The sequence below is a fragment of the Microbacterium sp. GQ128 genome, assembly GCF_059758615.1.
The window spans coordinates 736,827-1,191,550 of the sequence record NZ_JCAXDY010000001.1; the positions used below are offsets into that span (position 1 = coordinate 736,827).

The window sequence follows — 454,724 nt, forward strand, 5'->3', positions numbered from 1 at the left end:
GGGCCGAGACGACGACGGTCAAGACGCCGACGACCATCATGGCGAACGGAAGCCGCGCGATGAAGGCGATGAGGAAGTAGGGAAGTCCGGCGAGACGCAGAAGGCTCGGGCTCGGCTCGATGATCTGTGGGGGTGCTGATTCGCGTGTCATGGCTCTCGCGCGTCGAAGACGCGATGTCGGGTGCCGCCGCTGTCCGCCGGGATGCCGACGGCCGGTAGATACACGGTTTTTGCGGCCGCGGCGAGCCGCGACGAGCCCAGGATAGCGGATGCGCCCGGGGATCTGCCGGGAGGAGACCATGACGAGCAACGTTCGAGACGGGTCTATTCTGGGCGACACCGCCGCACTGCAGTCCCGCACCTCACTCCTCCGAGGAAGTCCTCCGTTGACCACCGCCCCGCATGCCGCTGCCACCGCACTCTCCCTGCCTCCGCGCTCGCAACGCGCGGGCACCGCGAAGACCTCCCCGGTGCGCGACCTTCTCGCGCTGACCGCGCGCCCAGAGGTCATCTCGTTCGCGGGCGGCCTTCCCGCACCCGAGCTCTTCGACGTCGACGGCATCCGCGCAGCATTCGACGCCGTGCTCGACTCCCCCGGCGTGCTGCAGTACTCGACGTCCGAGGGAGACGCGCAGCTCCGGGAGGAGGTCGCCCGGCGGTACTCGGAAGACGGGCTGCCCACCACGGCATCCGACCTCATCATCACGACGGGTTCGCAGCAGGGGCTCGGTCTGATCTCGACGACGCTCCTCGACCCGGGCGACACGATCCTGGTCGAGGAGCCGTGCTACCTCGCGGCGCTGCAGACCTTCGCGCTGGCCGGGGCGCGCGTCATCGGCGTCCCTTACGACGGGGACGAGCTGGATCTCGAAGCGCTCGACCGACTGGCCACCGCGCACAGACCGAAGTTCTTCTACACGGTGCCCACCTTCCAGAACCCCACCGGTCGCACCCACGGACTCGAGGCGCGCCACGACATCGCCGCCGTCGCACAGCGATGGGGATTCCGCATCGTCGAGGACGAGCCCTACCGCCAGCTGCGGTACTCCGGCGAGCCCCTCCCCTCTTTGGCTGCGCTGGCACCGGAGCACGTCATCAGCCTCGGCAGCTTCTCGAAGGTGATCGCGCCCGGGCTGCGCATCGGATGGATCCGCACGACGGCGGATATCCGCCCCACCGTCACGATCGCGAAGCAGGCAGCCGACCTCCACACCTCCACCATCGACCAGGCCGCGGCGGCCCACTATCTCGTCTCCGGTCGTGGGGAGCCCGCGCTCACGCGCATCCGCGATGCCTACGCTGCCCGGCGCGACGCGATGCTCGAAGCTCTGCCCACCGCGCTGCCGAGCGGCAGTACCTGGAATCGCCCCGACGGCGGCATGTTCGTCTGGGCACGACTTCCTGAGGGGATGGATGCCGCCGAGTCGCTCGGGCCCGCCCTGGCCAACGATGTCGCGTACGTCCCCGGCGTCTCGTTCTACTCCGGGACGCCCGATCGGCGGACGCTTCGCCTGTCGTTCACGACATACTCCCCTGACAGGATCAGGGAGGGGTTGTCAAGGCTCGGGACGACCTGGGGCACGGGAAGGTAGCGTGGGGGCATGCGCTACCTCTTCAGCACCGGACTCGTCGCTGCGATCTCTGCAGGGGTCTCGCTGCTCCGCGGCACCCGCGAGCAGCCGATCACCTGGCGCTCTCTGCTGTCCTGGCTGAGCTGGGGCATCACGATGGCGCTCGCTGTCGGCGCGGTGATCGACATGAACCGCGAACGACGCGGTGTGCTCGTCGACGCCGACTCGCCGCAGTCGGTCAAGAAGGCGAAGAAGGCCCAGCGACTCCAGTTCCGCTCGCAGAAGGCCCTCGCCGACACGCAGGACCACGCCAAGGACGCACGGCGCTGACGCCGCGCGCCCCGAGCGCATCGTTCACCGTGTGAGGATCAGCGCCTCGCCCTGACCGCCACCGCCGCACAGGCCGACGGCAGCGGTTCCGCCGCCGCGACGCACGAGCTCGTGAACGGCGTGCACCACGAGTCTGTTGCCGGATGCACCGATGGGGTGTCCGATCGCGATCCCTCCGCCGTGGACGTTCACGATGCCCTCGTCCAGCCCGAGTTCGACCTGCGAGCGGGCCACCACCGCACCGAACGCCTCGTTGATCTCCACGAGGTCGAGCTGCGAGGGTGCGATCCCCTGCTTTTCGCACGCGCGCTCGATCGCGCGTGCCGGCTGCGCCTGCAGGGAGTTGTCCGGGCCGGCCGTCTGGCCGCTGGCTCCGACCGTCGCGAGCACCGACCACCCCTTCGCCGCGGCCGTGCGCCGCGCGGTGACGACCACGGCCGATGCACCGTCGGAGATCTGGGACGAGTTCCCCGCGGTGATCGATCCACCCTCCGCGAAGGCCGCGCGCAGGCCGCCGAGAGTTTCGACCGTCGTGTCGGGGCGCACACCCTCGTCCTTCGTCACGCGAACCGGCTCGCCCCGACGCTGGGGCACGTCGACGGCGACGATCTCGGCCTCGAACAGACCTGCGTCCTGCGCGGCGGCCGCTCGTTGGTGCGACAGCGCGGCGACGCGGTCCTGCGCCTCCCGCGTGAGCTCGTAACGCGCGTTGTGGCGTTCCGTCGACGCGCCCATGCTCTCCCGGTCGTAGGCGTCGGTCAGACCGTCGTACGCCATGTGATCGAGCACTTCGACGCTGCCGTATGCCCAGCCGTCGCGGGATCCCATCAGCATGTGCGGGGCCCGCGTCATCGACTCCATCCCCGCCGCGACGACGACGTCCGCGTCGCCGGTGCGGATCATCCGGGCGGCGTCGATGATCGCGGTCAAACCCGACAGGCAGACCTTGTTCACGGAGTGGGCCGGGACGTCCCAGCCGATGCCGGCCCCGATGGCCGCCTGCCGCGCGGCGTTCTGACCCGAGCCGGCGGCCAGCACCTGTCCGACGATCACCGCGTCGACATCCCCCGGATCGACGGCGCCCTGCTCCAGCGCGCCTCTGATGGCGAAGGAACCGAGCTGAGGTGCGGTGAAGGCCGCCAGCTGGCCCTTCAGTCGCCCCTGCGGTGTGCGGGCGGCGGCGACGATGACGATGTCGTTGTCATTCATGGTGCGAGGTCCTTTCGTGGAGGAGATCCGGATGGATGGTGAGCGGCGGCTCTGTCGCGGCGATGACCTCGTCCACGCTGACTCCGGGGGCCGTCTCGACGAGTGTCAGCCCCTCTGGCGTGACGTCGATCACGGCCAGGTCCGTGATGATCCGGTCGACCACCCCGCGACCGGTCAGAGGCAGCGAGCACTCGTCCACGATCTTGGCCGATCCGTCCCTGGCCACGTGCTCCATCAGGACGATCACCCGAGCGGCACCGTGCACGAGATCCATGGCACCGCCGGGGCCCTTCACCATCTTGCCCGGGATCATCCAGTTCGCGAGATCCCCGCTCGTCGAGACCTGCATCGCGCCGAGGATCGCGGCATCGATCTTGCCGCCGCGGATCATCCCGAAGCTGGTGGCGGAGTCGAAGAACGCCGCGCCGGGCAGGGTCGTGACCGTCTCCTTGCCCGCGTTGATCAGATCGGGGTCGACGGCGTCTTCGCGAGGGTAGGGCCCGACGCCGAGGATGCCGTTCTCGGACTGGAGCACCACCGTGACGTCGCCGGGCACGTGGTTGGGAACGAGCGTCGGCAGCCCGATTCCGAGGTTGACGTAGGAGCCGTCCTGCAACTCGGCTGCCGCGCGGGCCGCCATCTGGTCTCGCGTGAGTGCCATCTCAGGCTCCTTCCACGGCGACGGTGCGTCGCTCGATGCGCTTGGGGATGTCCGTGCCCACCTCGACGATGCGGTGCACGAAGACACCGGGAAGATGGATGCTGTCCGGGTCGAGCTCCCCCGGCTCCACGAGCTGTTCGACCTGAGCGATGCAGATGCGTCCGGCCATCGCGGCGAGCGGGTTGAAGTTGCGCGCCGCTTTGTTGAAGACGAGGTTTCCGTGTCGATCGCCTCGGGCGGCGTGCACGAGCGAGAAGTCCGTGGTGATCGCCTCTTCGAGCACGAAGTCCGCAGGGTTGCCGTCGACATCGAAGGAACGGACGTCTTTCACCGGGGAGGCGACGGCGATCGTACCGTCCGCGTTGTAACGGCGGGGCAGCCCGCCTTCTGCGACCTGGGTGCCCACCCCCGTCTGCGTGTAGAAGGCCGCGATCCCCGATCCTCCTGCCCGGAGCTTCTCGGCCAGAGTCCCCTGGGGAGTGAGCTCGAGCTCGAGCTCGCCGCTCAGGAACTGGCGCTCGAACTCCTTGTTCTCCCCCACGTACGACGATGTCATCTTGCGGACGCGCTGCGCCGCGAGCAGGACGCCGAGCCCCCAGTCGTCCACGCCGCAGTTGTTGCTCACGACACTGAGGTCTGTCGTGCCCTGGGCCAGCAGGGCTTCGATGAGCGCGATCGGGTTGCCTGACAGCCCGAACCCGCCGACCGCCAACGAGGCTCCGTCCGGAATGTCGGACACGGCGTGCGCTGCCGAGTCCCATTGCTTGTCGATCACGTCTGCTCCTTCGAATTCGTGCCTCCCTCCAGCATCCGCTCTTCGGCCCTCGGCGCAACGATCAAGTCTTGCGATGTGGTCAGATCCGGAGGTAGCGTCCACGATATGGAATCCACGGCCCGCTCCGTCCCCGGCGCGCAGGCCATCGCTCGCGCGGCTCGCCTGCTCCGATTGGTGACCGCCGCCGGCGCGGAGGGCGCCAACCTCCAGGACCTCGCCCAGGCGGCTGAGCTGTCGCGCTCGACCACTCATCGCCTGCTCAGCGCGCTCAAGTTCGAGGGGCTGGTCGACCGCGACGAGGACAGCACCCGCTGGATGCCCGGCCCCGAGCTGTTCCTGATGGGTTCGGTCGCCGCCGCGCGCTACGACGTGACCGCGCTCGCACGGGACATCGTCCGGTCGCTGGCGGTCAAGACCGAGGAGAGCGCATTCTTCTCCGTGCGTCGGGGCGACGAGACGGTGTGCCTGCTTCGGGAGGAAGGCCCCTTCCCGATCCGCTCCTTCGTCCTGAGCGAGGGGGTGAGGTTCCCCCTCGGTGTCGCGAGTGCGGGGCTCGCGATCCTGGCTTTCCTGCCTGACCATGATGTGGACGCGTATCTGGAGCGGCATCCCGACCTCGAGAGCGCGTGGGGGCCCACGCACCGCCCGCGCGCACTGCGCGCGCGACTGACCGAGACCAAGGAGCGCGGGTACGCCGTCAATCCCGGCCTGATCGTCGAGGGCAGCTGGGGCATCGGCGCCGCTGTCTTCGATCGCTCCGGTCGCCCGGAGTGGGCGTTGAGTCTGACCGGCGTCGAGTTCCGCTTCGGTCCGGATCGCATGGCCGAGCTCGGTCGCACTCTGCTCGCACACGCCCATCAACTCTCTGCACGGATAGCGAACGCGCGACGCTAACCGACACATACATACCGCACGGTATATACTTGTTGGTATGAATCGTTCGGACGTAATCGCGTCGCTGGTGCTTTCCGGCTACGCGCTGGGCCGCATCGCGGCGCAGGATGCCGGCAACGACGCACCCGCCGCGCAATGGCGGGTGCTGAGCCTCCTCGAACAGGAGGGGGCCCGGCGCGTGGGCGAACTGGCCGCCGCTGCGCGCACCACCCAACCCGGCATGACCCGTCTCCTCGGCATGCTGGAGAAGGACGGGCTCGTGCGGCGCTCCCCCGACCCGGACGACTCGCGAGCGACCGTCGTCGACATCACCCCGCAGGGGGCTGCCGCCGTCGCGGCCTGGCGCGCCGAGTTCCGCGAGACCCTCGCGCCCCGGTTCGCCGCGCTGAGCGACGACGACTGGTCCACGCTCACACGCGCGGCCGAGATCCTCGCTGCGCACACCACTACGGAACGAACAGGAGAATCTCGGTGAACACCACCGCCACCCCCTCGGTGTGGAAACAGCCGGCGCAGGTCTGGGCCGTCGCCTTCGCATGCGTCGTCGCCTTCATGGGAATCGGACTCGTCGATCCGATCCTCCCCGCGATCGCGGAGTCGCTTCAGGCCTCGCCGGTGGAGACGGAACTGCTCTTCACCAGCTACCTGCTCGTGACCGGCCTCGCGATGCTGGTGACCAGCTGGATCTCCAGCCGTATCGGCGCCAAGGCCACATTGCTCATCGGCCTCGCACTCATCGTCGTGTTCGCTCTCCTGTGCGCGCTCAGCGGCAGCGTCGATGCCGTCATCGGCTTCCGCGCAGGCTGGGGACTCGGCAACGCGCTGTTCATCTCGACCGCGCTCGCCACGATCGTCGGTGCCGCGTCCGGTGGGAGCAGCGCCGCGATCATCCTGTACGAAGCAGCGCTCGGCCTCGGCATCGCGGTGGGGCCACTGCTCGGCGGCCTCCTCGGCGAGCAGAGCTGGCGCGGCCCCTTCTTCGGTGTCGTCGTGCTGATGGCCGTCGCGTTCGTCGCCGTGCTCGTGCTCCTGCGCGGGCCGGGCGAGAAGCGAGTCCCCGTGCCCTTCTCCGCCCCGTTCACGGCCCTTCGCCGTCCCGCGCTCGCGATCCTCGCGGTCGCCGCCCTGTTCTACAACATCGGGTTCTTCGTGCTGCTGGCCTTCTCGCCGTTCCCGCTGGGTTTCGGCGCCATGGGCATCGGATTCACGTTCTTCGGCTGGGGCGTCGCCCTCGCCGTCACGAGTGTCTGGGTGGCGCCGGTGCTGATGCGCCGCATGCCGCGCACGCGGATCATCCTCGTGGTGCTGCCGCTGCTCGCGCTCGATCTCGTCGCCGCCGGGCTCGTGGTCGAGAGCGCAGCCGCCCTCGTGGTCTGCATCGTCATCGGCGGGCTGTTGCTCGGGGTGATGAACACCGTGCTCACAGAGGCCGTCATGGAGGCGACGGATCTCCCCCGGTCCGTGGCATCGTCCGCGTACTCCGCGGTGCGATTCCTCGGTGGCGCGATGGCGCCTCCCATCGCGGCGCTGCTCTGGCACGCGTTCAACGCGACCGTCCCGTACCTGTTCGCGGCGGCATCCGTCCTCCTCGCGGCACTGACGGTGTTCCTCGGGCGTCGCGTGCTCGCACACATCGACGACGAGCCGGAGGATGCCGCGACCGAGGACGCCGCAGCGATCCTCGTAGGTGACGCCGCCTGAGTCACCGCGTGGGTGCCGGATCGGTCGGAGTGGCCCGGTCCGGCGCCACTCCCCTCCGATATCGTGGGGCGATGAGTGAAGACACGCCCCTTCCCGAGCGCAGCAGAGCCGTGCAACAGCACCTGGAGGCCGCGGGTGTCGACACCTCCATCCGCGTCCTGCCGGACTCGGCTCGCACGGCGGCGGAGGCGGCGGCAGCGATCGGATGCGACGTCGCCGCGATCGCGAACAGCCTCGTGTTCGTCGCAGACGGAGAGCCCGTCCTCGTCATGACCAGCGGCGGCCACCGTGCGGAGCTCGCGGTTCTCAACGCGAGCATCGGCGCACGCGATGTGGCGATGGCACCGGCGGCCGTCGTCCGTTCGGCGACAGGTCAGGCCATCGGCGGGGTCGCCCCGGTCGGGCACCCGGCGCCCCTGCGCACCTTCCTCGACGACGCCCTCCAGGAACATGACGAGCTGTGGGCCGCGGCCGGCCACCCGCACACCGTCATGCCGCTCACGTTCGACCAGCTGCGCCTCCTCACCGAGGGCACGGTCATCGCCGTGGCCTGAGGGTTTCTCCGGACCCGGGCGCGTTCAGCGTGCGCACGGAGCCCCGCGCACGTTGCGGGGCCGACGCCGCGAAGCGAATCCTCTGACGACGTCGACCCCGATGCGTGGATCAGCTCTGCGTCGCGCGGCGCCGGGCGCGCACGGCAGCCAGCGTGGTGAGTGCGACACCGAGAACGAGCGCGGCACCGGCACTCCAGAGCATGACGGCGGGCACATCGCCACCGGTCGTGGCGAGCGACTCGCCGGTCAGCGGGAGCTCCGTCGGCGGCGTCACGTCCGTCGGCGGTGTCACGGGAGTCTCCGGTGTGGGAGGCACGGTCGGCGGGACGACCGGCGGCTTCTCGGTCGCGGTGTTGGTGAGGGCGATCGCGAGCGTCGAGCCCTCGCCGACGGTGACCTGTGCACCGCCATCCGCAGTGACACGTACCCCGGTGCCCGAGAACGCCGGGGTGCCCCAGTCGATGCCGTCGATGGCCGGCGGGGTCAGCTCTTCGAGCGTGACGACGGTGCCGGCGGGGAGGCGCACAGGAGCGGTCGACGCTCCTGTGGTCACGGCGACGGTGTTCTCCACCGCCGGGTCACCGTAGCTGTAGCGGACCGTGTACTCGGTGCCAGCAGGCACGTCCGTCGCTCCGGAGCCGGCGACGGCCTTGGTCAGGGTGAATGCGCCGGTCGCGGTTCCGTCTCCGTCACCGCCACCGGTGACCTGCCAGACCTCGCGGTCCTGCAGGACGATTCCGTTGACGTTGGCGACGTTGCTGAACGAGGTACCGTCGGCCTGCGAGCTCGGGACCGTGAGGTAACTGACGGAGTACGTCCGCGCGGTGTCGATCGCGCCGGGGATCTCCAGGTGGAACGCGGTGCCCGCCTCGTTCCAGGAGCCGGTCCAGTTCGTGATCGTCCGGTAGTCACCGTTGCCGGCGTCCGTGCTCCACACCACGAGCTTGCCGTCTTCGTTGTGGTGTTCGGCGAACCCGCCGCCAGGTGCGGTCAGCACGTCGTCGATGATGATCGACTCTGCTCCCGGGAACTTCGCCCCCGGGAGATCGAGCTGCCACGCGATGTTGCCGTCGTCCGTCTGCCAGGAGACTTTCCGAGGGTCCGTCGGCGGCGACGCCGGGGGCACGATCCCGCCGCCGGGAGTCTCGACGCGGGTGATCTGGCCGTTGACGACGAACTCCAGCGTCGTCTGCGTGGTCTGCTCGTCCGCGCTGGCGAGGAACCACAGCGAGCCGTTGACGTCGGTGCGCCCGTTCACATAGTCCGTGAGCGTGCAGGTCACGACGGGTGCCGCGTCGCTGCTGACGGCGCATTCGGCGACGATCTTGCTCGGGTCCTCGGTGGAGGGCACCGAGAAGGTCAGGCCTGAGCGCGCGAATTGGCTCGGGAGCGTGAACCCGAACGTTTCGCCGCCGAGCGAACCGTCCGGCACCGACCAGTCGGCGTCGACGCGGACCTGGTCGTACTGCGCCAAGGTTTCATCGCCGTCCACGGTGGTGACCGTGATCGATGCCGGATCTATCGCTGCAGGATGGTCATATTCGGCAGCGACCGCTGTTCCGGCTCCCCCGAGCGCCATCGAACCGATGAGTGCCACCGCAGCGGCAGCGACGAATGTGATGGATGTGCGGCGCGCGCGGGCGCGTCGGTCTCTTCTGTACACGGTGTTCCCCAGTTTCTTGTCGAAGCCCCACCGCCTCGGATGCGCTGCTTCACAGCGGCCCATTCGATGACGGCGACGCGGTTGTCCCCGTGTGAGAGACGGCCCTGAAGAGGACCCATTACGCGATATAACGGCATTCTCTGCGAGTCCCCAGAATCGCGGTGTCGGGGCCGGCGCCTGAACGGCGAACGCACCCACATCGACAAGAAAGCAGAAAAGCCCCGGAAACTGGCGAGAGTTTCCGAGGCTGATCCGTGCACCCCCTCGGACTTGAACCGAGAACCCAGTGATTAAGAGAGCTTGGGGCTGGGCCACCAATGCTCCCCGACATCCCCGGATGACCCCGAAAACACCAGCGGGCAAGCGCTCCGCGCCAATCTCCCGAGCTTTGCGCGAGGAACTGGGCGAAATACCTCGCTGGGCGCCCGCACGCAGCCGACCCGAGCGCAGCGCTGTGGCCGGGTCGTGTCCCCGGCAGTATGGGTGACCCGCGCAGGCTGGACTACGACCAGCAGTTCGATGTCGGCTCGGTCATCCGCTACTACTTCAAGCCTGCGCTCAAAGAGCTTGGGCTGGTCGGCGTCCGCTGGCACGATCTCCGCTACTACTACGCCACGGTCATGATCTCCAAGATCGGCAAGGGTGCCCAGTACACGCTCTACGAGGTCAGCCGATGGATGGGCCATGCGAGCTACCAGACGACAGTAGACGTATACGGCCACTTGCAAGACGCCGCCCGAACGTCGCCGTGCTGGACGACATCATGGCTGCGGCTGAGGCGGACTCAGGCGTTATCACTCCGCTCAGAAGACTTGGCTAGCGTCGGGGTGGACGTGGCGGCAACGGATAGCGCCACGTCTGCTCTTCGGCGTCAGCAGCGTTGCGCCACTGCACAGTGATGGTCGAGTCGCGAGTGCCCATGGTCCGCACGGCTCCGAACTGCACCACCTCACCGGACTTGAGTTCGGGGGTGGGCTCCCACTGCCTCCCGAACCGCATCAAAGTTGGATCGGCGTCGAGGCTAACGTCGTAGGCCGTCGCGTCACCGACATTCTCAAGCAAGTACATGTCGCCCTCAAAGTGCCTGAGCACCCAGGCGACCTTCGCAGAGGCAGTCTCGGTCCCGAGAACGTGCAGATCGCCGACATGAATACCGTCCGCAGCTAGCTTGTCGAGCGCGTCCGCGATGCGCGTCATCGTGTCGATGCTCAGCCGACTCGCGGCCTCGGATCGCTCGGATGCGGCTTGGCTCGCAGCATCGGCTCGCTCGGCCCTGTCCGCCTCGCTTCTGGCGAGCTTGAGGTCGCTCTTCTGTCCGCTCCGCGCGATCCAGATGGACGCGATGATACCGCCCAGGGTCACCAACGCGATGATGGCTTGAATCCAGACGTCCGCCATCGAAACTGCGACGACCGCGTCGTCTAGATCCGTGTGCATGTGCTCATACTGCCCTAGCCCGCCGACTCCCGCGCAGCTGAGGCGGACGCCGCGAACGTCACGCCGCTCAGGCGTCCGGGCTAGCGTCCGTCGGGCCGTCGCTCGGTAGCGTTATGCCCATCACGACGGTCTGAGGGTCATCGACGTTATTTGCTCGCAATCCTGGCGTTGACCTCGCTTCGCGCATGTTTGCGAGCGCTGCCCTACGCTGTCGGATGTACTGGGGGTTGATCAACACCGGCCGGGAAGATCCGTAGCTCCGCTGACTGCCGGTCGAGCGGTCGGCTTCAATACTCCTCCTCGCGGCAGGGACCGCCAGGAGAAGCTTGAGCAGCGCCTCCTCGTACGCGAAGAGATCGAATCGCTCGGCGCCATAGAGGATCTCGCCTGAAACCGGCAGGAATGTCCGCATGTTGGCGTGCAGCGGGCCGCTCCCGGGAGCTGGCGAGCTGTTGAGCCAATCGTCTTGGTACATCAAGTGAGCGATGTAAAGGTCGCTTATGGAGTGAACGTTGGCATTCTCAACTGCCCCATCGAATCGTTCGTCGATGTGTTCAACCGGGTCGCGTACCGCGCTGATAGCGAGCAGGACAGAGTCGTCGGAAACGTCGAGCAGGCTCCGAAGCCGGTCGCCCCTCGCGTTCGAGTTTGCTTGCGATTGTTTCTGGGTCAATGGCCGCCGTGGATGCACACCTGGCGGCTTCAGCAGGCGCGACATCACTATCCCAGCCGTCAGCGCACCCTGCAAGTCTGCCCAGACCTCCAGAGGATCGTGGACGGAACTCCAAACGTCGAGATCGGGCGGATTACCTTCCCGCGCCCAGATGCGCTGCAGATGAATGAGAGCGATCTGGGCCTGCGAGGCGCAAGCCGTCACCAACGAGTGTTCCCCCTCGACCCGGTCCCCCGGATTGATCGACGTCAACGGTATGAGATATCTGGACGGACTCACACCTTCACGTTCTGACATTGCGTTCCGTTCCCAGCTATGGTCGCCGGGCGAGGGCGCCAGAACTGAACCACTGGACCAGCGAGACCGCCAGAAGTACCGCAGCCTCCGCCTCGGCCTGGGTCGGCTTCCGGTATCCATTGCCCCCGTGGCGGCCCTCCTGATCAACCCAGAGCGCATCCGCCATCTGAACAGCCACGTTGCTTTGCGTCGGGCCGAACGCAATCGCCCAGTCCTTCTGAGCCTTCATATCGCGCACCATCGATCCCAGAGTGGCCTTCTGATTCTTGGGTGAGACCTTGTCCCAGCCCGCTTCCTCGACGGCTTTGATCGCCTTCTCGTAGGCCTCCTCGGGGTCAGGCGATCTACCGAATGCGGCATGCCAGGCCTCCGCCAGTAGCGCACCCGCGTCCCCCGAGTGGGCGATCGTCTCCTCCGCAGCGAGAGCGACGCCATCCGGCACTCGCTTCTCGAGCGAAGCGAATCCATCCCGAGCGCCCACGCGCCACTCAGACCCGGCAGCCGCCAGATACCCTTCGAGCTTTGCGAGAAGTTCCCGTGCCCCTTGACGTTCTTTCTCCACCTTGAATACGAGGAAGTCCACGAAGTCAAGAAACTCGTCTTCTCCCATCTGCTGGAGCAGGTACGAAGCTCCCCCGTTGCGAAAGACGGTCATCAGCGAAGTAGAACGCCTGACCGCCGTCTCATACTCAGCTAACCAACGCAGATTTGGCACACGCCCGGTGCCATATGGAGCTTCCCGCCCGTCGTAGGCGACTGCCTCGACCCAGTTCAAGAGAAACTGCTTCAGCCACGAGGGGACCCCTGGGTGCAGCGCCTCCAGTTCGGCCAGGTCTGCGCCACGTCGTCTCCAGTTCACGTCATCATCATGGCTCATCCGTGACACGCCACACCCGAGACACGCACGCTGTTCTCGCGCTGTTCGGCGTTTCCGGCGACTGGCGCAGACAGAGAAAAAGCCCCGGAGATGGCGAGATCTCTGAGGCTTAATCCGTGCACCCCCTCGGACTTGAACCGAGAACCCACTGATTAAGAGTCAGTTGCTCTGCCGATTGAGCTAGAGGTGCGTGGCCCGGGATAACCCCGACCGAGGAATTACATTACCAGCCGACCGGCCCCATGCGAAATCGAGCCGGGCCCGGGCGCGCCGGTCCCCGTCGCACTCGGAAACATGGCCGTTCGGCCCTCAGCGCCCGTTCTTCCGCCGACTATCCTGGGAGCGTGACCGCCTCCCCTCACGCCGATGACCTGCGCAGCGATCTCCTCCTCGCTCTCCGCCTCGCCGACGCCGCCGACGCCCAGTCGCTCCCGCGGTTCGACGCCGCCGACCTCGAGGTCTCGACCAAGGCCGACAAGTCGCATGTGACCGACGCCGACCTCGCCACGGAGCGTGCGATCCGCGCCATCCTCGAGACCGAGCGGCCCGACGACGGAATCTTCGGCGAGGAGTTCGGCGCGCAGGGCGGGACGCACCGGCAGTGGATCGTCGACCCCATCGACGGCACGGCGAACTTCCTCCGCGGCGTTCCGCTGTGGGGCACGATGATCGCTCTCGCTATCGATGGTGTCCCCCAGGTCGGTGTCGTCAGCATGCCGGCACTCGGCCGACGCTGGTGGGCAGCCGACGGCCAAGGCTCCTGGACGGCCGCCGACGGCGAGCCCCGCCGGCTCCAGGTCTCCGCCGTGTCATCACTCGACGATGCCAGCGTGAGCTTCCAGAGCATCGCACAGTGGTCCGACGCGAGACGACTCGACACTCTCCTCAGGGTCGCGGCGCGCGTCTGGCGCGACCGAGCATATGGCGATGTGTACTCCTACATGCTTCTCGCCGAGGGGCGCATCGATATGGTCGCCGAGTTCGACGTCAAGGAGTACGACATCGCCGCAGCGGTGCCGATCGTCCGGGAGGCCGGAGGACGCATGACGGCTATCGACGGCGCCGAGACGATATCGGCGCGCTCGACACTCGCCACCAACGGCACCCTTCACGAAGAGTTCCTGAACCTCTTGCACGACTGACCCGGATCACGAGACGCACCATGACCCCCCGCAACATGTCCGCCGCTGCCGGCGTCCTGTTGCTTCTGGCGGCACTGACGGCGTGCGGAGCGCCTGCGGAGCCGCCGGCCACGCCCACACCCACGGCAGAGGCCGTCGCCCCCAGCCCCGTTGCGACGCCCGAACCCGCGAGCTCGAGCGCGCCGGAGCGTCCCGCGGAGCTCACGTGCGAATCCATGATCTCGGAGGGAACGGTCTCCGCGTTCACCGATATGGGATGGACGGCACAGCCGAAGGAGTTCGTCGTCGGGGGCGAGGCGTTGACCGACGGGCTGCTGTGCTTCTGGGCCGACTACAGCGTCGCGTCCGACCACGGGCAGCTCTATGGTTGGTCGGCCCTGAGCACGGAGGATGCCGCACAGGCTCAGGCCGGTCTCCTCGCCGAGGGCTGGAAACGGGAAGACGGCTCCGACGGCGTCTACTTCACAGAGGATCCGCGATACGCGATGGGACTCGATGAAGACGGTTACGGGATGACTTATCTGTTCGGAGACGGATGGGTCCGGTTCGCGGACACGCGTCAAGGCTTGATCCTCATCGAGTGGACCGGCTGAGCTCCACTCGAGCGCGCGACGTCGCTACGGCGCTGCCCTCCCCATCGAGCTCTCGAGGACGGGCCGGAACCCCCGGGCGACCGGTGGCGTCCACAGCAGGACGACGATGAGGGCAGCGACCACGGCGGTGACGGCTGCTCCCCAGTCCCACCGCTCTCCGAAGACGAGGACGACCGCACTGAGCGCGATCACGACCCCGAGGAAGATGGTGAGCAGCAGCCGCGAGAGCCCACTTCCCCGGCGGACACCGGCGGCGACCGCGAACACCAGCAGGCCGAACAGCGCGATGGCCGCGCCCGCGAGCGAGAACGCGGAGGCGCTCACGTCCGGATCGTAGCGTCCGAGGAAGACCACGATGCCGAAGCCCGTCGCGAAGATCCCGAACACGTAGGAGAGCACCGCGACCGTCGTCGTGATGACCGTCGCCAGCCCACGATCGGCGCCGACGCCCGGCTCGGCCGCCGGTGCAGGCACCGTTGTCGGCTCCTCCCTCAGGACGAGCCGGCGATGCACGATGCGCACCAGCTCGATCGCAGCGACCATCACGATCGTGATCCCGGTGAGCGCGATCGCGACGTCTTCCCCCGGATCGACGAGGACGAAGAACCGTCGTGCGAGGGGAAGCGAGAACACGGCGATGAGCAGGACGAACATCGCTCCCACGACGAGCACCTTGAAGCGGTTGAGGGGGCGGGCGAGGACAGCCAGCACCCAGATGCCGACGACGGCGAGGATGACGGTCGCTCCGGTGCGCAGCTGCTCCTCATCTGCCCCGAGCCCGCGCGCGACGAAGGTGAACCACGTGAGGCCGAGCGCCACGACGATCCCCGAGGGGATGGCGAAGCTCAACGATCGCCGGAGGAACCCGGGCACATAGCGCGCCGCGTTGGGCATGAGCGCGAGGAAGAACGCCGGGATGCCGATCGTGAGGCCGTCGGTGATGGAGAGCTGACGCGGGAGGAACGGGAACTCGAGCACGAACACCCCGAAGATGATCGCGAGCAGCGTGGCGTACACGGTCTTGTTCAGGAAGAGCATCGAGACGCGTTCGATGTTCGCGATGACCTGGCGCCCTTCCGCGACGACATCGGGCAGGTGCGAGAACTGACCGTCGAGCAGCACCAGCCGCGCCACGGCCTTCGTGGCGGGCGACCCCGAGTTCATCGCGATGCCGATGTCGGCGGCTTTGATCGCGAGAGCATCGTTGACACCGTCTCCGGTCATCGCCACGGTGTGTCCGCGGCTCTGCAAGGCCGAGACCATGCGCTTCTTCTGCTCGGGCGAGACGCGTCCGAACACCATGTGCGCGTCGAGCACGTCTGCGAGTTCGACATCGTCGTCGGGAAGGCGACGTGCATCGAACCCCTCGTCGACGTCCAATCCCACCTCGCGCGCGATCGCCGCCACAGTGCGCGGGTTGTCGCCCGAGATGATCCGGATGCCCACGTCCTGCCGCGCGAAGTACTCGAGCGTCTGTGCGGCGTCGGGGCGGACCTGCTCGCGGAAGGTCAGGACGATGGAAGCGGCCACGCCGTCCGGAAGCCGCTCGGAATCGACATCCGCCTCGGACAGCGCCGTTTCCGCGTGACCGAGGACCAGCGTGCGACGTCCGGTCTCTGCGAGGGCGGTGACAGTGCGCCCGAGCTCGGTCCCGTTCGAGGTCGCGGCATCGCCGAACACCATCTCCGGTGCACCCATCACCCAGGTCCCTGCAACCTCCTCGAAGGAAACCGCGCTCCACTTGCGCGCGGAGGAGAACGGGATGTACTCCGCGACCGTGAGCGGAGACCCGGCCGGATATGCCGATCGCATCGATCGCGCCGTGGCATTCGCATCCGGAGACGCGGCATACCAGCCCAGCGCCGCTGCTGCAGCCTCCGCACGCTCCGATGTGAGGCCGGCGAGTCCGTGAGCTTCGTCGAACCCGATCTCCCCCACCGTGAGCGTGCCCGTCTTGTCGAGGCAGACGACATCGACCCGGGCGAGTCCTTCGACCGCGGGGAGTTCATTCACGAGAACCTGCCTGCGCGCCAGTTTCGATGCGCCGACGGCGAATGCGATGCTCGTCATGAGCACCAGCCCGAGCGGGATCATGGCTGTCAGTGCGGCGATGGTGTTCACGACGGCCTGCACCCAGGCGCCGCTGGAGAAGACGGTGGCGTACCCGCCGGTGACGATGATCTGCGCGTTCAGGACGAGCAGCCCCACCGGTCCGATCACCCAGCTCACCCACTTCAGGACCCGGTTGACCGACGAACGGAGCTCGCTGGAGACGAGCGAGAAGCGCTTCGCTTCACCCGCGAAGTGGTTGGCATAAGAGTCGGCGCCCACGCGGGTCGCCTGCGCGGTGCCCTCGCCCGCGACGACCACCGCGCCCGAAAGCGCCTCGTCGCCCGGCTGTTTCTCCACCGGGTCCGACTCGCCGGTCAGCATCGACTCATCGATCTGCAGCCCACGCGCCGTCAAGATCCGAGCGTCGGCGGGCACCTGCTCACCGGCGCGGAAGACGAGCACCTCATCGAGCACCACCTCGGTGGGGGCGATCTCCTCCTCGGCACCGTCCCTGAGCACCAGCGCACGCGGTGCGTTCATCAGCGCGAGGCGATCGAGGGCCGACTTCGCTCGGAACTCCTGAACACAGCCGATGATCGCGTTTGCGAAGGCCGCAAGCCCGAAGAGCGCATCCTGCCAACGCCCGACCAGGAAGAGGACGAAGAAGCACGCGAAGACGATGCCGTTGAAGAGCGTGAACACGTTCGCGCGCACGATGCTCCACGCGCTTCGGCTCGTGTCCGCCACGAAGGCGTTCGTCCTCCCGGACGCGACGCGCTCGGCGACCTCGGCTCGGGTGAGACCGGTCGAGTCGGTTTCGGGGGTCGATTCCACAGACCTCAATATAGGTCCCCGTCGAAACCAGCGGAGTACACCCGTCCCCGCACACGAAGAAGCCCCGTGACCTCCTTGAAAGGAGAGCACGGGGCTTCTTCTGTGACAACGGCTTGGTGGAGCTGGGGGGAATCGAACCCCCGTCCAACGCTGAGTCTCCACGCCTTCTCCGGGCGCAGTCTGTGAAGACGTTCTACTCGGCTCCGACCTTTGTCACAGACACCTAAGTCGACGAGCCCAGCCTGGGAAGAGTCCCACGTGACGTCCAGACGCCATCACGCAGCAAGATTCCTAAATGACGCCAGGATCCGTATCGGAATCACATACGGCCTGACGGACTATCGGGCTCGCTTATGCAGCGAGGGCGAAGTCGTTGCGCTTGGTTTCGGCAACTATTTTTTTGCAGAGAGCGTTAACGAGATAACTCTGCATCCTCGGCCCGCTTCTCGTGGATTCACAGGCGCTGTCGAAACCGATCAGCCCCGTGGTCCTTCTCTCGAAGGAGCCGCTGTCACACTGTGGAATTACCATCTCGAGCGACGAACACCCGAGCATCACAGACTACAACGTTCCCCGGCTCTCCGCCATTCCGTGGAGGTCGGAACTGCTGGCGTAGAGTCGGCCCATGAGCGAAGTCACCGTCACCGTCCGCGGCGAGCACGAGGCGCGTATCGCCCCCGAGCGCGCCACCATCCGTGTGAGCGTGCGGGCGGAGGGTTCCGAGCGAACGACCGTCGTCGAACACGTGATGCGGCTGGCCGAGCCCGTGCGCGGCAGCATCACCGAGCGGGCAGACGCGGGCAGCATCGTCGACTGGACCAGCAAGCGACTCTCCGTGCGAGCCGAGCGCCCGTGGAACAACGACGGCAAGCGCCTCGCACCCGTCTATTACGCGAGCATCGACTTCACCGCGACGTTCGCCGAAGCATCCGAGCTCTCGATCTGGGTGTCCGACATCTCTCCGTGGGACGGCGTCGATGTGGGGTGGGTGGATTGGCACCTCACCCCCGTGACGCGAACTCAGGTCGAGCGGGAGGTGGCCTCCGAGGCCGTCAGCGTCGCCGTGACCCGCGCCAAAGCCTATGCGGGCGCTCTCGGCCTCGACGAGGTCACGCCGCTCGAGATCGCCGACGTCGGCCTCATCTCGAGCGGGCAGCCGATGCCGGGTGCCCCCATGATGAAGGCCCGCGGAGGGGTCGCATTCGCCGCCGACGCAGCACCGGCCATGGAATACGAGCCGGAGGAGATCGTCATCTCCGCGACGGTCGAAGCGCGCTTCCTCGCCCGCTGAGCCCGGGTCAGCTGCCGACAGTGAAGGGGGCGAGTTCTGCCGCGAGGCGTTCGGACACCCGTGCGTGCACAGCCGTGCCGGCCTCCTGATGCTCCACCCCGAGGAGCATCCCCGTCTCATGGATGGCCGCCACGAGGTCGCCGCGATCGTAGGGGATCACCGCGTGAACCTCGATCGCCGGCTTCGGGAGGGCTTCCTCGATGACGGCCCGCAGTTCTCCGATGCCCTCGCCGGACCGTGACGACACGAAGTGCGCATCCGGTTGCAGACCGCGGAGCACCAGTCGCTCGTCGTCGTCGATCAGGTCGGCCTTGTTGAAGACGACGATTTCCGGGAGGTCCCGCACGCCGACATCGCCCAGCACATCGCGCACCGTCTGCAGTTGACCGGCCGGGTCGGGGTGCGACGCATCGACGACGTGCAGCACGACGTCTGCCTCTCCGACCTCCTCCAGCGTCGACCGAAAGGCCTCGACGAGCTGATGTGGGAGGTTGCGGACGAAACCGACGGTGTCGGTCAGCGTGTAGACGCGGCCGTCTTCGGTCTCCGAACGGCGTACGGTCGCATCCAGGGTCGCGAACAGTGCGTTCTCGACCAGGACGCCGGCGCTGGTGAGCGCGTTGAGCAGACTCGACTTGCCCGCGTTGGTGTAGCCCGCGATCGCCACCGACGGGATCGTGTTGCGCTTGCGCTCGGCACGCTTCGCCTCGCGAGCCGGCCCGAAGTCGCGGATCTGCCGGCGCAGGAGAGCCATCTTGGTGCGGATCCGTCGCCGGTCGAGCTCGATCTTGGTCTCACCGGGGCCGCGGGAACCCATGCCCGCACCGCCGGCACCGACCTGACCACCGGCCTGGCGGCTCATGGAGTCACCCCAGCCGCGAAGACGAGGGAGCAGATACTCGAGCTGAGCGAGTTCGACCTGGGCCTTGCCTTCGCGGCTCTTCGCATGCTGGCTGAAGATGTCGAGGATCACGGTCGTGCGGTCGATGACCTTCACTTTGACGACATCCTCGAGCGCGCGTCGTTGGCTCGGTGCGAGTTCTGTGTCGGCGATGACGGTGTCGGCCCCGACCGCGGCGACGATGTCCTTGAGCTCCTGAGCCTTGCCACGCCCGAGATACGTGGCCGCATCGGGGTGCGGGCGGCGCTGCAGGACACCGTCGAGGACGACAGCACCCGCGGTCTCCGCCAACGCGGCGAGCTCGCGCAACGAATTCTCGGCATCCTCCTGAGCACCCTGCGGGTACACGCCGACGAGCACGACGTTCTCCAGGCGCAGCTGGCGGTACTCGACCTCGGTGACGTCTTCGAGCTCGGTCGAGAGTCCGCCCACGCGACGGAGCGCGTGACGGTCTTCGAGGTCCCATTGCGCCCCGTCCGTGCTGGCGTGCGCGGCGGTCGACTCGTCCTGCAGCGCCTGTGCTGCTCCGAACACGTGGAGGTCCGAGCGCTTCTCTGCGTTCGCGAGCACGCGATCGACGGTGTTGTCGCCGTTGGAGGGTGTCGTGGTATCCGTCATCCGTTCCTTGTCTCTGGGGTTTTGTAGCGAGCCTTAACCTTAGCCCGCGCTGTCCGGTACGCTCACCGTATGGGGTCTGACCACTACTTCACTGCGGCCCCGGCAAGCCCCGAGAATCTGCGCAGGATCCGTGTATCGCTCGCAGGCCGAGAGCTGGAAGTCACCACCGCGGGTGGCGTCTTCAGCCCGGATCGGCTGGATGCCGGCACTGCAGTGCTCCTCGCCAACATGCCCCCGGTTCCGCCGGGAGGCAACCTTCTCGACCTCGGCAGCGGTTGGGGCCCCGTCAGCATCTCGATGGCCCTCGCCGCACCGCATGCGACGATCTGGGCCGTCGATGTGAACGAGCGTGCCCTCGATCTGGTTCGGCGCAATGCCGCCTCCCTCGGGCTCACCAATATCAACGCATCTCTGCCCGACGATGTTCCCGAGCACATCACGTTCCGCACGATCCGCTCGAACCCGCCCATCCGCGTCGGCAAGAACGAGCTGCACGGCCTGCTTGAACGGTGGATACCGAGGCTCGACGAGCGCAGCGATGCCTGGCTCGTGGTCCAGCGCAATCTCGGTGCCGATTCGCTGCAGCGCTGGATCGGCTCGACCTTCCACCCCGGCTACAGCGTCTTCCGCACTGCCACCGGCAAGGGCTACCGCATCCTCAAGGTACGCAAGCATGGGACACCGCCGACCGAGCCGATCGCGCTATCCGGACTCTGACCGCTTCGTCGGCGGGTCGCTACTGCCGTCGGCCGCGTCAAGCTCCCGTCAGAGCAGGTCGATCTCTCCGCTGTAGACGAGTTGCGCCGGACCCGACAGGGCGACGTGCTCTCCGTCTTCTGCCGGGAACATGCGCACTCCGAGAGTTCCGCCTGGCACCTCGACCTGCCAGTTGTTCGGCGCATTCTCCCCCGCCCAGTACCGCACGGCGAGTGCGGTGGCGGCCACACCGGTGCCACAGCTCAGGGTCTCGCCGACGCCACGCTCGAACACACGCATGCGGACGTGCCCGACTCCGTCGCGCACCAACGGCTCGCCCGGAACGACGAACTCGACGTTGGCGCCAGCAGGCAGAACGGGGTCGAGGTCCGGCGTGCGATGCAACTCGAGCGACGCGAGTTCGTGTTCGGACGCGATCGCCACGATCACGTGAGGGTTGCCGACGTTGATTCCGAGACCAGGGCGGGTGACCGGCAGTCCGTCGACGCGCACCAGCGGATCGTCTCCGGAGAGCTTCCACAGGCCGAGGTCGACCTGATATCCCGCGGCGCCACGGGTCACGTCGCGCACACCGGCTCGGGTACCGATCGGCAACGTCGATCCCGGTTCGATGGTCGCGAGTCCTGCACGCACGAGGTAGTGCGCGAACACCCGGATGCCGTTGCCGCACATCTCTGCGATCGAGCCGTCGGCGTTGCGGTAGTCCATGAACCACTCGGCCGCGGGCTCCTCCGCGAGCGCAGCCGCGCCGTCGGGGATGGCCGCAGAGCGGACGACCCGAAGGATGCCATCGGCGCCGATTCCGAAGTGGCGATCGCACAGCACGGCGACCTGCTCGACCGTCAGATCGAGCGCCCCGTCGGGGTCAGCGATGATGATGAAGTCGTTGCCCGTGCCGTGACCCTTGGTGAATGCGACCATCCCCCCAGTCTAGAGAGCGAGACTACTGGTCGGAGACGAGGCGCTTGCCCGTGTTCAATACAGTGAAGCGCTCGTAGCCGAGCGAGTCGTAGAAGCCGAGAACACCCTCATTTCCCTCCCTGACCATGAGCTGCACCTTCGGGCATCCCATCGCCTCAAGCACACGCTCGGCCTCCCCCACGAGTGCCCGCGCGATTCCGAGGCCACGGTGCGAACTTGCCGTGGCGAGATAGTACAGCCAACCGCGATGACCGTCATATCCGGCCATCACCGATCCGACCACTTCAGCGTCCTGCGTCGTGGCGACGAGGAAGCCGTCCGGCTGCACCGCGAGCTTGCGTTCGATGTCGAGGTGCGGATCGTTCCACGGCCGCGTGAGTCCTGCTTCTTCCCAGAGCACGACGACAGCCTCCGTGTCAGCCTCCTCGAAAGCACGAACCGTCCACTCGACGGCCGTGTCTTCCCGCGGCTCGGCCGACCCGCTCACCCCGTAGCTCCCGTCGAGACGACGGCGTAGCGTCCACAGAGGAAATTCCGGTTGCGTGCGACCTCCAGGAGCTCCAGATCGAGCCTGCGCGGGAGCAGCGGCGCGCCGGACCCCAGCGTCACGGGCGCATACTGCACCCAGATTTCATCCAGCAGTCCTGCGTCGGCGAACTGCCCAGCGAGGTCTCCCCCACCGACGATCCAGATGTCCTTGCCGTTGGCAGCCTCGAGCATCTCGGCGTGCACCCTCTGCACGTCGTCGTGTGTCAGCCGCACATCGGCACCACCAGGGAGCGGGATCTCACGGTGCGTGAACACCCAGGTGGGCTGGGTATAGCCCCATCGCCCTTCTTCGTGCTTCATCACCCATTCGTACGTGGACGACCCCATCGCCAGCGCGCCGATGTTCTTCTCGAAAGCGTTGTAGCCCATCGGGCCATCGGGATCGACGTCTTGCGTCAGCAGCCAGTCGAGCGAGTGCTCGTCCGTCGCGATGAAGCCGTCGAGGCTGGAGGCAGTGAAGAAGTGGGTGGTCATGCACCCAGCCTCGCAGTCCTCACCGACATCGCGGAAGTTCGGTCAGTCCGAGGCGGTTCCGGTGCGAAGCAGCGCCTCCGCATCGGCGGGTGCGGACCACCACTCCAGCTCCGGATACCGCTTGAACCACGACACCTGCCGCCGCGCGTAACGGCGGGTGAGTGCCTGTGTCTGTGCGATGGCGTCGGCTTCGGTGAGGGCGCCGTCGAGCTGTCCCAGCGCCTGGGCGTAGCCGATGGCCCGCGGAGCCGTGATACCGCGTTCGAGGCCCTGCGCGCGCAGATCGGCGACCTCCGCGACGAGACCTGCCTCCCACATCCGCTCTACACGGGCATCGAGGCGCACCACCAGGTCCTGCCGTTCGACGTGCAGGCCGATCACGCGTGTCCGAGGATGCCACAGGACGGGGCGTTCGGGGAGCGCGGCGCCGTGCGTGCTGCTTCCCTGCTCGAGAACCTCGAGCGCTCTGATGACGCGCCGGCTGTTGCGCGGGTCGACCTTCGTCGCAGCCGCAGGGTCTTGGGCGCGGAGACGTTCGAGCAGGCCCTCGAGACCCTCGGATTCCAACTCGCGCGAGAGACGTTCCCGGATCGCGGCGTCGCGGGGCGGGAAGTGGAACTCGTAAACGACGCTCGACACGTACAGACCGGAGCCTCCGACGAGGATCGCGTCGCCGCCTCGCCGATGGATCGCGTCGATCGCCTCTCGAGCCACCGGCTGATACCACGCGACTGCGGCCTCCTCGTAGACCTCGCGCACGTCGAAGAGATGGTGCGGGATTCCGCGTCGCTCAGCCAGGGGCAGCTTCGCGGTGCCGATGTCCATCCCGCGATACAGCTGCATCGCGTCGGCGTTCACCACCTCGGCCGGATTGCCGCGAGCACGGAGCGCTTCCGCCAGGTCGAGCGCGAGGTCGCTCTTCCCTGTCCCGGTTGCTCCGACGATCGCCCAGAGGCGCGGTGCGCTCACACCCCGACGCGAAGTGTGGGCAGGCCGAGCGACACGGCACGAGGGCCGCCATCCGACGCCGGCGTCGGAACCGCACACGACTCCGCCTGCGAGCGATCCCATGCGTCGCCCCCGCGCGTCCGACGGATCTGCAACGGTGCTCCGGTCGAGTCATCCGCGAGCAGGTGGAAGGGGGCCGCACGCGTGACGGTCACGGTCACGATGTCACCGGGGCGCGGCAGGTCTGAGCCGGCCGTGACCTCGAAGTGGACCAGGCGATTGTCTTCGGCGCGGCCGGTGAGGCGGTGCGTCTCGGCGTCCTTCTTACCTTCGCCGGTCGAGACGAGCACCTCGACCTGGCGCCCGACCTGCTTCTGGTTCTCTTCCATGGAGATTCGCTCCTGGAGTGCGATCAGGCGGTTGTACCGTTCCTGGACGACCTCCTTGGGCACCTGGTCCTCCATCGTCGCGGCGGGAGTGCCCTCTCGGATCGAGTACTGGAAGGTGAATGCCGACGCGAAGCGGGACTGTTCGACGACGCGCATCGTGTCTTCGAAGTCCTCATCCGTCTCACCAGGGAAACCGACGATGATATCGGTCGTGATCGAGGCGTTCGGGATGCGCGCGCGAACACGATCGAGAATCCCGAGGAAGCGCTCGCTGCGGTACGACCGTCGCATCGCTTTGAGGATTCGATCGCTGCCGGACTGCAGCGGCATGTGCAGTTGCGGCATCACACTCGGAGTCTCAGCCATGGCGTCGATCACGTCGTCGGTGAACGCAGCGGGGTGAGGGCTCGTGAAGCGGATGCGCTCGAGCCCCTCGATCTCGCCGGCCGCACGCAGCAGCTTTCCGAAAGCCTGCCGGTCGCCGAATTCCACACCGTAGGAATTCACGTTCTGCCCGAGAAGCGTGACCTCGATGGCGCCGTCTTCGACCAGAAGCCGGATCTCGTTCAGGATGTCACCGGGCCGCCGATCCTTCTCCTTGCCACGCAGGCTCGGGACGATGCAGAACGTGCACGTGTTGTTGCAGCCGACCGAGATCGACACCCATCCGCTATGCGCCGAATCGCGCTTCGTCGGAAGAGTCGACGGGAAGACCTCGAGCGACTCGAGGATCTCCAGCTCTGCATCGCCGTTGTGACGCGCGCGCTCCAGCAGCCCGGGCAGCGACCCCATGTTGTGCGTGCCGAACACGACGTCGACCCAGGGCGCCTTGTCGAGGACCGCCTGCTTGTCCATCTGGGCAAGGCAGCCGCCGACCGCGATCTGCATTCCCTCCTTGCGACGCTTGACGGAGGCGAGATGCCCGAGCGTGCCGTAGAGCTTTCCTGCGGCATTGTCGCGAACTGCGCACGTGTTGATGATCACGACGTCCGCTTCGGCCCCGTCCAGAGCGCGGACGTAACCGGCGCTCTCCAGCGAGCCGGACAGCCGTTCGGAGTCGTGCACGTTCATCTGGCACCCGAAAGTGCGCACCTCGTACGAGCGCTGGCGGCCGTCTTCGTCGACGGCTGCCGACGAAGCGCTGATGATCGTCGGTTCACTGCGCGGAATAGTCATGATCGACCCATTCTACGAGCCGTGCGGGTGCGGTTGCTGCGTCGCCTACTCACTCCGAATCGACGAACCGGACGCCGGAGCTCGACGCATTCGAGCCTGTCTCCCGCAGCGCCTGCTTGGCCGCCTTCATCGCCACGGACCCGTTGTATCCGCGTCGTGAGAGCTGTCCCACCAGACGCCGGAGGGCGGTGTCATTGTCGAGTCGGCTCAGAGAACGCGCCTTGGTGCGCGCGAATTCCAGAGCGCGCTCATCGTCGTCGTCCGGCAGCTCGTCGAGTGCACCGTCGATCACGTCCCGCGGAATACCTCGTTGAGCGAGCGCGCGCGCGAGCGCAACCCTCCCCTGACCCTTCCGCTCGACACCGGACGTCACCAGAGAGCTGGCGAGTGCAGCATCATCGAGGTAGGCACGACGACAGAAATCCTCGATCACGTCATCGATCACGCCGTTCTCCAGACCGTGCCCTCGGAGAGCCTGACGGGCTTCGGAGACCGAGAGGGACCGGGTCCGCAGCTTTCGCACGAGGGATTCCTCGGCTGCGGTTCGAATCTCGTCGGAATCGACCGACTCCTCGATATCGTCCTGAGACGCGGTCAGAGCCCCGAGGGCATGAAGTCGGGGCGTGGAACTCGATGTCGGCGAACACGATCTGGCGGATGCCCCTCGCGCGGGATGACGATCGCTCGGACTACCGGATTCCGCCCGGTTCGCCGCGGGAGCGGCACCCTCAGGCGAATGCCACGTCGACCGCCACAGGCCTGCGTCGGCTGCGCGCTCGGGAGAGTCACCAGAGTTGTCGTCACCAGCGCTCGCGGTTATCGAAACCGGGTCGACATTCTTCGTGGCCCGCCCGAAAAGGGGAATGATGGGGGCGATCCGTTCAGGATCGCCCCCACGAGTGTCATTCATCAGGCCGGACGACGCTCAGCGAGCTCGTCTGCCGCAGCAGGCACCGCCGCCGGTCCGCCGATGCCGAGCTTCTGCTTGATCTGCGTCTCGATCGCGAGCGCGATGTCGGGGTTGTTGAGCAAGAACGTGCGTGCGTTCTCCTTGCCCTGACCCAGCTGGTCGCCGTCGTAGGTGTACCACGAACCCGACTTCTTCACGATGGCGTGCTCGACGCCGAAGTCGATCAGGCTGCCCTCGCGCGAGATGCCGACACCGTAGAGGATGTCGAACTCCGCCTGCTTGAAGGGCGGGGCCATCTTGTTCTTCACGACCTTGACCCTGGTGCGGTTTCCGACCGCGTCGGTTCCGTCTTTCAGCGTCTCGATACGACGGATGTCCATGCGGACCGACGCGTAGAACTTCAGCGCCTTACCACCGGCTGTGGTCTCGGGCGAGCCGAAGAAGACGCCGATCTTCTCACGGAGCTGGTTGATGAAGATCATGGTGGTGTTGGTCTGGTTGAGACCACCGGTCAGCTTGCGCAGCGCCTGCGACATGAGTCGCGCCTGCAGACCCACGTGGGAATCACCCATCTCTCCCTCGATCTCGGCGCGAGGCACGAGCGCTGCGACGGAGTCGATGACGATGAGGTCGATGGCGCCCGAGCGCACGAGCATGTCGGCGATCTCCAGCGCCTGCTCACCGGTGTCGGGCTGCGACACCAGAAGTGCATCGATGTCGACGCCGAGCTTCGCCGCGTAGTCGGGGTCGAGCGCGTGTTCCGCGTCGATGAAAGCCGCGATACCGCCGGCGCGCTGGGCGTTGGCGATCGCGTGCAGCGTGAGGGTCGTCTTACCCGAGGACTCGGGCCCGTAGATCTCGACGATACGGCCACGCGGGAGACCTCCGACGCCGAGGGCGACGTCGAGGGCGATGGAGCCGGTGGGGATGACGGCCACGGGGGCGCGCTCATCGCTGCCCAGCCGCATGACCGAGCCCTTTCCGAACTGACGATCGATCTGAGCGAGGGCGGTCTCGAGGGACTTCTCGCGGTCGGCGGGTGATGGCATGATGTGCTCCTTCTGCGCGCGTGGTGCCGCCTGTAGGCTGTCGCGGCTCGTCCCGGTTGGGAAGAACTCTCCGACAAGGCGTATGGCTCTTCGGCTTGTTTTCCACCGTACGAGAGGCCACCGACATCGTCTCGGTGAACCCACATTCGGTGGAGAGCAGAAGCTCTGAACCACTTGTGCAGAAGACTACGCCCGTTTCGAACACATCTTCGACGACACGCCGAAGATCGCGCGCCGTGTCCCGTAACCTGCGGACATTCCGTCGGGGTTCAGCGCCCGCGCGGCTCCTGCCGTCCGACACCGTGTCGCCGGCTCTCGGGAACGTCCATCTCGGCGCACAGCGCCAGCCAGATCTCCCGCGGCGGCGTACCGTTTTCCAGCGCTTCGAGTGCCGTACGGCCATGCAAGGCCGACAACCCGAGATCGTTCACCAGCGAAGAAGCTCGGGCTTGGAACTCGGTATCGACGGCGCGAAGGAACTCGCTACGACGCATTGCTCACACGCACGCTGCGGCTCAGTGCAGCGAGAGCTGGGGCTCGATCGACGCCACAAGGTCGTCGGGAACGACATCCGGGAACACCTGGATGCCCTCGAGAACGGAGATGCGATCTCCGACCTCGCGCATGATTGTCGAGATCGGAACGTCGAGGGCATCGGCGACGGATGCGAGGATCTCGCTCGACGCCTCCTTCTGGCCCCGCTCGACCTCACTGAGGTAGCCGAGCGCCACCGACGCCTTGCTTGCGACCTGCCGGAGCGTGCGCCCCTTCTGCAGGCGGAAGTCCCTCAGCACATCGCCGATTTCCTGCCGTACAAGAATCATCGGAACCTCCTCCCCGTGTGATCGTTCGAGGTCTCCCCCGATGAGACAGCCAGTCTAGTACTCCTGGTCTGCACGAAATCTACCCCTGCACTCTGTGGTTTGAATGTGAGCACATCGGTAATAACCGTCATCGGGCCGTCGCTATTCCGAGACCATCTCGAGCAACGCCGCCAGAGCCGACGTCACCGTGTGCGTACGGATCGCATCACGGTCACCGCTCAGGTGCAGTGCCTTCGTCGAGGAGCCTTCCGGCGTCACGATCCCGATGTGAACCGTTCCCACCGGCTGGCCGTCGGGAGAATCCGGGCCGGCGATACCGGTCGTCGACAGCCCGACATCGGCCGCGAGACCGTCCACACTCACGACACGGCGCACACCGTCGGCCATCTGCAGGGCGACCTGCGGATGGACCGGTCCGTGTGCGGCGAGAAGCTCGGTGTCCACGCCGAGGACCGTTGCCTTGACCGGGGTCGCATAGGCCACAACGCCGCCGAGCAGGACCTTGGAGGCTCCCGGAACGGATACGAACTCGGCGCACAGCGCACCACCCGTGAGTGACTCCGCGACTCCCAGAGTCCAGCCGCGGCGAGTCAGTGCCGACAGCAGTGCGACGGTGACCGCTTCGCTCATGCTCGCTTCTGGCGCGATCCACGCATCTGCGCGACGACGTAGTCGATACCGCTGGCCACCGTGAGGACCAGCACGATGAGCATCAGGACGAACGTGATGATCGTCCAGGCCTCGAGGCCGATGAGGACATGCAGCGGCAGCAGCGCCCAGCCGAGGGCGACGCCCTGGAAGGCCGTCTTGATCTTGCCCATCCAGGCTGCCGCGACGACATGCTCGCTCGCGACCATCAAACGGTGGATCGTGATCCCCCATTCACGGACGAGGATGACCGCGACGATCCACCAGCTGACCTCGCCGAGGATGGCAAGACCGATGAAACCCGCTCCGGTGAGCATCTTGTCGGCGATCGGGTCCCAGAGTTTTCCGAAGTCACTGACGATGTCGTACTTGCGTGCGAGGTAACCGTCGACCCAGTCCGTGGATATCCCGACGATGAAGATGATGGCGGCCGCCCAGCGGAGGCCGGGCTCGGGGAGGCCATAGGTGCCACCCAGCAGGAGCAGCACGAAGAAGATGACCGCCAGCGGGATGCGCGCGACGGTGATGGCGTTGGGCAACTGCCGAGGAATCGCCATCAGTCGCGCCCCGTCAGACCCCAGGCGTCTTCATCGCCGCCCTCGGCCTCCACCTCGGGGAGACCTTCGTACTGGGCGGCGATCGGATCGTGCGTCTGAGGCATTGGCGGCACCGGAGGGGCTGCCGGAGCAGACGGAGCCGGGGACGACGCGGGAGCATCCTCTCCGCGCAGCTTCGCCATCACCTGCGGGAGCTGCTCAGCCGTGGCCAGCACATCGCGGGCCTTTGACCCCTCGGAGGGTCCGACGATCTCGCGCGATTCCAGAAGGTCCATGAGACGACCCGCCTTGGCGAAGCCGACACGCAGCTTTCGCTGGAGCATCGACGTCGATCCGAACTGCGAGGAGACGATGAGCTCGGCAGCCGCGAGCAGCAGCTCCAGATCGTCGCCGATGTCTTCGTCGACTTCCTTCTTCTTCGTCGGCTCCATCGCCTCCTGGACGTCGGGACGGTAGTCCGGACGAGCCTGGCGGGTGACGTGCTTGACGACCGCGTCGATCTCCTTCTCATCGACCCATGCGCCCTGCAGACGGAACGGCTTCGAGGACCCCATCGGCGAGAACAGCGCGTCTCCCTGCCCGATCAGCTTGTCGGCACCGGGGCTGTCGAGGATGACGCGGCTGTCTGTGACGCTGGTGACGGCGAACGCGAGCCGCGACGGGACGTTGGCCTTGATGAGACCGGTGACCACGTCGACGCTGGGGCGCTGCGTCGCGAGGACCAGGTGGATGCCGGAAGCACGAGCAAGCTGGGTGATGCGGACGATCGAATCCTCGACGTCGCGCGGGGCGACCATCATGAGGTCGGCCAGCTCATCGACCACGACCAGAAGGTACGGGTACGGCTTGAGCACCCGTTCGCTGCCCACCGGCACCTCGACCTCGCCCGCACGCACGGCCCGGTTGAAGTCGTCGATGTGGCGGAAGCCGAACGATGCGAGGTCGTCGTACCGCATGTCCATCTCCTTCACGACCCACTGCAGCGCCTCGGCTGCCTTCTTCGGGTTCGTGATGATGGGCGTGATGAGGTGCGGGACGCCGGCGTAGCTGGTGAGCTCCACGCGCTTCGGGTCGATCAGGACCATACGTACGTCAGCGGGGCGCGCCCGCATCAGCAGGCTCGTGATCATGGAGTTCACGAAGCTCGACTTACCGGAGCCCGTTGAACCCGCGACCAGGAGGTGCGGCATCTTGGCGAGGTTCGCGATGACGATGTTGCCGCCGACATCCTTGCCGACACCGATCGTCATCGGGTGTGTGCTCTTCTGGGCGGCGGGCGAGCGCAGCACATCGCCGAGCGCGACCATCTCCTTGTCGGCGTTGGGGATCTCGATGCCGATCGCGCTCTTGCCGGGAATCGGCGAGAGGATGCGGACGTCGTTCGACGCCACGGCGTAGGCGAAGTTGTTGCTCAGCTGCAGGATCTTCTCGACCTTGACGCCGTGACCGACCTCGACCTCGTACTGCGTGACCGTCGGCCCGCGCGAGAAGCCGGTGACCTTCGCGTCGACCTTGAACTGGGACAACACGCTCGTGATCTGCTCGATCACCTTGTCGGTGGCCTCGGAGCGCATGACGGGCGGCGGCCCCTCGACCAGGAGGCCGGGAGAGGGCAGGATGTACGGCGTGACGGGAGCCTGCGGCCCACGGTCGCCCGGGCCCTCCGTGCCGAAACCGTCGAGGCCGGGAAGCTCCGGCACCTCTCCGGTGTCGGAGGAATCATCGAGCAGAGCCGTGGTCTGCTGCTCGGCCAGCGAATCGGCGACCGACCGGACATCGGACAACACCTCGGTGGCGGCGTCATAGGGATTCTCGACGACGACAGCCTGGTCGTAGGCCGGAGTCGGGTCGGAGGTCGTGAGGAGAGCCGTGATGTCATCGGAGCCCAGAGTGCCCTCGTCGGGGTCTTCTTCGCGACCGGTCTTGTTCCGTCGCCACCACGGCAGCACGTCGGGGTCATCGACCTTGTCGGCGTCGTCGATCGCAGCGACGTCCTTCGCAGGCTTCTCCGGACGCTCGGCGTCGAACATCCACGCATAGAGGTCGCCGAGGCGGGCGCCGATGCGGTTAGGCGGGGTCTTGGTGAGGATCAGGATGCTGAGTGCGGTCAGCAACGCGAGCACGATGTAGGCAGGGATATTCGTGAGGTAAGTCAGCGGCTGCCCCACCAACCACCCGAGCAACCCGCCCCCCGTGTTCAACGCCGTTATGTTCGGCTGGGGCTGTGGCTGTCCTCCGGCGACATGGCAGAAACCTGCCAGGGAGATCACGAACAGGCCGAAACCGAAGCCGATGCGTCCGTTGTCGTGAACCGACGCGGGGTGGCGGAACAGCCAACCGGCCAGCACCAGCAGAAGCAGGGGCATGATGAACGCCACTCTGCCGACGAGCAGCCCCACGGAGTAGGCACTGATGTTCTCGGCCACTTCGTTGCCGATGAAGACCCACTCGTTCACGGCGCCGAGAGACGCGAGCAGCACGAGGAGGAACGGGAAGCCGTCGCGGCGGTCGTCCTTCTCCAGCACCTCAGGCCCGAAGGCACGGAAGAGCCCGCCGACGCCGTGGGCGAGTCCGATCCAGGCCCGGACTGCAACCGGAGGCTTGTCTGCCTCGTCGATGTACTTCTTCGGTGCGGGCTGGGCCTTGGGAGCCGTCTGCCGCTTGGGGCGCGACGGTGCGCTGGTCGACGCGCGCTCTGTCTTCGTGGTACTCCTGGCCATGGTTCTCACGTTACGTCCAACAGCCGACATCTCCGCGTAATGACGCGGCTTTCCACCGATCCGGGCAACGCCGGCTATCGGGTGCGACGTGCCATCGTGTCGCGGGTCGCACCCTCCCCCGCGACCGTGAATCCCTCGGCGCGATACAGGTTGCGCGCGAAGTTGTCCCGTTCGACGCTCAGGCTGATCCGCAGGTGCCCCTCCGCGCCTGCGAGCTGCACGACGCCGCGCAGGAGAGAGCGTCCGACCCCCCGAGCGCGCCAGAGCGGGTGCACTCCGATGATCAGCTCAGGGACAGCGGCACCGACGAAGCCGAATCCCGGGGCATCTTGGGGCAACACCCGATACCAGGCGGCACCGACCGAGACGCCGTCGCCGCCGGTGGCGACCAGACCGTCATCGGACAGGCGCTTCCAGCCCGCGAGATACCGCAGATGCTCCGGGGACGTCAGCACCTCGTGGCGCGGACGCACTCCCCCGGCGCGCCAGTTGGCGGCCTCGACGAGCATGTCGCCGAGGAACTTCGCATCCGTCTGCGCAGCCCTGCGAAGGGCAATGCCCCTGTCCATGACGCGAGCCTAGGACGACGGTGTTACGCCGGGATGTCGGGCAGCCGTGAGTGGGAAGAGGTCTTCCCTGTCGTCACGCCTCGATGACGAGCGGGACGATCATCGGCCGACGGCGGAGTCGCTGGTTGACCCAGCGACCGATCGTGCGTCGCACTACCTGCGACAGCGAGTGGGTGTCGCGCACCCCGTTGCCCGCCGCCTCCTTGAGCGCCGCGACGATCTTCGGCGCGACGTCATCGAACACGGAATCATCTTCGGCTACACCGCGCGCGTGGATCTCGGGCCCGGAGATGATGCGGCCCGTCGCGGCATCCACGACGACGATCACGGAGATGAAGCCCTCTTCGGCGAGGATGCGTCGGTCCTTGAGGTCCGCATCGGTGATCGCGCCGACGGACGAGCCGTCCACGTACACGAACCCGAGATCGAGCTGACCTGTGACCTTAGCCACGCCGTCCTTCAGGTCGATCACCGTGCCGTTGGAGGCGATGATCGTGTTGTCCTCGGGGACGCCGGTGTCCTGCGCGAGCTTGGCGTTCGCGATCAGGTGACGGTATTCGCCGTGCACGGGGAGCACGTTCTTCGGCTTCAGGATGTTGTAGCAGTAGATCAGTTCGCCGGCGGCGGCGTGCCCGGAGACGTGCACCTTCGCGTTCGCCTTGTGCACGACGTTCGCGCCGAGCTTGGTCAGCCCGTCGATCACGCGATAGACGGCGTTCTCGTTGCCCGGGATGAGGCTCGAGGCGAGGATGACGGTGTCGCCCTCGCTGATCTCGATCGCGTGGTCCATGTTCGCCATGCGGCTCAGCACCGCCATGGGCTCACCCTGGGAACCGGTCGACATGTAGACGATCTGCTCGTCGGGGAGGTCGCGCGCCTTCTTGAAGTCGATGAGGACCCCGTCGGGGACCTTCAGATAGCCGAGCTGCTCGGCGATCGTCATGTTGCGCACCATGCTCCGACCGAGGAACGCGACGCGGCGACCATTGGCGTACGCGGCGTCGATGACCTGCTGCACACGGTGGACGTGGCTGGAGAAGCTCGCGACGATGACACGGCGAGGCGCCTTGGCGATGACCTGATCGAGAACGGGACCGATCGAGCGCTCGGTCGGCGTGAAGCCGGGGACGTCGGCGTTGGTCGAGTCGACGAGGAACAGGTCCACGCCCTCCTCACCGAGGCGTGCGAAGGCCCGCAGGTCGGTGATGCGGCCGTCCAACGGCAGCTGGTCCATCTTGAAGTCACCCGTGGCGAGCACCATGCCGGCGGGGGTGCGGATGGCGACAGCCAGAGCGTCGGGGATCGAGTGGTTGACGGCGACGAACTCGAGATCGAACGGCCCGACCCGCTCCTGCTGCCCTTCCTTCACCGTGAGGGTGAAGGCCTTGATCCGGTGCTCCTTGAGCTTCGCCTCGACCAGCGCGAGAGTCAGGCCCGAACCGATCAGCGGGATGTCGCTCTTCAGGCGCAGCAGGTACGGAACGGCGCCGATGTGGTCCTCGTGGCCGTGCGTCAGCACGACACCGACGATGTCGTCGAGCCGGTCACGAATGGGCTCGAAGTCCGGAAGGATCAGATCGACGCCCGGCTGATGCTCCTCGGGGAAGAGCACTCCGCAATCGACGATCAGTATCTTGCCGTCGTACTCGAAGGCGGTCATGTTGCGACCGATCTCGCCGAGCCCGCCGATCGGGATGACCCGCAGCGTCCCTTCAGCGAGAGGGGCCGGTTCTACCAGGGGAATGGACATGCTGTCTCCTCAGTCGGACACTCCGCGCGTCCGTTCGTTCATGGGGACGCGACTCAGCGCGTCGTGCCGTGCACCTTCGGCAGGGCACCACCCGCAGCCGCGTTGCGGTCGGGTCGGAAGTTCGAGAAATCGGCTCCGGGAACGTTCTTGACGAGGTCGAGCTCATCCTCGATGAGCGCAGCCTCCCATTCCTCGGGACCGACCAGGGGAAGGCGGACGCGCGGGCTCGAGATGCGTCCCAGCCCGTGCAGGATGTACTTCGCCGCGACGGTTCCCGGGACATGCGTCATGACAGCGCGTACGAGCGGCTCGAGGCGCTTGTGTTCGGCTGTCGCCGTGGCCAGATCACCGGCGTTCACCGCGTCGATGATCGTGCGGTACGGCGCGGCGGCGACGTTCGCCGTGACGCCGATGAGGCCGGTGGCCCCGATCGCGAGGTGCGGCAGCACGTTCGCATCGTCGCCGGAGAAGTACATCAGATCGGTCTGGTTGAGCACGCGACTCACCTCGGAGAAGTCGCCCTTGGCGTCTTTCACCGCGAGGATGTTCGGGTGCTTCGCGAGGCGCAGGATCGTCTCGTACTTGATCGGCACACCGGTTCGGCCAGGAATGTCGTACAGGATGACGGGCAGGTCGGTGGCGTCGGCGACGAGGCGGAAGTGCGTGAGGATTCCGGCCTGCGTGGGCTTGTTGTAGTACGGCGTGACGATCATGATGCCGTCGGCGCCGGCCTTCTCGCTGGCCTTGTAGAGCTCGATCGCGTGTGCCGTCTCGTTCGAGCCACCACCGGTGATGATCTTGGCGCGGCCTGCCGAGACCGACTTGCCGACCTCGACGAGCTTGAGCTTCTCGGGGTCCGTCAGAGTCGAGGTCTCGCCGGTCGTTCCCGTCACGACGATGCCGTCCGCACCTGCGGTGATCACGTCATCGATGTGCTTCTCGACGGCGGGCCAATCGACTTCTCCGTCGGCCGTCATCGGAGTGACGAGCGCGACGAGAACCTGTCCGAAAGGGTTGCCCGAGTGCGTCATAGACCCAGCGTATCGGTTCGGGTCACCGTCATGCGGACGCGGTGACGCTCGTCAGACGCGACCACGACGGGCGACGCCCGACGTCAGCGAACTGGGCAGCACACGCGTCAACCCCACGATCGCCTTGTATCGCAGCGACGGGATGGACACGGACTTGCCGCGGGCCGCATCACGCAACCCCGTGCGGACGACGTCGCGCGCGTTCAACCACATGAACCCCGGCACGCCCTCCTCGCCCACCGCCAAGCCCATCCGCTCGTGGAATGAGGTGTGTGTGAATCCTGGGCAGAGGGCGGTGACGCTCACTCCGTCGCGCGCGTACTCCGCGTTCGCCCAGCGGCTGAAGCCGATCAGCCAGGACTTGCATGCGGAATAGGTGGAGCGGGAGATGAAGCCGGCGACGGAGGCCACGTTGATGATGCGGCCTCCGCGTCCGCGCATCGACTGCAGAGCAGCATGCATGAGACGCATCGACGCCTCGACGTGCACCCGGAGGTGCCGGACCTCGTCGTCGATGTCGTTGTCGGCGAACTGGAGCGGCAACCCGAACCCGGCATTGTTCACGAGCAGGTCGACCGGGTCGGCAGTGTCGCGCAGCCGTGCGGCGATGCCCTCGACCCCGGCCACATCCGCCAGATCGGCGGGAAGCACCTCGACCGCCACCCCGTATTCACTGCGCAACTCGGCTGCCAGCTGCTGCAGCGCGTCCTCGGATCGCGCGACGAGGATGAGGTCGGCTCGGCGCCTGGCGAGCTGGCGGGCGAACTCCGCCCCCAGTCCGGCGCTGGCTCCCGTGATCAGAGCGGTGGGCATCAGCGCTCGTATCCGAGGAAGCGACAGCGGATGCCGGTGCGCGAAGTCTGCCACTCCCCCTCGTCGACGAGTCGCCACCCGGTCTTGGCGGGCGCGTAGGCGTCACCGTCCACATCGAGATCGAGCTCGGTCACCTCGAGTCGGTCGGCGTCCCCGATCACCTGGCGGAAGATCTCCGCGCCGCCGATGATCCACACCCGGTCCAGGCCGCGGACGGCTTCGGCGACGGTGGCGGCGCGGCGCGCACCATCCTCCGACCAGTCCTGCTGTCGGGTCACCACGATGTTGTCGCGCCCCGCGAGCGGCCGGAATCGTTCAGGCAACGAGTCCCAGGTCTTGCGGCCCATCACCACCGGCGCTCCGAGGGTGACGTCCTTGAAATGCGCCAGGTCTTCGGGCACGTGCCAGGGCATGCCGCCCTCTGCGCCGATCACGCCGCCGTGAGCCTCGGCCCAGATGAGCCCGACCCAGGTCATACCGCCACCGCCGCGCGGATGGGGGCGTGGTGCTGATAGTCCTCCACGACGAAGTCCTCATAGCGGTAGTCCGAGATCGACTCCGGCTTCCGAGCGAACCGCAGCGTCGGGTAATCGAAAGGCTCGCGGCTCAGCTGCTCGCGCACCTGGTCGACATGGTTGTCGTAGACGTGGCAGTCGCCGCCGGTCCACACGAAGTCACCGGGCTCGAGCCCCACCTGCTGCGCGATCATCATCGTGAGCAGTGCGTAGGAGGCGATGTTGAACGGCACCCCGAGGAACATGTCGGCGCTGCGCTGATACAGCTGGCACGAGAGCTTGCCATCGGCCACGTAGAACTGGAAGAGCGCATGGCAGGGCGCGAGCGCCATGTCGGGGATGTCGGCCGGGTTCCACGCCGACACGATCAGCCTGCGCGAATCGGGCGAGCGGCGGATCTGCTCGATCACCTCGGACAGCTGGTCGATGCTGCCGCCGTCGGGCGTCGGCCACGACCGCCACTGCACACCGTAGACGGGACCCAGATCGCCCGACTCATCCGCCCACTCGTCCCAGATCGTGACGCCGTTCTCCCGCAGCCATCCGACGTTGGAGTCGCCCTGGAGGAACCAGAGCAGCTCGTAGGCGATGGACTTGAAGTGCACACGTTTCGTGGTGATGAGCGGGAACCCCTTCGACAGGTCGAAGCGGATCTGTCGTCCGAAGACGCTCGTGGTCCCGGTTCCCGTCCGATCCGACTTGTGCGTGCCGGTCTCCAGGACGTCGCGGAGCAGGTCTTCGTAGGGAGTCGGGACGGCTGCGCTCATGACAGCCACGATACCGTCCCACCCCGGTCCACGGGCGGAACCGCCCCGGGCGGATCAGGGTTCGTCATGCTCGGAAACATCGGCCGCGCACCCCGACCGAGCACGTAATCTCGACACATGTCGCCCGCCCTCGCTCTCGCCGTCGCCGCTGCGCTCCTCGCGCTCGCGACGGTCGTGGGCATCGTGCTGCGGCGTCGCGACGGTAGACGCCTCGACGGCGGGACCCTGCGGTTCGATCCCGCCGACGCACCGTCGAACGGGCTCGGTGATCGTGCCACCCTCGTGCAGTTCAGCACAGAGATGTGCGCACGGTGCCCGCAGGTGCGCCGACTGCTGCGCGACTACGCCTCCGACCACGCTGGGCTCACCCACGTCGAAGTCGACCTGACCCACCGTCCCGATCTCTCGACGCGCTACCGAGTGCTGCAGACGCCGACGACCTTCCTCGTCGACGGCACCGGCGCGGTCCGCGCACGATTCCATGGCGTGCCCCACCGGCACGCCCTCGCAGAAGCCCTCGCCACCGTCTGACGTGGGAAGACCGGAGCACACATGAGCACACCCGCAGGCATCGATCCCCGTGGTCCGCGCTTCGCCGCGACGATCACGGCGTTGCTGTTGCTCGTCGCGACATTCCTGGCGCTGATCGGGATCTCGACGGAATCCGCCAGTACAGGCTCATTCGGCTGGTTCGCCTATCAGCCGCTCGCGGATTCGACGTTCGTCCCCGGTGGTTTGGTGATCTCATCGTCGACACCCGCTCAGCGCGCGCTCGACCCGGGCTTCCTGCTCACGGTCGCGATCGCCCTCCTGTTCCTGTGGGGTGTCGTCTCGCCGCGCACGGCGCCGTGGAGCGTCGTCTTCCGCACGCTGGTCCGCCCGCGACTCTCGCCGCCGGCAGAGCTCGAAGACCCGCGCCCGCCCCGGTTCTCCCAGGGGGTGGGGCTGTTCGTCGTCGGCATCGGCCTCCTGCTGCATCTCGCCGGCGTCCCGTGGGCGCTTCCGATCGCCACCGCTGCGGCTTTCATCGCCGCGTTTCTGAACGCGGCGTTCGCCTTCTGCCTGGGATGCCAGCTCTACCTCCTGCTTCAGCGCGCGGGCATCGTCGGTCGCGCCGCGGCCATCTGATTCCTGTTCCGTCCCAACCGGCCCGTCGGTAGGCTGGCCGCTACGTGACCCGCACACCGAGCGGGGACGAGAAGCGGAGGAATCATGCCCGTCACCAGCGAAGCCGCCAGCACCTGGACCGGATCGCTCATGGAAGGATCGGGCACGGTCGCGTTCTCCTCGTCGAACCTCGGCACCTTCCCGATCAACTGGAAGGCCCGCAGCGAGGGCAGCGACACCACGACCACGCCCGAGGAACTCATCGCGGCAGCCCATTCCGCGTGCTTCAGCATGGCGCTCTCTCACGCGCTCGCCGAGAACGGCACCCCGCCGGAGCGCGTCAACACGACGGCGTCGGTCACGTTCAAGCCGGGTGTCGGCATCACCGGCAGTCACTTGAACGTCAACGCGACGGTGCCGAACCTCACGCCCGAGGCGTTCCAGGAGATCGCGGCCGGCGCCAAGACCGGCTGCCCGGTGTCTCAGGCGCTTGCAGGGATCGAGATCACGCTCGAGGCCACCCTCGCCTGAGGGACGAGGCTGGGGTCAGCGACGCGAGAGGCGGATGGCCTCGCGGATGCTGGCCCTGGCATCCTTCCGACGCCCGGCGGCGTCCTGCACGACCCCCAGTCGGTAGCGTGCGCGCCAATCGTCGCCGGCCGCATCGGCCTCTGCGGCGTATCGCGCGATGAGCGGATCCGCGTCGGCCCGTGCGATGCGACCGCTCGGCGTCAGCTCCGTCTCCACCGGAGGCATCCCGCCTTCGCTGTCGAGGAGCCGTCCGAGGCGATCCGCTCCGAAGCCGAACATCATCTCCCGGACCAGCGCCCAGGCCCCGATCGGTGCCAGCACCAGCAGCGTGACGCCCATGCCGATCGAGACCGGAGAGCCGACCGAGATGAACATCACGGCCAGCCAGATCGCGACGGCGAGGTAGACCAGGAGCGCCGCGGCCATCAGCCCGACGCCGATCCGCGACATCACGAGCGGATGCCGATATCGATCATGTGCTCGAGGCCGACGATCACGCCGCTGGCCTGAGCGGCGAAGGGGACGGCGAGCCGGATCCCCGGCGCATACGCGAGCGCTGAATCCGTGGTGTCGTGCGTGAAGGTCAGCGACTCGCCGGGTCCCGAGAGGATGACCTCCTGCTTGGCGACGACTCCGGGGCGCCGCAGCGAATGGATCGGCACGCTGCCCACCTGCTGCCCACGCGCGCGCTGATCGGCGTGCGGAGCGCTGACCGGCCCCTGCTCGGCGCGGGCCGCTGCGATGAGCTCGGCCGTGCGCACAGCGGTGCCGCTCGGCGAATCGATCTTGGTCTCGCGGTGCGCTTCGATGATCTCGGCGGAGCCGAAGAACGGGGCGGCGGCAGCAGCCAGCGCCGATCCGAGCACCGAGCCGAGCGAGAAGTTCGGGATGAAGACCACGCCGGTGCCGGCGGCCTCGACGAGCGGGCGCACGAGAGCGATCCGTTCCGAGGACCACCCGGACGTTGCGACGAGGACGTTGATGCCTCGTTCGACGGCGGCTCGGACGACCTCGATGCTGACCTGCGGCGTCGAGGCATCGACGACAAGGTCGGCGCCGTCCAGTTCGGAGAGATCACTCGACGAGGTCAGCACACGGCTCACCTCGAAGCCCTCGAGCTCATCGATCACCGCACCGATGATCGTGCCGAGCTTCCCGGTTCCGCCGACGAGGGCTACCTGCGTGGTCATGCGTCCAGTCTATTTCGGCGGCGACGCCGTCCGGCCGGGGGCGCGCGGGGCGGGTCACACCCTGGCCCGGACGTGAGAGATCTCAGACGAGCAACGCGTCGGGAATGCCCGTGCGGAGCTCCACCGGAAGGTGGCCGGTGTCGTTGTGGGTGAGCAGGGTCCACGGCCGCCCCTGCTTCTGCGCGATCACCGTCAGGCCGCAATGCGACTGGTTCAGCGTCATCCACCGCCATTCGGGTGCGGCGAGCACCTCGCGGACGAACCAGGAGATCACGAAGTTGTGCGTGATGAGGACCTCGTGCACATCCCCGGTCTTGCGCACGAGGAACTCCTCGACCGCATCCGACATCTGTGCGCGCCCCGCTTCGATCTCCGCTTCGGTGACCGAGCCGAAGAACGGTTCGAACACGGCGGGAGTCTCTTCGGTCATCCCGGTGGGCACGCAATCGAACAGCAGCGCGGTGGGCTCCGGGTCGACCGACGGCAGACGAGCCGCGATCGCTCGAGCCGTCTCGTTGGCGCGGAGCAACGGCGAATGCCACACTGCGTCGAGCGGAAGCCCGGACAGCCGGTCGGCGATCAACTCGGCTTGACGCTGCCCTCGAGGAGAGAGGGGTCCGTCGGCGAGACCATGCTCCGCATCCTGATGTTCACCATGTCTGACCAGATATATGTAGTGCGTCACAACTCGCTCGCTTCATCGCCAGCATCCGCCGGGCCTCCCTCCCACCCTATGTCACGGGTGGGACGATGCTCAGTTGCCGGCCCGGGTCAACTCGGCGACGTGGCTCCGCGAGAGCGAGACTCCCGCACCCTGCATGAGCTCGTCGACGTGATCGGTCGCGAAGGTGTTCACGATCGGTGCCGCGATCGTGCGCTGAGCGAGCAACCAGGCGATCGAGACCGCTGCGACGGGAACGGCCAGCTCTTCGGCCACCTGGTCGAGCGCGCGCAGGATCTTGATTCCCCGCCGATTCAGGTGCCCACGCAGCTGCTCGCCGCGCACACCACGAGAGGTGAGCGCCTTGTTGCGGTGGCGCCCTGAGAGGAAGCCGTGCTCGAGGGCATGTGACGGAGTGACCGCGAGGTTCTGAGCGCCGGCGACGAGGCGCAGGTCTCCCTCGAACGGCTGACGACGGATGAGGTTGTACGGCGCATCGATCACCTGGATGCGCGGGTAACCGGCCGAGGCGAGGATCCGCGCCTCGACCAGGCGCTCCGGTGACAGGCCGAAGGCTCCGAGCGCACCCACCTTTCCCGCGTCCGACAGCCATTCGACGGTCGCCAGGGTGTCTTCCAGATTGGTGGTCGCGTCGAGCGTCGCGTCGAGGTAGAGGACGTCGATGCGCTCGACGCCGAGCCGTGTGAGCGAGCCCTCGACAGCCCGCACGAGGTTGACGGAGCCCAGCCCGGGATTGTCGGCGTGGGCGCCGATGCGCACGCTCAGCAGGGCACGATCACGTCGCCCGCGAGACCGCAGCCACTGGCCGATGATGTGCTCGCTGCGTCCGCCGGAGAAGCCGTCGGCCGTGTGGATGGCGTTGCCGCCGAACTCCAGGTAGCGATCGAGGATGCCGTGGCTGGTCTCGAGGTCGACGTTCCAACCGAACTCGGCGGCGCCCAGCATCAGAGGGAAGGTCTCGAAGCCGGTCTCGCCGAGCGGGACGCGGATGGTCTCCCCTATCCCCGGTCCGACGATGGGGATCGGGGCAGACGGGTGCTCGGCGTGCTGCTGGGCGCGATCAGTCGACGCTCCTGCGCCTACGCTGAACAACCGCATACTCTCTCACCCCCGCGTCGATCGGTGCGTGCCGACCTGCGTACCTGCTGGATCTGCACCCCCCGGTGCGTACTTCGAGGGTAAGCGAATTCATCGAACGCCCTGACCAATCCGGGGAACGGCGCGGAAACGGCCGATAACGATTTGGTCACGCGGATACTACGGAACCCGGGCCCGTCCTCGACGGACAGACCCGGGTTCCGGTTCGACTCTTCGCGCTTACTCGGCGGCCGCGTCCTCTGCAGGAGCTGCCTCTGCGGCGGCGGCCGCGTCGTCGAGAACCGGCTCGAGCGACAGCTTGCCGCGGTCATCGATCTTCGTGATCTTGACGAGGATCTTCTGACCGACCGACAGCACGTCGTCGACGTTCTCCACACGCTTGCCACCGGCGAGCTTGCGCACCTCGGTGACGTGCAGAAGACCATCCTTGCCCGGGAGCAGCGAGATGAACGCACCGAAAGTGGCGATCTTCACGACGGTGCCGAGGAACTGCTCCCCGACCTCCGGGTTGGTGGGGTTGGCGATCGCGTTGACCTGAGCGCGGGCGGCCTCGGCCGAGGGGCCGTCGGTCGCGCCGATGTAGACGGTGCCGTCCTCCTCGATGGAGATCTGCGCGCCGGTCTCATCCTGGATCGCGTTGATCGTCTTGCCCTTCGGCCCGATCAGCTCACCGATCTTGTCGACCGGGATCTGCACGCTGATGACGCGCGGCGCGGTGGGCGCCATCTCGTCAGGTGCGTCGATCGCGGCGTTCAGGACGTTGAGGATCGTGAGGCGAGCCTCGCGAGCCTGCGTCAGCGCGCCCGTGAGCACCGACGTCGGGATGCCGTCGAGCTTCGTGTCGAGCTGGATCGCCGTGACGAAGTCGCTCGTACCCGCCACCTTGAAGTCCATGTCGCCGAGAGCGTCTTCCGCACCGAGGATGTCGGTCAGCGCCGCGTAGCGGGTCTCACCGTCGACCTCGTCGGAGACGAGACCCATCGCGATACCGGCGACGGGGGCGCGCAGCGGCACACCCGCGTTCAGCAGGGACAGGGTCGACGCGCACACGGAGCCCATGGACGTCGAGCCGTTGGAGCTCAGCGCCTCGGACACCTGACGGATCGCGTACGGGAACTCCTCGCGGCTCGGCAGCACAGGCACGAGTGCGCGCTCGGCGAGGAAGCCGTGCCCGATCTCGCGACGCTTCGGCGAACCGACACGGCCGGTCTCACCGGTCGAGTAGGGCGGGAAGTTGTAGTGGTGCATGTAGCGCTTGCTCGTGACCGGCGACAGCGAGTCGATCTGCTGCTCCATCTTGAGCATGTTCAGCGTGGTGACGCCCAGGATCTGGGTCTCGCCCCGCTGGAAGACCGCGGAGCCGTGCACGCGCGGGATGACCTGCACCTCGGCGTCGAGCGGGCGGATGTCCGCTAGCCCACGGCCGTCGATGCGAGCGCCCTCGGTGAGGATGCGACCACGGACGATCTTCTTGGTGACCGACTTGTACGCCGCGGAGAACTCGAGCGGAGCCGCAGCCGGGAGCGAGCCCGCCTCGGTGGCCTCGATGAGCTCGGCCCTGACGCGGTCCTTGATCGCGTCATCAGCGGTCTGACGCTCGACCTTGTCGGCGATCTGGTAGACGCCGACGAGCTCGTCGTAGGAGCGGCCGGCGACGAAGTCGTAGACCTCCTGGCTGTACGCCGGGAACACCGGGTAGACGCCCGGCTCCTTCGACGCGGTCGCAGCGAGCTCGGCCTGAGCCTTGACGAGCTGGGCGATGAAGGGCTTCGAGGCCTCGAGGCCCTGGGCCACGATCTCCTCGTTCGGCTTGGTGGCGCCGGCCTTGATCAGGTTCCAGCTGCCCTCGGTCGCCTCGGCCTCGACCATCATGATGGCGACGTCTTCCGTGCCATCGGCCTTGGTGACGACGCGACCGGCGACGATCAGGTCGAACACGGCCTCCGAGACCTGCTCGGCGGTCGGGAACGCGACCCACTGGTCTTCGTTCTGGCCGTTGCCCGGGATGAACGCGAGGCGCACACCGGCGACGGGGCCCGAGAACGGGAGACCCGAGATCTGCGTGGACGCCGACGCGGCGTTGATCGCGAGAGCGTCGTAGAACTCGCCGGGAGCGATCGACATGACGGTGATGACGACCTGGACCTCGTTGCGCAGGCCGTCGACGAACGACGGGCGCAGCGGGCGGTCGATCAGACGGCAGACGAGGATCGCCTCGGTGGAGGGGCGGCCCTCGCGACGGAAGAACGAGCCGGGGATCTTGCCGGCGGCGTAGGAGCGCTCCTCGACGTCGACCGTCAGCGGGAAGAAGTCGAAGCCTTCACGCGGGTGCTTGCCTGCGCTGGTGGCGGAGAGGAGCATGGTCTCGCCGTCGAGGTACGCGGCGACTGCGCCCTGAGCCTGCTGCGCGAGGCGGCCGGTCTCGAAGCGGATGGTGCGGGTGCCGAAGCGGCCGTTGTCGAGAACGGCCTCGGTGGCGGTGATTTCAGGACCTTCCAAGAGGTCTCTCCTTCTTTGTTTAGACTCGCGAGTCCATGTGACGCGCGAGCATGTTCAAAGGAGCGGAACGGAAGGGTTCGGGCGCGCGGGCATTCCCGCGAATGTCGCCTGCGCTGGCCACCAGTAGAAAGCCACCCGACACGTCCTGCCGAGGAACCCACCACAGGGGACCAGCTTCTCCGCCGCTCGCTCCATGAGTCGATATTCGATTGTGCGGTTGACACACGCCAACCGCCTCCACCCTACCAGCGCGTGCCGTAAAACCCACGTCGCCCCCGCATCGCGCGGCGGACATGCGCCGGCCACGGAACGTTCACCGGGCGGATGCCACGCCGTGGCGGGAGTCGGTTGTGCTGTGTCCATGCGCATGTCAGTGATCGGCTGCGGGTACCTCGGTGCCGTGCACGCCGCAGCCATGGCCTCCATCGGACACGACGTCGTCGGCATCGACGTCGACGAGCGGAAGGTGGCGGCGCTCGATGCAGGCTCCGCGCCGTTCTTCGAACCACAGCTGACCGAGCTGCTCGCCAAAGGGCGGGAGTCCGGACGGCTCCGGTTCAGCGATCGGATGGCGGACGCCGCGGGCGCGAAGGTGCACTTCCTCGCGGTCGGGACGCCGCAGATCCCGGGCGGTCACGCCGCCGACCTCCGATACGTCGACGCGGCGGTGGACGGGCTTCTCCCCCATCTGCGTCCCGGCGACGTTGTCGCAGGCAAATCGACCGTTCCGGTCGGCACTGCCACACGACTCGCGACCCGCATCGTCGACTCCGGTGCGACCCTCGTGTGGAACCCCGAATTCCTCCGAGAGGGCTGGGCCGTGCACGACACTCTGACACCGGACCGACTCGTCGTCGGCGCCGAACCGGACGCGGCCGGTGCACGCGCCGTCGAAGTGCTCCGCGAGGTATACGGGGCGGCCGTGGAGACGGGGACGCCGTTCCTGGTCACCGACCTCGCCACGGCCGAACTCGTCAAGGGGGCCGCGAACGCGTTTCTCGCGACCAAGATCTCGTTCATCAACGCGATGGCGGAGATCGCCGAGGCCTCCGGCGCCGACGTGGCGTTGCTCGCGGACGCCCTCGGCCACGACTCGCGGATCGGTCGACGCTATCTCGGCGCCGGCATCGGCTTCGGCGGCGGGTGCCTGCCGAAGGACATCCGTGCGTTCGCCGCGCGTGCGGAGGAGCTGGGTCGCGGCGAAGCGGTCGGCTTCCTCCACGAGGTGGACGCGATCAACCTCCGACGGCGCGAGCGGGCGGTCCGACTCGTCGTCGACGCGCTGGGCGGGCTCGTGTTCGGACGTCGGATCGCTGTGCTCGGCGCCGCGTTCAAACCGTTCAGCGACGACATCCGCGACTCCCCGGCCCTCGACGTCGCTGTTCGCCTGCGCGGCCTCGGAGCAGATGTCGTGGTGACCGATCCCGCCGCGATGGAGAACGCCGCCGCCGCGCATCCGCAGCTGGGCTATGCGCGGGATCGCGACGATGCTCTTCGGGAAGCCGATGCGGTCGTCGTCGTCACCGAGTGGGACGAGTACCGGCGCGACCTCTCCCCCGCGCACGCCGGCGGTCTGGTCCGTGGCAGGGTCATCATCGACGGGCGCAACTGCCTCGACGCCGCAGCCTGGCGCGCAGCCGGCTGGCAGTATCACGGGATGGGCCGCCGCTGACCACCGGCCGAGAGGATCAGCCGACGTTCGCCCATCGCGTCGCGGACGAACGCCCGAGATACACATAGTCGTCGTGCTTCGCGGTTCGACCATCACCTGCCGCACGGCCATGCAGGCGACGCCAGACCCACGGCAGCGCATGCCGGCGCCACCACACGCCCGCGCCGATCGGCTCGTGCTCGTGCAGGGCGGCGTCGAGGACGCCCAGCGCATCCGCATCGGGAACCCCCAGCATCTCGGCGGCACGATACGCCAGGAAACGGTGCCCCCGACTGCTCAGATGCACCAGATCCTCACCCCAGTTCGGCCGCTCGCCCAGTGAGGGATGCAGATCCGTGTCGATCAGGATCGCTCCGGTGCGCGCCGCGATCCCCGTCATCGCGGTCGCGAATGCCGCGAACCGCCGTGCGTAGATGGCAGCCGCTCGACGACCCGGCAGGAAGGGAGTGACCAGCAGCACATCCGCACCGACCGCCCGGAGCCGCACGACGGTGTGCTCCAGCTCCGCGGCGAGCGCTGCGACGTCGACATGACTCTTCACCAGGTCGTTCGCACCGATCAGGATCGACACGAGGTCAGGATGCAACTCGAGCGCACGCTCCAGCTGTCGACCCGACACATCGCTCACGCGCTTGGATCGGATCGCGAGATTCGCATAGTGCAGCCCGCCCTGTGCGGCGAGCAGCAGCGCGAGCCGATCGGCCCATCCGCGCAGGGCTCCGTCCGGCGCGGGATCACACAGGCCCTCGGTGAGCGAATCGCCCAGGGCGACGAAGCGGCGCCAACGGCGTGCGGGGACAGGCGGCGGCGACTCGGGCCTCGCGACGCGGCGAGCGCGCGAAGACGCATCCACCCGCTGCAGCAGCTGAGCCTCCTCGAAGTGGCCGAGCAGCTGCTCGCACACACTCGCCCAGCTGCGACTCTGCACCGCTTCTCGGCCGGCTTCGCCGAATGCACGCCGTTTGCGGGCATCCCCTGCCAGATCGGCCACGCGCATGCGCAGGTCACCGAGGTCACCGGGACGGTACAGCCACCCGTCGACCCCCATGCGGACGAGATCGAGGGGTCCGCCGCGACCGGTCGCGACCACCGGAACCCCGCTGGCGTGCGCCTCCTGCAGGGTCTGCCCGAACGTCTCGCTCTCGCCGGGGTGCACGAAGACGTCGAACGATGCCGTGGCCGCGGCGAGCGCAGCGCCGGCGAGGTGGCCGAGGAACAGCGCGTTCGGGAGCAGCGCCTCCAATCGCGCCCTGCTCGGGCCGTCTCCGACGATCACCAATCGAGTGCCCGGGATGTCGTGGAGCACGGCGAGGTCCTCGACCTGCTTCTCCGGAGCGAGGCGGCCGACGTAGCCGATCACGGTCTCGGCGTCCCACCCGGCACGCAGCGCAGCATCCCGGCGACTCGGTTGGAAGCGTTCCGCGTCGACGCCCCTCCCCCAGCGGCGCACACGATCGACTCCCAGTCCGGCCAGCTGCCGGGCGGAATCCGCAGAGGGCGCGAGCGTCAACGTGGCTCGTCGGTGCAGTCGCGCGATGTGTGTCTGAGCGATTCCGGTAGCCGCGGCGACCCGATAGCGCTCCGTGTAGGCCGCGACGTCGGTCTGGTACGCGGCGACGCGGGCGACACCGATCCGCTCGGCGGCGAGCACCCCGCGCCAACCGAGTGCGAACGGCGAGGCGAGATGCACGACGTCGGGCTGGAACCGGCGCAGGGAGGAGGCGATGCGCGAGACTCCCGACGTGCCGACCCTGACGCTGTGATACCCCGGAAGCGCGAGACTCGGGATCGCCTCGATCGGCACACCGTGCACCTCCTCGGGCATTCCCGCGGCGGCGGGCGCGATCACGTGGGCGTCGTGCCCATGTTGCTCGAGGTGTCGCAGGATCTGCAGCACAGACCCGGTGACGCCGTTCATGTGCGGAAGGAAGGACTCCGTGACGATCGCTACTCTCACAGCCTCAGGATGACCGAGCTCCGAGAGCGCACCTGCCGTAAACGGCCTGAGGCACCGGATGTTCACCGGATGCTGGGCGACGGGTCACCGGCTATGTGCTCTTTGGTTGCCGTTCACCGTGCGAGGGCACAGTGGGCGACGTGTCGACGGATCTGCTCGCCGAAACCCTCACCGGCCCATGGAGCCTGGCGCTGATGAGCCTGCTCGTGGTCGGGGACGCCTTCTTCGTCGTCGTGCCGGGCGAGATCGCGGTGACCGCGCTCGGGGCGCTGGCTGTGACGACCGGAACCCCGCCGCTGTGGGGTGTCATCGTCTGCGCCGCGGCGGCCGCGACCATCGGAGACGCCTGCTGCTACCTGGTCGGCCGGATCGTCGGGACCGATCGCTGGCGGTGGATGAGGGCGCCTCGTGTGCAGCAGGCACTGGGATGGGCACGGCGGCGCCTGGACGACGGGACGGCCACTGTGCTCTTCACGGCGCGGTTCGTTCCTTTCGCACGGCTGGCGGTCAACCTGGTCGCCGGGGCTTCGCGCATCCACCCATCGCGGTACCTCGCGCTGGTCGCCGTGGCCGCGACCGGATGGGCGCTGTACCAGGCAGCTGTGGGCGTCCTGGTCGCCGCCGTCCTTCCCGGCGGGCCGTTGGTCGCCGTCCCGGTGTCGATCGTCATCGCGCTCGGTCTGGGCGTGCTGCTGGATCGCATCCTGCGCGGCACGAGAGGGTGACCCGCCGCGGCCGGTGCTCTAGGCTCGGGTCATGAGCACCGAAGAAGGCGCCTCCTCGTCTGAGGAGATGAAGCGCAAGTTCAAGGAAGCGCTCGAGAAGAAGAACGCGCACCACCGGCAGGGCGAGGCGCACCTGGATGGCGACTCCGCCGTGCACAGTGCGAACGCCCCGCAGACCCGGCGCGAGTTCCGACGCAAGAGCGGTTGACCGCGCGGATGCGGGAGCCCGTTCACCGCGGCTCCCGCATCCCTCACTCCTCTCGTCAGCGTTCCGCGCGCGCCCTTGCCCGCTCCTCCTTCGCCGCCATCTCCGTCACGGCTGCCTCCCGCAGCTCCTGCACGTCCGCGCCCTGAGGCGCATCCGGATGCCCGTGCGCGTCGACGCCGTCGAGCAGCGACTCATCGAAGGGAAGCTCACCGCTCAGCACCCGACGCACGCGGTCGCGGTCGATCTGCTGGGTCCACGTGCCGATCAGGAGCGTCGCCACGGCATTGCCGGTGAAGTTCGTCAGCGCGCGCCCCTCCGACATGAAGCGGTCGATGCCGACGATCACGCCCACCCCGTCGACCAGATCGGGGCGATACGCCTGCAGACCTCCGGCGAGTGTCGCCAGTCCCGCACCGGTCACGCCGGCCGCTCCCTTGCTCGCGATGATCATGAACACGAGCAGTCCGATCTGTTCGCCGATCGACATCGGCTGCCCCATCCCCGTGGCGATGAAGAGCGAGGCCATCGTCAGGTAGATCGCGGTCCCGTCGAGGTTGAACGAGTATCCGGTCGGCACCGTGATGCCGACGACGGGCTTGGACACACCGACGAACTCCATCTTCGCGATGAGGCGAGGCAGGGCCGACTCCGAAGACGATGTGCCGACGATCAGCAGGTACTCCCGCGCGAGGTACTTCATGAGGGCGAAGATGTTCACCCGCGTCACCGCCCACAACATCACGCCGAGGATCACGACGATGAACAGGATGCAGGTGATGTAGAACGCGACCATGAGCGTCCCGAGACTCCAGATCGCCGCCACGCCGGTCTTGCCCACCACGGCGGCGATCGCCCCGAAGGCGCCGATGGGTGCGAGCCAGAGGATCATCCCGAGGATGCGGAAGACGAGCTTCTGGAGCTGCTTGACCGCCTCCATGATCGGCGCGCCGCGCTCGCCGAGTCCCTGCAGGGCGAACCCGACGAGCAAGGCGATGAACAGCACCTGCAGCACGCTCTCTCCCGTGAAGGCGGAGAAGAACGTGGTCGGGATGATGCCGAGGATGAACTCCTGCGTCGTCTTGGCCTCCGCCTCGACCGCGTCATAAGACGAAGACGCCATGTCGAGCCCCGCACCCGGATGGATGAGGTTCCCGACGACGAGTCCGATCGCCAGGGCGAACGTCGACATCACCATGAAGTAGAGGAGTGCGAGGCTGCCGATCTTGCCGACCGTCGCGGCCTTGGCGATGGATCCGACGCCCACCACGATCGTGCAGAAGATGATCGGGGCGATCATCATCTTGATCAGTGCGACGAACCCCGTGCCCAGCGCCTCGAACCCACGGCCCACCTCCGGCCAGATGAGCCCGACCACCGCGCCGAGCACGACGGCGATCAGCACCGACACGTACAGCCAGGTGTGCCGGTCCCACGCGTGCTTACCTCGTCGCCAGTTGAACTTCGGCAGTGCGAATCCTGTTGTGAGCGCCATGGCTTCCTCCTCGATCGTCGACGGCTTCGTCGGAATGGCGGCTTCTGCACCGCCGATCGGTTCTCACGGTGGTCCACCGCCCACCCCGATGCGATTTGTGGTCGTATTGGTCTCGACACCGACCATCGACGAGCGGAGGAAGCGATGCCGCACACCTCCGGACGCAGCATCGCCTCGCGTGTGTTCCTCGTCGTGCTCGGCGCGGCAGTGGTCGTCGGTGCACTGGTGGCGGTGTTCCTCGTGGTCGAGGCGCAGCGTGCCATCCGGGCCGAAGCCGAGCGCGTGACCGCAGCCACAGCTGTCGCACTCGCGCACTCCCCCGCCGTCGTCGCCGGTCTGCAGGCGGAGGTCGATGACGAGGATGAGGCGGTCACCGCTGCGCTCGAACCGTATGCCAACGTCGTCGTCGAGGACGCAGAACTGGACTTCATCACGATCATGACGCCGGACGGCATCCGGATCACGCACCCCGACCTCACCCGGATCGGTGAACAGTACCTCGGCACCATCCCGACGACAGCTCGCACGTTGACGGAAGAGTTCACCGGCACGCTCGGACGATCGGTTCGCACGATCGCGCCGGTGACCACATCCCGCGGAGAGCTCATCGGGTGGGTGGCCGCCGGCGTCACGACCGAATCGATCAGCGACACCCTGCTCCGACGACTGCCCCTCTCACTCGGTATCACCGTGGGGCTGGTCGCGCTCGGTGCCGGCGGGGCCGTGATCGCTCGGCGGCTGACCCGGCGCATCGCCGGCGACCTTCCGCCGGGGCAGCTGCGGGATGCCGTGTCGTCGTACGAATCCATCCGGACGCTGGGCGAGGCGCTGCGCGCGCAGACCCACGAACACGGCAACCGGATGCACGCCGCGGTCGCGCTGCTGGAGCTCGGGCGCACAGCGGAGGCGATCGAGATCCTCACGGAGACGTCGCGCCAGAGTCAGTCGCTCGTCGATCAGGTGACCGCCCGCCGCCACGGGGACCCCGCCGTGGGCGCTCTCCTGCTCGGCAAGGCGTCCCAGGCGAAGGAGCGCGGCATCGATTGGCGTGTCCGCATCGAGCCGGACACACCGCGCACCCCGCTGTCACCCGTGAACGCGGTTTCGGTGCTCGGCAACCTCGTGGACAATGCGATGGATGCGGCAGCGGAGTCCGACGACAGGTGGGTGCAGGTGCTGCTGCGTCCGACCGGCGACGGGGGCATCGTGCTGGAAGTATCTGACAGCGGCCCCGGCATACCGGAGTCCCTCCGCGAGCGGATCTTCGACCAGGGTTATTCCACGAAGCCCGCCGATGCGCAGGGACGCGGCGTGGGGCTGGCACTCGTGCGCTCCGTGGTCACGGGTGTCGGCGGTTCGGTCACGGTGAGCGACGACCCCACGATGTTCCGCGTCGTGCTCCCCGGCGCGCAATCCCGGACGTCGCAACCATGATCCGCACACTGATCGTCGACGACGACGCCCTGACCCTCGAACTGCACCGGGACTACGTGGCCCGGCTCGACGGATTCATCGTTGCCGGGGAATGCAGCAGTGCCCGCGCAGCGATGCATGCCGTGCTGAGGAACCCCGGTGCCGTCGCGTTCGACCTCGTTCTCCTCGACATCACCATGCCCGACGGCTCCGGGATCGACGTCCTGCGCACACTGCGCGCCCGTGCCGCCGCCACCGACGTGATCGCGATCACCGGCGTCCGCGATGCGGAGAGCGTCCGACAGATGGCGGCGCTGGGCGTGCACCAGTACCTCGTCAAGCCGTTTCCCTTCGCGGTGTTCCGAGAGCGGATGGAGCAGTACCGTGCTCATCGGGAGCAAGCGCGATCGACCAGAGGCCAGGCCACGCAGGCGGAGATCGATGCGCTGCTCGGCCGTGCGACCGGAGCGATCCCGCTCCCCAAGGGACTGTCGTCCACGTCTCTGGAGAGCGTCACGGTGGAGCTGCGCGCGCACGGGCCGCTGTCGGCACGCGAAGCCGCTGATCGGCTCGGGCTCTCCCGGGTGGCGACCCGCCGGTACCTCGAGCACCTGACCGCCGAGGGGGTCGTTCTCCGAACCGCCCGTCGTGGCGCACGAGGCCGCCCCGAGACGGAGTATGCCTGGCGACAGGAAGCGGACGGGGTGGGCGACGGTGGACTCGCGGCCCGGTGACCGACTGATCTTCGCGGACCGGTCCGATGCAGGGCGACGCCTGGCCGATCTGCGGGTCGTGATGTGATCTCCCCGAACGATGAAACGCGCCGCACGCCCTCTTCGGGCGTTCGGCGCGTTTCTGGTCGGAGGAAGGCGGATCACTCTCCGGCGAGACCGCCCAGCATGTGCCCGAAAGAGCGCCCTTCGCCCAGGTACGTCGCGGGATCGTAGGGGTCCACGACCGTCGTCGCTTCCTTCCGTGCGATCGCATCAGCGAGTTCCCGCGCACCCTTCTCCACGCGCTTGGCGAGCGGAGCGACGTCGTCACCCGAATCGCCCCAGTCGCTCGATGCCGCGAACACGCCCGTCGAGACGGCCTCGGCGTGCAGATAGGCGAACAGCGGACGGATCGCATAGTCGATCGCCAGCGAATGCCGAGCCGTACCTGCGTTCGCGCCGATCAGAACCGGCTTCCCGGTGAGCGCATCGGGGTCGAGCACGTCGATGAACGACTTGAACAGCCCCGAATAGCTCGTCGAGAAGATCGGCGTGACGGCGATGAGCGCGTCGGCGGAGACCACCGTGTTGATCGCGGTCTCCAGCGCCTGGGGCGCGAACCCCGTGAGCATGTTGTTCGTGATGTCGTGCGCATAGTCGCGCAGTTCGATCACGTCGACGGTGGCTTCGATGTCGCGCTCCGCGAGGGCCTTCACCGTCTCCGCGGCCAGCCGATCGGCGAGCATCCTGGTGGACGACGGGTTCGAGAGCCCCGCCGCCACGACGGCGATACGACGCGAGGTCATCTCACGCCTCCTTCCGGCCGAGCCCGAACGCCGCCCCGGCGGGTGCCGGGCTGTCCTGGTAAGGCGAGTCGCCGGTGAGGTTGTCACCGCGGTTGGCGCCGGGGCGAGCCTGGCGCGTCGGACCGTCACCGAACTCGGCCTTGACCCGGGCGGCGTGGGTCGGTGCGTCCGGCACGGAGGACGGGCGGTCCTTCGCCAGCTCCTTGCGCAGCACCGGCACGACCTCGGACCCGAGGATGTCGAGCTGTTCCAGAACCGTCTTCAGCGGGAGACCGGCGTGGTCGATGAGGAAGAGCTGACGCTGGTAGTCGCCGTAATGCTCGCGCATGCCGGCGTAGCGATCGATGACCTGCTGCGGCGAACCGACCGTCAGCGGCGTCATCTCGGTGAAGTCCTCCATGCTCGGCCCGTGACCGTACACCGGCGCATTGTCGAAGTACGGACGGAACTGGTTCACCGCGTCCTGCGACTTGGCTGCCATGAACACCTGTCCACCGAGGCCGACGATCGCCTGCTCCCGAGTGCCGTGACCGTAGTGCTCGAAGCGCTGACGGTACAGCTCGATGAGCCGCTGGTAGTGCTCCTTCGGCCAGAAGATGTTGTTCGCGAAGAACCCGTCGCCGTAGTAGGCGGCCTGCTCGGCGATCTCCGGAGTGCGAATGGAGCCGTGCCACACGAAGGGCGCGATGCCGTCGAGGGGGCGCGGCGTCGAGGTGAAGCCCTGCAGCGGGGTGCGGAACTTTCCTTCCCAGTCGACGACGTCTTCACGCCACAGCTTGTGCAGCAGCGCATAGTTCTCGATCGCGAGCGGGAGTCCCTGACGGATGTCCTGACCGAACCAGGGGTAGACCGGTCCGGTGTTGCCGCGCCCGAGCATGAGGTCCATGCGCCCGTCGGACACGTGCTGTAGCATCGCGTACTCCTCGGCGATGCGCACCGGGTCGTTCGTGGTGATGAGCGTCGTCGAGGTCGACACGATGAGGCGCTCGGTCTGCGCGGCCAGGGCCGCCAGGAAGGTTGTCGGGCTGGAGGACCAGAACGGCGGGTTGTGGTGCTCGCCGATCGCGAAGACGTCGAGGCCGACCTCTTCGGCGTGCACGGCGATGGCCGTGGTCGCCTTGATGCGCTCCTGCTCGCTGGGGGTGATGCCCGTGGTGGGATCGCGGGTGATGTCGCTGACCGACATGATGCCGAACTGCATCGCCTGCGCGCCTGACTGCTCGCTCATGATTGCTCCGTGTTCTCCGAACCGGATGACCCGCATCCGTTTCTATTCATTTGAATGTATATGTGTCAACGCGCTCATCGCAACTTTATTCCCGGCCTGTAGCCTCGAACGATGAGCAGTACCGGCGCGGACATCTCAGGGCCCACCACAGGATCGATCCCGCGAAAACGCCGGCGCGTGCCCTTCTGGGACAACGCGCGATACATCTGCATCGTCCTCGTCGTGCTGGGGCATGCGATCCAGCGACTCATCTACGATTCGGACATCGCCTTCGCCTTCTACCTGGCGCTGTATGCATTCCACATGCCGGCGTTCGCGATCATCTCCGGCTACTTCTCCAAGTCGGGCACGCCCACCAAGACGCAGATGGCCCGGGTGATCACGGACATCATCCTCCCGTACGTGATCTTCGAGACCCTGTGGACGCTCACCAAGTGGCTCGTCGAGGGCGAGGCGACACCGAACTTCACGAAGCCGAGCTGGACCCTGTGGTTCCTGCTCGCGCTCGGCATCTTCCGGCTGGTGCTCCCCTATCTCGCACTGCTGCGCTGGCCACTGCTGTGGACGGTCGTGATCTCGATCGGCTCCGGCTATCTTCCGAACGTCGACAGCACGTTCTCGCTGTCCCGCACTCTCGGTCTCCTGCCGTTCTTCGCGCTCGGCTGGTGGCTGCGCGAGCACGACATCGTCGATCGGCTCCGCCTGCTCGATTTCCGTCCCTGGTGGATTCGGGTCGCCGCGGTCGCGGTCTTCGCGGGGGTCGGCTGGGCGGCGTGGAACTGGCTGCCACTGTGGCAGGCCGTCGACCTGCGTCACTGGCTGTTCTACGAGGACTCGTACTCCGACCTGGTCGGCGACCAGTGGTGGGCCGGCGCGATCCGCATCGCCCTGATGCTGCTGGCGGTCCTGCTGTGCGCCGCCTTCTTCGCCCTGATCCCGCGCGGCTCGTACTGGTGGACCACGTTCGGCCAATACACGATGTACGTCTACCTCCTCCACTCGTTCGTGCTCTATCCGTTCCGCGAGACGGGCGCGCTGCGCGATCTGGAGCCGACGTGGATCTGGCTGCCGCTGGTGACGGCGCTCTCCGTGGTCGTCGCACTGCTGCTGGCCACGAAGCCGGTGCGCTGGGTGTTCCGGCCACTCGTCGAGCCTCGCCCCCGCTGGCTCTTCGCCGACCCCGCGCTCACATCGCGGGAAGGACGCCGAAACGACCCCACCGGATCGCGACGACCGCGGGCCGACTCTCGATGACCGTCGCCGAGGCAGTCCGCGACCGCATCGTCGAGGCCGCGTCCGTTTCGGGGTTCGACGCGCACGGACTCCACGTGCGCATCGGAACCGGCGAGGCGGACCACCGCTGGACGCCCGATGTGCGCGAGGACGTGCATTCGGTCGCCAAGGGCGTATGCGTGCTGGCGGCCGCGATCGCCGCCGATGAGGGCGCGATCTCCTTCGATGTGCCCGTGGCCACGTACCTGCCCGACTTCGACCTCGGTGACGACGCCGACGCGGTCACCCTGCGCCACCTGCTCACGATGTCGAGCGGCATCGACCTGCCGTGGTCCGAGACGTTGATGACGGACTGGCCGGACCTCGCCCGCGAGTTCCTGAGTCGGCCGTCGCGCGGGCGGGTGTTCCAGTACTCGAACGCCAGCACCTACACCGCGATGACGGCACTCGCCGCGCGAGTCGGAGATGTGGGGGATTACCTGGACGCCCGATTCTTCCGCCCGCTCGGAATCGATGGCGTGGCCTGGGCGCGGAGCCCGAACGGACGCATCGAAGCGGGCGGCGGGCTTCCGTTGCGAACGAGTGAGATGGCGCGGATCGGCCTGCTGATCCGCGACCGCGGGAGGTGGCGGGGCGAGCAGCTGGTTTCGCCGCAGTGGATCGATGCGATGCACGAGAACGGCGTCGTCGCCGGGCCGAACCCCGGCTACGACCGCTACGCCCTCGCCGGCTGGGGCGGTCCCGGACGCGGGTGGCGGCTGCACGGCGCACACGGCCAGCTGCTGATCTTCCTCGACGACGCGGTCGTGACCATCACCGCTGCCGACCACTTCCGCGCGGATGAGATGGCCGCCACGGTGGTCGACATCCTCGAGACCGCCCGACACGGGGTCTGAGCAGAGTCAGGCGAACAGCTGCGCGCCCACGTACGAACCGGGGGTCGCTCCTCGCGGCACGGCCCAGATCCCCGAGCCGACGTGCCGGATGTACTCGTTCATCAGATCGGTCGACAGCCGCCTCTGCAGCGAGATGAACTGCGCGGGGTCGCGCTGGTATGACAGGAAGAAGAGTCCGGCGTCGAGGCGTCCGAGTTCGTTGTTGCCGTCGACGTAGTTGTAGCCGCGGCGCAGGATCCGCACCCCGTCGTTCTGTTCGGGATGCGCCAGGCTCACGTGACTGTTCGGGTCGATGGCACGACCGTGGAAATCGGGCGGGGTGAACTCGTCTCCACCCGAGAGCGGCGCACCCTCCCCCTTGTCACGTCCGATGATCGCGTCCTGCTCCGACAGGCGCACACGATCCCAGGTCTCGATCAGCATCGCGATCTTGCGGGCGACGAGGTACGAGCCACCCGCGAGCCAGGCGGGTTCGTCCTTCTCAGACACCCACACATGGTCGGCGAGGGCCTCGGTGTCATCGGCGAGGATGTTCGCGGTGCCGTCCTTGAAGCCGAAGAGGTTGCGGGGCGTGGCCTGCGCGGCGGTCGTGCGCGAGGTCTTGCCGAATCCCAGCTGCGACCAGCGCAGGCGCGCACGCCCGAAGGCGATACGGCTGAGGTTGCGGATCGCGTGCACGGCGACCTGGGGGTCGTCGGCGCAGGCCTGGATGCAGAGGTCTCCGTGGGAGGCCTGCGGGTCGAGATCGTCGCCGAGGAATGGCGGGAGCCGTTCGAGACCCGGTGGACGCCGCGCGGCTATCCCGTAGCGGTCGCCGTCTTCGTTCTCGAAGAGGCCGGGCCCGAACCCGAACGTGATCGTGAGGCCGGAGGCCGGGAGTCCCTGCGCCTCGCCGGTGTCGTCCGGCGGTGCTTCGGCGGGTCCGCCGACGGCGCCGCTCGCGCTGACCTCGAGCCCCTGCGACATACGGGCCGCGGCGTACGACCAATCCTGCAGCAGCGAGATCAGATCGTCGCGGTCGCTGCGCGGCATCATGTCGAAGCTCGCGAAATGCAGATGATCCTGCACCGGCGTGGTGATGCCGGCCTGGTGCGTCCCGAAGAACTCGTACGCCGAATGCGCGTCCTCCGCGGCGCGCGCCCGGCCCAGCGCCACTCCCCCGGTCAGGCCCGCGCCAGCCCCGACCGCAAGCCCGGCCACGCCACCGCCGATGGCGAGGCCGAGGAGTCCGCGTCTGCTCAGCCCGCCGGAAGCGGAGACCTCACCCGCCGATGAGGTGTCGGGCGAGGCCTCCGCTGCTGGTTCGTTCACGTCCGTGATGGTATCCGTTCGATTCCGCTCGACGCTGTTCAGTCGAGGACGGTGCTGGTGAGCTGCGAGAGCGGCTCGGCCAGTGCGTTGATCAGGTCGGTGAACTCGCGCTTGTCGTCTTCGGTCAGTTCGGCGTAGCCGACGAAGCCGTCGGTCAGTGAGCCGTGAGCGGCGAGAGACTCCTCGAGCGCGGCGTAGCCGCCCTCGATCTCCGCGACGAGTGCCTCACCGTCGTCGCCTTGTGCCGCGGCGAAGTCCTTCACCAGCGAGAACGCCATCTTCGAGCCTTCGACATTCGCCGCGAAGTCGTAGAGGTCGGTGCCCGACCACCAGTCCTCCTCGCCCGAGATCTTGCCCGTGGCGACCTCGTCGAGCAGTGCGATGGAGCCGTTCGAGATGCCTCCGATCCCCTGATCGTCGAGAGCCGTCGTGAAGTCGTCGGAATGCACATAGTCGTAGAGCTCCTGCACGTCGGCGAGCAGCAGGTCGCCGAAGTCAGCGCGCTCTGCCGGCGTCGACGGAGCCCAATCCTGCCAGGCCGGGGTCTCACCATCGGCGTTGAGCGCGTCCTGCGCCGGCACCCACAGGTCTTTCTCGATGCGGTGGAACCCCGTCCAGTCCAGGCCCTCGGCCACCGCGTCGACCTCGCGGTAGTCGATTCGCGGATCAAGGTCTCCGAGCGCCTCGGCGACCGGCTCGATGCGCTCGTAGAACGCACGGGTCAGCGGGAACTTCGCGCGGGCGGCCTCATCATCTCCTGACTCGTACGCCGCGACGAACTCCTCGACGGCCGGGACGAGCTGGCCGACCTGGTCCTTGACGAACGCGGCGTAGAGGTCGACGGCCTGCTGCTTCTGCTCGGCATCGGGACCGTCGACGGCGATGCGGTCACCGGTGACGGTGAAGGCCGCCTTTCCGACGCCGTCGCCGAGCATGCCGGGCTTGCACAGCGTGAAGTAGTCGCCGGGCTGCGCGACCACGGTCAGCGTGCGCGAGGCGGCCGGCGCGATGTTCTCCACCTCACCGACGATGCGCAGACCGTCCTCGGCCAGCAGGTAGAACTCCGAGACCTGATCCGTGTCGTTCTTCACGTCGAAGGTGAGGGTTCCGCTCTTCGCCGTGGCCGCCGAGACCGCGCAGTCGCCATCGGTCGACGAGACGTCGAACGCGGCACCGGCCGCGACATCGCTCTTCGCGACGCAGCCGCTCAGGACGAGGACGGCAGCGCCCGCGGCGGCGAGCGCCCCCAGGACACGATGAGAGGTGGTCATACTGCTCCTTGTGGTGAGAGAGGGGTCGTGTCGGATTCGAGCTCGGTCGAAGCACGGGGCTTCGGCGCACGGCGCGACAGGAGACCGCGGACGTACAGCGAACCGACGATGAGGATGTAGAGAGTCCAGGCGATGACCTGCAACCAGGTCATCGCCGGCATGAAGCCGACGGTGGCCTGCAGCACGGCGGCGAGCGCACCGCTGGGTGCGATGGCGGACGACACGTCGAACGCCCAGCCGAACGGGCACGCCGCCCACCCGATCGCGACCGCCCCGGTGGCGGGATCGAGCGGCGCCGCGCTGGTGAACGGGCCGGGGAAGGCGCCGGCCTCCTGGAGATCCATCAGAGCATAGGCGAGAACCCCGGCGGCGACGATGACCAGGAAGCCGCCGGTCCAGGCGAAGAAGCGGCGGAGATCGAGCTTCACGGCCCCGCGCGAGATGAGCCAGCCGATGATGACGGCGGCCGCGAGCCCGAGCAGAGCGCCGAGGAGAGCGGACGGCGCGTCGCCGAAGGCCTGCACCATCGACCAGAGGAGGAGCGTCGTCTCGATACCCTCCCGCGCGACTGACACGAAGCCGATCGCGATCAACGCCCAGAGTCCGCCGACCGTGAGCGCACGATCGATGCCACCCTCCAACGTCGCCTTCATGGTGCGTCCGGCACGCTGCATCCAGAAGATCATCCACGTGACCATCGCGACGGCGAGCAGCGAGAGCCCGCCGCCGATCAGCTCCTGCGCCTCGAAAGTGAGCTCGTAGGCGCCGAAGGTGAGCACGGCACCGATACCCAGGGCCAGGACGATGGCGAGGCCGACACCGACCCACATCTTCGGCAGCGCGTCCTTCCGGCCGAGGCGGCGGAGGTAGGCGACGAGGATGCCGACGACGAGCGCGGCTTCCAGACCTTCACGGAGGCCGATGAGAAAAGTGGCGAGCACGGAGACGATTTCTATAGCGACGATTGAGGTAAGGCAGCCCTTACCTAAAGGACTCTAGCACCGCGTTCGCATCATTCCGGAACACCGAATGCTGCCCACCGGTGACCCCGGACGGTAACGCGGCGCAACAGTCGCCCTCCCGTCACGAAAGCCGACATACCCTCGGTCCATGGCTGAACTCTCGCTCCCCATCCTCGACCTGTCCCAGCTCGATGAAGGCCCGGAGGCCGCCGCACGATTCCGCGACGACCTCAGGGCGGCGACGCACGACGTCGGCTTCTTCTACCTCACCGGCACAGGCATCTCCCCCGAGCTTGAGGCGCGCCTGCACCGCGCCGCCCTCGACTTCTTCGCGCTCCCCGAGGCCGACAAGCTCGCCATCGAGAATGTCAACAGCCCGCACTTCCGCGGCTACACCCGCATCGGCGGCGAGCGGACCCAGGGCCAGGTCGACTGGCGCGAGCAGATCGACATCGGACCCGAGCGCGAGCCCGTCGAGGGCGGTCCGGCGTTCAACCGTCTCGTCGGGCCCAACCTGTGGCCCGCGGCACAGCCGGAGCTGCAGGAGGTCGTCGCCGAATGGCACGCGACCCTGTCCGACGTCGCCCGGCGTCTCCTGCGGGAGTGGGCGCAGACGCTCGGAGCCGATGAGACCTACTTCGACGATCACTTCGGTGAGCCCTCGACGCTCATCAAGATCGTCCGCTACCCGGGAACCCACGAACCCGAGCCGCAGCAGGGCGTCGGAGCGCACAAGGACTCGGGCGTCCTCACGCTGCTCTGGGTCGAACCCGGAAAGGGCGGCCTGCAGGTCGAGCGCGATGGCACCTGGGTCGATGCGCCCCCGGTGCCCGGCGCCTTCGTCGTGAACATCGGCGAGCTGCTGGAGTACGCCACCGGCGGATACCTCAAGGCGACGAACCACCGCGTCGTGTCACCGAAGGCTCCGAACGACCGGATCTCGATCCCGTTCTTCTTCAACCCCGCACTCGACCAGCGCCTCCCGCTGATCGAGCTTCCCCCCGAGCTCGCGGCAGAGGCGAAGGGCGTCACGAAGGATCCGAACAACCCGATCCATGCCCTCTATGGGGAGAACGCCCTCAAGTCGCGCCTGCGCGCCCACCCCGACGTCGCTGCGATCCACCACGCCGACCTCGTGGGCGCGACGGCCTGACCCGAACGACCGTCGCTACCAGTCGAGCGCCTTCGCGAGAGCTTCGATGATGGGTTCGCGCCCCTGGTCGATGTGCGCGTAGGCCTGCGCAGCCGCCACCTCGCCGCGACCGGCGACGATGGCGTCGAGCAGCTGCTGGTGCTCCACCGCGTGCTCCTGCTCGCGCGTGGCGTGCGTGATCCCGAAGATCCACTGCATCCGGCCGAGCATGGGCAGCAGACTGCGTTCGAGGATGCGATTCCCGGAGAGGCGGACGATCTCGAGGTGGAACCCGAGATTCGATTCCCCCAACTCCGCCGTCTCACCCGGAGCGAGCGCACGCTCGAGGAGCTCGCGCAACCGGTCAGCGCTCGCCGCTCCCGAGTGGACACGCTGCGCGGCATGGCGCGTCGCATAGGGCTCGATGCACAGCCGCGCGTCATACAGCTCCTCGACGTCTGCCCTGGTCACCGGCGTCACACTCGCCCCTTTGTTTCGGGTCGTGACGACGAAACCCTCCACCTCCAGCCGCTGGAGCGCCTGCCGGACCGGGACGCGGGACACCTCGAACCGCTCCGACAGATCCCGCTCCTTCAGCCAGGATCCCGGCGTGAGCTCGCCGATGATGATCCTGCGCAGCACGCCGCGATAGACCCGCTCGGCGAGGGCGGATCCGTCGGTGATCATGCTGTCGGAACTCATCGCGGAACCTCTCGGGTGTCAGGCATGAAGGGGGTAGACCGGAGGGAAGAGTTCGTCCGTCGTTCCGCTCAGATGGTCGCGCCCAGTGTAGGCGTTCCGCATCCGCGCGAAGAGGATCTGCGTGTCGGCGCGGATCGCGTCGAGGTCGATCCCGTCGATCTTCCCGTCTCGCATGACGACCCGACCGGCGACCATCGTCAGACACGCATCGCGCGCCGTGCCGTTGAGGACCAGGGTGCGCAGCGGGTCATCGACGGCACCCATCCGCACGTCGTCCAGCCGGAACGCCGTCAGATCGGCCTGGGCGCCGAGGGCGATTCGACCGAGATCCGGCCGATGAAGCGCCTGAGCCCCTCCGAGCGTCACCGCGTCGACATAACCCGCGAGGTCGCCGGCAGCCAGACTGCCATTCTGCACCTTCGCGACCGACACCCCGGTGTCGATGCCCCGGACGAGGTCGGGCGGGAACGAATCCGTACCGAGCGCGATGTTCACTCCGGCCTGCCGGTAGCGCTGGAACGTCTCCAGCTCGGATCCGTAGCGGGCGTTCGTCAGCGGGCAGTGCACGATCGACACCCCAGCATCGACCAGTCGGGCGAGGTCGCCACGGTCTTCGCCGTGCACCCGCGGGTTCACGTCGAGGAACACGCCGTGCGGCACGATGAGGCGATCGTTCAGCAGACCCATCTTCTCGATGAAGTCGAGCGGAGTGCAGCCGTGGGCATGGAGGACGAGCTCGCGCTCGACCTCGCCCTGCAGCGCATGCAGCCGGACGATCGCGCCGCGCTCGGCAGCCGCCGCTGCGGTCGCCGCAAGCAGCGCAGGAGTCAAGGTCTCGATGCGGCAGGGCAGGAAGACCGGAGTCAGCAGCGGATCGTCGAGTGCAGCCAGTTCGTCGTGGAATCGGACGGCGTCGGCGAACCCGACCTCACCCTCCTCCGGAGCGAACCGCACCACGCGTTCGCCCGACGCCGTCACGACGTTCACGCCAGACCGATAGGACGGACCGAGGAAGCCGCGCAGCCCGAGCTTCCGCGAGAACTCCGCCATCCGGTGAAGGTCGGTCGCCGACTCGGCCCACGCCGAGTGCACCTCCGAGGCGATGGGCATGTACGAGGTGATGCCGTGCAGCGCGAGCTGGACGAGCGCGATCTCCCGGACTCGCGCGCGTTCCTCCTCGTCGAACACATGCCGTCGACGATCGAAATAGCCTTCTGACCACTGCAGTCGCGCCGCCTGCTCGTGGGTGCCCCACGCGTCCAGGATCAGATGGTCGATGTCCGTGAGCGCGTCCAGGTCGATGAGCCCGGGCATCAGCAGGCTCTCCCCGAGGTCGATGCGCTCGTCGACGTCCGACGGCGCCTCCTCAGCCGGACCGGCATAGGCGATCACATCGTCCTCGACGATCACGGCCCCCTGCCGAAGTTCTGCATGTGAGGTGCCGTCGAACACCAGGACGTGGTCGGCGGTGAGCAGTGTGCGCATGAGAGCCCCGATGATCTGAGATGCGGTTTGGTATCCAAAAACTATCTCACGCGCCTACCCCCCTCAACCGCCCCCCCCTTGAATCCCCCACTAAATTGGCGCCGTATTGACGTCTCGAGAATTTGGTATCCCAAGTTGGCCAGTGCTGGTATACAATTCTGAGCACCCGCTCCCCGAGCCATCAAGGAAGATCGTGACGGACACCCAGACGCTGACCCCGAAGACGGAGGCGCTGCCCACCGCGCCGCCGCAGATCGCGACCGGACGCTCGCTCCTCGGGACGGCGTGGCTGCGCATTCGTCGGAGTCCGGTCGCACTCGCCTCCTTCGGGGTCGTCGTGGCGATCGTGCTCTTCGCCCTGCTCGCCCCCGTGCTGGTCGCGATCGAGGGGCAGGATCCGTTCACCACGAACACCGGGCCCGAAGTGCTCGACAACTTCAACACCCCCGGCCTGCCGCTCCCCGCGTACATGTACCCGTCCGTGGAGCACTGGCTCGGGGTCGAGCCGGGACTCGGACGCGACATCTTCGCGCGCATCGCCTACGGAGCGCAGGTCTCGCTGCTGATCGCCCTTCTGTCTACCGTGGTCTCGGTCGTCCTCGGCACCGTGCTCGGCGCCGCTGCCGGCTACTTCGGTGGCAAGGTCGACATGGTCATCAGCCGCATCATCGATCTGTTCCTCGCGTTCCCGCATCTTCTCCTGGTGCTCTCGCTCACCCCGATCCTGCAGTCGCGGCTGCGGGACACCCCGCTCGGTCAGGGCAGCTTCGTCCCCATCGCCTCCCTCGTGCTGATCCTCGGGTTCTTCGGCTGGGCGTACCTGGCCAGAGTCGTGCGCGGCCAGGTGCTGAGCATCCGCGAGCAGGAGTACATCGAGGCGGCGAAGTCGTACGGCGCCTCGCACCGGACGATCATCTTCCGTCAGGTGATCCCGAACGTGCTCGGGGTCGTGCTCGTGTACGCGACCATGATGATCCCCGCGAACATCTCCGCCGAAGCCGCACTGTCGTTCCTCGGCGTGGGCGTGAAGGACCCGACGCCCTCCTGGGGGCAGATGCTCAACGCCGCTCAGGCGGGCAACTGGTATCTGAGCGACCCCTGGTTCCTGATCGTGCCCGGCACCGCGCTCATCATCACGGTGCTCGCCTTCAACCTGCTCGGCGACGCCGTGCGCGACGCGCTCGATCCCAAGGCCTCCCGCAGCTGACCTTCCCCGACCTGACATCCCGACCCCCACCGAAAGAGAACGCGTCATGAGACACCGCAGTCCCCTGCTCGCCGCTGCGACCGTGGCCATCGCCCTGGTCGTCACCGGTTGCACCAGCGTCACCGCACAGAACGGGCAATCCGCCCCCACCGGCTCGAAGGACCCGTATGCGGCACACATCGTGCAGCCGGGCTTCGACGAGGCCGGCGGCAACGTCAACGTCCTGATGTCGAGCGACTTCATGACCCTCGACCCCGGCAACAGCAACTACGTGCAGACCGCGAACGTCGGCCAGCTCTACTACCGCACGCTCACGATGGCGAAGGAGACAGCCGGAGAGCCGCCCACGATCGTCGGCGACCTCGCGACCGATACCGGCACCGCCTCGGAGGACGGCCTCACCTGGACCTACACCCTCAAGGACGGGTTGAAGTACGAGGACGGCACGCCCATCACCGCCGCCGACGTCAAATACGGCATCGCCCGCACGTTCGCGCGCGACGTCTTCACCCAGGCGCCGCAGGAGTTGAACTCTGCTCTCGACGCCGATGACTACAAGGGCCCGTACTCGGGCGGCGGCGAGCTGACGGCCGTCGAGACCCCCGACGACAAGACGGTGATCTTTCATCTGAAGCAGCCGAACCCCGACTTCGCCGCACTCGTGTCGCGTTCCAACACGGCGCCGGTCCCGCAGGCGAAGGACACGATGCTCGACTACACGAACCACCCGATCTCTTCGGGCCCGTACATGATCTCCAGCTACGACCGCGGCCGGGAGCTGAAGCTCGTGCGCAATCCCTCCTGGGACCCCGCGACCGATGAGAACCGGACCGCCCTCCCGGACACCTTCACGTTCTCCCTCTCGACCGCGCAGGCGACCATCAGCCAGCAGCTGATCTCCGACGCCGACCCCACCGCGATCACACTCGACTCCAACGGCGCCCTGCAGGCCTCGGACACGTCACGACTCACCGAGTCGTCCGTTGCCGACCGCACCGCTTCCGGGCTGCTCGGCTGCACCGACGTGCTGAACTTCAACACCGAGACCATCACCGACCCCGACGTGCGCCACGCGCTCGCCCTGGCGATGGACCGTGCGGCGATCCAGGTGCAGTACGGCGGTGCGCGCTTCGGCAAGCTCACCAACTCGTACCTCAACGATTCTCAGGTCGGCTACGTCGCCGAGACCACCGACCTCGACATCGACGGCGCCCCGCAGCTCGACGCCGCGAAGAAGCTGCTCGAGGGCAAGGACGTTCCGGCCTCGCTCACGTACGGATACTCGAACGCGATCGACCGGTACAAGAACCTCGGCACCGTGCTCCAGCAGAACTTCGCCGAGCTCGGCATCGATCTGCAGCTCGTGCCGATCCCGGCGGCGAACTACTACACGGTGCTCGCCAGCGACGAGATGCCCGACATCGCCCGCGCCGGCTGGTGCGGTGGTGCGGCCTCCGGATCCACCCGGACCACGGTCGATCCCAACATCGGGCCGAGCCTCGACGGAACGACATACGGCTTCAGCAACATCTCGCGCTTCTACGACGAGAAGCTCTCCGGCGACATGTACGAGCTGCGCAACACCAACGGCACCTCCGAAGAGCTGAACACCCAGTGGGCGGAGCTCTACAACGAGGCCATGGAGTCGTACCCGCTCGTTCCGCTGATCCGCACCTTCACCAACAGCGTCGTGGGCTCGAAGATCCACAACGCCCAGGTGGGGTACTTCTTCGGAAGCATCGACCTGTCCACCATCGGCGTCGAGCAGTAACGCCCGACACGACACCTCCGGAAAGGACGGGGCCGACCGCTTGGTCGGTCGGCCCCGTACGGGACAGCAATGTTCGGATTCATCGTCCGCCGCGTGACCGCGCTGGTCATCCTCCTGCTCGTCGTGAGCTTCGTGACGTTCGCCCTGTTCCAGATCGGCCCGGCAGACCCTGCGGCAGCCGCCTGTGGCCAGGAGTGCACCCCTGACCGCATCGACCAGGCGCGCGTCGCTCTCGGCATGGACAAGCCGTTCCTGGTGCAGTACTTCACCTACCTCAGTGGATTCTTCAGCGAACGGCTCATCGGAGCCCCCGGCGCCGAGCAGGTGTGCGCCTGGCCCTGCCTGGGCAAGTCGTTCCAGACGAACGAGAACGTCACCGACGTCATCGTCCGGGCGCTCCCCTACACGATCTCCATCGCCGTCGGCGCTGTCGTGCTGTGGACCGTGGTCGGCGTCGGCCTCGGGCTCCTTGCCGCGCTCCGCAAGGGCAGGGCGACGGACAAGATCATCGTCGGCGCCGCATCCGTGGGCGTCTCGCTCCCCGTCCCTGTCACCGGGCTGCTGCTCCTGCTCGTGTTCGTGAGCGCACTGCACTGGCTGCCGTTCACGAGCAATCAGATCTCCTCCCCGTTCGGCCCCGCGGGACCCGGGGCGTGGTTCACGAACTACCTGCTCCCCTGGGTCGCGCTGGCCATCCTGTTCAGTGCGCAGTACATCCGCATCACGCGGAACAACATGATCGAGACCTTCGGCGAGGACTACATGCGCACGGCGCGTGCGAAGGGTCTGAGCCCCGGACGCATCACGACCCACGGGGTCCGTGCCGGCATCACTCCGATCATCACAATGCTGGGCCTGGACATCGGCGCCCTGCTCGGCGGTGCCGTGCTGACGGAGCAGATCTTCTCCGTCCCCGGTCTCGGGTTCACCGCGGTGCGGGCAGCCACCTCGGGAGACCTGCCGGTCACCATGGCGATCACGATGCTCGCCGCCTTCTTCATCATCACCGCGAACGTCATCGTCGACCTCGTGTATGCCAGCGTCGACCCGAGAGTGAGAGTCAACTGATGACCACGCCGATCCTCGACATCCGCGATCTGCGGGTGACCTTCCCCACCGACGATGGTCTGGTCAATGCCGTGAACGGCATGGACCTCGTCGTGCAGCGCGGAGAGACCGTCGGCATCGTCGGCGAGTCCGGTTCCGGGAAGACGGTGACCGGTCAGACCCTGATGGGGCTCCTCAAGGGCACCAGCGCCCGGGTCACCGGAGAGGTCCTCTTCGACGGCACGGATCTGGTGCCGCTCAGCGAGAGCGAGATGCGCCCGTATCGTGGTCGCAAGATCGGGATGATCTTCCAGGATCCGCTCTCGGCCATGCACCCGTTCTACACTGTGGGTCGGCAGATCTCCGAGGCGTATCGCGTGCACAACCGAGTGAGCGCGAAAGCCGCGAAGGCCCAGGCGATCGAGATGCTGAACCGCGTCGGCATCCCCGACCCCGTCGCACGATACGACTCGTACCCGCACGAGTTCTCCGGCGGTATGCGTCAGCGGGCGATGATCGCGATGGCTCTCATCTGCGAACCGGAGCTCCTGATCGCCGACGAGCCGACCACGGCGCTCGATGTCACGGTGCAGGCGCAGATCCTCGATCTGATCGGATCGCTCCAGGCGGAGACCGGTTCCGCCGTGATCTTCGTCACGCACGACCTGGGCGTCGTCGCCGAGGTCTGCCGGCGCGTCGTCGTCATGTACGGCGGCCAGTGCGTCGAAGAGGCCGGCGTGCACGACCTGTTCTTCCGGACCGCGCACCCCTACGCCCAGGGCCTGCTCGCATCCATGCCCTCGATGGTCGACGAAGCAGGGCGCCTCACGCCCATTCCCGGCTTCCCGCCCTCGCTGCTCGATCTCCCGCAGGGCTGCCTCTTCGCCGATCGCTGCCCCGTCGCAGCGCTCGTCCCGGACGACAGATGCCGCACCGAGCGCCCCGGCCTCACGGTGGTCGGCACCGACCACCGTGCCCGCTGCCACCTCACGGACATCGACGTCACGACTCCCACGCTCGATCTGCAGGAGGTGGCCCGATGAGCGAACCGCTGCTGAGGGTCGAGAACCTCGCCAAGCATTTCAGCGTCAGCAAGGGGTTCCTGCGCGGTTCCTCGCAGGTGAAAGCGGTGGACGGGGTCTCCTTCACGCTCGAACGCGGATCGACACTGGGCTTGGTCGGTGAATCCGGCTGCGGCAAGTCCACCACCGGACGGCTGCTGATGCGCCTGCTCACTCCCACGTCGGGGCGGATCCTGCTGGACGGCGCCGACGTCTCGCAGTTGCGCGGAGCGGACCTGCAGCAGTTCCGGCGCCGCGTGCAGATGGTGTTCCAGAACCCTTCCTCGTCGTTGAACCCGCGGCAGAGCGTCGGTGCGGCGATCGCGGCCCCCCTTCAGGCCCAGGGCATCGCCCCCAAGGAGGGTATGAAGAACCGCGTCGCGGCTCTGATGGACAGGGTGGGTCTGCGCCCGGAGCACTACAACCGCTTCCCGCATGAGTTCTCGGGTGGACAGAAGCAGCGTGTCGGCATCGCCAGGGCGCTCGCTCTGGAGCCCGACGTCGTGGTCTGCGACGAGCCGGTATCAGCGCTCGACGTCTCGGTTCAGGCGCAGGTCATCAACCTGCTGCAGGACATCCAGGCCGACACCGGCATCTCCTACGTGTTCATCGCGCACGACCTCTCGGTCGTCAAGCACTTCGCGGACGAGGTCGCCGTCATGTACCTCGGGCGCATCATGGAGCACGGCACCAGGGACGCGGTGTTCGGCGCTCCACAGCACCCGTACACGCAGTCGCTGCTGTCCTCCGTTCCGAGCCCCGATCCCACAGCCGATCGCAGTCGGCGCATCCGTCTCGTCGGCGACCTGCCCCATCCGTCGAACCCGCCCAGCGGGTGCGTGTTCCGCACACGGTGCCCGGTGCTGCCCCTTCTCGACGAAGACAGGCGCCGGCAGTGCGTGGATCAGGTTCCCACCGGCGACGCCGCGTGCCATCATCTCGCTGAAGCCGCCGACCTCGCGTCGCGGCTCGGCTCCCCCGAAGAAAGGAAAGTCCATGCTGATTCGTGACGTGCGCCCCTGGGGCGGCTCCGCCTCCGATGTCCTGATCGAGGACGGGCGCATCACCCGGATCCTCCCTCATGAAGAGGCGCCCGCGTCCGGCGATGACGTCGACGGACGTGGCCGGCTTCTACTGCCCTCCTTCAGCGACGTGCACGTGCACCTGGATTCGACCCGGATCGGACTGCCGTTCCGTGAGCACACCGGCGCTCCCGGGGTCTGGGGCATGATGATGAACGACCGCGAGAACTGGCGCAATGCGGAGATCGACCTTCCCACCCGCGTGGCCGGCACCCTCGAGCGCATGATCGCGCGGGGCACGACCCGCGTGCGCTCCTATGCGCAGGTCGACGTCGACTGCAAGCTCGAGAAGTTCGACGCGGTGATCGCGGCGAAGGAGAAGTTCGCCGCGCACGCCGACGTCCAGGTCATGACCTTCCCCCAGGCCGGCATCCTTCGCGAAGAAGGGACGGTCGAGTACTTGGAGGAGTCCCTCAAGCAGGGCGCGGACGTGATCGGCGGCATCGATCCGTCACAGCTCGACCGTGACCCCGCCAAGCACCTGGACATCGTGTTCGGTCTCGCCGAGAAGTATCAGGTCGAGGTCGACATCCACCTGCACGAACCCGGTGCGCTCGGGGTGTTCAGCACCGAGCTCGTGATGGAGCGAACACGTGCGCTCGGCATGCAGGGCAAGGTGACGATGTCGCACGCCTACGAACTCGGTTCGGTGAGCGAGGCCACCAGCCGTCGTCTGATCGAGGAGTTCGCCGAGCTCGACATCTCGATGGCCACGGTCGCCCCGTCGACCAGCAACCAGCTCTCGCTGGTGCAGCTCGTCGAGGCCGGAGTGCGGATCGGGCTCGGTCAGGATGGCCAGCGCGACTATTGGAGCCCGTACGGCAACACAGACATGCTCGACCGCACCTGGCAGCTGGCCTTCACCAACGGTTTCCGCCGCGACGACCACATCGAGATGGCTCTCGCCGTCGCGACGATGGGTGGCGCGAGCATCATGTCCGCCTCGTCTCCGCGCCTCAAGGGGGTCGACGACCGACCCGGCCTGGCTGTCGGCGACCGGGCCGATCTGATCCTGGTCGATGGCGAGACGCCCACCAGCGCGGTGATGGACAGAGGAGTCGACCGACTCGTCATGCACGACGGCCGTGTGGTCGCCGATGGCCTTCGTGTCCTCGCGCTCTGAGCGTCGAGGCAGCGAGTTCCGCGATCGCGCGGTCGGGCTCGGCGCAGCCCTGCTGATCGGGCTCAACCTGCGCCCGGCGATCACCTCGGTCGCCGCTCTGCTCGAGCCGGCGAGGGCGGCGTTCGACCTCGCACCGGTACAGCTGAACCTCCTGGCGACGCTGCCGGTGATCGCCTTCGGGATCAGTGCGCCGGTCGGGCCGCTGCTCGCCCGGCGTCTCGGCGTGACCAGGGCGCTGATCTGGAGCATGGTGGCGCTCGCCGGGGCGCTCGCGCTGCGGGTCGCCGTTCCCGGGGGCATGCTCGCGGGGACGTTCCTCGCCGGGGTATCGATCATGGCTGCAGGGACCCTGCTCCCGCAGTACCTGAAGTCCCTTCGGGCGGGCGGACTCTGGATCGGCCTGAGCAGCATGTCGTTCAGCGCAGGCGCCGCGCTCGGGGCGGGACTCGCCGTGCCGCTGAGCCAGGCAGTCGGCGGGCCCGCCGTGGCACTCGGGCTCTGGGCCGTGCCGGCTCTGATCGCCGCGGGCGCCATGGTCGGCGTGGCACTGCGCTCGGATGCTCCTCCGCCTTCTTCGTCTCGGATGACGTTGCCCCGGTCGGCCCGACCGACCGTCGCACTGATCACCGCGATGTTCGGCCTGCAGGCCATGCTCTTCTTCGCAGTGGCCTCGTGGCTCCCCCGCATCCTCGGAGATCGCGGTGTGGACGCGCAGACCGCCGGCTGGCTGCTCGCGCTGACCAGCGTCGCGGGCCTGGTGCCGACGCTCGTCGCGCCGATCCTCGCCCGACGCCGCCGTGTGCTGCTCTGGTTCGGTCCGGGCCTCGGCATAGCGATGCTGGCGGCGTTCGTCTGGCTCGCTTCCGGCGACGAGTCGTACATCGCGATCACCGTCGTGCTCGGCGCCGTGCAGAGCGCGACGTTCGGGCTCTCACTCGCGCTCATCGTGATGCTCGCCGCCAACGAGGCCTCGGCGGGCGTGCTGTCAGCTGTGGCGCAGGGTATCGGCTACGCCTTCGCCGGCGCGGGGAGTCTTCTCGTCGGAGTCCTGCACGACCTCACCGCCGGCTGGACGGCGAGCCTCGTGTTCATGACCGTGTGCGCCGCAGCGCTCGCCCTGGTCGTGGGGTTCGTGATCCGCTGCCGCCCGGTCGACCTGCAGGTGCCGTCTGTGGTGCCCGCACGCCCCTGAACACGACGAAGGCCGCCCCACACCGTGGGGCGGCCTTCTCAAGAATGTTCTGCGCGATTGAACGCAGGATCGCCTTGCTTTATCGACGCAGGCCGAGACGCTCGATGAGCGACCGGTAGCGGTTGATGTCGATGTCCTGCAGGTAACCCAGCAGGCGACGGCGCTGACCGACGAGCAGGAACAGACCACGACGCGAGTGGTGGTCGTGCTTGTGCTCCTTGAGGTGCTCGGTGAGGTCCTTGATGCGCTGCGTCAGCATTGCGACCTGCACCTCGGGGGATCCGGTGTCACCGGGGTGCGTCGCGTACTCTTCGATGATCGCCTTCTTGACGTCTGCTTCCAGTGCCATAGATTCGATCCCCTCTCTGCTTGTTGCGCGGCGCCCGACGCCTGATGCGAGGGCTCTCTTTATCCGCGGCCGATCGAACGGCAACCTGAAGAGTCTACCAGCCGAGGGCTCCCCCGCGTGACAACGCCGAGGCCGCGGCCCGATCGGGGTCAACTAGGCTCGAACGGTGCAGAAGAAGATCGACGAGTGAGCGGCCGACGCGGTCACCTGATCGACCTCACTCCTCTCAAGACCAGTCCCGCCTTCGCGCGGATGTGGATCGGATCGACCCTCGCCGGCATCGGCGGCCAGTTGACGATCGTCACCGTGATGCTGCATGTGTTCGTTCTCACCGAGAGCACGTTCGCCGTCTCGATGATCGCGGTCGCCGGACTCATCCCGATGATCCTCGCCGGGCTGTACGGCGGGATGCTCGCGGACGCGTTCGACCGGCGCCGGGTGGCCCTGATCGCGGCGACCATCACATTTGCATCGACCGCACTGCTCGCCGCGCTCACCTGGACCGGCACCGAGACGATCTGGTGGCTGTACGCACTCAGCATGATCAACTCCGCCGCGAACTCTGTGGGCATGGCCACGCGTACGGCGATCGTGCCGCGCCTCATCCCCCGGGAGCAGCTGGCCGCGGCATCCGCACTCAACGGAGTCGCCTTCGGCCTGACGGTCATGGCAGGCCCCGCACTGGCCGGCCTGCTCGTGGCCCTCACCGGCTATGGCTGGACCTACACGATCGACGTCGTGCTGATGCTGTCGATGTTCCTCGGCCTGTGGACGCTCCCGGTGCTGCGGCCGGAGGGCGAGATCGTGCGCCCCGGGCTGGAGTCGCTCGTCGACGGCTGGCGCTTCCTGCGCAAGGCGGGCAACATCCGGATGCAGTACATCATCGACATCATCGCGATGACGTTCGGGCAGCCCCTCGTGCTCTTCCCCGCCCTCGGCACCGTGCTCCTGGGCGGTGGCGCCGTGACCACCGGAATCCTCACGGCGGCCGTCGCGGTCGGAACCTTCGCGTCCAGCCTGTTCTCCGGCCGCGTCGTGCAGTACCGGTGGCACGGACGCGGCATCGCGCGTGCTGTGGAGGCCTACGGTGCGTCGATCCTGCTCTTCGGTGTGGTGCTGCTGATCGGGGCGTTCTCCGCACCCGCGGGCGAAGACGCCCCGAACATCGGCCTGATCGTCGCCGCATGCGTGGCGCTCGCACTCTCGGGGGCGTCCGACAACGTCAGCTCGATCTACCGCAACACGATGATGCAGGCGGCGGTGCCCGATGCGATGCGCGGACGACTGCAGGGCCTGTTCGTCGTGGTCGTGGCCGGTGGTCCGCGGGTCGGAGCCCTGTACGCCGGGACTCTCGCCACGTTGACCACTCTGTGGTTCCCGCCGCTGCTCGGCGGGGTCCTGGTGATCGCCCTCGTCGCGATGCTCTCGCGCCGCAGCCGCCGCTTCCACGACTACGACGCAGAGAACCCCGAGCCCTGACGGGCCCGGGGTTCGAGGAAACTGCCTGACGGGATCAGTCCTGCTGCAGGGCGCCCTGCAGGTCGAGGTTGATCGTGATGTCCTTGCCCACGAGCACGCCACCGGTCTCGAGTGCGGCGTTCCAGGTGAGGCCGAAGTCCTCGCGGTTGATGACGGTCTTGGCGGAAGCGCCCGCCTTGTAGTTGCCGTACGGGTCGGTGCCGAAGCCGCCGAAGTCGAGCTCGAAGCTGACCGGCTTGGTGATGCCGCGGATCGTCAGGTCGCCGTCCACGAACAGGTCGTCGCCCTTGACGCGCGCGCCGGTGGAGACGAACTCCATCGTCGGGAAGTTCTCGGTGTCGAAGAAGTCCGCGGAGCGCAGGTGGGCATCGCGACCCTCGTCGTTCGTGTCGACCGAGGTGACGTCGACAGAAGCCTCGACCCTGGCCTCGAGCGGGTTCTCGGGCGCGACGAGGGTCGCGTTCTTGACGCCGAAGGTGCCGCGCACCTTGGAGATCATCATGTGGCGGACACTGAACGTCACCTCGCTGTGCGAGGGGTCGAGCACCCAGGTGCCGGGACGGTAGCCGGGAATGTCGATGCTGGTCATGGTTTCTCCTCCGGAGACATCGGCCGCTGATGCGGCTTCGGACAGGGGCCGCGTTCGCTGCGACCTCTGTGACAACTTACATTCATTCGCATATATTCCCCTGAATGCGGATGTTCTTCCGATATACAGCAGAGACGCCCCTCCTCCGAAGAGGAAGGGCGTCTTTGCGTGCGGGCCGGACTCAGCCGACGGCGACGAGATCGATGATGAAGATCAGCGTCTTGCCGGAGAGGAAGTGGCCGCCGCCCACCGGGCCGTAGGCCAGGTGCGGCGGGATGACCAGCTCACGGCGTCCGCCGACCTTCATCCCGGGGATGCCGTCCTGCCAGCCCTGGATCAGTCCGCGCAGCGGGAACTGGATCGTCTCGCCGCGACCCCAGGACGAGTCGAACTCCTCGCCGGATTCGAACTCGACACCGGCGTAGTGGACGGTCACGGTGTCACCGGGCTTCGCCTCGGCTCCGTCACCCTCGATGATGTCGCGGATGACGAGCTCCGCGGGAGCGGGGGCGCTGGGGGCATCGAACTCAGGCTTTGTGCGATCAGTCATGCCTCCATCAAACCCGAGCCCGCAGGAGGGGTCAACGCGATCGCACCTGCTCACAGCGAACACTTCGAAAGGGTGCAGCGACAACAGCCTCTTGACACCCTCCGTGGTCGGGTGCACCCTGATTACAGATCAACTCAGCGCCCGGGAGACTCGCAGGCATCGCCGCAGCACCGGGCGCTGAGTCTTGCCACTACAGGGTTCCTCCGCGTCAGTCGACGTAGCCGGCGAGCAGTTCCGCGAGCTCCATCGGCCTGCTCAGCATCGCGCAGTGTCCGCCCGGGACCTCATCGGCGACGACCCCGAGACGCTCGCGGGCGAGGTCGCGGAGAAAGCTCGGCGGGAAGAAGCGGTCGTCCGCGAACACGATAAAACGCGTCGGCACCTCCGGCCATTCTTCCCGCGGCCACGGCTCTTCCATGGCCGCTGCGGACGGATGGGCGCGCTCCCGCCGCAGGGCTTCGTCCGCCAACTCCCGCGGCACGTCGTGGTAGAAGCTCACGTACGGGTCGTCATTCCCGGTCAGCCCGCCGTCGATCGCCGCCTGTGCCTCGGCGGCGGCGAGGTAGCCGGACTCGGACCACCACCGCTCCGGGGGTTCACCCGGAGCAGGGATCATCCCCGCGACCAGCACGAGCAGGTCGGCGGACAGCCGCTCGGCGACCAAGGGCGCCGTGAACGCCCCGAACGAGTGACCGACCACGACGACGTCGCCGCGCTGCCCCACGGCCGCCACCACGGAGTCCGCGTAGTCCTCGAGAGCGAGGGACTCGTCATCGGCGGGGAGGTCGGGCGCGACGACCTCGTGTCCACGCGCCACGAGTTCTGCGGCGACGAGATGCCAGGACCACCCGACGTCTCCCCCACCGTGGATCAGGACGAATGTGCTCATCGCGACCGCCTCCTCACGACGAGTATCGCGGAGCCGAGGTCAGTAGGCCAGCAGGGCCGCCCTGGCGGCGCGGGTGCGGATCAGCAGCGCGCGCTCATCCTCGACGGCGAGCGGGTCGCGACCCGTGATCGCCCGCTGACGGACCGCGGCCAGCGCGGTCGCGTCCCTGATGAACTCCTGCATGATCGGTCGCCGGTCGCCGCGAAGACCTCGTGCCCAGTTGAGACCGGCCTTGCGCCCACTCGGTGTGGCAAGCATCGTGACCTCTTCGGGCGTGAACCAACCGGCATTCGCATACTCGGCGAGCCGCGCACGAGTAAGGCGCGCCTCCTCGCGGCGGAGGGCGACGATCCCGAGGATGAAGCCGATGAAGAGCGGCACCTGCAGGGTGAAGTACAGCCCGAAGAAGTCCGCGAAGGTCGCGGAGCCGTTCCAGAGTGCGTGCAGGAGAACGGCTCCGAGCATTCCGAGCAGGCCGGCGCCGATCGCGGAACTCGCGGATCCGTGGCGACGCGCGACCAGTCCGATGGCGAAACCGGTCACCGCGGTGAACATGGCGTGTGCGAACGGGGACAGGATCGCGCGCACGGCGAAGGTGACGGTGAGCTGCTCGCCGCCTCCCTCGATCAGACTGAGCGCGAAGTACTGGACGTTCTCGGTGAAAGCGAACCCCGCCCCCACGAGCGCTCCGTACACGACACCATCCACCGGGCCGTCGAACGCACGCCGGGCGAGCAGGAAGATCAGGAAGATCCCGAGCCCCTTCCAGAACTCCTCGACGATCGGCGCCTGCACGACCGCCGTGAAGGCATCGGACGTGACGCCGAGGAGGATCGTCAGCCCCACGTCGACCAGAAGCGTCAGTCCCGCAGCCGCCACGGCACCCCAGGCGATCGCAAAGAAGACCAGGCGCTTCGGTTCGGGCTCCCAACGGTCGATCATCCGGACGCCGAGGAACACGACCGTGAGTGGGATGAGGGCGAGCACCAGACCGACGACCGAGGCGAACACTCCGAGGGCCCACCCGAAGTAGCCGACCAGAGCGAGCAGCAGGAAGCCGAGGAAACCGAAGAGCCAGAGGGAGATCGTGCGTCCCTTGCGTGTCGGCACGGGCAGCGCGGGCAGCGACTCGGCCGGCGACGGCGCGACCGGCGCGGGAGGCGTGTACGGCGTCGGCTGCGCCAGGGGTGAGGCGTACGACGGCTGCCGCGAGGGCGGCGGCATGTACGGTGAGGGCTGCTGCGGCGGCGGGGGTCCTCCGAAACTCATAGCCAAAGCTTATGGGGAACAAACCAGGCGGCCCGGGTATGGCTGACTCCTCCACCCGCTCGCCGTGCGCCAGCCGGTAGCGTAGAACCATGCGGTTCGCTCACCTGCGCCGTCCTGACTCCCCCCGTGCCGTTCTCGCGGTGGTGCAGGACTCGGACGCCATCCTCGTCTCTGATCTCCTGAACGACCCCCCTGCCACGCTGCAGCAGCTGATCGAGGGAGGAGACGCCCTGCTCGAGCGACTGCGCGCTGCGCTGGCCGCAGGAGACGCGGTGCGCCACCCCCTGGGCGACTGGGCGTTCTCCTCCGCCGTGATCGCTCCCCCGGCCGTGCTCGCCGTCGGGCTCAACTATGCGGCTCACTCCAGCGAGCTGGGCCTGAAGACCGATGCCGCGCCGACCGTGTTCACGCTGTGGCCGAACTCGCTCACGGGGCACGAGCAGACCACGTCGTGGCCACGGTCCCTCAGCGAGGCGGTCGACTACGAGGCCGAGCTCGGTGTGCTCATCGGCACCCCCGCCAAAGACGTCCGCGAAGCGGATGCGCTCTCGTACGTCTGGGGCTACACCGTGGTCAACGACATCACCGCCAGGAACATCCAGTTCTCCGAGGCCCAGTGGTCGCGCTGCAAGTCGTTCGACGGCTTCACTCCGACCGGACCGTTCGCCGTGACCGCCGACGAGGTCGCCGACCCGCAGGATCTGCACATCTGGGCTGTCGTGGACGGCCACACCGTTCAGGACGCCAGCACGGACCAGATGGTGCGCTCCGTCGCGAAACTGATCGCGCACCTCTCGCAGTCCCTCACGCTGCTGCCCGGAACCCTCATCTCGACCGGAAGCCCCGGCGGCGCCGGCTATTCGCGGGATCCGCAGATCTTCCTGCGCGATCACTCCACCGTGACCGTCGGCATCGACGGCATCGGCGAGCTCACGACGCACTGCCGCATCATCGACTGAGCAGTTCTACGCACGAAGAGGGGGATGGATGCCGCGGCATCCATCCCCCTCTCGCGTTCGCAGCCGGTCAGACCTCGATGCGGTCCTCCGGCGAGATCACCGGGATCGCCGCGGTGATCGTCTCGAGTCCGGACAGACGCGCAGGCGAGAGCTGCTTGACGACCTCGTCGCGCGACATCAGACCGGCCTCGACGACCAGGTCCGCGACGCTCCGGTTCGTCAGGAGCGCAGTTTTCGCGAGCGCCGCGGCTGCCGCGTATCCGATGAAGGGCGTCAGGGCGGTGATGACGCCGACCGATGCTCCGACCATCGCGCCGAGACGGTCGCGGTTGGCGGTGATGCCGTCGACGCAGTTCACGCGCAGAGTCCACATCGCCTGGCGCATCCACGTGATCGACTGGAAGATCGAGTGTGCGATGACCGGCTCGAACGCGTTCAGCTGCAGCTGACCCGCCTCGGCGGCCATCGTCACCGTCATGTCGGCGCCCGCGACCGCGAAGGCCACCTGATTCACGACCTCGGGGATGACCGGGTTCACCTTGCCTGGCATGATGCTGGAGCCCGCCTGCATCGCCGGCAGGTTGATCTCGCCGAAGCCCGCCTGCGGGCCGGAAGAGAGCAGACGGAGGTCGTTGCAGATCTTCGACAGCTTCATCGCGTTGCGCTTGAGGGTCGAGGAGAACGACATGAACGAGCCGGTGTCGCTGGTGGCCTCCACCAGGTCGCCGGCCGTGCGGAGGTCGAGCGACGTGATCTCCCGCAGGTGCTTGAGCACGGCGGGCGCGTAGCCGGGGTGCGTGGTGATGCCGGTACCGATCGCCGTGGCGCCCATGTTGATCTCGAACATGAGCGAGGCGTTCTCGGTCAGCCGCGTGTGGTCGTAGCCGAGGGTCGTGGCGAAGCCGTTGAACTCCTGGCCGAGCGTCATCGGCACGGCGTCCTGCAGCTGAGTGCGTCCGACCTTCAGCACGTCGTGGAACTCGCGGGACTTGCCGAGGAACGACAGGCGCAGCAGGTCGAGCTCCTCGAGCAGCGAGCGCAGCGTCAGCGACAGGCCGATCTTCACGGCGGTCGGGTAGACGTCGTTGGTGGACTGGCTGCGGTTGGTGTGGTCGATCGGCGAGAGGAACGCGTAGTCGCCCTTGTCGCGGCCGGCCAGCTCGAGCGCGATGTTGGTGATGACCTCGTTCGCGTTCATGTTGGTCGAGGTTCCGGCACCGCCCTGGATGACGCCCACCGTGAACTGCTCGTGGAACTCGCCGTCGATCACGCGCTGCGCCGCACGGTCGATCAGGTCGGCACGCTCGTGATCCAACACGCCGATCTCGCGGTTCGCCCGCGCGCTCGCCTGCTTGACCATCGCCAGGCCGACCACGAGGTCGGGGTAGACCGAGATGGGCCGTTTCGTGATCGGGAAGTTCGCGTCGGCGCGGGCGGTGTGGATCCCCCAGTACGCGTCGACGGGAATCTCCATGCTCCCGAGCGAATCGGTCTCGGTGCGGGTCGGGGTAGGCGTGGCAGAAGCCATGTCACATCCTCGTGGGTCGTGGCGGGTGAGAAGGGTGGGGGATGCTGCCAGTCTACGCCGCTCACCGACCGGGCTTGCGGGAGAACGCCTCGAGTCGCTCCTCCGGCGTGAGGGCGGCCATCCTTTGCAGCCAGGCCTCGGAGAAGTAGTCTCCCGTCGGAGCCTCGGTCACCGGCACCACCGTGTGCGTGATCGTCTCCGGATACACATGCACGAGCTGGAACGCCTGCGCCGCGTCCATACCGTTCACCTCGGCCGACGGGCGCGCCACGTTCATCGTGTAGCAGGTGGCCGATGCGACGCTCACCGGGACTCCGGCGAACGTGCCCTGGGACGAATAGTGCAGATGCCCGGCGAGGATGCCGCGGACATCTGTTCCCCGGATGACCTCGGCGAGCTCGTCCTGATGCCGCAGCTCCAGGATGTCGAAGAGCGGCAGATGGCTCGGGAGTGGTGGATGGTGCATCGCGAGCAGGGTGCCGTGCGGAGCGGGGTCCGAGAGCACATCAGCGAGCCAGGACAGCTGGTCCTGGTCGATGTCGCCGTGATGCCAGCCGGGGACGCTCGTGTCGAGGGCGATGAGACGAAGACCGTCGAGGTCCCAGACGCCCGTCACCGGGTCTTCGGTCGCCTGCGCATCGAGCAGTCCTGCCCGCAGTGCCGGGCGTTCGTCGTGGTTGCCCGCGACCCAGATGAGCGGAGCGTCCAGCTCGTCCGCCACCGGCTCGACCGCGGCTCTCAGCCGGCGGTACGCGTCGGGCTCGCCCAGATCGGCGAGGTCGCCGGTGACGACGATCGCCGACGGATGCGGATGCACGGATCTGATGGCGTCCAGCGTTCGGGCGAAGTTCGCTTCGACGTCGTAGCGGCCGCCGAGCCGGGCCCCCTCCGCGAGGAAGTGCGGATCGCTGACGTGGATCAGCACATGGCTTGCGGGCTCATGGCGGCCGAAGGCGTACGTTCTCCCCGTTCCTGCGGACATGCCAACAGCCTAGGCCTCGGCACCGACGCTCGACGTGCCGGCGCCGAGCTCGGATCAGTGTCCGATGACGAGGAGCAGGATGCCGGCGACCACTGCCGCGGCACACAGCGCGAAGCAGCCGTACGCGCCGAGGAGTGCGACCCGCTTCTGCCCCTCGGTGAGCGGACTCTTCCGCGCGGCTTTCGCCGCCTGCTTCTCCGCGCGCTTCAGCTCTTTCTCGGTGATCACGGTGATGGCATCCGTGAATTCCGCAGGGCTCACCACCGGTGCGCGACCGCTGCGCACCAGCAGACGAAGACCGAGGGCGTAGAAGGTGACGATGGCGGCGGCGCCGATGAGCGCCGCGAGGAACACCTGGAGGAACGCGATCCAATCGATGACGACGTTCATTCCGAGTCCCCGTTCCGAATCGCGTCCGTGTTCTTCGAGGAAGAGTCGACCTTGGCGCTCGCCTTGGCCTGTGCCTTCTTCTTCGCCTTGGCCTGCGCGTCCTTCTTCGCCTGAGCCTTGACCTTCTCACGGGCCTCGGCCCGGGCCTTCGCCTCCGCCTTGGCCTGCTGGATGCGCTGCTGGCGACGCGTCGGCGGCGGGGTGTCCGGCAGCTCGATGGCCATGCCCGATTCGGCCACGTCACTCATGGCATTCGCCGACGTGACCGCGTTGCGGCGCGAGCGCATGAAGAGGCCGAGGATGATGGCCAGGGCGATGACCGCATCGATCGCCACACCCCAGTTGCCGAGCCAGACGACGAGAAGAGCAGCCAGAGCGCCGACGGCTCCCGCTGCGGGGAGGGTGAGGAGCCATCCGATGCCGATTCGACCCGCCGTCCGCCAGCGGACCGTGGAGCCTCTGCGACCGAGGCCGGAACCGATGACGGAACCCGACGCCACCTGGGTGGTCGAGAGGGCGAAGCCGAGCGCGCTGGAGGCCAGGATGGTCGCGGCGGTCGAGCTCTCCGCTGCGAAGCCCTGGGCGGGCTTCACGTCGGTGAGCCCCTTGCCGAGGGTGCGGATGATGCGCCAGCCGCCGAGGTACGTGCCGAGCGCGATCGTGAAGGCACACGCGACGATCACCCAGAGCTGCGGTTCGTGGTGCACGCCGGACTGCCAGCCGATCGTGATCAGGGCGAGGGTGATCACACCCATCGTCTTCTGCGCGTCGTTGGTTCCGTGCGCGAGGGCGACCAGGGAGGACGTGAAGATCTGTCCCCACCGGAAACCGTCGCGACCGTCGGGCTTGCCGTCGTAGCGTCGCGTGACCGAGTAGGCGATCTTCGTCGCCGCGAAGGCGATGAGGCCCGCGGTGACGGGGGCGATGAGCGCCGGCAGCACGATCTTCGAGAGCACCATGCCGAAGTCGATGCCGCCGAGACCTGCACCCACCAGGGTGGCGCCGATGAGGCCACCGAACAGTGCGTGCGAGGAGCTCGACGGGAGCCCGAGGAGCCACGTCAGCATGTTCCACGTGATGGCACCGATGAGGCCCGCGAAGATCAGCGAGAGGAACAGATCCGCTCCCGCAGAGATGATCGCGTCCTCACGGATGATGCCGCCGGAGATCGTCTTGGACACCTCGGTGGACAGGAATGCACCCACCAGGTTCAGGACGGCGGCGAGGAGGACGGCGGTCTTGGGCTTGAGCGCACCGGTGGCGATCGGCGTCGCCATGGCGTTCGCCGTGTCGTGAAAGCCGTTGGTGAAGTCGAAGAAGAGTGCCAGCGCGATGACAAGCACGACGATGAGGGCTGCGGTTTCCACCGTTCGCTTTCGGTCGTTGAGGAAGAAGGAGATGTCGACGTGATCGACGTGACGAACGAAGAGTTCACCGTGGGTTTGACTTCCGTTAACCGGCCCCGGTGAATTCTCCCACCCTCCCCCGTGCCGGTCAACTCGACCTGGGATAGCGTGGGACGGTGACTGACGCTCCTCTCGCTGCCCGCCGCTCCGCACTTCGCACGCACCACGGTGACACGTTCGACGACCCGTACGAGTGGATGCGCGCGAAGGACTCCGCAGAGGTCATCGCACACCTCGAAGCGGAGAACGCCCACACCGACACCGAGACGGCGCACCTGGCCGATCTCAGAGAGCGCCTCTTCGAGGAGATCAAGAGCCGGGTGCAGGAGACCGACCTGTCGGTGCCCACCCGACGCGGCGACTGGTGGTACTACAGCCGCACCGAGGAAGGCGCCCAGTACGGCATCCACTGCCGGGCTGCCGCGGAACACGACGACTGGACTCCCCCGAAGCTCGAGGCCGGCGTTCCGGTCCCCGGTGAGGTGATCCTGCTCGACGGGAACGTCGAGGCCGAGGGGCACGAGTTCTTCTCGCTCGGGGCGTTCGACACGTCGGACGACGCGACGAAACTGCTCTGGTCGACCGACTTCGAGGGTGACGAGCTGTACACGGTGCACGTGCGCGACCTCGTCTCGGGCGACACCCTCGACGACGAGATCCCGAACACCGGCGGCGCGTTCTTCACTCCGGACGGCACCGGCGTCCTCTACACGACCCGGGATGAGGCGTGGCGTCCGGACACGCTCTGGCTCCACCGCCTCGGCACCCCGATCACCGACGACGTGCGGCTGTTCCACGAACCCGACGAGAAGTTCTGGCTCGGCGCAGGGATCACCCGCAGCCGGCGGTACCTCGTGATCGGGGTCGGTTCGAGCATCACGAGCGAGGAGTACCTCGTCGACCTGACCGGCGACCTGACCGCGGCACCGCGCCTGGTCTGGCCGCGCCGGGAAGGAGTGGAGTACTCGATCGATCACGCCGTGGTGGACGGCGAGGACCGGCTCTTCATCCTGCACAACGACGGAGCCCTCGACTTCGAACTCGTCTCGGTGGCGGCGTCCGACCCTGAGGGCGAGCGGCACCGGGTGATCGCCCACGAAGCCGGCCGGCGTCTGCTCGGCATGGATGCGTTCCGCGACTTCGCCACGATCGAGTACCGCAGCGAAGGTCTCGAGCGTGTCGGACTGCTCGACTACGCCACGGATACTGTCGACGAGATCCCCTTCGACGAGCCGCTGTACTCGGCCGGGGTGAGCGGGAACCCGGAGTGGCACTCCCCCTTCCTGCGGCTCGGATACACATCCTTCGTCACGCCCGGCACGGTGTACGACCTCGACCTCGCCAGCCGCGAGCTGCTGCTGCGCAAGCAGGCCACCGTCCTCGGCGGCTACGACCCCGAAGAGTACGGCCAGCGGCGGGAGTGGGCGACGGCCTCCGACGGGGTGCGGGTGCCGATCTCTCTCGTGTGGAAGCGGTCATTCGGAGAGCCGGGTGCGGAAGCACGTCCCGTGCATCTCTACGGCTACGGCTCCTACGAGCACTCGATCGACCCCGGTTTCTCGGTCGCGCGGCTCTCGGAGCTCGATCGTGGCGTGATCTTCGCGGTCGCTCACGTGCGCGGCGGCGGCGAGATGGGCCGCCAGTGGTACGAAGACGGCAAGCTGCTCAACAAGCGCAACACCTTCACGGACTTCGTGTCGTGCGGCGAGCACCTGGTCGCGACCGGTGTGACCTCGCCGAGCCGGATGGTGGCCGAGGGCGGCAGCGCCGGCGGACTGCTGATGGGTGCCGTGACCAACCTCGCGCCCGAGCTCTTCGCGGGCGTCCTCGCGGGCGTGCCTTTCGTGGATGCACTGACGACGATCCTCGATCCCTCGCTGCCGCTCACCGTCATCGAGTGGGACGAGTGGGGCGACCCTCTCCACGACGCCGACGTCTACGAGTACATGAAGTCGTACTCCCCGTACGAGAACGTGCGCGACGGCATCCGCTACCCGCGCATCCTCGCGGTGACATCGCTCAATGACACCCGCGTGCTGTACGTGGAACCGGCGAAGTGGGTCGCGCGCCTGCGCGAGGCCGGCGCATCCGATGTGCTCCTCAAGTGCGAGATGGTGGCAGGGCACGGCGGCGTGAGCGGCCGCTACAACTCGTGGCGCGAGCGTGCGTTCGAGCTCGCCTGGCTGCTCGACACGCTGGGACTCGCCGAGGCCTGATCCGACGCGGCCGCATCAGGCGATCCCGCCGAATCAGGCAGATCCCGCCCGGAACTGCCTGTCCCGGCGCGATCGCCTGTCTCGGCTCTGCCGCCCGGCGCGCGCGACGCCCTCTCCACAGATTCGCGCGCGAGGGCGTCTCTCCCCCAGCGCCGGGACTGCGGCTCCGCCACGCCCGCCGGCACGGGCAAGCTGACCTCATGCCTGATCTGACAGCTGCGGAATGGGTGCGCGCGCAGAACGGTGCCGCGCACTCCTCCGCCCTCCGCCGTGCGGGTTTCACCGATCACGCGGTGTCGCGAGCAGTGGAGGACGGACGGCTCAGGCGTGTACGCCGATCCTGGCTCCTCACCCCCGAGTGCGACCCGAGGCGTGTCGCGGCTGCGAAGGTCGGCGGACGCGTGACCTGCGCGAGCGCGGCCAGTCTCCGCGGCTGATGGGAGCTGAAGACGGATGCCGTGCACGTCGCACTCGCGCACAGCGCATCGCGGTTCGATGCATCCGGCATCCTCGTCCACCGCAGCCAGGGTCCCGTTCCCGTGCATCCGCGCTCGACGGAGGAGCCTGTAATCAACGTCCTGTTCCAGATCGCCCGGTGTCTGCCTGAACCGGATGCCCTGACGGTCTGGGAGTCCGCGGTGCGCCGAGACGGGGTCGATGTCGATGTCCTCGAGCGAGTCGCGTGGCGCTCGGCGGCGGCATCCGGTCTCACCATGCTCGTCGGCGATCGCTCGGACTCGGGGCCGGAGACCACCTTCGTCTCCCTGATGCGCGGGATCGGCGTCGTCGTGCGCCAGCAGGTCTGGGTCGACGGGCACCCGTTGGACGGGATGATCGGTGACCGCCTCGGCATCCAGATCGACGGGTTCGCACATCACAGCTCCCCGAAGGATCGTCGCCGCGACATCCGCGCCGATGCGCGCCTGGTGCTCCGCGGCTACACGATCCTCCGATTCGACGTGCACCAGGTGATGAACGACGCCCGCTACGTCGAACAGACGGTGCTGACCGCGATGGCGCAGGGTCTGCATTGCCGTCGCGCGCACGCCTGAACGCCCGCGAGATCAGGCAATCAGCCGGATTCAGGCATCTGAGCGGCGAAACTGCCTGTTCTCGCAGGATCGCCTGAACCGCCGAACAAAGCGTCGAGCCGAAGTCTCAGCCGAAGAGCGCAGCGGCCTCGTCGTAGCGGTAACGCGGAACCGTGTTCAGCTCACCGAGCGCGTCGGCGAACGGGACCCGCACGATGTCGGTGCCCTGCATCGCCACCATCTGACCCCAGGCTCCGTCGACGAGCGCGTCCGCGGCGTGGAGGCCGAGACGCGTCGCCAGCACGCGGTCGAACGCGGAAGGCGACCCGCCCCGCTGGATGTGGCCGAGGATCGTGGCGCGCGTCTCGATGCCCGTGATGCGCTCGATCTCGGGAGCGAGCAGATCGCCGATACCACCCAGCCGCGGCCGGTTGAAGGCGTCGAGGCCCTTGTCGCTGTAAGCCTCGTCCATGCCGAGGAGCTTGAAGCCCTCGGAGACGACCACCAGGGGCGCGCGGCCGCGGTCGTGCGCGCTCGTCACGAGTTCGGTGATGTCGTCGATAGACATCGGCACCTCGGGGATGCAGATCACGTGTGCGCCGGCGGCCATGCCGGCGTGCAAGGCGATCCAGCCGACGTGGCGCCCCATGACCTCGGCGACCATGCACCGCTGGTGCGAGTCGCCGGTGGTGCGGAGCCGGTCCATCGCGTCCGTGGCGATGTTCACGGCCGTGTCGAAGCCGAACGAGTAGTCCGTCGCCTGCAGGTCGTTGTCGATCGTCTTCGGGACGCCGATGACCTTGATGCCGTCCTTTGCGAGACGGTCGGCAGCGGCAAGCGTGCCTTCACCACCGATCGCGATGATGCCGTCGATCTTGTGCCCGTAGAGCGTCTTGGCGATGTTCTCCGCCCCTCCGCGCTCGCCCTCGTAGGGGTTCGTGCGGCTGGTGCCGAGGATCGTGCCGCCGACCTTGGACAGGCCCTTCACCTCGTGACGCGTGAGCGGCATGAAGTCGCCGTCGACGAGGCCCCGCCATCCGTCACGGATGCCGACGAACTCCAGGTCGTACGTGGTGGTGCCCTTGAGCACGATGCCGCGGATGACCGCGTTGAGGCCGGGGCAGTCGCCGCCGCTCGTCAGGATGCCGATCTTCATGCTGGTGCCTTCAGACGTTCGGGAGATATGGGGGAAAGGCGACGCTGCCTTCGATCGACACTAGCGTCCCGGCTCCCCCCGCGCCATTCGATGCCGACGAAAACCACCGATCTTGACACCGGGACTCGCCGATATCGACGAACTTCCCGATCCCGGTCGTCGGAGAGGGGAAACCAGCGTTAAGAAAGGATGTTCTTCGCGCTCAGGCCGAGCCCAGAGCCTGACGAAGCAGGTGCATGAGCGCCGCCAGCTGCACGGGCTCTGCGGCCGACTCCTCGACAGCCTCACCGTCGAGCGCGCGGGCTGCGAGACCCTGCTTCTGATCGATCAGTTCCGCGATCTTGGTGTCGATCGTATGCGCGGCGATGATCCGCCACGCGGTGACCGGCTCGTCCTGACCGATGCGGTGGACGCGGTCGATCGCCTGCGTCTGCTCGGCAGCCGTCCACGACAGCTCGGCGAGCACGACGTTCGACGCCGCCTGCAGGTTGAGCCCGACGCCGGCGGCAGTGAGCGAGCAGACGGCGATGCCCACGGCGGGGTCGCTGTTGAAATCGTCGATCGCCTGCTGACGTGTCGTCGAGGTCTGGTCGCCTCGGATCGACACCGACCGGATGCCGACGGCGGCGAAGTGCGCCTCGGCCTGGTCCATCACGTCGATGTGCTTCGCGAAGAAGACGACCTTGCCGACCGAGCGCTGCAGCTGGGCGGCGTAGTCCGCGGCCAGCGGCGCTTTGGCCTGACCGATGCGGCGGACCATGCTGAAGACGTTGTCTCCCCCGGTGCCGGCGGCCTTCGACTCCTCGAGCTCGTTCTGAGCGACGAGACGCACGATGTCGTCGTCGATCTCTCCGGGGGCGAACCCGCGGTCGCCACGGGCCTCGATGATGCGGCGATAGCGAGCGGCGAGCCGCTCCCCCAGCTCGCGCTCGGCCTGACGGATGCTGCGTCCGAACTCGTCGTCGAGCTGCACCGGCAGATCGGCGATCAGCTTGTCCGGCAGGTCGGCGGCGACGTCCTTCTTCTTGCGGCGGACGATGCCCATCGAGATGACCGCGTCGCGGGCTTCGGGGTAGAACGCCTTGTCGGCCGGGGTGAACCCGGTCGCATCCAGCTTCTCCATCAGCTCGGGACCCGGTTTCTCACCCGTGGTCCACCCCAGGAAGCGCCAGATCGCGTCGAAGTCCTCGACGTCGTTGATCAGCGGGGTGCCCGTGAGAGCGAGCATGAGCGGATCGTGTCCCGGGGTGCGCTCACGAACCTGCGCGGCGAGCGACAGCACGTTCTGCGAACGCTGCGAGGAGAGGTTCTTGATGAAGTGCGCCTCGTCGACGACCATTCCGCGCAGACCGATCGAGGCCAACCACGACATGTGCCGGTCGAGGATCTCGTAGTTCACGATGAACACGTCGGCGAATGCGTCGATGTCGGTGCCATCGCCCTGGATGACCGTGGCCCGTCGCTGCGGCGTCCACCGCTCGACCTCCCGCGCCCAGTTCATCTTCACGACGTTGGGCACGACGACGAGCAGCGGGTAGGCACCGGCCACCGACGCGGCCAGCACCGACTGCGCCGTCTTGCCGAGGCCAGGCTCATCGGCGAGGAGGAAGCTGCGGTGGCCCGCCTTCACGGCCTCGAGGAATCGTGACTGATGCACCATGACCTCGAGGCCCTTGGGCGAGATGTGGTCGTGCTCCGGCGCGGGTGGCAGATCCATGGACGCAGCGGATCCGCCGGCGCCGGTCTCGAAAGCCTTGTACAGCGGGCCCATGAGCTCCCAGCCGTCGAGGCGGCGGCGCGGGGTCGCGGCCGGTCGCGGCGTCAGGTCGGGAGCAAGGAACGGGTTCGCCAACTGCCGGGACTCGACCGAGGGCGGCGTGACCTGTCGCTCGGCGATGGCCGCGGGGATCGTGGAGATCTGGACCGGTGCGGCATCCGCGATGATGAGCTCTTCGGGAGCCAGCTCCGCACCGGATTCGAGCAGCCAGTCGCGTCGCATGCGCTTGGCCACCGGCGACGTCGCCTGGTCGGCCTCGAGCAGCTGGATGAGCGAAGTGTCGCGTGCAGCCGTCTTGGCGAGGATCGTGGCCACACCGTCGAGCCGCTTCAGCAGCTCAGCGCGGGCGGGTTCGCCGATCTCGGCATCCGCCTTCACTCGGGCGCGCTCCTCGCGCACCAGGAACGCGATCACCTGGAACTTCACCCGATTGGTCGGGCCGAGCTTCCCTCGCTGCGACTTCGCCTCGATCTCGCGCACCTTGCGCGCGAGGATCGGGATGAGGGGTGCCTCGTCATCTCGACGGGACGTCTTCTTGCGCCGTGTGGTGGCGGTTGCCGTGGTCGGCATGCTCCTCCTGAGCGTGAAGGCTCCGGCTTCCCCATGAAGCCGCGGGCCGTTCTCGATGTCCGCGTGTGGCGTGAGCCAGGACCGTACGAACAGTGGGTCTTCTTCCCGCCGAAGCACGCGAGAAGCGTGAGAATCGGCGGGAGCCGAGTCCATTCTATGTCATCCGACGCGACACCTGCGGATCGCCCACGCCGAGTCGTCCGAGGAGGGCGCGGACGGCGGCCGGCGGAGACTACTCGAACGTGACGCCGAGAGCCCGAGCAGCTTCCGTGACGTCCGCCCCCATCTGCTCCATCAGCTTCTCGATTCCCTCGAACGCCACCATGCCCCGCAGCCGCGCCACGAACTCGACCGTGACGTCGTGTCCGTACAGGTCGAGGCCGGTCTCACCCAGCACATGCGCCTCGACCTGCCGCACGAGGACGTCATCGAAGGTCGGATTCGTGCCGACGGAGATCGCGGAAGGATGACGGATGCCGGTGTCGTGATCGACGAGCCACCCGGCGTAGACGCCGTCGGCGGGAACGAACGCGTCGACGATGGTCGAGAGGTTGGCGGTCGGGAACCCCAGCTCCCGCCCGCGCTTCAGGCCGTGGACGACCTCGCCGCGGACATCGGGATAGCGCCCGAGAACCGTGGCCGCCGACGCGACGTCTCCCTCCATCAGCAGCTCACGGATCCAGCTGGATGAGACGCGTCGGGTGGATCCCGGAAGGTACACGTCGTCGACGACCTCTACGGAGAAGCCGTAGCGGGGGCCGAGCTCGCGCAGCAGGTCAGGGGTGCCCGCGCCGCGGTGGCCGAAACGGAAGTCCTGGCCGACCAGCACGGTCGACACCTGCAGTGCACCGACGAGGATGTCGACGACGAAGTCCTCGGCGCTGCGGGCGGCCATCTCCTCGTCGAACGTGAGCACGAGGGTCGCGTCGAGGCCGAGGCCACCCAGCAGCTCGAGCTTGCGATCGACGGTGACGACGTTCTCGGGACACCGATCCGGGCGGATCACGGCCAGCGGATTGCGGTCGAAGGTCACGGCGACCGCGCGACTGCCGGTGGACGCGGCCGTTTCCTTCAGCCGTTCGATGACCGCACGATGACCGGCGTGGACACCATCGAATTTGCCGATGGCGACCGCGCTCGGCCCGAATCCCGCCGGAACCTCCTCGGGGCTGCGGAAGACGATCACGCGTGCACCTCGGTGGGAACCGGGGCGTCGACGGGGCGGTGCGTGCGCAGCCACCAGATCCCGAACACCGGGAGGACCAGGGGGATGAACAGGTATCCGCGCCCGAACAGCGACCACACCGTCTCGTGCTGGAACAGCGCCGGCATCAAGATGCTCAGCAGCCCGACGACGAGCACACCGGTGAGCTCGAAGACGATCGCGACCCAGGCGACGGTGTACCACCCGCGACGACGGGCCAGGATGAGCGCGAGGGTCGCGAGGATGTATACGACGGCAGCGAGTGCGGAGAGGGAGTACGCCAGCGGCGCCTCGTCGAATCGACGGACGATCTGCACGAAGCTGCGGCCGGTGGCCGCCAGCGCCATGACGGCGTAGACGATCACCAGGACGCGACCGATTCCGGTCATCCGAGTGGAGGGGGCGGTGGAGCTCATAGCGCATTCCATCCTAGAGCCGCGGGAGAGAGGCGGACTCCGCCACGACGCCTCGCGTCACGCGATCTGGACGGTCCAGATGACCTGCATGCGCCACAGCATGATCGCGATGGCGAGTGCCGCGACTCCGAGGATGACCGTGCTCCACCGGCTGCGCTCCATGAGCGCCCACAGCACGGCTCCGATGGGAAGGAGCACCGCCGACACGAGGTAGACCCAGTACTCGAGCAGGTCTCCCGTGGGCGGGTTTCCCGCGAGCGGTGCGACGATCGCGACGATCACCTGGACGACGAGCAGCACCTCCACGAGGGCGAGAGCACCGACGCTGATGTCGCTGGGTCGACGCCCACTCAGCCCGGCGACGACGCAGAAGACCCCGGCAGCGACGGCGACGGCGATCTGCGCGATCGTCAGCCACAGGATCATCGGTCACCCTCGGGCATGTTCATGGCGCTCTTCAGATCGGCGCCGCGCTTCTCGACGATGCCCACCAGGACGCCGTCCGGGTCGATGGCCGCGGTGTTCGCTCCTGCGCCGTCGAGGCGACCGGCCTGATCGAGGAGTCGCTTTCCGTGACGGAGATCGCGTGCCTCCTCGGCCGACACGTCGAGCACCGGAAGGATGCGGCCGGCGGCGGCGGCCGGAGTCAGTGTGCGGGCCCCCTCCAGCGCATCCAGGCCCACGGCGTCGCTCACCTCGAAAGGCCCCACTCTCGTGCGCCGCAGTGCGGTCAGGTGTCCGCCGACGCCGAGGTACGCGCCGAGGTCGCGGGCGAGGGACCGGATGTACGTTCCGGACGAACAGTCGACGATCACATCGAGGTCGAGAAAACCGTCCAGCTGACGCCGTGCCGACACTTCGAAGCGAGAGACCACGACGTCCCGCGCGGCGAGCACGACCTCTTCGCCCGCACGAACGCGATCGTATGCACGCCGTCCGTCGACCTTGATGGCGGACACCGAGCTGGGAACCTGCGAGATCTCACCGGTCAACGCCAGGATGCCCTCGTCGACCGCGGCATCCGTGACAGCGCTCAATGCCTCGGAGTCGGCGGTGGTCAGGACCTCGCCCTCGGCGTCATCCGTCCCGGTGGTCTGTCCGAGACGGATCGTCGCCTCATAGGTCTTGTCCGCGCCGACGATATAGGTCAGCAGTCGGGTGGCTCCTTCGATGCCGATGACGAGGAGTCCAGTCGCCATCGGGTCGAGAGTCCCCGCATGGCCGACTTTCCGCGTGCCGAACGCGCGCCGCGTGCGTGCGACCACGTCGTGGCTGGTCATCCCAGCGGGCTTGTCGACGAGAAGGATGCCGGGCGAGACCATCCCCCCAGCCTACCGACGACGTGCGCGCCACCTGATCGGCCCCGACCACCGGCGCCGCGCCGGGATCCGCCGAACGGCGAGGACTCACGGCTCACGTACGCTGGAGGGATGCCCGGACCGCAGGCCCCTTCCGATGTCGTATCGCGCCTGCCCACGTGGTACCGAGCGACCGCTCGCGACCTGCCGTGGCGCCGCACGGAATTCCACGACGAGTTCGGCGCGTGGGGTGTTCTGGTGAGCGAGTTCATGCTTCAGCAGACCCCGGTCGCAAGGGTCATCCCGCATCTCGAGGCGTGGCTTGCCCGATGGCCCACGCCGACGGCGATGGCCTCTGCCTCGGCAGCGGAAGTCGTGCAGCAGTGGGCCAACCTCGGATACCCGCGTCGCGCGCTCTGGTTGTTCCGGGCAGCCGTGGAGATCACCGAGCGGCATGGCGGGATCGTGCCCCGCGACGTCGATTCCCTCCTCGCCCTGTCCGGCATCGGCGACTACACGGCCCGCGCCGTCGCGGTATTCGCCTACGGCGACCGGCACCCCGTCGTCGACACCAACACCCGACGCGTGCTGGCCAGGGCTGTGCAGGGGCGAGCCCAGCCGGCACCGCCCTCGCGGCGGGACCTCGACCTGATGGACTCCCTCCTGCCGGAGTCGCTTGCGGACGCCGCGCAGTTCAACGCCGCCATGATGGAGCTCGGCGCGACCGTGTGCACGGCGCGTTCCCCGCGGTGCGAGCTGTGTCCGCTCGCAAGCGGCTGTGCGTGGCTGGCAGCCGGCAGGCCGGACACCGGGGACGAACGTCGTCGCCAGGCCGCCTACGAGGGTTCGGACCGACAGGCGCGGGGTGCCGTGCTGCGGCTGCTGCGCGATCGATCTCCCGGGGCCGTGCAGCTCGACCTCGTGCTCCCTGACTGGCCGGACGCCCGTCAGCGGGACCGCGCGATCGACTCTCTCATCGCCGACGGCCTCGCCGAAGCCGATGGAGCCGCCCTCTCCCTGCCTCGCTGACAGGCTCAGAGGTGGTGGTCGGTGCGATGCGCGAGCACCGTCAGCTCGACTCGACTGCGGACGTCGAGCTTGGTGAAGATGCGACCGAGGTGCACCTCCACCGTGCGGACCGAGAAGTTGAGGTGCTCAGCGATGTCGCGGTTCGCCGCTCCCCCGACGGCGCACATCGCCACTTCCAACTCGCGCGCGGTCAGCTGAAGCGACCATGCGGCTCGGCACGCCGACAAGGGATCGACAGCGGGAACGATGCTCCCTTCCTTGGCGTCGAGCCTGTCCAACCGTCCGCGGATCGTCCGCGCCCATGCCGTCGCGCCGCACAGCTCGAACAGCCTCTCGGCATGCTGCAGGTGGATGCGCGCCGAGCGATGGTCATCGCGTATGGCGTACTGGGTACCGAGCATCGTCTCCACCCTCGCCCGCGCGAACGGCGAACGGAGCGTCCGTGCCGCCTCTCGCACCTCGATGCACTCGGACCGCCAGCGACCATCTCCGGCCGTCGCGAGCCGGACCCGCAGGCGCTGCGCGAGAGCGATCTCCGGCGGCTCGATGGATGGCGCCGGCGTCGAGCCACCCTCCGGGTCGAGCGCGAGTTCATCGAGCGCCGGAACCGTCATGGTGGTCCGCGCCGACCCGAGATCGGCCCAGAGGCGGATCGTCGCTGCAGCATCGTCGAAGGAACCCGCGAGAAACGACTGGATGCCCCGATCCACGAGACGGTCGATCCTCGCACCGGCCGGCAGCGCGGCGGTGAGCGATCGCGCGTACGGTCCCAGTTCGCCGAGCACGGCGAGATCGAGACGTCTGGCGAGCACCACGCCCAGTCCGGCGAGGGGCAACGAGACCGGCAGCACGAGTGCGGCCTGGATCAGCCGGTCGCGCGCAAGACCGATGTCACCGCGCCACACCAGGAGCAGCACCTCGATGACAGCTCGATACGCCTGGACGACCGGACTGTGCTCGAATCCCGGGACGAACGGGTCCGCCTCGGCGGTCATTCCGGATCCGCCCCGCGCCAGCACCCGGAGTCCCAGATCGACGTCGCCGTCCATCGCGGCCTGCAGTGCGCGCAGCATCCCCCCGGCCACCGGCCCCGAGCCCGCAGTCGCGTCGATGTCGCGCTCTCCGGAGATCAGCCAGCTCAGCGCGATGACGGGGTCTGCGAGCTCGCGTTCTCCACCGATTCGTGCGGTGCCCTCCCGCACGGCGTCGAGCCATACCCGCATCGCGCGACGATCGCCCCGCTCCGCGCACATCACGGCGGCCAGCGCGGCAGCCCTCGTCCAATGGCACCAGTCCGCGGCGTCATCCGTGCGCGGGCGCAGGGCTTTCGGTTCGACCTCCGGCACTGCGCCCTGCTCGAACGCCTGGGCGACGAGCAGGCCGCCGAGGCCCATGAGTCGCCAGCGCTCCGCGGAGTGCGGATACAGCCCGCTGAACCACGCGATCGCCTCCGTCGCGAAGCCGGCGCCGACGGCCGAGGCCCCCGCGACGAGATGCGCTTCGTCCCGGGCCTCGCCGAGCGCATGCTCCGCTGCCTCCCGCGCGAGCAGCAGCGCCCGTTCCGGGTGGCCGGCCTCACTGAGCTGCCTCGCGATGGTCGTCAACTCGGCTGCGCTCTCGGGAGCGCCCTCGAGGGAAGCGCGAGCGCGGTGCCAATCCTCACTCACCCGGTCTCCTCGACGGCGGAAGATCACGCTGAGCCGCGCATGGACCCCGGCGACGGCTGCGATGCCGGTCGTTGCCCTGATCCAGATGGAGAGGCGGGGATCGGCGAAGCGCGCGTGACCGGCATGGAGCCGCATGTGCTCCCCCAACGGGCCCGCGGCGATCGCGGCCGCGGACCTGCCGTCGAACTCCAGGAGGGCGTCGAGTCCACCGTCCAGCGAGAGCGCAAGCGCCGTGAGCAACTCGCGGTCTCTGGCCCCGAGCTCCGTCGCCTCGAATCTGCGTGCGATGGACGGTACGAGCGGCAGCGGGTTGGGCAGCGGGCGCAAGCCATGTCGTTGGTCCGCCGACAACCGCTCGGCGACTTCGAGGATCGCCCGGGAGTCCGCATCCAGCTCGGCGGCGAGGCGGGCGAGCACATGGGGCACACAGCCGAGATCGACATCCAGGAGCTCGTCGAGCAACAGGCCCAGCGCGGCAGGCGCGACGAAGAGAGCCCCCTGTGTACCCGTACCCTCGATGCCGTTCCCCCAGCTTCACGGAAGCATTCCCGCGAAGCCGAGCGTATCAAACGGTGATCACTCCGGCTCGTCCTCGGTGCGGTACGGATCCGCGTCGCCGGCGTGTGATGCGGATGACGCGAGCTTCGCTACGTCGGCATCGCGCTGCTGCGCCTCGCGAAGCAGCGCACCGATGTGGTCCGCGTTCTCGGGGAGCGCATCCGGGATGAACTCCAGTGTGGGCACCAGACGGGTGCTCAGCTGCCGTCCGACCTCGCTGCGCAGCATGCCGGTGGCCGAGGTGAGGGCCGCGCCGCTGGAGATGCGCTCCTCCTCCGTGCCCAGCACCGTGTAGAACACCGATGCGTGCTGAAGGTCTCCGCTCACACGCACGTCGGTGATGGTGACGAAGCCGAGGCGCGGATCGCGCAGCCCCTTCTCCAACCGCTCTGCGAGGATCACGCGGATTCGGTCCGCGAGCCGGGCCTGTCGTTCGCCTGCCATTGTTCTCTCCCTGTCCAGGAACCCTCAGGGCGCCCTTCCTCTCCGCGCTCCGGAGGAGCGGGAGGGGAGGACGCCCGAAGGTGTTCGAAATTGATCAGCCGCGAGGCTTCTCGATGAGCTCGGTCGTCTCGATCTCATCACCGATCTGGATGTCGTTGTACTTGCCGAGACCGATACCGGCCTCGTAGTCGGTACGGACCTCGGTGACGTCGTCCTTGAAGCGACGCAGCGACTCGATGGCGAGACCATCGGCCAGCACGACACCGTCGCGGATGACACGAGCCTTGGCGTTTCGAGTGATCGTTCCCGATCGCACGATGACACCGGCGATGTTGCCGAACTTCGAGGAGCGGAACACCTCGCGGATCTCGGCGACACCCGACTGGACCTCTTCGTACTCCGGCTTGAGCATGCCCTTGAGCGAGCTCTCGATCTCATCGATCGCGTTGTAGATGACGGAGTAGAACCGGATGTCCACGCCCTCACGGGAAGCACGCTCGCGCGCCTTCGTGTCAGGACGGACGTTGAAGCCCACGATGATCGCGTTGTCGATCGTCGCGAGGTTCACGTCGGACTCGGTGATGGCACCGACGCCGCGGTGGATGATGCGCAGCTGGACCGAATCGTCGACCTCGATCTTGAGGAGCGACTCCTCCAGCGCCTCGACGGCACCGGAGACGTCACCCTTGATGATGAGGTTGAGCGACTCGACCTTGCCCTCTTCGAGAGCGCGGGTGAAGTCCTCGAGCGAGATGCGCTTGCGGGCCTTGGCCAGCTGGGCGTTGCGCTCGACTGCCTCGCGCTTCTCCGCGATCTGGCGGGCCATGCGGTCTTCCTCGGTGACGATGAAGACGTCACCGGCACGCGGCACGGAGTTCAGACCCTGCACCTGGACCGGACGCGACGGGTAGGCCTCGAGGACCTGCTCGCCGTTCTCATCCGCCATCGCACGCACGCGGCCGTATGCCGTACCCGCCACGATCGCGTCACCGATCCGAAGCGTTCCGGACTGGATGAGCACCGTGGCGACCGAACCGCGACCCTTGTCGAGCTTCGCCTCGATGGCGACACCGCGAGCGGCCTTGTTCGGGTTGGCCGTCAGGTCGAGACCGGCATCGGCCGTGAGCAGCACGGCGTCCAGGAGTTCCTGGATACCCGTGTTGGCCCGCGCGGACACGTCGACGAACATGACGTCGCCACCGAATTCCTCGGCGACCAGACCGTACTCGGTGAGCTGCTGGCGCACCTTCGACGGGTTGGCGTCGGGCTTGTCCACCTTGTTCACCGCGACCACGATCGGCACATTGGCCGCCTGGGCGTGGTTCAGCGCCTCGACCGTCTGCGGCATGATGCCGTCGTCGGCTGCGACCACGAGGATCGCGAGGTCGGTGACCTGCGCACCACGGGCACGCATGGCGGTGAACGCCTCGTGACCCGGGGTGTCGATGAACGTGATGGCCCGCTCGATGCCCTCGTGCTCGGTCCAGACCTGGTAGGCACCGATGTGCTGGGTGATGCCACCGGCTTCACCCTCGATGACGTTGGTCTGGCGGATCGCGTCGAGAAGTCGCGTCTTACCGTGGTCGACGTGACCCATGACGGTCACGACCGGAGGACGGATCTCGAGGTCGTCTTCGCTCTCGGCTTCCAGTTCGGCCTCGAGGTCGAGACCGAAGCCCTCGAGGAGCTCCTTGTCCTCGTCCTCGGGCGAGACCATCTGGATCTTGTAGCCGAGCTCAGCGCCCAGGACCTCGAACGTCGCCTCATCCAGCGACTCGGTGGCCGTGGCCATCTCGCCGAGGTTGAAGAGGATGGTGACGAGGGTTCCGGGCTGCACCGTGTAACCGGTCAGCGTCTCGATCTTGTCGGCGAAGTCCGCGATGGACGCGCCGCGGCGCATGCGAATGATCTCTCCGTTGCCGCGGGTGACGTTGACGCCGCCGACGACCGGAGCACTCCGCATCTCGAACTCTTGCCGCTTCGCCCGCCGCGACTTGCGCTGCTTGCTCTTGCCGCCGCCCTTGCCGAAGGCACCTGCGGTACCACCGCCGGGACCACGGCCACGACCACCGCCGCCACCGGGACGACCGGCGAAGCCGCCGCCACCGCCGGGACGTGCACCAGGACCACCGGCACCACCGGGGCCACCGGCACCGCCGGGACGACCGGGGCCGCCGGGACGCTGCTGGAACGGAGCGCCGGGACGACCGCCACCGCCGCTGCGGGGCGCACCCGGACGAGGCGAGCCGGGACGCGGAGCACCCGGACGGGGTGCGCCGGGGCGCGGAGCCTGCGGACGCGGGATGTTGCCCGGCGTCGGGCGCTGGCCCATGCCCTGCGCGGATGCGAACGGGTTGTTGCCCGGACGGGGTCCGGCCGGGCGCTGACCCATCCCCTGCGCGGAGGAGAACGGGTTGTTGCCGGGACGCGGGGCGCCGGGCGTCGGTGCATTGCCCTCTGCGGGCTTGGTTGCTTCCGCTGCCGGTGCTGCGGGGGCCGCTGCCGCGGGGGCAGGAGTCGGTGCAGCGGGCGCGGGCGCCTCGGGGGCCGGAGCCTCCGGAGCGGGCTTGGGGCCGGGCTTCGGGCCCGGGGTCGGCGCGGGCTTGGCGCCCGGCTTCGCAGCCGACTTGGCGGCAGCGGGCTTGGCCGCGGGAGCGGCCTCGGCCGCACCCTTGAGCGACCCGTCGGCCTCGATCGCCGCGCGCAGCTTGCGCGCCACCGGCGGTTCGATGGTCGAAGAGGGGCTCTTCACGAACTCGCCGAGTTCCTTGAGCTTTGCAAGAGCGACCTTGCTGTCGACGCCGAGTTCGGCGGCGATCTCATGTACGCGTGGTTTACCAGCCACAATTCTCCTGTCTGAGTCGGTCCACCCAGACAGGGCAGACCACTAGTCGCGGACGGGTCTCATTTCGAGCCGTTCACTTTGTTTCCATAGCTGTTCAGCCTTTGTTTCTTGGTGGGTGCTGTTCGAAGGTCCGCGTGTCCAGCTCAGTGGTCACGCGCAGTGCTCGTCCGAATGCGCGGCGCCGCAGAGCGGCATCCATGCATTCCCGAGTCGGATGGACCCACGCGCCGCGCCCCGGCAGCACAGCACGCTCATCGATGATGAGAGTGTCGTTCTGGGACACCACCCTGAGCAGGGTGGAGCGGGGAGCACGCGTGCGACAACCGACGCACGTTCGTACGGGTTCCATCTTACACCTGCGTTTCACCCCGCCTCGCCCGCGCGCCGGGCGAGGCGGAAGGCCGGAGCCGGTCAGTCGAGGACGCTGTCCGGCTGGATGTCGATCTTCGCGCCGGTGAGCTTGGCGGCCAGACGCGCGTTCTGACCCTCCTTGCCGATCGCGAGCGACAGCTGGTAGTCGGGCACCAGGGCCCGAACGGCCTTGGTGCTCGCGTCGAGCACGAAAGCGCTCGTGACCTTGGCCGGCGACAGCGCGTGCGCCACGAACGTGGGCAGGTCGGCGTCGTAGTCGACGATGTCGATCTTCTCCCCCGCAAGCTCCTCCGTCACGGCGCGCACGCGGCGTCCGAGCTCCCCGATGCAGGCGCCCTTCGCGTTGATCGACGGGTCGTTCGCCTTGACGGCGATCTTCGTCCGGTGACCGGCCTCGCGGGCCAGCGCCACGATCTCGACGAGACCGGCGGCGATCTCCGGCACCTCGAGCGCGAAGAGCTTGCGGACGAGCCCCGGGTGCGTGCGGGAAACCGTGATCTGCGGTCCCTTGAGCCCCTTGGCGACGCTGGTGACGTACACGCGCACACGCGATCCGTGGGTGTACTCCTCGCCGGGCACCTGCTCCTCGGGGGGCAGGATCGCCTCGACGGCACCGAGGTCGACGTGGATCATGCGCGGGTTCGGACCCTGCTGGATCACGCCGGCGACGATGTCACCCTCTTTGTCCTTGAAGTCGCCGAGCACGACGTCGTCGGCGATGTCACGCAGTCGCTGGCTGATGACCTGCTTGGCGGCGAAGGCCGCGATCCGACCGAAGTCGTCGGGGGTCGCATCCTCTTCGCCGATGATGGCGTCTTCCTCGTCGCGGACGACCTGCAGGATGGCGACATGCCCGGTCTTGCGGTCGAGGTGCACGCGGACGCCCTCGGGCGTCACACCGTCCTCGGAGACATGCTTGGAGTACGCGGTCAGGATCGCCTGCTCGATGATCGCGACGAGTTCGTCGAAGGGGATCGCCTTCTCCTTCTCGATCCCTCGCAGAAGACTCAGTTCGATGTCCATGACGGCCTCTCTATTCAGCTCTCGTCGCGCCTGTTCGCACGCGCGACATCCGTACCACGATACCCTGTGCCAACCGGCCCCTGCCACGACGGCGGCAGTTTTCCGCGCCGGAAGTCGAGGAGGACGCATGGGATCGTTCGACACGATCGTGATCGGTGCAGGGATGTCGGGTGTCACGGCCGCGCGCATGCTCGCCGATGCGGGGCATCGAGTCGTGGTCCTGGAAGGTCGTGACCGCGTCGGCGGGCGGATGCACACCGATCGGGAGGCGGGGTTCTCGGTAGACCGTGGCGCCTCGTGGATTCATGGAATCGACGGATCGCCACTGTGGGATCTCGTCCAGGCACTTCGGATTCCGACGATCGAGTACACAGTGGGCAGCTTCCAGGTCGGCGGGCGGCCCATCGAGAACTTCGACGGGGACGGACGACCCATGGGTGCCGACGCCACCGCTCAGTGGATCGACGATGTCGATGCGGTCGATCGACTCCTCGTCGAGGAGGTCGGCGCCTCCTCCCCCGGCGACACATATCTCGACGTGACGGAACGAGCTCTCGACCGGTCCGGCCTCGCGCCGGAGCGCATCGACGACGTCCGCGAGTTCTTCCGTCACCGGGTCGAGGAGCAGTGCGGTGCCTGGATCGGAGACCTCGACGCACACGGCCTCGACGAGGACGCGATCGACGGGGATGAGGTGATCTTCCCGCGTGGATACGACGAGGTTCCCCGGCGCATCGGCGCGGGTCTCGACATCCGCTTCGAGACGACCGTGACGAGGGTGGATCACTCGAGCAGCGGCGTGGTGGTGCACGCCGGCGACGCAGCCTTCACCGCGGATCAGGTCGTCGTCACCGTCCCCCTGGGTGTGCTCAAGGCCGGCTCGATCGAGTTCGAGCCCGCGCTGCCGGAGGCCGTGGCCGGTCCTCTCACACGACTCGGGATGGGAGTCTTCAACAAGGTCTTCATCCAGTTCGACAGGCGGTTCTGGAACGAGGACAGCTATGTGCTGCGTGCGCTCGGCGAGGCCGGCGAGCACTGGCATTCCTGGTACGACGTCTCCGCTGTCAGCGGCCTGCCCACCCTGTTGACCTTCGCCGCCGGCCCTTTCGGACGACGGATGCAGGAGCTCCCCGACGAAGACGTCGTCGCCGATGCCGTGCGCGCCCTCCGCGTGCTCTACGGGGATGCGGTCGGCGAACCCCGGGCTCATTGGGTCACGCACTGGGGTCAGGACGAGTTCTCGAACGGCTCCTACTCACATCTGGCCCTGGGGTCGAGTCATCACGACCACGACGACCTGGCCGGCCCCGTCGACGGAGTCCTGCACTTCGCGGGCGAGGCCACCTGGGGCGATGAGCCTGCCACCGTCGGCGCGGCCTACTACTCGGGGCACCGTGCCGCGGAACGGATCCTGGGCCGCGCGATCGACCTCGACGACTTCGCGGCTCGCATCATCGAGCGGGAGCAGAGGGAAGTGCGTTGATCGCACCGATCAGTCGGAACAGATTCCCGACCTGACGCTGATCGAGGTGGAGCATCAGCCGCGGCAGCTCCAGCAGGTCGTCGTCGGCGACTTCCGGTTGCCGCGGTGCGGTCCTCTCGATCCGCCCCGAGGAGAGCATCGAGGCGAACTGTTCGTTCAGCGCCTCGATCTCGGCATCCGTGGGCTCCGCGCGCAGGCGCAGCACGAGCGCCCCACCGACCCATCGCAGCGAATCGTAGTTGTGCCAGAAACCGGTGATCTCCGCACGAGCCGCGTCGACGGAATCGGTGATGACCACCCGATCGAAGTCGCCTTCCGAAATCACTCCCGTGGGAGCGAGGTGGTCGTCGATGAAGCTCCGGAGACCCTGCCAGAACGTGCCTCCCGGCTGATCGAGGAGCACGATCGGCGTGGGCTCCGCTTTCCCCGTCTGCTGCAGCGTGAGCAGCTCGAACATCTCGTCCAGGGTGCCGAACCCACCGGGAAGACAGATGAACCCGAGCGATTCCTTGATGAGCATCAGCTTGCGGGTGAAGAAGTACTTCATCGCGACGACCTGGTCGTTGTCCGTGATGAGCCCCTGCGCCTTCTCCTCGAACGGAAGGCGGATCGATACGCCGAGAGAGAGCGCGGGACCGGCACCCTCGGAGGCCGCCTGCATGATGCCGGGCCCCGCCCCCGTGACCACCATCCACCCGTCACTCGCCAGCGCGGCGGCGACGTCGCGAGCAGTGAGGTAGAGCGGGTCGTCCTGCCGGGTTCTCGCGGAACCGAAGACGGTCACCTTGGGGACGCCACGGAACGGTGCGAAGAGTCGGAAGGCGTCCCGCATCTCCGCCAGCGCAGCAGAGGCGATCTTGAGGTCGAGCCGGTCGGCGTCGTCCTCTCCCAGCAGGATGGCCGTCCGCACCATCCTCCTCACCAGCCGACGGTCGGCGTGTGCGTCCGCGCCGTCGAGGATGGCGTCGATCTCGGAGTTGAGGGCGTCCGGCAGCGGTTCGTCGATCATGACACCAGCGTGGCACGCGGCCGGATCCCCGTGGGCCGCAACGCCGGGCATGCCGTCGACGTCCCGGACTGATCACCGCCCGGCCTGGATGTCAATGCCCATGCCGCCCGCGGGCACACGCGGCACGGTGGAATCATGACTGAGATCACCGGACCCAAAGCCCTCGCCCGCATCGCCGAGCTCGTCGAAGACATCGACTTCACGATGCTGACCACGATCGACGAGGAAGGCAACCTCGTCAGCCGACCGATGTCGACCCGGCAGATGGACGACGCCGGAGACATCTGGTTCTTCACCGCTGAGGACACCGAGAAGGTCGCCGAAGCTCGCCGACACCACGATGTGGGCCTCGCTTACTGCGACGCCAAGGGCATGCGGTACGTGTCCGTCGCCGGCACCGCAGAGATCGTCCACGACCGAGCCAAGATGGAGGAGCTCTACTCGCCCTCGTTGGAGATCTGGTTCGCGGACGGATTGGAGACGCCGGGCATCGCTCTGCTCCGGGTCACGCCGAAGGTGACGGAGTTCTGGGAACCGGCGAAGGGCAGACTCGCGACCGCGGCCGGCGCCCTCAAATCCCTCGTCACCCGCGACACTCCGGATGACGACATCATGAACCACGGCCGCATCGTCTGCTGACGACGCGGCCGCGGCTCTCAGCCGGCGGCGGTGAGTCGAGCGACGACCTCATCGACGGAGACCGCATCGCGCTCGCCCGTGGCGCGGTCCCAGAGTTCGACCTGTCCCTCGGCGGCGCCGCGGCCGACGATCACGATCTTGGGCACGCCGACGAGCTCGGCATCGCCGAACTTCACGCCCGGTGACACCTTCGGGCGGTCGTCGTACAGCACGTCGAGACTCGCGGCTTCCAGCTCCGCCGAGAGCCCCTCGGCCACATCGAACGCGACCTGATCGCGACCTGCCGCGACCACCTGGACATCGAACGGCGCGACCGATGCCGGCCAGATGAGGCCCTTGTCGTCGTTGTTGAGCTCAGCGATGATCGCCAGGATGCGGGTGATGCCGATGCCGTAGGAGCCCATCGTCACCGTGACGAGCTTGCCGTTCTCGTTCAGCACCTTCAGTCCGAGCGCCTCGGCGTACTTGCGGCCGAGCTGGAACACGTGACCGATCTCCATGCCCCGTGCGAGCTCGACCGGACCGGAGCCGTCGGGGGCGGGGTCGCCGGCGCGCACGTTCGCGATCTCCACGATCCCGTCGGCAGCGAAGTCGCGTCCGGCGACCACCGAGTGCGCATGCTTCTGATCGATGTTCGCCCCGGTGATCCAGCTCGTGCCCTCGCTCACGCGGGGGTCGACCAGATAGCGGATGCCGGTGGCCGACTCCTCGCCGAGCACGGCGCCGGTCGGCGACCAGGGCCCGATGTACCCCTTCACCAGAAGCGGGTTGTTCTCGAAGTCATCGGCCGTGGCCGTCTCGACCGCAGCGGGCGCGAAGGCGACCTCGGCCCGCTTCTCGTCGACGTCGCGGTCGCCGGGGATGCCGACGATGACGAGCTCGCGCGTGCCGTCCAGGTGGGTCAGGGCGAGAACCACGTTCTTGAGCGTGTCGGCGGCCGTGTACTCCCCCTCGAGCTCGCGGTTGCTGTGCGCGACCAGCGTCTCGATCGTGGGGGTGTCCGGGGAATCGAAGATCACCGGAGCAGCATCCTCGTCGAACGGGATGGCATCGGGCACCGCGGTGGCGAACGCCTCGACGTTCGCCGCATACCCGCCCTCGCTGCGCACGAAGGTGTCCTCGCCGACGGGGGTCGGGTGCAGGAACTCCTCGCTGCGGGACCCGCCCATCGCACCGGCATCCGCCTGAACGATGACGTACTCGAGTCCGAGTCGCTGGAAGATGCGCTCGTATGCGTCACGCTGTGCCTGGTAGCTGACGTCCAAGCCCTCATCCGACGAATCGAACGAGTACGCGTCTTTCATCGTGAATTCGCGCCCACGGAGGAGGCCGGCGCGAGGACGAGCCTCGTCTCGGTACTTGTCCTGGATCTGGTAGATCGAGAGCGGCAGGTCCTTGTACGACGAGTACAGGTCTTTCACCAGCAGCGTGAAGGCCTCCTCATGCGTGGGGGCGAGGAGGTAATCGCCGCCCTTGCGGTCCTGCAGGCGGAAGAGCAGGTCTCCATACTCGTCCCAACGACCGCTCGCCTCATAGGCCTCGCGAGGCATCAGTGCGGGGAAATGGACCTCCTGCGCGCCAGCCGCGGCCATCTCCTCACGGACGACGGTCTCGATCTTCGACTTGACGCGAAGCCCCAGTGGCAGCCACGCGAAGATGCCGGCGGCCTGCGGGCGAATGTATCCCGCCCGGATCAGCAGCCGGTGGCTGGCGACCTCTGCGCCTGCAGGGTCTTCACGGAGCGTGCGGAGGAAGAAGTTCGAAAGACGAGTGACCACGGAGCAAGTCTAGTGAGCCGCGGTCACTCGTCTTCGACGCCGTCAGTTGAGGGCAGGGAGGTTCGCCGGGACGACGCCGCCGGCGTACAGGTCAGCCGCAAGCTCCTGGAGTGCGGTGAGCGCGACCCGCTGCGGGAGCGGACCGTAGGAGATGCGGGCGACCCCGAGCTTCTCGTACTCCGACGCAGCGAGAGCGCCGGGAATGCCGATCACGCTGACCTTGCGCTCTCCGATGCCCTCGACGAGCTGACGGGTGACGTTCATGTCGAGGATGCCGGGGACGAACACGGCCGTCGCTCCGGCGTCGAGGTAGGCGCGCCCGCGCTGAATCGCGTCGGCGATGCTCTGCGGCACCGGGCGTGCGCCGGCGCGGACGAACGCATCGGTGCGGGCATTGAGCGCGAAGGGCACGCCCTCGGCCTCCGCCGCCTTGACGATCGCCTCGACCGCGGCGACGGATTCGCCCAGCGGCTTGAGCCGATCTTCGACGTTCGCGCCCACGACTCCGGCCGCGATGGCGAGGCGCGTGGTCTCCCCCGCGTCGCCGTAGCCGTCGTCGAGGTCGGCCGTGACGGGAACCTGGACGGCGGCGGCGATCCGCCCCACCATGTCGATCATGACCTCGCGGGGAGTCGCACCATCTTCGTAGCCGAAGGACGCGGCGATGCCGTGGCCCGCGGTGGCGAGCGCTTTCGTCTCCGGGAGGGCGGCGACCGCCCGCGCGGACACGACATCCCACACGTTCACGACCCGGAGGATCTCCGGAGCGTCATAGAGTCCGACAAGGGTCTGGGCCTTGGCTGCAGTCGTCATGACTACACGCTAACGCGGGATGCGCACGACCGGGCCGAGTTCGGCGCATCAGGCGTTGAGCACCACCTTGAGCGCCTTGGTCTCCGCCGCACGGCCGAACGTGTCGTACGCACTCTCGATGTCGTCGAGAGCGAACAGATGGCTGACGAACCCGCTCGGGTCGATGCGCTGCTCCGCGACGAGCTTCGTCAGCATCCGCGCGGTATTCGTGTTGACGAGTCCCGTCGTGATCGTGAGGTTCTGAATCCACAGCCTGTCCAGCGGGAAGTCCACCGGTGAACCGTGAACCCCCACGTTCGCCGCGTGGCCGCCGGGCCGGACGATGTCCAGCACCATGTCCCACGTCTGCGAGACGCCCACCGCCTCGATCGCGACATCCACCCCGAGCCCATCAGTGAGGGCCAGCACCTGGTCGCGCCAGTCGGTGTCCGAGGAGACGACCGAGTGGGTGGCGCCGAATTGCTGCGCGAGCTCGGCGCGATTGGCGTCGAGATCGATGGCGATGACCTTGCTGGGGCCGTAGAGCTGAGCCGTCATGATCGCGGCGAGACCGACCGGTCCGGCACCGACGACCGCGACGACGTCTCCCGCCTTGACTCCGCCGTACTGCACGCCGATCTCGTGTCCGGTGGGGAGGATGTCGCTGAGGAGCACCGCCGTCTCGGGCGGGATCGCGTCGGGGAGCCTTTGCAGGGAGGTCTCCGCGAAAGGAACGCGCACGAACTCCGCCTGGGTTCCGTCGATCAGGTGTCCGAGGATCCATCCGATCCCCGACGCGCCCTCCGTCGCGGGGCAGTGCGACTGCAGACCGGCCACGCAGAACTCGCATTTGCCGCACGCGCTGATGCACGAGATGATCACGCGGTCCCCGACCGCGAGGCCGGTCACGGCGTCGCCGACCTCGGTGACGATGCCGACTCCCTCGTGCCCGAGGATGCGGCCTTCAGCCACAGCGGGAACGTCGCCTTTGAGGATGTGGAGATCGGTGCCGCAGATCGTCGTGCTCTCGATGCGGACGATCGCGTCGGTCGCAGCCAGTATCGTCGGATCCGGGACGTCTTCCCAGCTCTTGCGGCCGGGACCGTGGAAAACGAGCGCCTTCATCACTCCTCCTTCCCCGGGCACGCCCGGGATCGTAACTTGGTAACATGTTACGCGCCACCCCCTTCCGCGTGAAGGGCCCTGCCGACGCACCTAGGGTGGGAGCCATGCCGCAGCGCAGATCACACGTCGCCCCCTCCGCCGCCCAGACCGAACTCGCTGCTGCGCTGGCCGCTCTGCGCGCGAGCGCGGAGACGCCGGGAGATTTTCCTCCCGCGGTGCTCGCCGAGGCCGAGGACGCCACAGCGTCCGAACCGGCGCTCGACCTGCGACACGTGCCGTTCGCGACGCTCGACCCCGAGGGCTCGCGTGACCTCGATCAAGCCTTCCACCTGGAGCGGAACGGATCGGGCTACATCGTCCGCTACGCGATCGCCGACGTCCCCGCGTTCGTGAGACCGGGAGGAGCGGTGGATGCCGAGGCCCGCCGACGCGGCCAGACGCTGTACGCCGCGGACGGCAGGATCCCGTTGCATCCGGCCACACTGAGCGAAGATCGGGCTTCCCTGCTCGCCGACGTCGACAGACCGGCCCTCGTGTGGACCTTCTCACTGGACGCCGCCGGCGTGGTCACGGAGTTCCGGCTGGAACGTGCACTCATCCGCTCGCGCGCGCAACTCGACTACGTGACGACACAACGATCACTCGATCTCGGCGAAGACGGCCCCGCGGCACTGCTTCCGGAGATCGGGTCGCTGCGCCTCGAACAGGAGCGCCTGCGAGGCGGGGCGAGCCTCAACCTCCCCGACGAGGAGGTCGTCCGCGACGCGGACGGGGCCTACGCGATCGAGCGCCGCAGCCCTCTCCCCGTCGAGGAGTGGAACGCCCAGCTCTCCCTCATGACGGGGATGGCCGCGGCATCCCTGATGCTTCGGGCCGGCGTCGGAATCCTGCGCACGATGCCCGAGCCGGACGATGCCGCCTTCGAGGCGTTCCGCCTTCAGACCGAGGCGCTCGGGCGCCCCTGGGTATCAGGCACGTACGGCGAGTACCTTCGTGCCCTCGACCGCACGGACCCCTTGACGCTTCCGGTGCTCGAGGCCGCGGCGTCGCTGTTCCGCGGTGCGGGGTATCTGGTGTTCGACGGCGAATCGCCGTCGAACGCCGTACAGGCGGCCATCGCCGCCCGCTATGCTCATGCGACGGCTCCCCTGCGCCGGCTCGTCGACCGTTGGGTGCTCACGATCTGCCTCGCGGCGTCGAACGGCGAGGCGGTCCCGGAGTGGGCGCGGGAGTCGCTGTCGGAGCTCCCGGCCCTCATGCAGGAGTCTGCTCAGCGCGCATCCCGCCTGAACACGGCGACGATCAACAGCGTCGAGGCCGCTCTGCTCACCCCGTTGGTGGGGACGGCCATCGACGCGACCGTGATCGAGCTGCGCGGCGAGCGTGCGCTCGTCCAGATCGCGGACCCCGCCGTCACCGCCACAGCACCGTTGCCGACGGGCGCGAAGCCCGGAAGTGTCGTGCGATTGAGCATCGTGCGCGCTGACATCGCCGCGGGCGAGGTGGAGTTCGCGGTCTGAGAAGTGGTTTCCGCCCCGGAGGAGGTCGCGGTCCGTCACCGCTCACGCTCGCGGGGGCGGCTCGATGATGGGGCCTATGTCACTGCCGGGGCTGCGCTCGTCGTCATCACGAGGAGCTGCGGGTCGCTCAGGTCGAGTGCCACGGAGACGGCCGCGAACTCGGTCAGGGATTCGACATGGGTGCCGCCGCACAGGATGACGGCGTCGCCTTCAGGGAGCGCACAGTGCCAGCGTCGCCGGTCCACGATCGTCGGCCCCTCCGTCTCGATCCGACTCGTGGCGCCTGCGGCGATCCATTCGGCGAGCTGAGCGTTGATCCGCTGCTCCCGGTCGGCGAGGGTCGCCGCGAAGGTCTCGGTGTCGAAGCCCGCACGGCGAAGGCTCTTGCCCAGACGGTACTCATCCACCGCGCCGCCTTCGTGGATACGGCTGGACTGATTGGCGCGCCCCTCGAAGTCGGGATTCCCGAGCACATCCTCGCCCGGATCCTTCCGCCACAGGTCCGCGACGGCGAGGTCCAGAGCGAGCGAGGCGAGGTGGCAGGCGGTGTGGCCCCGGCTGAGTCCTTCGCGCCGCGCGCCGTCGACGGTCAGCCGTACGCGAGCACCTTCGGCCAGCCACGCGGGAGCCGCGCCGTCGATGCGGTGTGCGACGAGCCAGGTCCACCCCTCGGCACCGCGCTTGGCGGGGATGTCGCGCCCGACGGCGAACTCGCCCTCATCGGAGACCGCAGCCATCAGCGCCTCGCTGACCGTCACCGACTCGTCTCCCGCGGCGATCGTGCCGGCATCACCCGGCTGGTCGGGCCAGGTGTGGTCGACCGGGTGGAACGGCGTCGCGTCGACGACCACGACCGTCCCGTCGGGCCCGCTCTCCACCCGGGTGACCGTGCCGTCCCCGGTGGTGGTGCCGCCTGCGAAGGACACGATGGTGGGCGTCGACATGGCTCTCCTCGAATTCGACGATGGTGCGTCCGCCCGTGGAGGCGGGGAAAGATCGGACTCCTGCACGCGACGGTGCGATCGGCGCGGAATCCGCTGCCGTCAGACCGTGACGACCTGAGCGGTACCGAGCGGTGCCTCGGGCCCCATCTCGGCGGCGATCCGGTTCGCCTCTTCGATCAGGGTCGCGACGATGTCCGCCTCCGGCACGGTCTTGATGACCTCGCCCTTCACGAAGATCTGTCCCTTGCCGTTGCCCGACGCCACGCCGAGGTCCGCCTCGCGCGCCTCGCCGGGACCGTTGACGACGCATCCCATGACAGCGACGCGCAGCGGCACGGTCATGTCCTTGAGCCCCTCCGTGACGTCTTCCGCGAGCGTGTACACGTCGACCTGGGCGCGACCGCACGACGGGCACGACACGATCTCGAGCTTGCGCTCGCGCAGGTTGAGCGACTGCAGGATCTGGTGCCCGACCTTGACCTCCTCGGCGGGAGGAGCCGAGAGGGACACGCGGATGGTGTCGCCGATGCCTTCGCCGAGCAGGATGCCGAAGGCCGTCGCGCTCTTGATGGTGCCCTGGAAGGCGGGCCCCGCCTCGGTCACGCCGAGGTGCAGGGGCCAGTCGCCGCGCTCTGCGAGCTGACGGTAGGCCTTCACCATGACGATCGGATCGTTGTGCTTGACCGAGATCTTGAAGTCGTGGAAGTCGTGCTCCTCGAACAACGACGCTTCCCAGACGGCGCTCTCCACGAGCGCTTCTGCAGTCGCCTTGCCGTGCTTCGCGAGGATGCGACGATCCAGCGACCCGGCGTTCACACCGATGCGGAGCGAGACGCCAGCGGCCTTCGCGGCCTCGGCGATCTTCCCGACGTTCCCATCGAACTCGCGGATGTTCCCCGGGTTGACGCGAACCGCGCCGCACCCGGCGTCGATCGCGGTGTAGATGTAGCGCGGCTGGAAGTGGATGTCGGCGATCACCGGGATCTGACTCTTCATCGCGATGATCTTCAGCGCGTCGGCATCGTCCTGGTGAGGAACCGCGACACGCACGATCTCGCAGCCGGACGCCGTGAGCTCGGCGATCTGCTGCAGCGTCCCGTTGATGTCTGTCGTCTTGGTGGTCGTCATCGACTGCACGCTGACGGGAGCATCGCCGCCCACGAGCACCTTGCCCACCTTGATCTGGCGGGACTTGCGACGCGGGGCGAGGACTTCGGGGATCTTCGGCATTCCGAGGTTCACTGCTGGCACGCCCCAAGCCTACGCCGCCCGGATGCATGAGGGCTGGAAGTCGGCCCGTACGCTGAGTTCATGGCGGTCCTTCTCCTCACCGGATTCGAGTCCTTCGGCGGCGCGGCCCGCAACCCATCGGCCGACGCCGTGGACGCCGTCGCAGCCGACTACGACGGTCCGCACGAGCTCATCGCCGCGACGCTGCCCGTCGCGTTCGCTTCATCCGCACGCCGCCTCCGGGCCCTGATCGCGCAGCACTCCCCCGACGCCGTCATCGCCACCGGGCTCGCCGGCGGGAGTCGACAGATCGCGGTGGAGCGCATCGGTGTGAACCTGAAGGACGCGCGCATTCCCGACAACGACGGCGCGCAGCCCCTCGATGCACCCTGCGAACCCGATGGTCCCGCCGCCCGCTTCGCGACGCTTCCCGTCAAGCGCCTGGTCCAGATCCTCTCCTCACACGGTCTGCCGGCGCAGCTCTCGCTTTCCGCGGGTTCCTACGTGTGCAACCACGTCCTCTACACCGCGCTGGGGGCTGTCTCGGCGAACACCGTCGCAGGATTCGTGCACCTCCCGTGGTCGACCAGCGCCGCCCCGGCGGACGCCCCGCACCTCCCCGACGACGAGTTGGCACGTGCGGTGCGCCTCGTCGTCGACCACGCCCTCGACGCCGAGGTCGAGGAGCCCGGCGGAAGCATCTGGTGACGTCACCGCGCGGAACCCGCCACCGGCGATGTGGTAGTTTCGGCCCCATGCTCGCGAACTTCACCTGGTGGCCCGCCTTCTAGGCGGTGTGTTCGCGTTCCCACGAATCCAGACCGCCTCCCGGGCGGTTTTTTCGTTGCGCCGAGCCGGAGCCTTGCACAGGAGACATCGATGACCCTCTCACGACTCGCCGAGCTCAACGCCGACCCGGCGGCATCCTTCGTGCTGATCGCCCGCGACGGCGCAGACACCGTCGAGCTGCTCAGCGGCGACGTGGTGGATGTCGAGCTGCTCGCCGACATCCCGCTCGCCATCGACGGCACCCCGCGCGAGATCTTCGCGCTGGTCCCCTATCGTCAGGTGCGCGAACGTGGATTCGTCGCCCAGGACGATGGCGCTCCGCTGCGATGCGTGGTCGTCGACGAACACCTCCACCTGCCGACCACAGAGCTCCTCGCCGCGCTCCCGGCGGATCCGGTGCCACTGCACGACGACGGATTCGACATCGCGGATGCGGAGTATGCGGCGATCGTCGAGAAGGTCATCGCGGAGGAGATCGGTCGAGGCGAGGGCGCGAACTTCGTCATCCGGCGCGACTTCACCGCGAACATCGAGGTGGACGACCGGACGGCCGCGCTGACCTGGTTCCGTGCCCTGCTCACGCACGAGCGCGGCGCCTACTGGACGTTCGCGGTCTTCACCCCCGGCCACATCGCGGTCGGCGCGAGCCCCGAGGCGCATGTCGTCGCCCGCGAGGGGATCGTCACGATGAACCCGATCTCCGGGACGTTCCGTCACCCGGCCGGCGGCGCCACCAAAGAGACGCTGATCGACTTCCTCGCCTCCACCAAGGAGACCGAGGAACTGTTCATGGTCGTGGACGAAGAGCTCAAGATGATGAGTGCCGTCTGCTCCGACGGAGGGCGGATCACCGGTCCGCACCTGAAGGAGATGTCGCGGCTCACGCACACCGAGTACATGCTGCGCGGACGCAGCGCCCTCGACCCGCGCGACATCCTGCGCGAGACGATGTTCGCTCCGACCGTGACCGGATCCCCGATGCAGAACGCCTGCGCCGTGATCCGACGCCACGAACGAAAGGCGCGCGGATACTACTCGGGAGTTGCGGCACTGTTCACCCCGAACGCCGATGGCGGCCACGACCTCGATGCGCCGATCCTGATCCGCACCGTGTATCTGCAGGACGGGCAGCTCAGTGTGCCTGTCGGTGCCACTCTGGTGCGGCACTCCGATCCGCAGGGCGAGGTGTCCGAGACCCACGGAAAGGCGGCCGGCGTGCTGGGCGCGATCGGTGCCATCGAGCGCGACCGGGTAGCCGAGGCACGCAGCGATGCCGACGCCCCGGCAGAGGAGCGCGCCCTCGGTGACGATCCTCAGGTCGCTGCCCTGCTCTCGTCGCGCAATGCCCGGCTCGCCGAGTTCTGGCTGAACCCGCAGGGCGAGGAGTTCACCGGCCCGTTCGTCGGACGCACCGCTCTGGTGGTGGATGCGGAGGATCGGTTCACGACCATGCTCGCCCATCAGCTCCGTCACCTCGGCCTGGCCGTCACGATCGCCGGCTGGAGCGACGTGCAGGATGCGGACCTCGATGCCGCCGACCTCGTCGTCGCGGGTCCCGGCCCCGGGGACCCCCGGGACGAGGAGAACGGCCGGATCGCGCGGATGCGCGAGGTGGTCGGCCGTCGCCTCGAAGCGGGCTCACCGCTGCTCGCCGTGTGCCTCAGCCACCAGATCCTCGCCGATCGACTCGGGATCGCGCTGACTCCACTCGACGCCCCGCACCAGGGCCTGCAGAAGTCCGTCCCGGTGTTCGGGGAAGACGCCTCGATCGGCTTCTACAACACGTTCACCGCACGGGTCGACCCCGGGACGACGACGGTCGGAGCAGTCGAGATCTCGGCGGACATGTCCTCGGGCGACGTGTATGCCCTTCGCGGCGCGCGCTTCGCGTCTGTGCAGGGGCATCTCGAGTCCATCCTGTCGCGCGACGGCATCCGGACGCTCGAGCGCCTCGTGTCACACGCTCTCGCCTGAGCGCGCTCGACGGCACAGGCTGACCCGGACAGGGTCAGCCGAGAAGATTCACCGGGTTGAAAAGATCGGCGATCAGGAGCAGCGCGCCCATCGCGATCAGCAGCACCGCGACCACGACTGTCAGCGGCACGAGTTTCGTGGCATCGACCGGTGCCGGCGGCGGTCGGCGGAACAGCTTCGCCCAGGCTCGCTTGATGCCGTCCCACAGGGCGACGACGATGTGACCGCCGTCGAGCGGCAGCAGCGGGATGAGGTTGAACACGAAGAGGGCGATGTTCAGCGATCCCAGCAGCCCGAGCAGGATCGCGAACCGGTTGAGGATGGGCGCATCCGTCGCCGCGACCTCGCCGGCGAGCCGGCCGACGCCGACCACGCTCAGCGGTCCGTTCGGGTCGCGCTCGCCACCCGTGACCAGGGAGACACCGATGTCCCAGAGCCGCACGGGCAGCGTGACGATCAGCGAGGCGACTCTGGCGACGTTCTCCGCGGCCATCTGCGGTCCTGCGCTCAGGGGCTGCTGCACATAGCCCATCTGCGAACCCATGCCGACGTAGCCGACCTCCTTGACCACGGGTTCGCCGGAGTCGTCGAGGACTGGCTGGCCGGCCGCATCCGTGATCGTGCGCTCCGCAGCGATCGGCGTGATGCTCAGGGTCTCCTCGACGCCGTCGCGGAGCACCACCATGTCGAGCGTCTCGCCGGGAGCCGCCTGGACGATCGCCGTCGCCTCGGCGAAGTTCGATACGGGCTGGCCGTCGACCGACACGATCACGTCGCCCGGCTCGATGCCGGCCTCGGCCGCCGGCGACTCCGGATCTTCCGGCGTGCACTCGGTCTGGGTCGAGCCGGCCGGCACCACGCACTCGGTCACCGACGCGATGGTCGTGGTCCCCTGCTGCACGCCGATGCCGGACACGAGCACGGTGAAGATCACGGTCGCCAGGATCAGGTTCATCACCGGCCCACCGAGCATCACGATCACGCGCTTCCACACCGGCAGGCGGTAGAAGACACGGTCCTCCGCACCTTCGGCGATGGTCTCGTCGTTCGCGGACCGGGCGTCCTGGATGAGCGATCGGAACATCCCGGAGGCGGGGCCGGTGCTCTTCGATGGCGGGTACATGCCGGACATCGAGATGAAGCCGCCCAGCGGCAGCATCTTGAATCCGTACTCCGTCTCGCCGATCCGCTTCGACCACAGCCGCGGCCCGAAGCCGATCATGTACTGGCCGACGCGCACGCCGAAGAGCTTCGCGGGGACGAGATGGCCGACCTCGTGCAGACCGATCGAGAGACCGAGGCCGATCAGCATGAAGAGGATGCCGCCCAGATAGAGCAGGAATTCCACGTGCCAACGGTACTGCCCCCAGCTAGGAATCCGCCCGACGACGCGGGCGAGGCTAGGCTGAAGCCGTGAATGCCCGGCAGCTGCGACTCCTCCGCGCCGCCGCCGTCTCCTCCGTCGCGACGCTGCTCGCGGCGCTCTCGCACACGTTCGGAGGCGGCGCCGCCCCGCATCCGCTGCTGATCCTCGCGGTCGCGACCCTGCTCACACCGCTCTCGGCACTGCTCGTGGGCACGGGGCAGTCCCGCGGTCGCGTCGCGGCCGCCGTCTTCGTCGCGCAGGGCGCGTTCCACCTGCTGTTCCAGGCACTGGGATCGCCGACCGGGGCCGGCACCGTCGGCACCGTCGGTCATGCTCACCACCTGGAGCTCGATCTTCTCGGACCGGTGCCCGCCGAGACCTCCCTCACCACGATGATGCTGTTCGCGCACGTCGCCGCCGCCGCGTTGACCACTCTGTTGGTCTGGCACGGCGAGGAGCTCGCGAGAAGCGTCGTGCGATGGGTCGAGGCGATGTTGCAGCGTGCCGCTGCCGTCGCCCCGGCAGAGCACCCGCGGCCGCCGCGTCTGCGTTCGACTCTCCTGCCGTCGTTCGATGCGGCCGTCCTGGCCGCTGTGCCTCGACGCGGGCCTCCTGCGCTCATCCGCGACTGATCCAGACGGATCCGTCGCACCGGAATCCGCCGCCTTCTTCGCGGCACAATCCCTTCGCGGAAACGCCGTCTTTCGCGCGCCCGCAGTTCGAGCATCAGGAGATCCTTCATGTCCCGTACCACCCGTACCCGCACCCGCCGCCCCGCTCTCGCCACCGCCGGCGTCCTCGGCGGCGTCGTCCTCGCCCTGGCCGTCCCGACCATGGCAGGCGCGCACGTCGGGGTCAGCCCCGACGAACTCGCCGCCGGCGACCATGGCGTGCTCACCTTCTCGTTCTCGCACGGATGCGAGAACTCCCCCACCACGGCGCTCCACATCACCATGCCGGAGGGTCTCGCATCCGTGGCGCCGACGATGGACGGCGACTGGAGCATCGCGGTCGAGCGCGGCGATGACGGTCTCGTGAGCGCCGTGACCTATACGGCACTCACCCCCGTGCCGAACGATCTCCGCGGAGCGGTGAGCATGTCGGTCGGCCTCGACGAGAGCACGCCCGACACGCTGGCGTTCCCCGTCGTGCAGGAGTGCGTCGACGGCAAGACCGAGTGGACGCAGCTCGCCGAGAACGGTGAGGACCCGCACAGCCTGGACGCGCCGGCGCCGGTGGTCTCCGTCACCGACGCCGCGGCCGCGGGCCACGGTGATCACGACGCCGCCGACTCCTCCGAGGAGACCTCGGCGACGGCGACCTCGACCGATCCGCTGGGGATCGCGCTCGGAGCCGGCGGACTGGTCGCCGGCGTCGCGGCGCTGATCGTCGCGATCCTCGCCCACCGTCGCCGCGCCTGACGTCGGGCCACGACTCCTCGTGCGCTGCCCCGCGGCGCACGAGGAGTCGTGCCGCAGAGGTGTTCACCGTGCCGCCATGAGATCATGGATCCGACATGTCGATTGAACAACAACCGAGCCTGCCTCCCGTGCTCCGCCCCGCGAACCCGCCCCGGCGTGAGCTGTCCGAACTCGCTTCCCGTTTCGCCCGCAGTGTGCGCGGTGACACCGACGGGGTCGCCCTCTCCGGCATCACACTCGCCACGGCGGATCTCCGCCCGGGTGAGGCGTTCGTCGCGATCCAGGGCGTCAATCGGCACGGGGCGGACTTCGCCGTCGCCGCTGCCGAGAAGGGCGCCGTCGCCGTCATCACCGACGAGCCCGGCGCCGCGATCGCCGAGGCGGCAGGACTGCCGATCCTCGTGGTCGACGATCCGCGCGCGGTGCTCGGCGACCTGAGCGCCTGGGTGTACGGCACCGGCGCGGATGACCCGCTTCCGCTGCTCTTCGCGACGACGGGGACGAACGGGAAGACCAGCGTCTCGCACCTGCTCGAGGGCATCCTCGACCAGATCAGCGTCGTCACCGGGCTCTCCTCGACCGCTGAACGTCACATCGCCGGCGAGGTCATCGTCTCGCGGCTGACGACGCCCGAGGCTTCCGAGATGCACGCGCTGCTGGCGCTGATGCGGGAGCGCGAGGTCGAAGCCGTCGCCGTCGAGGTCAGCGCACAGGCTCTCTCGCGTCACCGTGTCGACGGCATCCGATTCGACGTCGCCGGCTTCACCAACCTCAGCCACGACCACCTCGACGACTACGCCGACATGGAGGAGTACTTCGAGGCGAAGCTCCCGCTCTTCCGGCCGGACCGCGCCAAGCGCGGCGTCATCTGCCTCGACTCGCCGTCCGGCGCGGTCGTGGTCGAGCGCGCCGAGATCCCCGTCGTCACGGTGGGGACGCCCTCGATCGCCGCAGACTCGGAGGCCGCGGGCGCCGCGGACTGGGTCGTCGTCATCGACGACGAACGTGCGGCAGGCACGACCTTCACGATGACCGGCCCCGCCGGCTCCCTCACGACCACCGTCCCGGTGATCGGTCCGCACATGGCAGCGAACGCCGCGCTCGCGATCGTGATGCTGCTCGAGGGCGGCTACGACTGGCAGCGCATCGTCGATGCTCTTGCCCGCGATGAGGGCATCCGCGCCTACCTTCCCGGTCGCACGCAGCTCGTGTCCGGTGAACGCGGCCCCGCGGTGTTCGTCGACTTCGGCCACTCCCCCGACGCGTTCGAGAAGACGCTCGCCGCGGTGCGCCGCGTGACGCCGGGCAGGGTGCTGATGCTCTTCGGCGCCGACGGCGACCGTGACGCGAGCAAGCGGTTCGACATGGCGCGCACTGCCGTCGAGGGAAGCGACATCCTCGTCGTCACCGACCATCACCCCCGCTTCGAAGATCCGGCCTCCATTCGCGCGACCCTCATCGAAGGCGCGCGCACGGCGAGACCGGATGCCGAGATCCACGAGGCCTCTCCGCCCGAGAACGCGATCGTCACCGCGGTCGGACTCGTGGGCGACGGCGACGCGATCCTCTGGGCGGGACCCGGCCACCAGGACTACCGCGACATCCGCGGGGTGCGTACGCCCTACTCGGCGCGCGAGCTGGCCCGCAGGGCTCTCCGCGCCGCAGGCTGGCCGGTTCCCGACCCCCGCTGGCCCGTCCCGTACCCCGACGAGGACTGATCCGGTCAGCCGGGGCGGCAGACGCTGCTCCGGGTTCCGCTCAGCTCCCCGCGATCATCCGATCTGCGGTCGTGCGCGCCCAGGCTTCGGCCGCGGCGAGCGTCTCGACGGTCAGCGCATCGGGTGCGTCATGAGCATCGACGACACGCGCGATCGTGTCGACGATGCCGAGGAACGACAGCCGGCCCTCGTGGAAGGCATCGACGGCCTGCTCGTTCGCCGCGTTGTAGACGGCGGGGAAGGTGCCACCGGCCCGACCGACGGCCTTCGCCAGCGCGACCGATGGAAAGGCCTCGCCGTCGAGCGGTTCGAAGGTCCATGACGATGCCGTGGTCCAGTCGAGCGGTCGTCCGACGCCCCCGACGCGGTGCGGCCAGTCCAGTCCGAGTGAGATCGGAAGTCGCATGTCGGGCGGTGACGCCTGGGCGATGGTGGACCCGTCGATGAACTCGACCATCGAATGCACGATGGACTGCGGATGCACGACGACCTCGATGTCGTCGTAGGCCACGTCGAACAGCAGGTGCGCCTCGATCACCTCGAGGCCCTTGTTCACGAGCGTGGCCGAGTTCGTGGTGACCATGCGCCCCATGTCCCACGTCGGGTGCGCGAGGGCCTCGGCGGGGGTCACATCGTTCAGTTCTGCGCGGGTACGGCCTCGGAACGGGCCGCCGGATGCCGTCACGACGAGCCGGCGCACCTCGGCGTGAGTGCCGGCGAGCAGGGCCTGCGCCAGCGCCGAATGCTCGGAGTCCACCGGGATGATCTGTCCGGGCGCGGCGGCGGCGAGCACCAGGTCTCCGCCGACGATCAGCGACTCCTTGTTCGCCAGGGCGAGCGTGCGTCCTGCCTTCAGCGCCGCGAGCGTCGAGCCGAGCCCGATCGAACCCGTGATCGCGTTGAGCACGACATCGGCGTCGACGTCTCGGACGAGCTGCTCGGCCTCGTCCGCACCGAGAGCCGTGTCCTCGACCTGGAACTGCGCAGCCTGCTCCCCCAGCATCTCGGAGTTGGAACCGGCGGCGAGGCCGACCAGCTCGAATCGACGAGGATTGGCACGGATCACATCCAGCGCCTGGGTGCCGATGGAGCCGGTGGAGCCGAGGACGATGATGCGACGCATGACGCCAGCCTAGGACACGTCCTCGACTCCGCTGCGGCTACTGCTGGACGGGCGTGGTGGCGAGGATGTCGACGACGAAGACGAGGCTCTCCTTCTGGAGCTCGTGTCCCTCGCTGGCGCCGTAGCCGTCCGACGGCGGCATGACGACGACGACCTGAGAGCCGACCTTCTGTCCTTCGAGCGCCTTCTGGAAACCGGCGACCACACCCGTCGTCTGGAACTGGGAGGGCGCGGCGTCGCGGCTCCAGCTGGAGTCGAACTCCTCGCCGTCGGACCACTTGACGCCGAGGTACTGGACGACCACGAGGTCACCGGCGCCGACTGTGGCCCCATCGCCCTGCTTGAGGACGGCGACCTTCGTCTCGGTCGGTGCATCCCCATCCGGGATCTTGACGGAGGGCTTGCCGTTGTCATCGAGCTTGACGGTCGGCATGCCCGGGGTCGGGTCGACGTCCTTGCCGGTCGCCACCTCAGGGAGCTGCTCGACAGCCTCGGCGTACACGACCTTGGCGGTACCACCCTCGCCGAAGACCTTTCCGGGAAGCGCGAGGACCACCTGCGTGCCGAGAGGCTGGCACTCGAGGGCGGCGATGAACAGCGACGCACTGTTCTGGTCGAGCAGGACGGAGGCTTCTCCTCCCTCGCTGCGAGCCGAAGAGTCCACGACCTCACCCGTCGCCGCGTCGACGATCTGGAACTTCACGCCCACGAGATCGTTCGCAACGACCTCGTCACCATCGCCTTCGGAGATGATCGTTCGCTCGACGTCGGCGAACGGCGCATCCGCAGGCACGGTGACCTTCGCGTCGACGCCTTCTCCTTCGACGACGACCGCGTCGGACGTCTCACCCGGCTTCGCGTCCAGCAAGCACTCACTCGAAGCGGTCGGGCTCGGCGTGCCGGAGCTCGACGGCGCGGAGCTGCCGGAGCAGCCCGCCAGCAGCAGGGTCGCCGCGGCGACGGTGGACAGAACGATGAGCGGACGCTTGCGCACAGTGAGACCTCGGGATCGCGGGTGGGAACCTCCATCCTGCCGCATACCCCTTTGCCCCCGCTGGGAGGCGCGACGCAACCCTTCATTCCCACGCAGGCATGGATCCGGGAGTAACCTGCTCTGATGACCTCTGAGCAGTCCGTCGAGCCCGAATCCTCGTCAGAAGAGGAATCCTCGTCGTCAGATGAGACTGCCAAGCCCCGTCACGCCGGGTTCGCCTACACGCTCGGACGCAGCCTCATCACCCCGCTCGCCCGGCTCGTGTACCGGCCGAAGATCGAGGGTCGCGAGAACGTTCCGCTGACCGGGCCCGTCATCTTCGCCAGCAACCATCTGTCCTTCATCGACTCGATCGCGATCCCCGTCGCCGCTCCTCGACCCGTGCACTTCCTCGCGAAGTCCACGTATTTCGAGGGCACCGGTTTCCAGGGCTGGATGAGCAAGACCTTCTTCGAGTCGATCGGCGCCATCCCCGTTCGCCGGGGAGCGGGCCAAGCGGCCCTGGATGCTCTCGACCTGCAGCGGCAGCTCCTCGACGAGGGACTCGCCGTCGCGCTCTACCCCGAGGGCACACGATCCACTGACGGTCGCCTGTACAAGGGGCGTACCGGGGTCGCGTTCCTCGCGCTCCAGACCGGCGCCCCCGTCGTGCCGGTCGGGCTGATCGGGACGGACAAGGTGATGCCCGTCGGCGCGAAGATGCCGACGCTCAAGGAGCGCATCACGGTCCGGTTCGGCGAACCGCTGGATCTGTCACCGCACGGACCGGCGACCAGCGGGCGCGCGCGTCGCCTCGCGACCGACGAGATCATGGCCGCGATCCACGGCCTCTCCGGTCAGGAACTCGCAGGAGCTTACAACGAGGCTCCCGCGCAGGGCACGATCGAGAAGATCAAGCAGGCTCTGCCGCACGAGCGTCGCTGACGCCTGCGGCGCTCCGAGTCAGTCGACAGCGCTGACCGTCGCCTCGTGGCGCACAGGGAAGTTCATCGAGTTCGCGATGAAGCACCATTCGTTCGCCTGCGCGTGGGCGCGCTCGGCCGCCTCGATCATCGACGCGTCCGCGACGACGACCTCGGGGCGCAGCATCACCTCGACGAACGACCCGCCACCCTTGCCGTCTTCGCGCATCATCCCGCTCGCCTCGTCGCGGTAGGAGACGACGACCACACCGGCTGTCACACAGGCATGCAGGTACGAGAGCAGATGGCACTCGGAGAGCGACGCGAGCAGGAGGTCTTCCGGATTCCAACGCGAGGGATCGCCGCGGAAGGGCTTGTCGGCCGAGGCGAGCAGCTCCGGCTTGCCGTCGACTTCGATGGTCACCTCGCGGCGGTAGTCCCGGTAGCCCGAGGTGCCCGTGCCGGTGTTCCCGGTCCAGACCGAGGTGAGCGCGTAGTGATGTTCGCCGAGGATGCGGGGGGTCGACTCTGCCATGTCCTCAGTCTGCCAGGGGCCGCCGACCCGAGGTGAGCGATCGCCTGCCCGGCGCTAGAGTTGACGGGTGCTGGAGACTCTCACCGTTCAGGATTCCGTGGAACTCGCCGTCGTCGAACGGAGCGGATTCGTCGAATCCCGTCACGCCGGCGCAGCGATCGTACTCTCATCCGACGGCGACATCGTCGCCCGCCACGGCAACACCGACGCGCTGATCCTGCCCCGCTCGAGCCTCAAGCCCCTGCAGGCAGTGGCTTGCATCACCGCGGGTGCGGTGCTCGAAGGCGAACAGCTCGCGATCTCCACGGCAAGCCATATCGGTACCGACCGGCACGCATCCGTGGTTCGCGACATCCTCACCGAAGGTGGGCTGACCGAGGACGACCTGGCGTGCCCGGCGTCGTGGCCGAGTGACTCGGCCACGCGCGATGAACTCGTCCGCGAGCACGGCGAGCCGGCGCGAGTGCGCATGAACTGCTCCGGAAAGCATGCCGCGATGCTGCGCGCGTGCGTGGCGACCGGTTGGCCGACCGACGGCTACCTCGACCCGTCGCATCCGCTGCAGGTGCACATCCGCGATGTCGTCGAGCGCCTCACGGGCGAGAAGGTCGCACACACCGCGATCGACGGGTGCGGAGCGCCGGTCCACGCCATGACCCTCACCGCCCTGGCGCGGGGCATCCACCGCATCGGCACGGCATCCGACCGCTCGCCTTTCGCCCTTCATCGCGTCGCCGGTTCGCTGGTGCGGGCAGTGCGGGAAAGCCCCTGGACGATCGAGGGCCCCGGCCGGCCCGACACGATCGCGATCGAGAGGCTCGGGGTCTTCACCAAGCACGGCGCCGAGGGCGTCATGGTGATGGTCGCTCCGAACGGCACGACGGTCGCATTGAAGATGCTGGACGGTGCGACGCGTGCTTCGACGATCGTAGCGGCGGCGCTCCTCGAGCGCGCAGGCGGTCTGAGCAGCGCGGAGGTCGCGACGCTGGCGGACGCACTCCCCCTCACGATCTCGGGAGGCGGCTCGATCGTCGGAGCGATCCGGCCCGGCGCCGGAATCTGACGCACACGCTCTTTCCCCCGCTGCGCCGATCTCGATGCTCATCGCGGAGACAGGCCGCGAAGGATGACCCGACGCGGCGCGCTGGCTCCGCGCAGCGACCAGGCTCTGCCCGCATGAGGCCGCGCATACGGCGGCAGCTCCCGGACACCGGCGAGCTGCCGCAGATCGGACGGCTGCTCGGCACGGATCAGCACTTCGCCCTCCCCGCGGATGCGCTGCCACAACGCCCAGTTGCGCTGCCACGCCTCCGCGTCCCCCACGACGATGCAGGAACGGTCTCGCTGTGTCGGCTCCGCACCGGCGACGATCACCTCGGACGCCGGATGCGCCTCCCGCAGCGTCGATGCCACCGAAGCGGCTCCCGTACTCACGACGGCGGTAATCGCGCACGAAGGTACCCAGACAGCATGCGCGCCGGCCACAGGAGTGATCCCTGCGTCTTCGGGGACCCATGCCAGCTGCACCTCGCGATCGCCGATGCGGGCGCGTCCGGGAGATCGGTCGCGGATGAATGACGATGCCTCTCCCCCGGCCGCGAGATGCTCCACTCTGCTCGACAGGCGGAGCAGTGCTCGTCGCGGCAGGGCGTCGATCATCCGGCCCAGAGGCCCCGCTGCCCTGGTCGCCGTGAGCACGAAGGTCGTGTCAGCGCGGGCGCGAACGAGCAGCTCCCACCGTTGCGCCCACTGCTGACCGTACTCCGGCGGCAGAGTAGAGAGCAGCCCGTCGATGTCGTCGCCGAGGACCAGGGACGGCATCCGTCCTGTCTCGATCGCCCACCCCTCGAGGAGGTCCCACGCCGCCTCTGCGTCGTGCGGCACCCACACCGCATCCGGGCGCTGCGCAGCCAGTGCTCGTAACGCGGTGGAGCGGCCCGACCCCGGCGCGCCCAGCAGCACGATTCCTCGATCCTGCCCGCAGTGCAAGAGCTCGAGCGGTTGGGCTTGGCGCTCCGGATCGTCGGCACGACCGAGCACGATCACATCCGGAGCCAGGCTGGTAGACGTGACGAGGTCGGCGAGGGCGATCCGTCGGGGAAGCGCGGGGAGCCAGGGGCTGCGGGGCCCGTCCGCTGCCGCCCAGCGCTGCCCGACCGCTCGCAGGTCGGCGGGTCCCGTCAGAGCGCTGCGCATCGCCGACGGCTCGGAATCCGCGGGACGACGGACGAGTGCGAGGCCCCGCGAATGCGCGCCGCCGGGAAGCTCGGCCGCGGCGTCCGTCCCGATCATGAGCCTGCTGTCTGCGGCGTCGCCGACCCGCAGACTGACGCGGAGCGGACAGTTGGCCGCCAGCGCGTCCCGTACGACGCCGGCCGCGCGCTGCGTGCCGAGGATCAGATGCATGCCCAGCGCGCGGCCCCGGGCGGCGACGTCGGTGAAGACGGCCCCCAGGTCGGGATGCTCCGCCAGCAGTGCCGCGAACTCGTCGACGACGATGACCAACCGCGGCATCCCGACCTCTCGAACATCCCGCGCGCCTGCGTCGGCGAGAACACACTCCCTGCGCCGCAGCTCGGCAGTGAGACTGGAGACTCCGCGCCGGGCACCGTCTTCATCGAGATCCGTGATGACCGCTGCGACCTGCTTCAGCTCCCGCAACGGCTCGAATGCGGTCCCCCCTTTGAAGTCGGCGAGCACGAATGTCACTCGGTCCGGCCCGTGGGCCGCGGCGATGGCCGTGACCCAACTGATCAGAAGCTCGCTCTTGCCCGTGCCCGTCGTTCCGGTGACGATGGCATGCGGCCCGTCCTCGACGATGTCGACCACCATCTGCCCCCGCTCGCTCCGGCCGATCGCCGCGGCCAGACCATCGATGCGCTGCAGGTCGGGCCTCGGCTGCTCGAGTTCGTGCAGAGCGACGAGGTCCGGAAGCACGTCGAGCTCGACGCCCGCCGCTGCGTGCTCACGGGCGATGAGGGCCGCCTGCTCGAGCGAGACGCACTCCACCGCGATGGCAGCGGTGCCCTCGGGCGTGCGCAGGCGGGACCGCCGCGGCTCCACCACGTCGATCACCGTGGTGATCCCCTCCGGGACCTCGGCGTCAGCGGGAGCCAGCCAGATCAGGGCATCTGCGTCGATCCGGATCGCTGCGCCCGAACCGATGCCGACCCTGAAACCGCCCCTGCGTGCGCGCCGCGCGTGCGGCAGGGCGTCGAGCCCGCAATCGCGGACCTCTGTGCCGACGAGGGAGAGCTGCGCTGCGCTGAACCGAAGGCTCAGCTGCAGCACGAGCGCGCGTGCCGCGGCCATGATCATCGGCCGCGCACCTCGAAGACACACCCCTCCGCCCAACGGCACCACGATCGGGGCGCCCTCGAGGACTCCGCATCGCTCGCGGAACTCCCGACCGCGACCGTCTTCGCCTCCGCTGCACCGTATTCCGCTCCGCGAGCTCCCGGCGCCGACCACGAGCGAGGTCAGGGAGTCCGGCGGCTGTGCACCACGCAGAGGCAGCTGCGCGAGGCTCGCAGCCGTGTCAGGGTGCCGCAGCCACCGGTCCTCGCGCTCTTCCTGGTGACGGAGCTCGAGCTCGGCCTCGGCGGTCGCCCAGTCCTGCTCGGACTGTGCGGCGTCACGCCGACGTTCGCGTCGCCGGTTTCGAGCAGCGTCGACGAGCGATGCCACGATCATCAAAGGCCCCAGGGCAGCGAAGCACAGCGCGAACACCGAACCGGTGATCAGCCACAGCACCACACCTCCGGCCACCGGGACGATCGCCGCCATGAACGGTACGGGCGCACGACGAGAGGGTGCGGAAGCCGTCGGGAGCACGATCGGGAGGGGTTCCATGCGTCCAGTGGATCGCATTCCTCTCGACGCGACGGCGCTGTCCACAGCGCCGAGTGGCTACTCTGCGGTGTCCTCGATTGGGGAGGACGAGTCGTCCTCGTCTTCGACCTGCACGATGATGAGCGTCACGTTGTCACGCCCGCCGTTCTCCAGCGCGGCGGCGAGCATCGCCTCCACGCTGCGGCTCGGATCGTGGTGCTCCCGGAGGAAATGCTGGATCCCATAGTCTGTGAGCTCTTTGGTGAGCCCGTCGGAGCAGATGACGAACCGGTCGCCCGCACGCACATCGATCGTGACGTAGTCGGGCGCCGTGAGCTCGCTCGCCCCCACGGCCCTCGTGATCACGTTGCTGTACGGGTGCCCCTCGGCCTCTTCCGGGCTGAGCTTGCCCGCGGTGATCAACTCCTGCACCACGGAATGATCCGTCGTGACCTGGACGAGTCGGTCATCGCGAAGAAGGTAGACGCGGGAGTCTCCGATGTTCAGGGCCACCCACCGGGCTTCGTCACCGTCGACGACGAAGAAGACACCGGTGAGCGTGGTTCCGGTGCCCTCGTCGGTCGTGTCGGGGTGATCGGCGATGTCGCTCACCGCACGTTCGAGCGCCTGCTCGATGGCCGGAGCGTTGACGTCCCCCGCGGAGACCACGGCCTGGAGTCGCTCCACCGTGCTGCGACTCGCGATCTCTCCACCGGCGTGGCCGCCCATGCCGTCTGCGACGACGAACAGCGGGAACTCGGCCAGGAACGCATCCTGGTTGGTCTCCCGGCGACGACCGAGATCGGTGACCCCCGCCCAGGAGAGAAGCAGCGGGCGCTGCGCAACCGTGACGCGATGCGTCTTCGTCTCAGCCACGTGCTGCCTCCGATGGATCTGCGACGGGTCGGGCGTCCGCAGGATACTCACACATCGTAGTAGAACTCCCCCGCACCGCGATCACACTCGGGCGCCCGGGTCGGCCGGCAGAGGGAACAGTTCGTCGATGATCTTCTCGTCTGCGGCGCTCGGACGCCACGAATCACCCGCCGCGGCGTTCGCTTCGACCTGCTCCGCCGTCGTCGCGCCGGCGATCACGCTGGAGACGGCCCGCCTGGCGAGAAGCCAGCCGAACGACGCCTCCAACATCGTGATGCCACGCTCGTCGCAGAAGCCGCGGAAGGCGTCGATGGCCTCCCATGGCGCGTTCTCCCAGACATGGCGACGAGCGGACATGATCCGGCTGGACGCCGGCCCGCCCTCGCGCGTGAACTTGCCCGTGAGGAGTCCGTTGTGCAACGGGAAGTACGGGAAGAAGCCCAGTTCATACCTCTCCACGGCGGGCAGCACCTCGCGTTCGGCCGCGCGCGCGAGCAGCGAGTAATGGTTCTGTGCGGAGATGAACCTGCCCGAGGATCGCGCGCGGGATGTGAACTCCGCCTCCGCGATCTGCCATCCCGTGAAGTTCGAGTGCCCGTAGTAGCGGATCTTGCCTTCGCGCACGAGCTCTTCGAGCGCATCTGTCGTTTCGGCGATCGGCGTCTCCGGGTCTGGCAGATGCAGCTGGTAGAGGTCGATCCAGTCGGTGCGAAGCCGACGCAAGGACTCCTCGACCGCCCGCCGGACGTAGCGGCGAGAGCCACGCGCCGCCGGGAACTCGTAGCCCATGTCGCGTTCCTGGCCGAACTTCGTGGCGAGGACCACGCGGTCTCGTCGCCCCTCGAGAGCCTCGCCCATCAGGGTCTCGCTGGCCCCCGCGACCGCACCGTACATGTCAGCGGTATCGAAGAACGTGATCCCGTTGGCGAGTGCCGCATCGATCACCTCGCGGGTTCCGGAGAGGGTCTCTGTCACCGTCCCCGCTCGCCCGAAGTTGTTGCAGCCGAGGCCGGTGGATGACACCAGAAGACCGGACGCGCCCACTCGGCGCTGAGACAAGACCATGTCCTCCACGTTAGCGGGCACGTCGGAGCGACGACCAGCCAGAACAGCACAGAGCCCCCGATCGAAATCGAGGGCTCTGTGTCAGAAGATCACGCCGGGGGCTGAGTGGGATCGCTCGGCGGTGCCGGCGGAGCCGCGGGCGGTGCCGGCGGGGCAGCGGGCGGTGCCGTGGGAGGTGCCGGCGGCGTCGTCGGCGGTGCTGCGGGAGGCGCGGGCGGAGTGGTCGGCGGAACCGGCGGAACCGGAGCGCCCGTGGCCGGAGCAGCGGGACCCGCCGGCGGTGCGTAACCGGGCTGTGCGGGAGGTGCGTAACCCTGGGGTGCCGGAGGCGCATAGCCCTGCGGCGCGCCGTAACCGGGAGCGGCGGCGGCAGGCCGGGGCTGGACCGGGATGCCCTGCCAGACCGTGTTGTCGCCGAGGAATCCGTTGTTCGCCCACGGTGCGGGGACGATGTTCGGGTTCCAGCGCGACTTGTCGAAAGCGTTGATGCCGAGCCAGATCAGCGCACCGATGCCGGGGATCAGCCCGAGGAGGATCCAGACGGCATCCTTCTGCAGCTTGAGACCCACGCGCCACGCGACGATCACGATGACAGCGACGTAGGCGATCCAGGAGATGTAGTTGAGGATCGGGATGACGTTGATCACGATGGCGCCGAGCATCACCCACGGCGACACGTCGCCGAGCTTCGCAAGGATCATGGCGTTGTACACGGGAACCCACGCCCGCCACTTGCCTTCGACCCCGGCCTTCTCGAAGATCTTCATCAGGAACAGCGACGAGAGAACGTATCCCGCGATCGCGAAGATGAAGCCGAAGACGATCAGGATGCCGAAAACGGCCAACGAGCCTGTGTCGTAATAGTCGTACATGGTCCCCTCCGGATCCAATATTCGGCGCAGGTCGCGCCGCGTGACAACCATAGCGGGGACACCACAGGCGAGCAAAGACCTACGCGCGTCCGTTCATGCGGGGACTTGTGCCGTCACTCGTGGACGACCAGCTCGAGAACCCCCGGTTGCTCGGCGTCGCGGAGCACGAGACCTCGGTTGTCAGCCCAACGCCGGAGAGACCGCAAGGACGCCACGCGCGGCCGTTCCTCCGCGAGAGCACGCACGAGCAGCCCTTTGGACTTCTTGTTGAAGTGGTTCAACGCCCGCCCATGCTCGGTCACAACCCTCACGTAAGCGGAGGGCACCGTGTCCGGAACAGGACCCAGCGCCACGTACGCCTCGCTGCGCAGATCGAGCACGAACGAGGGTGACGCCTCCGCGATCGCCGCTGAAGTGGGGTGCGCCCAGTGCTTGCGCAACGCCGGGACACCCGGGAGGGAGGTCCCCGCGGCAAGCCGATAGGTCGGCACCGCGTCCAGAGCACCGATGGGCCCGAGAGGAGCGCTGTGGATCCAGACGTGCTCCCCCAACCACCGGCGCGATGCCGCGGAGAGGCTGGCCGCATCCAGGGCATCGAAGAGCACGCCCGTGTAGCGATCGACCGCCGGCATCGTGGGCGCCGTCCGCAGATCGCGGTTGTGCGCGATCTCGCCCTTCTGGCGTTCGCTGAGCTTGAGCACGCGGCGCGACGCCTCCTCGTCGGCCGCGAGGTCGACGAGAGCGTCCAGCACCGCGGATCGATGCGCGCTCAGCGATGGCAGCGCGAGAGAGGTGACGTCGAGCGGGGCGTCGTGGCCGCCCTCACGTTTCGTCTCCGACGGCGGAAGCAGGATCTTCATGGAACCTCGGTGGAAGCAGACGCGTCCGCCCCGGGACCCGAACGGGTACCGAGGCGGACGTGTCGAAACGAGTACTGCTAGGCGATGAGAGCCGCGTTGCCGGCAACGATCGTCAGGGTGTTCCCCTCCATGGAGAGGAACCCGTCCTGGGCATTGGCCAGCACTTTGGTGCCATCCGACTGCGTGATGCGGACCTGGCCCTCAGCGAGGATCGCCAGCACCGGCTCGTGGCCGGTCATGAAGCCGATCTCACCCTCGACGGTCTTGGCGACCACGAGGCTCGCCTCTCCCGTCCAGACCTCCGCATCCGCGGAGACGAGGCTGACATTCAAAGCCATGGTCAGCCGTTCTCCTTCTGGATCTTCGCCCACTGCTCTTCGACGTCGGAGATGCCACCGACGTTGAAGAAGGCCTGCTCGGCCACGTGGTCGAAGTCACCGCGGGTGATCGCGTCGAACGACTCGATGGTCTCCTTGAGCGGGACGGTCGAACCCTCGACACCGGTGAACTTCTTCGCCATGTAGGTGTTCTGCGAGAGGAACTGCTGGATGCGACGTGCACGCGACACGACGATCTTGTCTTCCTCGGAGAGTTCGTCGACACCGAGGATGGCGATGATCTCCTGCAGCTCCTTGTTCTTCTGGAGGATCTGCTTGACCGTCGTGGCGACGCGGTAGTGGTCCTCGCCCAAGTAGCGGGGGTCCATGATGCGCGACGTCGAGGTCAGCGGGTCGATGGCCGGGTACAGACCCTTCGAGGCGATCTCACGAGAGAGCTCGGTCGTCGCGTCGAGGTGGGCGAACGTCGTCGCCGGAGCCGGGTCGGTGTAGTCATCGGCCGGCACGTAGATCGCCTGCAGCGAGGTAATCGAGTGGCCGCGCGTCGAGGTGATGCGCTCCTGGAGCACACCCATCTCGTCGGCGAGGTTCGGCTGGTACCCCACGGCGGAGGGCATGCGGCCCAGCAGCGTGGAGACCTCGGAACCGGCCTGCGTGAAGCGGAAGATGTTGTCGATGAAGAGCAGAACGTCCTGCTTCTGCACGTCACGGAAGTACTCCGCCATCGTCAGAGCCGACAGCGCAACGCGCAGGCGCGTTCCCGGCGGCTCGTCCATCTGACCGAACACGAGGGCGGTCTTGTCGAAGACGCCCGCCTCCTCCATCTCGTGGATGAGGTCGTTGCCCTCACGGGTGCGCTCACCGACACCGGCGAACACCGACACACCACCGTGGTCCTGCGCGACGCGCTGGATCATCTCCTGGATGAGGACGGTCTTGCCGACTCCGGCGCCACCGAACAGACCGATCTTTCCACCCAGCACGTACGGGGTGAGGAGGTCGATCGACTTGATGCCGGTCTCGAACATCTGAGTCTTGGACTCGAGCTGGTCGAAGTTCGGCGCCTTGCGGTGGATCGGCCAGCGCTCGGTGACCTCGATGGTCTCGCCGGGCTCGAGGTTGAGCACCTCGCCGATGACGTTGAAGACCTTGCCCTTGGTCACGTCGCCGACGGGGACCGAAATGGCCTCGCCGGTGTCGCGGACTTCCTGGCCACGGACGATGCCGTCGGTCGGGTTCAGCGCAATGGCGCGGACGAGATCGTCGCCGAGGTGCTGTGCGACCTCGAGCGTGATCTCGGTGGACTCTTCGCCCATCGCGATCGTGGTCTTCAGCGCGTTGTAGATGTCGGGGATCGAGTCGTGCGGGAACTCGATGTCGACAACCGGACCGTTGACGCGTGCGACGCGCCCGACGACCGCGGTCGCCGGCTGGTCAGCCGGAGCGGTGAGGGTCATTTTCGTCTCTTTCCTGATGGTCTATTTGCTCGAGAGTGCGTCGGCGCCGCCGACGATCTCCGCGATCTGCTGCGTGATCTCCGCCTGGCGCGCGTTGTTGCGCAGACGGGTGTAGTCGGTGATGAGCTTGTCGGCGTTGTCGCTGGCCGACTTCATCGCCTTCTGCGTCGCCGCCTGCTTCGCAGCAGAGGACTGCAGGAGTGCGTTGAAGACACGGCTCTGGATGTACACCGGCAGGATCGCGTCGAGAACGGTCTCGGCATCCGGCTCGAACTCGTACAGCGGGTAGACGGTGCTACCGGCTTCCGACTCATCGGCTTCCGTGATCTCCAGCGGAAGCAGCCGCACGTTCTCCGGCGACTGCGTCATCATGCTGACGAAACGGTTGTACACGAGGTGGATCTCATCGACGCCGCCGTCCTGTCCCCCTCGGGAGAACGCATCGAGCAGTGTCGCGGAGATCTCCTCGGCGGTGTGGAACGACGGGGTGTCGGTGTCGCCGGTCCACTCCGCAGCGGAAGCGAGACGTCGGAACTGGAAGTAACCGACGGCCTTGCGACCGATGAGGTAGAAGACCGGCTCCTTGCCCTGTTCGCGCAGGAGCTCGGCCACCTCGAGACCCTCACGGAGGATCTGCGAGTTGAAGGCTCCGGCGAGACCGCGGTCCGAGGAGAAGATCACGACCGCGGAGCGGGTGATGTTCTCGGACTCGCGGGTCAGCGGGTGATCCACGTTCGAGTGCGTCGCGACGGCCGCCACGGCCCTCGTCACGGCACGCGCGAAGGGGGTGGACGCCTTGACGCGTGCCATCGCCTTCTGGATGCGCGAAGCCGCGATGAGTTCCATCGCCTTCGTGATCTTCTTGGTCGTCTGAGCAGAAGAGATCTTCTGCTTGTAGACCCTGAGTTGAGCGCCCATATGTCAGTACCTCACGCGGTTACGCGCGACGACCCTTGACGATCTTCTCCTGGTTGACGTCCTCCGCCTCGGCTGCAGCGTGCTCCTCGTGGCCCGGGGCGCCGATGGCGTGACCCTTGCCGCCCTGGAACTCCAGGATGAAGGCATCCGTCTGCTTCCCGAGCTCTTCGACCGTGGCGTCATCGAGGACGTTGGTGTCGCGGAGCGTCTCGAGAACCTTGGTGTTGCGACGCAGGTAGTCCAGGAGCTCGCGCTCGAAGCGCAGGACATCCTCGACCTCGATCGTGTCGAGCTTGCCGTTGGTGCCGGCCCAGATCGAGACGACCTGCTCCTCGACGGGGTACGGCGAGTACTGCGGCTGCTTGAGCAGCTCGGTCAGACGCGCACCGCGGGAGAGCTGACGACGCGATGCCGCATCGAGGTCGGACGCGAACATGGCGAACGCCTCGAGGGAGCGGTACTGCGCGAGCTCCAGCTTCAACGTTCCGGAGACCTTCTTGATCGACTTGACCTGCGCGTCGCCACCGACTCGCGAGACCGAGATACCCACGTCGACCGCCGGACGCTGGTTGGCGTTGAAGAGGTCGGACTGGAGGAAGATCTGGCCGTCGGTGATCGAGATCACGTTGGTCGGGATGTACGCCGAGACGTCGTTCGCCTTGGTCTCGATGATCGGGAGACCCGTCATGGAACCGGCGCCGAGCTCGTCGGACAGCTTCGCGCAACGCTCGAGCAGACGAGAGTGCAGGTAGAAGACGTCACCCGGGTAAGCCTCGCGGCCCGGCGGGCGGCGGAGGAGGAGGGACACGGCACGGTAGGCCTCGGCCTGCTTGGACAGGTCATCGAAGATGATGAGGACGTGCTTGCCGCCGTACATCCAGTGCTGCCCGATGGCGGAGCCGGTGTAGGGAGCCAGGTACTTGAAACCGGCGGGGTCGGAGGCGGGAGCAGCCACGATCGTGGTGTACTCCAGAGCGCCGGCCTCTTCGAGCGCGCCCTTCACCGAAGCGATGGTCGAGCCCTTCTGGCCGATGGCGACGTAGATGCAGCGGACCTGCTTGTTGACGTCGCCCGACTCCCAGTTGGCCTTCTGGTTGATGATCGTGTCGATCGCGATGGCCGTCTTACCGGTCTGGCGGTCACCGATGATCAGCTGACGCTGGCCGCGGCCGACGGGGATCATCGCGTCGATGGCCTTGATGCCGGTCTGCATCGGCTCGTGGACCGACTTGCGCTGCATGACGCCGGGCGCCTGCAGCTCGAGGGCGCGGACGCTCTCGGTCTCGATGGCACCGAGGCCGTCGATCGGGTTGCCGAGCGGGTCGACCACGCGGCCGAGGTAGCCGTCGCCGACCGGGACGGAGAGGACCTCACCCGTGCGGGTGACTTCCTGACCGGCCTCGACGCCGGTGAACTCGCCGAGGACGACGACACCGATCTCGTGCTCGTTCAGGCTCTGTGCGAGGCCCTTGGTGCCGTCGGCGAAGATGACGAGCTCGTTCGCCATGACGCCGGGAAGTCCCTCGACGTGCGCGATGCCGTCTGCGGCGTCGATGACGGTGCCGACCTCGGTCGCCCCGGCCCCGGAGGGCTCGTATGCTGCGGCGAAGTCCTTCAGCGCGTCACGGATGACGTCGGGGCTGATCGATAGTTCTGCCATTGTCTTCCCTTTGTATCTGGGTGCGCGGTTCCCCGCGCGAAGTCGTGTTAGCCCGCGAGCTTCTGGCGAAGGTCTGCGAGTCGTGCGGAGATGCTGCCGTCGATGACGTCGTCGGCGATCTGCACGCGCAGACCTCCGACCACGGCAGGGTCGATGACGACGTTGAGGGACACCTGACCGTCGTAGCGTCGCGACAGCGAGTCGCTGAGGCGGGCGCGCTGCGCGTCGGTCAGCGGGGCGGCGGTGTGCACCGTGGCGACCACACGACCGCGCTGGCTCGAGACGATGCTCATCGCGCGGTTGAGCAGGCGACGAACGCGTCGTTCGCGCGGCTGACGCACGAGCGACGTGATGATCAGCGTCGAAGCAGCGCTCGTCGAGCCGTCGGCCAGGAGGCGCTCGACGAGCGCTCCCTTGGCGTCTTCTCCGCCGAGACGTCCGCCCAGGGCGAGTTCGAGCTCCGGGTTGGCGGCGACCACGCGGGAGAAGTTGAACAGCTCCCCCTCGATGTCCGCATCCGGCTCGGCGATCGCCGCAGCGCGGATCGCGAGCTCCTCGACACCGTCGACGAGCTCACCCGCGTTGGACCAGCGCTCCGCCACGACCGTCTTCAGAACGCTCTGAGCGTCTGCGGAGAACCCGCCGAACACCGCGGCGACGACGTTCTGTCGTGCCGCGGCGGGAGCAGAGGGGTCAGCAAGCGCGCCGCTCAGCTGAGACGATTCGCTCACGGCACGTGCGGCAGCGAGAAGCTCCCGTGCGGTGTCGAGAGTGACGCCCTTCGCTGCGGCAAGCGTCTGGATGGATGCCGCGAGTGCCTGAGTGGTCGCGCTGCCCATTACTGAGCCGCCTTCTCGGATGCCTCGAGGTCGGCGAGGAAGCGGTCGACGACAGCCGTCGCACGTGCATCGTCGGAGAGCGTCTCGCCGACGACGCCGCCGGCGAGGTCGATCGCGAGCGTTCCGACCTCGCTGCGCAGCGAGACGAGAGCGGTCTGACGCTCGGCCTCGATCTGCGTGTGCGCGGTGGCGGTGATGCGTGCGGCCTCAGTGGTCGCGGCGTCCTTCGCCTCGGCGACGATCTTCTTGCCGTCCTCGCGGGCGGCCTCACGGATCTCGCCGGCCTCGGTACGCGCCTCAGCGAGCTGACGCGTGTACTCCTCGAGTGCCGCCTCCGCCTGCTTCTGCGCCTCGTCAGCCTTGGCGATGTTGCCCTCGATGGCGGCGGACCGCTCGTCGAGCATCTTCGTCAGTCGAGGAAGGGCGACCTTCCAGACCACGACGAGGATGACGATGAACCAGAGGCCCGACCAGATGATGTCGTACCACGCAGGGATGAGCGGGTTGTTCGGCTCACCCTCTGCTGCGAGGTTCGTGACAAGAGCGTTCAGCATCCTGTCTCCTTCAGAAGTCGGTGAGGATTACGGGAAGGGGATGAATGCGACGGCGATGCCGACGAACGCAAGCGCCTCGGTGAAGGCGATACCGATCCACATGAGGACCTGGAGACGGCCGGCCAGCTCGGGCTGACGGGCGACACCCTCGATGGTCTTGCCGACGACGATGCCGACGCCGATGGCCGGGCCGATGGCAGCGAGGCCGTAGCCGACCGCTCCGAGGTGACCGTTGATTTCAGCGAGAACCGTAGTAGCGTCCACGGGTTTTTCCTTTCGTTGGGTGGGAAGGCTGATGCCTGCCCGCTCAGTGCTCTTCTGCGACCGCGAGCTGGATGTAGACCGCGGTGAGGACGGTGAAGACGTATGCCTGGAGGACGGCGACCAGGATCTCGAAGATCGTGAAGGCGCCGCCGAAGGCGAGGGTTCCGACACCGAGCGCGGCCCAGCCGCCGCCCGCGGTGAAGAAGAAGAACTGGGTCGCGGAGAACGCGAGCACCAGGATCATGTGCCCCACGACGAGGTTCATGAGAAGACGCAGCGTCAGCGTGACGGGGCGCAGGATGAACGTCGAGATGAGCTCGATGATCGCGACGATCGGCATCGCGGCGACCGGCACGCCCTGAGGGAACAGGGAGTTCTTGAAGAACTTGAGTCCGTGGCGCTTGATACCCGCGTAGATGAAGGTCACGTAGCTGACCACGGCGAGCGTCAGCGGCACCGCCACGATCGCGGTTCCCGGCATGTTCAGGAACGGGATGATTCCCGTGATGTTCATGAACAGCACCATGAAGAAGATCGTGGTGAGGATCGGCAGGAAGCGATCACCGTCCTTGCGCCCGAGCATGTCGTGGGCGACGTTGGTGCGGACGAAGCCGAGCCCCATCTCCACCAGGCTCTGGAAGCGTCCGGGAACGACCTTCATGCGTCGGGTGCCGAGCCAGAGGATCAGCACCACGGCGATCACCGCGAGCAACTGGACCAGGTGGATCCGGTTGACGGGGATCGGGCCTACGTAGAAGAGGATCTCCGGGAAGAAATCGTCGATCGAAGGGCCGTGGAACTCGCCGTCGGAGGCAAGTCGGGGGGTCAGGGTCGCAGCAAGATTAAACAGCGCGGGCTCCAGCTTCGGGGCACCGGTCTAAACCGGGGCGACGATGGTCGGTGTGCAATCAGCGCAAGCGCTCGCGGGCGAGCGGCGGGCACGTTTCAACAGTATCAGAATCTGAGGGTCCCCTAAGACCGCGGGCCCCCGTCGACCGGTCCCTCGTCGACCGGTCCCTCGTCGACGCGATTCGCGTTTCCGGGCGCACGATCCTCGGGCACCTCTGTCGGCAGCGTGGTGTCGCTCACGTTGGGCAGCCGCATACGGGTGAGCACGATCACATCGATGGCGAGCGACATCAGGACGCCGGCCACGATCGAGAGGAAGAACACCATCGGCTCCAGCCAGGGCTGGCCGGCGAGCAGGATCATCGCGACGACGAACAGTCCGAGCTTGAGCAGCCAGCCCCCGAGGACGATCGCGAAGAACAGCTGCACGTAGATCGGGTCGCCGTACCAGCGGTTCGCGATGAGGATGCTGATGCCGGTGATCGCCAGGAACACGGCTGCGAGCAGCACGCCCGACAGCCCGCTGATGAGCCCCTCTCCCCCGGCGACGGCGTAGCCGACACCGCCGGCGACGACGGCCAGCACGGCGGTCGCGACAGCCGACCAGATGAGGGTGCGACGCAGGATCGGCGTGCTGGAAACGGGGCTCGGGCTCATCAGGACTCCACGGGTGTCGGGTCGGTTTCGGCGGCCGCTGCGCTCTTCCTGCGGCGGGTGGGGCTCAGGGTGACGACGAGGCACGCGGCGATGCCCACGACGCCGAAGCCGACGCCGGGAAGGTACTGGCCGGGCCAGTCCTCCCGCGCACCGACGTACATCAGCAGGACGGCGAGTGAGATGACGGCCGTCCACGCGTAGAAGATGAGGACCGCGTCGCGGTCGCGGTGGCCGAGGTCCAGCATCCGGTGATGGAGGTGCTTGCGATCGGGCGAGAACGGAGAGCGACCCGCGCTCATGCGTCGCAGCACGGCCAGACCGAAGTCGAGCAGCGGCAGCAGCACGACCAGCAGCGGCAGGAGGATCGGCAGGAAGGCACCGATCAGCTGCGAGCGACCGAGGCGCTCGGGATCGAGAGCGGACGGATCCATCTGCCCGGTGATGGAGATCGCCGACGTCGCCATCAGCAGACCGATCACGAGAGCGCCCGAATCCCCCATGAACAGCTTCGCCGGGCTCCAGTTCAGCGGCAGGAAGCCGAGGCAGGCGCCGATCAGGACTGCGGCGAGGAACGTGGAGAGGTTGAAGTAGCTCGAGGCGCCGGAGTCACGCGTGAAGATGTACGAGTAGGCGAAGAAGACGCCGTTCGAGATGAGACACACCCCGGCGACGAGTCCGTCGAGTCCGTCGATGAAGTTCACCGCGTTCATCACGATCACGATCGCGAACATGGTGATGGTGATGCTCAGCCAGCTGGAGACCACGATGAGGTCGCCGAACGGCAGCGAGAGGATCTGCAGTCCGCCTCCGACGGTGATCAGTCCCGCGGCCAGGAACTGCGCGCCGAGCTTGATCATCCAGTCGATGTCCCAGAGATCGTCCACGACACCGATGATCGCGATCAGGAGCGAGGCTCCCAGGATCGACCACATCGTCTGCGGCGGGATCCAGATGCTCTGGAAGAAGGGGTTGACGGCCGAGAATCCGAAGGCGGCGGCGATCCCGAGGAAGATCGCGACACCGCCGAGACGCGGTGTCGGCGTCGTGTGGACATCGCGCTCGCGGATGCCGGGATACAGCTTGAATCGGAGGCTGAGTCGCCAGACCGCCCAGGTCAGCGCGAAGGTGATCGCTGCCGTGAGGATGACCGTGGCGAGATACTGCTTCACGAATCCGCGTCCTGCGGCTCCTCCGCATGCACATGCTCCGCGCCCTGGGGCTCCTCGGGTTCGAGCAGGTCGCCGAGCACCTCCTGCAGCTGCTCCCGCGTGACCGCTCCGTCTCGGAGGATGCGGACGGTGCCGGGCTCGGCATCCGTTCCGCGACGGACCAGAGACGTCGCGTCGACGATGGTGGAGGCGATGCCGTCCTTGCTCAGACCGTCGGCGAGGTACACGGCGACGCTGTCGCCCAGCATCTCCTCCGCGTCCGACGCCGAGATCGCCGCGGGCTGGCCCGTGAGATTGGCGCTGGAGACGGCGAGCGGACCGGTCTCGGCCAGCAGCTCGAGAGCCACGCGTCCTTCTGGCATCCGCACCGCGACGGTGCCGAGCGTCTCACCGAGGTCCCACACCAGCGAGGGCTGGGCAGGGAGCACGATCGTGAGACCGCCGGGCCAGAACGCGTCGACGAGGCGTTCGACCGGCTCCGGGACCGATTCGGCGAGAGCCGCGAGCGTCTCCTTCGTCCCGATCAGGACGGGCGGCGGCTGATCGCGACCGCGCCCTTTCGCGTCGAGCAACCGCTGGACGGCGGCCGGGGAGAAGGCGTCGGCGGCGACGCCGTACACGGTGTCTGTGGGCATCACGATGAGTTCGCCACGGCCGATCGCCTGGCGCGCATGGCGCATGCCGGCGAGCAGCTGCGAGTCATCGCGGCAGTCGAAGATGGTTGACATGACGGTTCGATTCTACGTTGCGCGAGTGCTGCAGATGCTCCGAGCCGGCTGATCAGGGCCGGAGTGCGGTGGTGGTGCGATCCCGCAGGGTGAGATCGCGATGCGTCGCCGGCGCGCGCCACCCGTCCGCGGCGAGGATGTCCCTGATCGATTCGCCCTGCAGTTCGCCGTGCTCGATCACGAGCAGGCCTCCGGGATGCAGGAGCGCGAGCGCCCGGGAACTGAGCACGCGCACGATGTCGAGGCCGTCCTCTCCCCCATACAGCGCCATCGCCGGGTCGAAGAGCCGCACCTCCGGATCGCGCGGAATCGCGGCGTCCGGCACGTACGGCGGATTCGAGATGACGACCGATGCCGTGCCGTCGAGCTCGGGGAAGGCCTCCCCCAGGTCGGACAGCACGAGCGTCAGATTGTCGACGCCGGCGACGTTCCGGCTCGCCCATGCGTGCGCATCCTCGGAGAGCTCGGCGGCGAAGACGCGGGCGTGCGGAACCTCCGTCGCCATCGCGAGGGCGATCGCACCGCTGCCGGTGCCGAGGTCGACGCCGATCGGTGCGGGGTCCGCGGAGTTGAGCAGTGCATCGATCGCGTACTGCACCACCGTCTCGGTCTCCGGCCGCGGCACGAAGACACCGGGTCCGACAGCCAGCTCGAGATGACGGAACGGGGCCGTGCCGGTGATGTGCTGCAAGGGTTCGCGTGCGGCACGGCGCGTCACCAGGGCTTCCAGAGCGCCCGCCGACTCGTCGTCGACGTCGTCTCCGCGGATGATCGCGGCCTGCACCTCGCCGCGTCGCCGACCCAGCACGTGCCCGGCGAGCAGCTCCGCATCGACCAGAGGATCGGGGACGCCGACGTCGGCCAGGCGCTGAGCGGCGGCACGGACGAGCGCCGCAAGAGAGGTGTCGGACATGGCTTCCAGCGTAGAGCGCGATGGGCTGTCACAATGCCGCTGCGACAAGGCCCCTCCCCTAGGCTGGACCGGCAGCGACCCCCGCACAGGAAGGCTCCTCATGCCCGGCATCCACTCCGACATCACGACCGCGTTCGGCAACACGCCGCTCGTGCGTCTGAACCGCGTGACCGAGGGCCTCGGGGCCACTGTGCTCGCCAAGCTCGAGTACTACAACCCGGCATCGAGCGTGAAGGACCGCATCGGCATCGCCATGATCATCGCCGCGGAGGCGTCGGGCGAGCTGAAGCCCGGCGGCACGATCGTGGAGTCGACGAGCGGCAACACCGGCATCGCTCTCGCCATGGTCGGCGCCGCCCGCGGCTACCGGGTCATCCTGACGATGCCGGCCTCCATGTCGAAGGAGCGTCGAGTGCTGCTCAAGGCGTTCGGCGCGGAGATCGTGCTCACCGATCCCACCAAGGGCATGAGCGGCGCGATCGAGGAGACCAAGCGCATCGTCTCGGAGACGCCCGGCGCGATCTGGATCCGCCAGTTCGAGAACGCGGCCAACCCCCAGATCCACCGCGAGACCACGGCGCAGGAGATCCTCCGCGACACCGATGGCGCGGTCGACATCTTCATCGCGGGCGTCGGCACCGGCGGAACGGTGACGGGGACCGGACAGGCCCTCAAGGCCGCGAAGCCCGGGGTGCAGGTCATCGCCGTCGAGCCCAAGGACTCGCCCGTGCTCACCGAGGGCCACCCCGGCCCGCACAAGATCCAGGGCATCGGCCCGAACTTCGTCCCCGACGTGCTCGACCGCGATGTGCTCGACGAGATCATGACCGCCGAGTTCGACGAGTCGCTGCGGGTCGCCCGCGACCTCGCCGCCAAGGAGGGTCTGCTCGTCGGCATGTCCTCCGGCGCGGCTGTCGCGGCGGCGCTCAAGGTGGCCGCTCGCCCGGAGAACGACGGAAAGACGATCGTCGTCGTGATCCCGGACACCGGTGAGCGCTACCTCTCCACCGCGCTGTTCGAGGACCTGCGCGAAGACTGAGGGTTTCGATGGGCATGATCGGGCGGATGCGCGAGGACGTCGCGGCGGCTCGCCTTCGTGACCCCGCCGCGCGCAGCAGCGCCGAGGTCGCTCTGCTGTATCCGGGGCTCCACGCCATCTGGGCGCACCGCGTGTCGCACGCGCTCTGGCGACGCCGGCTGCGGTTGCTCGCGCGCGCGGGCTCGCAGTTGTCGCGCTGGCTGACCGGGATCGAGATCCATCCCGGCGCGCGGATCGGTCGCCGCTTCTTCATCGATCACGGGATGGGAGTGGTGATCGGCGAGACCAGCGTGATCGGCGACGATGTGATGCTCTACCACGGTGTGACTCTGGGCGGACGGACGCGCACCTCCGGCAAACGCCACCCGACACTCGGCGACGGGGTCGCGGTCGGTGCCGGCGCGAAGATCCTGGGCCCCGTGACCATCGGCGCTCACTCCGTCGTCGGAGCGAATGCCGTCGTCACCCGCGATGCACCGGCCGACAGCATCCTCGTCGGGGTTCCCGCGAAGCCGCGTCAGCGCCACACCGGCGAGGACACCAGAGCGCTGCTCACCGCGCCGGACTACGCGATCTGAGCGTCGGCGAGACCGAAGGGCTCAGCGCCGCTTGGTCTTGACCGCCTCGACCCTCTTGCGCAGGAAGATCAGAGGAAGCAGCACGCTGCCGAGCGCGGTGATGAGCCAGACGATCACCGAGCCGAGAAGCCAGCCGGTGAGGTCGGTGATGCGCAGTCCGCCGATGGGCAGCAGCACCACGATGATGAGCGAGATCAGCGTCGAGAAGATGCCGATGCCGCCCATGAGCACGGGGGCATATCGCGTGGCCATCTTGCCCACCCACGGCGCGAGCACGCTCTGCAGGATCGCGAAGATCAGGATGCAGACGACGAAGCCCCACCACTTGTCCCATTCGATCTGGAAACCATCGAGGGCGAGGTCGGCGGCGATCAGGCCGAGACCGGCCGACACGACATACATCAGACCGCGGAACAGAAGTGTGATCACGGCCCGATCATAGCGTTCGCGCTGCGCGTCAGGAGTCGGAGCCGACCGCGGCGAGCCGCGCTTCCTCGTCGGCCGTGATCGCGCTCTCGATCAACGGGTCGAGCGCTCCGTCCATGACCTGATCGAGGTTGTAAGCCTTGAAGCCGGTGCGGTGATCCGCGATGCGGTTCTCGGGGAAGTTGTAGGTGCGGATGCGCTCCGAGCGGTCCATGCCGCGGATCTGCGATCGGCGGGCATCGGAAGCCGCGGCATCCAGCTCCTCCTGCTGGCGCGCGAGCAGGCGGGCGCGCAGCACGCGCATACCCGCCTCGCGGTTCTGCAGCTGAGACTTCTCGTTCTGCATCGAGACGACGATGCCGGTGGGCACGTGGGTGATGCGCACCGCGGAGTCGGTCGTGTTCACCGACTGACCGCCGGGACCGGAGGAGCGGAACACGTCGATCTTGAGGTCGTTCTGGTCGATGTGGATCTCTTCGGGCTCGTCGACCTCGGGGAACACCAACACGCCGGTGGTCGAGGTGTGGATGCGCCCCTGCGACTCGGTCGCGGGAACGCGCTGCACGCGGTGCACGCCGCCCTCGTACTTCAGATGCGCCCACACGCCCTGGGCGGGGTCGGAGGACGATCCCTTGATGGCGACCTGAACATCCTTGTAGCCGCCGAGGTCGGACTCGTTCCGCTCGAGCAGCTCGGTCTTCCAGCCCTTGGACGCCGCGTACTGGATGTACATGCGCAGCAGGTCGGCGGCGAACAGCGCGGATTCCGCACCGCCCTCCCCCGCCTTGATCTCCATGATCACGTCGCGAGCATCGTCCGGATCGCGCGGGATGAGCAGACGCCGCAGCCGTTCCTGTGCGGCCTGCAGCTCCTCCTCCATCGCCGGGATCTCGGCCGCGATCGACTCGTCCTCCCGCGCGAACTCGCGCGCGGTCTCCAGATCATCGGTCGCGGCGATCCAGGCCTCGTACGCGGCGACGATGCGGGACAGCTCGGCGTAGCGGCGGTTGACGCGCTTCGCGCGGGCGGCGTCGGCGTGCACCGCCGGGTCGGAGAGCTCCTCCTGCACCCGGCGGTGCTCGTCGATCAGAGTCTGGACGGACTCGAACACGGCTCAGCCGCTCAGCGGATGTTGTTGTCGTGCCCGTGCGCGCCCGAGGGAAGCGTCGGGATCGACTTCTGCATCTGCACGAGGAACTCGACGTTCGAGTTGGTCTCCTTGAGCTTGCCGAGGACGACCTCGAGAGCCTGCTGCTGGTCCAGGCCCGCGAGAGCGCGACGCAGCTTCCACGTGATCTTGACCTCGTCGGCCGAGAGCAGCATCTCTTCGCGACGGGTGCTCGACGCGTTCACGTCGACCGCCGGGAAGATGCGCTTGTCGGCGAGGGCGCGGGACAGGCGCAGCTCGCTGTTGCCGGTGCCCTTGAACTCCTCGAAGATGACCTCGTCCATCTTGGAGCCGGTCTCCACCAGCGCCGTGGCGAGGATCGTGAGGGATCCGCCGTTCTCGATGTTGCGCGCCGCACCGAAGAACCGCTTGGGCGGGTACAGCGCCGACGCGTCGACGCCACCGGTGAGCACGCGACCGGACGCCGGGGCGGCCAGGTTGTACGCGCGGCCGAGGCGGGTGATCGAGTCGAGCAGCACGACGACGTCGCGACCGAGCTCGACCAGGCGCTTCGCACGCTCGATGGCGAGCTCGGCGACCGTGGTGTGGTCTTCGGCCGGACGGTCGAACGTCGAGGCGATGACCTCGCCCTTGACCGAGCGCTCCATGTCGGTGACCTCTTCGGGGCGCTCGTCGACGAGCACGACCATGAGGTGCACCTCGGGGTTGTTCTGCGCGATCGCGTTCGCGATCTGCTGCAGGACGATCGTCTTGCCGGCCTTGGGCGGCGCGACGATGAGGCCGCGCTGGCCCTTGCCGACCGGGGCGACCAGGTCGATGATGCGCTGGGTCAGCTTCTCGGGGGCCGTCTCCAGGCGCAGACGCTCCTGCGGGTACAGCGGGGTGAGCTTGCCGAACTCCACGCGGGTGGCCGCGTCGTCCACCGACAGGCCGTTGATCGAGTCGACCTTGACCAGCGCGTTGTACTTCTGGCGGCCCTGCTGCTCGCCCTCGCGAGGCTGCTTGATCGAGCCGACGACGGCGTCACCCTTGCGGAGGTTGTACTTCTTCACCTGGCCGAGCGAGACGTACACGTCGCTGGGACCGGCGAGGTAGCCGGTGGTGCGCACGAAGGCGTAGTTGTCGAGGACGTCGAGGATGCCGGCGATCGGGATGAGGACGTCATCCTCGCCGATCTCGGTGTCGAACTCGTCGGTCGGGACACCGCTGCGACGCTTGTTGCGCTGACGGTTGCGGTTGTTGCCACCGGACTGGTCATCGTCGGCGGGCTGAGCCTGCTGCTCCTGCGCGGCACCGTTCTGGCCACGGCCACGGTTACGGCTGCGGTTGCGGTTGCGACCACGGCCGCCCTGCTCCTCGCCGCCCTCGGAGTCGTCGTCGTTGTCGTTGTTCTGCGCGTTGTTGTTCTGCGCGTTGTTGTTCTGCGCGTTGCGGCCCCGAGCGTTGCCGTTCTGGGCCGGCTCGGCGGGAGCCGTCTCGGAAGCGGCATCCGCCGCGGGCGCCGCCTCTGCAGCCTCGGCCTCGGGGGCTGCCGTCTTCTGGGCGCCACGGCGTCCGCGGCCGGTCGACTTAGGCGCCGACTCCGCCGGAGCTTCTGCCGGAGCGGCATCTGCGGCCGGCGCCTCTGCCGGAGCGGCTTCCGCGGTCGGGGCCTCGGCATCCGACTTCTTCGCACGGCTGCGACGCGGTGCCTTCGCCTTGGGCGCGGCCTCCGCGGGCTCGGCCGATGCCTCGGCGGGCGCCGATGCGGTCTTCGGCTCGGATTCCGCCTTCGGCGCGGCCTCCGCCTTCTCGGCCTTCGCCGCCTCGGCCTTCTCGGCCTTCGCCTCCGCCGTGGCGGTGCTGGCACGACGCGGTGCGCGCTTGCGCGCCGGTGCGGCCTCGGTCGCGGGGGCTTCGGACACCGAAGCGGACTGGTCGTTCTGGGTCTCGGAGAGGTTCTCCACGAGTACTCCCTTATATGTCATGGGGAATGAGCGTTGAACGCACACAACGGGTGCTGCGCGCGATCGCACGGGCTGACGCTCGGCGCCAGCCAGCCTCGGCACTTGTGCCACAGGGATTTGCGTGCGGGTCTTGCAAGAGTTGCAATGGGGCCAGATTCACGTAGCTACGTGGAGCCCTCCGCTCGAGTCCCCACTGTACCACCACGCACGTCGACTGCGAGCAGGAGCGCCTCCCACGGGGTGTCGGTGACTCGATCGGCCAGCTCCACCGCGTCCTGGCGGCTGCCCGGCCCGTCGGCCAGCACGAGCACACTGGGACCGGCACCGGAGACGACGGCTGCGAAGCCCGCCTTGCGCAGCGCCTGCACGAGCCGCTGCGTCTCGGGCATCGCCTCGGCGCGATAGTCCTGATGGAGGCGGTCGGCGGTCGCGTCGAGGAGCAGCTCCGGACTCTGCATCAGGGCCGCGATCAGCAGTGCGGAGCGCGAGACGTTGAACACCGCATCCGCAGTCGAGACGTGCGGAGGCTGCAGCGAACGCGCCTGCGAGGTCGACATCGTGTACGCGGGGACGAGCACGAGGGGCGAGACGCCGCGGTGCACGAGCAGCTTCTTGTGCTGGGGCCCGCGCTCCCCCATCCAGGCGATCGTCAGCCCGCCGAACAGCGCCGGAGCCACGTTGTCGGGGTGGCCCTCCAGCTCGGTGGCGAGACGGAGGAGGTCGGTGTCGCCGATCTCGACGTCGCCGGCGAGCAGTCCCTTCGCGGCGAGAACTCCGGCGGCGACGGCGGCACCCGATGAGCCCAGTCCGCGGCCATGCGGGACGCCGTTCTCCGCGATGATGCGCAGACCCGGGGCGGGGCGACCCGCATCGGCGAAGACGTAGGCGATCGTGCGGACGATGAGGTTCGACGCATCGCGCGGAATCTCGGCCGCACCCGAGCCGGTCACCTCGATCTCGAGCTCACCGGCCGGCAGCGCCGTGACCTGCAGGGTGTCGTAGATGCTGAGCGCCAGGCCGAGCGTGTCGAAGCCGGGGCCGAGGTTCGCGCTCGTGGCCGGCACCCGAACCTCGACGGTGCGACCTTCCACCGGATTGCCCTCGACGGGGGCGAGGGCTGACGCCATCGTCACTCGCCTTCCACCCGGAGCACCGAGACGACCCGGGCGACGACCGTGCTGTCGGCGAGAGCGTCGACGGTGGCGCTGAGCGCCTGCTCGGTCGCGCGGTGCGTGCCGATGATCAGACGGGCGGTCGGCTCGTCTTCGCCCTCGACGGTCTGCACGACCGTCGCGACCGAGACCCCGCCGTCGCTGAGGATTCCGGCGACCGTGGCGAGCACGCCCGGCGCATCCGCGACCTCGAGCGTGATCTGGTAGCGGGTGGTGACGTGTCCGATCGGAACGACCGGGAGGTTGGCCCTGGTCGATTCGCCCACTCCGACGCCCCCGGCGATGTGACGGCGGGCAGCGGAGACGACGTCACCCAGCACGGCGGAGGCGGTCTGGACGCCACCTGCTCCCGCGCCGTAGAACATCAGGGATCCGGCAGCCTCCGCCTCGACGAAGACGGCGTTGTTGGCGCCGTGCACGGATGCGAGGGGGTGCGAGTTCGGCACGAGTGCCGGGTAGACGCGCACCGAGATCGATTCGGCGCCGTTGGCCTCGATGCGCTCGCACACCGCGAGCAGCTTGATGACGAAGCCCGCAGCGCGGGCCTCCTCGATCATGGACGGCGTGATCGAGGTGATGCCCTCGCGGTAGACGGCTTCGAGCGGCACGGCCGTGTGGAATGCTAGGCTCGCGAGGATGGCGGCCTTCTGCGCGGCGTCGTAGCCCTCCACGTCGGCGGTCGGGTCGGCCTCGGCGTATCCCAGACGCTGCGCATCGGCGAGCACGTCGGCGAAGTCGGCGCCCTCGGAGTCCATCCGGTCCAGGATGTAGTTCGTCGTGCCGTTCACGATGCCCATGATGCGCACGACCCGGTCGCCGGCGAGCGAGTCGCGCAGTGGCCGGATGATCGGGATCGCACCGGCGGCCGCGGCTTCGTAGTAGACGGATGCGCCCACGCGATCGGCGGCCTCGAACAGCTCAGGGCCGTGCGTGGCGAGCAGCGCCTTGTTGGCAGTGACGACGTCGGCACCGGAGCCGATCGCCTGCAGGATGCTGGTGCGGGCGGGCTCGATGCCGCCGATCAGCTCGATCACGATGTCGGCACCCAGGATCAGCGACTCCGCGTCGGTGGTGAAGAGTTCCTTGGGGAGATCGACGTCACGCGGCGCATCCACGTCGCGCACCGCGATGCCGGCGAGCTCCAGTTCCGCACCGGCACGGTCGGCCAGCTCGTCGCCGTGGCGCAGCAGGAGCGCCGCGACCTGCGACCCGACCGCTCCGGCACCCAGCAGTGCCACACGAAGTCGTCGGTATTCAGTCATGGTTGCTCCTTCGGAGGTGGGTCATTGTTCTCCCTCGGGGGCGTGCGCCCCGTCGATGCCCGCGTCACGGGCCAGCACGTCGTCGACGGTCTCGCCTCGGACGATGACCGTCGATCGTCCATCGCGCACGGCGACGACGGGCGGACGCGGTACATGGTTGTAGTTGCTCGCCAACGGGACGCAGTACGCACCGGTGGTCGGCACGGCGAGCAGGTCGCCGGGCACCAGATCTTCGGGCAGGTATTCGTGGTCGACCACGATGTCGCCGGATTCGCAGTGCTTGCCGACGACCCGGCTGAGTCGAGGCTCACCGGACCCGATGCGCGAGGCGAGGCGCGCCGAGTACTGGGCGCCGTACAGCGCGGGGCGCGCGTTGTCGCTCATGCCGCCGTCGACGCTCACGTATCGGCGCACGGCGCCCGTCGCCACTGTCACGTCCTTGGTGGTGCCGACCTCGTAGAGAGTGATGCCCGCGGTGCCGACGATGGCACGACCAGGCTCGAACGACAGTGCGGGAACGGGGATGCCGCGTGCAGCGCAGCCCTCCGCGACCGAGGTGACGATCGCGTCGGCGAGTCCTTCGATCGGAGTCGGGTCGTCCACGCGCGTGTAGGCGATGCCGAAGCCGCCGCCGAGGTTGAGCTGCGGCACCGGACCGCCGTCGAGCAGGGTGGCGTGCAGGTCGAGCACGCGGGATGCGGACTCGCGGAAGCCGGCGACGCCGAAGATCTGCGAACCGATGTGGCAGTGCAGTCCGGCGAAGACCAGACCCGGGATCTCGCGGATGCGGGCGACGGCGGTCTCGGCCTCCGGGAGCGGGAAGCCGAACTTCTGGTCCTCATGAGCCGTGGCGAGGAAGTCGTGGGTCTCGGCGTGCACGCCGCTGATGACGCGGACCAGCACCCGCTGCGTCGCGCCGGTGCGAGCGGTGATCGCCGCGAGCCGTTCGATCTCGATGGCGCTGTCGACGATGATCGTCCCGACGCCCACCTCGACGGCACGCTCGAGCTCGGCGACGGACTTGTTGTTGCCGTGGAACCCCAGCGACCCAGGTGCCACACCGGCCGCGAGGGCGACGGCCAGCTCTCCCCCCGTGCAGACGTCGACGCGCAGGCCTTCGTCGACCACCCAGCGCGCGACCGTCGTGCACAGGAACGCCTTGCCGGCGTAGTACACCTGAGCCGTGGTGCCGTTGTCGGCGGCGGCGCGATCGAATGCGAGACGGAACCGCCGGGCTCGCCCGCGCACCTCTTCTTCATCGAGCACGAGCAGCGGCGTGCCGTAGGTGCGGGCGAGGGCGGTGGCGCTGACACCGGCGATGTCGAGCACGCCGTCGCCATCACGCGTCGCGGACGCCGGCCAGACGCCTTCGGCGAGGTCGTTCGCGTCATCGGGCACAGCGAGCCATTCCGGAGCGAGCGAATCGGCAGGGAGAAGCACTGATCACCAATCGTGGGAAGGATCTCGGGCGGGGTCGCGCACATCGAGGTTGACCCGATTCTAGGGCACCGACCGCGTGTCCCTGATCATGGTGACGCGCCGCGTCAAGCCCCTGCAACAGCCTGTCTCAGCCTCCTAGGGTGGGGGCGTGGCGAACACTGAAACGACGAAGGACTCCCCCGCGCGTCCGGGACTGATCCCGCGCATCACCGGACCGATCATCGCGTGGGCTCTCGCGCGCCGGCCGGTGCGCGCCGCGCTGCTGTACACCGAGCGCCGCGGGCCGATGCTCGCCGACAGCGTCACCTACCGCGCCCTCTTCAGCGTGTTCGCGGGGGTGCTGCTGGGCTTCTCGATCGCGGCTCTGTGGCTCGCCGGGAACCCGGTGGCGTGGCAGGCGATCATCGACGCCGTGCAGTCGGCCGTGCCCGGGCTCATCGGCAAGGACGGCGTGATCAAGACGAAGGACCTCCAGGCGCCGGCGTCCCTGTCGCTCGCCGGGATCATCTCGCTCATCGCCCTCGTCGGCGCCGCACTCGGCGCCATCGGATCGCTCCGCACGGCCGTGCGGGTGCTCGCGGGCACGGTGCAGGCCGACATCCTCTGGATCTGGGTGATCCTCCGCAACCTCGCGCTGGCCATCGGCATCGGCCTGGCGTTCGTGCTCTCCGCCGCCGTCACCTTCGCCGGGCAGCTGGGCGTCTCCTGGGTCGCGGATCTGCTGGGCCTCCCCGCCGACGCACCCGTCGTGGCCTGGACCGTGCGCTTGCTCTCCCTCGTCGTCGTCTTCGCTCTCGACACGGCGATCATCATCGGGGTCTTCCTCCTGCTCTCCGGGGTGCGCCCGTCGGCACGTTCGCTCTGGCCGGGAGCGCTGCTGGGCGCACTGGGCCTGCTGGTCCTGCAGGAGCTGTCCGGACTCTTCGTGGGCGGAGCGACGAGCAACCCGCTTCTCGCCTCCTTCGCCTCGCTGCTCGCGCTGCTGATCTGGTTGAACTTCTCGGCGCAGGTGATGTTGTTCGCGTGCGCGTACATCGTGACGGCCGAGGAGGAGAAGTCCGATCGGGTGCACGCCCGCTTCGCGGCGACGACCTTCGTCCAGCGGCGTCTGCAGCGCGCCGAGGTCGACGTCAAGGTCGCCACCGCGGAGCTGCGCGCTGCACAGGAGGCGGCGTCCACCGAGAAGTCCGCATAGCCGCATCGCGCCTCGTTGTGACCGAACCGGCTATACTGGTCACAACGAGAGGACGCCATGGACGCCCGACGCACGGTCATCGACCTTCCGCATGCCGCGGTCTCCGCCCTGGAGTGGCGGCCGGCTGCGGAGACCGGGCTTCCCGCCCTGCTCCTGCACGGAGGCGGTGCCGACAGCGCCGAACTCTCGTGGGGCGAGGTCGGGCCGGCACTCGCGGATGCGGGGCACCGAGTCATCGCGCCGGATCATCCCGGATTCGGGCACAGCCCCCGGGCCGACTGGCCCCTCACCCAGGAGAGACTCGTCAGGCACGTCGGCGAACTCGTCGACACGCTCGGCCTCACCGACTACGCGATCGCCGGGCTCTCCCTCGGCGGCGGGATGAGCGTCGGGCACCTGCTCGATCAACCCGGCCGGGCTCGGACCGCCATCCTGCTGGGCTGCTACGGCCTGATGCCCCGTCTCGCCGACGGATTCCGCGGACGGATCACTCATCTCACCTCATTCCTCCTGCTGCGCTCCGGGCTGTTGGCCGCGATGACCCGTTCCTACGCGCGGAACCGCCCCGCGATGGAGCGCGGTCTCCGCGACCTCGTGCGCAATCCCGAGGCGCGCACCCCCGAGCTCGTCGATGCGGTCCTCGCCGAAGCCGCCGGAGGAACGAGTCTCGAGTCGTTCGAGCATTGGCAGCGCGATCAGGTTCTCTGGAGCCGTCTGCGAACGGTCTACACGGGTCAGCTCGCGGGCATACGCACGCCCACGTTGCTGGTGCACGGCGATCGCGACACCGGAGTCCCCGCCGCTCGCATCGAGACGGCGGCCACACTGCTGCCGTCCGGATCGCTCCGGCTCGTCCCCGGTGCCGGCCACTGGGTGCAGCGCGACCGACCCGACCTCGTCATCCCCGCGATGCTCGAGCAGCTGAGGAGTGCCGGTGCCCCGACCACGGATACCTGACCGACGGGAGCGCATCCTCGATGCGGCACGAACGCTCGTGCTCGCGCACGGGTTCGATGCCATGAGCGTCGCCGCGATCGCCGAGGGCGCCGGCATCGCCAAGGGTGCCGTGTACCTGGAGTTCGCCGGCAAGCGCGACGTCCTCGACGCGCTGCTGCTGCAGGGCAACCTGCGCATGGCCGATCGGGTCCGAGGCGAACTAGGTGAGCATCCTCGTCTCAGCGACGCCTGTCGCGCGACGGCACGCGCGCTGCTCGACGACCCCCTGATGACCGCTGCCTTCCTCGACGATCAGGGCATCCTCGGCTCCCACGTGATGGAGGAGACCGACGGACGCTACCGCGAGCGCCATCAGCGGGTCGTCGAGTGGTTCCGCGAGTTGCAGGAGCGCGGCCTGATCGTCGCGGATGTCGATCCGCGCACGCTCGCTCTGGCGCTGTCGAGCACGACGATCGGGCTGCTCTCGGCGGCGCGGCTGCTCGGACCGCTCGACCCGGCACTGCTGGAGGGCACGATCGACACCATCGGGCGGATGGCCGCGGCCTTCGAGACGGAGAGATGATGCACCGGGAGACCTTCGGGCGCACGGGCGAACCCCCACTGCTGCTCCTGCACGGCGGTGGCGTAGCCGGGTGGATGTGGGAGCCGATGCGCGCGCACCTTCCTCCTCACGCGAGGGTGCTGGTACCGGACCTCCCCGGTCACGGCCGTAGCGCGGCGGAGTCGTACACCTCACATCGCGCGACGGTCGACCTGCTCGCGCGCATCCTCGAGGAGGAGGGACACCCGGCCACCGTCGTCGGGTTCTCCCTCGGAGCACAACTCGCCGTGCTGCTCGCCGCTGTGCGTCCCGACCTCGTCGAAAGAGCCGTGGTGATCAGCGCCCAAGCGCTGCCCCTACGCATGACCGGACCGACTCTGGCGCTGCTCGGGGCGACCGCTGGGCTCGCGAGGAACGAGAGGTTCGCACGGCTGCAGGCGCGGGAGCTCTTCGTGCCCGAGTCTCACCTGGCCGACTACCTCCAGACGTCGTCGTCCCTCTCCCGCGAGACGCTGCTCACCTCGGTCGAGGAGAATCTGCGGTTCGCGCCACCCGCCGGATGGTCGACGTTCCCCGGAGCGGCACTGATCCTGGTCGGGGCAGCGGAGAAGAAGCTCATGAGGCGCTCGGCCGCAGCGCTGCACGCCGCACTCCCCCACAGCACGCTCGAGGTCGTCGACGGATGCGGACACGGCATCCCGCTGCAGCGCCCCGAGTGGCTCGCGCGACGCATCGAGGAAGCGCGCGGCCGATGAGAATGCCGCCCGAACCGTTCAGCGCGGGCAGACGCCCTTGTCCTGCAGCGATGTGTCGGTGACGATCGCCCCGTCCACGTCGATGTCGATCACGGCTGCGCCGTCGACGATCTCCAGTCCGGTGAGGGTGAGCCCGGCCGGCAGCTGATCGGCGATGCACACCCGCTGCGGCCTCGTCAGCCCCTCGCCGAGCGACCCCAGCGTCGAGCCGACCTGGTCGAGGTCGATGTCGAGTCCGCCGATGCTCGCGGCGACCGGCGTGAGCTCCAGGTCCCCATCGACAGCACCGGGCGTGAGCGTCAGGGAGAGCGGCACGGCTGCCCCGAACACGGTGATCGAGCCGCTCACCGTCGCATTGGGGGCAGCGAACTCGACCGACTCGACGGGCAGCTCGGTGCCGGTGAGCAGGGAGGTGAATTCCTCCTGATCGATGCGGATCGTTCCCGCAGCTCCCCCCAGATCGCCGCCGCGCAGCGGGACGGCGGTCGCAGTGACGTCGGCCGCGCCCGTGATCCCCTCCAGCGTCACCGAGTCCGTCGACAGGTGCAGCGTGTCCAGGGATCCGCCGATGAGCTGCGGGAGCAGCAGTCCCTCCGTCTCCACCTCGAGCTGCTGGTCCGCAGGGAGATCCAGCTGCTCGATGACGATCGACCGCACGGTTCCGGGGAGGACCGCGCGGGCGATGAACTCGGCGGCGACCACCAGCAGCGCCAGAACGACCACCACGATCATTAGCACCCACGGCCAGCGGCGGCGCTTCCGCGGCGCGGGCGCGGCCTGCTGACCGGCGGCGTTCCCCGGGATCACGAGCGTCGGATGCTCGGTCGAGGCGTCCGGATACGGCAGGGTGTGGTTGTCGTCGCTCATGCCTGCCATCCTGCCGTACCCGACCGGATGGCAGCGCTCATCACATGCGCTCGGGCGCACTCACTCCGAGCAGATCGAGGCCGTTGCGGAACACCTGACCGGCGGCGTCGTTCAGCCACAGACGCGTGCGGTGCACACTCTCGATCGGGTCGTCACCCTGGGGGATCACACGGCAGTTGTCGTACCAGCGGTGGTAGAGCCCCGCGAGCTCCTCGAGGTAGCGGGCGACGCGGTGCGGCTCGCGGACCTCGGCGGCGAATGCGACGATGCGGGGGAACTCCTGCAGCGCTCCCAGCAGCGCGGCCTCGGACTCGTGCATGAGCGTCTCCGGGGCGAACTCCGAGCGGTCGACGCCCGAATCGGCCGCGTTCCGCCCGACGTTGTGCGTGCGGGCGTGGGCGTACTGCACGTAGAAGACGGGATTGTCGTTCGTGCGCTTCTGCAGCAGCTCCGGATCCAGGTCGAGCGGCGAGTCGGCGGGCGAGCGCTCCAGCGAGTACCGCAGCGCGTCGGTGCCCAGCCAGTCGAGCAGGTCGTCCATCTCGATGATGTTGCCCGCCCGCTTGCTGAGGCGTGCGCCGTTGATCGACACCATCTGCCCGATAAGCACCTGGACGTTCTTCTCCGGGTCTTCACCCGCGGCACCGGCGACCGCCTTCAGGCGGTGCACGTAGCCGTGGTGGTCGGCCCCGAGGAGGTAGATCTTGTTCTGGAAGCCACGGTCGCCCTTGTTCAGGTAGTACGCGGCATCGGCGGCGAAGTAGGTGTATTCGCCGTTCGAGCGACGGATCACACGATCCTTGTCGTCGCCGAAGTCGGTCGTGCGCACCCAGACGGCGCCCTCCTCGTCGAAGACGTGTCCCTGCTCGCGCAGGCGGTCGACGGCCTGGTCGATCAGGCTCGTGCCCGATGCGTCCTTCGCGTGCAGCGTGCGCTCGGAGAACCAGACGTCGAACGGCACGTTGAACCGCTCGAGCGAACTCTTGATCTCGGCGAGCTGGAACTCGTAGGCGAGCTCCAGCGCGACGCTCAGCTGCTCGGCGTCGGGAAGCTGCAGCAGGTCGGGACGCGACTCGAGTACCCGGCCGGCGAGCGTCGCGATGTACGCACCGGGGTAGCCGCCCTCGGGAGTCGGCTCGCCCTTGGCAGCCGCGAGCACGGAGACGGCGAAGCGGTCCATCTGCGCTCCGGCGTCGTTGATGTAGTACTCACGCACCGCATGCGCCCCGCTGGCGAGGAGCAGACGCACGATCGAGTCGCCGAGCGCCGCCCAGCGGGTGTGCGCGATGTGCAGCGGCCCGGTCGGGTTGGCCGAGACGAACTCGACGTTCACGCTGACGCCGGCCTGCGACGCGTTGGTTCCGTAGGCGGTGCCGGCATCGACGATGACCTTCGCCAGCGCACCCGCTGCGGCGGCGTCCAGACGGATGTTGATGAACCCGGGACCGGCGACCTCCGCGCTCGCGATGCCGTCGACGGCGGCGAGGCCGTCGACGATCTGCTGCGCGAGCTCACGCGGGTTCGTGCCGAGCGGCTTCGCGAGCCGCATGGCGATGTTCGATGCCCAGTCGCCGTGATCGCGGTTGCGCGGACGCTCCAGCACGATGTCGGCCGCGGAGACTCCGAGAGGCTCGCCGGGACGTCGTTCCTCGGCGATCGGAGCGAGGACGGCGAGGACGGCGGCGGCGAGGGTTTCGGGGTTCATAGCCTCCCCAGTTTACGGGTCGGGGACAGGCCATCCGACGGCGCGGGGCGCGCGGAATTCGCAATCGGCGCGCAGTGATCTACTCTCATCCCATGAAGGCCCCCGCCACCCGTCGTCGACTGCGCACCGCAGGGGTCGCCATCGCCCTCGTCCTCGCCGTCGCGGCAGGCGTCTTGGGCATGTGGCGGCCATGGACAGCAGCACCCTCCGCAGCGCCCGTCGGAGCCCCGGTCGCGGCGGCCGGCGCGGCCTCCGAGGCGGTCGCACCCGCGCCGCTCGCACTGCCCGATCACCCCACCGTGCTCGTGTTCGGAGATTCGTGGACCTACGGCTCGGCCGCGACTGATCCGACGCTCGGCTATGCGTACGTCCTGGCCAACCTGATCGGCGGCGAGACGGTCGTCGACGGCGTCCGCGGGAGCGGGTATCTGAAGCCCGGACTCGACGGCCCGGCCTTCGGGGAGCGCATCGCAGCACTCGACCCCACATTCGCACCTGACCTCGTGATCATCCAGGGCTCGATCAACGACCGGGCTCAGGGCGTCGAGGGCTACCGCGAGGCCGTGACCGGCGCCTGGGACGCCATGGCCGCGACCTACCCGGATGCCGTCATCGTCGTGCTGGGACCGGCGCCGCACGAGCTGCCGGTCGGTGCCGCGACCGCGCGGATCGACGCTGACCTCGGCGAGCTCGCCGGAGCCCGCGGCTGGTGGTACATCTCCCCCATCGCCCAGAACTGGATCACCGAGCAGAACTACCTCGACGTGATCGACGTCGAGGTCGGGCGCAAGCATCCGTCCACCGACGGGCACCGGTATCTGGCCGAGAAGCTCGCCTCCGCGCTCGAAGAGCTGCGCGCCGCACCGGTCACCGAAGCCGGTGGGTCGGAGACGACCCCCGACGAGTGATATTGTCGATCGGTACGCCTCCGTAGCTCAGTGGATAGAGCGCCGGTTTCCGGTACCGTAGGTCGCAGGTTCGACTCCTGTCGGGGGCACATCAGATCAACTGCAGCACGACGAGACCCCGCCTGATCCAGGCGGGGTCTCGTCGTTTCCGGGCGGGATCCAGCGCAGTGGACGGGGCGACGGGCGCGGCCGTGACGCAGTCGCATCGAGTAGGCGGCTTCACATCAGCGAGGACTCGAACCCGGCCAGCCCCTCGGGCTCCTCCCCCGGCTCGAAGGCGGGCACGGCCGTCGGCGTCAGCGTACGTGCCCGCGCGAGCAGTCTTCTCGCCGCTCCCTCGTCATCGTCGATCTCCGGTGCGAGGTCTGCTTCGACCACGGCGATGGGGAGCATCGCTCCGAGCGCCAGGCGGACGTTCACGCGCTCGCCACCCGATCCGACGACGGGGATCTCGACGACATCGTTCCGCCGCTCCTCGGTCAACGCCAGCCAGTACTGCACCACCGCATCGGCCGTCGCGTCGCCGGTCAGATAGCTTCCGACCTGGGTGACGAGTGTCTTCATGCTCACTCCCTGGACTCGTCCGGATGCGTCTCGCCACCGGGTCCGGGGCGGCGCTTTCACACTAGGGTCGAGTCATTTCCGCACGTGACCCCCTTGCGGATTCGCCGTCACGGTGATTCAGTACGGCTCCGCGGCGGCCCACCCATCCGTGACTCTGCTCCGACCGCGGCCGCGCGTGCGGGGCCTTCCGCATCGCCCCGACCGGGTGACGGAGGGCTGCACGAGGAGACCGCGGATGCGACTCTGGAGGCCATCGCCGCCCACTCATCGAGAAGCGAGGACCCCGACATGACCGATCACAGCTCCCTTCCCTCCTGGCGCGACACCCCCACGCGCAGTGCCATCGAGGCGTTCATCGCCTCCGTCACCGAGGGACCGGACGCGGTGCCCGTCGAAGAGCGCATCGCCGTGTTCGACAACGACGGGACGCTGTGGTCGGAGAAGCCGATGCCCACGCAACTGCATTACGTCGTGGAGCAATGGCGTCTCGCGGCAGAGCACAACCCGGAGCTCGCCGAGCGACAGCCGTATCTGGCGGCCGTGAGCGGCGACTTCGGCTGGCTGAGCACAGCGATCGACAAGCACTACGGAGGGGATGACTCGGACCTGAAGACCATCATCCAGGCCCTCGTCGGCCTCACCGACGGCATGAGCGTCGAGGACTATGCCGCGTCGGTCGCCGAGTTCTACCGCACAGCTCAGCATCCGCTTCTGAAGCGCCCGTACGCCGACGCGGTCTATCAGCCGATGATCGAGCTGCTCCGCTACCTCGAGCACCACGGGTTCACCTGCTACATCGTGTCGGGGGGCGAGCGCGACTTCATGCGCCCGATGACGCAGGCGAACTACGGCATCCCGCCCGAGCGCGTGGTGGGCTCCGCTTTCGGCCTCAGCTGGGACGACGCGGGTGCCACCGTGCGGTACTCGTCTTCCCTCGCCTTCTTCGACGACGGGCCCGAGAAGCCGATCCGGATCTGGAGCCGCATCGGTCGGCGCCCGCTGTTCGCCGGCGGGAATTCGAACGGTGACACGGCCATGCTCGACTTCGCCCGCAAGGGCCCGCGCCCCGGGTTCGCGATGCTGATCCACCACGACGACGCCGACCGCGGCGACGCGCCCTACGATGCGGGCGCTGAGAAGTCCCTCGCATCCGCCTCGGGCGCCGGGTACACCGTCGTGAGCGTCAAGGATGACTGGGCGACCGTCTTCCCCGCGGCATCGTCCGAGGTCGACGGAGCCTGAGACGACGCAGAAGGCCCGGAGATCGATACTCTCCGGGCCTTCTTTCGTGCGGCTACTCTCGCGAGAGCATGGCCGCCGCCTCGAGTTCGAGATCGCGATACTGCTCCGCGCTCACGTCGACCCCGACACCGAGCAGCTTGCCGCCGGTGAACGGGAACGGGTTGCTGTACTGACTGCTCACCGGATCCGCACTGTCCCAGCCGACGCACAGTCCATCGCCGCACAGGGTGAACTTGCCGATCTGCGCCCGCATGGGACCGGACGCCACCGCGCGGTCGTCGACGTACAGCGTGGCCGTGCCGAGCGACTCGCCGTGCTCACCCGCCGACTCGCGGATGAACTCCACACCGAGCGTGTGCGGCCCCGGCGCCAACTCCTCGGACGTGAAGCTCTGCTCCGGCGGGATCCCGAGGAAGTTGTAGACGTAGGTCAGCCGGTTGTCCTTGAGGAACAGCGAATGACCCCCGAAGCGCGAGCCGTGGGCGAAGAGCACGCCCTGGGCGCCCTCGTCGAGCACCACGTCAGCGATGATCTTGTACGACCGACCACGGACGTTCACGGCCACGCTCTCGGGGATCGCCGCCGAGCCCGGGTAGTAGATGTAGCGCTCACGCGGCGGCTCCGCTTGGGGGCGCTCGACCGTGAGCTGGTCACGTGCCGAGCGGTCGTCCAACGGGAGCACGAAGTTCGCATCCGCCTCCTCGAACCACGCGTCGATCAGCTCCTGGAGCTTCTCAGGATGGCTCGCGGCGAGGTCGTTCGACTCGGAGCGATCCTCCTCGACGTTGTACAGCTCCCACACGTCCGCCTCGAAGTTCCCACGTCCGGTGAGCGGCGCATGCACGGCCGCCGCCTTCCATCCGTCCTTCCAGATGCCGCGGGTGCCGAGCATCGCGTAGTACTGGGTCTTCTTCTGAGTGGGTGCGTCGGGCGCGGCATCGAAGCTGTACTTCATCGACACGCCGTTGAGCGGCTGCTGCTTCACGCCGCGATACGTCTCGGGCATCTCGACGCCGACGACGTCGAGCACCGTCGCGACCACGTCGACGGAGTGGTGGTACTGGTGGCGCATCTCACCCTTGGCGGCGATGCCCTTGGGCCAGTGGATCACCATCGGGTCGCACGTTCCGCCCGCGTACTGCGAGTAGCGCTTGAACATCTGGAACGGCGTCGAGAACGCGACGGCCCATCCGGTCGGATAGTGGTTGTACGTGTCGGCCGAGCCCAGTCGATCGAGCATCGCCAGGTTCTCCTGGAGGTCATCCGGGTAGCCGTTGAAGAATTTGTTCTCGTTGACCGATCCGTTGGGCGATCCCTCACCGGAGGCGCCGTTGTCCGCGCAGTAGAAGACGAGCGTGTTGTCGAGCTGACCGGTCTCCTCGAGATAGTCGATGACCCGGCCGACCTGCGCGTCGGTGTATTCGGAGAAGCCGGCGAACACTTCGGCGAACCGCGCGAACAGCCGCTTCTCGTCGTCGCTCAGCTCGTCCCAGGGACGCACGAAGTCGGCGGGATTCGCGACGTCCTCCGGCAGCGGGTTGACCGGGGTCAGCGCGGTCCGCTCGGGCACCACACCCTTCTCGACCATGCGGGCGAGCACCCATTCGCGATAGGCGTCGTAGCCGTCGTCGAAGGCGCCCTTGTACTTGTCGATGTACTCCTGCGGCGCGTGATGCGGAGCGTGGTTGGCGCCAGGACAGAACCACATGTACCAGGGCTTGGAGGGGTTCGATGCCTGCTGGTTGCGGATCATGCTCAGCGCCTGATCGGCGAGGTCCTTGGAGAGGTGGTATCCCTCTTCGGGAGTCGCCGGCGCCTCGATGAAGTGGTTGTCCTCGACGAGGTCGGGGTACCAGTTGTTCGTCTCTCCGCCGAGGAAGCCGTAGAAGCGGTCGAAGCCGAGCTGCAGCGGCCACATCGAGCGGTGGCCACCGGGGGCGTTGTCCTCTTCCGGCACGTTGTGGTTCTTGCCGACCCAGAAGGTCGAGTACCCGTTCTCCTGGAGGATCTGCCCGATCGTCGCGCACTCGGCCGGCAGCCGACCCGCGAGTCCGGGGAATCCGTTCGTGCCCTCCATGATGACCCCGGCACGGTTGACGTGATGGTTGCGCCCGGTGAGCATGGTCGATCGTGTGGGCGAGCACAGCGATGTGGTGTGCCACTGCGTGTAGGTTAGTCCGTCCCTGGCGAGCCGGTCCATCGTCGGCATGTTGATCCGGCCGCCGTAGGGCGACCAGGACGCCATGCCGGTGTCGTCATAGAGGACGACGAGGACGTTGGGCGCGCCCTCGGGCGCCGATTTCAGTTCGTACGGCGACCAGTCCGGGACCGAGTCGCGCACGTCCAGCGAGATCTTCCCTGCGAAGTCCGAATTGAATTCCGACATCTTCTCCCCTTCGATCACGGGTTGCCGGTTTGCCTGCCCGTCCCGAGTATCGCCTTCGCGTACGGGGAAGCCGATACGCCGCTCATCCCCGCAGGGTGACCTGCGGGGATGAGCCGCTCACGACGCGGCGGTCACGACCGGAGCTTCCGGGTCCGCCGTCTCGACGACGGCGTCATCCGTTTCGGCGTCCGCCTGCGCGTCAGGGGGTTCAGACGCCGCGGTCGGTCGACGCAGCAGCTCGACCAGGATCATGAACACGAGCAGTCCGATCGTCACACCGATCACACTCCCGAACGAGACCGGTCGTGTCACGATCAGGATGAGCAGAGCCAGCGCCATCCCGACGATCACGATCGGACCGTGGAACCGTTCGACCGCGAGCCCGAATCGCCCGGTGGACAATCCCCGTCGCTCCCAGGTGCTGCGCGCCCCGGAGAATCCGCTCTCGAGGATGCCTCGCGTGGCCACCGCGCTGCGGCTCGATCCGGCGAGCCACGCCCACACCGCCACGAGCACGCCGACCATCGCCAGCGCCACGATCGTCGAGCTCAACAGCGAGGTGACCTCGTCGAACAGCGCCTGGGCAGCGGCCGACGGCATGATCGACGGACTCACGGCCCCGATGAAGAACGTTCTCCCGATGCCCAACCCTGCGGAGAGCAGGAGGAAGGCGACCGCGAACGCGGCACTGGTCCAGAAGAGCGCTCGGGGGCGGTTCCGGGCGATCAGGATGCCGGCGACCACGAGACCGAGAACGACCCAGGGCAGCCAGAATCCCGCCGCGACCGCGATCTGATAGACGGTCCGCACGAGCACGAGAGCATCCGCCTGGGCGATCGGGATGGAGCGGTCGATCTCCGGGATCAGATCGGCGAAGCCGACCCCCCGCTCGGTCAGCACCGATTTGACCCGGTCGACGACGAGCCCGAGATCGATCGACAGCACCCCGTCGTCCGCGAGCTGCAGAGCGGTGTCCGGGCTGTTCTGCATGATCGCGACAGCGCGCTCGTGGGTGAATCGCAGCGACTGCGCCCAGATGTCCGCGAACTGTTCCGAGGCGACGACGTCGTGGATCACCCCGTCCACGAGGGACGTCAGGCCGTTCGCCGCAGGAGCCTCCAGCAGGGTGAGGGCCGACGCCGCACGCGGCGGGAGGTCGAGCTCGCGCAGTCCGTCGAACACCTCGCCCACCACGGCCGTGAGGTCCACCTGCTCCTGGATCGCGGCACTCGCCTGAGCGGCGACGAAGTCCTGCACGGCGGGATCCTCGGCCAAGGGCGCGAACGTCGCGACGAACCGATCGGCATCCACCAGTTGCAGGCGCGCCCACGTTCCCATCGCGGCGATCGGTGCCAGCAGCACCGCCACGGCGAGCACGATTCCGGCGACGATGCTTCGGCCCACCGGTCGACGACGCGGCTTCTCACGCGTCTCGATCTTGAGCGTCTGGTTCTCCTGTTCGAGGAGCGTTACCCGGGCTCGCAGATCATCCAGTTCGCTCATTCGCTCTCCTCCTCGAAATGCCGCATCAGGTGCCTCCGCCGACGGCAGTCGGTTGGCCTCAGCTCAGGAGCTTCTGCTTGGCCGCGGCGAACTCCGTCTCGGAGAGCACGCCCGCGTCTTTCAGAGACGCCAGCTGCTGCAGCTTCGCGATCAGATCATCCCCTCCGGCCGGCGCGCTCGCCGGGGCCGACGGGGCCGCGTACTGGGCTGCCGCGTTCTGTGCAGCGGCATCGATCTGCGCCTGCTGCTGCGCAGCCTCGTACTGCTGCTGCTCGTACTGACCCTGCGCACGTTCCTGCTGATTCCGCGACATCGCACCGCCGACAGCCGAAGCCGTTCCCGCGACCACCGCGGTCCTGGCGGCAAGTCCGATCAGGCCGGGGCGACCGAATCTTCTCAAGGGCATGTCATTCACCTTCCTGATCGAGGATGTCCATCATGGCGTTCACGACGGGGGCCGGCACGCGCTCGCTCCGGAGCACCTGACCACCGGAGGCGGCGAGGTTCTGCGCGAGAGTGCGGGCGAAGGCGAGTTCGAGGACGACGACGGCAGCGGACTGCCCGGGAGCGAGGGCGCTCGCCAGAGCCTCGACATCCTCTTCGCCGGCGAGGCCCGCAGCGATCGGTGCGAAGTCGTCGAGTCCCAGCGAACCGTCGTCGGCATCGAGCTCGACGATCTCGACCTCACCGGCGGCCGACTTCGCCAGCAGGACGAAGTCGAGCAGTCGCACGACCCCGCTGTCGATGAGGTCGGTCAGCGCGCGGAACGTCGCCGGGTCCGGACGCTCGCCCTCGAACCCGACGAGGTAGAACTCGGCGGGGCCGAATCGGAAGTCATTCATGGATTGTCCTTTCTCACGGTGCCGACGTACCGGGACTGTGCGCTCATGCTCGCATCGCGGCGCCCCGGGTGATGCCCGCGCTCACCCCTACGGGGTGAGCATCTCGTCGTCGGGGGGCAGGGTCTGGCGATTCTGGCGCGGGATCCACACCTGCCGGATGACGATCAGGATCGAGGCCGTCAGCGGGATCGCGACGAGAGCCCCCAGCAGTCCCAGGAGGGTGGCCCCGATCATCGCCCCGATGATCACCAGAACGCCGGGCACCGCCGCTGCCTTTCCCATGATCCGCGGAGTGACGACATAGGCCTCGACCTGGATGTACACCAGGTAGGCGACCACGAAGACCAGGGCGGCCGTCGGGCTGACGAGCAGCGTCGCGATACCGCCGATGACGAGGAACACGAGTGATCCGATCATCGGTACCAGCGTGACGAAGAAGGCGACGATCGCCATGACCGCGGGAATGGATGAGCCGACGATCAGCTGGATCACGAGGACGACGCTCGCGTTGATCGCCGACAGCGTGACGCCGCCGGCCACCACGCCCCCGACGGACTGCGTGATCTCGTCGAGGACTCCGGCGAATCGTGCTCGTCGGTACCAGGGCAGGAGATTCGTGAGCGCCCCTTTGATGCTCTGCAGAGAGGAGACGAAGTAGAGGGTCAGAACGACGACCAGCACGAAACTCGATATCGCGCCGACGACGCCGAATCCGGCTTTCAGAACCCCTCCGGAGATCGCGAGGAAGGAGGAGAGCGATGTCAGCGAGCGGATGCTCTCGGCCACGACGGCGGAGAGGTCGACACCGAGAGCGGCCTCCAGGTCCCGATACCACCCGCTCTGCTGAACGGCGGCGATCGTCTCGGGGGCGGCCTCGATCGCCGCGGCGATCTGGCGGACCGTCGCCGGCACCAGGACGAGGAGGATCACCGCGACCACACCCAGGAAGATGATCGCCACGATCGTGACGCCCGCTGCTCTGCTCATGCCTCGGCGTTCGAAGGCGCGGACAGCCGGGTCCAGGCCGAGCGCGAGGAACATGCCGAGGAAGATCGAGATGAGCACCGTCGAGATGCCCGCGATCGTGGCCGCGAGCGCGATGGCGAGAAGGACACCGACGGCGACCGAGAAGCCGGAGAGCAGTGGTTTCGCGGGCAGCACACGCAGGAGCCCTGCGCGTCGCCGCCCGCCGTCGCCCTCGGCGTGCTGTTCGTTCCGATTCGCGTCCACGGGGTGCACGCTACGCGCGCGGCCCTTCGGAGTACGCCTCCGCCTCACCCGTTCGTGGTGACCGTCACAGGGCCGGACGATTCGGGGTCGCCCGCTAGGGGTGAGCGGCTTACCCGCGGGCATGGTCGCGCTGTCACTATCGCCGTACGCAGTAACTCAACGAAAGGGGTCCGAAGTGTCCATTTGGGAAAGCTTCTGGGACATCATCTGGTGGTTCTTCTGGGTCTTCGTGTTCATCTCCTACCTGATGGTGCTCTTCAACATCGTGGCCGACCTGTTCCGGGACCACACCCTCAACGGGTGGTGGAAGGCCGTGTGGATCATCTTCCTCATCTTCGTCCCCTTCCTCACGGCGCTGATCTACCTCATCGCACGCGGCAAGGGAATGGGCGAACGCAGCGTCTCGGCGTACCGGGAGCAGCAGCATGCGGCCGACTCCTATATCCGCAGCGTCGCCGGGTCCAGTCCCAGCGATGAGATCGACAAGGCATCGAAGCTCCTCGCGGCAGGGACCATCACGCCGGACGAGTTCGCCGCCATCAAGACGCGTGCGCTGAGCTGACATCGTGGCTGAGGTGGTCGACATGACCTTGCAGGCGCTCGGCGACGTCGAGTTCGTCGTCGTCCGCCTGGAGGACGACCGCCTCAGCCCCGACATCCTCGAAGCCCTGCTCCGGCAGGTGGAGAGCGGCGCCATCCGCCTCCTCGATTTCCTCCTCATCCACCGGCTCGGCATCGAGGACTGGCGTCTCGTCGAGGTCGACGCCGATGAGTTCACGCTCGCCGGGCTCGGACTGGACACCCCCGGCCTCGTCTGCGAAGACGACGCCCGCTACTTCGCCTCGGGGCTCCCGATCGGGTCGGTCGCGGCGCTCATACTGCTCGAGCCGACCTGGAGCGAGCGCTTCTCCCGCGACGTCGACCGGCGGGGTGATCGCATCCTCGCGACACAGCCGATTCCCGCGGCGATCGCGAACACCGTCCTCGCATCGGCGCTGCGCCAACACTGACGCCAACGTCGGGCGTGCTTCGGTCCGCCCCGGTCGGTCAGACGGTCGTCCGCACGGCCTCGCGGCGAGAGGACACCCCGAGCTTGCGGTAGATGGCGCGCTGATGTGTCTTCACGGTGTTGATCGACACGGCCAACTCCCGCGCGATCTCGTGCAACGTGCGCGCCGTCTGCAGCTGCTGGAACACATCGCGCTCCCGCTCTGAGAGCGTCTCCACCAGCGAACCTGCGGCATCATGGGCGAGACAGCGGCCGATGAAGTCCTCGAACTGGGTGCCGAAATGCACATGCTCGCCCAGCAGCTTGCGCACCGCCGTCTCACGCGGCCCGAACGGCAGCCGGATGTTCTCGCCCGCGGCGACCGCGACCGCCGCTTCGCACAGCTCGTGCGCCTCGTCGTGGTGCCCGGCATGACGGCGCAGGACCGCGGCCGTGAGCAAAGTCGCGGTCTTCACGTATGACACCTCGCCGAACGCACGCAGCGATCGCAGCATCTCCAACGCTGCGGGGTAGTCGCCCGCGCGACGCAGCACACCGGCGAGCGCGACGTTCACGACGGGCAGGTCCGGGCAATGGATGTACTTCCGGGCGATCCTCATCGCGCGATCATGCCGGCCGACCGCCTCCTCGAGCAGGGCGACGGACGACTCGCGGAACGCCGGCCAGGAGACGCCATGGACGACCTCGAGCGGGATGTCCTGAACGCCGATCGCCGCTCGACGACACGCCGCGACATCACCGGTCTCGGATGCCGTGTACGCGATCATCATCCGCGCGACACTCGTGAAAGAGCGGTCGGAGCCGCCGTTGGCGATCACGGTCCCGAACTCCCGGCTCGCCTCGGCGAACTCCCCCGACCAGTAGGCGACGTACCCGGCGGCCGCCGCAGCGCTCCCTCCGGCATAGGTGCTCCAGGGAAGGCTCACGTCCTCCTCGCCCTGTGCCCTGGCCAGCGACTCCCGCGCATCGATGAGCCGTCCGGCCCAGGTCTGCCCGAAGGCGAGATGACCCAGCGTCCGCTTGGCGAGTTCGCGGTCGCCCGAGCTCTGCGCCTCCCTCGCCGCGGCCGAGAAGTACTCGAGCGGAATCATCGGGTTGCCGCGATGCCGGATCTCGGTCCAGCCGAGGAGGTAATTGAGTGCCGCACGATCCCCGAGCTCGGTCGAATCCGCGTCGAGCAGCATCCGTCGCACCTTGGCGCTCGCCTCTGCGACCTCCGCGCGCTCGTCCGCGATGAACAGACGCGCGATCTGCAGCACGGCGGGCTCGGTTCCGTCGCCCGACCGCGAGATCGTCCCCTCTGCACGCCGGAACAGCTCGCGTGCGACGCGATGGTCGCCCAGCACATCGCTCGCACACGCGCGGACCAGGAGCACCTGAGGGTCTTCCGGCGTGCGTCGGAGCATCTCCGTCGCGGTGCGCTCGACCTCTGCCGCCCCGGCCCCGACCACGAGCCCGAGCCAGTGGTGAAGCAGAGTCTCCCGCGCGGTCTCCGAATCTCCCGCACGAAGCGAGTGCGCGATCGAAGCGGTGGGATCCGTGGTCTCCAGCGCGGCGGCTGCACGACGATGGCAGGCTGCGGCGCGCGCGGCATCGAGCGCGACGATCTCCGCGCATTGCCTGGCGAAGGACGCATGCCAGCGGTAGACGACGCCGTGCTGGCCGTCGAACCGATCGAGGAACAGGCCGAGGCGCACGCAGGTCTCGAGCAGCTCCGCCGCGTCCGGGCGTCCCGTCACGGCGGCGGCGAGCTCAGGAGTCAGCTCGCCGCAGACGCTTCCGTCGAGCACGAAGTCGGCGATCTCCGTCGACAGCGCCCCGAGCACGTGCTCGCGCACGTAGCTCCCGAGAAAGCTCGATGCGCTCTGTGCGCGGGCGTCAGGGCGGGCTCCGCCGATCATCATGAGCCGGACCGCGATCGGCCAGCCCTGCGTCTCGTCGAAGATCGTCTCGGCGGCGAGCCCCTTCGCCCCTGCATGGAGGAGCTTCACCTCCGGCGCGGTGAAGCTGAGGGTCTCCACTCCGATGAAGGAGTCCGGATGCGTGATGCGATGCCGGGAGAGAGTGACCTCGAGAAGCGTCGTGCCGACCAGCACGACCCGCAGATTCTCCGGCGTCTGTTCGGCGAGCATCCCGAGCAGCCCACGCCGCCAGTCTTCTCCCGCGCGCTGGGCGTCGTCGACGATCAGGTGCACACGGGTGTCGAGGTCTTCGAGGGCACCGCAGATCTCCTGGTAGGCGTGCTCGGGGTCATCGAGGTCACGCGCCAGCGCGAGCGGCTGACCCGCACGTTCGGCTCCGACGAGCAGGGAGTGCACGACGCCCTGCGTCAGACGCGACGGGTCGGAGTCGAAGGAGCTCAGCCCGAGCCAGGCCACCTGCTCGAGGCCGGACGCCCAATCCGCGGCGGCCGTCGTCTTGCCGAAGCCGCTGGGGGCACTGACGACGGTGAGCGGGTGTTCTCCCACCGCATCGGCGATCGCGGAGCTCACTCGTTCGCGGCGGATCGCACCGGGTTGGGGGCCCGGTGGGCGATAGCGCACTGCGGGTCCCGGCGTCGTCGGTCGTACGGGGGGCGACATGGCACCAAAGCTAGTGGCGGCACAGAGGCGACCTCAAGGGCCTCCCCCGGGTGATATTTCAGTCCGCTGCGCCGGTTCCCGCGTCGCGTTTGAGCGCATCGGCGGTGCGGATGAACAGGATGATCCACGTGAACACCAGGGTTCCCGCCACGAGCTCGACAGCGGTCAGCGTGTAGTAGCCGACGGCGAAGAACACCGAGAGGAGAAGGATCAGGAGGGTGAACACGTAGCCGACGAGCAGGAAGGTGCGCGAGACGCCGGGCACCCACCAGCGGACGGCGACGACGAGCACCGCGTAGGCGACCACCATCCCGGACGCCACACCGGTGTGCAGGGCGAAGTGCTCGTCCACCGGGAAGACTCCGACGAGACCGAGGAAGATGCCGACGATCACGAGGCACGTGCGCACGGAGGCAGCCCCGCGCGGGTGGGTCGTCGGAATCCCCTTCGTCGCGTAGCGCGCCAACGTCGTCACGAGGATCCCCGCGATGATCAGCGTGAGGTTGAAGGCCCGGGCGGAGAGGTCGTCCGTCATGCCGAGGGCGCTCAGATTCTCCTTCCACCACTGTGGATCGCTCGCTGTGAGCATGCTCGCCAGCACTCCCAGCACGAGGAACACCGCGAGCACGGTGGCCAGCAGCTGCAGGTCGAGGTGCGTCGCCGAGTAGTACGTCACGTAGGCGGTGAGAGCGGCGGCGGCGCCGGCCAGCATCAGCGCCGGGAGCGGGAACACGACGGCTCCGATCAACCCTGCCTCGACGATCGTGGCGGCCAGGGTCCACCCGAGCAGGGCGATCATGGCGTGGGCGAAGGCGAATGCGGCGATGTCGACGACGTCGAGCGCTCCGAGCCGCTTCTGCCGGGCGGGGTCGGCTGCGATGATGCGTCCGAGCACGAAGACGACGATCGCCGTGACCGCGGACGTCAGCGCCGCGAACTGTCCCAGGGATTCCGGGCCGGCGATGGGAGCCGATCGCAGCCGGAAGACGGGCAGCGCGACGAGGGCCGCGAGCACGAACGCGACGATCGAGATCTGAAGCCCGATGGCCTCCCGAGCGCGCTCTCGTGTGGCTCCGCGCGAGCGGGCTTCCGTGAGGAGATCGTGGCCTGCTGGCGTCGTGGACATGCTCTCAGTCTCCTCCTCCGCTTCGGCGTCGGCTTCGGCGGCTCATCCGCGCGGGGCGATGCGGGTCGCGGGTCAGATCTTAATGGGGAAGGTGGCCAGGACGACGATGCCCACGACGGCGAGCACACCGCTGAGGGAGAGGAAGACGGTGCGCCGCCACCGGGCCCGCTGGTTCTGGGAGAGGGCGGCGAAGAACAGTACGAGTGCGAAGAGGACGGTCAGGAGCGAATAGTCGTCACCGCGCTGATTGTTCCGGAGCGCCTCGTCGAACTTCTCGTCGGCCCGGGTGTTCAGCTCGGCCGCCTCCGACTCACCTGGTGGGACGTACTCGTCCATGGCGAACGGACCGTCCGCCTCCCGCCCCGCGTCGTCCCAGGCGTCGAACGCCGCAGCGAACTCCGGAGTGAAGCGGGCCTCGATGAACTCGACGAGATCGTCCTGCCCCTCCCGCTCGGCGAGCACCCACTCGGTGTAGATCGTCAGGTCGTATTGCCGGGCGGCCTGGGCAGTCGACTCGGCCGAGGCCGCCTGCACCCGCGCGCTTGATGCCTGACTGAACGCGATCGACATCTCACCGCCCCACTTCGATGCCTCGAAGCCGCACCAGGCGGTGATGACCGCCGTGATGGAGAGCAGGAGCACCGTGCTGACCTCGAGCACTCCGTACTTGCGGTCGTGAGCGGGGGCGGGCCGATCTTCCATGCGGCAATGCTGGAGGTGCCACACGATGCCTGTCGCGTGGAGGTCACCCGTGTGGGGTGACCTTCCGGAGCGCCGGGGAGCCACGCGGCCCATCCTGGTCCTATGAGGCGGACGAGCCGAAGGCTGCCCCCGAGGGGCCGAGGATCATGACGCTGGGCGACCTGTTCCCCGACGGGCTGTCGGCCTGGCAGATCGTGCTCGCGATCGTGTCGGTGCTCATCGGCTGGCTGCTGTCGCGCTTCGCCCGCAAGGGTGTGCTCAAGCTGGCGGCTCGGACGCCAGGGATCTCCGACTCGGTGTCGCAGCTGGCCGCCCGTTTCACGCAGTACGCCCTCCTCCTGGTCGGCATCGGCGTCGGGCTGGCGTTCCTCGGGGCCAACGTGCAGCCGCTCCTGGCGATGACGGCGATCGCGGTGGTCGTGCTGATCCTGGTGCTGCGCGGCGTCGCGGACAATTTCGCCGCCGGCGTTCTCATCCAATCCCGCCAATCGGTGAAGATCGGCGAGGAGATCGGGATCGAAGGCCCGGACGGCGTGATCCGCGGGACCGTGCAGGAGCTCAACGGACGCTCCGTGATCCTCACCACCGTCGACGGCCTCACGGTGCACGTGCCGAACGCCGCGCTCCTCACCGGGGTCCTGGTGAACGACTCGCGTCATGGCGCACGTCGAGGCGACGTCGACATCCGCATCGCGCGATCGGCCGAACTCGGCCTGGACGACGTGATCGCGACGATCACAGCCGCAGCACGCAGTGTCGATGGCGTGCACGCGCGCGAGCACCCGAACGTGCGAATCGGCGGGATCTCGCCCGATCGGTGGGCGCTGACGCTCCAGATCTGGCATCACCCGCTGCACGGCAGCGCCGTGATCTCCGGCGCCGTGCGTGGCGTCGCGGAGGCACTCGAGACGGCAGGAGTGCGTGCCGTGGTCGTGTCCGAGCAGGGGCCCCCTCCCCTCGTCCCGCCGGAGCCGTTCTGAGCGCCCGGGCCGCCGGTGCGCCGTCCGCGAGGCGACCGGACTCCCGCCCAGCCGAGGGCTACGCTGGCCGCGTGACCCCCTCGTCTGCGCCCGAGCGCACCAACGACCGCTCGCTCTCCCCCAGCCTGCGGGTGCTCCTCGTGCTCGCCGCGAGCGTGCTGACGCTGGCCGGCGTGTACTTCGCACGGGATCTCTTCGGTCCGATCGCGCTGGCGATCGTGATCGTGATCATCTGCGAGCCGCTCCGACGCCCCCTCGATCGCCGCGGCTGGCCGCAGTGGGCCAGCACCACCGCCGTCATCGTCGTCGCCTATCTGATCCTGCTGTCGATGGGCGCTCTGCTCTGGCTCGCCGGCACGCAGTTCGCGAGGCTCATCGGCGACCTGGTGTCTCAGGGCGGTCTGGAGAACACCGCCACCGAGCTGGTGGGATGGCTGCAGACGCTCGGACTGGACGAAGAGGCCTCGGATGCCGCTACCTCGATCCTCGATCCGGAGACGCTGCTCGGTGTCGCGCGAAGCGTGGGAGGCACTGTGCTCAGCGTCGCGACCGCCCTGTTCTTCGTCTGCGCCTACATCATCTTCATGGCGATCGACGCGGCGCGCTATCGTCAGGCCCCCGCCCTCTTCGGCGCGACAAAGGGACCGGTTCTGGCGAGGATCGCACATCTCAACTCGGGCATCCGCCGGTACTACATCGTCAATGCCACCTTCGGGGCGATCGTCGCCGTCATCGACGGCCTGGCCCTGTGGTGGATGGGCATCCCGGCTCCGGTCGTGTGGGCGATCCTGGCCTTCGTCACGAACTTCATCCCGAACGTCGGCTTCGTCATCGGACTCGTCCCCCCGGCGATCCTCGCCTTCGTGGTCGGGGGCTGGCCGCTTCTGCTCGGCGTCATCGCCGTCTACAGCATCGTGAACGTGGTGCTCCAGGTGCTCGTGCAGCCGAAGTTCGTCAGCGATGCCGTGGACCTCAGCCTCACCCTGAGCTTCTTCTCCGTGATCTTCTGGACGTTCATCATCGGCCCGCTCGGTGCGATCCTCTCCATCCCCCTCACGCTGCTCGCCCGCGCTCTCGTCTTCGAAGGAGACCCCGAGGCGACGTGGCTGCGCTGGCTCTCGGGTGACCGCACCGCGGTGCCGCCCGAGCCCGAACCCGATCCTGTGCCGGTGACCGGCGGCCGCGGCCTCCTGCGGCGTCGTGGTCGCCGAACTCCCGAGGCCCAGGGCTGATCATGGCGACCGTAAATCACCCGGGGGAGGTTGCGATCCAGACGTGGTCGCCGCATCCGCCTCGGTGGGATCGTGGACGGCGACGCGCTCGGCCGGGGCGCGCGCGAAGGGAGACGACGTGCAACGTCCGCTCGCGGGGCTGACCAGGCGCAACTTCGTCACGGAGTTGACCGCCGGCGTCACTCTGCTCGCCATCGCCATCCCGCTCAACATCGGCTACGCGCAGATCGCGGGGCTCCCGCCCACCGCGGGTCTCTACGCCCTCATCGTCCCGACCGTCGTGTATGCGCTGGTCGTCTCCTCCCGGCAGTTGGTCGCCTCCCCCGACGCCGCCGCGGCCGCACTGGTCGCATCGTCGATCGGCGGACTGGCCGCGGCCGGCAGCGCCGACTACGCGACGCTCGCCCTCGCGCAGGCGATCATCTGCGGCGGCATGTTCGTGCTCCTGGCCGTGTTCAAGCTCGGATTCCTGGCGAACTTCCTCTCCAAGCCGATCCTGGTCGGATTCGTCGGCGGCCTCGCGCTGGACATCATGGTCAGCCAGGTCGCCAAGATGCTCGGCGTCAAGATCGACTCCGGCAAGGAGTTCACGGGCAAAGTCGCCGACCTCATCGGAGGCATCACGACCCTCAATGGCTGGGCCGTCCTGATCTCGGTCTGCTCGGTGGCCGTCCTACTGCTGGGGCGCCGCTACCTCCGCGCCGTCCCGTGGGCGCTGATCGTGCTCGTGGCGACGACACTCGTGGTCGTGCTCACGGGACTCGACCAACGCGGTGTCGACGTTCTGGGCGAGGTGCCGGCGGGTCCGCCCGTGCTCACCTGGCCGATGATCGACTGGACGCTCTGGCTCGCACTGGTGCCGTCCGCGATCGCACTGACGCTGGTCACCACGGCGGAAGGGCTCCTGGTCTCGCGCTCGTACTCCGAGAAGCACGGCTACCCGTTCCATGCGAACCGCGATCTCTTCGCATTCGGCATCGCCAACGTCGCCGCGGGAGCCCAGGGCAGCTTCGCCGTCGGATCATCGACCTCGCGAACGGCGGCGATGGATCAGGCAGGATCGCGCACGCAGTTCCCGGCCCTGATCCTCGCGGCCGGAACACTCCTGCTGCTCCTGTTCGGCACCGCGCTGCTGGCAGACATCCCGTCGCCCGCCATCGGCGCGATCGTCGGGGTGGCGATCATCCCTCTGCTCGGGATCCGCGACTTCATCGATCTGTGGCGAAAGGATCGGTTCGAGTTCCTCATCGGGGCCACCTGCTTCCTGGTCACCCTCTTCGTCGGTTCCATCCCCGGCATCCTGGTCGCGTTCGTGCTCGCGCTCATCAACATCGCGCGCCGTGCCTCGAACCCCGCCATCGACGTCCTCGAATCCAGCGGCGATCCGGGCGAGTCGCTGCTGGAGGATGCACCTGCAGGAACCGTGACCGCTCCGGGCGTGATCGTCATCCGCCTGGCCGCTCCGCTGTTCTTCGCCAACGGGGCCGTGTTCTCGACGGCGGTGAAGGATGCGATCCGTTCGGCCGGTGAGGGATCCGTCCAGCACCTCGTGGTCGACATGGAGGCCGTGACCGACGTCGACGTCACCGGGGCGGAGTCGTTCGACTCGCTCAAGAAGTGGCTCGCCGCCGGCTCTATCTCGCTCGCGTTCAGCCGAGTCCGGCCGAACACGCTGCACCGGCTCACGGGGCTCGGCCTGCTCGAGTCAGAGCAGGTCTATGCGACCAACCGTGCAGCGATCAGCGATCTTGCCCGAGCCGCGTCGGGAACACAGCGTTCAGAGAGAGAAGGCCAGTGATGGGACCCGTCGTCGGAGACATTCTTCCGCTCGCTCTCGGCGTCGCGATCAGCCCGATACCGATCATCGCCGCGATCCTGATGCTGCTCTCACCCAAAGCGCGGGTGACGAGCGTCGGCTTCCTCCTCGGCTGGGTCGTCGGGATCGTGGCCGCGGTCACAGTGTTCACGTTGCTGTCGTCGATCCTGCCGGATGACGATCCCGATGTCTCCCACCCGATCCGCGGCGTGGTGCAGCTCGTCCTCGGCCTGCTGCTTTTCCTCCTCGCGTTCGGACAGTGGCGCAAGCGGCCGAAGGCGGGGGAAGAGGCCGCCCTCCCGAAGTGGATGAAGGCCATCGATACGATCACCTTCCCGGTCGCGCTCGGACTCGGCTTCCTGCTGTCTGCGGTCAACCCGAAGAACCTGATCATGGCGGCGGGCGCCGGCACCGACATCGGCGCGGCATCGCTTCCTGCCGGATCCGTCGTCGTGGTGATCGTCATCTACACACTCATCGCCGCGTCGACCGTGCTGGTCCCTGTCATCGGATACCTCATCGCCGCCGACCGCCTTCGCGGTCCGCTCGACGCCCTCCGCGGCTGGCTCGCCACCGAGAACGCCGCCATCATGGCCGTGCTGCTGCTGGTGATCGGTGTCTCGATGCTCGGCAAGGGCATCGGGAGCTTCTAGGGCCGGACCGGGGAACCAGAAGGAGGAACGAGGATATGGGCGAGCTGATCCTGGACCTCGTTCCCGTCGCTCTCGGCGTGGTGCTGAGTCCGCTCGCCATCATGGCGCTCGTCGCCGTCCTGCTCTCGCGGAATGCCCGCGCCAACGGGATCGCGTATCTGTTCGGCTGGTTCCTCGGGCTCGCCGGCCTCATGGCCTTGTTCCTCTGGCTGTTCCCCGTGCTGGAGGTGCATCAACGCGGGGAGCCGCCCCTGTGGGTCCCCCTCGTGCGTCTGCTCGTCGGCCTCTTCCTGGTGGTCGCTGCCGTCTGGGTGTATCGGAAGGGCCGCGCACACGTCCAGCGGATGGCGGCGGCTTCGACCCCGCGCGATGTCGTCGCCGCGTCGCCCCAGCTGCCCGGCTGGCTGCACTCGGTCGAGTCGTTCCGCCCTGGGCGCACGTTCCTCCTCGGCATCGGGCTCTTCGTGCTCAACCCGGTCGACGCGTCGTGCGCCATCCTCGCCGCCCTCGACATCACCCTGTCCGACGTGGATGCGGCCGCGGGGCTCTGGATCGCTGCGGCGTTCGTCGTGGTGGGGACTCTCCCGATCGCGCTTCCGGCGGTGTACGTCGTCGTGCGCGGCCGCGATGCTGAGCCGCTGCTCGACCGGGTACGAACGTGGATCGCCGGGAACACCCACGTCCTCAATGCGGCGCTGCTCCTCGTGATCGGCGCTCTCCAGCTGCAGAAGGCACTCGCGGGTCTGCTCTGACTGACCGACGTCGCCCCTCCGACGGGCCGTTCCCGCGAAGCATCGGGGATCACCCTGATGAAGGTCGCACTCCCCCGGTGACAGCAGCCATCGCGCCGCAGTACTGTGCGGATAGACATCGTTCCGACAGGTGAAGGGAATCGGCAATGGCTCGCGACTTCCAGGGCAAGATCGAACTCGACGTGCGCGACTCGGTCGCGGATTGGGACGCCTACCGGGCGTCGACGCCACCGGCCGGGGCACCGAACGTACTGGTCGTGCTCTACGACGACACCGGCATGGCGGCGTGGTCGCCGTACGGTGGGCGGATCAACATGCCCACCATGGATCGGCTTGCCCAGAACGGCCTCACCTACTCGCAGTGGCACACGACCGCACTGTGTTCGCCGACGCGCTCGACATTCCTGACCGGACGAAACCATCACCTCAACGGGTTCGCCACGATCTCCGAGTCCTCCACCGGGTTCCCGGGATACAACTCCCACATCCCCGATTCGAACGTCACCATGGCGCACGTGCTGCGCGACGCCGGATGGTCGACGTTCTGGGTCGGAAAGAACCACAACGTGCCGATCGACGAATGGACGGCAGGCGCCTCGAAGAAGCACTGGCCGCTGGCGCAGGGCTACGACCGGTTCTACGGCTTCATCGGCGGCGAGACCAACAATTGGTACCCGTCGTTGGCCGAGGACAATCACTACATCGATCAGCCGTACCTCCCCGAGCAGGGCTATCACCTGTCGAAGGATCTCGCCGACCAGGCGCTCACGATGATCCGCGATGTCAAGCAGACCGAGCCGGACAAGCCCTGGTACCTCTGGTTCTGCCCGGGTGCGAATCACGCTCCCCACCACGCCCCGCAGGAGTACATCGACAAGTACAAGGGCCAGTTCGACGACGGCTACGAGGCATACCGCGGCTGGGTGCTGGGCCGGATGATCGAGAAGGGGATCGTCCCGGCGGACACCGACCTGACGGCGCTGAACCCGATGCCCGACGGCACGTTCAACCCGACGGACGAGGTGCGCCCCTGGGACTCGCTGAACGCCGAGGAGAAGGCGATGTTCTCCCGTATGGCCGAGGTGTACGCGGGCTTCAGCGAGTACACCGACTCCCAGGTCGGCCGCATCGTCGACTACCTCGAGGAGTCGGGCCAGCTCGACAACACCCTCATCCTCTACTGCGCCGACAACGGCGCTTCCGGCGAGGGCAGCCCGAACGGCTCGGTCAACGAAGGCAAGATCTTCGGCGGCTACCCAGACGACGAGGCCGAGAACCTCCGACTCGTCGACAAGCTCGGCTCCCCCGACACCTACAACCACTACCCCACCGGATGGGCGGCAGCCTTCTCCACCCCGTACAAGATGTTCAAGCGCTACACGTACCAGGGAGGCGTCTGCGACCCGCTCGTGATCCACTGGCCGGCCGGGATCAAGGCTCGAGGAGAGGTGCGGCATCAGTATCACCACTCCACCGACATCGTGCCCACGATCCTCGAGGCCTGCGGGGTGGAGTTCCCCGACGTCTACAACGGCGTCGCACAGACCCCTCTCTCCGGTGTGTCGATGGCGTACTCCTTCGACGCCGAACCGGAAGGTCCGACCGAGAAGAAGACGCAGTACTACGAGATGCTCGGTCAGCGCGGCATCTGGCATGAGGGTTGGAAGGCCGTCGCCGTCCACGGGCCCATGAGCGGCGTCAGCAACTTCGACCAGGACGAGTGGGAGCTCTATCACACGGACGTCGACCGAGCTGAAGCGAAGAACCTCGCCGAGGAGCATCCCGACAAGCTCGAAGAGCTCAAGGCACTCTGGATGGAGGAGGCGAAGGCCAACAACGTGCTTCCGCTGAACGACCTGCAGATCATCGGCAACCCGAAGGACTTCGAGACGTTCGTCGGCATGGAGTTCCACCAGCCCGCACCGCCCTCGGGACAGTTCGTCTACTACCCGGGCACGAGCGAGGTACCCGAACGGTCCGCCGCGAACACGCACGGCGTCTCGTACAAGATCGCCGCCGAGGTCGAGTTCACCCCCGAGACGGAGGGCGTCATCTTCGCCCACGGTTCCCGGTTCGGCGGGCACGCGCTCGTCGTGAAGGACGGCCAGGTGCATTACGTGTACAACTTCCTCGGCATCCCGCCCGAAGACCGCGTCTCGGCCCCGGTGCCGACCTCAGGCACGCACATCATCGGCGTCGAGTTCACGAAGGAGGGCATGGGCGAGCACCGTGAAGGCGTCGGTCCGGTGAAGCTGTACATCGACGATCAGGTGGTCGGCGAAAAGCGCATCCGCACGGTCCTCGGGCACTTCTCACTCTGTGGCGAGGGACTGACGATCGGCCGGGACAGTGCCGACCCCGTCTCGTCCCTGTACGGCTACGGGTTCGACTTCGCCGGCGGTGAGATCACGAAGGTCGTGTTCGACATCGCCGACGACGCCTACCTCGACCTCGAAGCGCACCTGGCGGGCGGCTCTGGCGCGCGACTGATCACCTGCCCCACGGCGGCCGCGAGCGCTACTCGATCCCGAGTGCGTGAGCGGCCGCCGTCACGCTGTCCCGGTCCGAGACCCCGAGCTTGCGGTAGATGTTCCGCACGTGCGTCTTGACGGTGTTCGGGGAGATGAACTCCTGCTGAGCGATCTGACGCAGCGTCGCGTTACGGCTCAACGCCAGCAGCACGATGCGCTCGCGATGGGTGAGCGGCTCGTCCACGAGCAGTCCCGCCGCCGCGAGCCGCTCCCGGACGACGTCGGCGAAGCGGGTCCGGGTTCCGGGCGTCGCCCGGGCACCGAGCAGCCGGAGCACAGCGGGATCGGCTGCGGCGAGACGGCGGACGTGCTCTTCGGACTCGGCCAACGTCAGCGCCAGTGACAGAGAAGCCTGAGCCCGCTCCGAGTCACCGCCGTGCACGTCGAGCGCCGCCGCCACCAGCCAGGCATCGACCATCGAAGCCGGCAGCGCGCACGCCGTCGAGCCGTCCAGAACGGGGGCGAGGATCTCGCGCGCCAGCGCGTGCCGATGGTCGTGCAGCGCCGCGATCGCACGGAGGACGCCCACCTCGCCGCTCGCGCCGAGGGCACGCTCGATGTCGGCGATGAACAGATCCCGCAGATGGGGCTCTCCCAGACGGTCGAACGCATGCACGGCGAACACGCCCAACATCGCATACCAGTGCGGAGGAAGCGGCATGTCGTCGCGAGGGACGAGAGTTTCGAGCAGCGTGGTGGCGGCCGCGCGCGGATCCGCGGCGTCGTCGGTGTCGAGCAGCGCCATCAGCCCGCTCAGCCCCCTCGAGATCGCGGGTTCGGAACCCGAGTCGATGATCGCTGCCGCTGCGCGCATCGCCTGCTCCGCGTCGATCGCCTGCAGGCGTTCATACGGCACCCAGCACCGCCACACCCTGGTCACCTCGTAGAAGACATCGTCGGGCTCACCGAGTTCGCGCCACCTGTCGTCCAGTCGCACCCCGGCGATGAGGACGTCGCGCATCCTGCCCCGGAAGAGCGCGCTGGTGTTCAGGACGGCGGACGCCTGGAGTTCTGCCGAGACCACGCCGACCGCGCGAGCTTGATCAGCGGCCGAGCGGGCATAGCGCTCTGCGCGGTCGAGGTGACCGACGTACAGCTCGCCCATCGCCGCCTGCAGAAAGGCGTAGGTGTCGAGCTGGGACTCCCCGGTGACGGTGTCGAACGCGCGTCCGAGTCGGTCGAGGGCCTGCGCGATGCCTCCGCGGCGCACGGCGGTGTGCAGATCGAGGCCGGTCAGCCACTGACGACTCACGGCCGACCCGTCCTCGTCGCGCAACGTCGCGAGGAAGGTGGCCGCGGCGGAGGCATCGCCCCGTGCGAGCTCCGCTGCCGCGGTCAGCATCTGCACCGCGGGATCCGCCCGCAGCGGAGCGGGCATCACCCTGATTGCCTCCGCCACCTCGCACGCATGACCCGTCAGGATCAGCTGCATCCCGCACCGACGCAGGATCACGGCCATGCACGCCGGATCCGAGCTCCGCATGGCGTGTCGCAGGGCGGGGAGATGCGCCTGCTGTTCGGCGAACCACTCGGCCGTGTCCTTCTCGAGACGCTCGACGACCGCCCGCCCCCGGTCCCGCAGGCGTGCGGCGAGGAACTCCCGCAGCAGCGGGTGATAGTGGTACCAGACGGGGTCCACGCCCCGCCTGCCCATCAGCACGCTGAGCTGGATGAGTCTCTCGACGAGGGCGGCGGCGGGAGCACCGGGCGACAGCCGGTACGCGAGGTCGAGCGAGAACGCCTCCGGGACAGAGGTGAAGAGAAGGAATTCCGTCAACTCCTCGTCCAGATCGCCGAAGACCTCCTCGAGGAAGTAGTCGACAAGCGCGGGCGCGTCCCCGCGGAGCGGTGCGTCCGTGGCGTCGCGGTGCTCCAGCCCGGCGAGCACCATGAGGCGGAGTCCCGCGGCCCACCCCTCGGTCCGATGAAGGATCGTCGTGATCTCTCCCTGCGAGACGGTGATCCCGCTGGCGCGGAAGAGCGACCGCACCTCTGCGGGGGTGAACGCCAGATCGGCGTTGTCGAGTTCGAGCGCGATTCCGGCGATACGACGCCGCGCGACGCGGATCAGCCGGGTGCCGCGCCCGGAGAGCACGACGTGCGCATTGCCGGGGACCGCATGGACGAACGCCGACAGCATGTCGGCCAGCTCCGGCCCCCCGATCAGGTGAACATCGTCGAAGACGACCGCGATGCGTCGAGGGGTCACCCGCAGCGCCCGGGCAAGGGATCGCGCCGTGTCGTCCGATGCCGTTCGAGGAACCTTCGCCAGGCTCTCGTGAAGCCGCTCGTCTTCGATCTCTTCGAGCGCTGCACGAAGAGGCGAGAGATCGACGTCGCCCCGCTGGCACGATATCCATACGACCTCGGTGTCCGTGCCGGATGCCAGTGCCTCCGCCCACTGGAGGAGCAGCCTGGTCTTCCCCGCTCCGGCCGGTGCGGTGACGAGGGTCAGCGTCCAGGGTTCGTCCATGGCAGCCGTGAGTCGGTCGAGCAGCCGCGGTCGCGCCACGTCGTCGCCGCCCACCGCCGGGACAAGCGCTCTCCACGCATCGTCGCCGCTGATGCTCTCCGTCATGGGAACCCCCCGGTCCAACGCTCGACGCCAGGTCAGCAGATATCCGCAGTATGGCACCGCGTTGAGAGGGCCTCAAGCACTTCCGAGGGGACCAAGGTCTAGACCGTGGTCGACCTCCGTCGCCGGGCGAGCAGCGAAAGCAGAGACGGCACGACCGCGCCGAAGAAGAGTGCCAGCCCGACACCGAGAAGCGTCTCCACTGCCCGCTCGACGAATCGTGCTCCCGGCGACTCCGTGGAATTCACGAGGATGAAGGTCAGCGCGATGAAGGTCGTGAATCCCGGAGCGACGTACCAACGGCTCTCCTGGGTCGCGCACAGGGCACCGACGACGACGCCGACCACGAGGCCGATCAGGAGATCTCCCGGCGCGAGGAGCGCGAAAGCGGCAGCGGCGAAGGCACCGACGAGCACCGAGATCGCACGCCCGATGCTGCGCGAGATGAGTTGCCCGCGCGCCGGACGCATCACCAGCAGCACCGCCGCCGTCGCCCAGCCGACGTGCTGCAGATCGAGGAGGAAGCCCACCGCGGCGGCGATCGCGGCCGCAGCACCGAGCAGGAGCCCGTAGACCAGCATCGCCCGGCCTCGAGGCACAGGTGCTGCGGGCGGCGGCGGGTCATCTCGCTCCGGCCAGAACACCGAGATGAGCCACGCGTACAGCGATCCCGCCACCATGCACGCTGCGAGTCCGACGGCAGCGGGTGACCAGGGGAAGCTCAGGCCGATGCCGATCATCGGCAGGACGAGGATCAGTACGAGCTGGGCCAGTCGCCCGCGGACCGCATTGACGCACGCGAGCACGGCCGCGCCGAAGACTGCGGCGACCGCGACGGCGGGCACGGTCGCGAGCACTGAGCCCACGAGCAGCCCGACCGCACTGAGACCGCCGACGAGGAGGATGACCGCGCGACTGTGTCGCCGCGGCGGAAGCCGGAACGCCGCCGCGGGAAGCACACCGACGGCAAGGGCGAGACCGAGCGTCGAACTGAAGGGAGCGACGGCCATGGCGGGCAGGGCGAAGGCGATGCCGAGACCGAATCTCGCCCACCGCCAGGTCAGGCCGACCCGGTCGTCCACCCTGACCGCCTCGCCGACGTCATCCGAAGGCCTCTTCGCATGCCCGTCCCCCTGTTCGCCCATGTCGACGGCGGCCTGCGCCGCGCACCCTCGCGGCCCAGCCTAGGCACGGCTCGACCGGCCGTCAGCGCGCTTCGTCGACTTCACCAGGGTGAACGGCGCCTCCCGGCGCTTCTGCGCGGCGGGCGGCGATGGCCACATCCATCCCTTCCCGAACCGTGTCATGCACGCGGCCGACGGACCGCAGGGCGGTGAACCACGCCGTGCGCCCGGCGACTTCTGCCGCCGGGGCGGGGAGAGCCGCCAGGTGGAGCGTCGTGTTGCGCTGGGAGAGCTCGCGGTCGAGGTCCTCGAGCGCCTCGAGCACGGTGATCGTCATGACGTCCTGCTGCCTCATCCCGAGCACGAGGGCGGCGATCGCCTCCTCCTCGCCGTCGACGATCTCGAGGAGCCTGCGCTCATTGACCAGCGCGTTCGCGGTGTACAGCCCTCGCTCCAAGTGGACGCCGAGCACCCCGCCGATCTGTCCCACCACGCGGATCTTCGGGATGTTCGCTTCACGCAACACGAGGATCAGCGTCACCACGACTCCGACGGCCACGGCCGACAGCAGTCCTGCTGTGAGTCCGATGATCGCGACCGAGAGCGCGATCCAGAAGTCCATCCGACTGATGCGGGCCCAGCGCACCAGCTCCGGGATGTTGATGAGGCCCGCGACGGCGACGAAGACCATCGCGGCCAGAGTGGCTTCGGGCATCAGGCTGAGCACCGGCCCGAGGAACAGGGCGACCAGCACGGCGAGCACGACCGTGACGACAGTCGCGATCTGGGAACGTGCCCCGGCGCTCTGATTGACCGCGCTCTGCGAGAACCCGCCCGCCGCAGGCATGGTGCCGAAGACGGAGCCGATCGCGTTCGCCGCACCGGTCGCGAAGAGCTCCTGGTCACTGTCGATCTGCGGTTCGGCCGCGGTGCGAAGGCTCCGAGCGACCGCCGCGGACTCGAGGAACGCCATCACCGCGATCGCGAGGGCGCCGGGAACGAGCGCCGTCGCCTGTGTCAGGTCGGGCAGTCCGGGAACGGGCAGGCCGCTCGGAACGGCGGCGATGAGACCCACGCCGAGTCGGTCGATGCCGCCGAGCCAGACCAGGAGAATGCCCCCGACCACGACGACGAGGGTGCCGGGGGCCTTCGGCGCCCAGCGCTTCAGGACGACCAGCAGCACCACCGAGCCTGCCGACAGCGCGGCTGTCGGCCAGTTGACACTGCCGAACGCCTCCCCGACGGCGGCCAACGATCGGAAGAACCCGTGCCCCGAGAAATTGTCGGTCTCGCCCAGCAACTTCGGTAGCTGCCCGACGGCCACCGTCGCTCCGACGCCGATCTTGAGACCGAGCACGGTGGCGCCGCTGATGTTCTCGACGAGGGAGCCGAGTCGGCAGAGCCGGGCGAGGAGCAGGATCACCCCGACCAGCAGCGTCAGCATCATCAGTGAGCCGATCGCGTCCTCCGCGCCGGCGGCGATCCCCGCGGACACGAGGGTCGTCGCCGTGAGGGTCGCGATCGTCGAGGTCGTCGAGACACTCATAGCCCGGCTGCCGCCGAGGCACGCGTAGACGAGCATCGGCACGATGCAGGTGTATAACCCGACCTGAACCGGAAGGTTCGCGATGGTCGCGTACGCCATCGCCTGCGGGATCACCACCGCGCCCGCGGAGAGTCCGGCGATCACGTCTCGCACGATCCACTTGCTCCGATAGCCCGCAAGTGTGTTGAACAGCCAGGTCGGTCTGGTCACTGCGTTCCCCCGCTTCAGAATGGTCGTCTGGCCGAGCGTACTGCGGGCGGGTCTCGCCGTGCGGCGCATCTCACCCGGCCGGGGTGGCCGGCCACCCGGTCCGTTCCGACGACACTCATGATCCACTTAAGTTGTGCACAACTTAATTGCGTGCGATACTCGATAGATGGTCATGACGGATGAGATGGTGTGCTTCTCGCTGTACTCCGCTTCGCGGGCGACCACGCAGGCGTACCGCGCCCTGTTGGCTCCCTGGGGGCTGACCTACCCGCAGTACCTGGTTCTGGCCGCACTGTGGATCGAAGGCGAGCAGACGATCGGCTCGCTCGGCGCACTGATGCACCTCGACTCCGGCACGCTCTCCCCCCTCGTCCGTCGGCTGGAACAGGCCGGCCTCGTCACTCGGGTCCGCGGCGAGGCCGACGAACGGGTCGTGACCGTGCAGCTCACAGCGCGCGCGCAGGCGCTTCGCACCGAAGTCGCCCCGATCCACAGCGTGGTCGCCGAAGCCGCCGGGCTGAGCGACGACGAGCGTCGCCGCGAGCTCATCAGCGAATTGCACGACATCACCGAACGCCTCCAGCGCCTCACAGCCGACCTCGCCGCGCCTGCACCCGCGGACGACACCCACTGAATCCCTCCACCCAGAACGGAAAGAACATGCGCGCACTCATCCACCAGACGTTCGGCGATCCCGAGCAGGTCCTCCGGATCGAAGACCGCCCCCTGCCGGAGCCCGGAGCCGGGCAGGTTCGTCTGCGGACGGTCCTCTCCCCCATCCACAACCACGATCTGTGGACCGTCCGCGGCACCTACGGGTTCAAGCCCGAACTCCCCGCCGCGTCGGGCACCGAGGCGCTCGGTGTCGTCGACGCCCTCGGCTCGGGCGTCGAACACCTGACCGTCGGTCAGCGCGTCGCGACGGGTGGCACTTTCGGTGCGTGGTCCGAGTACTTCCTCGCGAACGCCGCCGGTCTGATCCCCGTGCCCGACGCGCTCTCCGATGAAGACGCCGCGCAGCTGGTCTCGATGCCGTTCAGCACCATCACCCTGCTGCGCTTCCTCGACGTAAAGCCGGGCGAATGGATCGTTCAGAACGCGGCGAACGGTGCCGTGGGCCGGATGCTCGCGCAGCTCGGTGCCGCACGCGGCATCAACGTCGTCGGGCTCGTCCGCCGCACCGCGGGCGTCGACGAGCTCCGCACGCAGGGTATCGAAGGCGTCGTCGCCACGGATCAGGACGACTGGCGGGAGCAGGTCGCACGCCTCACCGGTGGCGCGCCGATCGTGGCGGGCGTCGACTCGGTCGGCGGCTCTTCGGCCGGCGACGTGCTCTCGCTCCTCGCCGAGGGCGGCACACTCGTGGCCTTCGGAGCGATGGACTCCCCCGTCATGGAGATCGCCTCGTCCGACGTCATCTTCAAGCAGGCCACGGTCAAGGGCTTCTGGGGCAGCAAGGTCATGCCCAGCCTCGACCCCGGCACGCGGGGCGAGCTGTTCGGAGAGCTCGTCCAGCGCGTCACCGACGGCACCGTGACCCTTCCCGTGGCCGGCGTCTTCGACGCCGCCGACATCGGCGCGGCCGTGCAGGCGAGCAACACCGCCGGTCGCATCGGCAAGGTGCTTCTGCGCTTCTGATCCGCTCCTCGACACCGGGGTTCCGCATGTCGGAGCCCCGGTGCAGAGTATGGGCATGGAGATCACACTCGCCAGCCCTGAGGGCCTCGTCGTCAGCCCCGCATTCAGCCACGTCGCCGTCGTGCCCCCGGGCGCGACCACGATCTACGTCGGCGGCCAGAACGGCGTCGACTCCACCGGAGCGGTCGTCTCTGCAGATGCCGGCGAGCAATCGCTGCGCGCCGTCGAGAACGCCCGCATCGCCCTCGAGTCCGCCGGCGCAGGACTCGACGATGTGATCAGCTGGACGGTCTTGATCCATCAGGACGCCGACCTGCGCGCGGCCTACGGAGCCGTCGCCTCGAAGCTCGCGCGCGAGGGCGCACCGCCCCTGGTCACCGCTGCGATCGTGGCCGGTCTCGGAGTTCCCGGAGCGCTCATCGAGGTCAGCGCTGTGGCTGCCGTCATCCGCGAGTGATCCCAGCGCGGGCCCGCGTCCGGTGCATTCGCGAGGCTCAGATCCGGCCGCGAACCGGCGTCCGCTCCGCAGCGTCGCCCTCGTCCGGCATCGTCATCTCGGCCCGCACGCCGAGAAGGCGAACCTCTCGCTCGGCGTCGAGCGTCTCGGCGAGCGCGAGGGCGGCCGCCACGAACTCCTCGCGATCGTTCGTCGGCCCGGAGAGTTTGCGACCGAAGGTCTTCGTCTCGAAGGGGGCGTATCGCACCTTGAGGTGCGCCCGGACGACGGGCCGGCCTTCGGCGGCGCAGTCGTCGAACGCCTGGACGGCCAGCTCCCGGACGGCAGCGGTGACCTGCTCGGCCGTCGTGAGGTTCTGCTGATAGGTCGTCTCGCGGCTGTGGCTGCGCGCGACCCACGGAGTGTCATCGACGACGCTCGGTCCGAGCCCCGAGCCGAGCCCGTGATACCAGACGCCCATCCGCGGGCCGAACTCCGCGACGAGCGTCTGCTCATCGGCGTCCGCGAGCTCTCGGACCGTCTCGATCCCGTGGCCAGCCAGTCGCTTCTGCACCTTCGAGCCGACTCCCCAGAGATCGCGGGTCGGTTTGTCGCCCATGACCTCGAACCAGTTCTCGGCCGTCAGCCGGAACACACCCCGTGGTTTACCGAACTCGGTCGCGATCTTCGCGCGCACCTTGTTGTCCCCGATGCCCACCGAGCAGTGCAGCTCGGTCGCGGCCAGCACGGCTGCCTGTGCCGCGCTCGCGACCCGCTCCGGGTCATCCGTCGTCACCCCGAGGAAGCACTCGTCCCACCCGATGACCTCGAGCACCACGTCCGGCAGCGACCGGAGCGCAGCCATCACCTCCCCGGACGCGACCGCATAGGCCTCCTGATCCACGGGCAGGAAGACGGCGTTCTCCGGAGCTTTGCGCGCCGCGATCTTGAGCGGCATACCGGAGCCGATGCCGTAGGCGCGCGCTTCGTAGGAGGCGGTCGACACGACCGCGCGCTCCGTGGGGTCACCGCGTCCGCCCACGATCACCGGGCGTCCGGCGAGTTCGGGTCTGCGCAGCACCTCTACCGCGGCGATGAACTGATCCATGTCCACGTGCAGTACCCAGTCGGCCATGCAACGAGTGTGACGGTTGCGGACCAGCCTGTCACCCCGCGACGCGCATCCGGCCGGTCGGCGCTCAGCCGATCGCGACACCGATCGCTGTGCCCACCACGGCCAGCAGCGGGAGCGTCCCCTGCATCACGGCGGCACGCGCCTTCGTACGGTCCGAGAGGATGAGCACGAGTGCGGCGGCGAGCATCATCGCGGTGCCGGCGAACACCAGCGTGAGTCCGACGGTCTCCGATCCGACGATCACGAGGCCGATGCCGAGCAGGGTCGTCAGCGCCAGGAAGAGGTTGTAGAAGCCCTGGTTGAAGGCGAGCTGCTTCATGGTGACGGCGTCCGCCTCGCTGGCGACACCGAAGATCTTCCTCGTCTCCGGATCGGTCCACCGCAGCGACTCGAGCGCGAAGATGAACACGTGGAACGCAGCGGCTGCTGCAGCGAGGACGAGACCGACGATGAGCATGTACTGATTCTGTCAGACGAGGAAGATCGGCAGGAGGCCGGGGTTGTGCGCGTGCACGAGCACGGCGAACACCACGGCATCGAACAGCAGGTGGACGGTGACGACGTAGGCGAGCGAGTGCGTGCGCAGGAAGATGTAACCCTGCAGCAGCGCGAACGGAATCGTCAGCAGCGGACCCCACTCGCGGTATCCGAGCTCCCAGAGGAACGAGACGAACACGATCGCCTGCAGCAGGTTCGCGACCAGGTTCGGGAAGTGGCGTCGCAGCAGCGCGAACACCGTGCAGATGAAGAACAGCTCGTCCCAGATGCCCACGGCGCCCACGCCGACGAAGAGCCGGGCGATGAGCTCGGGAGTGTCCACCACCGGCCAGTTCTGGTACACCCCGCTGGTGATGAAGTAGAAGGGCAGGATCAGCCACCCCAGGATCAGCACCGCCACGAGCCATCCCCACTGCAGGCGACCCCATCGCCGGTGCGTGCGCCACGGGAAGCTGATGGCCCTGTCCCGGTAGACGAACCGGGAGATGACGTAGGGCACCGCGACCGCACCGCCCAGCGCGAGCGTGAAGCGCAGCATCGCGAGGTTGTCGAGTTCGGCGGCCAGCGGGATGATGCTGACGATCAGCAGGCCCACGGCGATCAGCGAGAGGTCCCTCGTGAGCGATGGCGGTCGGTGCACGCCGATCACCTTCGCGGTCTCTCGCCGTGCCCCCATGCTGACGACCTGGTCCTCCGCCGGACGGCCGCGTTCGAGCAACCAGGCGATCACGATCCCCAGCGCGAGCAGCACCCAGCCCAGCCACGGGATCTCCAGCACGAAGAACGCCGGCGCGGCGGCGCACACGAGCAACGCCGGCACGATGCCGAGGCCCAGCCTCGTCTCGCGCCTCACCTCGGTCACGGGCGCGCCCTGCGCCGGTAGACCAGATCGCGGATGTCGCGCCCCTTCGCGATGCCCTTGCGCTCGAACGCGGTCATCACCCGGCCGTCGAAGCGCTCGGCCCATTTCCCCTCGAACGCACGCTCGAACAGCGGCTCGGCGTCGAGCACCTCACGCATCTGCAGCGCGTAGTCCTCCCAGTCCGTCGCGAGCCGCAGCAGACCGCCGTCCTTCAGAGCCCTCGCCGCGGTGTCGCCGAATCCGGGCCGCACCAGGCGTCGCTTGGTGTGCTTCTTCTTGTGCCACGGGTCGGGGAAGAAGATCCAGACCTCGCGCGCCGCGGCCTCGGGAAGGTACGAAGAGAGCACCTCCGGTGCGTTCGCCTCGACGACGCGCACGTTGCGGGCGCCCTCCCTGTCGGCATCGAGCATCGTCCGGGCGAGGCCGGCGCGGAACACCTCGACGGCGAGGAAGTCGTCATCCGGACGGGAGGAGGCCGCCGCGACGATCGCGTGCCCTTGCCCGGAGCCGATCTCCACGTAGAGGTCGGCGGCACGGCCGTACTCGGTCACCGGGTCGAGGCGGGCCTCCGGGTGCACCGAGGTCCAGGCGACGTCGCGCGGGACGTCGAGCAGATAGTGCGGGCCGAGCTCGGTGAAGGCGCGCTCCTGCGCCTCGGACATCCGGCCGCTGCGGCGTACGAACGACACCGGCTCGTTTCGGAAGGTACGGGGTTCGGGCATGATTCCAGGGTAGTCGTCGGCGCCCCGCGCTCCCTGCGTCCCTGGTGGCGGCGTTCAGCCCGCCGGTGCCGTGACGAAGTCGATGAGCTCCTCCACGCGGCCGAGCAGCGCAGGCTCCAGGTCCCTATACGTGGTCACCTTCGAGAGGATGTGCTGCCACGCGCGAGCGATGTCCGCCTGCGTCTCGTGGGGCCACCCGAAGGCACGGCAGATCCCGACCTTCCATTCGATGCCGCGCGGGATCTCCGGCCACTTCGTGATGCCGAGGGCGCGTGGGGTGACGCACTGCCAGACATCGATGAACGGGTGTCCGACGATGCGGAGGTGTCGACCGTGCGGCCCGCGCGCGATGGCCTGCGCGATCCTGGTCTCCTTGGAACCCGGCACGAGGTGGTCGACGAGCACGCCGTACCGGCGGGTGGCACTGGGAGGCTCGGCGGTCAGCAGATCATCGAGCAGATCGACGCCCTGCAGGAACTCGACGACCACACCCTCGACACGCAGATCGGCGCCCCAGACCTTCTCCACCAGCTCGGCATCGTGCCGACCCTCGACGAGGATGCGGCTGGGCAGGGCGACGCGCGCCCGCTGGTCGGCGACGACGAACGATCCGGATGCCGTGCGACGCGGTCCCTGTTCCTTCGCGGCTGGAACGACGAGGCGCACCGGAGCTCCGTCGATGAGGAAGCCGCCGCCGAGCGGGAACAGCCGTCGGCGGCCGATGCGGTCCTCCAGCTCGACGTTGCCGCCCTGCACGCGGGTGACGGCTCCGCAGAAGCCGTCATCCGCGACCTCGACGACCAGATCCGCCTCCGCCGCGACCTGCGGCACCTTCTTCGCGCCGCGGTCGCGCCAGCCCGCCGCCAGCACATCCGAACCGTACATGTCGTCCATGCCTTCCAGCGTATGTGCCTCCGCTGAGGGCGAACGGCGAACCCGCCGCTGGTGCTGTCGCGTGTCGGGCTCTGTGCATAGACTCATGGCATGGGGCTCGGCTGCCGGTCGGAGGGAACACGATGACGAAACGGTGGCTCACGCTGGCCGCACTCGCGCTGGCCGCCGTGGCAGGAGCGTTCACCGCGTCCGCCGCGTCCGCCACCGATCCGCTCACTCTCGATTCCGGATACGTCACCGACCAGGCCGACGTGCTCAGCGCCGATGAGGAAGCCACGGTCGAGGCCCGGCTCGAGGAGCTGACCGCCAACTCGAACGCCGATCTGTTCGTGGTGCTCGTGGACGACTTCACCAACCCGAGCGACAACGTCAAATGGGCCGACACCGTCGCCGACAGCAACAACCTCGGCAGCGAGCAGTACCTGCTCGCGATCGCCGTGGACGGCCGCAGCTACTACATCTCGGCAGCGCCCGACGGGCCGGTGAGCTTCGACCAGCTCGACACGATCGAAGACAAGATGGTTCCATTCGCCGCCGACGGCGACTGGGTCGGCGCGATCACTCTCGCCGCCGACGAGATCCAGGGAGACGGTGGCGCGGGGGCGCTGCGCACCGTGCTGATCGTCGTGGCGGTCATCGCCGCCGCTCTCCTCGTCTGGCTCGTCATCGCGCTGGTGCGACGCGCGCGGCGCAACGCCGAGATCCGCAAGCGCGGCGCGATGCCGGAGACACCCGACCCCGCCGATCCGTTCTCCACCCTCACCGACGAGCAGGTCGAAACGCAGGCAGGACTCGCACTCGTGCAGGCCGATGACGCCATCACCTCGAGCAAAGAGGAGCTCGGCTTCGCGGTCGCGCAGTTCGGCGAGGGCGCCACCGAGGAGTTCACTCGCGTCGTCGACGCGGCGAAGACCAAGATCGCCGAGGCGTTCGACCTCAAGCAGAAGCTCGACGACGAGATCGAGGACACGATCCATGATCGCCGGGCCTGGCACATCCGCATCATCCGGATCGCCGAAGAGATCGATGACCTGCTCGACGACAACACCGAGGCGTTCGACGCGCTCCGAAAGCTCGAGGAGAACGCACCGCAGGAACTCGAGAGGGTCCGCGGTGAACGCGCGGCACTGAACCCGGTCCTCGCCTCCGCCGCGCCGGCGCTGTCCACGCTGTCGGCGACGTACGACCCGGCGGCCCTCACGACGGTTGCCGACAATCCCGCGCAGGCTCAGGAGCGCGCCGACCTGGCCGACCGCTCGATCGAGGCGGCCGCGCAGGCGATCGCGGCGGGCCGCTCCGGTGAGGCCGCCTTCGCGATCCGCACGGCCGAGCAGTCGGTCGCACAGGCCGCCCAGCTCGCCCAGGCGGTCTCGACCCTGGGCGCCGAGCTGGCCGCGATCGAGACCCAGTCGCAGGCACTCGTCACCGAGCTGCAGGCCGACCTCGCCGCGGCACAGCAACTGCCCGACGCGACCGGCGCGATCGCGGCGGCTTCCTCTGCAACCGCGCAGCAGCTGCAGCTGGCGCAGGCCGACCTCGCGAGCACGAAGCGCAATCCGCAGCGGGTGCTCGAGGCGCTCAGCGCTGCGAACGCGCAGATCGATGCGGCCATCGCCCAGGGCAGAGAAGGCGTCGAGCGCTCCCGCCGCGTGCAGCAGATGCTCGAGCAGACGCTCACGCAGGCGAATTCCGAGATCCGCGCGGCGCGCGAGTTCATCGAGACCCGCCGCGGCACGGTCGGTTCGACCGCACGAACCCGGCTCGCGAACGCCGAGGCCAGCCTCACGCAGACCCTGAACCTCCGCGCCACCGACCCGGAGGCGGCTCTGGCCGAGGCCAACCGCGCACTCGCTCTCGCCGACCAGGCCACGTCCGCCGCGCAAGCCGACGTCCAGGCATACAACCCTCCCGGCTACGACAGCGGCTGGGGCAGCCCGTTCGGCGGCGGTTCTTCCTCCGGCGGCTCCGGAATCGGCGGCGACATCCTCGGCGGCATCATCGGCGGGCTCCTCGCCGGTGGCGGCGGCGGCTCATCACGCCGGAGCGGCAGCAGCGGCTGGCGCTCCTCCGGGGGCGGGGGTTTCCGCAGCTCCGGTTTCGGCGGCGGAGGATCCCGCGGCGGCGGCCGCAGCGGTCGATCCGGAGGTAGACGCTTCTGATCCCCCACACAGACACATACGCCAAGCTCTCGAAGACGCCCTCTGAAAGGAATCACGCATGACCAAGCAGTCCATCTTCGGACGTATCTCGACCCTCGTCCGCGCGAACATCAACTCCCTCCTGGACTCCGCGGAAGACCCGCAGAAGATGATCGACCAGCTCGTTCGCGACTACACGAACAGCATCGCCGACGCCGAGTCCGCGATCGCCGAGACCATCGGCAACCTGCGTCTCCTCGAGCGTGACCACGAGGAAGACGTCCAGGCCGCGACCGAGTGGGGCAACAAGGCCCTCGCCGCCAGCCGCAAGGCCGACGAGATGCGCAAGAGCGGCGACGCCGCCGATGCCGACAAGTTCGACAACCTCGCCAAGATCGCCCTGCAGCGCCAGATCAGCGCTGAGCGCGAGGCGACCGGTGCCGAGCCGCAGATCGCGGCGCAGACCGAGATCGTCGACAAGCTCAAGAGCGGCCTCAACGGCATGAAGGACAAGCTCGTCGAGCTGAAGAACAAGCGCAGCGAGCTTCTCGCGCGCGCCAAGGTCGCCGAGGCGCAGACCAAGGTGCAGGACGCTGTGGGCTCGATCAACGTGCTCGACCCCACCAGCGAGCTGGGTCGGTTCGAAGACAAGGTCCGCCGCCAGGAGGCCATCGCCCAGGGCAAGATCGAGCTTGCGGCGTCGAGCCTCGACGCACAGTTCGAGAGCCTCGAAGACCTCGGCGAGCTGACCGAGGTCGAGGCACGTCTGGCTGAGCTCAAGGCCGGCGGCAGCGCTCCCCGCCAGGCCATCGAAGGCAACTGACACCACCAGCGGATGTCCCGGGCCGTGCGCCCGGGGCATCCGCGCTCGTCTTCTGGGAGGCACCCATGGTGCGATTCCTCGTCATCCCGCAGTGGCAGGGCTCACCCGCACCGCGCGCGATGCTCCTCGTCGACGGTGCCGGGGCCATCGCCGGAGACCTCCCCCGGGCGGCGACGACCACGCTGGAGGTTCCGGTCGAGGCCGGCGAGTCCCTCGGCACCGGGGTCCGCCGCCTCAGCGCGCTCATCCGCACACGCGAGCTCACGCACGGACACATCGACGCGGACACGGTCGTGATCGGCGGTGACTGCAGCGTCACCGTCGCCGCGATCGGTGCCCTCCCGGGTGGCACGGATGACCTCGCGGTCGTGTGGTGCGACGCCCATGCCGACCTGCACACTCCGGAGACCTCTCCTTCCGGAGCGTTCTCCGGAATGGCGTTGCGCGCCCTGCTCGGCGAGGGCGAGGAGCAGCTCGTCCTCTCCCCCGCGATCTCCGCCGACCGGGTGGTCACCGTGGGCGTGCGCAATCTCGATGACGCCGAGGTCGCCCCTCTCGAGGGCCTGACGAACCTCTCCGTCGACGACCTCGAACGTCCCGATGCGCTACTCGACGCGGTCAGAGCGACCGGGGCATCACGGGTCTGGGTCCACATCGACGTGGACGTGCTCGACCCCTCCGACTTCGCCGGAGTCTCGTCCTCCGTGCCGTTCGGGCTCTCTCCTGCGGCGCTGAGCACCGCCATCCGCGCGCTGCGCACCGAGATCCCGCTGGCCGGTGCGACGATCGCCGGCTTCGCTCCCCGGACACCCGCCGACGCGGTCGACGACCTCGGAGCGCTGCTCCGGTTGGTCGGAGCCGTCGCATGAGCACGGTTGCGGACTGGCGCCCTGCCGCCGACGAAGCGCTGGTCCGCGGGCGGCGCTTCGATCGCCGGGTCCCCGCGTTCCTCCTGCGTTCGCCGATCAGTCGCCTCGGTTATGCCTGGGGTACGGCCGTCGGCTGGCTCTGGGGCTCGTTGTGGAGCACCGGACCCGTCGAGCGGCGGGCCGGGCTGTGGATCTTCCGGGGTATGCCGACGTGGACCTTCAATCGCGGTGGAGTGTGCGTCGGCGGGTGCTTCCTCACCGGTGACGCCCGCCCGAGCGATGCCGTCCTGCGTCACGAAGCCGTGCACAAAGAGCAGTGGCTCCGCTACGGCTTCCTGATGCCCGTGCTGTATCTGTTCGCCGGCCGGGATCCGCTGCGCAACCGCTTCGAGATCGAGGCGGGGCTGGAAGACGGCAACTACGTGCGCCGGTCTCGCTGACGCCGCGCTCGCGTGATCAGCGGTCGGCGGGAAGCAGGCCGAAGCGCTCGGGCGCGTGGATGAGCGCGGGCGAGATCTCCAGCGCGCTCGTCAGGTGCTCGACGATGTCGGCGGTGCCGAGGTAGCCGCCGAGCAGCGTGACACGCGTCTCGATCTCGTCGTCGCACATCATCTCGTCGGCCCACGCGCAGGTCGCACGTGCCAGGGCCTGACCGGGGGCACAGGCACGACCGCTGCCGGGAGCACCGGAGCGCTGCTCGCGAGCGAGCCACGTGACCGTCATCCGTCCCGGAGCCTCGATCACGCCGATGTCGGCGACCGAGGGCACCTCGATGAAGATGCGTCCTGACGCGCACAGCGGCAGCGTCGTGAGGAACACCTCGAGCTCGGTGAGGGACTGTTCGTCCGCCGTCACCAGATGGTGCGCGCGCTGACGTGCCGCGCGGCGTGCTGCGCGCGTGCTTCGAGTCTCGAGCGAGGTGTTCATGATGCTCTCATCGTACACCAAGTGAAGGCTTGCCTAACCTTGGTCGCGCGAGGAACCGGCGGGCGTGACGCGGGCTACTCCACCGGCTCGACGAGCGCGGACCTCAACGCGTCGAGCTCTGCCTCGGCCATCCCGTTGGCCCGCAGGTAGCCCGCCGCGGAACCCCAGCGCTCATCGACCTGCTGCAACAGGCTCCGCATCACCGAAGCGGGTGACTGCGTCGCGAGAGCCACCGCGTGCACCGCTTCGGGGTGCTCGGCGCGCAGATACGCGGCGATGCGCCGCGAGCGCTCCGCCGGCAGCTGCGATTCCGTGAGCGCATAGTCGGCGATCACGGCTTCGCGATCAGCTCCGACGGCGGAGAGCGCGAGCGCCACTGTCACCCCGGTGCGATCTTTCCCGACCGTGCAGTGCACCAAAGTGGGCTCCCCCACAGCGATGATGCGGATGGCCTCGACCAGCCGCTCGCCACTCTCCTCGAGCAGATGCAGATAGAGGTCGTCGAGGCTCGTGTCGGCTTCGAAGAACGAACGGACCGACCCCAGGAACAGCGGGAGATGCGTGGTGTCCGGCCCCTCGATCTCGGTGGGCTCGGCTGCCACCTCCTCGCCGTCGCGGAGGTCGACGATGTGCTGCACCTTCGCGCGGAGCGCGGCCGCTCCTCTGGTCGTGGCCCCGGAGAGCTGGCCTGACCGCAACAGGACACCCGCGCGGATCCGGCCGCCCGCCGCCGGCATGCCGCCGACATCTCGGACGTTGGTGACGCCGTCGACCTCGAGGATCGTCATGCCTGAGCCTGTGGCGTCCGCGGGGGAACCGGGTAGCGTCCGGCGATCACGACACGGTTGAACGCGTTGATGGAGACGCATGCCCAGCTGAGAGCCGCGTACTCCTTCTCGGTGAAGACGCTGCCGACCAGGTCGTACACCTCGTCGGACACCCCGTCCTCGGAGATGAAGGTGAAGGCCTCGGCGAGTTCGAGCGCCGCGCGCTCCCGCTCGCTGAACACGCCGCTCTCGCGCCAGGTCGGGATCTGGGTGAGCGTGTCGGTGTCGATGCCGGCGGCGACAGCCCGGTCGACGTGGATACGGGCGCAGTACGCGCAGCCGTTGAGCTGCGAGCAGTGGATCATGACGATCTCCTTGAGACGATCGTCGATGCCGTTCGCGGCGCAGATCTGCCCGACGGTCTTCGAGAACGCATCGAGCGCCTGATACGCGGTCGGCTCGGTCTTGGACAGGTGCACACGCGTCTCGCTCATGACTCCATGATATTCGGCGGTCGCGCTCACGGTCTCGGCGAGCTTCGATGGCGTGGAATGCACAATGCCAGGAGCCAATGACAAAGTTTCACCAGAATGACACTCAATACTCGAAACATACTTGGCACACTGCTCGCGCATTTCTCCTGCGTCATCGCGGAGGAGCAGAATATCCACGTGGCGATCGACATCAGCGAGTTCAGCTATCTTCCCGCACAGGCCGAAGCGCTCGGCGTTCCCCTCCCGGAGGTGGAGCGTCTCACCCTCCCCCTCTCCGACGGACGCTCCCTGAGCGCTCTGCGGTTCGGCGGAGAGGCGCCCCAGGTCACACTCCTGCACGGCGCGGGCCTGAACGCGCACACGTGGGATACGACGTCTCTCGCGCTCGGGCTGCCGCTGCTCGCGATCGATCTGGCCGGCCACGGCGACTCGTCCTGGCGGGACGACGTCGACTACACCCCGCGCACCCTCGCACGCGATGTCGCCGAAGCCCTCGATGCCTGGACCTCACAGCCGCAGGTCGTCGTCGGACAGTCGCTCGGCGGGCTCACCGGCGCCGCCCTCGCCGCGTCCCGAGCGGATCTGGTCGCCGAGCTCGTGATCGTCGACATCACCCCCGGGATCGATGTCACCGCCGGACCGGCGGCGCTGCGCGAGTTCTACGCGGGCCCCACGGACTTCGCCTCCCGCGACGAGCTCGTCGACAAGGCGATGTCGCTCGGCTTCGGCGGCAGCCGTCCCGAGACCGAACGCGGCGTGTTCCTCAACACGCGCGTGCGCCCCGACGGCCGCGTGGAGTGGAAGCACCACTTCGCTCACCTCGCCGCACACGCCCTCGCCGCGCACGACCCCGGCTCGGCCACCGCGCCGTCGGTCCTGCACGAGACCGGATGGGACGACCTGTCCGGAGTCCGCACCCCGATCACTCTCGTCCGCGCCGCTCGCGGTTTCGTCAGTGAGACCGACGCCGCGGACTTCCAGCAGCGCGTGCCCGCAGCCCGCGTCGTGACCCTGGACGCGACGCACAACGTGCAGGAGACTGCCCCGGTCGAGCTGGCCGGCCTCATCGCGACAGCATCCGCCGCTCGCGGAATATGACGTTCCGTTCCACACCCGACCCGCCCCCCGCCACGCAACTCTAGGCTCGATCCAACGGCACACAGCAACTGCCGCACCGAGAGGAATCGCCCCATGTTCCGACGCACCCGACGTCTCGCGCTGATCTCCGCGCTCGCGGCCACCGCCGTCATCCTCAGCGCCTGCGCCGGCTCCCCCGCGCCCAGCCCTTCCGAGAGCGCCGGCGAGCCCGACCCCGACGCGACCCTGCACGTGGGACTGGTCCTCGAACCGACCAACCTCGACATCCGGCACACCAGTGGCGCGGCTCTCGAGCAGATCCTCATCGACAACATCTACGAGGGCCTGGTCACCCGCACGCAGGACAACGAGATCGAAGGGCGTCTCGCCTCGGACTACGAGGTCGCCGACGACGGCCTGACGTACACGTTCACCCTCGGTGAAGGGATCCTCTTCCACGACGGCACCCCGCTCACCTCCGCCGACGTGGTGTCCTCCTACGAGACCGTGCGCACCGACGCCACTGTGCAGGGGAACGCCGACTTCGCGGCGGTCTCGTCGATCACGGCTCCGGATGCCACCACGGTGCAGATCGTGCTCACCGAGCCGAACCAGAACTTCCTGTTCGCTCTGACGGGTCCGGCGGGGCTGGTCTTCAAGACCGGCGACACCACCGACCTGAAGTCGGCGGAGAACGGCACCGGGCCGTTCACGCTGACCCGCTGGAACAAGGGCAGCACGATCACCTTCGCCCGCAACGACGACTACTGGGGAGACCCGGCCGGTGTCGCGCAGGTCGAATTCCAGTACATCCCCGACTTCACGGCCGGCGTCAACGCCGCACTCGCCGGCGACGTCGATGTGCTCACGGCGGTCGATCCCAATCTCGCGCCGCAGCTCGAGGACTCCGGTGACTTCGCGCTCACGAAGGGTCGCACCACCGACAAAGCCACTCTGGCCTTCAACAACAAGAAGGCGCCGCTCGACGACGTCCGCGTGCGCGAGGCACTCCGACTCGCCATCGACCACGATGCACTGATCGAGGCCGTCGGTGCCGGCACGACGCTGTTCGGTCCGATCCCCGAGCTCGACCCCGGCTACGAAGACCTGTCGGACGTGATCTCGTACGACCCGGAGAAGGCCAAGGAGCTGCTCGCCGAGGCCGGCCAGGAGGACCTGGAGCTCACCCTCACGATCCCCGCGTTCTACGGGACGACGGTGCCCAAGGTGCTGATCTCCGACTTCAAGAAGGTCGGCGTCTCCCTCGACGTCAATTCGGTCGAGTTCCCGACCTGGCTCGAAGACGTCTACACGAACAAGGACTACGACCTCAGCTTCGTGCTGCACGTCGAGCCGCGCGACTTCGGCAACTTCGCCAACCCCGACTACTACTTCGGCTACGACAACGCCGAGGTGCAGGACCTGTACTCCGAGGCTCTGGCCGAGGTGGACCCCGACAAGTCCGCCGAGCTGCTGGCGCAGGCCGCGCGCATCGTGTCGGAGGACCACGCTACCGACTGGCTGTACAACGGCGAGACCATCACGGCCGTGGCACCGATCGTCGCCGGATTCCCCGAGGACTCGATCAACTCCCGGATCAACCTCGCCGGCGTGACCGTCTCCGCAGAGAAGTAGCAAGCGGTCACCCCTTCGTGATCCGCTACGCGCTCGTCCGAGGAGCCCTGCTCATCGCAGGGCTCCTCGTGTCGAGCGTGCTCATCTTCCTCACCCTCCGGGTCTTCCCGGGAGACGTCGCTCAGCTGATCGCCGGCACCCAGGCGTCCCCCGCCGAGGTCGACGCCCTCCGGGAGTCGCTCGGGCTGAACCAGCCGCTCTTCACGCAGTACACCGACTGGATCGGCGGGATCTTCCGGGGTGACCTCGGCACCTCACTGCTCTCGGGCGCCTCGGTGGGCGAAGAACTGCTGCTCAAGGCCCAGGTCACCGTGCCCCTCGGCATCATGTCGCTGCTCATCGCCGTGCTGATCGCGGTGCCGTTCGGGATCCTCGCCGCCCTCCTGCGCGGCCGCCGCACCGGCACCGCCCTCAGCGTCGGCGCCCAGACGCTGGCCGCCGTGCCCGTCGTGTGGGCCGGCATGATGCTCATCGTCGTGTTCTCGGTCTGGCTCGGCTGGTTCCCGCCGCAGGGATTCCCGCGCACCGGCTGGTCCACGCCCGGGCGGGCGATCGAATCGCTGATGCTCCCCGCGCTGACGATCGGCGTGGTCGAGGGCGCCATGCTCATGCGCTTCGTGCGCAGCGCGACCCTGCAGGCCGCCGGACAGGACTTCGTCCGCACCGCAGCGGCGAAAGGGCTGACCCGCACGCGCGCGCTCATCCAGCACGGTATCCCTGCGGTGGGACTGTCGATCATCACGGTGCTCGGACTCCAGGTCGCCGGGATCATCGTCGGATCCGTCATCATCGAGCAGCTGTTCACCCTCCCCGGCATCGGGCGGATGCTGGTCGCCGACGTCGGCACCCGCGACCTCATCAAGGTGCAGAGCGAACTGCTCGTGCTCACCGGCTTCGTGCTGATCGTGGGCTTCGTCGTCGACCTTCTGCACCGCGCCATCGATCCTCGACAGCGGGAGGCCGCATGACGCCGCGCTGGCTCGGCCGACTCTGGGGCACCCCGACGGGGCGCTTCGGATTCATCGTCGTCGTCGTGATCGCCCTGACCGCGATCGTGGCGCTGTTCTGGACCCCGTTCGACCCGCAGGCGTCGGACATCGGCGACCGCTGGCTTCCCCCGAGCTGGCCGCACCTGCTCGGCACCGACGACACCGGCCGCGACATCCTGAGCCTGCTGATGGCGGGCGCGCGCACGACGGTCTTCGTCAGCATCGGCGCGGGAATCGTGGCCACGCTCGTCGGCATCGCCCTGGCAGCCCTCGGCGCCCTCACCGCTCGGTGGATGCGTGAGACCGTCGCGGTGCTCGTCGACATCCTGATCGCCTTCCCCGTGCTGCTGATCGCCATGATGATCTCGTCCGTCTGGGGCGGCTCGCTCTGGGTCGTGATCTGGGCCGTGGGGATCGGCTTCGGCGTGAACATCGCCCGTGTCACCCGGCCCGAACTGCGCCGCGTGCAGCAGAGCGACTTCGTACTCGCCGCCCGTGCCGCGGGTCTCACGCCGACGCAGAGCCTCGTGCGGCATCTGCTGCCGAACGTCGCTCCGGTCTTCATCGTGCAGCTCTCCTGGTCGATGGCGGTCGCGGTGCTCGCCGAGGCCGGTCTGTCCTACCTCGGATTCGGCGCATCGGTGGTCGAGCCGAGCTGGGGACTGCTGCTCGCCGACCTCCAGCGCTACATCGGCGTGCACCCGCTGTCCGTCATCTGGCCGGGGCTCGCCATCACGATCACCGTGCTCGCGCTCAACCTCCTCGGAGACGGGCTCCGTGAGGCGACCGATCCGACCCTGCGGCACCGCGCCGCCGAGGTCCACACCCCGGGAGTGGTCGCATGAGCCTGTCCGCGCAGGACCTCGTGATCGAGATCAACGGACGTCGCGTCGTCGACGGGATCTCGTTCGAGGTACCCGACGGCGCGCGGCTCGGGCTGATCGGGGAATCGGGATCGGGCAAGTCGCTCACCGCCCTCGCGGTCCTCGGGCTGCTCCCTGACGGCGCGACCGCGAGCGGCAGCATCCGCTGGAACGGCGTCGAGCTGATCGGGATGCCGGATCGGGAGCTCGCGAAGCTCCGCGGGGACGACATCGGCATCGTGTTCCAGGAGCCCCGCACGGCACTCAACCCCATCCGGACGGTGGGGCGGCAGATCGCGGAGTCGATCCGCATCCACGAGGGGCTCGGCCGTCGGGAAGCCAGAGAGCGCGCAATCGCGGAAGCGGCACGCGTACGGCTCCCCGATCCCGAGTCGATCGTGGACCGGTACCCGCACCAGCTCTCGGGCGGTCAGCGCCAGCGCGTCGCGATCGCCATGGCACTCGCCTGTCGTCCGCGGCTGCTCATCGCCGACGAGCCGACCACCGCGCTCGACGTCACGATCCAGGCCGAGATCCTCTCCCTGCTGCTCGCGCTCGTCGCCGACGAGGGGATGTCGCTCGTGTTCATCACGCACGACCTCGCCGTGCTCGCGCAGGTCGCGACCGAGGGCGTGGTGCTCGAGCACGGACGCGTCGTCGAGGCCGCCCCCGTCTCGACGCTGCTGTCGACTCCTACCTCGCCGGTCACCCAGGGGCTGCTGCGGGATGCCACCGCGACTCTCTGGCGCCCGAAGGGCGGTGCCGCATGAGTCTGATCGAGGCACGGGGACTCCGCCGCGACTTCGTCGTCCCGAAGCGGACCGCGTTCGAGCGCACGCGCACGCAGACGGCGCTGGCGGAGACCGACCTCGATGTCGTCGAGGGCTCGTCGGTGGGGATCATCGGCGAGTCGGGATCGGGGAAGTCCACGCTCGTGCGGCTGCTGCTCGGCCTCGACCGTCCCACGACCGGGACCGTGTCGATCGACGGGCGGCCTGTCGACGCTGCGGCATCTGCGAAGTCGCTGCACTGGCTGCGGCGGGAGACCGGGCTGGTCTTCCAGGATCCGTACGCGTCGCTCGACCCGCGGATGACCGCCGGTCAGATCGTGCGGGAGCCGCTGTGGGCGCTCGGCATCGAGGGAGACCACCGGGCGCGAGTACGCGAAGTGCTGGCGCAGGTCGGGCTCGAGCCCGAGATGGGCGACCGCTACCCGCACGAGTTCTCGGGTGGCCAGCGCCAGCGGATCGCGCTCGCCCGGGCGATCGTGCACCGCCCCCGCATCCTGGTCGGCGACGAGCCGCTCTCCGCCCTCGACGTGACGGTGCGCGCGCAGATCCTCGAGCTGCTGATCGAGCTCCGCCGCACGACCGCCCTCACGCTCCTGCTGGTGTCGCACGACATCGGCGTGGTCCAGAACCTGTGCGACGCGGTCGTCGTGATGAAGGACGGCCACATCGTCGAGCGGGGTTCGACTCAGGATGTGCTGCTGCACCCCACGGAGGACTACACGAAGGCGCTGCTCGCGGCGATCCCGGTGATCCCGGCCGCACCCCCTCGCGCCACCCGCGACTGAGCCGCCGCGACCCGCGAGGTCGAGCCACCCTCTTGCGTGCGAACCACCCCCCTGCGTGCGCACGGAAAGGGGTGGTTCGCACAGAAAGGGGTGAGTCGGGGATCGGTGAGAGGATGCGTCGTCAGCGCGCACCGAAGAGCCTTCGACGGCGTCCGGTCGGCTTGAGCACGCGCCGCATGTACACCGTGCCGAGGTCGCGGCCGAACTTGTAGCCGACCCGGCCCATGCGACCGGCTTCGACGAACCCCAGCTTCTCGTGCAGCCGGATCGAAGCCTCCGCACCGCTGTCGCTGATCACCGCGACCATCTCGCGGAGGCCGATCTGCTCGCAGGCATCGATCAGCGCCTGGAGCAGGGCCGCGCCGAGCCCCTTCCCGCCCGCGCCCGGTCCGAGGTAGATCGAGTCCTCGACCGTGTACTTGTAGGCGTTCTTACCGGCCCAGGGCTGCGCGAGCGCGTATCCCATGACCACGCCGGCCGGCGAGACCGCCACGAGGAACGGCAGTTCCAGGCGAGTGAGCAGCGCGTACTTGTCACGCCAGTACGGGATGCTGCTGCGCCGCTCGTCGAGCGTCACAGCCGAGTTGCTCACGAAATGGTTGTAGATCTCGCGGACGTGAGGCAGGTCAGCCGGACGCGCTGCACGGATCGTGTACGAGAAGACCTCGGGCGCGACCTCGGGGCGGAGGTGGCGCGGGAGGACACGGCGGCGATCCCCCGGTTCGAACTGCATGCGCTCAGCTTAGAGACGGAGTGGCTTCACCCTCCACTCTCCCACCGATCGCAGCACCTAGATCAGGCGCTCAGCCTCCGCAGGCTCGCCGCCCACCCGCCAGTCGATCGCCTCCGCACCCTGCTCCGCGAGGAGCGCATTCACGCGGGAGAACGGGCGGGAGCCGAAGAAGCCGCGGCTGGCAGACAGCGGAGACGGGTGGGCCGAGGCGATGATCGGCGTCGAGTCCAGCATCGGCTGCAGGTTCGCGGCGTCCTTGCCCCACAGCACGGCGACGAGCGGCTGATCGCGGGCGACGAGCGTCCGGATCGCGAGTTCGGTGACCTTCTCCCACCCCCACCCGCGGTGCGAGGCGGCGGCACCCGGGCGCACGGTGAGCACACGGTTGAGGAGGAGCACGCCTTGATCGCTCCACGCGGTCAGGTCGCCGTGGGGTGCCGGCGGGATGCCGAGATCGCTCTCGCGCTCCTTGTAGATGTTGGTGAGGCTGCGCGGCAGCGGTCGCACGTCACGGTCGACCGCGAACGACAGACCGATCGGGTGACCGGGCGTCGGATACGGGTCCTGTCCGGTGATCAGCACACGCACATCGGCGAGTGGCCGCTGGAAGGCCCGGAGCACGTTCTCGCCGGACGGCAGGTACCCGTGCCCGGCCGCCTGCTCGGCGCGGAGTCGCTCGCCTATCTCCGTGATGGTGTCCTGGACCGGAGCGAGCGCCTCCGCCCACCCCGCGTCGATCCGACGGTCGGCAGCGAGCTCGGCGAGAGACGGCGCCACGTCAGTCGATGGAGCGCACGCGCAGCGGACCGCGCGCGAGCAGGTGCTGCGCCGACTGCGCAACCGGGCGCATCGTGATCAGGTCGAGGTTGACGTGTCCCGGCGACTCCAACGCATAGGCGATCACGTCGGCGACGTCTTCGGCGAGAAGCGGCGCTTCGACGCCGGAGTACACAGCCTCGGCGGCGGCGACGTCTCCCCCCAGGCGGTTCAGCGTGAATTCCTCGGTGTGGACCATGCCGGGCGCGACCTCGACGACGCGGATCGGTTCGCCGTTGAGCTCCTGGCGGAGGACCTTCACCAGCATTCCCTCGGCGGCCTTCGCGGCGTTGTATCCCGCACCTCCCGCATACGCCGACTGCGCGGCGGTCGAGGTCACGAAGAGCGTGTCGGCGTGGCCGTCTGCCGCAGCAGCCCGACGCAGAAGCGGAAGCAATCCGGCGACGAGGCGCTGCGTCGCCAGCACGTTGGCGTCGAACATCCACTGCCAGTCCGCGGCCGACGCGTCCTCAATGCGGTCGGTCCCCCGGGCCCCGCCGGCCACCTGCACCAGTGCGTGCACCGGCCCGGACTTCTCGAGCTCCGAGACGAGCGCGTCGACAGCAGCGGGATCGGTCAGGTCACAGGCGATGGCCGAGGCCCCGGTCTCCGCGGCGAGCGCGGACAGACGGTCCTCCCGCCGGGCGACCCCGACGACATCCCATCCTCGTGCGCGGAGTGCGCGCACCGTTGCCGCGCCGATCCCCGAACTCGCACCTGTCACCACTGCACGTCTGTTCACCATGCTTCCACCGTACGATGTTCCGCCGGGAATGCGCAGACCCGCACGGGGCTGTCGCGGAACCCTTCTCCCGCGTGATTCCGGGCCTCCACCGTGTTACGTCACATTTCCCGGTTGTTGTTGACACGGACCGATGTTCCGTACTCTCGCTGCAACGGCATTCGCCATCCGACCTTCCGACCACTCCTGGGGGAAAACATGTCCGCACCTGAGTCCTGGCGCTTCGAGACCAAGCAGGTCCACTCCGGCGCTGCCCCCGACCCGGTCACGAAGGCTCGCGCCACGCCGATCTACCAGACCACCTCCTACGTGTTCGACAGCGCGGACCATGCGGCGAACCTCTTCGCCCTCGCGGAGTTCGGCAACATCTACACCCGCATCCAGAACCCGACGCAGGACGTGCTCGAGCAGCGCCTCGCCGCGCTCGAGGGCGGCACCGGCGCACTCGTGCTCGCCAGCGGCCAGGCTGCCTCGACCTTCGCGATCCTCAACATCGCGCAGGCCGGCGACCACTTCGTCGCCTCGAGCTCGATCTACGGCGGCACGTACAACCTCTTCAAGTACACGCTCGCCAAGCTCGGCATCGAGGTCACCTTCGTCGAGAACCAGGACGACGCCGAGGAATGGCGTCGCGCGGTCCGCCCGAACACGAAGCTGTTCTTCGCGGAGACCATCGGCAACCCGCAGATCAACATCCTCGACATCCGCGCCGTCGCCGACATCGCACACGAGTCCGGCGTCCCGCTGATCGTCGACAACACGATCGCGACCCCGTACCTGATCCGTCCGTTCGAGTTCGGCGCCGACATCGTCGTGCACTCCGTCACGAAGTTCCTCGGCGGACACGGCACCACCATCGGCGGCGCCATCATCGACGGCGGAACGTTCGAGTGGTCGAAGAACGTCGACAAGTTCCCCGGCCTCACGGTTCCGGACCCCTCGTACCACGGCGCGAGCTACACCGCCGCGGTCGGCGACCCGCTGGCCTACATCATCAAGGCCCGCGTGCAGCTGCTGCGCGACCTGGGTTCGGCCATCGCGCCGCAGAGCGCCTGGAACCTCATCCAGGGCATCGAGACCCTGTCCCTGCGCATCGAGCGTCACGTGCAGAACGCGCAGGAGATCGCAGAGTGGCTCGACAGCCGTGACGACGTCGCGACGGTCAACTACTCGGGTCTGCCCTCCTCGCCCTGGTACGCCAAGGCGAACGAGTACGCCCCCAAGGGCGTCGGCGCCGTGCTGTCGTTCGAGCTCAAGGGCGGTGTCGAGGCCGGACGCGAGTTCGTGAACAGCCTGTCGCTGTTCAGCCACCTCGCCAACATCGGCGACGTGCGCTCGCTCGTCATCCACCCCGCGTCGACGACCCACGCGCAGCTCACCCCCGAGCAGCAGCTCACCGCGGGCGTCACGCCGGGCCTCGTCCGCCTCTCCGTGGGTATCGAGAACATCGAGGACCTGAAGGCCGACCTCGACCAGGCTCTCGCCGCGGCACGCGCCGTGTCGGAGGCTGCTCGCGCCTGACGCACAGGACAGTCATGAGGATGCCCCGGACCACGTGGTCCGGGGCATCCTCACGTTCGCGGCGGGGTCACCATCCGGCCGAACCACAGGCGGCTCCGTCGAGAATGGGATCCCCACCGTGAGGATTGCATGATCGACGTCGCACACCGAGCACCGCTCGCCCGCCGAGCAACGACGCGCCGTGCCCGCCGTCTCGCGATCGCCGGCATCATCGTGCTGGTCCTGGTCGCGTGCGGCTGGATCCCCGGCGTGATCGGTACCGCTGTCGCCGCGGTCCTCCCCTGGCTCGGGCTCGTCATCCTCGTCCTCGTCGTCACGGCGTTCTTCCTCGCGCGGCGCGTGATCGTGCTCCTCCTGGTGCCCGCACTCCTCTGGGTTCTCGCGATGGTTCCCGCGCTTCCCGGCCTCCCGGCGCCGGCCGGCGCGGAGGGCGAACTCACGATCGCGAGCCAGAACGTGCGCGCGCACTCCGGCAGCGCCGCCGCCTCGGCCACCGAACTCGCGCGGAGCGAGGCGGATGTGATCGCACTCACCGAACTCGACGGCGACAGCCTCTCCGCCGCGAGCGAGGTGCTCGCCGACGCCTACCCGCACTCCTACACGGTCGGCACGGTTGCGCTGTGGAGTCGATACCCCCTGGCGAGTGCCGAACCGCTCGCGCTCGGGCTCAGCTGGAAGCGCGCGCTCCGGGTCGAGGTGCAGAGCCCCGCGGGCCCGGTCGCCGTCTATGTCCTGCACGCCGCATCCGTGCGCCCTGGGCAGCAGCAGGACCGCGACACCATGCTGCACGGCATCGCCGAGCAGGTCGTCGCCGACGAGGCCACGGCACTCGTCGTCGTCGGAGACTTCAACGCGCCGTCGACGGACCCGGCCCTCGCCGCGCTGCGGGCCGAGGCCGACTGGGCACGGCCGACCGACGGAACGCTCGGATTCACCTGGCCGGCAGCCCTTCCGCTCGTCCGGATCGACCAGGTGTTCGTCCGCGGAGTGGACGTCGTCGCCTCAGGCACGCTGCGCACCGGGAACAGCGACCACCTCGCCACGATGACTCGCGTGCGCTGAGTCCTGCGCCCCTGGTCCGAGCCGCGGCGCCGCGGATGGCGCGACACCGAGTCGTAACCTGCCGCCGACGGGTGCTCGACCAGGCGACAATGGAGGGATGGACTGGCAGACGACCTCCGAGGACACGGTGCCGTCGGCACCCGTGACGGAGGCCGACGTCCGGCTGCTCCGTGCCCGCCCACCGGCTACCGGTGCCTGGCGCGACGGCGACCCGGTCGGCGGCAGGCGTTTCGCCGCGTTCGGCGCCTTCTCCACCGAGAGCGGTCAGGAGCTGCCGGGCATCCGCATCGCGTACGAGTCGTGGGGTGAGCTGAATGCCGCTCGCGACAATGCGATCCTCGTGCTGCATGCCCTCACGGGCGACAGCCATGTGCGGGGGCCCGCAGGATCCGGCCACCCGACCGTGGGGTGGTGGGAGGACATCACCGGCCCCGGAGCGCCGCTCGACACCGACCGCTGGTTCGTCATCGCTCCGAACATGCTGGGCGGCTGCCAGGGATCGACCGGACCGGCGAGCGTCGCCCCCGACGGCTACGAATGGGCATCGCGCTTCCCGTACCTGACGATCCGCGACCAGGTGGCGGCGCAGGTGCGGCTCGCCGATGCGCTCGGCATCGACAGCTGGGCCGCGGTCATCGGCGGATCCATGGGCGGCATGCACGCCCTCGAATGGGCGGTCACACATCCGGAACGCGTCGAGCGCCTCGCCGTGCTCTCCTCTCCCCCGGTGACCACCGCCGACCAGATCGCGCTGAACACGGTGCAGCTCGAGACGATCCGCATGGATCCGCGGTTCCAGGGCGGCGAGTACTACGACCTCGGAGACGGCGACGGCCCGCACCGGGGACTCGCGCTGGCACGGCGGATGGCGCTGCTGAACTATCGCAGCCCGATCGAGCTGAACCAGCGCTTCCAGCGGTCGTGGCAATCGGATGTCTCACCTCTCGGCCACGGCGGACGCTTCGCCGTGGAGTCGTACCTCGACTTCCACGGCAACAAATTCACCCGTCGCTTCGACGCGAACAGCTACATCACGCTCGTCGAGGCCATGAACTCGCACGACGTCGGTCGCGAGCGCGGCGGAGTCGAAGAGGCGCTGCACGCCGTCACCGCCACCACCCTCGTCCTGGGCATCGACAGCGACCGGCTGTTCCCCGTCGACGGACAGCAACGCATCGCCCGCAGCATCCCGAACGTGATCGACGGAGAGGCGGTGGTGGTGGCCAGCGACTTCGGGCACGACGGCTTCCTCATCGAGACCGACATCGTCGGCGCGAACCTGCGGCGACTGCTCGCGAGCTGATCCGCTCCGCTCACGCCGAGAGGAAGCGCCACGGCAGCTCGGCCGCCTCGAGACGCCCCTGTTCCCACGCGAACGCCTGCGCGGCACCCGAGCCCACGACGCGTGTCTGGAACAGCTGCACGGCACCGCCCGAAGAGAGAGCGGATGCCGCGTCGGTGAAGGCCGACAGCTGATGCAGCGTCATCCAGGTCGGCGGGAACAGCATCCACTCCCCTGCACCGTGCCGCGCCAGGGCCTCGGCGGGACGGACCCACGCGAGGTCCGCCACCTCGTCCTCCGAGGGTGAGGGGTCGGCCGCCGGTGCCGCAGCGAGGAAGAACCAGGTATGGATGCGCGTGGGCACCTCGACAGGCGGATGCCATTCGGAGAACGCCACCAGCTCTTCGACGACGACCCCGACCTCTTCGTAGGTCTCCCGGATCGCCGCACGACGCGCGTCCTCGACCTCCTCGTCGCCGCCGCGTCGATCGGCCGGTTCGACCTTGCCGCCGGGAAAGACCCACGCACCGGCGAACGATCCACGATCGGGCCGACGCATCAGCAGCACCTCGAAGCCGGTATCGGCTGCGCGCAGCAGGACGACCGTGCCGGCGACGGGCAGGGAATGCGGGAGCGTGCTCACCCCGTCACTCTACGACGCGACCCGCTCGAGGACTGCGGGACGACGCGCTTCCACCCGATAGGACAGCAGGGCGATCAGTAGGCCCGCCACGGCAAGGGCGGCTCCGGTCCACGCGGGCGCCGTGAAGCCCCACCCTGCCGCGATCACGAGGCCGCCGAGGAAGGCACCCAGGCTGTTACCGATGTTGAGAGCGGAGTGGTTCATCGCCGCAGCGATCGACTGGTTGTCTTCCGCCACATCCATCAGACGCGTCTGGATCGTCGGGCTCAGCACCGACGACACGAACCCGACCACGAACACGAGAAGCCCCAGACTCACGATCCAGAACGACAGCACGGCAAGCAGGGCGAACACCACGGCCATCGCGGCGAGCCCGAAGAGCAGCGTGCGGCGCAGGTCGATGTCGGCGAGGTGACCGCCGACGAGGTTTCCCGCGGTCATCCCGAGACCCATGAGCACCAGGACGATGGGCACCGCCCAGTCCGGAGACCCGGCGACCTCGGTCACGAGAGGCGCGATGTAGCTGTAGACGGCGAAGAAGCCGCCGAAACCGATCGCACCCACGCCGAGCGTGAACCACACCTGCGGGATGCGGAAGACCCGGAGCTCCTGGCGCATCGTGCGCCCTGGATCGCCGGGATGCTGCGGAACGAACAGCGCGATGAAGAGCGTCGCCACGGCGAACACCAGCGCGACGACCGCGAACGCGGCGCGCCAGCCCCACTGCTGCCCGAGGAACGTGCCGAGCGGCACACCGACCACGTTGGCGACCGTCAGCCCCGTGAGGATGAAGGCCACGCCCTTGGCACGGTTGCCCGGACCCATGACGTCGGCCGCGACCAGGGCGCCGATGCCGAAGTACGCGCCGTGCGGGAGCCCTGCCAGGAACCGGGAGGCGGCGACGAGTTCGAACGTGGGCAGGACCACGGTGAGCGCGTTGAAGATCGTCAGAGCAAGAGCCAGCACGATCATGACCCGGTGCCGCGGGAAGCGCGCGACGAAGCCGGCGATGGTCGGCGCACCGACCACGACGCCCAGCGCATACAGCGAGATCAGCCAGCCTGCCTGGCTGAGCGCCTCCTCCTGGCTCGTGGCCCAGAGCGAGGGCAGCAGGTCGGCGGCGATGTTGGGCAGCAGGCCCATGACCACGAATTCGGTCATGCCGATGCCGAAGCTGCCGATGGCGAGAGAGAGGAGCGCCCACTTCGCCGCACCCCTCGATTCAGTCGAGGGATTCACCGGTACAGCCTAGCGGCCGTCCGACAGGGCGTCGCGCTCGCTCCTCCGCTCACGCAGCAGGAAGACGTCGACCTCGTCCTGCCTCTCGACGACGAAGCCGTGCCGCTCGTAGAGCGCCTGGGCAGGACTGCCCTGGAGCACGTTGAGCCGGTGGGTCGCCTCATCGTCCAGGAGCATCGTCAGGATGCGTCCCCCGACGCCGGCCCCCTGATGCGAGGGAGCGATGTAGAAGTGCTCCAGCCAGCGCGACCCGCCTTCGTCGCGGAGCGCGACGGAGCCGACCTCCTGGTCGTCCACGACGATGATCCGGGTCTGGGTCGGCTCGAACGCGTCTCGGAACCGCTGCCGCACACGCGCGTCGTCGTAGCGACCGAGCCGCGTCAGGTCCGCCCGGAGCACCACCGCCCGCAGTTCTGCGATCCACTCGACGTCGCCCGCGAGGGCCGGACGCGTATGGACCACCGCGAAAGCGCGGCGATCAGTCATCCGACTCCTCGATCGCCGCCTCGAGGCGCTCGATCTTCGCATCGAGCTCGCCCGAGTATCCGGGGCGGATGTCGGCCTTGAGCACCAGCGACACCCGCGAGCCGAACGGCATGACCGCCTCGGTGGCGCGCTTGACGACGTCCATCACCGAGTCCCAGTCGGGACCTTCGATCTCGGTGAACATGCTCGTCGTGCGATGCGGCAGGCCGGACTCGCGCACCACGCGGACGGCCGCGGCCACCGCGTCGTGCACGGAGGCGTCGGTTCGCTCGGCTCCTTCGGCGGGCGTGCCGCTCGGGGCGACGGAGAAGGCGATCAGCATGGTTTCACTCCCGGGGTTTCGGATGGTGGGCGGCGGGCACGCGCAGAAGCGCGCGGAGGCCGAGGACGAGGAGGACGATGAGGAGGACATTCCGCACGGTGAGCACCGCCACGGCGAGCGCTTCAGCGCGCAGCAGGGCGTCGTAGCCGAGCGGGTAGACCAGGCAGGTGAGCAGACACAGCGCGAGCACCATGACCGCGGGAATGCGCGCTCTGGCCCGGTCGAGGACGATCCACAGGATCACCGGCGCGATCAGCCAGGTCTGGAACTGGGGAGAGCCGACCTTGTTGGTGACGATGAGCAGCGTCGCGAGGGTGAGCGCGAGTGGCGGGAAGAGCCGAGGGAACGCGGCCCCGCGCATCGCCTTCACCGCGCCGATCGCGGTGACCACCCCCACGCAGACCACCATCAGCGGGGTGAGCGCCGCGGCGACGGCATCCACCCCCGGCGCCGTGACCTGGAACGTGAGGATCTCGAAGCTGTACTCGATGCGCGCAGCCCCTGCGACGGCGAGCCAGAGGAAGGGCGTCGCCGCCACCGCCTCGATCTGCAGGCCGCGACCGGTCTGCTCCGTCAGGAAACCGAGGATCTCCGTGTCCGCGCCGAGCAGGAGCAGCAGCGCCAGCACGCCGCCCGTGACGACGACCGCGCCGAGCAGCACTCGCAGCCGCGCGCGGACGGCCACGACGGCGGCCAGCACGAGTGCGCCGGGCCAGATCTTGATCCAGGCGCCGGCCGTGAGCAGCGCGGCGGCGACCATCGGTCGTCTGACGAGCCAGAGCCCGCCCATCACGGCGAGGGGCACGGTGATCGCGTCGATCCGGTACAGCGCGATAGGCCCGAGCAGTAGGACGGCACCGCACCAGAACCAAGCCGCGACCCGCCGTGCGTGCGAGGGCGAGCGACCGACGAGCACGCCGAACGCGATCGCATCGAGCACGATGACCAGCACCGCCCAGCCGACGAGGTAGGCGCTCGAGACACCGAGCACGGGCACCAGGGGTGCAGCGAGTCCGGCCGCCAGCAGCATGGGCACCAGGGCGAGTTGCGGATAGACCCAGGTCTCGCTGACGCCGACGATCGGCCCGCCCCCGAGAGCCGCCGACGCCCACGGCTCGTACACGAGCACGACATCGCCCATGGGCTGGCTCGGATACACCCAGCCCAGCAGAGCGGTGAGCAGGTGCACGAGGAGGAATGCGCACCACAGGACGAGCAGCCTCGTCGTCGAGTCGCGGCTCACCCCAGGACGTCCTGGATCGCGTGCGGAAGGGCCTCGGCCACGTCCATCGCGACGATCGGATGCCCCGGTCCGTCGGCGAGCGCCCCGGCGGCGATCCGTGCGGCATGACCATGCAACCACGCGCCCGCAGCGGCGATCTCGGCGAGAGCGGCTCCGGGATTCGCAGCCATCACCGCTCCGAGAACGCCGGCGAGCACGTCTCCGGTACCCGCTGTCGCCAGCCACCCCGTTCCCGCTTCCACGGCGATGACGGCTCCGCCCGGATCGGCGACCAGCGTCCGCGCCCCCTTGAGCAGCACGGTGCCGCCGATCTTCGCGGCCAGCTGCCGTGCCGCATCCGCCCGATCGTGGTCTTCACCCTGGGGCTGCACCCGAAGACGCTCCTGCAGCCGTGCGAACTCGCGCGCGTGCGGGGTGACGAGGAACGGCGCCCGAGCTCCCGGCGCGAGGTCCAACGCACCCGCGTCGATGATCACGGGAACCGCACCGGCGAGGATTTCGCGGAGCGCGACGCTCTCCGCATCGGTGCGGTGCGTCGGATCCGTGCCGGAGCCGATCACCCAGGCTCCGATACGCGAACCACCGGTGTCCGCACCGACGACGGTCTCGGGTCGCCGAGCCAGGACGGCATCCGCCACCCGCTCGGCGCCCACGTACCGCACGAATCCGGCCCCCGCCCGCCACGCGGCCTCGACTCCCAGCACCGCAGCGCCGGGGTAGGCGGGAGATCCGGTGCGCAGCGCCACGACCCCGCGGGCGTACTTGTCGTCGTCCGCGGTCGGCGCACGGAACAGCCGTGCGGTATCGCTGCGTGACCACTCCCGCACCTCGATCATGACTCCACGTTAGTGCGACGGCCCGAGGTGCACGCCCGCGGGGGTAGCGTCGAACGGTGAGTCTTCTCTTCTCCCCGCTGAGCATCCGATCCGTCACCTTCCGCAATCGCCTCTGGGTCTCGCCCATGTGCATGTACAGCGCCGTCGACGGCGTTGCTCAGGAGTGGCACCATGCCCACCTCGCCCAGTTCGCCTCGGGCGGCGCCGGGCTGATCGTCGCCGAGGCCACAGCGGTCGTCCCCGAGGGCCGGATCTCGCCACGCGACCTCGGTCTCTGGAACGACGAGCAGCGCGACGCACTCGCCCCGATCGTCCAGGCCATCCATGACCGCGGAGCGCACGCCGGCATCCAGCTCGCGCACGCGGGACGCAAGGCATCGACCTGGTGGCCCTGGGCGCCCCTGCGCGGTTCCGTTCCGCAGGAGGACGGCGGCTGGACCACCACGGCACCCTCGGCGGTGGCGTTCGACGGCTTCGAGGAACCGGCGGCTCTGGACCTGGCGGGCATCGACCGCGTGGTCGAGGCCTTCGCATCCGCCACGCGCCGCGCGCTCGACGCCGGCTTCGACGTCATCGAGATCCATGGGGCGCACGGGTACCTTCTGCACCAGTTCCTGTCGCCGCTGTCGAACCTGCGCGACGACGAGTACGGGGGCTCGCTCGAGAACCGTGCCCGACTGCTGCTGCGCGTGGTGGATGCCGTTCGTACCGCCGCCGGCGCCGAGGTCCCGCTGCTCGTCCGCATCTCGGCCACCGACCATGCGGACGGCGGTTTCACCCCGGAGGAGGCGACGATCGTCGGCGACTGGGCGGAACAGCACGGGGCCGACCTGATCGACGTCTCCAGTGGCGGTCTCGTGGCGCATCAGCGCATCGACGTGTTCCCCGGCTACCAGGTGCCTCTCGCCGAGACGGTGCGCCAGGGCGGCCGCATCCCGGTGTCCGCGGTCGGGCTCATCACCGCGTCGGCCCAGGCCGAGCAGGTGCTCGCCGACGGCGCGGCGGACGTGATCTTCGCCGGACGGGAGTGGTTGCGTGACCCGCACTTCGCCCTCCGCGCCGCCCACGAACTCGGTTCGGAGGTCGCCTGGCCTCCGCAGTACGAGCGCGCGCACTGGCGCTGACCGCGCGCACGCGACGAAGGCCGCCGATCCTCCCGGGTCGGCGGCCTTCGCGTCATTGGGATCAGCGTCCGCGGAAGCGACGCGTCGCGTCCTGCACCTCGCCGACCAGCTCCTCCAGGATGTCCTCCAGGAACAGCACGGCAGTCGTGTTGCCCTGCGCGTCGCGCACCTTCGCCAGGTGGCGACCCGCACGGCGCATGACCGCGAGGGCGTCCTCCAGATCAGTGTCCTCCTGAACCGGCACCATGTGGTGGATGCGCTTGGCCGGGACCGGCTGGATCATCTTCGTCTCTGCGTCCGGCCCTTCGGACGCCCGCAGGATGTCCTTCAGGTGGACGTACCCGATCGGCACGGCCTCGTCGTCCACGATCACGTAGCGGGAGAACCCGTAGCGGGCGACGGCCTTCTCGATGTCGTCCGGCGTGGTCGACTGCGGCAGAGTCACCAGATCACCGAGAGGCACGGCGACGTCCCGCGCCTTCTTGTCGGTGAACTCGACGGCGGCAGCGACGGTCCCTGCGGTATCCATCAGCACGCCCTCGCGTCGCGACTGGCTCACGATGGTCGCGACCTCGTCGAGCGTGAACGTGGAGGCGGCCTCGTTCTTCGGCTCCACCCGGAACAGGCGCAGCACACCGTTGGCGGCAGCGTTGAGCAGCCAGATCACCGGCATGAACACCTTCGACACCCACACGAGCGGCGGAGCCAGGATCAGCACCGCCCGGTCCGGCACCGAGAACGCGAGGTTCTTGGGCACCATCTCACCGAACACGACGTGCAGGAATGAGACGATCAGCAGCGCGATCGCGAACGAGACGGCGTCCACAGCCCCGTCCGGCCAGCCGAGCGCATGCAGCGGCACGGCGAGCAGGTGGTGGATCGCGGGTTCGGAGACGTTCAGGATCAGCAGCGAGCAGATCGTGATACCGAGCTGCGACGTCGCGAGCATCAGAGTCGCGTGCTCCATCGCGTACAGTGCCGTCTTCGCCGCGCGCGACCCCTGCTCCGCACGGGGCTCGATCTGTGACCGTCGGGCCGAGATGACCGCGAACTCGCCTCCGACGAAGAAGGCGTTCGCGACCAGGAGCACGACGAGCCAGGCGAGTCCTCCCCAATCGTTCATCGGGTGGCCTCCTCTCCCGCGTCGAGCGGACTCGGCACGTAGCGGACGCGGTCGACGCGCCGACCGTCCATCCGGACGACCTGGAGGATGCCGCTGTCCAGCGGCACCTCGTCACCGACCGAGGGCACACGCTCGAGCACGCTCATGACGTAGCCGCCGACGGTGTCGTACACATCACCCTCCGGCACCTCCACGCCCGCGCGACGGCGCAGCTCATCGGGCCGCAGCTCGCCGGGGAAGGTCACGCCCTCCCGGTTGCGGATGACTCCCGCCCTCGTGCGGTCGTGCTCGTCGGCCACCTCGCCGACCAGCTCCTCGACGAGGTCCTCGAGCGTGACGAGGCCGGCCGTCCCGCCATACTCGTCGACCACGACCGCGAGCTGGTACCCGCGGGCACGGAGCTCGGAGATCAGGGCGTCGACGTGCACGGTCTCGGGCACACGCAGCGGCTCGGTCGCGAGAGCACCGACGGGAACCTCGGTCCGACGGTCGCGAGGCACGGAGATGGCCGCCTTGAGGTGCACGACGCCCGTGATGTCGTCGAGGTCGTCGTCGTACACGGGGAAGCGGCTGTGTCCGGTGCGGCGCGCGAGCTGGATGACGTCGTCGACCGAGTCGCCCGCGGCGATCGCGTGCATGCTCGGCCGCGCCGTCATCACATCGGCGGCGGTCAGCCGAGAGAACATCAGGGTGCGGTCGAGCAGCGTCGCGGTGTCGGCCTCGAGCAGACCCGCACTGGCGGAGCGTCGGACGAGCGAGGACAGTTCCTCCGCACTGCGGGCGCCGGAGAGCTCCTCCTTCGGCTCGATCCCCATGCTGCGCAGCACGCCGTTGGCGCTGCCGTTGAGCACGACGACAGCCGGTTTGAAAACGGTCGTGAAGGCGACCTGGAAGGGGATGACGAGCTTCGCCGTCGCCAGTGGCAGGGCGAGCGCGAAGTTCTTCGGGACGAGTTCGCCGAGGATCATCGAGAGCACGGTGGCGACGAGCATGGCCACGATCGTCGCGATGGGGGCGACCGCCGCCTCCGGGATGCTCCAGGCGAGGAGCGTCGGACGAAGCAGGTTCGACAGCGCCGGCTCCATCGTGTAACCGGTGAGCAGCGTCGTCAGCGTGATGCCGAGCTGGGCGGCCGAGAGATGCGTCGACGTGTGCTTGAGGGCGCCGATCGTGAGCGAGAGCCGGGATTCACCTCGAGCCTGTCGCGCCTCGAGTTCGGCGCGGTCGAGGTTGACCAGCGCGAACTCGCTGGCGACGAAGAGGCCGGTGCCGACCGTGAGAAGGAGCCCCACGCCCAACATGATGTAGTCCATCAGCGGTTCCTCTCCTGCGAGAGAGGCGGACAGTGGGGCGATGTTCTGCAACTGGGAGGGTCGTCCATTATGCGGACGATTGTACAGAAGACGACTGTGCTCGCGCTCGCGCTCACCAGCTGACGGGCAGGGCCTTCCCCTCTTCGTACCCGGCCGCCGACTGGAGTCCGACCAGCGCGCGATCGTGGAACTCCGGCACGGACGATGCGCCCGCGTACGTGAACGACGAGCGCACGCCCGAGGTGATCATGTCCAGCAGGTCTTCCACACCGGGTCGCAGCGGGTCGAGGTAGATCTTGGATGAGGAGATGCCCTCGGCGAAGAGCTCTTTGCGAGCCCGCTCGTAGGCGTCGAGTCGGCCGAAGCGCGCCTGCACCGCCTTGGTCGACGCCATGCCCCAGGATTCTTTGAACAGGCGCCCGTCGCTGTCGCGCTGCAGCTCCCCCGGCGCTTCGATCGTGCCGGCGAACCACGATCCGACCATGACGGACGCGGCGCCGGCCGCGAGCGCGAGTGCGACATCGCGGGGGTAGCGCACGCCGCCGTCCGCCCACACATGGGCACCGAGTTCCTTGGCGGCCTGAGCGGTCTCGAGCACGGCGGAGAATTGCGGGCGGCCGACCGCGGTCATCATGCGCGTCGTGCACATCGCCCCCGGCCCCACCCCCACCTTGAGGATCGTGGCGCCCGCGTCGACGAGGTCGCCGACGCCGTCGGCGGTGACGATGTTGCCGGCGACGATCGGCAGCCCGAGGTCGAGCTCGGCGACAGCACGCAGCGCCCGCAGCATGCCCTCCTGATGACCGTGCGCGGTATCCACGACCAGCACGTCGACTCCGGCTGCGGCGAGCGCCTTGGCCTTCGCCGCGACGTCGCCGTTGATGCCGACGGCCGCGGCCACAGCCAATCTCCCGTGCCCATCGACGGCAGGGCGGTAGAGGGTCGAACGGAGTGCGCTCCGCGCGCTCAGAGTACCCACGAGATGTCCGTGGTGGACCACCGTCACCATCTCGACGTCGGCGTCCGTGATGACGTCGAAGGCGTGCCGCTCCGAGCCGATGTCATCGGCGTCGATCGACGGCGTCCCGCGATGCACGAGATCCCCGAGCTGCGCATCCGGCAGCGCGGTGGCGAGCCTGGTCGCCGGGAGCACCCCGAGGATCCGGCCGACCTCGACCGGCGCGGCGCCCTGCGCGACGACGATCCCGTGACCCACGGCGGCCGGAAGCAGGCGGAGCGCGTCCGCGACGGAAGCCTCCGGCGGGAGCACGATCGGCGTGTCCCAGAGCACCGGCTGGTCCTTCACGTCGCGGATCGCAGAATCGAGATCCTGCAGCGGCAGGTCCTGAGGAAGCACGCCGAGCGCGCCCCGGCGGGCGAGCACCGCCGCGATGCGCGGTCCGGTCACCGAGTTCATGTTCGCGGCGACGATCGGAAGGGTCGCCGGGGTGCCGTCCAGCGGCGCCAGATCGACCTGCAGACGGCTGGTGACCCCGGATCGCCGCGGCACCAGGAAGACGTCCGAGTAGGTCAGGTCGACGGTCGGCTGCTCTCCAGAGAACTCCATGTCTCCACGGTACCCAGATCGCAGCCCCGTGGGCGCGTGGCTTCCGACGATTCCCCGAGCGAAACACGTTAGGCTTGTTGGTCGAGAGTGTGCGGGCCCGAACGCATCCTGCGACGACGTCCGCACCAGAGAGCTTCAGCGATGAAAGAGGGCGATCGAGAGTGTCGAACCAGGTGACCGGCGTCAACGGCGACGGGGGGTTCGGAGCCAATTCCTGGCTCGTCGAAGAGCTCTACGAGCAGTTCAAGGTGAACCGCGACTCCGTCGACAAGGAGTGGTGGCCGATCCTCGAGAAGTACCACTCGGAGACGGCCTCGTCCTCGCCCGCTGCTGCGGACACATCCGCACATCCGGTGACGGCCCCGATCCCGGTGATCGGCTCGCAGCCGGTCGCCCGCACGACCGCGAAACCGGCGGCCGCCGCGCCGATCCCGGCTCAGGCGCCGAAGCCCGCGCCCAAGCCCGAGTCGAAGGAAGCCGCCGAGCCGGTCGAGGAAGACAAGGTCACGCCTCTCCGCGGCCTGCCGAAGACCCTCGCCGCGAACATGGACGAGTCGCTGACCGTCCCGACCGCGACCAGCGTGCGCACCGTGCCCGCGAAGCTGATGATCGACAACCGCATCGTCATCAACAACCACATGGCGCGCACCCGCGGCGGCAAGATCAGCTTCACCCACCTCATCGGGTGGGCGCTCATCCGCACGCTCGACGAGTTCCGCAGCCAGAACGTGTTCTACGCCGAGATCGACGGCAAGCCCTCGGTCGTCGCGCCCGCGCACGTCAACCTCGGCATCGCGATCGACCTGCCCAAACCCGACGGCACGCGCGCCCTCATGGTTCCGAGCATCAAGCGCGCCGACACGCTGTCCTTCACCGAGTACCTCAGCGCGTACGAAGACCTGGTCACCCGCGCTCGCGGCAACAAGCTCACTGCTGCCGACTTCCAGGGCACCACCGTCTCGCTGACCAACCCGGGCGGCATCGGCACCGTGCACTCCGTGCCGCGACTCATGAAGGGCCAGGGGTGCATCATCGGCGCCGGCGCGCTCGAGTACCCCGCCGAGTTCCAGGGCGCGAGCGACAAGACGCTCAACGAGCTGGCGATCGGCAAGACCATCACCCTCACCAGCACCTACGACCACCGCGTCATCCAGGGTGCAGGCTCGGGCGAGTTCCTCAAGAAGGTGCACGAGCTGCTCATCGGCCAGCGCGGCTTCTACGACGACATCTTCGCGGCGCTCCGCATCCCGTACGCCCCCATCCGGTGGAACCCCGACATCGCGGTCGACCTCGCGGAGCGCGTCGACAAGCAGTCCCGCGTGCAGGAGCTCATCAACTCCTTCCGCGTGCGCGGCCACCTGATGGCCGACATCGACCCGCTCGAGTACCAGCAGCGCTCGCACCCCGACCTCGAGATCGAGAGCCACGGCCTCACGTTCTGGGACCTCGACCGCGAGTTCGTCACCGGCGGCTTCGGCGGTCGGCGCATCGCCAAGCTCCGCGACATCCTCGGGGTGCTCCGCGACTCGTACTGCCGCACGCTGGGTATCGAGTACATGCACATCCAGGACCCGGAGCAGCGCCGCTGGTTCCAGGAGAAGGTCGAGGTCAAGTACCAGAAGCCCGGCCACGACGAGCAGTTGCGCGTCCTCCGCAAGCTCAACGAGGCCGAGGCGTTCGAGACCTTCCTGCAGACCAAGTTCGTCGGCCAGAAGCGCTTCTCGCTCGAGGGCGGCGAATCGTTGATCCCGCTGCTCGACGAGATTCTCCAGGGCGCCGCGACCGCAGGCCTCGAGGGTGCCGCGATCGGCATGGCCCACCGCGGCCGCCTCAACGTGCTCACGAACATCGCAGGGAAGACCTACGGTCAGGTGTTCCGTGAGTTCGAGGGCACCCAGACCCCCGGCAACCAGCGCGGCTCCGGCGATGTGAAGTACCACCTCGGCACCGAGGGCACCTTCGTCGCCGACGACAAGTCCGAGCTGCCCGTCTACCTCGCCGCCAACCCCTCGCACCTCGAGACGGTCGACGGCGTGCTGGAAGGCATCGTCCGCGCCAAGCAGGACCGCAAGCCGATCGGCACGTTCGCCTGGCTGCCGATCCTCGTCCACGGCGACGCCGCCTTCGCGGGCCAGGGCGTCGTGGTCGAGACGCTGCAGATGTCGCAGCTGCGCGGCTATCGCACCGGCGGCACCATCCACGTCGTGGTGAACAACCAGGTCGGCTTCACGACGACTCCGAACGACGGACGCACCTCGGTGTACTCCACCGACGTGGCGAAGACCATCCAGGCACCGGTGTTCCACGTGAACGGCGACGACCCTGAGGCCGTCATCCACGTCGCGCAGCTCGCGTTCGAGTACCGCGAGCGCTTCCACCGCGACGTCGTGATCGACCTCGTGTGCTACCGCCGACGCGGTCACAACGAGGGCGACGACCCCTCGATGACGCAGCCGCTGATGACCGACCTGATCCAGGCGAAGCGGTCGGTCCGCCGCCTGTACACCGAGTCGCTCGTCGGCCGCGGCGACATCACGGAGCAGGAGTACGACGAGGCCAAGGCCGACTTCCAGAACCGTCTCGAGATCGCGTTCGCCGAGACCCACGCGGCCGAGACCGGGGCGACACCGATCACGCCGGAGCTGCCTCCGGTGGACGACCAGGTCGGCGCTCCCGATGTCACCGGCGTGCCGGGCGAGGTCATCCAGCTCATCGGCGACGCGTTCGTCAACAAGCCCGAGGGCTTCACGGTGCACCCGAAGATCCAGCAGCTGCTGGACAAGCGTCTCGACATGAGCCGCAACGGCGGCATCGACTGGGGCTTCGGTGAGCTGCTCGCATTCGGCTCGCTCCTGGTCGAGGGCACCCCGGTGCGCCTCGCGGGGCAGGATGCCCGCCGCGGCACCTTCGTGCAGCGTCATGCGACACTGCACGATCGCGCGAACGGCCAGGAGTGGCTGCCGCTGTCGAATCTGTCCGACGCACAGGGCCGCTTCTTCGTCTACGACTCGCTGCTCAGCGAGTACGCCGCACTCGGGTTCGAGTACGGCTACTCGGTCGAGGCTCCCGAAGCTCTCGTGCTCTGGGAGGCGCAGTTCGGCGACTTCGTCAACGGCGCCCAGTCCGTCATCGACGAGTACATCTCGGCGGCCGAGCAGAAGTGGGGTCAGCAGTCCAGCGTGACGCTGCTCCTCCCCCACGGCTACGAGGGCCAGGGACCCGACCACTCGTCGGCGCGCATCGAGCGTTTCCTGCAGCTGTGCGCACAGGAGAACATGATCGTCTCCCGTCCGTCGACCCCGGCGTCGTACTTCCACCTGCTGCGCCGCCAGGCCTACGCTCGCCCGCGCAAGCCGCTCATCGTGTTCACCCCGAAGGCGATGCTGCGTCTGCGCGGAGCGACGAGCCCGGTCGAGGCCTTCACGCAGGGTCGGTTCGAGCCGGTGATCGACGACGACCGCGGTCTCGACCGTTCGGCCGTCAAACGCGTGCTCGTGCACTCGGGCAAGGTGCACTGGGACCTGCGCTCCGAACTCGAGAAGAACCCGAACCCCGAGGTCGCGCTGGTCCGGCTCGAGCAGCTCTACCCGACGCCTATCGACGAGCTCAAGAAGATCACCGACTCCTACCCGAACGCCGAGCTGGTGTGGGTCCAGGAGGAGCCGGAGAACCAGGGTGCCTGGCCGTTCCTCGCGCTTGCCTTCGCCGACGTTCCGGGCGACCGCTCCTTCCGGCCCGTCGCACGCTCGGCTTCCGCGTCGCCCGCGACCGGATCGTCGAAGGTGCACGCCGCCGAGCAGGCCGCTCTGATCCGCTCGGCCGTCACACTCGGCTGATCGACCGACGAAGAAGGGCGCCTCGACCTCGGTCGGGGCGCCCTTCTCGTTCCGGCTTCAGTACCAGATGTCCAGGGAGGGCGCGGGGAACGCGATCAGCGCCCGGTCGAGAGCCTCGACGGCCGCCGCGTCACCCGAGATCCGCCCGGCGCCGTGCAGCGACGCCGCGCGGACTCCCCCGGCGTACAGCGACGACAGTGCCGAGACATCGAGCACGATGTCGGCCTCGCTGCCCTCGGCTGCGACCTCGACCGTCGCGACGCCGGACTCATCGACCCTCAGCCGCCAATCGCCCTTCGCGAATCCGAGGGAGTCCTCGACACGCAGCACCGTGTCCAGCGGCGCCGAATAGCGTCGTGCCGTCAGTGCGGCCGGCAGATCGAGGATGCGCAGCCATCCGTGGTCATGCACCTCCTGCTTCACGCCGCGGGAGTCGGCGACGAGCCACGGCAGCGGGTCGTCCAGTGGGCGGAGGTCGGCCTCGACCTCCGCGACGAGGTCGTGCTGCAAGGCGAAACGCCACAGCGCGGTGCGGGCGTCGGCGGTCTCGGCGACGAGAAGTCGGACGTCCATCCGGAACCGAAGCGGGCCGCCCGCCTCGGACACCGTGTAGGCCAGGACGCCTCGGAGCACACCGTCCTCGTCGAGATAGTGGACGCCACGGGCCTTATCGCGGTCGGCGGTCGGTGCGACACCGGCATAACCTTCCCAGCGGCCGCGCCAACCGGGGATCTGTCCGGCTGCCCGTCGCCGCGCGCGGTCGTGGACCGCCCCGAGGTCGGCGGCCAGTGTCTCGCGGTCGATGTACTCCAGGCGACCCGGCGGAGTCGCGCCGCCCCATCCCGCACGTCGCGTGTCGACGGTCAGGCGTGCGACGGGGACGGCAGAACCGAAGCCATAGCGCCCGTAGATCGTCGCCTCCGTCACCGTGAGTCCGGCGACGGCGACCCCGGCGGATGCTGCGGCTCGCAGCTCGCCCTCCAGAAGGGCTCTGGCGATGCCGCGGCGCCGATGCGTCGCGGCGACCGTGACGACACTGATCGCCCACATGTCGATCTCGCCGCCGCCGGGAAGCGTGAGCGGGGTCACCCAGGCGTTGGTGGTCGCGACCGGCAACGCAGCTTCCGGTGCCGTCTTCTCGAACACGCCGATGTTGCGCCGTGCGGCGAAGGTCTTCGTGATCTGGACGAGCATGTCCGTGCTCGGTTCGGCGCCGAGGAACCCGCGGTCAACCGCGCGCTGGAAGGCCGCGGCGCTCGCGTCGTCGGTCAGATCGACGACGCGGTACTCGAGTCCGGCGTTCGCCAGCCGTTCAGCCGAGGTGGTGTCTGCGGGCACGTCCCGCGCATCGATGGAGCTCATCCATCCACACTACCGACGGCCTCGGACGGAGGTCAGTGCTGGGCGGCCTGGACTTCCCGCAGCCGGGCGAACACCTGGTCGCGCAGCTGTTCGGGAGCCGTCTCCTTGCAGGCACGGGCGATGACCTCGGTGAGGGTCGTCGCCACGAGGGCCTCGTCACGGCAGGACGGGCAGTGCTCGAGATGCTCACGGATCTCGGTGTGCTCGGTCTTGCACACCTCGTTGCGGAGGTATTCCTCCAGATCCTGACGCGCTTTGTCGCAGCCGCAGTCGCTCATCCCTTGCTCCTCGTCTCAGCCGCGGCGATGCCCCGCTCGGCGGCGTAATCTGCCAGCAGCTCCCGCAGCATCCGCCTGCCACGATGCAGACGGCTCATGACGGTGCCGATGGGGGTCTTCATGATGTCGGCGATCTCCTGGTACGCGAAGCCCTCGACATCCGCGAGGTACACCGCGAGCCGGAAGTCCTCCGGCACGGCCTGCAGCGCGTCCTTGACCACCGACGCCGGCATCCGGTCGATGGCCTCGGCCTCGGCGGAGCGGCTGTGCGACGCCGTGGTGGATTCCGCACCGCCCAGCTGCCAGTCCTCGAGCTCGTCGATCGTGCCCTGGAACGGCTCGCGCTGACGCTTGCGGTAGATGTTGATGTACGTGTTCGTGAGGATGCGGTACAACCACGCCTTGAGGTTCGTCCCCTGCGAGAACGTCGACCAGGAGCCGTACGCTTTCACGAACGTCTCCTGCACGAGGTCGGCGGCGTCTGCGGGATTGCGCGTCATGCGCATCGCGGCGGCGTAGAGCTGATCCATGAAAGGGATCGCCTGCTCTTCGAACTCACGTCGAGGGTCGCCGACGATGTCTGCGGTTGCGGTGTCATCCATCACCGGCCAGTCTAGGCCGCTGAGGTCGATCACCTCGCGCTCCAAGGTCGCCGTCATTCTCTCTCCTTCGCTTCAGGGAGCCTGTCTTCCACGACGAACCTCCCTGCGTTCACTAAGGTGAGAACCGATGAGCGCCAACAGGTATTCCCCCGCCCGGGTGCAGGGCACCTATCCTGCGCCCACCACCGACGTGCCCGTGCACGCCGAGCTCACGATCCCCGGCTCGAAGTCGCTGACGAATCGGGAGCTGATGATCGCCGCGATCGCCGACGGCCCCGGCCGACTGATCGCCCCTCTCCACTCCGACGACTCCGCCCGGATGGTCGACGCGCTGCGTGCGCTGGGTGTGGGTATCGAGGAGGTGGATGCCGGTCACGAGTTCGGCCCCGACCTTTTGGTCACCCCGGCGAAGCTCCGCGGCGGTACGACGATCGACTGCGGCCAGGCGGGCACCGTGATGCGCTTCATCGCCCCGTTGGCGGGCCTCGCCGAGCACGATGTGCACCTCACAGCGCACGAGACCGCACTCCATCGCCCCATGGGGGGACTGATCAGCGCGCTGCGCGACCTCGGAGTCGACATCGACGACGAGGGCACCTGGGCGCTCCCCTTCACCATTCGCGGTCACGGGCGCATCCGCGGCGGTCGCGTCGAGATCGACGCGTCGGCCTCGAGCCAGTTCGTCTCCGGGCTCCTGCTCGCCGCGCCCCGATTCGACGTGGGACTCCACCTCGTCCACGTCGGCGAGCACCTGCCGAGCCTTCCGCACATCGACATGACCATCGAGGCTCTGAGCCGCCGCGGTATCCGCATCGAGCGTCCGGCCGTCGGCGAGTGGCTCGTCGAAGCGGGTGTGCCGCGGGCGAAGGAGATCGCGATCGAACCGGATCTCTCCAACGCGGCTCCGTTCCTCGCCGCAGCTCTCGTGGCCGGCGGTTCCGTCTCTGTCACCGGCTGGCCGGCGCACTCGACGCAGCCGGGCGCGCTGCTGCCGGACATCCTGCAGGCCACCGGAGCGCATGTCGGGCGTCACGGCGGCACCCTCACGGTGCGCGCCGGCTCCGGAATACGCGGTCTCGACCTCGATCTCTCGGCGGCGAGCGAGCTGACTCCGACTCTCGTCGGCCTCGCCGCGTTCGCCGACTCCCCGACGACCATCCGTGGCATCGGCCACATCCGCCTCCACGAGACCGACCGGATCGCGGCGCTCATCGGCAACGTCCGCGCACTCGGCGGGGAAGCCGAGGAGCTTCCGGACGGGCTCCGCATCATCCCCCGCCCGCTGCACGGCGGCAGCTGGGCCGCCCACCACGACCACCGGATGGCCACGACCGGTGCGCTGATCGGCCTGCGCGTGCCCGGTGTCGAGATCGACGACATCGGAACCACCGCGAAGACCCTCCCGGAGTTCACGATGCTCTGGGAGCGGATGCTGCGAGGTTGATGGTGAGCTGGCTCGACGATAGCGACGACCTCGATGACGACTTCGAGGACTTCGACGAGAGCAGCATCCGGACGCGACCGAACCCCAAGGCGAACCGCCCGCGCACCAAGCGCCGTCCCGCGCACGAGGATGCCCAGGTGGGCAGGGTGCTCGGTGTCGACCGCGGTCGGTATTCGGTGCTTCTCGGCGAGGACACGGCCGAGGAACGCATGATCACGACCACCAGGGCGCGAGAGCTGCGACGCATGCCCATCGTCACGGGCGATCAGGCGCGCGTGGTCGGCGACACCTCGGGCGACGAGGGAACGCTCGCCCGCATCGTCGGCATCGTCGAGCGCACCTCGCTTCTGCGACGCAGTGCCGACGACACCGACCAGGTCGAGCGCGTCATCGTCGCCAACGCCGATCAGATGCTCGTCGTCGTCGCCGCGGCCGACCCCGAGCCGCGGGCCCGGCTGGTCGACCGATACCTCGTCGCAGCGCTGGATGCGGGCATTCGTCCTCTCCTGGTCGTCACGAAGACCGACATCGCCGATCCGACGGAGTTCCTCACCCACTTCGACGGCCTCGACCTGCGGGTGTTCACCAGTGCGCAGGACGAGATGCCCGTCGAGGAGATCGGCGAAGCGCTCGTCGGACACTCCACGGTCTTCGTCGGACACTCGGGCGTCGGCAAGTCCACGCTCGTCAACGCGCTCGTGCCCACGGCTCTGCGCGCCACCGGACACGTGAACCAGGTCACCGGACGCGGCCGCCACACCTCCTCCTCGACCGTCTCGCTGCGTTACGAGGGACCGGCGGGCACGGGCTGGGTGATCGACACCCCCGGCGTCCGTTCGTTCGGTCTCGGTCACGTCGACCCCGCCAACATCCTGGCCGCGTTCACCGAACTCGCCGTGATCGCTCAGGACTGCCCTCGCGGGTGCACGCACCTCGCGGATGCCCCGGACTGCGCACTCATCGAAGCGGCGGAGCGGGGCGACCTGGGCGAGACCGGCCGGGCGCGACTCGATTCTCTGCAGCGACTGCTCCAGACGTTCGCGGACAAGGCGGAGCAGGCCCCCGGCCGTTAGGCTGGAGGGGTGACTCAGCGCCTGGAACCCGGAACCGCAGCCCCTGACTTCTCCCTCCTCGACCAGGACGGGAAGACCGTTCGCCTCGCCGATCTGCGCGGCCAGAAGACGGTGCTGTACTTCTATCCCGCCGCGATGACGCCGGGCTGCACCACCGAGGCCTGCGACTTCCGCGACAGCATCTCGTCGCTCCAGGGCGCCGGCTACCGGGTCATCGGCATCTCGCGTGATGAGCCGGACACGCTCACGAAGTTCCGCGAACGCGACGGCCTCACCTTCCCGCTGCTGAGCGACCCCGACCACGCGACCCACACCGCCTACGGCGCGTGGGGCGAGAAGATGAACTACGGCAAGCTCGTCGAGGGTGTCATCCGCTCCACCTTCGTCCTCGACGAGGACGGAAAGATCACTCTCGCGCAGTACAACGTGAAGGCCACAGGTCACGTGGCACGGCTGCGCAAGCAGCTCGGCATCGACGCCTGACCCGTCGGCCCGGAGCGCAGCGGGCGCGCGGAGGTCACTCGGCCGCGCGCTGCTCGCCCTCGCGTCGTGCGCTCGAGATCAGCAGCACAAAGCCCACCAGCCCGGGGAGTCCGACCCCGACGGTGAAAGCCCACGACACCGGCTGCAGCGTGAGGGAGGCCAACGCGAGGGCGATCGCGAGCACCTGGAACACCACTCCTCCGGATCGCGCCCATGACTTGCCGACCCGGGTGCCGATGGAGAAGGCAACGAGGGCGGCTGCTCCGACGAGCGTGAGTGCGATCAGCGCCACGGCGGTCGGCAGCGAGGCCGCGTCGCCGGCACCGAGGCCCACCAGTTCGATCACTGCGAACACGATGAGCGCCGCAGCTTCGGCGGCGAGCACCGCCGCTGCCGCGAGTGCGATCCCCGGTGCGCGCACAGCATCTCCTAAGCATTGAAGCGGAGAAAACCCTTGATTTCGGGGTTTTCATGTAACAGAATAGAGAAAGTCATGTGCTCCCACAGCGGCGTGGGGCGAGCAATCACGCTCGCATCACAAATCGCGGGCATCCGTCCGCACATCACCAGGGTAGCCGAACCCGAACTGCTACCCGAATCCGAGAGGTCGCATCGCGACATCTCTTGAAATCCACACCGAGGAGCCCCCATGGACTGGCGCGATAAGGCCGCCTGCCTGACTGTAGACCCCGAGCTGTTCTTCCCCGTGGGGAACACCGGCCCGGCCGTCGATCAGATCGAGAAGGCGAAGACCGTCTGCGCCACCTGCACGGTCACGGAGATCTGTCTGCAGTACGCACTGGAGACCAGTCAGGACTCCGGCGTCTGGGGCGGACTCTCCGAAGACGAGCGCCGTGCTCTGAAGCGTCGCGCCGCACGCGCCCGCCGCGCCTCCTGAACCTGCACGAAAGCGGCCTGGGATCACGTTCTCAGGCCGCTTTCGTCTGCCTCGGCTTCGGCCGGATCAGCGGTCGAGCCAGCGCAGGGGGATGTCGATGACCACCTCGGTGCCCTCGCCATCGCTTCCATGCCATTCGATGGTGCCGCCCAGCTCCCCCTGGATGAGCGTGCGGATGATCTGAGTGCCGAGGCCCTGACCGATCCGCCCCTCGGGGAGACCGAGACCGGTGTCGCGCACGGTCACGCGGAGGTTCTCCTCGGTCCGCGCGGCATCGATGGTCACGATGCCCTCCTGGCCCGCGAGGCCGTGCTCGACGGCGTTCGTGACGACCTCGGTGAGGGCGAGGGCGAGAGGTGTCGCATACTCGCTCGGGAGCACCCCGAACCGCCCGGTCGACTGCGTGCGAGCGCGCGTGTTCGGTGCCGAGGCGACCTCGGCGACCAGCTTGAGCACGCGATGGAAGACCTCGTCGAAGTCGACCTTCTGCGTCAGCCCCTGAGCCAGCGTGTCGTGCACGACAGCGATCGCATCGACGCGGCGCATGGCCTGCGTGAGGGCATCGCGGGCTTCGTCGGAGTGCGTCCGCCGCGCCTGGATCCGCAGAAGCGACGCCACCGTCTGGAGGTTGTTCTTCACGCGGTGGTGGATCTCGCGGATCGTCGCATCCTTGGTGATGAGCTCCTGCTCCTGATGGCGCAGCTCCGATACGTCGCGGCAGAGCACGATCGCGCCGATTCGCGTTCCATGGTCCTTCAACGGGATCGCACGCAACGACACCGTCACGCCGCGCGCCTCGATGTCGGTGCGCCACGGAGCGCGACCGGTCACCACGACAGGCAGGGATTCGTCGACCTGTCTGGAGGGCGGCACGAGTCTGGTGGTGACCTCGGCGAGGGACTCCCCCTCGAGCTCGTCATCGAACCCCATGCGGTTGAAGGCCGACAGGGCGTTCGGGCTGGCGAACGTGCTGATCCCGTCGACGTCGATCCGGATGAGGCCGTCCGACGCGCGCGGAGCGCCACGGCGAGGCGAGGTCGGAGCGGTGAGGTCGGGGAAGCTGCCGTCCGCGATCATCCGGAAGAGGTCGTTCGCACACTCGTCGAACGTGATCTGCTGGCGAGACGGAGTGCGCAACTCGCCCAGGTTGGTGTGTCTGGTCACCACGCCGATCACTGTGGCTCCCGCGTCCGCGCTGCGTCGTTCACTCACGATCGGCACGGCGCGCACCCGGGTGGGGGTCTCTTCGAACCAGTCCGGGGACGACGAGTCGACGATCTCGGCCGACTCGAAGGCGCCCTGGACCTGCGTGCGCCACTGCGGTCGCACCCGCTCACCGACGATGTCGCGGTAGAACAGCGTCGCCGCACCGCTCGGTCGCGCATGGGCGACCGCGATGAAGGTACCGTCCTCCGTCTGGATCCAGATGACGATGTCCGCCGACGCGAGATCGGCGAGGAGCTGCCCGTCGCCGGCGAGTCGGTGCAGCCACTCGACGTCGCTGTCGGTCAGGAGGCCCTGGGCATGGGCGAGGTCGCTGAGGGTTGACACCAGACCAGCCTACGGTGAGATCCCTCAGAGCACCGCCAAGGAGGTCGCGCGCCAACGCCGATCGATGCCGTCGAGACGGATCGCGACCGCACGCGTGCGGCCCGGCCCCGCCACCACGACGACGGCCTCGATCACGCCGTCGGTCGGCTCGGCCACTCGCAGCGATCTGATCGCGAATGTCGGTCGTGCAGGGGCGACACCCCGCGCACTGCGAGCCCTCGCCGAGAGGTTGGCCCTGGTGACCAGACTCCGATATGCGTCCTCGCTGAACCACCGGGCGAGCTGCTCGACCTCCCTGACCCCGGCGAGCGCCTCGAGGACGCCGGTGGTGAGGCTGCGCAGAAGTGGCGCGGGGTCGGGAAGCTCGCTGGTCGGTGTGGGCTGGGCGGCGAAGTACTCGTGAGGCATCATGTCGAACTCTCGGTCGGGGAGGTCTGAAGTTCGTCAGTACAGCACCGCGGCGCCCGGCGAGGGTGCCGTTTCGAGGAAGTATGTGGATAACTCGTACGTGGCACCTGGCCGTCGCCTACGCTCTGTCGGGTGCACTGGGACCGTCTGTTCGAAGACCTCGAAGGCCAGCTCGCGTCGGACTGGGAGGCCGAGCGTGCCGTGCTCGACGCCGAGTCCGAGCGACTGCGGATCGCGAAACTGGACCTGCGCGCCCGCCTCCGGACGTTGTGCAGCACCGGCACCGACGCGACGATCGACCTCGTGCACGGACGACGGCTGCCTGTCACGCTCCAGGCACTCGGAGCGGACTGGCTCGCCGTGGCCTCACGCGATGTCGGCGGCGCCCCGCACGCGTCGGGCACGACAGCATCGGCGCTGATCCTCCCCCTGCACGCCGTGGCCGGCATCACGACCGATCACGGCACGGTCCTGGCGAGCCTCGATGACTCTGCGACCGAGCCGCACCCGCTTCGCGAGCGGATGACGCTCGGATTCGTCCTGCGGGATCTCGCTCGACGGCGGATCCCCGTTCACATCAGCGTGCGCGTCGGCGACGATGTGCACGGCACGATCGACCGCGCGGCGGCGGATCACCTCGATCTGGCGCTGCACGATTCGGGGCAGGCGCGTCTCGCCGGAGCTGTGCGCGGCTTCCGCATAATCCCGTTCTCGACACTCGTCGCCGTACGCACACCCGGAGATCAGTTGCGGTGAGCCGAGGAGGTACCCCAGACCTCGGGGAAGCTCGCGATCTGCGACTGTCTCCACAACGCCATACGGCGGGCGATCTCCGATTCCTCCGCCAGGTAGCCCTCGAGACACGACTCCTCCACCCGCCAGCGGGGAGGCGACCCGAGCTGTGCGCCGCGGAGCCTTCCTTCGTGGAGAAGAGCGATCACCTCGTCCACACCGATGCTCAGGAGTTCAGCCACCTGCGCAGGGGCGAGGAATCGCGACGCGGGCCGGGTCGGGGGTGCCATCCCCCCATTCTCCATGACGGCATCGCGGGGGATCCGGCGCTCTGCTGTCCTGTGGATAACCGGCGGTGCCGGTCCGGGATTTCTGTGACGATATCGCCATGGCTACCCATCCCCGCCCTCGGCGCGCGTTCTGGGGCGACACCCGATTCCTCATCGGCATCGCCCTGGTGGCGCTCTCCATCACCGCGGTCTGGCTCATCATCACCGCATCCGACCATGCGCGGCCGGTGCTCCGAGCCGATCGCACGATCGTGCAGGGCGAGCCCCTGACATCCGGTGATTTCCAGGTGATCGAGGTGGGGCTGGGGCTGTCTGCCGAGGACTACCTCGGACCCGAAGATCTGCAGCCCGGTCAGATCGCCGCGCGCACGCTCACGAAGGGTGAGATCCTGCCGGCGACCGCACTGGCGGATGCCGATCAGACCCGCAGCACCACCATCGTGATCGAGAGCAGCACCGGAATCCCCGGAGAAGTACAGGCCGGGACGGTCGTCGACGTCTGGTCCGCGGCTCTGCTCGACGACGGTCGCACCTACGACGCTCCACGAATCCTCGTCACCGATGTGACCGTCCGCGACGTGATCGAGCCCGACGGCATGCTTGCCGACGCCGTGTCGGCCCGGCTCGAACTCGTGATCGACACGAGCGATGCGGCCGATGTGCTCGCCGCCATCACCGGAGGGGCATCGCTCTCCGTCCTCCCGGTCGGCGCCGGCTCGTGACAGCTGTCGTCGTGGCGATCCCGGAGCCCCGCGCCAGTGAGCTGGCCGCGGAACTGGAGCTCGAGGGAATCCGGGTCCTCGCCGTGCTCCCGGTGCCCACCGGCGAGATCGACCTTCCACGCGATGCAGAGGCGATCATCGTCACCGCCGCGCGCGCAGTGCTGTCGGCCGAGCTGGTGTCCACCTGCGACCGAGCGGGGGTCCGCATCCTCCCGCTCGGAGGTGCCGACAGCCGACTGCTCGGGCGGCTCGGATTATCCGCCGCTCTGCCTCCCGAAGCAGCCGGCTGGGAAGTCGCGGCGGCGCTGGGTGCCGACGTCTCCCCCGAGCCCGCACGACGGTCACTCCCTCCGCACCGCATCATCGCCGTGTGGGGGCCGCACGGGGCACCGGGGCGTTCCACGATCGCCGTCGAACTCGCCGTGGAGCTCGCGCGATCCGGGCGCAGCGTCGCTCTCGTCGATGCCGACACCGTGGCTCCATCGCTCGCGCTGCGGCTGGGGCTCAGCGACGACGCACCCGGCATCGCGGCTGCCTGCCGTCGCGCCGAGCGCGGCGCCCTCGACTCGACGGAGTTGACGCGGCTCGCCACGACGTTGCAGAGCGGCAGCGGCGAGGCCGTCGAAGTGCTCGCCGGCATAAACCGCCCGAGCCGGTGGCCCGAGCTGGGTTCGGCGCGCCTTCGAATGGCGTTGAGCGCCTGCCGTGCATGGATGGAAGAGACGGTCGTCGATGTGGCTGGAGCCTTCGACGCGGACGATGAGGTGACCTTCGACATCGCCGGACCCCGCCGCCACGCCGCGACGACGGCGACGCTGAGCGAAGCGGATCTGATCGTCGCCGTGGCAGCAGCGGACCCACTGGGGATCAGCCGCTTCCTCCGGGACTACGCGGAAGTCCGGCGTCTCACCGCACCGACGCCGGTGTCGGTCGTCATCAATCAGGTGCGCCCGGGGCCGCTCGGGATCGACGCCCGCGGGCAGGTGCGGCGCACGCTCGAGCGGTTCGCCGGCATCACGGAGGTCACGTTCCTCCCGTTCGACCAGCGTGCTGCCGATGCCGCGTTGCTGCACGCCCGTCCGATCACGGATGTCACACCGCGTTCGACACTCGTGGCGGGTATCCGAGGACTCGCGGCGGCTCTGTCTCCCGCCGCTGCGGAGCCCGCTACTGACGGTAGCTTGCGAGGAAGTTCCCGAGTCGCTCGACGGCTTCGCTCAGTACTCGGGGCTCGGGGAGCGTGACGAGCCGGAGGTGGTCCGGAGTCGCCCAGTTGAAACCGGTCCCCTGCACCAGGAGGATGTGCTCCGAGACGAGCAGATCGTAGACCAGGCGAGCATCGTCTCTGATCTCGTGCACGTTCGGGTCGAGCCGAGGGAAGGCGTACAGCGCCCCCTGCGGTTTGACGCACGAGACCCCCGGAATCGACTCGAGCCCCTCCCACGCGATGTCGCGCTGCTCGTGCAGTCGACCGGTCGGGGCGATCAGCGCGTCGATGGACTGCACGCCAGAGAGCGCCGCCTGCACCGCGTGCTGGGCGGGCACGTTCGGGCACAGTCGTGTCGACGCCAGCAACGTGATCCCCTCGAGGAATCCCTTGGCGTGGCCCTGCGGACCCGTGATGACCATCCAACCCGATCGATAGCCCGCGACTCGGTAGGTCTTGGACAACCCGTTGAACGTCAGGCACAGCAGATCGGGGGCGAGCGTCGCGGTCGGGATGTGTACGGCACCGTCGAACAGAATGCGATCGTAGATCTCATCCGACAGGAGCAGCAGCTCATGTTCCCGAGCGATCTGCACGAGCCCTTCGAGGATCTTGCGCGAGTACACGACGCCGGTGGGGTTGTTCGGGTTGATGATCACGAGAGCCTTGGTGCGCGGCGTGATCTTCGAGCGGATGTCCTCGAGGTCGGGCTGCCACTCGTCATCCTCGTCGCACAGATAATGCACGGGCGTACCGCCTGCGAGGCTGGTCATCGCCGTCCACAGCGGATAGTCCGGTGCAGGGATGAGCACCTCGTCGCCCTCGTCGAGCAGCGCCTGCATGGTCATGGTGATGAGCTCGGAGACCCCGTTGCCGAGATAGACGTCATCCGGGTCGAAACGAGGGAAGCCCTCGATCTGCTCGTAGCGGCTCACGACCGCACGGCGGGCCGAGATGATGCCCTTGCTGTCGCTGTAACCGTGCGCGGATGGAAGAGCCGCGAGCATGTCATGCACGATCTGGTGGGGAGCGTCGAAGCCGAAGATCGCGGGATTCCCGGTGTTCAGCTTGAGGATCTTGTGGCCCTCGGCCTCCAGACGCGCCGCCTCGACGAGGGCGTTTCCGCGGATCTCGTACAGGACGTTCTTGAGCTTCGACGACTGGTCGAAGTTGCGCGTTGGGGTCATCGGCCAAGCCTACAGCGACGAAAGGAGGGCCAATCCACGTGGACTGGCCCTCCTCTGCGCTGGAGCTACTTCTTCTTCTTGCCCTGGGCGCGACGCTGCTCACGGTTGCCGGCCGGAGCCTCGGCATCCGTGCGCTGGCCGAAGGCGCCTCGCGGTGCCTCTTCCGGCTCGGCCTGCGGGGCCTGAGCGCGAGCCGCCGCCTGACGGACACGATCGGTCGCCGCCTGCTGGACCTGACCACGGTCGTTGCGGACCTCGACCTCGCCTGCGTCGTTCGCCGCGGAGTACTCGAGACGCTGCTCTCCCCCGTCTGTGGCGAGACCCTTGGCCTCGACCTCGGCGGTCTGGGAGTCGCCGGCACGCCGCACCTCGACTTCGAGGTTGTAGAGGTATCCGACGGATTCCTCCTTGATCTGGCCCATCATCGACTGGAACATCGCGTAGCCCTCGCGCTGGTACTCGATGAGTGGATCTCGCTGAGCCATCGCGCGCAGCCCGATGCCGTCCTTGAGGTAGTCCATCTCGTAGAGGTGGTCGCGCCAGCGGCGGTCGAGCACCTGGAGCACCACGCGACGCTCCAGTTCACGCGTCGCCGCCTCGCCGAGCGCCTCCTCGCGCGCCTCGTACGCGATCTTCGCGTCGGAGAGCAGCTCGCGGGTGAGTCCGTCTGCCGTGATGCCGCCCTTGCGCCCCGCTGCCTCCGAGACGACCTCGTCGATCGTCACGCCCACCGGGTAGAGCGTCTTGAGTTCGGTCCAGAGCGCGTCGAAGTCCCAGCTCTCATTGTGGCCCTCGCCGGTGTGGTCGCGGACCACGCCGCTGATCGCATCCTCGATGAAGTGCTGGACGCGGTCGGCGATGTCATCGCCCTGCAGGATGTGGCGACGGTCGGCGTAGATGGCCTCGCGCTGACGGTTCAGGACATCGTCGTACTTGAGGACGTTCTTGCGCATCTCGGCGTTGCGCGACTCGACCTGGGACTGGGCGCTGCGGATCGCGCGGGATACGAGTCCCGACTCGATCGGAACATCGTCCGGGAAGTTCGTGCGGGCGAGGATCGCCTCGGCAGCACCCGACTGGAACAGACGCATCAGGTCGTCGGTGAGGCTCAGGTAGAAGCGGCTCTCGCCGGGATCGCCCTGACGCCCGGAACGACCACGGAGCTGGTTGTCGATGCGACGCGACTCGTGACGTTCGGTGCCCAGAACGTAGAGACCCCCGGCCTCGATGACCTTCTCGGCTTCCTCTGCGACGACGGCTTTCATCGCCTCGTAGGTCTCGTCCCACGCGACCTCGTACTCCTCGGGCGTCTCGACGGGGTCGAGCCCCTTGCCCTTGAGTTCCTGGACCGCGAGGAACTCGGCGTTTCCGCCGAGCATGATGTCGGTGCCTCGACCGGCCATGTTCGTGGCGACCGTGACCGCCCCCAGGCGGCCGGCACGGGCGACGATCTCGGCCTCACGCGCGTGGTTCTTCGCGTTGAGGACCTCGTGCTTGACGCCCTTCTTCGCGAGCAGACGCGACAGGTACTCGCTCTTCTCGACGCTCACGGTTCCGACCAGCACCGGCTGCCCGGCGGCATGGCGCTCGGCGATGTCCTCGACGACCTGCTCGAACTTCGCCGTCTCGTTCTTGTAGACGAGGTCCGACTGGTCCTTGCGGATCATCGGCCGGTTCGTCGGGATCGGGATGACACCGAGCTTGTAGGTCGACATGAACTCCGCGGCCTCGGTCTCGGCCGTACCCGTCATGCCGGCGAGCTTGTCGTAGAGACGGAAGTAGTTCTGCAGCGTGACCGTCGCGAGAGTCTGGTTCTCGGCCTTGACCGGCACACCCTCCTTGGCCTCGATCGCCTGGTGGATGCCCTCGTTGTAGCGGCGTCCGACCAGGATTCGGCCCGTGTGCTCGTCGACGATCATGACCTCGTCGTTCATGACGACGTAGTCGGTGTCCTTCTTGAACAGGGCGAGCGCCTTGATCGAGTTGTTGAGGAAGGAGATGAGCGGAGTGTTGGCCGACTCGTACAGGTTGTCGATGCCGAGGTAGTCCTCGACCTTCTCGATACCGGGCTCGAGCACGCCGACGGTGCGCTTCTTCTCGTCGACCTCGTAGTCCACGCCGACCTCGAGGGTGCGGGCGATCTTCGCGAACTCGGCGAACCAGCGGTTGGCCTCCCCCGAGGAGGGGCCCGAGATGATGAGCGGCGTGCGCGCCTCGTCGATGAGGATCGAGTCGACCTCGTCGACGATCGCGAAGAAGTGCTCGCGCTGGACGAGGTCTTCCTTGCGCCAGGCCATGTTGTCGCGCAGGTAGTCGAAGCCGAACTCGTTGTTCGTGCCGTACGTGATGTCGGCCGCGTACTGCTCGCGACGCACCGCGGGGGTCTGTCCGGAGACGATGATGCCCGTGGTCATGCCGAGGGCCCGGAACACACGCCCCATCAGCTCGGCCTGGTAGCTCGCGAGGAAGTCGTTGACCGTGATGACGTGCACGCCCTTGCCGGCGATCGCGTTCAGGTACGCGGGCAGAGTCGCGACGAGTGTCTTGCCCTCACCGGTCTTCATCTCGGCGATGTTGCCGAGGTGGAGGGCTGCGCCGCCCATGACCTGCACGTCGTAGGCGCGCATGCCGAGGGTGCGCTTGGCAGCCTCACGCACCGCGGCGAACGCCTCGGGCATGAGCTGGTCGAGGGTCTCGCCCTTCTCGAAGCGCGCGCGCAGCTCGACGGTCTCGTTGCGCAGCTCGTCGTCGGTGAGCTTGGAGATGTCCTCTTCCAGCGCTCCCACTGCCTTGACGACCTGATTCAGGCGGCGGATGACCCGCCCCTCGCCAGCGCGCAGCAGCTTCTCAAGAGGATTGGCCACGGATGTCATCTCCCTGTCAGTGGGTAAATCGCCGGCCATCGGTGAACCCGACGCCAGGCATACTTTGCCATGTTACCGGTCTGTGACCTGCACGTCGCCTGCACGGGACTCGCGCACGAGGATTCGGATGGTTACCGAGTATGCATATACTCGGTAACGCATTCGAGCCACAATCAGGGAGCACACCATGTCGGTACGTCAGAGCCTGCTCGCGATCCTCGATCAGGGCCCCTGTTACGGCTACCAGCTGCGGCACGAGTTCGACCGACGCACCGGCTCCACCTGGCCACTGAACGTCGGACAGATCTACAACACCCTCGAGAGGCTCGAGCGTGACGCTCTCGTGGAGCGGGGCGACGCCGACGAGCATGGTCACGTGTACTGGCAGATCACCGATGCCGGCTCCGCCGAGGTCGCCCACTGGCTCTCCTCCCCCGTGGTGCGGACGCAGGCGACGCGGGATGAGCTCGCGATCAAGCTCGCGGTCGCGGCGACGATGCCTGGAGTCGACGTCGCGGCGGTCATCGAATCGCAGCGCACGGCCTCACTGCGTCAACTGCAGTCGCTGCAGCGCGCGAAGTACGCCGGCGGTGACGCGGACGGTCCGGAGGAGCTCTCCTGGGCCCTGGTCGTCGATTCGATGATCTTCGCCGCTGAGGCCGAGGTGCGGTGGCTCGACCACGCGGCACAACGTCTCGCCCTGCACCCGGGACACGCGATGGCGCTCGAACTCGCGACCGAGCGGCCCAAGCGCGGGCGGCCCGCGAAGACCGGAACCGCACTCGCGGGTGCCGCACCCTCGCTGTGAGCGACGAGACGGCCGCGTGACGTGCCCTGAGCGAACAGCGCCGGCCTGAAGCGGATGCTCAGCCACCGTCGGTGCCCAAGAAACTAGGATCGATCCATGGCTGGATTTTGGGGCAGACGCAAACGCGAACAGGAAGAGCTCGCCGCACAGGACGCCGATCTGGCGCGTCGCGCCGAGCAGGCACTGGTCGGCGCGGACGAGCGGATCCGCACGACGTCGGACGAGCTCTCCTTCGCCGAGGCCGAGCTCGGTGAGTCGCTGACCGCCGATCTGCGCAAGGCTCTCACCGCGGTGCGCACCCACCTGCGCGAGGCGTTCCAACTGCACCAGCTGAACCATGATGAGATCCCCGACACGGCCGAGGAGCTGCGCACCCGGAACGCGCGCATCCTGCAGCTGTGCGACTGGGCTCAAGACCTTCTCGACGAGAAGACCTCCGTCCTCGCAGAATCCGTGGCCAAGGTGCGCCGCGCACCCGAGATCATCGCGCAGGTGCGGGCGGACGCCGCCGAGCTCAGCACACGCATCCCCCAGACCAACGAAGCCGTCGCACGCCTCTCGGCTCGCTACGCAGACTCCGCGATGCACCAGATCACGGCCAGCGCGGCCGAGGCCGAGCAGCTCATCCGCTTCGCCACCCACAGCGCCGACATCTCCGAGCGCCGTCGTGCGGCCAAGCAGAACGAAGAGGCGAACGTCGCCCTCGAAACGGCCACCGAGGCCACGCGGCGCGCATCCGCGCTCCTCGATGCGGTCGAGGACTTCGAGATCGAGGCGCTCCGCGCGGAGTCCACCCTCGCCGAAGTCGTGGCCGACTCCCGCGGCGACCTCATCGCCGCACGCAACGCGCCCGCGGTACCCGCCGTCGCAGAAGCCGTCGCCGCGCTCCAGGCCGCTCTCGCCGCCCTCACCCCGTCCGGCCAGCCCAACGACCCGTTCGCCGAGCTCTCCCAGTTGCGCGACGCCAACTCCGCGCTCGACGAAGCCATCGCCAAAGCCCGCCACCGCGCCGAGAACCCGCTCCCGAGCATCGCGCAGGTGCAGCACGCGATCGATGACGCCGACCGTCAGCTCGGCGTCGCCCGCGGTCTCATCGCCGGCCATCGCGGGTGGATCGGCGCCGATGCGCGCACGCGCCTCGCCGAGGCGGAGCGACTCCGCGTCGATGTCTCCGACCTCCTTCCGGCGGAAGACACACGCGAAGCGGCCCTCGTGCAGGCTCGTCGCGTCGCGCATCTCGCCTCCGAGGCGCTCCAGCTCGCCCAGCGCGACATCGACTCTTCCCGTCCTCGGGATCAGGACTGGGGCGGCGGTGGCGGTTGGGGAGGCGGACCGCGGCGCGGCGGTGGGGGCGGCGACATCGCATCCGGCATCCTCGGTGGCCTCGTGATCGGAAGCCTCCTCGACGGAATCTTCGACTGACGATCGACGCCCGCGGCACCACGACGCCAGAACGGCCCGGCCCCTCGAGGGACCGGGCCGTTCTGCAACTCTGTCAGGACGCGAGAGCCTCAGAGGGCGGAGCCTGCGTGCTCAACGCGATCACACCGTAGTCCCAACCCTTGCGCCGGTAGACGACGCTCGGGTGGTCGGTGCGGACGTCGACGAACAGGAAGAAGTCGTGCCCGACCAATTCCATCCGATCGACCGCCTCTTCCACGGTCATCCACTCGGCGTCGAAGCTCTTCGTGCGGATGACGACCGGCGAGTAGCTCTCTTCCTCCGACTGCTGCACGGGGACGCTGCCCGTCGCGACGGCATGGAGCACATCGACGGATGCCGGCTGGACGTCGATGCCCTCCAGCGAGCCGCTGCCCTTCTCGAAGTGAGCGCCGCGCGGGTGCTGTCGGCCGTCGACACGCTTCTCCTTCGCGCGACGAAGCTGCTCGGACATCTTGTCGATGGCGAGGTCGAGAGCCACGAACTTGTCACCGTCCGTCGCCTCCGCGCGGACGACGGGCCCCTTGCCGACCAGCGTCAGCTCGACGGTCTCGTCCGGGATGCGGCCGTTGCGATACACGCGGTGGGTGACTTTGACATCCAGTCGTTGCGCCCGCGACGCGAACATCTGGACCTTGGCGATCTTCTCTTCGACAACGGTTCGGAAGCGATCGGTGATACCCACTCCGACGCCTACGATGCTTGTTTCCATTGCTGCCTCCTTGTCCCGGTCCTCCCGGCCAAGGGCGGACCGTGGTCGCCTTGTGTCACCCCACCGTAGTCCGACCGCCGACGGATGTCACGGGGTTGCGCCCCTGTGTCGGCGGTGCATTCTCGATGAGGTCCCTCAGAATCCCGATCGACGCGGCGTGGCGGCGAGCGCGACAGCCGCCACGGTGCGGAAGCCGGCCGCTTCGAGAACGCGGGATGCTTCATCGAGCGTCGCGCCGGTCGTGACCACGTCGTCGACGATCACGGCCTCGGCGCCCGCCCCCCGGCGCCGCGCACGCATCGCGCCACGGACGTTCTCCTCACGCTCTCGCGCGCCCAGGCCACGCTGATCGATGCCGGTGGCGGCGACCGACAGCACCGGTCGCGGTTCGGCGCGCGCGCGACGGATCAGCAGCTCGGGCACTCGATAGCCGCGGCGGCGGAACGCCCTCCGCGTGGTGGGGACCGGAACGATCCAGGTCATCGGCGTCACGAGCGGGGAGAGCACCGTCGCGAGCGCCGCGGCGAGCGGACGGGCGAGAAAGGTATCGCCCTCGCCCTTGAGCCGACGGATGCAGCGGGCCGCGACTCCGCCGAACTCGAGAGCTGCGTGCACCGGCAGTCCTCCCGGGGTCACCGACGATCGCGGACGCGGCGTCAGGTCGCCGCGGCACCGGGAACACAACAGCGTCCCCGGTTCATCGCACCCTGCGCATGTCGCCGCCAGCAGGAAAGCCGCCAGCTCCGCGCCGACACCGGGAAGAAGGGAGGATCGCTGCATCTGACGATTCTGACGCCGTGCGCTCGACTCCACCGATGACGCCGCCGCTACCGCCGCTGCCACCGACAACGGGGATGACTACCCCTGCCGTGCAGGAGGAGTCACTCCCCGACCCGAGTGGCGAGCACCGAGATGTCGGACGCGACCTCGCGCCACGCCGACCCCGCGTGTGCGAACAACTGTCCGCCCGCGCCGAGGATGCGGACACCGGCAGCGGTCCGCGCACCCGCGGCCGAGACGGAATCTCCCGGAGCCGCCTCCGACGTGCCGGGGCCGCCCACCGTCTGGGTGATGAGCCGGGGGCTCACCGGATCCACCAGCACACCGAGCCGGTCCGGCCCCAACCACACCAGACCCGTCGCCGGCTCGTCGATCTGCACCAGCTGCTTGGCATCGCCGAGCTCGACCGGAAGTCCCGTCGAATCGCGGACGACCGCGGCCACGACGACCCAGCGCTGCTTGCCGACGGTGACCACCGCGGCCACCCGGCTGCCGTCGCCGGCGACGCGCAGGTCCGAGACCGCGGATGCCGTCGGCCACGCATTCCCGATCGCGTGCGCGGCGATGTCGCTCCCCCACGCCTGAAGGGCCGCCGGGTCTCCTTCGGGGACGGTCCAGGTGTACCCGTAAGGATCGAGGGACGGCTCGATCAGTCCCGGCGGCGCGTCGAACTCGTTGCGGCTCCCGTCGCCGACCCGATACACCCGCCCGTCGCCGAGCTGGACGGCCGCGATCGAGTCGTCCAGAGCCACATCGATCGACGCGATGGGCTGAGGCATCGCAGCGATCTCGTCGCTGATTCCCGCGATCGGGGAGATCTCGTCCCCCACGATCCGACCGAACACGCCGTTCTGCAGCACGAGAGTGCCGATCTCCGCCGACGGCTCCACGACGTCGACGACCCCGGCGTCGACGTCGTGGCCGTCGACGGTGAACTGCACCCTGGTGACGGCGACTCCCGCGGCCCGGAGAGTGGCCTGCAACTGCGTGCGCATCCGGGAGAGCGTCGTCTCGTCGAGTGCGGCCGCCGGGCGGGTGAGCGCGACGTCGGCCACCTGCCCGGTGATGAGGACGGCATCCTGGGCCAGCTGCACATCGGCGGGGAAGGCGTTCTGCACGGCCGGGTCGAGCCAATCGCTGGGAGCATCACCGATCAGGGCCTGCGTCACGGTCGTCGCCGGACTCTGCCGCCGCGGGAACCACCGCATGTCAGGCACAAGGCGCGACCAGCTGAGGTCGAAGTACTGCAGCGGATAGCCCTCGAAGACGTTCTCGAATCGAGGCTCATCGATCACGATCCCGTCGAGCGCCTCCGTAATGCGCCACTCACCGTCCTCCATGCGCTGGAGTGTGAACGGCATGGTGGACGCGCCGAGTGCTTCCGAGTACGTGTTCGCGTCGTCGACACTCGCGACCAGGTCGAGCAGGACCTGGACGTCGGCCGAGTCCGCGTTCTCGACCTCCGCCTGCGGAACGGTGGAGGTGATCGTGCGCGTGTCGGTGCCGACGTCGATGGACACCCCTGCCGCCGGTCGCCACGTGCGCTGCAGGTCGGGAGCGAGGAACTCCCGCGCCGTGGCCCAGTTGTCGGACGTCGTGATCCCCGCTTCGAGGAAACCCTCGACGATCTCCTCGGGTCCGGCGCCCTTGATCGGCCCGGAGGCCACGGGAAGGAAGTCGACATCCTGCGTGGATTCGCCGAGTTCGAGCCCCACCGAGACCCCGCCGCTGGTCGGAAGTCCGGCGCAGGCCGTGAGCAGGAGCGCCACGAGGGCCACCGCCCCACCGCGCAGCGTCCTCGTCCATCCGGTTCGATTCATGACCTGTCGCTCTCGTCGAAGAGTCCGGGGGGAGGGTCGGTGAGGGAGATCGGCTGCGTCGCGTCACCGAGTTCTGCGAGCGGCTCCTGCGGTTCGATCGGGATCGGGCTCGGTCCGTCCAGCACGCCCTCGTGACGGGGAATCGTGAGGACGAAGTTCGTGCCGACGCCCCACTCCGACCAGACGGCGAGCGTGCCGCCGTGCAGCGTGGCGTCACCGAGCGCGATGGACAGTCCCAGGCCGGTCCCCCCGATCGTCCGCTGACGAGAGGGATCGGCGCGCCAGAACCGGTCGAACACCCGCTCCGCGTCCTCCGGCTCCATTCCCATACCGAAGTCCCGGACACCCGCCGCCACCGCGTGCTGATTGCTGTCGATGGTGATGACGACCGGGCGCCCCTCGCCGTGTTCGATGGCGTTGCCGATCAGATTTCGCAGGACCCGCCGCACGCGGCGAGGGTCCATGTCGACGGGCGAATATCCCCCGGGGGCGACCAGTCTCAGCTCCGTGCCATGCCCGTCAGCGAGCGGTCGCATCTGATCGATGATGTCCTCCGCCAGATGCGCGAGGCTCGTCGCCTCCAGCTCGAGCTGCACCGACCCCGCGTCGTACCGGCTGATCTCCAGGAGGTCGGACAGCAGCGTCTCGAACCGCTGCACCTGTGTGTGCAGCAGTTCGGCGGTGCGCGCGGTCGTGGGATCGAACTCCTCGCGCTGGTCGTTGAGCATGTCCGCGGCGAGCCGGATGGTCGTGAGCGGAGTGCGAAGCTCGTGCGAGACATCCGAGACGAACCGCTGCTGCACCATCGACAGCTCGCCGAGCTCCTTGATCTGCGCCTCGATGCTGTCGGCCATCGCATTGAAGGATCGACCGAGCACGGCCAGCTCGTCTTCTCCGTGCACATCGATGCGCACTCCGAGTTCGCCCGCCGCGAGTCGCGCGCTCGTCTCGGCGGCCTGCACGATCGGGGACGACACCGCCCGCAGGACGATCCAGGAGATGGCCGCGACGATGGCCACCAGCCCGATCCCGGCGATCCACAGGGTTCGCTGCACGAACACGAGCGTCTGATCGGCATCGCCGAGGTCGTAGGCGAAGTAGATCTCGAACGGCCCGGCTTCTGGCACCTGCAGCTGCTGCCCCACGACGATCCCGGGGACGGCCGGGCCGTCCTCCACCGGAAGCGCCACCGACTGCCAGGCCTGGCGATCGTCGAGCTTGACCACGCGTGCGCGGAGATTCGGGCTCAGCAGACTCTCGTTCAACCCCGCCTCGAAACCGTTCAGTCGCGCGGTGTCCGCGCCGGTGTCGATCTTGTAGCCGGCGAGCTGATCGGTGCTCGAGGTGCGGGCCAGGGTGTCCTGGATGCCGGCCCAGAGACTCGAGAGCGCAGCGGGGTCGTCTCCCACCTCGGCCACATCGAGGATGCGCTGGGCCTGGTCCACCGCGCGGCGGGCGTCTTCGAGAGCGACGGTCTTGCGCGAGATGAAGAGGTCGTTCTGGATCACGAGGGCCATCGTCACGCAGGTGATGAAGATCGCCAGCGAGGTCGCGAGCAGCGTGATCGAGAGCGTACGGAACCGCAGCGACCGTCGCCACAGGGTGCCGAGCATCGTCGGCCAGCCGCGCCAGTCGCGCAGGACAGCGACCGTCGTGGTGGTCGCTGTCGTCGCGGCCATCGTGCTCCTAGCCGACGCTCCCGGCACGGTAGCCGACGCCACGCACCGTCATCACGATCTTCGGGTTGTCCGGGTCGAGCTCGACCTTGGCGCGGAGGCGCTGCACGTGCACGTTCACCAGGCGGGTGTCGGCCTTGTAGTGGTACCCCCACACCTGCTCCAGGAGCATCTCGCGGGAGAACACCTGCTGCGGCTTGGAGGCGAGCGCGACAAGCAGTTGGAACTCCAGCGGGGTGAGCGCGATCGGCGCCGTGCCCCGACGCACCTCATGGGCGTCGACGTCGACGGTGAGGTCGCCCACCCGCAGCTGCTCGCTGGTGGTCTGCGGCGTCGGACGCAGACGGGTGCGGATGCGTGCCACGAGCTCCTTCGGATTGAAGGGCTTGACCATGTAGTCGTCGGCGCCGACCTCGAGGCCGCGGACGACGTCTGCGGTGTCGCTGCGCGCCGTGAGCATGATGATCGGGACGCCCGATTCCGCGCGTATGCGGGTGCAGATCTCGATCCCGTCCATGCCGGGCAGCATGAGGTCGAGCAGCACGAGATCGGGCCGCTGCGCGCGCCACTCGTCGACGGCACGCGCACCGTCCGCGCAGAACACCGGCTCGAATCCCTCGGTGCGCAGCACGATGCCGATCATCTCGGCGAGCGCTGTGTCATCGTCGACCACGAGAATGCGTGAGGTCATAACTGTTACCTTATGGCACCGAGTCCCGCCGACCCCAGGTCTGCGCACCACGTGTGCGGTGTGACACGATGGAGCCACCATGGAGGGAGTGCCTGTGAGTGGCCAGATGTGGACGCCCGCGCCGAAGAAGGGGGTCATCCCCCTCCATCCGCTGACGTTCGGGATGCTGCTGGGCCGGGCCTTCGCGGCCCTGCGACACAACCCGAAGGTGCTGTTCGGCTTCGCCGTCGTGATCCAGCTCGTCGCGACCGTGGTCACGGCGTCCGTGATGGGGGTCGTCCTGTTCACGACCTTCTCCCGCCTGGAGACCGTCTCCCCCTCCTCCCCCGACTTCGAGGCGGTGCTGGCCGGGACCATCGGGATCAACCTCATCGCCGGCCTCGGCGTCGGACTCGCGTCGATCGCCTTCACGGCAACGATGCAGGGTGTGGTCGCCGCAGAGATCGGCTACGCAGCCGTCGGAGTCAAGGCCACGCTGCGGATGCTCTGGCGCCGGATGGCACCGGCGTTCTGGCGTCTCGCCGGTTTCGCGTCGCTCTCGGTGATCGCCCTTTTCGGCATCCTCGCCATCGTCGTGAGCATCGTCGCCGCCTTCGTGGCCGGTGGTGCGGGCGGAAGCGTCGAGCTCATCGGCGTCGTCGTCCTCGTCGTGGTCCTCCTCGCACTCGCCGCGATCCCCCTGTCCGTCTGGCTGACGACGAAGCTGCTGCTGGTGCCGTCGATCCTCGTCCTCGAGCGCGCACGGTTCCGCGACGCCTTCGTGCGCTCCTGGCGGCTCACCCGCGGCCGTTTCTGGGTCGCTTTCGGCGTGACCTTCCTCATCAGCGCCATCATGGGCATCGCAGCGCAGGTGGTGAGCATCCCGGCCACGCTGCTGAGCAGCCTGCTCGGGTCGGTCATCGCGCCGACGGGCGCCGAGGACCCGAGCGCCATCGTCGGGTTCGTCCTCGCCTTCCTCGCACCTCAGATCCTGCTCCTGGTCATCCAGGCGATCACTCTCGTGGTGCAGAGCACCGGGTCGGCACTCGTCTACCTCGACTGCCGGATGCGGTACGAGGGGCTGGACCAGACGCTCATCGCCTATGTCGAGCACCGTGATCTGGGCGGGACGGAAGATCAGCTCGGCGATCCGTTCCGCGTCGATCCGGCGAGAGCCGTCACCTCCGCGCCTCCGCCCCGGCAGGTGCCGGACCACGTGCTGATGACACAGGGCGCCTCCCCGCAGGCGTATCCCGGACAGCCGTACCCCGGACAGCCGTATGCTCAGCAGCCGCAGCCGCACGGGCAGCAGCCCTACGCGCCACAGGCGTATGCACCGCAGCAGAGCAGCGCGCCGACGACGCCAGCGACCGCGCCGGTCACGAGCGCTCCCGGGGTGTTCCCGCCGCCTCCGCCACCTGCAGCAGCTGGCGCCGCGTCGAACCCGACTCCCGCATCCGGACCGGCTGACGGAGGCTGGGCTGCTCCCGGCAGCGACGACACGGCATGATCTCCCGGTTCGACGACCTGTTCATCCCCGACGGGGATGAGGCACGCCGATGGGCGGAAGACGAGCTCGCCAACCCGCGGTATGCGGACGCGAAGCCGACGTGGTTCGATCTCGTCGCCCGAGACATCGGCCGCTTCCTCGCCGATCTGTTCAGTTCCGACAACGGCGCGAGCATCGGACCGTCCGCCCTCATCATCGTGTCGGTCATCATCGTCGCCGCTCTCATCGCAGCCCTCGTCATCTGGGGTCGGCCGCGCAGCTCGCGTGCCGTTCGACGTGCACGGGGCGACCTCCTCGGCGAGTCCGATGACCGCACGGCGGCACAGCTCCGAGCCGATGCCGAGCGCAGCGCCCGCGCGGCCGACTGGAGCACCGCGACGATCCTCCGCTATCGCGCGATCGCACGCAGCCTCCTCGAACGCGATCTGATCGATCCCGCCCCCGGCGCCACCGCGCAGTCGATCGCTCGCGATGCCGGCGCCGTCTTCCCGGATGAGGCCTCAGCGCTGCGCCGCGCAGCCGTGGCGTTCGACGACGTCCGTTACCTCGGGCACCCGGCGACGGCGGAGACCTACCAGGATCTCGCGGCAACGGACGAACGTCTCCGCACCCGTCGCCTCGAGGCGGTGCCGGCATGACCGTGACCGTGCAGAGCGGCACTGCCGCGGCGACGGCCGAGCGTCGACCACGCAGAAGGAACACCGTCCTGGGCTGGGGCATCATCGTCGTCCTCGTCCTCGTCGCCGTGTTCGTCGCCGTCCGCGTCAGCGCCTCACCACCGGCGGACCACGGAGCTCTCGACCCCGAAGGGCGTGATGACTCCGGTGCCCTCGCCCTCGCGGAGATCCTTCGCGACCAGGGCGTCGAGGTCGACGTCCGACGATCGCGGGTGGAGGCGCGTGCCGCCGTCGATGAGGGAACCACGCTGGTCATGGCGAATCCGTACACGCTCACCGATGACGCCCTCAAGACCCTGATGGAACCGGCCGATCGCGTCGTCTTCCTCTCGACGAGCTCGCACCTGCTGAACACGCTGCGCATCGGCGAGAACGCCCCGGGCACGCGCTCGGCCGTGGAGGCGGCGTGCGATGTCCCGGAGTTCGCGGAGGTCGGCACGATCCGCGCCGATCGTCTCTTCTCCCCCGCCGCTGAGGTCGAGGGGTGCTTCGGAGATGCCGACGGCGCCGCCGTGCTCGTCGATGACCGCGCCGGAGACCGCCGCGTCGTCGTGGAGGGTACCCGGCTCTTCAGCAACGCGTACCTGGCGGAGAAGGGCAACGCCGCGCTCGCGCTGGCACTGCTCGCGCAGACCGAACGGGTCGTCTGGTACGTGCCGAGCCTCGGCGATTCCGACATCGAGGGCAAGTCGGTCGACACCCTGGGGACCCTCACTCCCCCGTGGGTCACACCGGCGATCCTCCTGCTGCTGCTCGCCGGAGTCGCCGCGTCGATCTGGCGCGGTCAGCGTTTCGGGCCCCTCGTCGCCGAGACGCTGCCGGTGACGGTGCGGGCGTCCGAGACGATGCACGGCCGCGCACGTCTCACCGCCAGGGCCGCTGATGCCGCGCACGCTGCCGAGGCCCTTCGCGACGGCGCGCAGCGGCGCCTCGCCCGCCGCCTGGGCCTGGCCGTGCATGCCGGCGCGGACGAGGTCGCCGACGCCGCGTCCGACCGGCTCCGGATCCCCCGGGGAACCCTGCAGACGCTGTTGGCGGGGCCTCTCCCCACCGACGACGCCGCCCTGGTCGACCTCGCTCGACGTCTCGACGAACTCGAGGCGGCCGTGGAGACCAGCACCCGTCGACCGACCATCCATCCCACAGAAGCCGAGGGAACCACGTGACCGTTGAGAACCACTCCACCGACGACGCCGCGCTTCGTCAGGCCATGCACCGGGTGCGCACCGAGGTCGACAAGGCGGTCATCGGCCAGGCCGGCACCGTCACCGGCCTCCTCGTCTCGCTGCTCGCACGCGGCCACGTGCTCCTGGAAGGAGTGCCCGGCGTCGCCAAGACGCTGGTCGTCCGGTCGTTCGCACGTGCCCTCGGCCTCGACACGAAACGCGTGCAGTTCACGCCGGACCTGATGCCGGGCGACGTCACGGGTTCCCTCGTGTACGACGCGCGCACGGGCGAGTTCGACTTCCGTGCCGGCCCGGTCTTCACCAACATCCTGCTCGCGGATGAGATCAACCGGACACCGCCAAAGACACAGGCCGCCCTCCTCGAAGCCATGGAGGAGCGCCAGGTGTCCGCCGACGGTGTCAGCCGCCCGCTTCCCGACCCCTTCCTCGTCGCGGCGACGCAGAACCCGATCGAGCACGAGGGCACGTACTCGCTGCCCGAAGCGCAGTTGGATCGCTTCTTGATGAAGCTCGTCGTCGGCATGCCGGAGCGCGACGCCGAGGTGTCGGTGCTCCGCCGGCATGCCGAGGGCTTCTCCCCGCGCGAGCTGACCGGCGTCGAGGCCGTCGTCTCCGCGGACGAGATCCGCGCGGCACAGCAGGCCGCCGCCTCGGTCGACGTCACCGACGACGTGCTGGGATATGTCGTCGATCTGGCGCGCGCGACGCGGCAGTCCCCCTCCGTCGAACTCGGCGCGAGCCCCCGCGCCTCGACCGGCCTCCTGGCCGCCGCCAAGGCCTGGGCGTGGTTGAACGCCTCCACCGCGGTGACGCCCGATCACGTGCAGACGATGCTCGTGCCGGTGTGGCGCCACCGCCTCCAGCTGCGGCCGGATGCCCAGATGGAAGGCGTCTCCGCTGACGCCGTGCTCACCTCGGTCGTGCAGCAGACCAGGGTTCCGATCTAGGTGTTCATCACCGGTCGTCTCGCCGTCGCCCTCGCCGTCGGTGTCGTCCCGCTGGTCCTCGCTGGGCTCGCGGGCTATCCGCCGTACCCGGTGCTGGGCGCCTGGATCGGCCTGTGCATCCTTCTGGTCGTCGTGGATCTCGCCCTCGCCGCGAGCGCCCGGTCGGTGACGGTCAGCCGCCGGTTGCCCAAGCGCGCACGGCTCGGCGAACAGGTTCCGGTGAGCGTCGCCGTCCACAACCACGGCGCCAGGGCGCTGCACGCGGTGATCCGCGACGCCTGGCAGCCCACGGCCGGTGCGCCCGCCGAGAGACAGCAGCTGCGGGTGGACCCGGGCGAGCGCGGTCGCGTCGCCATCCCCCTCACTCCGCGCCGACGCGGAGAGCTGGTGAGCGAGTTCGTGATGGTCCGATCGCGCGGGCCCCTCGGTCTCGCCGGTCGACAGGCACGGCATCCGGTCCGAGGGACGATCCGTGTGCTTCCCGCCTTCACCTCGCGAAAGCACCTCCCGTCGAGGCTGGCTCGGCTGCGTGAGCTGGACGGCAACACGAGCATCCAGGTCCGAGGCCAGGGAACCGAGTTCGACTCGTTGCGCGAGTACGTCCGCGGCGACGATGTGCGTTCGATCGACTGGCGCGCGACCGCCCGCGCCGGCACCACGATGCTGCGCACCTGGCGACCGGAACGTGATCGGCATGTCGTCATCATCATCGACACCGGTCGGACGGCAGCCGCCCGCGTGGGCGACGGCACCCGGGTCGACGCCGCCCTCGAAGCGGCGCTGCTGCTGGCAGCCCTCGCCTCGCGGGCAGGAGACCACGTGCACCTGCTGCTGTACGACCGCGTCGTGCGCGGCCGGGTCACCGGTGTGGACGGCACGGCGCTCCTGCCTGCGATGAGCGACGCCATGGCGCCCGTGCACGCGCGCCTGGTGGACACCGACTGGCACGGTGCCTTCGCCGCCGTACGCACGCTCACCACACGGCCTTCCCTGATCGTCGTGCTCACAGCGCAGGACGCCGCCGAGTCCGCTCGCGGCTTCCTCGGTGCCTTCCCCACCGCGTCGCGTGCGACCACCGTGCTGGTCGGGTCCGTCACTGACGACGGCATCGCCGCGCTCGCGCGTGAACGCGGCTCACGCGAAGAGGTCTATCTCGCCGCGGCGGCGGAACGGACGCTGCGCGATGCCGAGAATGTCGCGGACGCGATCCGCCGAGCGGGTGGCGAGGCGATCGCCGCCGATCCGGAGGAGCTCCCGCCCCGCATCGCCGACCGCTACCTCGAGCTGAAGGCGGCCGGCCGGCTCTGACCGCTGCCGCCCTCAGGCGGTCCGCGATCAGCCGGTCATCAGCCGGCGATGAGTCGAGGCGTGCCCGCTTCGTACTCGACGAGGTCGCCGGTCTCGCCACGGCGATGCGCCCGCCCGCCGATGAGGAGCATGTAGATGAGGAACACCGCCAGCGCGGCAGCGCCGATTCCGATCTTCACCGGCCACGGCAGCCCCCAGCCGGTGACGAAGCCCTCCACGAGCCCGGCGAGGAAAAGGGCGAACACGAGCCCGAGTGCGACCGTCGCGAGCGATCGCCCCTCTTCGGCCAGCGCCTCCCCGCGGGTGCGGTGTCCCGGAGCCACCCACGCCCAGAACACGTGCAGACCGGCGGCGGCCGCGACGAAGATGCAGGTCATCTCGAGCATGCCGTGCGGAAGGATGTAGAGCACCATCAGGTCGGCCTTGTCGTGCGCGGCCATCACCGCGCCGGACGTCCCGAGGCCCATGGCATTCTGCACGAGCATGTACACCGGCCAGATTCCTGTGACGCCGAAGAGCACGCACTGCATGGCGATCCAGGCGTTGTTCGTCCAGACCATACCCATGAACTCGGCAGCGGGGTTCTCGGTGTAATAGCCCGTGAAGCTCTCGTCGGCATACTGTTCGAGCTGGTCGGGCGGTCCGAGAGTTGCGATGAGGGCCGGGTCGCTCGCGATCCACGCCGCCGTGCCGACCGCGACGGCGATGAACGCGAGCGCGATCACCAGCGTCGTCCACCGCAGCCGGTACAGGGCGGCCGGAAGCTGCAGTCGGAAGAACCGAGCGGTCTGGGTGAGGATGCTGTCGGATGCTCCGGTGAGGCGCAGCCGGGCGCGAACCAGGATCGTGGAGAGGTAGGCGCCTTGCGGGGAGTCGCCGACCGACGTCTTCAACTCGGCGAGATCGGCGGAGGCGGCGCGGTACCGCACGATCAGTTCGTCCACGCCGCTGCCGTCGAGCCGGGCTCGGCTGAGTTCCTCGAGCCGTTCCCATTCCGCACGGCGAGCATCGGTCAGCGCATCGGCATCCACCTGATTTACTGTACTCATGTCCGTCCCGATCGACGTCTCCGACGAGGTGCTCTCCGGCGAAGCCGTCGCGATCGACGTGCAGCCGGTCGGCTTCCTCCTCCGCGCTCTGGGCGCCGCGATCGACATGCTCCTCGGGTACGCGGTGTTCATCCTCTGGCTCTTCCTGCGCATCTGGCTGCTCGATGCCGGCGTGCTCGACGATGCCACCGACCGCATCGCGACCGTTTCGGCGATCGTCGTGAGCTTCGTGGTGCTGCCCATCACGATGGAGGTCGCCCTGAAGGGCCGCAGCCTCGGCAAGCTCGCCGTCGGAGGGCGGATCGTCCGCGTGGACGGCGGTGCCGCCGGATTCCGGCACGCGTTCATCCGCGCACTCCTCGGCGTCCTCGAGATCTACATGACCTTCGGCGGCATCGCCGTGCTCACCGGCGCTTTCACGGCGCGATCGCAGCGTCTGGGCGACCTGGTCGCCGGCACCTACAGCCAGCGCGTCCGCACTCCCGCGCTCCCCTCGCACGTGCCGGTACTGCCCCCTGCCCTGGCCGGCTGGGCGCAGATCGCCGACGTGGCGCGCATGCCCGACCGCCTCGCGCGCCGGATCTCGCAGTTCCTCGTGAGCGCGCCGCGGATGGTCCCCGCCGCTCGAGCTCGGGTGGCGCACGATCTGCTCGCCGAGGCGACGCCCTTCGTCTCGCCGATGCCGCCGGCGCCGCCGGAGCAGGTGCTGGTCGGCATCACCGTCCTGCGGCGGGAGCGGGAGCGGCGAGCGCTGGAGAACGCCGACCGTCGAGCCGAGCGCCTCACCGGCCGACGCGTCGGGGTCTGATCCGTCCCCCGCTGCGCCCGGCCGCGGGAGCGATCAGTAGCGGTAGTGGTCGAGCTTGTACGGTCCGTCCACCGGAACGCCGATGTACGCCGCCTGCTCTTCGCTGAGAGTGGTGAGCCGCACACCCAGTGCGTCGAGGTGGAGCCGGGCGACCTTCTCGTCGAGCGCCTTCGGGAGGACGTACACACCGGTGGGATAGGCGGCGATGTTCGTGTAGAGCTCCAGCTGCGCGAGCACCTGGTTGGTGAACGAGGCGCTCATGACGAACGACGGATGCCCCGTGGCGTTGCCCAGGTTCATCAGGCGCCCCTCGCTGAGCACGAGGACGCTGCGTCCGCTCGGCAGACGCCATTCGTGCACCTGCGGCTTGATCTCGATCTTCTCGGCGCCCTCGATGGCTTCGAGGCCCGCCATGTCGATCTCGTTGTCGAAGTGGCCGACGTTGGCGACGATCGCGAGATGCTTCAGCGCCTGAAGATGCTCTGTCGTGACGACATCACGGTTGCCGGTGCCGGTCACCACGATGTCGACCTCACCCGCGACGTCGATGAGGCGTGCGACCTGGAACCCGTCCATGGCCGCCTGCAGTGCGCAGATCGGATCGACCTCGCTGACGATCACCCGGGCACCCTGTCCGCGGAGCGCCTCGGCTGCGCCCTTGCCCACATCGCCATACCCGCACACGAAGGCGACCTTGCCGCCCATGAGCACGTCGGTCGCACGGTTCAGACCGTCCGGGAGGGAGTGCCGGATGCCGTACTTGTTGTCGAACTTGCTCTTGGTCACCGAGTCGTTGACGTTGATGGCCGGGAAGAGCAGCTCCCCTGAGGCCGCGAGCTCGTAGAGCCGGTGCACGCCGGTGGTGGTCTCCTCCGTCACCCCGATGAGCCCTGCGGCGAGCTTCGTCCAGCGATCGGTCGACGACGCGAGCGAACGGCGCAGCAGGTCCAGGATGACCGAATACTCGTGCGAGTCGGCGTCGGTCGTAGCCGGGACCGCACCCGCCTTCTCGAACTCGACGCCCTTGTGCACGAGCAGCGTGGCGTCACCGCCGTCGTCGAGGATGAGGTTCGGCCCGTCGAATCCGCTCGACGACCAGTCGAAGATGCGCTCGGTGCACGCCCAGTACTCGTCGAGCGTCTCCCCCTTCCAGGCGAAGACCGGCACCCCCGCCGGGGCGTCGACCGTGCCACCTGGGCCGACCACGACGGCGGCGGCTGCTTCGTCCTGGGTGGAGAAGATGTTGCAGCTCGCCCACCGCACCTGGGCGCCGAGCGCCACGAGCGTCTCGATGAGCACGGCCGTCTGCACCGTCATGTGCAGAGAACCCGCGATCCGCGCTCCCTTCAGCGGCTGCGCGGCACCGAACTCCTCCCGGAGCGACATCAGCCCCGGCATCTCGTTCTCGGCGAGCCGCAGCTGGTGACGGCCGGCTTCAGCGAGGGACAGGTCGGCGACGCGGTATTCGAGCTCAGGCATTTTCGTATTCTTCCATCACGATGAAGCCAGCACAGCGTATGCGTCAGAAGCGGATGGCGTCGATCACCTTCACCCGCAGCGCGACGAGTGCGGGGATGAACCCCGACACCGCACCGACGATCACGGAAGCGACGAGCCCGACGAGGGCTGCCCGCATCGGGAACGGCGGGACGTCCTGGATGCCGTAGAACATCGAGGTGACGACCCAGTCGGAGCGCAGCACCGCGACGACGATCGCGATCCCGATCACACCCGCGACCGTCGTGGCGACGAGACTCTCCAGGAACACCGCGAAGAACACACGCCCCGAGCTCGCACCGAACGCACGGCGGACTCCGATCTCGCGGACGCGCTGGCGCATCGCCACGAGCTGGATGTTGATCAGGCTCAGTGCACCGAGCGCGAGGATGAGCGCGGCGATCCCGCCCGTGATCATCTCGAATGTGGCCTGGACGTCCATAGCTCCCGGTTGCGCCGCCCAGTCGGTGCGGCTCACCGACACCGTCTGCCCCTCGGGCAGCCCTGCGCGCAGGTCCATCGCCAGCACCGGGCCGATCTCGTCGGCCTGCTGGGCTCCCACCCAGACCTCGTACTGCGTCATGGCATCGGGCGGCAACGCGTCCACACGAGCGCGATACGCGTCATAGAGCAGGTCGACCCGCAGTTCCTCGTCGCCGAACCCCTGGCGCGGGACGATGCCGATCACCTGGTAGGTACCACCGGCCGGACCACCGAACACGACGGTCGGATGCTGCGCCAGCGGCACCCGACCCAGACGGTCCCACAGCGCTTCGGTGATGACCACCGGTGGGGCCAGGGCCTCGACGTCGGTGTCGAGGAACCAGCGTCCCTCGAGAAGCTGCTCGCGGTGGATCTGCGAGAAGGCCGGATCCATCACGCGCGCCGGGACCGGGGTGATGCCCTCCGGAAGCTGCGCGTCCATCATGATCCCCTGCGCGATGCGCGCCGTGTGGCTGAAGCCGAATCGCTCCGAGACGCGGCTGAAACGAGCATCGAAGTCATCGGGATCCACGGGAGAGCCGTCGCCAGTGCTCGCCGCGACGACGAGGGTGGCCACACGCCCTCCCCAGCGGTCGGACTGCTCGGCCTGGAACTGACGCTGATACTCCGAGATCGCCACGACCGCCGTGAGCGCTCCGACCGACACGGCGATGCCGATCAGGCTGAGCAGCACACGGAGCTTGTGGACGCGGATCTCGGCCCACGCGTCGGAGAGCGCGCCGAGGAAGCCCGTCACGAGACGACCTCGGACGCAGCGGGCACGGCCACGGGCGGTGCCGGAGCGGTGGCCGCGGGCTGCGGTGGAGCGGCGGGCTGCGGTGGAGCGGCGGGCGCGGGAGCCGCGAGCGTCGAGGCCTCGAACGCACGGCTGAGGTCCGCGGTCTCCAGGCGCCCGGCGTCCAGTCGGAAGTGCCGACGAGCGCGGGCCGCCACGTGGAGGTCGTGGGTGATCGTGACCAGGGCGGCATCCGTCTCGGTGGCGACCTCGTCGAGGAGCGACATGACCGAGGCTCCGGTGTCGATGTCGAGCGCGCCGGTCGGCTCGTCGGCGAGGATCAGGACGGGTCTGCGCACCAGTGCCCTGGCGATCGCGACACGCTGCTGCTCACCACCGGAGAGCTTGTCGGCGATCTGGTTCACCCGGTGGCCGAGTCCCACCCGTTCGAGCATGTCCGCGGCGATCTGCCGTCGGTTCCAGAACGTCTTCCCCTTCGCATGGCCAAGGGGCATCATGACGTTGTCGAGTGCGGTTCGACCCGGGAGCAGGTTGAACTGCTGGAAGACGAAGCCGACGTTGTCGCCGCGCAGTCGATCCAGGCGCCCCGAGCGCATGCGACGAACCTCCCGCCCTTCGAACGAGACGGAGCCGGACGTCGGCGAGTCCAGCATCCCGAGGATGTTGAGCAGCGTCGACTTGCCGGAGCCCGAGCGGCCGACGATCGAGACGTGGTCTCCGGCGCCGACCTCGAGAGTGATGCCACGGAGGATCTCGAGCTGCGAGTCGTCGGCGAGGAGGACGCTCTTGGTGACGTCCTCCAGAGCGACCAGAGTCACCAGCTCATCCCGCTGTCGCACTGCTCCACGCCCGGGGAGACCTCGTAGCAGAACTCCTCGACCGGGGCGACGAAGCCCGGCACGAACTGGCGGATGCTCTCGCCCTCCTCCAGGCCCTCGGTGACCTCGACGATCGTCCCGTCGTTCACCCCGAGCTTCACCGCGCGCTCCTCGGGCTCCGCACCGTCGGCTGCATCGACCCAGACGTTCCCTGAGCCCGCGCCGCCCTGCACCGCGGTGACCGGGATCACGAGCGCGTCCTCGACCTGACCGAGGGCCAGATCCATGGTCGCAGGGAGCCCGGCGAAGACGGTCTGCCCGGCGGGGATCGCGCAGCGCACACTCGCCGTGCCCTCTGCGGTGACCTGCACACGGACGCCCGTGCAGGCGAACGGCGCCGGACCGCCGGTGATGGTGACCGTGGCCTCACTCGGCGCGTTGACGAGGCGATACAGCTGCACGGGGTCGACGGTCGCGAGGAGGTGGTACCGCGCGGGCGTGAGACTGAAGATCTCGGTGCCCACCGACGTCGGCTGGCCCTTCACGAGCGCGATCTCGGACACGTCGCCGGCCTCCGACGCAAGCACGTCGATGTCCTTGCGGGGATCTTCCTGGCGGATGGTGAACAGCTTCTGGCCCGCTGATACCGCGGCACCCTCACTCACGTGAACGGCGGTGACCGTGCCGTCGACCTCGCTGCGCACCGCGAAGATCTCATCGCGCGCGACGTTACCCGTCAGGCTCAACGCGTTCACGACGGATCCGCGCTCGACGGCCACCACCGGATCGGTGATCGCCGCTTCCGGGCTGACCATGCTCTCGGCCCGGTCGGGGAAGAAAGCGATCTTGACGAGTGCTGCAGCGCACGCGCCGATGACCACGACGAGAAGCAGGGGGAAGATCCAGCGACGCCAGACGATCACGAGTGCCTTTCCGGCAGCGCCGCCCTGGCACGCCTGGAGTCAGCGTATCCAGAAACAGTTTTCCCAGTATCGCGAAGGCGACCGCGTGTCGACGCGCCCTCAGGCTCGAAGTGCTTCGTGCCTCACGACGAGCCAGCCCGCCGGCACCGAGAGTCGATCGGCATGCGGCGAGCACAGGTCATGCGCCTGCGGGTCGTTCGCGGCGCCGAGCGGACCGAGTGCCGCCATCTTGTCCCCATAGTCGTAGGTGAGGGTGGCCACGGCTTCTCGCGCGCAGCCGACCTTCGAGCACAGTCGTCCGTCCATCTCCGTCAGCGTACGGCTCGCACGCATCCGAGCCGGGGATGCCGCGCCGCGCACGTCGGCACCGCCTAGACTTTCGACATGCCCCGTCGCCGCGCCGCCCACGCCTCTGCCGCTCCACGGCGCGGTGCGCGGCACGGCCGCCACGGGCGTCTGGGCCGCAGCGAGGTCGTCCGCCCGCCTCTCGCGCCGCTCGACGGCCGTCTCGATCGTTTCGATCTGACCGTCGGAACCGCCGTCGAGTTCTTGCGCGGGACGTGGCCGGAACTCCAGGACGTCCGGTTCGAGATCGGCGCGATACCGGCGTTCGAAACGACCGATGCGGTTCCGCGTTGGCATCTCGATCGGGAGAACCGGCGCATCGTGCTGTTCCGGCTGCCCATCGAGCGTCTCCTGCCGCCGGGGCACGACGATGCCGCGCACCGCCGCATGGCGATCGAGAGCGCGGTGTTCCGGGCGGCCGCGGAGTACGTCGGCCGCGAACCGTGGGATCTCGGCCACGAACACTGAACCCGCCGCCCCGCCCATCCGCAGGATCGATCAGGGGTAGACGGTGATGGCCTTCTCGACGCCGGCGCTCGCCTGCACCGGCAGCACCGCGAGTGCGCCCGAAGCGGTGAGCGCGACAGCCGCGTGCACCGCGCCCGTCGACTGCATCCGATAGGTCGTCCCGGTCTCCACATCGACCCCGACCGTCGCACCTGCGGCGACGACGACATCCTCGGATGTGCCCCCGTCGAGCGGCTCGATCGTCACCGTGGTGTCCTCCTCCGACGAGTTCGCCAACTGGAGTCGGCCCGGCGGACCCGACGGTACCGCGAACACCACCTCGCCGTCGATAGACGGTGCCGGCGTGACCCATGCGAAGTCCGCATCACGCCCGAAGCCGTCCTGCTGTCGCAGCGCGGCCAGGACAGGAGCGTCCGCCTCCACCTCGACGGTGTAGCGACCGGGTTCGAGACCGCTGAGCGCGACCTGCGCCGGGAGATCGGGCTCGAGCGGAACCGTGAACTCGTCGGTGGCCGAGCCGGACCCCTCCGCGACGACCCGGACCTGCACGCGCGCGTCCGCGCCGGGTGAGAGCAGCCGCAGCACCGCCATCTCATCGTCGTCGCCGTCGGAGCCGAAGACCTCCACGCCGGTGAGCACCAGCTTCTGCTGCGCGCCGGGCACCGCGTCCTGCAGGTCCAGGCCCGCGGGATCGAGCACCTGCGTGAGCGACGACTGCAGCACCGCACGGACCGGTGCCCCGGTCGCGTCGACGCGCACGACGGGCGCCGTGTCGCCGGCAGCGATCGAGGTGAGCGGCAGCGCAGTCTGCGTGCGCGCGGGCACGATGACCGTGCGTGCGCTTCTGGTCTCGCCGTAGACCGTCAGCGTCACGGTCGAGGGGACCTCGGCGGCATTGGTCAGGATCACGATGTCCTCGGTACCCGTGGCGGTGCTCCCGCCGACGAGCCAGGAGTTCAGCCGGGGGACTCCGCAGGGGGTAGCCGCGAACCCGGAGAGGTCCTCCGTCGTGAGAGCGATCGACTCGGCGGCGGCGATCAGCGGCGCCGAGCGTCCTTCGACGGCGCCCGTGAGCACGCGCACCTCGCCAGCGTCCGGAAGATCCTGCACCGCCAGAGCGGCAGAGGACGGCTCACCCGACGTGCCGCCTGCGGTGAGGGTCGGCGACCCCGCAGAGCTCAGCGCCAGCGGGTCCATGGCATCGCGACCGAGCGCGCGCAGGTCGCCGTTGCACACCAGGACGCTGTCTCCGGGGAGTGGCGTGACGTCGACGTGGGCGGCATCATGCCGGATGACCGGCCACGGTGCATGCACTGCGGCGACGACGCCGACGACGCAGGCCGCGATCACGGCGACCCCGGTGGCGAGGCGAGCGCCCGTCGCGGCGACCTTGAATGCGCGCGAACCGCTCATCGGTCCCTCTCCCCTGTCGTGTCGGGTCTCTCGTCGTCGACGTCTGTCGGCGCGTCGACCGGACCGGACGGCTCAGCCGGCTCAGCCGGCTCCTCGACCGGCTCGGACTCGGCGATCGGCACCAGCGTCTCGTCGGTCAGAGCGGCCTCGTCCTGCGGCTCCTCGATCGCGCCGACCGGAGTCTGCTCCTCGAGCGGAGACCGGTCCTCCGCGTGCCGGGGCAGGATCATCGGCTCATCGGGAGCGCGTCCGACGATGCGCGACTGGGCTCGTGCCGCGCGCCGCGAGGCGCGGGTCGGGATCGACAGCAGCAGCGCCACGAAGACCGCCAGCAGCTGGATCGTCAACACGAGCCGAGCGCTTCCCTCCTGAGCGGAGGTCAGGGTCGGCGGCGCAGCGACCTCGGCTTCCAGACGCCAGAGAACCCCGCGATCGCTCTCCCCCGCATGCACCAGGCCGGCACGCTGATCGATCGAGGCGATGGCCGCCGCGCGGAGGGTGCGGGCCTTGTCTCCTTCGTCTCCGGGCAGCTCGGCGAGCAGCACGTAACTGATCCCCTTCGCCGCCAGCTCGCCCGGGGCGTCGAAATCGCGGGCGGAGAGGAGATCGACGGCGAGCGTCGCGACGTCGTCCCCCTGCGGCTCCACGGCGGTCGAGACCATCGTCGTCTGGGATCCGAGCGTCTCGCTCGCTCCCCAGACCACCTCGACCGCGAGTCCTCCGTCGTTCTGCGGCGTCATCACGAGCGTCGCGAGCGGACGGTCCCCGGCCGCCTGCGCGGCGACATAGGCAGGCAGAGTCGATTCGGGGCCGTTCGTCAGGACGGACCGCTGTGCGTGGAAGGCAGTGAGCGCCGGCACGGCGCAGATCCCCAGCGCAACTCCTGCAGCGACCGCGGAGAGGACCCGGAGCCTCGGAAGCGTGATGGCGGTGTCGAGCGTGACGAGCGCCGCACCCACCACCCCGACCCAGGCCAGGCTGAGCCCCGCCCCCGGCCAGATCGCCACGCCCGCACCCTGGGCGAAGCTCACCGTGATGCCGACAGCGAAGAACGCCGTCGCGAGACCGGCCAGAGCGACGACGAGCAGTGTGATCCCCGCGCGCCACCGAGGGGCGACGGCCGCCCCGAGGGCGAGCAGAGCCATCGGCGCACACAGCAGCGGCACCCACGCGGCGATCGGTGCGGGCACGAGCGACGCCCAGCCGGCGAGATCCGTGGTGGGGAATCCGGTCGCGAGCGCCAGCCGGCCTGCGGCGTCGGCGGCCGCCTGCGGGCCCGCCCACACGAGACCGGGGTCTCCCAGGAGCGCCAATGGCGTCCCGTGTGCGAACTGCCAGAAGACGAGAGGGGCGAAGAGCGCCGCCGTCGGCACGAGCAGCCAGAGCAGACGGCCGACGCCACGGAACTGCCCGGTGCCCAGGACGATGCCCACTGCCACGACCCACAGCAGCGCGAGCGCCGGTGCCAGTGACGGAGCACAGGCGACCACGGCGGCGAGCAGGAGGGAGGCGCTTCCGGCCGCGCCCCAGGATCGGTGCGCCACCACAGCGGAATGGAAGAGCCACGGCAGCAGGAGGTGCACCAGCACCGCGCTCGGGCGGCCGTCGACGAGCGCGGTCAGGAAGGTGGGGGCCAGCGCCCAGGCGACGCCCGCGAAAATGCGCAGCCCCGCCCGATCGGTCACCCGCGTCGCCGCGAACCACCCGCCGAGCACCGCGAGCGGAAGCGCGAGAATCCACAGCAGCACCATCGCGAACGACGGCCCCGCCGGCCACAGCGAGCCCAGCACTGCCACAACGGCCGCGAAGGGGTCAGCAGGGCCGACGAGGCCGATCCCCGTCCCCCGCGCGCCCCACGCCGCATCGCTCCAGAGCGCCGAGATCGTCTGACGCAGCGGCAGAAGCGCGCCGCCGCCGAGCGCCGGCCACGCGAGCAGAGTCGTGAAGGAGGCGATGCTCACGACGAGCGCCGCGAGCACGGCCCAGGCGCCGCCGCCGGAGAAGAAACGCAGTTCGCTGACGGCGCCGCCTTCGCTGCCGTGCCCGTCATCGAGGCGCCGCCGCAGATCGGACGACGTCACCCGCAACGGTGCGATGCTCGCCCAGGTGGATGAGCGGAAGGCGCGGATGCGCGACCGGGACCGCGCGACAGCGCCGACCCGCAGCATCGCGGTGAGGGCGGCCCCCCACTCGGGGAGAACCGCTTCCGGCCGCTTTCCGACCAGGTGCGTGATGGAGCGCCACAGCGCGAGCGGGAGCAGACTGAGCCAGTGCAGCGGCACGGCGGCCGCCGGAGCGTATGCCAGTCGCCGGTGCAGTTGTGCCAGCCGGGTGACGTAGGCGCGTCGGGATCGACCGGAGGGCAGCGCGGCCGGACCGTCGGGCGCTGCGGATATCCGCGCACTCGGCGAGAGCACGAGCCGCCCCCCGCCGAGGCGCGCGCGGACGCCGAGGTCGAGCCCCTCGTCGGCGCCGGCGAGCGCCGGGTCGGGCCGCAGCGCGTCGCGGACCTCGCCGCGGATGAGGATGCCGCGCACGTCGGAGCCGAGCGCGTCGTCGATGCGATCGTGCTGTCCCTGGTCGAGTTCCCCTGCCGCGAGTTCGACCGATCGTCCGAAGGTCGTCATGCTGACTCCGAGCGAGACGATCTCCCGATCGTTGTCGGTCGCGACGATTTTGGGAGCGACGATCGCCGCGGACGGCGACCGCTCCAGCGTGCCGCGGAGACGCTCGAGTGCCCGCGGATGCGGAGCCGTGTCCTGTGCGAGCAGCCAGATCGCCGAGCCCTCGCTCTCGCGTGGGCGTGCGAGCTCGATCGCCTCAGCGAACGACGTCGTCGCGCGGGCTTCGATGATCCCCTCGACGACGGCTCCGACGGCTTCACTCTCGCGCAGGGTGGAAGCATCTCCGCACATGACGAGCGTCACGGCCTCTGCGGGTGAAGTCTGGGAGCGCACGGCGTCGAGAGTGCGGAGGAGTTGCGCGCGGGATGAGGATCCGGGGCGCGCGACGATGATGGCGTGAACTCGGGCTGGCATGACGTCGTCAGCCTATGCGCGTCGGGACCGGCCCTGGAGCAGTGGATGCGGCGCGCCTGCGAAGCGATGCGCCGACGACCTCAGCGCGCGTGACCGCCTCGGCAGATCAGCTGGCGCGGCGCTTGAGCTTGCGGCGCTCGCGCTCGGAGAGTCCGCCCCAGATGCCGAACCGCTCATCGTTGTTGAGCGCGTACTCGAGGCATTCGCTGCGGACGTCGCAGGTGGTGCAGATCCGCTTGGCGTCTCTGGTCGATCCGCCCTTCTCCGGGAAGAAGGCCTCGGGATCCGTCTGCGAGCAGAGCGCATCCGCCTGCCAGGCGAGGGCGTTGTCGTCATCGGCGGCGTCCGTGCGCCGCACCCCGGGAACACCGAGGTTGATCGGATCGACGAACCAGTTCTCCGGTACGTCGGAACGGTATCCCGTCATCTCGATCTCCAACCCTGTCTCCGCCCCCCGGCGGGCCGTGCGCATGACTAATTACACCCGTGTCATTCGCTCGGGTCAAGTCGCGGATCGTAAACCCTCAAGCGACTCTTGAAGGTTCATGACGATCCTTCGGCGTGTCGCGGCGTGGTGGACGCGACACGCTCAGAACCCCGGGCCCGCCACGAACGCCTCACCCTCGCCGGACAGGGTGAGCGTGCGCTCGTCGCCGCCGGCGAACGCCACGGTTCCCACGGGGACCTGCACTTCCGCTCCGGACGAGGAGCTGACCGTGATGGTCCCGGCGGTCGCGAGCACCATCGTCGGCCCCGAGATCTCCACCGTGACCGGAGCACCATCCACTGCGATCCTGCTGAGCGCGAAGTCGGAGACGGGAACCGGGTACGCCGTGACCGCGTCTGCACCCTCCGGCCGCAGCACCGGCACCTCACCGGGCGTCGGGTCGAGAATCGCGAGCAGTTCGGGGACGTCGATGCGCTTGGGAGTCAGTCCGCCGCGGAGCACGTTGTCACTCGCCGCCATGATCTCGACGCCGAGGCCTGCGAGGTAGGCATGCAGAAGCCCGGCGCGCAGGAACACGCCCTCCCCCCGTCGCAGCACGACGTGGTTCATGAGCAGCGCCACGACGACGCCGGGGTCCCCCGGGTATGTCGCTGCGACCCCCGCGATCGCCCGCAGCGTCGCGCCCCACTTCCCCGTGTCGGTGCTCTCCGCTGCGCGCACCACCGCGGCGACGATCTCGTCGACCTCGTGCTGGGCGTCACCGCCGAGCAGCCAGCCGATGGTGTCCCGCAGCGCATCGGCTCCGCCCCCAAGCCGCACGCGGAGCTGCGCGACGCCGTCGTTGTCCTCCAGCAGGTCCAGCAGCTCGAGCGTGTCCGCCACCGGACGCAGGCCGCTGAGCGATTCGAATCGCTCGCTGAGCGCCACGATGAGCTCGGGCTTGTGGTTGTCGTCGCGGTAGTTGCGCCGCGGATCGTCCGCGGCGAGCGCGCTCTCCTTCGCCCATCCCTCGCGCGCCTGCGCGATGGTCGGGTGCACCTGGATCGAGAGGGGCCTCCCCGCGGCGAGCAGCTTCAGCAGATACGGGAGTCTGCCGCCGGTGATCTGATCGAGGGTGCCGCCGCCCGCGACGTCTGCGGGGTCGCCGGGGTGATCCCCGAACCACACCTCTGCTTCGGGAGCACCGGTCGGCGTGCGCCCTTCGAGTCCGGCGAGGAGGGAGTCGGATCCCCAGGCGTAGTCGCGGGGTGCGTTCGTGAGGCTCAGCAGCATGCCACCAGCGTAGAGCCGCGCTGCGGCGTTCAGGCACGTGCCGAGCGCGGCGCGGTAGCCTGAACGCGATGGCCCAGTACACCAAGCACCCGGTGACAGCCCCGCCCACGGCGCCGGAGCGCGAGTCGACGGGGCACCTTCTGCTGCGCGGCTACGTGATCCTCGTTCTCATCGTGACCTTCGCGCACACCGCGGTGTACAACCTGGTCGGCATGGAGGGCGCCGCGGTCACCCTCGTCCTCTTCACTCTCGCGACGCTCGGCATCGGCGTCCCGATGCTCGCGCGCAACCGCCCGCAGCCGTTCCGCTGGCGCCGCCTGCCGTGGACGGCGATGGGATACACCACCCTGGCCCTCGTCTCGGTCGCGTGGTCCCAATGGCGAGGACCGACCCTGATCACCTGGGTACTCCTGGCCGCCGTCACCGTGAACGGTCTGTTCATCGCCCATGTGCTCACCTGGCACGAGATCATCCGGGCGCTGTCCTCCGCCTTCAAGTGGATCCTCGGGTTGTCGCTGGCGATCGAGCTGTGGGTCTCCCTCGTCCTGCACGGGCCGCTGCTGCCGAACTTCGCGACGCTGCCGGAGGGCGAGATCGACCCCCAGTGGTACTGGGTCAGAGACAACCTGTTCGACGGCGGGAGGATCCAGGGGATCGTCGGCAACGCGAACCTCCTGGCGATCATCTCCCTGTTCGCGATCATCACCTTCGGCGTGCTGTTCGCCGCTCGCGCGCGCTGGCGCACCACACTGGCTCTGTGGATGCTGCTCGCGGCGTACTTCCTGCTGCGCACGTCGTCGGTGACCGCGCTCGCGTGCGCGGCTGCCGCCGCACTGGTGCTCCTGGTCGCCCTGCTGATGCGCCGTGCCCGCACTCCGGGGGCACGCACGCGCATCTATGTGACGGCGATCGGCGGCACGGCGCTGGCCGCCGCCGCGGTCTGGCTGCTGCGCGAGCCGCTGCTCGGCCTCGTCGGGCGCAGCTCCGACCTCACCGGGCGCTCCGACCTGATCTGGGCGAAGGTGCTCGAGCGGGTGCGAGAGCACCCCCTCTTCGGCAACGGGTTCTCCAGTCCCTGGATCCCGACGGACCCGGCGTTCGACCACTGGATCGTCGACCACGGCATCACCGTGTTCCACGCGCACAACATGTGGCTCGACGTGCTGTTCCAGCTCGGCGTGCTGGGCGTGATCCTGATGGGGATCGCGTACCTGAGCCTGCTGTGGCGCTCCTGGTTCTTCGCCGTCGACCGACCCCGGTGGGATCTCCACGCCAAGCGACCGTTCTCCCCGCTGACCCTGCTGCCGAGCCTGTTCACCGTGGTGCTGCTGGTGCAGGGATTCTCGGAGTCCACGCCGATCATGCTCTGGGGCTGGATGCTCCTGGTGCTCCTGTCCTTCAAGCTGAAGTCGGTGCCCCTGGTCGGCGTCGGGGAACGGGATCTGGTCTTCGAACGCGGCACGCGGCAACGGCGGGTGCCGTGACGTCGGCCCGCCCGCTGGTCCGACTGCTCGGTTCGGTGGAGCTCGCTCGAGCCTTCGCCCTCGCTGCGCTCACCGCCATCTTCGGCTCGTACGCGATCGGACGGATGACCTCGGCGGTCACTCTGGCCACCATCATCGCGGTGCTGTGCGTCCTGGGCGCCGCGATCCTCTGGGTGCGACGCGACGAGCTCTCGCCGTTGCGGATCGCTCCCTCATCGCTGTTCGCCTTCCTCGGTTGGGCACTGGTGAGCATGGTCTGGACCACGGATCGCTCGGATACGTTCTTCGGGTGGATGTCGCTGTTCGGCTATGCGTTCCTCGCGATCACGATCGGCCACATCCGCGACACGCTGCAGACCGTGCGAGCCATCGGCGACACCCTGCGCGTGCTCCTGGCCGTCTCACTCGGGGTGGAGATCCTCTCCGGGGTGCTGCTCGACCTGCCGTTCACCTTCCTCTCGATCCAGGGCAACCTCGCCGCCGGCGGCCCGGTGCAGGGCTTGTTCGGCAGCCGCAACATGCTCGGGTTCGTCGCCGTGATCGCCCTGATCACTTTCGTGATCGAGTGGCGGACGCAGTCTGTGAACTCTCCCCTCGCCGTGGTGTCGATCGGTCTCGCGGGGTCGCTCGCCTTCCTCTCTGCCTCCCCCACGGTGCTCGTGCTCGCCGTCGCCGTGGGAATCGTCACGCTCGCCCTCACTATCGTGCGGCACACGTCGCCGGCGCGACGCAATCTGGTCCAGTGGATCCTCGGGATCCTGGTCGCGCTCGCACTCACGATCGCGTTCGCACTGCGCCATCAGATCATCGCGCTGCTCGACGCCGGCTCGGACTTCTCGATGCGTGCGTCGCTCTGGAACACGATCCTCGACTTCGTCGCCGTCAAACCGATCCAGGGGTGGGGCTGGTTCGGCGACTGGGCACGCGGCGAGTACCCGTTCACGTACATCAACTTCCAGCTCGAGGACCATCACCAGAGCGCGTTGAACGCGTTCTTCGACGTGCTGCTCCAACTCGGGGCCGCGGGGCTCGTGCTCTTCCTCCTCCTCGGCGGCGTCGCGCTGATCCGCTCCTGGCTGGTCGCGAGCGTGCGACGCTCGGTCGTCTATGCGTGGACGCCGATCATCCTGGTCACGCTGGCCGTGGACTCGATGTTCGAGAGCTTCACCCTGGTGGGCGCCGGGTGGTTCATGCTCGTGCTGTGCGCGTTGCGCGCCGGGCAGTCGCGCTCCTGGCGGGAGAACATCGACGCCGCCCACACGGGCACGATCCCGACGCTGCGCTCCGAGGTGTGACCAGCCGGAGGACCCCGGCGGTCAGAGCGTGGCGCGCAGCTTCTCCGCCCAGGCGATCGCGTCGCGGACCCCGTCGTCGACCGAGCGTTGTGCGCGCCACTGCAGGACCGCTGCCGCGCGGTCCACGATCGCGAACGCACCGGCCTGATCCCCGGGGCGGCGGTCGGTCTCCGTCACCGGAAGCGGTTCGCCCGTCACCCGCTCGAACGCCGCGACGAGCTCGCGCACGGTCACGCCGTCTCCTGTACCGAGGTTGATCACCTGATACGGGCCGTCGGGCGTGGCGACCTCGTCGAACTTCTGCACGGCTGCGACATGCGCGAGAGCGAGGTCCCAGACGTGGATGTAGTCGCGGAGACCGGAGCCGTCACGCGTCGTCCAGTCCGTTCCCGTGATCGTGAAGGGCTCCCCGGTCGCGCGCGCCTGCATGATCTTCCCCAGCGCGTGCGAGGGTGTCGGATTCTGCAGACCGGTGCGCAGTCGCGGGTCTGCGCCGATCGGGTTGAAGTAGCGGAGCGCGATCGCACGGAAGTCGCCCGCCGTCGCGGCGTCGTCGAGGATCTGCTCGACCATAGCCTTCGTCTTGGCGTACGGACTCGACGGTGCGAGCCTGCCGCCCTCGTCCACGCCGTCGCCCGTCTCACCCGCGTAGACGGATGCCGAAGAGCTGAACACGATGCGCGGGATCCCGGCGTCGCGCAGGCGCTGGAGCAACGCGATCGTCTTGCCCACGTTGGCGTCGTAGTACCCGAGGGGGTCGGCGACCGACTCCGGAACCACGATGCGGGCAGCGCAGTGGATCACCGCGTCGATGTCGGGGTGATCCGCGAGCAGCGCATCCACCGTGGACCCGTCGGCGATGTCGCCGACATACAGGTTGCGGCCTTCACCGAAGGACCGGAGCCCCGTGGAGAGGTCGTCGAGGATGACGACCTCGATCCCGGCTTCGATGCACGCCGTCGCGACGGTTGAGCCAATGTAGCCGGCGCCGCCGGTGATCAGTACCTTCATCGCGGTCAGTCTACCCAGCGCGTCCGAGGGGGCTCGGGGCGACTCTCCGCAGATGCGAAGGTCATCGACGGTAGGCTACTCACTGCTCGTCGAGTCCCGCACTGTCCTCTGACAGTGGCCTGCGGCACCAACATCGGAGAACCTCCCAGTGGCCCACGTCCTTCAGAACGTCGTCTTCCCACTTGATCGCGACCCCGACCTCCTTCCGCTCTACGCCGACCCGGAGACCTGGTCCGTGATCGAGGACGAACCCGTCCGCGTCTCGAATCGCGCCCACCTCGGGAACATCCTCGGTCGGCATCGCGCCCGCATCGTGGCCGGGCGGCGCGTGTCGATGGGGACGTACTTCAACGCCTTCCCCGCGTCCTACTGGCAGCACTGGACGAGCGTCCGACAGGTGCAACTCACAGTGCGCACCACCGGGCCGGCGACGATCCTGGTGTACCGCTCCAACGGATCTGGCGTCCGCCAGCGAGTCGCCACGCGTGAGGTGACGGGCGAGGCGACGACGTCTTTCGATCTCGAGCTCACGCAGTACAGCGACGGCGGCTGGATCTGGTTCGACATCGTCGCCGATGAGAAGCCGGCCGTGCTCGAGGGTGCGGAGTGGACGACAGAGCAGGAACCGACGCGCACCGGCAAGGCCTCGCTCGGCATCACCACCTACAACAAGCCGGACTACTGTGTGGAGACTCTTCGCGCACTGGCGGCGTCGCCGGATGCGCTGGAGTTCGTGGATCGTATCTTCCTGATCGATCAGGGGACCCAGCTCGTCGCGGATCAGGAGGGCTACGACGACGTCGCAGCGACCCTCGGCGAGACGCTCCAGGTGATCCGTCAGGACAACCTCGGTGGGTCCGGAGGGTTCGCCCGGGCCATGCACGAGACGCTTCAGCGCCCCGACAGCGACTTCGTGCAGCTGCTCGACGATGATGTGCGCCTCGAACCGGAGTCCCTGCGTCGCTCGATCGTCTTCGGCCAGTACGCGACCACCCCGGTACTGGTCGGCGGGCACATGTTCGACCTGCTCGACCGCCCGAAGCTCCACGGCTGGGCCGAGGTCGTGGACGATCACCCCTTCATGTGGCGCAACCTCTACCAGGAGAAGATGCCGCACGACTTCGGCGTCTCGAACCTGCGGCAGTCCACGCTCCTGCACATGCGGATGGATGCCGACTACAACGGCTGGTGGATGTGCCTCATCCCTCTCGACGCGATCCGCAAGGTGGGGCTGTCGCTTCCCGCTTTCATCAAGTGGGACGATGCCGAATTCTGTCTCCGTGCGGGTGAGGCGGGCTTCCCGACGGTGTCGATGCCCGGCGTCGCGCTCTGGCACATCTCGTGGGTCAACAAGGACGACTCGATCGACTGGCAGGCGTATTTCCATGCCCGAAACCGCATCGTGGCCGGACTCCTGCACTCGAACGCGCCGAGGGGCGGCCGGCTGCTCGTCCACAGTCGCCGCGTCGACCTCAAGCACCTCATGATGATGCAGTACTACCCCGTGGCACTGCGTGCGCAGGCCCTGCGCGACATCCTGTCCGGGCCCGAGCACATGCGCCGCAACCTCGCGACAGCCATGCCAGCCGCGCGTTCCCTCGCGGCCGACTTCCCGGAGACGATCGTGCACCGCGACCCGTCCGCCGTGCTGCATTCGCGACGTGGCCGCCAGGTGTACAAGCAGCTCCCGAAGAACGACCTGGACAGCCCGAAGGGGCTCCGGCTGCGGTTGTTCACCCTCTCCACGCTGACCTCGCACTTCCTGCACCGTCCGGCCCCGGCGAACATCGCGCAGCCAGAGGTTGAATTCGGTAAGGAGGATGCGCACTGGTGGCGTGTCCCGGCGTTCGACAGCGCGCTGGTGAGCGCCGCCGACGGCTCCGGGAAGAACATCTACACGCGTGATCGCGCGAAGTACCGACGGATGCTTCGAGACACGGTACGGCTGCACGCGGAACTCCGCCGGCGCTGGCCGGAGTTGCAGAAGCAGTACCGCGAGGCGCTGCCCGATCTCGTCTCCACCCAGTCCTGGCAGCAGATCTTCGAGGAGAAGGCATGACCGCGGCGCCCGCTGCATTCGACCCCGCGTCCGCGACGATCGTCATCGTCACCTTCAACCGCTCGCACCTGCTCTCGGGTCTGCTCACGAGCATCACCGCGATGGACCCCAAACCCGGCCACGTCGTGATCATCGACAACGCCTCGGCGGACGACACCACCGACGTCGTCGAGTCGTTCCGCGAGGACATCGGCACCGAGATCGTGTACCGGCGACTCGAGAAGAACACCGGCGGCTCCGGCGGCTTCAGCGAGGGCATGCGCACCGCGTACGAGCTCGGCTCCGAGTGGATCTGGATGATGGACGACGACGTCGAGGTCCTCACCGAGGGGCTCGCGAAGATGGGCGCCTGGAGCAGCAGGTTCAAGAGCATCCAGGGTCGCCGCTTCGACTACGACGGCAGCGAGTTCTACTGGCAGTACCGCATCGCCGAGCGCATGGGCATCCCCATTCCCTTCGCTCCGTCCGGCTTCGATGAGACGGGCTACAAAGAGATGAACAGCGGCTGCTTCGAGGGCATGTTCATCCATCGCTCGATCGTGCAGCAGATCGGCCTGCCCGACCCGCGGTTCTTCATCTACTGGGACGACCAGATGTACGGCTGGCTGGCCTCGCGCCTGACGACCGCCGTGATCGTGGACGAATTCGTGCTGCGCCGCACGCGTGAGATCAAGCAGTGGGACATGGGCATCCGCCACATGAACGCGTCGAGCAACGCGTATCGCTACTACATCATGCGCAACCGCGGATTCATCAAGCAGTACTACCAGGTCCACGGCGTCTACAACCCGGTGCTCTTCGGCCTCGGCACCGCGGCGACCTTCTTCAAAGAACTCATCAGGCTCGTGTTCGTCGAGAGGACCGTGCGCGGCACGAGCAACCTCTTCCGCGGCATCCGCGACGGCGGCAAGGCCGGTCGTGACCGCAGCTGGCAGCCGATGCCGCCACTGGAGGGGTGACGATGGACGAAACGCAGCCGGAGCTGCGCTGGGCACCTCTGCCTCCGCAGCCGAAGCGGACCGGACGGGTGTGGCTCATCGTCGGTCTCTCGGTGGTCGCCCTCGTGGCGGTGGGCCTGCTGCTCTTCTTCCTCCTGCCGCGGGGCGACTCTCCCACCCCGTCCGAGTCCGCATCACCGACACCGACGGCGACCGCGACTCCCACGTCGACGCCGACACCCACGCCGACGCCGACGGCCACCACCGCTCCGGAGCCGGAGCCGACCCCGGCCCTCACGCCTCCCCCCGCGACCGACCCCACCGTCGAGGTGTTCCGCGGTCAGGTGAGCGGGTGGCTGAACTCGGCACCGCGCGGGCTCGACATCATCGCGGGTGCGAGCGGGCAGGATGCCCTCCCCGTCGTCGACACGCTGCAGCAGGACGCGCAGCGGCTGTCGGACGCCCAGGCGCCCTCCTCCATCGCCTCGAAGTGGTACGACGGCGTGACGGACTACGCACAGCGTCTCACGCAGCTCCGTACGGCGATCACGAACGATTCCGGTGTCGCCGCGGCCGTCGATGCCGCACGGAAATCGGTCAACGCGCTGCGGAGCCTGGTCGGGCTCTGAGCGACACCTCCGTCAGCTCGTCGAGTGCTGGCCGCTACACCGCGTAGTCAGCGTTGTAGCGGTCGAGCACCTCGGCGATCGGCGCATCGAGCGCGAGCTCGCCCTTGTCGAGGTAGAGCCCGCGGGTGCAGAACCGCCGGAGGTCGCGCTCGTTGTGGCTGACGAAGAACAGCGTCCGCCCCTCGGCGAGCAGTTCGTCGATGCGCTTGTAGCACTTGTCGCGGAAGGCCTTGTCGCCGACGGCGAGCACCTCGTCGACCAGCAGGATCGGCTCATCGAGCTGAGAAACGACGGCGAACGCGAGCCGGACCTTCATCCCGTTCGAGAGGTGCTTGTAGGGCGTGTCCTCGAACCCGGCGAGCTCGGCGAACTCGATGATGCCGTCGTAGCGGCGCGAGACCTCCTCACGCGACATCCCGTGAAGCCCCGAGGTCAAGCGCACGTTCTCACGCACCGTGAGGTCTCCCACGAAGCCGCCGGTGATCTCGATCAGGGGGGCGACTCCCCCGTTCACCGTGACCGTGCCCTCGTCGGGGAGCAGCACCTTGGCGACCAACCGGAGAAGCGTGGACTTTCCCTGCCCGTTGCGTCCGACGACCCCGATCGACTCGCCCGGCTGCACCGAGAACGACACGTTCCGCAGCGCCCAGAACTCGCCGGGACGCGACCGCCGCGAAGCACCAGCGAAAAGGTCCTTGAAGCTGCGGCTGCCCCGCCTGTTCCGACGGAAATGGACGCCGAGATTCTGCACTTCGATCGCCGAGGACATCACAGCTCCTTCAGCACTGGTCGTTCCAGACTGCGGAAGGTCCAGATGCCGAGCGCCAGGATCAGCAGACTCATCAAGACGCTGATCGTCAGCGTGAACGGGTTCCACTGGTCGGGGAAGAAGGGCATCCGGTAGAGCATGAAGATGCCCGCGAGCGGATTGAACGCGCCGAGCGTCTGGAAGATGCCGGGGAGATCGGTCACGTTGTAGATGATCGGCGTCGCATAGAACATCGCGCGCAGGATCAGCGCGGTCGTGCGCTCCAGGTCGACGAAGAGCACGCACAGGGGCGCCACCAGGAGCCCCAGCCCGACCAGCAGGATCGTCTGCAGGAGCACGGCCACCGGCATCCAGAGGATTCCCCAGCCGACGTGCACCGTCTGATTCGGATCGAGCTCCACGACGAGGTTCACGATGATGAACAGCACGAGAACCGGCAACGAGAACAGGTACTCGACGCCCTTGCTGAGCACGATCCGGTTCACCCAGATCGACCGCGGGATCGAGGTCGATCTCACGAGACGAGCATCCTTTTTGAACGCCCGGGTGAAGTCGGACACGGAGGCGTTGAACCACACCCATGGGAGCAGCGCACTGATCAGGAAGATGATGTATGGCTCTTCACCGACATCGCGCTGGAAGATCTGCGTGAAGACGAACCAGTAGATCGCGCTCATCACGAGCGGATCCAGCACCGACCAGAGGTAGCCGAGGAAGCTGGTCGAATAGCGGACCTTCAGGTCGCGGGCCGACAGCAGCCACAGCGAATGCAGATAGCGCCGGGGCGTCCCGGGCGCCCCGACAGCAGCGTGACTCACGATGTCGAGTCTAGGAGAGAGAGTTGTTCCAGAGCGACAGCGCCGAGCCGATGGCCATGTGCATGTCGAGGTACTGGTACGTGCCGAGTCGGCCGCCGAAATGGACGCCCTTCTCCCCCTTGGCGAGCTCGCGGTAGGCCAGCAGGCCTTCGCGGTCGGCCGGGGTGTTCACCGGGTAGTACGGCTCATCCTCCCGCTCGGCGAAACGCGAGAACTCGCGCATGATCACCGTCTTGTCCTGCTCGTAGACATCCTTGCGCTCCGGGTGGAAGTGCTTGAACTCGTGGATGCGGGTGTACGGCACATCCATGTCCGGGTAGTTCATGACGCTCGTGCCCTGGAAGTCGCCCACGTTCAGCACTTCCTGCTCGAAGTCGAGCGTGCGCCAGCTGAGCGCGCCTTCGGTGTACTCGAAGTAGCGGTCGACCGGTCCGGTGTAGACGACCGGGAGCTGGCCGACGGTCGCCTTCTTGCTGAGCGGCTGCGCATCGTCGAAGTAGTCCACGCCGAGCTTGACCTCGATGTTCGGGTGGTCCGCCATCCGCTCCAGCCACGCCGTGTAGCCGTCGATGGGAAGGCCCTCCCAGGTGTCGTTGAAGTAGCGGTTGTCGTACGTGTAGCGCACGGGGAGGCGGCTGATGATGTCGCCGGAGAGCTTCTGCGGGTCCGTCTGCCACTGCTTCGCGGTGTAGTCGCGGAAGAAGGCCTCGAAGAGGGGGCGCCCGACGAGGGCGATGCCCTTCTCCTCGAAGTTCGCGGCCGTCTTGGCATCGAACTCGCCCGCCTGCTCCTTGACCAGCGCCCGTGCCTGGTCGGGGGTGTAGGCCGACTGGAAGAACTGGTTGATCGTGCCGAGGTTCACCGGCATCGGGAAGACCGTGCCCTTGTGCGTCGTGTACACGCGGTGGACGTAGTTCGTGAAGCTGGTGAAGCGGTTGACGTACTCCCACACCGTCGCGTTCGACGTGTGGAAGAGGTGCGCACCGTAGCGGTGGACCTCGATACCCGTCTCGGGCTCGGCCTCGCTGTAGGCGTTGCCGCCGATGTGAGGGCGGCGGTCGATGACGGTTACCTTGCGGCCGGCTTCGGCGGCGCGCTCAGCGATGGTGAGGCCGAAGAAACCCGACCCGACGACGAGAAGATCCATGTACTCCATCGTATCGGCGCGCGCCTGTGCGAACCTGCGGGCTCGGTCTGAGAGAATGGCAGTATGCCGAAGACTGCCCGCGATCTGGCGCGCCTCGCCTGGAATAGCAGCGCTGTCCGGTATCTCGTCGTCGGTGGATTCTGCTTCCTGGTGGACGTCGGGCTTCTCTGGCTGGCGCACGACATGCTCGGCGTGCCGCTCGCGATCGCGACTCCCCTCGCCTTCCTCGCCTCCTTCGCCGTGACGTACACACTTCAGCGGATGGTCGCGTTCGCATCGGACTCCAAGGTCGTGCCGAGCGTCGCCAGATACACCGCTCTCGTCGTCTTCAACACGATCGCGACGACCGGCATCGTCTGGCTCGTCGACCAGAGCGGGGCCGGCTGGTTCGCCGGGAAGGTCGTCGCCGTCGTGGCGACGACGGTGTGGAACTACTTCGCCTATCGTTACTGGGTGTTCGTCACCCCCTCGACCCGGAGTTCCGATGTATAAGAATGCGACCATCGCGGCGGTCGTGCCTGCGTACAAGGAAGAGAAGATGATCGCCACGGTCATCAGGACGATGCCCGAGTACGTCGATCACATCGTCATCGTCGACGATTGCAGCCCCGATGCGACCAGCCAGGTGGTGAGCGACGTCGGTGATCCGAGAGTCACGCTCATCCGCCATGAGGAGAACCAGGGCGTGGGCGGCGCGATCATCACCGCCCACTGTGCGGCGATGAAGCTCGGTGCCGACGTCAACGTCGTGATGGCGGGCGATGCGCAGATGGATCCCGCCTACCTGCCGGCGCTTCTGGACAGAGTGACGGACGGGGGTTTCGGGTTCGCCAAGGCCAACCGCTTCTACTCCCCCGAGTCGTTCCGAGGCATGCCGGGGCACCGGGTCTTCGGGAACATCGTGCTCTCGTTCTTCACGAAGCTGGCATCGGGCTACTGGAACCTCTTCGACCCGCAGAACGGCTACACCGCCATCCGGACAGAGGTCCTCGAGCGGGTGCCGCTGGATCGCGTGGCGAAGCGATACAGCTTCGAGAATGATCTCCTCATCCACCTGAACATCCTGCAGGTGCCGGCGACAGACGTTCCGATCCCTGCGGTTTACGGCGATGAAGTCTCCAGCATACGGCTGAGCAAGGTGATCCCGGAGCTCCTCAATCGTCTGACGGTCGGATACTGGTCACGAATCTGGTACCGCTACGTCCTCTGGTCGTTCTCCCCCATCGCGCTGCTGCTCTTCATGGGGCTGCTGCTGTTCGTGATCGGTGTCGGTATCAGCATCTGGGTGATCTTCCAGATCGCCGGTTCCGTCGTCGCCACCGCCGCCACCGTCATGCTCGCCGCGCTCCCACTGATGATCGGTACACAGATGCTCATCAGCGCCCTGCAACTCGACATCCAGGCGACGCCCTCGACACCGACCTACTCCCCGTTCAGCACGCCCCCACCGGACTGACAACGATCGGCGCGTCTCCGAGCCGCCGCACGACAACGAACGAGAACCGTCACATGAGCTCTTCCTCCCCCTCTGCCCCATCGCGTCTTCGAGGCGCACGCACCTGGGTGGGCACACGCAGCGGCGACATCCTCACATGGCTCATCGTGCTCGGCAGCTTCGCCGTCGGCTACGTCGCCTACGTGCGCAGGCTCCCGTTCTTCTACCCGGACTCCCGGTACTACCTCGCCATGGCGTATTGGTTCGGGGGCGAGTCGCAGGAATCCGCACGTGACCTCACCATCGACTTCGCCGATGCGTACCGAGTGCCCGTCCCGGACGTCGATCAGCTGTTCGGATGGGGCCTGGTGCAGCCGCGCGTCGTGCTCCCTGCTCTCGCCGCGCTCCCGGTTCGTCTCTTCGGCCCGTTCGGCCTTGCAGGGACGGTGCTGCTCATCACCTTGGTGATGACGGTCGTGTTCGCCCAGATCCTCCGTCGTCGTTTCGGCAACGGGGTCGCCGTCACCGTGATGATCCTCGTCAACGCGAGCTATCAGCTCATGATGTTCAACGGGGGCATGCTCACCGAGTCGCTCTCGGCTTTGTGGACAGCGCTCACCCTCGTCGCCACGTGGGCGTGGTTCCGCAAGCGGAGCTCATGGATGCTTGTGATCGTGGCACTCACGGTGGTCGGCTCGGCATTCACCCGGCAGGCGACGTTCATCGTGGCCGGTGCGTTCGTGATGGCGTGGCTTCTCGGATCGCTGTTCGGACGACGATGGAGCGAATGGGGGTGGCCGGCTCTCGTCGTCGCCGGCACGGCGATCGGATGCCAGCTCCTGCAGACGGTCCTCTTCCCGTCGTTCTCGCAGCTCGACCAGTTCCTCAAGAAGGCCGAAGCCGACTCCATCGGCGAGGCGATCCTCGCGGTTCCTCGCATGACCCTGCGGATTCTCTCGGGCGACCTCCGGACGTTCTTGGAACGTGATCTCACGCTGCTGCTGCTGATCATTCTCGCGCTCGTCGGCATGGTGCTGTTCTTCCGGCGCCCGGAAGCTCACCTGCTGCTCGGCGCGATCCTCGGGACGGCGCTGTACAACATCACCAACGGCACACCGACACAATTCCGCTACGCGGTGCCCGGCCTCATCTTCTTCGTCCTGTCCGCCGCGCTCACGTTGCGCGCAGCGTCACGCCAGACGGAAAGCGTCACCGAACCGGCATCCGCTCCGACTCGGTCCCCGCAGTCCCGGCCGGAATAGGACGCGCGTCCGGCCGGTGTGTCAGCGCGAGTCGATCCCCATCGCCCGAGCAAGAGGTGGCGCAAGCCGACGGACGTAGTCGAGATTGAGGTGGTCGGCGTCGTAGTACACGACCACGCCGCCGATCACGGCGTAACAGTTGTCGGCGTCGCAGAAGCATGGATCGGCATCGAAGGCGCGGATCCCGGGGGAATTCGCCTGTGCGGCGTCGAGGTACGGGTCACGGGGCTGCGCCTCCCCCCGTGACGCTGCACACGCCAGCGGATCGCCGGCGTTCACCAGGACGCAATCGGGAGAGCGCACCTCTCCGTTGAACGGAACGCCGCCGAGAGCCGCTACTGTGACGCCTGCATCCGCCCACGCGGTCCACGTCCGCTCGAGGCCGCGGTGAACTGCATGCCCTGGGGTCGCCCCGTCCCGTCATCGACGAGCTGGACCCGCCCTGCGGACCAGGTGAGAACTTAGTCGGGCTTCTGCTGTACGACGGCCTCGCGGACTGCTGTGGACCATGCCCGGCAACGCTCCTGATCCGCTGCCGGCGCCGGTTCACGGAAGCCGATGAACGGCGCGTCGATGACCGGACATCCGCTGCCGAAACTCGCCAGCACTGACCAGTGCTTCTGCCTCGCGAGATCGAATACCGCGCCCTTCCACTGCTCGGCGTGCGAATCGCCGACGAGCCACACTGTGGTGGGGTGCGCCTCGCCCACACTGAAATCGCACTCCACAGTGGCGGTCCGACTACCGAACGGCAGCAGATCCGGGCGGGCGACGCACGAAGGCACATGGAAGTAGGAGCTCCTCGACCCCATCACCGTCTCGGAGGCGGGAGCGTACCGGTTCGGACACTCCTCCGGCGACGACATCGCCTGCGGTCCGACACACTCCTCGATTGTCACGGAGACAGGCGGCACGTCGGCCGCCTCACGGAGATTCCCCGTCACCATGAGCGCACCGCCGGCGAGCATCACCGCCCCCATGCCTGCCAGCATCGCCACGAAGGTGCGCCGATTCGACGCCGCGAGCAGCGACCAGCGCTGTCCTGGACGCTCCACGAACCGGTACGTTAGCCAGGCGAGCACCAGTGCGACAGACAGGATCCCCGCTTTCATCACCGTGGGCAGCGTGGTGCCGACGGCGAACGGCATCAGGACGATGAGCGGCCAGTGCCACAGATAAAGCGAGTAGGAGACGTCGCCCAGCCACTGCACCGGACGCAATGACGTCAGCGGCGAATGCCAGAGCCACGGCGTGGCGGTGCCCGCCGCGATGACGGCTGCCGTGCCGAGTACGGGGACGAGAGCCAAGCCCCCGGGAAACAATCTGTGTCAGTTCAGACCCCGGTGTTCGCCGCGCCGACGACGATTCGCGGGGTGCCAGCCCAACGCGCAGGATCCGTCGCCGCACGACCGTCCACGATGAGCTTGATTCCCGGCAACTGCGCCGGAGAGAGCTCCTGGTAGTCGGCATGGTCCGTCTGCAGGATAGCCAGGTCGACCTCGCCGCCGATCGCGTACGGTTCGAACCCGAGTCCGCGCAGCTCCTCGTCAGAGTACAGCGGGTCGTGCACGACGACCTCAGCCCCTCGATCCTTGAGTGCCTTGACCGTCGGGAAGACACCGGAGAACGCTGTCTCCTTCACGCCACCGCGGTAGGCAGCGCCGAGGACGACGGCGCGCTGACCGTTCAGATCGCCGAGGATGCCCTCTGCCTGCGCGACCAGACGCTCCGGCATCGAGGCGTTGAGCTGGCGCGCGACGCGGACGATGTCGGCGCTGGGATCGGTCGACAGATACAGACGCGGGTAGACGGGGATGCAGTGCCCGCCGACGGCGATGCCGGGTCGGTGGATGTGGCTGTAGGGCTGGGAGTTGCAGGCCTCGATCACCTTGTAGACGTCGATGCCGTGCGATGCGGCAAACAGGCCGAACTGGTTCGCGAGGCCGATGTTGACGTCACGGTAAGTGGTCTCTGCGAGCTTCGCCATCTCGGAGGCCTCCGTGGTCCCCAGGTCCCACACGCCGTTCGGGCGGGGAAGGTCGGGGCGCTCGTCGAACTGCAGGACGGCTTCGTAGAATTCGCGGGCACGACGGTTGCCCTCGTCGGAGAGCGCGCCGATCAGCTTCGGGTACTTGCGCAGGTCGGCGAAGACCCGGCCGGTGAGCACGCGCTCCGGGGAGTATGCGACGTGGAAGTCGGTGCCCTCGGTGAGGCCGGAACCGGCTTCTAGCATGGGGGTGAAGCGCTCGCGCGTGGTGCCGACGGGGAGTGTGGTCTCGTACGAGACGAGGGTGCCGGGCGTGAGGTGCTCGGCGAGCGACCGGGTCGCGGCGTCCATGTACTTGAAGTCGGGTTCCCACGTCTCGTCGTTCACGAAGACGGGGGCGACGAGCACGACAGCGTCTGCACCGGGGATGGCGTCCGCGTAGTCGGTCGTCGCGCGCAGCCGTCCTGAGGGGACGAGCTCGGCGAGCTTCTCCTGGAGGTGCGCCTCACCGGGGAACGGCTCGAGGCCTGCGTTGATCGTGTCGACGGCCCTCTGGTTCACGTCGACGCCGACGACTTCATGACCGGAATCGGCGAACTGGACGGCGAGGGGAAGCCCGATCTTTCCGAGGGCGACGACAGCAATGCGCATGGTTTCCATTCTACGGGTCGGTTCCTGCGTCGATGCCGAGCAGCGAGGCGAACGTCGGCTCGAGCGCCGGCTCGAGATAAGAGACGACGGTCGCCGTCAGGTGGTTCACGTCGAAATACACCAACATGTTGTCGATTATCACCGGGCAGCTGTCCTGAGTGCAGATGTAGTCGTTGAGGTCGACGTATACCGCGCCGGCCGCTTCTGCCGCATCATGCTCCTGCGCAGCGAAATCGGCGTCGAGCACTTCCGCGCGCTCGCCCGCGCACGACGTGACATCCAGGACGTTGGACGAAGCGCAGATGGCGGGAGAAACGGCGAACCGTGGCGTGTCTGCAATCATCAGAACCTCGCTTCCGGCGTCTCTGAGGCGACCTACGGTGCGCTCGACCCCGTCTCTCCACACGCTGGAGCGCGACTCCTGGTCTGCGACACCAGCGAGCACAAGGTTCGCGTAGTTCGAGATCACGACGAGGTCAGGCGGATCGGCGACCAGCGCTTCCAGAACGGCGTCGCGCCATCGATCACACGATGTGTAGGGAACGCCCTTGTCCAGCACCGTCACATCGGCCGCAGGGCAGGAGGATTTCGTATAAGTGTCGATGCGGATGCCGCCCTCGTCGTCCGCGAAGTCCTCCACGGCGGGGAACCACTGCGCCGAATGCGAATCGCCGAAGACCGCGATCGTCCGTGTGCCGTCGAGGTCCGCGTAGCGACAGTCCTGCACGTCTTCGCGCTTCGCGTCGTAGTGGCATCCATCGCGATGCATCGGCGGGATGTCATCCGCAACGGCATCCAGCTGTGGAGTGATGTTGCGCGGAACGAAAGGCGTGCCATTGGGGGGCGACACCGGGAAGTCCGGCGCGACCGCGACCGCATCCCCGGTGCCGACGTCCCGCGTCGCAGCCCATTGCACCGCGCCGATTGTTCCAGCCACCAGCACCAAAGTCAGCGCCAGGGTTCCCCAGAGAGTCACCCGAGCGGGCCTGCCCAGGAGTGCGCGGGGCCGACGCAGCGGGGTCTCGATGAAACGGAACAGCAGCCAGGCGAGCGGCAGTGCTATCACGATCCCCACGAACACCTTCATGGCGAGGCTGAGCGGATTCTGCTCGCCGACGGCTGCCTGCGTCACGATCAGCAGGGGCCAGTGGACGAGATAGAGAGAGTAGGAGATCAACCCGACGAATTGCATCGGTCGGAGCGAGAGCAAACCGATTGGGCCCGTCGCCCGCCCCCGCGCGCCGAACAGGATCACGAGCGCCGTGCCCAGGACAGGTAGTACTGCCGCTGTGCCGGGAAATACCGTGCTGTCGTCGTACAGCAGCGCGGCTCCCAGGATCATGGCGAGTCCGCCCCAGCCACCGACCGCCTCGATCCAGCCGGGGAGTCGCGGTGCACCACGCAGCAGCACCGCTCCGACAAGCCCACCGGCCAGGAGCTCCCACGCGCGGGTCGGAAGCAGGAAGAAGGCCGACGGCTGGTCGATGGGAGTCAGCAGCACTCCGCTGAGCAGACTCGCCACCGCGAGCACTGCGATGCCGCCGACGATGAGAGCTCTGCGCCTGCGAACCAGGAACACCAGGAGGACGAGGATCAGCGGCCACACCAGGTAGAACTGCTCTTCCACCCCGAGCGACCAGTAGTGCTGGTATGGAGAAGCGGCGTGATCCGCGAGATAGTCCGTGTCCTGGATCGCGAACCAGATGTTGGGCACATACAGAATGGTCGCGAGCGCGTCGCGCAGGACCCCCTCAAGCGCCAGCGGCGGATAGAAGATGATCGCCGCGATCGCCGTGAGCACGGCCACGACGAGCGAAGCAGGAAGTATCCGTCGGATGCGTCTGGCATAGAACTCGGCGAAGCGGATGCGGCCGTCCCGCTCGAGAGACTCCATCAGGTGACTCGAGATCAGGAACCCGGAGATGACGAAGAAGACATCGACACCCACATAGCCGCCCGTGATGAAGGGCACGCCCGCATGGTAAAGGAGCACCAGACCGACAGCGACCGCGCGAAGCCCCTGGACATCGGTCCGGAACTCGCGACGAGGTCGGATGACGGTCTCGACCGAGGTCACGCGCGCGAGGTCTCCTCAGCCGCTCTGGTCAGTTCCTGGATCACACGCTCCGCGGCATGGCCGTCTCCGTAAGGCGCTTCGGACGTGTCAGCAGGGCGAGGTCGCGTGACGCCGGCGGAGATCTCGGCGGCTGTGTTCGCCAGCACGTTCCATCCAAGCTGGACGGTCTCGACCCATTCTGTCTCGGTCCGCACCGTCGTGCATGGCACGCGCAGCAGGAACGCTTCCTTCTGGAGACCGCCGGAGTCGGTGACCACACCCGCGCTGGAGAGTGCGGCAGCGATCAGTTCCGGGTAGGCGAGCGACTGGTGGGCGACGAGGGATCCCTGGGTGAGCGCGATCCCGTGCGCGGCGGCCTTCGCGACCACCCGCGGGTGCGCGAGCAGGACCACGGGCTTGTCGAGACCGCCGAGCGCGTTGACGACCTCCCTGAGTCGAGAGGGGTCGTCAGTGTTCTCGGCGCGATGGATCGTCGCGACATAGTAGCCACCAGGAGTCAGGCCCAGCTCCTCGACCAGCATCGACCGGCGAGAGCCGACCTCATCACGGACTTCGAACAGGACGTCGGTCATCACATCGCCCACGAGGGTGGTGCGGGCAGCGAGACCTTCGCTGGCGAGATGGTCGACTGCGACCTGCGTCGGTGCGAGGAGGAGATCGGCGGCGTGATCGGTCATCACACGGTTGTGCTCCTCGGGCATGCGTCGGTTGAAACTGCGAAGGCCCGCTTCGAGGTGCGCGACAGGGATGTGCATCTTCACCGCACTCAGCGCCGCGGCCACCGTGGAGTTCGTGTCGCCGTATACCAGCACCCAGTCCGGGCGGTGCTCGTCGAACACCGCATCGAGCGCCGCGAGCATCGCCCCGGTCTGCACACCGTGCGAGCCGCTGCCGACGCCGAGATGCACGTCTGGGCTCCCGATGCCGAGGTCTTCGAAGAACACATCGGAGAGCATCGGGTCGTAGTGCTGGCCCGTATGGACGATGATGTGCTCGACGCCCGCGGCGAGCGCGGCCTTGTGGATGGGGGCGAGCTTGACGAACTGCGGGCGCGCGCCCACGACGCTGACGATCTTCACGGGACACAAGTCTAGGCGGCCGAGTCAGGGAATTCGGTTGGTACCGTAGGGAAGTGCGCATCCTCGTCATCACGCCCTGGTATCCGACGATCGCGTCCCCGATCGCGGGGGTCTTCGTCCAGCGCGACACAGAGCTCATCAGCTCGTCCCACGAGGTCGAGCTCGTCCATCTCGTGGACCCAGCCCTGCTGAGGGCTACCGATCTGGAAGCGGACGCCACCTCACCCTTTCCCGTACACCGCGTGCCGATGTCACGGTCCCGCCCGGGAGACCTGCTCTCCGCGTGGCGGCGTATACGGACTCTGAGCCACGGGTTCGATCTCGTGCACACTCACGCGTTCCAAGCGCTCCTCCCATTCCAGGGCCACCGGATGGCCAAGCCCTGGGTGCACTCGGAGCACTGGTCGGGAATCGGCGATCCTGCCTCGCTCTCCGCTCGCGGACGCCTCGTGCTTCGGCTGACGGGTCGGCTGCTTCGCCGCCCCGACGTGGTCACCGCGGTGAGCAGCCACCTTCTCACCCAGGTCCAGCGATTCAGGACGGGACCGACGATGATCGTCCCGTCCGTCGTCCGCGACGCGATGCCTGTGTCTATCGTTCGCGACCCCTCGGTCCTCCGTCTGGTGGCGGTGGGCCACCTCGTGAAGGGCAAGGACCCGATACTCGCAGTCCGCACCGTGCAGGAACTGCGCCGACGCGGTGTACCAGCGACCTTGGACTGGGTCGGCGAAGGCCCACTGCGCTCGCAGATCGAGGACCTCACCACCGGAGACGACGGCATCACACTGCATGGGGCACTGGATGCGGATGGAGTCTCGGCCGCCCTGTCATCGGCCGACATCTTCCTGCTGCCGACGCGAGGCGAGACGCTGTGCCTGAGCGCCATCGAGGCGATCTCACACGGTCGTCCCGTGGTGTTGGGCGCGTTCGGAGGTCAGCGCGATTACGTGACCGAACAGAACGGCCGCCTCGTCGCGCCGCGCACGCCTGAAGCGTACGCGGATGCCCTGCTCGACGTGAGCGAGCATCTCGACCAGATGGAACCTGAAGCCGTCGCCGCCACCATCCGCGAGCGGTTCTCGGAATCCGCGGTGCTGCGAGGATACGAAGCCGCCTTCGACCAGGCGATGAGCATGCACCGGAAGGGCGCACGATGACCCGCCTCCTGATCGTCTCGTTCTCGAACCTGTCCACCGACGCGCGACTGCTGCGGCAGATCGACGCGTTCTCCGATTCGTACGAACTCATCACCGCAGGATGGGGCCCTGCGCCTGCCGGAGCAACGCGCCACATCGTTCTCCCCCAGCCCCCGAGCGGACGTTCTCGGCAGCTGAGGATGCTGGTCGAATCGCTGCTGCTGCGGCTGCGGCTGTACCGCCTCATCCACGCGATGTCGCCGTTGTACCGGGCGGCACGGCGGTCACTTCGTGGCGTGCAGGCGGACATCGTCCTCGCGAACGACATCGATGCGGCACCGCTCGCCTACCAGATTGCGCCCGCGCGGCGCGTTCACGTCGACCTTCACGAGTACTTCCCCGGTCTCCACGACGACAACCCCCGCTGGGCACGACTCCGCGGACCCTACAATGCCTGGCTCGTGCGGCGCTTCGCCGCTCCTGCCGCGTCCACGACCACCGTCGCCCAGGAGATCGCCGAACGCTATCGCGCGCTCGGTCTCTCGTCCGGAGTCGTGGTCAACGCCTCCCGTCTGCGCGACCTCCCGGTACGACCGGTGTCGCAGCCGATCCGACTCGTTCACTCCGGCGCCGCTTTGCAGGGACGGCACCTGGAAACCATGATCGAAGCTGTCGGCATGTCAACCGCGGACATCGAGTTCACTCTCCATCTCATGCCGAACGACCCGGCGTACATCGAGCGACTGCGCGCGCGCGCCCTGGAGATCGGACCGCGGATCCGTGTCCTTCCACCCGTACCCCACGCCGACCTCGTGGACACACTCGCGACCCACGACGTGGGGATCCATATCCTTCCGGCGACCTCGACGAATAACCGGCTCGCGCTCCCGAACAAGTTCTTCGACTTCGTCCAGGCGAGACTCGGGTTGATCGTCGGCCCCACCCCCGCCATGGCCGGCCTGGTCGAACGTCACGGCTTCGGGGAGGTCGCATCGGGGTTCACCGCTGAGGACGTGGCACGCGCCCTGGACGCCCTCACTCCCGCGAAGGTCGCGGAATGGAAGGAACGAGCGGATCGGGCCGCCGACTACCTCTCATCCGAGCGGCAGATCGAAGGCTGGACCGACGCCATCGCACGGCTGCGTAGCTGACACGACGCACTCAGCGCGGGACGAGCGCAGCGATTCGCGGTTCGAGCTGTGCTGTGCGCGAGTAACCCGCCGCCCACTCCTGCGCGGCCTCCCGCTCCACCGGCGTCTGATCCCTGGCCAAGCGGGCGCCCGCTGCGAGTGCGTCAGCGACGTCATCGACTGACAGCGAACGGCTCGGCACCCAGCTTGGCGAACCACGGAGAACGTCGCTCGCCGCGTTCCCGGGATCATGGACCGACACCACGGGGATTCCGGTCGCCGCGTACTCGTATACCTTGCCGCTGGTGACATAGCGTCCGGTGCCGAGCGCAAGCACGAGCGCATCGAACCCGCGGTAGGTATCCGCGATCGCCGTCTTCGCTACCGGGCCGAGGTAGCGGATGCCATCCGCCTCGGCCTCCGCGACGAGACGCTGCGTCTCTACCTCCCCGGCCCCGAAGTGCCCGAGGTAGCCGCGCAGATCGAGGCGAGCCCCTGCCAGCGCCGGCTCCTCCCGACGAGCACGCGCCCATCCTCGGATCAGGGTCTTCAGCGGAACCTTCGGGGTGATGGTCCCGATGTAGCCGAAGACCAGCCCCTGTTCACGCCCGTCCCGAACCGGCACCCTGAGCGGATTCCCGTACTCATCGAACCCGTTCGCGACGACGTGCATCTTCTCGGCCTCGCCCGGATTCTGCGCCACATGCCAGGATCGGATCGCCTCGTTGACGAACCACATCTCGTCGGCGGAGGCCATGAGGCGACGCTCCCACCGACGCACGTCCGGTGTAGCCGTGATCAGGCGCCGCCCGGAGAAGACATCCAGTTGCCAGGCATCGCGATAGTCCATCACATGTCTGACGCCGAAACGTCGGTTCAGATGCCAGCCGGGGATAAAATCGACATGCGGATTTGCAGTCCCGATGGCGACGTCGACAGGGTGCTCTCGATGGATCCGCTCCGCGACGGCCTCGAGGCGAGGGCGCCAGCGGCCGTAGTTCGGTTCCGGGAACCGCGGCAGATCGCGACGCAGATCGATGAGCTTGTACAGCTCTGGCTGACGGGCACGCAACCACGGCCACCGTGTCAGATCGTTCTGGAAGGCGGGAACATCCGGCTCGTCACGGACGATCCGGACCCGGCCATCCACCTCCTGCAGCAGCGCCGCATCCGTTCCGGTCGAACCGCTGAAGACGCTCTCGGGCACCGTGAGCACCGTCACATCCCAGCCTGCCGCCGCGAACGCATTCACGGTGGCGAGGGCGCGGTATACCCCGCCCGCCCTGCTCGGGGGAAAGCTCCAGGCGGTGTAGAGCAGATGCGGCCGACTCATCGGCTCGCCCTCTCGGCAAGGGCCGCCGCCGCTGCGGCATGACCCAGCACGACCGATTTCGCCGCTCCTCGCCGTGATGCGCGCCACGATGCCAGGACGGCATCCTCGTCGGCGGCGACGATCAGACCGGCCCTGTCCAGCACAGCCTTGGCGGTCGGCGTCCGTCGAACCGCCGCAGCGAAACGTGAGGAGTCGTCGACGCCGACGAGCCGCGAAAGCAGACGTCCGGGGAACGAATCGCCGAGCCTGTCGCGGAACCAGCGCGACCGTGCCCCCGGGACGGGAACCGCGATGGATGCGCCGGATCCGGCATAGCCGACGACCACAGCGGAATGCTCCACGCGCAATCGGTCCGCGATCGGCGAACCGTGCGGAGCGACGACGACGACGTCGCCATAGCTCCGGGTCCCGCCACTCGACGTCAACCCTCGCGACCGCGCGGCGGCTGAACGCGCGGTCCGTCGTGAGACGACTCGGCCGGCCAGTTGCAGCCGCAACGGGGCGTGGCGATGCAGCACTGCCCGCAGATCGATCGGCAGCAGATCGCGCACGACCCCCAGTCGTCCCCTCATCGGCGACGGGGCCGCGACCGCCGTCGAGACGGCACGGATCTCGGGAGCGAGGGTGCGCGGAAGCAGCCCCAGGCACGAAGGGGCGAGATCGGTCATGGCGCGGAGCACCGCTGCCGCAGCGGCGCGGTCCTCTGCGGTCAAGCTGCCGGCGGCAGCTCGCACGCGAATCGCGGGGACGAGGTGCACGCGCACGATCTTGGCCGCGACGGCGCGGCGGACAGGAGGCGTGACCTTCTCCAGGGCCGGCCGCAGGACATCGAGAAAGGTGAAGTCATCGAGGAGCGGCCCGAAGACGTGGGTGATGCGGTCGTCCTGATCGGCATGCTCCCTGTACGCGGGAGTCCGCGGGTCGAACACCACACGATGTCCGGCCCACAGTTCCAGCCCGTACGCCTGGTCTTCTCCGCGCGGCAGCCCGCAGGCGTAGCGGAGATGCTCTGTCGGAGCGCGCCGTTGCAGGCCGAGGGCGGCCGCGCGCTCGAAGAGGCGATCGCGGTCGAGGTCCGCGATCCGTCCGAATCGTGACGCGCGAACACGCGGTGTCGGCACCCCCTCCCCGCCGTCTCGGACGACGGGTGCGATAACCATATCTGCTCCCAGTCGATCGGCCAACGCCACCCACTCGTCCAGTGCGTGCTCCTCCAGTTCGTCGTCGGAGCCGACGATCGAGACGAACTCCGCCGTCGCGTGATCGAGACCGTGGTTGAAGGCGTTCGCGGGCGATCGCACTCCATCCTGCAGCTCGAGAAGTCGCACGCGCTCATCATCTCCGACTGTTCCGAGGCGCGCCCTGATCAGCGCAGCGTCAACGTTGTGCGCCACAACGCTGACGCGGATCGGGAGTCGATTGCGGAGTGCCGACGCTACGGTACGCTCGACCGGTCGTCGGTCGTTGTGAACTCCGACGATGACGTCGACCACCGGCTCAGCTGTCCTCACGCTGCTGTTCCTCCTGAGCGATGAGTCCGGCGAGAGCCGCCTGCAGCGCGAACTCCGGTTCAGCAGCGACGACCTCTGCGAAGGTTCCGGATGCGGCGACTTCGCCGTTTCGCATGAAGAAGATGATGTCGGCGTTGCGGATGGTCGAGAGTCGGTGAGCGACAGTGATCGTCGTGATGCTGCCACGGAGCCCTTCGATCGCCTGAGTGACCGCCGCCTCTGTCGCCGTGTCGAGTGCACTGGTGGCCTCGTCCATGACAAGGACCCGTGGCACGGTGTACAGCGCCCTGGCGATTCCGAGACGCTGCCGCTGTCCTCCTGAGAGAGACAGCCCGCGTTCGCCGATCCGACCGTCGATCCCACCGGCCCTCGCCTCGATGAGCGGCAGCACCTGGGCTTGGTCGAGCGCCGCGGTCACACGCTCGCGGTCGAAGTCGGAACGCCAGCTCAGAGCGACATTCTGAGCCACTGTCGCGTCGAACAGCGAGACCTCCTGCGGAACGTACGAGATCTGCGCACGCCAGGCATTGAGGGCCGTGCTGAGCGGCACATCGTCGATGTGGATCGTGCCGGAGGTCGGTTCGACAAGTCCGAGAAGGAGGTCGATCATCGTGGACTTCCCCGCACCCGATGCCCCGACGAACGCGACCTGAGATCCGAACGGCACGTCAAGCGTCACCCCATGGACGGCCTCGCTCGCGTCCGGCGAATAGCGGAATCCGACATCCTGCAGGCGGATGCGCGCGGGTTCGGCAGGCAGCGTACCGGTGTCACCGATCGTCGCGGCTTTCATGTAGCGGTCGGAGTTCCGGATCTCATCGAGCACAGCCCTGGCATGCGGAGTGCTGACGTTCAACTGCTGCAGCACGCTCTGGAACCGCACCAGCGCGGGGGCGAGACGGAATCCGGCCAGACCGAACAGCGCGATCGATGCCATCGCTCCCTGGACGTCGCCCTCGGCGAGATAGCCGGACGCGCCGACGAGCACGATCCCGCCGATCAGAGCGACGTCGAGCACGTAACGCGGCACCTGCCCGAGGAACTGTGAGTTGGCGCGGGCACGCGTCGCATGTGAACGGTTCTCCCGCACGACGCCCGCCACCTCAGCGGCGCTGCCTCGCAGCGTGACCTCTTTCAGAGCGCCGATCATCTCGGTGATCAACCTGGAGGAGCGCATGGAGTAGCGCAACGCCACCTGACCCGCCTGCTTCGAGCGTCGGGAGATCTGGAGCTGAAGGACGAGTGCGATCAGTCCGAGATACACGAGGGTGACCGCACCGACCATGGGCTGTGCGATGGCGAGGACGAGGATCAGCGAGACGAAGCTCATGAAGTCGCCGATGACGGAAGCGCCAGGCAGAAGGAAACCCGAGATCGTCGTGCTCACGCTGCCGTCGCTGATGCGCACCAGATCGGACGAGTTCCTCCGCAGCCGATCCACCCAGGGTGCACGGATGTAGCCGTCGAACACGCGCACTCCGAGCTCGAGCTCATAACGCGCGAACCTCCGCGTCGCGAACCACTGCAGCGTGAGCGCGAACACGCCCTTCAGCACGATGAGCACACAGACGAGCACGAGCGGGATGAGGATCTGCGCGCCCTCGAGCGTTCCGAACACGGGGAGGACGACCGGTGTGTTGCCTACGAGCGGCGCGATCACCACGGCGAGCAGACCGAGCGCGAGACCGTCCATGAGGGCCAGGACACCCATGATCGAGGCGTATACCGCCAGGAAGCGGCCCGCACTGGGAGGTAGGACGCTCAGGACCTCCTTGTAGAGCTTCCAGTTCGCCTTCACGATGATGCCCCGATCTTCGGAGAATCAGCGATCGCTCCGAGGAACGAACGCCCTTCCGAATCCGAGTTGATCGCCGCTGCGACGATCGCGGAACGTCTCTTCATCCGCTCCACCTTGGGCGCGTCGAGCTCGGCGAGCGTGTCGCGGAGTGATTCCCAGGTGAACTCAGGGACGACGAGTCCGTGTCCGTACTCGCGGACGATCGGTGCCATCGTCGCGGTCTCGCCGACGACGAGCGCGAGGCGGCCTTGCGCGGCTTCGAAGAACTTGTTCGGCATCGCGAACTGGAGGTTGACTCCGGTGGGCTTGTAAAACACGATCTCGACGTCGTAAGGGTTGATCCTCTGCGCGATCTCACGCATGGGGGCCGGCGGGACGATCTGAATCCGATCCTTGGCCGGATGCACGGCGATCTCGTCGCGAAGACGGGCGTGCACCGCCGGGTTCGCCGTGAGCATGAACGTCATGGAGAAGCTCGCCGGCAGTTCCTTCAACGCCTCGAGCAGCTCTGCGAACCCCCGCGACCAGCTGGGGAGCCCGTGGAAGAGCATTCGGATCTCGGCGGGGTCCACCGGGCTGGGCTCGAGATCGGGAACGAACGGAGGCGCGTTACGCACCTGCGCGGGGACAGGGATGCCGAACTCGTCCGCGTACAGCTGTCCGATGGGGGTGTTCACGACAGTCCGGCTGGTGAAGGCGGGCGAAGCGATGTGGCGCCGCGTCCACCGATAGTGCGGACCGGTGATCCGTCCACCGAGGGTGCGGCGCCTGACGTCCGGGTTGTGATATTCGTGCAGGTCGAGGTGCATCCGTCCCCGTCTCGTAGCGGGGGTGAAGTCCTTTCGATCCTCTGCCCACGGAGCGAACTCGGGTTCGTTGAACACCACGAGGTCGTAGTGGCCGCTCCTGACCCGCCCCCTGGCTTCCTTCGGTATGCGTCGAGCGACGAGCGCGCGGAACCGCTGGCGGTGCGGAAGGAGGGTGTGGGCCAGCAGGGTTCCTACTCGGGATCGGGCGAACGCTCCAGCCTCCGCCAGGGCGAAATGATCCCGCACCGACGCGGTGGGATGCGCGCCAAGGCCGATCGTGTCGACGGTCCAGCCGTCCGACACGAGCCAGTCGATCTCGCGGCGTACACGTGGATCCGACGCGATGTCGGAGTACGAGAGCACGAGCGCGGTCTGCACCGCAGGAGAGGTCGTCACGTCAGCATCCTTAATTCACACGCGGAACCCGTGCGATCCGCGGAGCGGATCACAGTGATAGCGACGCCCCGGTTCTCGCCGACTCGAGAGCCGCCTCGACGACGGCAAGCGTCCGCTGCCCCTGCTCCATCGTCACGACGTCGGTATCCCGCCCGAGCACGGCATCGCGGAAGGCCTCATGCTCGACGCGCAGCGGCTCGCGCTTGGCGAACGCGTAGCGCGTGACGTCTCCTTCGGAGACCCCGCGGAACGACGACACGGATTCCCATTCGAGGGGGATCGTGCCATTGGCATAGAAAGTGAGGTCACCGGTCGAGGTGTCGGCGACGAACGCGCCCTTCTCCCCCGTCACGACGGTCAGCCGCTCCTTCATCGGGCTGAGCCAGTTGACGATGTTGTTCACGATGACGCCGGATGCGGTGCGCCCGGTGATCGTGATCATGTCCTCGTGCTCGCGACCGCTCTTGAAGGCGGTCTGCGCGAAGACGCGCTCGTAGTCGCTCTGGACGACCCAGGCGGTCAGATCGACATCGTGCGACGCCAAGTCCTTCGCCACACCGACGTCGGCGATGCGCGACGGGAACGGACCCTGTCGACGCGTGACGACTTGGTACACGGCTCCGAGCTCATCGGCTTCGATCCGGCGGCGCAGTTCCTGCACCGCCGGGTTGAAGCGCTCGATATGGCCGACTGCCCCGACCAGGCCGGCCGCGGCGAACGCGTCGACCATGCGCTGCCCCGCCTCGACACTGTGCGCGATCGGCTTCTCGACCAGAGTGTGCACGCCAGCGGCTGCGAGCTTGAGCGCGGCATCCTCATGGAAGCGGGTGGGCACGGCGACGACGGCGATATCGATGCCCACTCCGATCAGCGCCTCGATGTCGGGCAGGATCTCGAGATCTCCGGCGACTCCGTGCGGGTCGCCCCCAGGGTCGGCGATCGCAACAAGATCGACGCCATCTATCTCACGCAGCACCCGGGCATGATGGCGGCCCATCATTCCGACGCCGAGCAGACCGGCTCGCAACGTCATCACGCGCCCGCCTTCGCGACGGCGTTGACCGCGGCGGCGATGCGCTCGAGGTCGTCCTGGTTCAGTGAGGGGTGCACCGGCAACGACGCGACCTCTCCCGCGGCCCGCTCGGTCTCCGGCAGGTCGAGTCCCGGGGCGAAATGCGCCAGCGAGGGAAGACGGTGATTCGGGATCGGGTAGTAGACGCCCGCTCCGATGTTGTACTCGCTCTTGAGGGCGGCGACGAACCCATCGCGGTCCTGGGGCACACGGACCGTGTACTGGTGGTAGACGTGCACGGCGCCGTCGGCGACCGGCGGCACGATGACACCCTGGAGGTTCGCGTCGAGGAACGCCGCGTTGTCCTGGCGGGTCTTCGTCCATGCGTCGACCTTGGACAGCTGCACCCGGCCGATGGCCGCGTGGATGTCGGTCATGCGGGCGTTGAAGCCGATGACCTCGTTCTCGTACTGTCGCTCCATACCCTGGTTGCGCAGCAACTTCACCTGGCGGGCGATCTCGTCGGTCGCCGTGGTGACCATCCCACCCTCGCCGCTGGTCATGTTCTTCGTCGGATACAGGCTGAACATCGCGAACTCGCCGAACGAGCCGACGGGGCGTCCGTCGAGGGAAGCGCCGTGCGCTTGGGCCGCGTCTTCGTAGAGTGCGACGCCGCGTTCAGCGGCCAGCGCCTCGAGCTCGCGCATCCGCGCGGGGTGTCCATACAGATGCACGGGCAGGATGCCCTTGGTCCTCGGCGTGATCGCCGCCGCGACGGCCTCGGGGTCGAGCGTGAACGTTTCCGGCTCGATGTCGACGAAGACCGGAGTTCCGCCGGTGAGCGCAACGGAGTTCCCCGTGGCCGCGAAGGTGAAGGACGGCACGATGACCTCGTCGCCGGCCCCGACGCCAGCCGCCAGGAGTCCCAGGTGCAGGCCCGCGGTGCCGGAGTTCACCGCGACGGACGGACGTCCGGGCACGAAGTGCGCCGAGAACTCCTGTTCGAACGCCGCGACCTCGGGTCCCTGAGCGACCATGCCGCTGCGCAGCACGCGGTCGACGGCCTCACGCTCTTCGTCGCCGATGATGGGTTTCGCGGGGGGAATGAAATCGCTCACATTGTCTCCTTGCTCAGAGTTCCGTCAGTCTCTACGTAACGTGCGCCCGTCGACGGGCAGATCCAGATGTTCTCTTCGACACCTGCAGTCAACGGCACACCCGACTCGCCCACCCAGCCGAGGCGGCGCGCGGGAACACCGGCGACGAGTGCGTACGCCGGGACGTCCTTGACGACCACGGCACCCGCGGCGACCGTGGCCCATGCGCCGATCCTGACCGGCGCGACACAGGTGGCGCGAGCGCCGATCGCCGCACCGCGTTCGATGGTGACTCCGACCGGCTCCCAGTCATGAGCGCTCTTGATCGTGCCGTCGGCATTGATCGCGCGAGGATAGGTGTCATTCGTGAGCACCACCGCCGGCCCGATGAAGACGCCGTCTCCGAGTTTCGCGGGTTCATAGACCAGGGCGTAGTTCTGCACCTTGCAGTTGTCGCCCATGATCACGCCGGTTCCGATGTATGCGCCACGACCGACGATGCAGTTCTCGCCCAGCTGAGCGTCCTCACGGACCTGCGCCAAATGCCAGATCGACGAACCGGCACCGATGGTGGCAGCGGGCGATACATCGGCGGAATCGACGATCCGCACGCTGGTGGGGTGGGTCACAAAGCTCTCCTCGGGTCGACACCGCGTATGCGATGACGCGACGGTGTGCAATTCTATCGGTCAGTCTCTGGATGCCCGCTCAGCCGGAGGCCGCACCCTCTGCCGGGATGCTGCGGTCGCCTGGACGGCATCGGACGCGCGTTCCGCGACAGAGCGTGCCGAGACGTGCCGATGCGCCCAAGCCACGAGATGAGGGACGGGGGCACCGTCACTCCTGCGCAGGAGGCCGGTGATCGCCGCCGCGTACTCCTCCGCGTCGAAGTCCGCCGATGCGCCCAGTCCGTCTTCGGTCACCATCGTTCGCAGCGGCTCCGGACCGGAGTACGCGACAGGGGTACCGACGGCCAATGCCGCATAGAGCTTCGTGGGGACGGCGAAGTCGTACCCCTGCCCGGGCCGGAGCGTCGCCAGTGCCACGCGCGCCGACCGCGTCCATGCCGCGGCCTCACCAGCCGGCATCGAGGAGAGGAATCGCACTCTGTCTGCGATCCCGTGAGCCTCGGCAGAGCGCTGCAGAGCATCTTTGTCCGCTCCCTGGCCGATGAACGCCGCGCTCACCGTCGGGTCGGTGCGCATGACGATTGCGAGTGCATCGACCGCCACACCCGCGCCGTGCCATTCGCTCATGCTCCCCGCATAGACGATGTCCGGAGCGTCGTCGATGCGTGGTCCGTCGGGCGCGAAGATGTCGGTGTCGACACCATGTCCGACCGAGACCATGTCCACAGCGGGTGCGAGCGCCTCGATCCGTGCTCCGACGCCGTCCGAGACCACCAGATCGGCGGCTGCTCCGCGCAGACTGAACTTCTCAAGCCAGCGCACGACGCTGACCACCCATCCTGCAGCGCCGGTCATCTGCGCGGCGTCGGACCAGATGTCCGCCGCGTAGTAGACGTATGGTCGCCGAATCAGCCAGGTGGCGGCACGGGCGACGGCGCCGGTCGTGGGCGGCGGCTCGATCACGTACACGTCGGCGCGACGCCCGAGCAGGATCCGGAAGAAGAGCGGTACATCGAAGCTCATGTACTGCAAGTAGCCGCGCACGTACCCGGCCCGGTCGCGCAGGACCGGCCAACGCGAGACGGTCTCGTCCGCGTCGGCGACCTCGAGACCGCTCGGTGCCTTCGTCGTGAGGACGCGCACGTGCAGGCCCCTTCGGACGAGTTCACGAGACAGCGCCTGCAGGCGTAGTGATGCGGCAGAAGGCTCCGGCGTGTAGATGCGAGAGACGATCGTGATCCGCTGCGGACGCGGGGTTCTTCTCGGCATCCTGCCCCTGCTGCTCGATGGATGAGCGTCCGAACGGACACCTGACACAATAGAACCATGTCCTCGAGCGTCCCCGCGCCTTCCACACCCGACCGCAGTGCCTGGGTCGTCATCCCTCTCTACAACGAGGCGAGCGTGATCGGCGGCGTCGTCGAGAGTCTGAAGCCCCATTTCGCCCATATCGTCTGCATCGACGACGGATCCAGTGACGGCTCCGCCGCGGAGGCCGCCAAAGCCGGCGCACTGCTGGTGCAGCATCCGGTCAACCTCGGTCAAGGCGCGGCGCTCCAGACCGGCTTCGCGTATGCGCTCGCCCACACCGAATGCGAGTACATCGTCACGTTCGACGCCGACGGCCAGCATCGGATCGAGGACGCCATCGGGATGCTGGAGCTCGCGCGTCACGATGACGTGGCCATCGTGTTCGGCTCCCGGTTCCTCGACGACCGCACGAATCCTGGTTGGATCAAGAAGGTCATCCTCAAGACGGCGGTGTGGGTCACCAACCTCACCACGAGCCTCAAGCTCACCGACGCTCACAACGGTCTGCGCGTGATCCGACGTGATGCCGCCGAGGCCATCGATCTCCGTCAGGATCGGATGGCGCACGCCACCGAGATCGTGCTCGAGCTCGGCCGCACCCATCTCCCGTGGAAGGAGTACCCGGTGGAGCTCCTTTACACGGACTATTCGAAGGCGAAGGGTCAGAGTGTGCTCAACTCCGTCAACATCCTCGTCGACCTGGTCGTGAGGTAAGCCATGTGGATCCAGATACTCCTGATCGCAGCGATCGTGCTGCTGGCCGTGTTCATGATGCGACGCACCGGCGCAGACAGTCACCTCGCCATCCGTCGACTGCTGATGGGGCTCTTCGTCATCGTGGCCGTGCTGTCGGTGCTGTTCCCACAGTGGCTGAGCTGGCTTGCGCGCCTCGTCGGCGTCGGGCGCGGCACCGACCTCGTGCTCTACGCCCTGATCGTCATGTTCCTGGCTTTCGTGTACTCGCAGTATCGGCGCAACATCGCGCTGCAGCGGCAGCTCACGCTCCTCGCGCGGAAGATCGCGCTGCTGGAGGCTTCAGAGAACGAAAAAGACGCTACTCACAACCCGTGACCTCATAAAGGACGGCATCCCCGACTCGATCCACCTCGGTGAGGATCGGGGAATCCTCAAGCCCGTGCAGTCCGTCGAACTTGGTGTAGTGGTTCTCGAACAGCACCCTGTCACCGAAGTCGAGAGCGTGGGTCACTCCGAGACGCTCGATCGCCTCGCATACGGTGGGACTCCCATCCGCCAGATAGCGGGCGAGCGTCAATGCATCGCCACCATACCGCCCGGTCACATGCGGGAAGACCACGGCATGATCGGTGTACGCGTAAAGCAAGCCCGCGCCCGTCAACGGGTCACCGATGACGAGGCTGTCATCCGGAAGCTCGTCGTCGATCTCCTCGAACAGCGCCGCCTCGTCGGGTGACAGCCCCTGCGATTCGTCGCTGAATTGGAAGCTCACACCCCGCATGTAGTTCAGGTCGTTGCGCAGCGCGAGGAGGTGGCTCGCGCCAGCGACGGCGATCACGGCGACGACCGCGAGCACGAGGCCCTTGCGTCCGGCGCGCCATCCCGCGATGAGCCACTCTGCGACGATCGACGCGCCGAGCGCAGCGAGGGGCAGACCCCAGATCGCGATCAGAGCGCCCACACGCGTGGTGTCGTCGTACCAGACGCCGACGAAAGCGCTGCGAATCGACTCGATCGGGAACCAGGCCGCCATGAGGAAGAAGAAGATGCTCACGGCGTACGAACCGAGGATCCACCACGTCCGGTCCCGCACGACGCGCCAGATGCCGATCGCCGCCAGCGGGCCGAGCAGAAGGCCCGTCGCGCGGCCGACAGGGCTGAGGAAGGCGACCTCGCCGAGTGCCTGCGCCATGGATGCGGTCGGATGCCACTCGTGGGTCGTCACGTTGCCGACGATCCAGACGACGGCCAACGCCGCGAGACCGGCGACGACCACGGCGGAGACGAGGATCCGAATCGCAACACCGCCTGCCCGCGCCGTGCCCCACGCACGCCAGAGCAGGTAGGGCACGAGCAGAACCGCTGCGGCGAGAAGCGCGGAAGGGTGAGCGAGGGCGACACCGCCCGCGGCGGCCAGCGCGACGAGGATGCGCAGGACTCGCCCCGACCATGAGAGTGCGGGGGCAAAGGCGATGAGCGTGACAGCGAGGAGGATGGGGATGAGGACGGTCCCCAGCAGATTCGGATACAGCACGCCCCAGTTGAGGAATCCGAGCGGGAAGACACTGAATCCCAAGCTCACGACCGGTGCCCAGGCGACTGCGCCAGGCCGGTTCGGAAACGCCACGGACGTGAGGCTGGCGAGTGCGACCGGCCAGATCAGAGCGATGACCGTGACCGTGGTGACGTTCGTCGCCGCCACGATGCCGCCAGCGGCAGGGACGACGAGACTGACCAGCGCGTGCCAGAGCGTCGGATAGAAGGAGGTCTCGAGATCGGGCACGACCATCGTCATGTGCAGCGGCGAAGCATCTCCCGTCCGGGCGATGAACTCGACCGCGTTCAGATGGAAAAGCGCGTCGTACAGCTGCGAGGGATTATCCGGGTCCCCGATACCGACCCCGACGGCGATGACCCAAGCCAGGAAGGCGACTGCCACGCCGGTCCATGCGCCCCCGTGTCCCGCGGCGGGAGCGATGAGAGGACGGCGATCCACCAGACGCAAGGCGCCGGCGGCAATCCAGACGACGACCGTGACGATCGCCACGGGGGCCAGCCCCCAGGGCACGCCCAGCAGCGGAGCGATGAGAGCCGCAGCGCCGAGCACCCCGAGTGATACGGCGATCGCCGCAGCGAATCGTACGATGCCCCTCACTCCGCGCAGGGACAGGCCGACGGGGAGCCCAGGCGCGATCAGCAGAGCGAGCGCCAGAAGCAGCGCCGGAACCTGTCCGATCCAGCCGGTCACGCGTCCACCAAGGAGATGGCTCCCTCGACCTCGCCGTCGTAGATGACCTCACCCTTGTTGATCACGATGCCGCGTGTGCAGAGCTCGCGCACCATCTCCATATCGTGACTCACGACGACCAGGGTCTTCCCCTCGGCGATGAGCTCCTCGAACTTCAGCCGGCACTTCTCGCGGAACGGGGCGTCGCCGACCGAGAGGATCTCGTCCACGAGCAGCACATCGAGCTCCACATGGATGGCGACCGAGAAGGCGAGCCGCATGAACATTCCGGAGGAGTAGTGCTTGACCTCTTGGTCGATGAACTGCTCGATCTCACTGAACGCGACGATCTCGTCGTAACGGGCCTCGATCTCGTGCCTCTTCATACCGAGGATCGCGGCGTTGAGGAAGACATTCTCCCGTCCGGAGAGCTCCGGGTGGAATCCGGCCCCGACCTCGATGAGACCTGCGACGCGGCCTCGGGTCAACACCTCGCCGTCATCCGGCTCCATGACACCGGAGATGAGCTTGAGAAGAGTGGACTTGCCCGATCCGTTGAAGCCGAGGATCGCGACCGACTCCCCCTCCCCGATCGTGATGTCGACGCCCTTCAGCGCCTCGAACTGGCTCGTCAGCTTACGACGCTTGATCCATGACACCACTGTGTCCTTCAGCGAGAAGGCGTGGTTGAGCGTGAAGCGCTTCTTCACGCCGTCGATGATGATGCTCGGCTTGATGCTGGTCTGCTCGCTCATAGGTCTTGCGCGAACCTTCCCTCGAGGCGTCGGAAGACGAACTGACCGAAGAGCAGGGTGCCCACCGCGATCAGGAACGTCCAGAGCGTGTTCCAGGCGAGGCCCGGCGGGATGTCGATAAGGGCCGTACCCGCGTAGCCGGAGGCGGTGACCATGCCCTCGGTAGCAGGGCGCCAGAACGCATAGTGGAAAAGCTCCACTCCCTGCGTGATCGGATTGAGCATGTAGAGCTCGACGATCCACTGCGGCCAGCCGAGACGGTCGACGATCGCATCCTGGACTTGGGTCCATGCGTAGAGCACCGGAGAGGCCCACGTCGCGAGGAGCAGCATCAGCTCGACGATGTTCTCAGCGTCGCGAAAGCGCACGTTCACGGCGCCGAAGAAGAGTCCGAGCCCCAGGCTGAACACCATCACGATGATCATGCCGGCGAGTATCGCCAGGATGGAGAGGATCGATACGTGCGCGATCCAGCCCATCAGCAGGCAGACGATGAAGAGGAGACCGACCTGCGGGAGGAAGTGGACGAACGCCACGATCACCGCCGACACCGCGAACAGCTGCCGCGGCAGGAAGACCTTGCGTACCAGAGCCGCGTTGCCGACGATCGACGAGGTCGCGTTCTTGAAACCCTCCGAGAAGAGGTTGATCACAACAATGCCGGAGAACAGATACACGGCGTAGTTCGGCAGACCGCGATCGAGGTCCATGAAGATACCGAGGACAACCCAGAACACGAGGAACTGGGCGGCGGGCCGCACGTAGGACCACGTCCACCCCAACACCGAATTGCGGTAGCGCGTGGTCACGCCGGTGCGCACGAGCAGGTTCAACAGATAGCGCCAGCGCACGACATCGATCAGGCCCCGGCTCTTTCCCGGGGTGTCGAAGTCGGAACGCGGGACGGCGGCGAAAAGATCTCGGGTGTCAGTCACAGGCCCACTCATTCGGCGACGGCGACGGGGGCCGCCTCGATGTCTTGTAGTTTACGACACGCAACCTGAAGGCCCGGGCAATGAGCGCGCCCTCCGAGGAAGAACTCACGGACCCTCATCTGCCGATCTGCGCGAGCCGCTCGTCCAACCACCGACGGTATGCCGCGGCCGGCTCAGGCGTCCAGAGATCAGGATCGGGGGTCCCTGCCACGATGCCGTCCGCATCCAGCGCGCGGATCCGCTCGGCAGCCTGTTCCACGGTGAGGGCCCTTGGCCCGAATGCGTCGCCGATGATGCTCGCCGAGAACTCGTTCTCTCGTGCGATGACCTCGCACCCGAAGGCGGCGGCCTCGAACAAGACAGTGCTCGCAACCCCGACGACCGCGCGGCACCCCGCAAGAGAGTCGTACACATCCGGATTCCGATCGATCTTCACGTTCGCGTTCGCCGCGATCCGAGGGTACCGGTCCTCGACCACTGCGAGCTCCCCAGGGTGGGCACGGAACACGATGCTCCACTCGGGATCGACGATCTGTCGGAGATCCTCCACGAAGCGATCCGTCTCCTCAGGATTCGCACGAGACGAGATCACGAGGACGCGTCGAGGACGCAGCGACGGTGCAGAGCGCGCGAGTTCGTCGAGATGCGGCTTGCCGATCGCGGTCTTCTTCGCGGGAAGGTTCACGCCATCCGACCAGAACGTGCCGAACGTGAGCAGCTCATCGGGCAAGGCCCGACGGAGAGCGGGGTCCTGGAATGCTCGACCATAGTTATACGCGGCGTGCGAGGGACCGATCCAACCATGCTGCGGTTCGACGACGTAGGCGCCGGCGTCTTTGAACACGCCGACCGTCTCGGCGTTGTATGTATAGGCCGCGGTGTCCATGAGCACGAGCCGGGGTCGCACGCGGTGCACCACGCGACGCAGCGCGGCGATCTCGTGGGGTCGGTGAACCTCGGTGCGGAGCACCCGCTTGCGAAGCGGACCGAGCTGCGCCGACGGCACACCGAGCTGCTCGGCGAAGAAGGCGAGCAGTCGGTCGATCGCGGCGATCGTCTCGGGCGGGACGACGTCACGGCGCGCCCAGAGACGCGCGCGTGCCGTGATCCCCTCGGTGCTGAGCGTCGGGCGAAAGGTCGGTGCGCCGATAGGAGCCGGAAGCGGGCGTCGCTGGATCACCAGGGCATCATTCGTCTGCTCCGCGAAGGTCTCGACGAGCCAGTTGCGCGCGCCTCCTGCGCGCGATGCGAGCGTTCCCCCTCCGACGAAAAAGAGGACGTCGTGTCGACGAGCCCGCTGCGTCGCATCCCACCGGTTCGGCAGAAAGGCCTTTGCGAGACGCTCGAGCTCACCACGCCGTGTCCAGTTGTCGGTCGCGACGGCGACACTGCCGGTGCTCTCCTCCGACAGCATCCATGCCATCTGCATCCGCACCTGCGCCCAGAACGGCACCGTCGACCCTGGCAGCACCTCGAACAGTTCCTTCGGCGCGGCATCCTCGAGATCGATGATCCTCTGCATCGCCGACGTCCTTCGGAGCGAGGCTCCGTTCTCAGCTTCGCTCACAGATCCTCCCGCTTCTCCATGAGCCACTCGACGATCTGGAAATCGAACTCGCTGTCGACGTCGATCGAACGCTCCGACGGCATCTCGTAGAGGATCGTCGATGGGAAGAAGACAACCTGATCATGGAGCAGCGACGTGCGGCGCCAGACGTAGATCGAGCCGTTCATGTCGAAGCTCCGCGGCGCATCCTGGCGCCGCAGCACGGCGTCGTCGGGTGTCTTGCTCACGGCGACCGTGCCGTCGGGCCGCTCCTCGACCAGGTTGAAATAGGGGTTGCGGCGCGCTTCGGATCCGGTGATGAGCGACTCGACGTCCGCTGCCTCGAACATCCGCACCGCCGCACGGATGTCGTCGATCGTGCGCAACGGACTGGTGGCGTCGAGGTCCACGCAGACGTCATACTGCTGACCGGTGCGCTCCTCCGTGGAACGCACCGCATGAGCGATCGCCGGGACCTTGCCCGCCGTGTCCGTCGCCATTTCCGCGGGTCGACGAACCACCCCGGTCGCTCCGAAGCTCGGCGCGAGTGCGAGGATCTCCTCCGAGTCGCTCGAGACGACGATCTCGTCGAACAGCCCGGAGGCCGCCGCCTGGGCGACCGAGTGTCCAAACATCGGACGCTCGGCCACGACGCGTAGATTCTTCCCGGGGACCCCCTTCGAGCCCGCTCGGACCGTGATCGTGCAGATTCTCATCGTCCCGTCCGTTCCCACGCCTGTCGTGCGCGTTCGAGGTCCTCTGGGCGCCCCACGTCGATCCACTCCTCGTGGATCTCGAAAGCGCCGACTCGTCGTCCATCGTCCATGAGCCGCGCGAGAAGCGTCGGCATGTCGCAGTATTCGTCCGTGCCGAGCGCGTCGAGGGAGGCAGGTTCGAGTACGTAGATCCCCGCGCTCACCAGCTCGCTGTGATAGGGCTTCTCAGCGAGCGCCACGACGTCGTCTCCCTCACGTCTGATCACGCCGAAGGGGATCTCGAAGCCGTATTCGCGCGCGCCGATCGTCGCGGCCGCACCCACACCTTGGTGGAAAGTGAGCATCCGGCGCAGATCGACCTGGGTGAGCAGATCGGAGTTCATCACGACGAAAGGCACATCGATCTCATTGCGCAGCTGCGCGAGCGCCCCGGCCGTTCCCAGGGGTGCGGGCTCATGCAGATACGTGATCTCGAGGTCCCGCGAACGGCCGTCGCCCAGGTGCTCCTCGATGAGGTGCCCGAGGTGGTTCACCGATACATGGATCCGGCGGAAGCCCTGATCGTGCAGACGTCCGAGGATGATGTCGATCATGGGGACGTCGCCGAGCGGAACGAGCGGCTTGGGGATGTCCTTCGTGATCGGGTACAGGCGCTGTCCCCGCCCTCCCGCCATCAGCACGACGGGCGTCACCAGGGGCGTGGCGATGTGCTGTTGGTCGCCCACCACGTCGACCATCCGGCCGTCGTCGACCACGGCGACGACTCGGATTCCGCGCCGGACCTTGAGTTCTTCCACGACCTGCTGGCTCGCCTCGGGAGGAACGGTGGCAGGATCGCGGTTCATGACCGTACGGACGCTGTCTTCGAGAGCGCGCCCGGAGAGCAGTCCGCGGCGGATGTCGCCGTCGCTCACGGCGCCGACGAGCCTGCCGTCGGCATCTTCGACGAAGACGACCTGCAGGCCGCCACGATCGAGCTGCATGAGCGCCGTTCGAATGGTCGTCTCCGGTGCGACGACGAGTACGTCTCTGTCAAGCATCGTTGCGCATCCTCTTGTCTTCGATGGGCCGCGCCGGCACGCCTACCACCGTCGTTTGGGCCGGGACGTCAGTGATCACCACTGCGCCCGCGCCCACGACACCTCCCGAACCTACAGTCACCCCTTGGAGAATCCGCGAGCCCAGACCGATGTGAGCGCGCTCACCGATCGTCACGTCTCCCGCGAGGAGCGCGCCAGGAGCGATGTGCGCGTGTGCACCGACGACGGAGTCGTGCTCGATGATGGCTCCGGAGTTGATCAGCGCCCCCTCGCCGATGCGCGCGCCCGCGTTCACGATCGAACCCGCCAACACCTGCGCGCCGGGGGGCAGCACGACAGAGGGATCTACGAATGCACGGGGGTGCACGACGGTCGCGATGGTGAACCCCCGCGAGACGGCGTCGAGGTGGAGCGTGCGGCGTAGCGCGGTCGACGATGTCGACCCCAGCGCGACAACGATCGCCACGTCCTCCGGATCGAAGGCATCGAGCGCGTCGTCCCCGCCGAGATGTTCGATCCCGAGGGAGCGATCGGATGCGACGGGTGCCAGATACCCGCGCACTCGTTCTCCTGAAAGTGCGAGAGCGGCGAGAACAGAGCGCGCATGCCCTCCTGCGCCGAGGAGCACGATGTCAGTCATCGATGAGCTCACCGCGACGGTAGGCGCGTGTCGCCGGCTCGCCGACGATCTCCCAATAGTCGAACGATGTTCGTCCAGAAGCGGGGCGGAAGCAGGCTACAGCGGCTTCTGTGACCGTCTCGCCCTCGGCGATGTCTGCGGCCGCCACGAGGCTACGTCGCACGACGGCACGGTTGCCCTCCTCGACCGGCTGGCATCGCTTCTCGGCGGATCCCAGCATCGCGGGAACACGACGAAGGTCGGACACGTACGCTCGCAACCCGTCCGGATCGAGGGAGGCGGCGTGGTCAGGTCCATCGGCATGGACATCGATGGTGAAGTGCTTCTCCACGACGGCCGCCCCCAGACCCACGGCGAGCACCGAGGCCAAAGAACCGAGCGAGTGGTCCGAATACCCGACACGATGCCCGAAGGTCGAGGCGATCGTCTGCATGGCCCGCAGGTTCAGGTGCTCGTCCGCCGCCGGGTACTCGGTCGTGCAATGCAGGATGGTGACGTGCTCCGCGAAGTCCCCGTGTTCGCTGCGCCGCTGCCACGCCTGTTCGAGGATCTCCTCGGTGAGGCGGGTGGCAGGCGAGACGAGTCCGTTCGCCTGCGCGACGCCTGCGGCGATGAAGCGCAGGGCGCGCGCGATCTCCGGCATCTCCGCCATCCCCGTGGAAAGGATGACCGGCAGGCCCGTGCGGCCGGCAGCGACCAGAAGAGGCGCGAAGGTGAGATCGCCGGAAGCGATCTTCACCATCGGAATCCCCAATTCGGCGACCAGGAACTCGAGTCCCGGCACGTCGAAGGCCGTGGACAGGAACTGGATGCCCTGGGCGTCGCAGCGATCGCGAAGCGCGCGGAACTCCTCATGGCTCAATTCGAGCTGGCGTAGCAGGTCGTGCTGAGAACGGGCATCGTCGTCCGATGTGCGCTGGTACTCAGCGAGCGCCGCGCTCTCGAGCGCGAGGCTGTCAGCGGAGAACGTCTGGAACTTCACCGCATTTGCACCAGCCGACGCCGCGACGTCGACCAGTTCCATGGCCGTCGTCAGGGAGCCGTTGTGGTTCACGCCTGCTTCGGCGATGACGAAGACATCATCGGTCATGGCGGATGTTCTCCTCAAGGTCGTGGAACTTCTTGCGGGGCGGGTGGGGAATCACGGCGTCCCGGAGGGACTGGGCCGCGCGCGAGGCGAAACCCGGGGTACCGAAGATCGCCACCCGGTCGTTCGGTGCCGGGGCGTGGAGCGCATCGCGCACGGCGTCGGCGATCGCACCTCGCTCCGGATGCGGGACGACCACGCTCCGGGCGAGCGGCCGTCCCTTCTGCCGATCTCCGATGAGGACGGAAGGAACGCCGAGCACCGGCGCCTCGAGTACCGTGCTGGAAGAGTTTCCAACCACCACGGCGGAGGCCGACATCGTGCTGAGGTAGCCGACCTGGCCGAAGGACTCGACGAAATCGACACGGTCAGGGTGCGATGCCACGAACTCTTCGATGCGTCGCCGCACGTCGGCCGTGCCGATGTCCGAGTTCGACCCGGTGATCACGACGTGGAGGCCGTCGACGGCGAGGAGCCCCGCGAGCAGCTCGTCGAGGAGCGCTTCGGGTGCGGCGACATCCATCACGGCAGGATGGAACGTGACCAGCGCCGTCGGCTCGGGGAGACGGATGCCGAAGCGGGACTCGACGTCGGCACGTGGAAGCAGCGCGATCGCGCTCAGAGCGTCGACGATGGGTGCCCCGTGGAAGGACACGCGGTCCGGGTCCTCACCGAGCTGGATCACGCGACGCCGGTGGTCTTCGGTCGACGTGAAGTGCAGATACGCCATCTTGGTGATGGAATGCCGCAGCGCGTCGTCCATCGCGCCTTCCGTCAGCTCCCCGCCGTGGATGTGGGCGACGGGGACGGAGAGGATCGTGGCTGCAGTCGTCGCGGCGAATGCTTCGAGCCGGTCCCCCAGGACGACGAGCACATCCGGGTCGAGGGTTGCGAGCGTCTCGGCGAAGATCGGGAGCGCCGCACCGACGTCGGCCGCGACGCCGAGCGCACTGTCCGTCGCCGACCAGATCGGCACCGAGGCGGCGACGCGGAATCCATCCGCCACGATCTCGGTCTCGGTGCGTCCGAACGCATCGAGCAGATGCGTCCCGGTCGCGATGATCTGGAGATCGAGGTCGGGGTCGGCATCGATCGCGCGCAGCAGACCCCGGAGAAGGCCGTAGTCGGCGCGAGTGCCGGTGAGGACCGCTATCCGTCTCATGCCACCGCCAACGCCGGCGAGCTGGGAATGCAGATCACGCTGTCATGGAGCGCTTCCGCCACGGGCGTTCGCGCGTGCGGGAGATTCCGATACGGGGCCTGCAGATGCAGGAGGTTCCAGAACGGCCGGCATTGGAGCCCGGCATCGTTCGTGGCCTCGAGCAGAGCGTCACGGCGTTCCCTTCCGCCCTGTGTACGGACCGCGCACAACCAGTAGTTGCTCTGGGTTCCGGTCGGCTCCGCAAGGAACACCGCGTCGTCGAAGCTCTCGAAGGCTTGTCGATACCGCTCGGCGAGACGACGCTTCGCGACGAGGAAGTCCGGGAGACGCTCCAGCTGCGCGAGCCCCAACGCGGCGTTCAGGTTGGGCATGCGGAAGTTGTACGCGATTTCGTCGTGCTCGAACTCCCAGCGGTGCACCTGTTTCGCCGTCGTCGTCAGATGGCGTGCACGACGGGCGATCTCCTCGTCATCCGTGAGGATCATCCCCCCGCCCCCGGTCGTGATGATCTTGTTGCCGTTGAAGCTGAGGATGCCCGTGGTGCCGAATGTGCCGGTGTGTCGCGAGCCGACGCGGCTGCCCAACGACTCTGCCGCGTCTTCGACCACAGGCACGCCGTAGGAGTCGGCCAGCTCGACGAGTTCGACGATCTGCATCGGGTGACCCAGTGTGTGCATCGGCACGATCGCGCCGATGCGTCGACCGGTCGCGGAATTCACCAGGCCGTCCGGTGTCGAGCGCGAGTCGCGAAGCACCTGGCGCACGGCTTCGACAGACATGCCCAGACTCTGCTCGTCGCTATCGACGAAGTAGGGTTGCGCACCCGCGTGCGAGACGGCGTTCGCGGTCGCGATGAACGACAGCGTGGGCACGATCACCTCGTCTCCCGCAGAGACTCCGGCCAGTTCGAGCGCGACCTGGAGGGCAGACGTGCCGTTCGACACGGCGATCCCGTACCCCGCTCCGGTGAAATCGGCGATGCCCTGCTCGAAGTCGCCGACGAAACTGCCCACGCTGGAGACGAAGGTCGAGTCGAGGCATTCATACACCTTCTGCTTCTCCGCAGCGGTGATGTCAGGGATGTGGAGTCCCACGAAAGGCTCGTCGCCGACCACCCCGCGGATGGTGCGGACGAAGTCCGGTGCGCTGGTCATACGGTGTACGCGTCGGTGCGGTACCTGGAGAGGTTCGCGGGATCGGTGAACCACTCCGCCGTGACCCGCAGCCCCTCGCGGAACCCATCGATGCCTTCGTGTCGCGGGCGCCATCCGAGGAGCTCCCGCGCCTTCGTGTTGTCCGAGAACAGCCGCTCCACCTCGGAGTTCGCGGGGCGGAGCCGAGCCGGGTCCTCGGTCGCCGTCGCGTCGATCCCCATGACGTCGGCGATCAGGTCGAACGTCTCGCCGATCGACACCTCGAAGCCTGCACCGAGGTTGATGACCTCGCCGACGCCGGCCGTGCTCGTCAGCGCCGTCGTGAAACCGGAGACTGTGTCGGGCACGAACGTGAAGTCGCGTGTGGGGGTCACGGCGCCGAGCTGGATCTCCCGCTTGCCGGCCGCGAGCTGACTGATGATCGTCGGGATCACCGCGCGTGCGGACTGCCGGGGTCCGAACGTGTTGAAGGGGCGGATCGTCGTCGTCGGCAGACCGAACGACGCATAGTACGAGTTCACCATCTGATCCGCGGCGATCTTCGATGCGGAATAGGGCGACTGTCCCTGAAGCGGGTGTCCCTCGTCCATCGGCACATAGCGGGCAGTCCCGTAGACCTCACTCGTCGACGTGTGGATGAACCGACTTACGTCCGCGGCCCTGGCGGCGTTGAGGAGATTGAGCGTGCCCTGGATGTTCGTCTGCACATACAGGTCAGGGGCGGCGTAGGAATAGGGAATCGCGATCAGGGCCGCGAGGTGCAGCACGGCATCCCGGTCCCGCACCGCCGACATCATGAGCGCCGGGTCACGCACGTCGCCGGGGAGAAACTCGATCTGCGACGCCACTTCCGGGTCCACGCCGTCGAGCCATCCTCGCGAGTCGAACGAGTTGTAGAGCACGAGCGCTCGGACGTCATGGCCATCTCTGACGAGCTGCTCCGCGAGGTGCGATCCGATGAATCCGTCAGCTCCTGTGAGCAGTACCTTCATGCAGCCAGTCTATCCGAGCGCTCCCCTCCCCTACTTGGTGTACGACAGCGTTCCACCAGCGAAGGACTGCGAACAGGCCGTCGCCGTGCAAGTCTCCGCGCTCGTGGGCCATCCGAGGTCGCCACGGATCCAGCCACGCGCGCTGTAGAGCTTCATCATCGTGGCTGAGGAGGCGAAGGTGCCGTATGCGGACGAGTGGATCCAGCCGTTGACGAAGGCCTGGCCGAAACCGTTGCCGTTCGGGTCCGTGACCGTCTGCACATTCGAGTCCACCATGCCGAGCGTGCTCTTGCTCCCGCCCAGAGAGACGTAAAGCCGCGAGATGTTCGCGTTGGTCGTCGTGACGAGGACATCCTCCTGGGGGCCTCGTACCTTGATCGCGCCGTTGTCGAAGGCCTGCCGACACACGCCGTCGACACAGGACTCGGCGCCGACCGGCCAACCCAGAGCTCCGCGCACCCATCCGGCGGGGCTGTACACCTGCATGATCGTCGTGGACGACGTGAACGTGCCCTTGCTCGACGAGTGGATCCACCCACCATCGAACTTCTGCGCGAACCCGTTGCCGTTCTTGTCGGTCACGGTCTGCACGGCCGCAGCTGCATTCCCCAGGAACCCTGCCGCCCCTCCGGCGGCCTGGTAGGCCTTCTGGATCGCGGCATTGTTCGCCGTGAGGATGGTGACGGCGGGAGACCCGACCTGGTACCGGATCGTGCCGCCAGTGAATGACTGGGCGCAGGACCCGGCGTTGCACGTCTCGGCGGTGGTCGGCCAGCCGAGCGGACCTCGCAACCACCCGGCCGCGCTGTAAGCCTTCATGATCGCCGCAGACGAGGAGAAGGTGCCGCTCGCTGACGAGTGGATCCATCCCCCAGCGAACTTCTGCGACAGGCCGTTCCCGTTCTTGTCCGTCACCTTCGTCTCGGCGCCGGTCGGCCATCCCAGCGATCCACGCAACCATCCTGCGGCACTGTATGCCTTCATGATGGCCGCGGACGAGGAGAATGTGCCGCTCGCGGAGGAATGGATCCACCCTCCGGCGAACTGTTGGGTGATGCCGTCTCCGTTCGGGTCCGTCACGGCGGTCTCGGCTCCCACCGGCCATCCGAGCACGCCTCGAACCCAGCCAGCGGCGCTGTAGCCGGTCATGATTCTTGTCGAGGTCGCGAAAGAGCCCTTAGCCGAAGAGTGAATCCATCCGCCGGCGAAGCGCTGCGCGTCGCCGTTGCCCTGCGGATCGGTCACGTGCTGTACGGCGGCCGTGGGCGCACCGATCCAACCGGCCGTTCCCCCGATGCTCTGGTGAAGCGCGCGGATGGTCGCTGTGATCTTGCTGCCGTCAGAGCCGGCAGTTGCAGCGGAGAGGGTGCCCTTCGCGAACGTCTGCGTGCAGCCGAGGTCGGTGCATTTTTCCGCTCCGGTTGGCCATCCGAGGTTGCCACGGACCCAGCCTGCGGCGGAGTACAGCGCCATGAGCTGCGAGGAACTGGCGAACGTCCCGCGTGCGCTCGAATGGATCCACCCCCCGGCGAACTGCTGCGCATAGCCGTTGCCGTTCTTGTCCGTAACGCTCTGCACCGCCCTCAGCGGGTAGCCGAGGGGGCCGGTAGCCCCACCCGATGCTTGGTATACCGTCTTGATTGCGGCGTTCGTAACCTCGGCGGCAGGCCCCGCAGCTCCGCCCTTCGTGTACTGCAGGACACCGCGCTGGAACGGCTGAGCGCAGACATTGCCAGAGCAGGTCTCCGCTCCGGTCGGCCATCCGTAGGCGCCTCGTACCCACCCCGCCTTGCTGTACGCCGTCATGATCGTTGCCGAAGACGAGAACGTGCCGGACGCGGAGGAATGGATCCAGCCACCGTCGAACTTCTGGGCGCGGCCGTCGCCGTTGGGGTCGACGACCGACTGCAGAGCCGCAGCCGCGTGTCCCAGGGGGCCTGTTGCGCTGCCCTGGGCGACGTACACGGCTTTGATGCTGGCGTCGTCCACGGGAGGCACGACGTAGGCGGCCTTCCCGGTGTCGTATCGAATCGTGCCACCCGCGAAGCTCTGCAGGCAGCGCTGAGAGGTACACGTCTCCGCGCTCGTCGGCCACCCGAGCGAACCACGCAGCCAACCGGCCTCGCTGTACGCCGTCATCACTGTCGACGACGACGCGAACGTGCCACGAGCGGAGGAGTGGATCCACCCCTTGGAGAACTGCTGCGAGATGCCGTTGCCATTGGGGTCGCTGACGGCTTTGGGCGTCACCGCGGGGTAACCGAGCTTGCCGCCCAGCCCACCCTGCGCCGCATAGGTCGCGTAGACGTCGCCGTAGACCGTCAAAGCTCCGAGTGCGCGGGTCCAGGTGATGATGCCCTTCGCGTAGGTCCAGGTGCAGCGTGCGGTCGCGCTCGAGCACGACGGCTTGGCCCCTGCTGCCCCGAGGACACCGGACGCGCCCCCCAGCTTCGTGTAGAGCTGCGTGATCTCGATGAGCGGATCCACGGACTGCGTCGACCCGAACCAGTCGGTGAAGTAGTTGTAGAAGTTGCGGTTGCCGTATGCCGAGCATCCGTCGCCCTCGCCGTAGCCCGCGCGCAGAGCTGCCGCGTTGGGCTGGTACGGCGTGTAGTAGTAGAGCGCCGACGTCGCCTTGTTCGCGACGTACACCGGTGCGGAACCGCAGGATGCCTTGGGGTTGTACAGGATGTTCCAGGTCTTCCCCGGCGCGTACCACTGGAACCACTTGCCTTCCATGTAGATCTGCATCTGGCGGGCGGCGCCGTAGATCTGGTGGAAGAAGCCGATGTAGTTCGGATCGCACGGTGCGGTATCGGGGCACCCCTGTCCCAGCGCGATCCGGTAGCGCCAGGCGCTCGGCCACGTGTGGGTGATGAGACCCTGCTCTTTCTGGAGCATCACGATCAGCACCTGCGGGTTGATGTTGCACGCCTGCGAGACGCGGTAGATGATGCGTGCGGCCGATTCATTCGCCGCTCCGGTGTATCCCGAGCAGTAGGCGTCAGCGGGACGGGTGACCGTGGTCATCTTGAAGTCCTTGAGGCAGACGATCGGCTCGTTGTTCTCGTCGCGGCCGCCCAGGCAGCGCGCGACCTTGCCGTTGAAGAACGTCTGGATCTGCGCCTCGGTCATCGTGCTCTTGTTGGTGAACACGGCGTCGCTGATGATGTTGCCCGGGGTGAAGCCCGCGAGTGAGGTCTTCACGACCCCCGCATCGACGGGCGCGGCGGGGGCGTTCGCGGCTGTCGCCACGGGCGACGCGACCGTCGCCTGTGCAGCGGCGGCGGGAACGACCGTTCCGAGAATGAGGGCGGAGACAGCGAGGACACAGGTGAGGAGTGGGGCGGTCCTCAGGGTGTTTCGCGAGCGTGGGGCACGTCGAGACATGTGACCAGTGTGACGGAAGTTGCAGGATGATGCCACTGTTGCGCCTTTTTGGCCACACCACACCGGCGTGTCGCACCGATGTGCAGGTGGCTCTCAGCACTCAGAGATCGGCGTGCAGACCCCAGAGCCGTTCCGCCGAACTCGCCCAGGAGAAGGCCCGGGATCGATCCGCAGCCAGGACGCGCAGCCGTTCCGCCGCCGCGTCGGTCGCCTCAGCCATGGCGTCCGCGACCTCATCGGCGGCGACCAGCATTCCCCCGTCGGCGATCACGTCCCGATGCGAGCCGCTGTCGATCGCGACGACGGGGATTCCGAGGGCCATCGCCTCGACCGCACGCCACGGCCAGCCGGCGGACCCACCGGTTGCGGCGAACACCGACGCCCCGGCCAGTACCGCCGCGCGGTCCGCGGCATCCAGGGCACCCCTGATGTGCGCGCGGCGCTCGGGGAGCCCTGCGGCCGAGGCGAGCTCGGCATAACGGGGCTCCGCACCCTCAGCAACCCCCACGACGACCGCATCGACCCCCGCTGCGACGGCGCCGCGGAAACCCTCCTGCAGATCCGCGGCGCACCCCGCCAACACCACGTACTGCGCCGGCAACGACAGTGCCGCGCGGCGGTCGGCGGCGTCCGACGGCGCTGCGAACCCGTGCGGCGGAGCGCCCGCGATCACGCGGACGCGGTCGCCGAGGCGCGCGAGTTCCGACAGTCTCTCGGCGACCGCATGCGAGGGAACGATCACGGCGTCGGCGTGCTTCACCGCACGTCGCAGCATCCCACGCTGCCAGCCGACGACGGTCTTGGGCAGTTCCTCCGGCGCATCCCACGCGCGCAGGTCCCACAGCGTGACGGTGGTCTGGTCGTTGTCGTGCACGCGATCATGACGCACGAGCGGGGCCATCAGCGTCGGCGAGTGGATCATTCCCCCGCCGACGCCCGGGGCGATCCCCAGCTGCCAGGAGGCGGCCAGCTCGCGGCGCCCGAGCGCGAGGGTCCGCACCTCGCCGACGCCGGCGATCGGCACCTCGGCCCCGGCAGGCACGATGGCGTCCACCGCGCACCCCGAGGGCGCCGTGGCGATCAGGCCGCGGGCGAGATCGACGGACGCGGAGGCCTGGTCGGGGTCGACGACATGCACGAGCTGATCCAGAACTACACGCAGCCGAGCACCCATGTGATCAGGCTATCCTCGCCGCACCGCTCCCCCGTGGAGCGCACCGACCGCGCCGCGCGAATGTCAGCGTTCCCACAGTTTTCCCCACCGCCGCCCCAGCGGTTCATGCTTGAATGCTCGGGTGAGCGATGGTCGTCTTCCCGTCCGGCGCCGATGGATCGGGTGGACCGTCGGCGTTCTGCTGGCGATCCTGCTCATCGCGATCGGCTGGGTGGCGGTCCGCGGGATCGGCGCGGTCAACGATCTTCAGCAGGTGGCCGCGGGCGCCACGCAACTGAAGGCTTCGATCGCCGCGGGGGATCTGGACGAGGCGGAGCGGATCTCGGGGAGCATTGAGCGCAACGCGGCATCGGCGGACGACCTCACCTCCGACTTCGTCTGGCAGGCCTTCGGCGCTGTGCCATGGTTGGGACCCAACTTCCGCGCGGTGAGCGAGATGGCGGAGATAGCGCACGACGTCTCGACGGACGCGCTCACCCCCCTGCTCGACGTGGCCGACGGACTCGATCTGGCGGACCTGGGCGTCTCAGGCGGCACGATCGACCTCGCCCCCTTCGCCGAGATCCAGGAACCGCTCGAGACGGCGAGCACTGCGCTCACGGCTGCCGAACTGCAGGCCAAGCGGATCGACGCGGACGCGACGCTCCCGCCCCTCGCCGATGCCGTCGGCGAGTTGCGATCCGCGGTCACAGGAGCGGCGACAGCGGTCGGAGCCCTGCACGGCGCCTCCGTGCTGCTGCCGACGATGCTCGGTGGCGAGGGCCCGCGCAATTACGTGCTGGCCATGCAGAACAACGCCGAGTTGCGATCCTCCGGCGGGATCATCGGGTCCATCGCCCTCCTGCACGCCGAGAACGGCACGATCACGTTGCAGAGGCAGGCGTCGACGCGGGACTTCCCGCCGCTGGACACCGCGCTGCCGCTCAGCGAGTCCACGATCGCCCTGTTCGAGGACCGCCCCGGGCGCTACCTCCAGAACATCACCGCCATCCCGGACTTCGCCGAAGCGGGCGAGATCATCGCGGCGCGGTGGACGGGTCGGTTCGGCGGCACCGTCGACGGCGTCATCGCCGTGGACGCGGTCGTCGCGGAGCACCTCATGAAGGCCACGGGAGATCTCTCCTTCGGCCCCTTCACGGCCACAGCGGACACCGTGACCGACATCCTGCTGTCGCAGATCTATGCCGCTGTCCCCGACCCCGCCGCACAGGACGAGATCTTCGCCCAGGCAGCGGGCGGCCTGTTCAGCGCCGCCCTGGCCGGCGGCGATCCCCGGGCTCTCATCGGGGCGCTGGCGACATCGGCAGACGAGAGCCGTATCCGCATCTGGAGCGCACATCCGGAGGAGGAGGCCGTGCTCGCCGCCACCGAACTGGGCGGAACGATCCCCACGGACAGCGACGACGCGACCTATGTCGGTGTGCTGATGAATGACACCACCGGCGGGAAGATGGACTACTACACCCGCGCATCCATCGTGACCTCGATCGGCACGTGCCAGGGTGCCCCGACCACGCAGGTGCGCATCACGTGGACGAGCACGGCCCCGGCGGACGCGGCCACGTCGCTGCCCGCCTATGTCACGGCCGACGGCTTCTACGGCGTCCCCGCCGGCACGGTGCGCACGCTGATCGCGGTCTACGGACCGGAAGGCGCGACACCCGCTCACGTCGACAGGGACGGCAAGAAAGACGGCGTGCAGACTGCCATGCTCGGCGACCGTTCCGTGGTGCAGCACGAGGTGTCCCTCGCGCCCGGCGAATCGACGACGATCACGGTCGAGTTCGAAGGCACCGGTGCCGGCGCACGTTTCACCGAGGTGCGACACACGCCGCTCATCGAGGCTCCGGACATCACGCGCGAACCGCTCAACTGCGCATCGTGACATTCCGGGCTCGATAGGGTAATGTCGACTCACTGGGGAATATCTGGAGTCTGCAATCTTGCCGTGGGGGCAAGATGACTCCACGCAGTCGGACGCAGGGGTGTGTCCGAAGGCGATTCCGCGTGAAATTCTGGGGAGAAATCATGCTGAAAAAACTGGCTGCCATCAGCCTCACCGCCGGCGCGCTCGTACTCGTGGCGCCCGCCGTCGCAACCGCTGCGCCTTCGTCTGTTCCGACCGCGTCCTCCGACTCGTACACGACGCCTCCCGGCGTCAAGATCGGCGACCCGGTCATCGACACCTGCGAAGTCTCGACCATCGTGTTCGGGCCGGGCTACTTCCTGCCGTCCGAGAACGTGAACGTCTCCGTCTCCGGCCTCAACGCGGGGAACGCTGCCGTCTCGGGCAACACCGCCGCGACCGACGGCGGCCTGACGCTCACCTTCCGCCCACCGTCTGACGGAGAGGGCTCCTACGCCGTCTCCTTCGGCGGCTCGCGGTCGTACACCGCGACGGTCACCGTCGCGCACGGTCACGATGCGGCTTCGACGTGCGACCACGATCCTGCGGTCGCACCGGCGGGTGCCGAGATGCCGCTCACGGGCGACGGATTCGAACTCGCCCTCACCGGCGGAAGCGTCTCGCCGTGGGTCCTCGGAGGCGGCGCTGCGGCGCTCGTCGCCGGCGGTGCTCTCGTCGCGGTCGGCGCTTCTCGCCGCAAGCGCGCCTAGGTCCGGCTGCCGCCTCGCGCGGTGGTCGACTGGACGACGGTGATCCCTCCCCCTCCGATCACCGTCGTCTGGTGCATCCGGTGGCACCCACCGGAAGCCCACGGCACGCCCCCTTCTGGGAGGGGACGGCCGTGGGCATTGACGCGCCCGCGAGGACGAACGTCGCGCCGCCCGTGACCTTCCGGTCGACGCGGACTCGCGCTCAGGGAGTGGGTGCCGGCGTCTGGGTCGGCGGATGCAGTGACTGTGTGATCAGGTCGTGGATGAAGCCGTAGTCCGGTTGGTGCTCGTCCACACCGAAGTCGGGCGTGAGCTCGATCGACGTCACCGGCTGCTCCTTCGCCTTCAGCATCAGATCGAAGAACTCCGGCAGCTTGTCCGAGGGCAGATCGGTACTGATCAGTGCCGTGCCCGCCGCTGCCACCTCGTTGAATCGGGTGAGCACGGTCTGCGGAGTGAACTGGGCGAGGATCGCCTCCTGGAGCTCGCGCTGACGCTTCATGCGGTCCCAGTCGCTGGTCGTGTAGCGGGACCGGGCGTACCACTGGGCGGTGTCCCCGTCCATCCGCTGCTTCCCGGGCTCGATCCAGCCGATGGCCCACTCGTTCACATCGGTGCCCGACCAGCCCTCGGGCGGTCCGCCCTTCGGCAGGCGCTCGGTCACGTCGATCTCGACACCACCCAAGGCGTCGACGAGCTCGGCGAAACCGTGCATGTCCACGAACACGTAGTACGGGATCTCGATGCCGAGAACACCTTCCGCCGCGTCCTTGGTCGCCTCGATACCCGGCTCCGAGCCGTGGGCGACGGCGTCGGGATAGAGCCCGGCTCCCCCGTCTTCGCGGCAGACCTCGGCCGCGTTGCGCACGTGATTCATCCAGCCGTTCCAGCCGCACGACGATGAGCTGTGCCCTTCGAAGCCGTTCGGATACAGCTCCTGCATCGGGCTGCCCTCGCTGAACGGCGCGTTCGGGAGCTCGCGCGGGATGCCGGTGATGGTCACGGCGCCGGTGTCGGCGTTGACCGACACGACCGAGATGCTGTCGAACCGCATCGAGTCCCGTCCGTCACCGCTGTCGGCGCCGAGCAGGAGGATGTTGTAGTAGCCGTCGCTCGGCTGCACGCTCGGGCCGCTCTGCCCGAAGATCGAGCCGATCGTGCTTCGCACCGAGCCCACCGCGGTCGCCGCATATGCAGCTCCACCCCCGACGAGACCGAGCAGGACGAGCGCGACGACGGGAATGGCCAAGCGCGACAACCCGGGAACCTTCACGAGGCGCACGAGGCGGAGCGCGTCGAACGTCAACACGATCCAGAGCACGACGTATCCGACGAGCAGCACCTGCACGAGCGTCAGGATCGCGGCCGAGAAGAACCCGCCGCCGATCGTGAGCCACAGCAGGACAGGGCGTGCGAACAGTGCGAGGCCGGCGGCGATGATGGCCAAGAACCAGGCGAGGAGGGTCGCGCCGAGACCGAAGCGACCGAGCCGACGATTGCCGGCGAGCACCTGAGCCGAGCCCGGCAGCAGGACATTCATCGCGACGAGCCACCAGCCGCGCTTCGCCATGGTGCCTTGATCGGAGACATCCGGGTGCCGCAGCGGCCGGGTCTCGATCAGCGGGCGCCCTGATGCGCGCGGAGGCGCAAGGGTCACAGCGACCCCTTCAGCCGTTCGTTCTTCTGCTCGACCTGGGCCTTGAGTTCGCGCGCGTACGCCTCGACGCGGTCGGCGAGGTCGGGGTCGGCCGTCCCGAGGATCCGCGCGGCGAGGAGACCCGCGTTGCGTGCGCCGCCGATGGACACCGTGGCGACCGGGATCCCGGCAGGCATCTGCACGATCGAGAGCAGCGAGTCCATGCCGTCGAGGTAGGCGAGCGGCACGGGGACGCCCACGACGGGAAGCGGGGTCATCGAGGCGAGCATACCCGGAAGGTGCGCAGCTCCCCCGGCGCCCGCGATGATGACGCGGACTCCCCGGGACCGCGCGTCACGAGCGTACGACATGAGCTTGTCGGGAGTGCGATGCGCCGAGACGACCTCGACCTCGTGCGGGATCCCGAAGTCCGTCAGAGCGGCGGACGCATCGCTCATCACGCGCCAGTCGGAGTCGGATCCCATGACGACGCCGACGAGAGGAGCGGCGGAGGAGTGCAGTGGCTCGGTCACCAGATCAGGCTACGGTCTGCCGCTGGGAGAAACCCCGAACGCCGCGCCTCTTCGTGCGCATGTCTCCGGTGCCATTGCGACGACGACGGGCACTGCTCAATCGAAGTGCGCGGCAGCCGCCCGCGCCACGTACACGGCATCGTCGAGGTCATCGTCGACGACGTTCACATGACCGACCTTCCGGCCGGGTCGCGGAGCCTTGCCGTAGGTGTGGATCTTCGCCTGCGGGTGCTCGGCCATGGCCGCGGCGAAGCGCTCATCGAGCGTGCCCTCCACGGGACCGCCGAGGATGTTCACCATGACGGACCAGGCAGAGCGGGGCGCGGTGCTTCCCAGCGGAAGATCGGCGACCGCCCGCAGATGCTGCTCGAACTGTCCGGTGACGGCGCCGTCCTGGCTCCAGTGCCCGCTGTTGTGCGGTCGCATCGCGAGTTCGTTGACGAGGATTCGCTCGTCGTCGGTCTCGAACAGCTCCACGGCGAGCATGCCCGTGACGCCGAGTCCCTCCGCGATCGTGCGACCGATCTCCTCCGCGACCTCGACGAGGCGGTCGGCGGCGGCGGGGGCAGGGGCGATGACTTCGGCGCACACTCCGTCGCGCTGCACCGTCTCCACCACGGGGTACGCGACGATCTGCCCGCTCGGGCGACGGGCCACCTGCTGCGCGAGTTCGCGCACGAAGGGAACGAGCTCTTCGACGAGGAGCGCGTCGTCTCCGGCCAGCGCATCGAGCCAGTCCTGCGCCTCGGAGGCTGCACGCACGACCCGCACGCCCTTCCCGTCGTATCCCCCGCGCGGTGTCTTCACGACGCCCGCGCCGGCATGCGCATCGAGGAAGTCCTGCAGCTCGGCGGTGCTCCGCACGGGAGCCCAGTCCGGCTGCGGCACGCCGAGTTCGGCGAGACGTGCGCGCATGACGAGCTTGTCCTGGGCGAACTGCAGGGCGTCGGGCCCCGGGTGGACGACGACGCCGTCGGCGACGAGTGCCCGCAGGACCTCCTGTGGCACGTGCTCGTGGTCGAAGGTGACGACATCGACATCCGCGGCGAAAGCGCGCACCGTGTCGAGATCGCGGTAGTCACCGATCGCGGTCGCCGCGAGCGCGGCGGACATGCCTTCGTCTTCTGCGAGCACTCGCAGGTCGAGACCGAGCTCCACCGCGGGCGCGATCATCATCCGGGCCAGCTGTCCTCCGCCGATCACACCAACACGCAACGCCATGTGCCGTCTCCATTCGTCTGTCCCATTCTCGCGCACCGGGACAGCCGGATTCGACACTCTCCGGGTCAGCGGACGCTGCTCCCGCATGCAGTGTGCGACGAAATCACGACGCGGACTGTTCGTCTCCGCCGGCCTGTGCGTCGCGATGCGCCAGGATCTGCCCGACCTCGATCTGGTCGGCGAGCGTCTCGTGCACGAGCGTCACGTTCGGGACGTTCGCGAGACGGAGCGGTGCATCGACGCCGTTCGAGAGAGTGATGTTCCCCGAACCCCACAGCCGCTGCAGCGGACCACGGCGAACCGCGATCGTGTACCCGCGCGCGTGCGACATCTCGCGACGCCCGCGAGCGCCGATGCCGTGGTGGGCGATGACGCGCCTGGTGGTGACAGTGGTGCTCCGTGAATACCAGACCACGAACGGGATGACGACCGCGAGGAGCACCACGACGGCTGCCGCTGCGAGCAGCATCCAATCCTCGAGACCAGCGGGCAGGTTGCCATAGAAGTACGCTGTCGCACCGAAAGTCGCGATGAGGACCAGAGCCGACCAGAACAGCCGACGCGCGTGACCCCGGAAGCGCGCGATCAGCAACTCCTCCGAGGGTGTACCAGGCGGCGGCATCAGGGGCCGCCCGCCGAGCGTCACAGGCTGGGTCACCCCACCATTGTGCCTGTGATCTGCGACATCGTCGTCTGGGCGACGGCGTGTCAGTATCCCGCGGGGCGGACGTGCACGACGTCGCCCGCCGAGATCGTCTGCTGTTCACCGTCGACGGCCACCAGCAGGCGCCCCTCCGGATCGAGCGCTGTGGCCACGCCCTCCAGCATCCGACCAGCCGGCAGCGACACGCGGACCGACTGTCCGATCGTCGCGCATCGGTCGGTCACCGCCGCGTGCAGCCCGCTGCTGCCCGCATCACTCGTCGAGACGAGCCTCGAGAGCAGACGATCCAGCGCGGAGAGATAGTCGGCCAGGAGGCGGTCCTCGTCGACGTCGGCGTCGAGCACCGCGAACGAGGTGGCCGTCGGCACCGGAAGCTGCTCGGTCGTCATCGCCGTGTTCACGCCGGCGCCGACGACCACGGTGTCCGCGGTCGCCTCAGCGAGGATGCCGCAGATCTTGCGCCCGTCGACCAGCACGTCGTTCGGCCATTTCATCCTGACGTCGTGCTCGGGCAATTGCGACGCGACCGCTTCGGTCATCGCCGCACCTGCGGCGAGCGGAACCCAGCCTCGGGCTGCCGGATCGACCGGCAACGTGCGCAGAAGCACGGAGACGGCCAAGGCGCTGCCCGCCGGGGCGACCCAGCTGCGGTCGAGACGGCCGCGACCTGCGGTCTGGTCGCGCGTCACGATCGTCGACAGATGCGGCCACCCGACAGCGTCCCCCGCGTGCGCACGAAGATCAGCGTTCGTCGACCCGGTGCGTGCCAGCGCCTCCAGGCGAGGGACCGTGGTCTGCGCCAGCGGGAATTCCACCGTCATGCCTCCTCGTCGTCGACTTCCTCGTCGTCGTCGTCCTCGTCCTCGCGGATCGCCCCCACCTCGTGGGCCTGCCAGCGCTCCCACTCCTGCATGAGTCCGTCGACCGCAGCGTGGAACTTCTCGGTGGCCACGCCCGGCGTCGTGTCACCGAAGTAGTGCTGCACCCACATCCGCAGACGAGCGATGGCTGCCTCATCGGCTCGCACCCGTTCGACCTCTGCGACGATGTCGTCCGCGGCCTCGGCCGTCAGCCATTCGCAATCAGCCAGGTACCCCTGCGTGTCGATGGAGGCACGCTCATCCGTCGGTCGGGTGATCATCAGCGGCTTCCCCGCCGCGAGCCGGTCGTAGACCATCGCGGAGATGTCGACGACGGCGACGTCGGCCGCCGTCAGCTGCCAGCCGAGTTCCGGCGCGTGGTCGTACACGTGCTGGGCGGTCGGGTCGGCGGCGTTCGCGGCGTTGATCGCCGCGATGATGCGCCGGTGGGCGGCGCCGTACGCCTCGTCGACGACTCCACTGCGCGGATGCGGACGGTAGATCACCCGATGTGCACCGGTCGCCAGCAGCCGTGTCACGAGCGCCTCGCCGTGGGTCGCGATCGAACCGTAGTGGGCACTCGGCCGATCCCCCTCCCATGTGGGCGCGTAGAGCAGGACGGTCCGCTCATCCGGCACGAAGGGCAGCGTTCCCGAGTAGTGATCCGCCTGCGGCCGGCCGATCTCGATGGTGCGCCGATCCACGTCGTAGTCCCACAGCGTGCGCGACAGCCGGTCGCGGGCAGCCTGACCCGCGACGAAGGCGTAGTCGTACGCCTTGTACTGATTCGTGGTCATGTACATCTTGTCGGACTCGCCGTGGTTGATGAACACGTGCCACCGGCGGCCATAGCGGAACATCTGGAAGTTGCGGGTGTTCTGGTTGACGTACAGCACCACGCGGATGTCCTGCGTCGCGATGAACCGTTCCAGGTCGCGGACCTTCGGCACGAATGCGACCGGAGGGGAATCCTCATCCAGCAGCCTCTCGGTGCCGGTCGCCTGTCGCGAGAGCACGACGACGGGCCACCGCTTCGAGAGCTCGGCGAGCGGGCGGTACCACTGGCGCATCTGGTACATGTTCACGGCACCGTCGGCGAAATACACCGCCACCTGGAAGTGCTCGGTCGGGAGCGGTTCGCGTTCGGAGAGCCGTCGCCGCACGCGCTGCACGGCCGTGCGGGATGCGAGCGCCCGCTTCAGCAGTCGGTACGCCTTCTTCGCATCAGACAGTGCACCCATCCCTCCAGAATAGTTCGTCGAGGCGGCACCATCCGGCGCCTGCGGACGGATCCGGCGCCGGAAGGCCGATAGTCCGCGTCCTGCTCAGGATCACCGACAGCCACCGTGACATGATCGTCATGTGCCAGCCGACGAAACCGCCGCTCCCCTGTCCGGGGTGTCCTTCGTGATGCCGGTGCTCAACGAGCGGGCGTACCTCGAGCACGCGGTCGAATCCGTCCTCGCTCAGGACGTCGATGTCCCCACCGAGCTCGTCCTCGCACTGGGGCCCTCCAACGACGGCACGACAGAGCTCGCTCGGCGGCTGGCGGAGAACGACGAGCGCATCCGACTGGTCGACAACCCGGCAGCGCACATCCCCGTCGGGCTCAATGCGGCGATCCGCGCGAGCCGCTACTCGACGATCGTGCGCGTCGACGCGCACTCGGAGCTCTCCCCCGGTTACGCCGCCCGGGCGCTCCGAACGCTCGAGCGCACCGATTCGGCCAACGTCGGCGGCGTCATGCATGCCGAGGGGCGCACGCCGTTCCAGAAGGCCGTCGCCCGCCTGTACAACTCCCCGGTCGGTCTCGGCGGTGGCGCCTATCACGGAAGCTCTCAGGAGGGTGAGGCCGAGTCCGCCTATCTGGGCGTGATGCGCCGCGCAGTGCTGGACGAGGTCGGACATTTCGACGAGTCGATCCGGCGAGGTGAGGACTGGGAGCTCAACCTGCGCATCCGCCAGGCGGGGCACCGCGTCTGGTTCGACCCTGAACTCGCCGTGACCTACTGGCCCCGCGAGAGCTGGATTCGGCTGGCGCGTCAGTTCCGCGCGACCGGCGCCTGGCGCGGTGAGCTCGTCCGGCGGTTCGGCCGCCGCAACGGCATCCGCTACTTCGCGCCGCCTGCGCTCGTGGTCCTGGTCCTGCTCGCCCTCGTGGCGGGGATCCTCCAACTCACCGGGGTGCTCAGCGGCGCAGTCTCGCTGATCGTCTCGGTCATCCTGTACGGACCCCTCGCGCTGTATGTGCTCCTGGTCCTGGGAGTCGCTCTGGCACCGGGAGGCGGCGGTGTGCGCCAACGGCTGTGGACCATGCTCGTCCTGCCGACGATGCACCTCTCCTGGGGTATCGGGTTCATCGGCGGTGTCCTCCGAGGGGCTCGCGACACCGTCGACGCGTCTCGCCTCGGCACCCGCAACACCCCGCTCCCCTGAACCGATCCGGCGGCGCGGGCAGCGACGTCAGAGCGTGACGAACCCGAGATCGAGGATGCGGTCGACCACGCGCTGAGCAGCGTGGCCGTCTTCTCGGGAGTTGAACTGCCGGCGCCATGCCTCATAGCGCTCGGCGTAGGCAGCCTCGTGGCCCCGGTCGTCGAGGGCGGCGGCGAGCTCCTCCTGCGTGCGCACCAGGGGCCCCGGGGCGCGTTCGGCGAGATCGAAGTAGAAGCCGCGCAACTGGCCGCGGTAGTGGTCGAGGTCGGGAACCAGGAAGTACATCGGCTTGCCCGTGACGCTGAAATCGAACATCACGGAGGAGTAGTCCGTGATCAGCGCGTCGGCGGCGAGCAGCAGCCGCGCGGTCTCCGGATACCCCGTCACATCGATGACACGCGCGCCGTCGCGATCGCGACCCTGCTCCAGCGTGCGGGAGTGACCGCGCACGAGCACCACGGCGTTGGCCTGACGCGCCAACAGCTCGGGGTCGACGAAGTCGACCATCTCCGCGCGGTCGTCGCGCCACGTCGGGGCATACAGGAGCACCCGCTCCTCGGCCCCGATGCCCAGAGAGCGACGGATCGCGGCCGCGTCTCCCGTGATCAGCGTGTCATTCCGGGGGTAGCCCTCCACCCAGATCGGCCGCCCGAAGAAGGCGTAGGCCTTCCGCAGGATGCGCTCGGAGTAGGTGTTCTGCGCCAGGAGCACGTCCCAACGGCGGGATTCCTTCACCACGGCCGCCATGCGTCGCGGATCGAAACCGGGACGGTGCAGCGCGAGCCTCTTCAACGGGGTGCCGTGCCACGTCTGCAGCACTTTCTGCCCCGGCTTGCGGGCGAACCGACGCCGTAGCCAGTCGTTCACGACGAGCAGACGCGATGCTCCTCGCGCGTGCCACCACTGGGGACTCCCCTCGACGACGGCGATCGCGCCTTCGGGAACCTCGACCGAGAGGTCGACGACGCTCCAATAGCGACGCACCTGCGGAGCACGAGCCGCCAGCTCACGGTCGATCGCACGAGGATTGCAGCCGACGGTCCGGCCGTAGAAGCTCTCGAAGAAGACCGCGTTCTCGGTGCCACCGCTCTGAGCGACGTAGCGCTCCTCGAGCGTCGACCTGCCCTCCGCCGTCTCGTACACCGGCTCGATCGGCGCAGCGATGCGGACGGTGGCGCCGTCGACGGCGATGCGCACACCGGTCAGGACGACAGGATCGATCCTCACCTCCTGCAGGTCGGCATCCGGGATCCGCAGCTCGTACGTTCCGGTCGGCAGCGGAAGCGACGGACCACCCCAGCGCGACGCCTGCAGCGGGAAGGTGGCCTTCCACGTCTTGCCACCGCCGCTGATGCGGGCCTCGACCCGTGCGCGCGGTCCGACCAGCGCAGCATCCGCCGGTCGCGCTCCGGTCCCTGCGACGACCAGCGCCTCTGCCGCGTCGTCGATTCGGGCCGTTGTCATGCTGCTCCCTTCGGCGCGGGAATCCCCCGTGCGCGGATCACGTCATAGACGCGTTCGGTGTTGCGTCCGTCCCGATACGCGTGCATCCCCGCGCTGAGCGTAGCGGACCGCTCGGACGCCGCGTCGTACACGCGGCGGTCGGAGAGCAGATGCTCCAGCTGCACGAGCAGCCCTGCCCAATCGGCGGCCGCATCGGTGCCCGCGACCTCGTCGTACCGGCCGTAGAAGCCGCGAGTGCGCGCGTACTGCTGCGCATCCGGTGCCAGGAAGAGCACCGGCATCGACAGGAGCCCGACATCGTATGCGAGGGAGGAGTAGTCGGTGATGAGCACGTCCACCGCCGCGAGCACCGGGGTGACGTCGGCGATGACGGACGAGCCCAGCGCGCGGACCCGCCTGCTCGGCAGCGGAGGCGCGTAGCCGCCCTCCCCCAGCGGGTGCGAGCGCACCAGGAGGACCGCATCCCGTGCTTCGAGGAGGCGGATGATCTGGATCCACTCCGCCGCAGTAGGAACCGCGGGGTCGGGTGCTCCGTCCCGCCAGGTCGGGGCGTACAGGATCGTGCGTGCTGACGCGGGGAGGTCGCCCACGGCGTCCCGGAGAAGCTCGGACGCAGCACTGCGACGCTCTCCCGGCGAACCTGCGGAGAGGACATCGACGCGCGGCTCACCGGTCACCACGACCCGGTCGTCGCCGAGACCGAACGCAGACTCCAGCCTTCCCCGCGCGCGATAGGAGGCGGCGGGCAGCACCCGGATCCGCTGCGCGGCGGAGCGGTAGAGCACCGCGATCGCACGACGCAGCAGCGGCGCACCGGGGACGTTCGGCACCTCGGTCGTCGCCGGCGAGTCCAGTCCGATCCGCTTGAGCGGGATGCCGTGCCAGAGCTGGACGACGAATGCGCCGCCGTTCGCGTAGCGGTTGACGTCGCCCAGGCCGTGAGTGACCACCAGGGTGCCGGCTCTGGCGGTCGCCCACCAGCCGCGCAGACCGCTCTTGCGCACGAATCGGATGCCGCGGGCGGCGGCCTCTCGGTCCTCACGTGCGGAGGACGTGAGCCAGAGCGTGTCGTGGCCTGCAGCCGCGGCATGCTGTCGCAACGCGAGCGCCCCGTCGCCGATCCCCGCACCGCAGCCGAACACCCAGCGCCGCCCGCGCGGGACCAGGAGCGTACCGATGCGTCCGACGGCATACAGCGGGATCCGGAGCAGTTTGGCCGCGTTGCCGGTGCCGAAAGAGAAGGACGCCACCCCGCGAGCCTATCGCGGGGTGGCGTCCTTCTCTGTGACGCGCGGGGTCAGCCGGCCAGTTCGCCGAGCGTCACCTCGACGTCGTAGTCCTTGCCGTTGCGGACGTATGTGACCTTGGCCTCGCTACCGGCCGCCGCCGCGCGCACCTGCGCGGTGAGGTCGGTGGCGCTGGTGATCGGCACTCCGTTGAAGGAGGTGACGATGTCGCCCTTCTCGATACCTGCGGCGGCAGCAGCCCCACCCTCGTTGGCCTTGGCGATGTAGGCGCCGGCGACGGTCGCGCCCTCGATGCTCGATGCATCCTGGACGGATGCGTTCAGCAGACCGTGCGTGGCGGCGCCGTCGGCGATGATCTCCTCGGAGACGCGCTTGGCGATGTTCGAGGGAATGGCGAAGCCGATTCCGATCGATCCGGACTCCTCGGAGTTTCCCGAGCTCGCGATCGCCACGTTGATGCCGATCAGCTCGCCCTTGCTGTTCACGAGCGCGCCGCCCGAGTTGCCGTGGTTGATCGCGGCATCCGTCTGGATGACGGCGATGGAGATCGATTCCGAGGTCTGCTGCTGGCCGCTGCCGGGGATGTCGAACTGGAACGGCCCCTGGCCCTGGCCCTCCTCGGGAGCCTGCTCCTGCGGAGCGTCTTCGCTGGAGGAATCCGGCAGCGCGGAGGAGGCGATCTGGATGCTCCGGTTGAGCGCGCTCACGATGCCGGTGGTCACCGAGTTCGCCAGGCCCAGCGGGGCGCCGAGCGCAACGGTCGTGTCCCCGACGTTGAGCTTCGACGAGTCGGCGAAGTCGATGGGCGTGAGCCCTTCCGCGTCCTTCAGCTTGATCACGGCGAGATCGTAGATCGGATCGGTGCCGACGATCGTGGCCTCGTAGATCTTGCCGTCGGACGCCGTCACGCGGATGGTGGGATCGGCCGCGGCGCCGCCGAGCGTCACCACGTGCGTGTTGGTGAGCACGTAGCCGTCGTCGCTGATGATCACGCCGGAGCCGCTGCCGGCCTCCTGCGAGCCGGCGACCTCGATCGTGACGACGGACGGCAGGGCGGAGGTCGCGACCGCGGTGGTCTCGTTGACCGAGCCGGGGTTGTTGACCGTCACGGTCTGCGGCCCGGTCGCCGTACCGGATGACGGGGTGTCCTGGAGTCCGTTCAGCAGCGCACCGCCGCCGAATCCGGCGACGCCGCCGACGAGCGCGGCCGCGACGATGAGGGCCGCGAACTTCGTGCCGCCTCGTGTCTTCTGCTCCTTGGCCTTGACGCCGGCACCCGCGAGCGGCTCAGAGCCGAGCGGCTGGGTCGGCTGTGCGTGCGGCGCCGCCGACGGGATGCCGAAAGCGGCCCCCGAAGCGGTGCCGACGGCCGGCGCGGCGAATGCATGCGGCACCGGCGCGACCTGCGGTGCGGGCGGCACGTGCGACGTGAACGTCGACGGCACCTCATGGCCCTGCACCGGCGCACCGGACGTCGGCGCGACGGGCGCGGCGGATGCCGACCCGGTCTTGTCAGCGGCGGCAGCCGTCGCCGGCTGAGCGGCGACCTCTGCGGCCTCGGTGGACGGCACGGCGTCGTTCGACGCGGGTGCCGAGTGGTCCTGGGGTTCGTTCTCGTTCATGGTGTGCTCCTTCAACGACCACTTCAGAATGACGCCTGTGTCTGTGTGTTCCTTATGTCGAAGATGAGTTTCCGCTATGGCCTTAGCCTGTTCTTCATGAGTGTCATTCCCGGCGCATGGCGGCGCACGGCGGCCGGTGCAGGCCTGCTCGCCGCAGACGGAACCGTCGCGCCCACCATCTTCGCAGAGATGTCCGCAGCAGCAGCCCGTACCGGGGCGATCAATCTCGGACAGGGCTTCCCCGACGAGGACGGACCGTCGGAGGTGCTCGAGGCCGCCCGCAGCGCGATCGCGCACGGCGCCAATCAGTATCCGCCGGGGCGCGGCATCCCGGACCTGCTCGACGCCATCAGCGAGCACCAGCGGCACTTCTACGGCCTCGAGGTGGACCCGGCCAGCGAAGTGATCGTGACTGCCGGCGCCACCGAGGCTCTGACGGCGACGCTGCTCGCGCTGATCGACGGCCCCGACGACGAGGTGGTCGTCTTCGAGCCGTATTACGACTCGTATGCCGCGGCGGTGGCGCTGGCGGGCGCCCGACTGCGCACGGTCCCCCTTCGCGCTCCCGACTTCCAGCCCGACCTCGATCAGCTCGCCGCGAGCGTGACCGACCGCACCCGCATCATCCTGGTCAACGATCCGCACAATCCGACCGGCGCGGTCTTCGGACGCGACGTGCTCGAGGAGGTCGTCCGGCTGGCCGCACGACACGATGCCGTCATCGTCACCGACGAGGTGTACGAGCACCTCGCCTTCCATGCTCCCCATACGCCGATCGCCACGCTCCCCGGAGCAGCCGAGCGCACGCTCACGATCTCCTCGGCGGGCAAGACCTTCTCCGCGACGGGATGGAAGATCGGCTGGGTGCACGGACCAGCCGCCCTCATCACGGCTGTCCTCACCGTGAAGCAGTACCTCACCTACGTGAACGGTTCCGCCTTCCAACCCGCTGTCGCCGTCGGCCTGCGGCTGCCCGATTCGTACTTCACCGATGCCGCGGCGACGCTCGCGCACAAGCACGAGATCCTCGGCGACGGACTGCGCACGGCCGGGTTCACGGTGTTCGCCCCGCAGGGTGGCTACTTCACGGTCGCGGATGCAACCGCGCTCGGAGGCACGGATGCCGCGGCATTCTGTCGCACCCTCCCGGAGCGCGCCGGCGTCGTGGCGATCCCCCTGAGCGCGTTCGTCTCCGAGGCCCATCGGAACGAGTACTCGGGTCTGGTGCGCTTCGCCGCGTGCAAGCGCGTCGATGTGCTCGAAGAGGCGGCGTCGCGCCTGGCGCGGTTCCCCGCCTGACCGGCTCGGCTCGCACCGGATCCCTCCCTCAGCGCGGTACGACCGCGTATCTGCGCGCACGCAGCGAGGGGTTGCTCCGTCGCACCCGCTCGATCGCCGCGGCCTCCACGACCGCGACCGCCATGCCGGGGGCTGTCCCGACCCCTGCCAGGACCACACCCTGCGGATCGACGATCTGCGAGTGGCCGACACCAATCGGCGTGGGGTGATCGGCCGCGACCACGTGGACCGTGTTCTCGATCGCACGCGCGGCGAGCAGCGTCGTCCAGTGGTGCTCCTTGAGCGGACCCCTGACCCATTCGGCGGGGACGACGAGGGCGTCGGCGTGCGCATCGACGAGCGAGCGGGCGACCTCGGGGAACCTCAGGTCGTAGCAGGTCATGAGCCCGAACCGGAGACCCCCGAGCTCGAACGTCGACGCCTCCCCCACTTCTCCGGGCTCGATCCAGTCGGACTCGGTCTGCCCGAATGCGTCGTAGAGATGCTGTTTGCGATAGACGGCGAGGATGCCGTCGCCCCGCACCGCCACCACCGTGTTCCGCACGCGATGCCCGTCGGAGGCGCGCTCGACGAGGCCGGCGACGATCACCACCGCGCGGTCGGCGGCCAGCGCGGTCAGAGCTTCGACGAAGTCGCCGTCGAGGTCTTCCGCGTTCGCGGCGAGGGTGTCGTCCATCGGGTCGACGAAGTAGCTCGAGTACTCGGGGAAGACGATCAGCTTCGCGCCCCGCGCGGCCGCATCGGCGGTCAGCTCCGCGATCTGCGCGAGGTTGTCGGCACGGGACGCCGTCGGCGCGAACTGGCACACGGCGACGGCGATGGCAGGGGTTTCAGGCATATCCCCATCCTCGCGCATCGACACGCCCGGGGCGTCGCGCAGGGCGGCCCCGATTGGCTCGACCCTGGGATCCGTGATAAGTTACTTCTTGTGCCGCGGGGTGGAGCAGTTCGGTAGCTCGCCGGGCTCATAACCCGGAGGTCGCAGGTTCAAATCCTGTCCCCGCAACAAATGAAAGGCCCTCTGACTCGGAGAAATCCAGGTCAGAGGGCCTTTCGCTTTGCGACGACGATCCGACGATCGCGTCGGACCGGAGACGAGAATGGGCGCCCCCGAGGGGGCGCCCATTCTGTTCACCGTAGCGAAGGGGTGGTCACTCCCCCGCTGCGGACTCCAACTGCAGTAGCCTCTCGACCGCCGCGGTGAGTCGTTCGTCGGCCTCGGCGAACTTGGCGAGGTCACCGGCCTTCAGCGCCGCTTCACGGTCGATCAGGGCCTCCTGCGCAGAGGCCAGGGCCTCGGCCTCGGCGGTCGTCGGCTGCGTGGGCTCTGTCGGCGTCTCTCCGGTCTCCGGATCCTCAGTTCCGGGTTCGGTGGGCTCGACCTCGTCGTCACCACCGGTCGCACCGGAGTCGCCTCCGAAGAGGGTGTCCAACGCCTCGGTGAGAGTGTTCTCGAACGCGACACGGTCACCGAAGGCGACGAGCACCTTCTGCAGACGCGGCAGCTGCGTCCCCTCGGACGACTGCACGTACACGGGCTGCACATAGAGCAGACCACCACCGACGGGTAGCGTCAGCAGGTTGCCGTAGATCACCTCGGACTCACCCTGCTGCAGCAGGTTGAGCTGCGGCACGACGGCCGTATCCGAGTTGTAGGTGTTCTGCACCTGGCCGGGTCCGGGCACCGTCGTATCGGTGTCGATCTCGAGCATGCGCAGCTGGCCGTAGCCCTCTGCCTTCTTGCCCTTCTCTGAGCCGGCATCCGAATCCACCGCGAGGTAGCCCATCAGCACGTCACGGCTTCCGCCTGCACCCTGCGAGTTCGGGATGAACGTCGAGAACATCGAGAACCGTGGCGAATCCTGGCCGGGCATCTGCATGGTCAGGTAGTACGGCGGCTGCAGCATCGACTCACTGCGCGGGTCGTTCGGCGTCTGCCAGCGGTTGTCCTGCTGAGCGAAGGAGCCGGCCTTGTCGACGTGGTAGACGCCGAGCACATCGCGCTGCACCTTGAACAGGTCGGTCGGGTAGCGCACGTGGCTCATGAGCTCGCCCGACATGTCGCTGATCGGCTTCAGGGTCGACGGGTAGATCTTCTGCCAGGTCTTGAGCACCGGGTCTTCGTCGTCCCACGCGTACAGCGTCACGGAACCGTCGTAGGCGTCGACCGTGGCCTTGACCGAGTTGCGGATGTAGTTGATGTCATCGATGGCGATTGTCGGCGACGGGACGTTGGAATCCGCGATCGCGTCGGACAGGCTGACGCTCGTCGAGTACGGGTAGGTCGAGCTGGTCGTGTAACCGTCGACGATCCACACGATCCGACCGTCCACCACGCTCGGGTACGGGTCGCTGTCGAGCTCGAGGTACGGAGCGACCTTCTGCACGCGCGTCTTGGGATCGCGGTCGTACAGGATCTGCGAGTCCTCGTTCACCAGGTTGGAGAACAGGATCTGCTCCGACTGGAACTTCAGCGCGTAGAGCAGCTTCGTGAACGTGTCGCCGATCTTCGGACCACCGCTCCCCTCGAACGTCGTCTTCGTCTCGCTCGAGCCGTCCTTGCCGCGCGGGTAGTCGATCTCCGCGGGCTCGGATCCGTCGGGGGCGCCGACGATCGAGTACTCGGGCGAGTTCTCGCCGAAGTAGACCCGCGGCTCGAAGTTCTCCCGATCCGAGAGGAACCCGGAGGTGGGGATGCCGCGCTCGAGGAACACCGGCTCGCCGTCGGTGGTGCGCTGGTTGCCCGCGGCCGCCACGAGGCCGTAGCCGTGGGTGTAGACCGCGACGCGGTTGTTCCAGTTGTCTCCGTCGCCGAGGCCCGACATGTCGAGGTCGCGCACGGACACCACGGTGTCCTGCATTTTCCCGTCGATCTCGTACCGGTCGACGTCCATCGTCTTCTGGAACTGGTAGTACCCGCGGTACTGCTCGAGCTGGCGGACCGTCGGCGGGATGACCTTCGGGTCCATGATGCGAGTGGACGCCGTGGTCTCCGCGTCGGCGCGCAGCTGGCCGGCCTCGGCATCGGTCTTCGCGGCGAACGGCGTCGTCTCGAGGTTCGCGACCCCGTACGCCTCCTTCGTGCCGTCGATGTTCCGCTGGTAGTACTCGGCCTGGTAGGCGTTCTGGTTCGGCTTCACCTGGAAGGTGGTGACCACCCAGGGGTAGCCGACGCCCACGACCAGTGCAGCGACGATCAGCAGCGCCGTGGCTGCGAGCGGGAAGCGCCAGCGACCGATGACCGCGGTGACGAAGAAGAGGATCGCCACGACGGCGGCGATGATCGCGAGGATCGCGAGACCCGGGATCGTCGCGTTCACACCCGTGTACGCGGCACCGGTGATGCGGTCGTCGGGCTCGACGAGGGTCTTGTACTGGTCGAGCCACAGGCTGGCCGCCTGCACGAGCAGGTACAGACCCGCGATGACCGCGAGCTGGATGCGCGCGGGCTTGGAGATGCGGAGCTCACCCTGGCCGATGCGTACCGAGCCGTAGAGGTACGACACGAGCGCGGTGACGAGCAGCGCCAGCAGGAGAACCGCAGACACGAACGCGAGGAGGATCGAGTAGAACGGCATCGCGAACATGTAGAAGCCGGTGTCGATGCCGAACTGCGGGTCGACACTCGAGGTGGCGACGCCGTTGGCCCAGAGCCACACGGTCTTCCACTGCCCCGCGGCGGCGAATCCGGCGAACAGGCCGAAGAAGATCGGCATTCCCCACATCGCGAGGCGGCGCAGGGGCTCGATGACCTCCTGGTACCGATCCAGCTGCGAGCTGAGCCGCACGTATACCGGGCGCAGCCGGTACGCGAGCTGGATGGCGACGAACAGCGGGACGGCCATCCCGAGGAAACCGACGACGAACATCACCGCCGTGGCGATCCACTGCGTCGTGAGCACGCCGGTGAAGCCCACCTGGTCGAACCAGAGGAATTCGGTGTACAGGGAGGCGAACACGAAGAACACCGCGATCAAGGCGGCGATGATCACCAGGGAGATGCCGAGAATACGTCGGGACGTTCGAGGCGTGGCCGGATTCGGAGCTGAGGGTGAGGTCACCCTTCCATCCTAGGCATCGCACACTGTGCGCTGGCTGTCATCCCGATCACGGCGAGGTCACGGCCGCTCCGCGGATCAGCGGGCGGCGGATTCGCAGGTGGGCAGCGAGGCGACGTCGCCGTCGTCGGCGATGACTTCGAGCGCGTCGAGCGACTCGTCGAGCGTTCCCGTGCGGATCACCTGCAGCCCGTCGGGGACATGCCCGACGACCTCGTCGCAGTTGGCTTCCGGAGCGAGGAAATACTCGGCTCCGGCGTCACGCGCGCCGTACAGCTTCTGTCGGATCCCGCCGATCGGCCCGACCGTGCCGGCGGCATCGATCGTGCCGGTGCCGGCCACGTTCTCGCCTCCGTTGAGCTCGCCCTCGGTGAGGGTGTCGATGATGCCGAGCGCGAACATCATCCCGGCGCTCGGGCCGCCGACGTTGTCGAGCTGGATCGTCACATCGATCTCGAAGTCGTAGTCGGTGCGGAGCGTGACGCCGATGAGCCAGGTCGTCACCCCGCCCTCGGTGTGCTCCTCGGGCGTCACTTCGACGTCCTGCTCCTCGCCGTCGCGACGCACCGTGAGGGTCACCGGGCCGCCCGCGGCCTCCTGGATAGCGGCGCGAAGCTCGGTCGCCGACTCGACCGCCGTGCCGTCGATCGCCGTGATCACGTCATCGGCTTCCAATGCGCCGTCGGCCGGTGAGTCCGCGACCGCCTCCACGACCACGACTTCTGCGCCCGTGTCGTAGCCGAGTTCGTTCAGGGCGGCCGCCGTCGCCTCGTGCTGCGAGTCGACCATCAGCGTGGCGTTGCGCTCATCGCGCTGCTCGGTCGTGACACCCTCAGGGAACACCGAGTCCAGCGGCACGACCGCGCGCGACGAGTCCATCCAGGCCAGTGCCAGCTCGAACCAGCTCGGGGTGCGCTCGCGGTTGCCGACGACCTGCACGGTGGTGAGGTCGAGCGTGCCCGCGGTCTCGAAGGTCTCAGCGCCCTCGACCTTGATCAGAGGAACCTCATCGCCGTCCTTGTCCGTTGCGGTGCCGAGGGTGTCGTAGACCGGACCCGGCCGCTGGATCACGTACGGCGAGGGCAGGAACGTCAGCACGACCAGAGCGACGAGTGCGACGATCAGCGCCCAGACTCCGAGTCCGAGCTTTCCAGACCGCGTTCGATCCACTGCATTCCTCCGTCGTTCGCGGGCGGCGTACACCGATCTGCCCGCATCGGGTTCGCGCGCAGAAACCTGTGACTAGCGTAGAGGCCACGGCTTCAGACCTGCTGAGAGGCGAGCGACATGGCAGACAACGACCCCACCCCCGAGGACTTCCAGGAGTTCCTGCGAAGGATGCTCGCGAATCAGGGCGGCGGTGACATCGACCCCGAGGCGCTGCGAGGCGCCTTCGAAGGCATGGACGGCTTCACCCTCGACCCCGCGATGATGCAGACGATCATGTCGCAGCTCCAGGGCGCCTTCGGCGGCGACCCGTGGGAGAACGCCCTGCGGCAGGCGCTGTTCATCGCCAACCGCGACGGCCAGGGCATCACCGACGGCTCCCGCACCTCGCTCGCTGATTCCTTCGCCCTCGCGAACCTGTGGCTCGGCGAGGCCACCACGATCTCCGAGCTCGCCGAGACGCCCACCGCGATGACCCGCGGCGAATGGGTCGAGAAGACGCTGCCGGTGTGGAAGGAGATCGCCGATCCGGTGTCGACCAGCATCGCCGACGCGCTCACCTCCGCGCTCGATACACAGGTCCCCGAGGAGATGCGCGACGTCGTCCAAGGCGCGGGCAAGCTCATGCGCGGCCTCGGCGGCTCGGTGTTCGCCGCTCAATTCGGCCAGGTGCTCGGCAACCTGTCGCTCGAGGTGGTCTCCGGCGGCGACGTCGGGATCCCTGTGCTGCCCGCAGGCACAGCCGCCGTCATCCCGCAGAACCTCACGGCGTTCGGCGAGGGCCTCGAGATCCCGGAAGACCAGATCGCGCTCTATCTCGCCACCCGGGAGCTCGCCTACGCCCGGCTCTACCGGCACGCGAAGTGGCTGCACCTGCACGTGATGGCGCAGATCACGGACTTCGCCCGCGGTGTGACCGTCGACGTGGACGCGCTCGAAGACGTCGCGAGCCGGCTGGACCCCTCCAACCCTGAGGAGCTGCGTGCGGCCATCGAGGGAGGCGCGCTCCTACCCGTGCAGAGCGAAGCGCAGCGCGAGGCCCTGACCCGACTCGAGAACCTCATCGCGACGATCGACGGCTGGGTCGACGTGGTGACCGCACAGGCGACCTCGCGCCTCCCCGACGGCGCGCGGATCGCAGAGGCCGCCCGTCGACGCCGGGCGGTCGGCGGTCCCGCCGAGGACGCGCTCGGTGCGCTGGTCGGGCTCAAGCTGCGACCGCGGCGAATGCGCGAAGCATCTGCGATGTGGCAGGCGGTGACCGATGCCGTGGGCATCAGCGCCCGCGACTCGCTCTGGGACTACCCCGACCTGATGCCGACGGCCGAGGACATCGACGATCCGAGCGCACTCGTCGCCCGCCTGCAGGCCGTGGAGCGCGGCGAACAGCCCCTCGCGGACGAGTTCGACGAGGCGCTCGCACGGTTGCTCGACGGCGACGACTTCTCGGAAGAGACGCCTGCCGATGGAGCCGACGGTGGGACCGGGGCCGACGACGGGACCGAAGCCGACGGTGGGACCGCGGACGACGGTGGCGCCCCGGAAGGCGACCGCCCCGTCTGAGGACCCGCCGCCAGCCGGAGCGGGAGGAGGTCCACACCTCTCCTCCCCCGTCGGGGGCACGGCCGGCAGTTGTCCACGGATGCTCCGAGAGCACCCCGCAGACTCCGGCGTCCCTCCAGAATCGGAGAGATGCCCCTCACACCGCCGATCCTCACGCGCCTCGATCCGAGTACGCCTCTGCTGTGGCGGGACGAGCGCACACTGCAGCTCGGCGACGTCGACGGACTGCGCATCGAGGCGGATGCCGCGTGGGTGGAGCTCCTGCTCAGCCGCCTGCGCACGGGTTTCCGCCGGGGATCGTTCGACGTGATCGCACACGCGGCCGGAGCACCGCGCGAGGCGGCCAGAGATCTGCTCGCGCGCCTGGAGCCGGTCCTCGTCGACGAGCCCACCACGCCCCGCCCGGCGTGGGTCGAGAGCATCGGCATCGACGACGGGCGCAGCGAATACCGCATCCGCGAGGCGCTCACCGATGAGGGCGTCTCCCTCGTCGATCCGGGCCGGCGACCGGGCGTGAGCGTCGTGCTCGTGCGAGGTGCGGCGGCGGCACTGCAGTTCGCACGCCACCTGCGCGAAGACACCCCGCATCTGCCCGTCTCCTTCGAGCCGGGCAGAGTGACCGTCGGGCCGCTGGTGATCCCCGGCGAAACCGCCTGCCTCGCGTGCCGAGATGCGCACGCAACCGCCCTCGACCCGGCGTGGCCGCTGCTGCACACGCAGATGATCGGGCGCGACCCCGGCCCGATCCGCGCCGCGCAGGTCGCCGAGGCCGGACGGCTCGCCGCCGGGCTCCTCGCCGACGACGACGGCGCTGCGGGTCGCGTCGTGCGTGTCAGCGCGGACGGTTCCCGCGTGTGGCGTTCGGTGACGTTTCACGAAGAATGCCGGTGCCGCGGCCCGTGGTCCCCATCTCAGCGAGGAACCGCGACGGAGCACGCTCGCCCCGTCCTGCCGATCGCGACCAGGACAGCGAGAGCGTTCGCGCGGCCCGCGTGACCCCCACGTAGGCCAGACGCCGCTCTTCATCGATCGACTCGAAGCTCGTCGCGTAGGAGATCGGGAGGGAGCCCTCGGCCCAGCCGGCGAGATGCACATGGGGCCATTCGAGGCCCTTCGCCGCGTGAAGGGTCGAGAGAGTCACCGTGCGCATCGTGGGCTCATGCTGGTCCTTCGCTCGCGCCATCAGTGCGTCGCTGAAGCTGCGCAGGTTCGCGTCGGGTCCTGCCTCCTCGGCGAGCCGGAGTATCGCACGCCGCGCCTCCCACCCGCCGCGTTGCGCCCCGCCTGCCGCGGGCGGCTCGTCGGTGAGTCCGAGCTCGCGCAGCACTCGCTGCACACCGGGAAGGAAGCCCTGCTCCGTGGGTGCGACCGCCGCCGCACGCAGGGCCAGGATCGCCTGTCGCACCTCCGGCATCGCGAAGAAGCGGGTCCCGCCCAGTACCGTCGTCGCGATGCCCTCCGCGGCGAGCGCCTGCTGCAGCATCGCGGACTGCGCGTGGGCACGGTAGAGCACGGCGATCTCCGAGGGCGACGCTCCTGCCGTGATCTGAGCGGAGATGGAGGCAGCGATGCCCGCGGCCTCTTCGCCCTCGGTGTCGTAGGCGGTGACGGTGGGGGCGTCGGCGGTGAACTGCTCGCGCGCCGGTACGAGCTCCAGCGCTCCGGGACGGCCCTGCATGAGCGCATTGGCGACCGTGAGGATCGGCGGCTGGGATCGGTAGTTGGTCTCGAGCCGTACGACGGTGGTATCGGGGTGACGGCGTTCGAACTCGAGCAGGAACCGCTGCTCCGCGCCGGCGAAGGAGTAGATGGTCTGGCTGGCGTCGCCGACGACGCAGATGTCGTGCCGGTCGCCGAGCCACAGCTCCAGGAGCCTGTTCTGCAGCGGCGAGACGTCTTGGAACTCGTCGACCGTGAAGTGACGGTACTGCTCATGGACGGATGCCGCGACCCGCGGCTCCGCCTCCAGCATGCCCGCGCATGCGAGCAGCACGTCTTCGAAGTCGAGCTGCCGACGGTCGTCCTTCAGTGCTTCGTAGCCGCGCATGAGCTCGACCAGTTGACCGGCGTCGACACCGCTGATCGGTCGCCCGAGCGCGGCGTACTGGTCGATCGACAGCATCGAGACCTTGCGCCACTCGATCTCGGATGCGATGTCGCGAAGGGTGGCCGTGCTCGGGCGGAGCCGGATCGCATCAGCGGCCTGACCGAGCATCCGCACCTTGTTGTCGATGATCGACGGTGCCGGCGAGCCGGCGAGCGTCGGCCAGAAGAAGTTGAGCTGCGCGAGCGCGGTCGCGTGGAAGGTTCGAGCAGCGACCCCATCGACCCCGAGCGCCCGCAGTCGCCCCCGCAACTCCCCCGCCGCCTTGGCGGTGAAGGTGACCGCCATGACGCGCGAGGGCGAGTAGGCACCGGTGTCGACGCCGTGCGCGATGCGATGCGTGATGACACGTGTCTTCCCGGTACCGGCTCCGGCCAGCACGACGACGGGACCACGAAGGACGGATGCTGCAGCCCGCTGCCGCTCGTCGAGGGCATCGAGTGCGCTCACGCGTGCTCCTCGTACCAGTCGACGATCAGTGCGCGGGCGATCGACGCGTGCCCCGGAAGCCCGACCGGACCATCCCCGGCGAGCGCGGATCCGATCTCCGCACGGGTGAACCAGCGCACATCGACGATCTCCTCGCCGTCGGCGAGCGCTGCGGACTCGTCGTCCACGACCGCGCGGAAACCCACCATGAGCGACCTCGGGAACGGCCAGGCCTGCGACGAGATGTAGCGCAGCGACGACAGGCGCACGCCGGACTCCTCCTCGATCTCGCGGTGGACCGTCGACTCCAGCGACTCCCCCGCCTCGGTGAAGCCGGCGAAGCACGAGTACATGCGGCCGCCCCAGTTCGCGTTGGCGCCGAGCAGCAGACGTTCCCGGTCACGGCTCTCGACAGCGACGATGACGGCCGGGTCGGTGCGCGGGAAGTGCTCTCGTCCGCACACCAGGCAGCGCCGCGACCACCCGGCGTTGCGCAGTTCGGTCCCCCCGCCGCACGTGGGGCAGAACGGTGCATCGCGGAGCCACCCGGCCAGCGCGATGGCACCGGTGAGCAACTCCGATTCCTGCCCGTCGATACGGCCGCCGAGATCGCGCAGCCCGAGCCAGACCTCGTCGGGCGCGGTGTCGAGCGCATCGGTCTCGGGCGGGGCGGCGGCGAGGAGTAGCACGGTGCCGTCGGCGTCGCGTCCGAGGAGAGCCCAGGTCGCCTCGACCACAGTCTGCGGGGGCACCCGGAGGAGCGCCGAATCGACGACTCTGACACGCCCTTCGCGGACGACGATCGCCCGGGTGGCCGGGTCGTCGCGGAGGCGGCCGATGACGTCCGGCTCATCGCGGAGTTCGGCTGCACGGTCGAGGGACGGGCGCTGAATGGTCATCGACTCCCTCTTTCACGGGCGTGGCGGAGGCGGGACCGCCCCTGAGCCGACCTACCCTGGGGGCATGGGACGCTCTCCTTTCACTCTAGCCGCGGCAGTGACCGCTGCTCTGCCCGGGGCGGAGGTCACGGGCGCCCGCAGCTTGAGCGCGGATGGCGACGCGCGGTTCGACTCGGCGGTGGCCTCGCTCGCCGACGGTCGCGAGCTCGCGATCCGCGTCGCAGACGACGACGAGACCGCGCGTGAGCTCGCTGCCGAGGCGCTCGCGCTGCGCGCACTGACCGACGGCGCACGGGCGATGCTCCCGTTCCGCGCCCCCGCCTACATCGGAGAGACGCGTCTCGGCGACGCACGCGCCCTCGTCACCGAGCTCCTCCCCGGATTCCAGATCGAGGCCGCCCTGGTGCCGGCCGGGCGTGGCGCCGCGGAATCGATGGGGGCGTCGATCGCCGCCGTGCACGGCCTTCCGACCTCAGTCGTCCGCGGCGCCGGGCTCGCCACTCGCAGCGCCGAGGAGAGCCGCGCGGAGCTGGAGCGCCTGATCGACACCGCCGCCGCCACCGGTCGCGTGCCGGCCCGGCTCACGGTCCGCTGGCGCGATGCCGTCGCCGACGACGAGTTGTGGCGTTTCGAATCCACCGTCATCCTGGGCGGCGTCCAGGCGACCTCGTTCCTGTTCGAGGACGACCCCGAGCGCGGCCCCGAAGTGGTCGGACTCGTCGGATGGCACGGACTCTCCGTCGGCGATCCGGCTCTCGACCTCTCGTGGCTTTCGGCAGCCCCGGATGCCGCCGGCGATGTGCACGCGTCGTACGCACGCGCGGTCGACCGCGCCCCGGACGGCGGCCTGGAAGTACGAGCACGCCTGCTGGCCGAGCTCGAGTTCGCCCGGTGGCTTGTCCACGGCGATTCGATGCACCGACCGGACATCGTCGACGATGCGGCCGCCCTGCTCGATGCACTCGCCGAAGGCATCCGCGACGACGACCTGAACATCGTCGATGCCCGCGGGGACGCTGTCGACTCCGCCCTCGACGCGCTCGACCGGGTTCCCCAGGACGCCGCCGCCGAGATCGACACGTCGATGCACACCGACGCGTACAACCCGGAAGAGCTGTGGGCGACCACCCATGACGAGTCGGACCCCGCGCAGAGCGAGACCGCGCCGCACGACCCCCTGCCCGGAACGGGAACCGGAACCGACCGTCGTACCGACGAGAGCGCGCACCGGGCTCAGATGCTGAACATCGAGACCGAAGACCTCTCCGGTGTCGCGAGCCTGTTCGCCGGCACCAGCGGAGCCGCCGGAGCGCGCGAAGATTCGCATCCGCTCGCCCCGCGCGCGCACGCCGACGACGACGACGGGGACGATTCCGACGAGGCTCAGCGCGCCGCGCGAGCAGCACTCCAGCGCTGGAAGAGTTCTTCCTCCGAATAGACGCGGTCGCCGCGGATGATCAGATCGTCGGCCACGTAGTACAACGCCACGTCGATCTCGTCGAGCGGCACCTCGAAGCGCCGGTGATAGGCCAGGCGGTAGAGCGCGAGCTGCAGCATCCGCTCGTCGCGCTCCTGCGCTGTGCGCGGCGCCCGGCCGGTCTTCCAGTCCACGATCTCGATGCGGTCGCCGCGATCGGCGCGCCGGTACACCGCATCGAGCTTGCAGATCACGATGTGAGCCCCTCCGCGCTCGTCCGCCCCGGGCAGGCCGGCCCCGAGCGCGAAGTCGATCTCGATCTCCACGGCGATCGGCTTCAACCTGCCCCATTCGCTGCGCTCGAACGTCTTCTGCAGGGCGTCGAGGTCGGCGGCGTCAGCGGCAGCACCCGATCCTTCTCGCACGAGATCTGACGCGACCTCGTCCTCGTCGATCTCCCAGAGTGCCTCGTCGACGCGGCTGCCGACCCCGACGAGTTCGGACCGCTGCTCCACCCAGGCGTGGAACAGGGTGCCGAGGCGCGTCTGCCGATAGGGGCGCTCCGGCATGGGGCGCACGATCGACGACAGCGTCCCCGAGAAATCGGTGACGTAGTCCTTGAACCGCGAAGCGGGCACACGGGTCGGGGCCTCGACATCCGTCCCGCGCTGGCGGGCGGCGCGCTCGGCCAGGAGACGTTCGAGCTCGATGGTCGGTTGGGATGTCCCGGCACGGATCGCATCGTCGACGGCTGCGGCTGCCGCGGTGACGACGTGCCTCCGGGCTCCCAGCGGATCGAGGGGCCATTGAAGGGTGGAACCGGGGCCGTCGTAAGGGTTGTCGTCCGGGTCGACCGGTTCGATCGGCTCGAGGCCGCGCACCTCGATCGCCTCGACCAGGAAAGGGCTCGGCGTGCGAGGGGCCTTCTGCCCGGCCCAGTGCGCACCGCTGAGGAGCAGATCCGTCCGCGCACGGGTGACCGCGACGTAGGCCAGGCGTCGCTCCTCCTGCTGCTGGTAGGCGCGGTAGGCGTCCTTGAACCGCTTGAGTGCGCCCCCGTGTGGATTCGCCTTCGTCGCGCCGCCCGAGAGCGACGCCTGCGCGAGCTTCTGTCGCTTCACGGGGTCGGCCTCGCCGCCCATGGCCTCGGCGGGGTCCCACTCGAAACGCGGCAACGCGTCCCGATCCCCGCGCAGCGCGAACGGCACGACGCCGAATCCGAACCACCCGGACGTGTCGGAGACCCTGCTCGGGAGCTCATCGGCCACCAGTCGGACCACCGCGACCGCATCCCACTCCAGCCCCTTCGATCCATGGATGGTCAGCAGCTGGACGACACCGGCCTCCGGCGGCTCCGGGCGCGGCATCAGCTCATCCGTGCTCTCGGCCTTGTCGAGCCAGGCGAGCAGGCTGCCGATGCTCCCCCGCTCGTCGGCGGCGAGGAACGCACGAACCTCGTCGGCGAAGGCGCGAAGCTGCGTGGCCGCGATGCGCGCGGGACCCCTCGTCTCGTTCGCGGCGAGTTCGATGTCCAGGCGGAGTTCGAGCTCGATGAGCCGGATCAGTTCGGGGATCGGCTGGGACGAGGCGCGTCGGAGCCGTTCCAGCATCTCCCCCGCTGCTCTGACCCGCGCACGGCCGTCAGGGGTGATCGATTCGAGCAGCCGGTAGTCGTCGCGCACTGCTCGCACCACGTCGACCGCGTCGATGATCGACACCGCCTCGTCCGCGCCGCGGGAAGAGCGCAGCCGTGCACGCACCTCCTCCGGCAGCGGCGCCATCGCGGTGTCGCGCTCCGACAGGGTGCGGCCGAGATCGTAGAGGGCGGCCATGTCGGCGACACCGACGCCGAACCGGGGACCGGTGAGCAGGCGGATCAGCGCGGACCCGGCCGTGGGGTCGTGCACGACGCGAAGGGTCGAGACGACGTCGACGACCTCCGGTGTCGCCAGGAGTCCGCCGAGGCCGAGGATGCGGTGCGGGATGCCTCGACCGGCGAGCGCAGCCGCGAAGGTCTGCATGTGCCGCTTGGAGCGGAAGAGGATCGCTCCGGTGTGGGGCGTCTGCGCCTGCCCTGCACCGGCCGCACGGGCATCGTGCTCCGCCCGCCTGTCGGCGAACCAGTCCGCGACGGCCGCGGCCTCCTCGTCGACCGTGAACGGGAATCGCACGGCGACCGTGCCTTCTCCCGCTCCGGGGCGAGGTTCGAGAGGCGGCACGTCGAGTCCGGGCCGCTGCAACGGTTCGAGCACACGGTTCGCGATGCCGAGGATGCCCCGATCGTTCCGCCAGCTCGTCATGAGGCTGTAGGTCGTCGCTGTTCCCGTGCCCGAGAACGTGCCCGCGAAGGCGTACAGGTTGTCGGCGCTCGCGCCCCGCCAGCCGTAGATCGACTGATGGGGGTCGCCGACCGCCATCACCGCGGAATCACGGAAGAGTTCGGCGAGGAACCGCGTCTGGATGACCGAGGTGTCCTGATACTCGTCGAGGAGCACGACGCGATGCTGCTCACGGAGCTCCGCGCGGACGTCGGGCGCGGACTCGACGATGTCGTAAGCCCCGCTGACCTGATCGGCGAAGTCCAGCACGCCACGGCGTTCCTTCGCGTCGATGTAGTCGCGCACCAGGCGTGCGAGCGTCGGCAGACTGAGCAGGTTGACCGCCGCCTTCTCGACATCGGCGTTGCTGCGATACGGCTCGAAGGCGAGTGCCTGCTCCCGCGCGATCCGTTCGGCCGAATCGAGGTCGACACGATGGTCGAGGGCGTCCCCCGCAAGCCGCTGCACAGCGTCGATGATCGTTCCGAGCGCGTAGTCGATGTTCTCGAGCTCCGGCAGATCGCTGCGGAGCACGACTTCCCGCGCGAGCATCCAGGAGGCTGCCTGACTGAGCATCGCGACGTCGGGATCCCGCCCGATCCGCGCCGCGTGTTCGCGGACGATGCCGTCGGCGAACGCGTTGTACGTCGAGACGCGCGGCCGGACCATGAGGTCTTCCGCCGATCGCGGCGTCGCCGGATCCCACCCGGTGCCGAGGCGCGCGGCCAGCTCGTCGAGGACGTGGGTGCGCACCAGCTCCCGCTGGCGGCCCTGCGCCGCCTCGTCGACGCGGCGCAGCGCGCCGGTCCGCACGATCTCGGGCAGATGCGGCAGGAGACCACGGCGACCGTACTCGTCGATGACCGCCAGCCGATGACCGATCCGCTCTGCGAGCTCGCCCGCCGCCTTCCGCGTGAACGTCAGGCCGAGGATCTCATCTCTGCGCACGTGTCCGTTCGCGACCAGCCACACCACACGCCCCGACATCGTCTCGGTCTTGCCGCTGCCGGCGCCGGCCACGACCAGGGCCGGCTCCGGTGGGGCTTCGATCACGCGCTGCTGGGCGGCTGTGGGCGACGGCTGGCCGAGGGCGGCGGCGATGTCGGTGGCGGAGATACCCTCGCCGCCGCTCCACCCCGTCACGAACTCACCGCCGGCACCGTGTGGATGCGACACGGATGCACGCGGCGCTGTGTGTCCGCGCAGTGCGACTCCACCTGCGCGGTGAAGCTGGATGCCGACATGCCGCGCGCTGCATCCGACACCCGCCGGAGGAAGGCGGAGCGCGACTCGTCGCTCAGCGTGTGCTGATGCGCGATGCGATAGTCGCTCTTCGCGAGCGTCTTCGAGACGATCACCAGCCGCGCCCCCGCCAGCGACGTCGGCGGGGCACCCTCGACGAGGCCCTCCTGGACGGCGACCTGATAGGCGGCCAGCTGCGCGTGCTCGGCGACGCCGGAGTCGGATTCCGGATCGTTCTTTCCGGTCTTCAGGTCGACGACGACCACGGGCCCTTCCGTTCCGCCCGACATCCGCTCCCAACCGCGTCCCCGAGCATGGGAGTGCTCGCCGGCCTCGGGCGGATACGCCTCGACCCGGTCGATGTACCCGTGGATGACCGCCTTGTTCGCCCGGTCTTCCCCGACCGGATGTACCGTCGGCACGGTCTCGACTTCCGCGTCGGGGGCCACGTCGACGGCGAAGCGGAACTCCATCTCGCTGCCGATCACCCGACCGCCCTCGCGGCGCACGTCGCCGAGATAGGTGTGCAGGCGATCCACCAGCACGTCGGCCCGCCGCCGCTCCTTGCGGCCGATCCACTCGGTCTCGAAGTCCAACTCCGGCCAGTGCTCGGCGACGATCGCGCGCATGCGCTCCAGGTCGCCGTCGGGAACACGCTCCATCGCCTCGTGCACGATCGTGCCGATGCCGGCGGTCGGGGGCATCACCGTGTCGCCGCCGAGCGCGGAGACGACCCAGTTCAGACCGCACTCCTCATAGGACTCCATCTTCGATGGCGAGACCCGTGCGCCGGTGACCGCGAGATCTCGCAGCGGCGCATCGGTCGAGGTCGGGGTCACGCCGTACCACTCGGCTGGATCCGCGCCGGGCACACCCTCCCGGGCCAGCACGGCGAGCTGCCCGGCGGCGTCGCGTCTGATCGGCTCCGCATGCGCGGCGGTGAGGGCGCGACGATGCCGGGCGACCAGCCCGCGCAGGGTGAGGGGATGCTCGGCGGACGCGTGCCGTTCGGGCGGTTCCGGGGCGGGCAGGAACCCGAAGAAGGGACTCGGCGTGAGATCGTCGTCGTCGACCGCCGTGATCAGCAGGCGATCACGCGCACGCGAAACCGCCCGGACGAACAGCCGGAGCTCGTCGTGCAGCGCCGCCCGCCGCCGATCCAGCACGCCCGGAGGCTCGGTGCTGATGCCGGTGCGTGACGCGTGGATCGCATCTGCCAGCCGCCAGGTCTGCAGCAGTCCGCCGCGCAGACGAACGTTCGGCCAGATGCCGTCCTGCACCCCCGCGACCACGACCGCGTCGAACTCCGTGCCGAGCGCGGTGGCTGGAGTCAGGAGCGTGACCTTGCCCGGGCGATCAGGAGTCGAAAGCGAGTCCTCGGGGACCTCGCTGTCGAGGATGTCGCGCACGAAAGTATGCGGTTTCTCGTTGGGGGTGCGCTCGACGAACCTCTTCGCGGCGTCGAAGAGGGCGACGAGAGCATCGAGTGCGCGCGCCGTCTCGGCACCGGTGGGCAGCTGCGAGATCTCGCGCCAGGCGATCTGCAGCCGGCGACCGTCCACGGCGCGGGCCTGATCCCACACCCGCCACAGCAGATCGTGGATCGTCTCCCCTTCGGCGGCCGCTCTGGCTGTGGCTTCGATCGTCTCGGCGAAGCGCTCGGCCGTGCGCGACTCCGGAGCGTCGATGAGGGTCAGGTGCGCCGGGTTGGCCATGGCCCGTCGCAGCAGCTCTCGTGCGGGCGTCGCGCCGCCCTGCTCGAGCTCGATGTGCCGGAGCCGGGCACGGAGGCGGCGCAGCCCGATCGCGTCCATCCCTCCGAACGGGGTGCGCATGGCCTCTTCGAGCGCGTCGGATGTGCGTTCCTCGGTCGGGGTCAGTGCCAGGCGCACGATGCCGACGATGTCGCGCACGATGCCCTCGCTGCCGAGCGGGCGCTGTACTCCGGCGGCCCGGGTGGGGATCTCGCGGGCCGCGAGCTCGGTCTCCAGCGTGGTCACCTGTCGTGTGTCGTGTGCGACGACAGCCATCCGATCCCAGCGGATCCCCTCGGAGAGATGCCATTCCCGCATCACGCCCGCGATGCGATCGAGCTCCTCGTACGGCGAGGGAGCGACGAATGTCGAGACCCGGGCCTCGATCTCCTCCGACGCCACCGGCACGGGAGCACGCCGGTGCTCCACCCGCCCGGAGACGCCGATCGCCTGCGTGACCGTCCTGGTGAGAGCTGTGAGCGCCGGCCGCTGGCGATATGCACCGTCGAGCACATGCACCTCCCCGAGCGCGCCTGCGAGCTGGGCGAACAGCTCGGGGCTGGCCCCGCGGAAGGAGCCGGACGAGATGTCGGGGTCGCCGAAGGCCAGAACGGCGATGCCTCGCTCACGCAGGCCCCGGACCATCGTGATACCGCCGCGTGTGAGCTCTTGCGCATCGTCGATCAGCACCACCCGCAGGGGCGCCAGCGGGCCGAGCGTCGCCGCGTCCGCCCCGTACAGGATCGTGCTCGCCTCACTCAGGAGATCAGCGGCGTCCCGGTGTGCGGATCGCAGTGCATCGAGCACCGTCCGATACTCGACGAGGAACTCCGCCGTCGCGGCCCACACATCGTTGCCCGACGCACGGAGCTCGTCGGGGTGGACGCCGATCTCGGTGCACTCCGCCAGGAAGGCTCGGAGCTCGGAACGGAATCCCTTCGAGGCGCGAACGGAGGCGCTGAGAGCGTCCGGCCACGGAATACGCCCGTCTTCCGCGTCGCCGGCGAGCAGTTCCGCGATGATGCGGTCCTGGTCCGCACCGGTGAGCAGAGCGGGCGGCTCCGCCCCCTGTCGCACCATCGCGCCGCGCACGAGCTGGAAGGCGAAGGATCCGAGGGATCGCGCCAGGGGCCCGGGTGTGGCCTGACCGATGCGCACGCCGATCCGATCTCGCAGCGCCGTAGCCGCCTGGCGACTCGGAGTGAGCGCGAGCACCTCTTCCGGTCGCAGCCCCTGCGCGTCCAGCAGATGCACGACGCGGTCGACGAGGGTACGGGTCTTCCCCGTTCCCGGTGCTCCGATGATGATGCCGGATGCCGACGGCTCCGCGGCGATCACAGCTCGCTGCGCAGCATCCGATGTCATGTCATCCACGCTATCCGGACGCGCGGACATCGGCGTGCGTCCCCGCTGTGCGCTCAGGGCGAAACGGCAGCCGTCGGCCGATCCGGTGCGAGGCGCGCGGGGTAGAGTTGGGCCAGTCCCCGAACTTCAAGGAGCACGCGTGGAAATCCGCATCGGCATCATCAACACCGGCCGTGAACTGAGCTTCGACACCGGCGCGAGCGCGGACGAGGTCCGCACCCAGGTCGCCACGGCGCTGGAGCAGAACGCGACGCACGTGAGCTTCGCCGATGTGAAGGGCAACTCCTACATCGTCCCGACCGCGAACCTCGCCTACATCGAGCTGGGCTCCGAGGAATCGCGCCGCGTCGGCTTCGTCGCCTGATCCGACGATGTACATCCTCCTCGCACTCGTCGGGGCGTGCGCGCTGGGAATCGCGGTGCACTTCCTGATCGCCGACCGCGAGCTGCGCGGCGTCGTCCTCGCCCCCGCGATCGCGACCGCCGTGTCGGCGATCCTCTACACGGGACTGCAGTGGCTGGGCGTCGGCGAGGACAGCATCTGGCTGTGGCTCGCGAGCGTCCTCGGTGCCGCCGCGATCGCCGCTCTCGCGACGTTCGCGATCACGGGGATGCGCAAGCGCTCCGACACCGCCGCCAAGGCGGCACTGGGCATCTGATCGCGAGGATGCTCGTCGGCGTCTACGACGCGAGGCCCATCGCATCCATGCGTCGCGCGTGCGCGCCCATCAGCTCGGTGTACACCGGCTCGATGCGCGCGTCATCGACGTCGAGCAGCTCGGGCCGCAGGGCGGAACGGCAGACGAGGATCGTGTCTCCGACCAGTCGGCGAGCCCACATCGACAGCAGCGAACGCCACTCCTCGTCGCTCTCGATCGTCTCCTGGATGATCGCGACGATCTCATGGCCGGCGTCATCCTCCCGCAGGATCTGCGCGACCCGACGCCCGGTGTCCCCGTAGCTCGAGGCGAGCGCGAGGTAGAAGTCGTCGAGCATGCCGGCCGTGATGTAGACCGCCAGCAGGGTCTCTCGCGGACGCGCGCCGATGGTCTTGCGCCGGAACGCATCGAGGTGCTCGCGGAACGGCAGCATCACCTGCGTCGGATCCCCGCCGCGCTCGGCGATGACTTCGACGATGCCGCGGTGCTTGGTCAGTGCAGCACCCGCCGCGCGCGACAGCGACTCCTTCTCGGACAGCTCCGGCGTCGCTCGGATGAGTCGGGTGAGCGTCTCGAAATACCCCAGCTGCAGGTAGGCCGCCTGGCCGAGGAAGCGATCGAGTTCGGGCGCGAGCTCGGCGAAGTCGATGCGCGTGGCATCGCCCTGTTCCCCTCGACTGCGCAGGGTGAGGGTACGCCGCGGCGCGTCTTCGCGCTGCCAGAACCACTTAACCACGAGGTCTTCCTCCCGAGTCCGCCACGTCGTTCACAATACCCGCGCCCGGACCTCCTTCCGGGTCTCGACGGCCCCTCGGGTAGGCTGGGCGTGTCCCCGCCGTCGGAGCGGGGCCCCGCGCCTGTGGCACAAGAGACGGCGTGGATCCGTTAACGTGGCGATCCCCCAGGCTCGCCGGACAGGCAATCTGAATAAAGTGACAACTTTCGCCGATCTCGGCATCGACCAGGACATCGTCGACGCACTCGCCGCCAAAGGCATCGTCGACGCGTTCCCCATCCAGGAGCAGACCATCCCCCTCGGCCTTCCCGGCCAGGACATCATCGGTCAGGCCAAGACGGGAACCGGCAAGACCTTCGGTTTCGGCATCCCCGTCGTCCAGCGCCTCGGCAAAGACCCGGAGCACGGCGTCAAGGCCCTCATCGTGGTGCCGACCCGCGAGCTCGCGGTGCAGGTCTACGAAGACATCGACCTGCTCACCAGCAACCGTTCCACCAGCGTCGTCGCCATCTACGGCGGCAAGGCGTACGAGGGGCAGATCGACCAGCTCAAGGCCGGCGCGCAGATCGTCGTCGGAACCCCCGGGCGTCTGATCGACCTCGCGGGCCAGCGGCTGCTCGACCTCTCGAACGCGACCGAGGTCGTGCTCGACGAGGCCGACAAGATGCTCGACCTCGGCTTCCTCGCCGACATCGAGAAGATCTTCCAGAAGGTCCCGGGCGTCCGCCACACGCAGCTGTTCTCGGCGACCATGCCCGGCCCGATCGTTGCGCTCGCCCGCCGGTTCATGTCCAACCCGATCCACATCCGGGCGAACGACCCCGATGAGGGCCTCACGCAGGCGAACATCAAGCACCTGGTCTACCGCGCGCACTCGATGGACAAGGACGAGATCATCGCCCGCATCCTGCAGGCCGAGGGCCGCGGCAAGACCGTGATCTTCACCCGCACGAAGCGTGCAGCCCAGCGCCTCGTCGACGAGCTGAGCGACCGCGGCTTCAACGTCGGCGGCGTGCACGGCGACATGGGACAGGATCAGCGCGAACGCTCGATGGCGGCGTTCAAGGCCGGAAAGCGCGACGTCCTGGTCGCGACCGACGTCGCCGCCCGCGGCATCGACGTCGACGATGTCACGCACGTGATCAACCACACGATCCCGGACGAGGACAAGACGTATCTGCACCGCGCGGGCCGCACCGGTCGCGCCGGCAAGACCGGTATCGCGGTCACCTTCGTCGACTGGGAGGACCTGCACAAGTGGGCCCTCATCAACCGCGCCCTCGAGTTCGGTCAGCCGGAGCCGATCGAGACCTACTCGTCGAGCCCGCACCTGTTCGAGGACCTCGACATCCCCCAGGGCACCAAGGGCCGCCTGGTGTCGGCGCCGAAGACGGAGTCGGTCAAGACCGAGCGCACCCGTCGTCCTGAGCGTGCGGCGGATGCCGCGGCTGAAGGCACCGACGAGGGCGGCACGCGCCGTCGCCGCCGTCGCCGCAACAGCACGACCCCGGTCGGATCGACCTTCGCCGAGGGTGCTGCCGAGACGGCTTCCGCCGAGGGCCAGTCCGCTCCGGCAGCCGACCGCAGCGCCGAGGGCGCCGGCACGCACGACGGTGCGGGCAAGGAGCACCACGACGGTAAGCCGGCCCCCGCACGTCGTCGCCGGCGTCGCCGCGGCGGTTCCGGCGCGGGAGCGGCTCCGGTCGCCGGGGCCTGACAGTCCTCAGCACCTCACGAAGGGCGCGAGAAGCGGACGATCGTCTGCATCTCGCGCCCTTCGTCGCGCACGCGTGGTCAGAGCGCCGTCTGAGCACCTTCCACACGTTGCAGCAGCGCTGCCGGGACCTGCGGCGGATACACCCACGCCACGAGCACGACCGAGATGATCATCAACAGGAACCACGAGGTCAGTTTGCTCGGCGACACCGGCTGCCAGCCCTCGGCCTGGTCGGGATACGCCCAGGCCCCCGCCCAGGTGCCGATGTTCTCGGCGAGATAGATGAACACGGCGACGCCGACGAACACCGCGAGAAGAGGAAGCCTGATCGTGCGCCTCCAGATGCGGGCGTGCATTACCGTGGGCAGCCACAGCATCACGACGCCGGCCAGCAGCACCCATCGCGCGTCCCACAACCAGTGGTGCGTGAAGAAGTTGGCATAGATCGCCGCCGCGAGGATCGCCGTCATCCACCGTCGCGGATACCTCTCGAAGCCGAGATCGAACAGCCGGTAGACGCGAACCATGTATGACCCGACGGCCGCGTACATGAACCCGCTGAACAGCGGCACCCCGCCGATGCGCAGGAATCCGTCCGCTGCATAGGCCCACGATCCGACATCGGTCTTGAACAGCTCCATCACGGTGCCGGTGATGTGGAACAGCACGATGACCCACAGCTCGCGACCGCTCTCCAGTCGGAAGGCCAGCATCGCGAGCTGGATGAGCACCGCGGCGATCGTGAGCGCATCGTTGCGGGCGAGCGCCGCATCATCGGGATACCAGAGACGCGCTGCGACGATCACGACGAGCAGCGCCGCCCCGAAGATGCACGCCCATGCCTGCTTGAGCACGAACACCGCGAACTCGATCAGGCCCGCGCGGATGCCGTTCGCCGGAGCACCGAACAGCACGCGGTGCGCGACCGCATCGACCCGCTGCTCCAGAGAAGTCGCTCGCTGCATGCCTCGGACGGTATCGGTCGCCGTCGACAGCCCGCCGGGAGATGACCGACAGAATGCCGAGGATCAGGGATAGCGCGGAGAACTGCCGGTGGCGCGTGCTATGAGCCGTGCGACCATCTCATCGGACGTGGTGTTCTCGCCCGGACGGTTCGGCTTGCCGCTGCCGTGGTAGTCGCTGGAGCCCGTGATGATGAGGTCGTGCTCGGCGGCGATCTCGCGCAGCCTCCGCTTGCCCGGCTCGGTGTTCTCGCGATGGTCGATCTCGAAGCCGCCGAGGCCGGCGGCGATCAGCCGCTCGATGAACGGCAGCGGCATCATCCGGTCGCGGCCCGATGTCACGGGGTGCGCGATGACGGCCACTCCCCCGGCCTCGGTGATCAACCGCACGGCAGTGAGGGGGTCCGGGGCGTAATGCGGCTCGTAGTACCCCTCGCGCGGGTGCAGGATGCCGTCGAACGCCTCTGTCCGGTCGCGCACGATGCCGCGGGCGATGAGTGCGTCGGCGATGTGCGGCCGACCCACCGTGGCATCCAGGGTCGTCTGCGCGACGACGTCCTCCCACTCCAGGTCGTAGTCCCGGCCGATGTTCCGAACGATCCGTTCGGCACGGCCGATCCTGTCGCCGCGGATACGATCCGTCTCGGCGCGCAGAGCCTCGTTCTCGGGGTCGAAGAGGTACCCCAGCACGTGCACGCTGCGCCATTCGTGCTTGGCGGAGAGCTCCATGCCGGGAATGAAGGTCATCCCCAGGGCGACCGCCGCATCGCCCGCCTCGGCCCACCCGGTGGAGCGGTCGTGGTCGGTGAGGGCGGCCGTGCGAATTCCGTGCGCGTGGGCCTGCCGCATCACCTCGGCCGGGGACTCCGTACCGTCGGATTGGTTCGAGTGCAGGTGCAGGTCGGCGGGACCGGCGAACCCGGCGGACGGAGTGGCCATCCTCCGAGCGTACCGAGCGTCCCCCGTACCGGGCGCGGAGGCGCACGGACGGGATGTCGGGGCAGGGACTTCACAGGCGCCGCTTCTAGGCTGGAGGGGATGTTTCGACTACTGGGGATCCTCTTCACCGTCCTGCTCGCGATCGCGACGGCGATCGTGGTGTGGCCGCAGTTCTTCCACCTCGAGCAGACCTATCCCTTCGCGCAGCTCGTCTCGGTGCGAGGCCTGGTCCTCGGCGGGTTCCTCATCGTCGTCGTGCTCGCCCTCCTGCTGCTTTTCGCGCGGCCGCTTCGCGGGTTCGCCGCCTCGGTGCTGATCGTCGCCCTGCTGGGCGCCGGCGCCACCGCGCTGGTCGGAGCGAGCAGGGGCTTCGGGGCTAACGCCCTTCCGGAGAAGACCGAGAGCAGCGTGCGGGTCCTCACCTGGAACACCGCGGGCGAGGCCGTGTCGGCCGACGTGATCGCGCAGCGCATCCTCGACCAGGGCGCCGACGTGGTCGCGCTGCCCGAGACGACCGAGGAGGTCGGCGAGCGCATCGCGATCATGCTGCGGGAGCAGGGGCACCCGATGTGGGTGCACCATGTGCAGTTCCGTCCCGATGTGCAGGACGGGCCCCAGTCCTGGCAGACCACTGTCCTGGTCGCCCCCGACCTCGGCGAGTACTCGGTGATCGAGTCGGCGAAGGACGGCACCAGCAACACGGGTTCCGTGCCCAGCGTCGTCCTGATGCCGATCGACGGCGAAGGCCCCACGATCGTGGCCGTGCACGCGGTCGCGCCGCGCATGGAAGAGATGCAGCAGTGGCAGAGCGACCTGCAGTGGATCGCCGACCAGTGCCCGCAGGGCGACTTCATCCTGGCCGGTGATTTCAACGCGACGATCGATCACATGGCCGGTCTCGGTGTGGAGGGCGGCGACATCGGCTACTGCCGAGACGTGGCGGCGCGCACCGGCAACGGTGTCACCGGCACCTGGCCGAGCTCGCTCCCGACGCTCGCGGGCGCACCGATCGACCACGTCATGGCGTCGCAGAACTGGACACCGACCGGCTCCGTCGTGCTCGACGACGCCGGCGGCAGCGACCACCGCGCGCTGGTCGTGCAGCTCGAGCCCGCCGGCTGAGCTCCCGTGCATCCTCTCCAGATGACAGACTGGAGGGATGAGCACCGGAGAGCGCGACACGATCGCAGAACCCACCGTCGAAGCATCGGCCGAGAACAGCACCACGAACCGCAAGCAGCCGTTCCCCCAGGGCTTCCTCGACACCATCTCCACCGGGTGGGCCGAGCGTCCGGAGACTCTGCCGAGTCCGCGCGAGCAGGCCGCCTACGCCGCCGTCCGACGCGCTGCCGTCTCGGCCGCTTTCCCCGGCAAGCGCCTGGTGATCCCCGCCGGATCCCTCAAGCAGCGCAGCAACGACACCGACTACGTGTTCCGCGCGCACTCCGCCTTCGCGCACCTCACCGGATGGGCGTCGGATGCGGAGCCCGATTCGGTACTGGTCTTCGCACCGACCGACGCGGGACATGACATCACGCTCTTCTTCCGCGAGCGCGCCGACCGGACGACGACCGAGTTCTACGCCGACGCCACGGTCGGCGAGTTCTGGATCGGCCCCCGACCGTCGCTGGCCGGTGTCGCTGCCGACCTCGACATCGCGACCGCTCACCTCGACGAGCTCGAGGCCGTGGAGGGCGAGCTGGTGCTCGACGACGACGACGCGCTGACCCGCTTTGTCTCCGAACTGCGACTCATCAAGGACGAGTTCGAGATCGCCGAGATGCGCCGTGCGGTCGAGATCACGGCCGACGGGTTCGACGACATCATCCGCGAGCTTCCCGCCGCCGTCGCCCACGCCCGCGGCGAGCGCGTCGTGGAGGGGGTCTTCCACCGCCGGGCACGCGAAGACGGCAACGGCGAGGGCTACGACACCATCGCGGCCTCCGGCCCGCACGCCTGCTACCTGCACTGGACGCGCAACGACGGCACGGTCGTTCCGGGCGACCTGATCCTGGTCGATGCCGGTGTCGAAGCCGACAGCCTGTACACGGCCGACATCACCCGCACGCTTCCCGTGTCGGGCACGTTCACCGAGGTGCAGCGCCGCGTCTACGAGACGGTGCGCGAAGCGGCGGACGCGGCCTTCGCTGCGGCGCGGATCGGCGTGCGGTTCCGCGACGTGCACGGTGCTGCCATGAAGGTCATCGCCGAACGCACGGCGGAGTGGGGCCTGCTGCCCGTCACGGCAGAGGAGGCCCTCGACGCCGACAAGGGCGGCCAGCACCGCCGGTACATGGTGCACGGCACCTCGCATCACCTCGGCATCGACGTGCACGACTGTGCGCAGGCGCGCCGCGAGATGTACTACGACGGCATCCTCGCCCCCGGCATGGTGTTCACCATCGAGCCGGGTCTGTACTTCCAGATCGACGATCTGACGGTTCCGGCAGAGCTCCGCGGGATCGGCGTGCGCATCGAGGACGACATCCTGATGACGGAGGACGGCCCGGTCAACCTGTCGGCGGACATCCCGCGCACGGCCGACGAGGTCGAGGCCTGGATCGCCCGGCTGCAGGGCTGACGACGTGTTCGGAGTCGTCAGCTTCTTCGCCATCGTCCTGATCTACGCCGTCGCGGCACTCATCGCGGGCGCGGTGATCTACTTCGCCGTGCTGCTCGCACTCAAGTCGCACACGCGCTGGGTGGACCAGGGGAAACCAGGCCGGTCCCGGCCCTTCTGACGTATGCACGACGGCGAGTTCGCAGTCGACGATGCGCTCGCACGGGCGCTGGTCACCGAGTCGTTCCCGGAGCTCGACGAGCCAGAACTGCGCCGGGTCCGCACCGCCGCCTCGGTGAACTCGATCGTTCGCGTCGGAAACGACCTGGTCGCACGGTTCCCTCTCCTCCCGGCCTCATACGAGGAGCTGCAGAGGGAAGCAGCGGCCATGACGGCGCTGGCGGACGCATGTCCGGTCCGGGCGCCGCTGCCGTACGGTCTCGCGCATGGCGGAGAGACGTACTCGTCGGCATGGTCGATGCAGACCTGGTTGCCCGGAATCACCGCGCATTTCGATGCGCACGCGGGTTCGGTGTCACTCGCACAGGATCTGGCAGCGCTGGTCCGGGCGTTGCGCGCCGTCGATCCCGCTGGGCGTGTCTTCGACGGCCGCGGGCGAGGAGGCATCCTCCCGGACCATGACGAGTGGGTCGCCGAGTGCTTGGACAGAGGCGCACACCTGCTCGACGTTCCCGAAGCGGCCAGGCTGTGGGAGGCACTGCGGGTGCTCCCTCGGTCGGGGCCCGATGTCATGAGCCACCGTGACCTGACACCGTTCAACCTCCTCATCGACGTTCGGGACGGCGAGACCCGACTCTCGGGGGTGCTCGACGGCGGCAGCTTCGGACCAGCCGATCCCGGGCTCGATCTGGTCGCCGCGTGGCACCACTTCGACGCTCCCGCACGACAGGTTCTCCGCTCCAGTGTCGGTGCCGAGGACGTCGAGTGGCTGCGGGGCGCCGCATGGGCGTTCCAACAGGCGATAGGACTCGCCTGGTACTACGAGGAGTCGAACCCCACGATGAGCGCCCTGGGTCTCTCGACGCTGCGCCGGCTGCTCACCGACGAGGAGCTGTCGGCCTTCACCTAGCGGCGGGCGAACTCGGCCACGATCGGCGCGAGGGATGAGCCGATCTCGGAAACGGAACGCTTCTGTCCCTTCACCTCGAAGGTGTGGCCTCCGCCCTCGACCCACACGACTCGGGCATCCTGGCAGGTGGCGACCGTTTCCTCGAACTGCGAGATCGGCTGGATGAAGGGGTCGTTCGTCCCCTCGACGAACAGCTGCGGAACCGAGATGGCCGGTAGATGCTCCACCCGTGGCTTCTCCGGCCGTCCCGGTGGGTGCAGCGGGTAGCCGAGGTACGCCAGGCCGTCGACGACGAGACCGTCTGCGACGGCCATGGATGCCATGCGTCCCCCGTACGACTTGCCGGTCGCCCAGACGCCCGCGGACGGCTCACTCGCCCGCGCGAACTCCACGACGGCGTTCCACGTCGCGATCGCGTGTGCCGCGGGGCCCGGCATCTTCCTGCCCTGCTCGACGTAGGGGAAGTTGAAGCGCAGCGTCGAGAAACCGAGTTCGCCGAGCGCTTCCGCGAAGCCGGTGAGGAACGGATGGTCCTTGCCGGTGCCCGCACCGTGCGCGATGGCGATGATCGTGCCGTTCACGCCGGCTGTCCAATCCGCCGAGACCGTCGTGGTCCCCGTGGGCAGATCGACCGGGATCTGGACCATCAGGCGGCGAGCGGCGACCGGAGCGTCACGCTCGTCCGCCCTCGAGGCCTTCCGTGCCGGGGGCACTCTCCGGCTCGGCTGCCGGGGGCGACACGGGCTCTTCCGGCGTGGCGTCGGGCTCCGGCATGGCGTCGGCCCCTGGCTGCGGGTCGGCGGGACGCGGCGGGATGACCGGCTCCTCAGGCGCGGGAGCGGGTGCCGTCGCTCCGGGGGTGATCCGCTCGCCGTAGCGCGGCGGCTCGTCGAGGTTCACCGGCGGCCGCACCGGCGCGACCTTCGTCGATCCGAGCACCTGTCGGGCCTTGGCGAGCGATGCCGCCTGCACGGTGACCTCGTAGTGGTCGGCAGCGAACTGCGTGACGCTCGCGAAGTCGCGCCGACGACGCACGATCGCATAGGTGACGAGACTCAGGAGCATGCCGAGTGCGACGCCGATGAAGACGAACCCGACGAAGAGCTGGATCGGCACCTCGGGGTTGCCGATCACGAGGATGGCCGAGAGGAACAGACCGATCAGGACGCCGTTGATGGCACCCGAACGCGCGGCAGCCGCGTACCCCAGCTTCCCCGTCACGCGCTCGACCGTGCGGACGCTCTGCCCGACGATCGCGATGTCCCGTGCCGGCACCTCCCCCGCGATCAGCTTCGACACCGTCTTCTGCGCGCTCTCGTAGTCGCGCGTCGAAGCGACCATCTCGCCGGTCTCGGTGCCGCTCGCGGGGCGGTTCAGCATGCTCATCCGGCTATTCTTCCATGCGCACCGCTCGGGAGCCCGAGCCGCGACCATCCCGCCGCCGACCGGACCCGCCGACTACTCTGGAGAAGTGAGCACACAACGGGTTTTCGCCGCGCGCCTCGCCGGGTGCGCCGTCTTCGACCCCCTCGGCGACCGGCTCGGCAAAGTCCGGGATGTCGTCGTCGTGTACCGAAGTACCGCGGCGCCCCGCGTGATCGGTCTGGTCGTGGAGATCCCGGGGCGACGCCATGTGTTCCTCTCGATCGGCCGGGTCACCTCGATCCGGTCCGGACAGGTCATCACCACCGGCCTGATCAACGTGCGCCGCTTCTCTCCCCGCGCCGGCGAGGTGCGTGTTCTCGCCGAGATGCTCGGACGACGCGTGAGCTTCGTGGACGGCAGCGGCACCGCCGTCATCGAAGACGTCGCGATCGAGCCCAACCGCCTCGGCGAATGGGCGATCAGCCAGCTGTTCCTCCGCCGCCCGAAGACCAGTGCCTCGCCGTTCGCGAAGGGCCCGACCACGTTCGCCGCCTGGAGCGAGGTGGCCGAGCAGCGCGCACCGGGTGAATCGCAGTCCGCCGAGCAGCTCGTCGCCTCTTACTCCGAACTGCACGCCGCCGACCTCGCCAACACCCTGCTCGATCTTCCGCAGCAGCGCATGATCGAGGTGGCCGAAGAGCTGTCGGACGACCGTCTCGCCGACGCCCTCGAGGAGATGCCCGAGGACGAGCAGGTGCACATCCTCGATCGTCTGGGTGACGAGCGCGCCGCCGACATCCTCGACCAGATGGAACCCGACGACGCCGCCGATCTGCTCGCCCAACTGGCACCGGAACGGCTCGAGCAGCTGCTCGAGCTGATGGAACCGGAAGAGGCCGAAGACGTGCGGATGCTGCTGCGTTACGGTCCCGACACGGCGGGCGGTCTGATGACCCCGGAGCCGATCATCCTCTCCGCCGACGCGACCGTCGCGGAGGCGCTGGCACTGATCCGCCGCCACGAGCTGCACCCCGCGCTCGCCGCCGCGGTCTTCGTCACCCTGCCGCCGTTCGAGACGCCGACCGGACGCCTGCTCGGCCTCGTGCACTTCCAGCGGATGCTGCGCTACCCGCCGCACGAGCGACTCGGCGCGATCCTCGACGACAGCCTCGAACCCGTTCCCGTCACCGCATCCGCCGCCGAGGTGGCGCGGCTGCTGGCGAGCTACGACCTCGTCTCACTGCCGGTGATCGACGCAGCCCACCGCCTGGTGGGCGCGATCAGCATCGACGACGTGCTCGACTACCTGCTCCCCGACGACTGGCGATCGCACGACAGCGACGACACACCCTCTCCCGCGAAGGAGGCGCGCTGATGCCCCGCTCCCCGCGCCTCGACGCGCCGGGCCGCACCACGACACGGCCCCGGGCGACCTCGCGCGACCGGTTCGGCCGCTTCACCGAGTGGGTCGCCCGCGCGATGGGCACCCCGGCGTTCCTGGTCATCCTCAGCCTGTTCTGCGTCGTCTGGATCGTCTGGAACACGCTGATGCCCGAGAACCTGCGCTTCGACGACGCGGCCCTCGGCTTCACCGCGCTGACGCTCATGCTCTCGCTGCAGGCCTCGTATGCCGCACCGCTCATCCTCCTCGCTCAGAACCGCCAGGACGACCGCGACCGGGTGCAGATCGAGCAGGACCGGCAGCGTGCGGAGCGCAACCTCGCCGACACCGAGTACCTCGCCCGTGAGATCGTGGCGCTGCGCATGTCGCTCGAGGAACGCAACGCACAGGCCGTGACGCGCGACGTGCTGCGGCAGGAGCTGAAGGCCCTCCTCGCCGAGCTCGAGGATGACGGCGACAAGCCGACCGCAGGCGCCGCCTCGTGACCGAGGCCGACCTCGTCCGCGCCGCCGTCTCCGCGGTGACGGATCCGGAGTTGCGCCGCCCCATCGGCGAGCTCGACATGGTCCGCGAGATCGCCGTGGACGGCGACCGGGCTCAGGTGGGCATCGTGCTGACCATCGTGGGCTGCCCGGCGGCGACGCGCATCGAGTCCGACGTGCGCGAGGCCGCCGCCTCCGTGCCCGGCATCGCGTCGGTCGACGTCGAGGTGGGCGTGATGACTCCAGCAGAGCGCAAGGCTCTCACCGAGAAGCTCCGCGACGGCAGGCCGGCCCGTCACATGCCGTTCGGCCCGGACTCGCTCACCCGCGTGATACTCGTCTCCAGTGGCAAGGGCGGCGTCGGTAAGTCGACCGTGACCGCGAATCTCGCCGTGGCTCTCGCCGACCAGGGGCTGTCGGTCGGCCTGGTCGATGCCGACGTGCACGGATTCTCGATCCCGGGGCTCCTCGGCATCCCGGCGGGCACGCAGCCGACGCGTATCGACGACCTCATGCTGCCCCCGGTCGCGCACGGCGTGAAGACCATCTCGATCGGCATGTTCCTCCGCGACGGCGAGTCCGTGGTGGCGTGGCGCGGACCGATGCTGCACCGCACGGTGCAGCAGTTCCTCACCGATGTGTTCTTCGGCGACCTCGATGTGCTCCTCATCGACATGCCGCCCGGCACCGGCGACATCGCCATCTCGATCGGCCAACTCCTCCCGCATGCGGAGGTGCTGGTCGTGACGACCCCGCAGACCGCTGCCGCAGAGGTGGCCATCCGCAGCGGACTCGTCGCACGGCAGACGGGGCAGCGGGTGATCGGCGTCATCGAGAACATGGCGGCGTACACGCTCCCCGACGGCACGGTCATCGATCTGTTCGGCTCGGGCGGAGGGGCGGCGGTCGCCGAGGCTCTCTCCGAGCCGGGGACGACGGTCCCGCTGCTGGCCTCGATCCCGCTGAGTCCCGCGCTCCGCGAGGGTGGCGACGCCGGCCTCCCGATCGTCACCGGTGAGACGACGGATTCCGCAGCCACGACGATCCGCGACCTCGCACGCTCGCTCGCTCGACAGGGCCGGGGCCTTTCCGGCCGCTCACTGCCGATGACGATCGGCTGAGGGTGCAGGTGATCTAAGACCCCGGCGGCGCTGCCCAGGATGCGCCGGCGCGCTGCGCATTCCGTGCGCTCCTGCGTCCGGTGACCAGTCGTCGGATCAGGATGACGACGGGCAGCAGCACGGCGACGGGGAGACAGAACACCGCGCCGAACGCCAGGAGCGTCCCCGTGGCGAAGTCGCTCCCACCGGTGCGGCCGAGCCCCATGGAGCCGCTTCCGAACGCGTCACCGGCGATGAGGAACTCGCCGTCATACGTGTCGAGCGAGTCACTGCAGGTGACGGTGTGAACACCCGCATCCACGCTCGTGAACTGGGTGTGCTGTTCGAACCCGCGCTTCGGGGTCATCCACCAGAGCGTGTCATCCCAGGACAGCGAGGGGCCTCCGCGCTGAGCGAGCAGGTCTCCGTCCGGACCCGACACCGAGCACTCCAGCGTCCCGAGCATCGCGGAGACACCGCTGCCCCAGATGCCGACGCGTTCGCCCGCATTCAGCTCGACCGTCTGCCCTCGTCCGAGTGGAAGCGGGTCCGCCTCTCCCACGGATGCTGCGACAGGCATCACCCACAGCGTCCAGATCAGGACGCCGATGCACGCGCACAGAGCGGAGAACCCGAATGCCACGGCGTCGCGATCGGCGAGCCGCCCTCGGGTCACGTGGCTTCGGGATCGAACGGAGGCCGGTTGCTCGCGCTGAACTCCTGCGGGAGCGCACGGGGAGAGATCGGCTCGGCGATCGTCTCCTTCGCCTGGGCGGGAGTCGCCGGTTGCGGCTCCTCAAAGAGGGCGTCGCGGATGATCCGTCGGGGATCGTACTGACGCGGGTCGAGCTTGCGCCAGTCCACATCGTCGAGCTCCGGTCCCATCTCCTCGCGCATGCGGGACTTGGTCGAGCGAAGGTACTCGCCGGCCTTGCGGACCATGCGGGAGAAGCCCTCGGCTGCTCGCGGAAGACGCTCAGGGCCGATGATGAGGACCGCGATGAGACCGATCAGCAACAGCTTCTCGAAGGTGAGCCCGAACGTCATCTCTACAGGCTACCGTCGCGCCTGCCGTCCGCAGGTACACCGAGCGAATACTCTGGAGGGAATCACCGGGCAGGCAGGGAGAGACAGGCCATGAGCGAGCACGACGCGAACGCGCGATTCCTTCGCGAGTCCATCGTGGAACCCGACTCCATCGCACGGGCGCGCGCACACGCGGTCGAACTCGGCGCGATGCCGATCAGCACCGTCGTCGGTTCCCAGATCGCCGTTCTCGCCGCAGCAACGGGTGCACGATCGATCGTCGAGATCGGCACCGGTGCGGGAGTCTCCGGACTCTGGCTGCTGCGCGGAGCGCCGCAGGCCGTGCTCACCTCGATCGACAACGAGCCCGAGCATCTCGCGGCCGCGCGACAGGCTTTCGCCGACGCGAAGGTGCCGTCCACCAAGGTGCGGTTCATCACCGGTCGCGCGATCGACGTGCTCCCCCGCATGAATGAGTCCTCGTACGACATCGTGCTCGTCGACGCGGACCCCGAACACATCATCGAGTACGTCGAGCACGGACTCCGCCTCGCCCGCACGGGCGGCATGGTCCTGGTCCCGCGGATCCTCGGCGGCGGCCGCGTCGCCGACCCCGTGCAGCGCGATGAGGTCACGTCGGCCTACCGCTCGCTGGTGCAGGAGACCCAGGAATCCTCGGCCGTCCTGGCGACCGTGTCACCCGCGGGTGAAGGACTGCTCCAGCTGATCAGACTCGCCGACAGCGACTGACGAGAACTTGCTCCGGGTGCGCCCCGGAGTCGACGAAGGGCGGCGGATCCGAAGATCCGCCGCCCTTCCGGATCCGCGGATGCGGACCCCAGATCGATCAGGCCGGTGCCACGACGGCGGCAAGCACGTCGTGAAGCTCCTTGGCCTCGGCGTCGTTCACGGAGACGACCAGACGGCCGCCGCCTTCGAGCGGAACGCGCACGATGATGAGTCGTCCTTCTTTCACGGCCTCCATAGGTCCGTCTCCGGTCCTCGGCTTCATCGCTGCCATCGTGGCTCCCTTTCCTCCGGTGGTATGGAATGAGTTTATCGGGTGTCACCGGGACCTGGAGGTCACCGGGCAACAATTAGGTCGCCCGGCGACGTCAGGGCACCTGCCAGAACGTGCTCCCGAGCGCATACACGTGGTAGATCCAGAACCATTGGCCCAGGAGACAGAGGGCCACCACCCCCACGCGCCACCACCGCGACCGCGGAACCGCGACGGCCCCCCAGAGCGGACTGAGCGGGAGCAGCAGGCGGAAGGTGCTCGACTGCGGGAAGAACACCGCAAGGAGGTACAGCAGGTAACTCGCGCTCCACAGACGCACGTCGCTGCCGAGCGCACGCACCTGGGGTGACAGAAGGAGAGCAGCTGCGGCGGCCGCGACCAGCAGCACGAGCGCCACCGGCCCCCACCACTGCGGCAGGCCCCAGAGGGCGAACCAGAACTCCGAGGCCTGAAGCCATCCCTCGAACGGGACGAACCCATCAACGCCTCCGGTGACCCAGTGCCGGCGCCACGCGAGTTCGGTCGCGAGGTAGGCACCGGGATCGCCCGTGACGATGCCCGCGATCACTTGCCAGGCGAAGCCCGCCGCGGTCGCGAGCGCCCCGAGCGCGATGATGTGCCCGACCTCCCGCCCGGAGAGCGGTTCCGCTCTGCGACGGAACCAGCGCACGACGCCGTGCAGCCCGAGGTAGAGGGCGAACGCGAGGATCCCCGGGCGCGTGAAGGCCATCACCGGGATCAGGAGGTAGAGCCGGCCGTACTCGTGTCTGATCGTCGCGTCGAGCGCGAGGAACAGCAGAAGCAGGAAGAGGGTCTCGGCATAGCCGACCTGGAACATCGCAGCGATGGGCCCGGCAGCGAAGAACACGACCGCCCAGAGAGCGGCGGACGCGCCGATACGGTCACGGAGCAGACGATGAAGCGCGAGACAGGCCAAGTATCCGGCCGCCAGCGAGATCAGGAGAGCGCCGACTCCCCACGATCCGAAGACGAAGCCCACCGCCTTCGCCGCATATGCGAACACCGGCATGAAAGCCCAGGCATTCTCGGCGACCTCGCCCGACTCCGTCCGGGGAAGCTCGGCGGGATAGCCGGACTCTGCGACCAGCCAGTACCACTGGGCGTCCCAGCCGAGGACGAAGTCGCCGAGCCCGGCGTCGGCGCCGAAGCGCGAGAACGACGTCGACAGCGACGCGGCGATGAGCAGGAAGATCGTGGTCGTCGCCCGCGCGGCGAGGTAGATGACCGCGATTTTCAGCGCGACAGGCGTCTGCGCCCACCGGCGAACCGCGCTCAGCGCGAGGTGAGCCATGCGCGCAGGCCCCGCTCCACGGCGTCGATCTGCGCGAGCGGCACCCGCTCCTCATCGTGGTGCGCGAGATGCGGGTCGCCCGGGCCGTAGTTCACCGCCGGGATGCCGAGCGCCGAGAACCGGGCGACGTCGGTCCAGCCGTACTTCGGGCGCGGCTCCGCGCCCACAGCCGCCACGAACTGCTTCGCGATCTCGGCGTCGAGTCCGGGGCGCGCGCCCTCGGCGGCATCGGTGATCTCGACATCGAAGCCGGCGAGAACCCCGCGGAGGTGCGCTTCAGCATCTGCGGCGGACTTGCTGGGAGCGAAGCGGTAGTTGACCTCGACCTCGCACGCGTCGGGGATGACATTGCCCGCGACACCACCGGCGATGCGCACGGCGCTCAGGCTCTCCCGGTACAGCAACCCCTCGACCGGCACCTCTTTGGCCCGGTACTCCGCGAGCCGGGTCAGGATCGGCGCTGCACGGTGGATCGCGTTCTCGCCGATCCAGGCGCGTGCGCTGTGCGCGCGAACGCCGGTGGTGCGCACGATCGCGCGCAGCGTGCCGTTGCACCCGCCCTCGACCTCGCCGTTGGACGGTTCGCCGAGGATCGCGAAGTCCGCCTGGAACAGGTCGGGTCGTACGGCGGCGAGCAGGCCGAGACCGTTCTTGGACGCCTCGATCTCTTCGTTGTCGTACCACATCCAGGTGATGTCGATCGCGGGATCGGTGAGCTCTGCCGCGAGCTTGAGCTGCACGGCCGTGCCCGCCTTCATGTCGACGGTTCCGCGCCCCCAGAGGTAGGGCACGCCGTCGATCTCCATGTCCCTGGTCGGCAGGTTCGCGTTGATCGGCACGGTGTCGATGTGTCCGGCGATGGCGACGCGCTGGGCACGACCGAGATCGGTGCGGGCGACGATCGTGTTCCCGTGGCGGAACACCTCGAGGTGGGATAGCGGGGTGATCGCCGCCTCGATCGCGTCGGCGAGCGTCTTCTCGTCGCCGGACACGCTCGGGATGTCGCAGATCGCACGAGTGAGATCGACGGAGGACGCGGTCAGATCGAGCACCATGGGTCAAGCCTACTTACCCCGTCATGCGTGAAGTCCCCCACCCCACGGCGCGATAGCGTGGAGGCATGAGCGACGCACGCACTGTATGGGGTATCGGCCTGACCACGATCGCCGGCGATGGCACGGTTCTCGATGCGTGGTTCCCGGACGTGCGCGCGGGAATCCTCACGGCAGACGATGCCGCCGTCTCCGCCCTCGAGCCCCTCGTCGGTGCCGATGAGCGACGGAACGTGACCGTCGAGATCATCCAGCTCCAGATCGACCTCGACGACGCTCCCGCTTCCACGGCCGACGCGTACCTCCGCCTGCACGCTCTCTCGCACCTCGTCGTGCGCCCCAACGAGCTGAACCTGGACGGCATCTTCGGCCACCTGCCGAACGTCGCCTGGACGAACGCCGGCCCGGTGCTTCCCGCCGACGCCGCCCGTCTGCGACCGCATCTCCAGCGCGCCGGCATCCAGGTGCAGGGCCTGGACAAGTTCCCCCGCCTTACCGACTACGTCCAGCCCGCGGGCGTCCGGATCGCCGACGCCTCGCGCGTGCGGCTCGGCGCACACCTCTCCCCCGGCACCACCGTCATGCACGAGGGCTTCGTCAACTTCAACGCCGGGACGCTCGGCTCCTCCATGGTCGAGGGCCGCATCTCGCAGGGGGTCGTCGTCGGCGACGGCAGCGACATCGGCGGCGGTTCCTCGATCATGGGCACGCTGTCGGGCGGAGGCACGCATCGGGTGTCGATCGGCGCGCGCACCCTGCTCGGGGCCAACGCGGGCATCGGCATCTCGCTCGGCGACGACTGCGTCGTGGAAGCCGGCCTCTATGTGACCGCCGGGACGAAGATCGTGCTGGTCGACGGCCCGGTGACTCCGGACGGCGGGCGCAAGACCGTGAAGGGCGGAGATCTCTCCGGCCAGGACGGGTTGCTCTTCCGCCGGAACTCCCTCAGCGGCGCCGTCGAGGCCGTGCGCCGCGCCGGCGTGGGCGTGACGCTCAACGAGGCTCTCCACGCCTGAGAGCCGCCTCAGCCGGCAGGTTCGACCCGCGTCCGCAGTCGACATGCAGCTGATCACATACGCGCACTGTTAGACTGACACCGTTGTGCGCACCGCCGGTGCTGCAACATCGTCGTCGTCATGGGGTCTCCGAGGACCGAAGCGAGCAGAAGCTGCTCCCACCACCAGCATGAGCTGGCATTTCGAACGGCGAACCGATGCGCAATTCCTGCGCCGTCGCCCACCTCACCCCTTATCTCGCGCCGATCACTCGTGCGCTGACGGAGTTTCTGCATGTCTACTTTCCTTGAACTCGGCGTTCCCGCCGAGCTCGCCGCCGTTCTCGCCGATTCCGGCAAGACCGAGGCCTTCGCGATCCAGCGCGACACCCTTCCCGACTCCCTCGCAGGACGCGACCTCCTCGGTCGCGGACGCACGGGCAGCGGCAAGACCATCGCCTTCGCCCTGCCGCTCGTGGCGCGCCTCGCCGCTTCCGGCGGACAGCGCCGCGCCGGCCTCCCGCGCGGACTCGTCCTCGCCCCGACCCGCGAGCTCGCGACGCAGATCGCCGCGACCATCGCCCCGCTCGCCGAGGCCGCCGGCCTGCGCGTCACGACCGTCTTCGGCGGCGTCAGCCAGCGTCCGCAGGAGCAGGCGCTGCGCGGCGGCGTCGACATCGTCGTGGCGTGCCCCGGTCGACTCGAAGACCTCATGAAGCAGCAGGTCGTGCGCCTCAGCGCGATCGAGGTCACCGTGCTCGACGAGGCCGACCACATGGCCGACCTCGGCTTCCTCCCCGGTGTCACCCGCATCCTCACCGCGACGCCGGCCGGTGGCCAGCGCCTCCTGTTCAGCGCGACGCTGGACCGCGGCATCGACACCCTCGCCCGCCGCTTCCTCTCGAACGCGGTCAGCCACGAGGTCGACGAGGAGAGCGTGCCCGTCGGCGAGATGACCCACCGCGTGCTGGTCGTCGACTCCACCGACAACAAGACCGCTCTCGTGAAGGAGCTCGCCTCCGGCACCGGTCGCCGCATCCTCTTCACCCGCACCAAGCACCAGGCGAAGAAGCTCGCGAAGCAGCTCACGGCAGCCGGCATCCCGGCCGTCGATCTGCACGGCAACCTGTCGCAGAACGCGCGTGAGCGCAACCTCGGCGCCTTCTCGGCCGCCCCGGAAGACGGTGGCGTGCGCGTCCTCGTCGCGACCGACGTCGCGGCTCGCGGCGTGCACGTCGACAACGTCGACCTGGTCGTCCATGTCGACCCGCCCGTCGAGCACAAGGCGTACCTGCACCGTTCCGGACGCACGGCCCGTGCCGGTGCCGCCGGCACCGTCGTGACCGTCGTGCTGCCCGAGCAGCGCCGCGATGTGAAGGACCTGCTCCGCAAGGCCGCGATCACCGCTCCCCTCGAAGACGTCACCACGGCGGCGATCACCGCACTGGTTCCCGAGCGCGCACCGCACGTGCGCCCGGCCCCGGTGCAGGCTCCGCAGCAGCAGCAGCGCCAGTCGTCCAAGCAGCGTCCCGCCGGCGGCGAGAAGAGCGGTGCGGCGAACCCGCCCGCACGTCGTCGTCGCCGTCCCCGCGCCGGTGGCGCCGGCGGCCAGGGTGGCGGCTACCAGGGTGGCGGCTACTCCACGCAGAGCGGCCAGTCCCGTCAGGGTGGCGGTCGCAGCTCGCAGGGTCGCTGACCCGCGGACTCCACTAGACAGAAAAGCGCCCCTTCCGCTTCGGCGGAAGGGGCGCTTTCTCGTTCAGCGCTCAGCGAGTCGGGAACGACCGCTCGGGAGACCCCGTGTACAGCTGCTGCGGGCGCCCGATCTTGGTCTGCGGGTCGAGCTGCAGCTCGCGCCACTGCGCCAGCCAGCCGGGCAGACGACCGATGGCGAACAGCACCGTGAACATCCGGGTCGGGAAGCCCATCGCCTTGTAGATGACGCCCGTGTAGAAGTCGACGTTGGGGTACAGGCGACGCTCACGGAAGTAGTCGTCGGCGAGGGCGAGCTCCTCGAGCTCCTTCGCGAGGTCGAGCAGCGGGTCGGTGACGCCCAGCGACGACAGCACCTCGTCGGCTGCGTCCTTGACCAGCTTGGCGCGCGGGTCGTAGTTCTTGTAGACGCGGTGCCCGAAGCCCATGAGCTTCACGCCCTCTTCCTTGTTCTTCACCCGCTCCACGAAACGCGAGACGCTCTGGCCGGAGTCGCGGATCTGTCCCAGCATCGTGAGGACGGCCTCATTGGCGCCACCGTGCAGCGGGCCGGAGAGTGCCTGGATGCCGGCGGAGACGGAGGCGAACTGGTTCGCACCGGTGGAGCCCACGAGGCGGACGGTCGAGGTGGAGGCGTTCTGCTCGTGGTCCTCGTGGAGCATGAGGAGCAGCTCGAGCGCCTTCGACATGACCGGGTTGACCTCGTACTCCTCGCTGTGCACACCGAAGTTGAGCTTGAGGAAGTTGTCGACGAAGCTCAGCGAGTTGTCGGGGTAAAGGAAGGCCTGGCCGACGCTCTTCTTGTGCGCGTACGCCGCGATCACGGGCAGCTTGGCGAGCATGCGCACCATGTTGAGCTCGACGTGCTCGGGGTTGTGCGGGTCGGTCTGCCCCTCGTAGTAGGTCGAGAGGGCGGCGACGGCCGACGAGAGCACCGACATGGGGTGTGCGGTGTGCGGCAGCGCCGAGAAGAAGCGCTTGAGGTCTTCGTGCAGCAGCGTGTGGCGACGGATCTTCTCGTCGAACTCCGCGAGCTCGGAGGCCGAGGGCAGTTCGCCGTAGATCAGGAGCCACGCGACCTCGAGGTAGCTCGTGGACCCTGCCAGCTGCTCGATCGGATATCCGCGGTAGCGCAGGATTCCCTTGTCACCGTCGATGAAGGTGATGTCGGACTTCGTGGACGCGGTGTTGACGAAGCCGTAGTCGAGGCCCGTGTAGCCGGTCTGCCGGGTCAGCGTCGAGAAGTCGATGCTGTCGTGCCCTGCCGTGCCGCGCAGTACCGGGAATTCGGCGGTCGTATCGCCGATCGTCAGCTTCGCCGTCTGCTCTGCCGCTGCGCTCACGCGGTCCTCCTCCTGGCGTCCGACCCCGCTGGTCGCGGTGGTATCGGACAAGATCTTGATCAAGTCGGAACTGGCGATCTCACGGCGCTGTGGCACCAGGTCGAGACACGACCGAATCGCCTTTACAGCCTAGTAGGCACACAGGCCTACTGTGACATCCGCCAAACAGATGCCCTCTTCACGGAGAAAACCTACAGAGCCGAGGCGTTGAGCCGGCGCGCGCCTTCTCGCACCCGCTCGGTGGGAGCGGTCAGCGCGAGGCGCACATGCTGCGAGGAGTTCGCACCGTAGAACGGACCGGGACCGGCGAGGATGCCGAGGTCTGCGAGGCGGCCCATCGACTCCCAGGCATCGCGCCCTTCCGTCGCCCAGAGGTACAGCCCGGCCTCCGAACCGTCGATGCGGAAGCCGGCAGCCTCGAGCGCCGGACGCAGTGCGTCGCGCCTGGTGCGGTACAGCTCCTTCTGGACGGCGACGTGCTCGTCGTCGCCGAGCGCGACCGCCATGGCGTGCTGCACGGGGGCGGGCGGCATGAGTCCGAGGTGCTTGCGCGCGGTGAGCAGCTCTCCGACGACGCGCGCGCAGCCGGCGACGAACGCGGCGCGATAGCCGGCGAGGTTCGACTGCTTGCTCAGCGAGTACACGCTGAGCAGGTTCGCCCTGCTGCCGCCGGTCACCCGAGGGTCGAGGATCGAGGGGATCGGCTCGGTCGCCCAGATTCCGTCCCAGCCCAGCTCGGCGTAGCACTCGTCGCTCGCGAGGACGGCCCCCAGCTCACGCGCACGGCGCACGGCTGCAGCGAGCTCATCGACCGTCCAGGTGCGGCCGTCCGGATTGCCCGGGGTGTTGATCCAGATGAGCTTGGTGCCCTCCGGCCACTCCGCGGGGTCGTCGGCCGGCAGGGGCGTCGCGCCGACCACTCGCGCGCCGACCTCGTAGGTCGGGTAGGCCACTCTCGGGTGCACGACGATGTCGCCCTCGCCGAGGCCGAGGAGCGTGGGTAGCAGGGCGACGAGCTCCTTGGAGCCGATCGTCGGCAGGACGTTGTCGACCCGGAGATCGGGCACTCCTCTGCGCCGCGCGTACCAGTCGACGATGGCCTCCCGCAGCGTCGGCGTGCCGACCGTCTGCGGATAGGCGTGTGCGTCGGTGGCCTCGGCCAGAGCACGGCGGATGAGTTCAGGCGTCGGATCCACCGGCGACCCCACGGAGAGATCCACGAGACCCTCCGGATGCTGCGCGGCGCGCTCACGGAACGGGACGACGGCATCCCACGGGTAGTCGGCGAGGTCGCGGACGCTCACAGAAGACGCCTACTCGCCCTGGGGCGGGAGCGCGGCGATGATCGGGTGATCGAAGTCGTAGACGCCGACCTTGGCGGCGCCACCGGGCGAACCGATCTCGTCGAAGAACTCGACGTTCGCCTTGTAGTAGTCCTGCCACTCGTCGGGCAGGTCGTCTTCGTAGTAGATGGCCTCGACCGGGCACACCGGCTCGCAGGCACCACAGTCCACACACTCATCGGGGTGGATGTACAACGAGCGTTCACCCTCGTAGATGCAGTCAACGGGGCACTCGTCGATGCAGGCGCGATCCTTGACATCGACGCACGGGAGGGCGATCACATACGTCACCCCTCCAGTCTACGACTCGTGGCGCTCGGGTTCCTGCGCGGCAGGCGCGACCGTGCGCACGGGGACGCGTGAAAAGGAGGGCCAGGCGATCACGAGCAGGACGATTCCCGCGACCAGGTAGGTCCAGATCTGTCCGCTGAGCGAGTCCGGGACGACGACGGATCCGCCGGGCCCCACACCCGAGATCAGCACCAGCATGCCGATCATGCCGAGGCCGGCTGCCACCGCGGCTCCCCGGTCGTGGGTGAGAGCGCGCACCGCGACGAGGATCGCCGCGCAGGCGATGGCGGCCACGATGAGACCGACCGGGATCGGCCCCCACATCACGCTGTGCGCGATCGTGCCGGCGATGCCGTAGACGCCGCCCACCAGAGCCGCAGCGACCCACGACAACATTCTCGACACCCAGCTCACGCGCACCCGTCGATCCTACCGGCGCCCCCTGTGACGGAGCAGTCCGTCACGAGGCGAGGCCGAAGAGCCGCAGAAGCGCCGCGACCAGTGCGGCCGCTGCCACGACCACGAGGAACGATTGCCGGAGCCACAGGAGCCCTCCCGCGACGAGCAGGGCGGGCACGCGCGCGTCCACCGTGATCGCCTGACCGTCGCCGAGGGTCTGCACCGCGACGAGGGCCGCCAGCAGCGCCACCGTGAGCAGGTCGGAGATGCGAGCAGTACGAGGTGCTTCGAGGACCTTGGGCGGCACCAGGTACCCGGCGGCCTTGAGCGCGACGCAGATGAGGGCCGCGAGGAGGATCGCACTCCACAGGCTCATGGTGCCCCCTCCGTTCCGACCCGGGCGTGATCATCCGGCGGCGTCCCGCGCCCGCCCAGCCAGTTGAACCAGCCGACGGCGATCGCGACGACGGCCGCGACCAACACCGGCAGGCCGGGCATGAGGAACGGAGTGAACGCCGCGGCGACCACGGCGGCCGCCACCCCCACCGCGATGGCCTGCCGCTGCCGGAGCCGCGGCCACAGCAGCGCGAGGAAGGCGGCTGCGGCCGCGGCATCCAATCCCCAGGTCCGGGGGTCGCCGAGCACGTCACCGACGAGCGCACCGATGAGCGTCGTGATGTTCCAGCCCACGAAGATGCCGATGCCGGTCACCCAGAAGCCCACCTGTCGCAGCCGCGGGTCGCCCTGCGAGATCGCCACGGCCGTCGACTCGTCGATCGTGAAGTGCGCGGCGGCGGCCTTGCGCACCGGTCCCCCGCCCACGATCGGCGACATGCGCATTCCGTAGGCGACGTTGCGCACCCCGAGCAGGGCGGCGGATGCGACCGCGGATGGCAGCGCCGCGAGACCGCCGGCGGTGAAGACTCCGACGAAGGCGAACTGGGATCCCCCGGTGAACATCAAAAGGCTCAGGACGCAGGTCTGCCAGACATCGAGTCCGGACGCGACGGCCAGCGCGCCGAAGGAGACGCCATAAGCGCTCGTCGCGAGCACCACGCCGAGTGCCTCGCGCCAGACCTCACGCTCGGCGGTCATCGTGCGCCCTGCGAGTCCTTGTTCGTTCCACTGAACACATGATGATAATTCTGAACACCCGTGGGTGGATAGTCAAGCGAACGAACGTTTGACATGATGAACGTATGGAAGATCTCCGCACGCGCATCGCGCGCACTCTGCGCCGAGAACGAGAGGCCGTCGGCCTGTCGATCTCCGAGCTCGCGCGCCGCGCCGACGTATCCAAGGCGACGGTGTCGCAGCTCGAGAGCGGCGCAGGCAATCCGAGTGTCGAGACTCTGTGGGCGCTCGGCGTCGCGCTCGGAGTACCGTTCGCCGTGCTCGTCGACCAGCAGACGAACGCTCCCACTCTGATCCGCGCCGACGACCTCGCCGGCGTCCCCTCCTCCGCAGCCGCGTACAGCGCCACGCTGCTGTCGGCCAGCCCTCCCGGCGCCCGCCGCGACGTCTACCTGATCCAGGCCGAACCGGGCGACGCAAGACGCTCCGACCCGCACCACGCCGGGACGATCGAGCACGTCATCCTGATCTCCGGCCAGGCCCGGATCGGACCGGTCGACGAGCCGGTACTCCTCAACCCCGGCGACTACCTGACGTACGCCGGCGACGCACCGCACATCTTCGAGGCGGCCGCCCCCGGCACGAGCGCCGTGCTCATCTCCGAACTCCGCTGAGTCTCACTCCCCGCCGCGCGCAGGCGACGGGTCGGGGATCTCGTGCGGTCGGTATTGCGGCAGCCGCGAGGCCGGGAGGATCGCCAGCGCACTGATCCCGGCGAGGAGGAGCAGGCCGAGCTTGAGCGTCCCCAGACGAGACTCCTCGTTGATGGCGACAGCGGCGTCGACTTGAGCCGGTGTCGCATCGGTGTTCTCGAGGGCGGTGCGGAGGTCGTCGTTGCTGACGAAGTTGAGGTTGTCCATGTCGACCTGCGCGACGAGCGACGGCGGCAGCTCGGGGTGCTCCACCACGGCCCGGCCGATGCTGAGCCCGAGGAGCGAGACCAGAAGCGCGCCGGCGAGGGCCGTGCCGACTGCCGACGCGAGGTTCTGTGTGGTGCCGCGCAGCGATCCGACGTCACCGGCGAGTTCGGCGGGCGCTGCGGTCACGAGCACGTTGAAGACCAGCGTGACGAGTGCGCCCTGTCCAATGCCGAAGACGATGAGGCCTGCGATCGTGGGGACCGTCTCCCAGTTGTTGGTCACGACGAACGACAGCCACACGAGTGCCACCGTGGTGAGGATGAAGCCGGCGACGCCGATCGTGCGAGGAGGGAAGCGCTTGTACAGCCGCACCACGAGCGTGGCCGTGACGAAGACCGTGAGGTTGAACGGCATCATCGCGATGGAGGTGTCGAACGGAGTGCGTCCCTGCACGATCTGGATGTAGAGCGGGATCGTGAAGTTCACGCACGCTTCCAGCGCGACCACGATGAACATCGCGTACACGGCTGCCCGTTCCCGCGAGGAGCCGAGGACGCTGAGGTCGATGAGCGGCACCTTCCCCTCTGCCATCCGCTTCCTGGTCCAGAGGAAGAACGCCTGTCCGAGGACCAGTCCCACCACGATGAAGATCGGCGCCGGAGAGAGCCCCAGCACGGAGAACGGGGCGTCGGCGGTCGCCGCGACCGCACCCCAGGAGTTCAGGTTGTTGAATCCGAGGGTCAGGAGGACGATACCGGCACCGATGAGCAGCGACGCCACCAGATCGATCCGGATCGACGCGTCGCCACGGTCTCCGCGCAGGGTGAAGCTCAGTGCGAACACGACGACGGCGATCCCGAACACGATGAAGAACATCGGCCGCCAGCCCACCAGCGTTCCCAGAGTGCCGCCGATCAGGAAGGCGCTGACACCGGAGATCGCGCGCGCCGAGCCGATCGCCCCGATGGCGGTCGCCTGCTGCGCGCCGCGGTAGTTCTCGGCGATGAGCGCGACGATCGACGGGACGATGATCGCCGCCGCCGCTCCCGCGACCGCCTGCCCGGCGATGGCCCACCACACCGTGGGTGCGAGGATCATCATCACGGACGAGGCCGCGAACAGCGCGATCACGATCCGGAAGATGACGACCCAGCCGATTCGCTGTCCGAGTTTCGCGCCGGTCATCACGAGCGCGGCGACGGCGAGACCGTACATGACGATGGTGGTGCTCGCCACAGTCGGCGGCACGCCGAACTCGCTCACCATGCCGCCGAGCGAGATCGGCAGCGCCGCGACGTTGAACGACATCAGCACCTGCGCGAGGAACAGGCTGACCATCGGCAACCACGAGGTCTTGGTGGGGCTCTGCTGCGTCTGGCTCATGGCTGCTCCCGGGTTGCGGATGAGGGTGCGATCGTGGCGGGGTTGCTCTGAGCCGGTGCGGAGGCGAACAGGTTGAGCCCGAGCACACGCGACAGGTAGCCGATGGCCATCTGGGATCGGATGGAGTTGCCGGCCTCGTCGAGACGTGGGGAGAACCCGGCCGCAGCGCCCTTGCCGGGAGCGACCGCGACGATGCCTCCGGAGACGCCGGACTTCGCGGGCAGCCCGATCTCGAACAGCCAGTCGCCGGAGCGTTCGTACAGGCCTGTCGATGCGACGACCGCGAGCGTGTCGCGGCACACCTCCTCCGAGACCACGCGCTCCCCGGTGACCGGGTTCACTCCCCCGTCGGCGAGCGTCGCTCCCATCACCGCCAGGTCATGGGCGGTCACGCTGAGGGCGCATTGGCGGGTGTAGACATCGACCACCTCGTCCGGGTCGCCCGTCAGCCGCCCGTAGCTGCGCAGCAGACGACCGAGCGCACGATTGCGGTCGTTCGTCTCCGCTTCCGACGCGTAGACGACGCCGTCGAGCCTCAGCGGACGACCTGCGAACGCCGACAGTCCCTCCCGGACACGTTCCCACTGCTCGACCGAGGTGCTCCCCGGCACGAGCGCAGTGGTGGCGATGGCTCCCGCATTGACCATCGGGTTCATCGGGTGGCCGTCGTTGAGCTCCAACGCCATCACGGAGTTGAAGGGGAGCCCGGTGTTGTTCACGCCGACGATCTCGCGCACACGCTCGTGTCCGTGTTCCTGGATCGCGAGAGCGTAGACGAACATCTTCGAGATCGACTGGATGGAGAAGGGGTGCAGGGCGTCGCCGGCATCGTGCAACCCGCCGCCGACTTCGATCACCGCCAGGCCGAAGAGCTCGGGGTCGACCTCCGCGAGCACGGGGATGTAGTCGGCGACTCGACCCCCACACTCCTGCACATAACGGGAGTGCGCATCCCGCACGATCTCCTCCACGCGATCCCACGCCGGAAGGGTGCCGGTCGAGGCGATCTGCGGGACATCTCGCCATGCGGTCGGGTCGAGCACATCTTCCTCCACGGATCGGTGACGCCCCAGCCGTCAGAGTCACCGTAGCGCTCGACGTCACCGCTGCCTAGAGGATCCTCGGATGCTTCACCGTCATCAGTACCAGTTCATCGCCTGCGAGTGCGACCAGGCGCTGCACGGGGTTCCGTACGCTGCCGAGATGTACCCGAGGCCCCAGGCGATCTGCGTGGCGGCGCTGGTCTGCCAGTCAGCTCCGGCGGATGCCATCTTGCTGCCGGGCAGAGCCTGCGGGATGCCGGTGGCCCCGCCGTCGGCGTTGTACGCCTGGTAGTTCCAGCCCGACTCCTTGGTCCACAGCGAGTCCAGGCACGAGAACTGGTCCCCGCCCCAGCCGTACCGGCTCGACATCTGCTGCTGCGCGGAGGCCTTCGCGCCCTCGACGGTGTTCGCGGACGCGAGCGCCGCGGCGGCTGCACGCTCGGCGGCCGCATGCTCTGCCGCAGCTTTGGCTGCCGCTGCGGCTGCTTCCTCCGCTGCTCGCTTCTCCTGTGCGGCGGTCAGCGCGGTGCGGAGATCCTCCGTGTCCGAGACGACCTTCGCCAGCTCCGTCTCCACGTCGTCGGTGACGACGCCCACGAGGAGCAACGGCGTCACCTCGCTGTCGGCGAGCTTGTCGATGCCGCGCTCCAACTCGGACGTGTCCACCGACGTTACGGCGCCGACGTCGAGACCGGATGCCGCGACATCGGCAGTCACCGTCTCGGCTGCCGCGACAGCGCTCCGGGCCTCCACGCGCGTGGACGAGGCGTCTCGGGTGATCTGTGCCAGGGGCTCGGCACCGGACAGTGCGGGCGCAGCGACGGCGATGGCCGGACTCATGGCGGCCGCGGCAGAGGTGGACGCAAGGCCCACGCTGAGCGTGACGCCGACCAGGGTGGCGGCGGTCACTCCGAGGATGGTCATCGGGCGGCGGGCGGTGACGGCGGCGCGGGCGGACGCCGCGTCCGAGGCGCGCCGAAGCGCACGGGTTTTCTGAAGCATCGGGTTCGACTTTCGGGTTGTCGTACGCCCTTGCAGGAGACTCATCGGGAGCTCGTCCCGGGCGCAAGCCATCGAGTCTGCATCATCAACCTGAGTGAAAACCATCCCTGACCTGGGATTTACATGAGAAGAGGGCCTCGTGCACGCCTTTCGGCGGCACGAAGCCCTCTTCTCGGAGCAGGCCCAGACTCAGGCGCTGGCGTCCTGGCGCTTCAGACGCGCGGTCTCGCGGGCGCGGGTGTTCGCGTCGAGGTTGACCTTGCGGATGCGGACGACCTCGGGCGTGACCTCGACGCATTCGTCGTCACGCGCGAACTCGAGGCTCTCCTCCAGCGTCAGCTGGCGCGGAGGCGTCATCGACTCGAAGGTGTCGGAGCTCGCCGCACGCATGTTGGTGAGCTTCTTCTCCTTGGTGATGTTCACGTCCATGTCGTCGGCGCGGGAGTTCTCGCCGATGACCATACCCTCGTAGACCTCCTGCGTGGGCTGCACGAAGAACGACATGCGCTCCTGCAGGGCGATCATGGCGAACGGGGTGACGACACCCTGACGGTCAGCCACGATCGAGCCGTTCTGACGCGTCGTGATGGAGCCGGCCCACGGCTCGTAGCCGTGGGAGATCGCGTTCGCGATTCCGGTGCCGCGGGTGGTGGTGAGGAACTCGCTGCGGAAGCCGATCAGGCCGCGCGACGGCACGATGAACTCCATGCGGACCCAGCCGGTGCCGTGGTTCGTCATGTTCTCCATGCGGCCCTTGCGGTTCGCCAGCAGCTGGGTGATCGCGCCGAGGTGCTCCTCCGGCGTGTCGATCGTGAGGTGCTCGAACGGCTCGTAGGTCTTGCCGTCGATCTTCTTCGTGACCACCTGCGGCTTGCCGACGGTGAGCTCGAAGCCCTCGCGGCGCATGTTCTCGACGAGGATGGCGAGGGCGAGCTCTCCGCGGCCCTGCACCTCCCAGGCATCCGGGCGTCCGATGTCGACGACCTTGAGCGAGACGTTGCCGATGAGCTCCTTGTCGAGGCGGTCCTTCACCATGCGAGCCGTGAGCTTGTGGCCCTTGACCTTGCCCATCAGCGGCGAGGTGTTGGTACCGATCGTCATCGAGATGGCGGGGTCGTCGACCGTGATGGCCGGCAGCGGACGCACGTCCTCGGGGTCGGCGATGGTCTCGCCGATCGTGATGTTCTCGAAGCCGGCAATGGCGACGATGTCGCCGGGGCCGGCGGAGTCGGCCGGGTAGCGCTCCAGGGCACGGGTCTTCAGGAGTTCGGTGATGCGCGCGTTCTGGTGCGTGCCGTCGGCGCGGACCCAGGCCACGGTCTGGCCCTTCTTGAGCGTGCCGTTGAAGACGCGCAGCAGTGCGAGACGGCCGAGGAACGGGCTGGAGTCGAGGTTCGTGACCCAGGCCTGCAGCGGGTGCTCGTCGTCGTAGGCCGGAGCGGGCACGTGCTCGAGGATCGCCTCGAACAGCGGCTCGAGGTCGTCGTTGTCGGGCAGCGAACCGTCCGCAGGACGGTTCTGCGATGCGGCGCCGGCACGACCGGAGGCGTAGACCACCGGCACGTCGAGAAGTGCGTCGACGTCGAGGTCGGGCACGTCGTCGACCAGGTCGGAGGCGAGACCCAGCAGCAGGTCGTGCGCCTCCTCCTCGACCTCGGCGATGCGCGCGTCGGGACGGTCGGTCTTGTTGACCAGCAGGATGACCGGCAGCTTCGACTCGAGCGCCTTGCGCAGCACGAAGCGGGTCTGCGGCAGCGGGCCCTCACTGGCGTCGACCAGCAGCACGACACCGTCGACCATGGACAGGCCGCGCTCGACCTCGCCACCGAAGTCGGCGTGGCCGGGGGTGTCGATCACGTTGATCGTGATCTCCTTGCCGCCGGCGTGCTTGCCCTTGTACGTGATCGCCGTGTTCTTGGCGAGGATCGTGATGCCCTTCTCACGCTCCAGGTCGTTGGAGTCCATGGCGCGCTCATCGACGTGGGCGTGCTCGCCGAAGGAGCCCGTCTGACGCAGCATGGCGTCGACGAGAGTCGTCTTGCCGTGGTCGACGTGGGCGACGATTGCGACGTTGCGGAGGTCAGAGCGAAGGGCGTGCGCCATGCAGGTGTCCTAAAAGAGTGTGGGGTTTCGCCGGGAAGCCGACGTTCCAGGATAACGCAAGCTCAGGGCGTGTTCCTGAAAACAGGTCGTAGCATCGAGATCGTGACCCGACCGCAGGCCTCCGGAGAACTTCCCGACCTCTCCCCCGCGCCCTCCCGCGCACGGCTGTGGTGGGAGATCGCGATCGTCCTGGCGCTCGGGCTCGGCCAGTCCGCCGTGTACGCGATCGTGCAGCTCGCCTACCGCCTCACGGACGAGATCCCGATCGCCGATCAGGTCGCGAAGCTGAATCCCTCCCGCAGCGACCGGGAGGTCTTGGACCTCATCTATCAGGTGCTCGCGATCGGGTTCTCCCTCGTCCCCGTGCTGCTGGTGTGCTTCCTGCTCTGGCAGTCACATCGTCCACATCTGGGACGTCTGGGGCTCGACGGCACCCGGACGGGGCGCGATGTCGGCCGCGGCATCCTGCTGGTCCTGGCGATCGGTGTGCCCGGAATCGGTCTCTACCTCGCCGGCCGCGCGCTCGGGCTCACCGTCGCGATCGACCCCGCCGGCATCGACGCCTACTGGTGGACGGTGCCCGTCCTGCTGCTCGCTGCGGCGCGCGCCTCCCTCCAGGAGGAGTTCGTCCTGCTCGGGTATCTCTTCACCCGGCTGAAGCAGCTCGGCTGGGGACCGTGGTCGATCATCATCGGCACATCTGTTCTGCGCGCCAGCTACCACCTCTATCAGGGCTATCCCGCGTTCTTCGGGAATCTCGCCATGGGGTTGCTGTTCGGCTGGCTTTATCAGCGCTCAGGACGCCTGATGCCGTTCCTGGTGGCGCACTTCCTGATCGATGCCGCCGCGTTCGTGGGCTACCCGTGGGCGGCGGCGATGTGGCCCGACCTGTTCGGGCTACCGGGCTGAGCGGAGGTTCGCGGTCAGCCCGCGTTGGCCACGAGCACGGCCAGCACGGCCCACACGACGATCACACCGAGCGCGATGAGGGCAGGAAGGTCCCAACTGCGTCGGATCGGGGCGTCCGCCGTGGCGGGGGCACTCTCCCACCGGTCACGGATCTCGGTCATGTCCCGCAGACCCGTCGGGGCCTTCGGCTCCTCATCCCTGCCGGCGCGGGCACGCGGTTGTCGCGCGCGAGCGGGACCTCCGTAGCAGGTGATGTCGGAGCCGTCATCGAGCGAGAACACGAGCTGCCACTTCAGGTCGACATCCCGCACGCGGCTCCACCCGAAGGTCGTGCGCCGCAGCATGTTCTGCACGGTGCCACCCGCGTCGTCGATGCGGACGAATGAGACGAAGGCGACCTCGTAGACGACCCAGAGCGCGAGAAGCACCCAGGGGGCGAGGAGCAGCATCTGTCCCCAACCGGAACGCAGCACGGCGTCGCCCAGCAGGAACAACGCCAGCAGCGAGCACCCGATCGCGAAGACCGGGCCGGAAGCCGCACGGAATTTCCGTACGGCTCCCGGCCCTGAGTCGTTCGACACGGTCAGCGTCCGCCGAGCGGGATCGATGCTCCCGGGATCGCCTTGAGGAGGCGATCGGTGTACTCCTGCTGCGGATTGGCGAAGATCTCGTCGACAGTACCCTGTTCGACGACCTTGCCGCTCTCCATGACACACACGAGATCGCTGGACACTCGCACGACCGCGAGGTCATGCGTGATGAACAGATACGTGAGGTTCAACTCCGACTGCAGTTCGGCGAGCAGCTGCAGGATCTGGTCCTGCACCAGCACATCGAGCGCCGACACGGCCTCGTCGAGCACCACGATGTCGGGCTTGAGCGCGAGCGCACGCGCGATCGCGACGCGCTGCCGCTGACCACCGGAGAGCTCGTTCGGGTATCGCGTGGCGAGTGTCCGCGGCAGCGCGACCTGGTCGAGGAGCTCTTCTACGCGTGCGCGCCGAGAGACGTTGTCTCCCACACTGTGGATCTGCAGGGGCTGCGAGATCGTGTTCCCGATGTTGCGGAGCGGATCGAGCGACCCGTACGGGTCCTGGAACACGGGCTGCATGCGGCGACGCAGTCCGAACGCCTGGGCGTTGGACAGCTTCGAGACGTCTTGACCATCAATCTCGATCGTGCCGCTGGTGGGCTCTTCGAGCTTCAGCAGCATCTTCGCGACCGTGGACTTGCCCGATCCCGACTCGCCGACCAGGGCGAGCGTCTTGCCACGAGGGATCTCGAAGGACACGTGATCCACCGCACGGAAGGCTTCACTGCGGAAGTTCCCCTGGCGGATCTTGTAATCCTTGGTCAAGCCTTCAACCCGCACCGTGGGCGGGATGGCGGCGAGGTCGGCGGCGGTCTCGATGCCCCGGTCCTCGACGACAGCCTGGATGCGCTGCGACGCCACGCTGGGCGCCGCTCCCACCAGCCGCTTGGTGTACGGATGCTGCGGGTTCTCAAGGATCTGCCTGCTCGGACCGGCCTCGACGATGTTGCCGTTGCTCATCACGATGATCTTCTCGGCACGCTCGGCCGCGAGGCCGAGGTCGTGCGTGATCAGGAGCACCGAGGTGCCCTTGTCGCGCGTGAGGGTGGCCATGTGGTCGAGGATGACGCGCTGCACCGTGACATCGAGGGCCGAGGTCGGCTCATCCGCGATGAGGAGCTTCGGGTCGGCCGCGAGACCGATCCCGATCAGCGCGCGCTGACGCATACCGCCCGAGAACTGATGCGGGAACTGGTGCAGACGCCGCTCGGCATCTGCGAGACCTGCCTGCTTCAGCACCTCGATCGCGCGCGCCTTCACGGCATCCCGCCCATGCGCGATCCCATTCGCGCGGATCGCCTCCTTCACCTGGAAGCCGATGCTCCACACCGGATTGAGGTTCGACATCGGGTCCTGCGGGACGAAGCCGATCTCGCGGCCGCGAACGGCCTCGATCTCACGACGCCCGAGGGTCGTCAGCTCGCGTCCGTCGAGGGTGATCGAGCCGTTCGTGATCGTGCCTGTCCCGGGAAGCAGGTTCACGATGGCGCTGGCCGTCGTGGACTTGCCCGATCCCGACTCCCCCACGATGGCGACGGTCTCGCCGGGGAAGATGTCGAAGCTCGCACCGTGCAGGACTTCCCGGTCCCCCTCCTGCGTGCGGAACGCGACCTTCAGGTCGCGCACGCTCAGGAGTGGAACTCGTGCGGTTTCACGTTCGTTCATCGCCGTGCCCTCGCTCTCGGATCGATGGCGTCTCGGATGAGCTCGCCGAGGGTCACGAACGCGAGCACGGCGAGCGTGAGCGCGATCGACGGATAGATGAGCGCCATGGGCGCCACCCGGAGCGACGACTGCGCCGCACTGATGTCGTTGCCCCAGGACATCACGCTGCTTCCGAGTCCGACGCCGAGGAACGACAGGGTCGCCTCGGCGACGATCGACGCGGCGAGGGCGAGGGTCGATACGACCAACAGCGGCGCCATCGAGTTCGGGATCACGTGTGACATGAGACTGCGGAACTTCGAGAGTCCCACCGCCCGCGCGGCGACGATGAAGTCCGCCTGCCGAACCCTCAGAACCTCGGCACGCACGACGCGCGCGGTGGACGCCCAGGCGAAACCACCGATCGCGAGCGCGAGAACAGGCACGGAGCGGTACTGCGAGAAAGCCGTCATGACGACCACGGCCGCGAGGATGTACGGGATGGCGAAGAAGATGTCGCCGATGCGCGAGAGCACAGCGTCCAGCCAACCGCCGTAGAACCCGGCCAGCGCACCCATGATGAGTCCGACGATCGAGCCGATCGCGGTCGCCAGCAGACCGACCGAGAGCGAGGTCTGGGCGCCCCAGACGATCCGCGAGTAGATGTCGCAGCCCTGGAAGGTGTAGCCGAGGGGGTGACCGTCCGCGGGACCAGCGTTGCTGTACTGAAGGTCACAGGTTCGCGGGTCGACCGAGGTGAACAATGTCGGCCACGCCGCCATCAGCACGAAGAACAGCGCGAGCACGACGGAGAACCAGAACAGCGGGCGACGCCGCAGGTCGGTCCAGGCGTCGCGCCACAGGTTGCGCGGCTTCTCGGCGACGCGCACGGCGTCGACGGCGATGGTCTCCGTCTCGACCGGTGCGACGTAATGGTTGTGCGTTGTGGGGTCAGGCATAACGGATCCTTGGGTCGAGCAGACCGTAGAGCAGGTCGATGATGAGGTTGACCAGGACGTACAGGATCACGAACACGGTGACGAAGGAGACCACGGTGGGGCCCTCGTTGCGGATCGCGGCGTTGTAGAGGGTGTTGCCGACGCCGGGGACGTTGAAGATTCCCTCGGTCACGGTCGCACCCACGAGGAGGACACCGAAGTTCGTCGCCGAGTTGGTGATCACCGGGATCAGCGAGTTTCGCAGCACGTGCACCGGAATCACCCGACCTCGGGAGAGGCCCTTGCTGTAGGCGGTGCGCACCCAGTCCTGGTTGAGCGTGTCGATCACGGAGCTCCGCATGAGGCGCATGCTCACGGCGTAGAGGCTGAACCCGAGCACGATGGCCGGCAGCCACAACCCGCCCCAGTCGTTGTCGGAGCCCACGGTCGGCTTGAACCAGCCGAGCTTGATCGCGAGGAAGTACTGCGCGAGGAATGCCACGACGAAGATCGGGATGGCGATCGCGACGAGCGCGACGCCGAGCATCGTGTGGTCGAAGATCTTGCCCTTACGCAGCGCCGAGATCGTGCCGATGATGATCGAGAGCACGAACTCGATGGCGATCGCCATGACCGCGAGGCGACCGGTGACCGGGAGAGTCTCCGCGAGCACCTCCGACACCGGGCGGCCGGAGAAGGTGTTGCCGAGGTCGCCCTGGAACACACCGGTGATGTAGTACCAGTACTGCACGATGAACGGGTCGTTCAGGTGGTACTGCTCACGCAGCTGTTCCACGACGGCCGGGTTCGGGGTGCGGTCACCGAACAGGCCGAGGATCGGGTCGCCGGGCATGGCGAAGACGAGGAAGTAGATGAGCAGGGTGGCCCCGAAGAAGACCGGGATGACCTGCAGGAGACGTCTGAGAATGTAACTGAACATCTGTAGTCCTGTGAGGAGAGGGCGGTGGAGCGTGACGAACACAGCCTGTGAGGCGGTGACGACGAATCGTCACCGCCTCACAGATGAGTGCCGTCTGGCTTTACTCGCCGTCCTTCGTGACCTGGTAGAGGATCGGCCAGGTGTCCCAGCCGAATTCGACGTTCTCGACCGAGTCGCCCCAGGCGCCCATGGCGTTGGTGTACCAGAGCGGGATGGCGGGCAGGTCCTGGAACAGGATCTCCTGCGCCTCCTGGAACTTCTTGATGCCGTCTTCGACCTCAGTCGCGGAGGCACCCTCGTCGAGGAGCTTGTCGAACTCGGGGTTCGAGTAGTCGCCGTCGTTCGAGCCCGCGCCGGTGCCGAAGATCGGGCCGAGACCGTTGAACATCGACGGGTAGTCGAACTGCCATCCGGTACGGAAGGCGGTCTGCGTCTGCTCCTCGGTGATCAGCGTGCGGTGCTCGGCGAAGGTCGGGATCGGGTTGCCCGATGCGTCGATGCCGAGGTTGTTCTTCAGCTGGTTGGCGATGGCGTCGACCCAGCCCTGGTTGGGGCCGTCCGCGTTGTACTGGATCTGGAAGGAACCGGTCCACGGTGCGATGGCGTCGGCCTCGGCCCACAGCTCCTTCGCCTTGTCCGCGTCGAACTCGAGCACCTCGGATCCGGGGATGTCCTCGGAATAGCCGTCGATCACCGGGGACGTGAAGTCCTTCATCGGCGTGCGCGTGCCGCTGAAGACGACGTCGGTGATCTGCTCGCGGTCGATCGCGTGCGAGATCGCCGCACGACGCAGCTGGCCTTCTTCTCCGCTGAAGTGCTCGAGGCGCTCCGGGATGGTGATGGTGGCGTTGGCCGCCGCCGGCTGGTTGACCGTGCGGTCCGGGAAGTCGGTCTCGAACGTCTGGAGGGCCGTGTCGGGGATCTCCTGGATGATGTCCAGCTGGCCACCCTGAAGGTCGGCGTACGCCGCCTCGGTGCTGGCGTAGAGCTTCATGTCGACGCCACCGTTCTGCGCCTCACGCGGGCCGGTGTAGTCCTCGTTCTTGACGAGCTCGATGCTCTCGTTGTGCTTCCACGCGCCCTCTTCCGCGAAGACGTACGGTCCGTTGCCGACCGGGTTCTCACCGAAGGCTGCGAGGTCTTCCCAGGCCGAAGCCGGCAGCGGGAAGAACGCGGTGTAGCCGAGACGCAGCGGGAAGTCGGACTCCGGCTGCTTGAGCTTGACCGTGAAGGTCAGGTCGTCGACGACCTCGAGGCCGGAGAGCTCCGGGACGTTCTCCTCGTAGGAGAAGCCCTCGATGGACTCGAAGAAGTAGCTCGAGAGCTGCTTGTTGTCGAGCGCCGAACCGTAGTTCCAGGCCTTGACGAACGACTCGGCGTCGACCGGGTCGCCGTTCGCGAACTTCTGGTCGGCCTTGATCTTGATCGTGTAGGTCTGCGCGTCGTCGGTCTCGATCGACTCGGCGAGGTCGTTGTGCACGGCGCCCTCGGCGTCGTAGTACACGAGACCGGCGAAGATGCTCTGGAGGACGAGGCCGCCACCGACCTCGTTGGTGTTCGTCGGGATCAGCGGGTTCTGGGGCTCGGTGTTGTTGACCGAGATCACTGCCGTCGGGTCACCGGAAGGGGTTTCCTCCGTGCCCTCGTTGCCGCCACCACTCGCGCAGCCCGCGAGCGTCAGGGCGCCGATCACGAACAACGCGGAGCCCGCAAGGGCGATCTTGTTGCGCTTCACTTTGTGTCCTCCTGTGGACTATTACTCAGACTGCGCGCTCATCGTTGAACGCGTAGGGATAGTCGAGAGTAACCCGCACCCGCGTCGCGCCCGCCCTCAGCTAACGAACTGTTACTGAGTGGTGACCATACGTAACAAGGCTGAAACACCGGGAAATACGAGACGGTGCTGCGCCCCTCAACAGGGGCGCAGCACCGTCTGCTCACATGAGCACGAGGCTCAGGCGAATGCCTCCACCGGAGGGCACGCGCAGACCAGGTTGCGGTCTCCGTACGCCTGGTCGATGCGACGCACCGGCGGCCAGTACTTGCCCGCGACGAGGGCGCGCACCGGGTACGCGGCCTCTTCTCGCGAGTACGCGTGGTTCCACTCCCCCGCGATCAGCGAGACCGCCGTGTGGGGCGCGTGCACGAGCGGGTTGTCGTCGGCCGGCCAGCGACCGGCGGCGACGGCTTCCGCCTCGGCCTTGATCATCACCATGGCTTCGATGAAGCGCTCGATCTCGTCGAGGTCCTCCGACTCGGTCGGCTCGACCATGAGCGTGCCCGCGACCGGGAACGACATGGTCGGGGCATGGAAGCCGTAATCGATGAGGCGCTTGGCCACGTCGTCGACCGTGACGCCGGTCGCCTCCTTGAGCGGACGCAGGTCGAGGATGCACTCGTGCGCCACCCGCCCGTTCTCGCCCGTGTAGAGCACCGGGAAGTGGGAGCCGAGCCGCTCTGCCATGTAGTTCGCGGAGAGGACGGCTGCCGCGGTGGCGCGGCGGAGTCCGTCGGCGCCCATCATCCGCACGTACGCCCATGAGATCGGCAGGATCCCGGCAGAGCCGTAGGGAGCAGCGGAGATCACACCGCCCTCGAACGTGTACCCGCCGAAGTGCTCCGTGCTCTGGGCGAGCGGGTGCGAGGGAAGGAACGGGGCGAGGTGCGACTTCGCCGCCACCGGACCGATGCCGGGGCCGCCGCCGCCGTGCGGGATCGCGAACGTCTTGTGCAGGTTGAGGTGCGAGACGTCGCCGCCCAGGTCGCCGAAGCGCGCGTAGCCGAGCAGAGCGTTGAGGTTCGCGCCGTCGACATAGACCTGCCCGCCCGCGTCGTGCACGGCCGCGGTGATCTCGACCACCTGCTCCTCGTACACGCCGTGCGTGGAGGGGTACGTGATCATCAAAGCGGACAGATCGTCGGCATGCTGGGCGATCTTCGCGCGCAGATCGTCGAGGTCGACGTTGCCGAGTTCATCGGTCGCGACGACCACGACCTTCATGCCGGCGAGGACGGCCGATGCGGCGTTCGTGCCGTGCGCCGACGACGGGATCAGGCAGACCGTGCGGTGCTGATCGCCGTTCGCGTGGTGGTAGCCGCGGATCGCGAGCAGACCCGCGAGCTCACCCTGCGAGCCGGCGTTCGGCTGCAGCGACACCGCGTCGTACCCGGTGACCTCGGCGAGCCAGCCCTCGAGCTGATCGATGAGCTCGAGGTAACCCTGCACATCGGCCGCCGGAGCGAACGGGTGGATGCCCGCGAACTCGGGCCACGTGATCGCCGCCATCTCGGTGGCCGCGTTGAGCTTCATCGTGCAGGAACCCAGCGGGATCATGCCGCGGTCGAGGGCGTAGTCGCGGTCGGCGAGGCTCTTCAGGTACCGCATCATGGCGGTCTCCGAGCGGTGCGCGTGGAACACGGGGTGTGTGAGGTACTCGTCTTGGCGGCGCAGGTCTTCAGGGAGCGCCCGCAGCTTCTCGTTGCCGAAGAGGCCGAACGCCCGCTCGTTCTTGCCGCCGAAGACCATGGCGACCTGGTGCAGTTCGCCGAGCGTGGTGGTCTCGTCCACCGCGACGCCGACCGTGTCGGCGTCCGCGACGTGCAGCAGGATGCCGTAGCCGTCGTGCGCCTGCGCGGCGTACTCGACGGCACGGCCGGGCACCCGCACCTGCAGGGTGTCGAAGAAGTTCGCGTGCACGATCTCGACGCCGGCCTCGGTCAGCCAGTCGCGCAGCAGCGCGGCCTTCGCGGTCGTCTGGGTAGCGATCTCGCGGAGCCCGTCGGGACCGTGATAGACCGCGTACATCGACGCCATCACCGCCAGCAGCACCTGGGCGGTGCAGATGTTCGACGTCGCCTTCTCACGGCGGATGTGCTGCTCGCGCGTCTGCAGCGAGAGGCGGTACGCGGGCTTGCCGTCGGCATCCACCGACACCCCGACGAGACGGCCGGGCAGCTGCCGCTCGAGGCCCGAGCGGACGGCCATGTAGCCGGCGTGCGGTCCTCCGAAGCCCATCGGCACTCCGAAGCGCTGCGTCGTGCCGACGGCCACATCGGCGCCGAGCGACCCCGGAGAGGAGATCAGTGTGAGCGCGAGCAGGTCCGCCGCCGCGACGGCCAGTCCGCCAGCGAGGTGCACGGCGTCGAAGACGGCCGACGGGTCCCAGACCCGACCCGATGCGCCCGGGTACTGGACGAAGACACCGAAGAGATCCCCGGGCAGCTCCTCTCCCGCGGCGAAGTCGACGGACACGAGCTCGATCCCGAGGGCTTCCGCGCGGGTCGCGAGCATCGCCCTCGTCTGCGGCAGGGCGTCGGCGTCGACGGCGAACACGTTCGAGGACGACTTCGAGGCGCGGCGTGCGAGCAGCATGCCCTCGACGACCGCGGTGGACTCGTCGAGCATCGACGCATTGGCCGTGGTGAGTCCGGTGAGCTCGGCGACCATGGTCTGGAAGTTGATGAGCGCCTCGAGGCGGCCCTGCGAGATCTCCGGCTGGTAGGGCGTGTACGCCGTGTACCAGGACGGGTTCTCCAGCACGTTGCGCTGGATCACCTGCGGCGTGATGGTCCCGTAGTAGCCGAGGCCGATCATCGGGCGGTTCACGGCATTGCGCGACGCGAGGGTCCGCAGCTCCGCGAGCGCTTCGGTCTCGCTCGCTGCCGCAGGGATGCGCGACGGCGTCGCACCATCGGCCTCGGGAGACGGACCGGTGTAGATCGACGCCGGCACGGCCTGACGCATCAGCGCCTCGACCGGGCTCAGCGCGTCGTCCGCTCCGGCGGTGTCGAGACCGAGGGCATCGAGCATCGTGCGCTGCGCGGCATCCGTGGGTCCGATGTGACGATCGGCGAAAGTGACCACTGGTGAATCAGCCCTCCGTCAGCGCGACGTAGGCGTCGCGGTCGAGCAGTCCGTCGAGCGCACCGGCGGCGACGGAGACCTTGAGCAGCCAGCCGCCCTCGAACGGTGCCGCGTTGACGAGCGACGGGTCGTCGACGGCCGCGTCGTTGATCTCGACGACCGTGCCGGTGACCGGCGCGTAGAGCTCCCCCACCGACTTCGTGGACTCGATCTCTCCCACCACCGAGCCGGCGGTGACCTCGGTGCCGACGGCGGGGAGCTCGACGAACACGACGTCACCCAGCTTCTCGGCGGCGTAGTCGGTGATGCCGATGGTCACGGTGTCGCCGTCGGCGGCGATCCACTCGTGCTCTTCGGTGTAGCTGAGGGCGGCGAGGTCGGTCATTTGGTCCTCCGATAGAAAGGCAGGGCGGTCACGGTCGCGGGGATCTTCGTCCCCCGCACATCAAGGAATACTGCGGTTCCCTCTTCGGCGGAAGAAGGATGCACGTAGGCCATCGCGATCGGATGGCCGAGAGTCGGGCTGAGGGCTCCGCTGGTGATCTCGCCGAGCTTCTCTCCCTCGCCGTCGACGACGGCGTAGCCGGCACGGCCGGCGCGCTTGCCCTCGGCGACGAGGCCGACCAGCACGGGGGCAGCAGAGGCTCCGGCCTGCTCGCCGGCGACGAGCGCCTCCTTGCCGACGAACTCGTCCTTCTCGGTGACGACCACGCGTCCGAGTCCGGCCTGTGCCGGCAGCGTGTCGAGGCTCAGTTCGTGCCCGTACAGCGGCATGCCCGCCTCGAGACGGAGAGTGTCGCGCGCCGCGAGGCCGGCGGGCACGAGGCCGTGCGGTTCGCCGGCCGCGATCAGCGCATCCCACAGTGCGGGCGCGTCCGCCGCCGCGACGAGCAGTTCGAAGCCGTCCTCGCCCGTGTATCCCGTGCGGGCGATGAGGAGGGGCTCACCGAGGAAGCGTGCGTCGGCCCAGGCGTAGTACTTCTGATCGGGCCAGGGCGTGCTCAGCTCGGTGATGCCGGAGGTCGCTTCGAGGATCGCCTCCGCAGCGGGTCCCTGCACGGCGAGCAGCGCGTACGAGTCCGATACATCTTCCACATCGACGCCGCGATCACCGAGGAAACCGGCGAACGTGCGGTCCGCCCCCGGCGTGAGCCGCGGCTGCTCGCGCTCGACGAGCGAGGGGAAGTCGCGGACCCGCTTCGCGAATGCGGAATCCACGAAGCCCCGGTTGCCGGCGTTCGCGATCACGAGGTAGCGGTCCTCCGCCAGCCGGTACGCGATCACGTCGTCGACGATGCCGCCGTTCGCGGCCAGCATCAGCGAGTACTTCGCTTTACCCACCGGCATCGCGGAGATGCGGCCGGCGAGTGCGAAATCGAGGAACTCGGCCGCCTTCTCACCCGTGACGAGGAATTCCGCCATGTGCGAGATGTCGAAGAGGCCGGCGGCCTGCCGCACGGCGTGGTGCTCGGCGAGGTCGGAGGTGTAGCGCACCGGCATCTGCCAGCCGCCGAAGTCGGTGAACGACGCGCCGAGCGCCTCATGGCGCTCACGCAGCGGAGTGTAGCGGGGGTCGGACATGGAGTTCTCCCGGGCTGTGACGGGCGGAACGGCGGCATCGCCGCTCCTCGGAACTCCCCCTCTGTCATAGGCCTGAGAGCTTCACCCGTGCACGGAGGCGGGGTTTTCACCGTCGGCGGATCCGCAGTCTCGCGGGATCGCTTTTCAGAGTGGCCGGAACCGCGCGGTACGCGTACCTGAGAGATTGGCGGGGAGGCTTGCTCCTTCGGTGCCCGGCTGCGTTCGCCGGGGCTCTCCCGCGTGGTTCATTCGGCCTGTCTTCAGTTGTGCTGCAAGTCTAGCCGGTCCCCTCGTGCGCACCGAGACGACGCTCCCGTCGCACTTGCTGTCGCTCTGCGGAGAACAGAGCGACAGCAAGTGCGACGAGAGCGAGGTGGATCGGTCCGTCAGTGCGCGATGCCGAGCTCGGCGCGCACCTCGTCGCGGAGGCGGCCGAGGTTGTCCGGTTCGGGTGCGGCTCCGAGGAGCGTCTTGGTGTACTCGTGCTGCGGGTTGAGGATGACCTCGTCCGCGGGGCCGCGTTCCACGACGTCGCCCTTGTAGAGCACCATGATCTCATCGGAGAAGTGCCTCGCCGTGGCCAGGTCGTGCGTGATGTAGAGCACACCGAGGTTCTCTTCGCGCTGCAGATCCGCGAGCAGGTTCAGCACCCCGAGACGGATCGACACATCCAGCATCGATACCGGCTCGTCGGCGACGATGAACCGGGCTCCGGGAGCCAGTGCCCGCGCGATCGCGACCCGCTGACGCTGCCCACCCGACAACTCATGCGGGCGACGATCCGCGTAACTCTCCCCCGGGAGGAGGCGAACGCGCTCCAGCAGCTCCACTGCGCGCTCTCGCACCTCGCCACGAGACAGTTCCGGGTGGTGCAGACGGATCGGCCGCTCCAGGTGATGCACGATCGTATGGAACGGGTTCAGCGACGCGAACGGGTCCTGGAACACCATCTGCACATCCGCACGGTACCGCTCCAGCGCCCGCCCGCGGGTTCCGGACGGCTTCCCGTCCAGGAGGATCTCCCCGGATGTCGGGGTCTCCAGCTTCATCAGCATCCGCGCGATGGTCGACTTCCCGGATCCTGACTCCCCGACCAGGGCGACCGTCTTTCCGGCCTCGATCGTGAAGGACACGTCTTTCACCGCGTGCAGGACGCTCGACTTGAAACCGGAGCGCAGGTGGAAGTCCTTCACCAGGTTCCGCGCCTCCAACCGCGCCGGCTCCGACACGCCCGTCCCGGTGGTGGTCGTGGTGTGGGTGCTCATCGGACGCCCTCCTGGCTGACACCGGTGCGGACGAAATCGCCCCGCTCGCCCTTGAGCGACGGGAAGCTCGACAGCAGTCGCTTCGTGTATTCGTGCTGCGGGGTCCGGTAGATCTCCTCCGCCGTGCCCTCTTCGACGATCTGCCCCTGCAGCATGATCGCGATCCGATCGCTGATCTCGATCAGCATGGGCAGGTCGTGGGTGATGAAGATCACCGCGAACCCGAGCTTCTCGCGCAACCGCATGATCTCGCGGATGATCCCTCTCTGCACGACCACGTCGAGCGCGGTCGTCGGCTCGTCCATGATCATCACCTGCGGATCCAACGCCAGGGCCATCGCGATCATCATCCGCTGCCGCATCCCACCCGACAGCTCATGCGGGAAGCTCGTCAGACGGTTGGGGTCGACACCGACCAGGGTGAGCAGCTCCTCCGCCCGCGCCGTCTTCGCCTTCTTGCTCATGCCGGGACGGTGCGTGTCGAAGATGTCGAAGATCTGTGCCTTCACACTGATCACCGGGTTCAGCGAGTTCATCGCGCCCTGGAAAACCATCGAGATCTTGTCCCACCGGAATGCCCGAAGGCCCTCGCCGTCGAGACCGACGATGTCGATGTCATGACCATCGCGGTCATGGAACACGATCTCCCCCGCCGTCATCAGCGCCGGCGCCTTCAGGAGACGGTTCATCCCGTACGCCAGAGTCGTCTTGCCGCAGCCGGACTCCCCCGCCAGCCCCAGGATCTCGCCCCGGTTCAGCGTCAGCGACACGTCGCGCACGGCCTTCACCGGCGGGTCGACCTCGTACTCGATCGACACGTTCCGCGCCGTCAGCACCGGCTCGCTCATGCGGTGACCCCCTTGGTCTTCGCGGCCTTGCGCACCCGGCGCGCGGCATCGGGCGCGTTGCGCAGCTTCGGGTTGATGACCTCGTCGATCGCGAAGTTGATCAGTGCGAGACCGGCGCCGAGGATGGCGATCATGATTCCCGGCGGGACGAACCACCACCATGCTCCGCGTCCGAGAGCCTGACCGGACTGCGCATCGTTGAGGATGGTCCCCCAGGTGATCGAGTCCGTCGGCCCGAGTCCCAGGTACGACAGCCCGGCCTCGCCGAGGATCGCGAAGATCAGGGCGAAGAGGAACTGCGCCGTGAGCAGCGGCAGGAGGTTGGGCATGATCTCGACGAGGATCACACGCAGCGATCGCTCGCCTGCCACCTTCGAGGCGTAGACGTAGTCGCGGGTGCGGAGGGAACGGGTCTGCAGGCGCAGGACGTAGGCGGCCCCGGCCCAGGAGGTGATGCCGAGGAAGATCGCGACCAGCTGCCACGTTCGCTGCGGCACGAAGGAGGCGATCACCATGACCAGCGGCAGGGCGGGGATGACGATCATCACGTTGGTGATGAGGGCGAGTCCGTCTTCGCGCCAGCCGCCGAGGTATCCGGCGAGGACACCGAAGACGAGCGACAGCACGATCGCGATCACGCTGGCGATCAACCCGACCATGAGCGACCCCTGAGCACCGATCGCGAGCTGGGCGAACATGTCGTTGCCGAGCTTGGTGGTGCCCAACCAGTGCTCCGCCGACGGCGGCTGCAGTGCGGGGTTGGCCGTGCTGCGCGGGTTCTGCGTGAAGAACGGCGCGATGATGGCGAACAGCACGATCGCGAGCACGAGGAGCGAGCCGACGATGAACTTCGGCGATGTGCTCGGCAGTATGCGCCGTTTGCGGCCTCTGCTCTGAGTGGCGAGTGAGACGGTACTGGCGGGCGCCGTCATGGGCGCGTCTTCCACGGTCAGGAGACCGGCGGTGTTCTGCGGATCAGACATTCTGGCGCGCCCTCGGGTCGATGAAGCCATAGACGAGGTCCATGAAGAAGTTGGCGGCGAGCACCGTGATGGTGATCACCAGGAACAGGCCCTGCATGAGTGCATAGTCGTTGTTCGTGACGGCCTGGAACATCAGCTTGCCGATGCCGGGATACGTGAACACCTGCTCCATGACGATGGAGCCCGAGACGACGAAGCCGAGCGTGATCGAGAATCCCGCGATCGACGGGATGGCCGCGTTCCGTGCGGCGTACGTCGTCATGATGCGACGGTGGCGAAGGCCCTTGGCCTCGGCTGTGAGGACGTAGTCCTCGGCGAGTGTGGCCACCATCATGTTGCGCATGCCGAACAGCCAGCCACCCACGGAGCTGATCACGATCGTGATCGCCGGGAGGAGCGAGTGCGCCAGCGCGTCGGAGAAGAAGGCCCACGTGGGCTCCGGCCCGTCGGGGAAGTCGAACACGTCGTAGCCCCCGAAGATCGGGAACCAGCCGAGGCCGACCGCGAAGACCGAGACCAGGATCAGCGCCAGCCAGAAGTACGGGATGGACTGCAGCACGGTGGTCGCGGGGATGACGTGGTCGACCCAGGTGCCCCGCTTCCATCCGGCCCACGCGCCGAGGGCGACGCCGAGGACGAACGAGATGACCGTCGCCGTGCCGACCAGGACGAGTGTCCAGGGCAGTGCTCCGGCGATGAGCTCGGTCACGGGGGTCGGGTACTTCGTGACCGAGATCCCGAGGTCGCCGCGGAACATGCGGCCCCAGTACGCGAGGTACTGATCCCAGAGCGAGGAGTCATCGCCACCCAGCAGGAGCTTGATGTTGCGGATCGTCGTCTCGGAGATCTCGCCGCCGGCCCGCTGCATCTTGGCGATCATGATGTCGGCGGGGTTCCCCGGCATGAGACGGGGAAGCAGGAAGTTGAGAGAGATCGCGGCCCACAGCGTGAACGCGTAGAACCCGATTCTTCGTGCATAGAACTTCATGTCACTCTTTCCTGACTTCCTGCTTCCCGTCTCCTCTCGACTACTTCGCCGGCTGCAGCTGCGTCAGGACGTAGCCTGCCGCGATCGCACCCCAGGACGGCGGGAAGGCGTAGAGGTCCTCCTCCGTCGGCCAACCCGTGAAGTCCTTCGTGTTGTAGAAGGTCTGGGTCGCGTTGATCACGAGCGGGATGTAGGGCAGGTCACGGACGATCTCGGTCTGGATCGTGCCGTAGAGCTCCTTCTTCTCCGCCTCGTCATCGGTGCTGATCGCGGCCTGCACGGCAGCATCGACCGTCGGGTTGTTGTAGCGGCTGAAGTTCCAGCGTCCGGCCGGGACCTCGGTGCCCACGGGGCTCGTCGACTGCACCTCGGTGCCGCCGAACCAGTCACGGTAGATCTGGAAGGGGTCTGCCACCGACGTGCCGATCATGCCGCCGACGATGAGCTGGAAGTCGCCACCCTGACGGGAGTCGGAGAACTCCTGCCACTGCACGGTCGAGACGTTGATCTTGATGCCGGCTGCGGCCGCCTGCTCGGCGATCAGCTTCGCGGCGTCGTTGTAGTCCGTCCAGCCGTCGACCGAGGTCAGCGTGAGCTCGAGCGGCACGCCGCCCTTCGCGTAGAAGTCGCCGTCCTTCGTGTAACCCGCGGCCTCGAGGATCGCGTCCGCCTCGGCGACGTTCGCCTCCTGCGGGCTGACCTCGTTGGCGGGGTCCGCGACCCACTTCTCGTCGCGCGGCAGCAGAGCGTACGTCGGCGAGATGTCACCGGTGAGCCCGACGAACGCCTTGTCCTTGATGGTGGCGCGGTCGATCGCCAGGTTGAGCGCCTGACGCACGGCGACGTCGGTCTGCGGACCGGTGCAGCCGAGCTCCGCGTTCGAGCAGGTGTACAGGACGGTCGGGTCCTGCGGCGTGTTGATCCAGTCGATCTTCCCGTTGCCCGTCACATCGTCGGGGTTCGGGATGAACATGCCGGTCCAGTCGAGCTCGCCGGCGGCGAGCAGGTCCTGCGCGGTCTGGTTGTTGTCGACCGCGATGTACTGGACCTTCTTGACGCCGAGCTTGTCGGCGTCGCGGAAGTTCTCGTTCGCGACGATGGTGTACGACTCGCTGGTCGTCTTCTCGACGACGTATGCGCCGGAGCCGACGGGCTCCTCGTTGGCGAAGTTCGCGAAGTCGGTGACGTCGGCCCAGATGTGCTCGGGGAGGATGTAGGTCGAGCCGAGACGCTGGAACTCGGTCGTGTACTGCGCGGACGAGTACGTCAGCACGACGGTGGTGTCGTCCGTGGCCTCAGCCGAGACGAGACCGTTGCCCTCGGGGTTGTTCGCCTCGTACTTGAACGAGAACGCGACGTCCTTCGCGGTGAGCGGCTCCCCGTCGCTCCACTTGAGGTCGGGCTTGATGGCGATCGTGATCACCGTGCCGTCCTCGTTGTATTCGAAGGTGTCGCCGATCAGGCCGACGGGCTCGGTGTCGGCCGTCTTGTTGTAGAAGAACAGCGGCTCGTAGATGGGGCCGAGCGCACCGTGGAGCACGGTCGGCGCGAACGGGTTGTAGTTCGCGGTGATCGGGGTCTGGCTGCCGGCCCAGACACGAAGGGCACGGTCGCTGTCGGCGTTTCCGTCGTCGCCGCCGCCGGAGCCGCAGGCGGTGAGGCCCATGGCGAGGACGGATGCTCCGGCGATCGCGGTGAGCGCGATTCTGCGCTTTCCGTTTCGGATCATTTCTCTTGTTTCCTCTCGGTGCTGCACTGCAGGAGGGATCGCTCCAGGTGGAGCGGAACCCCGACTGTGGGGTTCGTGGGCCCAGGAGGAGACCGATCGGCCTCTCCCCGGAGGGGGTTTGTTAGGACAGTAACCTAACAAACCCGTACGCGGGTAGACAACCCTCCGGGAGCGCCCCAGATAACGTTTCGGCCTCGACGTCGGAATCCGTCATATGCGCACACTAAGAGTCTCCATGACACTAAGATCGATCACGGAGGTTAAGGTGTCTATGACTCGAAGCGAGGAGATCCGGGTGGCCGTCTCGACGGTCATCCTCACGCTGCGCCGCACCGACGACGCGCGTGCGGTCCTCGCGCTGCCCCTCGTCCTCCGCACCCGTGAGCCGTTCGCCGACCAGTGGGCGCTTCCCGGGGGCTGGCTCACGGCGACCGAGTCTCCTGTCGACGCCGCTGCGCGCACGCTCGCCGAGACGACCGGACTCGCCCCCAGCTACCTGGAGCAGCTCTACGCCTTCGGCGCCGTCGACCGCTCCCCCACCCGGGTCGTCTCGATCGTCTACTGGGCGCTTCTGCGTCAGGATGACGTGACCGCACAGATAGCCGCCCATCGAGCATCCGGCCGCGCCCCCGAGAACGTGCGCTGGTTCGACATCGATCAGCTGCCGCAACTGGCCTTCGACCACGCGAAGATCGTCGAGTACGCCCTGTGGCGCCTGCGCAACAAGGTCGGCTACAGCCGTGTCGCGCGAGGCTTCCTGCCCGCCGAGTTCACCCTGGCCGAACTGCGTGAGGCGTACGAGTCGATCCTCGGCAAGAGCCTCGACCCCGCCAACTTCCGCCGCCAGGTGGAATCCGCGGGCAACCTGCTCCCCACCGACCGCTTCCGCACGGGTAACCACCGTCCTGCACGTCTGTACCGCGACAACACCGATGTCGAGCTGGCCGACCGCGGCCCCCTCGGACCCGAAGAAACGAGCACCCGATGAGCATCACCTTCGTCCCCGCTCCCGCCGTCCCGCCGCTGGATGCCTCGGTGGACCACGCGATCCAAGCCATCGTCGGCGGCGCATCCACCGACGCCACCTGCGCGACCGACCTGGCCGCGGGACCGTGGGACTTCGACTCCCGCCCCGGATACGGCCCAGGCTCATCGATGGGTGATGTGATCCCCACGGGATCCCCTCGACAGGGCGAGCTCCCTGTCGAGTATCGGGAGGCGTCGGAGGACGAGCTCGATGCCCGCATCCGCGCGGCGAAGGCCACACTCGGCGACCGGGTCGTGATCCTGGGCCACTTCTATCAGCGCGAAGAGGTCGTCCGGCACGCGGACTACGTCGGCGACTCCTTCCAGCTCGCCACGGCGGCCAAGGGCCGAGCCGACGCCGAGGCGATCGTGTTCTGCGGCGTGCACTTCATGGCCGAGACCGCCGATCTGCTCTCACAGCCTGACCAAGCCGTGATACTTCCCAACCTCGCTGCCGGATGCTCGATGGCCGACATGGCCGACATCGACCAGGTCGAGGAGTGCTGGGAGCAGCTCGCAGACGTCTTCGGCGACCTCGACACCCCCGACGCGGACGGCCGCGTGCCCGTGATCCCCGTCACTTACATGAACTCCTCGGCGGCGATCAAGGGCTTCGTCGGACGGCACGGCGGGATCGTGTGCACCTCGTCCAACGCCCAGACCGTGCTCGAGTGGGCGTTCGAGCGGGGGCGGCGGGTGCTGTTCTTCCCCGATCAGCACCTGGGGCGCAACACCGCCAAGGCGATGGGCGTGCCGCTCGAGCAGATGCCGATGTGGAACCCGCGGCGAGCGCTCGGTGGCTCCTCGGCGGCTGAGCTGGTCGATTCCCGGGTGATCCTGTGGCACGGCTTCTGCTCCGTGCACCGCCGCTTCACCGTGGGGCAGATCGACCAGGCCCGTGCCGACCACCCCGGCGTGCGGGTCATCGTGCACCCGGAGTGCCCGATGGAGGTCGTCGACGCGGCGGACGAAGCCGGCTCGACCGAATACATCCGTCGCGCGATCGACTCCGCGGCCGAACCCACGACGTTCGCCATCGGCACCGAGATCAACCTCGTGCGCCGACTGGCGGCCCAGTACCCGCAGCACGAGATCTTCTGCCTGGACCCGGTCGTCTGCCCCTGCTCCACGATGTACCGCATCCACCCGGGCTACCTGGCCTGGGTGCTGGAGGAGCTCGTCGCCGGCCGCACGCCGAACCGGATCACGGTCGCCGGCGACGTCGCCGATCCCGCCCGCGTGGCACTGGAGCGGATGCTCGCCGCGAAGCCCCCGGTGAGTGCGGCCACACGATGAACATCCTGGTCGTCGGTTCGGGCATCGCCGGTCTCACGGCGGCGCTCCATGCGGACGAGGCCGGGCACGCGGTGACGCTCGTCACCAAGGGAGTGCTCGGCGACGGGTCCACCGGGCTCGCCCAAGGCGGCGTCGCGGGTATCTACGGACCCGACGATTCGGCGCAGCAGCACGCCGCCGACACGATGGACGCCGGTGCCGGACTCTCGGATCCCGCGGCGGTGGACGTGCTGGTGGCCGAGGGTGCGGAGCGGATCGCGGAGCTGATCGCCCGCGGCGTCGGCTTCGATCGGACGACCGAGGGGGCGCTGCAGCTCGGACGCGAGGCGGCTCACCGCCACGCACGCATCGTGCATGCGGGCGGGGACGCCACCGGTGCGGCGATCTCCACGGCGTTGATCGCGGCGGTGCGGCGGACGGCGATCACCGTGGTCGAGCATGCTCTGCTCACCGAACTGGTCGTGGCCGGGGGCGCGGTGCGCGGCATCCGCCTGCTGCGGGGCACAGAGAACGCCGAGCTCCACGCCGACGCGGTGATCCTCGCGACGGGCGGCGCGGGCCACCTCTACGCGCACACGACCAATCCTGCCGGCTCGACGGGCGACGGCATCGCCGTGGCACTGCGCGCGGGAGCGGCCGTCGCCGACCTGGAGTTCGTGCAGTTCCACCCGACGATCCTGGCGTCGGGTCCGGCGTTCCTCATCTCGGAAGCCGTACGCGGTGAGGGTGCGACGCTCGTCGATGACTCCGGTCGACGCTTCACCTTCGACAGTCATCCCGACGGCGAACTCGCCCCTCGCGATGTCGTCTCCCGGGCCATCGCCCGGCAGGCGTCCGCGCAGGGACGGCCGGTGCGGTTGGACGCCAGGATGCTCGGCGGCGAGACCCTGGCCGCGCGCTTCCCGACCATCGATCGGGTGACACGGGAGCGCGGATTCGACTGGTCGCGCGAGCCGATCCCGGTGACACCCGCGGCGCACTACCTCATGGGTGGCATCGTCACCGACCTCGACGGACGCACCACGATCCCGGGGCTCTTTGCGGTCGGCGAGGTCGCCCGCACCGGCGTACACGGGGCGAACCGCCTGGCCTCCAACTCGCTGCTCGAAGGAGCCGTCTTCGGCGCGCGAGCCGCAGCAGCTCTGACGATGCCTTGGCACCTCGTGCCCGCCCCCATGCGTGCTGCCGACGAGCGGCATCGGGTGGAGGACCGCGAACCTGTTGCCGCCACTTTCAGCCGCGCGGCACTGCAGCAGCTGATGTGGGACCAGGTGGGGCTGCTCCGTACCGACGACGGCCTCGCACACGCACTGGCCACCGTGCGCAAATGGGCCGCGTCCGCATCGAAGCCGACCACGACGACCGAGCAGGAGGACGCGAACCTGCTTCTCCTGGCCGAGGCCACTGCCGCAGCAGCCCTGGACCGCACCGTCTCGGTCGGCGCCCACCACAGGGTCGATGCCGGAGCTTCGGCAGATGCCGCCCCGGTCCGAACCCGCTCGTCGATCCTGGAGACCGTCTGATGCTCACCCGTTCCACCCTCACCCGCGTCGTCGGAGCAGCCCTCGAGGAGGACGCCCCGTGGGGGGACCTCACCAGCACGACGCTGCTCCCCTCCGAAGCGACGGCCACCGCCGACCTCGTCGCCCGCGAGGCGGGGGTCTTCAGCGGCGGCGAGGTCTTCACCGCCGCGTTCGCGCTCACCGATCCGACTCTGACCGTCGACCTGCACGTCGGCGAGGGCGATGAGTTCACCGCGGGCGACGTGCTCGCCTCGGTCTCCGGGTCGGCGCGCAGCATCCTCACGGCGGAGCGCGTCGCGCTCAACTTCACACAGCGGATGAGCGGCATCGCGACGCTCACGGCAGCCTATGTCGCGGCTGTCGATGGCACACGCGCGCGCATCGCCGACACCCGAAAGACCACTCCGGGCCTGCGTGCGTTCGAGCGGCACGCCGTCCTCTCCGGCGGGGGCAGCAACCACAGATACTCCCTGTCCGATGCCGTGATGGCCAAGGACAACCATCTCGCCGTGCTCACCCGATCCGGCCTCGACCTCGCGTCGGCGCTGCGCGAGGCCCTGTCACGCCTGCCCCACACCACTCACGTCGTGGTCGAGGTCGACCGTCTCGACCAGATCCCCGCCGTCCTCGACGGTGGTGCGCACACCGTGCTGCTCGACAACTTCTCGCTCGACGACCTGCGCGAAGGCGTCGCCCTCATCGGCGACCGGGCCACGGTCGAAGCCTCGGGAGGCGTGAACCTGGACACCGTCGGCGACATCGCGCGCACCGGTGTCGACGTGATCTCGGTGGGCGCGCTGACCCACTCGGCACGCGCGCTCGATCTCGGCCTGGACCTGCGGATCGACTGAGCATCGTGCTCTACCTCGACCATGCCGCGACATCCCCGGTGCGACCGGAGGTGCTCGAGGCCATGCACCCGTACCTGACGGGCGTGTTCGGCAACCCGTCCAGCCACCACACAGCGGGAGAGGCTGCGGCGAGCGCTCTCGACGACGCCCGCGCCCGGGTCGCCCGCTTCCTGGGGATGCGTGCCGGTGACGTCGTGTTCACCGCGGGCGGCACCGAGGCGAACAACCTCGCGGTCAAGGGCATCGTGCTCGCGGCTCTCGAGGCCGGTCGACGACACCTGGTGGTCTCCCCCATCGAGCACGAGTCGATCCTGGAGTCCGCCGAGTACCTCCGGCGCTTCCACTCCGTCGATGTGACCCTGCTGCCGGTGGATGCCGGTGGGCGGATCGCGCCGGATGCCGTCGCCGCGGCGATCCGCCCCGACACCGCGCTGGTCTCGGTGGGGCACGCGAACAATGAGATCGGGACCGTGCAGGATGCGGCGGCGCTGTCGGCGGTCACCCGCGCCGCCCGCGTGCCTCTGCACCTCGACGCTGTGCAGTCGGCCGGGTGGCTTTCCCTGCACGAGCTCGGCGCCGACGCCGTGTCGATCGCCGGGCACAAACTCGGCGCACCCAAGGGGATCGGCGCACTGGCCGTGCGGGGGCGCGTCCCCATCGAACCTCTGCTGCACGGTGGCGGCCAGGAACGAGGGAGACGCTCGGGAACCGAGAACGTCGCCGGGGCCGTGGGCCTCGCGACCGCACTGGAACTCGCGGAACGGGAGCGGGCGACCGTGGCGGCGAGGGTCGGTTCTGCCACTGCACGGTTCATCTCCCGCGTGCTGAGCAGCGTCCCGGAGGCCGCACTCACCGGCGACCCCGAGCGCCGTCTGCCGGGGACGGCGAGCTTCACGTTCGCCGGCACCAGCGGAGAGGCGGTGCTGCTGGAGCTGGAGCGTCGCGGTGTCATCTCGTCGAGCGGCTCGGCGTGCGCCGCCGGCAGCGACGAGCCTTCGCATGTGCTCCTCGCGTGCGGCGTCCCCGCCGAGGTCGCCCAGACATCCGTCCGGTTCACCTTCGGTCGGGAGGAGCTGCCTGACGACGCACCGCAACGGCTGGCGGCGCTCGTCGCGGAGTCCGTGCGCGCGGCGCGGGGCTGATACCCGCCATAGACTCGGCAGGTGACCGCCGCCGCCCCGATCGTGACCGTGATCGTCCCCGGACGCGACATCGCTGCCTTCGCCCCCGCCGCACTCGACTCGTTGCGCTCCCAGACCGAGTCGCGATGGCGCGCGATCCTCATCGACGACGGTTCGACCGACGACACGGGCGCGATCTTCACCGCGGCGGCCGCCGACGACGACCGGTTCACGACCATCCGTCACCCGGCATCCCGCGGGCTCGGTGCCGCGCGCAACATCGGCCTCGACCTCGTCGACACCCCTTACCTGGGTTTCCTCGACGGTGACGACGAGCTTCTCCCCCACGCGCTCGCCCGGATGACGGGCACTCTCGCGGAGACCGGAAGCGACTTCGTCGCCGGTGCCTACGTGCGCTCCCGTGCGCAGGGCGTGGCATACGTCGCCGGGCGCGTGCAGCCCTGGGTGGCGGCGGCGACCTCGCCGGAGCGCCTCGGCACCACCCTTGCGGCGCACCCTCGGGCCGTCTCGAACATCGTCGCCTGGTCCAAGGTGAGTCGCACCGAGTTCTGGCAGGACCTCCACTTTCCCGAAGGGGTCGCGTACGAGGACCAGGTCGTCGCCCAGCTCATGTATACCCGGGCACGGACCTTCGACGTGATCCCCGATGTCGTCGTGCAGTGGCGGCTCCGCGCCGATGGCACCTCGATCACGCAGGGCAAGGCGCAGCTGCCCGTGCTGAGGGACTACCTCGCGGCGCTGCGCGGCGGCATCCGGGTGCTGCACGACGCGGGCGCCCGGGACTCGGTCATCGCCCGACTCGAGCTCATACTCGCCATGGACATGCCGTCCCTGCTCGAGATCGCGAGCAGTCACCCCGACACCGCGTACGCCGCAGAGGTCGACACCTTCATCGCAGAGCTGCGGGCACTGCCCGAGTTCGCCGACGCCACCCCCGATCCCACCCTCGCCGCCGCACTCGCGTGGTGACACCGCACATCTGTACCATCCACACCGCTGAACGAACGACACGGATGACCGCATGAACGACTACCTCTCCTCCCTCTTCTCGCTCGAAGGCCGCACCGCGGTCGTCACCGGCGGCAGCTCCGGCATCGGCCGGGGCATCGCCACGGCACTCGCCCGGTCCGGTGCCGCGACCGTGGTGGTCGCGCGCGGCGAGGCCCGCATCGAGGAGACCGCCGAGGAGCTCCGCGCGCACGGGTGCCGCGTCGCAGGAGTGGTCGGCGACCTCAGCACTCGGTCGGGCATCCGTGCCCTCGCGGAGGCCGCTGTCGAGCCGTTCGGGGAGCCCGACATCCTCGTCAACTCCGCGGGCATCAACATCCGTCCGCCGTTCGCGGAGATCACCGAGGACGACTGGGACGCGACGATGACGGTCAACGCCCTCGCGCCGTTTCTCCTCGGTCAGCGGTATGCGCAGGGCATGGCCGAACGCGGCTACGGCAGGCTGATCCACATCAGCTCCCAGCAGGCTCACCGTGCCTTCGTCGGCAGTGGAGTCTACGGCGCCTCGAAGGGCGCGGTGGAGTCGCTGATGCGCTCGGAAGCCGAAGCGTGGGGCGGGACGGGTGTGACCAGCAACACGCTGGTACCGGGTTTCGTCCTGACACCGTTGAACGCCCGTCTGCAGCAGGACCCGGCGAAGATCGCCGAGCTGGCCGCCCGCACGATGATCGGCCGCAACGGACTCCCGAGCGACTTCGCGGGCGCGGCCGTCTTCCTCGCCGGAGCCGGGTCGGGGTATGTCACCGGCCACTCCCTGTTCGTCGACGGAGGCCTCTCCGTCCACTGATGTGCGGAGGAGGCCGAGAAAGCCGGAGCGGATCAGGGCTCGGGCGGGTAGACCCGTTCATCCGGGCGCGGCTCGGCGAGCAGAGGCACGGCAGCGGTGATCGCCGCGACGGCATCGGCCCCGGCGGAGTCCGCGGGTGCCCGGTCCGCACGGCGTTCGGTGAGCGCAGCACCGACTCCCCCCGTCACCGCCTCCTCGACCGCAGCCTCGGTGTCGAGCACGCGCGATGCGGCGACCTGCTGAGCGGCGAGTTCGGCATACAACCCGCCCCGCGCGAGCAGTTCTGAGTGGGTTCCCGATTCGACGATGCGTCCGGCCTCGAGCACGTGAATCATGTCTGCACCCATCACCGTGGACAGGCGGTGCGCGATCGACAGTGTCGTGCGCCCCTTCGCCGCTTCGTCGAGCGCTTCCTGCACCACTCGCTCCGACACCGTGTCGAGCGCAGAGGTCGCCTCGTCGAGGAGCAGCACCGGCGGATCCTTCAACAGCACGCGCGCGATCGCGATGCGCTGCTTCTCCCCTCCCGAGAGCCGATACCCGCGCTCGCCGACGACGGTGTCGTACCCCTGCTCGAACCCGGCGATGATGTGGTGGATGTTGGCCGCGGTGCACGCGGCGATCAGCTCCTGCTCCGTCGCATCCGGCTTGGCGTAGCGGAGGTTCTCGCGGATCGTCGCGTGGAACAGGTAGGTCTCCTGCGACACGATGCCCACGTTGTCGATGATCGACTCCTGCGTGAGTGTGCGCACGTCGGCGCCCGCGAAGAGCACGGCGCCGCCCTTCGCCTCGTACAGCCGCGGCGCGAGGTAGAGGATCGTCGTCTTGCCCGCACCGGAGGGGCCGACGAACGCCACGTGCTGCCCGGGCTCGGCGACGAACGAGACGCCGTCCAGCGTCGGTCGCGCATCAGCGGAGGCGTCCGGGTAGCGGAAGACCACGTCGGTGAACTCGAGCCGCCCCTTGGGCCCCGGCGCCTCGTCGACGGTGATCGCATCCGGAGCATCCTCAATCTCGGGCACCAGGTCGAGGTACTCGAAGATGCGCGCGAACAGCGCCGAAGACGTCTGCAGATCGAGCGACACCCGCATGAGGCCCATCAGCGGCATGAGGAGCCGTGCCTGCACCGTGGTGAACGCGACGACCGTCCCCGCCGTGATCGCCCCGGTGCCGCCGGCGATCAGATAGCCCGAGACGAGGTAGATGACCGCAGGCACGCTGGCCATGAGCACCTGCACGACCGCGAAGAAGCCCTGGCCGCTCATAGCTCGGCGCACCTGCAGCACGACCTGGTTGCGGTTCTCGGCCTGATAGCGCTCCGACTCCGTGCGCTGGCGGTTGAACGCCTTGGAGAGCAGCATGCCCGAGACGCTCAGCGTCTCCTGCGTGATCGAGGTCAACTCCGACAGCGATTCCTGCGTCTCCCCCGCGATCCGCGCCCGCACCTGCCCCACCTTGCGCTGGACGAAGATGAGGAACGGCATCATGATCACGGCGATGAGGGTGAGACGCCAATCGATCAGGATCATCGCGACGAGCGAGGCGATCACCGTCACGACGTTGCCCAGGATGCTGGTGACGGTGTTGGTCAGCACACCGGAGACGCCGCCCACGTCGTTCTGCAGCCGGGACTGGATCACCCCCGTCTTCGTCCGCGTGAAGAATCCGAGTTCCATGGCCTGGAGGTGCTCGAAGAGCTTGACCCGCAGGTCGCCGGTGACACTGTTGCCGACGGTGGAGGTGAGCCAGGTCTGCGCGACCCCGAGGACGGCGGAGAGCAGGAAGAGCCCGACCATCGCGGCGACGAGCCAGGCCAGCAGCTCGAGGTGCGGTCCGCCGCCGGCGACCGGGAACAGGGCGTCGTCGAAGATGCGCTGCACGATCAGCGGCGGGATGACGGCGATGGCCGCACCGACGATCACGAGGATCCCGGTGAGGAAGATACGCGCGCGGTAGGCGCGGAACAGCGACACCACCCGCGCGCCGAGGCCGCTGATCCGCGGCGCTTCGGCGTTCATGCGCCGCTGAGCGTCTTCATCCACCCCGCGGAAGCTCGCGCCTCCCCCTCGTCCACCGCCCATGCTCATGGCGCCAGCGTACTCAGGCCCGGCGACGTCGAGGGCCGGCGCATCCGCCCACAGCGGATTTCTGTGAGTTCGGAATGAAATGTCCGCGCCCGCCGTTACGCTGAAGGACTCTTGCGAACTCTCGCGATATCTCCATTTCTTCTTCGCCCAGGAGGCCGCCCATGTCTGCCGTCGATACCGGCTCCATCTCGACGACCCCCGCACCGGCAGCGGGTGAGATCTCGCGCAAGGACATGCGCGTGATCTGGCTGCTGCTCGTCGCCGCGTTCGTCGCCATCCTCAACGAGACCACGATGGGGATCGCGATCCCGCATCTGAACGCCGATCTCGGCATCCCGCCGGAACTCGGCCAGTGGCTCACCAGTGCCTTCATGCTGACCATGGCCGTGGTCATCCCGACCACCGGGTTCATCCTGCAGCGGTTCACCACGCGTCAGGTCTTCATCGCCGCGATGATCGCCTTCTCACTCGGCACGCTCGTCGCGCTGGTCGCCCCCGGCTTCTCGGTGCTGCTCGTCGGGCGCGTCATCCAGGCCGCGGGTACCGGCATCATGATGCCGCTGCTGATGACGACGATCATGAACGTCGTCCCGCCGCAGTCCCGCGGTCGCATGATGGGCCGCGTCGGCCTGGTCATCTCCCTCGCCCCGGCGATCGGCCCCACCATCGCCGGCGCCGTCCTCGAGACGCTGAACTGGCGGGCGCTGTTCGCGATCATCCTTCCGATCGCGCTCATCGCGCTCTTCATGGGCGTGAAGTGGATGACCAACCTCGGTGAGACCCGCATCGTCCCGCTCGATGTGCTGTCCATCCCGCTCGCAGCGCTCGGCTTCGGCGGCATCGTGTTCGGCCTCAGTCAGTTCGGCGGCGAAGGCGGCTCGGGCGAGACGACCGGAATCATCGCCCTGGTCGTCGGCGCCGTGTCGCTGGCGCTGTTCGTGTGGCGTCAGCTCATCCTGCAGCGTGTCGACGACGCACTGCTCGACCTGCGCGTCTTCCGCTCGAGCAACTTCACGTTCTCGGTGATCATCATGACGATCCTGGCGCTGTCGATGTTCGGAACGCTGACGCTGCTGCCGCAGTACCTGCAGAACGTCGCGGGCCTGAACGCTCTCGAGTCCGGTCTGATCCTGCTCCCCGGCTCGGTGCTGATGGGTCTGCTGGGTCCGGTCATGGGTCGCGTGTACGACGCACGTGGCACGCGGCCGCTGCTGATCCCGGGCACGATCCTCGTATCGGCGGCGCTGTTCTTCTACTCGACGGTCGGCGAGCACACCGTGTGGTGGGTGCTCATCATCGTGCAGGCGGCCATGTCCGTCGGTCTCGCGATGTCGTTCACGCCGCTGTTCTCCGCCTCGCTCGGCTCGCTGCAGCGGTCGCTGTACTCGCACGGCTCGGCTGTGCTGAACACGCTCCAGCAGGTCGGTGGCGCTGCGGGCGTCGCTCTGCTCACGGTCACCTACTCGGCGATCCTGCATGCAGGCGAGGATGAGGGCCTGTCACGGGCAGTGGCCGGCGCACCGGGTGCGCGCATGGCCTTCTTGATCGCCGCGATCATCTCGCTCGCAGCGGTGGCGCTCAGCCCGTTCGTCCGCAAGCCCGCCGACGATGCCGGCGAGGGATTCCACGGCGGCCACTGAGCCTCAGCGTTCGCGCGCGACGGCGTCTGCTGCTTACTCGGCCTTCGGGGCGGGGAAGTGGCAGACGCCGTTGCTGCAGTAGCCGGCGGCGTCACCTTCGAGCAGGTCCAGGGCACCGGGAAGCGGCTGCAGCCCGATGGGGGCCTCCTGCTGCACGGTGTCCTCCGGCGATTTCTTCATCCCTCGATCGTACGCCTGCTCCGAGGTAGTGGCGCCGGACCCGCGCGCAGGCTGCGGACAGCGGGACGACAGCCGTTCTCCCCTACGGTTGATCCATGCTCAAACGACTCCTCGCCCGCATGTTCTGGGCGTTCAGCAGATGGACGCTCGTGAGCGAGGCAGCGCCCACGCGCCCGACCGTGCTCGTCGGCGCCCCGCACACCAGCAACTGGGACTTCGTCCTGATGCTCGCGATCGCCTGGCGCCTCGGCATCGACGTGCACTGGCTCGGGAAGAAGAGCCTCTTTCGCGGGTGGCGAGGTCCGCTCATGCGCGGACTCGGCGGGATCCCTGTGGATCGGGCGGATCCGGCCCGCGTGGTCAAGGATGTCGTCGGCCAGGTGCACGCCGGAACCGTTTTCGGTCTCGTGGTCACCCCGGATGGCACTCGTGGCGGCAACGAGTACTGGAAGTCGGGTTTCTACCGCATCGCCCGGGAGACGGGGATGCCCGTCACGCTCGGCTTCGTCGATCGCACGACGATGACGACGGGTCTCGGTCCCACCATCGACCTGACCGGGGACGTCGCCGCCGACATGGACCGGATCCGCGCGTTCTATGCCGACAAGGCGGGGGCGCGACCCGAGCGTCGCACCGAGCCCCGGCTTCGCGAGGAACAGCCCCCTCGGAATCCCGACGCCTCCGAATGAGCCTCCGCGGCACGGGGCGCGGGGAGTGTCAGTCCGCCGTCTTCTCTGCGTGCGACCGGGCGTAGTCCAGGTCTTCCCCGGTCAGGCTCTCCACCATCCCCACGACCGCTCCGGTGATCACCCGGATCTCCTCCCGGACGTCCTCGTCGAGGTGCGGCGAGTCGCCGTCGAGCACGGAGCGACGTGATTCCTCCGAGAGTTCGGACCACCAGTCGCTGATCGGAGGGAGCGTCATGATGCCTTCTTTCGATCCATCGGGAGAAGAGTCTGGACTTCGTGCGAGAGTCGGCACGACACTGAGATCATGACATCGGATCCTCCGCGCGGCGACCACGAACTCGATGACCGCAGGGACGGACGAGACGAGACGGCGAACGAACGCGCGGATCGCAACTGGGAAGAGCTCCTGCAGGAACTCCGCGTGATGCAGACCGGGACCCAGATCCTCACCGGCTTCCTCCTCGCGGTGGCCTTCCAGCCGCGATTCACGGACATGGACGAGTTCCAGCGCGATCTTTACGTCGTGCTCGTCGCTCTGGCCGCCGTCGCGACGATCCTCGCGCTGGCTCCCGTGGGGATGCACCGCGCGCTGTTCGGCCACCGTCGCAAGCCCGACCTCGTGCGGATGGCCGCCCGTATCGTCCGGCTCGACCTGATCGTGATCGGGGCGCTGACGATCGGGGTCACGATGCTGATCGTCGACTTCACGGTGAATCGCACGGCCGGCCTCGTCGCGCTGGTGTCGGCGCTCGTGCTGGTCGTGGCGCTGTGGATCGCGTTGCCGCGCATCATGCGCGGCCGCCCCCGCACCCCCGGAGCCGGGCCGGACTGACCGGGCTCACGGAGGAGGGGCGAGCATCAGCGACCGGCCGGGCTGCGGTTCTCGGCGCTGACCATCCAGGCGAACTGCTCGAGGCGTTCGATGATCGCGTGCAGAAGGTCCGCCGAGGTCGGATCCTCCTCGTCGACGGCGTCGTGGACGTCGCGCACTGTGCCGACCGCTGCTTCCAGACGTTCCGTCACCAGATCGATGGTCTCGGTCGTCGACACCTCGCCCGCGGGGAACTCGGGCAACGACGTCGCCTTGGCGATGGTCGCGCTGCGCCCGTCGGGCACGGCATGCAGTGCGCGCATCCGCTCCGCGATCGTGTCGCTGAACGCCCGTGCATCGTCGATGATCTCGTCGAGCTGACGGTGCGTGTCGCGGAAGTTGCGCCCCACGACGTTCCAGTGCGCCTGCTTGCCCTGGATGGCGAGTTCGAGCAGGTCGACGAGCACGCGCTGCAGATTGCCTGCGAGCGTGGGCGAGGCGGTGAAGCCCTTCTCCGCGTTCTGCTGGCGAGTGGTCTTCACGGCCCCCTTCGTCGAGGTACCGGTCTTCTTCGTCTTGCTTTCAGCCATTTCGTTGACCTCCTGCCGGCGAGGATAACGAAGGTCTGCGCCCGGGTCCGAGGGGGTTGACACCGGAAGCCCGGAGCCCGAGTGTGGCGACCGGACCTGAACACCCGACTCAAGGAGAGACCCCGCATCGTGACAGAACAGAACGGCGAGAAGGATCGGGAGATCGTCATCTCCCCCATCACCGAGGCGGACGCCGGCGAGGTGCTGACCGTGCAGCGCGCAGCCTTCGTGTCGGAGGCGGCGATCTACGGCAGCGTCGACATGCCTCCCCTGACGCAGACGCTCGCCGAGCTCGAAGCGGAGCTTCGCTCGGAGTCCGGCTTGACGGCACGTATCGACGGACGCCTCGTGGGCGCGATCCGATTCGTGGAGAAGGACGGGATGCTTCTGATCGGACGCATCGCGATCGCCCCCGACATGCAGGGCGAGGGAGTCGGGCGGATGCTGCTCGAGCACGCGGAGAGCGCATCCACGGCGCAGGTCGCCGAGCTCTTCACCGGCAGCCTGAGCGAGGCGAACATCCGTCTGTACGAGCGGTGCGGATACGTGGAGCGCGAGCGGGTACCGGACGGCGACGGCACGGAACAGGTCTTCCTTCGTAAGAACCTGCGAGGAGGGTAAGAGCCTCCTCCGAATCGGCACAAGGGGGTTGAGGTCGTCGTGCGGGTTCGGCATCGTAGCCCGGACATGTCGCGACCGTGGCATGCCCCGAACGGAAGGAGAGTCTCGTGCTCACCCTCACCGACAACGCCTCCGCCATCGTGACGACTCTGGTGAGTCGTCAGACCGACGCCCCGGATGCCGGACTGCGCATCCACTCGTCCGAACCTCAGAATGCGGAGGGCGGCGCGCGTCTCGCCGTGCTCGTCGCCGCGGATCCGGAGCCGCAGGATCAGGTGGTCGAAGTCTCCGGCACCCGGCTCTTCCTCGATGAGTCCGCCGTCGCTGCACTCGATGACAAGATCCTCGACGCGGGCGTGGACGACGAGGGCTCCGTGTCGTTCGCGGTTCTCCCTCAGGTCGCCTGACCGAAGGATTCCGGATGCCGCGGCCGCTTCGGTCGCGGCATCCGTCGTGTCCCGGCACCGCTCGTCCCGTCCGAAATCGCTTCGACCGCCCCCGGTGGAGACGGACACCGTCACGCAGCTCCAGTCTCCCGCGAACGACTTCAGCGACATCTGACCGGCGGCTTCCACCGCGTAACCTGGAGTGGCTCGCAATTCCGTGCGAACAGTCGAAGGGCCACCGTGAAGATCTCTCTGCTCCGCCGTTTCGTCGTTCTCGCGGAGGAGCTTCATTTCCCGCGCGCGGCCGAGAAGCTCGGCATCCCACTGGCCTCGCTGTACACGTCGATCGCCAAGCTCGAAGCCGAGGTGGGCCATCCCATCGTCCACCGCGAAGGGCAGACACGGCTGACGCACGTCGGTGAGCTCTTGCTGGTCGAGGCGAAAGAAGCGGTCGCCGCGGCTCCTGCGCCGGTGAAGAACCCGCCCGCACCCGCCGGCGGCAAGGCGAAGGCCTCGAAGGGCAAGGGCCGAACCCCTGCAGTGAAGGGTCAGCCCAAGCCCTACAAGAAGCGGCAGGGTCGCTAGGAGGTCAGTCCCAGTCGAGGTACTCCTCGATCACGACCGCTGTCTCGATCGGGTGCGTCATCGGGAAGTGGTGGTCTCCCCCGTCGATGCTCTTCACGCTCGCACGCTCCGGAGCGGTCGACTGCAGCTGCTCACCGTTCGCGAACGGGGTGGTGGTGTCTTCGGTGCCCTGGATGATCAGGACGGGCATCACGGGCGCGAGCGGGATGTCGTGCTCTTCGACCCCGAGCAGCGCCAGGCCGTTCACGCGGTCGGCGTGCGCGATGGCGAAAGCCCGCGCGACGGTGCCACCGAACCCATGCCCGCCGATCCAGGTGTCGCCGAGGGCGACGTGGTCGATCACCGCCAGCGCATCCTCGACGCGCTCGTCCAGCGACACCGCTTCGCCCTTGACCTCGACGCGATGGCCGATCCGCAGCACATGGAAGCCCGCCTCCTCGGCGAGGTAGTGCGCGACGACTCCGAGGATGTCGGCCGGAAGGTCGCGTTCCTGGATCAAGACGAGCTTGACGGGGCCGTCGCCCTCGTCGACGAAGGGGATCGCGCGGCCGTCTGGCTCGAAGATCTGGGTGTCGGTCATCGGCGTCAATCTCCTCGTGCCGTCGGTGTCAGGAACTCAGGCGGAACGTCCACGACGGACGCCAGCGACCGGGCCGCGGCGCGAGCCGCCGTGTCCCAGCGTATCCCGAGCGGGCCGTCGGCGAGACGGAGACGCCCGGATCAGCGTCCGAAAGGCTGATCGCCCAGCGCCGAGAAGAACAGCGTGCCCCACAGGATGAAGAAGAGCACCGCGAACATCGTGCCGAGCGCGCCGATGACGAGCGCCCATCGGGCAAGCCCTGCTCCGGACTCGGTGTTCCCGGGGGTCCGCAGCTGTCGCAGGGCGAACACCCCGAGGATGAATCCTCCGACCGGGATCACGAAGGCCGCGATGAAGCTGACGAGAGCCAGGGTGTTGGTGCGCGGTGCCGTGGGTGACGAGGTCATGATGGCCTTCTGCTCGTAGAGGTCACCACGAGCGCTCGTGTCCCATGGTGCGGAGTTCCACGACGTCTCCGTCCGGCATCCCGACCGATATTTTGGCGCGTCCCCCGCTTCGGCCGCAACACGAGAGCGCACGATCGGTCCGGGCGGACGGCTACCAGGCCCGCCCCCGAAGATCGATCGCCCCAGCGGGCCACCGGCGCGGTGGAGAGTCGAGCGCGAGTGTCAGGATGGGCGGCCCAGGAGGCTGCATGGCGTGCTGACCGGTGCGGGCGATCGAGCGCTCGACCGCCGAGATGCGGCGCCATCCGCAGGACTCGTAGAACGCGACGACAGCTTCGCGGCACCCGAGGTAGCCGAACTCGATCCCACCGGCGTCCCTCATGGCTGCGGCCGCGTGTGCCAGGAGCCGGGCACCCGCCCGCTCCCCTCGTGCGCGCGGAGAGACCAGCACCCCGCCGACTCCCGCGACCACGACCTCCGCCGTGCCGACGCCGATGGTCCGCCGCGCCCAGCCGACGTGGCCCACCACCGCGTCGCCGGCGCGGGCGATGAGATGAACGTCATGGGGCGCGTAGCCGTACGGCTGATCGGGATCCCACGCTCCGAACTCGGCGAAGTACTCGGCGTCGAACAGCTCTCGCAGGCTCGCCACGTCGTTCGAGGTCAGGCTGTCGTGCGGGACGCTGTCGATGACGAGGCTCGTCATACCTCGACGACCTGCCCGGCTTCCACCCGCCAGTGTCGGTCGGTCTGCACGGTCGCGAGCATCCGTCGATCGTGGGTGACGAGCAGCAGCGTCCCTTCGTAGGACTCGAGCGCCTGCTCCAGCTGCTCGATCGCGGGCAGGTCGAGGTGGTTGGTCGGCTCGTCGAGCACGAGCAGATTGATGCCGCGCGCCTGCAGCAGCGCCAGACCGGCTCGTGTGCGCTCGCCCGGCGAGAGCTCGTCGACGGCGCGCGTCACGTGATCGGCCTTGAGCCCGAACTTCGCCAGGAGCGTGCGCACCTCGCCCGATGTCATCTCGGGCACGAGTTCCTCGAAGGCGACCGCGAGCGGCTGCGTACCGACCAGTAGTGCGCGGGCCTGGTCGATCTCGCCGATCTGCACGCTCGCACCCAGGCTCGCCGTTCCCTCGTCGGGAAGCTGCCGCCCCAGCAGTCCGCGCAGCAGGGTCGACTTCCCCGCGCCGTTGGGCCCGGTGATGCCGATGCGCTCCCCCGCATTCACCTGCAGCGACACGGGGCCGAGCTGGAACGTACCCTGCCGGAACACCGCCGAGCTCAGCGTCGAGACGACCGAGCTGGAACGCGGGGCCGAGCCGATCGTGAACTCGAGCTGCCACTCCTTGCGCGGCTCTTCGACCTCTTCGAGCCGAGCGATCCTGCTCTCCATCTGGCGTACCTTCTGCGCTTGCTTCTCGCTGGACTCGGCCGAGGCCTTGCGCTTGATCTTGTCGTTGTCGGGCGACTTCTTCATCGCGTTGCGCACACCCTGGCTGGACCACTCGCGCTGCGTGCGGGCGCGGGCGACGAGGTCGACCTTCTTGTCGGCGAACTCGTCGTACTTCTCGCGCTGGTGCCGACGAACCGTCGCCCGCTCCTCCAGGTACGAGTCGTAGCCGCCACCGAACACCCGGTTGCTGTTCTGAGCGAGATCGAGCTCCAGGACTCTGGTCACGCAGCGGGCGAGGAACTCGCGGTCATGGCTGACCACCACGACACCGCCGCGAAGGCCGCGAACGAAGGCCTCCAGTCGCTCGATGCCGTCGAGGTCGAGATCGTTGGTCGGCTCATCGAGCAGGGCGATGTCGAACCGTGACAGCAGCAGCGCGGCGAGGCCGACGCGTGCCGCCTGTCCTCCCGACAGCGAGGTCATCATGGTGTCGGCGGGATCATCGCCCAGGTCGAGTCCGAGGTCGGCGAGCACGGCGGGGAGGCGTTCGTCAAGGTCAGCGGCGCCGCTGGCCAGCCAGCGATCCAGCGCCATCGAGTAGGTGTCGGCGGGGTCCGTACCCGGAGCGGCGAGCGAGGGATCACCGAGGGCCGCGGCTGCGGCATCCATGTCTCTGGTCGCGGCGGCACATCCTGTGCGACGGCCGATGTAGTCGGCGACGCTCTCGCCGACGACGCGCTCGTGTTCCTGCGGAAGCCAGCCGACGAAGGCGTCCGCGGGTGCGAGCCGGATCGTGCCGGCCTGCGGCTCGTCGACACCCGCCAGCAGCTTCAGAAGGGTCGATTTCCCGGCTCCGTTGGCTCCGACGAGGCCGACCACATCACCCGCGGTGACGGTCAGGTCGAGCGAGTCGAACAGGGTGCGGTGGCCGTACCCGCCGGCCAGCCCTTGGGCCACGAGTGTTGCGGTCATCCGTCAATCCTGTCACTCGTGGGGGTGGTGCGCGGACGCGCTCAGGACCGCTCTCTCGGCCGCACTCCAAGATGGTCGAGTTGGGTACTGTACTCGAACGGTGACCGATCCCTGCGGCTCGCGCTGCTGCTACTCATGAACAGAGCTCTGGAGACGAAATTGACGGAGACTTACCCGATTCAAGCCAAGGTCGAATCGGCACTCGGCCCCGAACGGGCTGATCAAGTGCCGAGGAAGCTCGACGATTACTCGAATCAGCCGAATGCCGTCAAAGGCGCGGCGAAACGGCCGAGCGACCCCGAGCTCGAAGCAATCGCACACGCGGCGTTCGCGGCGGCGACCCCGGAGGAAGTCGACTTCGAACTCGACTCGATCGGAATGTGGGGCCTTCTGACGCTCGCCGCACGAGCCGACGTGACGATCCTCGACGGCCTTCCCGCGTCGCGAGCCGACAATCCGAAGGTGGCCACGATCAAGCGTGCGGCCGCGACGCATCGGAAGGGTCTGACAGACGCCTGAGATCCGAAGCGAGGCGCCGTCCCTGCCGGTGCATCTACACGAACGGGACCGTGAAACCTCCGGAGAACAACACCGCCCCCACGCCGAAAAGAGCGAGGGCGACGAGTACGACGTAGGCGATGGTTCGAATACGACGGGTCGAGGCACCGGCGCGTGCGGTGAGGAGCAGAACGGCCGTCGGCACCAGCATGAGTCCCCCGAAGAGCACTGCAGGTGCCACGCGCACATCGGGCGCCGGGCAGGGCGATGCCAACGCGCACAGCGTCGGAACACCCTGCGCAGCCCACAGAGCCACCCAGGTCAATAACAGGATCACCACGGCAGGAAGCACCTTCACCGCAAGGCTCTGACGAGAGGATTCCACAGTGTCCACACGGCCACACTGGCAGGCGCCCGAGGAATCGCGCTAGTTGTTGAAGCGGAAGTCCACCACGTCGCCACACGTACCAACTGTTGAGTGTCGGCCCATGGCCGCGCATCATTCCATTGCCCGCCCGGCACCTCATAGCAACCCTGGGCGGGCACCCAGTTGCGCCCGGTGCGATCGCTGCATAAAATGAACACAAGTTCATTGAAAGGATCATCGTGCCGCGGACGACGGAGCAGAACGAATCGTTGCGCTCAGCCACGCGCTCTGCTGTGGAGACGGCCGCCGTCCGAGTGTTCGCGCACCGCGGTTTCGCGGCCACCAACATGCGCCAGATCGCCGCCGAGGCGGGGATCAGCACCGGATCGATCTACCGGCACTACGCGAGCAAGGAAGAGCTGTTCGACGAACTGATCGATCAGGCCTCGCGCGGGCTTGGGGCTGTCGCCATGCAGCTCTCGACCGGAGGCGATCCGATCTCCACGATCCAATCCTTCACCGAGGTATACGTGGCGGACCTCGCAGCGAACAACGGCGCGGCCGAGTTCTACATGGTGATCAACCAGGGTTTCACCACCGACACCCCTGAGGGGACCGCGGCACGGCTGGCCGCAACGCAGGCGACGCTCTGGCGGGCCTTCGCCTTGCTCATCGGTCGAGGCCAGGCCGCAGGCCAGATAGCCGCGGGAGACCCAGCCCGAATGGCCGCTCATTACTTCGCCATGCTTGCCGGTATGACGACGATGCACGTTGCTCTTCGGGAGGAATCTGCGGAGCCTGATGTCGACCTGATCCTACGAATGTTCACAGGAGGACCCCGATGAAGATCGAAGTCGCGCGCGCAGACGAACTGGGTGAGGGGTATCGGCACAGGATCGCCGAAGTTCTCGTGCAAGGGTTCGCCGAGGATTTCGCGTTCTTCTCCAAGGACCCCGGTGTGCTTGCCGACGCGTTCGCCCCGATGCTCATCCTGGAGCGCTTCCACATCGCGCTCGTCGACGGCGAGCCCGCCGCGGTCGCGGTCATCACCGAAGGCGAGCAGGAATGCTTTCAGCCGGATCGGCACGAGCTCCAGCGGGTGCTCGGTCCAATACACGGGATCATCAGCTATCGGATCATCCGAAGTCAATTCATGGGGGCTTACGACGGTGCCCGCGCCGGTCTGACGGAGATTGCATTCGTCACGACAGCGCCGCAGTATCAGGGTAAAGGCATAGCCACTGCGCTGATGCGTCGACTCCTGGAGCTGCCCTCCGACGATTTCGTGCTGCGCGACATCAAGGACACCAACACCCCCGCCCTCAGACTGTACGCCAAACTCGGATTCACCGAAACGCAGCGACGGCGCATCAAATTCGCGAAACGAGCGGGGTTCTCCGCGTATGTCTCGATGGGCCTCAGCCGCGCGAAAGCTGATGCTTGAAGAGCATTCGAACTCGACAGGTCCGGAAGCTCGCTTCTGGGCTGTCCTCGACTCCGGGTTCTGGAGCGCAGATCTAAACTCGACGCATTCCGGTGCATACCAACCTCCCGGACCCAGCCCGTTCATTTGCCGCAACGCGGGCCCGGCAATGCCCGCACCTCGCGACGGACGTTGCCCGTTCGCCGCTAGTCGCACCGGTTTTGACCTTGACGCGACGGCAAGGTTTAGCGTCCTGTTCCATGACCATTTCAGTGATTGACAGCGCCGCGGCCATGAGTGAGGTTCTCAAAGCAGCATCGGACGCGCGCCCCGACCTCGTCCGTGAAATGTGGTCCCCGCTCGCGGGGATGTACCACTTCGTCCCGGGAGGCGTGGATATGGCCGCCGTGCACCGGCAGAACTTCGGCTTCAATTGGGAGAACCCCACCCCGTTGGTCGAGCAGGGCCTTGAGAAGCTCATCGAAGCGGATGCTTGGCGTCGCATCACCGTGGCTCTCCAGCGCGGCGTTGCGGCGTTGAATGCGGCCAATCCTGCCACCGATGTGCCGGACCTTCAGGTTCTCCTCGTCCTAGGGGATCCTGCCAACGAGCACTTCGTGAACGAGGTTCAGGGGCTGTCCGCGTTTGGAGGCATCAGCGGTTACATCACCATCACGGTCTGGCCGACCCCTCAGGTACTCAACCGACTCGAAGCGATTGCCGTGCATGAACTGCACCACAACGTGCGCTACTCCCCCGGCGGCGTCATCTGGGATCCGATGACGGTGACTGTCGGCGAACAGGTGACCTCAGAAGGTCTCGCCGACGAGTTCGCCGCCGAGCTCTACGGCGACCGTGGCTACACTCATTTCGTCAGTGATCAGACCCGAGGCGATGACGAAGTCCTTGCGAAAGTTGCAAGAGGTCTCAGCGTGACCGGCATGCAGAACTTCACTGCGTGGGTTCATGGCGACGCGAGCGCCCAGCTTCTTGGCGCCGAGCCTGTTGGCCTGCCGACCGGAGCAGGATACGCGGCGGGTACCCGGCTCGTGCGCGCGTACCTGGATGCCACCGGAATCACTGCGGCGCAGGCCGTTACGTCGCCTGCAGGCGAGATCCTGCGCGTCGCCGCGACGCGACTTGGCCTGAGTCTCGATGGAACAGACTGAGAACACGACAGGAAAGGGAGGTAAACCGTGGAGTGGACGGTGAACGAGATCGCAGAGCGTGCCGGGATCAGCGGCCGAACGATACGCCACTACCACCAGATCGGTTTGCTCCTCCCAGACCGCGTCGGGTCCAACGGCTATCGCTACTACGGGCCCGACGCGGTTGCCCGATTGCAGAGGATTCTCCTTCTGCGCGACACAGGCATGCCCCTCACCGATATCGCGGCCGCACTCGAGATGAGCGCCACTCCGGAGACGGAGATTGAAGCGCTCACCGGACACTTGGATCAACTCGCCAAAGAACGCGAGACCCTGGATCGACGTATCAACGCGGTGCAGCACACCCTAAAGATGCGGCGTCAGGGAGGCCAGCCACGCATAGACGTCATGCTCGAGGGCTTCAACGATCGATACGAGGCCGAAGTTGTGGCCCGTTGGGGCCGGGACGCTTTCGAGGCCTCCAACCAATGGTGGCATCGCAAGTCCCTGCACCAGCAGAGAGAGTGGAAGACACGGTCGGAGGCACTGCTCGCGCGGTGGCGTCAGATCCAAGAAGAAGGACACGACGCGGATTCCGAAGCCGCGCAAGCGCACGCATCCGTCCACGCGCAGTGGTTCAAGGAGATTCCGGGAACCCCCACCCACGCCGGCGACACCGCGAAATCCCTCGACATGATCTGTGGACTCGCAGATCAGTACGAGACGAACACCGAATTCCACGTTGCCTTCGGCACAGCGGATGCCGCCGGATTCGCAGCCAGCGCACTACGACTTCACGTTCGAAACGTGATAGCTTCTTCGCGCTGATCGCCGATCAGGCTAGTTAGAAAATCTGAACTCCACGACGTCGCCGTCCTGCATGACGTAGTCCTTGCCCTCGAGGCGAGCCTTGCCCTTGGCGCGTGCCTCGACGACGGAGCCGGTCTCGACCAGGTCCTCGAACGAGACGATCTCGGCCTTGATGAAGCCCTTCTCGAAGTCGGTGTGAATGACACCGGCTGCCTGAGGCGCCTTCGAGCCCTTGGGGATCGTCCAGGCGCGAGCCTCCTTCGGGCCGGCCGTGAGGTAGGTCTGCAGGCCGAGGGTGTCGAAGCCGATGCGGGCGAGCTGGTCGAGGCCCGACTCGTCCTGGCCGGTCGACGCGAGAAGCTCGGCGGCGTCCTCCGGGTCGAGGTCGATGAGCTCGGACTCGATCTTCGCGTCGAGGAAGATGGCCTTCGCCGGAGCGACCAGGGCGGCGAGCTCCGCCTTGCGGGCGTCGTCCGTCAGCACGGCCTCGTCGACGTTGAAGACGAAGATGACGGGCTTCGCGGTGAGCAGACCCAGTTCGCGGATCGGCGCCATGTCGATGCCCGCGACCGACAGCAGGACGCCGCGCTCCAGAGCATCCTTCGCCGCGTTCGCTGTCTCGAGAACGACGGGCTCGATCTTCTTGCCGCGGACTTCCTTCTCGTACCGGGCGATCGCCTTGTCGACGGTCTCGAGGTCGGCGAGCATGAGCTCGGCGTTGATCGTCTCCATGTCGGAGGCCGGGTTCACCGTGCCGTCGACGTGCACGACGTCGCCGTCGGCGAAGCCGCGAACCACCTGCGCGATGGCGTCGGCCTCGCGGATGTTCGCGAGGAACTTGTTGCCGAGCCCCTCGCCCTCGCTCGCGCCGCGCACGATCCCGGCGATGTCGACGAACGACACGGCCGCGGGGAGGATCCGCTCGCTGCCGAAGATCTCCGCGAGCTTGTCGAGGCGCGGGTCGGGCAGGTTCACCACGCCGACGTTGGGCTCGATCGTCGCGAACGGATAGTTCGCTGCGAGCACGTCGTTCTTGGTGAGTGCGTTGAAGAGGGTGGACTTGCCGACGTTGGGCAGGCCGACGATGCCGATAGTGAGAGCCACGGGGCACGAGTCTACCTGGCCGCACCCCCACCACCCTGCGGAAAGCTGCTCCTCCGTCGCGCACTCAGAGCGCGAGATCAGGCGAACGCGTGAGATCAGGCGGATGCAGCGGAGTTCTGCCTGATACAGGCTGATCGCCTGATTCGGGGATCAGCCGCGGACGGCGCGGTAGGCCCGTGTCACGTACGGAAGGTCGATGGTGGTCTCACCGTGCAGATCGAGCTCGTCGAACAACTCGTCGAGGTCGCGCCGGATCCGAGCCTTCTCATCGTCGGACGCGGTGATGATGTAGCTGCGGGACGCGGCCATGCGGTGCAGCAGGTCTCGTGTGATGGGGCGGACCCATTCCCAGCGCTCCTGCTCGAGCGGGCCGAACGGCGCAGCGACCACCGGATCTCCCTCGGCGAGCATGTTCTCGGCGTGGCTGCCGTGCATGATCTCGGTCAACCGACGCACCCAGTCGACGCGATCGTCGCGGATGTTCCAGATGAGACCGAGCACTCCCCCGCTGCGCACGACCCGACCGATCTCGGCGGATCCGGCAGCGGGATCCACCCAGTGCCATGCCTGCCCCAGGACGACCGCGTCGACGCTCACATCTGGGAGGGGCAGCCGCTCCGCCGACCCGACGAAGGTCGGCACGCCCGGCACCGCCCCACGGAGAGTCACGAGCATCTCGGGATCAGGATCGATCGCGACGACCTCGGCATCCGGCGCTTCCGCCAACACCCGCGTGAGCTTGCCCGTTCCGGCGCCGACATCGGCGATACGGCGGGTGCCGTGCGGCATCTTCTCCAGCATCCACGCCACCGCGTCGAAGGGGTATTCGGGTCGTCCGACCTCGTAGTCCGCGGCCTGCGCACCGAACGACGTCGCCATGTCCTCAGCCATGCGGCCAGCCTACGGCGAGTCTCCCGCATGGTCGCCGACCTCGGGGTGAGAGTGGAGACGTGCCACTGGACTTCACTGCGATCGACTTCGAGACCGCGAACTCCAGCCCCGCCTCCGCCTGTTCCGTCGGACTGGTCCGTGTGCGCGGCGGCGAGGTCGTCGCGACCACCGGATGGTTGATCCAGCCGCCGCCCGGCCACGACCAGTTCCAGGAGTGGAACGTGCGCATCCACGGGATCCAGCCGGAGGACGTGCTGTCCGCGGCCACGTGGGTCGACCAGTTCGACCGCCTGTGCGCCTTCGCCGGAGCCGACGTGCTCGTCGCCCACAACGCCGGATTCGATCTCAACGTGCTGCGCCGCGCCTCGGAGGCGACGGGCCAGCTCTGCCCGCCGTACCGCTCCCTCTGCAGCCTGCAGGTCGCACGGAAGACCTACGTTCTCGACTCCTATCGCCTGCCCGTCGCTGCGGCCGCCGCCGGATTCGAGGAGTTCGCGCACCACGACGCCCTCGCCGACGCCCGCGCCTGCGCGCAGATCGTGATCGATGCGGCCGCCAGGGCGGGTGCCGCCGACGTGTTCGCCCTCGCCGATGCGCTGAGCCTGCGCGTCACCGCCCCGGTCGCACCCGTCGCGCCTGCTCTGGAGCGTGCGGTCGCCTGAGCCGACACAGCGCGCCCGTGCGCGGCGACCTCGGAATGTCCGATGCCGGCCGCATCATGAACACATGGATGCTCTGGCTGTGGTTCTCCTCTTCCTCGCCCTCGCGGCGGGCGTCGCCGTCGGCTGGTTCCTGCGCGCAGGGCGCGGTGCTGCTGACCTCGCGCGCGCTCAGGCCGAGCTGGCCGCCGCGCGCGACGACCGCGACCGCCAGTACGACCTCTACCGCGATGCCGTCGAGCACTCGCGGAACGAGCAGCGCGCCGAGGCACAGCGCGTGCAGCAGCAGAACGCGGTGCTGACGGCGCTCGCACCCGTGCGAGAGAGCCTGCAGCAGATGCAGACGAAGGTGACGGCGATCGAACGCGAGCGCCACGCCCAGTTCGGCACGCTGGAGGAGCAGCTGCGACGCGCTCAGGAATCCGACGAAGCGCTCCGCGCGACCACGGAGTCGCTGGCCGGCGCCCTGCGCTCGACGGCCACGCGCGGGGTGTGGGGCGAGACGCAGCTGCGACGCGTGGTGGAAGCGGCGGGGCTCACGCGTCATATCGACTTCGACCTGCAGGCGACGATCTCGTCCGACCGCGGCCAGGGCCGGCCCGACATGGTCATCCGCCTCGCCGGCGGCAGCTCCATCGCGGTCGACGCCAAGGTGCCCCTCGACGCGTATCTCGAGGCTTCGGCGCTGTCGACGGGAGACGCCCAGGAACCGCAGCGGCGCGCTCTCATGCAGAAGCACGTCAAAGCCGTCCGCGCGCACATCGACGCCCTGGCGAAGAAGGCGTACTGGGCGGGACTCGACGCGAGTCCGGAGTTCGTGATCTGCTTCCTGCCGAGCGAGTCGCTCCTCGCCGCGGCGATCGACGAAGACCCCACGTTGCTCGACTACGCGTTCAGCCGTCGAGTGGCGCTCGCGTCTCCTGTGAACCTCTGGGCCGTCCTGAAGACCGTGGCGTTCACATGGACCCAGCAGGAGGTGTCGACCGAGGCACGCACACTGCTGGCCCTCGGCACCCAGCTCTATGACCGGCTCGGTACTCTCGCCGGGTATGCCGACGATCTGCGCCGCGCCTTGGAGCGCACGGTCGACAGCTACAACCGCTTCGCCGGATCGCTCGAAACGCGCGTACTCGTCACGGCCCGGCAGTTCCCCGGCGTCGATGCCGCGGCTCTCGCGTCCGTTCCGTCGGCGACCGCGACCACGGGGCGTCGTTTCACCGCTCCTGAGCTGATCACCCTCGACGGCGATGCGAGTGAGCCGCCGTTCGAGGCCGACGATGCCACAGACGGCACCGACTCCGCATCGGTGCGTGCGGATGTGGGCGAGGTGCGGACGCGCCTCGACGAGATCTAGGCACCGCCACGGTCGCGCCACCACCGTCGCGCACTGCCGGGCGGCCGACCATCGTGCCGAGCCGCGTGGCGTTGAGCCGAAGCGTCGTGCAGCGCCTCAGGCGATGCCGGGTACGCCGCTGAGCAGCAGGATGACCAGGCCGCTGGTGGCGAGGAACGCTCCGATCATCCACCAGGCGCTGATCTCATGGCCCTCGTCGCGGCGGACGCGGAACAGCACGTCAGCGCGGCGAGCAGGATCGGCGATGGCCGCTGGTGGAGTGGGCACGGACGGGGTGGCTGCGACGCCCGACTCGGCGTCGGCGCTCACTCGGAGAATCCGTCCGGTGTTCGTCGTGATGATCTTCGTCGCGGCGGCCTTCGAGCCACTCGTGTGCTGCGTTGTCATCCGTTCGCCCTCCTGTGCCTGCGATGCCTGACGGCTCCGTCCACGGCGACAAACCCAGTGACAATTGTGACACGGCGCTCCGGAAAGCGTGGCGCACCCCGCCCCGAGCCCATACCGGCTCGATAACGATGCCGTCATCGTCGACGCAGGAACAAACGGTCAGAGACGCAGGAACAAGCCGTCAGAAAGGCCCCGAGATCAGAGCCACTTCGAGACGAGGTGCTCCGAGGCGATGCGACGGAGGGTCCCGGAGGCACCACGGAGCACGACGCTCTCCGTGTACACGTAGCCCCGCTCGCGGCGGACGCCCGCGACGAGCTGACCGTCGGTCACGCCGGTCGCCACGAAGATCGTGTTGTTGCCCTGCACGAGGTCATCGGCCTCGTAGACCCTGTCCATCTCGAGTCCGGCGTCGATGCCGCGCTGGCGCTCATCGTCGTCACGCGGCCACAGACGCCCCTGGATGTGCCCGCCGAGCGCCTTGATGGCGCATGCCGTGACGATGCCCTCGGGGCTGCCGCCGACGCCGACGCACATGTCGGTGCGGGCGTCGTGCCGAGCGGCGTTGATCCCGCCCGCGACGTCGCCGTCGCTCATCAGCCGGGTGCCGGCGCCGGCGTCGCGGATCTCCTGGATGAGCTGCTCGTGGCGCGGCCGATTCAGGACTGACACGACGATCTCGTCGACAGGCTTGTCGAGCGCTCCAGCGAGCTTGCGGATGTTCTCGGCGATGGGGAGCCGGATGTCGACGACGCCGACGCCCGCCGGCCCCGTGACGAGCTTGTCCATGTAGAAGACGGTGGAGGCGTCCAGCATCGTGCCACGGTCGGACACGGCGATCACGGACAGCGCGTTCTGCCGACCCGCTGCGGTGAGGGACGTTCCGTCGATGGGGTCGACCGCGATGTCGCACAGCGGTCCGCGCCCGGTGCCGACGACCTCGCCGTTGAACAGCATCGGCGCGTTGTCCTTCTCGCCCTCACCGATCACGACGCGGCCCTGGAAATCGACCGTCCCGAGGAATGCGCGCATCGCGTCGACGGCGGCCCCGTCCGCCGCCTCCTTCGCGCCGCGCCCGATGAAGGGGACCGCACGGATGGCCGCAGCCTCCGTCGCTCGCACCAGCTCCATCGCGAGGTTACGGTCGGGACGAAGAGGGCTCAGATCCGCTGTCAGACTCACCATGCGGTCAGCCTAGCTATCGACGCGAGCGAACAGCCCGATTTTCGCCCTTCATCCGACGAAGGAATCGCGATTCTTAACGCCTGTGCACAAGACGCGATGCAGGCGGAACCCCCACCTGCGGTACCACTCCGACCGCCCCGATAGAGTGGCACCTGTCCCGGCTTCACCTATCGCAGGAGTTCTCATGCCCGTCGCCACCCCGGATCAGTACGCCGAAATGCTCGACCGCGCGAAGGCCGGCGGCTTCGCGTACCCCGCATTCAACGTCTCGAGCTCGCAGACGATCAACTCCGTCCTCCAGGGACTGACCGAGGCCGGCTCCGACGGCATCATCCAGGTCACCACGGGTGGAGCCGACTACTTCGCCGGCCACACGGTGAAGGCACGCGCCACGGGCGCACTCGCCTTCGCACGCTTCGCCACCGAAGTCGCCAAGAACTACCCCATCACCGTCGCGCTGCACACGGATCACTGCCCGAAGGACGCCCTCGCCGGCTTCGTCGAGCCGCTGATCGCCGCTTCCGAGGAAGAGGTCAAGGCCGGTCGCAACCCGATCTTCCAGTCCCACATGTGGGACGGCTCGGCCGTTCCCCTCGCGGAGAACATCGAGATCGCGAAGGACCTGCTCCCCCGCATGAAGAACATCAACGCCATCCTCGAGGTCGAGATCGGCGTCGTCGGCGGCGAAGAGGACGGCGTGCAGCACGAAGGCTCGAACGAGGCTCTCTACACGACCTTCGCCGACGTCGACCAGGCCGTGCAGGCGCTGGGTCTCGGAGAGCAGGGTCGCTACATCGCCGCCCTCACGTTCGGCAACGTGCACGGCGTCTACAAGCCCGGAGGCGTCAAGCTGCGCCCGGAGCTCCTCGGCGAGATCCAGGCCGAGGTCGCCGCGAAGTACAACACGGGCGCCAAGCCGCTCGACCTGGTCTTCCACGGCGGCTCCGGCTCGACCGACGAGGAGATCGCCCTCGCGGTCGCGAACGGTGTCATCAAGATGAACATCGACACCGACACGCAGTACGCCTACACGCGTGCGATCGCCGACTACATGTTCAAGAACTACGACGGCGTGCTGAAGGTCGACGGCGAGGTCGGCAACAAGAAGCAGTACGACCCGCGCGCCTGGGGCAAGATCGCCGAGTCGGCGATGGCCGCCCGCGTGGTCGAGTCGACCCGTCAGCTCGGCTCCTACGGCCAGTCGAAGAGCTGATCCGTCACGATTCAGACGAGGGATGCCCCAGCCGATCGGCTGGGGCATCCCTCATTTTCGGCCGCGGCGCCCGGGCGCGGCGCGGTCACTCGCCGCGACTGCGGCGAATGCGGGCGACCCAGATCGCGCCGTCGACCACGGCATCGACGACGAGAAGCACTCCGAGTGCCCTGCCCGCTCCCCGCGATCGAGATGCGGCCCACAGGCCGGCACCGAGTTCCCCGAGCGAGAGCAGGAGACCCGCGGCGGGGCGGCGGCGGAGAGCATCGCCGAGCCGCGCGAGCGGCCGTTCCCGGCGGGTGAGCGGCGTGAGTTCCCCGAGTCCGGCGATCGCCGTCTCCCTGAGCGTGGGCCACCATCCCACGGGGAGGAACCGTCGATCCGTCCCCGCGGTCGCGCTTCCGAATGCGGCGTCGATCAGGTCGGACGAGATTCCGAAGGCAGCGAGGAAGACGCGCTGGCGATGCTCCGCGCCGACCACACCCCCCAGCGCCTCGGGGATCAGCGCGCGGTGTGCCGCATCCACGTCGAGGTCCACGGCTGCGGCGATCTCGAGGAGCTCATCGCGGCTACCGTCGCCCTCGGTGAGGAGCCGCCGGTAGATCTCCGCCGTCTCCGGAACGCGGATGGCGTCGATATCGAGGACCGGCCGGGTGTCGCGTTCCGCCTCGGTCCAGAAGGGGATCGGGCCTCCGCTGCCCACGGCCACCTCGAACCACACGGCGGCGTCGGCGCGGTTCAGCTCGATCACGGGCAACTCGGCCTTCGCGCTCACCCAGGCACCGCTCGGCTCCGAGGCCTCGAACCGCTGGAGCGACCAGTCACCGGACTCGCGGTGGTCGACCGCGGTCGCGTGGACGGCGGCCAGGATGCGGGCTACGGCGGGTCCGCGGTGCGAGAACGCCGAGACCTGCACCGCCGGAGCCGCGAACACGGCGGAATCGCTCACGTCATCCTCCGAATCGTCGGCGCCCACCCCGACGGAATCGTCGATGAGCTCGTCGACCAATTCCTCCACCGAATCGAAGCCGAACGCGTCGTCGCCCTCCACGTCCGCATCCACGTCCACGTCGAGCCAGAGCGTGAGGCCCTTATCCTCGAAGGCTGCTTTCAGCTCGCTCGCCGACAGGGTCGATTCGATCGTGTCCTCTTCGCTGAGCGTCAGCACGTGGCCATCGTCGGTCACCGGGATCGCGAGCATGGCCTCCTCACGGCCATCCCACTCGGCTGTCGCATCGCGCACGCCGGCGGGAACGCGCAGCAGAGAGAGGATTTCGCGGGCGGAGGGCCGCGGGTCGGTCCCGTCAGCGCGATCGACCGAAGCGTAGGAGAGATGGACGCCGAAGCTGTTCTGGGACATCCTTCGACAGTAGCCGTGCGATTCGGCTGCTACTGCCCGACGGTCGACATATAGGCCACGAATGCCGGGTCGTTCATCATCGGCACCGAGATGCAGATGGTCACGACGATCATGGTCGCCAGCGCACCCACGATCGGCACCCACCAGGTGATCCGTCGACGCCGCAGCCGCCGGATCGACAGCGCGGCGGTGATCGACCATCCGACGGCGAGGGCGATGGCGGCGATCACTCCCCAGGTGCGCCCCTGGGCGAAGTTGGTGAACTCCCCCTCGATGCCCAGGATCTTCATCGTCTCGTTCATCACGGTCGGCAGGTCGAGATACGAGAGACCGGTGATGATGATGTTCACCAGGCCGTAGGCCAGCAACCCGATGGTCACGAAGCGGTCGACCGGGTGCGGACGGGCGGCGGGAGCGCTCGCGCTCGGACCGGGCGCCGCCGGCCCCGGGGTTGCCGGCATCGGCGACGCGACGACGACCTCGTCGAGGGGCGGCAGGCCGGCGGCTCGCCGTTGCTCCTCGGGGGTGGCGAGTTCGCCGTACTGCGGGCGCTGATCGGTCATCCCGCCATGCTAACCGCCCCGGGTCTGCGCGCCTCACAGCGAGAGACCGCGAAAACGATAGCGGCCCCGGAGAAGTGGGGACTTCGCGGGGCCGCGGATGTGAAGCGCTGGGGACGCTTCTCATCCAGTTTTGATCACCGGCGCTGGGGACGCCTGTGGTGATCTGTAGCGCTGTTGCATGCCGCTACTCCCCCGAGCATAGGAAAACGTGTGCCGGAGCACCAGGGGTCAGACTTCAGATAGTGAACTCTGCGCCTTCCGAGCCACTGTCGAGGGTGTCGGCCCCGAGTTGCAGCGAGAGCCGCCTCGCCGCTCGCTGCAGCGTCGCGACGAGCTCGTTGTCCACGACGGCCCTGTCAGCCGGCAGCGAGATGGCCAGCGACGCGGTGACGCCGGGGGCGATGACGGGTACCGCGACGCAGGTCGAGCCGATCACGTACTCCTCGTGGTCGACGGCCCATCCCGGTGAATGCTCCAGCTGGGTCAGGAGTGTCCGACGATCGCTGATCGTGCGCGGCGTGAGCTCCTCCAGGCGATGGCGGGACAGGTAGTCCAGCCGGTCGTCATCCGGCAGATCCGCGAGGATCTGCTTCCCCAGTGCGGTCGCGTGGGCGCTCGACTGCAACCCCACCCAGAGTTCGACGCGGGGGTTGCGGACCGCGTCGACGATATCGACCAGATGCATCTCTCCGTCTGCGAAGCGGGAGAGGTATGCGGTCGCACCCAGGTCCTCCGTCACATCCCGGAGCGAGGCCCGAACCCGGGCGAGGAAGACCCCGCGCGAGTCGATCTGCTGCTGGAAGGAGGGGAATCGCGAGCCGAGCACCAGTCCGTCGGGTTCGGAACTCAGATACCCCTCATGGACGAGGGTGCGGACGAGGTTGTAGGTCGTGCCCGGAGTCAACCCGGTGATCGCCGCCAGCATCTTCGCCGGAAGCGGACGAGGGGAATTGGCGACGATGTCGACCAGCCGCAGAGCACGCTGCACCGACCCGATGAGGGTCGGCTCCGCGTCCGCGGCGCTCAAGGCTACGCGCCTCCTCCAGTGGCACGACCGCCGAGCGCCCGATCGTCGCGCTGACCGGAGGCATCGTGTCGAAGCTCCTTGGGCAGGGAGAACATCAGGTCTTCCTCCGCCGTCTTGACCTCTTCGACATCGCGATACCCGGCATCGCCGATCGCCTCGAGCACCTCGCGCACCAGCACCTCCGGCACGGAGGCCCCACTGGTCACGCCGACGGTCTCGACACCGTCGAGCCACTCCTGCTGGATCTCCTCGGCATAGTCGACGCGGTACGCCGCCTTCGCCCCGTACTCGAGTGCGACCTCGACCAGACGCACGCTGTTCGAGGAGTTGGAGGAGCCCACGACGATCACGAGGTCGGCCCCGGCCGCGACCTTCTTGATCGCTACCTGGCGGTTCTGCGTGGCGTAGCAGATGTCGTCGGACGGCGGATTGTGCAGTTCGGGGAAGCGCGTACGCAAGCGGTTCACCGTCTCCATCGTCTCGTCGACCGAGAGCGTCGTCTGCGAGAGCCAGACCACCTTGTTCGGGTCTTTGACGACGACGGTGTCGGCCTCTTCCGGCGAGTTCACGACCGTGACGTGCTCCGGGGCCTCGCCCGCAGTTCCCTCGACCTCTTCATGGCCTTCGTGACCGATGAGCAGGATCTCGAAGTCGTCTCGGGCGAATCGCACGGCCTCGCGGTGCACCTTGGTGACGAGCGGGCAGGTCGCGTCGATCGCATGCAGTCCGCGATCGGATGCGGCGTTCACGACCGCGGGCGAGACGCCGTGCGCGCTGAAGACGACGTGTGCGCCCTCGGGAACCTCGTCGACCTCTTCGACGAAGATCGCGCCCTTCTCCTCGAGCTCGGTCACGACATGGATGTTGTGCACGATCTGCTTGCGCACATAGACCGGGGCGCCGTAGCGTTCGAGCGCCTTCTCGACGGCGACGACGGCACGGTCGACGCCGGCGCAGTATCCGCGCGGCGCGGCGAGCAGCACCCGCTTGTGTCCGGCCACCGGGTTATCCTGAAGCCGTCCGGCCGCCGCACGCACACGCGGGAGACGGGGGACGGGGAGATGCACGGCAGTCGAAGTCACCCTTGGATTCTACCGCCGCGCGGCTGTGCGAGGCCGGAGAGCGCAGGGGCAGGAACGGGAGCGGATGACAGTCTTCGAAGCGACGACGGGCCAGGGCGAGACGCCGCCCGCCGATTCGGTCGCCCCTCGCGATTCCACAGCCGATGCCCCGACCTCGGTCACACGGCTCAACGCGACGATCCGCGACTTCATCGCCCGCTGGAACACCGTGTGGGTCGAGGGCGAGATCACCTCGTGGAACGTGCGTGCCGGCAACGTCTTCGCGCGCCTTAAGGACACCCGCTCGGACGCGCAGATCTCGATCCGCGTGTGGTCGAGCGTGCGCGGACGCATCCCCTCCGACATCGGCATCGGCGATCACGTCGTCGTCGCGGTCAAGGCCGACTACTTCGTCAAGGCCGGCGACTTCAGCTTCGCCGTCTCGGCGATGAAGCACGTGGGGCTGGGCGATCAGCTCGAACGCCTCGAGAAGCTCCGGGTGCAGCTGCGGCAGGAGGGGCTGTTCGATCCGGCACGGAAGAAGCGCCTGCCGTTCCTCCCGCACGTGATCGGCCTGATCACCGGCGAGCGCTCCGACGCCGAGAAGGACGTGCACCGCAACGCCGAGCTGCGCTGGCCGCAGGTCCGCTTCCGCACCGAGTACGCCGCCGTGCAGGGCGATCGCTGCGTGCCGGACACCCTGGCCGCTCTCGCGAGGCTGGATGCCGACCCCGAAGTCGACGTCATCATCATCGCCCGCGGCGGCGGCGACCCGCAGACGCTCCTCGGCTTCAGCGACGAGCGTCTCGTCCGAGCGGTGGCCGCGGCGTCCACCCCCGTCGTCAGCGCGATCGGGCACGAGAACGATCATCCCCTGCTCGACGACGTCGCCGACCTCCGGGCCTCCACCCCGACCGACGCAGCGAAGCGCGTCGTGCCGGATGTCGGGGAGCAGCGGGCGCTCATCGCTCAGTTACGCTCGCGCGCGACGACACGCCTCACCCAACGGCTCTCGCACGACATCGCCCAGCTCGACCAGCTCCGCTCCCGCCCGGTCCTCCGCTCCCCCGCCCCGATCATCGACGCGCGCGCCCAGGAGCTGTGGCTTCTGCTGTCGCGTGGCCGCGACAGCCTCACTCGACAGCTCGACACCGCGGGCCGTCGCACCAGCGAGCTGCGTGCCTCCCTGCGGGCGCTCTCCCCCGCGGCGACGCTGGCTCGCGGCTACGCGATCGCGCACCTCGACGGCGGCGTGATCCTTCGCGATGCGGCGGATGCCCCGGCCGGCAGCAGCCTCACGATCACGGTCGATCGCGGTTCGGTGGCTGCCCGCTCGGAGGGCGAGATCCCTGAGAGCGACTGAGCCGGGCCGGCGCGACGCACGACGTAGGATGGAGGAGTGAGCGCGCTGAACGACATCCCCGTGGAAACGCTGTCGTTCGAGGCAGCCCGTGACGAGCTGGTGAAGGTCGTCGCCGAGCTCGAGCAGGGCTCTCCGACGCTCGAGCACTCGCTCGCCCTCTGGGAGCGTGGCGAGGCGCTGGCCGCCCGCTGCGAGGAGTGGCTGCTCGGTGCGAAGCGCCGACTGGACGCCGCACGTGCCGCCGCATCCGACGAGACGCCTGGCGGAGACGCATGAGCAAGCAGCCTCCGATCATCGCCGAGCTCGGTCGCCCGGAGACGCCCGAAGAGACCGCCGCCCGCAAGGCGGCTTCCAGCAAGGCCTATCGATCCAGTCAGACCTTCCGCAATCTCATCGCGGCGCTGCTGGTCACGGTGGCCGTCGTCGCCGTCATCATCTTCGCGGTGCCGCGGGGCGAGCCGGTGGAGCGCAAGCCGCTCGACGTCGCGGCCGTGGCCGAAGGCGTGGAGTCCTCGATGGGACGCCCCGTCCTGATCCCCGAGCTCGGCACCTTCTGGCGCGCGAACGACGCAGAGATGCAGGGCGGCGCCACGGTGGTCTGGGAAGTGACACTCGCCCCGAAATCCGACACCGAACGCGGGTTCGTCAAGGTCGCGCAGGCCTTCGACGCCGACGCGTCCTGGGCTCCGCAGCGCCTGAACGGCATCGCTCCCACGGACACGGTGCGCATCGGCGGACTCGAGTGGGACGTCTACAAGCCCGCCAGCGCCGAGTCGAACGCGAACGTCACCTACGCCATCGGCACTCAGGCGGGCGACGACTACATCCTGCTCTACGGCGCACGCTCGGCGGACTCCACCGCGGAGCTCGCCGAATCCCTCATCCCGCAGATCCGCGACATCTCGGAGGCCTCATGACGCACCCCCTGTCCCCCTCCGCAGCCTGGCAGCAGATGCAGGAGGGGAACCGCCGTTTCGTCGCCGACGAGCCACTGCATCCGAACCAGGATGTGGTCCGACGCAAGGACCTGGCCGCGGCGCAGCATCCCGTCGCGACGCTGTTCGGCTGCTCGGACTCGCGCCTCGCCGCGGAGATCATCTTCGACCTCGGGCTCGGTGACCTGTTCGTCGTCCGCAACGCCGGTCAGGTGATGGGCGAGTCGATCGTCGCGAGCCTCGAGTATGCGGTGGCGGTGCTCGAGGTTCCTCTGATCGTGGTCCTCGCCCACGACTCCTGCGGCGCGGTTCGCGCGGCGATCGACGGCACAGCGATCGACGCCGCTCCCCTGCCGCCGCACATCTGGAAGCTGATCGCCCCGATCGTCCCCGCCGCCCGGAAGGTCCTGGCAGAGAACGGCGGCGGCACGGTCACCGACATCGACTCCGAGCTGGTCGGCATCGAGCACCTGCGCAACACGGTGCGCGACCTGCTGCAGTCGTCCGAGATCATCAGCAACGCCGTCGCCGAGGGCCGTCTCGGCATCGTCGGCGCCAACTACCGTCTGGCCGAGGGCGTGGCGGTGCCCGTCATCACGGTCGGAATCGACACCGAGGACGTCACCAAGGGGATCGACCCCGAAACCAAGGAGGGTTCTGAATGACCGACACCGACCAGCGCAGCGGCGAAAATGCGCAGGGCTACCGGATCGAGCACGACACCATGGGTGAGGTGCGGGTGCCCGTGAACGCGCTCTACGGGGCGCAGACGCAGCGCGCCGTGGAGAACTTCCCGATCTCGGGCAAGGGGCTGGAGTCGACGCAGATCGCCGCCCTCGCGCGGATCAAGAAGGCGGCAGCACTCGCCAACAAGGAGCTCGGCACCCTCGACGGTGCCATCGCCGACGCGATCGCCCAGGCCGCCGATCAGGTCGCCTCGGGTGCGCACGACGGCGAGTTCCCGGTCGACACCTACCAGACCGGCTCCGGCACCTCGTCGAACATGAACATGAACGAGGTGCTCGCGACGCTCGCGACCGGCATCCTCGGCTCGACCGTCCACCCCAACGACCACGTGAACGCGTCGCAGTCGTCGAACGACGTGTTCCCGACGTCGGTGCACATCGCCGTGACGCAGGCCCTCATCGACACCCTCATCCCGGCGCTCGACCACCTCGCCGTCGCCCTCGAGGCGAAGGCCGAGCTGTGGAAGGACGCGGTCAAGTCCGGCCGCACGCACCTCATGGATGCCACGCCCGTGACCCTCGGCCAGGAGTTCGGCGGCTACGCCCGTCAGGTGCGCCTCGGCATCGAGCGCGTGCAGTCGGCCCTCCCCCGCGTCGCCGAGGTTCCACTGGGCGGCACCGCTGTCGGCACCGGAATCAACACGCCCCTCGGCTTCCCGCAGAAGGTCATCGCGCTCCTCGCGGCCGAGACCGAGCTGCCCATCACCGAGGCGAAGGATCACTTCGAGGCACAGGCCAACCGCGACGGCCTCGTCGAGGCGTCCGGCGCACTGCGCACGATCGCGGTCTCGCTCACCAAGATCAACAACGATCTGCGGTGGATGGGCTCCGGCCCCAACACGGGCCTCGGCGAGCTGCACATCCCCGACCTCCAGCCCGGCTCCTCGATCATGCCCGGCAAGGTCAACCCGGTCGTCCCCGAGGCCGTGCTGATGGTGTGCGCGCGCGTGATCGGCAACGACGCGACGGTCGCCTGGGCCGGGGCATCCGGTTCCTTCGAACTGAACGTCGCCATCCCGGTGATGGGCACTGCCGTGCTCGAGTCGATCCGTCTGCTGTCGAACGCCTCGCGCGTGCTCGCCGACAAGACCATCGATGGCCTCCAGGCCAACGTCGACCGGGCCGCGGCCTTCGCCGGGATGAGCCCGTCGATCGTGACGCCGCTGAACAAGCTCATCGGCTACGAGGCGGCGGCGAAGATCGCCAAGCACTCGGTTGCCAAGGGCATCACCGTACGCGACGCCGTCATCGACCTCGGCTACGTCGAGCGCGGTGACCTCACGCTGGAGCAGCTGGACGAGAAGCTCGACCTGCTGTCGATGACCCACCCGGGCTGACCCACACGGGCCGACCGACGACCGGATGCCGCGGGGAATCGTTCCTCGCGGCATCCGGTGTTTCCGCCGTCAGCTGAGCTCTCCGCCCTCCAGGAGCTCGGTGACGAGGGCCGCGATGGCCGAGCGCTCGGAGCGCGTCAGGGTGACGTGACCGAAGAGGTCGTGCCCCTTCAGCGTCTCGATCACGCTGGCGATCCCGTCGTGCCGGCCGACGCGGAGGTTGTCCCGCTGACCGACGTCGTGCGTGAGGATGACGCGCGAGTTCTGCCCCATGCGGCTCAGCACCGTGAGCAGCACGTTCCGCTCGAGCGATTGCGCCTCGTCGACGATCACGAAGGCATCGTGCAGAGAGCGTCCGCGGATGTGCGTGAGCGGAAGGACTTCGAGCAGGCCGCGCTCGACGACCTCTTCGATGACGTTGCCGGAGACGACCGAGCCGAGCGTGTCGAACACCGCTTGACCCCAGGGGCCCATCTTCTCGCCCTGGTCGCCGGGGAGGTAGCCGAGCTCCTGGCCGCCGACCGCGAACAGCGGCCGGAACACGATGATCTTCTTCTGCTGCTGGCGCTCCAGTACGGCCTCGAGCCCCGCGCACAGTGCGAGCGCCGACTTGCCGGTTCCCGCGCGACCGCCGAGCGAGACGATGCCGACCTCCGGGTCGAGCAGCAGGTCGATCGCGATCCGCTGCTCGGCCGAGCGTCCGTGCATCCCGAAGATGTCGCGGTCGCCGCGAACCAGGCGGTACTCGCCGTCACCCGTGACCCTCCCGAGAGCGGAACCGCGCTCGGAGTGGATGATCAGCCCCGTGTTGACCGGGAGCCCTCGGGCCTGCTCGCTGATGCCGACTTCACTCTCGTACAGGTCGCTGATGTCGTCCCCGGAGAGGTCGAGGGTCGAGATGCCGGTCCAACCGGAGTCCACCGCCTGCTCAGCGAGGTACTCCTCGGCGCGGAGTCCCAGCGATGCGGCCTTCACACGCATCGGCAGGTCCTTCGAGACGATCGTGACGTCCTGGCCGTCCTGTGCGAGGTGCATCGCGACCGAGAGGATGCGGGTGTCGTTGTCGCTGAGCCGGATCCCGGCCGGGAGCACCGAGGAGTCGGTGTTCGCGAGTTCGACACGGAGCGTGCCGCCCTCCCCGACCTCGACCGGGAAGTCCAGGCGTCCGTGCTCGATGCGCAGATCGTCGAGGTGCCGCAGCGCCTGTCGTGCGAAGTAGCCGATCTCGGGGTCGTGGCGCTTTCCCTCCAGCTCCGTGATCACGACGACCGGGACGACGACCGAGTGCTCGGCGAACCGGAAGAACGCCTGCGGATCGCTCAGCAGAACGGAGGTGTCGAGCACATACGTGCGCAGATCCTGATCGGGATCGGCGGACGATGCCCGGCTCGACGTCTTACGGGTGGACTGCTGCGCGGTGCTGGTGGCCTGCTGCGCTGTACGTGTGGTCACGACCCACTCCCGACCCGGGGAATCCCGGCTATTCGAACGAGTCGACCAGGGGGTCACGAGCCGCGAACCTGAGGCCGACTCGAGCGGGCGCCTTGCCCGATGCCTAGAACGTACGACCGCTGAGTGGATTAACCCGAATTCGACACGCCAGGATTCGTTACACGCTGATGAACGTCTCGTTGCCGAATGCGTGCAGCGTCTCATCCAGTCGTTCGAGGGTCGCCGCGTCCGTGCCCGCGTGCGGGGCGATGCGCACCGAGGATCCGCGTGCCGTCGCGACGATTCCCGCGTTCGCCAGCGCCGCCGCGAGGCGTGCGGGTTCTTCCGGCGCCAGCGCGACGATGCCGGCACGCCGGGAGCGCTCGCGTGGCGAGGTCACGTCGATGCCGTGGCGATCAGCGATCTCGATCACGGTGTCGACGCGCTCGGCGAGTTGCTCCTCGATGTGTGCGACGCCGGCGTCGCGGACATCGCGCACGCCGATCGCGAGTCGTCCCGCAGCGAGGGTGTCCGGCTGGCTGACCGTATACGCCCGGGCGGATGCGGCCGGCGCGGGCAACTCATCGACGAACAGATCGGTCGCCGTGGTTCCGGTGATCCCGGAGAGCACGGGGACGATCCGCTCTCGTGCACGGGGTGCGAACCAGGCGAACGCGCTCCCCCGTCCCGCACGCAGCCATTTGTAGCCGTGCCCGACCACGACGTCGGCGGCCGCGTAGTCGACGTCGATCACGCCGAACGACTGCACCGCGTCGACGATGAGCAGGCGGTCGGGGCCGATGACCTCACGCAGTGCGGCGAGGTCGGCACGGTAGCCGGTGCGGAAGTCGACGTGACTCACGGCCAGCGCGACAACCTCGTCGTCGAGCGCCTCGGCGACCGCGTCCGGGGTCACCCGCCCGTCGTCGGGGGTGATCCACCGCGGCGTGACCGCGCGGTCCGATGCCGTCGCAGCCCGGTCGAGCGTCAAGCTGACGCTGGGAAACTCCGCCGTGCTCGCGATCACCGACCCGGAGATGCCGTACAGCGCGTGCATGAGTCCGTGCGTCGACGAGGGCTGCAGCGTGACGTCGTCCGCGTCGCCCCCGAGCAGCTCCGCGACGAGCTCCTGGGCCTGTCCGACGCGCTCGGCGACCAGGGACAGGGAGGACGGGCGTCCGCTCCCCAGGAGGTCGGCATCAGCGAAGATCTCTTCGCGTACCGACGGAGACAACGGGCCGAAAGCCGCCCAGTTCAGGTAGCCGGACTCATTGTCGAAGGTGTCGACGTAGTCCTGGAAAGTGCTCACTGCGTCATTGTGGCACGGTGCCCCGCGCCCCGCCCCTGGTCAGCGGCCGAACCGACGTTCGCGATCCGTGTAGTCGCGGATCGCGCGGAGGAAGTCGACCTGTCGCAGGTCGGGTCCGAGCGCCTCGACGAAGTAGAACTCGCTGTGTGCGCTCTGCCAGAGCAGGAAGTCGCTGAGTCGCTGCTCGCCACTCGTGCGGATGACGAGATCCGGATCCGGCTGTCCCCCGGTGTACAGGTGCTCGCCGATCATCTCGGGCGTGAGGTGGGCGGCGAGGTCCTCCAGGGTTCCGCCCGAGGCCTCGTGCTTGGTGATGATGCTGCGAACGGCGTCGACGATCTCGTTGCGGCCGCCGTACCCGACGGCGAGATTCACATGCAGGCCGCTGTGGTCCTTGGTGCGCTCCTCGGCATCGGCGAGCACTCTGGCGAGCTCGGGCGGGAGGATGTCGGAGCGCCCGACGTGCTTGACCCGCCAGTTGCCCTCCTGCGACAACGCCTCCGCCAGTTCGGCGATGATCTCGATGAGGTCGGCGAGCTCTGCGGAGTCCCGCTTTCGCAGATTGTCGCTGGAGAGCAGATAAAGCGACACCACCCGCACGCCCAGCTCGTCGCACCAACCGAGGAACTCGTGCATCTTCGCAGCGCCGGCCCGGTGGCCCTCGGCTGCGCTGTCGAACCCGAGCTGGCGCGCCCATCGCCTGTTGCCGTCGATCATCATCGCCACGTGATGCGGGACGGAGGCGGGATCGAGGTGGCGACGCAGTCGACTGGTGTAGAGCCGATACAGCGGCCCTCTCACCGGATTCTCGCGTGATATCACCTCCCTACGCTACCGTGCCGAGGCTTTCGCCACCGTGTGCGGATGCTGAGGATCATGTGCTCGTCGAGGTATGCGCGGCGGCTTAGAGTGAGCACGTGAGCACTCCCGAACACTCCGGTCCCGACGTCCCCGAGCTCCCGCTGCATGCCGCCGGCGAGGTCGATGCCGCGGTGGAGATCCGGCCCACCTGGCGAGGGTGGATCCACGCGGGCACCTTCCCGGTGGCGGTGGTCGCCGGAACGGTCCTAATCCTCCTGGCCGACGGCGCCGCAGCGAAATGGGCATCCGCCGTGTTCATGCTCACCTCGATGCTGCTGTTCGGCAACTCCGCGCTCTACCACCGGTTCGACTGGAAGCCGAAGGTGAAGGTGCTCCTGAAGCGGATCGATCATGCGAACATCCTGCTGCTGATCGCCGGCACCTACACGCCGCTGGCGGTTCTCGCGCTGCCGCCGGCGAAGGGCTTGCTGCTGCTCTGCCTCGTCTGGGGCGGAACCGTGATCGGAATCCTCTTCCGCGTGTTCTGGATCAACGCACCGCGCTGGCTCTACGTCGCCCTGTACCTGCTGCTCGGCTGGGCGGCCGTCATGTACATGGGCGACCTTCTCGCTGCGAACGTCGCGATGATGGTGCTCGTGATCGTCGGCGGGCTTCTCTACACGGGAGGCGCGGTGGTCTACGCACTGAAGAGGCCGAACCCGTGGCCGGGCCATTTCGGCTTCCACGAGATCTTCCATGTGTGCACCGTGCTCGCGTTCCTGTGCCACTGGACCGCGTGCCTGCTCATCGCCCTCGCGCCGCTGTCGCCGTCGCTCGGCGCGCCGTAGTCGGGGCCTACCGCGACCTCACCGGCGAGTGCCCACGAGAGAGGCCGCGATGCGCTCAGCGAGTGGGCGGTTCGTCGCCGGCGTCCGGGCGACTCGAGCCCTCGGCCTCCGGCGACACCGGCGACCCCGACGCGCCGTCGGCGGCGGCACGGGCGGCCTCCTCGGCGTCGAGCTCCTCGCGCACCTCATCGCGGTATCGGACGCGGCGGATGCGCCGGTTCATGTCCCAGATCAGCAGGATCACGGCGAGCACGATCACCACGATCACGGCGAAGCCGACGAACCCGGGAGAGACGGCCTCCGGATCCACCGTCATCGACGGTGTCGGCATCGGGGTCTCGGTCAGAGCGCGCATGAATCGGCCTTTCGTACGCAGGTCGCATAACCTGGTATCACCAGCCTAACGACCGGGAAGACCCACCTGTGACGACCGCACAACAGCTCGACGAACGCTACGGCCGAACGCGACGACGTCGATGGCCGTGGATCGTCGGCGGCGGCCTCGCGCTGCTCGTCGTCGGGGCCTTCAGCTGGATGACCGTCGCACAGTCGATGGCCTCCGTGGACGCCGACGATCTGGGCTTCACGCTCGTCGACGAGTACTCGGTGGAAGTGAGCTTCCAGGTGACCGGTGTGCAGGGTCGAGAGGTCGTGTGCGCGCTAGAAGCACTCGATGAGGAGTTCGGCGTGGTCGGCTGGAAGATCGTCGAGATCCCCGCCGGAGACAGCCAGTCGCAGACCCGATCGGTCACCATTCCCACCGTCGCGGAGGCGACCACAGGTTTGGTGAACACCTGCTGGGTCGCCTAGACTCGTGCCAGACAGACGACGCCCCGGCACGAGCCGGGGCGTCTTGGCATATCCCCCGCAGCACGCCGGAGGGATCCCGAAAGAAGGAGCTTCGTCATGTCCACCGATGCTCAGGTTCCCTTCCTCACGCAGGAAGCATATGACCGGCTCGTCGCCGAGCTGGAGCACCTGTCGACCGTCGGTCGCGATGAGATCGCCAAGCGCATCGAGGCGGCTCGCGAAGAAGGCGACCTCAAGGAGAACGGCGGCTATCACGCCGCGAAGGATGAGCAGGGCAAGCAGGAGGCCCGCATCCGCACCCTCGAGGCTCTGCTGAAGACCGCCAAGGTCGGCGAGGCTCCCGCCAGCCGCGGGATCGTCGAACCCGGCACCGTCGTCACTGCGCTCGTCGCGGGCGGCGAAGAGGTCTTCCTCCTCGGCAGCCGCGAGATCGCCGTCGGCAGCGACCTCGACGTCTACAGCGAGGCGAGCCCGCTCGGTCAGGCCATCCTCGGCCTCAAGGTCGGCGAGAAGTCGGCATACGAAGCGCCGAACGGGCGTTCCATCAGCGTCGAGATCGTGAATGTCGAGACCTACTCGGGCTGACACCTCACGCAGAAGCGCCCCGCATCCTCTCGGAGGCGGGGCGCTTCTGCGTGGTTTCGACGGTCAGTCCGCGACGAGGATGGGCTCGAAGCCTGCGCGACGCAACGTGTCGAGCGTGTGCTCCGAGTGCTCGGGCCCTCGCGTCTCGACGCTGAGCTCGAGGATGACCTCGCTGATCTGAAGACCGTGACCGTGACGGGTGTGCATCGCCTCGATGACGTTGGCCCCTGCCTCGGCGATGAGCTCGGACACCCGGGCCAGCTGGCCCGGGCGGTCGGGCAACGGGACCCGGATGGTGAGGTACCGTCCGGAGGCCGCGAGCCCGTGCGAGACCACGCGCTGCAGCAGCAGCGGATCGATATTGCCGCCCGAGAGCACCGCCATGGTTGTGCCGGTGCCGGAGACCTTGCCCGCCAGTATCGCCGCGACGCCCGCCGCACCGGCAGGCTCCACCACGACCTTCGCCTGCTCCAGCAGGATCAGGATCGCCCGCGCGAGATCGTCGTCGGACACGGTGACGACCTCGTCGACGAGGTCCTTGATGATGTCGAACGGGATGGCACCGGGGCGCGCGACCAGGATGCCGTCGGCGATGGTCGGTCGCGTGACGATGTCGACGGGCTCCCCCGCAGCGAGAGACGGGGGCACAGCGGCGGCGTTCTCGGCCTGGACGCCGATGACGCGGACGGTGCGCCCGAGCTCGGCGGCACGCGCCTTCACGGCCGCGGCGACGCCCGCGATCAGGCCCCCGCCGCCGATGCCGAGGACCACGGTGTCGACGTCCGGCGCATCATCGAGCAGTTCGAGCCCGAGGGTCCCCTGCCCGATCACGATGTCCCGATGGTCGAACGGGTGGATCAGCACGGCACCGGTGCGCTCGGAGAACTCCGCCGCGAGCCGCAGCGAGGTGGCCACGGTCTCGCCCTCCAGCACGACCTCGGCACCGTACCCGCGGGTGGCGAGGAGCTTGGGAACCGGAACCCCGAGAGGCATGAAGATCGTCGCGGGGATGCCGAGCGCCTGAGCCGCGAGTGCGACGCCCTGGGCGTGGTTGCCCGCGGACGCGGCGACGACGCCGCGTGAGCGCTCCTCCGCGCTCAACCGCGACAGCCGATACGCGGCACCGCGGATCTTGAACGAGCCGGTGCGCTGAAGATTCTCCATCTTCAGCAGGACGGTGCCTCCGTGGATGTCGGAGAGGGCTCGCGACGGCAGCGTCGGCGTGTGCGAGATCACCTCAGCCAGACTCTGAGCCGCTAGCTCGAACTCGGTCAGGCTGGGGACTTCGCTCATCGATTCCTCCGTCTCCGCTCGCGCGGTACTGTGCTCCAGATAAGGTCTCCGCTGGGCCCGACGCCGGTGCGCCAGGAGCCGGAGCTGATGGTCACGGCCGCGACGTTGACGAAAGCGGCCAACGGAACGGCGAAGAGCGCCCCGGGGATGCCGGCGATCATCGCCCCGCCCGCCACGACGAGGACGACGGCGAGCGGGTGGACCTTCACTGCAGAGCCCATCATGATCGGCTGCAGGATGTGCCCCTCGATCTGCTGCACCGCCAGCACGACCACGAGCATCCACAGCGCGATCCACGGTCCGTTGTAGACGAGGGCGAGGAACACGGCGACAGCGCCGGTCGCGACCGCACCCACGATCGGGATGAAGGAGCCGAGGAACACCAGGACGGCGACCGGAAGCGCGAGCGGCACCTGCAGCAGGAAGGCCCCGAGGCCGATGCCGATCGCATCGATGGTGGCCACGAACAACTGTGTGCGGGCGTAGTTCACGATCGTCGCCCAGCCGTTTCGCGCGGCCCCGTCGACCGCCGGGCGGGCCTTGCACGGGAAGATCTTGACGGTCCACCGCCAGATGCCTGCGCCGTCGGCGAGAAGGCAGATGAGGATGAACAGCGACAGCAGCGCTCCGGTGGCGACGTGTCCCACCGTCGTTCCGATGGCCAGCGCACCCGTCCAGAGGGCCTGCGTCTGCTCATTGAGGAAGTCGAGGCCCTGCTGCAGGTAGTCGGCGATCTGGGTGTCGGAGAGGTTCAGGGGGCCTTCATGCAGCCAGACCTGGAACTGGTCGAACGCCTCGGTCGAGCGCGCCTGCACGTCAGGCAGCTGGGCACGAACCTGCCAGACGACCAGCCACATCAGCCCGGTCACGATCGCGGCCGTTCCGATGAGCGAGATGGCGATCGCCAGCCAGCGAGGGAGTCCGTGTCGCAGCATGAACGAGAAGGCCGGCCACAGGAGCGCCGTGATGAGGATGCCGACCATCAGCGGGATGACCAGGAGCTTCAGCAGCATCACCAGCCAGATGAAGACGCCGATCGCGGCCGCGATGATCAGCAGCCGCCACGAATAGCTCGCTGTGATCCGCAGCGGCAAGGGCACCGCCTCATCGGCATCGGTCGTCACGGTGCGGTCTGTGGAGACCGGGCGCGGACGGAAGAGATCTCGCAGCCGGGGGCGCTGGTCCTCGCTCATCGCCCAAGTCTACGGTCAAGCGGTATGCCGTTCGACGCATCCATCGCCGAGCACAAGCGATGTCGGCGTCCGGCGATACGCTGACGACGTGACCGAGACCCTCAGTTCGACGCAGGCCCGGCGGATCGCCCTCGCAGCGCAGGGGTTCACCCGCGCAAGGCCCGCCTCCGTCGCCGCACGCCACGTGCACCGGGTGATGGACCGACTGGGCGTGCTTCAGATCGACTCGGTGAACGTGTTCGCACGCTCGCACTACCTGCCCCTGTTCTCGCGTCTGGGCTCATACGATCCGGCGCTCCTCGACAGGGTCTTCCTCTCCCGCACCACCCACTACGTCGAGTACCTCGCCCACGAGGCGACGTTCATCCCGGTCGCGGACTGGCCGCTGTGGCGATTCCGCATGGACGACTTCCGGCGGAAGTGGGCGGGTGAAGACTCGTGGATGAGCAACAACGCGCGCACGGTGCAGTGGGTCCAGGACGAGCTGCGCGCCAGGGGGCCGCTGCGTCCCGCCGACCTGCGTGACGACGCGCCTCGAGAGCGCGGCACCTGGTGGGACTGGGACGAGGCCAAGCTCGCGCTCGAACACCTCTGGCGCACGGGGGATGTCGCCGTCAGCGGCCGCCGAGGCTTCGAGCGCACATACGCGCTGGCCGAGCAGGTGATCCCCGACGGGATCCGATCGCGGGAGATCTCCCGCGATGAGGCGATCCTGGAGTTGACGCGACGTGCGGCCCGCTCGAGCGGTGTCGCGACGCAGTCCGACCTCGCCGACTACTACCGGATCCGCGACCGTGCCACGGTCGCACGCTCGATCAGCGAGCTCGTCGACGCCGGCGAACTGCTCCCTGTCCAGGTGCGCGGATGGGAGCGCGGCGGCCGCCCGTTGCCCGCGTGGCGGCATCGCGACGCCGTGTTGCCGCGCAAGGTCGACACTGCGGCCGTTCTGACGCCGTTCGATCCGGTGGTGTGGTTCCGCGAGCGGGCGCTCCGCATCTTCGATCTCGACTACCGCATCGAGATCTACGTGCCGGCAGAGAAGCGTCGGTTCGGCTACTACTCACTGCCCGTGCTCGTCGGCGACCGCATCGTCGCGCGCGTCGATCTGAAGGCCGACCGCGCCACCTCGACTCTGCAGGTGCAGTCGGCGTGGTGGGAACCGCAGGCTCGGCCCGGCGATGCCGAGCCCGTCGCCGCGGAACTGGCCCTGGCAGCCGCCTGGCAGGGCCTGGAACGGGTCTCGATCTCGAGTTGGGGCGATGCCACCTCAGCGCTGCACGGCGCGCTGACCGGGGCGGGTGGCAGTGTGCATCGCCACGTGCACGCCAGAGAGAGCGCCCCATGAGTCGGCGCCGTTGGTGGCTGATCGGCAGCGTTGCGGGAGTCGTCGCGGCCGTCGTCGCCGGTGTGTGGATCTTGCAGGCGACGAGTCGTCCTGCCACTGCGCAGGAGGCCGCTGTCGCGTACCTGCGCGCGCTCGAATCCGGTGACCCGGCAGCGGTGGAGAAGACCGGCGCCGTGGTCTCACCGGAGACCCTCGGGGCGTTCTCCGGCGCGACGGCACTCGTCGAGGAAGCGGAGGTGACCTCCGTCACGGGCGATGACAGCGCCCCGGTCGGGGGCGCGACGGCGGTGGCCGAGATCTCCTTCCGCCTGGCCGATGAAGAGCACACGGCAGAGCTGACACTCTCTCCCGTCGACGGACGATGGGTCGTGGATGATTCCGGACGCGGCAGCGTGACCGCCACTCCGTCGGTCGGCACATTCGTCGCCATCGGGGAGCAGACCCTGCCCGCCGGCGAGGCGACGGCGCTGCTGCCGGCGACCTACACCGTCACCGCCGCGCCGGTGGCGTTGCTCAGCGGCGAGGGGTCGGTGACCGTGCTCCCGGGCGAGGAGACAGCCGTCGATGTCGACGTGTCCGTCCGCGCCGAGGCGACGGTCGCGGCTCAGAAGCAGCTCGACGAGTACCTCGCGACCTGTACGGAACCGGGTGCCGCGTCCCCGCCCGACGGTTGCGGCATCCGCATCCCCTGGGGCACGGAGTTCCGCGCGGTCACCGACATCCGATACCGCGTGGAGGAGCTGCCGACCATGACGTTGTCGGCCACCGGGTTCGGCGCAGAAGGTGGGGTGCTCGTCGCGACCGTCGCCGGAACCGGTCAAGACGGCGCGAAGCGCGAGACCACCTACCGGACCGACACGTGGGCCGTGCGCGGCGACGTGTCGTTCACCGCGGACGACATGGTGCTGACCGCCTGGTGAGCGCGCGTCGGATCAGAACTGCACGCGGGGCGGCTCGGAGATCGCGCTGTTGTCGGCGACCTCGAAGAACTCGCGCTCGGTGAAGCCGAGCCCCTTGGCGAAGAGGTTGTTCGGGAAGACCTTGATCTTGGTGTTGAGCTCACGCACGCCACCGTTGTAGAACCGACGCGCGGCCTGGATCTTGTCTTCCGTGTCGACCAGCGCCTGCTGCACCTGGAGGAAGTTCGTGCTCGCCTGCAACTGCGGATACGCCTCGGCGACCGCGAAAAGACTGCGAAGTGCCTGTTGGAGGTGTCCCTCGGCGATTCCGGCCTCACCGGGCCCGCCGGCGGACAGCGTCTCGGCGCGCGCACGGGTGACGTTCTCGAAGACGGCCTTCTCGTGGGAGGCGTACCCCTTGACCGTCTCGATGAGGTTGGGGATGAGGTCGGCTCGTCGCTTCAGCTGCACCGTGATGCCGCTCCACGCCTCGTCGACGCGGACCTTCAGCTGCACCAGCGAGTTGTACGTGGCCCACAGATAGATGCCGGCGAGCAGGATCACTCCGACAACGATCAGTACCGGCACGAGCCATTCCATCAGAGGCCCACCCTTCCTCGTGTTTCTCTCATCCTAGACGCGCACCCTGCACGTGGACTGGGCGCATGCCGGGGCCGCGGTCCCGGACCGTGTCAGGCTCCGAGCACGCGATCGAGATAGCGATTCGTGAAGCGCCGCTCCGGATCCAGGCGGTCGCGGAGCGCGACGAAGTCGTCGAATCGCGGATAGCGCTCGCGGAGCGTCTCATCCGTCAGAGTATGCAGCTTCCCCCAGTGCGGGCGGCCACCGAACTCGAGCATGATCTCCTCCACCGCGTTGAAGTACTCCGAGGGGTCGGCGCGCCAATACCGGTGCACCGCGATGTAGGCGCTCGAGCGCCCATGCGCCGTCGACAGCCACCGGTCGTCCTCCGCCGCGAAGCGCACTTCGATCGGGAACTCGATGCGCCACCCGCGCTGAGCGATGAGGGCGCGGACCGCCTGGAACGCCGGCACGACATTCTCGGCCGGCAGCGCATACTCCATCTCACGGAACCGCACGGTCCGGCTCTGGATGAGCACCCGATGCGACAGCTCGGTGTACTCACGGTCTCCGGTGAGCTTGACGGCCAGTCTGCTGAACGGCGGCGTCATCGCCGGAACGACCTGCCCCGCGGCGCACACGACCCGGTAGACGCCGTTGGAGAGGAGCGTCTCATCGATCCATCTGCCGACCACGGGGAGCCGTTTGCGCACCGTCGACTCCGGCAGCCGTGTCTGACGCTTCGTCAGCGCGACGTCGGTGTGCGGGAACCAGTAGAACTCGAAGTGATCCGACGCGGCCACGCGCTCATCGAGCGTGGCGAGCACGTCGTCGAGAGGGGCGGGCTCATCGATGGCGTGCATGACGAAAGCCGGGACGCACTGCAGCGTGACCTCGACGATGATGCCGAGCGCACCGAGCCCGAGCGCGACGGCCGGCAGCAGTTCGCTCTCGTGCTCATCGTCGATGCGGAGGAGTTCTCCTTCGGCCGTGACCATGGTGATGCCGACGACCTGAGTCGCCAGGCCGCCGAACTGCGCGCCGGTGCCGTGGGTTCCGGTGGAGATCGCTCCGGAGATGGACTGACGGTCGATGTCGCCCAGATTCTCCATGGCGAGCCCGTAGGGCGCGAGCAGGCCGGGGATACGATGCAACCGCGTACCCGCGAGAAGGGTGACCCGTCCGCTGGCCGCATCCGCCGAGACGAGACCCTGCAGGTCGTCGAGTTCCAACAGGACGCCGGGCGCGACGGCGATGCCGGTGAAGCTGTGCCCCGCGCCCACGGCCTTCACGCTGAGACCGTGCTTCACCGCCGCGATCACCGCGCGCTGCACGCCCTCGGGACTGCGTGGGCGCTCGACGCGCACGGGACGCACGGAGGCCGACCGGCCCCAGTTCTGCCAGGAGCCGCCGATTCTCGTCACAGGAACGCCTTTCCCTCGCCGCGGTAGGTGGGAAGCTCGTCGATGACCTGCTCCCCCGACACCAGGTGATAGCGCTCGATGCGCTCCGCGGGCTCTCCGCTCTTCGCATGCCGGAACCAGACGCGATCCCCCACTCCCAGCGACATCGCGGCAGGCCCCTGCAGCGGCGTCTGCACCTCGCCGGCGGCCTCACGCCCGAGCGTGCGGAGTCCCTCGGGCCACACGGGGCGCGGCTGACGGGAGTCGAGAGCAGGGCCGGAGGCGATCCACCCTCCGCCCAGCACCGTGGCGATGTCAGATGCCGGGCGCCGGACGACGTCGAAGGCGAAGGCCGAGGCCGGGGCGGGGCGGAACGAGCGGTATCCGTCGAACAGATGGCCGCCGAGCAGCCCGCTCCCCGCGCTCGCCTCGGTGAGGGACTCGTCGCTGCCCGTGAACTCGAGCGAGCCGGTGCCGCCGCCGTTGAGGATCTCCAGCGGAGCGATCGCCCCCACGGCGGCGACGATGGCCGCCCGACGCTCCCGCAACTCATTCCTCGAGCGCGCCTGCACCATGCGGATCAGTGGCGCGTCGGGCCCGGCATCGTCGCCCTGACCCGCGATCTGCGCGTCATACATCTGCAGTCCGACGAGCCGGAACCCGGGGCGGGCGACGACCTTTCGGGCGAAGCCGGCGACCTCGCCGGCGGTGAAGAGCGCCGATCGTCGGACTCCGATGTGGCCGAGGAGCGAGGATCGCCAGGACGCGTCGACGTCGATCGCGACGCGGATCTCGGGGCGGGCTGCGGGTCCGGCGACACTGTCGATCAGATCGAGGTGGACGAGATCGTCGACCATCAGCGTGATGCGCTGCGCCGCCTGCTCGTCGGCGAACAGCCGCTCCAGACCCGCGCGATCCACCGTCGGATAGCCGAGCATGATGTCGTCGTGCGTCTCGGCCAGCCACAGCGCCTCCTCGAGCGTGAACGCGAGGATGCCGCGGAATCCGGGGAGTTTCAGCACCGCATCGAGCACCGCCCGCACGCGCACCGACTTGGAGGCGACACGGATGGGGAGGCCGCCTGCGCGCACCAGCAGGTCCATCGCGTTGTAGCGGAGCGCCTCTCGGTCGATCACCCCGACCGGCGCCGGCAGGTGTCCGGTCGCGGCGGAGAGGCGTGGCCAGTAACGGGCCGGATCCTCCCACTCCGGGGCGATCGCGGGCGCACCCTGAACGGGGCTCAGTTCGTCGATGAGGTCGAGCACTCCCCCACCCTAAGGCCTCCCCATACTCCGGATCACCCCCCGCGGCACCCGGTCGCAGCCGCCGCGCGGCGATAGGCTGACGACGCGGCCCCCGTAGCCCAATGGCAGAGGCAGGCGACTTAAAATCGCTTCAGTCTGGGTTCGAGTCCCAGCGGGGGCACTTCGGCTTCTCACTCCTCGCCGTCCGCAACAGCTCTCCGCTCTCCCGCCGCTTCTCGCACCCGGCGAGCGACCAGCACCACGAGGGCGACCGCGATCGCCGTGTAGACGGCGTAGTCGAGATATCCGAGGTACTGCTCCAGCTGCTCGTGCTGCGTGCCGAGCGCCGCACCGACGCCGAGGAGCAGAGTGTTCCAGGCGCCGCTGCCGACGACCGTGTAGACGCTGAAGGTGACGAGATTCATGCGCGATGCCCCGGCCGGGATCGAGATGAGGCTGCGCACGCCCGGGACCATCCGCCCCACCAGCACAGTCCAGCCCCCGCTGCGCGTGAACCAGTCCGCTCCGCGCTCCAGATCCGAGCGGCTCACCAGTCGGGTCGACGCCAGCAGTCGCACTGCGCGCTGCATGCCGATCGCCGCGCCGAGCCCGTAGAGCAACAGTGCTCCCAACCAGGAGGCCAGGGTGCTCCAGAAGATGAGCCAGCCCAGATTCAGCTCTCCGCTCTGGCTGAGGTAGCCCGCGAACGGCAGGATCACCTCGCTCGGGATCGGCGGGATCAGCACCTCGAGGAACACGAGCACACCGACCCCGACGTCGCCGAGGGAGGTGAGGACGTCGGCCGCGAATCCGGTGAGGCCGCTGAAGCCGTGTTCGGCCTCGGTCGCGTAGAACATCCGCGCTCAGCGTCCGAAGAGATCGCCGATGCCCGGGATGCCCAGGTCGCCGAGCCGCTCGCCCCATCCGGTAGCCGCCTCGCCGAGTCCGGACGCCGCCTCCCCCGCGGACCCCATCAGGTCGCCTGCCCCGCCGGCGATCGACTCGACATCGATTCCGGCGGCGAGCGACTCGACGTCGATGCCCTCCGCGAGAGCACCGAAGTCGACGCCGATGTTCGCGGCCTGCTCGAGAAGCGGACCGGCCACCGTGCTGAGCACGGCACCCCCGGCGACCACGCCGAGGAGTCCCACCGCCGCGCCGCCTGCGGCGACCACAGCACCACCGGCGCCGGCACCACGCACCCGCGACAGGAGTCCGCGCATCCGCCCCGGTCGCATGGCCTCGGCGCGTCCGGCAGCGCGGGCGAGGTCGTCCGGCGACGAAGACCTCGGACGCTCCCCCGGCTCGAGCTCCTGCCGCATCCGTGCCTCGACGAGCGCGCGCTGCTCGGGCGTCAGACGGGCGAATGCCTCCCGGTGGATCTGCTCGACACGCTGCGGGTCGGCCGTCTGCAGCAGATAGTCATACCGGGCGATCGCTGCCCGGTCGGCGTCGGACGCCACGTTCGAGGAGCGGGGTGCGCGCGCAGCCGGGGGTGCGTATGCATCCCTCGGACGCGCGGAACCGGCCGCACCGCTCCGAGCGCCGGACGCCGGCGGTGCATACGGGTCTGCAGCCGCGGGCGGTGCGCTCTGCTCGGCTCGCGGGCCGCCGTCGGCCGGGCCTCGGACCGCGTCCACGGCTCCGCGGAGCATGCCGCCCCAGTCCGTCGAGCGGGATCCGCCCGCCGAATGGTCGTTGCGTCCGGACCCGGCACTCTTGTCGAGCGCGTCCGTGGCGAGTCCGATCAGGCGGGAGAGTTTTCCCATGGGTGTCCCTTTCGTGGTGCGGGCCACCGGGGATTCCCAGGTCGAAGCGACGGCAGGGGTTTCTCGGCACCCCGCGATGCGGGTGCCAAGGTCTCCTCCACCCTCGCGGGCCAGCGGGCCGGAGCACGATCTCATGCTCGTAATGACGACGACGCTGCAGACGGGAGTACTCCCCTTGCTGCCCCCACGCTAGCGGCTGCACCTGTGCTCTGCCTCGGAGCCTCCCCGAAGAAACGAAGATCGGCCCCGGCGCAGAGCGCGCGGGGCCGATCCATCGGTTCGAGAGTCAGCTACTTGGCTGCAGCCTCGGCCGGCTCAGGAGCCTTCTCGGCGGCAGGCTTCTTCGCCGCAGGCTTCTTCGCGGCCGGCTTCTTGGCCGCGGGCTTCTTCGCGGCGGCAGTCGCCTCCGGTGCCTCAGCCGATGCCGCCGGAGCAGCCTTCGCCGCCGGAGCCGCGTCCGCGACAGGCGCCGCGGGAGCTGCCGGACGCGGACGCGCGGCGAACTCCTCGAAGACGTAACGCGGGTTCTGCACCGTCTCGAGGTTCACCAGGTCGCGGCCGAGCCACAGGTTGTTCCACCAGCCCCAGATCACACGGAACTTGCGCTCCCACGTGGGCATCGCGAGGCCGTGGTAGCCGCGGTGCGCGACCCAGGCCACGAAGCCCTTGAGTGCGATCTTGCCGGACTGGAAGACGCCGTTGTACAGGCCGAGACCCGCGACGGCACCGAGGTTCTTGTGGAAGTACTCCTTCGGGTTCTCCCCACGGAGCACGGCGACCAGGTTCTTCGCGAGGAGCTTGGCCTGACGGACAGCGTGCTGGGCGTTCGGCACGCAGAAGCCGCCGACGCCGCCGCCCGAAAGGTCGGGAACGGCGGACACGTCACCCGCAGCCCAGGCGCCCTCGACGAAGGCCTCGGGCGTGCCGACGCGCAGGTCGGCACGGGTCTGGATGCGACCGCGCTCCTCGACCGGGAGGTCTCCGCCACGAACCACGGTCGGGTTCGCCATGACACCCGCGGTCCAGACGATGACATCGGTCGGGATGACCTCGCCGGTGGAGAGCTCGACGTTACCGTCGATGGCGCCGGTGACCTGGGTGTCGAGGTGAACGTTGGCACCGCGCTTGGCGAGATCCTTCAGCACCCACTCGCTGGTCTTCAGCGAGACCTCGGGCATGATGCGCCCCATGGCCTCGATGAGGTGGAAGTGCGTGTCCTCGAAGCTGAGCTGCGGGTACTTGCTGACGAGCGACGAGGCGAGCGAGCGCAGCTCGGCGAAGACCTCGATACCCGCGAAACCGCCGCCGACGACGACGACCGACAGCAGACGGTCGCGCTCGGGACCGGCGGGAAGAGCCGCGGCCTTGTCGAAGTTGGACATGACCTTGTCGCGGATCGCGACGGCTTCCTCGATCGTCTTCAGCCCGATCGCGTTGTCGGCGATGCCGGGGATCGGGAAGGTGCGGGAGACGGCTCCCGCGGTGACGACGATCTGGTCGTACGCGAACTCGTACGGCTCGCCGACGGGCGGCGTGATCGTCGCGACCTTCTGCGCGTGGTTGATGTTCGTCACCTTGGCGGTGAGGACGTGAGTGCGCTTGAGGTGACGTCGGTGCGCGACGACCGAGTGACGCGCCTCGATGGAACCGGCGGCCACCTCGGGCAGGAACGGCTGGTACGTCATGTACGGCAGCGGGTCGACCATGGTCACGTCGGCCTCACCCTTGCGGAGGTGCTTCTCGAGCTTCCACGCGGTGTAGAAACCTGCGTACCCTCCGCCGACGATCAGAATCTTGGGCACAGTGCTGTTCTGAGGCACAGAAGAACTACTCCTCGGAGTCGGGGATTTGGCGTACGGAAACGCGCGCCGATCGGATGCGCCGGGCAGCTGCGGTGACGCCAAGCGCTACCAGGATACCAGGCACGGTGAGCGCAATGAGCGGCAGGGTACCGTAGCGCAGTGAATCGGCGCTGGGAAGCAACGGTGAAGCGGCCTCGCTCGGCGCATCGGCCGCGGGCAGAGGCGGCACGGCGACCGGTGTCATCGAGGGAACGGGCTGCGGTTCCGACTCCGCACGACGGAAGTAGCGCACCCATTCCGCCAAGTCGCCCATGGGGTTCGCGCTCACCGGCGCGATGTCTGCGGAGATCGCTGCGGCGGCGTCCACCAGCCCGTAGCCGTAGAGCGGATCCTGCGGCTTGGTGGCGTCCGGGACCGGTATCGCCGTCTTGATGATGCGATTGATGACGTCGATCGCCTTGATGTCGGGATGCGCGGAGCGGATCAGTGCGGCGACTCCCGCGACGATGGGCGCCGCGCCGCTCGTCCCACGCCAGTGCTCGACCTTGCCGTCGGCGGAGACACCGATCAGTCCCTCGCTGGGTGCCGAGATCCCGATCGTGATGCCCTGGGTGGAAGCCTCGACGCTCGCGGTTCCCGTCTGGTCCACGCCACCCACGGTGAGCACGCCGGGGATCGTCGCAGGAGCACCGATGATGTTCGTGCCGCTCCCCCGGTTGCCCGCGGCCACGACGACCACCACGTCGTGCTCGAACGCATAGAGGAACGCATCGTCCCAGCTCTCATCCCAGTCGAGCGTGTTCGTGGTGAAGGAGAGGTTGATGATGTCGGCGCCGTTGTCGACCGCCCAGCGCATGCCCTTCGCGACCTGCTCTGTGAACGGCACGGCGGCGGCTGCGCCGAAACCGACCGAGATGGAGAGGAGGTTGGCCTCCGGCGCGACCCCGATCATGCCGGTCCCGTCGGGGGCACCGCGTCCGGCCGCGAGCGACGCCACCCACGAGCCGTGATTCCCGTCGATCGCGCCCAGCGGCGTCCGTCCATCCGGGGTGCCGGCACCGGACACATCGGTGCCGCCGACCACGGCGTCTCCGAACACCTCGGGCACCTTGCCGATGCCCGTGTCGATCACGGCGATCGTCACGCCCTTGCCGCGGGTCGTCTGCCACGCCTCGCGGATCCTCGCGCCGTCGAGCCAGTACTCCGACGCGCGGGTCGGATCGGATGGATCGTCGGGGATCGGCGGCGGCGTCGCCGTGGCGCCGAGGAGCAGCACAGACGCCGCGACCACCAGCATGGCGGCAGCGCTGCGCAGCGTCCGGCGGGCTGTCATTCGGGTGACGCCGCCGCTTCTCGCAGTGCGGCGCCGGGGTCTTCGCACCGGCACACCTCGGGCGTCCAGGACGACCGCGCCAGCGCGGCATCGCCGATCGGGTTCACGCCGGGACCGGCAGCGAGGGCGTGTCCCGCGAGCGCGTGCAGGCACTTCACGCGCGTGGGCATGCCGCCGGCGGAGATCCCGTCGATCTCGGGGACCTCCCCGAACTGCGTCCGGTCGGCGAGGTACGCCTCGTGCGCGGCGAGGTAGGCGGCAGCGGTCTCCTCATCATCGGCCAGGAGCGCCGCGAGTTCCGGCATCACCTGCGTGGCCTCGAGGGTCGACATCGCCGCCGTGGCCGCCGGGTGCGTCAGGTAGTAGAACGTGGGGAACGGCGTGCCGTCCGGAAGGCGCGGCGTCGTGGCGACGACCGTGGGGTTGCCGCACGCGCAGCGAGCCGCGATGCCCACCACACCACGGGCGGGACGGCCGAGCTGGGCCGAGACGACGGCGAGCTCGGCGGACGTGGGGGCAGGGAACGGCGGCGTGGTCACCCCTCCAGCGTAGGGGAGCCGCCCGAGAGGATGCTCGGAGGGAGCGCTCAGGGAGCGGTCGCTGCCGTCTCGCTGAGTCCCGTCGCGACCAGGGTGCGCAGGAGTTGCGGCATCCAGTCCGACGGCTTCTCCTCGAGCGTGTCGCTCACCGGCGCCTGCTCGCGCGGGAGAGCCGATGGATCGAGGTCGTTGTCGATCAGATAGACGACCTCGCCGGGCTTGACGTAGTAGAGGCGCTCGCGCGCCTGAGTCGTGATGTATGCGGGGTCGTTCCACCGCTCGCGCTCGGCGATCAGCGCGTCGATCTCGTCTTCGCTCACCTGCACCGATGCCTCCAGCGCCGCGATCTTCTGACGCTGGTCGATGAACGTTCCGAGTGTGGGCACGAGGACCCAGGCACCCAACACCACCAGCGACAACATGATCACCGAGAACGCCGAGAGACGGATGCCGGAGGCCCACTCGCGGACATCGACGCGCGGTGCATCACCGCGGTTCCTGCGCGAGGCCCGGGGCGCGGGGGCGGTCACGGATGACGTCCTCGATCTGCCGGCGCCCTTTCCGGCCGCCTTCGCGGCCGGAACCGACGAAGGAGGAGCCGGTCGTCGTGCCACGGCCCCTCCTTCGTCGTGCCGCTTCAGCGGCGTCATGCTCCGCGGATGACGGCCGTCTCAGCCGCCGCTTCCGCGGCTTCTACGTGTGTCAGCCGCGCTCAGGCCTGCGAGCGCGGGAAAGCCGAGCGACCGGCGAAGACCGCGGCGTCGCCGAGCTCCTCCTCGATGCGCAGCAGCTGGTTGTACTTGGCGACGCGCTCGCTGCGAGCGGGTGCGCCCGCCTTGATCTGGCCGGAGTTCGTCGCGACGACGAGGTCGGCGATGGTCGTGTCCTCGGTCTCACCGGAGCGGTGCGACAGCATGGCCGTGTAGCCGGAGCGCTGCGCCAGGCTGACCGCATCGAACGTCTCGGTGAGCGTGCCGATCTGGTTGACCTTGACGAGCAGCGAGTTGGCGACGCCGCGCTTGATGCCGTCGGCGAGGCGCTGCGGGTTGGTGACGAACAGGTCGTCGCCGACCAGCTGCACCTTGGAGCCCAGGGCGTCGGTGAGGTGCTTCCAGTTGTCCCAGTCGTCCTCGGCCAGCGCGTCCTCGATCGTGACGATCGGGAAGTCGTTGACGAGGCCCACGTAGTACTCGGTGAGCGCGGCGGCGTCCCAGTCCTTGTTGTCGAGACGGTAGACGCCGTCCTTGAAGAACTCGGTCGCTGCGACGTCGAGGCCGAGGGCGATGTCGGTGCCGGGCGTGAAGCCGGCCTTCTCGATCGCCTTGACCAGGAAGTCCAGGCCCTCGCGGTTGCTGGGCAGGTCGGGGGCGAAGCCGCCCTCGTCGCCGAGGCCGGTCGCGTAGCCCGCAGCCTTCAGCTCGGCACGCAGCACGTGATAGGTCTCGACGCCCCAGCGCAGTGCCTCGGAGTAGGTCTCGGCGCCGATCGGAGCGAGGAAGAATTCCTGCATGTCGATGCCGTTGTCGGCGTGCTCGCCGCCGTTGATGACGTTGAACAGCGGAACGGGCAGCACGTGGGCGTTGGGGCCACCCAGGTAGCGGAACAGCGGGAGGTCGGCCGAATCCGCGGCCGCCTTGGCGACGGCGAGGCTCACGCCGAGGATGGCGTTGGCGCCGACGCGCTTCTTGTTCTCGGTGCCGTCGACCTCGATGAGGATCTCGTCGACGATGCGCTGCTCGCTCGCCTCGACACCCTCGATGGCCGGGCCGAGCTCGTCGATGATGGCCTCGACGGCCTTGAGCACGCCCTTGCCGCCGTAGCGGCTCTTGTCGCCGTCGCGGAGCTCGTACGCCTCGAACGCGCCGGTGGATGCACCGGACGGAACGGCCGCCCGCTGCACGATGCCGTCGTCGAGGAGGACCTCCACCTCGACGGTCGGGTTTCCGCGCGAGTCGAGAATCTCGCGTGCGCCTACAGCCTCGATCAGTGCCACTGATGTGCTCCTTGCTCAGGGGGAAAACGTGGTGTGGAGCGTCGTCGATCCGCGCCCAGTCTAGCCCGGCCGTGCGACCGGACCAGGGACGCGTCCGGGCATTCCGCACGGAGCGGGCTCAGACCACGACGGCGATCGCGAAGCCGTCCCAACCCTTCGCCCCGACCGTCTGCAGGGCCGTGGCGTCGAAGCGCGGGTCCTCCCCCAGCATCCGGAGTCCGTCACGGGTGCCGATCACCTTCGGGTCGGTGCTGTCGGCGCGGACGATCTCGCCTTCGCGCCCGATGTTGTCGAGCACGATGACCGTTCCCGCGTGCCCGAGTCGCGCCGCCCAGTCGAGATAGACGGTGTTGGACTCCTTGTCGGCATCGATGAAGACCAGATCGAACCCGCCGACCAGGGTCGGCAGCACCTCGGCGCCCCTGCCGATACGGATGTCGACCCGGTCGCCGACACCTGCGGCGTCGATGCTCGCCCGGGCGACGGCGGCGTTGTCGGCCTCGGCCTCGATCGTCACGACCCGCCCCTCCGGCCCGACGGCGCGGGCGAGCCAGATGGTCGAATAGCCGCCGAGTGTGCCGATCTCGAGCACCCGCCGCGCACAGCTGATGCGGACGAGCAGATTCAGCAGCTTGCCCGCGACGGGCGCGACCTCGATCTCTGGCAGCCCCGCCTCGCGCTGTGCGATGAGAGCCGACTCCAGGTCGGCGTCGGGCCCGACGAGCGTGTCGGCGAGATACGAATCGGCCTGCGACCAGGCGGCGGGGGTGGAGTCCATGACCTCAGCCAACCGCCGCCTCGTATCGCCGTCAACCCCCGCGACATCAGCCCCGCGGCGGCGAGAGCAGACGACCGGGGGCGTCGGCGAGCTCGGGCTGCTTCCGGAACTGGCCGGTCAGCACGAGCACCAGGACCACCGCCGCGACCACGATCCACGCCGCGACGCCGAGCGGCCCGGCGAGAGCGAGATCGGGCTGCGAGGCCGCGAACAGGACGATGAGCCCGGCAGCGGCGTTCAGCGATCCGTGGGCGATCACCGCCGGCCAGACGGATGCGGAGCGCAGTCGGAGCCAGCCGAGCAGGACGCCCCAGGCGACGCAGCCGCCCACCATGAACAGGACGCCCGTGATGTCGGTGCGCCCGAAGTTGTAGCCGAGCAGGATGATCGGGCTGTGCCACAGGCCCCAGATCGCGCCGCTGAGGATCAGGGCGGGCCAGGTGCCGAGCGGTCGCAGCGCCGGAAGCAACCAGCCCCGCCATCCGATCTCCTCCCCGAAGGCGAAGATGCTGTTGAACAGCGCCCCGAGGGGAACCATCGCGATCTGGGCGAACACCACGACCTCGACCGGCGGCACGGGGGCACCGGCGGGCAGCGCCTTCGCGAGCTCCGCCGCGAAACCGGCGAAGGTCAGATCGAGCTGCACGAACCCGAGCGCCGCGGACACGACGATCGTGAGCCCGACCAGCACCGGTGGTACGAGCCAGGCCGCGACCATGAGCCAGACCACGCGCTTGGCAGGCCGCAGCGGCCAGAGGCCGAGGAAGCGCGCACGCTGCCCCCGGGCGGGCACCCCCATCGCGAAGGTCACGACCAGCACCGCGACGGCAGGGGTGAACATCATGATCGGCAGGAGGAACACGGACATCGGCTCGGCGAGACCGGCCCCCAGCCAAAGGGGCAGCGCCACCAGCCACGCCAGCGCGCAGGCGACGATCACGAAGACGATGACGGCGGGCCACTGCACGGCGCGGGGGTGTAGAGTCGATTCGGTCATGAGTCGGCCTTTCCGGGTTCTGCGGGCGTCACGCCCGGCGTTCGAGTACGGTCCGCATAGGCCTGGAGCAGTGCTGCAGCCTCTTCGGCTCCGTCGATGGTGACGATGAAGGGCCGCCGACCCCGACGGCTGACCTCGATCGCGGATCCCTGCCGCATGACGATGCCGGTCCGCCCGTCGACCGAGATACGCCAGCCCCAACCGCCGAACTCACCGAACGGCGAGATCTCCACCGCACGAGCGGACTCGATCTCGTCGAGCGGAATGCGGATGCGCGGCCAGCCCAACAGAGCCCGCGCGGCGAAGCCCTCCGGAGTGACCTTGACGCGGAAGGATGCGGTCGCTGCCAGTGCGAGGCCCACGACGAGCCCGACCACGGCCACGATCCAACCGCCCGCGACGCCGGTGCCCAGCATGTACGCGGCGAGCGCGACGAGGCCGAGAAGCACGATGAAGAGGAAGGCCAGCGCTCCGCGGGGCATGGTCGTCGTGGCGACCCACACGACGCGTTCACCGTTCGCGATACGGACGGCATGCCGGGGCTCCAGCGTGCGTCCCTGCTCCGCTCTCACGCGGGGTTGCACGGCCCAGGCGATGCCCCCAGCCGCGATGAGCCCCCCGAACGCCAGCGCCATGATCCCGCCGATGCCCGGCGCGTCCGCGATATCGGTGAGATCGCGCTGGATCGCGAGCGAGCCGAGGCTCATGATCGCGGCGAAGAGTGACATGCCCGCCGCCAGAGCACCCATCAGGCGTCCCGCGCCGCCCCAGTGCGCGCCGACCGAGGCGAGGGTGGTGATCGCCATCAGCAACGGCAGCCCGAGTCCGATCCCGACGAGGAGCCAGAGATAGGTGGACGGAGCCCCGAAGCCGTCGGCACCGCCGAAACCCCAGTGAGTCGCGACCTGCTCCGGCATCGTGGGCAGCCACATGAGCATGACCACGACGGCGATCGCAGTGATCGTGATCGGCGCGATCACCGCGACGACGAAGAAGGTCAGCCGTGCGCGTCGGAGCAGCGGAGGCTGCGTGCGGGTGAGGTCGTGGGTGGTCATGGCGAATCCTCCTCGGGGTTCTCGATCGGGTTCATGACGGTGGGGGCTTCGCGGTGCGCCTGGACTATGCCGG

The 454,724-nt window shown here is 68.3% G+C and carries 426 protein-coding genes, 4 tRNA genes, 1 other RNA gene, 1 pseudogene and 2 riboswitches (2 of these 434 cut by a window edge); of the genes and pseudogenes, 161 read left to right on the forward strand and 271 right to left on the reverse strand.

Annotated elements, in window-relative coordinates; translation table 11 throughout:
• Nucleotides 1–151: the beginning of an MFS transporter gene (locus tag AC6CHX_RS03590; protein ID WP_498271650.1), read on the reverse strand. Its footprint begins 1,112 nt before the window's first position; the window shows 151 of its 1,263 coding nt (coding positions 1–151); its start codon is at nt 149–151; its stop codon lies beyond the left edge, outside the window.
• A gap of 235 nt (nt 152–386) precedes the next feature.
• Between AC6CHX_RS03590 and AC6CHX_RS03595 the strand changes: the two genes are divergently transcribed.
• Nucleotides 387–1,592 (forward strand): aminotransferase-like domain-containing protein, encoded by a 1,206-nt coding sequence (locus tag AC6CHX_RS03595; protein ID WP_498271651.1) that lies wholly within the window; start codon nt 387–389, stop codon nt 1,590–1,592.
• A 9-nt stretch (nt 1,593–1,601) separates the two neighbouring features.
• Nucleotides 1,602–1,901 (forward strand): hypothetical protein, encoded by a 300-nt coding sequence (locus tag AC6CHX_RS03600; RefSeq protein ID WP_136043744.1) that lies wholly within the window; start codon nt 1,602–1,604, stop codon nt 1,899–1,901.
• A 24-nt stretch (nt 1,902–1,925) separates the two neighbouring features.
• Here the strand turns inward: AC6CHX_RS03600 and AC6CHX_RS03605 are convergent, their stop codons facing one another.
• From AC6CHX_RS03605 to AC6CHX_RS03615, 3 genes are read right to left on the reverse strand one after another with little or no spacing between them, the layout of a single operon-like run.
• Nucleotides 1,926–3,110 (reverse strand): acetyl-CoA C-acetyltransferase, encoded by a 1,185-nt coding sequence (locus tag AC6CHX_RS03605; protein WP_498271652.1) that lies wholly within the window; start codon nt 3,108–3,110, stop codon nt 1,926–1,928.
• Nucleotides 3,103–3,771, reverse strand: a complete 669-nt coding sequence (locus AC6CHX_RS03610) for a CoA transferase subunit B (protein WP_498271653.1) — start codon at nt 3,769–3,771, stop codon at nt 3,103–3,105. Before AC6CHX_RS03610 ends, AC6CHX_RS03605 begins: the two co-directional genes overlap by 8 nt.
• Before the next feature lies 1 nt (nt 3,772).
• On the reverse strand, nt 3,773–4,546 hold the full coding sequence (locus AC6CHX_RS03615) for a CoA transferase subunit A (RefSeq protein ID WP_498271654.1): 774 nt from the start codon (nt 4,544–4,546) through the stop codon (nt 3,773–3,775).
• A gap of 105 nt (nt 4,547–4,651) precedes the next feature.
• On the opposite strand from AC6CHX_RS03615, the gene AC6CHX_RS03620 reads away from it, so the two are divergent.
• From AC6CHX_RS03620 to AC6CHX_RS03635, 4 genes are all read left to right on the forward strand, one after another.
• Nucleotides 4,652–5,440: an IclR family transcriptional regulator gene (locus AC6CHX_RS03620; RefSeq protein WP_498271655.1), complete on the forward strand. Its 789-nt coding sequence runs from the start codon at nt 4,652–4,654 to the stop codon at nt 5,438–5,440.
• A gap of 37 nt (nt 5,441–5,477) precedes the next feature.
• On the forward strand, nt 5,478–5,915 hold the full coding sequence (locus tag AC6CHX_RS03625) for a MarR family winged helix-turn-helix transcriptional regulator (RefSeq protein ID WP_376105304.1): 438 nt from the start codon (nt 5,478–5,480) through the stop codon (nt 5,913–5,915).
• Nucleotides 5,912–7,141, forward strand: a complete 1,230-nt coding sequence (locus tag AC6CHX_RS03630) for an MFS transporter (RefSeq protein ID WP_498271656.1) — start codon at nt 5,912–5,914, stop codon at nt 7,139–7,141. Before AC6CHX_RS03625 ends, AC6CHX_RS03630 begins: the two co-directional genes overlap by 4 nt.
• A 71-nt stretch (nt 7,142–7,212) precedes the next feature.
• Nucleotides 7,213–7,695: a YbaK/EbsC family protein gene (locus AC6CHX_RS03635; RefSeq protein ID WP_498271657.1), complete on the forward strand. Its 483-nt coding sequence runs from the start codon at nt 7,213–7,215 to the stop codon at nt 7,693–7,695.
• A 109-nt stretch (nt 7,696–7,804) separates the two neighbouring features.
• Here the strand turns inward: AC6CHX_RS03635 and AC6CHX_RS03640 are convergent, their stop codons facing one another.
• The 5 genes from AC6CHX_RS03640 to AC6CHX_RS03660 form a co-directional block, all read right to left on the reverse strand.
• Nucleotides 7,805–9,358, reverse strand: a complete 1,554-nt coding sequence (locus tag AC6CHX_RS03640) for an Ig-like domain-containing protein (protein WP_498271658.1) — start codon at nt 9,356–9,358, stop codon at nt 7,805–7,807.
• Nucleotides 9,359–10,174: 816 nt separating this feature from the next.
• Nucleotides 10,175–10,795 (reverse strand): hypothetical protein, encoded by a 621-nt coding sequence (locus AC6CHX_RS03645; RefSeq protein WP_498271659.1) that lies wholly within the window; start codon nt 10,793–10,795, stop codon nt 10,175–10,177.
• A gap of 67 nt (nt 10,796–10,862) precedes the next feature.
• Nucleotides 10,863–11,765 carry a hypothetical protein gene (locus AC6CHX_RS03650; RefSeq protein ID WP_498271660.1) on the reverse strand — a complete coding sequence of 301 codons (903 nt, stop codon included), beginning with the start codon at nt 11,763–11,765 and terminating at the stop codon, nt 10,863–10,865.
• Nucleotides 11,766–11,781: 16 nt separating this feature from the next.
• Entirely contained in the window at nt 11,782–12,642 is an 861-nt protein-coding gene (locus AC6CHX_RS03655; protein ID WP_498271661.1) for a hypothetical protein, read from the reverse strand.
• Between the two features lie 117 nt (nt 12,643–12,759).
• Nucleotides 12,760–12,832, reverse strand: a tRNA-Lys gene (locus AC6CHX_RS03660).
• Between the two features lie 154 nt (nt 12,833–12,986).
• Here AC6CHX_RS03660 and AC6CHX_RS03665 point away from each other — a divergent pair.
• Both AC6CHX_RS03665 and AC6CHX_RS03670 read left to right on the forward strand, forming a co-directional pair.
• A complete protein-coding gene (locus AC6CHX_RS03665; RefSeq protein ID WP_498271662.1) occupies nt 12,987–13,784 on the forward strand; it encodes an inositol monophosphatase family protein in 798 nt (265 codons plus the stop codon).
• 20 nt (nt 13,785–13,804) lie between these two features.
• Nucleotides 13,805–14,377 (forward strand): hypothetical protein, encoded by a 573-nt coding sequence (locus AC6CHX_RS03670; protein WP_498271663.1) that lies wholly within the window; start codon nt 13,805–13,807, stop codon nt 14,375–14,377.
• A gap of 24 nt (nt 14,378–14,401) precedes the next feature.
• On the opposite strand, the gene AC6CHX_RS03675 is transcribed toward AC6CHX_RS03670, so the two are convergent.
• Both AC6CHX_RS03675 and ssrA read right to left on the reverse strand, forming a co-directional pair.
• On the reverse strand, nt 14,402–17,263 hold the full coding sequence (locus tag AC6CHX_RS03675) for an HAD-IC family P-type ATPase (RefSeq protein ID WP_498271664.1): 2,862 nt from the start codon (nt 17,261–17,263) through the stop codon (nt 14,402–14,404).
• Between the two features lie 114 nt (nt 17,264–17,377).
• Nucleotides 17,378–17,747: a transfer-messenger RNA gene (gene ssrA, locus AC6CHX_RS03680) on the reverse strand.
• Between the two features lie 141 nt (nt 17,748–17,888).
• Here ssrA and AC6CHX_RS03685 point away from each other — a divergent pair.
• The gene (locus AC6CHX_RS03685) at nt 17,889–18,554 is read left to right on the forward strand and encodes an SIMPL domain-containing protein (RefSeq protein ID WP_498271665.1); all 666 of its coding nucleotides are present in this window, start codon (nt 17,889–17,891) and stop codon (nt 18,552–18,554) included.
• 7 nt (nt 18,555–18,561) lie between these two features.
• Here AC6CHX_RS03685 and hflX read toward each other — a convergent pair whose 3' ends face one another.
• Nucleotides 18,562–20,073, reverse strand: coding sequence for a GTPase HflX (gene hflX / locus AC6CHX_RS03690; protein WP_498271666.1), 1,512 nt, complete (start codon nt 20,071–20,073; stop codon nt 18,562–18,564).
• Nucleotides 20,074–20,142: 69 nt separating this feature from the next.
• On the opposite strand from hflX, the gene AC6CHX_RS03695 reads away from it, so the two are divergent.
• Nucleotides 20,143–20,790: a class I SAM-dependent methyltransferase gene (locus AC6CHX_RS03695; protein WP_136043730.1), complete on the forward strand. Its 648-nt coding sequence runs from the start codon at nt 20,143–20,145 to the stop codon at nt 20,788–20,790.
• Between the two features lie 48 nt (nt 20,791–20,838).
• Here AC6CHX_RS03695 and dapF read toward each other — a convergent pair whose 3' ends face one another.
• From dapF to AC6CHX_RS03785, 18 genes are all read right to left on the reverse strand, one after another.
• On the reverse strand, nt 20,839–21,711 hold the full coding sequence (gene dapF / locus AC6CHX_RS03700; protein WP_376105276.1) for a diaminopimelate epimerase: 873 nt from the start codon (nt 21,709–21,711) through the stop codon (nt 20,839–20,841).
• A gap of 22 nt (nt 21,712–21,733) precedes the next feature.
• Nucleotides 21,734–22,198: a GNAT family acetyltransferase gene (locus AC6CHX_RS03705; RefSeq protein ID WP_498271667.1), complete on the reverse strand. Its 465-nt coding sequence runs from the start codon at nt 22,196–22,198 to the stop codon at nt 21,734–21,736.
• Nucleotides 22,195–22,734 (reverse strand): dihydrofolate reductase family protein, encoded by a 540-nt coding sequence (locus tag AC6CHX_RS03710; protein ID WP_498271668.1) that lies wholly within the window; start codon nt 22,732–22,734, stop codon nt 22,195–22,197. The genes AC6CHX_RS03705 and AC6CHX_RS03710 overlap by 4 nt, the downstream gene beginning before the upstream one ends.
• Before the next feature lie 42 nt (nt 22,735–22,776).
• Nucleotides 22,777–23,703, reverse strand: coding sequence for a tRNA (adenosine(37)-N6)-dimethylallyltransferase MiaA (gene miaA / locus AC6CHX_RS03715; protein WP_498271669.1), 927 nt, complete (start codon nt 23,701–23,703; stop codon nt 22,777–22,779).
• Nucleotides 23,700–25,247, reverse strand: a complete 1,548-nt coding sequence (miaB, locus tag AC6CHX_RS03720) for a tRNA (N6-isopentenyl adenosine(37)-C2)-methylthiotransferase MiaB (protein WP_498271670.1) — start codon at nt 25,245–25,247, stop codon at nt 23,700–23,702. Before miaB ends, miaA begins: the two co-directional genes overlap by 4 nt.
• 49 nt (nt 25,248–25,296) lie before the next feature.
• Complete coding sequence (locus AC6CHX_RS03725) at nt 25,297–25,770, reverse strand: regulatory protein RecX (RefSeq protein WP_498271671.1); 474 nt, start codon at nt 25,768–25,770, stop codon at nt 25,297–25,299.
• Nucleotides 25,771–26,156: 386 nt separating this feature from the next.
• The gene (gene recA, locus AC6CHX_RS03730) at nt 26,157–27,206 is read right to left on the reverse strand and encodes a recombinase RecA (protein ID WP_105668419.1); all 1,050 of its coding nucleotides are present in this window, start codon (nt 27,204–27,206) and stop codon (nt 26,157–26,159) included.
• Between the two features lie 269 nt (nt 27,207–27,475).
• Nucleotides 27,476–27,700 (reverse strand): DUF3046 domain-containing protein, encoded by a 225-nt coding sequence (locus tag AC6CHX_RS03735; RefSeq protein WP_498271672.1) that lies wholly within the window; start codon nt 27,698–27,700, stop codon nt 27,476–27,478.
• Between the two features lie 21 nt (nt 27,701–27,721).
• A complete protein-coding gene (locus AC6CHX_RS03740) occupies nt 27,722–28,030 on the reverse strand; it encodes a helix-turn-helix domain-containing protein (RefSeq protein WP_017830901.1) in 309 nt (102 codons plus the stop codon).
• Between the two features lie 141 nt (nt 28,031–28,171).
• On the reverse strand, nt 28,172–28,660 hold the full coding sequence (locus tag AC6CHX_RS03745; RefSeq protein ID WP_498271673.1) for a CinA family protein: 489 nt from the start codon (nt 28,658–28,660) through the stop codon (nt 28,172–28,174).
• Nucleotides 28,657–29,235: a CDP-diacylglycerol--glycerol-3-phosphate 3-phosphatidyltransferase gene (gene pgsA / locus AC6CHX_RS03750; protein ID WP_136043721.1), complete on the reverse strand. Its 579-nt coding sequence runs from the start codon at nt 29,233–29,235 to the stop codon at nt 28,657–28,659. Before pgsA ends, AC6CHX_RS03745 begins: the two co-directional genes overlap by 4 nt.
• Nucleotides 29,235–31,955, reverse strand: coding sequence for a DNA translocase FtsK (locus AC6CHX_RS03755; RefSeq protein ID WP_498271674.1), 2,721 nt, complete (start codon nt 31,953–31,955; stop codon nt 29,235–29,237). The genes pgsA and AC6CHX_RS03755 overlap by 1 nt, the downstream gene beginning before the upstream one ends.
• A gap of 74 nt (nt 31,956–32,029) precedes the next feature.
• On the reverse strand, nt 32,030–32,524 hold the full coding sequence (locus tag AC6CHX_RS03760) for a GNAT family N-acetyltransferase (protein WP_498271675.1): 495 nt from the start codon (nt 32,522–32,524) through the stop codon (nt 32,030–32,032).
• A gap of 73 nt (nt 32,525–32,597) precedes the next feature.
• On the reverse strand, nt 32,598–34,274 hold the full coding sequence (locus AC6CHX_RS03765; RefSeq protein ID WP_498271676.1) for a ribonuclease J: 1,677 nt from the start codon (nt 34,272–34,274) through the stop codon (nt 32,598–32,600).
• Nucleotides 34,275–34,327: 53 nt separating this feature from the next.
• Nucleotides 34,328–35,305 carry a 4-hydroxy-tetrahydrodipicolinate synthase gene (gene dapA / locus AC6CHX_RS03770; protein WP_029263611.1) on the reverse strand — a complete coding sequence of 326 codons (978 nt, stop codon included), beginning with the start codon at nt 35,303–35,305 and terminating at the stop codon, nt 34,328–34,330.
• A gap of 51 nt (nt 35,306–35,356) precedes the next feature.
• On the reverse strand, nt 35,357–36,118 hold the full coding sequence (locus AC6CHX_RS03775) for an SDR family NAD(P)-dependent oxidoreductase (protein ID WP_498271677.1): 762 nt from the start codon (nt 36,116–36,118) through the stop codon (nt 35,357–35,359).
• Nucleotides 36,118–36,594 carry a dihydrofolate reductase gene (locus AC6CHX_RS03780; RefSeq protein ID WP_498271678.1) on the reverse strand — a complete coding sequence of 159 codons (477 nt, stop codon included), beginning with the start codon at nt 36,592–36,594 and terminating at the stop codon, nt 36,118–36,120. Before AC6CHX_RS03780 ends, AC6CHX_RS03775 begins: the two co-directional genes overlap by 1 nt.
• Complete coding sequence (locus AC6CHX_RS03785; protein WP_498271679.1) at nt 36,591–37,400, reverse strand: thymidylate synthase; 810 nt, start codon at nt 37,398–37,400, stop codon at nt 36,591–36,593. The genes AC6CHX_RS03780 and AC6CHX_RS03785 overlap by 4 nt, the downstream gene beginning before the upstream one ends.
• Before the next feature lie 117 nt (nt 37,401–37,517).
• Here AC6CHX_RS03785 and AC6CHX_RS03790 point away from each other — a divergent pair, with 117 nt between their 5' ends.
• The 3 genes from AC6CHX_RS03790 (at nt 37,518) to AC6CHX_RS03800 (ending at nt 39,038) form a co-directional block, all read left to right on the forward strand.
• Nucleotides 37,518–37,931, forward strand: coding sequence for a thioredoxin family protein (locus AC6CHX_RS03790; protein WP_498271680.1), 414 nt, complete (start codon nt 37,518–37,520; stop codon nt 37,929–37,931).
• Between the two features lie 21 nt (nt 37,932–37,952).
• On the forward strand, nt 37,953–38,528 hold the full coding sequence (locus AC6CHX_RS03795; protein WP_498271681.1) for a DUF4395 domain-containing protein: 576 nt from the start codon (nt 37,953–37,955) through the stop codon (nt 38,526–38,528).
• Between the two features lie 84 nt (nt 38,529–38,612).
• Nucleotides 38,613–39,038 carry an OsmC family peroxiredoxin gene (locus AC6CHX_RS03800; RefSeq protein ID WP_136043712.1) on the forward strand — a complete coding sequence of 142 codons (426 nt, stop codon included), beginning with the start codon at nt 38,613–38,615 and terminating at the stop codon, nt 39,036–39,038.
• Nucleotides 39,039–39,053: 15 nt separating this feature from the next.
• Here the strand turns inward: AC6CHX_RS03800 and AC6CHX_RS03805 are convergent, their stop codons facing one another.
• From AC6CHX_RS03805 to AC6CHX_RS03825, 5 genes are all read right to left on the reverse strand, one after another.
• The gene (locus AC6CHX_RS03805; protein WP_498271682.1) at nt 39,054–39,488 is read right to left on the reverse strand and encodes a hypothetical protein; all 435 of its coding nucleotides are present in this window, start codon (nt 39,486–39,488) and stop codon (nt 39,054–39,056) included.
• Complete coding sequence (gene dapB, locus AC6CHX_RS03810; protein ID WP_136043711.1) at nt 39,488–40,228, reverse strand: 4-hydroxy-tetrahydrodipicolinate reductase; 741 nt, start codon at nt 40,226–40,228, stop codon at nt 39,488–39,490. Before dapB ends, AC6CHX_RS03805 begins: the two co-directional genes overlap by 1 nt.
• Before the next feature lie 82 nt (nt 40,229–40,310).
• On the reverse strand, nt 40,311–40,913 hold the full coding sequence (locus tag AC6CHX_RS03815) for a histidine phosphatase family protein (protein WP_136043710.1): 603 nt from the start codon (nt 40,911–40,913) through the stop codon (nt 40,311–40,313).
• A 69-nt stretch (nt 40,914–40,982) separates the two neighbouring features.
• Nucleotides 40,983–42,008, reverse strand: coding sequence for an aldo/keto reductase (locus tag AC6CHX_RS03820; RefSeq protein ID WP_498271683.1), 1,026 nt, complete (start codon nt 42,006–42,008; stop codon nt 40,983–40,985).
• A 219-nt stretch (nt 42,009–42,227) separates the two neighbouring features.
• Nucleotides 42,228–44,507, reverse strand: coding sequence for a polyribonucleotide nucleotidyltransferase (locus AC6CHX_RS03825; protein ID WP_498271684.1), 2,280 nt, complete (start codon nt 44,505–44,507; stop codon nt 42,228–42,230).
• A 361-nt stretch (nt 44,508–44,868) separates the two neighbouring features.
• Here AC6CHX_RS03825 and AC6CHX_RS03830 point away from each other — a divergent pair, with 361 nt between their 5' ends.
• Nucleotides 44,869–46,179, forward strand: coding sequence for a UDP-glucose dehydrogenase family protein (locus AC6CHX_RS03830; RefSeq protein WP_136043707.1), 1,311 nt, complete (start codon nt 44,869–44,871; stop codon nt 46,177–46,179).
• Nucleotides 46,180–46,195: 16 nt separating this feature from the next.
• Here AC6CHX_RS03830 and AC6CHX_RS03835 read toward each other — a convergent pair whose 3' ends face one another.
• Entirely contained in the window at nt 46,196–48,136 is a 1,941-nt protein-coding gene (locus tag AC6CHX_RS03835; protein ID WP_498271685.1) for a GDSL-type esterase/lipase family protein, read from the reverse strand.
• A gap of 140 nt (nt 48,137–48,276) precedes the next feature.
• Between AC6CHX_RS03835 and AC6CHX_RS03840 the strand changes: the two genes are divergently transcribed.
• Together AC6CHX_RS03840 and AC6CHX_RS03845 are read left to right on the forward strand one after the other, a co-directional pair.
• Nucleotides 48,277–48,861, forward strand: coding sequence for a DedA family protein (locus AC6CHX_RS03840; protein ID WP_498271686.1), 585 nt, complete (start codon nt 48,277–48,279; stop codon nt 48,859–48,861).
• Between the two features lie 31 nt (nt 48,862–48,892).
• The gene (locus tag AC6CHX_RS03845; protein ID WP_017830923.1) at nt 48,893–49,069 is read left to right on the forward strand and encodes a DUF5302 domain-containing protein; all 177 of its coding nucleotides are present in this window, start codon (nt 48,893–48,895) and stop codon (nt 49,067–49,069) included.
• 55 nt (nt 49,070–49,124) lie between these two features.
• Here AC6CHX_RS03845 and AC6CHX_RS03850 read toward each other — a convergent pair whose 3' ends face one another.
• Nucleotides 49,125–50,561 (reverse strand): cation:dicarboxylate symporter family transporter, encoded by a 1,437-nt coding sequence (locus AC6CHX_RS03850; RefSeq protein ID WP_498271687.1) that lies wholly within the window; start codon nt 50,559–50,561, stop codon nt 49,125–49,127.
• Between the two features lie 144 nt (nt 50,562–50,705).
• Between AC6CHX_RS03850 and AC6CHX_RS03855 the strand changes: the two genes are divergently transcribed.
• Entirely contained in the window at nt 50,706–51,995 is a 1,290-nt protein-coding gene (locus tag AC6CHX_RS03855) for a sensor histidine kinase (protein WP_498271688.1), read from the forward strand.
• Nucleotides 51,992–52,708: a response regulator gene (locus tag AC6CHX_RS03860; protein ID WP_498271689.1), complete on the forward strand. Its 717-nt coding sequence runs from the start codon at nt 51,992–51,994 to the stop codon at nt 52,706–52,708. Before AC6CHX_RS03855 ends, AC6CHX_RS03860 begins: the two co-directional genes overlap by 4 nt.
• Nucleotides 52,709–52,848: 140 nt before the next feature.
• On the opposite strand, the gene AC6CHX_RS03865 is transcribed toward AC6CHX_RS03860, so the two are convergent.
• Together AC6CHX_RS03865 and AC6CHX_RS03870 are read right to left on the reverse strand one after the other, a co-directional pair.
• The gene (locus AC6CHX_RS03865) at nt 52,849–53,493 is read right to left on the reverse strand and encodes an FMN reductase (protein ID WP_136043702.1); all 645 of its coding nucleotides are present in this window, start codon (nt 53,491–53,493) and stop codon (nt 52,849–52,851) included.
• A gap of 1 nt (nt 53,494) precedes the next feature.
• Nucleotides 53,495–54,721: an LLM class flavin-dependent oxidoreductase gene (locus tag AC6CHX_RS03870; protein WP_136043701.1), complete on the reverse strand. Its 1,227-nt coding sequence runs from the start codon at nt 54,719–54,721 to the stop codon at nt 53,495–53,497.
• Between the two features lie 111 nt (nt 54,722–54,832).
• Between AC6CHX_RS03870 and AC6CHX_RS03875 the strand changes: the two genes are divergently transcribed.
• Together AC6CHX_RS03875 and AC6CHX_RS03880 are read left to right on the forward strand one after the other, a co-directional pair.
• The gene (locus AC6CHX_RS03875) at nt 54,833–55,975 is read left to right on the forward strand and encodes an acyltransferase family protein (RefSeq protein ID WP_498271690.1); all 1,143 of its coding nucleotides are present in this window, start codon (nt 54,833–54,835) and stop codon (nt 55,973–55,975) included.
• Nucleotides 55,972–56,850: a serine hydrolase domain-containing protein gene (locus AC6CHX_RS03880; protein ID WP_498271691.1), complete on the forward strand. Its 879-nt coding sequence runs from the start codon at nt 55,972–55,974 to the stop codon at nt 56,848–56,850. The genes AC6CHX_RS03875 and AC6CHX_RS03880 overlap by 4 nt, the downstream gene beginning before the upstream one ends.
• A 6-nt stretch (nt 56,851–56,856) precedes the next feature.
• Here the strand turns inward: AC6CHX_RS03880 and efeB are convergent, their stop codons facing one another.
• The 3 genes from efeB to efeU are packed head-to-tail and all read right to left on the reverse strand — an operon-like array spanning nt 56,857 to nt 60,373.
• Nucleotides 56,857–58,161: an iron uptake transporter deferrochelatase/peroxidase subunit gene (gene efeB, locus AC6CHX_RS03885; protein WP_498271692.1), complete on the reverse strand. Its 1,305-nt coding sequence runs from the start codon at nt 58,159–58,161 to the stop codon at nt 56,857–56,859.
• A gap of 38 nt (nt 58,162–58,199) precedes the next feature.
• Nucleotides 58,200–59,432 carry an iron uptake system protein EfeO gene (gene efeO, locus AC6CHX_RS03890; protein WP_498271693.1) on the reverse strand — a complete coding sequence of 411 codons (1,233 nt, stop codon included), beginning with the start codon at nt 59,430–59,432 and terminating at the stop codon, nt 58,200–58,202.
• Nucleotides 59,429–60,373: an iron uptake transporter permease EfeU gene (gene efeU, locus AC6CHX_RS03895; RefSeq protein ID WP_498271694.1), complete on the reverse strand. Its 945-nt coding sequence runs from the start codon at nt 60,371–60,373 to the stop codon at nt 59,429–59,431. Before efeU ends, efeO begins: the two co-directional genes overlap by 4 nt.
• Before the next feature lie 169 nt (nt 60,374–60,542).
• Between efeU and AC6CHX_RS03900 the strand changes: the two genes are divergently transcribed.
• The gene (locus AC6CHX_RS03900; protein WP_136043696.1) at nt 60,543–61,547 is read left to right on the forward strand and encodes an isopenicillin N synthase family dioxygenase; all 1,005 of its coding nucleotides are present in this window, start codon (nt 60,543–60,545) and stop codon (nt 61,545–61,547) included.
• A gap of 15 nt (nt 61,548–61,562) precedes the next feature.
• Here AC6CHX_RS03900 and AC6CHX_RS03905 read toward each other — a convergent pair whose 3' ends face one another.
• Together AC6CHX_RS03905 and AC6CHX_RS03910 are read right to left on the reverse strand one after the other, a co-directional pair.
• Nucleotides 61,563–62,228 (reverse strand): GntR family transcriptional regulator, encoded by a 666-nt coding sequence (locus AC6CHX_RS03905; RefSeq protein WP_136043695.1) that lies wholly within the window; start codon nt 62,226–62,228, stop codon nt 61,563–61,565.
• An 18-nt stretch (nt 62,229–62,246) separates the two neighbouring features.
• On the reverse strand, nt 62,247–63,713 hold the full coding sequence (locus tag AC6CHX_RS03910; RefSeq protein ID WP_498271695.1) for a chlorohydrolase family protein: 1,467 nt from the start codon (nt 63,711–63,713) through the stop codon (nt 62,247–62,249).
• Between the two features lie 193 nt (nt 63,714–63,906).
• Here AC6CHX_RS03910 and AC6CHX_RS03915 point away from each other — a divergent pair, with 193 nt between their 5' ends.
• From AC6CHX_RS03915 to AC6CHX_RS03945, 7 genes are all read left to right on the forward strand, one after another.
• Nucleotides 63,907–64,920: an ABC transporter permease gene (locus AC6CHX_RS03915; protein ID WP_498271696.1), complete on the forward strand. Its 1,014-nt coding sequence runs from the start codon at nt 63,907–63,909 to the stop codon at nt 64,918–64,920.
• Between the two features lie 46 nt (nt 64,921–64,966).
• Nucleotides 64,967–66,691 (forward strand): ABC transporter substrate-binding protein, encoded by a 1,725-nt coding sequence (locus AC6CHX_RS03920; protein WP_498271697.1) that lies wholly within the window; start codon nt 64,967–64,969, stop codon nt 66,689–66,691.
• A 69-nt stretch (nt 66,692–66,760) separates the two neighbouring features.
• On the forward strand, nt 66,761–67,759 hold the full coding sequence (locus AC6CHX_RS03925; RefSeq protein ID WP_136043691.1) for an ABC transporter permease: 999 nt from the start codon (nt 66,761–66,763) through the stop codon (nt 67,757–67,759).
• Nucleotides 67,759–68,781, forward strand: a complete 1,023-nt coding sequence (locus AC6CHX_RS03930; RefSeq protein ID WP_498271698.1) for an ABC transporter ATP-binding protein — start codon at nt 67,759–67,761, stop codon at nt 68,779–68,781. The genes AC6CHX_RS03925 and AC6CHX_RS03930 overlap by 1 nt, the downstream gene beginning before the upstream one ends.
• The gene (locus AC6CHX_RS03935) at nt 68,778–69,809 is read left to right on the forward strand and encodes an ABC transporter ATP-binding protein (RefSeq protein WP_498271699.1); all 1,032 of its coding nucleotides are present in this window, start codon (nt 68,778–68,780) and stop codon (nt 69,807–69,809) included. Before AC6CHX_RS03930 ends, AC6CHX_RS03935 begins: the two co-directional genes overlap by 4 nt.
• Nucleotides 69,796–71,004 carry an amidohydrolase gene (locus AC6CHX_RS03940; RefSeq protein WP_498271700.1) on the forward strand — a complete coding sequence of 403 codons (1,209 nt, stop codon included), beginning with the start codon at nt 69,796–69,798 and terminating at the stop codon, nt 71,002–71,004. Before AC6CHX_RS03935 ends, AC6CHX_RS03940 begins: the two co-directional genes overlap by 14 nt.
• Nucleotides 70,988–72,196 carry an MFS transporter gene (locus AC6CHX_RS03945; protein WP_498271701.1) on the forward strand — a complete coding sequence of 403 codons (1,209 nt, stop codon included), beginning with the start codon at nt 70,988–70,990 and terminating at the stop codon, nt 72,194–72,196. The genes AC6CHX_RS03940 and AC6CHX_RS03945 overlap by 17 nt, the downstream gene beginning before the upstream one ends.
• A gap of 79 nt (nt 72,197–72,275) precedes the next feature.
• Here AC6CHX_RS03945 and rpsO read toward each other — a convergent pair whose 3' ends face one another.
• Nucleotides 72,276–72,545, reverse strand: a complete 270-nt coding sequence (gene rpsO, locus AC6CHX_RS03950) for a 30S ribosomal protein S15 (protein ID WP_005048780.1) — start codon at nt 72,543–72,545, stop codon at nt 72,276–72,278.
• Between the two features lie 186 nt (nt 72,546–72,731).
• On the opposite strand from rpsO, the gene AC6CHX_RS03955 reads away from it, so the two are divergent.
• Entirely contained in the window at nt 72,732–74,024 is a 1,293-nt protein-coding gene (locus AC6CHX_RS03955) for an MFS transporter (RefSeq protein WP_498271702.1), read from the forward strand.
• A gap of 34 nt (nt 74,025–74,058) precedes the next feature.
• Here AC6CHX_RS03955 and AC6CHX_RS03960 read toward each other — a convergent pair whose 3' ends face one another.
• The 4 genes from AC6CHX_RS03960 to AC6CHX_RS03975 all read right to left on the reverse strand — a co-directional run bounded on the left by AC6CHX_RS03960 (nt 74,059) and on the right by AC6CHX_RS03975 (nt 77,321).
• Complete coding sequence (locus AC6CHX_RS03960) at nt 74,059–74,613, reverse strand: YceI family protein (protein WP_498271703.1); 555 nt, start codon at nt 74,611–74,613, stop codon at nt 74,059–74,061.
• Between the two features lie 181 nt (nt 74,614–74,794).
• Nucleotides 74,795–75,163, reverse strand: coding sequence for an FKBP-type peptidyl-prolyl cis-trans isomerase (locus AC6CHX_RS03965; protein WP_498271704.1), 369 nt, complete (start codon nt 75,161–75,163; stop codon nt 74,795–74,797).
• A gap of 208 nt (nt 75,164–75,371) precedes the next feature.
• Entirely contained in the window at nt 75,372–76,052 is a 681-nt protein-coding gene (locus AC6CHX_RS03970) for an alpha/beta fold hydrolase (RefSeq protein ID WP_498271705.1), read from the reverse strand.
• Between the two features lie 39 nt (nt 76,053–76,091).
• Complete coding sequence (locus AC6CHX_RS03975; protein ID WP_498271706.1) at nt 76,092–77,321, reverse strand: PrsW family intramembrane metalloprotease; 1,230 nt, start codon at nt 77,319–77,321, stop codon at nt 76,092–76,094.
• Between the two features lie 89 nt (nt 77,322–77,410).
• On the opposite strand from AC6CHX_RS03975, the gene AC6CHX_RS03980 reads away from it, so the two are divergent.
• Nucleotides 77,411–78,280 carry a fumarylacetoacetate hydrolase family protein gene (locus AC6CHX_RS03980; protein ID WP_498271707.1) on the forward strand — a complete coding sequence of 290 codons (870 nt, stop codon included), beginning with the start codon at nt 77,411–77,413 and terminating at the stop codon, nt 78,278–78,280.
• 67 nt (nt 78,281–78,347) lie between these two features.
• Here AC6CHX_RS03980 and AC6CHX_RS03985 read toward each other — a convergent pair whose 3' ends face one another.
• From AC6CHX_RS03985 to AC6CHX_RS04000, 4 genes are all read right to left on the reverse strand, one after another.
• Nucleotides 78,348–79,808: an aspartate ammonia-lyase gene (locus AC6CHX_RS03985; protein ID WP_498271708.1), complete on the reverse strand. Its 1,461-nt coding sequence runs from the start codon at nt 79,806–79,808 to the stop codon at nt 78,348–78,350.
• A 61-nt stretch (nt 79,809–79,869) separates the two neighbouring features.
• Nucleotides 79,870–80,790, reverse strand: a complete 921-nt coding sequence (locus AC6CHX_RS03990; protein WP_498271709.1) for a phosphodiesterase — start codon at nt 80,788–80,790, stop codon at nt 79,870–79,872.
• Between the two features lie 54 nt (nt 80,791–80,844).
• Nucleotides 80,845–81,180, reverse strand: a complete 336-nt coding sequence (locus tag AC6CHX_RS03995) for a peptidase (RefSeq protein WP_136043679.1) — start codon at nt 81,178–81,180, stop codon at nt 80,845–80,847.
• A complete protein-coding gene (locus AC6CHX_RS04000) occupies nt 81,177–82,547 on the reverse strand; it encodes an inorganic phosphate transporter (protein WP_136043678.1) in 1,371 nt (456 codons plus the stop codon). The genes AC6CHX_RS03995 and AC6CHX_RS04000 overlap by 4 nt, the downstream gene beginning before the upstream one ends.
• A gap of 155 nt (nt 82,548–82,702) precedes the next feature.
• Here AC6CHX_RS04000 and AC6CHX_RS04005 point away from each other — a divergent pair, with 155 nt between their 5' ends.
• The 3 genes from AC6CHX_RS04005 (at nt 82,703) to AC6CHX_RS04015 (ending at nt 85,854) form a co-directional block, all read left to right on the forward strand.
• Complete coding sequence (locus AC6CHX_RS04005; RefSeq protein WP_498271710.1) at nt 82,703–84,802, forward strand: S9 family peptidase; 2,100 nt, start codon at nt 82,703–82,705, stop codon at nt 84,800–84,802.
• 200 nt (nt 84,803–85,002) lie between these two features.
• Complete coding sequence (locus AC6CHX_RS04010; RefSeq protein ID WP_498271711.1) at nt 85,003–85,239, forward strand: hypothetical protein; 237 nt, start codon at nt 85,003–85,005, stop codon at nt 85,237–85,239.
• A gap of 21 nt (nt 85,240–85,260) precedes the next feature.
• Complete coding sequence (locus tag AC6CHX_RS04015) at nt 85,261–85,854, forward strand: DUF559 domain-containing protein (RefSeq protein WP_498271712.1); 594 nt, start codon at nt 85,261–85,263, stop codon at nt 85,852–85,854.
• 106 nt (nt 85,855–85,960) lie between these two features.
• Here the strand turns inward: AC6CHX_RS04015 and AC6CHX_RS04020 are convergent, their stop codons facing one another.
• The 6 genes from AC6CHX_RS04020 to truB all read right to left on the reverse strand — a co-directional run bounded on the left by AC6CHX_RS04020 (nt 85,961) and on the right by truB (nt 92,278).
• Complete coding sequence (locus AC6CHX_RS04020) at nt 85,961–86,989, reverse strand: 6-phosphofructokinase (RefSeq protein WP_029263659.1); 1,029 nt, start codon at nt 86,987–86,989, stop codon at nt 85,961–85,963.
• A gap of 202 nt (nt 86,990–87,191) precedes the next feature.
• Nucleotides 87,192–89,336 carry a DEAD/DEAH box helicase gene (locus AC6CHX_RS04025; RefSeq protein WP_498271713.1) on the reverse strand — a complete coding sequence of 715 codons (2,145 nt, stop codon included), beginning with the start codon at nt 89,334–89,336 and terminating at the stop codon, nt 87,192–87,194.
• Between the two features lie 232 nt (nt 89,337–89,568).
• Nucleotides 89,569–90,522 carry a bifunctional riboflavin kinase/FAD synthetase gene (locus tag AC6CHX_RS04030; protein WP_498271714.1) on the reverse strand — a complete coding sequence of 318 codons (954 nt, stop codon included), beginning with the start codon at nt 90,520–90,522 and terminating at the stop codon, nt 89,569–89,571.
• On the reverse strand, nt 90,519–90,956 hold the full coding sequence (locus AC6CHX_RS04035) for a hypothetical protein (protein ID WP_240745179.1): 438 nt from the start codon (nt 90,954–90,956) through the stop codon (nt 90,519–90,521). Before AC6CHX_RS04035 ends, AC6CHX_RS04030 begins: the two co-directional genes overlap by 4 nt.
• Before the next feature lie 57 nt (nt 90,957–91,013).
• A complete protein-coding gene (locus AC6CHX_RS04040) occupies nt 91,014–91,382 on the reverse strand; it encodes a hypothetical protein (protein ID WP_136043672.1) in 369 nt (122 codons plus the stop codon).
• On the reverse strand, nt 91,379–92,278 hold the full coding sequence (truB, locus tag AC6CHX_RS04045) for a tRNA pseudouridine(55) synthase TruB (RefSeq protein WP_498271715.1): 900 nt from the start codon (nt 92,276–92,278) through the stop codon (nt 91,379–91,381). The genes AC6CHX_RS04040 and truB overlap by 4 nt, the downstream gene beginning before the upstream one ends.
• A 108-nt stretch (nt 92,279–92,386) precedes the next feature.
• Between truB and AC6CHX_RS04050 the strand changes: the two genes are divergently transcribed.
• Nucleotides 92,387–93,283: an iron-sulfur binding domain-containing protein gene (locus tag AC6CHX_RS04050; RefSeq protein WP_498271716.1), complete on the forward strand. Its 897-nt coding sequence runs from the start codon at nt 92,387–92,389 to the stop codon at nt 93,281–93,283.
• 5 nt (nt 93,284–93,288) lie between these two features.
• On the opposite strand, the gene AC6CHX_RS04055 is transcribed toward AC6CHX_RS04050, so the two are convergent.
• The 5 genes from AC6CHX_RS04055 to nusA form a co-directional block, all read right to left on the reverse strand.
• Nucleotides 93,289–95,412 carry a response regulator transcription factor gene (locus AC6CHX_RS04055; protein ID WP_498271717.1) on the reverse strand — a complete coding sequence of 708 codons (2,124 nt, stop codon included), beginning with the start codon at nt 95,410–95,412 and terminating at the stop codon, nt 93,289–93,291.
• A gap of 114 nt (nt 95,413–95,526) precedes the next feature.
• Complete coding sequence (gene rbfA, locus AC6CHX_RS04060; protein ID WP_136043668.1) at nt 95,527–95,952, reverse strand: 30S ribosome-binding factor RbfA; 426 nt, start codon at nt 95,950–95,952, stop codon at nt 95,527–95,529.
• 94 nt (nt 95,953–96,046) lie between these two features.
• The gene (gene infB / locus AC6CHX_RS04065; RefSeq protein ID WP_498271718.1) at nt 96,047–98,797 is read right to left on the reverse strand and encodes a translation initiation factor IF-2; all 2,751 of its coding nucleotides are present in this window, start codon (nt 98,795–98,797) and stop codon (nt 96,047–96,049) included.
• 94 nt (nt 98,798–98,891) lie between these two features.
• On the reverse strand, nt 98,892–99,146 hold the full coding sequence (locus AC6CHX_RS04070) for a YlxR family protein (protein WP_498271719.1): 255 nt from the start codon (nt 99,144–99,146) through the stop codon (nt 98,892–98,894).
• Between the two features lie 62 nt (nt 99,147–99,208).
• The gene (gene nusA, locus AC6CHX_RS04075; protein ID WP_136041205.1) at nt 99,209–100,192 is read right to left on the reverse strand and encodes a transcription termination factor NusA; all 984 of its coding nucleotides are present in this window, start codon (nt 100,190–100,192) and stop codon (nt 99,209–99,211) included.
• Between the two features lie 127 nt (nt 100,193–100,319).
• On the opposite strand from nusA, the gene AC6CHX_RS04080 reads away from it, so the two are divergent.
• Nucleotides 100,320–101,675 (forward strand): flavin monoamine oxidase family protein, encoded by a 1,356-nt coding sequence (locus AC6CHX_RS04080; RefSeq protein ID WP_498271720.1) that lies wholly within the window; start codon nt 100,320–100,322, stop codon nt 101,673–101,675.
• Here AC6CHX_RS04080 and AC6CHX_RS04085 read toward each other — a convergent pair.
• Nucleotides 101,644–102,684: an LOG family protein gene (locus AC6CHX_RS04085; RefSeq protein ID WP_376105083.1), complete on the reverse strand. Its 1,041-nt coding sequence runs from the start codon at nt 102,682–102,684 to the stop codon at nt 101,644–101,646. The genes AC6CHX_RS04080 and AC6CHX_RS04085 overlap by 32 nt on opposite strands.
• 135 nt (nt 102,685–102,819) lie before the next feature.
• Here AC6CHX_RS04085 and AC6CHX_RS04090 point away from each other — a divergent pair, with 135 nt between their 5' ends.
• Nucleotides 102,820–103,323 carry a pyridoxamine 5'-phosphate oxidase family protein gene (locus AC6CHX_RS04090; protein ID WP_498271721.1) on the forward strand — a complete coding sequence of 168 codons (504 nt, stop codon included), beginning with the start codon at nt 102,820–102,822 and terminating at the stop codon, nt 103,321–103,323.
• A gap of 17 nt (nt 103,324–103,340) precedes the next feature.
• Here the strand turns inward: AC6CHX_RS04090 and AC6CHX_RS04095 are convergent, their stop codons facing one another.
• From AC6CHX_RS04095 to AC6CHX_RS04105, 3 genes are read right to left on the reverse strand one after another with little or no spacing between them, the layout of a single operon-like run.
• Complete coding sequence (locus AC6CHX_RS04095) at nt 103,341–105,101, reverse strand: proline--tRNA ligase (protein WP_498271722.1); 1,761 nt, start codon at nt 105,099–105,101, stop codon at nt 103,341–103,343.
• A 42-nt stretch (nt 105,102–105,143) separates the two neighbouring features.
• On the reverse strand, nt 105,144–105,914 hold the full coding sequence (locus AC6CHX_RS04100) for an isocitrate lyase/PEP mutase family protein (protein WP_136041200.1): 771 nt from the start codon (nt 105,912–105,914) through the stop codon (nt 105,144–105,146).
• Nucleotides 105,915–105,962: 48 nt separating this feature from the next.
• Nucleotides 105,963–107,018 carry a zinc-dependent alcohol dehydrogenase family protein gene (locus AC6CHX_RS04105; RefSeq protein ID WP_498271723.1) on the reverse strand — a complete coding sequence of 352 codons (1,056 nt, stop codon included), beginning with the start codon at nt 107,016–107,018 and terminating at the stop codon, nt 105,963–105,965.
• A gap of 104 nt (nt 107,019–107,122) precedes the next feature.
• Here AC6CHX_RS04105 and AC6CHX_RS04110 point away from each other — a divergent pair, with 104 nt between their 5' ends.
• On the forward strand, nt 107,123–108,538 hold the full coding sequence (locus AC6CHX_RS04110; RefSeq protein WP_498272026.1) for an RNB domain-containing ribonuclease: 1,416 nt from the start codon (nt 107,123–107,125) through the stop codon (nt 108,536–108,538).
• A 74-nt stretch (nt 108,539–108,612) separates the two neighbouring features.
• Here the strand turns inward: AC6CHX_RS04110 and AC6CHX_RS04115 are convergent, their stop codons facing one another.
• The gene (locus AC6CHX_RS04115) at nt 108,613–109,482 is read right to left on the reverse strand and encodes an alanyl-tRNA editing protein (RefSeq protein ID WP_498271724.1); all 870 of its coding nucleotides are present in this window, start codon (nt 109,480–109,482) and stop codon (nt 108,613–108,615) included.
• 99 nt (nt 109,483–109,581) lie between these two features.
• The gene (ispG, locus tag AC6CHX_RS04120; RefSeq protein ID WP_136041210.1) at nt 109,582–110,712 is read right to left on the reverse strand and encodes a flavodoxin-dependent (E)-4-hydroxy-3-methylbut-2-enyl-diphosphate synthase; all 1,131 of its coding nucleotides are present in this window, start codon (nt 110,710–110,712) and stop codon (nt 109,582–109,584) included.
• An 81-nt stretch (nt 110,713–110,793) separates the two neighbouring features.
• Between ispG and AC6CHX_RS04125 the strand changes: the two genes are divergently transcribed.
• Nucleotides 110,794–111,420 carry a pyroglutamyl-peptidase I gene (locus tag AC6CHX_RS04125; protein ID WP_498271725.1) on the forward strand — a complete coding sequence of 209 codons (627 nt, stop codon included), beginning with the start codon at nt 110,794–110,796 and terminating at the stop codon, nt 111,418–111,420.
• Nucleotides 111,421–111,591: 171 nt separating this feature from the next.
• On the forward strand, nt 111,592–113,475 hold the full coding sequence (locus AC6CHX_RS04130; RefSeq protein WP_498271726.1) for an anthranilate synthase family protein: 1,884 nt from the start codon (nt 111,592–111,594) through the stop codon (nt 113,473–113,475).
• A 34-nt stretch (nt 113,476–113,509) separates the two neighbouring features.
• Here the strand turns inward: AC6CHX_RS04130 and AC6CHX_RS04135 are convergent, their stop codons facing one another.
• Nucleotides 113,510–114,823, reverse strand: coding sequence for a M50 family metallopeptidase (locus AC6CHX_RS04135; RefSeq protein WP_498271727.1), 1,314 nt, complete (start codon nt 114,821–114,823; stop codon nt 113,510–113,512).
• 65 nt (nt 114,824–114,888) lie between these two features.
• Between AC6CHX_RS04135 and AC6CHX_RS04140 the strand changes: the two genes are divergently transcribed.
• The 3 genes from AC6CHX_RS04140 (at nt 114,889) to AC6CHX_RS04150 (ending at nt 117,980) form a co-directional block, all read left to right on the forward strand.
• On the forward strand, nt 114,889–115,473 hold the full coding sequence (locus AC6CHX_RS04140) for a hypothetical protein (protein WP_498271728.1): 585 nt from the start codon (nt 114,889–114,891) through the stop codon (nt 115,471–115,473).
• 108 nt (nt 115,474–115,581) lie between these two features.
• Nucleotides 115,582–116,262, forward strand: coding sequence for a YcnI family copper-binding membrane protein (locus tag AC6CHX_RS04145; protein ID WP_498271729.1), 681 nt, complete (start codon nt 115,582–115,584; stop codon nt 116,260–116,262).
• A 95-nt stretch (nt 116,263–116,357) separates the two neighbouring features.
• The gene (locus AC6CHX_RS04150; protein WP_498271730.1) at nt 116,358–117,980 is read left to right on the forward strand and encodes a Mur ligase family protein; all 1,623 of its coding nucleotides are present in this window, start codon (nt 116,358–116,360) and stop codon (nt 117,978–117,980) included.
• A 40-nt stretch (nt 117,981–118,020) separates the two neighbouring features.
• Here the strand turns inward: AC6CHX_RS04150 and dxr are convergent, their stop codons facing one another.
• Together dxr and AC6CHX_RS04160 are read right to left on the reverse strand one after the other, a co-directional pair.
• A complete protein-coding gene (gene dxr, locus AC6CHX_RS04155; protein WP_498271731.1) occupies nt 118,021–119,103 on the reverse strand; it encodes a 1-deoxy-D-xylulose-5-phosphate reductoisomerase in 1,083 nt (360 codons plus the stop codon).
• A gap of 37 nt (nt 119,104–119,140) precedes the next feature.
• Nucleotides 119,141–120,097 (reverse strand): FKBP-type peptidyl-prolyl cis-trans isomerase, encoded by a 957-nt coding sequence (locus AC6CHX_RS04160; RefSeq protein WP_136041190.1) that lies wholly within the window; start codon nt 120,095–120,097, stop codon nt 119,141–119,143.
• Nucleotides 120,098–120,220: 123 nt separating this feature from the next.
• Between AC6CHX_RS04160 and AC6CHX_RS04165 the strand changes: the two genes are divergently transcribed.
• On the forward strand, nt 120,221–121,021 hold the full coding sequence (locus tag AC6CHX_RS04165) for a lysophospholipid acyltransferase family protein (RefSeq protein WP_376105040.1): 801 nt from the start codon (nt 120,221–120,223) through the stop codon (nt 121,019–121,021).
• 18 nt (nt 121,022–121,039) lie between these two features.
• Here AC6CHX_RS04165 and AC6CHX_RS04170 read toward each other — a convergent pair whose 3' ends face one another.
• Nucleotides 121,040–121,534: an OsmC family protein gene (locus tag AC6CHX_RS04170; RefSeq protein ID WP_498271732.1), complete on the reverse strand. Its 495-nt coding sequence runs from the start codon at nt 121,532–121,534 to the stop codon at nt 121,040–121,042.
• Between the two features lie 67 nt (nt 121,535–121,601).
• Here AC6CHX_RS04170 and AC6CHX_RS04175 point away from each other — a divergent pair, with 67 nt between their 5' ends.
• Nucleotides 121,602–122,597, forward strand: coding sequence for an asparaginase (locus AC6CHX_RS04175; RefSeq protein WP_498271733.1), 996 nt, complete (start codon nt 121,602–121,604; stop codon nt 122,595–122,597).
• 38 nt (nt 122,598–122,635) lie between these two features.
• On the opposite strand, the gene AC6CHX_RS04180 is transcribed toward AC6CHX_RS04175, so the two are convergent.
• The 17 genes from AC6CHX_RS04180 to prmC form a co-directional block, all read right to left on the reverse strand.
• On the reverse strand, nt 122,636–125,386 hold the full coding sequence (locus tag AC6CHX_RS04180; RefSeq protein ID WP_498271734.1) for an FtsK/SpoIIIE domain-containing protein: 2,751 nt from the start codon (nt 125,384–125,386) through the stop codon (nt 122,636–122,638).
• 57 nt (nt 125,387–125,443) lie between these two features.
• Nucleotides 125,444–126,241: a PP2C family protein-serine/threonine phosphatase gene (locus AC6CHX_RS04185; protein ID WP_376105029.1), complete on the reverse strand. Its 798-nt coding sequence runs from the start codon at nt 126,239–126,241 to the stop codon at nt 125,444–125,446.
• An 81-nt stretch (nt 126,242–126,322) separates the two neighbouring features.
• The gene (locus tag AC6CHX_RS04190; protein ID WP_498271735.1) at nt 126,323–127,306 is read right to left on the reverse strand and encodes an aldo/keto reductase; all 984 of its coding nucleotides are present in this window, start codon (nt 127,304–127,306) and stop codon (nt 126,323–126,325) included.
• An 89-nt stretch (nt 127,307–127,395) separates the two neighbouring features.
• Entirely contained in the window at nt 127,396–128,178 is a 783-nt protein-coding gene (locus AC6CHX_RS04195; RefSeq protein WP_498271736.1) for a large exoprotein, read from the reverse strand.
• Between the two features lie 113 nt (nt 128,179–128,291).
• Nucleotides 128,292–129,038, reverse strand: a complete 747-nt coding sequence (locus AC6CHX_RS04200; protein WP_498271737.1) for a YaaA family protein — start codon at nt 129,036–129,038, stop codon at nt 128,292–128,294.
• Between the two features lie 77 nt (nt 129,039–129,115).
• The gene (locus AC6CHX_RS04205) at nt 129,116–129,376 is read right to left on the reverse strand and encodes a F0F1 ATP synthase subunit epsilon (RefSeq protein WP_136043248.1); all 261 of its coding nucleotides are present in this window, start codon (nt 129,374–129,376) and stop codon (nt 129,116–129,118) included.
• Between the two features lie 2 nt (nt 129,377–129,378).
• Nucleotides 129,379–130,833 carry a F0F1 ATP synthase subunit beta gene (gene atpD / locus AC6CHX_RS04210; protein ID WP_017830989.1) on the reverse strand — a complete coding sequence of 485 codons (1,455 nt, stop codon included), beginning with the start codon at nt 130,831–130,833 and terminating at the stop codon, nt 129,379–129,381.
• Between the two features lie 21 nt (nt 130,834–130,854).
• Nucleotides 130,855–131,751 carry a F0F1 ATP synthase subunit gamma gene (locus AC6CHX_RS04215; RefSeq protein ID WP_498271738.1) on the reverse strand — a complete coding sequence of 299 codons (897 nt, stop codon included), beginning with the start codon at nt 131,749–131,751 and terminating at the stop codon, nt 130,855–130,857.
• Between the two features lie 19 nt (nt 131,752–131,770).
• A complete protein-coding gene (gene atpA / locus AC6CHX_RS04220) occupies nt 131,771–133,411 on the reverse strand; it encodes a F0F1 ATP synthase subunit alpha (protein ID WP_136043246.1) in 1,641 nt (546 codons plus the stop codon).
• Nucleotides 133,412–133,458: 47 nt separating this feature from the next.
• Complete coding sequence (locus AC6CHX_RS04225) at nt 133,459–134,250, reverse strand: F0F1 ATP synthase subunit delta (RefSeq protein WP_498271739.1); 792 nt, start codon at nt 134,248–134,250, stop codon at nt 133,459–133,461.
• Nucleotides 134,250–134,804, reverse strand: coding sequence for a F0F1 ATP synthase subunit B (locus AC6CHX_RS04230; protein WP_136043244.1), 555 nt, complete (start codon nt 134,802–134,804; stop codon nt 134,250–134,252). The genes AC6CHX_RS04225 and AC6CHX_RS04230 overlap by 1 nt, the downstream gene beginning before the upstream one ends.
• A 27-nt stretch (nt 134,805–134,831) precedes the next feature.
• The gene (gene atpE / locus AC6CHX_RS04235; RefSeq protein WP_017830994.1) at nt 134,832–135,068 is read right to left on the reverse strand and encodes an ATP synthase F0 subunit C; all 237 of its coding nucleotides are present in this window, start codon (nt 135,066–135,068) and stop codon (nt 134,832–134,834) included.
• 43 nt (nt 135,069–135,111) lie between these two features.
• Nucleotides 135,112–135,897, reverse strand: coding sequence for a F0F1 ATP synthase subunit A (gene atpB, locus AC6CHX_RS04240; RefSeq protein WP_205820389.1), 786 nt, complete (start codon nt 135,895–135,897; stop codon nt 135,112–135,114).
• Between the two features lie 143 nt (nt 135,898–136,040).
• A complete protein-coding gene (locus AC6CHX_RS04245; protein WP_498271740.1) occupies nt 136,041–136,574 on the reverse strand; it encodes a Cg1360 family ATP-synthase-associated protein in 534 nt (177 codons plus the stop codon).
• Nucleotides 136,574–137,743: an MraY family glycosyltransferase gene (locus AC6CHX_RS04250; protein ID WP_376104999.1), complete on the reverse strand. Its 1,170-nt coding sequence runs from the start codon at nt 137,741–137,743 to the stop codon at nt 136,574–136,576. Before AC6CHX_RS04250 ends, AC6CHX_RS04245 begins: the two co-directional genes overlap by 1 nt.
• Nucleotides 137,740–138,471, reverse strand: coding sequence for an L-threonylcarbamoyladenylate synthase (locus tag AC6CHX_RS04255; RefSeq protein WP_498271741.1), 732 nt, complete (start codon nt 138,469–138,471; stop codon nt 137,740–137,742). The genes AC6CHX_RS04250 and AC6CHX_RS04255 overlap by 4 nt, the downstream gene beginning before the upstream one ends.
• Nucleotides 138,472–138,523: 52 nt before the next feature.
• A complete protein-coding gene (gene prmC, locus AC6CHX_RS04260) occupies nt 138,524–139,384 on the reverse strand; it encodes a peptide chain release factor N(5)-glutamine methyltransferase (protein ID WP_498271742.1) in 861 nt (286 codons plus the stop codon).
• A gap of 100 nt (nt 139,385–139,484) precedes the next feature.
• Between prmC and cysK the strand changes: the two genes are divergently transcribed.
• Nucleotides 139,485–140,423 carry a cysteine synthase A gene (gene cysK, locus AC6CHX_RS04265; protein ID WP_498271743.1) on the forward strand — a complete coding sequence of 313 codons (939 nt, stop codon included), beginning with the start codon at nt 139,485–139,487 and terminating at the stop codon, nt 140,421–140,423.
• An 8-nt stretch (nt 140,424–140,431) separates the two neighbouring features.
• Nucleotides 140,432–141,001: a serine O-acetyltransferase EpsC gene (gene epsC, locus AC6CHX_RS04270; RefSeq protein ID WP_136043237.1), complete on the forward strand. Its 570-nt coding sequence runs from the start codon at nt 140,432–140,434 to the stop codon at nt 140,999–141,001.
• Between the two features lie 21 nt (nt 141,002–141,022).
• Here epsC and AC6CHX_RS04275 read toward each other — a convergent pair whose 3' ends face one another.
• From AC6CHX_RS04275 to lysA, 6 genes are all read right to left on the reverse strand, one after another.
• A complete protein-coding gene (locus tag AC6CHX_RS04275) occupies nt 141,023–141,430 on the reverse strand; it encodes a hypothetical protein (protein ID WP_498271744.1) in 408 nt (135 codons plus the stop codon).
• A 28-nt stretch (nt 141,431–141,458) separates the two neighbouring features.
• On the reverse strand, nt 141,459–142,538 hold the full coding sequence (gene prfA, locus AC6CHX_RS04280; protein ID WP_376104984.1) for a peptide chain release factor 1: 1,080 nt from the start codon (nt 142,536–142,538) through the stop codon (nt 141,459–141,461).
• 11 nt (nt 142,539–142,549) lie between these two features.
• Nucleotides 142,550–144,502, reverse strand: coding sequence for a transcription termination factor Rho (gene rho, locus AC6CHX_RS04285; protein ID WP_498271745.1), 1,953 nt, complete (start codon nt 144,500–144,502; stop codon nt 142,550–142,552).
• A gap of 164 nt (nt 144,503–144,666) precedes the next feature.
• On the reverse strand, nt 144,667–145,629 hold the full coding sequence (gene thrB / locus AC6CHX_RS04290; protein WP_498271746.1) for a homoserine kinase: 963 nt from the start codon (nt 145,627–145,629) through the stop codon (nt 144,667–144,669).
• A gap of 2 nt (nt 145,630–145,631) precedes the next feature.
• The gene (locus AC6CHX_RS04295) at nt 145,632–146,936 is read right to left on the reverse strand and encodes a homoserine dehydrogenase (RefSeq protein WP_136043233.1); all 1,305 of its coding nucleotides are present in this window, start codon (nt 146,934–146,936) and stop codon (nt 145,632–145,634) included.
• A 21-nt stretch (nt 146,937–146,957) separates the two neighbouring features.
• Nucleotides 146,958–148,376 (reverse strand): diaminopimelate decarboxylase, encoded by a 1,419-nt coding sequence (gene lysA / locus AC6CHX_RS04300; protein ID WP_498271747.1) that lies wholly within the window; start codon nt 148,374–148,376, stop codon nt 146,958–146,960.
• Nucleotides 148,377–148,524: 148 nt separating this feature from the next.
• Here lysA and AC6CHX_RS04305 point away from each other — a divergent pair, with 148 nt between their 5' ends.
• The 4 genes from AC6CHX_RS04305 to AC6CHX_RS04320 are packed head-to-tail and all read left to right on the forward strand — an operon-like array spanning nt 148,525 to nt 151,824.
• On the forward strand, nt 148,525–149,571 hold the full coding sequence (locus tag AC6CHX_RS04305) for a YihY/virulence factor BrkB family protein (RefSeq protein ID WP_498271748.1): 1,047 nt from the start codon (nt 148,525–148,527) through the stop codon (nt 149,569–149,571).
• 57 nt (nt 149,572–149,628) lie between these two features.
• Complete coding sequence (locus AC6CHX_RS04310; protein ID WP_498271749.1) at nt 149,629–150,528, forward strand: alpha/beta fold hydrolase; 900 nt, start codon at nt 149,629–149,631, stop codon at nt 150,526–150,528.
• Complete coding sequence (locus tag AC6CHX_RS04315; protein ID WP_498271750.1) at nt 150,506–151,090, forward strand: TetR/AcrR family transcriptional regulator; 585 nt, start codon at nt 150,506–150,508, stop codon at nt 151,088–151,090. Before AC6CHX_RS04310 ends, AC6CHX_RS04315 begins: the two co-directional genes overlap by 23 nt.
• Nucleotides 151,087–151,824: an alpha/beta fold hydrolase gene (locus AC6CHX_RS04320; protein ID WP_498271751.1), complete on the forward strand. Its 738-nt coding sequence runs from the start codon at nt 151,087–151,089 to the stop codon at nt 151,822–151,824. Before AC6CHX_RS04315 ends, AC6CHX_RS04320 begins: the two co-directional genes overlap by 4 nt.
• 18 nt (nt 151,825–151,842) lie before the next feature.
• On the opposite strand, the gene AC6CHX_RS04325 is transcribed toward AC6CHX_RS04320, so the two are convergent.
• Together AC6CHX_RS04325 and argS are read right to left on the reverse strand one after the other, a co-directional pair.
• On the reverse strand, nt 151,843–152,691 hold the full coding sequence (locus AC6CHX_RS04325) for an LmeA family phospholipid-binding protein (RefSeq protein WP_498271752.1): 849 nt from the start codon (nt 152,689–152,691) through the stop codon (nt 151,843–151,845).
• A gap of 40 nt (nt 152,692–152,731) precedes the next feature.
• On the reverse strand, nt 152,732–154,396 hold the full coding sequence (gene argS / locus AC6CHX_RS04330; RefSeq protein ID WP_498271753.1) for an arginine--tRNA ligase: 1,665 nt from the start codon (nt 154,394–154,396) through the stop codon (nt 152,732–152,734).
• Between the two features lie 92 nt (nt 154,397–154,488).
• Between argS and AC6CHX_RS04335 the strand changes: the two genes are divergently transcribed.
• Nucleotides 154,489–155,304 (forward strand): SGNH/GDSL hydrolase family protein, encoded by an 816-nt coding sequence (locus tag AC6CHX_RS04335; RefSeq protein WP_498271754.1) that lies wholly within the window; start codon nt 154,489–154,491, stop codon nt 155,302–155,304.
• A 16-nt stretch (nt 155,305–155,320) separates the two neighbouring features.
• Nucleotides 155,321–155,393: transfer RNA gene (locus AC6CHX_RS04340), tRNA-Arg, on the forward strand.
• 130 nt (nt 155,394–155,523) lie between these two features.
• Here the strand turns inward: AC6CHX_RS04340 and AC6CHX_RS04345 are convergent.
• A complete protein-coding gene (locus AC6CHX_RS04345; protein WP_498271755.1) occupies nt 155,524–155,868 on the reverse strand; it encodes a hypothetical protein in 345 nt (114 codons plus the stop codon).
• 288 nt (nt 155,869–156,156) lie between these two features.
• Between AC6CHX_RS04345 and AC6CHX_RS04350 the strand changes: the two genes are divergently transcribed.
• Entirely contained in the window at nt 156,157–157,110 is a 954-nt protein-coding gene (locus tag AC6CHX_RS04350) for an HAD family hydrolase (RefSeq protein ID WP_498271756.1), read from the forward strand.
• Nucleotides 157,111–157,162: 52 nt separating this feature from the next.
• Here AC6CHX_RS04350 and AC6CHX_RS04355 read toward each other — a convergent pair whose 3' ends face one another.
• The 5 genes from AC6CHX_RS04355 to AC6CHX_RS04375 all read right to left on the reverse strand — a co-directional run bounded on the left by AC6CHX_RS04355 (nt 157,163) and on the right by AC6CHX_RS04375 (nt 163,071).
• Nucleotides 157,163–159,496: an arylsulfatase gene (locus AC6CHX_RS04355; protein WP_498271757.1), complete on the reverse strand. Its 2,334-nt coding sequence runs from the start codon at nt 159,494–159,496 to the stop codon at nt 157,163–157,165.
• A 117-nt stretch (nt 159,497–159,613) separates the two neighbouring features.
• The gene (locus AC6CHX_RS04360; protein ID WP_498271758.1) at nt 159,614–160,999 is read right to left on the reverse strand and encodes a hypothetical protein; all 1,386 of its coding nucleotides are present in this window, start codon (nt 160,997–160,999) and stop codon (nt 159,614–159,616) included.
• A gap of 58 nt (nt 161,000–161,057) precedes the next feature.
• Nucleotides 161,058–161,405, reverse strand: coding sequence for an SHOCT domain-containing protein (locus tag AC6CHX_RS04365; protein WP_136043359.1), 348 nt, complete (start codon nt 161,403–161,405; stop codon nt 161,058–161,060).
• A gap of 1 nt (nt 161,406) precedes the next feature.
• Nucleotides 161,407–161,841 carry a DUF6325 family protein gene (locus tag AC6CHX_RS04370; protein WP_136043360.1) on the reverse strand — a complete coding sequence of 145 codons (435 nt, stop codon included), beginning with the start codon at nt 161,839–161,841 and terminating at the stop codon, nt 161,407–161,409.
• A gap of 87 nt (nt 161,842–161,928) precedes the next feature.
• A complete protein-coding gene (locus AC6CHX_RS04375; protein ID WP_498271759.1) occupies nt 161,929–163,071 on the reverse strand; it encodes an AI-2E family transporter in 1,143 nt (380 codons plus the stop codon).
• A gap of 175 nt (nt 163,072–163,246) precedes the next feature.
• Between AC6CHX_RS04375 and AC6CHX_RS04380 the strand changes: the two genes are divergently transcribed.
• Both AC6CHX_RS04380 and AC6CHX_RS04385 read left to right on the forward strand, forming a co-directional pair.
• The gene (locus tag AC6CHX_RS04380) at nt 163,247–163,633 is read left to right on the forward strand and encodes a PLDc N-terminal domain-containing protein (protein ID WP_136043362.1); all 387 of its coding nucleotides are present in this window, start codon (nt 163,247–163,249) and stop codon (nt 163,631–163,633) included.
• A 22-nt stretch (nt 163,634–163,655) separates the two neighbouring features.
• Complete coding sequence (locus AC6CHX_RS04385) at nt 163,656–164,081, forward strand: DUF6325 family protein (RefSeq protein WP_136043363.1); 426 nt, start codon at nt 163,656–163,658, stop codon at nt 164,079–164,081.
• Between the two features lie 37 nt (nt 164,082–164,118).
• On the opposite strand, the gene AC6CHX_RS04390 is transcribed toward AC6CHX_RS04385, so the two are convergent.
• The 3 genes from AC6CHX_RS04390 to AC6CHX_RS04400 form a co-directional block, all read right to left on the reverse strand.
• Nucleotides 164,119–166,662, reverse strand: a complete 2,544-nt coding sequence (locus AC6CHX_RS04390) for a winged helix-turn-helix domain-containing protein (protein ID WP_498271760.1) — start codon at nt 166,660–166,662, stop codon at nt 164,119–164,121.
• A 58-nt stretch (nt 166,663–166,720) separates the two neighbouring features.
• Nucleotides 166,721–167,788, reverse strand: coding sequence for a DUF998 domain-containing protein (locus tag AC6CHX_RS04395; protein ID WP_498271761.1), 1,068 nt, complete (start codon nt 167,786–167,788; stop codon nt 166,721–166,723).
• Between the two features lie 72 nt (nt 167,789–167,860).
• Nucleotides 167,861–168,490, reverse strand: coding sequence for a hypothetical protein (locus AC6CHX_RS04400; protein ID WP_136043365.1), 630 nt, complete (start codon nt 168,488–168,490; stop codon nt 167,861–167,863).
• A gap of 146 nt (nt 168,491–168,636) precedes the next feature.
• Here AC6CHX_RS04400 and AC6CHX_RS04405 point away from each other — a divergent pair, with 146 nt between their 5' ends.
• The 6 genes from AC6CHX_RS04405 to AC6CHX_RS04430 all read left to right on the forward strand — a co-directional run bounded on the left by AC6CHX_RS04405 (nt 168,637) and on the right by AC6CHX_RS04430 (nt 176,532).
• The gene (locus tag AC6CHX_RS04405) at nt 168,637–169,470 is read left to right on the forward strand and encodes a mechanosensitive ion channel family protein (protein WP_498271762.1); all 834 of its coding nucleotides are present in this window, start codon (nt 168,637–168,639) and stop codon (nt 169,468–169,470) included.
• A 71-nt stretch (nt 169,471–169,541) separates the two neighbouring features.
• Complete coding sequence (locus tag AC6CHX_RS04410) at nt 169,542–170,702, forward strand: AI-2E family transporter (protein WP_498271763.1); 1,161 nt, start codon at nt 169,542–169,544, stop codon at nt 170,700–170,702.
• Between the two features lie 43 nt (nt 170,703–170,745).
• On the forward strand, nt 170,746–172,500 hold the full coding sequence (locus AC6CHX_RS04415) for a SulP family inorganic anion transporter (protein WP_498271764.1): 1,755 nt from the start codon (nt 170,746–170,748) through the stop codon (nt 172,498–172,500).
• Nucleotides 172,500–173,171, forward strand: coding sequence for a GAP family protein (locus AC6CHX_RS04420; protein WP_498271765.1), 672 nt, complete (start codon nt 172,500–172,502; stop codon nt 173,169–173,171). Before AC6CHX_RS04415 ends, AC6CHX_RS04420 begins: the two co-directional genes overlap by 1 nt.
• Nucleotides 173,172–173,206: 35 nt before the next feature.
• Complete coding sequence (locus tag AC6CHX_RS04425) at nt 173,207–173,923, forward strand: GAP family protein (protein WP_498271766.1); 717 nt, start codon at nt 173,207–173,209, stop codon at nt 173,921–173,923.
• A gap of 146 nt (nt 173,924–174,069) precedes the next feature.
• Nucleotides 174,070–176,532, forward strand: a complete 2,463-nt coding sequence (locus tag AC6CHX_RS04430) for an arylsulfatase (protein ID WP_498271767.1) — start codon at nt 174,070–174,072, stop codon at nt 176,530–176,532.
• Here AC6CHX_RS04430 and AC6CHX_RS04435 read toward each other — a convergent pair.
• From AC6CHX_RS04435 to AC6CHX_RS04445, 3 genes are all read right to left on the reverse strand, one after another.
• Nucleotides 176,441–179,032 carry a winged helix-turn-helix domain-containing protein gene (locus AC6CHX_RS04435; RefSeq protein ID WP_498271768.1) on the reverse strand — a complete coding sequence of 864 codons (2,592 nt, stop codon included), beginning with the start codon at nt 179,030–179,032 and terminating at the stop codon, nt 176,441–176,443. The two genes, AC6CHX_RS04430 and AC6CHX_RS04435, sit on opposite strands and share 92 nt — an antisense overlap.
• Before the next feature lie 98 nt (nt 179,033–179,130).
• On the reverse strand, nt 179,131–180,111 hold the full coding sequence (locus tag AC6CHX_RS04440) for an FUSC family protein (RefSeq protein ID WP_498271769.1): 981 nt from the start codon (nt 180,109–180,111) through the stop codon (nt 179,131–179,133).
• 124 nt (nt 180,112–180,235) lie between these two features.
• A complete protein-coding gene (locus tag AC6CHX_RS04445; RefSeq protein WP_498271770.1) occupies nt 180,236–181,909 on the reverse strand; it encodes a SulP family inorganic anion transporter in 1,674 nt (557 codons plus the stop codon).
• Nucleotides 181,910–182,075: 166 nt separating this feature from the next.
• On the opposite strand from AC6CHX_RS04445, the gene AC6CHX_RS04450 reads away from it, so the two are divergent.
• The 3 genes from AC6CHX_RS04450 to AC6CHX_RS04460 are packed head-to-tail and all read left to right on the forward strand — an operon-like array spanning nt 182,076 to nt 184,004.
• Nucleotides 182,076–182,543 carry a MarR family winged helix-turn-helix transcriptional regulator gene (locus AC6CHX_RS04450; RefSeq protein WP_498271771.1) on the forward strand — a complete coding sequence of 156 codons (468 nt, stop codon included), beginning with the start codon at nt 182,076–182,078 and terminating at the stop codon, nt 182,541–182,543.
• 26 nt (nt 182,544–182,569) lie between these two features.
• A complete protein-coding gene (locus AC6CHX_RS04455) occupies nt 182,570–183,547 on the forward strand; it encodes a zinc-binding dehydrogenase (RefSeq protein WP_498271772.1) in 978 nt (325 codons plus the stop codon).
• A 55-nt stretch (nt 183,548–183,602) separates the two neighbouring features.
• Nucleotides 183,603–184,004, forward strand: coding sequence for a RidA family protein (locus AC6CHX_RS04460; RefSeq protein WP_498271773.1), 402 nt, complete (start codon nt 183,603–183,605; stop codon nt 184,002–184,004).
• A 37-nt stretch (nt 184,005–184,041) separates the two neighbouring features.
• Here AC6CHX_RS04460 and AC6CHX_RS04465 read toward each other — a convergent pair whose 3' ends face one another.
• The 5 genes from AC6CHX_RS04465 to AC6CHX_RS04485 form a co-directional block, all read right to left on the reverse strand.
• Entirely contained in the window at nt 184,042–185,118 is a 1,077-nt protein-coding gene (locus AC6CHX_RS04465) for a DNA polymerase IV (RefSeq protein ID WP_498271774.1), read from the reverse strand.
• 64 nt (nt 185,119–185,182) lie between these two features.
• Nucleotides 185,183–185,575, reverse strand: coding sequence for a DUF1304 domain-containing protein (locus AC6CHX_RS04470; protein WP_498271775.1), 393 nt, complete (start codon nt 185,573–185,575; stop codon nt 185,183–185,185).
• A gap of 12 nt (nt 185,576–185,587) precedes the next feature.
• Nucleotides 185,588–186,478, reverse strand: coding sequence for a CPBP family intramembrane glutamic endopeptidase (locus tag AC6CHX_RS04475; protein ID WP_498271776.1), 891 nt, complete (start codon nt 186,476–186,478; stop codon nt 185,588–185,590).
• Nucleotides 186,475–187,200 (reverse strand): tRNA (guanosine(46)-N7)-methyltransferase TrmB, encoded by a 726-nt coding sequence (gene trmB, locus AC6CHX_RS04480; RefSeq protein WP_498271777.1) that lies wholly within the window; start codon nt 187,198–187,200, stop codon nt 186,475–186,477. Before trmB ends, AC6CHX_RS04475 begins: the two co-directional genes overlap by 4 nt.
• 54 nt (nt 187,201–187,254) lie before the next feature.
• Nucleotides 187,255–188,094 carry a DUF3097 domain-containing protein gene (locus AC6CHX_RS04485; RefSeq protein ID WP_498271778.1) on the reverse strand — a complete coding sequence of 280 codons (840 nt, stop codon included), beginning with the start codon at nt 188,092–188,094 and terminating at the stop codon, nt 187,255–187,257.
• 122 nt (nt 188,095–188,216) lie between these two features.
• Between AC6CHX_RS04485 and AC6CHX_RS04490 the strand changes: the two genes are divergently transcribed.
• The 4 genes from AC6CHX_RS04490 (at nt 188,217) to AC6CHX_RS04505 (ending at nt 192,364) form a co-directional block, all read left to right on the forward strand.
• The gene (locus AC6CHX_RS04490) at nt 188,217–190,253 is read left to right on the forward strand and encodes a TPM domain-containing protein (protein WP_498271779.1); all 2,037 of its coding nucleotides are present in this window, start codon (nt 188,217–188,219) and stop codon (nt 190,251–190,253) included.
• A gap of 58 nt (nt 190,254–190,311) precedes the next feature.
• Complete coding sequence (locus AC6CHX_RS04495; RefSeq protein WP_498271780.1) at nt 190,312–191,055, forward strand: PspA/IM30 family protein; 744 nt, start codon at nt 190,312–190,314, stop codon at nt 191,053–191,055.
• A 65-nt stretch (nt 191,056–191,120) separates the two neighbouring features.
• Nucleotides 191,121–191,924, forward strand: a complete 804-nt coding sequence (locus tag AC6CHX_RS04500; RefSeq protein WP_498271781.1) for an arginase family protein — start codon at nt 191,121–191,123, stop codon at nt 191,922–191,924.
• The gene (locus AC6CHX_RS04505; protein ID WP_498271782.1) at nt 191,921–192,364 is read left to right on the forward strand and encodes a Fe-S oxidoreductase; all 444 of its coding nucleotides are present in this window, start codon (nt 191,921–191,923) and stop codon (nt 192,362–192,364) included. Before AC6CHX_RS04500 ends, AC6CHX_RS04505 begins: the two co-directional genes overlap by 4 nt.
• Before the next feature lie 16 nt (nt 192,365–192,380).
• Here AC6CHX_RS04505 and AC6CHX_RS04510 read toward each other — a convergent pair whose 3' ends face one another.
• From AC6CHX_RS04510 to AC6CHX_RS04520, 3 genes are all read right to left on the reverse strand, one after another.
• The gene (locus AC6CHX_RS04510) at nt 192,381–192,851 is read right to left on the reverse strand and encodes an SIP domain-containing protein (RefSeq protein ID WP_136043383.1); all 471 of its coding nucleotides are present in this window, start codon (nt 192,849–192,851) and stop codon (nt 192,381–192,383) included.
• 74 nt (nt 192,852–192,925) lie between these two features.
• Nucleotides 192,926–193,639 (reverse strand): tyrosine-protein phosphatase, encoded by a 714-nt coding sequence (locus tag AC6CHX_RS04515; RefSeq protein WP_498271783.1) that lies wholly within the window; start codon nt 193,637–193,639, stop codon nt 192,926–192,928.
• Nucleotides 193,636–194,112 carry a carboxymuconolactone decarboxylase family protein gene (locus AC6CHX_RS04520; RefSeq protein ID WP_136043385.1) on the reverse strand — a complete coding sequence of 159 codons (477 nt, stop codon included), beginning with the start codon at nt 194,110–194,112 and terminating at the stop codon, nt 193,636–193,638. Before AC6CHX_RS04520 ends, AC6CHX_RS04515 begins: the two co-directional genes overlap by 4 nt.
• A gap of 171 nt (nt 194,113–194,283) precedes the next feature.
• Between AC6CHX_RS04520 and AC6CHX_RS04525 the strand changes: the two genes are divergently transcribed.
• From AC6CHX_RS04525 to AC6CHX_RS04550, 6 genes are all read left to right on the forward strand, one after another.
• The gene (locus AC6CHX_RS04525; protein ID WP_498272027.1) at nt 194,284–195,210 is read left to right on the forward strand and encodes an alpha/beta fold hydrolase; all 927 of its coding nucleotides are present in this window, start codon (nt 194,284–194,286) and stop codon (nt 195,208–195,210) included.
• 93 nt (nt 195,211–195,303) lie between these two features.
• The gene (locus AC6CHX_RS04530) at nt 195,304–196,824 is read left to right on the forward strand and encodes an ABC transporter substrate-binding protein (RefSeq protein WP_498271784.1); all 1,521 of its coding nucleotides are present in this window, start codon (nt 195,304–195,306) and stop codon (nt 196,822–196,824) included.
• A 17-nt stretch (nt 196,825–196,841) separates the two neighbouring features.
• The gene (locus AC6CHX_RS04535) at nt 196,842–197,792 is read left to right on the forward strand and encodes an ABC transporter permease (RefSeq protein ID WP_498271785.1); all 951 of its coding nucleotides are present in this window, start codon (nt 196,842–196,844) and stop codon (nt 197,790–197,792) included.
• Entirely contained in the window at nt 197,789–198,658 is an 870-nt protein-coding gene (locus tag AC6CHX_RS04540) for an ABC transporter permease (protein WP_498271786.1), read from the forward strand. The genes AC6CHX_RS04535 and AC6CHX_RS04540 overlap by 4 nt, the downstream gene beginning before the upstream one ends.
• Complete coding sequence (locus AC6CHX_RS04545; RefSeq protein WP_498271787.1) at nt 198,655–199,446, forward strand: ATP-binding cassette domain-containing protein; 792 nt, start codon at nt 198,655–198,657, stop codon at nt 199,444–199,446. The genes AC6CHX_RS04540 and AC6CHX_RS04545 overlap by 4 nt, the downstream gene beginning before the upstream one ends.
• On the forward strand, nt 199,443–200,252 hold the full coding sequence (locus AC6CHX_RS04550; RefSeq protein WP_498271788.1) for an ABC transporter ATP-binding protein: 810 nt from the start codon (nt 199,443–199,445) through the stop codon (nt 200,250–200,252). The genes AC6CHX_RS04545 and AC6CHX_RS04550 overlap by 4 nt, the downstream gene beginning before the upstream one ends.
• A gap of 121 nt (nt 200,253–200,373) precedes the next feature.
• Here AC6CHX_RS04550 and AC6CHX_RS04555 read toward each other — a convergent pair whose 3' ends face one another.
• The 3 genes from AC6CHX_RS04555 to AC6CHX_RS04565 are packed head-to-tail and all read right to left on the reverse strand — an operon-like array spanning nt 200,374 to nt 202,546.
• Entirely contained in the window at nt 200,374–200,985 is a 612-nt protein-coding gene (locus tag AC6CHX_RS04555; protein WP_376104852.1) for a GNAT family N-acetyltransferase, read from the reverse strand.
• 57 nt (nt 200,986–201,042) lie between these two features.
• A complete protein-coding gene (locus AC6CHX_RS04560; RefSeq protein WP_498271789.1) occupies nt 201,043–201,762 on the reverse strand; it encodes a uracil-DNA glycosylase in 720 nt (239 codons plus the stop codon).
• 1 nt (nt 201,763) lies between these two features.
• Nucleotides 201,764–202,546, reverse strand: coding sequence for an SDR family oxidoreductase (locus AC6CHX_RS04565; RefSeq protein ID WP_498271790.1), 783 nt, complete (start codon nt 202,544–202,546; stop codon nt 201,764–201,766).
• A 195-nt stretch (nt 202,547–202,741) separates the two neighbouring features.
• On the opposite strand from AC6CHX_RS04565, the gene AC6CHX_RS04570 reads away from it, so the two are divergent.
• The 3 genes from AC6CHX_RS04570 to metX all read left to right on the forward strand — a co-directional run bounded on the left by AC6CHX_RS04570 (nt 202,742) and on the right by metX (nt 206,429).
• Nucleotides 202,742–204,064 (forward strand): bifunctional o-acetylhomoserine/o-acetylserine sulfhydrylase, encoded by a 1,323-nt coding sequence (locus tag AC6CHX_RS04570; RefSeq protein WP_136043396.1) that lies wholly within the window; start codon nt 202,742–202,744, stop codon nt 204,062–204,064.
• A gap of 129 nt (nt 204,065–204,193) precedes the next feature.
• Entirely contained in the window at nt 204,194–205,126 is a 933-nt protein-coding gene (locus AC6CHX_RS04575; protein ID WP_498271791.1) for an endonuclease/exonuclease/phosphatase family protein, read from the forward strand.
• Between the two features lie 97 nt (nt 205,127–205,223).
• The gene (metX, locus tag AC6CHX_RS04580; RefSeq protein WP_452325800.1) at nt 205,224–206,429 is read left to right on the forward strand and encodes a homoserine O-acetyltransferase MetX; all 1,206 of its coding nucleotides are present in this window, start codon (nt 205,224–205,226) and stop codon (nt 206,427–206,429) included.
• A 10-nt stretch (nt 206,430–206,439) separates the two neighbouring features.
• Here the strand turns inward: metX and AC6CHX_RS04585 are convergent, their stop codons facing one another.
• The 6 genes from AC6CHX_RS04585 to AC6CHX_RS04610 are packed head-to-tail and all read right to left on the reverse strand — an operon-like array spanning nt 206,440 to nt 211,177.
• Complete coding sequence (locus AC6CHX_RS04585) at nt 206,440–207,051, reverse strand: NUDIX domain-containing protein (RefSeq protein WP_498271792.1); 612 nt, start codon at nt 207,049–207,051, stop codon at nt 206,440–206,442.
• A 9-nt stretch (nt 207,052–207,060) separates the two neighbouring features.
• On the reverse strand, nt 207,061–208,290 hold the full coding sequence (locus tag AC6CHX_RS04590) for an MFS transporter (protein ID WP_498271793.1): 1,230 nt from the start codon (nt 208,288–208,290) through the stop codon (nt 207,061–207,063).
• A 9-nt stretch (nt 208,291–208,299) separates the two neighbouring features.
• Entirely contained in the window at nt 208,300–208,776 is a 477-nt protein-coding gene (locus AC6CHX_RS04595) for a GNAT family N-acetyltransferase (protein ID WP_498271794.1), read from the reverse strand.
• Entirely contained in the window at nt 208,769–209,098 is a 330-nt protein-coding gene (locus tag AC6CHX_RS04600; protein WP_136043402.1) for a thiamine-binding protein, read from the reverse strand. The genes AC6CHX_RS04595 and AC6CHX_RS04600 overlap by 8 nt, the downstream gene beginning before the upstream one ends.
• 4 nt (nt 209,099–209,102) lie before the next feature.
• On the reverse strand, nt 209,103–210,341 hold the full coding sequence (locus AC6CHX_RS04605; protein WP_498271795.1) for a hypothetical protein: 1,239 nt from the start codon (nt 210,339–210,341) through the stop codon (nt 209,103–209,105).
• On the reverse strand, nt 210,338–211,177 hold the full coding sequence (locus AC6CHX_RS04610; protein ID WP_498271796.1) for an NAD(P)H-hydrate dehydratase: 840 nt from the start codon (nt 211,175–211,177) through the stop codon (nt 210,338–210,340). Before AC6CHX_RS04610 ends, AC6CHX_RS04605 begins: the two co-directional genes overlap by 4 nt.
• Nucleotides 211,178–211,233: 56 nt before the next feature.
• On the opposite strand from AC6CHX_RS04610, the gene AC6CHX_RS04615 reads away from it, so the two are divergent.
• Nucleotides 211,234–212,301: an NADH:flavin oxidoreductase/NADH oxidase gene (locus AC6CHX_RS04615; protein WP_498271797.1), complete on the forward strand. Its 1,068-nt coding sequence runs from the start codon at nt 211,234–211,236 to the stop codon at nt 212,299–212,301.
• 61 nt (nt 212,302–212,362) lie between these two features.
• Here the strand turns inward: AC6CHX_RS04615 and AC6CHX_RS04620 are convergent, their stop codons facing one another.
• The 3 genes from AC6CHX_RS04620 to guaB1 form a co-directional block, all read right to left on the reverse strand.
• Nucleotides 212,363–213,424, reverse strand: a complete 1,062-nt coding sequence (locus AC6CHX_RS04620; protein ID WP_452325804.1) for a hemolysin family protein — start codon at nt 213,422–213,424, stop codon at nt 212,363–212,365.
• Nucleotides 213,421–214,737 (reverse strand): hemolysin family protein, encoded by a 1,317-nt coding sequence (locus AC6CHX_RS04625; RefSeq protein ID WP_498271798.1) that lies wholly within the window; start codon nt 214,735–214,737, stop codon nt 213,421–213,423. The genes AC6CHX_RS04620 and AC6CHX_RS04625 overlap by 4 nt, the downstream gene beginning before the upstream one ends.
• 112 nt (nt 214,738–214,849) lie before the next feature.
• Nucleotides 214,850–216,304 carry a GMP reductase gene (gene guaB1 / locus AC6CHX_RS04630; protein WP_498271799.1) on the reverse strand — a complete coding sequence of 485 codons (1,455 nt, stop codon included), beginning with the start codon at nt 216,302–216,304 and terminating at the stop codon, nt 214,850–214,852.
• Nucleotides 216,305–216,465: 161 nt separating this feature from the next.
• On the opposite strand from guaB1, the gene AC6CHX_RS04635 reads away from it, so the two are divergent.
• Nucleotides 216,466–220,140: a multifunctional oxoglutarate decarboxylase/oxoglutarate dehydrogenase thiamine pyrophosphate-binding subunit/dihydrolipoyllysine-residue succinyltransferase subunit gene (locus AC6CHX_RS04635; RefSeq protein WP_498271800.1), complete on the forward strand. Its 3,675-nt coding sequence runs from the start codon at nt 216,466–216,468 to the stop codon at nt 220,138–220,140.
• Nucleotides 220,141–220,197: 57 nt separating this feature from the next.
• Here the strand turns inward: AC6CHX_RS04635 and AC6CHX_RS04640 are convergent, their stop codons facing one another.
• The 3 genes from AC6CHX_RS04640 to AC6CHX_RS04650 are packed head-to-tail and all read right to left on the reverse strand — an operon-like array spanning nt 220,198 to nt 222,439.
• On the reverse strand, nt 220,198–221,502 hold the full coding sequence (locus AC6CHX_RS04640) for a GNAT family N-acetyltransferase (RefSeq protein WP_498271801.1): 1,305 nt from the start codon (nt 221,500–221,502) through the stop codon (nt 220,198–220,200).
• Between the two features lie 32 nt (nt 221,503–221,534).
• Nucleotides 221,535–221,780: a zf-HC2 domain-containing protein gene (locus tag AC6CHX_RS04645; RefSeq protein ID WP_136043410.1), complete on the reverse strand. Its 246-nt coding sequence runs from the start codon at nt 221,778–221,780 to the stop codon at nt 221,535–221,537.
• Nucleotides 221,777–222,439 carry a sigma-70 family RNA polymerase sigma factor gene (locus tag AC6CHX_RS04650; protein WP_498271802.1) on the reverse strand — a complete coding sequence of 221 codons (663 nt, stop codon included), beginning with the start codon at nt 222,437–222,439 and terminating at the stop codon, nt 221,777–221,779. Before AC6CHX_RS04650 ends, AC6CHX_RS04645 begins: the two co-directional genes overlap by 4 nt.
• Nucleotides 222,440–222,509: 70 nt before the next feature.
• On the opposite strand from AC6CHX_RS04650, the gene aroA reads away from it, so the two are divergent.
• The 3 genes from aroA to bcp are packed head-to-tail and all read left to right on the forward strand — an operon-like array spanning nt 222,510 to nt 225,382.
• Nucleotides 222,510–223,826: a 3-phosphoshikimate 1-carboxyvinyltransferase gene (gene aroA / locus AC6CHX_RS04655; RefSeq protein WP_498271803.1), complete on the forward strand. Its 1,317-nt coding sequence runs from the start codon at nt 222,510–222,512 to the stop codon at nt 223,824–223,826.
• Nucleotides 223,827–223,828: 2 nt separating this feature from the next.
• A complete protein-coding gene (gene rsgA / locus AC6CHX_RS04660) occupies nt 223,829–224,899 on the forward strand; it encodes a ribosome small subunit-dependent GTPase A (RefSeq protein ID WP_498271804.1) in 1,071 nt (356 codons plus the stop codon).
• 9 nt (nt 224,900–224,908) lie between these two features.
• Nucleotides 224,909–225,382, forward strand: coding sequence for a thioredoxin-dependent thiol peroxidase (gene bcp / locus AC6CHX_RS04665; RefSeq protein WP_136043414.1), 474 nt, complete (start codon nt 224,909–224,911; stop codon nt 225,380–225,382).
• 34 nt (nt 225,383–225,416) lie between these two features.
• Here the strand turns inward: bcp and AC6CHX_RS04670 are convergent, their stop codons facing one another.
• Nucleotides 225,417–225,803 (reverse strand): hypothetical protein, encoded by a 387-nt coding sequence (locus tag AC6CHX_RS04670; RefSeq protein WP_136043415.1) that lies wholly within the window; start codon nt 225,801–225,803, stop codon nt 225,417–225,419.
• 228 nt (nt 225,804–226,031) lie between these two features.
• Between AC6CHX_RS04670 and AC6CHX_RS04675 the strand changes: the two genes are divergently transcribed.
• Entirely contained in the window at nt 226,032–226,280 is a 249-nt protein-coding gene (locus tag AC6CHX_RS04675) for a WhiB family transcriptional regulator (RefSeq protein WP_017203224.1), read from the forward strand.
• A 66-nt stretch (nt 226,281–226,346) separates the two neighbouring features.
• Here AC6CHX_RS04675 and AC6CHX_RS04680 read toward each other — a convergent pair whose 3' ends face one another.
• Both AC6CHX_RS04680 and AC6CHX_RS04685 read right to left on the reverse strand, forming a co-directional pair.
• Nucleotides 226,347–227,831, reverse strand: a complete 1,485-nt coding sequence (locus tag AC6CHX_RS04680) for a sensor histidine kinase (protein WP_498271805.1) — start codon at nt 227,829–227,831, stop codon at nt 226,347–226,349.
• Between the two features lie 24 nt (nt 227,832–227,855).
• A complete protein-coding gene (locus AC6CHX_RS04685) occupies nt 227,856–228,242 on the reverse strand; it encodes an Rv3235 family protein (RefSeq protein WP_136043417.1) in 387 nt (128 codons plus the stop codon).
• Nucleotides 228,243–228,371: 129 nt separating this feature from the next.
• Here AC6CHX_RS04685 and AC6CHX_RS04690 point away from each other — a divergent pair, with 129 nt between their 5' ends.
• On the forward strand, nt 228,372–228,995 hold the full coding sequence (locus tag AC6CHX_RS04690) for a hypothetical protein (RefSeq protein ID WP_498271806.1): 624 nt from the start codon (nt 228,372–228,374) through the stop codon (nt 228,993–228,995).
• On the opposite strand, the gene AC6CHX_RS04695 is transcribed toward AC6CHX_RS04690, so the two are convergent.
• Complete coding sequence (locus tag AC6CHX_RS04695) at nt 228,983–229,261, reverse strand: helix-turn-helix domain-containing protein (protein WP_498271807.1); 279 nt, start codon at nt 229,259–229,261, stop codon at nt 228,983–228,985. The two genes, AC6CHX_RS04690 and AC6CHX_RS04695, sit on opposite strands and share 13 nt — an antisense overlap.
• Nucleotides 229,262–229,359: 98 nt before the next feature.
• Here AC6CHX_RS04695 and AC6CHX_RS04700 point away from each other — a divergent pair, with 98 nt between their 5' ends.
• Both AC6CHX_RS04700 and AC6CHX_RS04705 read left to right on the forward strand, forming a co-directional pair.
• Nucleotides 229,360–229,983, forward strand: a complete 624-nt coding sequence (locus AC6CHX_RS04700; RefSeq protein ID WP_498271808.1) for a CpaB family protein — start codon at nt 229,360–229,362, stop codon at nt 229,981–229,983.
• Nucleotides 229,980–231,227 carry a CpaE/TadZ family protein gene (locus AC6CHX_RS04705; protein ID WP_498271809.1) on the forward strand — a complete coding sequence of 416 codons (1,248 nt, stop codon included), beginning with the start codon at nt 229,980–229,982 and terminating at the stop codon, nt 231,225–231,227. Before AC6CHX_RS04700 ends, AC6CHX_RS04705 begins: the two co-directional genes overlap by 4 nt.
• Here AC6CHX_RS04705 and AC6CHX_RS04710 read toward each other — a convergent pair.
• Nucleotides 231,151–232,377 (reverse strand): pyridoxal phosphate-dependent aminotransferase, encoded by a 1,227-nt coding sequence (locus tag AC6CHX_RS04710; protein WP_136043422.1) that lies wholly within the window; start codon nt 232,375–232,377, stop codon nt 231,151–231,153. The genes AC6CHX_RS04705 and AC6CHX_RS04710 overlap by 77 nt on opposite strands.
• A 65-nt stretch (nt 232,378–232,442) precedes the next feature.
• A complete protein-coding gene (gene secA, locus AC6CHX_RS04715; RefSeq protein WP_136043423.1) occupies nt 232,443–235,241 on the reverse strand; it encodes a preprotein translocase subunit SecA in 2,799 nt (932 codons plus the stop codon).
• Nucleotides 235,242–235,428: 187 nt separating this feature from the next.
• Between secA and AC6CHX_RS04720 the strand changes: the two genes are divergently transcribed.
• Nucleotides 235,429–236,049, forward strand: coding sequence for a PadR family transcriptional regulator (locus AC6CHX_RS04720; RefSeq protein WP_498271810.1), 621 nt, complete (start codon nt 235,429–235,431; stop codon nt 236,047–236,049).
• Nucleotides 236,050–236,145: 96 nt separating this feature from the next.
• Complete coding sequence (locus tag AC6CHX_RS04725; protein ID WP_136043425.1) at nt 236,146–237,471, forward strand: coiled-coil domain-containing protein; 1,326 nt, start codon at nt 236,146–236,148, stop codon at nt 237,469–237,471.
• A 73-nt stretch (nt 237,472–237,544) separates the two neighbouring features.
• Here AC6CHX_RS04725 and hpf read toward each other — a convergent pair whose 3' ends face one another.
• From hpf to mtrA, 5 genes are all read right to left on the reverse strand, one after another.
• Complete coding sequence (gene hpf / locus AC6CHX_RS04730; RefSeq protein ID WP_136043426.1) at nt 237,545–238,201, reverse strand: ribosome hibernation-promoting factor, HPF/YfiA family; 657 nt, start codon at nt 238,199–238,201, stop codon at nt 237,545–237,547.
• A 135-nt stretch (nt 238,202–238,336) separates the two neighbouring features.
• Nucleotides 238,337–238,816 carry a ComF family protein gene (locus AC6CHX_RS04735; protein ID WP_498271811.1) on the reverse strand — a complete coding sequence of 160 codons (480 nt, stop codon included), beginning with the start codon at nt 238,814–238,816 and terminating at the stop codon, nt 238,337–238,339.
• A 266-nt stretch (nt 238,817–239,082) separates the two neighbouring features.
• The gene (locus AC6CHX_RS04740; protein ID WP_498271812.1) at nt 239,083–240,801 is read right to left on the reverse strand and encodes an LpqB family beta-propeller domain-containing protein; all 1,719 of its coding nucleotides are present in this window, start codon (nt 240,799–240,801) and stop codon (nt 239,083–239,085) included.
• On the reverse strand, nt 240,798–242,480 hold the full coding sequence (gene mtrB / locus AC6CHX_RS04745; RefSeq protein WP_498271813.1) for an MtrAB system histidine kinase MtrB: 1,683 nt from the start codon (nt 242,478–242,480) through the stop codon (nt 240,798–240,800). Before mtrB ends, AC6CHX_RS04740 begins: the two co-directional genes overlap by 4 nt.
• Nucleotides 242,481–242,487: 7 nt before the next feature.
• Nucleotides 242,488–243,168 (reverse strand): MtrAB system response regulator MtrA, encoded by a 681-nt coding sequence (gene mtrA, locus AC6CHX_RS04750; protein WP_136043429.1) that lies wholly within the window; start codon nt 243,166–243,168, stop codon nt 242,488–242,490.
• Nucleotides 243,169–243,262: 94 nt separating this feature from the next.
• On the opposite strand from mtrA, the gene AC6CHX_RS04755 reads away from it, so the two are divergent.
• The 5 genes from AC6CHX_RS04755 to AC6CHX_RS04775 are packed head-to-tail and all read left to right on the forward strand — an operon-like array spanning nt 243,263 to nt 248,776.
• Nucleotides 243,263–244,657: a glycerophosphoryl diester phosphodiesterase membrane domain-containing protein gene (locus AC6CHX_RS04755; protein WP_498271814.1), complete on the forward strand. Its 1,395-nt coding sequence runs from the start codon at nt 243,263–243,265 to the stop codon at nt 244,655–244,657.
• Entirely contained in the window at nt 244,654–245,295 is a 642-nt protein-coding gene (locus tag AC6CHX_RS04760; protein WP_136043431.1) for a DUF4129 domain-containing protein, read from the forward strand. The genes AC6CHX_RS04755 and AC6CHX_RS04760 overlap by 4 nt, the downstream gene beginning before the upstream one ends.
• The gene (locus tag AC6CHX_RS04765) at nt 245,292–246,500 is read left to right on the forward strand and encodes a DUF4350 domain-containing protein (protein ID WP_498271815.1); all 1,209 of its coding nucleotides are present in this window, start codon (nt 245,292–245,294) and stop codon (nt 246,498–246,500) included. Before AC6CHX_RS04760 ends, AC6CHX_RS04765 begins: the two co-directional genes overlap by 4 nt.
• A gap of 44 nt (nt 246,501–246,544) precedes the next feature.
• A complete protein-coding gene (locus tag AC6CHX_RS04770) occupies nt 246,545–247,468 on the forward strand; it encodes an AAA family ATPase (RefSeq protein ID WP_240745165.1) in 924 nt (307 codons plus the stop codon).
• The gene (locus AC6CHX_RS04775; protein ID WP_498271816.1) at nt 247,469–248,776 is read left to right on the forward strand and encodes a DUF58 domain-containing protein; all 1,308 of its coding nucleotides are present in this window, start codon (nt 247,469–247,471) and stop codon (nt 248,774–248,776) included.
• A 38-nt stretch (nt 248,777–248,814) separates the two neighbouring features.
• Here the strand turns inward: AC6CHX_RS04775 and AC6CHX_RS04780 are convergent, their stop codons facing one another.
• Nucleotides 248,815–249,807 (reverse strand): stage II sporulation protein M, encoded by a 993-nt coding sequence (locus tag AC6CHX_RS04780; protein WP_498271817.1) that lies wholly within the window; start codon nt 249,805–249,807, stop codon nt 248,815–248,817.
• 16 nt (nt 249,808–249,823) lie between these two features.
• On the opposite strand from AC6CHX_RS04780, the gene AC6CHX_RS04785 reads away from it, so the two are divergent.
• Entirely contained in the window at nt 249,824–250,633 is an 810-nt protein-coding gene (locus tag AC6CHX_RS04785) for an RDD family protein (protein WP_498271818.1), read from the forward strand.
• Nucleotides 250,634–250,666: 33 nt separating this feature from the next.
• Here AC6CHX_RS04785 and ahcY read toward each other — a convergent pair whose 3' ends face one another.
• The 5 genes from ahcY to AC6CHX_RS04810 all read right to left on the reverse strand — a co-directional run bounded on the left by ahcY (nt 250,667) and on the right by AC6CHX_RS04810 (nt 255,417).
• Nucleotides 250,667–252,112 (reverse strand): adenosylhomocysteinase, encoded by a 1,446-nt coding sequence (ahcY, locus tag AC6CHX_RS04790; protein ID WP_498271819.1) that lies wholly within the window; start codon nt 252,110–252,112, stop codon nt 250,667–250,669.
• Between the two features lie 43 nt (nt 252,113–252,155).
• Complete coding sequence (locus AC6CHX_RS04795; protein WP_498271820.1) at nt 252,156–253,370, reverse strand: ABC transporter permease; 1,215 nt, start codon at nt 253,368–253,370, stop codon at nt 252,156–252,158.
• Nucleotides 253,367–254,188, reverse strand: a complete 822-nt coding sequence (locus AC6CHX_RS04800; protein WP_498271821.1) for an ABC transporter ATP-binding protein — start codon at nt 254,186–254,188, stop codon at nt 253,367–253,369. Before AC6CHX_RS04800 ends, AC6CHX_RS04795 begins: the two co-directional genes overlap by 4 nt.
• Complete coding sequence (locus tag AC6CHX_RS04805) at nt 254,185–255,111, reverse strand: efflux RND transporter periplasmic adaptor subunit (protein WP_498271822.1); 927 nt, start codon at nt 255,109–255,111, stop codon at nt 254,185–254,187. Before AC6CHX_RS04805 ends, AC6CHX_RS04800 begins: the two co-directional genes overlap by 4 nt.
• A gap of 99 nt (nt 255,112–255,210) precedes the next feature.
• The gene (locus AC6CHX_RS04810; protein WP_029261978.1) at nt 255,211–255,417 is read right to left on the reverse strand and encodes a DUF3499 family protein; all 207 of its coding nucleotides are present in this window, start codon (nt 255,415–255,417) and stop codon (nt 255,211–255,213) included.
• 78 nt (nt 255,418–255,495) lie between these two features.
• On the opposite strand from AC6CHX_RS04810, the gene AC6CHX_RS04815 reads away from it, so the two are divergent.
• Nucleotides 255,496–255,924: a hypothetical protein gene (locus AC6CHX_RS04815; protein ID WP_240745172.1), complete on the forward strand. Its 429-nt coding sequence runs from the start codon at nt 255,496–255,498 to the stop codon at nt 255,922–255,924.
• Nucleotides 255,925–255,954: 30 nt separating this feature from the next.
• Here the strand turns inward: AC6CHX_RS04815 and AC6CHX_RS04820 are convergent, their stop codons facing one another.
• From AC6CHX_RS04820 to manA, 4 genes are all read right to left on the reverse strand, one after another.
• On the reverse strand, nt 255,955–257,337 hold the full coding sequence (locus AC6CHX_RS04820; RefSeq protein WP_498271823.1) for a DUF5719 family protein: 1,383 nt from the start codon (nt 257,335–257,337) through the stop codon (nt 255,955–255,957).
• On the reverse strand, nt 257,334–260,375 hold the full coding sequence (locus AC6CHX_RS04825; RefSeq protein ID WP_498271824.1) for a glycosyltransferase: 3,042 nt from the start codon (nt 260,373–260,375) through the stop codon (nt 257,334–257,336). Before AC6CHX_RS04825 ends, AC6CHX_RS04820 begins: the two co-directional genes overlap by 4 nt.
• Before the next feature lie 106 nt (nt 260,376–260,481).
• Nucleotides 260,482–260,802 (reverse strand): WhiB family transcriptional regulator, encoded by a 321-nt coding sequence (locus AC6CHX_RS04830; protein WP_136043639.1) that lies wholly within the window; start codon nt 260,800–260,802, stop codon nt 260,482–260,484.
• Between the two features lie 162 nt (nt 260,803–260,964).
• On the reverse strand, nt 260,965–262,095 hold the full coding sequence (manA, locus tag AC6CHX_RS04835) for a mannose-6-phosphate isomerase, class I (protein WP_498271825.1): 1,131 nt from the start codon (nt 262,093–262,095) through the stop codon (nt 260,965–260,967).
• A gap of 68 nt (nt 262,096–262,163) precedes the next feature.
• Here manA and AC6CHX_RS04840 point away from each other — a divergent pair, with 68 nt between their 5' ends.
• Complete coding sequence (locus AC6CHX_RS04840) at nt 262,164–263,579, forward strand: O-antigen ligase family protein (RefSeq protein ID WP_498271826.1); 1,416 nt, start codon at nt 262,164–262,166, stop codon at nt 263,577–263,579.
• A complete protein-coding gene (locus tag AC6CHX_RS04845; RefSeq protein ID WP_498271827.1) occupies nt 263,576–264,874 on the forward strand; it encodes an O-antigen ligase family protein in 1,299 nt (432 codons plus the stop codon). Before AC6CHX_RS04840 ends, AC6CHX_RS04845 begins: the two co-directional genes overlap by 4 nt.
• A 21-nt stretch (nt 264,875–264,895) precedes the next feature.
• Here AC6CHX_RS04845 and galE read toward each other — a convergent pair whose 3' ends face one another.
• Nucleotides 264,896–265,885: a UDP-glucose 4-epimerase GalE gene (gene galE / locus AC6CHX_RS04850; RefSeq protein WP_498271828.1), complete on the reverse strand. Its 990-nt coding sequence runs from the start codon at nt 265,883–265,885 to the stop codon at nt 264,896–264,898.
• Between the two features lie 148 nt (nt 265,886–266,033).
• Here galE and AC6CHX_RS04855 point away from each other — a divergent pair, with 148 nt between their 5' ends.
• From AC6CHX_RS04855 to AC6CHX_RS04865, 3 genes are read left to right on the forward strand one after another with little or no spacing between them, the layout of a single operon-like run.
• On the forward strand, nt 266,034–267,944 hold the full coding sequence (locus AC6CHX_RS04855) for a glycosyltransferase (RefSeq protein ID WP_498271829.1): 1,911 nt from the start codon (nt 266,034–266,036) through the stop codon (nt 267,942–267,944).
• Complete coding sequence (locus tag AC6CHX_RS04860; protein WP_498271830.1) at nt 267,941–268,903, forward strand: glycosyltransferase; 963 nt, start codon at nt 267,941–267,943, stop codon at nt 268,901–268,903. The genes AC6CHX_RS04855 and AC6CHX_RS04860 overlap by 4 nt, the downstream gene beginning before the upstream one ends.
• Before the next feature lie 2 nt (nt 268,904–268,905).
• A complete protein-coding gene (locus AC6CHX_RS04865; protein WP_498271831.1) occupies nt 268,906–269,511 on the forward strand; it encodes a hypothetical protein in 606 nt (201 codons plus the stop codon).
• A gap of 34 nt (nt 269,512–269,545) precedes the next feature.
• Here the strand turns inward: AC6CHX_RS04865 and AC6CHX_RS04870 are convergent, their stop codons facing one another.
• The 3 genes from AC6CHX_RS04870 to glf are packed head-to-tail and all read right to left on the reverse strand — an operon-like array spanning nt 269,546 to nt 272,245.
• On the reverse strand, nt 269,546–270,280 hold the full coding sequence (locus AC6CHX_RS04870; RefSeq protein ID WP_136043631.1) for an ABC transporter ATP-binding protein: 735 nt from the start codon (nt 270,278–270,280) through the stop codon (nt 269,546–269,548).
• Entirely contained in the window at nt 270,280–271,098 is an 819-nt protein-coding gene (locus AC6CHX_RS04875; RefSeq protein WP_498271832.1) for an ABC transporter permease, read from the reverse strand. The genes AC6CHX_RS04870 and AC6CHX_RS04875 overlap by 1 nt, the downstream gene beginning before the upstream one ends.
• A gap of 10 nt (nt 271,099–271,108) precedes the next feature.
• Nucleotides 271,109–272,245, reverse strand: a complete 1,137-nt coding sequence (gene glf / locus AC6CHX_RS04880; protein ID WP_498271833.1) for a UDP-galactopyranose mutase — start codon at nt 272,243–272,245, stop codon at nt 271,109–271,111.
• A 63-nt stretch (nt 272,246–272,308) separates the two neighbouring features.
• On the opposite strand from glf, the gene AC6CHX_RS04885 reads away from it, so the two are divergent.
• The 3 genes from AC6CHX_RS04885 to AC6CHX_RS04895 all read left to right on the forward strand — a co-directional run bounded on the left by AC6CHX_RS04885 (nt 272,309) and on the right by AC6CHX_RS04895 (nt 274,942).
• Entirely contained in the window at nt 272,309–272,737 is a 429-nt protein-coding gene (locus AC6CHX_RS04885) for a GtrA family protein (RefSeq protein WP_498271834.1), read from the forward strand.
• Nucleotides 272,730–273,701, forward strand: a complete 972-nt coding sequence (locus AC6CHX_RS04890) for a glycosyltransferase family 2 protein (protein WP_498271835.1) — start codon at nt 272,730–272,732, stop codon at nt 273,699–273,701. The genes AC6CHX_RS04885 and AC6CHX_RS04890 overlap by 8 nt, the downstream gene beginning before the upstream one ends.
• 107 nt (nt 273,702–273,808) lie before the next feature.
• On the forward strand, nt 273,809–274,942 hold the full coding sequence (locus tag AC6CHX_RS04895) for a glycosyltransferase family protein (protein WP_498271836.1): 1,134 nt from the start codon (nt 273,809–273,811) through the stop codon (nt 274,940–274,942).
• A 21-nt stretch (nt 274,943–274,963) separates the two neighbouring features.
• Here the strand turns inward: AC6CHX_RS04895 and AC6CHX_RS04900 are convergent.
• The 5 genes and pseudogenes from AC6CHX_RS04900 to wecB form a co-directional block, all read right to left on the reverse strand.
• Nucleotides 274,964–275,323: pseudogene (locus tag AC6CHX_RS04900) on the reverse strand (SGNH hydrolase domain-containing protein); the annotation flags it as partial.
• Between the two features lie 80 nt (nt 275,324–275,403).
• Nucleotides 275,404–276,249, reverse strand: coding sequence for an acyltransferase family protein (locus AC6CHX_RS04905; protein WP_498271837.1), 846 nt, complete (start codon nt 276,247–276,249; stop codon nt 275,404–275,406).
• A 26-nt stretch (nt 276,250–276,275) separates the two neighbouring features.
• On the reverse strand, nt 276,276–277,580 hold the full coding sequence (locus AC6CHX_RS04910) for a nucleotide sugar dehydrogenase (protein WP_498271838.1): 1,305 nt from the start codon (nt 277,578–277,580) through the stop codon (nt 276,276–276,278).
• Nucleotides 277,581–277,590: 10 nt separating this feature from the next.
• Nucleotides 277,591–279,657, reverse strand: a complete 2,067-nt coding sequence (locus tag AC6CHX_RS04915) for an acyltransferase family protein (RefSeq protein WP_498271839.1) — start codon at nt 279,655–279,657, stop codon at nt 277,591–277,593.
• On the reverse strand, nt 279,654–280,736 hold the full coding sequence (gene wecB, locus AC6CHX_RS04920; RefSeq protein WP_498271840.1) for a non-hydrolyzing UDP-N-acetylglucosamine 2-epimerase: 1,083 nt from the start codon (nt 280,734–280,736) through the stop codon (nt 279,654–279,656). The genes AC6CHX_RS04915 and wecB overlap by 4 nt, the downstream gene beginning before the upstream one ends.
• Before the next feature lie 53 nt (nt 280,737–280,789).
• Between wecB and AC6CHX_RS04925 the strand changes: the two genes are divergently transcribed.
• Both AC6CHX_RS04925 and AC6CHX_RS04930 read left to right on the forward strand, forming a co-directional pair.
• Entirely contained in the window at nt 280,790–281,893 is a 1,104-nt protein-coding gene (locus tag AC6CHX_RS04925) for a glycosyltransferase family 4 protein (protein WP_498271841.1), read from the forward strand.
• The gene (locus AC6CHX_RS04930) at nt 281,890–283,023 is read left to right on the forward strand and encodes a glycosyltransferase family protein (RefSeq protein ID WP_498271842.1); all 1,134 of its coding nucleotides are present in this window, start codon (nt 281,890–281,892) and stop codon (nt 283,021–283,023) included. Before AC6CHX_RS04925 ends, AC6CHX_RS04930 begins: the two co-directional genes overlap by 4 nt.
• Nucleotides 283,024–283,033: 10 nt before the next feature.
• Here AC6CHX_RS04930 and AC6CHX_RS04935 read toward each other — a convergent pair whose 3' ends face one another.
• From AC6CHX_RS04935 to AC6CHX_RS04970, 8 genes are read right to left on the reverse strand one after another with little or no spacing between them, the layout of a single operon-like run.
• Nucleotides 283,034–284,335 carry a glycosyltransferase gene (locus AC6CHX_RS04935; protein ID WP_498271843.1) on the reverse strand — a complete coding sequence of 434 codons (1,302 nt, stop codon included), beginning with the start codon at nt 284,333–284,335 and terminating at the stop codon, nt 283,034–283,036.
• Nucleotides 284,332–285,846, reverse strand: coding sequence for a glycosyltransferase family 2 protein (locus tag AC6CHX_RS04940; protein WP_498271844.1), 1,515 nt, complete (start codon nt 285,844–285,846; stop codon nt 284,332–284,334). The genes AC6CHX_RS04935 and AC6CHX_RS04940 overlap by 4 nt, the downstream gene beginning before the upstream one ends.
• Complete coding sequence (locus AC6CHX_RS04945; protein ID WP_498271845.1) at nt 285,833–287,644, reverse strand: ABC transporter ATP-binding protein; 1,812 nt, start codon at nt 287,642–287,644, stop codon at nt 285,833–285,835. The genes AC6CHX_RS04940 and AC6CHX_RS04945 overlap by 14 nt, the downstream gene beginning before the upstream one ends.
• Nucleotides 287,641–288,849: a glycosyltransferase family protein gene (locus AC6CHX_RS04950; RefSeq protein WP_498271846.1), complete on the reverse strand. Its 1,209-nt coding sequence runs from the start codon at nt 288,847–288,849 to the stop codon at nt 287,641–287,643. Before AC6CHX_RS04950 ends, AC6CHX_RS04945 begins: the two co-directional genes overlap by 4 nt.
• Before the next feature lie 49 nt (nt 288,850–288,898).
• Nucleotides 288,899–289,885 (reverse strand): Gfo/Idh/MocA family oxidoreductase, encoded by a 987-nt coding sequence (locus AC6CHX_RS04955; RefSeq protein WP_498271847.1) that lies wholly within the window; start codon nt 289,883–289,885, stop codon nt 288,899–288,901.
• Nucleotides 289,882–290,979: a DegT/DnrJ/EryC1/StrS family aminotransferase gene (locus AC6CHX_RS04960; RefSeq protein ID WP_498271848.1), complete on the reverse strand. Its 1,098-nt coding sequence runs from the start codon at nt 290,977–290,979 to the stop codon at nt 289,882–289,884. Before AC6CHX_RS04960 ends, AC6CHX_RS04955 begins: the two co-directional genes overlap by 4 nt.
• Nucleotides 290,976–291,587, reverse strand: coding sequence for an acyltransferase (locus AC6CHX_RS04965; RefSeq protein ID WP_498271849.1), 612 nt, complete (start codon nt 291,585–291,587; stop codon nt 290,976–290,978). The genes AC6CHX_RS04960 and AC6CHX_RS04965 overlap by 4 nt, the downstream gene beginning before the upstream one ends.
• 60 nt (nt 291,588–291,647) lie before the next feature.
• Nucleotides 291,648–292,856, reverse strand: coding sequence for a glycosyltransferase family 4 protein (locus tag AC6CHX_RS04970; RefSeq protein WP_498271850.1), 1,209 nt, complete (start codon nt 292,854–292,856; stop codon nt 291,648–291,650).
• A 57-nt stretch (nt 292,857–292,913) separates the two neighbouring features.
• Here AC6CHX_RS04970 and AC6CHX_RS04975 point away from each other — a divergent pair, with 57 nt between their 5' ends.
• Nucleotides 292,914–293,612: a glycosyltransferase family 2 protein gene (locus tag AC6CHX_RS04975; protein WP_498271851.1), complete on the forward strand. Its 699-nt coding sequence runs from the start codon at nt 292,914–292,916 to the stop codon at nt 293,610–293,612.
• A gap of 3 nt (nt 293,613–293,615) precedes the next feature.
• A complete protein-coding gene (locus tag AC6CHX_RS04980) occupies nt 293,616–293,969 on the forward strand; it encodes a DUF2304 domain-containing protein (RefSeq protein ID WP_498271852.1) in 354 nt (117 codons plus the stop codon).
• Here AC6CHX_RS04980 and AC6CHX_RS04985 read toward each other — a convergent pair.
• The 13 genes from AC6CHX_RS04985 to AC6CHX_RS05045 all read right to left on the reverse strand — a co-directional run bounded on the left by AC6CHX_RS04985 (nt 293,953) and on the right by AC6CHX_RS05045 (nt 310,412).
• On the reverse strand, nt 293,953–295,842 hold the full coding sequence (locus tag AC6CHX_RS04985; protein ID WP_498271853.1) for a DUF6541 family protein: 1,890 nt from the start codon (nt 295,840–295,842) through the stop codon (nt 293,953–293,955). The two genes, AC6CHX_RS04980 and AC6CHX_RS04985, sit on opposite strands and share 17 nt — an antisense overlap.
• A complete protein-coding gene (locus AC6CHX_RS04990) occupies nt 295,839–296,576 on the reverse strand; it encodes an ABC transporter ATP-binding protein (RefSeq protein ID WP_498271854.1) in 738 nt (245 codons plus the stop codon). Before AC6CHX_RS04990 ends, AC6CHX_RS04985 begins: the two co-directional genes overlap by 4 nt.
• The gene (locus AC6CHX_RS04995; protein ID WP_498271855.1) at nt 296,573–297,511 is read right to left on the reverse strand and encodes an ABC transporter permease; all 939 of its coding nucleotides are present in this window, start codon (nt 297,509–297,511) and stop codon (nt 296,573–296,575) included. Before AC6CHX_RS04995 ends, AC6CHX_RS04990 begins: the two co-directional genes overlap by 4 nt.
• 115 nt (nt 297,512–297,626) lie before the next feature.
• Entirely contained in the window at nt 297,627–299,033 is a 1,407-nt protein-coding gene (locus AC6CHX_RS05000) for a hypothetical protein (RefSeq protein WP_498271856.1), read from the reverse strand.
• Nucleotides 299,034–299,074: 41 nt separating this feature from the next.
• A complete protein-coding gene (locus tag AC6CHX_RS05005) occupies nt 299,075–299,773 on the reverse strand; it encodes an acylneuraminate cytidylyltransferase family protein (protein ID WP_498271857.1) in 699 nt (232 codons plus the stop codon).
• The gene (locus AC6CHX_RS05010) at nt 299,770–300,813 is read right to left on the reverse strand and encodes a nucleotidyltransferase family protein (RefSeq protein WP_498271858.1); all 1,044 of its coding nucleotides are present in this window, start codon (nt 300,811–300,813) and stop codon (nt 299,770–299,772) included. Before AC6CHX_RS05010 ends, AC6CHX_RS05005 begins: the two co-directional genes overlap by 4 nt.
• Nucleotides 300,806–301,453, reverse strand: a complete 648-nt coding sequence (locus tag AC6CHX_RS05015; RefSeq protein ID WP_498271859.1) for a NeuD/PglB/VioB family sugar acetyltransferase — start codon at nt 301,451–301,453, stop codon at nt 300,806–300,808. Before AC6CHX_RS05015 ends, AC6CHX_RS05010 begins: the two co-directional genes overlap by 8 nt.
• Nucleotides 301,446–302,543: an N-acetylneuraminate synthase family protein gene (locus AC6CHX_RS05020; RefSeq protein ID WP_498271860.1), complete on the reverse strand. Its 1,098-nt coding sequence runs from the start codon at nt 302,541–302,543 to the stop codon at nt 301,446–301,448. The genes AC6CHX_RS05015 and AC6CHX_RS05020 overlap by 8 nt, the downstream gene beginning before the upstream one ends.
• Nucleotides 302,533–303,702 (reverse strand): UDP-N-acetylglucosamine 2-epimerase, encoded by a 1,170-nt coding sequence (gene neuC, locus AC6CHX_RS05025; RefSeq protein ID WP_498271861.1) that lies wholly within the window; start codon nt 303,700–303,702, stop codon nt 302,533–302,535. Before neuC ends, AC6CHX_RS05020 begins: the two co-directional genes overlap by 11 nt.
• Nucleotides 303,699–304,856 (reverse strand): LegC family aminotransferase, encoded by a 1,158-nt coding sequence (locus AC6CHX_RS05030; protein ID WP_498271862.1) that lies wholly within the window; start codon nt 304,854–304,856, stop codon nt 303,699–303,701. The genes neuC and AC6CHX_RS05030 overlap by 4 nt, the downstream gene beginning before the upstream one ends.
• Nucleotides 304,853–305,848, reverse strand: coding sequence for a GDP-mannose 4,6-dehydratase (locus AC6CHX_RS05035; protein ID WP_498271863.1), 996 nt, complete (start codon nt 305,846–305,848; stop codon nt 304,853–304,855). The genes AC6CHX_RS05030 and AC6CHX_RS05035 overlap by 4 nt, the downstream gene beginning before the upstream one ends.
• A 30-nt stretch (nt 305,849–305,878) precedes the next feature.
• Nucleotides 305,879–309,238 (reverse strand): LGFP repeat-containing protein, encoded by a 3,360-nt coding sequence (locus AC6CHX_RS05040; RefSeq protein WP_498271864.1) that lies wholly within the window; start codon nt 309,236–309,238, stop codon nt 305,879–305,881.
• A 100-nt stretch (nt 309,239–309,338) separates the two neighbouring features.
• Nucleotides 309,339–310,412 (reverse strand): glycosyltransferase, encoded by a 1,074-nt coding sequence (locus AC6CHX_RS05045; RefSeq protein ID WP_498271865.1) that lies wholly within the window; start codon nt 310,410–310,412, stop codon nt 309,339–309,341.
• A gap of 121 nt (nt 310,413–310,533) precedes the next feature.
• Here AC6CHX_RS05045 and AC6CHX_RS05050 point away from each other — a divergent pair, with 121 nt between their 5' ends.
• Together AC6CHX_RS05050 and AC6CHX_RS05055 are read left to right on the forward strand one after the other, a co-directional pair.
• A complete protein-coding gene (locus AC6CHX_RS05050; RefSeq protein ID WP_498271866.1) occupies nt 310,534–312,297 on the forward strand; it encodes a DUF4012 domain-containing protein in 1,764 nt (587 codons plus the stop codon).
• Between the two features lie 143 nt (nt 312,298–312,440).
• Complete coding sequence (locus AC6CHX_RS05055) at nt 312,441–313,028, forward strand: LAVTG motif-containing sortase-dependent surface protein (protein ID WP_498271867.1); 588 nt, start codon at nt 312,441–312,443, stop codon at nt 313,026–313,028.
• Between the two features lie 202 nt (nt 313,029–313,230).
• Here AC6CHX_RS05055 and AC6CHX_RS05060 read toward each other — a convergent pair whose 3' ends face one another.
• From AC6CHX_RS05060 to AC6CHX_RS05085, 6 genes are all read right to left on the reverse strand, one after another.
• A complete protein-coding gene (locus AC6CHX_RS05060; protein WP_498271868.1) occupies nt 313,231–314,685 on the reverse strand; it encodes an LCP family protein in 1,455 nt (484 codons plus the stop codon).
• On the reverse strand, nt 314,682–315,149 hold the full coding sequence (gene purE / locus AC6CHX_RS05065) for a 5-(carboxyamino)imidazole ribonucleotide mutase (RefSeq protein ID WP_498272028.1): 468 nt from the start codon (nt 315,147–315,149) through the stop codon (nt 314,682–314,684). The genes AC6CHX_RS05060 and purE overlap by 4 nt, the downstream gene beginning before the upstream one ends.
• 144 nt (nt 315,150–315,293) lie before the next feature.
• A complete protein-coding gene (locus AC6CHX_RS05070) occupies nt 315,294–316,418 on the reverse strand; it encodes a 5-(carboxyamino)imidazole ribonucleotide synthase (protein WP_136043606.1) in 1,125 nt (374 codons plus the stop codon).
• Nucleotides 316,419–316,521: 103 nt separating this feature from the next.
• A complete protein-coding gene (locus AC6CHX_RS05075; protein ID WP_452326103.1) occupies nt 316,522–317,040 on the reverse strand; it encodes a PH domain-containing protein in 519 nt (172 codons plus the stop codon).
• An 86-nt stretch (nt 317,041–317,126) separates the two neighbouring features.
• The gene (locus tag AC6CHX_RS05080) at nt 317,127–317,903 is read right to left on the reverse strand and encodes a biotin--[acetyl-CoA-carboxylase] ligase (protein WP_452325827.1); all 777 of its coding nucleotides are present in this window, start codon (nt 317,901–317,903) and stop codon (nt 317,127–317,129) included.
• Nucleotides 317,900–319,183: a CDP-glycerol glycerophosphotransferase family protein gene (locus AC6CHX_RS05085; RefSeq protein ID WP_498271869.1), complete on the reverse strand. Its 1,284-nt coding sequence runs from the start codon at nt 319,181–319,183 to the stop codon at nt 317,900–317,902. The genes AC6CHX_RS05080 and AC6CHX_RS05085 overlap by 4 nt, the downstream gene beginning before the upstream one ends.
• Before the next feature lie 169 nt (nt 319,184–319,352).
• Between AC6CHX_RS05085 and AC6CHX_RS05090 the strand changes: the two genes are divergently transcribed.
• Nucleotides 319,353–320,378 carry a glycosyltransferase family 2 protein gene (locus tag AC6CHX_RS05090; protein ID WP_498272029.1) on the forward strand — a complete coding sequence of 342 codons (1,026 nt, stop codon included), beginning with the start codon at nt 319,353–319,355 and terminating at the stop codon, nt 320,376–320,378.
• A gap of 27 nt (nt 320,379–320,405) precedes the next feature.
• Here AC6CHX_RS05090 and AC6CHX_RS05095 read toward each other — a convergent pair whose 3' ends face one another.
• Genes AC6CHX_RS05095 through AC6CHX_RS05105 form a run of 3 tightly spaced genes read right to left on the reverse strand, consistent with a single transcriptional unit; the run spans nt 320,406 to nt 324,711 of the window.
• Nucleotides 320,406–321,842 (reverse strand): CDP-glycerol glycerophosphotransferase family protein, encoded by a 1,437-nt coding sequence (locus tag AC6CHX_RS05095; RefSeq protein ID WP_498271870.1) that lies wholly within the window; start codon nt 321,840–321,842, stop codon nt 320,406–320,408.
• A complete protein-coding gene (locus AC6CHX_RS05100; protein WP_498271871.1) occupies nt 321,839–323,092 on the reverse strand; it encodes a CDP-glycerol glycerophosphotransferase family protein in 1,254 nt (417 codons plus the stop codon). The genes AC6CHX_RS05095 and AC6CHX_RS05100 overlap by 4 nt, the downstream gene beginning before the upstream one ends.
• 47 nt (nt 323,093–323,139) lie before the next feature.
• The gene (locus tag AC6CHX_RS05105; RefSeq protein WP_498271872.1) at nt 323,140–324,711 is read right to left on the reverse strand and encodes a S1C family serine protease; all 1,572 of its coding nucleotides are present in this window, start codon (nt 324,709–324,711) and stop codon (nt 323,140–323,142) included.
• Between the two features lie 96 nt (nt 324,712–324,807).
• On the opposite strand from AC6CHX_RS05105, the gene AC6CHX_RS05110 reads away from it, so the two are divergent.
• The gene (locus AC6CHX_RS05110; RefSeq protein ID WP_498271873.1) at nt 324,808–326,010 is read left to right on the forward strand and encodes an aminotransferase class I/II-fold pyridoxal phosphate-dependent enzyme; all 1,203 of its coding nucleotides are present in this window, start codon (nt 324,808–324,810) and stop codon (nt 326,008–326,010) included.
• A gap of 28 nt (nt 326,011–326,038) precedes the next feature.
• Here AC6CHX_RS05110 and AC6CHX_RS05115 read toward each other — a convergent pair whose 3' ends face one another.
• A complete protein-coding gene (locus AC6CHX_RS05115) occupies nt 326,039–326,848 on the reverse strand; it encodes a carbon-nitrogen hydrolase family protein (protein ID WP_498271874.1) in 810 nt (269 codons plus the stop codon).
• Nucleotides 326,849–326,942: 94 nt separating this feature from the next.
• Between AC6CHX_RS05115 and AC6CHX_RS05120 the strand changes: the two genes are divergently transcribed.
• Nucleotides 326,943–327,016 (forward strand) — tRNA-Met (locus AC6CHX_RS05120).
• A 145-nt stretch (nt 327,017–327,161) separates the two neighbouring features.
• Here AC6CHX_RS05120 and AC6CHX_RS05125 read toward each other — a convergent pair.
• Entirely contained in the window at nt 327,162–330,071 is a 2,910-nt protein-coding gene (locus AC6CHX_RS05125) for a UPF0182 family membrane protein (protein ID WP_498271875.1), read from the reverse strand.
• 75 nt (nt 330,072–330,146) lie between these two features.
• Complete coding sequence (locus AC6CHX_RS05130; protein WP_498271876.1) at nt 330,147–331,238, reverse strand: YlbL family protein; 1,092 nt, start codon at nt 331,236–331,238, stop codon at nt 330,147–330,149.
• Between the two features lie 117 nt (nt 331,239–331,355).
• On the opposite strand from AC6CHX_RS05130, the gene AC6CHX_RS05135 reads away from it, so the two are divergent.
• Entirely contained in the window at nt 331,356–332,798 is a 1,443-nt protein-coding gene (locus tag AC6CHX_RS05135) for a zinc-dependent metalloprotease (RefSeq protein WP_498271877.1), read from the forward strand.
• 832 nt (nt 332,799–333,630) lie between these two features.
• Here the strand turns inward: AC6CHX_RS05135 and AC6CHX_RS05140 are convergent.
• Both AC6CHX_RS05140 and nudC read right to left on the reverse strand, forming a co-directional pair.
• Nucleotides 333,631–335,352 (reverse strand): ATP-dependent helicase, encoded by a 1,722-nt coding sequence (locus AC6CHX_RS05140; protein WP_498271878.1) that lies wholly within the window; start codon nt 335,350–335,352, stop codon nt 333,631–333,633.
• Nucleotides 335,349–336,230, reverse strand: a complete 882-nt coding sequence (gene nudC / locus AC6CHX_RS05145) for an NAD(+) diphosphatase (RefSeq protein WP_498271879.1) — start codon at nt 336,228–336,230, stop codon at nt 335,349–335,351. Before nudC ends, AC6CHX_RS05140 begins: the two co-directional genes overlap by 4 nt.
• A 64-nt stretch (nt 336,231–336,294) precedes the next feature.
• Here nudC and AC6CHX_RS05150 point away from each other — a divergent pair, with 64 nt between their 5' ends.
• On the forward strand, nt 336,295–337,668 hold the full coding sequence (locus AC6CHX_RS05150; RefSeq protein ID WP_498271880.1) for a protein kinase family protein: 1,374 nt from the start codon (nt 336,295–336,297) through the stop codon (nt 337,666–337,668).
• On the opposite strand, the gene AC6CHX_RS05155 is transcribed toward AC6CHX_RS05150, so the two are convergent.
• Nucleotides 337,614–341,108, reverse strand: a complete 3,495-nt coding sequence (locus AC6CHX_RS05155) for an ATP-dependent DNA helicase (protein WP_498272030.1) — start codon at nt 341,106–341,108, stop codon at nt 337,614–337,616. The genes AC6CHX_RS05150 and AC6CHX_RS05155 overlap by 55 nt on opposite strands.
• On the reverse strand, nt 341,105–344,326 hold the full coding sequence (locus tag AC6CHX_RS05160; RefSeq protein ID WP_498271881.1) for an ATP-dependent helicase: 3,222 nt from the start codon (nt 344,324–344,326) through the stop codon (nt 341,105–341,107). Before AC6CHX_RS05160 ends, AC6CHX_RS05155 begins: the two co-directional genes overlap by 4 nt.
• A 139-nt stretch (nt 344,327–344,465) precedes the next feature.
• Here AC6CHX_RS05160 and AC6CHX_RS05165 point away from each other — a divergent pair, with 139 nt between their 5' ends.
• Nucleotides 344,466–344,690 carry a DUF3107 domain-containing protein gene (locus tag AC6CHX_RS05165; RefSeq protein WP_136043592.1) on the forward strand — a complete coding sequence of 75 codons (225 nt, stop codon included), beginning with the start codon at nt 344,466–344,468 and terminating at the stop codon, nt 344,688–344,690.
• Nucleotides 344,691–344,697: 7 nt separating this feature from the next.
• Nucleotides 344,698–344,985 (forward strand): hypothetical protein, encoded by a 288-nt coding sequence (locus AC6CHX_RS05170; RefSeq protein ID WP_498271882.1) that lies wholly within the window; start codon nt 344,698–344,700, stop codon nt 344,983–344,985.
• A 22-nt stretch (nt 344,986–345,007) separates the two neighbouring features.
• Here the strand turns inward: AC6CHX_RS05170 and AC6CHX_RS05175 are convergent, their stop codons facing one another.
• Nucleotides 345,008–345,721 (reverse strand): ferritin-like fold-containing protein, encoded by a 714-nt coding sequence (locus tag AC6CHX_RS05175; RefSeq protein ID WP_498271883.1) that lies wholly within the window; start codon nt 345,719–345,721, stop codon nt 345,008–345,010.
• Between the two features lie 196 nt (nt 345,722–345,917).
• Between AC6CHX_RS05175 and AC6CHX_RS05180 the strand changes: the two genes are divergently transcribed.
• Nucleotides 345,918–347,438, forward strand: a complete 1,521-nt coding sequence (locus AC6CHX_RS05180; protein ID WP_498271884.1) for a DEAD/DEAH box helicase — start codon at nt 345,918–345,920, stop codon at nt 347,436–347,438.
• A 77-nt stretch (nt 347,439–347,515) separates the two neighbouring features.
• Here the strand turns inward: AC6CHX_RS05180 and AC6CHX_RS05185 are convergent, their stop codons facing one another.
• Together AC6CHX_RS05185 and AC6CHX_RS05190 are read right to left on the reverse strand one after the other, a co-directional pair.
• Nucleotides 347,516–348,403, reverse strand: coding sequence for a DUF817 domain-containing protein (locus AC6CHX_RS05185; protein WP_498271885.1), 888 nt, complete (start codon nt 348,401–348,403; stop codon nt 347,516–347,518).
• 63 nt (nt 348,404–348,466) lie between these two features.
• Nucleotides 348,467–349,339: a PHP domain-containing protein gene (locus AC6CHX_RS05190; RefSeq protein WP_498271886.1), complete on the reverse strand. Its 873-nt coding sequence runs from the start codon at nt 349,337–349,339 to the stop codon at nt 348,467–348,469.
• A gap of 99 nt (nt 349,340–349,438) precedes the next feature.
• On the opposite strand from AC6CHX_RS05190, the gene AC6CHX_RS05195 reads away from it, so the two are divergent.
• From AC6CHX_RS05195 to AC6CHX_RS05210, 4 genes are read left to right on the forward strand one after another with little or no spacing between them, the layout of a single operon-like run.
• Nucleotides 349,439–350,461, forward strand: a complete 1,023-nt coding sequence (locus AC6CHX_RS05195) for an endonuclease/exonuclease/phosphatase family protein (protein ID WP_498271887.1) — start codon at nt 349,439–349,441, stop codon at nt 350,459–350,461.
• A 37-nt stretch (nt 350,462–350,498) separates the two neighbouring features.
• Nucleotides 350,499–351,920: an aminopeptidase P family protein gene (locus AC6CHX_RS05200; protein WP_498271888.1), complete on the forward strand. Its 1,422-nt coding sequence runs from the start codon at nt 350,499–350,501 to the stop codon at nt 351,918–351,920.
• 4 nt (nt 351,921–351,924) lie between these two features.
• Nucleotides 351,925–352,080, forward strand: coding sequence for a hypothetical protein (locus AC6CHX_RS05205; protein ID WP_167381614.1), 156 nt, complete (start codon nt 351,925–351,927; stop codon nt 352,078–352,080).
• Between the two features lie 3 nt (nt 352,081–352,083).
• A complete protein-coding gene (locus AC6CHX_RS05210; RefSeq protein WP_498271889.1) occupies nt 352,084–352,989 on the forward strand; it encodes a phosphotransferase in 906 nt (301 codons plus the stop codon).
• Here AC6CHX_RS05210 and AC6CHX_RS05215 read toward each other — a convergent pair.
• On the reverse strand, nt 352,986–353,636 hold the full coding sequence (locus AC6CHX_RS05215; RefSeq protein WP_498272031.1) for an alpha/beta hydrolase family protein: 651 nt from the start codon (nt 353,634–353,636) through the stop codon (nt 352,986–352,988). The two genes, AC6CHX_RS05210 and AC6CHX_RS05215, sit on opposite strands and share 4 nt — an antisense overlap.
• Nucleotides 353,637–353,661: 25 nt before the next feature.
• Nucleotides 353,662–354,375 carry a YflT domain-containing protein gene (locus AC6CHX_RS05220; RefSeq protein ID WP_452325841.1) on the reverse strand — a complete coding sequence of 238 codons (714 nt, stop codon included), beginning with the start codon at nt 354,373–354,375 and terminating at the stop codon, nt 353,662–353,664.
• Between the two features lie 85 nt (nt 354,376–354,460).
• Here AC6CHX_RS05220 and AC6CHX_RS05225 point away from each other — a divergent pair, with 85 nt between their 5' ends.
• The 3 genes from AC6CHX_RS05225 to AC6CHX_RS05235 are packed head-to-tail and all read left to right on the forward strand — an operon-like array spanning nt 354,461 to nt 357,359.
• On the forward strand, nt 354,461–355,729 hold the full coding sequence (locus AC6CHX_RS05225; protein ID WP_498271890.1) for a magnesium transporter MgtE N-terminal domain-containing protein: 1,269 nt from the start codon (nt 354,461–354,463) through the stop codon (nt 355,727–355,729).
• On the forward strand, nt 355,729–356,241 hold the full coding sequence (locus AC6CHX_RS05230) for a DUF1003 domain-containing protein (protein WP_498271891.1): 513 nt from the start codon (nt 355,729–355,731) through the stop codon (nt 356,239–356,241). Before AC6CHX_RS05225 ends, AC6CHX_RS05230 begins: the two co-directional genes overlap by 1 nt.
• A complete protein-coding gene (locus tag AC6CHX_RS05235) occupies nt 356,238–357,359 on the forward strand; it encodes an Mrp/NBP35 family ATP-binding protein (RefSeq protein WP_498271892.1) in 1,122 nt (373 codons plus the stop codon). The genes AC6CHX_RS05230 and AC6CHX_RS05235 overlap by 4 nt, the downstream gene beginning before the upstream one ends.
• 13 nt (nt 357,360–357,372) lie before the next feature.
• Here AC6CHX_RS05235 and AC6CHX_RS05240 read toward each other — a convergent pair whose 3' ends face one another.
• Both AC6CHX_RS05240 and AC6CHX_RS05245 read right to left on the reverse strand, forming a co-directional pair.
• Nucleotides 357,373–358,014: a hypothetical protein gene (locus tag AC6CHX_RS05240; RefSeq protein WP_498271893.1), complete on the reverse strand. Its 642-nt coding sequence runs from the start codon at nt 358,012–358,014 to the stop codon at nt 357,373–357,375.
• Nucleotides 358,011–358,385, reverse strand: coding sequence for a twin-arginine translocase TatA/TatE family subunit (locus AC6CHX_RS05245; protein WP_376104539.1), 375 nt, complete (start codon nt 358,383–358,385; stop codon nt 358,011–358,013). Before AC6CHX_RS05245 ends, AC6CHX_RS05240 begins: the two co-directional genes overlap by 4 nt.
• Nucleotides 358,386–358,475: 90 nt before the next feature.
• Here AC6CHX_RS05245 and AC6CHX_RS05250 point away from each other — a divergent pair, with 90 nt between their 5' ends.
• Nucleotides 358,476–359,114: an O-methyltransferase gene (locus AC6CHX_RS05250; protein WP_498271894.1), complete on the forward strand. Its 639-nt coding sequence runs from the start codon at nt 358,476–358,478 to the stop codon at nt 359,112–359,114.
• Between the two features lie 97 nt (nt 359,115–359,211).
• Here the strand turns inward: AC6CHX_RS05250 and AC6CHX_RS05255 are convergent, their stop codons facing one another.
• The 3 genes from AC6CHX_RS05255 to dapE all read right to left on the reverse strand — a co-directional run bounded on the left by AC6CHX_RS05255 (nt 359,212) and on the right by dapE (nt 361,752).
• Nucleotides 359,212–359,385 (reverse strand): DUF3117 domain-containing protein, encoded by a 174-nt coding sequence (locus AC6CHX_RS05255; protein WP_017203323.1) that lies wholly within the window; start codon nt 359,383–359,385, stop codon nt 359,212–359,214.
• Between the two features lie 94 nt (nt 359,386–359,479).
• Nucleotides 359,480–360,697: a hypothetical protein gene (locus tag AC6CHX_RS05260; RefSeq protein WP_498271895.1), complete on the reverse strand. Its 1,218-nt coding sequence runs from the start codon at nt 360,695–360,697 to the stop codon at nt 359,480–359,482.
• Nucleotides 360,679–361,752 (reverse strand): succinyl-diaminopimelate desuccinylase, encoded by a 1,074-nt coding sequence (gene dapE / locus AC6CHX_RS05265; RefSeq protein WP_376104529.1) that lies wholly within the window; start codon nt 361,750–361,752, stop codon nt 360,679–360,681. The genes AC6CHX_RS05260 and dapE overlap by 19 nt, the downstream gene beginning before the upstream one ends.
• Before the next feature lie 65 nt (nt 361,753–361,817).
• On the opposite strand from dapE, the gene dapD reads away from it, so the two are divergent.
• On the forward strand, nt 361,818–362,765 hold the full coding sequence (dapD, locus tag AC6CHX_RS05270) for a 2,3,4,5-tetrahydropyridine-2,6-dicarboxylate N-succinyltransferase (RefSeq protein ID WP_498271896.1): 948 nt from the start codon (nt 361,818–361,820) through the stop codon (nt 362,763–362,765).
• 273 nt (nt 362,766–363,038) lie between these two features.
• Entirely contained in the window at nt 363,039–364,439 is a 1,401-nt protein-coding gene (locus AC6CHX_RS05275; protein WP_498271897.1) for a DEAD/DEAH box helicase, read from the forward strand.
• Nucleotides 364,440–364,509: 70 nt separating this feature from the next.
• On the opposite strand, the gene AC6CHX_RS05280 is transcribed toward AC6CHX_RS05275, so the two are convergent.
• The 6 genes from AC6CHX_RS05280 to AC6CHX_RS05305 form a co-directional block, all read right to left on the reverse strand.
• The gene (locus tag AC6CHX_RS05280) at nt 364,510–365,799 is read right to left on the reverse strand and encodes a citrate synthase (protein ID WP_498271898.1); all 1,290 of its coding nucleotides are present in this window, start codon (nt 365,797–365,799) and stop codon (nt 364,510–364,512) included.
• A 191-nt stretch (nt 365,800–365,990) separates the two neighbouring features.
• Nucleotides 365,991–367,103, reverse strand: coding sequence for a succinyldiaminopimelate transaminase (gene dapC / locus AC6CHX_RS05285; RefSeq protein WP_498271899.1), 1,113 nt, complete (start codon nt 367,101–367,103; stop codon nt 365,991–365,993).
• Between the two features lie 9 nt (nt 367,104–367,112).
• On the reverse strand, nt 367,113–367,433 hold the full coding sequence (gene fdxA, locus AC6CHX_RS05290; protein ID WP_136043573.1) for a ferredoxin: 321 nt from the start codon (nt 367,431–367,433) through the stop codon (nt 367,113–367,115).
• Between the two features lie 9 nt (nt 367,434–367,442).
• Entirely contained in the window at nt 367,443–367,853 is a 411-nt protein-coding gene (locus AC6CHX_RS05295) for a histidinol dehydrogenase (RefSeq protein WP_498271900.1), read from the reverse strand.
• 40 nt (nt 367,854–367,893) lie between these two features.
• Complete coding sequence (locus AC6CHX_RS05300; protein WP_029262903.1) at nt 367,894–368,208, reverse strand: AzlD domain-containing protein; 315 nt, start codon at nt 368,206–368,208, stop codon at nt 367,894–367,896.
• Nucleotides 368,205–368,927, reverse strand: a complete 723-nt coding sequence (locus AC6CHX_RS05305; RefSeq protein ID WP_498271901.1) for an AzlC family ABC transporter permease — start codon at nt 368,925–368,927, stop codon at nt 368,205–368,207. The genes AC6CHX_RS05300 and AC6CHX_RS05305 overlap by 4 nt, the downstream gene beginning before the upstream one ends.
• 104 nt (nt 368,928–369,031) lie before the next feature.
• Between AC6CHX_RS05305 and AC6CHX_RS05310 the strand changes: the two genes are divergently transcribed.
• Entirely contained in the window at nt 369,032–369,580 is a 549-nt protein-coding gene (locus tag AC6CHX_RS05310) for a helix-turn-helix domain-containing protein (RefSeq protein ID WP_498271902.1), read from the forward strand.
• A 3-nt stretch (nt 369,581–369,583) separates the two neighbouring features.
• Here the strand turns inward: AC6CHX_RS05310 and AC6CHX_RS05315 are convergent, their stop codons facing one another.
• From AC6CHX_RS05315 to typA, 4 genes are all read right to left on the reverse strand, one after another.
• Nucleotides 369,584–371,209: an MFS transporter gene (locus AC6CHX_RS05315; protein ID WP_498271903.1), complete on the reverse strand. Its 1,626-nt coding sequence runs from the start codon at nt 371,207–371,209 to the stop codon at nt 369,584–369,586.
• The gene (gene glsA, locus AC6CHX_RS05320; RefSeq protein WP_498271904.1) at nt 371,206–372,252 is read right to left on the reverse strand and encodes a glutaminase A; all 1,047 of its coding nucleotides are present in this window, start codon (nt 372,250–372,252) and stop codon (nt 371,206–371,208) included. Before glsA ends, AC6CHX_RS05315 begins: the two co-directional genes overlap by 4 nt.
• A gap of 96 nt (nt 372,253–372,348) precedes the next feature.
• A complete protein-coding gene (locus AC6CHX_RS05325) occupies nt 372,349–373,254 on the reverse strand; it encodes an aggregation-promoting factor C-terminal-like domain-containing protein (RefSeq protein WP_498271905.1) in 906 nt (301 codons plus the stop codon).
• Nucleotides 373,255–373,443: 189 nt separating this feature from the next.
• A complete protein-coding gene (gene typA / locus AC6CHX_RS05330) occupies nt 373,444–375,357 on the reverse strand; it encodes a translational GTPase TypA (RefSeq protein ID WP_136043567.1) in 1,914 nt (637 codons plus the stop codon).
• 102 nt (nt 375,358–375,459) lie between these two features.
• Here typA and AC6CHX_RS05335 point away from each other — a divergent pair, with 102 nt between their 5' ends.
• Nucleotides 375,460–376,266, forward strand: coding sequence for a CPBP family intramembrane glutamic endopeptidase (locus tag AC6CHX_RS05335; RefSeq protein ID WP_498271906.1), 807 nt, complete (start codon nt 375,460–375,462; stop codon nt 376,264–376,266).
• Nucleotides 376,267–376,280: 14 nt separating this feature from the next.
• Here the strand turns inward: AC6CHX_RS05335 and AC6CHX_RS05340 are convergent, their stop codons facing one another.
• The 13 genes from AC6CHX_RS05340 to AC6CHX_RS05400 all read right to left on the reverse strand — a co-directional run bounded on the left by AC6CHX_RS05340 (nt 376,281) and on the right by AC6CHX_RS05400 (nt 392,638).
• Entirely contained in the window at nt 376,281–376,847 is a 567-nt protein-coding gene (locus AC6CHX_RS05340; RefSeq protein ID WP_498271907.1) for a PH domain-containing protein, read from the reverse strand.
• Between the two features lie 2 nt (nt 376,848–376,849).
• Nucleotides 376,850–378,523 carry a dipeptide ABC transporter ATP-binding protein gene (locus tag AC6CHX_RS05345; RefSeq protein ID WP_498271908.1) on the reverse strand — a complete coding sequence of 558 codons (1,674 nt, stop codon included), beginning with the start codon at nt 378,521–378,523 and terminating at the stop codon, nt 376,850–376,852.
• Nucleotides 378,520–379,461: an ABC transporter permease gene (locus AC6CHX_RS05350; protein WP_498271909.1), complete on the reverse strand. Its 942-nt coding sequence runs from the start codon at nt 379,459–379,461 to the stop codon at nt 378,520–378,522. Before AC6CHX_RS05350 ends, AC6CHX_RS05345 begins: the two co-directional genes overlap by 4 nt.
• Nucleotides 379,454–380,380, reverse strand: coding sequence for an ABC transporter permease (locus AC6CHX_RS05355; RefSeq protein WP_498271910.1), 927 nt, complete (start codon nt 380,378–380,380; stop codon nt 379,454–379,456). The genes AC6CHX_RS05350 and AC6CHX_RS05355 overlap by 8 nt, the downstream gene beginning before the upstream one ends.
• Nucleotides 380,381–380,480: 100 nt before the next feature.
• Complete coding sequence (locus AC6CHX_RS05360) at nt 380,481–382,115, reverse strand: peptide ABC transporter substrate-binding protein (protein WP_498271911.1); 1,635 nt, start codon at nt 382,113–382,115, stop codon at nt 380,481–380,483.
• Between the two features lie 219 nt (nt 382,116–382,334).
• Nucleotides 382,335–385,190 (reverse strand): aminomethyl-transferring glycine dehydrogenase, encoded by a 2,856-nt coding sequence (gene gcvP, locus AC6CHX_RS05365; protein WP_498272032.1) that lies wholly within the window; start codon nt 385,188–385,190, stop codon nt 382,335–382,337.
• Nucleotides 385,191–385,251: 61 nt separating this feature from the next.
• On the reverse strand, nt 385,252–385,629 hold the full coding sequence (gene gcvH, locus AC6CHX_RS05370) for a glycine cleavage system protein GcvH (RefSeq protein WP_136043559.1): 378 nt from the start codon (nt 385,627–385,629) through the stop codon (nt 385,252–385,254).
• The gene (locus AC6CHX_RS05375) at nt 385,626–386,825 is read right to left on the reverse strand and encodes a glycine cleavage system aminomethyltransferase GcvT (RefSeq protein ID WP_498271912.1); all 1,200 of its coding nucleotides are present in this window, start codon (nt 386,823–386,825) and stop codon (nt 385,626–385,628) included. The genes gcvH and AC6CHX_RS05375 overlap by 4 nt, the downstream gene beginning before the upstream one ends.
• Nucleotides 386,826–386,879: 54 nt before the next feature.
• A riboswitch (glycine riboswitch) is annotated at nt 386,880–386,978 on the reverse strand.
• Between the two features lies 1 nt (nt 386,979).
• A riboswitch (glycine riboswitch) is annotated at nt 386,980–387,074 on the reverse strand.
• A 137-nt stretch (nt 387,075–387,211) separates the two neighbouring features.
• The gene (locus tag AC6CHX_RS05380; protein ID WP_498271913.1) at nt 387,212–388,090 is read right to left on the reverse strand and encodes an ABC transporter ATP-binding protein; all 879 of its coding nucleotides are present in this window, start codon (nt 388,088–388,090) and stop codon (nt 387,212–387,214) included.
• Entirely contained in the window at nt 388,087–388,938 is an 852-nt protein-coding gene (locus tag AC6CHX_RS05385) for an ABC transporter ATP-binding protein (protein ID WP_498271914.1), read from the reverse strand. Before AC6CHX_RS05385 ends, AC6CHX_RS05380 begins: the two co-directional genes overlap by 4 nt.
• Nucleotides 388,935–389,921, reverse strand: a complete 987-nt coding sequence (locus tag AC6CHX_RS05390; RefSeq protein WP_105709582.1) for an ABC transporter permease — start codon at nt 389,919–389,921, stop codon at nt 388,935–388,937. Before AC6CHX_RS05390 ends, AC6CHX_RS05385 begins: the two co-directional genes overlap by 4 nt.
• On the reverse strand, nt 389,914–390,909 hold the full coding sequence (locus AC6CHX_RS05395) for an ABC transporter permease (RefSeq protein WP_136043555.1): 996 nt from the start codon (nt 390,907–390,909) through the stop codon (nt 389,914–389,916). The genes AC6CHX_RS05390 and AC6CHX_RS05395 overlap by 8 nt, the downstream gene beginning before the upstream one ends.
• Before the next feature lie 40 nt (nt 390,910–390,949).
• Nucleotides 390,950–392,638, reverse strand: coding sequence for an ABC transporter substrate-binding protein (locus AC6CHX_RS05400; RefSeq protein ID WP_136043554.1), 1,689 nt, complete (start codon nt 392,636–392,638; stop codon nt 390,950–390,952).
• Nucleotides 392,639–392,909: 271 nt separating this feature from the next.
• Here AC6CHX_RS05400 and AC6CHX_RS05405 point away from each other — a divergent pair, with 271 nt between their 5' ends.
• The 7 genes from AC6CHX_RS05405 to AC6CHX_RS05435 are packed head-to-tail and all read left to right on the forward strand — an operon-like array spanning nt 392,910 to nt 400,271.
• Nucleotides 392,910–393,626: an NUDIX hydrolase gene (locus AC6CHX_RS05405; RefSeq protein ID WP_136043553.1), complete on the forward strand. Its 717-nt coding sequence runs from the start codon at nt 392,910–392,912 to the stop codon at nt 393,624–393,626.
• A complete protein-coding gene (gene nadA, locus AC6CHX_RS05410; protein WP_498271915.1) occupies nt 393,623–394,960 on the forward strand; it encodes a quinolinate synthase NadA in 1,338 nt (445 codons plus the stop codon). The genes AC6CHX_RS05405 and nadA overlap by 4 nt, the downstream gene beginning before the upstream one ends.
• Complete coding sequence (nadB, locus tag AC6CHX_RS05415; RefSeq protein ID WP_498271916.1) at nt 394,957–396,483, forward strand: L-aspartate oxidase; 1,527 nt, start codon at nt 394,957–394,959, stop codon at nt 396,481–396,483. Before nadA ends, nadB begins: the two co-directional genes overlap by 4 nt.
• The gene (nadC, locus tag AC6CHX_RS05420) at nt 396,483–397,334 is read left to right on the forward strand and encodes a carboxylating nicotinate-nucleotide diphosphorylase (protein ID WP_498271917.1); all 852 of its coding nucleotides are present in this window, start codon (nt 396,483–396,485) and stop codon (nt 397,332–397,334) included. The genes nadB and nadC overlap by 1 nt, the downstream gene beginning before the upstream one ends.
• Nucleotides 397,335–397,339: 5 nt before the next feature.
• On the forward strand, nt 397,340–398,476 hold the full coding sequence (locus tag AC6CHX_RS05425) for a cysteine desulfurase family protein (RefSeq protein ID WP_498271918.1): 1,137 nt from the start codon (nt 397,340–397,342) through the stop codon (nt 398,474–398,476).
• 21 nt (nt 398,477–398,497) lie between these two features.
• A complete protein-coding gene (locus AC6CHX_RS05430) occupies nt 398,498–399,445 on the forward strand; it encodes a glycosyltransferase family 2 protein (RefSeq protein ID WP_498271919.1) in 948 nt (315 codons plus the stop codon).
• Nucleotides 399,446–399,497: 52 nt separating this feature from the next.
• Nucleotides 399,498–400,271, forward strand: coding sequence for an SDR family NAD(P)-dependent oxidoreductase (locus tag AC6CHX_RS05435; protein ID WP_498271920.1), 774 nt, complete (start codon nt 399,498–399,500; stop codon nt 400,269–400,271).
• A 32-nt stretch (nt 400,272–400,303) separates the two neighbouring features.
• Here AC6CHX_RS05435 and AC6CHX_RS05440 read toward each other — a convergent pair whose 3' ends face one another.
• The gene (locus AC6CHX_RS05440) at nt 400,304–402,352 is read right to left on the reverse strand and encodes an ABC transporter ATP-binding protein (RefSeq protein ID WP_498272033.1); all 2,049 of its coding nucleotides are present in this window, start codon (nt 402,350–402,352) and stop codon (nt 400,304–400,306) included.
• A gap of 167 nt (nt 402,353–402,519) precedes the next feature.
• Here AC6CHX_RS05440 and AC6CHX_RS05445 point away from each other — a divergent pair, with 167 nt between their 5' ends.
• Nucleotides 402,520–403,998 (forward strand): MDR family MFS transporter, encoded by a 1,479-nt coding sequence (locus AC6CHX_RS05445; protein ID WP_136043546.1) that lies wholly within the window; start codon nt 402,520–402,522, stop codon nt 403,996–403,998.
• Nucleotides 403,999–404,031: 33 nt separating this feature from the next.
• On the opposite strand, the gene AC6CHX_RS05450 is transcribed toward AC6CHX_RS05445, so the two are convergent.
• The gene (locus tag AC6CHX_RS05450) at nt 404,032–404,178 is read right to left on the reverse strand and encodes a hypothetical protein (RefSeq protein ID WP_376104454.1); all 147 of its coding nucleotides are present in this window, start codon (nt 404,176–404,178) and stop codon (nt 404,032–404,034) included.
• A 95-nt stretch (nt 404,179–404,273) separates the two neighbouring features.
• On the opposite strand from AC6CHX_RS05450, the gene AC6CHX_RS05455 reads away from it, so the two are divergent.
• Complete coding sequence (locus tag AC6CHX_RS05455) at nt 404,274–404,867, forward strand: 1-acyl-sn-glycerol-3-phosphate acyltransferase (RefSeq protein WP_498271921.1); 594 nt, start codon at nt 404,274–404,276, stop codon at nt 404,865–404,867.
• A 28-nt stretch (nt 404,868–404,895) separates the two neighbouring features.
• Here the strand turns inward: AC6CHX_RS05455 and AC6CHX_RS05460 are convergent, their stop codons facing one another.
• The gene (locus AC6CHX_RS05460; RefSeq protein ID WP_498271922.1) at nt 404,896–405,102 is read right to left on the reverse strand and encodes a hypothetical protein; all 207 of its coding nucleotides are present in this window, start codon (nt 405,100–405,102) and stop codon (nt 404,896–404,898) included.
• Nucleotides 405,103–405,171: 69 nt separating this feature from the next.
• Here AC6CHX_RS05460 and AC6CHX_RS05465 point away from each other — a divergent pair, with 69 nt between their 5' ends.
• Complete coding sequence (locus AC6CHX_RS05465; RefSeq protein WP_498271923.1) at nt 405,172–405,699, forward strand: DUF6328 family protein; 528 nt, start codon at nt 405,172–405,174, stop codon at nt 405,697–405,699.
• Between the two features lie 26 nt (nt 405,700–405,725).
• On the opposite strand, the gene AC6CHX_RS05470 is transcribed toward AC6CHX_RS05465, so the two are convergent.
• Complete coding sequence (locus tag AC6CHX_RS05470; protein ID WP_136043542.1) at nt 405,726–406,268, reverse strand: Dps family protein; 543 nt, start codon at nt 406,266–406,268, stop codon at nt 405,726–405,728.
• A 129-nt stretch (nt 406,269–406,397) separates the two neighbouring features.
• Between AC6CHX_RS05470 and AC6CHX_RS05475 the strand changes: the two genes are divergently transcribed.
• The 3 genes from AC6CHX_RS05475 to AC6CHX_RS05485 all read left to right on the forward strand — a co-directional run bounded on the left by AC6CHX_RS05475 (nt 406,398) and on the right by AC6CHX_RS05485 (nt 407,860).
• Nucleotides 406,398–406,889, forward strand: a complete 492-nt coding sequence (locus AC6CHX_RS05475) for a GNAT family N-acetyltransferase (RefSeq protein ID WP_498271924.1) — start codon at nt 406,398–406,400, stop codon at nt 406,887–406,889.
• A 107-nt stretch (nt 406,890–406,996) separates the two neighbouring features.
• Nucleotides 406,997–407,296, forward strand: coding sequence for a Fe-S cluster assembly protein HesB (locus tag AC6CHX_RS05480; RefSeq protein WP_029262936.1), 300 nt, complete (start codon nt 406,997–406,999; stop codon nt 407,294–407,296).
• 219 nt (nt 407,297–407,515) lie between these two features.
• A complete protein-coding gene (locus tag AC6CHX_RS05485; RefSeq protein WP_498271925.1) occupies nt 407,516–407,860 on the forward strand; it encodes a LysR family transcriptional regulator in 345 nt (114 codons plus the stop codon).
• Nucleotides 407,861–407,864: 4 nt separating this feature from the next.
• On the opposite strand, the gene AC6CHX_RS05490 is transcribed toward AC6CHX_RS05485, so the two are convergent.
• From AC6CHX_RS05490 to AC6CHX_RS05505, 4 genes are all read right to left on the reverse strand, one after another.
• Nucleotides 407,865–408,440, reverse strand: coding sequence for an alpha/beta fold hydrolase (locus AC6CHX_RS05490; protein ID WP_498271926.1), 576 nt, complete (start codon nt 408,438–408,440; stop codon nt 407,865–407,867).
• Between the two features lie 140 nt (nt 408,441–408,580).
• The gene (locus AC6CHX_RS05495; RefSeq protein ID WP_498271927.1) at nt 408,581–408,847 is read right to left on the reverse strand and encodes a hypothetical protein; all 267 of its coding nucleotides are present in this window, start codon (nt 408,845–408,847) and stop codon (nt 408,581–408,583) included.
• A gap of 151 nt (nt 408,848–408,998) precedes the next feature.
• Nucleotides 408,999–409,553 (reverse strand): GNAT family N-acetyltransferase, encoded by a 555-nt coding sequence (locus tag AC6CHX_RS05500; RefSeq protein ID WP_498271928.1) that lies wholly within the window; start codon nt 409,551–409,553, stop codon nt 408,999–409,001.
• On the reverse strand, nt 409,550–411,211 hold the full coding sequence (locus tag AC6CHX_RS05505; protein ID WP_498271929.1) for an ABC-F family ATP-binding cassette domain-containing protein: 1,662 nt from the start codon (nt 411,209–411,211) through the stop codon (nt 409,550–409,552). Before AC6CHX_RS05505 ends, AC6CHX_RS05500 begins: the two co-directional genes overlap by 4 nt.
• 159 nt (nt 411,212–411,370) lie before the next feature.
• On the opposite strand from AC6CHX_RS05505, the gene AC6CHX_RS05510 reads away from it, so the two are divergent.
• On the forward strand, nt 411,371–411,730 hold the full coding sequence (locus AC6CHX_RS05510; protein WP_498271930.1) for a hypothetical protein: 360 nt from the start codon (nt 411,371–411,373) through the stop codon (nt 411,728–411,730).
• A 34-nt stretch (nt 411,731–411,764) separates the two neighbouring features.
• Here AC6CHX_RS05510 and AC6CHX_RS05515 read toward each other — a convergent pair whose 3' ends face one another.
• On the reverse strand, nt 411,765–412,103 hold the full coding sequence (locus tag AC6CHX_RS05515) for a hypothetical protein (protein ID WP_498271931.1): 339 nt from the start codon (nt 412,101–412,103) through the stop codon (nt 411,765–411,767).
• Nucleotides 412,104–412,369: 266 nt separating this feature from the next.
• Here AC6CHX_RS05515 and AC6CHX_RS05520 point away from each other — a divergent pair, with 266 nt between their 5' ends.
• The 4 genes from AC6CHX_RS05520 (at nt 412,370) to AC6CHX_RS05535 (ending at nt 415,475) form a co-directional block, all read left to right on the forward strand.
• Nucleotides 412,370–412,921, forward strand: a complete 552-nt coding sequence (locus AC6CHX_RS05520; protein WP_498271932.1) for a TetR/AcrR family transcriptional regulator — start codon at nt 412,370–412,372, stop codon at nt 412,919–412,921.
• The gene (locus AC6CHX_RS05525; RefSeq protein WP_498271933.1) at nt 412,918–413,520 is read left to right on the forward strand and encodes a GNAT family N-acetyltransferase; all 603 of its coding nucleotides are present in this window, start codon (nt 412,918–412,920) and stop codon (nt 413,518–413,520) included. The genes AC6CHX_RS05520 and AC6CHX_RS05525 overlap by 4 nt, the downstream gene beginning before the upstream one ends.
• Nucleotides 413,521–413,759: 239 nt before the next feature.
• Complete coding sequence (locus AC6CHX_RS05530; protein ID WP_498271934.1) at nt 413,760–414,668, forward strand: DUF2268 domain-containing putative Zn-dependent protease; 909 nt, start codon at nt 413,760–413,762, stop codon at nt 414,666–414,668.
• A 39-nt stretch (nt 414,669–414,707) separates the two neighbouring features.
• Nucleotides 414,708–415,475, forward strand: a complete 768-nt coding sequence (locus AC6CHX_RS05535; RefSeq protein ID WP_498271935.1) for a MerR family transcriptional regulator — start codon at nt 414,708–414,710, stop codon at nt 415,473–415,475.
• A gap of 12 nt (nt 415,476–415,487) precedes the next feature.
• On the opposite strand, the gene ychF is transcribed toward AC6CHX_RS05535, so the two are convergent.
• Nucleotides 415,488–416,561, reverse strand: a complete 1,074-nt coding sequence (gene ychF, locus AC6CHX_RS05540) for a redox-regulated ATPase YchF (RefSeq protein ID WP_498271936.1) — start codon at nt 416,559–416,561, stop codon at nt 415,488–415,490.
• 150 nt (nt 416,562–416,711) lie between these two features.
• On the reverse strand, nt 416,712–417,452 hold the full coding sequence (locus tag AC6CHX_RS05545) for a class I SAM-dependent methyltransferase (protein WP_498271937.1): 741 nt from the start codon (nt 417,450–417,452) through the stop codon (nt 416,712–416,714).
• A 59-nt stretch (nt 417,453–417,511) separates the two neighbouring features.
• On the opposite strand from AC6CHX_RS05545, the gene AC6CHX_RS05550 reads away from it, so the two are divergent.
• Together AC6CHX_RS05550 and AC6CHX_RS05555 are read left to right on the forward strand one after the other, a co-directional pair.
• Nucleotides 417,512–418,114: an exonuclease domain-containing protein gene (locus AC6CHX_RS05550; RefSeq protein WP_498271938.1), complete on the forward strand. Its 603-nt coding sequence runs from the start codon at nt 417,512–417,514 to the stop codon at nt 418,112–418,114.
• Between the two features lie 64 nt (nt 418,115–418,178).
• On the forward strand, nt 418,179–419,465 hold the full coding sequence (locus tag AC6CHX_RS05555; RefSeq protein ID WP_498271939.1) for a DNA recombination protein RmuC: 1,287 nt from the start codon (nt 418,179–418,181) through the stop codon (nt 419,463–419,465).
• 96 nt (nt 419,466–419,561) lie between these two features.
• On the opposite strand, the gene AC6CHX_RS05560 is transcribed toward AC6CHX_RS05555, so the two are convergent.
• Together AC6CHX_RS05560 and glpX are read right to left on the reverse strand one after the other, a co-directional pair.
• Nucleotides 419,562–419,852, reverse strand: coding sequence for a hypothetical protein (locus tag AC6CHX_RS05560; RefSeq protein ID WP_498271940.1), 291 nt, complete (start codon nt 419,850–419,852; stop codon nt 419,562–419,564).
• Between the two features lie 198 nt (nt 419,853–420,050).
• Nucleotides 420,051–421,037 carry a class II fructose-bisphosphatase gene (glpX, locus tag AC6CHX_RS05565; protein ID WP_498271941.1) on the reverse strand — a complete coding sequence of 329 codons (987 nt, stop codon included), beginning with the start codon at nt 421,035–421,037 and terminating at the stop codon, nt 420,051–420,053.
• A 184-nt stretch (nt 421,038–421,221) separates the two neighbouring features.
• Between glpX and fbaA the strand changes: the two genes are divergently transcribed.
• Nucleotides 421,222–422,250, forward strand: a complete 1,029-nt coding sequence (gene fbaA / locus AC6CHX_RS05570; RefSeq protein ID WP_136043528.1) for a class II fructose-bisphosphate aldolase — start codon at nt 421,222–421,224, stop codon at nt 422,248–422,250.
• Nucleotides 422,251–422,335: 85 nt separating this feature from the next.
• Here the strand turns inward: fbaA and AC6CHX_RS05575 are convergent, their stop codons facing one another.
• From AC6CHX_RS05575 to AC6CHX_RS05590, 4 genes are all read right to left on the reverse strand, one after another.
• Entirely contained in the window at nt 422,336–423,610 is a 1,275-nt protein-coding gene (locus tag AC6CHX_RS05575) for a hypothetical protein (protein WP_498271942.1), read from the reverse strand.
• Nucleotides 423,611–423,639: 29 nt separating this feature from the next.
• Nucleotides 423,640–424,173 carry a DUF6264 family protein gene (locus tag AC6CHX_RS05580; protein WP_498271943.1) on the reverse strand — a complete coding sequence of 178 codons (534 nt, stop codon included), beginning with the start codon at nt 424,171–424,173 and terminating at the stop codon, nt 423,640–423,642.
• 235 nt (nt 424,174–424,408) lie between these two features.
• A complete protein-coding gene (locus tag AC6CHX_RS05585) occupies nt 424,409–425,200 on the reverse strand; it encodes an IclR family transcriptional regulator (RefSeq protein ID WP_498271944.1) in 792 nt (263 codons plus the stop codon).
• Between the two features lie 2 nt (nt 425,201–425,202).
• Nucleotides 425,203–426,282, reverse strand: coding sequence for a 4-hydroxy-3-methylbut-2-enyl diphosphate reductase (locus tag AC6CHX_RS05590; RefSeq protein WP_205820412.1), 1,080 nt, complete (start codon nt 426,280–426,282; stop codon nt 425,203–425,205).
• A 64-nt stretch (nt 426,283–426,346) separates the two neighbouring features.
• Between AC6CHX_RS05590 and xseA the strand changes: the two genes are divergently transcribed.
• The 5 genes from xseA to AC6CHX_RS05615 are packed head-to-tail and all read left to right on the forward strand — an operon-like array spanning nt 426,347 to nt 430,642.
• Entirely contained in the window at nt 426,347–427,624 is a 1,278-nt protein-coding gene (xseA, locus tag AC6CHX_RS05595) for an exodeoxyribonuclease VII large subunit (protein WP_136043524.1), read from the forward strand.
• A gap of 36 nt (nt 427,625–427,660) precedes the next feature.
• Nucleotides 427,661–427,900, forward strand: a complete 240-nt coding sequence (locus tag AC6CHX_RS05600; RefSeq protein WP_205820411.1) for an exodeoxyribonuclease VII small subunit — start codon at nt 427,661–427,663, stop codon at nt 427,898–427,900.
• Nucleotides 427,897–428,541 (forward strand): DUF4245 family protein, encoded by a 645-nt coding sequence (locus tag AC6CHX_RS05605; RefSeq protein ID WP_498271945.1) that lies wholly within the window; start codon nt 427,897–427,899, stop codon nt 428,539–428,541. The genes AC6CHX_RS05600 and AC6CHX_RS05605 overlap by 4 nt, the downstream gene beginning before the upstream one ends.
• Nucleotides 428,538–429,224, forward strand: a complete 687-nt coding sequence (locus AC6CHX_RS05610; RefSeq protein WP_498271946.1) for a carbonic anhydrase — start codon at nt 428,538–428,540, stop codon at nt 429,222–429,224. Before AC6CHX_RS05605 ends, AC6CHX_RS05610 begins: the two co-directional genes overlap by 4 nt.
• The gene (locus tag AC6CHX_RS05615; protein WP_136043521.1) at nt 429,221–430,642 is read left to right on the forward strand and encodes a class II fumarate hydratase; all 1,422 of its coding nucleotides are present in this window, start codon (nt 429,221–429,223) and stop codon (nt 430,640–430,642) included. The genes AC6CHX_RS05610 and AC6CHX_RS05615 overlap by 4 nt, the downstream gene beginning before the upstream one ends.
• A 69-nt stretch (nt 430,643–430,711) precedes the next feature.
• On the opposite strand, the gene phoH2 is transcribed toward AC6CHX_RS05615, so the two are convergent.
• The 3 genes from phoH2 to AC6CHX_RS05630 all read right to left on the reverse strand — a co-directional run bounded on the left by phoH2 (nt 430,712) and on the right by AC6CHX_RS05630 (nt 434,201).
• A complete protein-coding gene (gene phoH2 / locus AC6CHX_RS05620) occupies nt 430,712–432,094 on the reverse strand; it encodes an RNA 5'-3' helicase PhoH2 (RefSeq protein WP_376104381.1) in 1,383 nt (460 codons plus the stop codon).
• 157 nt (nt 432,095–432,251) lie between these two features.
• Nucleotides 432,252–433,382, reverse strand: coding sequence for an aminotransferase class V-fold PLP-dependent enzyme (locus AC6CHX_RS05625; RefSeq protein WP_498271947.1), 1,131 nt, complete (start codon nt 433,380–433,382; stop codon nt 432,252–432,254).
• Between the two features lie 39 nt (nt 433,383–433,421).
• On the reverse strand, nt 433,422–434,201 hold the full coding sequence (locus AC6CHX_RS05630) for an isoprenyl transferase (RefSeq protein ID WP_136043652.1): 780 nt from the start codon (nt 434,199–434,201) through the stop codon (nt 433,422–433,424).
• Between the two features lie 98 nt (nt 434,202–434,299).
• Here AC6CHX_RS05630 and trhA point away from each other — a divergent pair, with 98 nt between their 5' ends.
• A complete protein-coding gene (gene trhA / locus AC6CHX_RS05635; protein ID WP_498271948.1) occupies nt 434,300–435,031 on the forward strand; it encodes a PAQR family membrane homeostasis protein TrhA in 732 nt (243 codons plus the stop codon).
• Nucleotides 435,032–435,086: 55 nt separating this feature from the next.
• Here the strand turns inward: trhA and AC6CHX_RS05640 are convergent, their stop codons facing one another.
• Complete coding sequence (locus tag AC6CHX_RS05640) at nt 435,087–435,386, reverse strand: hypothetical protein (protein ID WP_498271949.1); 300 nt, start codon at nt 435,384–435,386, stop codon at nt 435,087–435,089.
• A 68-nt stretch (nt 435,387–435,454) separates the two neighbouring features.
• Between AC6CHX_RS05640 and AC6CHX_RS05645 the strand changes: the two genes are divergently transcribed.
• Both AC6CHX_RS05645 and greA read left to right on the forward strand, forming a co-directional pair.
• Nucleotides 435,455–435,841: a DUF4307 domain-containing protein gene (locus tag AC6CHX_RS05645; protein WP_498271950.1), complete on the forward strand. Its 387-nt coding sequence runs from the start codon at nt 435,455–435,457 to the stop codon at nt 435,839–435,841.
• A 96-nt stretch (nt 435,842–435,937) separates the two neighbouring features.
• On the forward strand, nt 435,938–436,426 hold the full coding sequence (gene greA, locus AC6CHX_RS05650; RefSeq protein ID WP_136043515.1) for a transcription elongation factor GreA: 489 nt from the start codon (nt 435,938–435,940) through the stop codon (nt 436,424–436,426).
• 63 nt (nt 436,427–436,489) lie between these two features.
• Here the strand turns inward: greA and ilvA are convergent, their stop codons facing one another.
• On the reverse strand, nt 436,490–437,719 hold the full coding sequence (gene ilvA, locus AC6CHX_RS05655; RefSeq protein WP_136043514.1) for a threonine ammonia-lyase: 1,230 nt from the start codon (nt 437,717–437,719) through the stop codon (nt 436,490–436,492).
• Nucleotides 437,716–438,912, reverse strand: a complete 1,197-nt coding sequence (locus AC6CHX_RS05660) for an AI-2E family transporter (RefSeq protein ID WP_498271951.1) — start codon at nt 438,910–438,912, stop codon at nt 437,716–437,718. The genes ilvA and AC6CHX_RS05660 overlap by 4 nt, the downstream gene beginning before the upstream one ends.
• 88 nt (nt 438,913–439,000) lie before the next feature.
• On the opposite strand from AC6CHX_RS05660, the gene AC6CHX_RS05665 reads away from it, so the two are divergent.
• Nucleotides 439,001–440,257 carry a winged helix-turn-helix domain-containing protein gene (locus AC6CHX_RS05665; protein ID WP_498271952.1) on the forward strand — a complete coding sequence of 419 codons (1,257 nt, stop codon included), beginning with the start codon at nt 439,001–439,003 and terminating at the stop codon, nt 440,255–440,257.
• A complete protein-coding gene (locus tag AC6CHX_RS05670) occupies nt 440,254–441,177 on the forward strand; it encodes a hypothetical protein (RefSeq protein WP_498271953.1) in 924 nt (307 codons plus the stop codon). Before AC6CHX_RS05665 ends, AC6CHX_RS05670 begins: the two co-directional genes overlap by 4 nt.
• A gap of 12 nt (nt 441,178–441,189) precedes the next feature.
• On the opposite strand, the gene AC6CHX_RS05675 is transcribed toward AC6CHX_RS05670, so the two are convergent.
• From AC6CHX_RS05675 to AC6CHX_RS05685, 3 genes are all read right to left on the reverse strand, one after another.
• Nucleotides 441,190–441,756, reverse strand: coding sequence for a LemA family protein (locus tag AC6CHX_RS05675; RefSeq protein ID WP_136043511.1), 567 nt, complete (start codon nt 441,754–441,756; stop codon nt 441,190–441,192).
• A gap of 92 nt (nt 441,757–441,848) precedes the next feature.
• Nucleotides 441,849–443,162 carry a D-arabinono-1,4-lactone oxidase gene (locus tag AC6CHX_RS05680; RefSeq protein ID WP_498271954.1) on the reverse strand — a complete coding sequence of 438 codons (1,314 nt, stop codon included), beginning with the start codon at nt 443,160–443,162 and terminating at the stop codon, nt 441,849–441,851.
• Nucleotides 443,159–444,406, reverse strand: a complete 1,248-nt coding sequence (locus tag AC6CHX_RS05685) for a type III PLP-dependent enzyme domain-containing protein (RefSeq protein WP_498271955.1) — start codon at nt 444,404–444,406, stop codon at nt 443,159–443,161. The genes AC6CHX_RS05680 and AC6CHX_RS05685 overlap by 4 nt, the downstream gene beginning before the upstream one ends.
• A gap of 87 nt (nt 444,407–444,493) precedes the next feature.
• On the opposite strand from AC6CHX_RS05685, the gene AC6CHX_RS05690 reads away from it, so the two are divergent.
• A tRNA-Leu gene (locus AC6CHX_RS05690) sits at nt 444,494–444,566 on the forward strand.
• Between the two features lie 10 nt (nt 444,567–444,576).
• Here the strand turns inward: AC6CHX_RS05690 and AC6CHX_RS05695 are convergent.
• The 11 genes from AC6CHX_RS05695 to AC6CHX_RS05745 form a co-directional block, all read right to left on the reverse strand.
• Nucleotides 444,577–445,242 carry a DedA family protein gene (locus tag AC6CHX_RS05695; RefSeq protein ID WP_498271956.1) on the reverse strand — a complete coding sequence of 222 codons (666 nt, stop codon included), beginning with the start codon at nt 445,240–445,242 and terminating at the stop codon, nt 444,577–444,579.
• A 6-nt stretch (nt 445,243–445,248) separates the two neighbouring features.
• Nucleotides 445,249–446,154 (reverse strand): cation-transporting ATPase, encoded by a 906-nt coding sequence (locus AC6CHX_RS05700; RefSeq protein WP_498271957.1) that lies wholly within the window; start codon nt 446,152–446,154, stop codon nt 445,249–445,251.
• A 290-nt stretch (nt 446,155–446,444) separates the two neighbouring features.
• The gene (locus AC6CHX_RS05705) at nt 446,445–447,956 is read right to left on the reverse strand and encodes an NAD(P)/FAD-dependent oxidoreductase (RefSeq protein ID WP_498272034.1); all 1,512 of its coding nucleotides are present in this window, start codon (nt 447,954–447,956) and stop codon (nt 446,445–446,447) included.
• A 25-nt stretch (nt 447,957–447,981) separates the two neighbouring features.
• Nucleotides 447,982–449,289, reverse strand: coding sequence for a S8 family peptidase (locus tag AC6CHX_RS05710; RefSeq protein WP_136043505.1), 1,308 nt, complete (start codon nt 449,287–449,289; stop codon nt 447,982–447,984).
• Entirely contained in the window at nt 449,286–449,828 is a 543-nt protein-coding gene (locus AC6CHX_RS05715) for a DUF501 domain-containing protein (protein WP_498271958.1), read from the reverse strand. The genes AC6CHX_RS05710 and AC6CHX_RS05715 overlap by 4 nt, the downstream gene beginning before the upstream one ends.
• A 47-nt stretch (nt 449,829–449,875) precedes the next feature.
• Complete coding sequence (locus AC6CHX_RS05720) at nt 449,876–450,358, reverse strand: FtsB family cell division protein (RefSeq protein ID WP_498271959.1); 483 nt, start codon at nt 450,356–450,358, stop codon at nt 449,876–449,878.
• 182 nt (nt 450,359–450,540) lie between these two features.
• Nucleotides 450,541–451,821 (reverse strand): phosphopyruvate hydratase, encoded by a 1,281-nt coding sequence (eno, locus tag AC6CHX_RS05725; protein WP_136043502.1) that lies wholly within the window; start codon nt 451,819–451,821, stop codon nt 450,541–450,543.
• A gap of 118 nt (nt 451,822–451,939) precedes the next feature.
• Complete coding sequence (locus AC6CHX_RS05730; RefSeq protein WP_498271960.1) at nt 451,940–452,599, reverse strand: O-methyltransferase; 660 nt, start codon at nt 452,597–452,599, stop codon at nt 451,940–451,942.
• Nucleotides 452,600–452,645: 46 nt separating this feature from the next.
• Nucleotides 452,646–453,596 (reverse strand): CPBP family intramembrane glutamic endopeptidase, encoded by a 951-nt coding sequence (locus AC6CHX_RS05735; protein WP_498271961.1) that lies wholly within the window; start codon nt 453,594–453,596, stop codon nt 452,646–452,648.
• Nucleotides 453,593–454,651 (reverse strand): DUF1648 domain-containing protein, encoded by a 1,059-nt coding sequence (locus AC6CHX_RS05740; protein WP_498271962.1) that lies wholly within the window; start codon nt 454,649–454,651, stop codon nt 453,593–453,595. The genes AC6CHX_RS05735 and AC6CHX_RS05740 overlap by 4 nt, the downstream gene beginning before the upstream one ends.
• A protein-coding gene (locus AC6CHX_RS05745; RefSeq protein WP_498271963.1) for a GntR family transcriptional regulator crosses the window boundary here: on the reverse strand, nt 454,648–454,724 show its 3' end. It continues 322 nt past the right edge of the window; the window shows 77 of its 399 coding nt (coding positions 323–399); the start codon falls outside the window, past its right edge; it ends in the stop codon at nt 454,648–454,650. The genes AC6CHX_RS05740 and AC6CHX_RS05745 overlap by 4 nt, the downstream gene beginning before the upstream one ends.

Excerpts from the sequence above, each read along its gene's own strand:
- AC6CHX_RS04400 (WP_136043365.1), bottom strand. The coding sequence starts at position 168,490 with ATGGAAGATCGGCCCGCCCCCGCTCACGACCGCAAGTACGGAGTGCTC.
- AC6CHX_RS04935 (WP_498271843.1), bottom strand. The coding sequence starts at position 284,335 with ATGAGTCGGCCGCATCTGCTCTACACCGCCTGGAGCTTTCCCCCGAGC.
- AC6CHX_RS04010 (WP_498271711.1), top strand. The coding sequence starts at position 85,003 with ATGCCTGATCTGACAGCTGCGGAATGGGTGCGCGCGCAGAACGGTGCC.
- AC6CHX_RS04545 (WP_498271787.1), top strand. The coding sequence starts at position 198,655 with ATGAGCCTGTCCGCGCAGGACCTCGTGATCGAGATCAACGGACGTCGC.
- AC6CHX_RS05310 (WP_498271902.1), top strand. The coding sequence starts at position 369,032 with ATGGAAGATCTCCGCACGCGCATCGCGCGCACTCTGCGCCGAGAACGA.
- AC6CHX_RS03610 (WP_498271653.1), bottom strand. The coding sequence starts at position 3,771 with ATGGCACTCACGCGAGACCAGATGGCGGCCCGCGCGGCAGCCGAGTTG.
- AC6CHX_RS05730 (WP_498271960.1), bottom strand. The coding sequence starts at position 452,599 with ATGGACTCCACCCCCGCCGCCTGGTCGCAGGCCGATTCGTATCTCGCC.
- AC6CHX_RS05610 (WP_498271946.1), top strand. The coding sequence starts at position 428,538 with ATGACGCACCCCCTGTCCCCCTCCGCAGCCTGGCAGCAGATGCAGGAG.
- AC6CHX_RS03655 (WP_498271661.1), bottom strand. The coding sequence starts at position 12,642 with ATGAGCCATGATGATGACGTGAACTGGAGACGACGTGGCGCAGACCTG.
- AC6CHX_RS05390 (WP_105709582.1), bottom strand. The coding sequence starts at position 389,921 with ATGTCTGATCCGCAGAACACCGCCGGTCTCCTGACCGTGGAAGACGCG.
- AC6CHX_RS05525 (WP_498271933.1), top strand. The coding sequence starts at position 412,918 with ATGAAGATCGAAGTCGCGCGCGCAGACGAACTGGGTGAGGGGTATCGG.
- AC6CHX_RS04465 (WP_498271774.1), bottom strand. The coding sequence starts at position 185,118 with ATGGCCGACTGGGTACTGCACGTGGACATGGATCAGTTCATCGCCGCG.
- AC6CHX_RS04050 (WP_498271716.1), top strand. The coding sequence starts at position 92,387 with ATGCCCGGACCGCAGGCCCCTTCCGATGTCGTATCGCGCCTGCCCACG.
- AC6CHX_RS03855 (WP_498271688.1), top strand. The coding sequence starts at position 50,706 with ATGCCGCACACCTCCGGACGCAGCATCGCCTCGCGTGTGTTCCTCGTC.
- AC6CHX_RS04815 (WP_240745172.1), top strand. The coding sequence starts at position 255,496 with ATGCCCCGTCGCCGCGCCGCCCACGCCTCTGCCGCTCCACGGCGCGGT.
- AC6CHX_RS05210 (WP_498271889.1), top strand. The coding sequence starts at position 352,084 with ATGCACGACGGCGAGTTCGCAGTCGACGATGCGCTCGCACGGGCGCTG.
- AC6CHX_RS05555 (WP_498271939.1), top strand. The coding sequence starts at position 418,179 with ATGGATGCTCTGGCTGTGGTTCTCCTCTTCCTCGCCCTCGCGGCGGGC.
- AC6CHX_RS04910 (WP_498271838.1), bottom strand. The coding sequence starts at position 277,580 with ATGCGCATTGCTGTCGTCGCCCTCGGAAAGATCGGGCTTCCCCTCGCC.
- AC6CHX_RS05135 (WP_498271877.1), top strand. The coding sequence starts at position 331,356 with ATGGCAGACAACGACCCCACCCCCGAGGACTTCCAGGAGTTCCTGCGA.
- AC6CHX_RS04980 (WP_498271852.1), top strand. The coding sequence starts at position 293,616 with ATGTGGATCCAGATACTCCTGATCGCAGCGATCGTGCTGCTGGCCGTG.
- AC6CHX_RS04245 (WP_498271740.1), bottom strand. The coding sequence starts at position 136,574 with ATGAGCCCGAGCCCCGTTTCCAGCACGCCGATCCTGCGTCGCACCCTC.
- AC6CHX_RS04575 (WP_498271791.1), top strand. The coding sequence starts at position 204,194 with ATGATCGACGTCGCACACCGAGCACCGCTCGCCCGCCGAGCAACGACG.
- AC6CHX_RS05710 (WP_136043505.1), bottom strand. The coding sequence starts at position 449,289 with ATGACAGCCCGCCGGACGCTGCGCAGCGCTGCCGCCATGCTGGTGGTC.
- AC6CHX_RS05740 (WP_498271962.1), bottom strand. The coding sequence starts at position 454,651 with ATGACCACCCACGACCTCACCCGCACGCAGCCTCCGCTGCTCCGACGC.
- dxr (WP_498271731.1), bottom strand. The coding sequence starts at position 119,103 with ATGCGTCGCATCATCGTCCTCGGCTCCACCGGCTCCATCGGCACCCAG.
- AC6CHX_RS04255 (WP_498271741.1), bottom strand. The coding sequence starts at position 138,471 with ATGTCAACCATCTTCGACTGCCGCGATGACTCGCAGCTGCTCGCCGGC.
- AC6CHX_RS05075 (WP_452326103.1), bottom strand. The coding sequence starts at position 317,040 with ATGCCGCCGCCTGGTACACCCTCGGAGGAGTTGCTGATCGCGCGCTTC.
- AC6CHX_RS04390 (WP_498271760.1), bottom strand. The coding sequence starts at position 166,662 with ATGTCGCCCCCCGTACGACCGACGACGCCGGGACCCGCAGTGCGCTAT.
- AC6CHX_RS04890 (WP_498271835.1), top strand. The coding sequence starts at position 272,730 with ATGTATAAGAATGCGACCATCGCGGCGGTCGTGCCTGCGTACAAGGAA.
- ahcY (WP_498271819.1), bottom strand. The coding sequence starts at position 252,112 with ATGCCTGAGCTCGAATACCGCGTCGCCGACCTGTCCCTCGCTGAAGCC.
- AC6CHX_RS04865 (WP_498271831.1), top strand. The coding sequence starts at position 268,906 with ATGGACGAAACGCAGCCGGAGCTGCGCTGGGCACCTCTGCCTCCGCAG.
- AC6CHX_RS03755 (WP_498271674.1), bottom strand. The coding sequence starts at position 31,955 with ATGGCCAGGAGTACCACGAAGACAGAGCGCGCGTCGACCAGCGCACCG.
- AC6CHX_RS03795 (WP_498271681.1), top strand. The coding sequence starts at position 37,953 with ATGAGCACACCCGCAGGCATCGATCCCCGTGGTCCGCGCTTCGCCGCG.
- gcvH (WP_136043559.1), bottom strand. The coding sequence starts at position 385,629 with ATGACCGACCTCGCCGCCCTCAGCTACACCGAAGAGCACGAGTGGATC.
- AC6CHX_RS05090 (WP_498272029.1), top strand. The coding sequence starts at position 319,353 with ATGCCGGTGCTCAACGAGCGGGCGTACCTCGAGCACGCGGTCGAATCC.
- AC6CHX_RS05615 (WP_136043521.1), top strand. The coding sequence starts at position 429,221 with ATGACCGACACCGACCAGCGCAGCGGCGAAAATGCGCAGGGCTACCGG.
- AC6CHX_RS03970 (WP_498271705.1), bottom strand. The coding sequence starts at position 76,052 with ATGAGCACATTCGTCCTGATCCACGGTGGGGGAGACGTCGGGTGGTCC.
- neuC (WP_498271861.1), bottom strand. The coding sequence starts at position 303,702 with ATGAGACGGATAGCGGTCCTCACCGGCACTCGCGCCGACTACGGCCTT.
- AC6CHX_RS05110 (WP_498271873.1), top strand. The coding sequence starts at position 324,808 with ATGAGTGTCATTCCCGGCGCATGGCGGCGCACGGCGGCCGGTGCAGGC.
- AC6CHX_RS05190 (WP_498271886.1), bottom strand. The coding sequence starts at position 349,339 with ATGGCCACTCCGTCCGCCGGGTTCGCCGGTCCCGCCGACCTGCACCTG.
- AC6CHX_RS03635 (WP_498271657.1), top strand. The coding sequence starts at position 7,213 with ATGAGTGAAGACACGCCCCTTCCCGAGCGCAGCAGAGCCGTGCAACAG.
- AC6CHX_RS03775 (WP_498271677.1), bottom strand. The coding sequence starts at position 36,118 with ATGCCCACCGCTCTGATCACGGGAGCCAGCGCCGGACTGGGGGCGGAG.
- AC6CHX_RS04335 (WP_498271754.1), top strand. The coding sequence starts at position 154,489 with ATGAAGGCCCCCGCCACCCGTCGTCGACTGCGCACCGCAGGGGTCGCC.
- AC6CHX_RS04035 (WP_240745179.1), bottom strand. The coding sequence starts at position 90,956 with ATGAGCTCCACCGCCCCCTCCACTCGGATGACCGGAATCGGTCGCGTC.
- aroA (WP_498271803.1), top strand. The coding sequence starts at position 222,510 with ATGAGCGCCAACAGGTATTCCCCCGCCCGGGTGCAGGGCACCTATCCT.
- AC6CHX_RS05695 (WP_498271956.1), bottom strand. The coding sequence starts at position 445,242 with ATGTTCTACGCGACCGAGGCCGAACACGGCTTCAGCGGCCTCACCGGA.
- nadB (WP_498271916.1), top strand. The coding sequence starts at position 394,957 with ATGAACATCCTGGTCGTCGGTTCGGGCATCGCCGGTCTCACGGCGGCG.
- AC6CHX_RS05560 (WP_498271940.1), bottom strand. The coding sequence starts at position 419,852 with ATGACAACGCAGCACACGAGTGGCTCGAAGGCCGCCGCGACGAAGATC.
- AC6CHX_RS05450 (WP_376104454.1), bottom strand. The coding sequence starts at position 404,178 with ATGAAGAAATCGCCGGAGGACACCGTGCAGCAGGAGGCCCCCATCGGG.
- AC6CHX_RS03740 (WP_017830901.1), bottom strand. The coding sequence starts at position 28,030 with ATGATTCTTGTACGGCAGGAAATCGGCGATGTGCTGAGGGACTTCCGC.
- AC6CHX_RS04115 (WP_498271724.1), bottom strand. The coding sequence starts at position 109,482 with ATGTCGACGCCCACCATCGTGTCCTTCGCAGGCGGCACCACCACCGGG.
- AC6CHX_RS04725 (WP_136043425.1), top strand. The coding sequence starts at position 236,146 with ATGGCTGGATTTTGGGGCAGACGCAAACGCGAACAGGAAGAGCTCGCC.
- AC6CHX_RS05470 (WP_136043542.1), bottom strand. The coding sequence starts at position 406,268 with ATGGCTGAAAGCAAGACGAAGAAGACCGGTACCTCGACGAAGGGGGCC.
- AC6CHX_RS04620 (WP_452325804.1), bottom strand. The coding sequence starts at position 213,424 with ATGAACGATTGGGGAGGACTCGCCTGGCTCGTCGTGCTCCTGGTCGCG.
- guaB1 (WP_498271799.1), bottom strand. The coding sequence starts at position 216,304 with ATGGAGTTCTCTGGAGAGCAGCCGACCGTCGACCTGACCTACTCGGAC.
- AC6CHX_RS04530 (WP_498271784.1), top strand. The coding sequence starts at position 195,304 with ATGTTCCGACGCACCCGACGTCTCGCGCTGATCTCCGCGCTCGCGGCC.
- AC6CHX_RS04225 (WP_498271739.1), bottom strand. The coding sequence starts at position 134,250 with ATGGGCAGCGCGACCACTCAGGCACTCGCGGCATCCATCCAGACGCTT.
- AC6CHX_RS05170 (WP_498271882.1), top strand. The coding sequence starts at position 344,698 with ATGTACATCCTCCTCGCACTCGTCGGGGCGTGCGCGCTGGGAATCGCG.
- AC6CHX_RS04450 (WP_498271771.1), top strand. The coding sequence starts at position 182,076 with ATGGTCATGACGGATGAGATGGTGTGCTTCTCGCTGTACTCCGCTTCG.
- AC6CHX_RS04105 (WP_498271723.1), bottom strand. The coding sequence starts at position 107,018 with ATGAAGGCGCTCGTTTTCCACGGTCCCGGCCGCAAGAGCTGGGAAGAC.
- AC6CHX_RS03990 (WP_498271709.1), bottom strand. The coding sequence starts at position 80,790 with ATGTCCGCAGGAACGGGGAGAACGTACGCCTTCGGCCGCCATGAGCCC.
- AC6CHX_RS05405 (WP_136043553.1), top strand. The coding sequence starts at position 392,910 with ATGACTCGAAGCGAGGAGATCCGGGTGGCCGTCTCGACGGTCATCCTC.
- metX (WP_452325800.1), top strand. The coding sequence starts at position 205,224 with ATGGACTGGCAGACGACCTCCGAGGACACGGTGCCGTCGGCACCCGTG.
- AC6CHX_RS03790 (WP_498271680.1), top strand. The coding sequence starts at position 37,518 with ATGTCGCCCGCCCTCGCTCTCGCCGTCGCCGCTGCGCTCCTCGCGCTC.
- AC6CHX_RS04230 (WP_136043244.1), bottom strand. The coding sequence starts at position 134,804 with ATGCTGAACGCTCTTGTCACGAACCTCGCAGCAGAGGGTGAGCCGAAC.
- AC6CHX_RS05380 (WP_498271913.1), bottom strand. The coding sequence starts at position 388,090 with ATGAGCACCCACACCACGACCACCACCGGGACGGGCGTGTCGGAGCCG.
- xseA (WP_136043524.1), top strand. The coding sequence starts at position 426,347 with ATGACAGTCTTCGAAGCGACGACGGGCCAGGGCGAGACGCCGCCCGCC.
- hflX (WP_498271666.1), bottom strand. The coding sequence starts at position 20,073 with ATGACGGATACCACGACACCCTCCAACGGCGACAACACCGTCGATCGC.
- AC6CHX_RS03995 (WP_136043679.1), bottom strand. The coding sequence starts at position 81,180 with ATGAACGTCGTCATCGATTGGATCGCGTTCCTCCAGGTGTTCCTCGCG.
- AC6CHX_RS04395 (WP_498271761.1), bottom strand. The coding sequence starts at position 167,788 with ATGTCCACGACGCCAGCAGGCCACGATCTCCTCACGGAAGCCCGCTCG.
- ilvA (WP_136043514.1), bottom strand. The coding sequence starts at position 437,719 with ATGAGCGAAGTCCCCAGCCTGACCGAGTTCGAGCTAGCGGCTCAGAGT.
- AC6CHX_RS05495 (WP_498271927.1), bottom strand. The coding sequence starts at position 408,847 with ATGACCTCGTCACCCACGGCACCGCGCACCAACACCCTGGCTCTCGTC.
- AC6CHX_RS04355 (WP_498271757.1), bottom strand. The coding sequence starts at position 159,496 with ATGTCGGAATTCAATTCGGACTTCGCAGGGAAGATCTCGCTGGACGTG.
- AC6CHX_RS03985 (WP_498271708.1), bottom strand. The coding sequence starts at position 79,808 with ATGGCTTCTGCCACGCCTACCCCGACCCGCACCGAGACCGATTCGCTC.
- cysK (WP_498271743.1), top strand. The coding sequence starts at position 139,485 with ATGCCCGGCATCCACTCCGACATCACGACCGCGTTCGGCAACACGCCG.
- AC6CHX_RS03925 (WP_136043691.1), top strand. The coding sequence starts at position 66,761 with ATGTTCGGATTCATCGTCCGCCGCGTGACCGCGCTGGTCATCCTCCTG.
- AC6CHX_RS05605 (WP_498271945.1), top strand. The coding sequence starts at position 427,897 with ATGAGCAAGCAGCCTCCGATCATCGCCGAGCTCGGTCGCCCGGAGACG.
- nadC (WP_498271917.1), top strand. The coding sequence starts at position 396,483 with ATGCTCACCCGTTCCACCCTCACCCGCGTCGTCGGAGCAGCCCTCGAG.
- AC6CHX_RS04625 (WP_498271798.1), bottom strand. The coding sequence starts at position 214,737 with ATGGACTACATCATGTTGGGCGTGGGGCTCCTTCTCACGGTCGGCACC.
- AC6CHX_RS03745 (WP_498271673.1), bottom strand. The coding sequence starts at position 28,660 with ATGAGCGAAGCGGTCACCGTCGCACTGCTGTCGGCACTGACTCGCCGC.
- dapA (WP_029263611.1), bottom strand. The coding sequence starts at position 35,305 with ATGACGCACTCGGGCAACCCTTTCGGACAGGTTCTCGTCGCGCTCGTC.
- AC6CHX_RS03805 (WP_498271682.1), bottom strand. The coding sequence starts at position 39,488 with ATGTCGCGGATCGGCGTCGGGCTGATGGCCGCGGCGCTCCTGGTCTAC.
- fbaA (WP_136043528.1), top strand. The coding sequence starts at position 421,222 with ATGCCCGTCGCCACCCCGGATCAGTACGCCGAAATGCTCGACCGCGCG.
- pgsA (WP_136043721.1), bottom strand. The coding sequence starts at position 29,235 with ATGGCGATTCCTCGGCAGTTGCCCAACGCCATCACCGTCGCGCGCATC.
- AC6CHX_RS04350 (WP_498271756.1), top strand. The coding sequence starts at position 156,157 with ATGACCGATCACAGCTCCCTTCCCTCCTGGCGCGACACCCCCACGCGC.
- typA (WP_136043567.1), bottom strand. The coding sequence starts at position 375,357 with ATGGCGCACGCCCTTCGCTCTGACCTCCGCAACGTCGCAATCGTCGCC.
- AC6CHX_RS05735 (WP_498271961.1), bottom strand. The coding sequence starts at position 453,596 with ATGACCGAATCGACTCTACACCCCCGCGCCGTGCAGTGGCCCGCCGTC.
- AC6CHX_RS05355 (WP_498271910.1), bottom strand. The coding sequence starts at position 380,380 with ATGTTCAGTTACATTCTCAGACGTCTCCTGCAGGTCATCCCGGTCTTC.
- AC6CHX_RS04325 (WP_498271752.1), bottom strand. The coding sequence starts at position 152,691 with ATGAGCGACGACAACCACACCCTGCCGTATCCGGACGCCTCGACCGAG.
- AC6CHX_RS05150 (WP_498271880.1), top strand. The coding sequence starts at position 336,295 with ATGGGACGCTCTCCTTTCACTCTAGCCGCGGCAGTGACCGCTGCTCTG.
- AC6CHX_RS03760 (WP_498271675.1), bottom strand. The coding sequence starts at position 32,524 with ATGGACAGGGGCATTGCCCTTCGCAGGGCTGCGCAGACGGATGCGAAG.
- AC6CHX_RS05545 (WP_498271937.1), bottom strand. The coding sequence starts at position 417,452 with ATGGCTGAGGACATGGCGACGTCGTTCGGTGCGCAGGCCGCGGACTAC.
- AC6CHX_RS04425 (WP_498271766.1), top strand. The coding sequence starts at position 173,207 with ATGGGCGAGCTGATCCTGGACCTCGTTCCCGTCGCTCTCGGCGTGGTG.
- AC6CHX_RS04470 (WP_498271775.1), bottom strand. The coding sequence starts at position 185,575 with ATGCTCATCGTCGGTCTCGTCCTCGCTGCAGCAGCCGCTGCGTTCCAC.
- AC6CHX_RS03905 (WP_136043695.1), bottom strand. The coding sequence starts at position 62,228 with ATGAGTTCCGACAGCATGATCACCGACGGATCCGCCCTCGCCGAGCGG.
- AC6CHX_RS04650 (WP_498271802.1), bottom strand. The coding sequence starts at position 222,439 with ATGACGGCGACCTTGGAGCGCGAGGTGATCGACCTCAGCGGCCTAGAC.
- AC6CHX_RS03920 (WP_498271697.1), top strand. The coding sequence starts at position 64,967 with ATGAGACACCGCAGTCCCCTGCTCGCCGCTGCGACCGTGGCCATCGCC.
- AC6CHX_RS05455 (WP_498271921.1), top strand. The coding sequence starts at position 404,274 with ATGCTCAAACGACTCCTCGCCCGCATGTTCTGGGCGTTCAGCAGATGG.
- AC6CHX_RS04080 (WP_498271720.1), top strand. The coding sequence starts at position 100,320 with ATGGGATCGTTCGACACGATCGTGATCGGTGCAGGGATGTCGGGTGTC.
- miaB (WP_498271670.1), bottom strand. The coding sequence starts at position 25,247 with ATGACTATTCCGCGCAGTGAACCGACGATCATCAGCGCTTCGTCGGCA.
- AC6CHX_RS03870 (WP_136043701.1), bottom strand. The coding sequence starts at position 54,721 with ATGAGCGAGCAGTCAGGCGCGCAGGCGATGCAGTTCGGCATCATGTCG.
- AC6CHX_RS05575 (WP_498271942.1), bottom strand. The coding sequence starts at position 423,610 with ATGTCCCAGAACAGCTTCGGCGTCCATCTCTCCTACGCTTCGGTCGAT.
- atpD (WP_017830989.1), bottom strand. The coding sequence starts at position 130,833 with ATGACCCTCACCGCTCCGGCTGACCAGCCGGCGACCGCGGTCGTCGGG.
- AC6CHX_RS04070 (WP_498271719.1), bottom strand. The coding sequence starts at position 99,146 with ATGGAACCCGTACGAACGTGCGTCGGTTGTCGCACGCGTGCTCCCCGC.
- AC6CHX_RS05000 (WP_498271856.1), bottom strand. The coding sequence starts at position 299,033 with ATGCAGAGGATCATCGATCTCGAGGATGCCGCGCCGAAGGAACTGTTC.
- truB (WP_498271715.1), bottom strand. The coding sequence starts at position 92,278 with ATGGTCTCGCCCGGCATCCTTCTCGTCGACAAGCCCGCTGGGATGACC.
- AC6CHX_RS03605 (WP_498271652.1), bottom strand. The coding sequence starts at position 3,110 with ATGAATGACAACGACATCGTCATCGTCGCCGCCGCCCGCACACCGCAG.
- dapD (WP_498271896.1), top strand. The coding sequence starts at position 361,818 with ATGAGCGACGCACGCACTGTATGGGGTATCGGCCTGACCACGATCGCC.
- AC6CHX_RS03860 (WP_498271689.1), top strand. The coding sequence starts at position 51,992 with ATGATCCGCACACTGATCGTCGACGACGACGCCCTGACCCTCGAACTG.
- AC6CHX_RS03695 (WP_136043730.1), top strand. The coding sequence starts at position 20,143 with ATGGGGTCTGACCACTACTTCACTGCGGCCCCGGCAAGCCCCGAGAAT.
- AC6CHX_RS03910 (WP_498271695.1), bottom strand. The coding sequence starts at position 63,713 with ATGCGCACACTGCTCACCGCCGACCACGTCCTGGTGTTCGACGGCACC.
- AC6CHX_RS05435 (WP_498271920.1), top strand. The coding sequence starts at position 399,498 with ATGAACGACTACCTCTCCTCCCTCTTCTCGCTCGAAGGCCGCACCGCG.
- AC6CHX_RS04540 (WP_498271786.1), top strand. The coding sequence starts at position 197,789 with ATGACGCCGCGCTGGCTCGGCCGACTCTGGGGCACCCCGACGGGGCGC.
- AC6CHX_RS04130 (WP_498271726.1), top strand. The coding sequence starts at position 111,592 with ATGACCCTCTCACGACTCGCCGAGCTCAACGCCGACCCGGCGGCATCC.
- AC6CHX_RS05040 (WP_498271864.1), bottom strand. The coding sequence starts at position 309,238 with ATGTCTCGACGTGCCCCACGCTCGCGAAACACCCTGAGGACCGCCCCA.
- AC6CHX_RS05675 (WP_136043511.1), bottom strand. The coding sequence starts at position 441,756 with ATGGAATGGCTCGTGCCGGTACTGATCGTTGTCGGAGTGATCCTGCTC.
- nadA (WP_498271915.1), top strand. The coding sequence starts at position 393,623 with ATGAGCATCACCTTCGTCCCCGCTCCCGCCGTCCCGCCGCTGGATGCC.
- AC6CHX_RS04765 (WP_498271815.1), top strand. The coding sequence starts at position 245,292 with ATGACCGTGACCGTGCAGAGCGGCACTGCCGCGGCGACGGCCGAGCGT.
- AC6CHX_RS04510 (WP_136043383.1), bottom strand. The coding sequence starts at position 192,851 with ATGAACACCTCGCTCGAGACTCGAAGCACGCGCGCAGCACGCCGCGCG.
- AC6CHX_RS04520 (WP_136043385.1), bottom strand. The coding sequence starts at position 194,112 with ATGAGCGAGACGCGTGTGCACCTGTCCAAGACCGAGCCGACCGCGTAT.
- AC6CHX_RS04460 (WP_498271773.1), top strand. The coding sequence starts at position 183,603 with ATGGAGATCACACTCGCCAGCCCTGAGGGCCTCGTCGTCAGCCCCGCA.
- AC6CHX_RS03650 (WP_498271660.1), bottom strand. The coding sequence starts at position 11,765 with ATGTCAGAACGTGAAGGTGTGAGTCCGTCCAGATATCTCATACCGTTG.
- AC6CHX_RS04360 (WP_498271758.1), bottom strand. The coding sequence starts at position 160,999 with ATGAGCGAACTGGATGATCTGCGAGCCCGGGTAACGCTCCTCGAACAG.
- AC6CHX_RS03800 (WP_136043712.1), top strand. The coding sequence starts at position 38,613 with ATGCCCGTCACCAGCGAAGCCGCCAGCACCTGGACCGGATCGCTCATG.
- AC6CHX_RS05660 (WP_498271951.1), bottom strand. The coding sequence starts at position 438,912 with ATGAGCGAGGACCAGCGCCCCCGGCTGCGAGATCTCTTCCGTCCGCGC.
- AC6CHX_RS05260 (WP_498271895.1), bottom strand. The coding sequence starts at position 360,697 with ATGGCTCACCTCGCGCTGAGCGCGGTTCGCCGGTGGGCGCAGACGCCT.
- AC6CHX_RS05215 (WP_498272031.1), bottom strand. The coding sequence starts at position 353,636 with ATGGTCCAGATCCCGGTCGATCTGCCCACGGGGACCACGACGGTCTCG.
- AC6CHX_RS05055 (WP_498271867.1), top strand. The coding sequence starts at position 312,441 with ATGCTGAAAAAACTGGCTGCCATCAGCCTCACCGCCGGCGCGCTCGTA.
- AC6CHX_RS04205 (WP_136043248.1), bottom strand. The coding sequence starts at position 129,376 with ATGGCTTTGAATGTCAGCCTCGTCTCCGCGGATGCGGAGGTCTGGACG.
- AC6CHX_RS05200 (WP_498271888.1), top strand. The coding sequence starts at position 350,499 with ATGAGCACCGGAGAGCGCGACACGATCGCAGAACCCACCGTCGAAGCA.
- AC6CHX_RS03625 (WP_376105304.1), top strand. The coding sequence starts at position 5,478 with ATGAATCGTTCGGACGTAATCGCGTCGCTGGTGCTTTCCGGCTACGCG.
- AC6CHX_RS04700 (WP_498271808.1), top strand. The coding sequence starts at position 229,360 with ATGGCTACCCATCCCCGCCCTCGGCGCGCGTTCTGGGGCGACACCCGA.
- AC6CHX_RS05010 (WP_498271858.1), bottom strand. The coding sequence starts at position 300,813 with ATGCTTGACAGAGACGTACTCGTCGTCGCACCGGAGACGACCATTCGA.
- greA (WP_136043515.1), top strand. The coding sequence starts at position 435,938 with ATGTCCACCGATGCTCAGGTTCCCTTCCTCACGCAGGAAGCATATGAC.
- AC6CHX_RS04990 (WP_498271854.1), bottom strand. The coding sequence starts at position 296,576 with ATGAGCGAGCAGACCAGCATCAAGCCGAGCATCATCATCGACGGCGTG.
- AC6CHX_RS05005 (WP_498271857.1), bottom strand. The coding sequence starts at position 299,773 with ATGAGAATCTGCACGATCACGGTCCGAGCGGGCTCGAAGGGGGTCCCC.
- AC6CHX_RS05080 (WP_452325827.1), bottom strand. The coding sequence starts at position 317,903 with ATGACGGTGGAATTCCCGCTGGCGCAGACCACGGTCCCTCGCCTGGAG.
- AC6CHX_RS03980 (WP_498271707.1), top strand. The coding sequence starts at position 77,411 with ATGCGGTTCGCTCACCTGCGCCGTCCTGACTCCCCCCGTGCCGTTCTC.
- AC6CHX_RS04025 (WP_498271713.1), bottom strand. The coding sequence starts at position 89,336 with ATGCCGACCACGGCAACCGCCACCACACGGCGCAAGAAGACGTCCCGT.
- AC6CHX_RS04720 (WP_498271810.1), top strand. The coding sequence starts at position 235,429 with ATGTCGGTACGTCAGAGCCTGCTCGCGATCCTCGATCAGGGCCCCTGT.
- mtrA (WP_136043429.1), bottom strand. The coding sequence starts at position 243,168 with ATGACCTCACGCATTCTCGTGGTCGACGATGACACAGCGCTCGCCGAG.
- thrB (WP_498271746.1), bottom strand. The coding sequence starts at position 145,629 with ATGGCGTCAGCCCTCGCCCCCGTCGAGGGCAATCCGGTGGAAGGTCGC.
- AC6CHX_RS04695 (WP_498271807.1), bottom strand. The coding sequence starts at position 229,261 with ATGGCACCCCCGACCCGGCCCGCGTCGCGATTCCTCGCCCCTGCGCAG.
- dapE (WP_376104529.1), bottom strand. The coding sequence starts at position 361,752 with ATGGTGCTCGATCTGACCGCGTCCTCCGTCGATCTCACTCGTGCGATC.
- AC6CHX_RS05015 (WP_498271859.1), bottom strand. The coding sequence starts at position 301,453 with ATGACTGACATCGTGCTCCTCGGCGCAGGAGGGCATGCGCGCTCTGTT.
- AC6CHX_RS03845 (WP_017830923.1), top strand. The coding sequence starts at position 48,893 with ATGAGCACCGAAGAAGGCGCCTCCTCGTCTGAGGAGATGAAGCGCAAG.
- AC6CHX_RS05105 (WP_498271872.1), bottom strand. The coding sequence starts at position 324,711 with ATGAACGAGAACGAACCCCAGGACCACTCGGCACCCGCGTCGAACGAC.
- rpsO (WP_005048780.1), bottom strand. The coding sequence starts at position 72,545 with ATGGCACTGGAAGCAGACGTCAAGAAGGCGATCATCGAAGAGTACGCG.
- AC6CHX_RS05315 (WP_498271903.1), bottom strand. The coding sequence starts at position 371,209 with ATGAGCCAGACGCAGCAGAGCCCCACCAAGACCTCGTGGTTGCCGATG.
- AC6CHX_RS04860 (WP_498271830.1), top strand. The coding sequence starts at position 267,941 with ATGACCGCGGCGCCCGCTGCATTCGACCCCGCGTCCGCGACGATCGTC.
- AC6CHX_RS04170 (WP_498271732.1), bottom strand. The coding sequence starts at position 121,534 with ATGGCAGAGTCGACCCCCCGCATCCTCGGCGAACATCACTACGCGCTC.
- AC6CHX_RS03930 (WP_498271698.1), top strand. The coding sequence starts at position 67,759 with ATGACCACGCCGATCCTCGACATCCGCGATCTGCGGGTGACCTTCCCC.
- AC6CHX_RS04600 (WP_136043402.1), bottom strand. The coding sequence starts at position 209,098 with ATGCTGATCGCCTTCTCCGTCGCCCCGAGCGGCACGCCCGCCGAAGGA.
- AC6CHX_RS05195 (WP_498271887.1), top strand. The coding sequence starts at position 349,439 with ATGTTTCGACTACTGGGGATCCTCTTCACCGTCCTGCTCGCGATCGCG.
- rbfA (WP_136043668.1), bottom strand. The coding sequence starts at position 95,952 with ATGGCAGGCGAACGACAGGCCCGGCTCGCGGACCGAATCCGCGTGATC.
- AC6CHX_RS03900 (WP_136043696.1), top strand. The coding sequence starts at position 60,543 with ATGGCTGAACTCTCGCTCCCCATCCTCGACCTGTCCCAGCTCGATGAA.
- AC6CHX_RS04770 (WP_240745165.1), top strand. The coding sequence starts at position 246,545 with ATGCACCGGGTGCGCACCGAGGTCGACAAGGCGGTCATCGGCCAGGCC.
- dapF (WP_376105276.1), bottom strand. The coding sequence starts at position 21,711 with ATGGTCGCATTCACCAAGGGTCACGGCACGGGCAACGACTTCATCATC.
- AC6CHX_RS05445 (WP_136043546.1), top strand. The coding sequence starts at position 402,520 with ATGTCTGCCGTCGATACCGGCTCCATCTCGACGACCCCCGCACCGGCA.
- AC6CHX_RS05530 (WP_498271934.1), top strand. The coding sequence starts at position 413,760 with ATGACCATTTCAGTGATTGACAGCGCCGCGGCCATGAGTGAGGTTCTC.
- AC6CHX_RS04310 (WP_498271749.1), top strand. The coding sequence starts at position 149,629 with ATGGACGCCCGACGCACGGTCATCGACCTTCCGCATGCCGCGGTCTCC.
- AC6CHX_RS03960 (WP_498271703.1), bottom strand. The coding sequence starts at position 74,613 with ATGACCAGCATCGACATTCCCGGCTACCGTCCCGGCACCTGGGTGCTC.
- AC6CHX_RS04320 (WP_498271751.1), top strand. The coding sequence starts at position 151,087 with ATGATGCACCGGGAGACCTTCGGGCGCACGGGCGAACCCCCACTGCTG.
- AC6CHX_RS03735 (WP_498271672.1), bottom strand. The coding sequence starts at position 27,700 with ATGCGTCGTAGCGAGTTCCTTCGCGCCGTCGATACCGAGTTCCAAGCC.
- AC6CHX_RS03645 (WP_498271659.1), bottom strand. The coding sequence starts at position 10,795 with ATGCACACGGATCTAGACGACGCGGTCGTCGCAGTTTCGATGGCGGAC.
- AC6CHX_RS04145 (WP_498271729.1), top strand. The coding sequence starts at position 115,582 with ATGTCCCGTACCACCCGTACCCGCACCCGCCGCCCCGCTCTCGCCACC.
- AC6CHX_RS05395 (WP_136043555.1), bottom strand. The coding sequence starts at position 390,909 with ATGAAGTTCTATGCACGAAGAATCGGGTTCTACGCGTTCACGCTGTGG.
- AC6CHX_RS03620 (WP_498271655.1), top strand. The coding sequence starts at position 4,652 with ATGGAATCCACGGCCCGCTCCGTCCCCGGCGCGCAGGCCATCGCTCGC.
- AC6CHX_RS04125 (WP_498271725.1), top strand. The coding sequence starts at position 110,794 with ATGGCGGTCCTTCTCCTCACCGGATTCGAGTCCTTCGGCGGCGCGGCC.
- AC6CHX_RS04505 (WP_498271782.1), top strand. The coding sequence starts at position 191,921 with ATGAGCACGGTTGCGGACTGGCGCCCTGCCGCCGACGAAGCGCTGGTC.
- AC6CHX_RS05305 (WP_498271901.1), bottom strand. The coding sequence starts at position 368,927 with ATGACCGCCGAGCGTGAGGTCTGGCGCGAGGCACTCGGCGTGGTGCTC.
- AC6CHX_RS04685 (WP_136043417.1), bottom strand. The coding sequence starts at position 228,242 with ATGATGCCTCACGAGTACTTCGCCGCCCAGCCCACACCGACCAGCGAG.
- AC6CHX_RS04500 (WP_498271781.1), top strand. The coding sequence starts at position 191,121 with ATGGTGCGATTCCTCGTCATCCCGCAGTGGCAGGGCTCACCCGCACCG.
- AC6CHX_RS04420 (WP_498271765.1), top strand. The coding sequence starts at position 172,500 with ATGGGACCCGTCGTCGGAGACATTCTTCCGCTCGCTCTCGGCGTCGCG.
- AC6CHX_RS05230 (WP_498271891.1), top strand. The coding sequence starts at position 355,729 with ATGCCCCGCTCCCCGCGCCTCGACGCGCCGGGCCGCACCACGACACGG.
- AC6CHX_RS04430 (WP_498271767.1), top strand. The coding sequence starts at position 174,070 with ATGGCTCGCGACTTCCAGGGCAAGATCGAACTCGACGTGCGCGACTCG.
- AC6CHX_RS04760 (WP_136043431.1), top strand. The coding sequence starts at position 244,654 with ATGATCTCCCGGTTCGACGACCTGTTCATCCCCGACGGGGATGAGGCA.
- AC6CHX_RS04885 (WP_498271834.1), top strand. The coding sequence starts at position 272,309 with ATGCCGAAGACTGCCCGCGATCTGGCGCGCCTCGCCTGGAATAGCAGC.
- AC6CHX_RS05375 (WP_498271912.1), bottom strand. The coding sequence starts at position 386,825 with ATGTCCGACCCCCGCTACACTCCGCTGCGTGAGCGCCATGAGGCGCTC.
- AC6CHX_RS04675 (WP_017203224.1), top strand. The coding sequence starts at position 226,032 with ATGGACTGGCGCGATAAGGCCGCCTGCCTGACTGTAGACCCCGAGCTG.
- AC6CHX_RS05345 (WP_498271908.1), bottom strand. The coding sequence starts at position 378,523 with ATGAACGAACGTGAAACCGCACGAGTTCCACTCCTGAGCGTGCGCGAC.
- AC6CHX_RS04435 (WP_498271768.1), bottom strand. The coding sequence starts at position 179,032 with ATGACGGAGAGCATCAGCGGCGACGATGCGTGGAGAGCGCTTGTCCCG.
- AC6CHX_RS03880 (WP_498271691.1), top strand. The coding sequence starts at position 55,972 with ATGACCGTCGCCGAGGCAGTCCGCGACCGCATCGTCGAGGCCGCGTCC.
- AC6CHX_RS04370 (WP_136043360.1), bottom strand. The coding sequence starts at position 161,841 with ATGAATGACTTCCGATTCGGCCCCGCCGAGTTCTACCTCGTCGGGTTC.
- AC6CHX_RS04345 (WP_498271755.1), bottom strand. The coding sequence starts at position 155,868 with ATGAAGACACTCGTCACCCAGGTCGGAAGCTATCTGACCGGCGACGCG.
- atpA (WP_136043246.1), bottom strand. The coding sequence starts at position 133,411 with ATGGCAGAACTATCGATCAGCCCCGACGTCATCCGTGACGCGCTGAAG.
- AC6CHX_RS05035 (WP_498271863.1), bottom strand. The coding sequence starts at position 305,848 with ATGAAGGTACTGCTCACAGGAGCTGACGGATTCATCGGATCGCACCTC.
- glpX (WP_498271941.1), bottom strand. The coding sequence starts at position 421,037 with ATGGTGAGTCTGACAGCGGATCTGAGCCCTCTTCGTCCCGACCGTAAC.
- AC6CHX_RS04405 (WP_498271762.1), top strand. The coding sequence starts at position 168,637 with ATGACGCTGGGCGACCTGTTCCCCGACGGGCTGTCGGCCTGGCAGATC.
- recA (WP_105668419.1), bottom strand. The coding sequence starts at position 27,206 with ATGCCATCACCCGCCGACCGCGAGAAGTCCCTCGAGACCGCCCTCGCT.
- hpf (WP_136043426.1), bottom strand. The coding sequence starts at position 238,201 with ATGGAAACAAGCATCGTAGGCGTCGGAGTGGGTATCACCGATCGCTTC.
- AC6CHX_RS04975 (WP_498271851.1), top strand. The coding sequence starts at position 292,914 with ATGTCCTCGAGCGTCCCCGCGCCTTCCACACCCGACCGCAGTGCCTGG.
- AC6CHX_RS05250 (WP_498271894.1), top strand. The coding sequence starts at position 358,476 with ATGAGCGAGCACGACGCGAACGCGCGATTCCTTCGCGAGTCCATCGTG.
- ispG (WP_136041210.1), bottom strand. The coding sequence starts at position 110,712 with ATGCCGAAGATCCCCGAAGTCCTCGCCCCGCGTCGCAAGTCCCGCCAG.
- AC6CHX_RS04295 (WP_136043233.1), bottom strand. The coding sequence starts at position 146,936 with ATGACTGAATACCGACGACTTCGTGTGGCACTGCTGGGTGCCGGAGCG.
- AC6CHX_RS04100 (WP_136041200.1), bottom strand. The coding sequence starts at position 105,914 with ATGACGACTGCAGCCAAGGCCCAGACCCTTGTCGGACTCTATGACGCT.
- AC6CHX_RS05245 (WP_376104539.1), bottom strand. The coding sequence starts at position 358,385 with ATGACGTTCGGGCTCACCTTCGAGAAGCTGTTGCTGATCGGTCTCATC.
- AC6CHX_RS03820 (WP_498271683.1), bottom strand. The coding sequence starts at position 42,008 with ATGCGGTTGTTCAGCGTAGGCGCAGGAGCGTCGACTGATCGCGCCCAG.
- AC6CHX_RS03850 (WP_498271687.1), bottom strand. The coding sequence starts at position 50,561 with ATGGCGCTCACAACAGGATTCGCACTGCCGAAGTTCAACTGGCGACGA.
- purE (WP_498272028.1), bottom strand. The coding sequence starts at position 315,149 with ATGGGATCCGACTCCGACTGGCGCGTGATGAGCGATGCGTCCGCCGCT.
- AC6CHX_RS04710 (WP_136043422.1), bottom strand. The coding sequence starts at position 232,377 with ATGACCCCAACGCGCAACTTCGACCAGTCGTCGAAGCTCAAGAACGTC.
- mtrB (WP_498271813.1), bottom strand. The coding sequence starts at position 242,480 with ATGGCCGCGACGACAGCGACCACCACGACGGTCGCTGTCCTGCGCGAC.
- AC6CHX_RS05350 (WP_498271909.1), bottom strand. The coding sequence starts at position 379,461 with ATGCCTGACCCCACAACGCACAACCATTACGTCGCACCGGTCGAGACG.
- AC6CHX_RS04040 (WP_136043672.1), bottom strand. The coding sequence starts at position 91,382 with ATGATCCTGTGGCTGACGATCGCGCAGATCGCCGTCGCCGTCGCTGCC.
- AC6CHX_RS04840 (WP_498271826.1), top strand. The coding sequence starts at position 262,164 with ATGGCCCAGTACACCAAGCACCCGGTGACAGCCCCGCCCACGGCGCCG.
- AC6CHX_RS04610 (WP_498271796.1), bottom strand. The coding sequence starts at position 211,177 with ATGATCGAGGTGCGGGAGTGGTCACGCAGCGATACCGCACGGCTGTTC.
- AC6CHX_RS05460 (WP_498271922.1), bottom strand. The coding sequence starts at position 405,102 with ATGACGCTCCCTCCGATCAGCGACTGGTGGTCCGAACTCTCGGAGGAA.
- galE (WP_498271828.1), bottom strand. The coding sequence starts at position 265,885 with ATGAAGGTACTGATCACCGGCGGCGCCGGCTACATTGGCTCAACCGTC.
- AC6CHX_RS04200 (WP_498271737.1), bottom strand. The coding sequence starts at position 129,038 with ATGAAGATCCTGCTTCCGCCGTCGGAGACGAAACGTGAGGGCGGCCAC.
- AC6CHX_RS03710 (WP_498271668.1), bottom strand. The coding sequence starts at position 22,734 with ATGACCACCCACTTCTTCACTGCCTCCAGCCTCGACGGCTTCATCGCG.
- nusA (WP_136041205.1), bottom strand. The coding sequence starts at position 100,192 with ATGGACATCGAACTGAGTCTTCTGCGAGGGATCGAGAAGGAGAAGGCG.
- AC6CHX_RS04810 (WP_029261978.1), bottom strand. The coding sequence starts at position 255,417 with ATGGACGGACGACTGTGCTCGAAGGTCGGCTGCGCGCGAGAAGCCGTG.
- AC6CHX_RS03600 (WP_136043744.1), top strand. The coding sequence starts at position 1,602 with ATGCGCTACCTCTTCAGCACCGGACTCGTCGCTGCGATCTCTGCAGGG.
- AC6CHX_RS04110 (WP_498272026.1), top strand. The coding sequence starts at position 107,123 with ATGCCGCAGCGCAGATCACACGTCGCCCCCTCCGCCGCCCAGACCGAA.
- AC6CHX_RS04565 (WP_498271790.1), bottom strand. The coding sequence starts at position 202,546 with ATGGTGAACAGACGTGCAGTGGTGACAGGTGCGAGTTCGGGGATCGGC.
- AC6CHX_RS03865 (WP_136043702.1), bottom strand. The coding sequence starts at position 53,493 with ATGACCTCGCGTCGTATCGCCGTCGTGGCGGCGGGGCTCTCGAACCCG.
- AC6CHX_RS04180 (WP_498271734.1), bottom strand. The coding sequence starts at position 125,386 with ATGGAACCCCTCCCGATCGTGCTCCCGACGGCTTCCGCACCCTCTCGT.
- epsC (WP_136043237.1), top strand. The coding sequence starts at position 140,432 with ATGGGCATGATCGGGCGGATGCGCGAGGACGTCGCGGCGGCTCGCCTT.
- AC6CHX_RS05085 (WP_498271869.1), bottom strand. The coding sequence starts at position 319,183 with ATGGGTGCACTGTCTGATGCGAAGAAGGCGTACCGACTGCTGAAGCGG.
- AC6CHX_RS03765 (WP_498271676.1), bottom strand. The coding sequence starts at position 34,274 with ATGTCCATTCCCCTGGTAGAACCGGCCCCTCTCGCTGAAGGGACGCTG.
- AC6CHX_RS05045 (WP_498271865.1), bottom strand. The coding sequence starts at position 310,412 with ATGGGTGCTCGGCTGCGTGTAGTTCTGGATCAGCTCGTGCATGTCGTC.
- AC6CHX_RS03685 (WP_498271665.1), top strand. The coding sequence starts at position 17,889 with ATGAGCGAAGTCACCGTCACCGTCCGCGGCGAGCACGAGGCGCGTATC.
- AC6CHX_RS04195 (WP_498271736.1), bottom strand. The coding sequence starts at position 128,178 with ATGTACGACTATTACGACACAGGCTCGTTGGCCGTTTTCGGCATCCTG.
- AC6CHX_RS05300 (WP_029262903.1), bottom strand. The coding sequence starts at position 368,208 with ATGAGCCTGTGGAGTGCGATCCTCCTCGCGGCCCTCATCTGCGTCGCG.
- AC6CHX_RS04215 (WP_498271738.1), bottom strand. The coding sequence starts at position 131,751 with ATGGGCGCTCAACTCAGGGTCTACAAGCAGAAGATCTCTTCTGCTCAG.
- AC6CHX_RS04020 (WP_029263659.1), bottom strand. The coding sequence starts at position 86,989 with ATGAAGATCGGCATCCTGACGAGCGGCGGCGACTGCCCCGGCCTCAAC.
- AC6CHX_RS05115 (WP_498271874.1), bottom strand. The coding sequence starts at position 326,848 with ATGCCTGAAACCCCTGCCATCGCCGTCGCCGTGTGCCAGTTCGCGCCG.
- AC6CHX_RS04785 (WP_498271818.1), top strand. The coding sequence starts at position 249,824 with ATGTCCGTCCCGATCGACGTCTCCGACGAGGTGCTCTCCGGCGAAGCC.
- AC6CHX_RS04365 (WP_136043359.1), bottom strand. The coding sequence starts at position 161,405 with ATGCCCTTGAGAAGATTCGGTCGCCCCGGCCTGATCGGACTTGCCGCC.
- AC6CHX_RS03975 (WP_498271706.1), bottom strand. The coding sequence starts at position 77,321 with ATGAGTTTCGGAGGACCCCCGCCGCCGCAGCAGCCCTCACCGTACATG.
- AC6CHX_RS05385 (WP_498271914.1), bottom strand. The coding sequence starts at position 388,938 with ATGAGCGAGCCGGTGCTGACGGCGCGGAACGTGTCGATCGAGTACGAG.
- AC6CHX_RS03965 (WP_498271704.1), bottom strand. The coding sequence starts at position 75,163 with ATGACTGATCGCACAAAGCCTGAGTTCGATGCCCCCAGCGCCCCCGCT.
- AC6CHX_RS05400 (WP_136043554.1), bottom strand. The coding sequence starts at position 392,638 with ATGATCCGAAACGGAAAGCGCAGAATCGCGCTCACCGCGATCGCCGGA.
- AC6CHX_RS04930 (WP_498271842.1), top strand. The coding sequence starts at position 281,890 with ATGACCCGCCTCCTGATCGTCTCGTTCTCGAACCTGTCCACCGACGCG.
- AC6CHX_RS04640 (WP_498271801.1), bottom strand. The coding sequence starts at position 221,502 with ATGAGCTCCATCGATGCGCGGGACGTGCCCGCAGACACCACCTCGGCT.
- argS (WP_498271753.1), bottom strand. The coding sequence starts at position 154,396 with ATGAACCCCGAAACCCTCGCCGCCGCCGTCCTCGCCGTCCTCGCTCCG.
- AC6CHX_RS05325 (WP_498271905.1), bottom strand. The coding sequence starts at position 373,254 with ATGCTTCAGAAAACCCGTGCGCTTCGGCGCGCCTCGGACGCGGCGTCC.
- AC6CHX_RS04165 (WP_376105040.1), top strand. The coding sequence starts at position 120,221 with ATGACCTCTGAGCAGTCCGTCGAGCCCGAATCCTCGTCAGAAGAGGAA.
- AC6CHX_RS05020 (WP_498271860.1), bottom strand. The coding sequence starts at position 302,543 with ATGACCGATGATGTCTTCGTCATCGCCGAAGCAGGCGTGAACCACAAC.
- AC6CHX_RS05500 (WP_498271928.1), bottom strand. The coding sequence starts at position 409,553 with ATGACGAGCCTCGTCATCGACAGCGTCCCGCACGACAGCCTGACCTCG.
- AC6CHX_RS05275 (WP_498271897.1), top strand. The coding sequence starts at position 363,039 with ATGTCTACTTTCCTTGAACTCGGCGTTCCCGCCGAGCTCGCCGCCGTT.
- AC6CHX_RS04555 (WP_376104852.1), bottom strand. The coding sequence starts at position 200,985 with ATGCAGTTCGAACCGGGGGATCGCCGCCGTGTCCTCCCGCGCCACCTC.
- AC6CHX_RS03785 (WP_498271679.1), bottom strand. The coding sequence starts at position 37,400 with ATGAGCGCAGCCGTCCCGACTCCCTACGAAGACCTGCTCCGCGACGTC.
- AC6CHX_RS05670 (WP_498271953.1), top strand. The coding sequence starts at position 440,254 with ATGAGTCGGCGCCGTTGGTGGCTGATCGGCAGCGTTGCGGGAGTCGTC.
- AC6CHX_RS05580 (WP_498271943.1), bottom strand. The coding sequence starts at position 424,173 with ATGACCGATCAGCGCCCGCAGTACGGCGAACTCGCCACCCCCGAGGAG.
- AC6CHX_RS04820 (WP_498271823.1), bottom strand. The coding sequence starts at position 257,337 with ATGAGCGGTTCGCGCGCATTCAAGGTCGCCGCGACGGGCGCTCGCCTC.
- AC6CHX_RS04485 (WP_498271778.1), bottom strand. The coding sequence starts at position 188,094 with ATGGACGACATGTACGGTTCGGATGTGCTGGCGGCGGGCTGGCGCGAC.
- AC6CHX_RS04495 (WP_498271780.1), top strand. The coding sequence starts at position 190,312 with ATGACCAAGCAGTCCATCTTCGGACGTATCTCGACCCTCGTCCGCGCG.
- AC6CHX_RS05255 (WP_017203323.1), bottom strand. The coding sequence starts at position 359,385 with ATGGCAGCGATGAAGCCGAGGACCGGAGACGGACCTATGGAGGCCGTG.
- prmC (WP_498271742.1), bottom strand. The coding sequence starts at position 139,384 with ATGTCCGACACCTCTCTTGCGGCGCTCGTCCGTGCCGCCGCTCAGCGC.
- AC6CHX_RS05640 (WP_498271949.1), bottom strand. The coding sequence starts at position 435,386 with ATGCGCGCTCTGACCGAGACCCCGATGCCGACACCGTCGATGACGGTG.
- AC6CHX_RS04150 (WP_498271730.1), top strand. The coding sequence starts at position 116,358 with ATGTCGATTGAACAACAACCGAGCCTGCCTCCCGTGCTCCGCCCCGCG.
- AC6CHX_RS04970 (WP_498271850.1), bottom strand. The coding sequence starts at position 292,856 with ATGCCGAGAAGAACCCCGCGTCCGCAGCGGATCACGATCGTCTCTCGC.
- efeO (WP_498271693.1), bottom strand. The coding sequence starts at position 59,432 with ATGACCACCTCTCATCGTGTCCTGGGGGCGCTCGCCGCCGCGGGCGCT.
- AC6CHX_RS05220 (WP_452325841.1), bottom strand. The coding sequence starts at position 354,375 with ATGAGCATGCTGAACCGCCCCGCGAGCGGCACCGAGACCGGCGAGATG.
- AC6CHX_RS04085 (WP_376105083.1), bottom strand. The coding sequence starts at position 102,684 with ATGATCGACGAACCGCTGCCGGACGCCCTCAACTCCGAGATCGACGCC.
- nudC (WP_498271879.1), bottom strand. The coding sequence starts at position 336,230 with ATGACCATTCAGCGCCCGTCCCTCGACCGTGCAGCCGAACTCCGCGAT.
- AC6CHX_RS04740 (WP_498271812.1), bottom strand. The coding sequence starts at position 240,801 with ATGAATCGAACCGGATGGACGAGGACGCTGCGCGGTGGGGCGGTGGCC.
- dapB (WP_136043711.1), bottom strand. The coding sequence starts at position 40,228 with ATGACCACGCAGGTAGCCCTCGTCGGCGGAACCGGGAAGCTCGGCACG.
- AC6CHX_RS05465 (WP_498271923.1), top strand. The coding sequence starts at position 405,172 with ATGACATCGGATCCTCCGCGCGGCGACCACGAACTCGATGACCGCAGG.
- AC6CHX_RS05160 (WP_498271881.1), bottom strand. The coding sequence starts at position 344,326 with ATGACATCGGATGCTGCGCAGCGAGCTGTGATCGCCGCGGAGCCGTCG.
- AC6CHX_RS04090 (WP_498271721.1), top strand. The coding sequence starts at position 102,820 with ATGACTGAGATCACCGGACCCAAAGCCCTCGCCCGCATCGCCGAGCTC.
- AC6CHX_RS05030 (WP_498271862.1), bottom strand. The coding sequence starts at position 304,856 with ATGACCAGCGCACCGGACTTCGTCCGCACCATCCGCGGGGTGGTCGGC.
- AC6CHX_RS03940 (WP_498271700.1), top strand. The coding sequence starts at position 69,796 with ATGCTGATTCGTGACGTGCGCCCCTGGGGCGGCTCCGCCTCCGATGTC.
- AC6CHX_RS03830 (WP_136043707.1), top strand. The coding sequence starts at position 44,869 with ATGCGCATGTCAGTGATCGGCTGCGGGTACCTCGGTGCCGTGCACGCC.
- AC6CHX_RS04830 (WP_136043639.1), bottom strand. The coding sequence starts at position 260,802 with ATGACGGGATACCGTTCCGACGTACCGGAGAACTGGTTCGTCGATCCG.
- AC6CHX_RS05185 (WP_498271885.1), bottom strand. The coding sequence starts at position 348,403 with ATGCAGCGAGCGACTTCTCTGGAGCAGCGGGTCGATGCGGTCGCGCAC.
- AC6CHX_RS04825 (WP_498271824.1), bottom strand. The coding sequence starts at position 260,375 with ATGCCAGCCCGAGTTCACGCCATCATCGTCGCGCGCCCCGGATCCTCA.
- AC6CHX_RS03670 (WP_498271663.1), top strand. The coding sequence starts at position 13,805 with ATGACCCCCCGCAACATGTCCGCCGCTGCCGGCGTCCTGTTGCTTCTG.
- AC6CHX_RS05700 (WP_498271957.1), bottom strand. The coding sequence starts at position 446,154 with ATGGGAAAACTCTCCCGCCTGATCGGACTCGCCACGGACGCGCTCGAC.
- AC6CHX_RS05490 (WP_498271926.1), bottom strand. The coding sequence starts at position 408,440 with ATGACCGACACCCAGATCTTCGAGCCAGACGGCCGCGCGATCCCCTTC.
- AC6CHX_RS04870 (WP_136043631.1), bottom strand. The coding sequence starts at position 270,280 with ATGTCCTCGGCGATCGAAGTGCAGAATCTCGGCGTCCATTTCCGTCGG.
- AC6CHX_RS03875 (WP_498271690.1), top strand. The coding sequence starts at position 54,833 with ATGAGCAGTACCGGCGCGGACATCTCAGGGCCCACCACAGGATCGATC.
- trmB (WP_498271777.1), bottom strand. The coding sequence starts at position 187,200 with ATGCCCGAACCCCGTACCTTCCGAAACGAGCCGGTGTCGTTCGTACGC.
- AC6CHX_RS05070 (WP_136043606.1), bottom strand. The coding sequence starts at position 316,418 with ATGGCGTTGCGTGTTGGTGTGATCGGCGGAGGACAGCTGGCCCGGATG.
- AC6CHX_RS04490 (WP_498271779.1), top strand. The coding sequence starts at position 188,217 with ATGACGAAACGGTGGCTCACGCTGGCCGCACTCGCGCTGGCCGCCGTG.
- AC6CHX_RS04550 (WP_498271788.1), top strand. The coding sequence starts at position 199,443 with ATGAGTCTGATCGAGGCACGGGGACTCCGCCGCGACTTCGTCGTCCCG.
- AC6CHX_RS05440 (WP_498272033.1), bottom strand. The coding sequence starts at position 402,352 with ATGGGCGGTGGACGAGGGGGAGGCGCGAGCTTCCGCGGGGTGGATGAA.
- glf (WP_498271833.1), bottom strand. The coding sequence starts at position 272,245 with ATGGATCTTCTCGTCGTCGGGTCGGGTTTCTTCGGCCTCACCATCGCT.
- AC6CHX_RS03780 (WP_498271678.1), bottom strand. The coding sequence starts at position 36,594 with ATGACCTGGGTCGGGCTCATCTGGGCCGAGGCTCACGGCGGCGTGATC.
- AC6CHX_RS04570 (WP_136043396.1), top strand. The coding sequence starts at position 202,742 with ATGTCCGCACCTGAGTCCTGGCGCTTCGAGACCAAGCAGGTCCACTCC.
- AC6CHX_RS05095 (WP_498271870.1), bottom strand. The coding sequence starts at position 321,842 with ATGACAACGGCCCGAATCGACGACGCGGCAGAGGCGCTGGTCGTCGCA.
- AC6CHX_RS03935 (WP_498271699.1), top strand. The coding sequence starts at position 68,778 with ATGAGCGAACCGCTGCTGAGGGTCGAGAACCTCGCCAAGCATTTCAGC.
- manA (WP_498271825.1), bottom strand. The coding sequence starts at position 262,095 with ATGCTGCTGAGCCTCACGAACGCACCCCGCGACTACGCCTGGGGATCC.
- AC6CHX_RS04190 (WP_498271735.1), bottom strand. The coding sequence starts at position 127,306 with ATGGTCTTGTCTCAGCGCCGAGTGGGCGCGTCCGGTCTTCTGGTGTCA.
- AC6CHX_RS05505 (WP_498271929.1), bottom strand. The coding sequence starts at position 411,211 with ATGACCGCAACACTCGTGGCCCAAGGGCTGGCCGGCGGGTACGGCCAC.
- AC6CHX_RS04385 (WP_136043363.1), top strand. The coding sequence starts at position 163,656 with ATGACCTTGCAGGCGCTCGGCGACGTCGAGTTCGTCGTCGTCCGCCTG.
- AC6CHX_RS04515 (WP_498271783.1), bottom strand. The coding sequence starts at position 193,639 with ATGACGATCCTCGAGGTCGACGGCGTCACCAACGTCCGAGATGTCGGC.
- gcvP (WP_498272032.1), bottom strand. The coding sequence starts at position 385,190 with ATGCTCGATGCCCTCGGTCTCGACACCGCCGGAGCGGACGACGCGCTG.
- AC6CHX_RS04645 (WP_136043410.1), bottom strand. The coding sequence starts at position 221,780 with ATGAGCGACTGCGGCTGCGACAAAGCGCGTCAGGATCTGGAGGAATAC.
- AC6CHX_RS04455 (WP_498271772.1), top strand. The coding sequence starts at position 182,570 with ATGCGCGCACTCATCCACCAGACGTTCGGCGATCCCGAGCAGGTCCTC.
- AC6CHX_RS04595 (WP_498271794.1), bottom strand. The coding sequence starts at position 208,776 with ATGACTGATCGCCGCGCTTTCGCGGTGGTCCATACGCGTCCGGCCCTC.